A 448742-nucleotide genomic window follows, 5' to 3' on the forward strand; every position below is an offset into this window, starting at 1 on the left:
TCTTCGACGCGTTGGTGGAGTCGGCGCAGGAATGGCGTCAGCGTCCGCTTCGTGTGGTACTGCGCGAATTCCCGCCGCACACGGCTTCCGGCCTGTGGATCGAGCAAGAGGACCGGGACATCGTCATCGTGGACCGGCGTGCGCCGAAATGGATGCAGATCGTCATCCTCTGCCACGAACTGTGGCACGTCCACAAGGGGCAGTCGAGTCCGCTGCACATGCTCGGCGGCGCCGGCGGTGACGGCTCACGGCCTGCCGCGGCGCGCACCACGCTCGCCGAGAAGCACGAGCGGGAGGCCGACAGGTTCGGGATGCTGATGGGGCTGGAACTGCGGCCGTGGATGGAGGCGTCCGAGCACTCCGTCTACTGCCACGAGCCGACGAGCCTCGCCGGCCGCATAGGCGCGGCGCTCAACTACCGCGGCGAGGCCTGAGGGTGAGCAGCGCGATCAACTACGCGGCATGCGCGCTGCTCTGGGTGGGTCTGGTCCCGAAGACTCGTGACCTGGTCCGTCACCGCAATGAGCCGTATCTGCTGGCGCTGTGCGCGGCGCTGGCCCTCGGCAGCGTCAGTTGGCTGCTCGGTGCTCCTTTGACCATCGGTGCCGTCAACGGCCTCAGCGGCGTCCCCAACCTCGCCGCGCCGTTGACGTACGCGGCGATCACGGCCTACAGCGCCGCCCTGCTGGTACTGATCGCCTACTGGCAGGAATCCCCCAACGTGCGCCGGATCGCCCGCCGCTGGATAGCCAGCTACACGGCCGTCCTCGCCGTGGTCGGTCTCCTGTTCGCTCTGGGGTCCTCCCCGGTCGAGCGCAGGCGGGACTTCGACACCTATTACGCCGGTACGCCGTTCGTCCGCGAGATGGTCGTCCTGTACCTGGTGGCCCACCTCACCGCGGTGACGTTCACGGCCTGGCGGTCGCTGGGCTGGGCGCGGAAGGTGCGCGGCGAGGTCTCCCGGTGGACGCTGACCGGTCTGCTGACCCTGGGTGTCGGCACGCTGATCACGGCCGGCTACAGCGTGTCCAAACTGGTCGCGGTCGGGGCTCGCTGGTCGGGCCGGGACTGGGACTGGCTGGGTACGGCGGTCGCCCCGTCCTGCGCCGGTCTGGGCACGCTCCTGACGGTGGCTGGAGTCCTCGTCCCCCTGATGGGCCAGCGCTGGCAGAGCAACGACCGGCTGCTGTACCGGCGTATGCGCCCGTTGGAGAGGGAGCTCGAACGGATGCTCAGACGGCGCAAGCTGCGCCTGTCGCGGCCCGTGTGGGGTGCTTCGTCCGCGAGCCTGCTGACCTGGCGGGCCACGAGCATCCACAACGGCCTTAGCTATCTCAGTCCTTTCTACGACCCGGCCATCTTCCAGCATGTCCTGCGCGCCGCGCAGGACACGAAGCCGCCCGAGAAGGCACTGGCGGCCGCGTGGGCCGCGGTGATCGCGGCGGCCGCGCACGAAGAGGGGTGCCCCACCACCCCGGCCCCTGCCGTGATCCGTCTGAAGGCGCCCTCCCCCAGGACGCCTGAGGAACTCGTCCTCATCGCCGAGGCACTCAAGGGCGAGCGTCATGCCCGGTAGCGACACCCGTACAGCCGGGCGCGCCCACCAACCCCCCACACTGCGCACCTCTGATCGGAGTCCCCGGTGAGCTATGTCGTCTACCTGGCGGCCGCCATCTTGGGCATGGCGGCGGTCCTGCTGTTCCGGCGGCCACGCCAGGCGCTGACGAACCCTCTGACCGCCTCGACCTGCGTCTCCATCCTCATCGGCGCCTGCTGCTTCTCCGCGGCCGCACCGGCGACCCTGGCGACGGTCAACCGCATGACGGGCATCACCAACTTCGGTGCCCCGATGACCTACTCCCTCATCTCCGCCTACAGCTGCTCGCTCTTCATCCTGCTGATCTACTGGCGAGGCGGCCCGGTCGTCACACTGAGGCGTACGGCCCTCGCCTTCATCGGCGTGTACGGGCTGCTCATCGCGGCCATCATCACCCTGTTCACCGTCGGCGACGCCCATGTGGAAAGGCTCCGGGACCTCGACACCTACTACGCCAACACGCCGTACATCAGGGAGATGATCGTCCTCTACCTGCTCGGCCATCTGGTCTGCTGCCTGGTGATCTGCGGAGTCTGTCTGCGGTGGACCCGGCAGCTGCGGCAGGAGACCACCTCGTCCGCCGCGGCGGACGGCGCCGGCCCGGGTGCGCCCGCGGCGAGCAAGGGCGACCGGCTGCTGCGAGCCGGACTCTGGCTGATCGTCATCGGCCTCGGGATGGACATGAGCGGCTTCGTGCTGGCGAAGATCATCGCCGTGACGGCACGCTGGTACGGCCGGGACCTGGACTTCCTCTCGACCACCGTGGCTCCGCCGCTCGCCTCCGTCGGCGCCGTGATCTGCTCACTCGGATTCGTGCTTCCCAGGATCGTGCCCGCGGTCGGAGCGCAGTGGCGCAGTCTGCGCCACTACCGCAGACTGGCGCCCCTGTGGAAGGTGCTGAGGCATGTCCCGACCGCGTTCGTCTCGCCCAGCACCTGGTACCGACTCCCTCAATCACGCCTGCGCATGCGTGAGATGGCCATCCACGACGCCTTGCTCGTGCTCACTCCGCACCTCGACGAGCGAGCGGGCAGCGGCGTACTCCGGCGAGCGCTGGCAGCCGGATGCGACCCGACCGCCGCGCGGGCCAAGGCCGAGGCCTCCATGGTCGTGGAGGCCGCCAGGCAGCTCGCCCGGGGCGCGGCCGACTCGCTCACGGAGCCGGGCACCTACGAACTGCGCACCTCCAAGGACGCGAGCCGCGGACTGCTGAGACTGGCGCAGGAGCTGAACACCCCCGGCACTGTCATCGGCGTCGATCCGCTGGCAGCGCCCACGCACGGAACGAGGAATGGATCATGACAGGTAGAGCGGTCGTCATCGGGGCCGGGATCGGCGGCATGCTGGCAGCCGCGGCACTGGCTCCCGCCGTCGGCGACGTGGTCGTCGTCGAGCCGGACGCACTCGCCGACGGACCGGACCCGCGAAAGGGGCTGCCGCAGGGGCAGCACGCCCACCTGCTCATGGCGGGCGGCCTGGACGCCATGCAGAGCCTGCTCTCCGGCCTGGACGTGCGCCGTTACCTCCTCGACGCCGGGGCCGTCGAGATCTCCCTCGCATCCGGTCTGCTCGCCCGCACGCCCGACGGCTGGTTCTCCCGCTTCAGGCACGACAGTCACCACATGCTGACCTGCACCAGGGCCCTGCTCGACTGGGCGGTGCGCGCCGCCGTCCTGAGCCGGCTCAGGAACGTCAAGATCATGCGGGGGAAGGCGCTCGGCCTGGTGGGCACCGCGCAGCGCGTACAAGGCGTCAGGGTCGCCACCGACGCCGGAGAGGATCTGCTCCGGGCGGACCTGGTGGTGGATGCCGGCGGACGCGGCTCGCGCATCATGCACTGGCTGGCCGACCTCGGGATCGACGGCATCCAGGAGAAGGCCGTGGACACCGGCCTCACCAACGCCACCCGCATCTACCGCCGGCCGGCCCTCGTCACGGACTGGCCGCTGACGCTTCTCCAGGCCGACCCGTACCGCGGCGAGCCCGGCCGCAGCGGCATGATCCTGCCCATCGAGCCGGACGACGGGGGCGAGCGCTGGATGGTCAGCCTGGCGGGCACCAAGGGCGGCGAACCACCTGCCGATCCGGCCGGATTCCTGGCGTACACCTTCGAGGAGCTGCCGGATCCGATCATCGGTGAGCTCATCTCCCACGCGGAACCGCTCACGGACGTCGTCCGTACCCGGGGCCGTATGACCCGCAACGTGCGCCGGTACTTCGAGCGGTCCGCGATGTGGCCCGAGGGCCTGGCTGTCGTGGGAGACGCTCTCGCGACGTTCAACCCCGCGTACGGCCAGGGCATGTCGGTCGCGGCCCAGCAGGCGGTGACGCTCCGGGACGCCTTCGACAACGCGGAGGTGTCCACACCCGGCCTGGCGCGTGGGATCCAGCGCGCGGTGGCCGAGCACGTCAACGGGCCCTGGACCACAGCGGTCAGCCAGGACGTGCTGTACCCCTTCGTCACCGGCGCCGCCCCCTCGGTCGCCGACCGCGCCGCCGCCCGGTACTCCCGCCGAGCGGCCGCCACCGCGACGGTGTCCTACCCCGTGGCCCGTGCGCTCTGGGACGTCACGGGCCTCCAGGCCGGTCCCGCCCGGCTCATGTCCCCCGGCACCCTGCTGAAGGTCCTCCTCGGCCCGCCCGCGCCGCTCAACACCGAGATCCCCCTCAAGCCCCGCGAGCGGCGGGCGCGCCGCGAACTGCAAGCCGTGCCGCAGGAGTAGAAGCGGTGTCGGCCGGGTCACGCTCGCCGGGTTCCGGCGCGGGGGCCGCCGCCGACGACCCCCCGGATCAGCACGACGGCCCCTGACCCGCCTCTCCGGCGCCGTGCAACTCCCGCTGCCACAAGGCCTCGCAGAGGAGGTCCAGGCCCTGGCGCAGATGGCGGCGGTAGGTGCCGTGGGGCAGACCGAGGCGGCGGGCGGCGGCCTCCCGGGTGGGGGCGCCCGAGAAGTGGCCCGCGGTCAGGGCCTCGCGGGGGCGGACGCCGCGCGGATCGCGGGCGAGGTCGTCCACGGCCTGGCGCAGCAGGTCGCGCAACTCCTCGACGGGTGAGATCGGCCGCCAGGCGGGTGCGCGTCAGGGCGCAGGCGGCGAACGCGGCCGGTCGCACCAGTGTTGCAGGGCTTCGCGTACGCCCTGGTCGAACATGGTCTGCGGGACGCTCGCCGGCCCGGGCCGAGCCGGTACGTCGGTGGCCGGTATGAACCGGTGCAGCCATGCCTCGACGGGCACTTGGCGCCAGTCGACGGCGAACAGCCGAGGGTTCCCTCGACGCGCTCGGCCCAGGTCTCGGCGTCCCGCCAGACGGCGAAGCCGGGAACGTCCGGGAAGGGACTGGCCGCCCGCTCGAAATCGGCCGGGTCCCGGCTGGCGAAGCGGCCGTCGAGTTCGACGAGCAGCCGGCCCGCCGCACGGGCCCGGTCGGCCAGGCGCCGCAGCAGCGTCGACTTCCCCATGCCGCCCGGCCCGTGCACGTAGAACGCGAAGGGCGCCTCGGGTTCAGCGGCCAGCGCCTCCCCGAACCGGCCGAGTTCCGTCTCCCGGCCGACGAACGCCCGGGTGCGGGCAGTGCTCGGTCTCTCCCCCACGGACACCATCGCGGCTCCCCACTCCTCATGCCCCGGCACCGGACGGCCCTGCGCGTTGACAGAGGGATGTCGGAATCCGAAGGTTCGCACGGGCCTCATGATTCGTGCTCGGCGACGGTCCTCACGGCGTTCTTCCCCCGCCGACGTCGTACGGCAGGGGAAGAGACCGCCGGCGCCGCTGCCTCTCGTGGTGGCAACGGTGCCGGTCCAGGGGCGGCCGAGGCCGCCGCGGGCGGGGGACCCGGTGGGGACGCGCGGTGGATCAGCCGGCGACGGAGGTGGCCGCGGCGGGGGCGCCCTCGTCGGTGGCGGCGGCCTCGCCGTCGTCCAGGGAGACGTCCTTGGTCTCGTCCCCGAGCAGGAGCGCGATCAGCGTCAGCACCGCCATCGCGGAGAGGTAGACGCCGACCAGCCACGGCGAGCCGTCACCGGCCTGCCAGAGCGCCACGGCGATGAACGGGGCGACGGCCGCCCCGAGGATGGAGCTGACGTTGTACGAGATGCCGGACCCGGTGTAGCGCACGCTCGTCGGGAAGAGCTCGGGCAGGAGTGCGCCCATCGGGCCGAACGTCATGCCCATCAGCGTGAAGCCGAGCACGAGCCACAGCACGACACCGAGCGTTCCCAGACCGATCAGGGGCGCCCAGACGAGGCCGAAGACCACGATCGCGGCGGTGACCGGGATCAGGGTGGAGCGTCGTCCGTACTTGTCGGCCAGCGGGCCGGAGACGAGGGTGAACACGGCGAAGAAGAGCACGCCGAAGATCATCATCAGGACGAACGTGGTGTAGCTGTAGCCGAGGCCGGGTACGGCGGCGCTCTTCGCGGTACGTCCGTAGCTCAGCGAGAACGTGGTCATCAGGTAGAAGAGCACGTAGGTCGCCAGCATGAAGAAGGTACCGAGGATCAGCTGCCTCCAGTGGCCGCGGACCACGTCGGCCAGCGGCAGCTTCCGCACCTCGCCGCTGTCGCGGGTCTTGGCGAACACGGCCGACTCGACGAGTCGCGACCGTACCCACAGACCGATGGCGACCATCACGGCGGAGAACAGGAACGGGATGCGCCAGCCCCAGCCGAGGAAGGCGTCGGAGGGCTGGGTGGGGTCGGCGCCCGTCGCGGACGGCAGCAGGGCCCCGATGAGCAGGAACAGGCCGTTGCCGATGACGAAGCCGAGCGGGGCGCCGAGCTGCGGGAAGGTGCCGTACAGCGCGCGCTTGCCGCGGGGGGCGTTCTCGGTCGCGACGAGCGCGGCACCGCTCCACTCTCCACCCAGTGCGAAGCCCTGCGCGAGCCGCATGAGCACGAGCAGCGCGGTGGCGATCCAGCCGGCCTGCGCATAGGTGGGCAGCACGCCGATGAGCAGGGTGGCGAGGCCCATCGTCAGCAACGAGACCACCAGCGTCCGTTTGCGGCCGAGGCGGTCGCCTAGGTGCCCGAAGAAGATCGCGCCGATCGGGCGGGCGACCATCGCGGCGCCGAAGACCGCGAACGACGACAGCAGCGCCGTGGTCGGGTCACCGCCCGGGAAGAACAGGGACGGGAAGACCAGGACGGCGGCGGTCGCGTAGACGTAGAAGTCGTAGAACTCGATCGTCGTGCCGATGAGGCTGGCGACGAGGACGCGGGACCGCGGATTGACGGGGGGATGGGCGGGGCCGGTGGCTGGTGCAGGCATTGCGGGTCTTTCGCGCGAGGTGCAGAGCGGTTGCCGAGGTCCCGCACCCCGCACGCGTCCCCTCGCCGAAAGACCGTGCGATTTGTACGGGCACTTAACAATGTCAGGCGTCTTGCTGTGCGGAGAGTCGGTGCCACGATGTGAGACACCCGGTATGCGCTTGCTGTCGACCCCGGCAGCGCCCACCCCTCTGACGGCCCCGGGCCTCCCCTTACGGGACGGTGCTCAGTCCGGGCTGCGGTTCCGGGTGGGACGCCGGCGCGGTCCACGGTTCCCACAGCCTGGTGACATGGAGGTAGCCGTGCACCACCGAGCCCAGCGCCAGCAGGAGGAGGGGCCCGAACGCCCACGGGTGCCGGGCCATGTCCACGGGCAGAAAGCGGTACGACACCAGGAGTGCGGTGAAGACCGTGGCGCCGTAGGCGGCCAGCAGGAGTCCCGACCGGTCCCCGCCGCGGTCGTACGCGCGCAGCGCCACCTCGAGGGTGAGCGTGAAGACGACGCCGGCGACGAGGTCCACGCCGTAGTGGTAGCCGAAGCCCAGCGTCGCGGTGAGGGTCGCGGTCAGCCAGAAGGCGCCCGCCGCCCGCAGAACGCGCGGGCCCGTGCGGGTGTGGATGAAGATAGCGGTGGCCCACGCGGTGTGCAGGCTCGGCATGCAGTTGCGAGGGGTGAGCCCGTCGTACGGCACCGGATGCGGACTGCCGATCGAGGGCGGTGTGCCGGGCCACAGGTCGGCCACCGCCCATTGCACGCCACCGGTGCCCGAAGCGCCGGGGCCGTAGGCGAAGACCGGTCCGACCACCGGGAAGAGCATGTAGATGCCCGGCCCGATGAGGCCGATCAGCAGGAAGGTGCGCACCAGATGATGGCGTGGGAAACGGCGCTCGACCCGCACGTTCCGCAGTTGGTAGAGCGCGACGACGACCGCGGCCACCGCGAGCTGGGCGTAGACCAGGTCGAGCACGTGGGTGCCGACGGGGTCGGTGGCCGCGACGAGCCGGCCGACCAGGAATGACGGGTTGCCGAGCGCGTGGTCGGCAGCGGCCACGTACGGATCGAGGACCATCGGACGGGTCTTCGCCGTGATGAGCAGCCAGTTGTCGCCCGCCTTGCGGCCGGCCACCAGCAGCAGCCCCAGGCCGACCCCCTCCAGCAGCAGCACTCGTTCCCGGCCGGTGCGGCGCGTCACGGCGATGACCGCGTAGCCCGACATCACCCACACCGGGCCGCTGGCGAAGAGGTGGACGTCCGCCGTCCCGCCCTCGATCGCCCACCGCACCGGCATGAAGACGGCGTCGACACCGATCGCGGCACCTGCCGCGACGAGCCGTTGCCGCCAGGTGAGCACGACCATCATCAACGCCAGACCGCCGTACAACGGCCCCGGTTTGGGGGAGAATATGGCGTCTTTCACCCAGTCGGCGATCGGCTCCGGGTCGCCGGAGCTGCGACGGGCGACGATCTCCAGCGTGATGACGAAGGCGAGGGCCACCACGGCCGCCAGGGCCCACAGCATCGCCCGCGGTCGACGCCCTGCGGCGAACGTGGTCTTGGCTTGTATTCGCGAGAACAACCGCGAGACTGGAGGAGTCAATTCTCTGGCCGATGTGTTAGTTGCTGGTCGAATGGTTCATCTCGTGCCGAACAGTGCCGATTTCCGGTCGGGACGGGCGACGAGGGCACTCGTCGACAACCGATCATGCCATCGGAGCGGTGCCGGACACCGCCCTGGTGACGGGCCGCACACAGGCCGGCCGCGAAACCGCCGCGGCGATCCTCGCCTGCGGGGGCAGCTCGGCGTGGCCCTGTCCGCGCCGGTCGGGCGATGACGCGCCAGGAGTCCCCCGGCGCCTGGGCCGAGCGGGTGAGGGCGGGGCCTTCCGCGACGTGCCCGTGCGGGGCAGCAGGGGGTCGCCGCGACCACCGCGGCTCGGGCCGGAGGCCGGCGGCGGGCGCCCCGGGGTGGAGGCCGGATCCGGCCACCGACGAAAACGTGGCCCCCGGAGAGAACTCCGGGGGCCACGCTCAGGGCATCGACTAGGCGACGACCGTGATGTTCTCGGCCTGCGGGCCCTTCTGGCCCTGCGTGACGTCGAAGGTCACGGCCTGGCCTTCCTGGAGCTCACGGAAGCCGGAAGAGTTGATGTTGGAGTAGTGCGCGAAGACGTCGGGGCCCCCGCCGTCCTGCTGAATGAAACCGAAGCCCTTCTCGGCGTTGAACCACTTCACGGTCCCGCTGGCCATGCTTTTACCTCTCGGTCGAGCCGGGTCCGCACCGTGCAGACCCGCAATGATCGTCCTGGAAGCGCCCGTACATCAAAACGCCCGCACCTGGCGGCACGGGCAGGAACGGCGAACCACGACAACCACTGCGACGCTACACGGCGCGTTCGCCCAACGCCAGAGAGAAACAGCCCAACGGGGTCAATGATCCCTGTCGCATCACCTGAGTGACCCCGTCCCCGTCACATCCGCGGCCCCGCCGCAACGGCCGGGCGGCCATGGAAAACCGGGAGCGCGCGGGCGCGCGCTCCCGGCCGGGAGCTTCGGGGTGCTCAGCCCTCGAGCTTGCCCGAGTCGCGGACGGAGATGGCCTTCGAGGTACGGCCGGACTGGGAGCCCAGCTTCTCGATGGTGTCGACCACCTCGGTGCCCTCGACGACCTTGCCGAAGACGACGTGCTTGCCGTCGAGCCACGGGGTCGCGACGGTGGTGATGAAGAACTGCGAGCCGTTGGTGTTGCGGCCGGCGTTCGCCATCGAGAGCAGGTACGGGGCGGTGTGCTTCAGCTGGAAGTTCTCGTCCTCGAACTTCTCGCCGTAGATGCTCTTGCCGCCGGTGCCGTCACCACGGGTGAAGTCACCGCCCTGGAGCATGAACTGCGGGATCACACGGTGGAACGGGGAGCCCTTGTAGCCGAAGCCGTGCTCGCCGGTGGCCAGCTCCAGGAAGTTCTTGGCCGTCTTGGGCGTGACGTCCTCGAAGAGCTCGAAGACGATCCGGCCGGCGTCCTGGCCGGCGATGTCGATGTCGAAGAAAACGCGGGGATTACTCATGGTCCTATTCTGACAACACCGGACCGCCGCCTTGCGCGCGACCCAGACCACTTCACCTCATCGCGTTGCTCCGGCCCGCCCGCGCGCCCCGCGGCAACGCCTCGGAGAGCCGCCGTCACGGCATCGGACGAGGTGCCTCCGGCCCGGAGACCGCCCTGAACTGTGACACGGTTCACTGTGGCCGGAGCCGGCGCACACCGGGCCCTCGCCCGTAGCGGGGCCTGGGCGACGGGACCCGGGGCCCTGTCGTGTCGCCTCCACCTGGGCAACCCAAGGCGTGGGCCAGTACATGACTGAGTGTGAGATATGGTGTGACCGACCATATGGCTACTAGCCAGTAACAACATTGCCGATCCGGCACGGGGAATCAGGACCGGCGCACCGGCCAGCCGACGCGCGCCGGTCAAGGAATGTATGCATCACAATTTCAGATCAAGGATCGCGGCGCTCTTCGTCGCCCTGGCCATCGTGTTCACCGGCGGCGTGGGTTCCGCGGCCGGCGCCGAGGCCGCACAGCCGAGCCGCGCCGAAAGGCTCGCGGAGATCGTCCGCAAGGTGGCCCAGTACGCGAACTGCGACCGCCTGCCGTTGCTCGAACGACCGGCGTGCCTGAAGCAGTTCGCGGGCAAGGCCATCGCGCTGGGCGCCGGAGTGGCGGTGTTCCTGTACACCGCGCAGGACGCCATGAAGGACCACGGCGCGAGTTTCAAGGACCTCGACCGGAACCTCAAGGACATCGAGGCGCTCAAGCCGCTGGATCTCGTGGATCCCGCCAAGGCACCGGACCCAGCACAGCAAGTGAAGCTGCTCGAAAAGGCCGTCCGGACCTTCGAGAGCGCCAAGCCGCACATGGACAAGGTCGCGAAGAACCTGGCCAAGGCGGACTCCCTCCTCGGGGACCAGAACGACTCCCTGCTCGCCCTGACCATCCTGACCGTCGCACTGGGCGAGTACTTCCCCGAACAGAAGAAGTACCCGGAGGCCAAACCGGTCTTCGACTTCGAGAAGGAGCTGAACGAGCTCAACGACGCGTTCGACCAGATGAACGCGGGATTCGAGAAGATGAATCGCGGCCTCGACACCATGAACTCCGGTGTCCGCGAGGTCAACAAGGGCCTGTCGGAAGCCAACAAGGGCATCGACAAGGCCAACAAGGGCATGAAGGAGCTCAACGACGGCGTTCGCCAGGCCAACAAGGGCGTCGACGAGGCGAACAAGCACGTACCCGGCATCAAGAAGGGTGCGGAGAAGCTCCGGGACATGTCGGGGCTCGACTTCGACTTCTCCCGAATCGGCGACACCTGGGCGTCCGGCTCCTCGCTCCTGGACGACGCGGAGCAGCAGCGCAGGATGTCACTGCTGCTGGACCTGTTGCCCGGGGTCGGCGACGGCAAGGGCGTGGTCGAGGCGCTCGTCGGCAAGGACCTCGTCACCGGCCAGAAGCTGACCACCGAGGAGCGGGTGCTGGGCGGCGTGTCCGTCCTCGGCTGGCTGCGGGCCGGCGACCGGCTGCTCACGGCCGACGAGGTGCGCAAGGCCCGCAAGGGCGAGCAGGCCGTCACCTGCAACAGCTTCCCCGACGGCACCAGGGTGCTGATGGCGGACGGTTCGCAGCTGCCCATCGAGCAGGTCCGGGAGGGCGACCGTGTCCTGGCCGCCGACCCACTGAGCGGACAGCAGCGGCAGGAGCCGGTCACCGCCCTGATCACCGGTCAGGGCGAGAAGCACCTCGTCGACGTCACCGTGCGCACCGACCAGGGCCCCGCCCAGGTCACCGCCACGGACGAACACCCGTTCTGGGTCGACGACCTCGACGCCTGGGCGGCAGCCGACCAGCTCCAGCCGGGAGCCTGGCTACGGACCGGTGCGGGCACACGGGTGCAGGTCGACGCGGTCAGGGCGTGGACCGCGCCGGACCAGACCGTCCGCAACCTCACCGTCGGTGATCTGCACACCTTCTACGTCATGGCCGGCAGCACCCCGCTGCTGGTGCACAACGCCAACGGCTGCGGCAAGTGGAAGGCCGAGTTCGACGCACTGCCCAACGGGCAGCAGAAGCACGTCAAGGAGATCGCGACCGCCGCGGAGCTGCGGAAGACCTTCGAACGGTGGACTCAGGGCGCCCAGCGGTTGCCGGCCCGCGGACCGAAGATCCCGGACGTGTACAAACTCCCCGACGGCACGATCATCCAGTGGCGCGCGTCATCCACCTCGGGTGGCGAGACCATCGACATCTTCCCCGTCACAGGCAAGGGAAAGAAGGTGCACCTGCCGCATGGGCACTGAGTACGTCATCGGCGAACTCCTGGAAGAGGGGCTGGACGACTGGGTACCGGTCGACCGCCTGATCGGGCTGGCCCAGGAGACGGTGGAGCGGTCCGGGCGCGACTTCCGGGACGTGGCCAAGGAAACGCTCACCCAGCTGCTGGGCCGCGGGCTGATGGAAGTGGGGGATCTCGGCGAGAGCGGCTTCGAGGCGTGGACGGGCACTCCTGACGCCCTCGTGCGCCGGGTCGTCTCCACCCTCGAGGAATTCGACTGGCTCCCCCAGGGCGGCGCCTGCTGGCTCGCCAACACGGCATACGGAGACACTCGGGCGCCCCGCTGAAGCGGCACGCCCGCCGGCCTCGTGCCGCGCCGCCCGGATCCACCGGGTGGCGCGGCACGGAGGCGGGTGCGCGCCGTGCGCGTGCCGTCCGCCGAGACTCTGGAGCGGCACCGCGCCGGGACGCTCCGCCGGCGCTACCGTGGCCACGCATCGACCACCCGGGAGCGCTGGAGGAGCGAGCGGCAATGGAGATCGTGGCGTCACAGAAAATCACCACGTTCCTGATGTTCGAGGGCGACGCCGAGAACGCGATGACCTTCTACAGCACGCTCTTCGACGATGCCGAGATCGTCAGCATCCACCGTTACGGCGCGGAGGGCCCCGGCAAGGAGGGGAGCGTGCAGCACGCGACGTTCTCGCTCGCCGGCGAGCAGTTCATGTGCATCGACAGCCCCGCGAAGCACGCGTTCGGTTTCACCCCCGCGATCTCACTCTTCGTGCAGTGCGAGGACGAGGCCGAGATCGACCGTCTCTACGCGGCCCTGGCCGAACAGGGCACGGAACTCATGCCGCTGGGCGACTACGGCTTCAGCCCGAAGTTCGGCTGGATCAACGACAGGTTCGGCGTTTCCTGGCAACTGAACCTGTCGGTGTAGTGACCTGTCACAACTGATCACGGGAGTGTCATCTTCCTTTCCTGCTTGATCAGTTCGAGTCGTTCTCGGGCAGGCAACTCACCCCCTCGGTCGGGGCGCCTACGGTGCGGTCACGGGCGGGTTCGTCAGCGGGTCCGCCGAGGCCGACATCCAAGGGGAGGCGCCGATGGCGAACGTGGAAGTGGCACTCAAGGAAATGATGACCGGGATCGAGGGGGCGCTGGGGGCCGCCGTGGTGGATTACACCAGCGGCATGGCCCTCGGCACTCTGGGTGGGGGCAAGGGCCTGGACCTGGAGGTCGCCGCGGCCGGCAACACCGACGTGATCCGTGCCAAGGTGCGCACCATGGAACACCTCGGCCTGCAGAGCCAGATCGAGGACATCCTGATCACGCTGGGCCAGCAGTACCACCTCATCCGGCTGGTGACCGGCCGGAACGGCAACGGCCTGTTCCTCTATCTCGTGATCGACAAGGAGCGTTCCAACCTGGCGATGGCCCGCCACCAACTCAAGCGCATCGAAGAACAACTCGAGGTCTAGACGTTCTCCGAACCGGGCTGACGCATGCCCATGAATTGAAGAATTCTTCAAGTCATCACATGGAGAGGACGACAATTCATGAACGAGAGCTGCCCTGACCGAGAAAGATGAACAGGCATGACTCACGGCGCGGCGGCGCCCCGAGCCGCCGCCGCGCCGTGAGAGGCCACCGAGAGGCAGGAAGAGCGCATGCAGGTCCCTCTTTACCAAGCCAAGGCAGAGTTCTTCCGTATGCTCGGGCACCCCACACGCATCAGGGTCCTGGAGCTGCTGCAACACGGCCCGGTCCCGGTACGCGACTTGCTCGCCGACATCGAGATCGAGCCCTCCAGCCTCTCGCAACAGCTCGCCGTGCTGCGCCGCGCCGGCATCGTCGTATCCATACGCGAAGGCTCCACCGTCAGGTACGCCCTCGCCGGCGGTGACGTGGCCGAACTGCTGCGCGCCGCCCGCCGCATCCTGACCGAGCTGCTCGCCGGGCGGAACGAACTCCTGGCGGAACTACAGCAGTCCGACACTCCCCCGCCGCGCGTGCCGGCGGCCGACGAACCCTCCGTGGCGAGCAGCACCCGCTGAAACCCCTTCATCACCGTCCCCGGCGGTGTGGCACGATCTCCGTGTGGAGTGGGCGACTCTCGTAGGGACGGCCCTCGGAGCGGTGCTCGGGGTCGGGGCGACGCTGATGGGCGAGCACCTGCGCTGGCGACGGACCGTCAGGGACAGCAGGCTGCGCACCCGCCGGACCATGTACGCGGACTGCCTGGTCGCGCTTCGCCGAGCCCATGAGGCCATGCGGCTGGCCGCCGACGAGGAACACACGGATCCGCAGATCAGGGCGGCCAGGATCCGGCAGGCGTTCCAGGCGTCGGGGTGCGACGAGGCGCGGGAGCGGCTCGTCCTGACGGCGGCCGCGGAGGTGGGTGAGGCCATAGACGCCTCGTACCACTCCCTGCGCCAGGTACGCGAAACGCTGGCGTCCGGGTACACGTTGACGTCCGACGAGTACCACACCGCCAGGCAGGCCCATGGTGACGCGACCCGGGCGGCCCGTACGGTGCTCCGCGAGGACCTGGCCGCCCTGGAGGCCTGAACCGGCCCCGGACAGGGGCCGGCGGGCGCCGGCAGGACTCAGCGGGACGTGGGCACGGCCATCTCGCCCAACTCCGACCAGTCGTCCTGGGGGACGGTCACGTTGACGATCCTCGGGGTCTCGGCGAGATAGGACGGCAGGGTCGCGCACGCCGTGGCGAAGTGCTCGGTGCCGACGTGGGCGGCGCCGGCCTCGTCGTCGCGGAACGCTTCGGTCAGCACGTACTCGTCGGAGTCGTCGAGGCTGCGCGACCAGTCGAACCACAGGCACCCCGGTTCGCCGCGCGTGGCCTCCGTGAAGGCACGGGTGAGCTCGGGCCAGTCGTCCGCGTGCTGGGGCAGGACACGGAAGCGGGCGGTGATGAAGATCATGGGCTTTCCCGGTCTGTCGTGGCTGACCGGCGGGGGGCGCTCCGCCCCCGCCGGCCGGCGGTCGTCCCCGTTCAGGGGCAAGGTCAGGGTCAAGATCAGGGTACGAGAATGGCGCGCCCGCGGACTCGTCCGGCGTCGAGGTCGTCCAGCGCGTCCTGGAACCGGTCGAGCGGGTAGGACGTGGTGTGCAGCCGTACCTCGTCCTTGGCCGCGAGGACCATCAGCTCGCTCAGGTCGTTGTACGAGCCGACGAGGTTGCCGATGAAGTTGATCTCGGCGGAGATGATGTCGATGGTGGGCACGTCGATGTTCTCGCCGTAACCGACGACGTGGTAGTCACCGGCCCTGCGGAGCATGCGTACGCCGTCCCGGGTCGCGCCTCCCTCGTCGCATGAGGCGGGCAGCCCTCTCATTGTCTCACTTCGAGACATACCGGCAGGGGGGAAATCCCGGCGGACGGAGCTAGCCTGGCCGGACCATCAGCACACGGGCTCGTCGTCGCGGGCAGCGTCAACCTCACGACCTGGTCCGAGGCGCCCTCGACGCTGCTGCCGCGCACTGGCGCAGTCCGCCGCGGGGAACACGTCGGCCCTGATGCTGGCGCCTACCACCGGCCGCAGGCCGCGTCCCGCCCACCGGGGCGAGGTGTTCCGGTGTTCGCGGGCCGCGTCCAGGAGCAGGAGGAGCTTCCTCCGCTGTCCGGGCGCTGGACCGGGGCCGTCGCCGAGGCCCGCACCGCCATGGCCCGCGGCGGGCTGGTCGCCGTGGTGGGCGAGGCGGGGTCGGGCAAGGCTCTCCTGGCGTCCGGGGCCCGACGGCGGATCAAGCCGAGGGAACGGGGGCGAGGACATCGGCGCCTGGATGACGATGTGGACGCCGGAGCCGGGCAGGGACGACGCCTGTGTCATCGCGGCCGACGTCCACACGCTGCCCGCGTGGGCGGCCGAGGACCTGGCCCGGTGCCTCGTCGACGGCCCGCGGAGCCACGCCGCGGGGGCCGGGCAGCAGCCGTACCCGGCCGTCCTCACCGCCGAGGACTACGCAGCCGTCCCGGAGGTGCTCCGAGCGCGCGTCTCGGGCGTGGTCGAGGCGCCGGCGTTGCGGTCGCGCCCGGAGGACGTCATGCCCCTGGCGCACCACTTCGCCCGCGACCACCGCGGGCGCCCCGTCATGTTCATGCTGGCGGCGGCGCCGGCGCTTGACGGACTATCACTGGCCGGAGAGCACCCGGCAGCTCCGGCGCATCGTGCGGGACGCCGTCTCGCGCACCGATCTGGTGGACGTCCGGCACCTTCCCGGGTTGTTGTTCGCGGGCACGTCCCGTCGGCTCAGCCGGATGCAGACCATCGAGCGGGGCGAGATCGTACGGTGCCTCACCGCGCCCGGCACGTCGGTGGCCCAGGCGGCCGAAGCGCTGGGGATGAGCCGAGCGACCGTCTACCGCAAGACGCCCAGTACGGCATCGCCGTCCCCGCCCGGGGCCGACGGTCCGCGGGGTCCTGACGGCCCCGGCGCCCGCTGCCGTGTGGACCGATCGCCGCCCTGTCCGGCGTGCGGCCGCTACCGCACCCGCGTCCCCTTCAGGGTTCGCGCGTGGTTCATGAAGGCCGTCAGTCCGACCTCGAAGGCACGGTCGGCCCGGCCGTCGCCCACCGCGGCGAGCGCCTCCGCGAGGCGGGGGGTCGGGGTGCCGTCCGCCAGCTCCCACATCGTCTCGGGAGCGGCGAGGTCGAGGGCCGAGCCCAGCACCAGGTTCTCCAGGGCGATGATCAACGGCATGATCCCGGCGCGGTCGAACCCGGCCTCCAGCAGGAGGCTCACGGCACGCTCGTACTGTTCCAGGACCCGGGGTGCGCGTACCGGTGAGGTCATGAGCATCGGGATCACCCGGGGGTGGGCGGCGAACGCGGCGCGGTAGGAGCGGGCCCAGGCCTCCAGGGCCGTGTCCCAGGGATCGAGGTCGAGGGTGCCCGGGTCCATCGCCTCGCAGATCCGCTCCCGCAGCAGCTCGACTATGCCGTCACGGCCGTCCACATGGTGGTACACCGAGCCGGTCTGCGCCCCGAGCCGCCGGGCGATCGCGGGGACGCTGAAGTCACCGGTCTCGTCGATCAGTCGCAGCGCGGTCGTGGTGATGCGCTCGCGGTCGAGGAGCGGTGTGCGCGGCCGTCCCATGGTCAGCGTTCTCCCTGAGGTCTTCCCGGATGCCCTACGGCAGGTTACATTGCGTAAACCGAAAGCCTTTAGGTTTACGGCTCCGGGCGCCCGCCATCCCCTCGTGCTCCCGACGGACGCCGGCCCGGACGGATCATCTCCGCCCCGCCCGCCGGTGCCCTCCGCAACCGGCCGCCCCACCTCCGGGACCCCGTCCCTCCGCCGCCAGAAGGGCTCCCCCGCATGTCCGTGACCACCTCCGAGCCACCGGAGCAGAGAGCGCCCCGCGACGCGACCACCCTCCGGTCCGGTTCCCTCGGCACCGCCGACATCGCCTTCTTCGTCGTCTCCGCCGCCGCGCCGCTGACCGTCATGGCCGGCGTCGCCCCGCTCGCGATCCTGCTGGGCGGGATCGGCGCGCCCGTCGGATACCTCCTCGCCGGCCTGACCCTCGCGGTCTTCGCCGTCGGCTTCACCACCATGAGCCGCCACGTCACCAGCGGCGGCGCCTTCTACGCCTTCATCACCCGGGGCCTCGGCCGCCCCGTCGGCATCGGCGCCGCCCTGCTGGCGCTGATCGGCTACAACGGCATGGAGATCGGCGTCTACGGCCTCCTCGCCACCACCACCCGGGACACCCTGCACTCCCTCGTCGGCGCCGACGTGCCCTGGCTGCCCGTGTCGCTGGCCGGACTGGTGCTGATCGGCTACGGCGGCTACCGGTCCATCGACTTCGGCGCCAAGCTGCTCGGCATCCTGCTCGTCGCCGAGACCGGAATACTCGTCCTCCTCGCCGGCGGGGTCCTGCTGAAGGGCGGCGCACACGGGCTGTCCCTCGCCTCGCTCGCCCCGGCGCACGTGTTCGTGCCCGGCACGGCCGCCGTACTGGCCTTCGCCTTCGCCGCGTTCACCGGCTTCGAGTCGACCGTCATCTACCGCCGTGAGGCCCGTGACCCGGAGCGCACGGTCCCCCGCGCCACCTATGCGGCGGTCGGATTCCTCGGCATGTTCTACGCGTTCGTGGTCTGGATCGCCGTCCAGGCGTTCGGCGACGACCAGGTCGTACGCACCGCGGGGAAGGATCCGGCCGGACTGTTCTTCACCGCGATCACCACCTATGTGGGCGGCTGGGCCGCCGACCTGATGCACCTCTTCATCGTCACCAGCGTCATCGCCTCCCTGCTGGCCTTCCACAACGCCATCAACCGCTACGCCCTCGCCCTGGCCGAGGAGGGCGTGCTCCCGCGCCGGCTCGGCCGCGTCCACGGCCGCCACCGCTCCCCGTACGTCGCGGGCGTCGCCCAGACCGTTCTCGGTGCGCTGGTCGTCCTGGCCTTCTGGGCCGCGGACGCCGACCCTTACCAGCAGCTGCTGCTGTGGGTGAACACGCCCGGGATGATCGGTCTGCTGGTGCTGCAACTGCTCGCCGCGATCGCCGTGCCCTGCTACTTCCGCCGGGTGCGGCACACGGAGGGCGCCCTGCGCACGGTCGTGGCGCCGGTCGTCGCCGCCGTACTGCTGGTGACCGCGATCGTGCTGGTGGTGACGCACATCGACCTGTTCACCGGCGCGTCCCGGGCGGTGAACACCCTCCTGGTCGTCGTGGCACCGGCCGTCTTCCTCCTCGGCCTCCCGCTGGCGTGGTGGCTGCGCCGGGCCAGGCCCGACGTCTACGCCGGGTTCGCGGCGGAGCCGGCCGAAGCCGCCGAACCCGCCGGGGCGACCGCGCCCCCCGTGTCCGCGAACTGACCCAACGCCCCTTTTCCGTACAGGAGTCGCCCCCATGCCCGCTGCCGACCTCATCCTCGCCGGCGCCCACGTCCGCACCCTCGATCCCGGCCGGCCCACCGCCTCAGCCGTCGCCGTGCGCGACGGTGTGATCGCCGCGGTCGGCGAGGCGGCCGACGTCCGGGACTGGCGGGGCCCCGGCACCGAGGTCGTCGACCTGCACGGCGCGCACCTCGTGCCGGGCCTCGTCGACTCCCACAGCCATCCGGTGTGGGGCCTCGACATGGCGACGGGCACGGACCTGTCCGGCGTGACGGACCTGGCCGGGCTGCGGGCCGCACTCGCCGGGGCGGAGCGCGTCGAGGGCTGGGTGGTCGGGTACGGCCTGGACCACAACGCGTTCGAGGGCCGTCCCGTCCACCACGAACTGGTGGCGGACGTACTCGGCGACACCCCGGCCTTCCTGCGGCTCTACGACGGCCACTCCGCCCTCGCCGACGGCGCGGCGCTGGCAGCGGCTGGGGTGACCGGCCCGCGCGCCTTCGCGCAGCGCGCGGAGGTGGTGTGCGACGCCGCCGGCCGGCCCACCGGCCATCTGGTCGAGCACGCCGCGATGGAACTGGTGGCGGACGTCGTACCCCGGCCCGCGTCCGCGCAACGGCGGGCGCGGCTGCTGGAGTTGCTGTCCGCCATGGCCGCGACGGGGCTCACCGGAGCCCATGTGATGGACGGCGGGGACCTCGACCTGGTGGCGGAGGTCGCACGGGAGACGGTCCTGCCGCTGCGGCTGCGGTTCGCGCCCTGGTGCATGCCGGGCGCCGACGGCGACACCCTGCGGGAGCTGATCGAACTCCAGGGCACGGGCGGCAGGCACTGGCTGGTCGGCGGGGTCAAGTTCTTCATGGACGGCACCGTGGAGGGCGGCACGGCCTGGCTGGAGCACCCCGACTGCCACGGCCGGGGCACGGACGCCTTCTGGCCGGACCCGCGGGCGTACGCCGAGGCGGTCCGCACCCTGCACGCGGCCGGGGTACGCACCGCCACGCACGCCATCGGGGACGCGGCCGTACGGCACGTCCTGGAGACCGTGGCGTCCCTGGGGCCCGGTGGCCGCGGGGCGCACCGGATCGAGCACATCGAGACCGCTCCGGACGAACTCCTGTCACATTTCGCCGAGTTGGGCGTGGCGGCCTCCATGCAGCCGCCGCACACCGGCTACACGCGCGACGACGGCACGGACGAGTGGTCGCGCCGGCTGGGCGGTGACCGTGCCGGACGCGCCTGGCGGCTGCGGGACCTGCGGGAGGCCGGGGCGACGGTCGCGCTGGGCTCGGACTGGCCGATCGCGCACTACGACGTGCGGGCGGTGCTGGCGACCGCCCACCGGCCGAAGGGGGCGGCGGCACACCGGCCGGGCCTGACACCGCTGCAGGCGCTGGAGGGCTGCACGACGCACGCGGCGGCCGCCACCGGCGAGTCCGACCGCGCCGGCCGCGTGGCTCCGGGCTTCCGCGCGGATCTCACCGCGCTGTCCGTCGATCCGGGGCGCGCGTCCGGTGACGAACTGACCGACGCACCGGTGGCGTTGACGGTCACCGGAGGCCATGTGGTGCACCGGGCGGTCTGAGGCGGTCCGCCGGCCGAGGGCCCTGTGCGAGAGGCGTCCAGGTGCCGTTGGGCCGCGCCTGACGCCGGACCTCCGGACGGGACAGGGTGAGGCCTGGCGGCCGGACGGGGCAGACTGGGCGGGTGAACGACCTCCGACCAGTCCGTCTGGACCCCGCACCGGAGTGGTACGGGCGCCTGCGCGTCCGTACCACCGGCCTCTCCCCCGCCCGCTGGCTCACCGAACGCCGTCCCGGTCACGGCGACTTCGGCACGGTGGCGGGCGTGGCCGCGCCCGGCTTCGCCGGGTACGCGCGGGTCCTGCATCCGGCCGCCCTGAAGGAGCGGCCGGTGCGGTGGGACACCGTGGCAGCCGCGCACGGCACCCGGGTGACATCGGGCACGCGGTGGCACGAGGTCGTCGGAATGGACCTCGACCACCGCAACGCCTCCGAGTACGGCCGGCCCGGCGTCTGGGACGAGCACCCGTGGGAGGGCCCGACCCCGCCGGACGTCGCCGAGGCGCTCATCCCGGTGCTGGCCCGGCACACCCGTACGCCGGAGCACTGCTGGTTCGGGCTGTGGCACGGGTACGGCCGCTGGGACTTCGGCGGGCTCCCGGTCTTCGAGACGCCCGGGCGGGACGAGGTGCTGCTCTCCGGCACCCTCGCCGACGCCGTCTCCCCGGTGCGCACGGACGAGTTCGCCGAGCTGCCCGACCTGTGGTGGCCCGAGGACCGAGCCTGGTGCCTGGGCGGCGACGTGGACCTGGTCAGCACCTACATCGGCGGCTCGCCCGCGCTGATCGCCGACCTGCTGGCGACACCGGGACTGGAGGCGCACCCGGTGGCACCGGACGACACCGTCGGCTGAGCCGGCCGGCCGCCGGTCCCGGAGGTGTCGCCCGTCGCCCGCGGGCTACTCGCCGGGGGCGACCGTGCGGGCGATGACGCGGGCCGCCTCGGCCACGAGTGCCTCGTCCACCGTCGCGTCCTCGGTGCTCCTGGTCGACAGCACGGCCAGGACGACCGGTGTCCTCCGGGTCGTCCAGGCCACGCCGATGTCGTTGGCGGTCGCGTAGGAGCCGGTGCCGGTCTTGTCCGCCAGGACCCAGCCGTCCGGCAGGCCGCGGCGGAACCGTCCGGTGCTGGTGGTGTTGCCCTTCAGCCAGCCGACGAAGCGCTCCCTGTCCGCGTCGCCCAGGGCCCGGCCCAGACCGAGCCGTGCGAGGCTTCCGCCGATGGCCCGCGGGGTGGTGGTGTCGCGGAGGTCGCCCGGGATCGCGGTGTTCAGCTCCGGCTCCCACCGGTCCAGCCGGCTGACGTCGTCGCCGAGCGAGCGGAGGAAACGGGTCAGGCCGGCCGGTCCGCCGATCTCCCGCAGCAGCAGGTTGCCCGCCGCGTTGTCGCTGTACCGGATCGCCGCGGCGCACAGGTCTCCGACGGTCATGCCGGTCGCCAGATTCTCCTGTGTGAGCGGCGAGTTGGGAAGAATGTCGTGCGGCGGATAGTGGATCACCCGGTCGAGGGGTGCACGGTCGCCACGGTCGCGCAGGACCGCGGCCGCCGCGAACGCCTTGAACGTGGAGCACATCGCGAACCGTTCCCCGGCCCGGTGGGACAGGGTGCGCCCCGTGCGCACGTTCCGCGCGTACACGCCGAGCCGGGCGTCGTAACGCTGCTCCAGGTCGCGCAACTCCGCCTCCACGCAGAGTGATTCGATGCCCGCAGCCGCGACCGCGGTGGGCGCGGACGCGGCGAGGGCAGTGGTGGCGGTGAACACGAGGCCCGCCTTGAGCAGACGGCGGCGCGGCATCGGTGCGGGGCGTTCGGTGCTGGTCATGGGCGTGGTCCTCCCGGTCCATGGATCTTCGGCGGGGACAGCGAAACAGCAGGAGGTGACTCATGTCCAAGAGGGAACTGTGAACCTCTCATGCCTTATTGATATGACTGCTGGGTGGATCTTCTGGCACACCTCGAGGCGTACGTCGCGACCGCCGACGAAGCGAGCTTCTCCCGTGCGGCCGACCGGCTCGGCATCGCCCAGCCGCTGCTCAGCCGTCGTATCAAGACGCTCGAAGGGCACTTCGGCGGCCCGCTGTTCGACCGTTCGCGGCGGCAGGTCACGACGACCGAGCTCGGGGTGCTGCTGCTGCCGTACGCGCGGGACGTGCTGGACCGGGCCCAGCGGCTGCGGCATGCGGCGCACTCGGCCCGGCGGTCCCGGGTGCGGGTTGTCGGGGTGCCCGCGGACTGCGCACCGGCGGCCTTGGCCCACGCCATCCGGGCGGCCACCGAACACGGGGTCACGCTCGGAATGCGTGAACTGCCGCCGCGCGAGAGGGAATCCGGGCTGGCCGACGGCTCGCTGGCCTACGCGGTGCTGCGGGTCCCCGTGGAACGGGCGGCGTTGCGGGTGCCGCTGGGACTGGCGTCGGCGGCGGAGGGACCGGATCCACGGCCCGGCTCCGGGCGCACGGTCCACCTGGAGGAGCTGCGGCCCAGACGGGGACGGACCGCCGCCGAACCGTCCGGCACCCTGCCGCTGCTGATGCCGGCCGAGGATCAGGTCCCCTGTTTCGAGGACGGGCTGGGCCGGGCGGCGGCTCGTGCCGGGTTGCCCGAAGGCCGGGTCCGGCCGGCCGGTCCCGCGGCCACCGCGCTCGCCGAGACGCTGGCGGGGCGGGCGCTGCTGCTGTGCGCCGAGCCGTTCGCCCGGCGGCACGGGGCGCGGTGGGCACCGCTCGGCGACCGGTCGCTGCACCGGGGGTACGAGGTCGGCGCACCGCCGGGACGGCAGGGCACGGGAGAGGTGCCGGGCTGGCTGGCCGTCCGGCTCGCCGCGGCCGTGGGCGCCTCTGCCGCCGGGTCCGGGGCACCGCGCTCCGCGGCCCGCGGCGACGACGTCCGGGCGCGGCTGGCGGCACGCGGATGAGCGCGGCACCGGGGCACCGGCCCGCGTACGTCGGTGACGACGGGGCGCTCCTGGACGTCGCCGAGGCGGTCGCCGCGGACTGGGCGGCCCTGGGTGTCCGGGGCTCCTTCCTCGCCCGGAACCTCGACACCGGTGAGCAACTCGGTTTCGACGTGCAGGAGCCGGTGCCCCTGGCGTCGGTGGTGAAGGTCCCCGTCGCCCTGGTCCTGCTGGACCGGATCGCCACGGGCGACCTCGACCCCGCACGGCGGGTGACGGTCGATCCGGCCGCGAGCAGCGTCGGCCCCACCGGGCTCGCGGCGTTCCGGTACCCGGCCACCGTGGCCGTCGGTGATCTGCTCCAGCTGATGCTGTCGGTGAGCGACAACGCCGCCGCCGACGCGCTGCTGGATCTGGTGCCGGTGGCGGAGGTCGACACGCGGCTGCGCTCCTGGGGGTGCGCGGGCATCCGGATGCGGCACCGGATGAACCACATGTACGAGTGTGCCGCCGGGGCCGCGGGGAACGACTTCTCCCTGGCCCTGGAGCTGGCCGTACGGGACGAACACACGGGCCGGCACACCGTCGGGACCCTGGATCCGGCGCACGCCAACGCGGGTTCGGCCGCGGCGCTCGTCGAACTGCTGCGGCGGGTGTGGTGCGACGAGATCTCCGCCCCGCCCGCGACCGCGGAGCTGCGCCGGCTCATGGGACTGCAGGTCTTCACCCAGCGGCTGGCGAGCGAACTGCGCGCCGACTCGCTGCGGTGGAGCGGCAAGACGGGCACGTTCCTGCATCTGCGGCACGAGATCGGTGTGGTCGAGGCGGACTCCGGCGACCGCGTGGCGATGGCCGCGCTCACCCGTGCGGACCGCCGGGCCGGCCAGGCACCGGACATCGACCTGGCGATCGGATGCGCGGGGCGGGAGGCGTTCGAGGCGCTGCGGCGATGAGGCCCGTCCCGGCTCCGCGCGCCTCGACGGGCGGCCGTCAGGGCAGCAGGCGCTGTTCCTTCGCCACCGCCACGGCACCCGCTCGGGTGTCCACGCCGAGTTTGTCGTAGATGCGGCGCAGATGGGTCTTGACGGTGGCCTCGCTGATGTAGAGGGCGCGCGCGATGGCGTGGTTGGGCAGGCCGCGCGAGAGGTGGGTGAGGATGTCGCGCTCGCGCGGGGTGAGGGCGGGGCGCGGGTTGCGCAGGCGGGACATGACGAGGTCGGCGACCGGCGGGGAGAGCGCGGGGCGGCCCTGCGCCGCCGCGTGGATGGCGGTGAAGAGGTCCTCGGCGCGCTCGGCCTTGAGCAGGTAGCCCGTGGCGCCGGCCTCGACGGCGCGGGTGACGTCGGCGTCGGTGTCGTACGTCGTCAGGACCAGCACGTGCGGGGCGGGCGTGGTGGCGCGCAGTCGGCGGGTGGTCTCCACGCCGTCGATGCCCTCCCCCAGCTGGAGGTCCATGAGGACGACGTCCGGGGCGGTCCTGCGGGCCAGCGCGAGCGCCTCCTCGCCGCTGCCGGCCTCGCCCACGACCTCGATGTCCGGGGCGCTGCGCAGCAGGGCGAGCAGTCCGGCGCGTACGACGGCGTGGTCGTCGCAGACGAGGATGCGGACCCGTGGACGGCCGGGCGTCGCGTCGGTGCCGGGGGTGCCGGGGGTGGGGGTCATCGCGGCTCCAGGGGGATGGCCGCCGACAGGGCGGTGCCCTGGCCCGGCGCCGACTCGACGGTGAGGGTGCCGCCCAGCTGGCGCAGGCGGGCGCGGATGGCGGGCAGGCCGTGGCCGCGCCGGTCCTCGGTGCCGGCTCCGGCCGCGGGGGCGGCCGGGGCCTGCGGGTCGAAGCCCCGGCCGTCGTCCGTGACGTCGAGGACGATCTGATCGTCCAGGCAGGTCAGGGTGAGGGTGGCGGTGTGGGCGGCCGCGTGTTCGCGGACGTTGGCGAGGGCGCCCTGGGCGATGCGCAGCAGGGCGGACTCCACGGGCGCGGGCAGCGGCCCGGGCGGGGTGCCCTCCGCGTGGACGCGAACGGTGAGGCCGGGGGTCGTCTCGCGCTCGGCGACGGCGTGCAGGGCCCGGATCAGGCCGCCGCCCTCCGCCAGTTCGGCGGGGGTCAGGTCGTGGACGAAACGGCGGGCCTCGGCGAGGCTGCGCTCGGCGATCGCGGCCGCCGTACGGACGTGGTCCCGTGCGGTGCCGGGCTCGGTGTCCCACAGCCGGTCGGCGGCCTGGAGCATCCGCTGGCTGGACAGGCCCTGGGCGAGGGTGTCGTGGATCTCCCGGGCGAGCCGTTCGCGTTCGGCGAGGGTGCCCTCGCGGCGCTCGGTGGCGGCCAGGTCGCGCCGGGTGCGGACCAGGTCGTCGATGAGGGCGTCCCGGCGGGCCGCCTGGCGCTGCATGACGACGTGGACGGTGGTGGCGACGGCGGCCACCGCGGGCGGTGCGAGCAGCACGTTGGGGTCGGGCCAGCCGGCGAGGCTGAGCTGGGCGGCCACGGCCAGCGCCGTGAGCAGCGCGACCAGCGGGACGGCGGCACGTGGCGGAAGGGTGCGCAGGCCGGTGTAGAAGAGCGGGACCGCGCACCAGGCGAAGCTGGGGGCGAGCACGACCAGCACCGCCCAGACGGCCACGACCAGGCCCAGCCAGGTCAGGCGGCGGGGTGTCGGCCGGGTGCCGAGCGCGATGCCGAGGACGTACAGCAGGGCCAGCAGCGCGGACAGGGCGACGACCCAGGGGGTGTGGGGTCCGTCGGCGTGCCGGGCGAGGTAGCGGGCGAGGGACGCGGCGAGCAGGACGAAGAACGCCGTGTGCATCACGAAGGTGAGGGCGCGGGTGTCGTCGCGTCCGGGCTCCGGCACTGCCCTCACCTCCTTCCCACCGCGCTGAACTGGGCAAACACCTTCCATTGTTCCCTGGTCCGGTGCCCCGGGGGTCATCCGAACGGATGACCCCCGGGGCAACCGGTCCGGCGACGCGAAGCGGCCGGGACCGGGCCGAGGATCGAGGCCGGGAGCGGATCCGCTCCCGTAGCGCTCGCCGCGGCGAGTCCCTGCCACAGGAAGGTCGTTCGCCCATGTCCAGCCGTAGGAAGCCGTCCCGCCGTACCCGTGTCCTCGTCGGCGGTGCCGCCCTCGCCGCCGCCTTCGCGGGTGTCGTCGGTACGGTCGCCGCCAACGCCGCCGACTCGGCCGGCACCGCTCCGGCCGCCGCGCCCGCCACCGCCCGGGGCGGTGACCTGGTGCAGAGCACGCACCTCAGCCTGGACGCGGCCACCGAGGCGGCGCGGGCTGCGGTGGACGCCGCGGAGAAGGACGGCCGGCACGTCTCCGTGGCCGTCGTCGACCGCAACGGCACCACCCTGGTCAGCCTGCGCGGCGACGGCGCGGGTCCGCAGTCGTACGAGTCCGCCGTGCGCAAGGCGTTCACGGCGGTGTCGTGGAACGCGCCCACCTCGGAGCTGGCCGGGCGGCTGGCGCAGGCGCCGGGCCTGAAGGACATCCCGGGCACGCTGTTCCTCGCGGGCGGTGCGCCGGTGACCGCCAAGGGCGCCCCGGTCGCGGGCATCGGCGTCGCGGGCGCCCCGTCGGGCGACCTGGACGAGAAGTACGCGCAGGCGGGCGCGGCGACGCTCGGTCACTGAGCCGGGCGACGTCCCCGCCGGACAGCGGAGCGTCCGGGTCCGCCCCCGCGGGGGGGACCCGGACGCTCCGGCCGGACGGTGGATCAGACGAGGTCGAACCGGTCCAGGTTCATGACCTTGTCCCACGCGGCCACGAAGTCCTTGACGAACTTCTCCTTGGCGTCGTCGGAGGCGTAGACCTCGGCGAGCGCGCGCAGCTCCGAGTTCGAGCCGAAGACCAGGTCGGCGCGGCTGCCGGCCCACTTCAGCTCACCGGTGGCGGCGTCGCGGCCCTCGAACGCGGTCTGGTCCTCGGAGGTCGCCTTCCACGTCGTGCCCAGGTCGAGCAGGTTGACGAAGAAGTCGTTGGTGAGGACGCCGGGCGTCTTGGTGAGGACGCCGAGCTGCGTGCCCTGGTGGTTGGCGCCCAGGACGCGCAGGCCGCCGACGAGGACCGTCATCTCCGGGGCGCTCAGGGTGAGCAGGTTGGCGCGGTCGAGCAGCAGGTACTCGGCCGGCAGGCGGTTGCCCTTGCCGAGGTAGTTGCGGAAGCCGTCGGCGACCGGCTCCAGCGCCTCGAAGGACTCGGCGTCGGTGTGCTCCTCGGAGGCGTCCACGCGGCCCGCGGTGAAGGGCACCTGCACCTCGAAGCCGGCCTCCTTGGCGGCCTTCTCCACACCGGCGGCACCGCCGAGGACGATGAGGTCGGCCAGGGAGACCTTCTTGGCGCCGGAGGAGGCGTTGAAGTCCTGCTGGATGCCCTCGAGGGTGCGCAGCACCTGGCCGAGCTCGTCCGGGTCGTTGACCTCCCAGCCGCGCTGCGGCTGGAGACGGATACGGGCGCCGTTGGCGCCGCCGCGCTTGTCGCTGCCGCGGAAGGTCGAGGCGGACGCCCAGGCGGTGGTGACCAGCTGGGACACGGTCAGGCCGGACTCCAGCAGCTTGGTCTTGAGGGTCGCGACGTCGGCGGAGTCGATCAGGTCGCCCTCACGCGCGGGCAGCGGGTCCTGCCACAGCAGGGTCTCCTCCGGGACCTCCGGGCCGAGGTACAGCGACTTCGGGCCCATGTCGCGGTGGGTGAGCTTGTACCACGCGCGGGCGAAGGCGTCCGCGAACTCCTCCGGGTTCTCGTAGAACCGGCGGGAGATGGGCTCGTAGATCGGGTCGTAGCGCAGCGACAGGTCGGTGGTGAGCATCCGCGGGCGGTGCTTCTTCTCCGGGTCGAACGCGTCGGGGACGTTCTCCGGGGCGTCCTTGGCCACCCACTGGTTGGCGCCGGCCGGGCTCTGGGTGAGTTCGTACTCGTACTCGAAGAGGTTCTTGAAGAACCCGTTGCTCCACCGGGTCGGGGTCGTGGTCCAGATGACCTCCAGACCACTGGTGATGGCGTCCTTGCCGACACCCGTGTTGTAGGTGCTCCGCCAGCCCAGGCCCTGCTCCTCCATGGTGGCGGCCTCGGGGTCGGCGCCCACGTGGTCGGCCGGGCCGGCGCCGTGGGTCTTGCCGAAGGTGTGGCCACCGGCGATCAGCGCGACGGTCTCCTCGTCGTTCATCGCCATGCGGCGGAACGTCTCGCGGATGTCGCGGGCCGCGGCGATCGGGTCCGGGTTGCCGTTCGGGCCCTCGGGGTTGACGTAGATCAGACCCATCTGGACCGCGCCGAGCGGGTTCTCCAGCTGGCGGTCGCCGGTGTAGCGGCGGTCGTCGAGCCAGGTGGTCTCGGGGCCCCAGTACACGTCCTCCTCGGCCTCCCAGACGTCCGCGCGGCCGCCGCCGAAGCCGAAGGTCTCGAAGCCCATCTGCTCCAGCGCGACGTTGCCGGTGAGGACCATCAGGTCGGCCCAGGAGATGTTCTGGCCGTACTTCTTCTTGACCGGCCACAGCAGACGGCGGGCCTTGTCGAGATTGCCGTTGTCGGGCCAGCTGTTGAGCGGGGCGAAGCGCTGCTGTCCGGCGCCCGCGCCGCCGCGGCCGTCGCTGATGCGGTACGTGCCCGCGCTGTGCCAGGCCATACGGATCATGAGCGGGCCGTAGTTGCCGAAGTCGGCGGGCCACCAGTCCTGAGAGGTGGTCAGCACCTCGGCGATGTCCCTTTTCACGGCAGCGAGGTCCAGGGAGTTGAACGCCTCGGTGTAGTCGAACTCGTCGCCCAGCGGATTGGCCACGGCCGGGTTCTTGGCCAGGATCTTGAGGTTCAGCCGCTCCGGCCACCACTGGCGGTTGCCGCCGCCCTGGGTCGGGTGCGGGGCACGGTCGTGGGCGACGGGGCAACCGCCGCTTCCCTCCGCCTTCGCGTCTGTGACGATCGCGTCGTGATTCTCAGTCATGGCAATCCTTCCGAACTGTGCGGAACTCGGTGCTCAGGAACTGTGGCCGGTGGAGCAGTCGGGGCAGAGGCCCCAGTAGACGACCTCGGCCTCGTCGATGCGGAAGCCGCGGTCGTCGGAGGCGGTCAGGCACGGCGCGTCGCCGACCGCGCAGTCGACGTCGGCGACGGTTCCGCACGACCGGCACACGATGTGGTGGTGGTTGTCGCCCACGCGTCCCTCGAAGCGGGCCGGATGGCCGGCCGGTTCGATGCGGCGCACGAGCCCCGCCGCGGTGAGGGCGTGCAGGGCCTCGTAGACGGCTTGCAGGGAGATGTGGCCCACGCGGTCTCGGACCCCGGTGGCGATCGCCTCGACGCCGAGGTGGTCGCCGTCCCGGACGGTCTCCAGCAGCGCGACGCGGGCTGCCGTCACGCGCAGGCCGGCACCGCGGAGCTCCTCGGCGGTGGTCGGGGTCGGGGAGGCGGTCATGACGCCGAACCTACCCTCATAAACACGAAGGGTTCAAGAAAACGAACGATGCAATTTTCGTGCCTTCACCGTCGCCCCGTGTTCGCCTCTGCGGGGGTTTGCCGGGGGTGGCGACCGGGCGTTCGATCGGGGGCTTGTACGCATCATGTGGCCGGGTGCCGCCCTTGGCCGGACGGCGAGCCGGAGCGTCCTCCGAACGGGTGAAACGGAGTGTCCCGGCGGCCGCGAGCGTTGACCGTCGGACGGGGGCGGCCCCGGGCGGGTCAGCGGGTCGTGCGTGCGGTGGCGTAGCGGCGGGCCAGCGCGTGGAAGGCCGTCTTGGGTTCCCAGTGCCAGCCGGAGGCGGGGTCGTCCGGCCGGTCCTTCAGGGTCTTGGTGACGGAGTAGCTCGCCATGTCGAGGTCGTGCAGCGGGTCGTCCGGGCGGTGCGGCGCGTCGGGGGTCACGAACTCGAAGGCCATCGCCGCGTAGAGGTCCAACGAGTCGAAGACGTCCAGGAGTTGCCCGAGGTAGGCGGCCTGGGTGCGCTCGCTGCGGACCAGGTGCCCCTTGATCTCCTCGGGGTGCTTGTCGTGGTCGACGACGTCCCAGCCCATGCCGCCGGTCTCGGGCGCGCCGACGTAGGCGCAGGTGCCGAACTCCGTGATGGCCAGCGGCTTGCCGAAGCGCAGGTAGCGCTTCAACTCCCGTACGTAGTGCGCCTTGTCGGCGAAGTACGAGTAGTAGTCGATGCCGACGACGTCGAAGAGACGCCAGTCCACCCGGTCGTCCTGGGCGGCCGCGTAGCTCAGCCGGCCGCGGAAGACGGAGCGGCCGACCGCCGCCGCCTTCGCCGTGAACCGGTCCAGACGGTGCTGCATCACGACGGGGTCCACCTTGCCGTCGAGGAGGTTGCGGATGCGTTCGAGGACGGTGTCACCGGGGACGATGCCGGGCACGAACAGCCAGAACTCGCAGCCCACGCTGAGGTCCACGGTGGCACCCTGCCGGCGCAGCCGCTCGGCGAATCGGCCGGTCTCCGCGAGGTGTTCGAGGATGTCCCGTTCGGGCACGTCGCCCAGGGTCGGCTGGAGCCACACGCGCAGCCCGCGTTCCGCCGCCTCCGCTGCGGTGGCCGTGAGGCGTTCCACCCCGTCCCCGGTGACGTCGACGGTGTCCGCGTGCAGTTCGTCGCGGATCACGCGGATGTCGCGTCGCATCCGGGTCGCGCTGAAGGCCGTACCCGGTGTCTCGCCGGCGCCGACGGTGTAGACGACGCCGTGGTGCCGGAGCCCGGGCCGCTCCCCCTGCCGCTCCTCGCCCGCCCGGGCCGCGCCCGCGGGAAGCAGCGCCGCGGCGAGTCCGGCGGCGGCCGTACCGGCCAGGAACTGTGCGCGATCGATCCCTGTGGTCTTCTCCATGCGGCCACCCTGCCGGGCGCCGGGCCCGCGCCGCCGTCGGCCGACGGTCTGCGATGCGGGGCCGACGGTCTACGGCGCGACGTCCGAAGATGCGGGCGGGGCAACGAAAGTCGCAGCCCGTGCACCTGGGCAGCGGCAGTCGGGGCCGTGACACGGGCACCGGCGGTCGCGGCCCGTCCCCGCGGGTGAACCGGTACGCACGGCACATGGTTCGCGCCCCGCGAGGAACTCGGATCCCGTCATCGAAGTGGCCGTCGAGAGGGACGCCGGTGGACCTGGACACCGTCGCCGACGAGCTGTACGCGCTGCGGCCGGAGGAGTTCGTCGCGGCCCGTGACCGTCGCGCCCTGGCTGCCCGGCGGTCCGGCGAGCAGGGCCTCGCGAGGGAGATCGGCGCGCTGCGAAGGCCGAGCCTGGGCGCCTGGGTCAGCAACCTCCTGGTCCGCCGGCAGCCGGACGAGGTCCCGCCGCTGCTCGCGCTCGGCGAGGAACTGCGCCGCGCCCACCGTGAACTGGACGGCCCCCGGCTGCGCCGGCTCGCCCGCCGGCAGAACCAGGTGATCGGCGCGCTCGCCCGGCAGGCCCGCCGACTGGCCGGGCAGGCCGGGCATCCGGTGGGTGAGGGCGTTCAGCGCGAGGTCGAGGAGACCCTGCACGCGGCGCTGGCGGACGCGGACGCGGCCCGGGCATGGGCGACGGGCCGGCTGGTGAAGCCGCTCCACGCCACCATCGGCTTCCCGGCGGCCGACGAGAGCGTCCCGGACCGCCGGCCCGCCACCCCGGCGAACGGGCCCGGGAAGCACGCGAGGGACGAGAAGCCCACCCGCGACCCCGGACCGCGCGCCCGAGGAGAGGTTCCGCAGCCACCTGGACCGCACCGGGAAGGAGAGGCCCCGCAGCCGGCCTGACCGCGCCGCCGAGGAGAAGCGCCGCCGACGGCTCGCCGAGGCCCGGAGCCGGGCCCGGGAGGCCGAGCGGGACCTGCGGGCCCGGGAGAAGGAAGCCGAGGCCGCCGAAGGGGAGGCGGCGGAAGCCGGTGCCCGGGTGGCCGAACTGGAGGCTCGGGTCCGCGAGCTGCACGAACGGTTGCGCGGCGCCCAGGCCGGACAGCGGGAGGCCCGCGCCGAGGCCCAGGCGGCACGGGAGCGCTCACGCCGGGCCGACCGGGCCGTACGGGAGGCCCGGCGGCGAGCGGTCGCGGCCACCGAGCGGGCGGATCGGCCGACGGCCGGCTGACGCCGGCGTCCGGACGCTCCTCACCGGGGTCGAGCATCGACACCCGACAGCCGTGGGTGAACCACCGGTACCGCGCCCCGCACTCCTTCCCTCGCCCGGCGTCGGCCGTTTTGCGGCGTCCCGTGGGCCGGCTGGGCCGGGCCGATCGGTTCCGCGGGCGGCGTCACTCGTACGGGTGCAGCCGGTCCGGCCGTCCGTGGCACAGCGGGGGCTCCGTCGTTCGGCAGCAGTGTGATGTTTGCCTCGCGACGTGATGGATCGGGGGTGAGCGGGCAACCTACCCCTTCATGCTCCGAGCGAACCCTCTGCGGCAGGTGATTCGATGATTACGGCGACGAACCGGGCGCTCCGGACGCCGCCCGCCAGAGCCGGCGCGAAAGGCGCCGGGCTCTCCCCCTCCGCCGCCATGCCCTCCCTGCCGTCCCTCACCGGGCTGCGATGGATGGCGGCGCTGCTGGTGTTCGGACTGCACGTGAACAATTTCGGCTACTTCGGTGGGGCCGGCGGCCGCTACGTGAAGTGGGGGTTCGGTGCCGGTGCCACCGGCGTGTCGTTCTTCTTCGTGCTGTCCGGATTCGTGCTGACCTGGTCGGCGAGACCCGGCGACCGGGCGCTCGCCTTCTACCGCCGGCGCATCGCGCGCGTCTACCCGGTGCACCTGGTCACCCTGGTGCTGGCGCTGATCATGGCGTACACGCTGGCGCACCAGCCTCGGCCGACGCCCAAGCAGGCGCTGGCCAACGTCCTGCTGGTGCACTCGTGGTGGCGTCCCTGGTGGCAGACGCTGAACCCGGTCAGCTGGTCCCTGACCTGCGAGGCGTTCTTCTACGCCGCCTTCCCCCTGCTGATCCTGGTGCTGCGCCGGCTCGGCCCGCGCGGCGCGGTCGCGCTGGGCGGGCTGTCGATGGCGGCGGTGCTGGTGCTGGCCCGGGCGGACGCCCACCACTGGTGGAAGTACGCCCTGTACTCCTTCCCCGGCGCACGGCTGCCGGAGTTCGTGCTCGGCGCGGTCGCCGCGCGGCTGGTGCTGCTCGGCCGGTGGCGCGGGCCCGGCCTGGAGGCTTCGCTCGCCCTGGCGCTGATCGGGTACTTCCTCGTCCCGCAGGTCACTCCCGGCTACACCGCGACCGTGTGCACCCTGGCCGGGTTCACGCTGCTCATTCCGGCCGCGGCCGTCGCCGACCTGCACGGGCTGCCCTCGCTGTGGCGCGGCCGCAGGCTCGTGCGGCTCGGGGAACTGTCGTTCGCCTTCTACATGATCCACCTGCTGGTGCTCCGTACCGGAACCCAGTTGCTGGGCACGAAACCGCATTTCGGTGTCCTGGCGGGCCTGGCGGTCACCGCGATCGTGTTCGCCGTGTCACTGGCGCTGTCCTGGCTGCTGTACGAGGCGGTGGAGTGCCCGGCGAGACGCCTGCTGCTGAGGCGCCGGTCCTCCCACCAAGCCCCGGAACCGGCGCCGGCTCCCGCCGCCGCGCCGGACTGAGCCGCCGGGGCACCCGGAGGCGGGCGGCGGGAAGAAGGACGGCGGGCGCCGCCGGGACCGGTGGCCCGCCGGTGCGCGGCCGGGCCCGCGGTCCCGGCCGCCCTGTCCCGCCGGTCCGCTCGGGCGTGCAGAGCTCGCGTGCAGGAAGAGTTCCCGTGCACGAGGAGTTCGCGTGCATGGACCGCGCGGAGCCAGGAACCCGGATCCCTCAGGCATTCGACAGCGACGAGAGGGATCATTCATGTCTCAGGTCGAGGAGTCCGTGCAGGTCGACGTGCCGGTGAGCACCGCCTACAACCAGTGGACGCAGTTCGAGACCTTCCCTGCGTTCATGGAGGGTGTGGAGCGCATCGAGCAGCGGACCGAGACCCTCACGCACTGGGTGACCAACATCGGCGGCGTCCGGCGCGAGTTCGACGCCGCGATCACCGAGCAGCGGCCCGACGAGCGGGTCGCCTGGACCACCGTCGACGGTGAGGCGCGGCAGGCCGGTGTGGTCACCTTCCACCGCATCGACGAGTCCAGCACGAAGGTCATGCTCCAGCTCGACTACGAGCCCGAGGGCGTGACCGAGACGGTCGGCGACAAGCTCGGCCTGGTCAAGCGGCGCGTCACGGGCGATCTGCACCGGTTCAAGGAGTTCATCGAGAAGCGCGGGGGCCAGGAGACCGGCGCCTGGCGCGGCGAGGTCGGCGGTGCGGGAGGCAGCACCGGTTTCTGACCGGTCGCACTCCCGGGTGACGTCGGCAACAGTCAGGAGAGTCCTGCGGGTTTCGGGGTAGACGGCCCAGCGACACCGGCCCGGCGGCGTAAGCCGCCGGGCCGAGACCGCTTGACGCAACTAAGGAGCCGTGTCGACGTGCGCGGGAAACAGACCGGGGTGTCGCGGCGGACGGCCGGTGGCCCGGCCGGCGCCGCCCGGCACCGGCGGCCGTGTGCCTACCGTCCGTTCCGGCGGGCCGCCGGTGCCGGCACGGCCGCGGCCTCGTGGCCCAGGATCCGCGGGGCCGCGGTGGCGCAGAACGCCTCCAGGCCCTCCAACAGCGACCCCCTCCTCGCCGACGGCACCGCGGCCGGCACCTCTCCGGCCCTCTCCTGTCTGCGGGCGCGCAGCTGCGCGCGGAAGGACCGGCCGCTGCCGCTGAGGCCCAGCCGCACCTCGCGCCGGTCGGCCGCGCCGGGGACCCGTTCGACGAATCCGGTGGTCTGGAGCCGGGCGCACAGCCGGCTCGCGGCCGGGGCCGTGGTGCCCAGGCTGCCGGCGAGCGTCCGCAGGTTGACGCCGTCGTGCTGCTCCGGCACGAGCAGCAGCCGCACCTGTGAGGTGGACGCGGTTGCCGTGGGCGCGGATCCTGCCGGCGCCTCCAGCAGTGCCCCCGCTCTCGCGGTCACCCGGGCGGCCTCGTCCGGCGGTGGAGGGATGCGCAGCGCGGTCACGCTGCCCCTCGCGAAGGCGCTGGGACGATCAGCGTACTGGGCGGCGGTGCGGACGGGGGCCGCCGACAGGTGCGGTCCTGGAGTGTCGCGAGGGCGCCGGAGGTGACGGACGGTCACCTGCCGGGCGGCTTGGCCGGACCGGAACGTGACAGATACTGTTGTCGTACGGCAACTAACTGCTCGGGGCCGGCCGACCGGTGCCGGCGCCTGGCTGTGCGAGAGGAGAGATGCAAGTGCCGGAGCAGGACGCGGCCGAGTCGGCGCCGCAGGCGGTGAGTTCCTTCCTGGAGCGGCGCCGCGAACAGATCGCCCAGCGCTGGGCCGACGCCCCCTTGTTCCGCACGGTCTTCACGGTCTCCCGCGACGAGGCGGTCGAGGCGTGCAAGGCCGTGGTGGACGCGCTGTCCCAGGTGGCGGCGACCGGTCGGCTCGACGACATCGAGGCCCCCGGCTTCGGCGCCGTGCGCGACCAGCTGGGACGTACGGCCCAGACCAGGGCCCGTACCGGCGCCACCGCCTCGCAGGTCTCCGACGAGGTGAGCGCCCTGCGTGCGCCGGTGACGGATTTGCTGCGCGCGGAGTTCGCCGACCCTGCCGCACCGCCCGCCCACGAGAGTGTGCTGGCGCTGACCGTGCTGCTGGGGACGCTGCGGGTGGTGGTGATGGAGACCGCGCTGCACGCGGGCACCGAGCTGATCGAGCGGCAGCGCCAGCAGCTGCTCGAAGTGGCCACCCCCGTCATCCAGTTGTGGGAGGGGACCGTCGCCGTACCGCTGATCGGGACCCTCGACAGCGCGCGCAGCCAGGTCGTGATGGAGTCCCTGCTGGAGGCCATCGTCGACCAGCGGGCCCGGTACGCCATCCTGGACATCACCGGCGTGCCCACCGTCGACTCGCTCGTCGCCCAGCACCTGATGAAGACCGTGGCCGCGGCGCGGCTCATGGGCGCCGAGTGCATCGTCTCCGGCATCCGCCCGGCCATCGCGCAGACGATCGTGCAGCTCGGCATCGACCTGGGCTCGGTGCTCACCCGTGCCTCGCTGGCCGACGCGCTGGCCTACGCGCTGGGCCGGCAGGGCATCGAGGTCACCCGTACGGACGCGGGTGCGAGTGCGCGGTGAACCAGTCCTTTCCCGGTCGTCCGGCCCAGGTCCCGGTACTCGCCCTGGGCGACGTCCTGCTGGTCTCCCTGCAGGGCGAGCTGCACGACGGCATGGCCGAGCAGCTCCAGCGGGACATCACCGGCCGCATCTCCGCCAGCGGGGTGAGCGGGGTGGTGCTGGACATCTCCGGGGTGGACGTCGTCGACTCGTTCCTCGGGCGGATGCTGGCGGAGATCGCCTCGACGGCCCGGCTGCTGGCGGCCCGCACGGTGCTGGCCGGGATGCGGCCCGCCGTGGCGATCACCCTGGTCGAGCTGGGGCTCACCCTGCCCGGGCTGGTCACGGCCCTGGACGTGGACCGGGCCATGGAACTGCTGTCCCAGAGGGGGACGTGATGCAGACGTCCGGCCGGACCACCGCGACCAGCCTGCCCATCGGCTCGGACGCGGATCTGGCCTGGGTGCGGCAGCAGGTGCGGCAGTGCGCGGCGCAGCTCGGTTTCGGTCTGGTGCAGCAGACGAAGCTGGTCACGGCCGCGAGCGAGCTGGCCCGCAACACCCTGGTCCACGGCGGCGGCGGCCGGGTGGAGATCACCCCGCTGGACAACGGCCGTACCCGCGGGCTGCGGATGTGCTTCATCGACAGCGGGCCGGGCATCCGCGACCTGGAACTGGCGATGACGGACGGCTACACCAGCGGCGGCGGGCTCGGGCTGGGACTGAGCGGCGCGAAGCGGCTGGTGCACGAGTTCGGTGTGGACAGCGAACCGGGCCGGGGCACGACCGTGACGGCCGTCGCCTGGGTGGCCCAGGTCCCCTCGTCGCGTCCGGGGTTCGGATGAGCCGGGTGTGGGAGGTCCCGGTGCACGACTCCACGCGGGTCCGGGACGCCCGGATGGCCGCCCGGGAGGCGTGCGCCCACGCGGGCCTCGCCGCGGAGCGCACGGCGGCCGCCGAGCTGGTCGCCACCGAGCTGGCCACCAATCTGCTCAAGCACGCGGGCGGCGGCCGCATGGTGGTGAACCCGGTGGCGCCGCCGGCCGGTGGCGCCGGGACCTCCGTGCAGCTGTTCTCCCTCGACCACGGCCCGGGCATCGCCGATGTCACCGCGGCGCTGCGGGACGGCTACACCACGGCGGACGTCTCCCTCGGTGCGGGCCTCGGCAGCTGCCGGCGGATCGCGAACGCCTTCCACCTGTACAGCGTTCCGGGCCGCGGGACGGTCGCCACGGCCCGGATCGACCCGGCGCCCGGCGGACGCGGGACACGGGCCGGTGACGGGCCCGCGGGCGGGATCACGGTCGCGCTCGGCCAGGCCGAGCAGTGCGGCGACGCCTGGGCCTGGGCGCGCTCCGGCGGACTGGTGACACTGCTGCTCGCCGACGGCCTCGGACACGGCCCCGAGGCGGCGCACGCGGCCGGCGTCGCGGTGGCGGAGCTGCGCGCTCTCGTTCCTCTGCCGCCCGTGGACATCCTGCGCCGGCTGAACGCGGCGCTGCGGCCGACCCGGGGTGCGGCGGTCTCCGTCGCCCAGCTGGACACGGAACGGCGGGAACTCGCCTTCGCCGGCGTCGGCGACGTAGGCGCCCGGCTGCGCACCGCGGACTCCTGGACCTCCCTGGTCACCCGTCCGGGGATCGTCGGGGCGTACTTCCCGGCGCACGTCCCCGTACGCCGGCTGCCCTGGCGCCCGGACAGTCTGCTCGTCCTGCACAGCGACGGACTGCCCAGCCGCTGGACCCCGCCCGACGACCCCCGTCTGCTCACCCACGACCCGTCGGTGGTGGCCGCGGCGATCCTGCGCGACGCGGGCAGCCCCGCCCGCCCCGTACGTGACGACACCAGCGTGGCCGTACTGGCCCCCGACCGCCGGACCACCACTCCATGACAGCCCCCTCTGACACCTGGACCATCGCCTCCGCCGCCGACGCGGCCCGCGCCCGCGCCCTGCTGGCACGGCTCACGGCGGACACCGGGGTGCCCGCACTCGAGCGGGCCCGCTTCCTGACCGCGCTCGGTGCCCGGCTGCGCCAGGGCCTTGCCGGGGGCGGCGCGGAACTGCGCGTGACCGCGGACCCGGGGGGCTGTCTGCACGTCGCCCTGCACGGACCGGACCGGACCGAGCCCTGGCAGCGGGCGCTCGTCTGCCCCTCACCCGTCACCGGCCCACTGCCCCGCCCGGCAGACATGGACGACGCCGGCCTGGCCGAGGCGCTGCTGGACGCCGACGAGGACACGACCGCCGTACTGACCGGTCTGGACGAGACGGAGGAGCTGGTCGAGTTCCACCGGGAGGAGCTGCATCAGACCAATCAGGGAGTGCTGGCGCTGCACGCCGAACTGGAGGCCGCGGCACTGGCCCAGCGCGAACTCCTCGACGCCGAACGGACCGCACGCGCCGAGGCCGAGAACGCCCGCAGGCTGCTGACCTTCCTGGCCAACGCCAGCGCCGTCCTCAACGCCTCGCTGGACCACGAGGACATCCTGCGCCGGATTCCCGAGCTGCTGGTCCCGGAGTACGCGGCGAACGTGGACGTCTGGCTCATGGAGGACGAAGGGACGCCGGCGGACGGGCGGCCGGCGGCCGCGGTCGCGGCGGCCCGCACCGGACGCCCGCAGTACGCCGGCCCCCATCCCGGTGAACTCCCGGGCGTGGACGACCTGCCGGCCTCCGTGCTCTCCCCCGACCGGCCGCTGCTGTGCCTGCCGCTCGGCGCGCGCACGGTGCAGGGTGTGCTGACGCTGACCGCGCCCGGCGACCGCTTCGCCCCGGACACCACGGTGATGCTGCTGGAGGTGGCCCGCCGCGCGGGCATCGCCCTGGACAACGCCCGCCGGTACGAGCAGCACCGGGACGTCGCCGAGGCCCTGCAGCGCGCCCAGCTCACCGACCTGCCCTCGACCCCCGGACTCGCGCTGGCCGCCCGCTATCTGCCCGCGACGCACGGTCTGAACATCGGCGGCGACTGGTACGACGCCTTCCCGCAGCCCGACGGCAGTGTGCTGGCGGTGATAGGGGATGTCACGGGGCATGGGCTGCGCGCTGCGGTGATCATGGGGCAGTTGCGCACCGCGCTGCGCGCGTACGCCGTCGAGGGCAACGGCCCGGCCCGGATCCTGACGCTGCTGCACCGCATGCTGCTGCACCAGCAGCCGGAGTTGTACGCGACCTGTGCGATCGCCCGGTTCACGCCAGGCACGTCGGATGTGCTGTGGGCGGCGGCCGGGCATCCGCCGCCCGTCACCCGGGGTCCCGGGGGCGCGGTGCGGGTGCTGGAGGCGAAGCCGGGGATCATGCTGGGCGTTCCGGTGCCCTACGAGTACGAGGAGCACACCGTCGAGCTGCCCGCGGGGTCCACGATCGCGCTCTACACCGACGGTCTGGTGGAGCGGCGGTCCGCCGGGATCGACGCGGGGATCGACCGGCTGGCCCAGGCCATGGAGTCGCTGGAGGGGACGGAGCCGGCGGACCTGGAGGCGGCGGCCGACTCCCTGCTGAAGCCGATGCTGCACGACTCCGAGCACGACGACGACATCTGTCTGCTGCTGTGCCGCACGGCGGAGCCCATGCAGGCCGCGACGGCGCCTGCCGGGGCGGCGCGGACGACGGGGTCCTGAACGGCCGTGCGCCGGCCCCGTGGGAGGGGCCGGCGCGCGGGCATCGTCAGCCGTTGACGCAGGAGCTGCCGCCGGCCGGGTTCAGCAGGCCGACGAGGTCGATGCTGTCGCCGCACAGGTTGACCGGGACGTGAACCGGCACCTGGATCACATTGCCCGAGAGGAGACCCGGGCTGTTGACGGCAGTTCCGACGACCGGGTCCGGGTCGGCGTGTGCGGCGGTCGCACCCGCGAGTCCGAGAACACCTGCGAGAACGGCCGTTGTGGCAATGCTGCGAATGCGCATGATCTGCCTCACTGGTTGGGCGTAGGGACCCGTCCATCACACCTGTCCGCCACGCCGTTCGCCTCTCCGGCTAGGCCGATCGGACCGCCGCGCGTCCGGTCAGGCGGCCGAGGGGAAGCGTTCCCAGACCCGGTGGGCGCCGAGCAACCGGGTGAGCTGCTGCAGCACCGCCGTCGCGGTGTCACCGGCGACCACACCGGGGGCGTCGAGCGGGATGCCGGCCGCCTCCAGCGCGGCCTCGCCGCCCTTGGCCGCACCGATGGCCTTGCCGTGCCGGTAGGCCTCCGCCAGCAGCAGTCCCACCCGGGGGTCGGGGGTGCCCAGTTGGGCCGTGGGCGTGCCGGCCTTGGCATCGCGGGCACCGTAGGCGTCGACGCCTACCCCGGGGGTCCCGGCCACCAGCAGGGCGTCGAACTCCACCGAACGGGCGGTGGCATAGGTCCGCTGGACGGTCAGGGTGTCCGCGCCGTCACCGAGGGTGCCGCCGGCCGGTGCCACGATCAGGGGGACCATGCCGCCGCTCAGCACCTCCTCGCGCACGGCCCGTACGCCGTCGAGGTCGCCGTCGGGGCCGGTGACGATGCCGACGATCCGGCCGTCGGTCGGCCAGGTGTGACCGACCTGGGAGAGGGCGGGGCTCGGTTCGACCTCGGCCAGGGGCACGGTCGGCCCGGGTGCGGGCAGGCCGAGTCCGGCGGCGACGCCCGCGCACAGCTCCGGATCGATGTTCGCGAGCACCTGCAACGCCCGCTCCCGGATGGCCTGTTCGTAGCACTTGGCGAGTTCGAAGGAGTAGGCGCCGATGATGTGCTCGCGCTCCACCGGGCTCATGCTGAGCCAGAACCGGCGGGGCTGGCTGAAGTGGTCGTCGAACGACTCCGGTGCCTCACGGACCTTGGTGGCCTCCGGCACCCGTACGGGCGTCTCGATGAACGCGCCCGTGTCGGCGCCCGCGGTGAACGGGCAGCCACCGTCGAGGGAGTTGGGCCGGTAGGGGGCGACACCGCGGTGCACCGCGGTCTGGTGGAAGCCGTCGCGCAGCATGTCGTTGACGGGCGAGTGCGGCCGGTTGATCGGGATCTGCGGGAAGTTGGGCCCGCCCAGCCGGGTGATCTGCGTGTCCAGGTAGGAGAACAGCCGGCCGGCCAGCAGCGGGTCGTCGGTGACGTCGATGCCGGGGACGAGGTGGCCGACGTGGAAGGCGACCTGCTCGGTCTCGGCGAAGTAGTTCGACGGGTTGCGGTTGAGGGTGAGCAGGCCGATGGGCTGCACGGGGGCGAGTTCCTCGGGGACGATGTTCGTCGCGTCCAGCAGATCGATGCCCTCGAAGGTCTGCTCGGGGGTGTCGGGGAAGGTCTGGATGCCCAGCTCCCACTCCGGGTAGGCGCCGGACTCGATGGCGTCGTAGAGGTCGCGGCGGTGGAAGTCGGGGTCGACGCCGTTGATGATCTGCGCCTCCTCCCACACCAGGGAGTGCACGCCCAGTCTCGGCTTCCAGTGGAACTTCACCAGGGTGGTCTCGCCGGCTGCGTTCACCAGGCGGAAGGTGTGGACGCCGAAGCCCTCCATCGTCCGGAAGGAGCGCGGGATGCCCCGGTCGGACATGTTCCACAGGGTGTGGTGGGTGGCCTCGGTGTGCAGCGTGACGAAGTCCCAGAAGGTGTCGTGGGCGCTCTGGGCCTGCGGGATCTCCCGGTCGGGGTGCGGCTTGGCGGCGTGGACGACGTCCGGGAACTTGATCGCGTCCTGGATGAAGAACACCGGGATGTTGTTGCCGACGAGGTCGAAGACGCCCTCGCTGGTGTAGAACTTCGTCGCGAACCCCCGGGTGTCGCGGACGGTGTCGGAGGAACCCCTCGAACCGAGCACGGTGGAGAAGCGGACGAACACCGGAGTCTCGCTGTCCTCGGCGAGGAACGCCGCCTTGGTGACGCCGGCCGCGGTGCCGTAGCTGCGGAAGACGCCGTGCACGCCCGCGCCGCGGGCGTGCACGACACGCTCGGGGATGCGCTCGTGGTCGAAGTGCATGACCTTCTCGCGCAGGTGGTGGTCCTGGAGCAGGACCGGGCCGCGGGGGCCCGCCTTGAGCGAGTGGTCGGTGTCGTACAGCCGGGTGCCCTGCGCGTCGGTCAGATAGCTGCCGCTCTGGGCCATCCGTGCCTGGTCGGCGCCGGTGGGCTGACCGGTGGGCGAGACGGTGTCCGGGCCGGTCTGGTCGGGCTTGGGCGGCAACGGCTCCCGAGGCTCCGTCGGTTCGGCGAACGGCGGCGACTCGGGGCCCGGCTTGCCGGGCACGCCGTCCTCCGGACCCTCGGCAGCACCGTGCAGGGCCTTCGCCACCTTGTCCGCCGCATGCTTGAGGGGATTGGTCTCGCTCATCAGTGGCAGTCCTTCGCTGGTCATGGGGGGTCCGCGCGGGGCGCGGTGAGGTGCGCGCCGCGCGGTGGCCACGCCGAGGCATACGGCCGACTCGGTGAACGCATCGGGTCGAACGCGGAAGAAAGAGTCGACATGGCTGCCGTACCGAGGTCCCCGGGCCGGGGCGTCCGAAACCGGTAACCACGGGAGATTTCCGGTCGGGGTGAAGTCGGGCCGTCTCCTGATCGAGTGCCGGGGCAGGCCCGCCGGACGCACGGGTCCGGTCCCGGAGACCGCCGGACGGGGCCAAGGCCCGCCTGCCGGACGAGTCTTCGTCAGCTGGGCCGGCTTCTTGACCCGGGTGGCGGGCGCCCGTCCGGCCGCCCGCAGAGGCCACCCTATGCGCCGGTCGGCACGGCCGCAGGTCGGGACATACCGGTCACGTGCGCGCCATGACCCGCAGGGTCTGCGGAGCTGCGTGCGCGCGGGCCCGGGAGCACCTGGCCGGCACGGTGGGTGTGCGGACGCAGGGCCCCTCAGCGCGACCGGCCTCCGCTCAGCTCCGTCCGGCCGTCCCGGCCGCCGGTCCCGTCCCCGCGCGCCTGCGCGACGGCGGCGGACAGGGCCTGGCGGACCGCCTCTCGCCGAGCCGGCCGCCGCCGACCGCAACGACGCGCATCCGGTGATGCTGCGCCGGGCCCTCGCCTACATCGACGACCACGCGGACCAGCCCGTCACGGTGGCCGACATCGCCGCGGCGGCGCATGTGACGGTACGCGCGCTGCAGTACGCCTTCCGCCGTCATCTGGACACCACCCCGGCCGTTTCGCGGGCCTCTACCGGGACACCTACCGCAGATCTCCGCACGAGACCCTGTCCGCCGACTGAGGAGCGGTCCGGGAAGGCGGCCGTTCCGGGACGGGAGCCCGGCCCCGTCCCGGAACGGCCTCGCGGACTACGGGAAGGAGGTCACCTTGGAGGGGACGGTGCTGGCCCCCGAGGTGGGTGCCCCGGTGTTGTTGACGACGTGGGCGTACTGGCCCATGCCGCCGAGCGAGATCACCTGGAGGTCGTGCATCTTGATGCCCGGGGTGGTGGGCACCTGGAAGCCGTGGGCCTGCACGATCGACGGATCGGCCGTGAAGTTGCAGTAGCTGCCCAGGCCCCAGGCCTCGTGGGTGGTGACGGTGTCGGCGACCTTGTAGGCCGCGTAGCCGACGATGCCGTCGTGGGTGACGGCGGCCGCGTTCGGGACGTCGTACGCCTTCTCGTTCTGGAAGAAGATCGTGCGGCCGCGTTCGCCGTTCCAGTAGACGTCGTACTTGTTGAAGTGCTCGACGAACAGGCCCGTGGCGAGGACGTCGTCGCCGTTGACGCGCAGTCCGTAGTCGGCGCGGTTGGTGTCCCAGCCGACGCCGCTGCCGTGGTCGGCGCGCCAGATCCAGGTGTGGTCGATGATCACGTCGTCGCTGTCGACGACCACGGAGTCGGTGGCGAGGCCGGGACCGGCACCGCCGACGCGGACGAACACGTCCTGCATGGTGGTGGGGTTGGCGGAGTGGTCGGCGCCGGCGCCGGGGGTGCCGATCCGCAGCAGGGTGCCGGAGTTGACGGAACCCGCGTCGATGAGGAAGCCGGCGAGCCTCACGCCGTCGACGTCGGCGACGTGCATCGCGTCGACGCCGTTGTCAGGGACCAGGGTCGCGAGGCCGAGCCCGAGCACGACGGTGTTGGCGCGGGTGACGTCGATGGTCCGGTCGAGGTGGTAGACACCGGGCGTGAACAGGAGGTTGAGGCCCTGGGCGAGGGCCGCGTTGATGGTGGTGGCCGTCGCGCCGGGCTTCACGACGTAGAACTGGTCGAGCGGGAGGGACGTGCCCGCGTTCGCCGGCCAGGACACGCCCCGCGCGCTCGTGCGCTTGGCGGGGACGAACACCTTGTAGGCGGAGCCGTCGAGGTAGAGGAAGGGCTTCTCCCGCGAGACGGGGGTGTTGTCCAGGGTGGTGTACGGGCCGTTGTCGAAGTCGGTGGCGGGGGCGCCCTGGACGCCGGAGAAGGTCATGTTCCACACGCCGTTGGTCCAGCCGCCGACCGAGCTGTCCCGGGTGTACCACTGCTGCTGGGAGTACGGGCCGACGGTGCCGTCGATCTTGGAGTCGGCGATGTAGCCGCCGGAGGCCCAGCCGTAGCCGTTGGGGGCGAGGTTGAGGCCGCCCTTGACGTGGATGCGGCGGAACGGCGCGGCCTGGGCCACGGCCCAGCGGTCGGTGCCGTTGGACGGGGTGATCGCGAGGTTCTCCGCCGAACGCCAGAAGTTCTGGGTGGCGTTGCCGTTGAACCAGCCGGCGTCGACGGTGACGTCACCGTTGATCTGGGTGTCGTCGGGGTTCAGGCCGAGTCCGGAGATCGAGGTGTAGAAGCCGATCTGGGCGTTGATGCCGTTGTAGGTGCCGGGCTTGAGCAGGAACTGGTAGCGGCCCGTGCCGAACTGGGCGGATTCCTGCTGGGCGAAGACCTGGTCGAACTTCTGCTGGAGGTTGGGGGTGGAGGGGTCCACGACGATGACGTTCGGTCCGAGGTCGCCGCCGCCCTGGACCGGCGGGATGCCGGTGGTGCCGGTGTGCACGGCGGCCTCCCACAGGGAGTAGCCGTAGCCGGTGCCCCGGGCGGTGCCGTAGATCCGGACGTACCGGCCGGAGCCGCTGACGTCGTAGGACGCGGTGCCGCCGGTCGCACCGGTGACGCTCTTCAGGGTGTTCCAGCTCTGCCCGTCCGACGAGGTCTGGATCTGGAAGTCCTTGCCGTACGCGGCCTCCCAGGCGAGGTCCACCTTGCAGATGTCCTGGACGGAGCCGAGATCGACCCGCACCCACTGCGGATCGGCGGCCTGGCTGGACCAGCGGGTGCCGGGGTCGCCGTCGAACGCGGCGGAGGCGGGGGTGCCTGCGTTCTCGGTGGAGGAGGCCGAAGCGGCCCTGCCCTTCGCGGCGTTGGCGGTACCGCAGTCCGGCTGCGTCGTCGATGTCGATCCGAAGACCTGGAACTCCCAGAGGGAGTAGCCCCATTGCGTGGCCCGGTGCACGCCCTGGAGGCGGACGTAGCGGCCCTGTCCGCTCACGTCGACCGTGTCGGTGCCGCCGTCCGAACCGGTGACGGACTTCAGGTCGGTCCAGGTGGCGGCGTCCTTCGAGATCTGAAGCCTGTAGTCCTTGCCGTAGGCGGCCTCCCAGTTCAGGACGACCTGGGTGACGGAGGCGGTGGCGCCGAGGTCCACCTGGAGCCACTGGTCGTCGCTCGCGGCGGAGGACCAGCGGGTCGTGGTGTTGCCGTCGACGGCGGCGGAGGCGGGGGTGCCGGCGTTCTCGGTGGAGGACGCGGTGGCCGACTTCCCCTGGGACAAGGGGGTTTCGGCCGCGGCGGCGGGACTGTTGCTCAGCGGCAGGGCGATCAGCGCGGCCATGGCGGCCAGGGCGACACCCAGGGGTCTCAGTAGTGCGCGATGTGGACTCATGCGGCGGCTCCATGCGGCTGCGGGGGCCGGAATACCGGCCCCACCACTTAGTTCATGTTTTGATTTAAGTGGTGAACCAAGCGGGCCACAAGCCTTCGGAAGCCAAATCCTTCGAACAGCGTTGCCGGTGCGGTGACTTCAGCCGGTGGAGCGGATCAGATCCAGCAGCGCGGCGTGCGTCCCGGCGTCGGCCGCGGCGACGAGGCCGCCCGCCCCGGTGAGCACGGGCTCGCCGTACAGACCGGTCACCGTGCAGCCCGCGGCCCGGCACAGCGCGATTCCGGCGGCGAAGTGCACGCTGTCGCGCAGATCGCCGTCGGTGACGTAGGCGGCCCTGCGCCCCGCGGCGACCCATGCCACCGCCAGGGTGCTGGAGATCACCCGGGGCCGGAACCGCTCGGTGAAGCCGGGCTCGCCCAGCAGGCGCACGGCCCGGAATCCGGGCGCGCTGGGAAAGGGCGGGTCGAGGTTGACGTCGACCAGCGCGGAACCGGCCGACGGGGTCAGCTCCTCGTCGGTGCCGTCCCGGCGGACCCGGGCCCGCACGCCGTCGGTCCAGAACACCTCGCCGCTGAAGGGGTCGGCCGTCGCCGCCGCCGTGACGGCGGCGCCCTCGCGCAGGGCGACGTTCACGCCGACGAGCATGGTGTGCACGGCGTAGTTGAGGGTGCCGCACAGTGGGTCGACCAGCCAGCGGCGGTATGCGCCCGCGGCACCGGTGCGTCCGCTCTCCTCGCCGGTCACCGCGTCCTGCGGGCGGGCTTCGCGCAGGATGTCCACGATGGCTTGCTCGGCGACGAGGTCGGCGGTCGTCGCGAAGTCGCCGGCGGACTTCTCGTGGCGCGCGAGGCGCTTGCCGTACAGGTCGCGCACCACCGCCGCGCCGGCCAGGGCCGCGGTCACGGCCAGTTGTGCGTCGGAGTCCCCGTTGATGATCGACATGGTCGCAGGATAGGAGGAAGTCACGGGAGGAGCCAGGCAGTCGGCTCGGACCCGCGCGGCCGGAGTGCGCCGGGCGGGCCCGAGCCGCCGTTCACCTCTCGACCGGGGTGAGGGTCAGGAGCTGTTCGGCTCCGGTGCGGCCGGCGCCGACGGAACTGCCGCTGCGGTCGGTCCAGTTGCGCACCGGCGTGGTCTCGGCGAGCCGGCCGGACCTGGCGGAGAGGCCGAGCACGAGGCCGCTGTACCGGTTGACCAGGTGGCAGGCGCCGTCGGCCGAGGCGTCGGGGATCACGAACCACTGCTGCCCGACGGTGGGTCCGCCGCCGCGCTCCGCGGTGACGGTCGGCCTGGCGCCCCAGGCCCGGCCGGCCGCGGTGGTGGAGTCGACGCCCAGGAGACGACCGCTCGCCGCGTTGGCGACGGTGAACGCGCCGTCGCCGGTCGGCCGGAAGAGCCACGCGTCACGGCCGGATCGCGCGGGCTTCGCGATCGAGGTGGTGGCGGAACCGGACGCCTGGGCGAGGTACCGGCCCGCACCGCCGGCGATACGGTGCGCGCGGCCGGTGTCCACGGGCGGGGCCGCGGGGGCGGAGGGTCCGACGGTGAGGTCGACGTACTCGCCGGAGGCGTCGTGGGAGCAGCCGAAGGAGCAGTACGACCGGAAGCTCTTGCCCACGACGGCGGAGGAGGTGCGGTTCGCGCCGTCCAGGAACCAGCGGTACCAGGAGGCGTTGGTGTACCCGCCGGTGTCGCCGATGAGCCGCCACTTCTGGGTGGCCAGGTCGTCGGTGGCGTACAGGTACTGCGGTGAGCCGCCGCTCTGGTCGACGGCCTGCGGGGTGCCGATGTACAGGCCGAGGTAGGCGTCGTAGGCGATGTTCATCACGAACAGCGGCGAGGTCGGCGGCATCTTCCCGGCCGCGATCTGCTCGGCGGACGTGCCGGTGTTCGCGGGGTCGTACTCGTCGGCGACGGGGGTGTAGCCGGTGGGGTGGCCGGCGTCGGCCGGGACGATGTTGCTCTCCCGGCCGCCCGTTCCGGGCTGCGTCCAGGCGCCGTCGTACCACTTGCGCCAGGAGCCGGGCGCCATCTTCCCGGCGATCGGCGCGCGCGCCACGTGCTCGTAGAACGCCTTCCAGCTGCCGCCCTTGTCGACGATCCGCGAGCCGTAATAGACGTAGAAGTAGCCCGAGGCGGTGTCGACGAACAGGCGCTGGTCGCCGTCGCCGTAGGAGTACGTCTGGTTCGGGAAGGCCGACGTGTCCCCGCGGCCGGTGCTGTACGGGGACGTGATGACATGGTCCTCGATGGTCCAGGTGCGGCCCTGGTCGGTGGAGACGGCGTAGTCGATGGCGTCGTAGTGCAGTCCGTCGCCGAAGGGGCGCGGGGTGAACTCGTTGTGCACCAGGCCGTACCAGTCACCGGTGTCCGGGTCGACCCACACCCCGGACAGGTCGCAGTAGTTCTTCCTGGCGTAGCCGGAGCCGCTCGGGGCGTACGTCGCCTCACGGCCGGTGGGGCTGTTCTCGCACCGCCAGGTGGTGTCGTCGTTGCGGTCGGCGGGGTCGGCCGGGTCGGCCGCCTCGCTGAGCTTCTTGTCGTAGCCGGCGGTGTCGAAGTCCTTGCCGGTGTAGAAGTCCCAGACCCGCGGGTCCTGGGCGCCGTAGAGCGCGGCGGACTGCTGGTAGTGGAAGGTGCCGTCCTTGTCGATGAACGGGGTGGCGGGGGTGTCCGTGGGGTGGGTGAAGGGCACGGGGGCGCCGACGGTCACGCGGTAGGTGGCGCCGGCCGGGACCGGGGCCGCCGGGGAGGCTGTGCCACCGCCCAGGACCAGGGCGGCGGCCGCGGTCACGGCGCCGCCTGCTCTGCTCAAGAGTCGCACGGGTGCTCCTTGTCGCCGAAGGGCCGGTTGCACGGAACGATCGGGCCCCGGCGGATTCCCCGGCAATGGACTCCAGTGCTCCGCCTCTTGCACTTTCGCGAGCGGACGCGCCCCGGGCGTTCGCGGGTGGGCGAGCGGGAGCGCGCCGGTCAGTCCGCCGCGGGCGGGGCGGCCGGGAGGGCGGTGTCCCAGGCCAGTTGGCGGATCAGGTCCTCGTCCGGCGCCGTGGGACGGGCCGCTCCGCCGGCCGGACCGGCCGCGGTTTCGGTGGCCGGGCGGGACGGAGTGCGGGTGCCGCGGGAGATGCCCCCGCTGACGGTGATGTTGTGCTCCGCCCGCGGGCGGCGGTGCCGCTCGTACGCGGCGAACGCGCTGCGCGGGTCGGGCAGGTCGCGCAGGGCCTTGGCGAGGACGACGGCGTCCTCCAGGGCCATGGAGGCTCCCTGGCCGGTCGCCGGGGAGGCCGCGTGGGCGGCGTCACCGATGAGCAGGACACGTCCGGAACGCCACGTGGCGCCCAGCGGCAGCTCGGTGGCGTTGGTGACCATGATGCCGTCGTCGGCGGCCTCGACCAGCTCGGCGGCGGGCGTGGCGTCCTTGCGCAGCAGCGGCAGCAACTGCCCGCGCAGGGCGGCCGACGGACCGCCAGAGGCGCCGGCGGGCAGCGGGACTCCACCGACCCGGGCGAACCAGTACGCCTCGCCGGCCGGCGACACCGCGTATCCGAAGGCGGCCTCGCTGCCCCGCACCATGGTGATGGTGCCGGCAGGACCGGCCACGGGGGCGGCGGTGGTGTAGCCGTAGTAGACACGCTGTCCCGCGTACCCCGGCCTGACGCCGGGTGTGATGAGCCGCCGGACGGTCGAGTTCAGCCCGTCGGCGCCGACGAGGAGGTCCCCGGTGGCGCTCGTGCCGTCGGCGAAGCGGGCGGTGACGCCGTCCGGGCCGTCCGTCACGGACTCCAGCCGGGCGCCGTGGCGCAGCGGGATGCCGCGGCGGGCGGTCTCGCCCTGGAGGGCGGCGTTCAGCTCGCCGCGGCGCAGGCAGCGGTAGCGCAGGGCCGGGTCGGCGGCCTCGCCGAGCGGTGCGTGCGCGGCCTCGGCGCCCTGGTGGTCGAGCAGGCGCAGGGAAGTCAGCGGAAAACCGACGGCCGTGACCGCGTCGGTGGCGTCCAGCTGGGCCAGGGCCCGCATGCCGTTGCTCGCCAGGGTCAAGAAGGCGCCGATGTCCTCGGCCGTGTCGGGGTGGGACTCGAACACGGTGACGTCGTACCCGGCCTTGCGCAGGCCCAGCGCGGTCGCGGTGCCCGCGATCCCGCCGCCGATCACCAGGACTTTCGTGACAGCCGTTCTGGTCAAGTACCGCTCCCCTGCCGACAGTGGTCGTGCCCATCTAAGGGCAGGGCGGGCCGTATGCGCGCATAGGGGGCCGAGATCCGGACAGCTCCGGGAGGCTGTGCACCGGCACGCCCCCCGTGCGAAGCGTCGAGGTCGTCGAACTGGGTACTTCCCGGCCATGCGGGTGAGTGTGGTGGACGCGGGGTCGAACACGGTCAGACTGGTGATCGCGGATGTGGAGGGGGGTGTTCCGCTGCCGGTGCACACCGTCAAATGGAAGCTGCGCCTGTCCGAACATGTCGGTCCGGACGGCACCATCGCCGAGGAGGCGGTGGAGCAGCTGGTCAAGGCGGTGGCCGCGGCCGGCGCGACGGCCCGGCGGTGGCACGCCTCGGGGCCGCTGGCCTTCGCGACGGCGGTGGTGCGCGGCGCGCCCAACCGGCAGGAGATCCTGCACCGGGTGGCGTCGTCGACCGGGATCCGTATGTGCACGCTGCCGGGTGAGACCGAGGCCGAACTGACCTTCCTGGCCGCGCGGCGCTGGCTGGGCTGGAACGCGGGCCCGCTCGCACTGCTCGACATCGGCGGCGGCTCGCTGGAGGTGGCGTTCGGCAGGGGCCGGCTGCCCGACTTCGCCGTCTCCCTGCCGCTCGGCGCGAGCCGGCTGACGCGGGAGCACTTGAGCGTCCAGGACCCGCCCGGGCCCGGTGAACTGAAGGAACTGCGCCGCCGGATCCGGCACGAGCTGCGGGACGTGGCCTCGCGGATCCGCTGGGAGCGGCCGCGCACCGCTGCCGTCACTTCGCGTACGTTCCAGCAGCTGGCCCGGTTGTGCGGGGCCGCACCGGGGCGGTTCGGCCCGTTCGTGGAGCGGGAGTTGGCCTGCGGGGACCTGGGCGAGGCGGTGCGCCGTCTCGCCGCGCTGCCCACCGTCGAGCGGGCCCAGCTGCCCGGGATCTCCGCGCCGCGCGCGGCCCAGAGCCTGGCCGGGGCGGTCGTCGGGCACACGGCGCTCAAGCTCATGGGGCTGCGCCGGGCCGTGGTCTGCCCCTGGGCGATCCGCGAGGGCGTCCTGCTGCGCTACATCGAGGACGGCGCCGACTGGTGGACCGACGCCACCGGCTCCGACGGCTCGGACGCGCCGCCCCCTACGGCGACCCTGCGCATAGCCGGTCCGCCCGCGTAGCCGGTGCCCGGCTCCGTGCTCACGGCGGTGGCCGAGGCATGTTGGTGGGGAGCGGACCGAGACCGGGAGGTGGCCGGCATGCGGTGGTGGACCCTGGGGGGTGCGGTCGCCGCGATCGTCGTGGTGGCCGGGTGCGGGGCGTCGTCGGAGCGCGGTGGGCAGGCCGGTGCGTCCGCAGGCGGGTCGGCCCGGCCGCCGGAGTCGGCGTCGTCGGCCCAGAGGTCCTCGCCGCCCGGTCCCCCGGTGTCCCCGGGCGTCTCCGTGCCTGGTTCTTCGGCCGTGCCGGATTCATCGGCCGTGCCGGGGCGCTGCCTCGCCGGGCGGGCCGAGCTGGCCGTCTCCCCCGGCGATCCGGTGCGGCGGCGGTTGTGCGTGCGGCCCGGGACGGTGGTGACCCTCGTGCTGCGGCCCCGGGTGGACGACAAGCGCTGGGAGAGGGTGCGGAGTTCGGCCCCCGCCCTCGTCGTCGCGTCCGGCTGGCGCCTGGACGCCGACGGCACCGCGCACGCCGCCCTGCGCTCTGCGGGCGCCCGGGGAGGTGAGGCCCGGGTCACCGTGGCCGCCAGGGCGCCGGACGTGGCGGGTGCGACCCGCCCGGTCTTCACGCTGGACGTGCGCGTGGTGCCGTACCCGCGGGAGGGGTGACCCGGCACCGGCCGGATCACCCCTCGGCGCTCAGCGCAGGTGCCTCAGCCTGACGGAGTAGATGCCCCGGCCGTGCGTGGCGGCGTACAGCGTGCCGCCGTCGGGGCTCGTCTTCAGCTGGAGGACGGCGACGGCCGGCAGGTCGCCGACGCGCTGCCAGGTGGTACGGCCCGGCGCCCGGTACACCACGCCGAGGTCGGTGGCGACGGCGAGGCCGCCGTCCGCCGTGACCAGCGCGGAGTCGGTGGGCACGTCCGGCAGGTCGGCCGAGATGTCCTTCCAGGTGGTGCCGCCGTTCGTGGACTCGAAGACATGGCCCACGCCGGCGCCGGGACCCTCGGTCCAGTGCCGGGAGAAGCCGTTGACGGCGAGGAAGACGTGGTCGGCGTTCTTCGGGTCGACGGCGAATCCGCTCAGATAGCGGTTGGGTACGGTGCCGTCGACGGGCAGGGTGATGTCATGCCAGCCGGTGCCGTCCGCGTTGCCGACGGCGATGCCGCGGGCGAAGCCCTGGTTGTTGCAGGGGCCGCACCATGCGGCGTAGATCCTGCCGCCGGAGGCGGCGACGGCGGTGGCGTACCGGCCCGCGCCGAAGTCGTGCGCGCTGGTCCACTCGGAGCCGCTGCGGATCGCGTAGCCGTGGTTCTGCACCCAGACGTGACGGCCGCCGGCGACCCAGGCGGCGGGATTCTTCAGGTCGGCCGCGAGCGGCGCGATGAAGCGGGCCTCACCGGTGGCGTTGTCGGGCGGCGCGACACCGTACGAGGTGGCCTTGGCGGGGTCGCTCACCCAGCTGCCGTCGTTCACGGCGCAGTTCTGGGTGACCTGGACGGCGAGGTAGACGTACTCCTCGGCGATGTTGCAGCCGTTGCCGGGGTCGGTGAGGGTGTCACCGCCGTCGCCGCCGAAGTTGGAGCCCATCACCTTGTCGTCGCTGCGCAGTACGGACTGGCCGTTGTCCTGGAGGCCGCCGGTGACGGACAGGCCGCCGTGGTCGGGGTCCTTGCCGATGCCGACCGAGTAGTACTGGAGCGTGTCGATCGTGCCGTCGTTGAGGGACGTCCAGTCGGTGGCGTGGCCGGAGGCGTCCTGGGAGCCGTCGACCGGGCGCTTGTAGACGCCGCCGTCGTTGCCGACGTACACGTACGACTTGCCGTGGTGCCGGCCGATCGCCACCCCGTGCTGGTCGGAGTGGGTGGTCTGGTGGCAGTCGCCGGTCTGCTTTGCCGGGTCGATGCTCCAGCAGGAGAAGCCGAAGTTCCAGTACGGGCCGACGGTGGACCAGGTGGCGCCGCCGTCCTTGGTCTCGTAGACCTCCTCCAGGCCCGCGTAGACGTGCCGCGGGTCGCTCGGGTCGACGGTGAGGAACTGGTTGTACCAGGCCTGGACGCCCGGCATGAATCCGGGTGAGGTCAGCGCCGAACCCGAGGCGGCGAGGCCCTTGTAGTCGGCGATCTTCGTCCAGGGCCCGGTCGGCGAACCGGACTTGGAGACGAAGATGCCCTCCAGGCCGCTGTCCGGGTTGGTGTTGAGCTGCTCCGGCGACTGGTCGATCGCGTAGTAGCGGGAGCCGTCGGCGGAGCGGGCGAAGGTGACGCTGCCGACGCCGTCCGCGTCGGCCGGCAGGTCGCCGAGGCCGCTGGTGATCCGCGTCCAGGTGTGACCGGACCTGGTGTAGAAGCCGTTGTAGTCGTCGCCGCTGCGCCAGCCGATGGCGAGGACCACCTTGGCGGGGTCCTTGGGGTCGATGGCGATGTCGTTGGCGATGTTCTTGTACGGGGCGTCCGGGTCGTGGGCCCGCGAACCACCCGGCAGGAACTCGGGGTTGGGCGCGAACTCCAGTTTCCACGCGCCGCTCAGCTTGCGCGTGGAGTGGCTCCACACGCCCTTGCTGGTGGCCGCCCACACCTTGCCGCCGCCGAAGCGGAGTTCATGGATGGTGGTGCTGTCCAGCTCGTCGCCGCCGACCCGGCCGCGCGAGGAGAACGTGCCGTGGTGGGGGTGGGTGAGGACGTACACGCCGCTGCCGAGGTAGGCGTCCGCGTTCGTGGTGGCCTCTCCGGTGCCCAGCCACAGCCGGCCCGATCCGTCCAGTGCGAGGGCGCCGGTGGACTGGGCGGGGAGCCGGTCGCTGATGGGCCGCCAGTGGCCGCCTCCGCCGCGCGAGCGCCACACGCCGCCGCCGGCGCTGCCGGCGTAGACGTAGCCGTCGTCGTCGGCGGCCATGGCGGCCATCCGGCCGGTGACGTCGCCGGACCCGCCGCTGGAGTTGGAGTCGATGTCGCGGTAGCGCCGGTCGTCGGAGTCGTACGGCAGGCCGGTGAGGTGGCGCCAGTCCCCGCCGGTGCTCCTGAGCCTGGTGAGGTCCCGCCAGGCGGCGCCGTAGGCGCCGGGTGCGACGACCCCGGGTGAAGTACGGGCCTCGGCGTACTGGTCGGCGCCCTCGGCGATCTCGTTCGCCTCGTCGCCGTCGTCGTCCGCCGCCAGGTGCGGTGCGACGGCGCCGATCGACTGCTCGCGTTCGTGGGCGAGTTGAGCGAGGACGCGGACTCCGAAGGGGTTCACCCCTCGGCCGGACGCGGCTGACGGGGGGATCACCGCCAGTGCTGCGGACGCGGTGAGCGCACAGACGGTGGACCACCGTCTTCTGCGGGTTGGCACGGACACCAGGCCTCCCGGATCGGGTGTCGACACTGCTGACGCAGGAGACCCGACCACAAGGACCGGTGCACGTCCGACATTTGGCCGATTCTTGACACGTACCTGCCAGTAACGAGCACTCGACAGACGTGCGGCCGCCCCCTCCCGGACGTTTCCCGGGCGCCCGCCCGCGCACACGCCGGGCCGGCCGGGCTCTCCGCGAGCGGGCGGCCGAGGGCCGGTCAGGAGTCGCGCGACCGGCCCGGCACCGGACGACCGGGGCGACTCAGCAGGCCGCCCACCGCCTTCAGCAGCCGGTCGGCGGGGTCGCGCGGCCCCGGGTGCGCGAGCACCGTGTTCCACAGACCGCGGACCGGCCCGCGCCACAGGTGCCGGGCCGGCGCCACCGGACGCGGACGGGTCGCGAAGCTCTCCCCGACCCGCAGGTCGCGCGATTTCAGCCGGTCCTCAGCAGTAGTGCCGTTCAGGTCGTAAGCGGTGAACCAGGCCACCGGCACCGTGCCGGACCGGGGCCCGGATGCGCCGAGCCGGCCACGGTATTGACATGAACCTGCGTCAACCCTGAGGCTTCGTGCGTGAAGTTGCTCGAATGACGGCGATTTCAAGCTCTTCCGAGCATCTTCTGTAAGGACAGACAATCCGCAAGGGTGCGAGGGGAGCTGTTCCGCCGTGCGAAGACTCCGACATCGTGTGCCGTGGCCGGCCTGGGTGCCGCTGGGGCTGGCGACCGCCCTGGCCGCGACCGTGCTGGCCGGCCCGGTGCCCGCCGAGGCCGCCGCCACCGCTTCGGGAGCCGTACTGGATCCGGCCCACAGCAGCGTCGAGTGGCGCAGCCCGGTCTACGCCAAGGGCACCGGCGGCGGCACCGATAGCTGCCCCGACGTCGCCGCCGACCCCGAGAACAAGGTCTGCGACCGCTTCGACCTGACCGTCTCGGTGCCGGACGGCTACTGGGACGACAACCCCGAGGGCGGCGTCCCGCTGTCGGTCGAGTGGGACAGGCCCTCGGCCGACTTCGACCTCTACGTCTACGACGACCACGGCAAGCAGGTGGCGTCCAGCGCCGGCACCGCCGACCCGGAGGCCACGGTGATCCCGCGGGCGTCGGGCACGTACCACCTGGTCGTCGTCCCGTACGACGTGCACGACGACTCCTTCACCGGCACCGCCTACCTGCCCGCGACCACGGACGCCGGTGACCTGACGTCCTTCTCGGGCCGTGACGGCAGCTACACCATCGGCGCGGGCGACCTCACGGCCCGTGCGGACTTCCTGAAGGGAGGCAGGCTGCGCCTCCAGGCCGACCCGTCGGGCTCGCTGGGCGATCCGGCCGGGACCGCCATCGTGCGCGAGCGGCCGGAGCCCGAGCGGCGCACCTCGACCTTCGACGCGGGCGACTACTACGGCATCCGCTCCCCGGACGCCGTCCTGCGGGTGTACAAGAAGCCGCTGCGGTTCGGCCTGTACAAGCCCGACGACCGCACCCGGATCTGGCAGGAGGACAAGCCGCTGCGCTGGTCGACCGGCGGCATGCGGCAGAGCCTCGCGCGGGGCGCGGACGAGCAGTTCTTCGGGGGCGGGGAGCAGAACGGCAGCTTCTCGCACCGCGGACGGACGATGTACATGGCGAACAGCTTCGACTGGAACGAGGGCGGCTACAACAACTCCCAGCCCTTCTACCTCTCCAGCGCGGGCTACGGCGTCTTCCGCAACACCTTCGCGCCGGGCGTGTACACCTTCGGCTCGCCGGTCACCACCGGTCAGCAGGAACGCCGCCTGGACGCCTACTACTTCCTCGGAAACGCCAAGCAAGTCATCGGGAAGTACACGGCGTTGACGGGCAGGCCCTTCATGCCGCCGGTCTACGGCCTCGAATCCGGCGACTCCGACTGCTATCTGCACAACGCCAACCGGGGCGAGCGGCACACCCTGGACGCGCTGAAGGTCGCCGACGGCTACACCGAGCACGACATGCCGCTCGGCTGGATGCTGGTCAACGACGGCTACGGCTGCGGCTACGAGAACCTGGAGCAGGCCGCCAAGGGCCTCGCGGACCACCACGCCCAGCTCGGCCTGTGGACCCAGGACGGCATCGGCAAGCTCGCCGACCAGGTCAAAGCCGGCCAGCGGGTGGCCAAGCTGGACGTGGCCTGGGTCGGCAACGGCTACAAGTTCGCGCTGGACGCCTGCGACGCGGCCAAGAAGGGCATCGAGGACAACAGCGACGCTCGCGGCTTCGTGTGGCTGCCGGTGTCCTGGGCGGGCGCCCAGCGCTGCGGGGTGCTGTGGTCCGGCGACCAGAAGCTGTCCTGGGACTACATCCGCTGGCAGATCCCGACCTACGCCGGAGCGACCATGTCCGGCATCGCCTACAACACCGGTGACGTGGGCAGCATCTACCGCCACGACGCCAAGATGTACACCCGTGACCTCCAGTGGAAGGCCTTCCTGCCGGCCGTCATGACCATGGACGGCTGGGCGAGCGACATCACCACGGGCAAGCCCGCCGATCAGCAGCCCTGGCTGGACGGGGAGCCGTACACCTCGATCAACCGCAAGTACCTCCAGCTGAAGGAACGGCTGCTGCCGTACATGTACACCCTGTCTGCCCAGGCGGCGAAAACGGGCGTGGGCGCGGTGCGACCGCTCTGGCTGGAGTACCCGGGCGACCCGGACACCCTGGGCGGACAGGCGAAGTACGAGTTCCTGTCCGGCCCCGACTTCCTCGTCGCACCCGTCTACCAGGACTCCGGCACCCGCGACGGCATCTACCTGCCGAAGGGCACCTGGACCGACTACTGGACCGGCCGCACCTACCGCGGGCCGACCACGCTGAACGGCTACCACGCCCCGCTGGACACGCTCCCGCTCTTCGTCCGCGAGGGCGCCGTCGTGCCCATGTGGCCGAAGGGGACGACGAGTTGGCAGAGCCGCGACCGGCACGAGCTGGACTGGGACCTGTACCCGGCCGCCCACGGCACGAGCCGCTACACGCTGTACGAGGACGACGGCGTGACCCGCGACTTCGCCAAGGGCGCCGCCGCCACGCAGCGGGTGTCGGTGCGCGCGGACGCCCGGCGGACGACCGTGCGGGTAGGTGCGAGCCGGGGCGACTACGCGGGCAAGGTGGACGAGCGGACGTACCGGTTCACGGTGCACGGCGGCTCCGCACCCGCACGCGTCCTGCTCGACGGCGGTCAACTCCCGCGCACCGCTTGGTCGTACGACTCCGGCAGCCGCGTCACGACGGTCACGACGCCGAGCCGGCCGCTGGACCGGGACTTCACCGTACGGCTGGTCGGCGGGAGGTAAAGAGATCGTATGGTCTAGTCCAAAGAGCGAGTTGGTCTAGTCCAACTCATTGACGTGACCGCAACACCTCCCAGAGGGTGGGGCTCCCCCGCTCAGGGGCTCTCCCCCACCCCACCCTCTGGAGGCACGCAGTGAGACGTCTTCGGGCATGTCTGGGCGCGGCCGCGGCCGTCACGCTCGCAGCCGCGGGCACGACCGCCCTGATCGCGAGCAACGCCTCGGGCGCGACGAGCGCGCTCGGCAACCGCTGGTACGCCGCAGCCCCGTACCTGATGCCGCTGGACAACGACCCGCCGGACCCGGCCACGATCATGGACGCGACCGGCCTCAAGGCCTTCCAGCTGGCCTTCGTCCTCGCCCCGAACGGCGGGGGCTGCACGCCCACCTGGGGCGGCACGGCACCGGTCTCCTCGGACACGGCCGTGCAGTCGGTGATCAACACCATCCGGGCCAAGGGCGGCGACGTCTCCGTCTCCATCGGCGGCTACGGCGGCACCAAGCTCGGCCAGGCCTGCTCCGACGCCGCGTCCACGGCGGCGGCCTACCAGCAGGTCATCACCAAGTACGGCCTGCACGCCATCGACTTCGACCTGGAGGAGCCGGAGTACGAGAACACCGCGGCCGTCCGGAACGAGATCGGCGCCGCGAAGATCCTCCAGCAGAACAACCCCGGACTGTACGTGTCCGTGACCACGGCCGGCACGGCGGACGGCACCGGCTGGTTCGGCAAGCAGATGCTGCTGGAGGCCAAGTCGCAGGGGTTCACCCCGAACAACTTCTCCATCATGCCGTTCGACGGCGGCTTCAACGGGGCGGCGAGCCAGACGAGCGCGCTGACGAACTTCAACGCGATCCTGCGGTCCACCTTCGGCTGGGACGAGGCCACCGCGTACGCCCACGAGGGCTTCTCCGGCATGAACGGCCGCAGCGACACGGGCGAGTACTTCAGCCAGGCGGACTTCCAGACCGTGCTCGACTACGCGACGAGCCACCACATGGACCGGTTCACCTTCTGGTCGCTCAACCGCGACCGGCAGTGCAACCCGGCCGACAACGGCGGCCGCACCTCGGGCACGTGCTCCAGCGTGACCCAGAACTCCTGGGACTTCGCCAAGTACTCGGTGAAGTTCGCCGGGGTCACCCCGCCCACCGGTACGCCCACTCCCACCCCGACCCCGACGCCGACGTCCTGCAAGACGGCCTGGAACGCGTCCGCGGTGTACACGGCCGGCAACGAGGTCTCGTACGCCAAGCACAACTGGAAGGCCAAGTGGTGGACCCAGAACGAGACGCCCGGCGCCGCCGAATGGGGGCCCTGGCAGGACGAGGGAGCCTGCTGAACCTCTTGACGTGCCTGGTTCAGACCTTTAACTTCTCGGGTCACCGGTGACCAAGGATGCGTTCACCGTTCATCATGCTGAACGCATCCCGGTCCGACGAAGGGACCCCCACATGACCCGACCCCGGCTCCTCACGGCGAGCGTCACCACGGCGCTCGCCCTGGCCCTCACCGCGCTCGGCACCGGCGGCGCCGACGCGGCCGATCCGCACGTCGCCCCCGGCGGCAACTTCGACCTGTCGGTCTGGCAGCTCCAGGAGCCCGTCGGCTCCCCCGGCAGGCCCACCACCGTCCCGTCGTCCCGGCTCCAGGGCCCGAACGGCTACCAGGACGCCTACTTCTACACCGACACCCGTGACGGCGCGATGACCTTCTGGGCGCCCGAGAAGGGCGTCACCACCCCGAACTCGAACTACGCCCGCTCCGAGCTGCGCGAGATGAACCGCGACGGCTCGGCCGCCGACTGGGCGCTCGCCGGCTCCCACCGCATGAGCGCGACGCTGCGGGTGGTGTCCGTGACCAAGAACGTGTGCGTCGGCCAGATCCATCTGGGCTCGGGCGGCTCCTCCACCAAGCCGCTGCTGGAGCTCTACTACCACGCGAACGGCGACATCGTCCTCGGCACCGAGAACTCGCCGTCGGGCGGGCAGACCCCGCACACCGTCGGCCATGTGTCCGTCGGCAAGACCTGGAACTACACCATCGCCGTTTCGGGCGGTGACACCGTCGACCTGACCGTGAACGGCACGACCACGCACTACGGCATCCCGTCGTCGTTCAAGCCCTACAAGCAGTACTTCAAGGCCGGTTCCTACAACCAGTCCTCCTCGGACAGCACCACGAAGGGAGCCCGGGTCGCGTTCTACGGGCTGACCGTCTCCCACGGCTGACACGCGGTCCGACCTGCCCGATTGGTGCATTCGGGCGTACGGTCGTAGCGTCAGTGTGGCGTCCGACACAGCACGACGGCGGGAGCGGACATGCGCGGATCACTGGTGGGAACGGCGATCACCCTCGCGGCGGGAACGCTGCTCACGGCGGCCATGACGACGGCCACGGCGAGTCCGGTGACCACCGCGGGACCGAAGGCCGTATCCCCGGCGCCCGTGCTCGTCGACTGCCAGTGGCGGCGCGACTACCGCCCGGTGGACTTCATCCTCGCCTGCGGTGACGGCAACAGCCGGCTGTCCGGCCTCCGGTGGAAGCACTGGAACGCCGAGGGCGCCCTGGCCGTGGGCGTGAACATGGTCAACGACTGCAAGCCGTACTGCGCGGCGGGCACCTTCCGCTACTACCAGGTGACGGTGCGCCTGGACCGTCCGCAGGCCTGGCAGAAGGACCCGAACGTCCAGCACTTCACGCGGATGAGCCTCACCTACGCCGACGCCCGGCCGGAAGGTTACAAGCAGGTCATGACCTATCCGCTCTGGGACTGACACGCCGAAGGGCGCGCAGCCGCCCGCAGCCCGACGCCGCTCGCCGTGGCCGGGACGTCCCGGCCACGGCGAGCGGCGTCACGGGCGGTCTCCGCCCCGCGCGCGTGTCAGCCGATCTCCGCCAGCAGGTCGCCGCCCTCCACCTGCTGGATCCGGTTGATGGCCAGCCGGGACACCCGGCCCGCCTTCGGAGCGGTGATCGTGGCCTCCATCTTCATCGCCTCGATGGTGGCGATCGTGGCACCGGCGGCGACCTCGTCGCCCTCCGTCACGGCGAGCGTCACCACACCGGCGAAGGGGGCCGCGACATGGCCCGGGTTCGACCGGTCGGCCTTCTCCGTCACCGGCACGTCCGAGGCTGCGGCCCGGTCACGTACCTGAATCGGCCGGAGCTGGCCGTTGAGCGTGGACATGACCGTCCGCATGCCGCGCTCGTCTGCCTCGCCGACCGCCTGCAGCTCGATCAGCAGCCGGACACCGGGCTCCAGGTCGACGGCGTACTCCTTGGCCTGGCGCAGGCCGTAGAAGAAGGCCTTGCTGTCGAGGACGCTGGTGTCGCCGAAGGACTGGCGGTGCGTCTCGAACTCCCGTGTCGGCGCGGGGAACAGCAGCCGGTTGAGGGTGGTCCGGCGGTCCTTCGCCAGTCCCTCCCGGTCCTCGGTGGACAGTTCGGGCGCCGGCTTGGCGGCGGTACGGCCCTGGAGCGCCTTGGTGCGGAACGGCTCGGGCCAGCCGCCGGGCGGGGTACCCAGCTCGCCGCGGAGGAAGCCGATCACCGAGTCGGGGATGTCGAACCGGTCGGGGGTCGCCTCGAAGTCCGCCGGGGAGACACCGGCGCCGACCAGGTGCAGCGCGAGGTCGCCGACCACCTTGGAGGACGGGGTGACCTTCACCAGGTGGCCCAGGATGCGGTCGGCGGCCGCGTACATCGCCTCGATGTCCTCGAAGCGGTCGCCGAGGCCGAGCGCGACCGCCTGGGTGCGCAGGTTGGACAGCTGCCCGCCGGGGATCTCGTGGTGGTAGACGCGCCCGGTCGGGGAGGCGAGCCCCGCCTCGAACGGGGCGTAGATCTTCCGCACGCTCTCCCAGTAGGGCTCCAGGTCACCGACGGCCTGGAGGTCGAGTCCCGTGGGCCGTTCGGAGTGGTCGGTGGCCGCGACGATCGCCGACAGCGACGGCTGGGAGGTGGTGCCCGCCATGGACGCCACCGCGCCGTCGACCGCGTCGGCGCCCGCCTGGATCGCGGCGAGGTAGGTGGCGAGCTGGCCGCCGGCGGTGTCGTGGGTGTGCAGGTGCACCGGCAGGTCGAACTCCCGGCGCAGCGCCGAGACCAGCTTGGCGGCGGCGGGGGCGCGCAGCAGTCCGGCCATGTCCTTGACGGCGAGGACGTGGGCGCCGGCCTCGACGATCTGTTCGGCGAGGCGCAGGTAGTAGTCGAGGGTGTACAGCCGCTCGGCGGGGTCGCTCAGGTCGGCGGTGTAGCAGAGGGCGACCTCGGCGATCGCGGTGCCCGTCTCGCGCACGGCCTGGATGGCGGGGCGCATCTGGCCGACGTCGTTGAGGGCGTCGAAGATGCGGAAGATGTCGATGCCGGTGGCGGCGGCCTCCTGCACGAAGGCGTCGGTGACCTCCGTGGGGTACGGCGTGTAGCCGACGGTGTTGCGGCCGCGCAGCAGCATCTGGAGACAGATGTTGGGCACGGCCTCGCGGAGGGCGGCCAGCCGCTCCCAGGGGTCCTCGGCGAGGAAGCGCAGCGCGACGTCGTAGGTGGCGCCGCCCCAGCACTCCAGGGACAGCAGCTGCGGCAGGGTCTGGGCGACGACCGGCGCGACGGCGAGGAGGTCCTTGGTGCGCACGCGGGTGGCGAGCAGGGACTGGTGGGCGTCGCGGAAGGTGGTGTCGGTGACGCCGATGGTCGGCGACTCGCGCAGGTGCCGCGCGAAGCCCTCCGGGCCCAGCTGCACGAGGTGTTGGCGCGACCCGGCGGGCGGCTCCCCCTGCGGCAGCGGGGGCAGCTTGGTCAGTGGGTCGAGCAGGTCGGGCCGCTCGCCGTGCGGCTTGTTCACCGTCACGTCGGCGAGGTAGGTCAGCAGCTTGGTGCCCCGGTCGGCGGAGGACCGGGCGGTGAGCAGGTGGGGGCGCTCCTCGATGAAGGAGGTGGTCACCCGGCCGGCCTGGAAGTCGGGGTCGTCCAGGACCGCCTGGAGGAACGGGATGTTGGTGGCCACACCGCGGATGCGGAACTCGGCGACCGCGCGCCGCGCCCGGCCGATCGCCGCGTTGAAGTCCCGGCCCCGGCAGGTCAGCTTGACGAGCATGGAGTCGAAGTGGGCACTGATCTCCGTGCCGGCGTGCGTGGTGCCGCCGTCGAGGCGGATGCCGGAGCCGCCCGGCGAGCGGTAGGCACTGATCCGGCCGGTGTCCGGGCGGAAGCCGTTGGCCGGGTCCTCGGTGGTGATGCGGCACTGGAGGGCGGCGCCGCGCAGGGTGATCCGGTCCTGTGCGAGGCCGAGGTCGGCGAGGGTCTCGCCGGAGGCGATCCGCAGCTGGGCCTGGACCAGGTCGACGTCCGTGACCTCTTCGGTGACGGTGTGCTCGACCTGGATGCGCGGGTTCATCTCGATGAAGACGTGGTTGCCGTCGCGGTCGAGCAGGAACTCCACGGTGCCCGCGTTGCGGTAGCCGATCTCGCGAGCGAAGCGGACGGCGTCGGCGCAGATCCGGTCCCGCAGCGCGGGGTCGAGGTTGGGGGCGGGCGCCAGCTCGATGACCTTCTGGTGGCGGCGCTGGAGCGAGCAGTCCCGCTCGAACAGGTGGATGACCTCGCCCTCGCCGTCGGCGAGGATCTGCACCTCGATGTGGCGCGGGTCGACGACGGCCTTCTCCAGGAAGACGGTCGGGTCGCCGAACGCGGACGCGGCCTCCCGGGAGGCGGCCTCGATGGACTCGCGCAGCTGATCGGGGTCCTCCACGCGGCGCATACCGCGGCCGCCACCGCCCGCGACCGCCTTGACGAAGACGGGGAAGCCGATCTCCTCGGCGGCCCGTACCAGTTCGTCGACGTCGTTGGAGGGCTGGGAGGAACCGAGCACGGGTACGCCCGCGGCGCGGGCGGCGGCGACCGCGCGCGCCTTGTTGCCGGTCAGCTCCAGCGTCTGCGCGCTGGGCCCGACGAACGTGATGCCGGCGTCCTCGCAGGCGCGCGCCAGTTCGGGGTTCTCGGACAGGAAGCCGTAACCGGGGTAGACGGCGTCGGCGCCGGCCCGGCGGGCGGCGGCCACGATCTCCTCGACGGAGAGGTACGCCCGCACCGGGTGCCCCGGCTCCCCGATCTCGTACGCCTCGTCGGCCTTGAGCCGGTGCAGCGAGTTGCGGTCCTCGTGCGGGAACACGGCGACCGTACGCGCGCCGAGTTCGTAGCCCGCCCGGAACGCGCGGATCGCGATCTCTCCACGATTGGCGACCAGCACCTTGCGGAACATCCTGGATTCCCTTCAGCAGCTGCCTGCCGGCGACGAACACCCTGGTGTCAGCCACGCCTGGCCGTATCTCGCGGCCACCCTAGGGGGTGTCCGCATGTGTCGACGTGCGAAAACCATCACATTGACGGGGTGGGCGGCGCCACAGGGACACACCGTCCGCGGTCCTTGACCACCGCTCGACGTGCCGACGTCACCCGCATCGCCCCCTTCGCCCCCCGAGGGCGGAAAGATCCCCCGGATGGAGGCGCACCGCAGGTGGTCACCTTCGCCCGGTATGAGTGTCCACTTCGTGGAACGTGCACGGTTCCTTTCAGTTTCGATCACGAACTCTCGTATAGTGACCGCGAGTTCACCGTCGTGTGGCATCTCTCACCCTCTGAACGTCCCCTGCCCAGCCCCCCAGCCTGCCCGTTTCTGCGCGAGGACCCGACCGGACGATGACCGCGCCCACCCCTCCCGGCGACCGCCCTTCCCTCCGTACGTTCGTCATCGCCCTCGCCGCGACCGGTGCCCTGTCGGCGCTCGCGGTCTGCGCGGCCGTGGTGGCGGCACCGGACGGTGTGCGCACTCCGCTCGCCTGGGGCGGCGGCGCCGCCGCGGTCCTGCTCGGCGTGGCGGTGGCCACGGCGGCCCACGCCCTGCGGGCCGGTCGGGACACCCGGGGCCGGCTGGAGAGCGTGACCCAGGACCTCGGGCGGCTGCTCCAGCAGCAGGCCCGCGCGGCCTCGGAGACGCGCCAGGAGCAGCAGCGCCTCATCGACGAACTCGCCGAGCAGCGAGCCGAGTTCACCGAGTCCTTCGCGACCGAACGGGACCGGCTGGAGCAGGAGGGCGCACGCGAGACGGAACGGCTGCGCCAGGAGAACGCCCGACTCAGGGGCGAGCTGGAGAAGGCGGGGCGGGAACGCGACGCCGCCGTGTCCGCGACCTCCAACGCCGCCGGCCGGATGCAGGCCCTGGCCACGGCCACGCTCGCCGACCTGCGGGCCATGGAGGACCGGCACACCGACGAGGAGGTCCTCGCCGACCTCCTCCACCTCGACCATCGCACCGCCCAGGCGGGCCGGCTCGCGGACTCCATCGCCGTGCTCACGGGTGCGCGTTCGGGCCGCAGGTGGGCGCGGCCGATCGGCATGGAGTCGATCCTGCGCGGCTCGATGGGCCGGATCGCCGGCTACCGCCGGGTGCGGGTGCACTCGGTCAGCGGGGTCGCCGTGGCCGGACACGCGGCCGAGGGCGTGATGCACGCGCTCGCCGAACTCCTCGACAACGCGGCGAACTTCTCACCGCCGACCGCCGAGGTCCACGTGTACGTGGAGGAGGTGCCGGCCGGCGTCATCGTGTCCGTCGAGGACAGCGGTCTGGTGATGGGGGACGTGCAGCTGCGCCGCGCCGAGCGTGCGGTCTCCGGTGACGTCTCGGAGCTGGGCGGTCTGACCGGAACCCGGCTCGGCCTCGCCGTGGTCGGCCGGCTGGCCCGCAAGCACGGTCTCAAGGTCTCCTTCCGGCCGTCCGCGCGCGGCGGCACCGGGGTGCTGATGCTCGTCCCGCAGGACATCCTCGCCGGCCCGGCCGCACCCGAACCGGCCGCCCCCGCGCCCGCCGAGGCACCGGCCGCCGTGGAGGTCCCGCCGGTCCACGAGGCAGCCGCGCCCGAGCCTCGGGAGGGCACGGCCGGGCTGCCCAAGCGGCGCCGGGGCCGCACCCTCGCCGAGGCCGAGCGCTCCCGTTCGCCCCGGGCGGGCGGCAGCCGCCCCGCGCCCGGCGCCGACCAGGGCAAGGCGCGGGCGGCCCGCTTCAGCAGCTTCCGCGAGGCCGTACGACCGCCGGCGGACATCGGCGGGACCGGCACGGTCGTTCCCGCGCCGGGCGACCACGGCACCGACGACCCGCTGCCCCCGGCACCCGGCGGCCGTACCGCCGGCTCCCCCGGGGAACCGGCCCGCGACGGCCACTTCGCGGACGACGCCGGGACCGCGACGCACGACGGCCGCGTGCACGACGGCCGGGCGCCCGGCTCTCCGCAAGGCCTCGCCGCCACCGGCGCGGACACCGCACCCGCTTCCTCCCACCCGCACGCGCACCCGGAAGGCGACACCACTCCATGACCGGCCCGACCACCGCCGACGACAAGCTCACCTGGCTCCTGGAGGGCCTGCTGGAGAGGACGCCCGGCGCCCGGCACGCGCTCGTGCTCTCCCGGGACGGGCTGAAGCTGTGCCGTACCCCCGAGTTGAGCGTGGACCAGGCCGACCAGCTCGCCGCGATCGCCGCCGGCATCCAGTCGCTGTCGCACGGAGCCTCCGCGGAGTTCGGCGACGGCAGCGGCGGCGTGCGCTCGGCGATGGCGGAGTTCTACGGCGGCGTGCTGTTCATCGTCGAAGCCGGCGCGGGCGCCCACCTGGCCGTCGTCACCTCGGAGGACGCGGACGCCGGGGTCGTCGGGCACACCATGAGCGAACTGGTGGAGCAGCTCGGCGAGCACCTGACCGCTCCGCCCCGGACGTCATGAGCCGTCCGGGGAGGGACGACGCGCCCGACCGTCTCTACACCATCACCCAGGGGCGCAGCCGGACCGGTCCGGACAGCCCCTTCGACCTGGTCACCCTCGTGGTCGCCGAGTCGGACCCGGCGGCCGGCATGCAGTCGGAGCACGTGGCGATCCTCGAGACGGCCCGTTTCCCCACCTCGGTGGTGGAGATCGCCGCCGAACTGCGGCTGCCGGTGAGCATCACCAAGGTGCTGCTGTGCGACCTGCTGGCGGCGGGCCGCGTGAGCGCCCGTCATCCCCGCCGGCCGGCCATTACCGACCCCGACATCCTGGAGCAGGTGCTCGTTGGACTCCGCAACCTCTGACGCCCGCACCCCGTTGGGTGCCTCCGCCGACAACGGTCTCAAGATCGTCGTCGTGGGCGGCTTCGGCGTCGGCAAGACCACCCTGGTCCGCTCCGTCAGCGAGATCCGCCCCCTCAACACCGAGGAGACGATGACGCAGGCCGGCGGGCCGGTCGACGACATCGGCCAGGTGCGGGGCAAGTCGGCCACCACGGTCGCCTTCGACTTCGGCCGGATCAGCCTGGACGCGCACAACGTGCTGTACCTGTTCGGGGCGCCGGGCCAGAAGCGGTTCTGGTTCCTGTGGGACCGGCTGTTCTCCGGCACGCTCGGTGCCGTCGTGCTGGTCGACACCCGACGCATCGACGACTCCTGGTACGCCATCGACCGGCTGGAGCACCACGGCACGCCGTTCATCGTGGCGTGCAACGACTTCGGCGGCACCGTACGGGCCGGCGAGGACGTCCGCGAGGCCCTCGACCTGGACCCGCACGTGCCGCTGATCGACTGCGACGCACGCTCCCGAGAGTCCGGCAAGCAGGTCCTGATCACGCTGGTGCAGCACGTGAAGAACCGGTACGCCGACCCGTCCGCGCGGGCGGGCCTGCCCCGACAGGAGTTCGTGTGACCACCCCCGACGCCGTGCCGCTCGGCGGCCCCCGCTTCCAGACGGAACCCGCCACCCTGTACCGGGAGATGCGGCGCGACCACGGATCCGTGGTGCCGGTGACCCTCGACGGTGACGTCCCGGCCTGGCTGGTGCTGGGCTACCGGGAACTGCACCAGGTCACCGGCGACCCGGTGCTCTTCAGCCGGGACTCCGACCTGTGGAACCAGTGGGAGAACATCCCGGCCGACTGGCCGCTGCTGCCGATGATCGGCCGCAAGCAGCCGTCGATCCTCTACACGGTCGGCGAACGGCACCGGCAGCGCGCGGCCATGGTCAGCAACGCCCTGGAGGCCGTGGACCCGTTCGAACTGCGGCGCCACGCCGAGCGGTTCGCGGACGAACTGATCGACGGACTGTGCGGCGCGGGCGAGGCCGACCTGGTCGCGCAGTACGCGATGCTGCTGCCGGTCCGCGTCCTGGCCCGGCTGTACGGCTTCCCCGACGAGGACGGCCCGGCCCTGGTCACCGCCCTCAACGACATGATCGACGGCCGCGAGCGCGCCCTCGCGGGGCAGGCGCATCTCGCCACGTCCATGGGGCAGTTGCTCGCCGACCGGAAGAAGGAGCCCGCCGCCGACGTGGTCTCCCGGATGCTCGCCGACGACAGCGGGTTCAGCGACGAGGAGATCGCGCAGGACCTGATGGTGATGATGGCGGCCGGACACCAGCCGACCGCCGACTGGATCGGCAACTCGCTGCGGCTGATGCTGACCGACACCCGGTTCGCGGCCTCGCTGTTCGGCGGGCGCAACAGCGTCGCCGAGGCGATGAACGAGGTGCTGTGGGAGGACACGCCGACCCAGAACGTGGCCGGCCGCTGGGCCGCCCGCGACACCCACCTCGGCGGCCGCCGCGTCCGGGCCGGTGACCTGCTGCTGCTCGGGCTCCAGGGCGCCAACTCCGATCCGCAGGTGCGCACCGACGCGTCCGCGCTGACCGGCGGCAACAGCGCGCACTTCTCCTTCGGTCACGGCGAGCACCGCTGCCCGTTCCCCGCGCAGGAGATCGCCGAGGTCATCGCGCGGACCGGCATCGAGGTCGTACTGGACCGGCTGCCGGACATCGACCTGGCGGTGCCGGCCGAGTCGCTGGGCCGCAGGCCCTCGCCCTGGCTCCGGGGGCTGACCGGGCTGCCCGTCCGCTTCACGCCCGTACCCGCCCGCTGATCCCGCGGCGCCCCGGCCGCGCGCCATTCCGCCGGGGTTCCGGGGACCGTCCCCCGGAAACCGGCGCAGTACCCCGACCCTGCCCTGGGAGGCACGTCACGATGACGACCGGTACCGAAGCACCCCGGATCGCCCTGGACCCCTTCGTCACCGACCTGGACGGCGAGAGCGCGGCGCTGCGCGCGGCCGGCCCGCTGGCCGCCGTCGAGCTGCCGGGCGGCGTCCCCGTGTGGGCCGTCACCCACCACGCCGAGGCCCGGGCGCTGCTCACCGACCCGCGGCTGGTGAAGGACATCACCGTGTGGGGTGCCTGGCGGCGCGGCGAGATACCCGCCGACTGGCCGCTGATCGGCCTCGCCAACCCGGGCCGCTCCATGCTCACCGTGGACGGTGCCGACCACCGCCGGATGCGCACGCTGGTCGCGCAGGCGCTGACCCCGCGCCGGGTGGAGCGGATGCGCGAGCGCATCGAGAAGCTGACCCAGGACCTGCTCGACGCGCTGCCCACGGGGGGCGGCACCGTCGACCTCAAGGCGGCCTTCGCCTACCCGCTGCCGATGTACGTCATCGCCGACCTCATGGGCATCGAGGAGGCGCGGCTGCCCCGGCTGAAGGTGCTGTTCGAGAAGTTCTTCTCCACGCAGACCCCGCCGGCGGAGGTCGTCGCCACCCTCACCGAGCTGGCGCGGATCATGGCCGAGACGGTGGCGGCCAAGCGGGCCGAGCCCGGCGACGACCTGACCAGCGCGCTGATCCTGGCCTCCGAGGACGGCGACCACCTCACCGACGAGGAGATCGTCTCCACGCTCCAGCTGATGGTCGCGGCGGGGCACGAGACGACGATCTCCCTGATCGTCAACGCGGTCGTCAACCTCTCCACCCACCCCGACCAGCGCGCCCTGGTGCTGTCCGGCGAGGCCGACTGGTCGGCGGTCGTCGAGGAGACCCTGCGCTTCTCCACCCCCACCTCCCACGTCCTGATCCGCTTCGCCACGGAGGACGTACCGGTCGGCGACAAGGTGATCCCGGCCGGGGACGCGCTCATCGTGTCGTACGGCGCGATCGGCCGTGACGAGCACGCGCACGGCCCGACCGCCGGGGAGTTCGACATCACCCGCACGACGGGCGGCCGGCACATCTCCTTCGGGCACGGGCCGCACGTGTGCCCGGGCGCCGCCCTGTCGCGGCTGGAGGCGGGCGTGGCGCTGCCCGCGCTGTACGCCCGCTTCCCCGGCCTGGAGCTGGCGGTGCCGGCGGCCGAGCTGCGCAACAAGCCGGTCGTCACGCAGAACGACCTGTTCGAGCTGCCGGTGCGGCTCGACGCGTAGTCCCGCGCACGGCACGCCTTGACTTCGAGCGCGCTCCAGCTCGTAGCGTCGCAGTCAGCGCGTGGGCCCGCGGTACCCGGCACACCCCACGGGATGCCGGGTACCGCGATCCGTCGCCGAATGGAAGAGGACCCTCGCGCCCCCGGAGAACGACGCACGAGCGTGCACGAAAGGCTGGGACCACACATGCAGAAGCGCAGTCTGCGGGACCTCCAGGTATCGGCCATCGGCCTCGGATGCATGGGCATGTCCGCCTTCTACGGCTCCACCGACCAGGAGGAGGGCGTCGCGACCATCCGTCGCGCCCTGGAACTCGGCATCGACTTCCTCGACACCGCGCAGCTCTACGGCCCGCTCACCAACGAGTCGCTGGTCGGCGAGGCGGTGCGGGGACACCGCGACGAATACGTGATCGCGACGAAGTTCAACTACCGGATGGACGACGCCGTACCCGGCGACATGAGCACGATCGGCCGGCAGGACGGCTCGGCCGAGCACGTCCGCAGCTCGGTCCACGGCTCGCTGGAGCGCCTGGGCACCGACTACATCGACCTGTACTACCGGCACCGGGTCGACCCGAACGTGCCCATCGAGGAGACGGTCGGCGCACTGGGCGAGCTGGTCGCCGAGGGCAAGGTGCGGCACATCGGGCTGAGCGAGGCGAGCGCGGACACCATCCGGCGCGCCCACGCCGTGCACCCGGTCACCGCCGTGCAGAGCGAGTACTCGCTGTGGTCGCGGGACGTGGAGGCCGAGGTGCTGCCCGCCTGCCGGGAGCTCGGCATCGGCTTCGTGCCGTACTCGCCGCTCGGCCGCGGGTTCCTCGCGGGCCGCTTCAGCTCTCCCGACGAGCTGGACGAGAACGACTTCCGCCGCAACAACCCCCGCTTCACCGACACCAACCTGGACGCGAACCTGCGGCTGGCGGAGAAGGTCAAGGAGATCGCCGCCGAGAAGGACGTGACCCCGGCCCAGCTGGCGATCGCCTGGGTGCTGGCCCAGGGCGAGGACCTGGTGCCGATCCCGGGCACCAAGCGCCGCAGCTACCTGGAGCAGAACGCCGGCGCGGTCGGCATCGAGCTGACCAAGGAGGATCTGACCCGCATCGACGCCGAGCTGCCCGAGGTGGCGGGCCAGCGGTACGACGAGGCGGGGATGCGCGCGATCAACCGGTAGCCGGCCGCGCGAGGCGGTGTCGCGTCCGGCCGCAGGCCGTCCGCGGCGCCGCCGTGGCCGGGCACGCGGTTCCCGGCGCCCCTCTTGAGGAGGCGGGCGGTTCCCCGCGCCTCGCGCAGAGTGCGGTGTGCCGTACGCCACCGTGACAGCGGGACGGCAGGACGGGTGCGGGGGTCTGTGAGGAAGCACACGGCGGTTCCCAACCGGCTGGTGCGCAGGGGGGTTTGGCGGTGCGTACGGGTTCCCGGCCGGGGGTGCCGCCGACGGCTCGCCCGGCCCGTCTGCCACCATGGTCGACGCCCTGACCAAGCACCCTGGCCGCGCAGTGCAGCCGGCCCCACGGGGTTCTCCGGTCACTCTCCCGACCCCGGTTGTCGAGTACCCCGCCGTGTCTGCTTCGTCTTCCCTGCCCACACCCGCTTCCCGTGCCGCCCTCTCGCGTTCGCCGTGGCGGTCCCTGAGATACCGCAGCATGCGCTGGTGGTCGGCGGCGAACTTCGTCTCCAACGCCGGCACCTGGATGCAGCTCACGGTGCAGAACCTGCTCGTGCTCCAGATCACCGGTTCCGCGGCGGCGACCGGCCTGTCGATGTCCGTGCAGGCGGCGCCCGCGCTGTTCGTCAGCCTGCTGGGCGGCGCGGCCGTGGACCGCTGGCACCGCAGGCTGACGGTCGCGTTGAGCCAGGCGCTGCTCGGCGCGGTCGCCTTCGCCACCGCGCTGCTGGTGGCGCTGGACCGGATCGACATGCCGGCGCTGCTGGTGCTGGCCGCCGTGACCGGCCTCATCGCCACCGTCGACGGACCGGCGTGCGCCCTGCTCGGCAACGATCTCGTGCCCGTGGCGGACGTGCCGTCCGCGATCGGCGTCGGCTCGCTGGTGCACAGCGCGGGCCGGCTGACCGGCACCGCCCTCGCGGGGGTGACCGTCGGTTTCCTCGGCACCGCCGCCGCCTACGCGGCCAACGGGGTCTCGTTCCTCTTCGTGGCGGCGGTCGTCCCGTTCCTGCGCCCGGCACCCGGCGCCGCGGCGCGGGAACCGGTGGCCGACGCCCCCGCCGCTCCGGCCCGCGCGGAGATGAGCGTCCGGGAGGGCCTCACCTTCTTCGCGCGCCGGCCCCGGCTGGTCGCGCTCGCGGGCATCACCGGCATCAGCTCGGTCTTCGGCCGCAACTACGGCCTGACCCTGGCCGTCCTGGTGACCGGCCCGCTCGCCGGTGGCGCGGGAGCCTTCGGCACCGTGTCCACCGTGCTGGCGGTCGGGGGCATCCTCGGCGCGGTCCTCGGGGCGCGGCTGCACAAGCCGTCGGTGCGGACCGTGGGTCTGCTCGCCGCGGCGGGCGCGCTGCTCCAGGTCGTCGCGGGACTGTCCCCGTCACTCGCCGTCCTGCTGGTGCTGGTGCTGCCCATGGCGGTGGTCGAGTCCGTCTCCGACACCGCCGGTACGGCCGTGCTGCAGACCGATCCGCCCGCGCATCTGCGGGGCCGGGTGCTCGGGGTGTGGAGCAGCATCGGCACGGTGTGGGGCCTGGGCGGCCCGCCGCTGCTGGGCCTGCTGATGGAGTGGGCCGGGGCGCGCGGTGCCCTGGTCGCCGGCGGTCTGCTCATCGCCGGGTCGATCGGCGCGGGCCTGCTGGTGCGCCGGCGCGGTGGCCCGGTGCCGGTGGCGCTGGCCGCGAAGGACGGCGACGTGGCCGGGCGGTCGGCTCTGGGCACGGCCGCCTGACCGTCGTACCGTCCGGCTCGGTTCAGGCCTGCTGCCGGTCCGGGCCGCCCGGCAGGTGGTAGACGTGGAAGGCCTGCCCGATCACCGGCTGGGCCACATTGCGCACGCGGACGCCGCCGCTGGTCATGCCGTGCTCGGTGCCCGCGTGGGCGTGACCGTGCACCGCGAGGTCGGCGCCGCCGGTGTCGATGGCCTCCGCGAGCAGATAGCTGCCGAGGAACGGATAGATCTCCAGCGGTTCCCCCGCCAGCGTGTCCGGTACGGGCGCGAAGTGGGTCAGCGCGATCCGCACGTCGCAGTCGCCCAGGTCCTTCAGGGCGCCGTGCAGGGCGTCGGCGCTCCTGCGGGTGTAGCGGACGAACTCCTTCATGAGCGGTTCGCCGAACTCCCCGGCGCAGCGGCCGACGAAACCGCCGCCGAAGCCCTTGGTCCCGGCCACCCCGATCCGTGCCCCGCCGGCGGTGACGACGACGGCCTCCCCCTCCAGTACGTGCGCGCCGGCTTCCCGGAGGACGGCGGTGACCTCCTCGGGCCGTTCGTCGTGGTGGTCGTGGTTGCCGAGGACGGCGACGACCGGCACCGCGAGGCCCTCGATCTCCCGGGCGACGACGGCCGCCTCCTCCGGGGTGCCGTGCCGGGTGAGGTCCCCGGCGAGCAGCAGGACGTCGGCGCACTCGGGCAGCGTGTCGAAGGAGGGCCGCAGGGTTCCCTGGCTCTCGGGGCCCATGTGGATGTCCCCGACGGCCGCTACACGGATCATGTGAGGTCCTCCCCGTGGTCGGGCGAGGAGGTCCCGGCGATGAGCATGTCGCTGTGGACCGGGTGTCCCGCCAGTTCCTCGCGCGCCTTGTCCAGGATCTCGTCGCGGCACTGGGCGGACGGCACGGTGCCGGTGAGCAGGACGGCGTCGCCGCGCAGCTCCACCCGTACGCCGAGTTCCCCGAGCGGCCCGGATGCCAGGTGTTCGGCGAGGTGGGCGACGCGGTAGTCCAGGTTGGCCGCGCCCGTCGGGGGCGAGGCGCTTGCGTCGGTCATGGCTGCCCTTCCTGGGGATCGATCACGTTCAGCCGTTCGAGGAGGAAGAGGAAGGCGGCCGGCATGGGCTGGTCCCCGCACTCCTCGCGCACCACGTCCCAGTCGACCTTCTCGCGGACCGCCCGGGCCACCGGCAGCACCGACCCGAAATCGCAGTAGTGCTCCGAGAAGGCGCTGATCAGGCTGTGGATCAGGTCGGTCGGGCAGAGCACGGGCATGAGCACCGAGTCGACCGGCAGGACATGGGCCCGGTCGAGCATGTCCTTGGTGACGGGCTGGTGCGCGAGGGCGAAGATGACGTCGACGTTCTGCCCGTGGCAGGTGGTCTTCAGCAGCCAGTCCTCGGGCGGGATCCGTACGGCGAGGCCCGCCTCGCGGAGCGTACCGGCGACCGCCTCGGCGTCCTCGGGGAGGATGGCGAAGTCGGCGTCGTGCTGGAGGTAGCGGCTGCCGCCGTGGGCGTACACGGCGACGCTGCCGGCCAGGGCGAAGGGGTGGCCCGCGCGTTTGAGGAGGGCACCGATCTGTTTGGTGGCCTCCAGGATCGCCTGGCTGCGGTCCTCCGGCAGGGCTGACGGCTCCGGCAGGGCCGGGGCAGCCGGGTCTCGCCCGCCCGTGGCGAGGTGCAGCCCCGTGGCCTCGGGTCGCCGGGCGGGCGCTGTGTCCTCCCCGTTGTGCGTCATGACCTCTCCCATCGCGGCGCACTCCACCCCCGGGCGGCCGGGTCGGCGCCGGGGGCCCTTCGGGTACCCGGGCCGTCCGGCCCGACACCGGTCACCGGCGAAGCGGTCCCGTCGTCGGCCCGACCGGAGAGCGTCCGCGGGCCGCGGGCGGTGCCGGCCGTGAGGGCGTGGCCGTGGAAGAAGTCGGGGGCGCGGCGCCGCATCACCAGGATGATCAGGGTGCCGGCGGGGCGACCCATGACCGGTCCGGCGAGGGCGGCGGAGGCGTTGTCCGAGGTGGCCGCGTCGGCGAGCCCCGAGCCGGCGGTGCCGGAGCCCGACGGCCGTCCGGGTGGCGACGGCGCCGGCCAGGTGGGAGCCGACAAGGACGGCCGTCGCGATCAGGGCGGTCACCTCCTCCCCGTGTGACCTGCGTCGTGTGCGGCGTCACCCGCGGACGGCGAGTGGCCGCCCGCTCCGCCCAGGGGCACGCTGGTAGGCATGAGATCCCGGATCGGGGGCGCCGGCGCGCGGCAGCCATGGCAGTCGTCGCATGCCCTGATCCTGCTCCCGATCACGCTCATCGCGGTCATCACCGCCGTCGACATGCACGCGCCCACCGACGTCCACCTCGGCCCGACCCTGGTGATCGCGCCCGCGATCACCCCGTCCTTCGCCGGCCCCTGGACCACGGCGGGCATCGGCGCGTTGGCCACGGGCGCACAGATCCTCATCGGCGCCACGCACGGCGGGCTCTACACGACGAACCACATCGTGCAGATCATCACCCTCGCGCTGCTGTCCGTGCTCTGCGTCATCTACAGCGCGCTGCGCGAGCGCCGGCAGGCCCAGCTGGCCCAGGTGCGCACGGTAGCCGAGGCCGCACAGCACGTGCTGATGTGGCCGCTGCCCGAGCAGATCGGCCCGCTGCGGATCGCCTCCCTGTACCTGGCCGCCGAGGACGAGGCGCAGATCGGCGGCGACCTCTACGCGGCGACCGTCAGCGACGGCGCCGTCCGCGTCCTGATCGGCGACGTCCGGGGCAAGGGGCTGCCCGCCATCGGGGAGGCCGCCCTGCTGCTCAGTTCCTTCCGGGAGAGCGCGCACCGGCACGTCCCGCTGGCGGAGCTCGCCACCAGCCTGGACCAGAGCGTCAGCCGGTACGCGGCCGACCTGGAGCCACCGGAGGAGGCGGGCGAGCGGTTCGCCACCGCGCTGCTCGTGGAGATCCCGGACCACGATCCGGTCACCCGGATGACCAGCTGTGGTCATCCGCCGCCCCTGCTGCTGAGTCCCGGCCACGTCGTCAACGTCCCGAGCCTGCATCCGTCACCGCCGCTCGGTGTGCACGCGGACGCCGAGCGCACTCTCGACGCGTTCTCCTTCGAACCCGGTGACACGCTCCTGCTCTACACGGACGGTGTGGTGGAGGCCCGGGACACGCGCGGCAGGTTCTACCCGCTCGCCGAGCGCGTCGCGCGCTGGACCGACGACAGCCCCGAGGCGCTGATGCACCACCTGCGGCGCGACCTGCTCGACCACGTCGGCGGCCGGCTCAACGACGACGCCGCGCTCATCGCCGTGCACCGCACACCGGTCGAGCGGCGCCGCCATCACGGCCGCGTCGGCGGCGGCGACACCGCCCGGCACGGCGCCGGTACGGAGGCCGGCAAGCCGGCCGGCTGACCCGGCTCGCCAGGACCCGCCGGCACCCCGGGCCGACGGGTCGCCGTGCGCCATCGCCGTCCGGCCGGACGTTCAACTCCCTTTGCGCCAATGTTCAGTCCCCGGGGTGGCCCGCCCGGCACGGCCGTTGCGAGAATCACCGGCGCCCCCAGAACAGGGAGACCCCGTGCGACTTCCGCTGTCCCCGCGCAACGTGCTCGCCGGCCTGGCCCTGACGCCGGCGCTCCTGCTCCCGGCCACCGCCCACGCGGCACCGGGCGGCCCGCACCCGCACCGCTTCGACCTCCAGGCCCACCGCGGCGGCATCGGCATGACGACCGAGGAGTCCCTCGAGGGCTTCGCCAAGGCCATGCGGCTCGGGGTGTCCACGCTGGAGCTGGACACCCAGGTCACCAAGGACCTCAAGGCCGTCGTCAACCACGACCGGCAGATCAGCGGCGTCAAGTGCGCGGACACCGGCCCGGTCACGCCCGGCGATCCGCTGTACCCGTACGTCGGGAAGTACATCAAGGATCTGACGCTGGCTCAGATCAAGACGCTGGACTGCGGGTACCGGCAACTCCCGGGCTTCCCCGAGCAGGAGGTCGTCGAGGGCTTCCGGATGGCGGAGCTAAGGGATGTCCTGAATCTGGTCAGGAGCTACCACGCCGACCGGCTCAAGCTGAACATCGAGACCAAGGTCGAGGCGGGGACGCCCGAACAGACCGCGCCGCGTGAGGTGTTCGTCCGGCGGGTGTACGAGGAGATCCACCGTTCGGGCATCGAACGGCAGGTCACCATCCAGTCGTTCGACTGGGGCGCGCTGAAGGCGATGCACCGACTGGCGCCCCGGTGGCCGCTGGTGGCGCTGACCAACTACGACTTCCTCCAGGTCGGCATGGACGGCGCGTCCCCGTGGCTCGGCGGGATCGACGCGGACGACTACGGCGGGGACTTCGTCCGGGCGGCCGCGACAGTCCCGGGCCTCACGACGCTCTCCCCCAACTACGGCTTCCCGCAGAACGGCAAGGTCGGCGACCCCGGGTTCCGTTTCTACGCCGACGAGGCGATGGTCGCCGAGGCGCACGCACGCGGGCTGAAGGTGGTCCCCTGGACCTGCGACGACATGCCGACCGTGGCCGCGCTGATGGACGCGGGCGTCGACGGCGTCATCACCGACTACCCGAATCGCGTACGGCAGTTGATGGCCGACCGCGGGCTGCCGCTGCCCCGGCCCTACCGTCCGCGCGGGCACGCCTGAAAGTACCGCGGGCGTGAGCCCCGCCCCGAGTGGGGCGGGGCGGGACCGCACGCCCCGTCCTCCGGGTCAGCGGACCGGCTTGAGGTCCGTGATCTTGAGGGTCTTGAGGTCGGACAGGACGTCGATGCCGGTGACCCGCGCGTGCGGCCCGTCGCTCCAGGTGAGGGTGACCCGGCTGGTGGCGTGGCCCGCACCGGAACCCGTGTGGGCCACCTTCCACTTCACCGGCACGTTCTGCGCGAACAGGACGCCGTCGGCGTGCTGCCTCTTCTCGTAGGCGGCCACCTTCGCGCGGGCGGAGGAGGAGAGGTAGAAGCCTCGCAGGGCCTTGGCGCCGGTGGCGGCGGACGGGTCGTCGGTGGCCCGGGCGGAGTCGATGTAGGCCGCGTAGAAGTCGGCCACGTGCTGGGTGACGTCGCGCGGGTCGCCCTGGGCGGTGGACACCGCCCCGGCGCGGGCGGTGCGGTTCGCGCCGGCGCCCGCGAGGGCGGGCGTCACGGCGGCCAGGCTGAGGCCGGCGGTGAGGGTCACTGCGGTGAGGAGGGTCTTGCGACTGCGGACGGACATCTTTCTCGTTTCCCCCGTTTTCCTCGCGACCGGCACCGTTCGGTCGTCGGCGGACCGTAAGACCGTGCTTTCCGCGCTCCGGTTCCGCTTCTTTCCGCTTTCTTGGCACTCAATGCCCGGAAGGTGGAGACTCGAAAAGGTTCAGACTCAAACCGGCCGGGTTTCGCCGCTCTTTCGGTCATTCCGCTCCGGGTGACCGCCCTTCGCCGACGAGCCGGGCGAGGTTGTCGAGAGCCATACGGGTGCCCAGCTCGTTGTCCTCGCGGGGTACGGCGTCGGGGACGCCCTCGTGCAGCATCTCCACGTCCGTGCCGCCGCCGCTCGCCGTGAGCTTCGTCGTCAGGGTCATCGTGGACCGCAGGGCGTCGTCGCCGGACTCGAAGGCGAACACCTCGACGACCAGGGCGTCGGGCACGAGCCGGGCGAAGTGGCCGCGGTAGGTGTCGGTGTGGCCGCCGGACTTGCCGGTGCCGCCCCCGCCGTCGTAGGTGAGGGAGACGCGGAACTCCCCTCCCTCCCGGGCCTCGAAGGCGTGCACGCGCGCGGTCATGCCGGCCGGGACCCGCCAGGCCGCGAGCGCGTCCGGATCGAGCAGGGCCCGGTAGACGGCCTCCGGGGGCGCCTGCACATGCCGGGTGACTCGAGTGGAGTACATGGCCTCACGCTAGCGGCCGCGGGGCGGCCGGGCCGGTCGTGGCGCACGACGTCGGGGGTGCCGGTGGGCACGTGCCGGTGAGCGGGGCCGGGTGGCCGCCCGGGGGCAGCCGGCGTCCGGCACGGGCCGATGCGGCGGGGGTCAGAGATCCTTGCGGATCGTGTCGAGCATGGCCTCGGCGGTCCGGGCCGGTGCGGCCTGGGCGCCCAGCCGGTCCAGCGCCTCGCGGTACAGCCCGACGTCGCCCGCCTTGTCGAGGTAGACGGCCCCCGCGAGTCCGTTGAGGTAGACGATGTCGGGCAGTTCGGGGGCCCGGAACCGGAAGAGGTGGAAGGTCCCGGCCCGCATGGCGGGGTGCGGGCCGTTGGCGAACGGCATGAACTGCAGCGTCACATGGGGCAGCCGGCCGATCTCGACGAGGTGGTCGATCTGTGCGCGCATCACCTCGGTCCCGCCGACCGGCCGGCGCAGCACGGTCTCGTCCATCACCACCCACACCCGGGGCGGAGCCTGCCTCGTCAGCAGTTCCTGACGGCGCATGCGCAGCGCGACCCGCCGCTCGGTGGCCTCGGCCGAGGCGTTCGGGTCGCCCACGCCGAGCAGGGCCCGGGCGTAGTCCTCGGTCTGGAGCAGTTCGTGCACGAACTGGCTCTCGTAGGCGCGGATCTGCGAGGCCGCCTGTTCCAGGCTGAGGTAGGCGGCGAACCAGTCGGGCATGACGTCACGGTAGGTGTGCCACCAGCCGCGCTGGTTGGCCTCGCGCACGGACCGCAGGAAGGCGTCGATCTCCCGCCGGTCGGTGACGCCGTAGATCTGGAGCAGCTTCTCGGCGTCCGCGAGCCGCAGGCGGGCCACCTTGGCGGCCTCCATGCGGCGGATCGTGGAGTGGCTGACCCCGAGGGCGTCACCCGCCTCGGCGTAGCCGAGACCGGCCCGGATCCGCAACTCCTCCAGCTGCCGGCCGAGGATCATGCGCAGCACGGACGGGGCGCCGCCCCAGTCGGCCTCCGCGGTCACGCACACCCCCTCGGCAGGTGCCGGATCCGGTCCCGCACGGGTCATTACCGTGCGCTCATTCGATCACGTCCGGACGCCGAGCGACACGTTCGGGGTCACTTGCAAATTTCAACTTGCCTGTTGCGAGCCGATGTTGGCGGATGACACAGTGGACGTACTGCTCCGGCCGACCCGAGGAGCAGGCGGCGCGGCCGGGTCGGGGGAGACCGGGCCGGCTTACGGCCTCATGGGAGGCGGTGTGTCGTCTGCTGCGCGAGCGGCCGGACCTCGCACCGGACACCCCCCACACTCGCGAGGCCGGACGAAAGGCGCACGATGGTTCCGCCCTCCCTCCCCCGACTTCCCGAGGACCGAAGACCCGAACGGCCGCTGCCGGAACCGGATCCGGCGCGTCTGCCCGCGCTGCCCAGACCGCACCGGTCCCCCGCCACCGGACCATCCCTGCCGGCCCCCGACTCCGCCGGACCACCCCACCCGGCCCCGTACGTCCCGGACCACCCCCGCCCGGCCGCCGGCGGTGCGGAGCGTCCCCACCTGCCGCCGGTCCCGGCCGCCGGCTCCCGACCACCCGGAGGCGAGCGCCCCGGTCGACTCCCTGGGCCCGACGGCTCCGGCCGGCTCGCCTTTGGGGCTTCCTCTCCCGGCTCCGCCTCGTTCGACCTGCCGGCCGTGCCGGTGGCCGTCGGCACGGCCCGCCGGCTCGTCCTGGACCTGCTGACCGCCTTGGACGTGCCCGGACAGGTCCGGGACGACGTGATCCTCGTGACCTCCGAGCTGGTCACGAACGCGCTGGTGCACGCGGCGGGCGAGCGGATCGCCTGCCGGCTGCACCGCACGGCGGACCGGGTGCGCATCGAGGTCGAGGACCAGGACGGCGGCCCCGGACTGCCCGTGGTCGGCCGGCCCGGCCCCGACGAACAGCACGGACGCGGCCTGTTCCTGGTCGAGGCGCTGAGCAGCGACTGGGGAGTGACGGCGGTGCCGGACCGGCCGGCCTGCGTCGTCTGGGCGGAACTGCCCATGCTCCACCACCCCTGACACCCCCCACCCGACACCCCCGGACCGTCCCCCACTCGTCCGAAGGGACTCCCATGCACCACATCCCCCCGCACCGCTTCACCCTGCGCCGCCCTCCCCTCCCCCGCGGCCCCGCACACCGCTGTCATTGCGGCCCCGTACCGTCCGCGGACCCGTCCTGGACCGCCGGCCGCCCCAGGCCCGGCACGCCGCCCGCGGACCGGCTCAACCCGCCCGGCCCGTCCGCCCGGGCGGACGGCGTCCGGAACAGCGCCGGTGACACGACGTCCGGCCTCGATTCCCGCTAGATTCACCGCCGGTGCGGGACTTCCGCATCCGCCGGCGGATCCGCGTCCGCCGCGCGAGCCGCAGCGTCGGAGTTCGGGGGCGTCATGGTCTGGTCGCTCATCCGCCGGGGCCGGACCGCGCCCGGCCTGCCCGTGCCCGGACGGTGCGCCCCGGGCCGGCACGTCCTGGCGACGGTACGGCTGCTGCTGTTCACGCCCCGGAACCGGCTCGACGTGGCGGCGGCACTCGCCGCGTGCGCGGACGCCGAGGCGCAGCGGTGGCTCGGCACCCAGGCGGACGAGGTCGTGCCCGATCCCGGCACCCGCCGCACCCTGCTGCGGTGGCGGCCCGCGGGAGACGACGGCCGCCGCGTTCCACGGCACCTGGCCGAGCCGTTCGCACCCGGACCCGACGACCCGATGATCCTGGTGTGCGTCCGCAGATCCGATCTCAGCTACGCCGGAGCGCTCGAACTGGAGCCACGGTCCGGTGAGATGGGCGGCTGGCTGGCACCGGGCTGCCGCGGCCAGGGCCTGGGCGCGGAGCTGTTCCGCGCGGGCGTCGCGCTCGCGCACACCCATGCCGGGCTCGCCACCGTCCGCGCCGGCGCCGAACCCGGCAACACCGCCAGCCGGCGGGCCCTGGCCCGCGCGGGTTTCGTCCAGGACCAGGGACCGCTCCGGCACACCCTGCCCGACGGGCGTGTCGTGGACGCCGTCTGGCACCGGCACGACACCGTGACGGCCTCCCGCTGCCATTGACCACGCGAGGACGTGTCCGTACCCGGCACGGCCCGCCGCACCCACCCCCCCCCACTCCCGCTCGGAGAGCCGACGTGACAGACATCGGATTCAGCCCGGACCGCATCGACACCGGCACACCGCACTCCGCCCGTATGTACGACTGGTTCCTGGACGGCAAGGACCACTACCCCGTCGACGCGGATGCCGCGCGGACGGTGCTCGACCTCTTTCCCGGCGTGAAGGACACGGCCTGGGCCAACCGCGAGTTCATGCACCGGGCCGCCCGCTTCGTCGCCGGCCGGGGTGTCGGCCAGTTCCTGGACGTGGGCACCGGCATACCCACCGAGCCGAACCTGCACCAGGTGGTGCAGGCAGTCGACCCGGCCGCCCGGGTGGTGTACGCGGACAACGACCCGATCGTGCTGCGGCACGCCGAGGCCCTGCTCCACGGCACGTCCGAGGGCCGTACCGCCTATGTGCACGCCGACGTCCGGGAACCCGAGCACATCGTGGCGTACGCCCGCGAACACCTGGACCTGACCCGGCCCGTCGGCCTGTCGCTGATCGCGCTGCTGCCGTTCGTCACCGACGAGCAGGATCCTCACGGGGTCGTCCGCACCCTGCTCGAACCGCTCCCGTCCGGCAGCCATCTGATGATCTCCCACGTCAGCGACGAGTTCGACCCGGAGGTCTGGGAGCGGATCGCGGCCGTCTACCGGTCCGGCGGCACTCCGGTGCGGGCGCGTTCACGGACGGAGGTGGCCCGCTTCTTCGACGGTCTGGAGCTGTGCGCCCCGGGTGTCGTGCCGGCCACGCGCTGGCAGCCCGAGCCGGGGATGCGCGTCCCCGGACTCCAGCCGGTGTACGTGGGGGTGGCCCGCAAGCCGTAACCGCGTGGTGTGCCGGGGGCCGTGGCTCACGGGGTGACGAAATCGAGCCACGCTCCGACGAGCCGGGGCCCGCGCTTGCGGACGCCGTGTCCGCGGCGCCGGTGCTCAGTCGCCGGTCATCAGGCCCGCCGCGACCGTGGCTCCCAGCTCCCAGCACGCCTCCGTGTCCGCCTTGCCCGGCTCGCCGGTGACGGTCACCGGCTCGGCCGCGCGCCGCCAGCCGAGGCCCGTGGTGACGGCCTCGACGGCGCGGACGGCACCGGTGACGTCGTTGCCGCCGTGGACGTAGTAGCCGAAGGGGCGGCCCCGGGTCCCGTCCAGGCACGGGTAGTAGATCTGATCGAAGAAATGCTTCAGCGCACCGGACATGTAGCCGAGGTTGGCCGGGGTGCCGAGCAGGTAGCCGTCGGCTTCGAGGACGTCGGAGGCGGTGGCGGCGAGGGCCGCGCGCCGGACCACCCGGACGCCTTCGATCTCGGGAGTCGTGGCCCCGGCGACGACGGCCTCGAACAGGGCCTGGCAGTTGGGCGACGGGGTGTGGTGGACGATCAGCAAGGTAGGCACGCCCCGCACCCTGCCGTGCGGCCGCCGTCCCCGGCAAACGGCGGGCCTCCCGGTGCGTCGCGGGCCTCCGTCCGGGGTAGGACGGTGCACGGCAGCGACGACGGGAGGAGACAGGGTGGCCGAGGACGATCACGGAGCACCGGCCGCCGTGGTGTTCGACGCCCTGGGACTCGACTACGAGAAGGCGTTCGCCGCGTCCGAGTCGCACCAGGCGTCGCTGCGGTGGCTGCTGGAGCGGCTGGCACCGGGCAGCAGCGTGCTGGACGCAGGCAGCGGAACGGGACGGCCGACCGCCGAGACCCTCTCCGGGGCGGGCCACCGGGTACTGGGCGTCGACGTCTCGCCGGTCATGGTGGAGCTGGCCGCGCGGCAGGTGCCCGGGGCCGAGTTCCGCCTGGCGGACCTCCGTGAACTGCCCGTGCCGGACGCCTCGTTCGACGCGGTGTGCGCGTACTTCTCGCTGCTCCAGATGTCCCGCCCCGAACAGGCCGCCGTCGTGGCGCGGCTGGCCCGGGCAGTACGGCCCGGCGGCCTCGTGGCACTGGCGACCGTTCCGCTCGACGTGGAGGGCGTCCAGGCCCACTTCATGGGGCAGCCGGTGGAGGTGACGAGCTTCTCCGCCGGCGCCTTCACCGAGCTGGTGACCCGGGCGGGCCTGACGGTGCTGGCCGAGGACGATGCCCTGTTCACCCCGGCCCACCCCGACGCCGTACCCGAGCCGCACCTGTTCCTGCACTGCCGGCGCGCCCCGGAGTGACCCCGGCTCGACCGCTGGTCGGGGCATATTCGTTCGGTGATGTCGGTGCTCTCCGTTACAGTGACGGCGCTGAACCGGAGGGGAGACGACAGTGCAGGTCAGGGTGGGGTCCGTAGGAAGCCGAGCGATCGTGGCGGTTGCGCTGGCAGCTGTGCTCGGCGGTTGCGCGGGTACGGCGGACGACGACGGGAAGAAGGGCGCGAGCGCATCGCCGACCGCCAAGGGCGAGAGCACGGGGTCCGGGGGCGGGGCGGCCGCGCGCGGGGGGACGATCGGCGCGGCCGGTTCCGCCTGCGAACTGCCCGTCAGCTTCGGCCTCGCCAAGGACTGGAAGCCCAAGGCGATCGACGCCGAGGCCCAGCTGGCGAAGGCGTCGAAGGGCTCCGACGACGATCTGAGCGGCGCGCTCGCCGAGAGCTTCCTCCGCCAGGGCCCGGTCACCGCCGCCTGTGAGATCGACGCCAAGCCGGCCGGCAAGATCGGCTTCCTGCGCGTGTGGACCGGCAAGAAGGGCGACGCCGACGCGGGCGGTGTGCTCCGCGCGTTCGTCGCCGCCGAGGACAACGTCAGCAAGGCGAAGTACCGTCCGTTCAAGACCGGTGGCGGCGTGTCCGCCGTGGAGGTGGAGTACCTCTACACGAGCAAGCTCCTGGACGAGACCAAGAAGGAGAGCGCCTTCGCGGTCGCCACTCCCGACGGCCCGGTCGTCCTGCACCTCGGCGGCATGGACACCGAGGAGCACGAGGCGATGCGCCCCGCCTACGACCTCGCCAAGCAGACCCTCGAACTCGCCTGAGGGCCGCCGCCCGCGCCGCGCTCAGTCCGGCGCGGTGGCCCGCCCCAGATAGGTGAGGGGGCCCGCGTCGGCGACCGCGATCTCGTGAAAGCCGACCCGGTCGTAGAAGGCGCGGGCGGCGGTGTTGACGGTGACCATGCCGAGGTGGACCGCCTGGACGCCCCGTCCGTGCAGAGCGTCCAGGAAGGTGCGCAGCAGGGCGCGGCCGTGCCCGCGGCCCTGCCAGGGGGGCAGCAGGTCGATGTGCAAGTGGGCGGGGTACTCGCCGAGTTCGGTTACGAGCATCCGCTCCGGGTGGTGCAGGAGCCGGATCATCTCCTCGGAGGGCGTACGGGGCGGCACCGCGGGCGCCGGGTAGCGGTCGGCCAGCCGGGGTATCCAGGTGCGCCGGAAGTCCTCGACGAAGCGCCCGGTGTCCGCTGTGCCGACGATGTAGCCCACGGTCCGGCCCGTACCGTCGTCCAGCACGAACGCGAGATCCGGATCGAGGTGGCAGTACGGCTCGGTGAAGATCGCCGGCATCAGGCGCCGGTCCGGGTGGACGGCCCGGGAATCGCCGCCGTTGTGCGCGGTACGGACGCAGACGTCCGCCATGTCGTCACGGTCGGCGGGACGGTAGGGCCGGATGAGGGGTGCCTGGTCCGATGGGGACATGCGGCCATCCTGCTCGCTCTGGGAGCGCTCCCACAAGTCCGGGGACGGCAAAGGCCCGCCCGGTACACCACCGATGGTGTACCGGGCGGGCCGGGTTCCGGTGCAGGGCGCGTGGCGCGCCCCCGGATCAGGTGCGGTAGGCGTAGAACGCCGCGGTCGGGTACGACGCGACGAGGCTGGCCACCGACCGGTTGTACGTGTTGGTCGAGTGGTACGTCACGTACGGCACACCGGAGCGGTCGCGGTAGGTGACGATCATCGAGTGGTCCTTGGACCCGTCCCGGTTGAAGTCCATCTGCAGGACGTCGCCGACGTCGAGCTGGTAGACGTTCGCCAGGCTGGTGACCCGCTTGGACGACAGGGCGAACCAGGAGAACTCGTTCACACCGACGAAGGAGTCGGACTGGATGTCGGCGGTGCCGAACCACTTGTGCCAGTCGTTGGTGTAACCGGGCACGTGCTTCCAGCCGCCCGCCTTCAGGGACTGGCTGACGAAGTTGGTGCAGTCGCCCCCGGCACCCTGCCCGTTGAAGTCCGGGTAGGCGGTGTTGTAGTTCTTCCAGTACTTGGCCGCGTACGTGGCCATGGCCTGGTAGTTGTACCCGGTGGCCGAGAAGTTCTTCGGATTGGCCGGGGCCGGCCAGGAGGTGGCCGAGCGGGTCGCGTCCGGCGGGCTGTCGTCCGCGGTCTTCACCGAGGGCACGGACGGCTTGGCGACCTGGTTGACGGCCAGGTAGCCGTCGTCCGTGTCGTGGATGCCGGTGAGCTGCCAGTCGCCCTTGCGGTCGGCCTGGAAGGTCAGCTCGTGGTGGGCCTGGAAACCGGTGGTCTTCTGGTCCTTCGACACCGGGCGCTCGTAGGTGAGCGTCGTCGTCTCGGTCACGGCGACCTTGGCCCGGCGGCCGTCGACCTGGGTGGCGTCCAGGACGACCTTCGTGGCGCCCGCGCTGTACTTCTCGCCGAGCTTGGCGAGCACGCTGCGGCGGTCACGCAGCTGTCCCAGGGCGGAGTCCTGCCGGCGGGTCTGACCACCGGACAGCCGCACCGACCCGGAGAACCCGGCGGCGTGGCGGGTCCGGGACTTCCCGGTGCCGTCCACGAGGGCCTGGGTGCGGTCGGTGAACACCGCGTCGGCCAGACGCTGGAAGGTCGCCTTGGTCCTGGCGTCCACCGTCGGGTCGTCGGTCACCGCCGCGCCCGCGCTCCAGTTGGGCACCAGCGCCACGCCGGCGACCACCGAGGCGGCGGCGACCGTGACTATGGAGGCGCGGCGCCCCTTACGGCTCAGTCTTCTCGATTTCAATGATGTTCCCCTTCACTCCGGTACACCTACCGGGGGAGTGAGATCTTCCCATGTCATGTGCCGGGGTTGTGAAGGGGGTATACGCAAGTGGAATCATCAGACCCCCCAGGTCACTTGACCACCGTGGACCAGTCCGGCGACTGGGCGGGGTCGAGGCTGCGCAGGGCCGTCAGGGTCTCCGGCTTCTGCACGTCCAGCCAGTCGGCCAGCTCCTTGAAGGACACGCACTTGACGCCCTTCTTGGAGCAGACGTCCTTGACCACCTGGTCGACGGACTTCATGTAGATGCCGCCGTTCCAGTCCTCGAAGTGGTTGCCGATGAACAGCGGCGCCCGGCTGCCGTAGTACACCCGGTTGAAGCCGGCCATGTACGAGTCCACGGTCTGCTGCTGCCACTGGGGAAACTCGGCCGGATCACCCTGGGTCTCCCCGTCGGACTGGTTGTAGAGGAAGTTGAAGTCCATCGACAGGCCCTGGTACTTGCCCTTCTCGTACGGCAGCATCTGGAGCGGGAAGTCCCAGATGCCCTTCTTCTTGGAGGGCCATATCTGGAAGTCGCCCGGGGAGCTGGCGTCGTAGCGCCAGCCGTAGCTCTTGATGGCCTTCAGCAGGTTCGGCTGGCCCTCCAGGCAGGGCGCGCGGCCACCGGTGACCTCCCGCTTGAAGTCGAAGGGCAACGGCGGGACGTCCTTGAAGCCGGTGTTCGTCTTCCAGTGCTCCGCGAAGGAGAAGAACTGGTCGATCTCGCTCTTCCACTGCTGAACGCTCCAGTCGCCGCCGCCCTTGGCGTCGCAGAAGTGGCCGTTGAAGTGGGTGCCGATCTCGTTGCCCTGCTCGTAGGCGAGGGAGAGCTGCTCCAGCGTGGTGCGGATGTGGTCGTCGGTGGCGTAGTCGATCGCCGCGTCGCCGGGCGAGTGCATGGGGCCGTGGTACTTGCTCTTCTCGCTCTTGGGCAGCAGGTAGATGCCGGTGAGGAAGAAGGTCATGTGGGCGTCGTACTGCTTGGCCAGGTCCCGGTAGTGCGAGAAGAGGTGGTCGCTGCCCTCCAGGGCACCGTCCCAGGAGAACACCACGAACTGGGGCGGCTTCTCCCCCGGCTTGAGGGGCACCGCCTTCAGCTGGCCGCGCTGCGGGCCGGTGTAAGAGGTGGAGCCGTCGCCGAGCACCCGGGTCTTGCCGTCCCAATGGGGTGTCGCCCCGGCCTTCGGGGCGGTCGAGGGCTTCTTGCCCGCCGAGGCGGCCGGCGCGGTGTCGTCCGGGCGGCTGAGCGCCAGGTACCCGGCGACCAGCGACGCCACGACGAGGAACGCGGCGAGTGTCAGGACCTTCGGCCGGGTGGTGGCGGGGAGGCGGCGGCTGGGCGTGGCCCGACGGCGGCCCGTCGGCTTGTTGGTGGGCATGCGCGGCTCATTCTCCGGAGGGGACGTGGAAGGGGCGGGTCTCTCGGTCAGTCAAGACCCGTCGCGGCCGACCAGAGGTCGTACGGGACGCTGTCGGTACTGGTTCCGGCCAGCCCTTCGAGCGGCAGCGGCTCCAGGGACTTCGTCAGGTCGATCCGGTACACCACGACCGCCGTGGACACGGAGTCGGCGGTTCCGGCGTACCAGGAGGCGGTGTCCTTCTCGGTGGTGCCCGCCTTCCCGCCCGTCCCCGGCTCGGCGGCGGCCGCCTGCGGGTGCGTCGCGCGGAACGAGTCGACGAGTGCCTCGCTGACGTCCTCGGCCACCTGGGCGCCGATCGCGCGGTGCGCGCGCGGGACGGTCAGCGCGACCGGCGCGCCGTTGCGGGTGATGCGGCGCACCGAGTACGGCTCGGTGTGCGTGCCCCCGGCGGCGAAGGTGGCGTAGCCACTGGCCATCCGGATCGCGCTGGGTGTCGAGCTGCCCAGCGAGAGGGCGGGCACCTGCGGGCCCATGCTGGAGGGCAGCAGCCCGGAGGCCTCGGCGGTCTGGCGGACCCGTTCCAGACCGGTGTCCATCCCGAGCTGCATGAACGGGGTGTTCACCGACTGGGTGAGAGCCTGGCGCAGGGTGATCCGGCCGTAGGACTTGCGGCCCTCGTTGTGCGCGGCGACCTTCTTGCCGCTGCGGTCCCAGTAGGGGCCCTCGGGGGTGGTGACGGGCACGCCGTCGTCTCCGTCGTAGACGCTGTCCGGGGTGACCGGGGTCGCGGGGCCGCCGCGGGTGAGGTGGGCACCGTGCTCGAGGCCCGCGGCGTAGACGAATGGCTGGAACGCGCTTCCGGCGGGAACGGTGGTGGCGTTGGACTCGTTGTAGCCCTGCTTGCGGTGGTCGGGACCGCCGTAGACGGCGAGGATGCGTCCGTCGGTGGCGACCGAGGCACCCCCGTAGTGCCCGTTCTTCGCGGCCTTGGGGTTCTCCCGTCCGGCCTTCTTGCGGGCCTGGGTGACGGCGTCGGTGAGCGCCTTCTCCCGCTTTCGGTCGAAGGTCGTGTAGATCTGGTATCCGCCCAGGTCGAACTGTTTGTCGGTCAGGTGGCCGGCCTTCTTGGCGTACTGCGAGGCCAGCTCCACCAGGTAGTCGCTCTGCTCACCGGTGTTGTAGAGCGGGTTGCTCTTCAGCGGCTCCGGGAACGTCTTGTACGTGGCCCGCTCCCGAGGCGACAGCTTGCCGATCTTGACCATGCGGTCGAGGATCCAGGTCCAGCGCTCCTCGGCCCGCTGGTGGTTGGCCTTGCCAAGGGTGGGGTCGTAGAGGCTGGCGCCCTTGAGCAGCGAGGCCAGCATGGCCGCCTCGGAGGCGTTGAGCTTGCTGACGTCCTTGCCGTAATACGCTTGCGCGGCCCGCTGGATGCCGTAGGTGCCGCGCCCGAACCAACTGGTGTTGAGGTAGCCCTCGAGGATCTTGTCCTTGCTCATCTTGTTGTCGAGCTTGAGGGCGATCATCGCTTCGGTGAATTTCCGGGTAATGGTCCGGTTCTGCGTAAGATAAACGTTCTTCACGTACTGCTGAGTGATGGTGGAACCACCTTCGGTGTCCCCCTGACCCACCGTGCGGTACAGAGCCCTGGTGAGGCCTTTGACGGAAACACCCGGATCCGTATAGAAATTCTGGTTCTCCGCCGCGAGCACGGCCCAGCGGACGTCCTCGGGTATGTCCTTCAACGGCATCGCCTGCCGCTGCACCCACCCGGTGCGCGCCATCGGCGTGCCGTCGGACCAGAAGTAGACGTTGTCCTGCTGCGTGGCGTACGTGTTGAGGTTGCTCGGTATGTCGGTGAGCGCGTACGCGGTGAAGAGGAACGCCCCGAGGAGGCTGAACGCTCCCAGGATTCCGCCGATCCACTGGCGCCAGGAGGGTATCCAGCGCCGCCACCCGGTGCGATTGGGCCGGGGGTAGAGAGGCTTGAGACGGCGTGCGTACGGCGCGAGCCGGCGGGCGTACGGGGCCAGCGGCGCGAGCGCCCGCGCCAGCGGCACCGTGACGCGCTCCTGGGCCGAGGGCCGGGCACTGCGCCGGCGCTCGGCCCGGCCGCCCCCGGCGACCGGCTCGGGCGGCGGCACCCGCAGTTGCATGGTCTCGTCCGCTCGTGGAGCGCCGACCCTCAGGAAGAGGGTCTCGTCGCCGTCGAACGAGCCCTCGTCACGACCGCCCCTTTTCCCGGGCCGGTCCTCCCCCTGCGACGCCTCGGTCACGGCGCCCCTTTCTACGTGCTTGATCTTGCTCGCGCGGGTGAACTGAACAACCTCGCAGCGGCATTCACAAGTTATCAGCGAAACTTTCGATTCCCGCGCACACGTGTCCGATGAAATGCAACACTCATGAAACATTGAGTCGTGGCCGCACTCACTCCGGCAGGCCCCCGCAGGCGTCGGCGCCCGCCTCGTCGGCCGCGGCGAAACGGTCAAACCATCGCCAACGGCGCACTTGTCGCGAGGGTCCGGTCGGCGGGCGCGGCGTCGCGCTTCCGCACGCCGTTGCCCGGACGGCAGGCAGGGAAAGGGTCTCTCCCGAGAACGGCGAGTGGGGAGATCCGGCATGGCCGGTGAGTTCCAGCGGAACAAGCTCCGGGCGATGTTCGACGCGTTCGACGCGGACGGCAACGGCTACCTTGAGCAGCAGGACTTCGAAGCGCTCACCGCCAGGTGATGCCGTACGCCGCGGGTGGCCGGGGAGCCGGCGCCGGCAGGGCGGGTGGAGAACGTGATGATGGGCTGGTGGGGCGCCTCGCGGCGGCAACCGGCCCGGGCGGCGCCGCCCGGATCGACATGGACGGGATTCTCGGCGTGGCCGATCGGCTGCCCGCCATGCGCGCGGAGACGACGGCCACGCCGACGTCGTCTTCGACGCCGTGGACGACGACCGGGACTGCCGGATCTCGCGGACCGAACACCGGCGGCTCATCCACGCCTGGCACGGTCGGCCCGTCGAGACCGCAGACGTCTTCGACCACCTCGGCCAGGACGGCGACGGCTGTCTCTCCCGCTCCGAGTGCGCATTCCTGTGGACGCAGTTCTGGACGAGCGACGACCCGGGGGACCCCGGCAACCTCATGTGCGGTCCGCTCGGCGGTGGGGTGGCCCGGAGCCGCACGCCACCCCACGCCGTGGCACGCGGGGCTCCGCCGTCGTGCACACGGAACCCCGCGTGTCCAAGGGCCGCGGTCAGGCCGTGTGCAGGGTCAGGCCGTAGCGGTTCAGGATCTCGTTGACCGGCTGGAACCAGGTCTCGCCGCCGCCGGAGCAGTTGCCCCAGCCGCCGGAGGTGACGCCCTGGGCCTGGTCACCGCTGATGAAGGAGCCGCCGGAGTCACCGGGCTCGGCGCAGACGCTCGTCTTCGTCACCTCGTGCACGGCACCCTGGCTGTAGTTGACGGTCTCGTTCAGGGCGAGCACCGTGCCGCAGTGCCAATGGGAGGTCGATCCCGAGCGGCAGATCGAGGAGCCGGGGGGCGCGACGGCCGAGCCACGCACGAGCTGGTCGGACACCTGACCCCAGCCGAGGACGACCGGAACCGTCCACCAGCCGCTGCCGACGCTCACCCAGGCGTAGTCGTTGTCCGGGAACGAGGAGCCCTGGAAGGTGCCGATGTAGGAGTGGTCCCAGCCGCTGACTCCGGCGCCCGGCTGTCCGCAGTGCCCGGCGGTCACGAAGCCGCCGTACACCGAGAAGCCTATGGAGCAGCGGACGTTGCCCGTGTAGTAGGGGTCGCCGCCGACGGTGCCGGCGGCGAAGGTCCGCGGGGCCGCGGAGACGGTCCCGACGGTGACGGGGCCCGCCTTCCGGGCTCGTGACAGGAAGCGCCGGACATCGTTGTCAGCACGTCGGCCGCGCACGATGTCGACCACCACCGTGTTGGCCCTGGGGTCGACGCGCCAGCTGCTGACCCCCGAGGGGGCCGGGAGCCGGTCGATGCGCGCCTTGACGGCCTTCAGTCGCCGGGCGCTGTGGGCGACCGTGCGGACGTCGGCTCCCGCCGCCTCGATCGCCCGGACGGTTGCCGTGGGGGCGTTGGGTGTGAGCGCCACCGCGAGCCGTCCGCGCGTGGCGTCGTACCAGGATCCTCCGTAGGTGTTCGCGGCGATTCGGCGCACCTTCGGGTCGAGGGCGGAGGCAGCCTTCTCCGACGCCAGCCGCGTCTCGGCCTGCTTCCTGGTGAGACCGAGATCCCTGCTCATGGCGGCCACGATCGAGTCGGACGCCGGCTTCGGGGACGGGGTGGGGAGGGCTCGCTCCGGCGCGGGCCTGGCCGCCGCGGCGGGGAACGCGCTCGCCGCGCCCCATCCTCCGACGGTCAGGAGTGCGGCCAGGACCACGTGCACAAGTCTGCGTTCGCTCATGGGGGGTTGCCCTTCGTCGTTCGAGTGGGGGGCGGGACAGTGGTTCGTGAGAGCGCTCTCATGCTTGGCTGGGGCAGAGCGTAGCCACGCCGGAAAGTCAGGTCCATGCCAACGCGGGCAAAATCCGACGACGCCTCAGGCGGACGGCGGGGCGCGGACGCGGCAGGGCCCCGCGCGCGCGGGGCCCTGCTGTGTGGTGCGGATGGTCGGTCAGCGCAGGTAGGTGTCGCACAGGGTGCCCGCCTCGGCGGGAGCGGCGGGCTGGTGGGCCAGGCGGCACACGGTGCGCATGTCGTCGGTGGTGCCCGGCCGCGGGGTGCGGGGGCGGGCCGGGTGGGGACGCGGGACGCGGTGGCGGTGCTCGGCCGCGTCGGGGCGGTGGGGTGCCGTGCGGTGCCGCGGCGCGGACCGTACCGGCATGCGGGGGTGCGGGTGCGGGGCGGGCCTCGCCGGGCGGTGCCGGGCGCCCTGGCGGCGGGCGGGCTGCTTCGGCTTGGCGTCGGTGCCGGTGTCGACGAGGGCACCGCGGGCGGGGGCCTGGCCGACGGACGCGACGGCGGGCGACGGCGCACGGACGGTGGCGGCCTCCATGGCCGAGGGCGAGGTCCGGTGGGCGGGGATGTGGACGCAGCCCGCGGTGAACAGCAGGGCGGCGAGCGCGGTGAGAACGCGGAACTGGTGGTGCATCCCCTCAGGGTGGCGGCGCGGCGGGCACCACCGTGGGCCGCCTCGCGGGTGATCACCGGCACGGGTGACGCGGCCGAACGCGGGGATGATCGCACCGCCCGTTCCGCCGGGCGGTCGCGGGGAGTTCCTGAAGCGAGAGAGGATCGAATCCCTCGGGGCGGGGACACCACGTCTCCGGGCCCGCACGCCGCACGGCGGCCACCCTTGCGAGGGGTGACCGCCGTGCGACGGTTCCGGGACGGTCGTGTCCCGGGTCCGGCCGTGCCGGTCGTCGCGGGGGACGTTCAGTAGCGCAGACGCTTGGCCCGCACCAGCATGAACAGGCCCGAAAGGGCGAGCAGCACGCCGATGGCCGCGGGCCACAGTTGTGCGCCCGTCTCCGCCAGGCTGCCCCGGGACGCCTGGGGTTCGGTCTGCGCGCCCGCCGGCGACGGGTAGGCGGCGGCGGAGGCCTGGTCCGAAGCCGACGAGGCGGGCGCGGAGGAGCCGGATGCGGAGGCTGCCGGGGCCGGCGCGGAGTCAGCCGAAGTGGACCGGGGCTCGGCCGACTTGGCCGGTGTGGCCTTGTCGCCCTTGTCGTGCTTGGTGGTGCGGCCGGGCGAGGTGGACGCCTCGGTCCTGGGCGCCTGGCCGTCCGCGGAGGCCGTGGGCGCGGCGGTTCCGTCGCCGCCGGGTGCCGTGGTGTTGTCGTCGCCGGGTGCCGCCGTGTCGCCGTCGCCCGGTTCGCCGGTGGCGTCGTCGCCGGGTCCGGCCGTGGCACCGGAGCTCGCGGTGGGCGTCGCCGTCGCCCCGTCGCCGGGACCCGCCGTCGGCGACGCGGTCGAATTGCCGCCGTCACCGGTGCCGTTGCCAGCGCCGTCGCCGTTGTCACCGCCGTCGCCGCCGTCCGGACCGCAGGTGCGGCCGGAGTTGATGCAGTCGACCATCTTGCCCATCAGGTCCTCGTCGAAGACGTTGATGAAGTCGCCGTGGTCGGTGACGGGCTTGTGCAGCTGCTCCGGGAAGGAGTCCACCGCGAACAGCGGTACGGTACGGCCGCCGTCCTGGACGCTCGGCGCGTCGATGTCGTAGACGATCCGCTGCACCAGCTGGGGTATCGCCCGGAAGCCGGCCGGGCAGGCGCCGTCGGCGCCCGTGAAGGCCACGTGGGTGCGGTGGTTGGCGCTGTCGATGTTGCGGCCGTCCCAGCAGCTCTGGAACCGGAAGGTGCGGACGACGTCACTGCCCTGCGGGCACAGCGGGTACTTGTCCTTCAGCTGCCGGTTCTCGAAACCGGTGCAGCTCCAGGACGCGTTCGCGTTGCCGGGGCCGTTGACGAACGCCTTGGCGTCGCCGGTGATGATGCGCAGCAGGCGCGGCATCGCCGTGACCTTCTCGCGCGGGTTGCCCACGAACGTCAGCGTCACCTGCTTGGGCGTGACGATCTTGCCCGCGTTGCCCTCCGTGCCGCCGCCCGGCGACCCGGCGTCGCGCTCCTGGGTGCCGTTCTGCAGGCGTATCACGGGCCAGTAGTAGGTGGACTTGTCGCCCTGGTCCACACAGCTCGTCTTGGCGTCGGCGAGGTCCTCGTCGCTCGCGAAGGCGGTGTTGCTCTGGTTGCCGATGTAGTCGTGGAAGTGGTGGGCGCCGTTGGTGACTCCCGGAGCGACGATGACGTTGTCCGAGTTGAACAGGCCGTTCGCGTTGACGCCGCAGTCGGAGGCGAAGGAACCGCGCGAGGCGCCGGACTGCTGGGGCGGGTTCTGCGCGTCGGGCTGTACGGAGGTGATGTCGACGTAGTCGGAGACGACGGGGCCGTTGCCGCCCTGTCCCGCGCCGCCCGGCGCCTGGCTCTCCCCGCCCTGCTGGGATCCCGCGCTCGGGGCGGCGGTCGCCCCGTCGCCGTTGCCGCCGCCCTCGCCGGGCCGCAGGGTGCAGCCGGCCAGGTCGTCCAGGCCCTCGGAGCGGTCGCCCGCGCGGTCGATGGCGTCGGCCATCCTGCCGATGGTCTCCGCCCGCTTCTCCTTCAGCGGGTTCATGATGGAGTCGTCGACGGAGTCGGCGTCCTGACCGCCGGCCTGTCCCGCGGCGCGGAGCTGCTGGTAGGCCGCCGCCGTCTGCTGGTCCAGCGCGGCGAGTTGACGGTCGACGTCCTCACGGGCCCCGTCCGGTACGTCCGTGAGCCGGCTGCCGACATCGGGGCAGTCGATGGTCGCCATGCCCGACGAGAGAACCTGTCCCGAGGTGGTGGTGGAGCCGTCGCCCCAGCCTTCGGAGGCCGAGGCGTAGACGTTGGCCGCCACGAGCCCGCCTCCGCCCAGCATCAGGGCGACCGCTGCGAAGGTCGCGCGTCGTGCGCCGGTCGGGCGTCTGCGCCTGTTGCGTACCAAGGTCGTCCCCTGTGTCTCATCGCCGGTCTCGGGCATGGAGTTCCCCCGAGCCTCATACGGAGGACGGTGCCACTGTGTTCAACCGAATCGCGAATTCACCGGGATCTCACAGGAAAACGTGAGGCACATCTCTTCCCGGTCGAACGTCGTCACGAACATCACGAATACGTATCGGACATTCCACACCTCAACCTTCACACGAGGTACACACGTTGGCTAGGTTGACGCGAGGCCGCCCGGCTGAGCCCCGGCGAGCCGCCGTGTGGTCCGGCGCCGGGTGCTCGACGGGTCGGGCGGGACGGCCCAACTGCCCTGCGGGGCAACTGCCCTGCGGGGCAAGGAAGGAGCACGTCTTCCATGGCGCCGGAGAACCGCGACGAGGTTCGGCAGCGGATCGATTCCCTCTACGACCGGGCGGAGAACGCGACCGGGAACTTCAACGCGACCCGGGCCATGGCGGCCCGCACGCGGTCCCGGGGCGTTCCGCTGGCCAAGCGGCGGGGGTCGTCCGGCCAGGATCCCGCGCACGACGCGGTGGCCCGGCAGTGGTTCGACGGGGTACGCGCCACACTCGGTCCGACCGTCCCCGCCGTCCTGCCCGCCGACCGGCTGCCCGCCGCGCCCGCGCGTCCGCGCGACGGGATGGGCGGTCTTCCGGGGGCCGACCGGGAGAGCCGCGCGCTCACGGGCGGCGACCGGAGGGAACTCGCTCTTCCGGGTCCCGACAGGGAAGTCCTCGCTCTTCCTGCCGGCGACAGGGAGGCTTTGGCCCTTCCGGCAGGTGGAGGGGACTCCCTCGGGCTGCCGCCGGGCGAGGGCGTGGACGCCGTCGGCCTCGCCGGCGGCGGAGGGGAGGTCCGGGCCCTGCCCGCCGGTGACCGGCGGACTGCGGAGACGGATGGCCCGGCTCTCCTGCTGTCCGACACCCTCCTCCCGCGCGACGGCCGCGCGACGGCCGCCCTGACGGCCGGTCCGGCGACGGAGCCGCCCGCGTTCCCCCGGCAGGCCACGGAGAGCGTCCGGACGGCGGTGCCCGTTGTCCAAACCGTCCAACAGCCTTACTTCGCGGATGACTTGCCCGGCGGAGGTGCGGGCTGGGTACCGGACCCCGCCTGGGCACACTCCTCTTCCTACGCCGGTGCACAGCAACTGGCCGAGCCGCCCTCGGGCCAGGCCGCGCAGACGGCCCAGCCGGCTCAGGCGGAGCAGTGGCGGCAGCCCGCGTGGGAGGCACCCGGTCCGGCGGCGGCCGCCCTGGCGATGCCGGCCGCGGGAGTGCGGACCATGCCCACGGCGACCCCCGTGACCGACACCGGCTCCTTCACCTACCCACCGGCGCCCACCGGCGTCACGGACACCGGGTCCTTCACCTACCAGCCCGCCCCCGCCGTCACGGACACCGGGTCCTTCACCTACCCACCGGCGCCCACCGCCGTCACGGACACCGGGTCCTTCACCTACCCGCCCGCCCCCGCCGTCACGGACACCGGGTCCTTCACCTACCCGCCCGCCCCCGCCGTCACGGACACCGGGTCCTTCACCTACCCGCCCACATCCGCCGCGCCCTTCGCCGACACCGGCGCCGCCGCCTACTCACCCGCGCCCCTCACCGACACCGGGTCCCTCACCTACCCGGTAGCGCCCACCCCTGTCGTCGACACCGGCTCCTTCGCCCCTCTCTCGGACACCGGCTCCTACACCGCCCCGGTGTCCCCGGCCGCCGACCCGCTCCCGCTGCCCGTGCCCGTCCCCGAGTCGCCGCGCGCTCTCCGTGCCGCGAAGGCCATCGCGTTCGCCCGGGCGCAGGTCGGCAAGCCGTGCGTCTGGGGAGCGACCGGACCCGATTCCTACGACTGTTCCAGCCTCACGCTGGCCGCGTGGCGGGCGGCCGGTGTCGCGCTGCCGCGTGCCGCGCACCAGCAGGCCCTGGCCGGCGCTCCGGTCACGCTCGCCGGGATCGAACCCGGTGATCTCGTCCTCTTCTTCGACGACGACCGGCACGTGGGCCTGCACGTCGGCGACGGCATGATGGTCCACGCCCCCGGACCGGGGTCGACCATCCGCGAGGAGTCGATCTACGGCGCCGGGGAGGCGGCGATCCACCGCGTCGTCCGGCCGGCCTGACCGGGATCAGTCCCGGCGCCGCCGGACGCGCCGGGACTCGTAGTGGTCGAGGAGGGTCTTCTCCACCGGCCGGTAGGTGAGGCCCAGTTCGTCGATGCCGCGACGGTTGTCGACCCGGAAGCGGATGCCGAGGTGCCCCCGGATGTAGTCCTGGGTGAGGCCGAAGGCGGGACCCAGGATCCGCACGGGCCAGTGCGGCAGCACGGTGCGGGGCAGCCGCAGGTCGCGGGGGTGCCGGGCGCGGATGATGCGGGACATCTCGTGGAACGACGTCATGGTGTCGTTCGCGACGATGTACCGCCCGTGCGCCGCGGGGTTCTCGGCGGCCGCGATGTGCGCGTCGGCGACGTCCCGGACGTCCGCCGTGGTGAAGCTGAAGTCGGGGGCGCCGTAGCAGAAGTAGCCGCGGAACAGCTCGTCGAGCAGGAAGAGACTGCCCGAGTCCGACGCGGGGGTGAACGACGGGCCCAGGATCAGTCCGGGGTTGACGGACACCATGCGCCAGCGGTCCTGTGCCGCCTCGGCGTCCCACGCGGCGCGCTCCGCCATGGTCTTGGCGTAGTGGTAGGGGTTGTTCTCCACCGTGCTGGTGCTGTTGACGTACCGTTCCGACAGCACCTGGCCGTCCATCGCGCGGACGTCGGCGTAGTCGCCGAAGATCGCGCCCACGGTGGAGGTGAACACCAGGGTCCGCACCTCGGGGGTGCGTTCGACGGCGGCCAGGACGTTGCGGGTGCCGAGCAGCGCGGGCTCCACGACGTCCCGTCGTCCGTCCCTGATGCGCTCGGGCATGAGGAACGGCGAGGCCACGTGGAAGACGGCGGAGCAGTCGCGGAAGGCCGGGTCGAAGGAGCCCTCCGTCAGCAGGTCGGCCTCGAACAGCCGCAGCCGGCCGGGGAACGCCTCCTGGAGCTCCCACAGCGGGCGCACCTTGGGTCCGTCGGAGGCCCGCCGCACGGTGGCCCGTACCTCGTAGCCTCGTTCCAGCAGACGCCGTACCAGATGACTGCCGACGAATCCGCTGCCGCCCGTCACCGCCGCGATCGTCGCCGTGTCCTCGCCCACGGTCCCCGCCCCCTTCCGGTCGGCCGCCGCCGTTCGCCGCATCGAGGGACAGGCTGGCGCACGGGCCCGCGCGAGGGAACAGGGAGAGAGGCTCCGCATCGGCTCGCGCCCATAAGGCACTCCTGGGCAGGGCATAAGATCGCCTTATGAGGTCATAGACCGGACCCCCGTACTAACTTAGGGCTGCCTTAGTTTAGGCTTCCCAGTCGAGACGCCTGTCGCACGCTCGAAGGGAACCTGATCATGCCGCGCCCGCTGCGGGTAGCCATCGTCGGAGCCGGCCCCGCCGGGATCTACGCCGCCGACGCCCTGCTCAAGTCCGAGGTGGCCGCCGACCCCGGTGTGTCCATCGACCTCTTCGAGCGGATGCCCGCCCCGTTCGGCCTGATCCGGTACGGCGTCGCACCCGATCACCCGCGTATCAAGGGCATCATCACCGCCCTGCACCAGGTGCTGGACAAGCCGCAGATCCGCCTCTTCGGCAACGTCGACTACCCGACGGACATCAGCCTGGACGACCTGCGCACCTTCTACGACGCGGTGGTCTTCTCCACGGGCGCGACGGCCGACCGTGAGCTGGCCGTCCCGGGCATCGACCTGGACGGCTCCTACGGCGCCGCCGACTTCGTCCTGTGGTACGACGGTCACCCGGACGTGCCGCGCACCTGGCCGCTGGAGGCCGAGAAGGTCGCCGTGCTCGGCGTCGGCAACGTCGCGCTGGACGTCGCCCGCATCCTCGCCAAGACCGCCGACGAGCTGCTCCCGACCGAGATACCCCCGAACGTCCACGACGGCCTGAAGGCCAACAAGGCACGGGAGATCCACGTCTTCGGCCGCCGCGGTCCGGCGCAGGCGAAGTTCAGCCCGATGGAACTGCGCGAGCTGGACCACTCCCCCAACATCGAGGTCATCGTCGACCCCGAGGACATCGACTACGACGCCGGCTCGATCGAGACCCGGCGCGGCAACAAGCAGGCCGACATGGTCGCCAAGACGCTGGAGAACTGGGCGATCCGGGACGTCGGCGACCGCCCGCACAAGCTGTTCCTGCACTTCTTCGAGTCGCCGACCGAGATCCTCGGCGAGGACGGCAAGGTCGTCGGCCTGCGCACCGAGCGCACCGCGCTGGACGGCACCGGCAACGTCAAGGGCACCGGCGAGTTCAAGGACTGGGACGTCACCGCCGTCTACCGGGCCGTCGGCTACCTCTCCGACAAGCTGCCCAAGCTGCCCTGGGACATCACTTCGGGCACCGTGCCGGACGACGGCGGCCGCGTGATCGAGGAGGGCGGCGGCCATCTGCAGTCCACCTACGTCACCGGCTGGATCCGGCGCGGCCCGGTCGGTCTGATCGGTCACACCAAGGGTGACGCCAACGAGACCGTGGGCAACCTGCTCGACGACTACGCGGGCGGCCGTCTGCACACGCCGGCCTCCCCGGAGCCGGAGGCCGTGGACGCCTTCCTCGCCGAGCGCGGCGCCCGCGTCACCACCTGGGACGGCTGGTACAAGCTGGACGCCGCCGAGCGGGCGCTCGGTGCACCGCAGGGCCGCGAGCGCGTGAAGATCGTCGAGCGCGAGGACATGCTGCGGGAGAGCGGGGCGTAACTCCCCGGTCCCGTCGAGCCCGGAGGGGGCCGGTGCCGAAGGGCGCCGGCCCCCTCGCCCTGTCCGGAACCGCACACCCCGGCCCGCGCGGACACCCAACAGACCGCAGGGGCCGCCCTGTTAGGGTCCTTCGATGTTCTCCCTCCGTGAGCCCGTCTTCTTCACCCGGCTGCGCGGGGCGCGGCGGGTCCTCGTCGCCGGCGCGGGCGGCGGCTTCGACGTCTACGCCGGACTGCCCCTCGCCCTCGCGCTGCGGTCCGCCGGCGCCGAGGTCCATCTGGCCAACCTGTCCTTCGCCGACCTGTACGGCCTCGATCTCGACCACTGGGTCGCGCCGGACGTCGCGGCCGTGGGTCCCGGAACCCCGCTGCGCGGCGACTACTTCCCCGAGCGGTCGCTGGCCCGGTGGCTCCGCTCGCGGGACCTGCCGGACACCGTGTACGCCTTTCCGCAGACCGGTGTGCAGCCGCTGCGCGCCGCCTACCGGGCGCTGCTGGAGCATCTGGGCGGGGTGGACGCGGTCGTGCTGGTGGACGGCGGTACGGACATCCTGATGCACGGGGACGAGCACGGGCTCGGCACCCCGGAGGAGGACATGGCGAGCCTGGCGGCCGTCGCCGGGCTCGACGAGGTCCCTGAGCGGCTCGTGGCGTGCCTCGGTTTCGGCGTGGACGCCCATCACGGCGTCAACCACTCGCTGGTGCTGGAGAACCTGGCCGCCCTGGACCGCGCGGGCGGCTACCTGGGGGCCTTCTCCCTCCCCCGCGAGAGTCCCGAGGGCGCCGCCTACCTCGACGCGGTGGCCCACGCCCAGCAGGCCCACGCCACCCACCCGAGCATCGTGCACGGGTCCGTCGCGGCCGCGGTGCGCGGGGAGTTCGGCGACGTGCGGTTCACCGAGCGCACCCGTGGCACCGAGCTGTTCGTGAACCCGCTGATGGCGATGTACTTCTGCGTCGACCTGCCGGCGCTGGCACGGGCCAACCTCTATCTCGGCCGGCTGGAGGAGACGGTCCTGATGCGCCAGATCAGTACGGCCGTCTCCGGCTTCCGCGACGAGCTGCCGCGGCAGCGGCCGCCCCGGGCGTTCCCGCACTGAGCAGGCGGCGGCCCACGCATCCCCGTCAGCGCCGGGCGAGCTCCCGGCCGCCCACCACCGCGAGCGCCGCGACGAGCAGGGCGAGCGCCGCCGTCTGCCCGAGGCCGCCGCCGACCAGCGGACCGGCTCCGGGCACGTGCAGCCAGGGCCGGAGCGCCGCGAGCCGTACGGCCAGGATGAGCAGGCCGAGAGCGGCGAGGGCGAGGGCGGCGCCGGGCGGTGTGCGGTCCGTGCGGCGGGTGCGCCACAGGAGCCAGCCGACGGCGCCCACGACGAAGCCGGTGGCGGGTGCCCAGACGGCGTCGGCGGTGTACGGGAACAGGACGACGGACGCGCCCATCACCACACAGCAGGCCAGGTGGACCTGCCCGGGCGAGCCCAGCGGCGGACGGGTGGGCGGCGCGTCCCGGTGCTGGGCGGCGCACAGGGTGAGCGCCGACAGCCAGGCGAGCAGCGCGGCGGCCGTGCCGTACAGCGGGTCCGGCGGCACCGTGTCGCCCACCAGTGGACCGAGCAGCGGCCAGAGGGTGGGCAGGGCGGCGCCGAGCGCGGCGGACCGGGCGAGGCGCGGGCGGTCGTGCACCAGGGCGAACCAGGCGACCGCCCACAGCAGGGGCAGCGTCCAGGTGAACACGGCGGACACCGTGGCGGACGGGCCGCGGCCGGTGAACCCGGTGAGGAACAGGTGCCGGCTTTCGGCGCCCCGGGTGAACGCCCAGGTCAGCTCCAGTACCCGGTCGACGACCGCGGCGGCCGCCTGGAGCAGCACGGCGAACAGCGCGAAGTGGCGGGCACTCGAACCGAGGAGGACGTACCGGCGGGGCGCGTCCGGGCCGCCCAACCTGCTGCGCACCGCGAGGGCCGCGACGCTCGCGACCTCGCCGAGGGTGGGCCGGCTCTGGTCCTGCGTGGCCCGGTCGATGTCCCACAGGTACGTTTCGACCATCTCCTCCTCCCGTTCACGCCGGTAATAGGCGGGGAGCAGGCGCAGGACGGCGCGGTAGCGGGCTTCCAGGAGCGTGGTCATGCGCAGCCTCCCGCGAGTCCGGGTGCCGTGGGGGGTCCCGGCCGGGACGGGCCCCCGGAGTTCGGAGCGGCGTCGGTGCCGGCGCGGCGGCCCTCGGCGATGCGCCGCTTCGCGGCCCCGGCGCCGGCGGCCATCCGTTCGGCCTCGGCGTCAAGGGCGGCCACCCCGTCGTCGGTGAGCCGGTAGTAGCGCCGCAGCCGGCCCTGCCGGACCTCCTCCCGGTCCAGCACGGTCAGGCCGTCCGCACTGAGCCGGTCCAGCACGCCGTACAGGGTGCCGACCCTCAGCTGCACCTCCCCGTCGGACAGCTCCTCGACCTCGCGCAGGATGCCGTAGCCGTGCCGCGGCTGGTCGGCGAGCGCCGTGAGCACTAAGAACGCCGCCCGGGTCATGCTCTTCGGTGTCATGCGACCAGAATATATCGGCTGCCGATATATATCGCGCGATGTGGGGTCGCGAACGGGGTCCGCCCCAAGCGGATGGACGGGCGGGCCCCGTCCGCTCGGTCATTGTGGGCGCCGCACCTGCCCGCGGCCACGGGTGAACGGTGGTCACCCGACGCACCCCGCGCGCACCCCGAGTGTGCCGCGCGCGTCCCGTGCGCGGGGCGCTCGAAATCCGCCACGCGCCGCTTCCGGGCCCCCGCCGACGTTTCGCGGCGCGAAGTGGTGATACTGGGAGGCGCACCCGCCCCCATCAGCAGATTGGCTCATGTCGAACTCCGCCGCCGACCACGCCACCATCCCGCAGACCCTCTGGGCGGCCCGCGGCCGCCATACCGGTCCCGCTCCCGAGGACGTCCTCCGGCGCACCCTGCGCCGGCACAAGGAGAGCGGGGACATCGACGACTTCGCCGAACCGCCCGTGCCGGAGGACGCGGCCCGCAGAGTCTTCGAGGCGCGCTGGCGGGTCGGCGGCACGGTCACCGTGCGGGCCCGCCTGACCCTCGTACCGCCCGTGGGCCCGCCGCAGGGCCACGAGTGGCGGCTCGTCGCCGAGGCGGAACACCCCTGGGACGAGTCCTGGCCCTCGCCGGCCACCCTGTTCTGGCCCGAGAGCGGGCCGGGCGAGGGGGACGACGGCTCCTGGGACCACGCCGGTGTCGCCGGCGTGCACCTCCGGCAGGTCAACGCCCTGCCCGCCGACGACAAGGAGATGCGCCGGCGGCTGCGGGACGCGGCCCGTGAGGCCTGGTGCGTCAACGTCGTCGTGCACGAGGCGATGACCCCGGACGAGCGGGGCCGGCTGCCGCTCGCACAGCTGCTGCCGCCCGGTCTGCGGCACCGGGTGTTGGAGCACCGGGCCGCCCCGCACCAGCTGCGCGCCGTCAACTGGGCGTTGAAGGACTTCGGCGTGGAGGTGCCGCGCGGCGGCGCCGTACTGCTGCCGCCGGACCCGGCCCCCAAGGAGTACGACGGCGGGGCGCACCGGGTGCGCAACCTCTTCCTGGACGGTTCCGAACCCGTGGAACTCGTCGCGGCCCTGCGGGACTTCGTCGCCCTGCCCCGGCCTCTGCCCCGGGACGCGGAGGAGGCGCTGACCGACCTGCGCGACAACTGGACCCTGATGACGCTTCAGGAGCAGCTGGAGCACGAGCGCGGGCTGGTCGCCATGTACGCCGAGGCACTGGAGGCGATGGCGAAGTCGCGGGACCTGTACAAGCAGGCCGCCGAACAGGCCCTGGAGGCACTGTCCGCCTACCGGGACGTCCCGGCCCCGCTGCCGCCGCAGCGGCCCGCCGCCCGAACGCCCGCCGCCCTGCAGCAGTTGACGCGAACCTTCGAACGGCTGAAGTCCGGCGTGAAGGGCACCCGTACCACGACGCCCGAACCCGAGGCCGCGCCGGACGTCGCACCGGACGACTCGCCGGCCGGACAGGCGCAGGCACTCGCCGAGGCCGCCGCCACGGTCGACGTGGACGACGCCGACGGTACGGAGAACACGGACGGTACGGACAAGGCAGGCGCGGACCGGACGGCGTAGTCCGCCGGTGGACGGACCACCGCCGAAGGAGGAGGCCCGATGGACACCACCACGACCCTGATCGTGGTCGCCGCCGCCGTCGCGGCGGTGCTGCTCGCGGTGGCCGTCGGCCTGCTGGTGCGGCTGGTGCGGGCGCGGCGCACCCTGCGGCGGGCCGGGCTGCCGACGGGACCCCGCTGGGTCTTCTGGGGCGCGGTCGCGTACCTGCTGCTGCCCACCGACCTGCTGCCGGACCCCGTCTACCTGGACGACATCGGCGTCCTGCTCCTCGCGCTGCGCAGTCTGCGCGCGGCCCGTCCCCTGCCGCCGGACGTCACCGGCGCCTGATCGCCGGCCGGCGCGCCGTACGCCGGCGCCCGGCCCGCCCCACAGGGGCCGGCCGGGCGCGGACGGAAGGGGTCATCGGCTGCCGTCGGACTCTGCGCCGCCGGTCGTCAGCGCGGCCGCCAGGACGGCCAGCGCCGCCAGCGCGGCCGCCGCGGCCGCGGTGCCGGCGAGCCAGGAGGGGGCCAGGGTCCCGTCCCACAGCCGGGAGATGCCGCGCGGGCCGAACCGCCCCGCGAGCAGCTGTCCGACGGCGAGCACCGCGGTGACGCCGACGGCGGCCGTCGCCGCCACGAGCCGGGCCTGCGCCGCCCGCGCGGGCAGGGTGAGGGCCAGCAGCATGCACAGTGCCGCGACGACGATCGTGCTGCCGAGGACGCCCTGGGACAGTCCGGTCCAGTAGCGCGGGGCGTGCGCCACACCGCACAGGAACACCAGCAGCGCGGCGCCCCGGGCGGTCCACAGAGGGGCGGGGATGGTCCGGTCGTCCGGGGAGCCGCTCGCGGCGCGGTCCCTCGGGGCGCGGTCCCTGGCGGGCCGGTGCCGCAGGGAGCGGACCGTCACGGTGAGGGACTTGGCGGGCCGGGGCTGCTCGGCCCCGGGTTCCGCCGGCCGGGGCGGGGCGTCGGCCTCCTGGGGTGCGGGTACGGCCGCGGCCGCCGCGACGGCGAACGTGGGCAGGTGCCGGGTCTGCTCGGGGGCCAGGGGCTCGGGCAGCGGGCTCTCCTGCCGGGTCCGCTCGGCGGCCAGCCGGCTGATCAGCTCGGCGAGTTCCTCGACCGGCCGGCTCACCGCGGCCGCCCGCACGGCCGCCTGCCCGCAGCGGCGCTCCACCGGATTGCGGTGCAGCAGCTGCATCAGCAGGGTGACGTCCTCCAGGGAGCGGCGCTCGGCGGCGGCACGGATCACCTGGTCCGCGCTGTCGGACTCCCGGGACGGCTCGGTGAGCAGGGCCACCAGACGGGTGACGTCCTCCACGGACCGGTCGACCCCGGCCGCACGCAGTGCGTCGGCCGCGGTCCGGGCGTGTTCCGGCGAACGCTCCAGCAGCGTGATGAGCTGTGCGACGTCCTCCACGGGGCGGTCGGCGACGGCCGCGTGGACCAGCTGGTGCAGCGGATCGCCGGGGAGCGGGTCCTCCGGGTGGAGGACGCCCGGGAGCTGCTCCGGCGCCGGTGCCGGCCAGCCGAGCAGCTGGGGATACGGCGTGGGGACGCCGGTGCCGGCCGGTGCGGGCGATATGAGGGAGTCGTCGGGACGAGGGGACGAAGAGCGGGTGGTCATCTCGGCTCCAGGGGAGGATGCGACCGCACCGGCGCCCCCGCGTGCGGCGCGCGGCATTACGTGTCCATTACTAGGAGCGGGCACGTGGCCCCGCCACCCGGACGCGGCAGCGGTGTGAGCCCGTCGGGGTGAGCCTGCGGGCCAGGCGGACTCAGCGCGAACGCAGGGTCTGCGACGGGAGTTCACCGAACCGGGCGCGGTACTTGTCGGCGAAGCGGCCCAGGTGACCGAAGCCCCAGCGGTAGGCCACGTCGCTGACGGTCGTGGCCGCCGGGTCGGCGCGGAGCAGCTCGTCGCGGACCCGTTCCATGCGGACCTCCCGCAGATACCCCATGGGGGTGGTGCCGGTCTGGCGGCGGAACACCTCCTGGAGCCAGCGCGCGCTCACACCGCCGACCTCGGCGAGTTCCGTGGTGGTGAACGGGTGTTCGGGGCGGCCGCGGATGACCTCGACCACGCGTTTGACCGGGCGTGCGAAGCCGTGCGGCGCCGGCCGGTCCAGGGCCTCCCGCCAGGGGTGTCCGGTGGCCAGGAGCAGCCCGGTGAGCAGCGAGTCCTGGAGTTCGGCGGCGAGCAGCGGCTGGCGCAGCAGCCCGTGGTCGTCGTCGATCTCGTCGGTGACGAGCCGGACGAGCCGCGCCCAGCTTCGGCCGGGTCCGGCGGTGAGGTCCATGGTGGGCGCGAGCCGCAGCGGGGCGCGCAGCGAGTCGCCGACGAGCAGCTCCAGGTGCCGGACCAGGGCCTCGGGGGCCACCTTGACGGCGAGCAGCCGACAGGAGCCGTCCCACCGCTCCAGGGTGGTCCGGCCCTCGGGCTGGAAGACCGCGGCCCGGTCCGGTGTGGCGAGCCGGGTCTGCTGGGCGCCCTGCCGCCAGGCCAGCCGGCCGGTCAGGGGCAGGTCCACGTGGTAGGCGCGGAGGTCCTCGAAGCGCATGCGGACGTCGGCGCCGCAGCACAGCTCGCCCACGGTGAACGGGCCGAGGCGGGCCATCGAGAAGTCGGTGTCGAGCGGGTGGCGGGAGTCCAGCAGATCGATGCGGGGGTCGTAGTACATCGTGCCGATCGCACTGCGCGCCTCGTCGAGATCGGCGGTGCGCAGCGCCAGTCGGGCGGGGGCCGGGCCGGTGCGGTCGCGGGACCCGGCCCGGGCGGGGGCCGGGCCGGTGCGTGCGGCGGACTCGGCGTTCTCGGCCACGGGTCGCGGCTCCTCTCGTCGCCCGGCGGCGCCCCACCGCTTCCGGGACGGCCGCCGGGCCCCGTACGGCATGGTCGTCGACCTCGTACCCGTGGGCGGGTCCGCGCCAACCGCGCTCCCCGCGCGGGTTTCGCGGAGACGGGACGGGCGTGTCTCCACGGACCGTGGTCGGCCGGGTGGCCGGATCGCGCCGGACGGTCGGCGGGTGCGTTCCGGACACCCGGCCTATGTCGCCGGGAGGTGGCGTTCGCCAATGCTTGAGCACATGAGTCACGAGGCGGCACCGGCCCGTTCCCTCGGGTTGCCACAGCCGCTCCACCGGTCTGGCGACCGGGCGACGGAGGAGGTCGGTCTTATGGCGATCCGTCTCACGTTCGTGTGCGCGCCCGGGGGTGACGCCACCCTGGGTCCACTCCTCGGTGACGCGCCGCTGAGCGAGCAGGGCCTGCGCATGGCTCGCGCCGCTCGTGCGGCCCTCCCCGCCCACGCGACGGCCGTCCGGGCGCCCTCGGTGCGCTGCGCGCAGACCGCCGACGCCTTCGGGGTGACGGCGGCGGCCGAGCCCGAGCTGCGCGACGTCGACCTCGGTGCCTGGTGCGGCCGTACCGTCGGCGACCTCGCGGCGACCGACCCCGACGGGTTCACCGCCTGGCTCACCGACCCGGACGCGGCACCGCACGGCGGCGAGTCCGTGCGCCGCTTCTGCCGCCGTACCGCGAACTGGCTGCGCGACCTGCCCTCCGACACCGGCTCCGCGCTGGCCGTCACCGAGGCGGCCGTGGTCCGGGCCGCGCTCATCCATGCGCTGGCCCTTCCGGAACGGAGCTTCTGGCACCTGGCCGTGCCGCCGCTGTCCGCGGCCACCCTCACCCGGCGCGGCGGTGGCTGGGACGTCGGGTTCGGCCATGTCACGCCCCGCAAGGACCAGCGATGGGTCCTCTCACGGTCGGCGACCCTGGTGTGCACCGACGGCGACCCGTTCGCCGCGACCGCCCGCGTGGGCGGCGAGCCCCGGCCGGGCATCTCCCGGGAAACGGTCCCCGCCGGCTCCGAATAGCCGCTGACCGGCGCTTTTGGTACGGCACCCGACACGGCCCGCGTTCCCGCCGCCGCCCCCGCGACGCGGGCCTGCCACTCCCCCTCCGCCCAGGTGCGTTCCGTGGGCTTCCTGGCGCATTCTTGCTGTGTCATCCTTCCGGAGGCGCACGGGACGAGGTAGGGCCGATGGCTGGGAGCGGCGAGCAGGAGGTCCGCACGCGGGCCCGGCTGGCCGCGCTGCTGAGTGACGCCTCGGCCGCCGCGCTCGGCGCGGCCGGCGGCCGGGTCGCGGGCGTGTACCTGCGTTCCAGCACCCCGCGCCTGCTGCGTCTGTCCGTGCTGGTGGGACTCCCCGGCCGGCTGTTCAGACCCTGGTGGCGGCTGCACGTGGACCGGCCCTTCCCGGTGGCCGACGCGTACCGGCTGGGCGTGCAGGTGTTGCTGCCGAACGCCACGGAGACGATGCGCAGGTACCCCCAGCTCGCGGCGGGTCTCCCCTTCCCCTTCGGCTCGGTGTACGTGCCGGTGCCGGGCGGGGACGAGCCGCTGGGCGTCCTCACGGTGCTGCGGCCGGCGATGACCGAGTCCGTGGACGAGCTGCTGGACCGGGAGCTGCTCGGGCGGCTGGCCGAAGGGCTAGGCGCCGAACTGCTCGGACTGGCCGACGGGGACCCGGACGCGGTCCTCTGGGACGGGGAGCCCCTGTGCGTGCGGCCGCCGGTGGCCCCGCCCGCGAGTGTCGCCGTGGGACGGTTCGACTGGAACCCGGCGACCTCCGCGGTCCGTGCGGACGACCGGCTGCACACGCTGCTCGGTCTGCGGCCCGGGGAGTTCGAGGGGACGGACAGCGCGCTCGCGGACGCCGTGGCCCCGGCCGACGCGCACCGGATCCTGGCCGCGCTGCGCGCGACCGCCGAGGGCAAACCACCGTGCGCCCCGCTCAGCCTGCGCTCGCCGGACGGCACACCGCGGCTGCTGGACCTCTGCCCGGCCGCGGACGAGGGTGCGGCGCCGACGGTCGGCGGAGTCGTCTTCGACCCGGGTCCGGCCGCCGCGGCGGAGGGCGCCGCGGACCTGCTGCCGCACGGTGTGCTCTGCCTGGACCGGCTGGGGCTGGTCGTGTACGTCAACGAGGCCGCGGCCGGGCTCCTGGGCCGCGCCCGGGACCAGCTGCTCGGGCGGGAGCTGTGGGAGGTCGTGCCCTGGCTGTCCGGTCCGCCGTACGACGACCATCTGCGCGGTGTCCTGGTCTCCGCGAAGCCGGTGCACTTCCACGCGCACCGGCCCGCCGCCCCGTCGGAGGAGGCCGGTGAGGGCGACTGGCTCGCGGTGTCCGTGCACCCCGGCACGGACCTGCTGGCCTGCACGCTCGTGCCGGCCAGCCGGATGGACGCGCCGGTCGGGCCGGTCGCCGACGTCCACCTGCCCGAGGACACGGTGGCGGGCGGCCACTCGATGGAGCCGCTGTACCGGCCGATCGCCCTGGCCATCGCGCTGACGGACGCGGTGACCGCCCGGCAGGTCTCCGCGGTGGTCATGCAGGAACTGCTGCCCGCGTTCGGCGGCCGTCGCCTCGCCATCTACCTGCTCCAGGAACGGCACCTGTACCTGGCCTGGGAGACGGGCTTCCCGCAGGGGTTCCTCGCCCCCTTCGAGGGGATAGGGCTCGACGCCCACGTGCCGGGTGTGGAGACCCTCACCACGGGCCGGCCGCTGTTCTTCGAGTCCATGGAGCAGCTGGCGGCGGCCTATCCGGGCATCCCGCTGGACGCCGACGAGGGCGCCCGCGCGTTCCTGCCGCTGATCGCGTCCGGCCGGCCGGTCGGCTCCTGCATCCTCGGCTTCGAGGGGGCACGCGGCTTCAGCACCGAGGAGCGCACGGTGCTGACCGCGCTGGCCGGGCTGATCGCACACGCCATGGAGCGGGCGCAGCGCTACGACAGCGAGGCGGCCCTCGCACGCGGGCTGCAGCAGGCGCTGCTGCCGCGCCGGCTGTCGACGCACCCGCGGGTGGAGACCGCGGGCCGCTATCTGCCGGGGACGCAGGGCATGGACGTGGGCGGCGACTGGTACGACGTCGTCGAGGCGGGTGACGGGCTCGCGCTCGTCATCGGCGATGTGCAGGGGCACGGGGTGCAGGCGGCGGCCACCATGGGCCAGCTGCGCAGCGCGGTCCGGGCGTTCGCGCTGGGCGACCGGCCGCCGGACGAGGTGCTGAGCGGGACGAACCATCTGCTGATCGACCTCGACCCGGGCCAGTTCGCCAGCTGCTGCTACCTGCGGCTCGACCCGGTCACCGGGCTCGCCCGGATGGCCCGGGCGGGCCACCCGCCGCCGCTGCTGCGCTCCCCCGACGGGCGGACCCGGGTGCTGGACATACCGGGCGGGGTGGTCCTCGGGGTGGATCCGCACGCCCGGTACCCGGTGACGGAACTGCCGCTGGAGCCGGACGCGATCCTCGCGCTGTACACGGACGGGCTGGTGGAGCGGCCCGGCACCGACATAGACGACGGCATCGCGGCGCTGCGGGTGCGGCTCGCGCGGGCCGGTGCGGTCGCCGGCCGGCGCGGCGGACGGTCGCTGGCGGGCGTCGCCGACCGGCTCACCGCGAACGCCCGGCACGCCGCCGACCGGCCCGACGACGTGGCGCTGCTGCTGGCCGCGCGCCGCGCGGCACCGGCGCAGGGCGGTGGCCGCACCTCGACCCGGTCGGGGGCGGTCTCTCCTGCCGACGGTCTCGCCCGACGGCGCCGGGCAGTGTAGACATGGGCACATGGTGCGACTGCCCGGCCGGCCCAGGCCGCCCCGTCCCTCCGGGCACCAGCGCGCACCACGGCGGCCGAAGCCGGAGGACGAACACGTGAGGGGCGGCCGGCGGCCCGGGAGGCTGCGGGCGGCGGTGACCGGGCGCAGTGTGGCCGGTCAGGTGTTCGTGCTCCAGGCGGTGATCGTGCTGCTGCTGGTCGTCGCTGCCGTGGTGGCGCAGGTGCTCCAGGTGCGGCACGACAGCGACGTCGAGGCGGCGAACCGTTCCCTCGCCGTGGCCGAGACGTTCGCGAACGCGCCCGGCACGGTGGCCGCGCTGCGCTCGCCGGATCCGACGGCCCTCCTGCAGCCGAAGGCCGAGGCCACGCGCGAGGCGACCGGTGTGGACTTCGTCGTGGTGATGGACACCGACGGCATCCGCTACACGCACCCCAAGCCGGACCGCATCGGCAAGAAGTTCGTCGGCGACATCGCCCCTGCCCTGGCCGGCGGCACGGTCGTCGAGCACATCGAGGGCACGATCGGCCCGCTGGTGCAGGTCGTGGTGCCGGTGAAGGACGCCGCCGGCAAGGTGGTCGGCCTGGTGTCGTCCGGGATCACCACCGCCCATGTGGGCGGGGCGGCCGACCAGCAGCTTCCGCTGCTGCTGGCCGCGGCGGCGGTGGCGATGGCGCTGGCCACCGCGGGCACCGCCCTGGTCAGCAGACGCCTGCTGCGCCAGACGCACGGACTGGGCCCGAACGAGATGACCCGGATGTACGAGCACCACGACGCGGTGCTGCACGCGGTGCGCGAGGGCGTGCTGATCGTCGGCGGCGACGGCCGGCTGCTGCTCGCCAACGACGAGGCGCACCGGCTGCTGGACCTGCCGCACGACGCCGAGCGGCGCAAGGTGCTGGAGCTGGGCCTGGACGGGGAGACGGCGGCGCTGCTGGCGTCGGGACGGGTCGTCACCGACGAGGTGCGGCTGGTCAAGGACCGGCTGCTGGCGATCAACCAGCGGCCCACCGATCTGCGCGGCGGCCCGGCGGGCAGCGTCACCACGCTGCGCGACTCCACCGAACTGCGCGCCGTGGCCGGCCGTGCCGAGGTGGCGCGCGAGCGGCTGAACATGCTGTACGAGGCCGGGGTGGGCATCGGCACCAGCCTGGACGTGGCCCGGACGGCGGAGGAGCTGGCCGAGCTCGCGGTGCCCCGGTTCGCGGACTTCGCGACGGTGGACCTGTTCGACGCGGTACTGAAGGGCGAGGAGCCGAAACCGGGGACGGCGCTCAGGCGCACGGCCTGCGCGGGCCTGCGCGAGGACGCCCCGCTGTACCCGGTGGGGCAAAGCATCCGGTTCGTGGCCACCTCGCCGCAGGCGCGGAGCCTGACGACCGGGCAGTCGGTGGTGGCGGCCCGGCTGCGCGAGGCGCCCGGCTGGCGGGCGCAGGATCTGGAGCGCACGGACCAGGTACTGGGGTACGGCATCCACTCGCTGATCACGGTGCCCCTGCGGGCGGGCAGCCTGGTGCTGGGGGTGGCGAACTTCTGGCGTTCGGAGAAGCCGCAGGCGTTCGACTCCGAGGAGGTGGCTCTCGCCGAGGAACTGGTGGCGCGGGCGGCGATCTCCATCGACAACGCCCGCCGCTACACGCGCGAGCACAGCATGGCGGTCACCCTGCAGCGCAGTCTGCTGCCGCGGTCGCTGCCCGAGCAGGGTGCCCTGGACATCGCCTACCGCTATCTGCCGGCGCAGTCGGGCGTGGGCGGCGACTGGTTCGACGTGCTGCCGCTGTCCGGGGCCCGGGTGGCGCTCGTCGTCGGCGATGTGGTGGGGCACGGCCTGCACGCGGCGGCGACCATGGGCCGGCTGCGCACGGCCGTGCACAACTTCTCCGCCCTCGATCTGCCGCCCGACGAACTCCTGGGTCTGCTGGACGAGCTGGTGGCGCGGATCGACCTGGACGAGACCCCGGAGGAAGGTGCCGCCGTGGTCACGGGCGCGACCTGCCTTTACGCGGTGTACGACCCGGTGTCCCGGCGGTGCACCATGGCCCGGGCCGGTCATCCGCCGCCCGCGCTGGTGCGTCCCGACGGCAGTGTGGAGTTCCCGGAGATGCCGGCGGGGCCGCCGCTGGGCCTGGGCGGGCTGCCCTTCGAGACGGCCGAGCTGGAGCTGGCGGAGGACAGCCGCCTGGTGTTGTACACGGACGGACTGGTGGAGGACCGGGAGCGGGACATCGACGAGGGGCTGGAGCTGCTGGGTGACGCCCTGCGCCGCACGCCGGGCGCCACCCCGGAGGAGACCTGCCGCACGGTGCTGGACCGGCTCCCGAACCGGCCGAGCGACGACGTGGCCCTGATCGTGGCCCGGACCCGGGTCCTCGGTGCGGACCGGGTGGCCCAGTGGCAGGTGCCGTCCGAACCGGCGGCCGTCTCCGAGGTACGGGCGTCGGTGACCCGGCAGCTCGCGGACTGGGGTCTGGAGGAGCTGGCGTTCACGACCGAGCTGATCCTCAGCGAGCTGGTCACCAACGCCATCCGGTACGGGCGGGCGCCGATCGGCGTACGGCTGCTGCGCGACCGGACGCTGATCTGCGAGGTCTCCGACCGCAGCACGACCTCGCCGCATCTGCGGTACGCGGCGAGCACCGACGAGGGCGGCCGGGGCCTGTTCCTGGTGGCGCAGCTCGCCGATCGGTGGGGCACCCGCTACACCCCCGAGGGCAAGATCATCTGGGCGGAGCAGCCGCTGCCCTGAGCCTCCGGCCGGCCGCCACCACGCCCCTCCGGCAAATGCGTTGAGGACACGACAGCCCACGGGTGATGATCTCCGGCATGTTCTCGCGCAGGAATCGCCCGCCCAAGTCCTCCGAACTCCGCAAGGCCTGGGACTCCCTGGAGTCCGGGGACGTGCCCGGCGCGCTGCGCCTACTGCGGGCGGCGGGCGAGGACCAGCCGCTCGCTCAGGTCGCGCAGGTGGTGCGGCGGGCCGCGGACTCGGCCGGCTTCGACGACCTCGCCGAGGCCGCCGCCGCGCTCACCGCCGACCCGGACAGTCCGAGGGCCCTCCACGGCTTCGGCTACGCGTGCGTCGAGCGCGGTGTGTCCTATCTGGCCGTCCCCGCGCTGCGCGAGGCGCTGCGCCGCAGCGAGGGCTCGCCCGCCGTGCTGCGGGAGCTGGTGTCCGCGTACGAGGACGAGGGCCGCCACCGCGACGCCGTGGACGCGCTCATCCGCCAGGCCGAGAGTCACGCGGAGCGGTTCGCCGACTGGCCGGACCGGTATCTGCTGGTGTTCAACGCCGTGATGGCGGGCGACCTGGAGCAGGCCCGGCGCGGCCACGCGCTTCTGGGCGCCCCGGAGGACGAGGTGTGGCTGCCCGCCCGGGACCGGCAGGACCGGGTGCTCGCGCGGGCCGCCGACGCCGAGCGGGCGGCCCCGCTCGACCCGTCCGATCTGCGCGGCTGGCAGTACGTCATCAGCGGCACCGTCCTCGGCACCCTCTCCCCGTACGGCTTCGCGTCGGGCATGAACGGGCGCTACGCCTGGCTCCAGGACGACGTGAACCAGTGCCTGCGCGGTCTGCTGCGGCTGCGCGCGCTGCTGGAGGCGGCGCGGGCCCGGCCGCGCTCGGTGTCGCTGCTGCCCGACCGCGACTCGGAGATCCTGGGCCTGGCCGCGGCGGAGGTGCTCGGGCTGCCCGCCGAGCCGTTCGAGCCCGGCCGCCCGGACACCGTGGTCGTCGCCTACGACCTCGACGGGCTCGCGGCGCACGACGGCGGCCCGGAGATCGTCGGGGACCTCTTCGAGCGCGTGCCCGGCCAGGTGCTGCACGCGCACGCGAGCTGCTGGACCGACCCGCCCGCGATCACCGCGGACAGTGTCGGCGTGCTGCACCAGTCGATCGTGGCGCCCTGGGGCGAGCAGCTGCGGCAGGGCGCGGACGGCGGCGTCGAACGGGGTCCGGCGGACGCCCGTCCGGCGGCCGAGATCGCCGCCGGAATCGTCGCGGCCGACCCCGCACCGGACCACGGGGACGGCGAGGGCCCGGCGGACACCGACGCGGAGTTCACCGCGTTCGCCACGGCCGTCAGGGGCACCTGGCTGTGCGGCGATCGGGCGCGTGTGCGGTCCGCCGGGCCCGTCCCGAGTTCCCGGTTCGCCTGAACGGGGCGGCGGTCAGCCGCCGTTCAGCCGCGAGCGCAGCAGCTGCTTGCCGATCTCGGCGCCCTTGCGGCTGTCGGCCTGGGCCTTGCGGAACAGGTCCACGACCTCGCTGTCCTTGTCGCGCTCGGCGTCCTGGATGTACTGCTCCAGACGCAGCGCGTTGCTCAGGCACGCCTCGACGTACCAGATCAGGTTGTAGTCCTTGTCGCGCGTACCGGTGACATCACCGGTCTCGCTGGTGCTGGTCATCCGGGGGCTCCTGCTCCTGTGATCCTGAGCCGTTCGAGCCTTCGGACACCCCGGGTACCCGTGCGGGACCCGCGGACACACCGGAGCGGACCCCGCGCGGCGGACACCGGCGGGGCCGGAGAGCGGGGACGGATCAGCCGAGGGCGCGGTCCAGGTTGAACGCGGCGCTGATCAGTGCCAGGTGGGTGAACGCCTGCGGGAAATTGCCCTGTTGCTCGCCGGTTCGGCCGATCTCCTCGGCGTACAGGCCGAGGTGGTTGGCGTAGGTGAGCATCTTCTCGAAGGCCAGCCGGGCCTCGTCGACCCGGCCGGCCCGGACCAGTGCCTCGACGTACCAGAACGAACAGATGGAGAAGGTGCCTTCGTCGCCCCGCAGTCCGTCCGGGCTGGCCTGCGGGTCGTAGCGGTAGACGAGGGAGTCGGAGACCAGGTCCTCGGTGAGGGCGTCCAGGGTGGACAGCCACTTGGGGTCGGTGGGGGCGATGAACTTGGCGAGCGGCATCATCAGCAGGGAGGCGTCGAGGACGTCACCGCCCTCGTACTGCACGAAGGCGTTCCGGCGCTCGGACCAGCCGCGGTCCATGATCCGCCGGTAGATGGCGTCGCGGGCCTCCCTCCAGCGCCGGTGGTCGGCGGGCAGTCCCCGGTGGGTGGCGAGGCGGATGGCCCGTTCGATGGCGACCCAGCACATCAGGCGCGAGTACAGGAAGTTCTTGCGGCCGCCGCGGGTCTCCCAGACGCCCTCGTCCGGCTGGTCCCAGTTGTCGCAGACCCAGGTGACCAGGTGGCAGACGTCGTCCCACTGCCCGCTGGGGATGGGCTGGGCCCACTTGTCGTAGAGGTAGATGGAGTCGATCAGGGCGCCGTAGATGTCCAGCTGGAGCTGGCTGACGGCGGCGTTGCCGACCCGGACGGGGGCGGAGCCCTGGTGGCCCTCCAGGTGCGGCAGGACCCGCTCGGGCAGGTCGGAGCGGCCGTCGATGCCGTACATGATCTGCAGTGGGCCGGTGCCGTCCTCGCAGCCGGGGCTGATGTGCGTGGTGAGGAACCGCATGAACGCCTCGGCCTCGCCGCTGAAGCCGAGCCGGAGCAGCGCGTACACGGCGAAGGCGGCGTCGCGCACCCACACGTACCGGTAGTCCCAGTTGCGCTCGCCGCCGAGCTGCTCGGGCAGGCTGGTGGTGGGGGCGGCGACGATGGCGCCGGTGGGCGCGTAGGTGAGCAGTTTGAGGGTCAGGGCGGAGCGGTGCACCATCTCGCGCCAGCGGCCCCGGTAGCGGGACTGGTGCAGCCAGCGCCGCCAGTAGGCGACCGTGGCGTTGAACTGCTGCTCGGCCTCGGCGTGGGCGCAGCCGCGCGGGGAGAACCGGCCGTCGACCTGGTCGAGGGCGAACACCGCGGACTCGCCCTCGCCGAGCTTGAAGTCGGCGCGGGCGTCGAGGCTGTCGCACTCCAGGGCGACGGTCGAGGTGAGCGCCAGCGTTCTCCCGGTCGACTCGAACACGACGAGGCCGTCGAGGGTGCGCAGGGTGTGCGGTGCGGCGCCGTAGTCGAAGCGCGGGGCGACCAGCACCCGGAAGGGGACCGTGCCGCGGACGCACACCACCCGCCGGATCAGCCGGTGGCGGCCCTCCTCGCCCGGGCCGTCCCCGGCGACCGGCATGAAGTCCTGGACCTCGCCGACGCCGTCCTCGGTGAAGAACCGGGTGATCAGCACATTGGTGTCGGGGAAGTAGAACTGCTTGGTGCGCGACGGCACGGAGGCGGCCAGTTCGAAGCGGCCGCCGCGCTCGGCGTCGAGGATCGCCGCGAAGACGCTCGGGTCGTCGAAGGACGGGCAGCAGTACCAGTCGATCGTGCCGTCGCTGCCGACAAGGGCCACACTGCGCAGGTCACCGATGAGTCCGTGCTCGGCGATCGGCAGATAGCGGGGCCTGTGGGGTGCGTGCGCGGAAAACGGCATCTCGGCCATCGCGGCCTCCCGGTACGTGATGCGGGTGTTTTCCAGCTTAGGAGCGAGTGCATCCGTGTGGCGTGGGCAGGCGTTCCGCACCCGCCCCCGGAGTGCTTCCGGATGCAGGGTACGCCCGGGCGGGGAATGGTGAGAGTGTGCCCCATTTCGCAAGGCACCGGCACGGATGCGGTCATCCGGACCGAGGAGGAGGCATCATGTCGACATCCACACCCGAAGGATCCCGGTCGTCCGACGACCACTGCACCCCGGACGCCCTGCTCCACTCCGCTCCCTCGAGGGACATCTCCCCGGAGGACCTGGTGATGGCGGCGGGCAGGGACGTCACCCCGAAGACCCTCGACTGGGCGCGTCGCAAGCTGGAGGCGGAGGGCCACGCAGCGATCGAGAAGCTGCTGCCCTAGGGCCGTCCGGGGAACGGCAGAGCAACGGGGAGACCGGCCGGGCGAGGCAGCGCCCGGCCGGCGTCATGACCGCGGACGGGCGCCGTCGGCGACGGTGTCGGCGCACACCACGCGCACCCACCGCACCGCGTTGTTGGCGAAGCCGCCGCGGTTCCACCGCTGGCCGAGGGGCTGGACGCGGCCGTCGGTGTCGACGGCGCGCGCGGCGAGGTCGCGGTCGCCGGGGGTGGCGAGCCAGGTGGTCCGCCAGGACCGCCATGCCCAGCGGTTCCGGGGGGTGGCCGGTTCGAGGTCGGCGGGCCCCCAGCTCACACCGCCGTCGGCGCTGACCTCCACCGCGGCGACGGGAGCCTGTCCGGACCAGGCCCGGCCCTCCAGCGTCACCGGCCCCGGCCGCACCGTGCGGGCCCGGGACATGAAGTCGGGGAAGCCGGGCGGCACCAGCAGGGCACGCGGCGCGATCCGGGTGACCGGTTCGCCGGGCTCGTCGGCGGTCTGCCGCAGCCGGTAGGCCACCGTCTGCTGGAAGCCGTCGAACGGTGTGCCGCTCACGGTGACCGAGCGCAGCCATTTGACGTGAGCCATGCCGTACCAGCCGGGCACGATCAGCCGCAGCGGGCGGCCGTGCTGCGGGGGCAGCGGAGCGCCGTTCATGGTGGTGGCCACCAGTACCTCGGGGTCGCCCCCGGTCGCGACGGCGAGCGGCAGCGCGCGCCGGTAGTCCTGTTCGACACCGCGTTCCACGCCGTGGTCGGCGCCGGTGAAGACGACGTCCACGGCGTCCGGCTCGACGCCGGCCTCCGCGAGCAGCAGCCACAGCGGCACCCCGGTCCAGTCGGCGGTGCCGACGGCCTCGACCAGCCAGGGCTGGCTGACCGGGCGGGGGGTGAGCAGGGCCCGTCCGTTGCCCGCGCACTCCAGGGTGACCCGTGTGGTGACCTGCGGGAACGACAGCAGGTCGGCGAGGCTCAGGTCGAGCGGACGGCGCACCCGCCCGTCGACGGTCAGCCGCCAGGCCCCGGCCTGCGGCACGTAGGGGATGTCATAGTGCGTGAGGACGTAGTGCAGGCCGGGCGGGGTGATGTCGTAGCGCATCGCCTCCAGCGGTAGTCCGTGATTGCGGGTGGCGAGCGCGAGTTCGTCGGCGCCGATGCCCTCTTCGGGCCCGGCCAGCCGGGCGGGGGCGCTCACGTCGGCGGTTCGTGGGCCCATGGGCTCATTGTGCGCCCGGCGCGCGGTCCCGGCGAGGAGAGCGGGAGCCGGCGGCAACTCGGGGGCGCGCGGGGATTTCGGCGGCGGCCGTTCCCTTCCGCGGACGGGCGGACGGCTGGCACACTCCCGGGATGCCCGACTTCGCATTCGACATGCTCGTCATCGGATCCGGACCCGGTGGCCAGAAGGCCGCCATCGCCGCGGCCAAGCTGGGCCGCCGGGTCGCCGTCGTCGACCGCGCCGACATGCTCGGCGGGGTCTCCCTGCACACCGGCACCATTCCCTCGAAGACCCTGCGCGAGGCGGTGCTGTACCTGACCGGTCTCACCCAGCGTGATCTGTACGGGCAGAGCTACCGGCTCAAGGAGGACATCACCGTCGCCGACCTGACCGCACGCACCCGGCACGTGGTCGGACGCGAGGTGGACGTCGTCCGCAGCCAGCTGGCCCGCAACCACGTAACCCTCTACTCCGGCACGGCCCGCTTCACCGACCCGCACACGGTCGCCCTGTCCGAGGCGTCGGGCCGGGAGCGGCTGATCGGTGCCGAGCACGTGGTCATCGCCACCGGCACCCGGCCGGCCCGCCCGGCCAGCGTCGAGTTCGACGGGCGGACCATCATGGACTCGGACAACGTGCTCTCCGTGGAGCGGGTGCCGCGTTCCATGGTGATCGTCGGCGCGGGCGTGATCGGCATGGAGTACGCGTCGATGTTCGCCGCGCTGGGCAGCAGGGTGACCGTCGTGGAGAAGCGGCCCGGCATGCTGGATCTGTGCGACGTCGAGATCGTGGAGTCGCTGAAGTACCACCTGCGGGACCTGGCCGTCACCTTCCGGTTCGGGGAGACCGTGGCCGCCGTGGAGCGCCACCAGCGGGGCACGCTCACCGTGCTGGAGAGCGGCAAGAAGATCCCCGCGGACACGGTGATGTACTCGGCGGGCCGGCAGGGGCTCACCGACGACCTGGACCTGGAGCGGGCGGGGCTCGCGGCGGACCCGCGCGGGCGGATCGCGGTCGACGAGAACTACCGCACCGAGGTGCCGCACATCTACGCCGTCGGGGACGTCATCGGCTTCCCGGCGCTGGCGGCGACCTCCATGGAGCAGGGCCGGGCCGCCGCCTACCACGCCTGCGGGGAGCCGGCGGGGCGCATGCACCGGCTCCAGCCGATCGGCATCTACACGATCCCGGAGATCAGCTTCGTGGGCCGCACCGAGGACCAGCTCACCGAGGACCGGGTGCCGTTCGAGGCCGGCGTCGCCCGGTACCGGGAACTGGCCCGGGGGCAGATCATCGGCGACTCCCACGGCATGCTGAAACTGCTGGTCTCCCCCGAGGACCGCACCCTGCTCGGGGTGCACTGCTTCGGCTCGGGCGCCACGGAACTGATCCACATCGGCCAGTCCGTGATGGGCTGCGGAGGCACGGTGGACTATCTGGTGGACGCGGTCTTCAACTACCCGACGCTGGCGGAGTCGTACAAGGTGGCGGCGCTGGACGCGACGAACCGGTTGCGCCAGATCGAGCGGCTGGACTAGGGGTCTCGGTCGGATTCGCCCCCGAGTCGTCCGCGACGCCGGGGGCGGATCCGAGAAGCCGACGGGAGGCCCGGAGCGGGGCCGCTCCCGTCGGCCCGGGGGTCAGGGTTCCTCCTCCACCACGTGGACCGCCGCCTCCTCCGCGCCCGCCGCTCCCCCGTCGATGCCGACGTCGGCGGCGACCGCCTCCTTGACGGTGTCCGGGTGGGCGCCCTCGTCCGGGGCCACCAGACGGCCCGCGCGGGACGCGCCCGCCTCGGGGTCGACCGGCTCGCCCTCGCCGCCGGGCAGGTCGCCGACCTCGTCGCCGGCCGGCACGTCCACGTCCGGGACCTCCTGGCCGAGCCGTTCGTCCAGGGTCTCGCCCTCGTGCTGCTCGGCGGCGGTGGTGCCGTGCTTGGTGACGCCCAGCGGCCGTTCGGGCGGGGAGTAGCCCTCGTCGAGGATGTCGTCGTACGAGCGCTCGCCGACCGCGTCCTGGAGGTCCAGGGGTCCGGCGTCCTCCTGTTCCTCGTTGGTACCGGTGGGCTGGTAGGCGTCGTCCGCCATCGGGGTCTGCTCCGACTGCTGGTCGCTCATCGTCGCCTCCTTCTCGGCTCGCGGGCGGTCCCGGTCCGCGTTTCCCGCAGCGGGGTCATTAACCCCGCGAGCCCGGGAACGGATCAGTCGGCGGACCGCCCGGCCGGCCCGCCGCCCCCGGTCCACTCCTGACAAGGGAAAGCCTCGGGCTTCGACTACAGTGCAGTAGTCGGTCTACACATGTGTAGTCAAGTTCGAAGGGCCGCTGCGAGCGTCATGAATCGGAAGAAGGTCGCGGAGGCGGCGGGTACCGGAGCCCTGGGCGCCTGGCTCGCGTTCGGCGTGCTCGCGGGGGTGGTGGTGTCGCGCCACCACGGCGCCCCGCTCCCTCTCGACCAGGGGCTGCTGACCTGGTCCGTCGGGCACCGCCCGCCCATGGCGGTGGCGGTCGCCCGCGGTCTGACCGTCACCGGCACGGGGGTCGTCCCGTACGTGCTGGCGGTGGTCGCCGGGCTGATCGCGGGCCGCGGCGCCCGGCAGCGACTGGTGGCCGTGCTGCTCGCCGTGGGCTGCCTGAGCATGGGCCAGAGCCTGCGGTACGCGGTGATGAACCTGGTCGCCAGGGCCCGGCCGCCGCAGTACGAGTGGCAGACCCACGCGTCGGGCTGGTCGTTCCCGTCCGGGCACACCACGACGGCCGCGCTGACGGCCGGACTGCTGATCACCGCCCTGTACCTGCGCTCCCCGCACGGGCGGACCGCCGTGCGCCTGGCGGTCGGATGCTGGGGGGCGGCCGTCGGACTGACCCGTGTCTTCCTGGGCGTGCACTGGTTCACCGACGTCGTCGGCGGCTGGCTGTTCGCCCTCGGCTGGCTCGGGGTCCTGCTGTGGGCGGCCGCCCGTCTGCTGCCCCCGCGGTTCGTGCCCGGCGATCAGGAACCGGCCCCGGACCCGGGCGGCGCCCCCTCGGGCGGACGGGGGCCGCGCGACTCCCGGCACGAAGGACGGTCGCGCCCCGCCTGACCCGGCGCACCGGGCCGCGGTGCCCTCATCGGTCCGCGGCGGCTCCGGCCCCCGGTACGGCGAAGTACAACCGCACCGCGCCCGCGGGCGCCGACGGCCAGTCGCGGGCGTAGCGGGGTGCCCGGGTGCCCCCGGCCACGAGTACGGCCACCGGGACACGCCGGGCGGTGCGGACGATGCCGGCCGTGGTGGCGTTGGCGTTGTGCCCCTTCGTCGCGGCCGAGGAGCAGCCGGCGTAGAAGGCGACCGGGATGGCCTCGTGGCCGGTGAGCAGGCACGGCGGCCGCACACCTAGGCCGTGCAGGGCGGACGCGGTACGGGACCATGCGCCGTGGGAGGCGGTCGTGCGGTCCACCGCGTCCCGCAGCACGGCCAGCTGTACCGCCAGGTGGGCGGCGAGGCCCAGGCAGAGCAGGGTCACGGCCAAGGGGCGCCAGGTCCGGCGCGGGCCGCTCACCGGGCGGCAGAGCACGTCGGCGACCGGGACCGCCAGCAGGGCGTAGGCCGGGAGCAGGAAGCGGGGTGCCGCGTAGCCGATCAGGAACAGGTACGGGAAGGCGGCGGCCGCCGCGCAGACGAGCGGCACGGCCGTGGCCGCCGTACGCCGGGCGCGGACCGCGACGGCCAGCGCGAGCACGGCGAGCACCGGCAGCGTGAACCACCACACGGCGACGACCGGGTTCGGCAGCTCCCCGGTGCAGGGCCGGCACAGGGCCCGCCCGCCCATGCTGCGCAACTGGTCCACGACGGCGAAGTGCCAGCCGAGGCCGCCCTGGATCGCCGAGCCGTCGGAGAGCCGGCGGCCCAGGCCGCCGTAGCGCGCGTACGCCTCGACGACCCATTCCGCGGCGCCGGCCGCGAGCCCCGCGAGCAGCACCCACAGCGTCCGCCGTCGGCGGCGCGGCAGGCCGAGGGCGAGGAGCGGCAGGACGGCCCAGACGGCGTCCACGGGCCGCATCAGCGCCATGAACGCCGCGCACGCCGCCAGACCCCACAGGGCGGGGCGGTCGGTACGGTCGGCCCGGGCGCGCAGGAAGCAGGCGACGGCGGCCAGGGCGCCCACGGCGACCCAGTAGTTGGGCATGGCCTGCGGGCCGTAGAACAGCGTCACCCACAGGGAGGCGAACAGGGTGCCCCCGACGGCGAGCACGCGGACCGGGAACAGGCCGAGCCAGGTCCGCAGGGCCAGGAACAGCCCCAGTCCGGAGAGGACCGCGAGGTAGACGCGGAGCAGGGCCGTCGAGGACGACCAGGAGGTGACGGGTGCGACCAGCACGGAGACGCCCCGGGCGCGGGGTGCGCTGAAGAAGGCGGCCGGCGTGTGCGCGCTGACCTGGCTGACGTACACCGTCTCGTCCCAGCCGAGGCCCATGCCGGGCCGGACCAGGAGCAGTTGGGCCAGGGTGAAGGCCGCGGCGACGGCCGCGAGCGGTGCGAGGGCCCGCGGGTCCCGGGCGCGCCCGGAGAGGCGTCGTGGGCGCTCGCGGCGCAGTCCGGCGAGTGGGGCGTACGCGCTGCCGGCCATCGTCACCTTTCCGCCGTGGGCGCAGACAGCGACAAACTAACGTAATCCGGAAGCACTCGCCGACCGGGAGGGGCCTCCGACCGGCGGCCCTACGCGCTGTAAGGTTGGCGTATGGCTGGCACAGGGTCCCGCGGCAGAGCGGAGCGGCGCAGCGCCGGTGAGCTGGAGAGCGAGGTCCTGGCCACCCTCTGGGCCACCGAGCGGCCGCTGACCCCGGCGGAGATCCAGACCGGCATCGGCGGCGGACTCGCGTACAACACGATCCACACCATCCTCAAACGTCTGTACGACAAGGGGCTGGTGCTGCGGGACGCCGACGGACGGCGCGGCGCGTACCGGCCGGCCAAGAACGCGGCGGAGCTGACGGCCAAGGCGATGCACGACGCCCTGCACCGGGGCCCGGACCCGGTCGCCGCGCTCCAGCACTTCGTCACCGGGCTGAGCGCGCAGGACGCGCGGGCGCTGCGCGAACTCCTGGCCGGACACGGCGAATGAGGCCGGTGCCGTAGGAGCACGGGCCGTCCGGGGGTGCGGGCGGCGGGCGCGCCGCCGCCCGCCCCCTCGCACCACCGCGCCGGGGCTCAGCGGCCGTTCGGCGCGCGGTGCGGCGGCTGCTGGGGGGTGGGCCGGGAGACGGCTCGCGGCACGGTCCGCACGGCCGGCTCGTCGGCACTCACCGTGAGCGGTTCGCCGTGGTGGTACAGGGTGAGCGGCGGACCGTCCAGGAGCTGGTACGTCGCCTTGTCGGCACCGATCTCCACACGCAGCCGGCGGCCGCGGAACTGCACGTTGAACGCGAGCCGGCTGAGCCGCTCGGGCAGGCGGGGCGCGAAGCGCAGCCGGTCGCCGTCCCGCCGCATGCCGCCGAACCCGGCCACGAGCGCCATCCAGGTACCGGCCAGTGAGGCGATGTGCAGCCCGTCCCGGGTGTTGTGCTCCAGGTCGTGCAGGTCCATCAGCGCGGCCTCGGTGGTGTACTTCCAGGCCAGCCCGAGGTGACCGGCCTGCGCGGCGATGACGGCCTGGCAGCAGGCGGACAGGGAGGAGTCCCGGACCGTCAGCGGCTCGTAGTAGGCGAAGTTCCGGGCGATCTGCTCGTCGTCGAACAGGTCTCCGCAGGTGTACATGGCGAACACCAGGTCGGCCTGCTTGACGACCTGCTTGCGGTACAGGTCGAAGTACGGGAAGTTCAGCAGCAGCGGGTACTGGTCGGGCCGCGTGCCGTCGAAGTCCCAGCGCTGGTACCGGGTGAAGCCCGCGTGCTGTTCGTGGACGCCGAGCTCGTCGTTGTAGGGCACGTGCATGGCCGCGGCGGCGTCCCGCCAGGCCGCGCTCTCCTCCTCGCCCACGCCGAGCCGTTCCGCCTCGTGGGGGTGGCGCTCGACGGCGTCGGCCGCCGTGAGCAGGTTCCGCCGGGCCATGAGGTTGGTGTAGGTGTTGTCGTCGGCGACCGCGCTGTACTCGTCCGGGCCGGTGACGCCGTCGAGGTGGAAGACGCCGTGGCTGTCGTGGTGGCCCAGCGACCGCCACAGCCGGGCCGTCTCCACCAGCAGCTCCACGCCGACCTCCCGTTCGAAGGCGGTGTCGCCGGTCGCCTCCACGTACCGGACGACCGCGTCGGCGATGTCGGCGTTCACATGGAAGGCCGCGGTGCCGGCCGGCCAGTACGCCGAGCCCTCCGAGCCGGCGATGGTGCGCCACGGGAAGGCGGCCCCGACGTGGCCGAGCTGGGCGGCGCGTTCGCGGGCCTCGTCCAGGGTGTTGTGCCGCCAGCGCAGCGCCTCGGCGACCGCCGCGGGCGCGGTGTGGGTGAGCAGGGGCAGCACGAACATCTCGGTGTCCCAGAACGCGTGTCCGTCGTAGCCGGACCCGGTCAGTCCCTTCGCCGGGATCGCGCGCTGCTCGGCGCGGGCCCCGGCCTGCAGCACGTGGAACAGCGCGAACCGGACCGCCTGCTGGATCTCCTCGTCGCCCTCGACCTCGACGTCGGCGCGGGCCCAGAAGTCGTCCAGGCAGCCCCGCTGGTCCGCCAGCAGCCCCTGCCAGCCGTCGTGCGCGGCGGCCGCGAGCGCCGCGTCGACCTGGTCCGCCATCGCGGGCAGCGAGCGGGTCGCGGACCAGCCGTGCGCGACCAGCTTCTCCAGCCTGAGCGTCTGCCCCGGCTCCAGGACCGAGGTGACGGTCAGCCGGGCCACGTCGATGCCGCTCTCGCTGCGGGTCGTGGTGCGCTCCGGGCCGCTGACGGCGTGGTCCGCGGCGACGGCCACGCGGAGGCCGCTGCGCCGGGTGCGGTGCACCAGCCGCAGCCGGTTGCCCGAGGCGAAGCCGTCCTCCTGCTCCAACGGCGACTTCAGCGCGATCGCCGCGCGCGGGTCGCCGTTGGGCTCCGGCAGGCTCTCGTTGGTGACCAGTTCCGACTGGATCACCACCCGGCTGCGGCTGCCGACGGCCTCCACCTCGTAGGCGACGGCGGCCACCGCCCGCTGGGTGAGCGACACCAGCCGGGTCGAGCGGACCCGGGCCGTCGAGCCGGCCGGGGAGGTCCACTCGCAGGTCCGCTCCAGCACCCCGCGGCGCAGGTCCAGCACGCGCTCGTGGGACACGAGCCGCCCGTAGCGCAGGTCGAACGGCTCGTCGTCCACCAGCAGCCTGACGACCTTGCCGTTGGTGACGTTGATGACCGTCTGGCCGGACTCCGGGTAGCCGTAGCCGGCCTCCGCGTACGGCAGCGGATGCACCTCGTGCACACCGTTGAGGTAGCTGCCGGGCAGGCCGTGCGGCTCCCCCTCGTCGAGGTTGCCGCGCCAGCCGACGTGGCCGTTGGACAGGGCGAACACCGACTCGCTCTGGGCGAGGACGTCCAGGTCGAGGGCGGTCTCCCGGACGGTCCACGGCTCCACGGCGTACGACCGCTCGGTGATCACTGCTTGCCTCCCAGCTCGGCCAGGTCCTTCACGACGATGCTGGCGCCGTGCGCGTAGAGGGCGTCGGTCTGCCCCACGCGGTCCAGTCCGACGACGTACCCGAATCCTCCCGCGCGGCCCGCGTCCATGCCGGCCAGCGCGTCCTCGAAGACGGCCGCCCGGGACGCCTCGACGCCGAGGTCGCGGGCGGCGGCGAGGAAGGTGTCGGGGTGCGGTTTGCCCGGCAGGTTCCGCTCGGCGGCCACCACGCCGTCGACGCGGACGTCGAAGAAGTGCTCGGCGCCGACCGCGCGCAGCACGTCCCGGCAGTTGGCGCTGGAGGAGACGATCGCCGTGCGCAGTCCCGCGGCGCGTACCGCCTCCAGATAGCGCAGGGTGCCCTCGTAGGCCTCCACGCCGCCGGTGCGGATCTTCTCCAGGAGCAGGTCGTTCTTGCGGTTGCCGAGACCGTGGACGGTGCGGGCGTCGGGCGGGTCGCCGGGGGTGCCCTCGGGCAGACGGATGCCGCGCGAGTCGAGGAAGGCGCGGACACCGTCGGCGCGGGGGCGTCCGTCGACGTACTCGTCGTAGTCGGCGACCGCGTCGAACGGCCGCCCTTGTTCGCCGTCGAAGTCGCGCAGGAACGCGTCGAACGTCTCCTTCCAGGCGGCCGCGTGCACCACCGCCGTCTTGGTGACGACCCCGTCGAGATCGAAGAGGCAGGCCTGGATGTCGCCGGGCAGACCGAGCTGAGTCATACCCTGGACTGTTCCCCGCCACGAGCCGTCCAGTGGGTGGCACACGCCACATGTTCGCCGGATCGCGGATGACACACTGTGCGGTGTGCCGCTGACCTTCGACGCCCTCCTGGCCCGCGCCCGCGGCCTGACCGCCGACGGCCGGCGTGCCGTCCTCGGCATCACGGGCGGCCCGGGATCGGGCAAGACGACGCTCGCCGAGCACCTGGTGCGTGCCCTCAACGCCCAGGGCCCGGCCCGCGCGGCGCACGTCCCGATGGACGGCTTCCACCTGGCCGACGCCGAGCTGGACCGGCTGGGCCTCAGGGACCGCAAGGGCGCGCCGGACACCTTCGACGCGGCCGGGTACGCGGCGCTGCTGCGCAGGCTGCGGGAGGACACCGACGAGGTGGTGTACGCGCCCGGCTTCGAGCGGGTGCTGGAGCAGCCGATCGCCGGCGCGGTCCCGGTGCCGCCGGCCGCCAGGCTGGTGGTCACGGAGGGCAACTACCTTCTGCTGGAGCAGGGTTCGTGGGCGCGAGTGCGGCCGTGCCTGGACGAGGTGTGGTACTGCGAGATCGCCGAGGACGAGCGGATCCGCCGACTGGTCGCCCGCCACGAGGAGTTCGGCAAGGACCCGGAGGCCGCGCTGGCCTGGGTGCTGGGCACCGACCAGCGCAACGCCGACCTGACGGCGACCACTCGGCACCGGGCGGACCTGCTGGTGACGGCCGACGCGCTGCCGGCGCCGCGCGCCGTGCGGGACCTCCGGACCGCGGGTCCGGGGCAGGCCTGAACGGCCCTCCCGTCGGCGGCGGGCACACAACGGGCCCACGGGGGGCGCGAGTCGGTGACCCGGTGTCCGGTGCCGACGGCGGACCGGTGGTCCCCATCCGCCGCGGTGTCCTCGCCCGCAGGTGAACCGCGACCGGCCGCGGGCCGTATCCGTGGGCACGGCAGAGGGTCTGCCGGGTACGACGCGTGCGGCGGGGACGGCCGCGACGCCGGAAGCGATGCGACGGTGGGGCCGTGTACCGGCCGTCGAGCGCTCCCGCCGGCGCACGGCCGGTGCCACCGCGGGGCGGATCATGGCACACGAAGAGCACGCGGTCCTCACCCGTGGGACCGCCGTGGCGGGGCCCGCACGGCCGGCACCGGCGGACCCGTCCGCCCGGCCGCGCCGCCACCGGCGGTGGCTGCCGCCGCTGCTGGTGGCGCTGCTGCTGACCCAGATGGCCGCCGCGATGGTGACCACCGCCGTGCGGCAGACGCCCACGATCGACGAACCGGTGTACGTGGCGACGGCCACCGACTACCTCCGTGAGCACCGCCTGCGCTACAACCCCGAGCACCCGCCGCTCGGCAAGCTGCTGATCGCGGCCGGCGTGGCGGTGGCCGACCCGGTCTACGACCCGTCGTACACCGGCACCCAGGGCGACGTCGGGCGGCATCTGCTGTACGAGTCGGGCAACGATCCCTGGCGGCTGATGCTCTGGGCGCGGCTGCCGGTGATCGCGCTGACCCTGCTGTTCGGGCTGGTGGTTCTCGCGTTCGCACGTGAGCTGACGGGGACGGCGGGCGGGCTGGTGGCGCTCGCCCTGTACGCCTTGTCCCCCGACGTGATCGCGCACGGCTCCCTGGCCACGTTGGACGTGCCGGCGGCGGGGTTCGTGCTGACGTCGACCTGGCTGACGTGGCGGGCCCGGCGGCGGCCGCTGGTGCACCTGCCGCTCGCGGGAGCCGCGCTGGGGGCGGCCGTGGCGACCAAGATGAGCGCACTGCCGGCGGTACCGGTGCTGATGGCGCTGGCAGCGGTGTCGGTCCTGGCCGCGGGGCGGCGGGAGGCGTCACCGCCGGGGCCCGGGGACCAGGGCGCGGGACGCCGGCGGGCGGCGGTGCCACGGACCCTCGGCCGGTGGCGGGCGCTGCTGCCGGGACCCGGGGGCGCCGGAGACCCTCGGCGGGCGGTGGTGCCCGCGCTCGTCGGCGCGGCCCTGATGGGCCTGGCCGCGCTCGCCGTCGTCTGGGTCTCCTACCTGGCCGTCGACCCCCGTCTGCGGTTCGCGCCCGCCGAAGCGGTACCGGCGCTGCACGGGCTGCGCGGGCGGGTCGTGGACCTGCTGCCCGTGCCTCCCGCGTACCGGGCGGGCATGCGGGTGCAGTTCGGCCTGGAGAAGTACCCGTGGCAGGGCTATCTGTTCGGGCACCTGTACACCGGCTCGCTCTGGTACTACCTGCCGGCCGCCCTGCTGGTGAAGACGCCGCTCGGGCTCCAGGCGCTGGGGGCGGCCGGCGCGGTCACGGCGGTGGCGCTGCGGCGCCTGCGGCCCGCGGCGCCGTACCTGCTGCTGCCCCCGCTGGTGCTGCTGGCGGTGGCGATGACGGGCGCGCGGGACTTCGGCACCCGCTACGCGCTGTTCGTGCCGGTGTTCCTCGCGGTGGCCGCGGCCTGCGTGCTGCGGTCGCGACGGCGGTGGGCCGGGCTCGCGGCCGGCGCGCTGGTGCTGTTCGCGGCGGTGAGCTCCCTGCGGACGTTCCCGTACTACCTGCCGTACGCCAACGAGGCGTTCGGCGGACCCGGGCGCACCCATCGTCTGCTGCACGACTCCAACGTGGACTGGGGGCAGGATCTGGGCAGGCTCGCGGACCGGCTGCGGCAGCGGTACCCGGGCGAGCGGGTCTGGCTGGTGTACAAGGGCAGCGGTGTGCCCTCCTACTACGGCATCCGCGCCGACGATCCGCGCAAGGTGCCCGGGGAGCGGGTGCACGGGCTGCTGGTGGTGTCGGACTCGGCGGCGGCCAAGGCACGCGGCCGGCTCGCCGAACTGATCGACAGCAGTCGGCCGATCGACGAGGTGGGCCATTCGATCACCCTGTACCGGCGGTGAGCCCGGCACCTTCAACCCCTGGTCACGACGGTCGGTGAGCTATGTTGAGTGCTCGTGGCAGACAAAGGAGACCGACCGGTGCCCTCGCCGCAGCAGGCACGCGCACAGGCGTCAGCGATCACGTCGGGCAGGACCGTCCCGGAGGGGGAGTCCGCCGCCCCGACGTCCCGGCTCAGGGAGCTGTTCGACGGCCCGCGTCTGTCGCCGGGGCAGCGGCGCATCGCCCAGTACCTGATCGAGCACATCACCGAGGCCGCCTTCCTGTCGATCACCGAGCTCGCGGACCGGGTCGGCGTGAGCCAGCCGTCCGTCACCCGCTTCGCCGCCGCCGTCGGTTTCAGCGGCTACCCGGCCCTGCGGGAGACGCTCCAGTCGATCGCGCTGCGCACGCTGGCCGGCGGTCCGGACGACGAGAACCGGGCCAACGAGCTGCAGGCGGCGGTCGACGCCGAGATCGCGAATCTGGAGAACCTGCGGCGCGACTTCGCCGACCCCGACCGGGTCATCCACGTCGGCCGCGAACTGTCCCGGTCCACCCCGCTGACCGTGCTGGGCCTGCGCATCTCGGAGTCGCTCGCCGAGTACTTCGGCTACGCGGCCCGCCGTATCCACCCCGATGTGCGGGTGGTGACCCGGGGCGGCAGCGTGGCCTACGACGCGCTGCTCCAGGCCCGTGAGGCCGGCGGCACCTGGGTGCTGGCCTTCGCCATGCCCCGGCACTCCCAGGAGACGCTGCACGCGGTCCGGGTGGCACGCGGTGCCGGTCTGAAGGTCGCCCTGGTGACCGACCTGGCGCTCGGGCCGCTGGTGGACGAGGCCGACATCGCCTTCGCCACGGGCACCGGTTCCCGGCTCGTCTTCGACTCCTACGCCGCGCCGGGCGTACTGGCCGCGGCGCTGCTGCAGGCCATGACCGACGCCGATCCGGAGCGCACCCAGGGCCGTCTGGAGAAGTACGAGCAGCTCTCCGACCAGCACCAGTTCTTCCTGAAGGACTGATCCCGGGCTGATCCGGCCGGGTTTCGACCTTCCTCCAGGTCTGGACCTGCCCGGTCGATCCTCTCGTACGCACCGGTAACTCGTGAAGATCTTGCGGCTTCGCGGTCAGAGACGGGGATCATTCACCCCATATCGCGCATGAATGTTTTCATACGTCTTGCAAAGCGGTCGGCATATATAAATACTGCTCACGGATCGCGCCCGGCCCACTCCTGGCACGGTCCCACCTGCGGACCCACCGCTCGCACAACGCCCCGAGAAAGCCGACGGACCGCCCATGCGCCTGCAGCCCCGCACGCCGCACCGGCTCCCGACGCCCGGGGCACTCATACGGACACCCCCAGCCGCCGTTCCCTACCCACGTCGGCGCGAGGGGTGTACCGGGGCGCATCGTCTGCGCGATGCGCCCGTGGCGGCCCCGGCCATCCCCTAGGCCGGGGCCGCCCCGAACCCGTCGGACACCCTCACGACGCCGCACACCGGAAGCGAAGACCATGCCCCTGACCAGCACGCGCATCAGCCCCGACTGGCCCTGCCAGGTCAAGACGCCGGGCAGCTACGACTGGGAGCGCTCGGCCGCCAAGTGGCTGCGCGAGCTGATCCCCGCGCGCTACGCGAGCTATCCGGCGCTCATCCGGCACCCCGTGCTGCTCGCCCGGCACGCGCAGATCCAGGTCCAGCAGGAGATCCGGGTGGCCCGCACCGCACTGCAGACCGCCCGTGCCGAACTGCCGGTGCTCGGGCTGCCGGAGTCGGTCATCGAGCACACGATCAAGATGTACGCGGCCGAGGTCATGCAGCTCCAGCACATCGCCCGCAGCGTCCGCGCCGTCGCCGACGCCCTGGGCGCCCGCGGCCTGACCCGCTGACCTGACCGACTGACCGCCGCCACCGGCCCAGCTGTCCGCCACCGACTCCGGCCCTGTCGGCAGACGGCTCCCGACGCCGCCGCCCGGACAGGTCGGACGTGTTCCACCGGCGGGCCCGCCTCCGGGCCGTACGCCATTCACGAACGGTCGCACCCGAGCCGGCCGCTTACGCCTTTCGGGGTCCCCCCCCGGTCCCGCCGGACGAAGGCAGTCGGACGGCGGTCCCGCGCCCGCCGCCCCGGCCCGGCCCAACCGCACCGGGCGTCCCCGAGGCTCCGGTCCGCCGGATTCCGCCCACTCGTCCCCGGGCCCCGGACCCGGCCCGCCCCCACCCGTTCCGCTTGATCCGCCGCGTACGCGTCCCCCCCCGCCGTCCCGCCGGACGAAGGCAGTCGGACGGCGGTCCCGCGCCCGCCGCCCCGGCCCGGCCCAACCGCACCGGGCGTCCCCGAGGCTCCGGTCCGCCGGATTCCGCCCACTCGTCCCCGGGCCCCGGATCCGGCCCGCCCCCACCCCTTCCGCTTGACCGCCGCGTCCCGGTGCGGACCGCTCGCACCTGCCCCCACCTGCTCCGGCCGGTGGTGTGTCCCCCCTCCGTGCGGCCCGGTCCGGGTGCGTGGAAAGCTCACGCGAGGACGAGTCGGCAGACGAGTGATCCAGCGCGTCCGGATGTGCGATGCTCAACGCGTGACGAGCGAGCCCGAGCCCCCGGTGGACCCCGGCACCGGCGCCGATCTGACGGCGCTGGCCAAGGTCGTGGCCCGGCAGCGCGCCGAGATGGAACGGCTGCGCGACCTCGCCGCGACCGCAGCCGTCCTGGAACGCGCCAAGGGTGTCCTGATGGCCGTCATCGGATGCGGTCCGAGCGCCGCCCACGAGGAACTGCTGCAACGGGCCAAGGACGGCAACCGCACCCTCCTCGAACAGTGCTGGCTCACCCTGGGCGAGCTGCTGCCCGCCGAGGAGCGTGACCCCGGCGCCGCACCGGCCTCGCCCACGGGACCGCCCCGCCCCGCCGGCACCTGGGAGACGGCGCCCGCGGGCACCGCGGACATGGCCGACCTCCTGGGACACATCGGCCGGGAGCTGGTCCGCGTGGGCTCGCCGCGCGAGCTGGCCGACTGCCTGCTGGAACAGTTGGCGTCCGAGGTGCGCGCCGACGCCGTACTGCTCTACGCGCGGCTGCCCGAGGGCGGACTCGAACTGATCGGGCACGCGGGCATCGACGGCACCCTCGCCGCCCAGTGGCGGCACGTGCCCCCGCTGACCGGGGTCATCGCGTTCGAAGCCCTGCAGTCGGGCGAGCCGTGCTGGCTGGAGGACTTCCCCACGGACCGCACCCGCCATCTGCTGATCGGGGACCCGCCGGAGCGGTGGCCCACCCGGGCCTGGCTGCCGGTGCCGGCCGGGGACACCGCCAGCGTCGCGCTGGGCGTGCTGCGCCGGTGCCCCGGGCCGTTCGAGTCCCACGAGCGGGAGCTGCTGCGGGCCGTCGCCCGGCTGTGCGCGGGCCGGCTGCGGGCCTTCGACGCCTCGCAGGAACACGCCGAGGAGAACGGCATCGCCCACACCGTCCAGGAGGTCTTCGACGCGCTTCCGGGCGCCGCCATCCTGCTCGCTCCGCTGCGCGCCGCCTCCGGCAAGGTCGAGGACTACCGCATCGAAGCGGCGACGGCGGAAGCCGTCGACGTGTTCGGCCGCGCGGGCCGGGACATGGTCGGCAAGCACATCCTGGAGAGCTACCCCTCCGTCGCGGGCGAGCCCCTGTGGCACGGCTATCTCCAGGCCCTCGAGACCGGAGTGCCCTTCGAGGGCGAACCCTTCGCCTACCAGGACGAGTCCGACGGGATGCCCGTGACCGCCACCTACTCGGTGCGCGCGGCCCGGCTGGGCGACGGGCTGCTGGTGACCTGGCTGCGGCACGACCCCGGGGACCGGCAGGAACAGCGTCTCCTGGACGTGCAGCGGCTCGGCAATCTCGGCTGGGCGAACTGGAACCTGGTCACCGAGGAGATCATTTGGTCGGCACAGGCGTACACAGTGCTCGGCCTGGGGCCGGCGCGGGGGCCGCTCCGCCTGGAGCGGCTGCCCGACCTGGCACTGCCGGAGGACGCCGGGCTGCTGGCCCACGCCGTCGACCGGCTCGTCCGCCACGCCAAGCAGTTCGACGTGCCGTTCCGCATGGAGACCCCCGAGGGCGTACGGCACCTGCGGATGGTCGCGGAGGCCGTCACGGATCCGGACGGCACCCCGGTCGAGGTGCACGGCTTCATCCAGGACCTGACCGCGCAGCGCAGCGCGGAACTCGCGCTGGTGGAGAGCGAGCGCGCGATGCTGCTGCAACGCGGCGTCCTGCAGGCCGAGCGCGCCCTGGCCGCGAAGATGCAGCACGCCCTGCTGCCGCTACCGAGCAAACCGGTGCGGCTGGCGGGCCTGCGCGTGGAGGTCGCGTACGTACCCGCGCAGGCGGGCATCCATGTCGGCGGCGACTGGTTCAGCGCCATCGAACTGCCCGACTGCGACGCGCTGTTCGTCGTCGGTGACGTGGCCGGTCACGGCATAGACGCCGTCGCCACGATGGCCCAGCTGCGATTCACCGCGAAGGGCATGGTCAGCACCGGTTCCTCGCTCACGGGGGCGCTGACGCGGCTCAACCAACTGCTGCTGCACTCCCGGGACAGCCGGACCACGGCCACCATGGTCCTGGCCCGCTACCACCGCGAGGAGCAGGTGCTGGCCTGGGCGCAGGCCGGGCACCCCCCGCCGCTGCTGGTGCGCGGCGGCGAGGTGCGCTACCTCGCCCGCCCCGACGGGATGCTGCTCGGCGCGAGCGGAAGCCCGGTCTACGAATCGGCGGAACTCCGTCTCGAACCCGGCGACCGGCTGCTGCTGTACACCGACGGCCTGATCGAGCGGACCGGTGAGGGTCTGGACGCGGGCTTCGACCGGCTGGCCGAGGCGGTACGCGCCCACGGCCGCGGCGAGTCCGGTTCGCTGGACGCGCTGCTCGCCACGATGCTCGCCGAGGGACGACGGGACGACGTGTGCGTGGTCGACATCCGGATGCCGCGGGAGGACGACGTCCCGGGCGCGCAGGACTAGCGTGGGGGAAGCGCAGGGGCCGGGTCAGTCGTCGTCACGGTGCCGCCAGTACCAGCAGACGCCGGCGACCAGGGCCAGCAGGAACACGGCGGGCACGAAGAGACCCGGGATGCGGGAGCCGGTCATCGGTGACGCCTTCGGTTCATGGTGCGGCTGAGCACGCGACCGGTGGCCGCGGGCTGCCCATTGTGCGGGGCCGCCACCAGGCCGTCCAGGCGATCCTCCGGAGCACTCCCCGGTGTTCGAAGCCTTTTCAGTCCACCGGGTGACCGGCGTCGATGCCGGAGACGTGGGAGAGCTTCAGGAGCGGACCGTCCCGGCCCCCGCCCCAGCGCACCGGGTCCAGGACGAAACCGACGTGGTCGCCGCCGTCCGTGCGGTGGAGGATCGTGCCGACGAACCAGGCCGCCGCGTCCGTGAGGACGGCGGCGCCGCCGGGCCCCTCCCACCAGTCCAGGCGCGCGAACTTGTCGATCTCGTCGCCCGTCTCGCCGCCGAGGAGTTCGGCGAGGTCGCGCTGGTCACGGGTGAGCAGATGCACCGCGAGGTGATGGGCGGCCCGGGCCACGTGGTAGGTGTGGTTGACCTTGGAGAGCCACACGGCGAACCGCGGCGGGTCGATGGAGCACTGCGAGGCGAAGCCGACGAGACACCCGGCCCGCTCACCGTCGGCGGCGGCCGTGACCACACACATGTCGGGGTTCAGCCGCGCGAGGAATCCGTCGAGCGCGGAACCGCCGGGTTCCGTGCTGCCGTGCCTGTCCGTCATGCCGCTCCGCTCCCGTCGGTCGCGCGGGTGCCGCCCGGGTGCCGCCCGCCCCGGTCACCCGCTGTTCCCGGCGCGGCCTTTCACCCATCGTCGCCGGGGTCGGTGCGCGATTCCAGTGCGCGGCGCGTGTCGTCGCCGTAGACACCGGTCTCGTCGCCGCTGATGCCGTACCAGAGCTGGAAGCGGGCCACGGCCTCGGTGAGAGTGGTGTCGTAGACGCCGCTGGTGGAGCCGCCGCGGTAGACGTCCGGGACGTGCAGAAGGCGTTCTTGCAGGTCGGTGACCTCGGGGCCGGTGTCGCCGCCGCGGAGTGTGCCGGGGCCGTCCGGGTCGCCGGCGGCGGTGGGGTCGGCCGGCCCGGTGGGGGCCGGTGTGGTGACGGGCGACGCGGTGGCGGACGGTGGGGTCGGCCGGTGCGGGGAGGGCCGTGCGGTCGCGGCGGCCTCCTGTCGGCCGGTCAGCAGGAGGGCGGAGCCGAACCCGGCGAGTGCGGCCGCCGCCACGGCGAGGGCCACGGCGGTCCGGCGGGTGCCGCGGCCCGCGCGGCGGGGCGCGGAAGCGGCCGGGGGCCGCGTGCCGGGTAAGGGCGGCAGTTCCCGGGTCTCCTCCTCGGCGGTCTCCGGCGTGCGGGAGGAAGCGGAGGGTCGACCCGGGGGCGCGGGGCCCGGCTCGTGGGCGGCCGGGTCCGGATACATCTCGCGCATCAGCTCGGCGAGGGCGTCGAAGCGGCGGGGCCTCACGACCCGGATGGGTTCCAGTACCGGTCCTGGGCGCGGCGGTTCGGGGTCGGGCGGTGTCGGCACCTGGCTCTCCTTCCGTCCCGTGCGAACGGGAGTCCGGGGTCTCCGTGCTGAGATACGGCCCGTACCGCCGCCCCGTTCAGGCCCACCCCCGCGCCCCGCGGTACCGATCCGGTGAACGCGGCGTACGCCTGCCGTCAGGCCGGGCTGAGGGCTCCCTGCACGAACCGGCTCAGGGATGCCGTGAACGCCGCGACGAAGGCTTCCCTGGCCTCCTGCGGCAGCGCCTCCAGGGAGAGGTAGGGGTTCAGGTCCTCCAGCTCGACCAGGAGCAGTCCCCCGTCGGGCGCGCGGCAGGCGTCGACCCGCTGGATGCCGGACCCGAGGTCGTTCCAGTCGACGAATCGCCGGGCGAACTCCAGGTCGGCGGCGGTCGCGACGTACGGCTCCAGCTCCCAGCGGCGCTCGGGGTCGGGGGCGTACAGGGCGTACTGGAAGTCGTCGTCGACGAAGTAGAAGGAGACCTCGTAGGCGAAGTCGACGCAGGGCTGGATCAGGACGTCACCGGTCGCGAGGGGGGCGACCTGCCCGGCGGGGACGATCCGCATGCCCAGGGAGTCCGCGCCGAGGCGGGGCTTCACCACGTAGGCCTCGGCGGCGGGCAGCAGGTGCAGGTCCTCGGCGCGGCCGACGGTCGGGATGACGGGGAACCCGGCGGCGCTCAGATCGAGCAGGTACTGCTTGCCCGCCATGTCCGCCTTGCCGGTGAGCGGGTTGTACACGAGGGCGCCGGTGGCGAGCGCCCGCGCGCGGAAGGCCTCGTACTCGCTCTGGTAGCCGAGGACCGGCCCGCTGTTGCGGACCACCACGGCGTCGAAGCCGTCCATCAGGGCGGCGGCGTCCCGGGGATGGCACAGGGCGAGGTCGAAGCGCTCACGCAGCCGGGCGGCGAGGTGGATGTCCTCGTCGCAGTAGCGGCGCCCGCGGGCCTGGTACGCCAGGTCCGTGACGTAGAGCAGGCGGGGGCGGGCGGCGGACATGCGGATCTCCTCCAGCGAGCGCGGGCGGCGTGGGTGGAGAAAGGTTACGTCGCAGGGTGCGGGCTGCCTCGACCGCCCCCGGAGGGGGTGGGCGCCCAGGACTCGGGCACGGCTGGACAGGTCTGTTGCATCTCCCGGAAAGCACTCGGTTCCCCCTTTCGGGCCGTTCCACTGCACTGAGTGTCACGAATGCCGTGCGGGTGCTACGTTCCCGGTCATGAGCTCCAGCAGCGCGGCGCCGACCGCGAAGCCGCCCATGCGGGACGCCCTCGTCGCGGCGGCCTTCCAGCTCTTCCTGGAACGCGGCTACGAGCAGACCACCGTGGACGACATCGTGTCCCTCGCCAGGGTCGGCAGGCGGTCGTTCTTCCGCTACTTCCCCTCGAAGGAGGACGTGGTCTTCCCCGACCATGAGCGCTGCCTGACGGACATGACCGCGTTCCTCGCGGAGGCCGACGGCGAGGAGCACGACCCGGTGGCGCGGGTGTGCGACGCGGCCCGGATGGTGCTGCGGATGTACGCGGAGAACCCGACCTTCTCCGTGCAGCGCTACCGCCTCACCAGACAGGTCCCGGGACTGCGCGCCTACGAGCTGTCGGTGGTGTGGCGGTACGAGCGCGCGCTCGCCGAGTACCTGCGCGCACGGTTCGCCGGGCAGACCGACGGAACGCTGCGGGCCGATGTGATCGCGGCCGCGGTGGTCGCCGCGCACAACAACGCCCTGCGCTCCTGGCTCCGGTCGGACGGCGAGGGCGACGCGGGGACGCTGGTGGACCACGCACTCGGGCATGTGCAGCGGGCGTTCGGCCACCCGGCGGACGCCCCCGTGCGCGCCCTGCCGGTCGGCCCCCTGCCGGACCACGGCGACGAGCGGCCCGAGGACGTGGTCGTGCTCGTCTCCCGCCGCAACGCCCCGGTCTGGCGCGTGGTGCAGGAATGGGAGGCGGCACTGGGCCGCGCCTGACGCGGGCCGCCGGCGAAAATCAGGGTACGCAGTGCCTTTACGAGTGACACTGAGTGCCATACTCTGTCGGCGTGCACGGTGGCACGGCTGCCGTGCACTCACACGCACGGCTCGCGCCGGGCGTGCGGGATTCCGGCCGAGCGCAGGGAGTTGACCAGCGTGTACCACCACTCAGCAAGCGCCTCGCATCCGGCGGCCGGTTCCGCGGCGGGTGTTCTCGATCCCGTCTCCGCGGACTCCAGGGACGCCATCCACTTCCAGCGCTGCACCTGGTGCGGCACCGCGATGTACCACCGGCTGCTGTGTCCGGTGTGCCAGGGCAGTGAGCTGCGCACGGAGCGCAGCGAGGGTGTCGGCACGGTCCGCCACTCCACGGTGGTGCACCGCAACACCCCGGCGGCGCGCAATGTGTCGCTGATCGAGATGGCCGAGGGGTTCGTCGTCCGGGGCCGGGTCATGGGCCCGCCGGTCGGCATCCACAGCGGCGACCGGGTCCGCATGTCCACCGCCAAGGACCCGGTGCGCGGGGAGCCGGTCTTCCAGTTGACGGACGAGCCGTACCGGGCGTGGACCTGACGGCCGTACGGGACCGCGGCGGACGCCGGACCGCCCCGCCCACTGTGGCCGAACTGCACCGTCATGGAACGTCGTTGCGCATGATGTGATCCATCACTTCTCCTCCACAGGCAACCCACGGACTCGCCGTTCCGTCCTCCGGGGACGAGAGGGCTCCCGGAACCGACGGGACGCCTGGGTCCGGGGTTCGAGGAGGAACAGTGGTCCGTGCCCGGCACATAGGGGTGACCGCCGCCGCGCTGCTCGCGGTGGCGGGAGCCTCACCAGGGGTGGCAGCGGCGCAAGCCCGACCACCCGCGCAGGTGAGAGCGTCGACGGCGGCGGACGACGGGCAGCTGCCGCCCGGATGGCGGATCTCCGACGGGCGCTCGGCACCGCAGCTGGAGTGGCGCTCGGACCGGCCGGTGCCGATGGGTGACGCACGCGTCGAATTCCGTTCGCGGGGACAGCTGTTGGGAGTGCCGCGGCCGGGACGGGACGGGCACACCTTCCGGCTGCCGCTCGACGGGCACCGGGCCGGGGAACTGGCGGGTCTGCAGGTCTGGTCGGGAGGGCGCCGACTGGATGCGCGAGGCACCACCTCGACGGCCGCCGCGGCCCGGCCGCCGGCCCCGCTGCCCGCGAACTCCGTGGACCCGGGCAAGCCCGGTTCGTACCGCACGAAGACGGGTGAGTACGGCCTCAAGTCGGTGCGGCTGCCCGGCTTTCCGGCACCGGTGGAGATGCGCGCGGTGGTCGTCGCGCCCGTCGGCGCGTCCGGCAAGCGGCCGCTCGCGCTGTTCCTGCACGGCCGGCACTACACGTGCTACAAGGGGCGTGACATCTCCGGGGAGTGGCCCTGCCCGGCAGGCACGAAGCCGGTGCCGAGCCACCGCGGCTATCTGCGGGACCAGAAACTCCTGGCCTCCCAGGGCTACATGACCGTGTCGATCTCCGCCAACGGCATCAACGGCCAGGACCACATGGCCGAGGACGGCGGCGCGCAGGCCCGTTCCTCGCTGGTCCGGCTGCACCTGGCCCGCTGGGCCGACTGGGCCGAACACCCCGACACCGCACCGGCGATCGTCCGCGACGCGCCCCGTACCGACCTGTCCCGGGTGCTCCTCGTCGGGCACTCCCGCGGCGGCGAGGGGGTCAACCGGGCGGCGCTGGACAGCCTGTACGCCCCGCCCGCCGACCAGGACGCCCAGCCCGGCCCGGCCCGCTGGAACATCCGCGGCACCGTCCTCATCGGCCCCACCGTCTTCGGGCAGAACCCGGTCCCCGACGTGCCGTCCCTGACGATCCTGCCGGGCTGCGACGGTGACGTCTCCGACCTCCAGGGCGAGGTGTACGTCGACGGCACCCGCGCGGTCAGCAGCGGTACCGCGCTGCACAGTGCCGTGTACGTCGTCGGGGCCAACCACAACTTCTTCAACTCCGAGTGGACGCCCGGCCAGTCCGCGGCGCCCTCCGAGGACGACTTCTACGACGACCCGCAGCACCCCGACAAGGTGTGCGGAAAGCGCGCCGCGACCCGGCTGACCGCCGGACAGCAGCACAAGGCCGGTTCGACGTACATCGCGGCCGCCGCCCGGCTGTTCCTGGCCGGCGACGACAAGGTGCGGCCGCTGCTCGACGGCTCCGGCAAGCGGGCGCCGTCGGCGGACCCGGCCCGGGTCCTCAGCCACGCCGTTGGCGCGCGCCGGGGTGCCGGATTCCTGCCGGACGGCGGGGTGTCGGTGACCGGCGGCAAGCTGTGCGACGCGGTGGACCCGAGCCCGTCGAAGACCTGCCTCGGCCAGGGCGCCAAGGGTTCCTCCCCGCACTTCGCGCAGTGGGAGACCGACCGGGAGGCCGGCCGGCACGCGGTCGCGCTGCACTGGACGCACGCCGGTACCGCGACCCGGGTGAGCGCCGGGAAGCCCCTGTCACTGGCGGGCTCCAAGTCGCTGGCACTGCGGCTGTTCGTGCCGCCGAACTCGCGGGGCACCCAGCTGGACGTGTCCCTCACCGACGCCTCCGGGAAGAAGGCGACGCTCGGCCGGGTCCGGGCGGACGGTCTGCCCGGCAGTGAGCGGACCGCCTCCTACTGGGCACGTGAGTACCGGGTGCCGCTGACGGCGGCCACCCGCGCGGGTCTCGACCTGAAGTCGGTCAAGTCGCTCTCGTTGACGCCTCGTTCGGCGTCCGGACGCGCCTGGCTGATGGACGCCTGGGGCTGGCGTGCGGGAACGCCCGCGGTGCGGGCCGCCGCGCTGCCCCGGGTGGACCTCGGCCGCACCACGGTCGACGAGGGCGACTCCGGCGTGCGCACCTACCACGTCCCGGTCCGGGTCGCGGGCGAGGGCAGCGGTCAGGTCCGCGTGTACGTCGTCGACCCCGCGACCGGCCGGACGAAGAACCGTCTGGTCACCGTACGGGCGGGCGGCGACGGCATCGACGTACCGGTCCAGGTGAAGGGCAACACGCGGTACGGCACCGACGTGTCGTACGACGTCCTCGTGAAGGCGGTCCGCGGCGCGGTCGTCGGCTCCTACCGGGGCGGGATCACCGTCCACGACGACGATCCGGCGCCCACCATGACCGTCACGCCCCTCGCGGACAAGGTGGCCGAGGGCAAGTCGCTGAAGTGGCGGGTGTCCCTGTCCCAGGCGGTCGACGTCGACATGACCACGCTGTTCGCGGTCGCGCCGGTCACCGGTCCGGAGCTGTCCACCAAGGACGTCTCGGCGCGCTGGCTGCGGGACACCGCCGGGGCGAAGCCGGACCCGGAGCGGCGGCTGTCGAAGGTGGACGGCCTCTATCTGTGGGTGGACATCCCCCCGGGGAGCACCAGCGCCGACATCACCGTGCCCACGGTCGAGGACCGGGTGACGGAGCCGGTGGAGTCCGTGCGGTTCCGGCAGATCGACCCGGAGACCGGTAAGCCGCAGACGGGCGGACTCGTGCTCGACGGGTCGGTGAAGAACGCGTCGTAGCACGCGAGGGCGGGAACGCGGCCCGCCCAGCCCCCGGGTGGCCCTCAGTCCGTGAGGGCCACCCGGATGCCCACCGTGCCGTCGAGGCCGCGGCGCAGCCGGCTGCCCAGCAGTGTCAGCCGTCCGACGATGCCGTACTTGCGGGCGATGAGGTCCCGGTAGCGGGCGGTGGTGGCCGCGTCGGCGATCGCGGCGGTGGCCGGCACCTGCTCACCGGTGGGGTTGCCCCGCAGGTCGCAGGGGCCGACGAGGACGTCGGCGCGGCGCCGGATCCGCTTGACCTTGAAGCTGTCGGCGGCCGTCCACACGCCGAGGCCGTCACCGTCTGGGACCACCCACACGGGTGTGGCGACGGGGGTGCCGTTCTTCCGGTAGCTGGTCACCAGCAGATACTTGCCGGAGCCGAGCAGGTCCAGCCGTGTGTCGTCCATTCCCGCAGTGTAGGTCTCCGGGTCCGACGGCCGCGAAGCCCCCGGTCCGTCGCCGGGGCCCGTCGGTCAGCGCAGGGCCGCCGTCATGCGCCGTACTCCCTCGGTGAGGATCTCGGGCGAGGTCGCGAGGTTGAGACGGGCGTGGCCCGCGCCGCCGGTGCCGAAGGGGATGCCCGAGCTGAGGGCCACCCGGCCCCGGTCCAGGAACGTCCGCGCCGGGTCGTCACCCAGGCCGAGGGCACGGCAGTCGAGCCAGGCCAGGTAGGTGGCCTCTCCGGGGTCGTAGCGGACGCCGGGCAGGTGGTCGGCGAGCAGATCGCGGAGCAGGAGCCGGTTGGCGCGGACCCCGGCGAGCAGGGCGTCGAGCCAGCCCGTGGCGTCGCGCAGGGCGGCGGTGTGCGCGATGACACCCAGGTGGCTGGGGCCGTGGCCGACCTCCTCCGGCATGCGGTGCAGGTCGTCGGCGGCTCCGGGCCCGGCGAGCGCGAGGGCGGCCTTGAGGCCCGCCAGGTTCCAGCCCTTGCTGGCCGACATCAGGGACAGGCCGCGTTCGGCGCCGGGGACGCTGAGGTAGGGCACGAAGGCGACGCCGGGGTCGACGAGCGGGGCGTGGATCTCGTCCGCGACGACCCGGACGCCGTACCGTTCCGCGAGGCCGGCGACGGCCGCCAGTTCACCGGCGGTGTGCACGGTGCCGGTGGGGTTGTGCGGGCTGCACAGCAGGTACGCGGCGCGTCCCCCGCCGGCCGTCACCTCCTTGAAGGTCTCCTCCAGGGAGGCGAGGTCGATGCGCAGGCCGGCCCCGAGCTGATCCTCCACCACCCGGCGGTCCATGTGGGTGATGAACTGGAAGAACGGCGGATACACGGGCGAGTTGACGACGACCGGATCGCCGGGGCCGGTGACCAGTCGGAGCATCTCGACCACTCCGAGCATGACGTCCGGCACGATCGAGGTGCGCTCCACGGAGACGTCGTACCAGTTCCAGCGGTCGGCGGCGAACGCGGCCAGCGCCTCGGCGTAGGCGGTGCCGACGGGGTACCCGGTGTCGCCGAGGGCGAGCGCGTCGGTGACGGCGCGGACGACGGGTTCGGCGAGCGGGACGTCCATCTCGGCCACCCACAGGGGCAGCACGTCCTCGGGGTAGGTGCGCCACTTCATGCTCGTACGGCGTCGCAGCCGCTCCAGGTCGAGGGCGCGCAGCGGGTCCGGTTCGCCGGGTGTGACGTGCGGGATGCTGGTCATGGGGGTCAAGACAGGGGGCGGTGGGGCCGGCGGGAACGCGGACACGGGGGCGGTTTCCAGGCCCGTTCACCTGCCGGCGGGCACCGGGCGGACCAGGGGCTTGCCGGTGGCGCGACGCGGGGGCGGCGCTGCGGAAATGCCGGGTCGTGCGGCGGAGATCAACTCGGGCGTCTAGATTGCGTCTTGCACGGTGCACCGCGCGCGTCGGGCGACCCGCCGGGCGGGGCACCGGACACTTCGTCAGGCATCCCCTCAGGCATCCCCCGGCATCCAGGAGCTGACCCACGTGACCGAGAACCCGGCAGCCACCAACGACGTGGCCGCTTCGCTGCGCGCCCGCATCAACACCGGCCAGCCGCACACCGCCCGGATCTGGAACTACTGGCTCGGCGGCAAGGACAACTACGAGGTCGACCGCGCCGCCGGCGACCAGATACGCCAACTGCACCCGGGCATAGGTGAGTACGCGCGCGCGGACCGGCTGTTCCTCGGCCGCGCGGTGCGGCACCTGGTGTCCGAGGTGGGCATCCGGCAGTTCCTGGACATCGGCACCGGGCTGCCCACCGCCGACAACACGCACGAGGTCGCCCAGCGCGTCGCGCCGGAGTCCCGGATCGTGTACGTCGACAACGACCCGCTCGTGCTCGCCCACGCCCGGGCCCTGCTGACGAGCACGCCCGAGGGCCGTACCGACTACCTCGACGAGGACCTGCGCAACGTCGACGCGATCATCGAACACGCCTCGAAGACGCTGGACTTCAGCGAGCCGGTCGCGCTGATCCTGCTCGGCGTGGTCATCTTCGTCGGCGACGAGGAGGACCCGTACGGTCTGGTACGGCAGTTGACGGAACGGCTGCCCGCGGGCAGCCACCTGGTGCTGTCGCACACCATCACCAGCCCGTCGATGCCGGACGTGGACGAGGCGGTGAAGTTCTGGAACGAGCACGGCACCCCGAAGCTGACCCAGCGCACACCCGAGGACGTCACCCGGTTCTTCGACGGCCTGGAGCTGCTGGAGCCGGGCGTGGTGTCCTGCTCGCGCTGGCGCCCGGAGGACTCCGCGGAGGGCGAGCCGGAGGAGGTCGCCATGTTCGGCGGGGTGGCCCGCAAGAACTGACCGCCGCCGGTGAACGCCGCCGCCGCGCGCGCCGTATGGAGGAACGGGCACTCGACGACCCGAGTGCCCCGCGGTGCCGGTACGGGCATCGCCCCACCTGGTTCGGTTTCGGGAGCCCTGCATGCGGCACGCACGACGACGGGTCGTCCGGCGAGTGACACGGCTGGCGGCGGTCGGCGGACTCCTCCTGGGGGGCGCCATGGTCACCCAGGCCGCCATGGCGAGCGAGACGCCCCCGGCCACCACCGGAGCGCTCCGCTCCGCGGCCGGCGCCGGGGACCCGGGTGACGCACTCGTGGCGCGGCTCGGCACCGCTCGGACGGCGGGCAGCTGGATCGGCGCCGACGGGCGGCCCGTCGTGGCCGTGACCGACGACGCGGCGGCGAAGGCGGTCCGGCAGGCAGGGGCCACGGCGAAGGTCGTCCCCCACAGCATGGACGCGCTCAAGTCGGCGACCGCCACGCTGCGTTCGGCACCGCGCGTGGCCGGCACGGCCTGGGCGGTGGACTACCGCACCAACCGGGTCGTGGTGCGGGCGGACAGCACGGTGTCGGCCGGCGACTGGTCGCGGATGACGCACGTGGCCGCGGGCATAGGCGGCTTCGTGCACATGGAACGCACGAAGGGTGCCTTCACCACGCGGCTGAACGGCGCCCTGCCGATCCTGTCGACCGGTGGCCGCTGCTCGGCGGGGTTCAACGTCACCAACGGGCAGAGCGACTTCATCCTGACGGCCGGCCACTGCGGACCCGCCGGATCCACCTGGTTCGCCGACAACCGGGGTGACCAGCAACTCGGCCAGACCGTGAACAGCGCCTTCCCGGGCACCGACTTCTCCCTCGTGCAGTACGCCTCCGGGAAGGCCGGGGCCGGTGCCGACGTCGTCTCGGTCGGCGGCGGCAAGGGCGTGCGGATCACCGGGGCCGCCGATCCGGCCGTGGGACAGCGGGTGTTCCGCAGCGGCAGCACCAGTGGACTGCGCGACGGCCAGGTCACCGGGCTGAACGCCACCGTCAACTACCCGGAGGGCACGGTCACCGGCCTCATCGAGACCGACGTGTGCGCCGAACCGGGCGACAGCGGCGGCCCGCTGTTCTCCGAGGGCATCGCACTGGGCGTGACGTCCGGCGGCAACGGGGACTGCAAGACCGGCGGAACGACGTTCTTCCAGCCGGTGACCAAGGCGATGACGACCCTCGGGGTACGGCTGATCGTGTCGGCCCAGAACGCGGGCGGCGCCCAGGGCACACCGCCCTCGGGCGCGCCGTCGGCGCCCGCCGCCCAGGGCGGGATGGCGCCCAACGCGGCCTCGCCGGGTTCCTCGGCGCCGGTCACGGGTGCGTCGGAGGGCAGCACCCTGCTGGCACGGCTCACGGACACGCGGAACGTCGGTCCGGGCCTGCTGGTCGTCGCGGGCAGTCTGATCGCGCTTGTCGCGACCCGGTACATCCGCTCCGAGCAGGACCGCAAGGCGTACCAGCGGTACTACTCGGCGACATGGGGCTGACCGGGCGGCGGGAGCGGGCCGGGCGCACGGCGCGGGGCCTTCGCAGGGCGCCGTGCGAGGTCTGGGCGGGCTTCGGGACGGATGTGCCGTGCGGGGCCCCGGAGGAAGAACGAGAAGGGCACCCGTGCGCACACGGGTACCCGGGACGGTGCGGCGCGAAGGGCGCCGGGTCGGTCAGGCCGCGCGGTGCGGCCGCGACTGCGACTGCGGGGCCGCGGCGGCCCACTCCAACACGAGGCGCTGGTACTCAGCGCGCTGCTCGGTCGTCAGTGTCCCGCCCGACCGGAGCCACAGGGCCCGGATCTCCTCGTTGACCTCCGCGGCCGATCGCTCGGTGACGGCTTCAACAGTGGTGGACATGTTGTGAAGCATATGCCGCCGGAGGTGAAGGCGCTGTGAGTAAGCCCACCGGATACGGACATATCGGACCGTGTTACTCATCACGTCAATGAGTCCGTCACGGACGGGAGTTCACTTTCCGGCCCCGCCGAGCACCAGGACCTGGATCGCCAACACGGCGGCGCCACGCGCCCAGTCGTGGAAGTCCGAGACCCTGGTCTCCAGGTCGACCGGAGCGGCGAGCGGATGCCGGTGGGCGCGGACGGTCTCCCGGACCGTGTTCCCCGCCACATCCATCAGTCCGACTCCCTCGCCGGCCAGCAGGATCTTCTGCGGCATCGCGAAGTTGGCGATCTGCGCGACGAGCGTGCCGAGCGCCCGGGCGGCCTCGCCGATCACCCGGGAGGCCATGGGTTCGCCCGCTCCGGCACCCGCGAGGATGTCCTCGTAGCGGGCGTCGGCGCCGGTGGCGGCCCGGATCTGGTACTCGATGCCGGGGACGGTGAGCAAGGACACGGCGCTGCCCCGGGCGCCGTCGGGGGTGAGCGGGCCGGACGGGTCGAGGATCCAGTACCGGCCGAAGCCGCGGTCCTCCTCGTCGAAGGGCACCCGCGTGCCGCCGAGCACCAGTCCGTAGCCGATGCCGGCGCCGATGGTCAGAACGGCGAACCGGTCGAGTCCCCGGCCCGCGCCGAACCAGGTCTCCGCCTCGACCAGGGCGGCCACGTCGTTCTCGACGACGACCGGCAGGCCGGAGCGCTCCTGGAGCAGCGCGGCGAACGGCACGTCCCGCCAGCCCAGGAAGGCCGACTCCGCCACGACCGCGCGCTCGCGCACCCGGCCGCCCACGCCGACACCGATGCCCGCCACGCCGGGATGGCGTGCGGCCAGTTCGGCGGCCGTCTCGGCGACCAGGTCGGCGACGGCGCCCGGGTCGTGCGTGGCGAGCGGCCGGTCGAGGCGGTCGGTCACCTGGCTGCGCAGGGTGGTGACGACGCCGTAGACCGTGTCGGCGGTGATCTTGAAGCCGAGGAACGAACTGGCCTCGGCCCGGACGTCGAGCGGCCGCGAGGGACGCCCCTGGCGCGCCGCACCGCCGGCCGCGGGGGCCTCCACGAGCAGGCCGGACTCGGTCAGCGGTTTGGTCAGCCGGGTGAGGCTGCCCTGGGAGAGGTGCAGCCTACGCGCCAGTTCGGTGCGGGACAGCGGTCCGTGCACGAGGACCTCGATCGCCACGGAGCGCTCCGCGGGGCTGAGCGGCAGCCAGCTGGTCATGGGCCCCGGTCCCTCCCTCTCCTGGGTGCCTCTCGGCGCCTTTTATTCCGATGCGGAAGTTATGGCGTCAGGCGCTCGCCCGGAGCGCTCAGGAGGCACGCTCATGCAGCCCTCTTGACGCACCTATTCTTCCGCAGCAAAAGTAACATGCATGACCTTCTCCCTCGGCATCGTCGGCGCCGGGCAGTTCGCCGGCCAGTTCGCCACGCTGTTCCAGGCCCACCCCGGAGTCGGTGACGTCCATGTCACCGATCTGCTGCCCGAGCGGGCCGAGCGGCTCGCCGCCGCGCAGGGCCTCGCGGGCACGTTCCCGTCGTACGCGGCCATGCTGGAGTCGGCGGCGGTCGACGCGGTCGCGATCTTCACCCAGCGCTGGACGCACGGCCCGCTGGTCCTCGCGGCGCTGAACGCCGGCAAGCACGTGTACTCCGCCGTCCCCATGGCGATCACCACGGACGAGATATCGGCGATCGTCGACGCGGTCCGGTCGACCGGGCTGACGTACATGATGGGCGAGACCAGCCAGTACAACCCGGCCACCGTGCACGCGCGCAACCAGATCGCCGAGGGCGCGTTCGGCCGGCTCTTCTACGCCGAGGGCGACTACGTCCACGACATGGACCTGGGCTTCTACGACGCCTACCGCTACAGCGGCGGCGAGGACTGGAAGTCGACCGCCAGCTACCCCCCGCTGCTGTACCCGACGCACTCGGTCGGCGGCGTGCTCGGGGCCTGGCAGACCCACGCGGTGAGCGTGTCGGCGATCGGTGTGCGCGACGAGCGCGGCGACGGCGTCTTCGACCGCTCGGTCAGCCGGTTCGACAACGACGTGTCCAACGCGACCGCGCTGTTCGAGGTGGCGGGCGGCGGCTCGTTCCGGACGAACGAGTTCCGCCGGGTCGGCTACCCGTCACACATCCGGGAGTCCCGGTTCCGGTTCTTCGGGACGGAGGCCAGCATGGAGCAGCTGGCGACGGTGGCGCTGTGGCAGGACAAGAAGGGCGTGAAGGACATCAGCGAACTGCTGGAGCCCAGACCGACCCTCTCCCCCGACGACCCGTCGCTGCGGCACATCGCGCCCGAGCTGCGGGCGGCCTTCACCTCCGGGTCGGCGCCGGTGCACGACCGCTCGCGGCTGCCGCGCGTCTTCGACCGGCTGCACAACGGGCACGAGGGCAGCCACCACTTCCTGGTGGACGACTTCGTCACCGCGGTCGGGACCCGCACGCTGCCGTCGGTCAACGCCTGGGTGGCCGCCCGCTACACCCTGCCGGGCATCGTCGCGCACGAGTCGGCACGGCAGGGTGGGGTCAGGCTGGCGATCCCCGACTTCGGGGACGCACCCGGGGCGTGAGGGCTCAGTGGCCCCCCGGGGCTCAGGTGCCCGGCTTGCGGCCGTAGACGAAGACGTCGTCGCCGTTCTTCAGCAGCGACCAGTACTTCTTGGCGGTCGTGGTGGTCATGTTGACGCAGCCGTGCGAGCCCGGCGGGTTCCACATGCTCAGACCCACCGAGTGGAAGGCCTGGCCGCCGTCGAAGAACTGGCTGTAGGGCATCGGCACGTTGTAGATGTTCGACACGTGGTCGATGTCCCGCCAGTAGATCTTCTTCAGGCCGGTGCGGGTCTCGTAGCCGTCGCGTCCGGTGCGCACCGGCACCGGGCCGTAGACGAGCTTCTTGCCGTCCTGGATCCAGCTGAGCTGGAGCGTGAGGTTCACGCAGGCGATACGGCCCTTGTTCACCGGGCACTTGCCGTCCTTGTTCGGGTTGCTCCCGACGGCCTTCTGCTTGTTCATCAGGTCCATCACGCCCCAGGTGACGGAGCCGGCGTAGCCGATGTTGGGCGTGATGCCGTGTTTGGTCTGGAAGGCCTGGGTCGCCTTGCAGTCGGCGGCGGACTGCTTGCCGTCGACCGGGCGGCCCAGGAACTTCTCGACCTGCTTCTGGTACGGCCCCGCCTGCGTGGTGCAGCTCGCGGCCTGCGCCGGTGCCGCGGTGAGGGCGAGGGTGAGCGGCGCCACCAGCCCCGTGACGCCCAGCACGACCGCACCTCGTCTGCGTATGTCCCCCATGATGGGTACTTCCTCTTCTCCCCAGCGCCCCGGGGCCTCCCCCAGGTGTCTTCCTGCGCGATTCCCGCGACCTCGGACTACTAGACCCGCTGTGGACGGACAAGGTTGTGCGAGTGGTCGGGCTGTGACAAAACGGTGAACTTCGCCGCTCGGGCGGGCGGTGACACGTGTGGCGGGCGGGGCCCGACACGGTCCAGTTCTCGCCGATTGGACCGGGTGCGCGGCCGGCCGACCGCCCTACGCTGCGGCACATGCACCCCGCACTCGCCGGCGATCTCTCCCGGCTTCCCGAACTCCTGCAGGACGCCCGCGACTTCGCCGCCCGCGAGCTGACCGGTCTGGCGGAGCGGCCGGTCGCCGCAGCCGGCCGGGCGCCCGGGCGTGCGCCGCTTCCGGCCGAGGGCGCCGGGGCCGAGGCCGCCCTGACCCGGTTCGCCGAACGGTGGGCGCCGGGCTTCTCCGGTTCGGCCGGCCCCCGTTACCTGGGCTTCGTCACCGGCGGCGCCACACCCGCGTCGGTCGCCGGCGACTGGCTGACTTCCGCCCTGGACCAGAACCTGTCGGGCGCGGGCGGCTCGTGGGCGGCGGAGCTGGAACGGGAGACGGTGGCCTGGCTGCGCGAACTGTTCGGTCTGTGCGAGGCGCACGGCGGGGCGTTCGTGACGGGCGCCACCATGTCGAACACGGTCGGCCTCGCGATCGCGCGAGAGTGGCTCGGCGAGCGGCTGGGCGTGGATGTCTCCCGGCAGGGCGCGGCCGCGCTGGGCCCGGTCGACGTGCTCTCCGGCAGCCCGCACTCCAGCATCACCAAGGCGATGTCCGTGCTCGGCATCGGCCGGGACCGGCTGCGCCTGGTGCCGCTGCTGCCCGGCGGCCGGGAGGCCGTCGACGTCACCGCGCTGGAGGCCGCGCTCGCCGGGCGGGACGGCCGGCCCGCGATCGTCGTCGCCAACGCGGGCACCGTGAACACCGTCGACTTCGACGATCTGCGGGCGATCGCCGCCCTGAAGGAGCGATACGGCTTCTGGCTGCACGTCGACGCGGCGTTCGGCGCCTTCGCCGCGCTGTCCCCCGAGCACGCCGCCCTCGTCGACGGTCTCGACGCGGCCGACTCGGTCTGCGTGGACCTGCACAAGTGGCTCAACGTGCCCTACGACGCGGCCGTGCAGTTCACCCGCCGCCCCGATCTGCAGGTGGCGGTGTTCCACAACGCCTCCCCCTATCTCGGCCCGCCCACCGGCGAGCCCGACTTCCTGCACCTCACCCCGGAGAACTCGCGGCGGCTGCGCGCCCTGCCGGCGTGGTTCTCGCTGGTGGCCTACGGGCGCGCGGGGCACCGGGAGATCGTCGAGCGGAACGTGACGCTGGCCCGCCGCCTCGGCGCGGGCATCGACGCCCTGCCCGGTCTGCGGCTGCTGGCGCCGGTCCGGCTCAACGTCGTCTGCTTCACCCTCGCCGGGGATCCGTCGCAGGAGCGGGTCGACGCGCTGGCCCGGGCGGTCGCCGCCTCCGGGGAGGCGTACGTGACCCCGACGGTGTACGGCGGGGTGCCCGGCCTGCGGGCCGCGTTCAGCAACTGGCGCACCACACGGGCCGACACCGATCGCGTGCTGGAGGCGCTGGCGGCGGCCTCCGGGTGACGTCCGCGTCCGGGGGCCTCCGGGCGGTCCCGGCCGTCCCCGGCACGCTCAGGGGGTGGCCCGTACGGCGGTGTGGAAGCCGGTGTTGACCGCGGTCAGGCCGCCGTCGACGACCAGGCTGGTGCCGGTGATCCAGGCGGCGTCACGGGAGGCGAGGAAGGCGACGGCCGCGGCGATGTCCTCGGGATCGCCGACCCGGCCGAGCGGGTACAGACCGCGGACGGCGTCGAGGTCGTCGTCGCGCCCCTCCCACGCCGAGGTGCGGACCGTGCCCGGCACCACCAGGTTGACCCGCACCCCGCGGGCGGCCGCGTGCCCGGCGAGGGTCCGGGTGAGGGAGCCGAGGCCGGCCTTGGCCGCGCTGTAGCCGTGGTTGCCGAAGTCCTGCAGGCCGTTGACCGACCCGATGCTCACGATCGCCCCGCGGCCGGAGGCGGCGAGGTGGGGCAGCGCCGCCCGGCAGCAGCGGTGGGCACCGGTGAGGGTGACGTCGAGGTCGCGGGCCCAGGCGTCGTCGGGGTCGTCCTCGAACAGCGCGGCGTCCGGGGTGCAGTGGGCGGCGCAGTTGACCAGCACGTCGAGGGAGCCGAAGGCGGCCACGGCGCGGGCGACGGCCGCCTCCACGGAGCCCCGGTCGGCGACGTCGCAGGCATACGCCTCGGCGGTGAGGCCCTGTCGGCCGAGCGCGGCCGCGGTGCGCTCGGCCTCCGGCAGGTCCCGGTCGGTGACCAGGACCCGGCCGCCCTCTTCGGCGAGCCGCCGGGCGACGGCGGCGCCGATGCCGCGGGCGGCGCCCGTGACGAGAACTCCGTGTCCCGCGAAGCGGGTGTGATCGGTCATGGGGCGACCGTACGGCCCCCGAGGGCGCCGTATCACGGGAACCGGTGGACCCCGCGGCTCACCGGTAACCGGTGACGTCGGCCGGCTTGCCCGCGTCCTGCACCTCGACCAGGTACCGCCAGGCGTCGGGGCGGCTGCCGTCGAGGTCGGTGAAGCCGTAGACCCGCGCCAGCCCGCCGCTGGAGAGCGACTGCCCGTTGAAGCGGGCCACGTCGGGGTCGGCGGCGAGCGCGGCGACGGCGCGGCCGGTGAAGCGGGGGGTCTCGGAGACGGCGAAGTGCGGTTCGCGGTCGAGGGCTTCGCGCCAGTTGTCCTCGCGGACGCCGAACGCCTCCAGCATGATCTCCGAGCGCATCCAGCCCGGTGTCAGGGCCACGGCCGTGGCACCGCGCGGGCCGAGCTCGTGGCCGAGGGCGAAGGCCATGCGCAGGACGGAGGCCTTGGCGAGGTCGTAGAAGAAGTTCACGCGGTAGGTGTCGCGGTTGTACTCGGCGGTGCCGTCGGTGACCTCCACGACCAGTCCGCCGGGCCGGCGCAGCAGCAGCGGCAGGGCGTGGTGGCTGGTGATGGCGTGGGTCTCGACGGCGAGACGGAGCAGCCGGAGCCCGTTGTCGAGGTCGTGCTCCCAGACGGGGGTGTCCCACGCGAAGAGCTTCTCGCCGCCCCAGATGTCGTTGACGAGGACGTCGAGCCGGCCCTGCTCGTCCGCGATGCGCTCCACCAGGGCCCGTACGGCGGATCCGTCCAGATGGTCGACGGGTACGGCGATGCCCCGGCCGCCGGCCGCGGTGACGAGGTCGGCGGTGTCCTCGATCGTCTCGGGGCGGTCGTACTCCGAGCGGCGGGCGCGGGTGCTGCGTCCGGTGACGTAGACGGTGGCGCCGGCCGCGCCGAGTTCGACGGCGATGCCCCGGCCCGCGCCCCGGGTCGCCCCGGCGACCAGCGCCACCTTGCCCTGTGGTTCGTCCGACATGTCCGGCCTTCCGTGCGGTACGACTGCTGTCGTCCTCCACTGTCGCGGGAAAGCCGGACATCTCCTGTCGCCTTTTCCGGCGGGCCTAGTGGCCGCGCTTGATCCATTCCTCCAGGTGGGGGGCCTCGGCGCCGATCGTGGTGGGGTCGCCGTGGCCGGTGAGGACCTTGGTCTCCGGTGGCAGGGTGAGGAGGCGGTCGCGGATGGAGTCGATGATCGTCGGGAAGTGGGAGAAGGAACGACCGGTGGCGCCCGGGCCGCCCTGGAAGAGGGTGTCGCCGGTGAAGACGGTGCCGAGGCCGGGGTCGTACAGGCAGACGGCGCCCGGCGCGTGCCCGGGGGTGTGCAGGACGGTCAGGTCCGCGCCCGCGGTCTCCAGGACCTGGCCGTCGGCGAGGTGCCGGTCGGGCTCGCGGTCCGGGTGGGTCATCCGCCACAGCGGCAGGTCGTCTGGGTGCAGCCAGATGGTGGCGCCGGTGAGGTCGGCGAGGGCGGGGGCCGCGTCGATGTGGTCGTTGTGCGCGTGGGTGCACACGATGGCGGACAGGCGCCGGTCGTCGACGGCACGGGCGATCGCCTCGGCGTCGTGGGCGGCGTCGATGACGATCACCTCCCGCTCGTCGCCGACGATCCACACGTTGTTCTCGACGTCCCAGGTGCCGCCGTCCAGGCTGAACTGGCCCGAGGTGACGAGGCGTTCGATGCGGACGGTCATCAGAGAACCACCACCGAGCGCAGCACGTCGCCCTGGTGCATCCGCTCGAACGCCTTCTCCACCTCGTCCAGTTGGATCGTCTCGGTGACGAACGCGTCCAGTGGCAGCCGGCCCTGCAGGTGCAGGTCGACGAGCATGGGGAAGTCACGGCTGGGCAGGCAGTCGCCGTACCAGGAGGACTTCAGGGAGCCGCCGCGGCCGAAGACGTCGAGCAGGGGCAGTTCGAGCTTCATCTCGGGCGTGGGGACGCCCACGAGGACGACGGTGCCGGCGAGGTCGCGGGCGTAGAAGGCCTGCCGGTACGTCTCGGGGCGGCCGACGGCCTCGATGACGACGTCGGCGCCGAAGCCTCCGGTGAGTTCGCGGATCGCCTCGACCGGGTCTGTCGTGCGGGAGTTGACGGTGTGGGTGGCGCCCAGCGTGCGGGCCTTCTCCAGCTTGCGGTCGTCGATGTCCACGGCGATGATCCGGGACGCGCCGGCCAGGTACGACCCGGCGACGGCCGCGTCACCGACACCACCGCAGCCGATGACGGCGACCGAGTCGCCGCGGCCGACACCGCCGGTGTTGATGGCGGCGCCGATCCCGGCCATCACCCCGCAGCCCAGCAGTCCGGCGACCGCCGGGGAGACGGCCGGGTCGACCTTGGTGCACTGTCCGGCGGCCACCAGCGTCTTCTCGGCGAACGCGCCGATGCCGAGGGCCGGGGAGAGTTCCTGGCCGGTGGTGGCGAGCGTCATCTTCTGCGAGGCGTTGTGGGTGTTGAAGCAGTACCAGGGGCGGCCGCGCAGACAGGCCCGGCAGGTGCCGCACACGGCACGCCAGTTGAGGACGACGAAGTCCCCGGGCGCCACGTCGGTGACGCCCTCGCCGACCGACTCCACGACACCGGCGGCCTCGTGGCCGAGCAGGAAGGGGAAGTCGTCGGAGATGCCGCCCTGCTTGTAGTGCAGGTCGGTGTGGCAGACGCCGCAGGCCTGTACCCGTACGACGGCTTCGCCGGGCCCGGGGTCCGGCACCACGATCGTCTCGACCCGTACGGGCTCGTCCTTCCCCGGTGCGATCACGCCGCGTACTTCCTGCGCCATGGCCTGGCCCCTTCCTTCGACATGCCTTACCCGCCGACCCTACGCGCTGTCGATCTGCGGGCGGGACGGACCACGACGACGGACGTGGATCTTTCCGGTCGCCGGCTCCGGAGCGCCCTGCCCTCCGGCACCCCTGGGGCGCTGAACCCGGGGCGCCCCACTCGGTGTTCGCGCCCCCTCGGCGGGCGGAAACGGCGGGGGCCGCCCCGGTCGGGACGGCCCTGCTGCCCGGGTGCGGGCTCAGTGGATGGGGATGGCCGAGGCCAGGCCGAGCACGGGCGCGGCGGGGGCGAGGACCTGCTCCACCTGGTTCAGTTGGTTCAGCTCCCGGAGGTGGTTGAGCGCCTGGAGCTGCTGGGAGACCCGCGGGATCTTCGCCTGGTCCTGCGCGGGGACACCGCTGACGGCCAGCGAGTCCAGCGTGTTCACCGCGCCGAGCTTGTCGACCAGCGGGGCGCCGCCGGCCGCGTTCGCCGACGATGCGGCGAGGCCGGTGATACCGGCGGCCAGGGCGACCGCGGCGGCGATGCGTCGTGTTGAGATCATGCCTTCAGCAACGGTTCCGGGGCCCGGCCGGACACGGGCGGCGGGCCGCGCTCACCCGTGAGGCGGAGCACCCGTTCTGCGCTTGCCGAGGCCGCCGGGCCGGAGGAGTCTCGGAGGTGAGGCCCGCGCGTCCCGTTCCTCATCGGGCCGCGGGCGCCTGAAGGAGGTCACCATGGGCACCGCGACAGGCCGCGCCTTCGACGCCGAGACGCTGCGCCGGGGCATCGAAGGGAACACCGGGAACACCCTTCTGTCCCTCTACGCCGACGACGCGGAGATCCGTATCGTCGACCACAACCACCAGCCGAGCGAGCCCACCGTGCTGCGGGGCCGGGGCCAGATCGCCGAGTTGCTGGACGACATCTACAGCCGCGACATGACGCACAAGCTGGAGCAGTGCGTCGTGCAGGGCGACCACGCCGCGTTCAGCGAGTCCTGCCAGTACGGGGACGGCACCCGGGTCATCGCCGAGTCGATGGTCACCCTGCGCGACGGCAAGATCACGAACCAGCTGCTCATCCAGGCCTGGGACGAGTAGGAGCGGCCTGGCATGGCAGGCGGCGCGAGGAGGATCGCCAGGGTCCAGGTCAGCACGCGAGTGACCTGGACCCTGTCGGCCCGGGCGGTACTCGGCCGGGTGCCCCGCACCCGTACGCGCCGCGGAGCGCCGGCCCTCACGGTGCGGCTGCCGGTGTCGGCCGCGCTGGTCCGATCGGTGCTGGAAGGCATGCGCGCGCGTCCTTCGCTGCCGCGTGGCCCGAGGGGACGGCGGACCCGGCCGCGCTGAGCGGGCCACCGCGCCGAGCGGCCCGCCGCCACGGACGGGGCGGATCGCGCCGACGGGGCGGCTCCCCCCGTCACCCGCTCGGTTACGCTGTACCCGGCCGTGACTGGCGCTGAGGTGGAGAACCACCGGGGAGCGGCCTTCGGTGGATGCCGCGCGCCTGGGCGAGGAGAGTCGATCCAGCTCAGGAGTGTGCAGCATGACCCAGGCCCGTCTGATGGACGGTACCGCCCTCGCCCGCCGCATCGTCGAGGACACCGCGAAGAAGGCCGCCGACCTCACCGGGCGCACCGGCAGCGCGCCGTGTCTGGCGACCGTGCTCGTCGGCGAGGACCCGGCGTCCGTGACGTACGTCCGCATGAAGCAGAACCGCTGCCGGACGGCCGGGATCGAGTCGCGCCACGTGGCTCTGCCCGCGGCCACGACCACTGCCGAACTCGTCGCCACGCTGCGGGAATTGTCCGCCGATCCGGGGGTGCACGGCATCCTGCTCCAGCATCCGGTGGGCGACCACGTCGACGAGCGCGCGGCGTTCGAGGCGATCGCCCCGGAGAAGGACGTCGACGGTGTCACCTTCGCCTCCTTCGCCACGATGAGCTTCGGCCTGCCCGGCTTCGTCTCCTGCACGCCCGGCGGGATCGTGCGGCTGCTCGACGAGTACGGCGTCGACCCGGCCGGGAAGCGGGCCGTCGTGGTGGGCCGCAGCGCGATCCTCGGCAAGCCGGTGGGCATGCTGCTGCTGGCCCGGGACGCCACGGTGACGTACTGCCACTCGCGCACCCGGGACCTTTCGGCGGCCGTCCGCGAGGCGGACATCGTCGTCGCCGCCGTCGGCCGCCCGCGGCTGATCCGCGGGCAGGACATCAAGCCCGGCGCGGTCGTGATCGACGCCGGCTACAACGCGGGGAACGTCGGCGACGTCGACTTCGACTCGGCCGTGGAGCGGGCCTCGCTGATCACGCCGGTGCCGGGCGGTGTCGGTCCGATGACGATCGCCACGCTGCTGGAGCAGACCGTCGACGCCGCCACCCGGCAGCTCGGGGTGTGATCAGCGCATCCAGGCGCTGTAGGCCATGACGTCCCCGGCCTTCACCCCGTACTCGGGGTCGTCCTCGGTGTAGGTGTCCTCCATGCCGAGGACGGCTCCGGTGCGCGGTTCCAGGACGAGCATGTGGCGGATGCCGCGAGCGTCGTAGGCGTACGCGTGGCCGGGGCGGCCCAGGCGGTCGGTCACCTCGCCGACGGGGCGCAGCCCACCGGTCTTCGCGAACAGGTGGACGAGGGCCGCCGACTCGCGGGCGCCGAGGGTCCAGTGGTCGAGCAGTTCCGCGGTGGCGTCGAGGAGTTCGGCGGTGCTCAGTGGAGCCGTGCTCCTGTCGGTCCCAGGGCGGACGACCTCGGTCAGGTAGGCGCTCAGCGCCGCCGCGGTGTGCGGTGGGGGCGCTTCGGGCGGGGCGTCGCTCCACATCGGCGGGTAGGTGGTCCGGCTGATCACATGGCCGTCCGCCACCTCGTGCGGCGCGTCGCCCTGGTCGGTGAGGACCGGCCTGCCGGGGCGGCGCGGGTCGGTCGCCACGACCAGTTCGGTGTGGGTGGCGTCCGCGCGCCAGCGCACCACGCGCTCCTCGGGGAGGGTGACGGGGGGCTTGTCGTCGCTCATGCCGAGGCTCCACGACTGCACGTGCGTCCCCTTGCGCAGGCGTGGGGAGCCGCCCGAGGCGGCCGCGTCGGCGAGGGCCGTCATGTCCGTCAGGGGCACGGGCGCGGAGTGGGTGCGGACGGTCAGCGGGCGGGGCGCGGCGACGGCCCGCGGGGTGCCCGCGCCGCCGAGCACGGCGTCGAGGGCGAGTGCGAGGACGACGGCGGTGGCGGCCAGGCCCCAGACCAGCCGGACGCGCGGGGGGCGGCCGGCGGGTGCCGGAAGCGGCCGGGCCCACGGGCGCGGAAGAAGGCGGCCGGTAGGTGCGGCAAGCGGCTCCTCCGTCATCAGTCGCGTGAGCTGCCGCTCGGCACGGTCGTCGAGCGGCCCCTCGCCGAACCGGGGGTGGTCGGCCGGCACCGGGTCGGCGCGGTGGAGGAGTTCGAGTTCGTCAGCCATGTCCGTGGTCCTTGCACAGGGTCGCGTCGGCGGGGACGGGAGTCGGCGCGGGCCGGCCTTCGGGCGGGTCGGACGGGGCGGGGCCCGGCCGGTCGATCTCGGCCCGGAGCCGGCGCCGTGCCCGGTGCAGGCGCATCGTCGCCGCGCGCCTGCCGCAGCCGAGAGCGACCGCGATCTCCTCGGCGCCGAGTTCCTCCCAGGCGGCCAGCCGGAGTATCTCCCGGTCCGCCGGGGACAGCCGGTCCAGGGCCTCGTGCACCCAGGCGCCCGGGGCCTCGGCGTCGGGGCTGTCCACGATGTGCCGGCCGTGCGCGGCCTCGTCGTTGCCGAGCCGGTCCACCAGCCGGCGCCGCCGCCCGTAGCCGCGTACCGCGTTCGCCAGGCAGTTGCGGGCGACCCCGTACAGCCAGGGCAGCGGTGAGGCCGGCAGGTCGGCCCGGCGTCGCCAGGCGACCGTGAACACCTCCGCCACCACTTCCTCCACCTCGCCGGTCCGCCCCTGAAGCCGCCTCGCGACATAGCGGCTGACCGCCCAGTAGTGCTCGCGATAGGCAGCGGCGAAGATCTCGTCGTTGCTCATGTTCGGTTCGTGTCCGGCACGGCCGGGATCGTCACACCCTTCTTCCGTGATGCTCCTCGCGTCGTCCGAGTGTGACGCGTGGGCGGGGCGCGGACACAGGCGGGGCGTGAAGAGGATCAGAGACACCAGGGCCGTACAGTGGCTCACCACCACCGATCACAAGACGATCGGGACGCTCTATTTGGTCACCGCGTTCGGGTTCTTCCTGTTCGGTGGTGTGCTGGCGCTGTTCATGCGCGCCGAGCTGGCCCGGCCGGGTCTGCAGATCATGTCGAACGAGCAGTTCAACCAGGCGTTCACGATGCACGGCACCGTGATGCTGCTGATGTTCGCGACGCCGTTGTTCGCCGGTTTCGCGAACTGGATCATGCCGCTGCAGATCGGCGCGCCCGACGTGGCGTTCCCCCGGCTGAACATGCTGGCCTACTGGCTCTACCTGTTCGGCTCGCTCACCGCTGTGAGTGGTTTCCTCACGCCGCAGGGCGCGGCGGACTTCGGCTGGTTCGCGTACGCCCCTTTGTCGGACGCGATCCGGAGCCCGGGTCTCGGCTCGGATCTGTGGATCATGGGTCTGGCCTTCTCCGGCTTCGGCACCATCCTCGGCGCCGTCAACTTCATCACCACGATCATCTGCATGCGCGCGCCCGGCATGACCATGTTCCGCATGCCGATCTTCGTGTGGAACGTGCTGCTGACGGCCGTCCTGGTCCTGCTGGCCTTCCCGGTCCTCGCGGCCGCGCTGTTCGCCCTGGAGGCGGACCGCAAGTTCGGCGCCCACGTCTTCGACGCCGCCAACGGCGGCGCCCTGCTGTGGCAACACCTCTTCTGGTTCTTCGGCCATCCAGAGGTGTACATCATCGCGCTGCCGTTCTTCGGCATCATCTCCGAGGTCATCCCGGTCTTCTCCCGCAAGCCGATGTTCGGCTACATGGGCCTGATCGCGGCGACCATCGCGATCGCCGGTCTGTCCGTGACGGTGTGGGCCCACCACATGTACGTCACCGGCGGAGTGCTGCTGCCGTTCTTCTCCTTCATGACGTTCCTCATCGCCGTACCGACCGGCGTGAAGTTCTTCAACTGGATCGGCACGATGTGGAAGGGCTCGCTGTCCTTCGAGACGCCCATGCTCTGGGTGATGGGATTCCTCGTCACGTTCGTCTTCGGCGGTCTGACGGGCGTCATGCTCGCCTCACCGCCCATCGACTTCCACATCTCCGACTCCTACTTCGTGGTGGCGCACTTCCACTACGTGGTGTTCGGCACCGTCGTCTTCGCGATGTTCGCCGGCTTCCACTTCTGGTGGCCGAAGATGACCGGCAAGATGCTGGACAAGCGCCTCGGCAAGATCACGTTCTGGACGCTGTTCACCGGCTTCCACGGCACGTTCCTGGTACAGCACTGGCTGGGCGCCGAGGGCATGCAGCGCCGGATCCCCGACTATCTGGCGGCCGAGGGGTTCACGACGCTCAACACGGTGTCCTCGGTCTTCTCGTTCCTGCTCGGCGCGTCCCTGCTGCCGTTCTTCTACAACGTCTGGAGGACGGCCCGGTACGGCGAGCGGGTGGAGAGCGACGACCCCTGGGGCTACGGCCGTTCGCTGGAATGGGCCACTTCCTGCCCGCCGCCCCGGCACAACTTCCGCACGCTCCCGCCGATCCGCAGCGAGTCCCCGGCCTTCGACCTCCACCACCCGGAGATCCGGGCCCGTGAGCGGGAGGTGGCCGTCCGATGACGGCCGAGGATGGCGGCGAGCTGGAGGGGCCGGCCCTCGTGCGGGAGATCGAGGGCCATCTGCTGCTGGCCGCCGCACGACAGGAGGGCCGTACGGCGGGCGCACGCCTCGCCTCCCGGCTGGGCTGGCTCACCGACACCCAACGGGAGGATCTGGAGGCCCAGTTCGAGGCGGAGTACCTGACACTCGCCCGCGCCTCCTGGCACCGCACCGCCGAACGGGCCGAGGAACTGCGCCGGGACTACGAATTCCGCTACCGCACCCTGCGCACACGCCTGCTGGCCTGCCTCCTGCTGGGCTGCGCGGTGCTGGCGGGGAGCGCGCTGGTGCTCTCCGTCGCCGTGTAGGCGCCCCGGCGCCCCCGCGCGCCCCGTGGTCGAGGCGGTGGACCGGCTGGGCGGCCGGGGCGTCAGCCGGCGGTGAGCAGCACCATCCGGAAGCGGGCCCGTCCGGCGAGCATCTTCTGGTAGGCCTCGTCCGCCTCCGTCAGCGGGACGGTCTCGGTCATCGGGCGGATGCTGTGCAGGGCGCTGAAGGCCATGGTGTCCTCCACGTCCTGCGAGGTGCCGGACGGGTGACCGCGGACCACGCGCCCGGCGAGGAGCAGCTGGGCCGGGTTGATGCCGAGCGGTGCGGTGTCCGCTCCGATGACGACCAGCTCCCCGCGTGGCGCGAGGCCGTCGGCGGTGGCCGTGATGGCCTCGGAGTTCCCGGCGGTGGCGAGCACGACGTGGGCGCCGCCGAGGGACTGCAGGGCTTCGGCGACCGGGGTGCCGGAGGTGCTGTCGACGTAGTGGTGGGCGCCCAGCTGCTTGGCGAAGTCGGCCTTCTCGGCGCCGCGGGCGATCGCGATGGTCTCGAAGCCCATCGCCACCGCGTACTGCACCCCGAGGTGCCCGAGGCCTCCGATGCCGAGCACCGCGACCCGGTCGCCGGGTTCGGCGGAGCTGCGCCGCAGTCCGTTGAACGTGGTGACGCCCGCGCAGGCGAGGGGGCCGGCGTCGCTCACCGACAGCGCTTCGGGGATCCGGGCCAGGGCGTCGACGGGGGCGACGACCTTGTCGGCGAAGCCTCCGTCGTAGGTCCAGCCGGGGACCTGCAGGTTGACGCACACGATGAAGTCGCCCTGACGGCAGGGCGTGCAGTGGCCGCAGCTGCCGCCGAACCAGCCGACCGCCACCCGGTCGCCGACCTGGTATCCCCAGGCCTGCGTGTCCTCGCCGAGCTCCTCGACGCGTCCGGCGATCTCGTGCCCGGGCACCACCGGGAACGTGACGCCGGGCAGGCCGCCGCTCACGAAGAGGGCGTCACTGTGGCAGATCCCGCAGGCCTCGACGGCGATCCGCACATGGCGGGGCCCCGGCCGCGGCACCTCGCGCTCGACCAGCTCGAAGGCGCCGTCCGCGGTCGCCACCTGCGCGACTCGGTAGGTAGTCATGTGTCTCTCCGGAGAACGGGTACGACGGCCCCCCGCACCAGCAGACCAGTTCCGGGCCGAACGCGCGCGCCGAGCGGCCGGCGCCCCCGGTGACCTGGGCCTGCCACACCCGGCACCCCTCGTCACGGTCGGCACCGGACCGCCGCCGCGCCGCACTGCCCCGGCCGCGCACGTCACCCGGCCGCGGGCCGCCAGTCCTCCGGCCGGAGCATCCCCAGCAGCAGCCGCACCAGCTCGTCCACCACCTCGTCCAGGGTGGCGTCCACCCAGCCGGCGCTCCAGTCGTGCAGGAGCCCGTTGACACTGCCGATGAAGGCCGTGGCCGCGAGCCGGTAGTCGCGCGGCGCGGCCTCCCCGCGGGCAACGGCGGCGTCCGCCTCGGCGCGGATCAGGTCGATCCAGCGGGCGCGGCGCGCGAGGCGCTGCTCCTCCAGGCGCGGGCTGACCCCGATGATCTCCACGAAGGTGATGCGGATACGGCGCGGGTCGAGGGTGACGCCCCGGGCGTAGGCGCGGAAGAGGACGGCGGCGCGCTCGGCCAGCGGCAGTCCCTCCGCAGAGGCGAGGGCGTCCAGCACGGCTTCCTCGGCCCAGCCGTTGACCTGGAGGTGGAGCGCGGCGAGGACGTCCTCCAGGCCGCGGAACTCCTCGTAGAACTGGCGCGTGGACAGTCCGGCGGCCTGGCTCAGGGCGGCGACCGTCGTCCCCCGGAAGCCGGGCGTGCCGCCGAACAGCCGCAGCGCCGCGTCGAGGAAGCGCCGCCGGCGCTCGGCCTGCCGTTCCTCGGCGGTCCTGCCGCCGTAGCGGCCCGTGGGCGTCTTGAGCCTGCCCGTCACCCTTCTCCCTCCCTAGCCCCTGCGATCACCCAATCTTGTCGTGCACACATCTTGTCGAGAAGCCCGACCCCTCCTTACTTTTCCGTAAGTTCACTGTGAAAGCGCCCGTGTTCAGATTCCCCCTTGAGGAAAGAGAGCAGTCATGCCTGCCTCCAGAACCAGGCACCTTTGCTCCGTGGCCGCCGCCCTCGTCCTGACCGCCGCCGGTCCCGCGGCCGCCACCTCCGCCGCCTCCGTCGCCTCCGCGGCGGCCGACACGTCCGACGGGCTGCGCGAGGTGATGTTCGTCGGCAACAACTGGGACGGCACCGCGGACGTCATCAGGTCCACCGGCGACTTCGCGAAGATAGGCCGGATCGACGTCGTCCCGGACAAGGCCGCCCGGATGGCGGAGATCAACGCCGACCCGATCAAGTGGATCTACTTCCAGGCGATCCGCAACGGTGTCGGCGAGGGCCACGACCAGTTCGCGGACGACATGTACTCCACCCCGGACGGCAGGTCGGTGGTGGTGTCCCGGCCGAGCTTCGCCGACGTCGTCTCCCTCGACCTCGCCACGGGGAAGGTCAACTGGCGCTTCCCCGTGGCCGGTTACCGCTCCGACCACATGGCGGTCTCGCCGGACGGCACCCGGGTGGCGGTGTCCGCCTCCACCGCGAACACCGTGCACGTGCTCGACATCGCCACCGGCAGGCAGCTGGGCTCGTTCGCCACCGGCGACAAACCGCACGAGAACATCTTCTCCCGGGACGGCAAGTACATCTGGAACATGTCGATCGGGGACGTCAACACCGCCCTCGACGACCCGATCTGGGACTGGACCAAGGGCGACCGGCGCATCACCGTCGTGGACGCGACCACGTACAAGCAGGTCAAGGTCATCGACATGCGTCAGCGGCTGGACGCGTTCGGGCTGAAGAACTACTCCGACGCGGTCCGCCCGGCGGTCTTCTCCCCCGACGAGTCGAAGCTGTACTTCCAGGTGTCGTTCTTCAACGGCTTCCTGGAGTACGACGTCGCCGCCGACAGGATCACCCGGATGAAGACCCTGCCGAAGAACCCGGCGACCAGCGAGGACCGCACCACGTGGGTCAACGACTCGCGCCACCACGGGATCTCGATGAACCCCGCGGGCACGAAGCTGTGCGTCGCGGGCACCATGGACGACTACGCCACCGTCGTCGACCGTGCCACGCTCCAGGAGGGTCCGCTGGTCACGGCGTCGAAGCCGTACTGGGCGACGATCAGCGGCGACGGCAAGGACTGCATCGTCTCCGAGAGCGGCGCCGACCAGGTGACGGCGATCGACTTCGCCACGGGCCGGAAGGTGACGTCGGTCTCCGTCGGCGACCATCCGCAGCGCGTCCGGCTGGGGCACGTGCAGGCCGACTGGACCGGTCCGGAAGGGAGTTGAGCGGTCCATCGGGTCAGTCCCCCGTCCTGCCCGCCACGTTCAGCAGGTACTCCTTACGGTTCAGCGGGTTGTGGTCGGTGCGCGCTCGTTCGGGGACCTTGCCGCGGGTGACGGGGGCGTAGTGGTCGAAGGCCGTCTCCAGCTCGCCCTCGCCCCGGGTCAGCCCCGGCAGCCGCTGGTCCAGCTCGTGCACCCGGGCCGCGGGCACGGTTCCCTCCAGGACACAGGCCGGGCCGTGCGTTCCGGTGGTCTCGGGTACGGCACCGAGCCGGGCGAGCACCGGCAGCAGCACGCCCAGCGTGTCCGCCGGCGCCTGGAGGCGGAAGCGGTGCAGGGGCTCGTGCACCAGGCTGCCGGCCCGGCGCAGCGCCTCGGTCAGGACCAGGGGCGTCAGACCCCGGAAGTCGTGGCCGGTGCTCGACATGCTCTTGTCGAAGCCCTGGTGGGCATGGCTCTGCCGGGGCGAGTAGCCGGAGTGGGTCATGGTGACCGTGCAGTCGGTGACCCGCCAGCCGTGCAGCCCCTGGCCGAGGCTCTCGCGGACGGTGTCCTCGACGGCCCGGAAGAAGGCGTACGGCATCGAGCCCAGCTCGACCTCCAGCCGGAACGCCACTCCCGAGCCGGGCGGCGCCGGGTCGATTCGCAGGCCGACCGTGGCAAGGAAGGGGTTGGCGTCCTTCTTGTTGAACTCCACGGCGTGCCCGGAGCCGGCCGGCCGCTCGATGCACAGGGTGGTCGTCCCGCGGAAGGTGACGGCCAGACCGTACTCGTCGGCGAGGGTGGCCTGGACGACCTCCTTCTGCACCTCGCCGTAGAGCGAGACGGAGGTCTCCCGGCGCCGTTCGTCGTGCCGGACCCCGATGAGCGGGTCCTGCTCGGCGAGCTGGGTGAGCGCGAGGTGCAGTGACCTCCGGTCGGTGCCGGGGCCCGGGACGACGACGGTCTCCAGGGTGGGCGGCGCGAAATGCCGCCGGTACGCCGCCGTCGGCACCCCGAGCGCGTCCCCGATCCGGACCCCGCCCAGCCCCCACACCTTGACGATCCGGCCGGCCCCGGCACTGTCCCGCCGTACGTCGGTGCCCCGGTCGAAGACACTGATCGCGGTGACCCGGCCGTCCTTGCGGGTGGCGGTCGCGCGGGGCGCGGGGGTGGGCCGGGCATGACCGGGCCGGTCGCCGTCCGCGCCCACGGGCACCCGGTCGCGGACGCTGAGCGTGCCGGTGTGGAGGCGGGCGTAGGCGATCTTCTCGCCCGCCGGGCCGCGTTCGACCTTGAAGACCGAGGCGGACAGGGGGCCGGACGGGTCGCCCGCGGCGGGAGGCAGCAGATGCTCGATGCCGTCGATCAACTCGGGCACGCCGGCGCCGGTGACGGCGGAGCCGAAGTACACCGGATGGACCAGTGCGCTCCGGGTCCCGGTCGCCAGGGCGGCGCGGAGCCGGGCCTCGGGGACCTCGCCGTCCAGGTAGGCGGCGAGCAGCCCGTGGTCGTGGTCGGCCAGGGTGTCCAGCGCGGCCGGGCCGAGGTGGGGGACGAAGCGGGCGGCACGGGTGCCGCGCGCCGCGGTCCGCCCCATCGGGACGAACGGCGCGGCCAGCCGCCGCGCCAGTCCGCGGAGCACGGCGTCGTCCTCGGCACCCCGCCGGTCGATCTTGTTGACGAAGACCAGCGTCGGGATGCGCAGCCGGCGCAGCGTCCGCATCAGCACCCGCGTCTGCGCCTGGACGCCCTCCACGGCCGAGACGACCAGCACGGCACCGTCGAGGACACCGAGCACGCGCTCGACCTCGGCGATGAAGTCCGGGTGGCCGGGGGTGTCGATGAGGTTGACGGTGACGCCGTCGAGCGGGAACGACACGACGGCGGACTTGATGGTGATGCCGCGCCGCCGCTCCAGCGCGAGGGTGTCGGTGGTGGTGCTGCCCGCGTCGACGCTGCCGACCTCGTCGATCACTCCGGCCGTGTACAGCAGCCGTTCGGTCAGACTGGTCTTACCTGCGTCGACATGCGCGAGAATTCCGAGATTGAGCAGATGCACTGAGCGTGATGTCCTTCGGCACGGGGTGGGTTCCTTCCTGGGTGGACATGCACGCTGCGCGCATCAGAGGGGTCCTCTCCGTGTGACGTCCCGAGGGGCATCGGGTCCCGGGCAGTGCAGCAGGGACGCTCCGCCGACGGCAATCGATTAACGCTCAACGAATCGGCGCCGCAGCACTCGCCGCGTCCGGAGGGCCGCCTTAGAGTGACCTACATCACGCGAGCGTGGTTGATTCCTCACTCCTGCCCGCACGGCTTGGAGGGCGCATGACCCACATCAAGGTGAACGTGGACGGCACGACGTACGAGGACGACGTGGAACCCCGTCTCCTCCTCGCCCACTATCTCCGTGACCGCCTCGGCCTCACCGGCACCCCGATCGGCTGCGACACCTCGAATTGCGGGGCGTGCACGGTCGACCTGGACGGCGCGACGGTCAAGAGCTGCTCGGTGCTGGCCGTACAGGCCGACGGCGGCGAGGTGACCACGATCCAGGGACTGGCCCGCGACGGCGAGTGGACGGCGCTCCAGCGCGCCTTCCACGAGCGGCACGGTCTGCAGTGCGGCTACTGCACCCCCGGGATGATCATGGCGGCGCGCGATCTGCTCCGCGAGAACCCGCACCCCACCTCCGACGAGGTCCGGCAGGCCCTGGAAGGCAACCTCTGCCGGTGCACCGGCTACCAGAACATCGTTCGCGCGGTGCTCGCCGCCGCCGACGGGGAGAACTCCCCCGGCGGGGCGGAAGCCGGGCGGGGGGCCGCCTCCGGACAGCAGATCACCGAGGAGGCGACGGCATGACCGACCAGGCCGTAGAGCGCGAGATCGGCCGCTCCCGGCTCCGCAAGGAGGACGCCCGGCTGATCACCGGCCAGACCAACTGGACGGACAACATCCAGGTCGCAGGGCTGCTGCACCTGGCCGTGCTGCGCAGTCCGATGGCGCACGCCCGCCTCACCCGTGTCGACGTCTCGCCCGCTCTCGAACGCCCCGGTGTCATCGCCGCGTTCAGCGGCGCCGACCTCGCCGAGGGCCTGGGCTCGCTGCCCTGCGCCTGGCCGGTGACCGAGGACATCGTGCTGCCCGACCACCCGCCGATCGCCGTGGACGAGGTCCGCTACGCCGGTGACCCGGTGGCCGTCGTGGTCGCCCGCGACCGGTACGCGGCCGCCGACGCGCTGGAGGCGGTCGAGGTCGACTACGAGCCGCTGCCCCCGGTACTCGACCTGGAGGCCGCCCTCGCCGAGGACGCGCCGCTGGTCCACGCCGACAAGGGCACCAACCGCTGCTACACCTGGCCGCTCGCCACCGGCGAGAGCTTCGACGCGGTCCGCGAACGCGCCGAGGTGACCCTGAAGCGCCGCTACCACCAGCAGCGGCTGATCCCCAACGCCATGGAGCCCCGCGCGGTCGTCGTCACGCCGATCGCCGCCTCCGGCGAGTACACCGTCTACTCCGCGACCCAGATCCCGCACATCCTGCGGATCATGCTGGCCACGGTCACCGGGGTCCCCGAGCAGAAGCTGCGGGTGATCGCCCCCGACGTGGGCGGCGGCTTCGGCTCCAAGCTCCAGGTGTACGGCGAGGAGGCCCTGGCCCTCGCGGTGGCCCGCAGGCTCGGCCGCCCGGTGAAGTGGACCGAGTCCCGCTCCGAGGGCTACCTCGCGACGCACCACGGCCGCGGCATGATCCAGGACGTGGAGATCGCCGCCACCCGCGAGGGCAGGCTGCTAGGCCTGAAGGTGGACCTGCTCGCCGACATGGGCGCCTACCTGATGCTCGTCACCCCGGGCATCCCGATCCTCGGCGCCTTCATGTACCCGGGCATCTACAAGATGGACTCCTACGAATTCAACTGCACCGGTGTCTTCACCACCCGTACCCCCACCGACGCCTACCGCGGCGCCGGCCGCCCGGAGGCCACGTTCGCCATCGAGCGGATCATGGACGAACTGGCCGCGGAACTCGGCCTCGACCCCGTGGAGGTACGGCGCCGCAACTGGATCCGGCACGAGGAGTTCCCGTACGCCACGATCGCCGGCCTGACCTACGACAGCGGCAACTACGAGGCCGCGACCGAGAAGGCGCTGGCCCTGTTCGGCTACGACGACCTGCGCGCCGAGCAGGCCAAGCGCAACGAGCGCGGGGACACCGTACGCCTCGGCATCGGCGTGTCGACGTTCACCGAGATGTGCGGCCTCGCGCCGAGCCGGGTGCTGCGCGACCTGAGGTACGGGGCCGGCGGCTGGGAGGCGGCCGGCATCCGCATGCTGCCCACCGGCAAGGTCGAAGTCGTCACCGGCACCAGCCCGCACGGGCAGGGCCACGAGACCTGCTGGAGCCAGATCGCGGCCGACGTGCTCGGCGTGCCGTTCGAGGACATCGAGGTCGTGCACGGCGACACCAAGTCCGCCCCGATGGGCATGGACACCTACGGCTCGCGTTCGCTGGCCGTCGGCGGCGAGGCCGTGCACCGGGCGGCGGTGAAGGTCGTGGACAAGGCGCGGAAGATCGCCGCGCACCTGCTGGAGGCGAGCGAGCAGGACCTGGAGTTCAGCGGCGGGGCGTTCTCGGTGAAGGGGTCCCCGGAGGCCCGCAGGACGATCCAGGAGATCGCCTTCGAGACGTTCACCTCGCACGACCTGCCCGACGGGGTCGAGCCGTCCATCAACGCCGAGACGGTGCTCGACCCGGAGAACTTCTCCTTCCCGCACGGCACCCACCTGTGCGCCGTCGAGGTCGACACCGAGACCGGCAAGACCCGGATCCGTTCGTACGTCTGTGTGGACGACGTCGGCACGGTCGTCAACCCGATGATCGTCGAGGGCCAGGTGCACGGCGGGCTCGCCCAGGGCATCGCGCAGGCGCTGTTCGAGGAGGCCGTCTACGACGACCAGGGCAACCTGGTCTCCGGCACCATGGCCGACTACCTGGTGCCGTCGGCGGCGGACCTGCCGGACTTCGTCACCGACCGCACGGAGACCCCGGCCGTCGACAACTCCATGGGCGTCAAGGGCGTCGGCGAGGCGGGGACCATCGCGTCGACGCCCGCGGTCGTCAACGCCGTGGTGGACGCCCTGCGGCCGCTCGGTGTGCAGGACGTACGGATGCCCTGCTCGCCGCACCGGGTGTGGCAGGCGCTCCGGGCGGCACGGTCCGGCACAAGCGTCGCGGCGGACGACGTCGAGGGGACGGGGCCCGCGCAGTCCGGCCAGTCCGGGCAGGCGGCCCAGTCCGGTGACACCGGCCAGTACGACCCCTCGGGGAAGGAGGGTCCGGCATGATTCCCCCCGCATTCGAATACGCCCGTCCCGACAGCGTGGACGAGGCGGTGCGCGTCCTCGCCGACGCGGGCGAGGACGGCAAGGTGCTGGCCGGCGGGCAGAGTCTGCTGCCGCTGCTGCGGATGCGGCTGGCCTTCCCGGAACTCGTCGTGGACGTCGGCAGGATCAGCGAGCTGCGCGGGGTCCGGGAGGACGGCGACACGCTCGTCATCGGCGCGATGACCACGCACCACGAGGTGGTCCGGGACCCGCTGGTGCGCCGGCACGCCGGTCTGCTGGCCGAGGCGACGGCCACGGTGGCCGACCCGGCGGTACGGCACCGGGGCACCCTCGGCGGCTCCCTCGCGCACGCCGACCCGGCCGGGGACCTGCCCGCCGTCGCCCTGGCGCTGGACGCCGGCCTGGTCGTGGCCGGCCCCGGCGGCCGGCGCACGGTACCGGCGCGGGAGTTCTTCGTCGACTACCTCCAGTCGGCGCTGGCGCCCGACGAACTCCTGGTGGAGGTGCGGATCCCGAAGACGGACGGCTGGAGCTTCCACTACGAGAAGTTCCACCCGGTCGCCCAGTCCTGGGCCATCGTCGGTGTCGCCGCGCTGGTGCGGCGCGACGACGGGCACATCGCCGAGGCGCGCGTCGGCCTCACCAACATGGGCTCCACACCGCTGCGGGCCACGGCCGCCGAGGAGGCGCTGTCCGGCGCCGACGGCCCCGAGGCCGTGGCCCGGGCCTCCGAGGCGGCGGCCGAGGGCGCCCGGCCGTCGCAGGACCTGGCTGCCTCCCCCGAGTACCGGCAGCACCTCGCGCGGGTTCTGACCCGGCGGGCGGTGCTGACCGCCACCGGATGGGGGTGAGCGCCGATCACCCGGATGGAAGACCCGGAACAGGTGCGGGCCCGCCTGGAGGAGACGGGGTACCTCGTCGACGAGGGGCTGGCCGTCACCTGCTTCCTGGCCCTGAGGCTGCACCGGCCGCTGTTCTGCGAGGGCGACGCGGGCGTCGGCAAGACCGCGCTCGCCGCCGCCCTCGCCGAGGTGCTCGGCGCGCCGCTGATCCGCCTCCAGTGCCACGAGGGCATCGACGCCTCCCAGGCGCTGTACGACTGGGACTTCCCGCGCCAGCTGCTGCACCTGCGGGCCGCCGAGGCGGCGGGGGTGACGGACGCCGACCGTCTGGAGAGCGAGCTGTACGACCGGCGATTCCTCATCGCCCGACCGCTGCTCCAGGCCCTCCAGACGCAGCCGTCGGTACTGCTGGTCGACGAGATCGACCGCGCCGACGACGAGTTCGAGGCGTTCCTGCTGGAGCTGCTGTCCGAGTACTCCGTCTCGATCCCGGAACTCGGCACGCTGCGGGCCGAGGCGCCGCCGGTGGTGGTGCTGACCTCGAACCGGACCCGGGAGGTGCACGACGCGCTGAAGCGGCGGTGTCTGTACCACTGGTTCGACCATCCGTCCTTCGCGCGGGAACTGGCCATCGTGCGGCGGCGGCTCCCCGAGGTGTCCCAACGGCTGGCCGAGCAGGTGACTTCGCTGGTGCAGGCCCTGCGGGGCGCGGACCTGCTCAAGCCCCCGGGGGTGGCCGAGACGATCGACTGGGCCCAGGCGCTGGACGCGCTGGGCGCCCGGGAGGCGGACGCGGACCTGGTGGTGACGACGCTGGGCTCGGTGCTGAAGTACCGGGAGGACATGGACCGGGCCCGGGGCCTGGACCTCGCGGCGGCCCTGGCCGCCCGGGGGGTGTGACGGCGATGGCCCCGGCCGACGGCGAGGCGGACCGGTCGCCCGGCGCGGAGAGCGGCCCTCCCGGGACAGCGCTCGGCGCCGACGCCGTGCTGGTCGGCTTCGTACGGGCGCTGCGGGCGGCCGGGCTCGACGTCAGCACCGAGCGGCTGTACGCGTTCCTGCGTGCCGTGGCCGTGCTGCGGCCCGGGATGCGGGCGGACGTGTACTGGGCGGGCCGGGCGACGCTGTGCGGCGGACACGACGACCTGGAGCGGTACGAGCGGGTGTTCGCCGCGTACTTCGGGGCGCGCGGCGACCCGGCCCCGCGCCGGGTGCGTGCCACTCCCCCGCCCCGGCTGCGGCTGACCGTGCGGGAGGCGGTCGGCGTGCCGGGCGGGCCGGCCGGGAGCGAGCCCACGGGGCCGCCCACCGCCACGCTCGCCAGCTCGGCGGAGGTGCTGCGCCATCGTGACGTGGCCGGCCTTGACGCCGCGGAACGGGCCCAACTGCGGCGTCTGCTCGCGGCGTTCGCGCTGCACGGCCAGTCCCGGCGTACGGCACGGCGGCGGCCGGCCCGGCGCGGGGACGTCGATCCGCGGCGCACCGTACGGGAGTTGCTGCGCCGCGGTGGGGAACCCGCGCGGCTGCGGCGGCACGCGCGGGTGGAGCGGCCCCGCCGGGTCGTCCTGCTCGTCGACGTGAGCGGTTCGATGGCGCCGTACGCGGACGCGCTGCTGCGGTTCGCGCACGCGGCGGTGCGGGCGGGGCGCACGGAGGTGTTCACCATCGGTACCCGGTTGACCCGGACCACCCGTGAACTGTCCCACCGGGACCCGGACCTGGCGATGACGGCCCTGGCGGCGGCCGTGCCGGACTGGCGCGGCGGCACCCGGCTGGGCGAGCTGCTGCGCGAGTTCCTGAACCGCTGGGGGCAGCGTGGCATGGCGCGCGGCGCGGTCGTCGTCCTCATGTCGGACGGCTGGGAGCGCGGGGACCCGGAACTGCTCGGCGCGCAGATGCGCCGGCTGCACGCCCTGGCCCACCAGGTGATCTGGGCCAACCCGCGCAAAGCCCGCCCCGGTTACGCGCCGCTGGCGGCGGGGATGGCCGCGGCCCTGCCCAGTGTCGACGCCTTCGTCGAGGGGCACAGCCTCGCGGCACTGGAGCGGCTCGCGGCGGTGGTGCGCGGGGCGGCGGACGGCGCGGACGACGTGAAAGGAGCGCAGCGTGCGTGAGATCCTCCCGGCGCTGGAGCGCTGGTACACCTCCCGGATCCCGTTCGGGCTCGCCACGGTCGTCGCGGTCAGCCGCAGCGCTCCGCGGGGGCCCGGTGCCGCCATGGCCGTGGGTCCGGACGACGAGGTGGTGGGGAGCGTGTCGGGCGGCTGCGTGGAGGGCGCGGTGTTCGAGCTGGCGCAGGAGGTGGTGGCGAGCGGCGAGGCCCGGCTGGAGAGCTTCGGGTACAGCGACGAGGACGCCTTCGCGGTGGGGCTCACCTGCGGCGGAGAGATCACTCTGCTGGTGCGGCCGGTGTCGCCCGACACGGACCCGGTGTTCGGGGCGGTCGCGGGGTCGGTGGACGCGGGCGAGCCGGTGACCGTGGCGACGGTGGTCGACGGGCCCGCCCCGCGCGGTGCCGCCCTCGGAGTGTGGCGGGACACCGTGGCCGGCACGCTCGGCACGAGCGGGCTCGATGCCGCCGTCGCCGCCGACGCGCGCGGTGAACTCGCCCTCGGCGCGACGGTCCTGAGGCACTACGGCCCGCGGGGCGAGCGCCGTGAGGACGACGTCACGGTGTTCCTCCAGTCGTTCGCGCCGCCGCCGCGGATGCTGGTGTTCGGCGCGATCGACTACGCGGCCGCGGTGGCCCGTATCGGCGACTTCCTCGGCTACCGGGTCACCGTGTGCGACGCCCGCCCGGTCTTCGCGACACCCAAGCGCTTCCCGGCGGGCGTGGAGGTCGTCGTGGAGTGGCCGCACCGGTATCTGCGGAGCACCGGCACCGACGAGCGCACGGTGATCTGCGTCCTCACCCACGACCCGAAGTTCGACGTGCCGCTGCTGGAGGAGGCGCTGCGCCGGCCGGCCGCCTACATCGGGGCGATGGGCAGCCGCCGTACCCATGACGAGCGGCGCGAACGTCTGGCCGAGGCCGGTCTCACCCCGGCGGAGCTGTCCCGGCTGCGCTCACCGCTGGGGCTCGACCTCGGGGCGCGTACACCCGAGGAGGTCGCCGTGTCCGTCGCCGCCGAGATCGTCGCCCTGCGCTGGGGCGGCAGCGGAGCGCCGCTGACCGCGACCACCGGGGCCATCCATCCGCCCGCCGCCGTCTGAGTGCGAGGAGAAGTCATGGAGCTGCAGCACGAGTTCACCGTCCCCGTCCCGGTCGACGAGGCCTGGCCGGCCCTCCTCGACATCGAACGCGTCGCACCGTGTCTGCCGGGTGCGACGGTGGAGGAGTACGACGGCAAGACCGTGACGGGCTCGGTGAAGGTCAAGGTCGGCCCGGTGACCGTGACCTACCGGGGCACCGCGGTGTTCGAGGAGCAGGACGAGGCGGCGCACCGGATGGTGCTCGTGGCGAGCGGCCGGGAGACCCGCGGGCAGGGCACGGCCCGGGCGACGGTCACCGCCGAGCTGAGCGGGCGCGACGGCGGGACGGCGGTCTCGGTGCGGACCGATCTGACGGTGACCGGTCGTCCGGCGCAGTTCGGGCGCGGGGTGCTGGCGGAGGTGGGCGACCGGCTGGTGTCGCAGTTCGCCGACTGCCTGGCCCAGCGGCTGACCGAGCGGCCCCCGGCCACCGAGGAGCAGCCGGGTGAGGAAGGGACGGCGACGGCCCCGGCCGGCCCGGCGGAGCCGGAGCCGCTGGACCTGCTGCACGTCGCCGGCCTCCCGGTGGCCAAACGGGCGGCGGCCCTGGCGGCGGCCCTGGCGGCCCTGACCGTGGTGGCCCTGCGCCTGCGCCGCCGCAACCGGAACCGCCACGGCGGACGACGCCGCTAGCGCTCCGAGAGACGGCCGGGCCCCGCGCTACGCGGGATCTCCGGCCACGCGTGCGTGGACGTGCTGGTCGTGCCAGCCGTCGGCGTGCAGCAGGGCGCTGCGGTGGGTGCCCTCGAAGAGGTAGCCGGCCTTCTCGGCCACCCGGCAGGAGGCGGGGTTGCCGGTGGAGTGGCACAGCGTCAGCCGGTGCAGGCCCAGGTCGTCCAGGGCCCAGCGGCTGAGCGCGCGGGTCGCCGCGACCGCGATGCCGCCGCCGCGCGCCTCGGGCAGCACCCAGTAGACGAGCTCGGCGGTGCCGCCGGCCAGGTCGACGTCGTTGAGCCCGGCGAGTCCGACGGCCGCGCCGCCGGTGGGGGCGACGGCCCAGATCGCGCCCGTCTCGGCCGTCCGGCGGGCGTGCAGCCGCTCGATGCGGGCGCGGGCCTCGTCCCGGCTGCCGACGGAGAAGAGGTTCCAGTGGCTGATCGCCGGGTCCTGTCCGGCGGTGTGCAGGGCGTCGGCGTCGCCGTCGTCCAGCCGCCAGGGCCGCAGTTCCAGGCCGCCGGACAGCGGCAGTACGGGCTGTGCCCGGGTGGCGAGGCGGCCCGCGGGTACGACGTCGGGTATGCCGGCGGTGGAGGTCATCCGGTGATCATGCCAGGGTCCGTCACCGCTGTGGCAGCCGGTGCAGCGTCACGTCGGTGAGCGCTCCGCCGTCGACGGCCGCCGTGAGGTAGGTGCAGTGGGGCTGGCGGCGGCGGTCGGTCGGGGAGCCGGGGTTGAGCAGGCGCAGGCCGCCGGGTGCGGTGGTGTTCCAGGGGATGTGGCTGTGCCCGAAGACCAGGACGTCGAGGTCGGGGAAGCGGGCGGCGCAGCGGGCCTCGCGGCCCTGGGCGGGTCCGGTCTCGTGCACCACGCCGAAGCGCAGGCCGCCGAGCTCGGCACGGGCCACCTCGGGGAGCCGGGCGCGCAGGTCGGGGCCGTCGTTGTTGCCGTACACCCCGACCAGCCGGCGGCTGCGGCTCTCCAGCAGGTCGAGGGTGGCCGCGTCGACCCAGTCCCCGGCGTGCAGGACGACGTCCGCGTGCGGGAGTTCGGCGAGCAGCTGCTCCGGGAGCCGCTTGGCGCGCTTCGGGAGGTGCGTGTCGGACATCAGGAGGAGGCGCACGCGGTCAGCCTATGCGGCTCAGGAGGTCAGCCGGCGGACGCCGCGTACGGCGCCCAGTACGGCGGCGCCCGCGCCGACCGCCGTGGCCGCGGGGTGCCGGACCAGGATCTCCTGCCAGGAGCGGGCGTGGGAGGTGTCGTCGAAGGCGCCGTGGGCGCCCTGGTCGCCGGCGGGTTCACGGTCGACCGGCTCGAAGAGGTTGTCCAGGCCGGCGGGCGGGACGCTGTCGGTCTGCTGGGAGTCGAAGCCGGTGCGGGCCAGGTAGCGGTCGAGCAGGGCCGGTGCGAAGCGGTTGGCCCAGATGGTGGCGACCGTGGTGGCTCCGACGTAGTACTGCTTGCGGCGCGGGTGGTCGGCCGCGTACGCGACGCCCCGCGCGGCGACCTCGGGCTGGTAGATGGGCGGCACCGGCATGGGGTGCTTGGACAGCCGGGAGCGCACCCACTGGAACTGGGGGGTGTTGACGGCGGGCATCTGGGCGACGGTGACGTGCACGCGGCTCCCGCGGTGCAGCAGTTCGGTGCGCAGGGAGGACGTGAAGCCGTTGATGGCGTGCTTGGCGCCGCAGTAGGCGGCCTGGAGCGGGATGGACCGCTCCCCGAGCGCGGAGCCGACCTGCACGACGGTGCCGCGGTCCCGGGGCAGCATCCGTTTGAGGGCCGAGCGGGTGCCGTTGACGAACCCGAGGTACGTCACCTGCGTGACGCGCTCGAACTCCTCGGCGGTGATCTCCTCGAAGGGGGCGAACACCGTGGAGAACGCGCAGTTGATCCACACGTCGATGGGGCCGAAGGTCTCCTCGGCGGCGTCGGCGGCCGCCTCCACGAGTGCCGGGTCCGCGGTGTCGGCGACCTGGACCAGCGGGCGTCCGCCGAGGGCGGCGACCTCGTCCGCCGCCTCCTCCAGGCCTCCCTTGCCCCGGGCGATCAGCACGACGTCGGCACCGCGCCTCGCGTACAGGCGGGCGGTGGCCCGCCCGATCCCGGCGCTGGCACCGGTGATGACGACGGTCGGGGGCATGGTCATCTCCTTTCGTACGGCGTGTCGTACGGCATGGAACGGTTCGTCGGGCGGGAAGCGGCGGCTCGCATCGGTATCACTCCACCCGGTACCGCCGCGCCCGCTCCTCGACGAGGGTCAGGCCCAGTCCCGGCGCCCCGTCGGCGCCCGGGGTGACGCTGCCGCCGCCGGGGTCGAGGACGCCGTCGAGGAGGAGCCCCTCGATGCGGACGGTAGTTCGAGCCGTCCGCGACGTAGGCGCCGCGGCTGCCCGCGTCGAAGCGGGCTTCGCCGTCCACCTCGGCACGGAGGGCCGCCTCCAGGCCGGACGTGTCCGGAGGGGTCATCTGCGCTCCTTCACCTGCCGTCGTCGCGAGGCGGGGGCCGGTCGTGCGGTCCGACGGCGGGCGAGTACCCGACAACTGTCCAGGCAAAACTGAACAGTTTCGCCTGGACAGTTTCTGCTGTCGGTCCTATGCTGACGGCATGGATCACATCTCCGACTCGGCCGTCCGTGCCGCACGTGACCTGCGGGTGGTCTTCAGCCGACTGCGGCGTCGCATCCGGGAGATCGCCCAGGACGCCGACCTGACCCCCTCCCAGGAGTCGGCGCTGACCCTGGTCGGCAAGCACGGCGCGGCCACGGCCAGCGCCCTGGCCGCCGCCGAGGGCGTACGGCCGCAGTCCATGGCGACCACGCTGGCCGCGCTGGAGCAGCACGGACTGATCCGCCGTGCCCCCGACCCCGACGACGGGCGCCGCCAGCTGGTCACGCTGACGGACGCGGGCCGGGCGCGCGTCGAGGGCAACAAGCAGGTCCGCGAGGAGTGGCTGGCCCGCGCCTTCCAGGACCGGTTCACCGCCGAGGAGCGGGAGGCGGTCCTGCGGGCGCTGGAGCTGATGGACCGGCTGTCCCAGCCGTGATCCGGCGCGCCTCCGCCCGTGCCGCCCCCGCGGCGCACGCGCCGTCCGGCCTCTCCCCGGCCGGCGCGTCCTCCCCATCCCCCCGAACCCCCGAAAGGCCCGGCCGACCCATGTCGCTCACCACCCTCGACCCCCGTACCGCCCTCGTCGCGGTCGACCTGCAGAACGGCATCGTGGCCATGCCCACCCAGCCGTACCCGGGCCCGGAGGTCGTGTCCCGCACGGCGGAACTCGCCGACGCCTTCCGCGCCCGGAACCTTCCCGTGGTGCTCGTCCGGGTCTCCTTCGCGGCCGACGGGGCGGGCGCGGTCCCCGGCCGCACCGAGCGCCAGGCGCGCGGGCTCGCCTTCCCCGAGGGCTGGGACACCATCACCGACGAGCTCTCCGGGCACCCCGGTGACATCCGGGTCACCAAGCACAACTGGAGCGCCTTCCACGGCACCGACCTGGACACGCAGCTGCGCCGCCGGGGCATCACCCAGATCGTGCTGACCGGCATCGCCACCAGCATCGGCGTGGAGTCCACCGCCCGTGACGCCTACGCCCACGGCTACCACGTCACCCTCGTCACCGACGCGATGGCCGACGCCGACCCCGCCGCTCACCAGGGCAGCGTCGAGCGCATCTTCCCGCGGCTCGGCGAGTCCGGCACGACCGCGGAGATCCTGGAGCTGCTGGCCAAGACCCACGCCTGACCCCCTCGGCCCGGCCCCTTGTGCGCGAGTGTCCGCACACGCGCACGAGCGGCCGGGTTAGCATGCGGCCACGCACACCGTGTCACCGAGGCAACGGCAGGCGAACAAAGGGGGCTTGGAACCGGATGCCGGTCAAGGTCAGCGTCGTCGTCCCCGTCTACAACCCAGGGCCGTACATCGAGGACTGCGTCGCCTCGCTGCTGAACCAGTCCCTGCCCGCCGACGCGTACGAACTGATCTTCGTGGACGACGGCTCCACGGACGGCACCCCCGCCCGGCTGGACGAGCTCGCCGCACAGCACGCTCACGTGAGGGTCCTCCACCAGGAGAACTCCGGCTGGTCGGGCAGGCCCCGCAACGTCGGGATCGACGCCGCCCGGGGCGAGTTCGTGATGTTCGTCGACAACGACGACCACCTGGGGCCCGAGGCCCTGGAGCGGATGTACGACTATGGGGTGGCGAACAAGGCCGACGTGATCGTCGGCAAGATGGCCGGAAAGGGGCGCCCGGTGCCGGTGGAGCTGTTCCGCCGCAACCGCCCGCACGCCACGGTCGACAACGCGCCGCTGATCGACAGCCTCACCCCGCACAAGATGCTCCGGCGCTCCTTCCTGGACCGCACCGGCCTGCGCTTCCCCGAGGGCCGGCGGCGACTGGAGGACCACGTCTTCGTCACCGAGGCCTATCTGCGCGCGGACAACGTCTCCGTGCTCAGCGACTACGTCTGCTACTACCACGTCAAACGCGACGACGCCGCCAACGCCGGCTTCCAGCGTTTCGACCCCGTCGGCTACTACAAGAACCTCCGTGAGGCCCTCGACGTGGTCGAGCGGTACACCGAACCGGGGCCGCTGCGCGACAAGCTGATGCGCCGCTGGCTGCGCGTGGAGATGGCCGACCGGATGAGCGGACGCCGGCTGCTGGCGATGCCCGACGACTACCGGCGCGAGCTGTTCCGGGAGATCCACGCCGTCGTGGTGGAGCGCTTCGGACCCGGAGTGGCCGCCGGGCTCCGCCCCGGTCAGCGGATCGTCGCCGCGCTGCTCCGCGAGGACCGCTACGACGACCTCGTCGCCTTCGCCGAGTGGGAGGCCGGGGTGCGGCCCCGGTCCGTCCCGACGGCCGTCGAGTGGCAGGACGGCACGCTGCGGATCGGCCTCACCGCCGAGTACGTCACCGCCGACGGGCCGCTGACCGTGGCCGCCGACGCCCCCCGGCCGGCGGCGGACGGCGCGCCCCGCGACGCGGCCGAGGCCGCCGTATGGCTCGGCGCCGCCGCGGCGGACGGCTTCGAGCGGGCCACCGCCGACCTGATCCTGCGCGACCGGGCGACCGCGGCCTCCTTCTTCCAGCCGGTCGAACTCACCCGCGAGCGGATCCCCGCCGAGGACGGCGGCACCCGCCTGGTGCTGCGCGCGACCGCCGGCGTGGACCCCGGCACCGCCGCGGGCGGCGCCCCGCTGCACGGCGGGCTGTGGGACATGTTCGTCCGGGTCTCCCTGGGCGGCTGGACCAAGGAGTGCCGCCTGGGCCCCGCCCCCGAGCAGGCGCCCGCGCTGCCGCCGGCCGGGATCGTCGCCGGGCGGGTCGTGCTGCCGTACTGGACGAAGCAGGGCCGCAACCTGTCGCTGGACGTGGACCGTGCCGTGAAGTCCCTCGGCCTGCACCGGCTCACCCCGGCGGACGCGGCCGTCTCCGACACCGAGACGCTGACGGTGGCCCTGCCGCTGTACGTCCCGGACAGCACGGCGGCCACCCTCCGGTTCACCGCGACGGCCTCGGGCCGCACGCTCGACCGGCCGGCCGTGCTCACCCCCGCCGACGGCGTGCACTCGCTGCTGGAGGCCTCCATACCGCTGCGGGAGCTGCGCAACGCCGTCTGGCGGACCGGGCTGGGCCTGCCGGACGGCCGGGTACCGGCGCTCGCGCTGCTGCTGCGGGTGGGCCGCGGCCGCGGTGATGTCGAGGTGGTCCGGCCGGGGCGCCCGGGACCGCTGCGGCGGCTGGTACGCGTGGCGCGGCGCGCACTGCGCTCGGCGCTCGGCAGGACATCGACGGGAAAGGCCTGATCACGTGCGGCAGTTGGGGATAGCGGACGCCTGGGTGCTGGAACCGCGGGTGTTCCCGGACGAGCGGGGCAGCTTCCACGAGTGGTACCGGGGCGCGGAGTTCCGCGAGGCCACCGGCTACGGCCTGGAACTCGCCCAGGCCAACATGTCCGTGTCCGCCCGGGGCGTGCTGCGCGGCATCCACTTCGCGGACGTGCCGCCCGGGCAGGCCAAGTACGTCACCTGCGTGCGCGGAGCCGTCCTGGACGTGGTCGTGGACATCCGCGTCGGCTCCCCCACCTACGCGCGGTGGGAGGCCGTGCGGCTGGACGACGAGAGCCGGCGCGCGGTGTTCCTCTCCGAGGGCCTCGGGCACGCGTTCATGGCGCTGACCGACGACGCGGCGGTGGTGTACCTGTGCTCGGCCGGGTACGCGCCCCAGCGCGAGCACGGGCTGCACCCGCTCGACCCGCAGCTGGGCATCGCCTGGCCCGAGGGTGTCGAGCCGGTGCTGTCGGCCAAGGACGCCGAGGCACCGACGCTCGCCGAGGCGGAGCAGTCCGGGCTGCTGCCCACGTACAAGGAATGCTCCGCCCACTACGAGCGGTTGCGCGGCCGGTAGGGGCCGCCGGGTTCAGCGTCCGGCGGCGTACGGCGCGAGCGCGCGGCGCAGCGGCTCCCAGCCGCGGGAGCGGCCGGTGCCCCGGTTGCGGGACGCGGCCAGCGGCTTCCAGAACCCGGCGCCGAGGAAGTCCTCGGGCTTGACGGCGGTGGTGCGCCCGAGGACGGACTCCGGGACCTTCTGCGGGTCGGGGACCTCGAACTCCGCGATGATGTCGTCGTAGCGGTCCTTGAGGACGGTGTTGTCCGGGTCGGCGCCGAAGACCACCAACTGGCCGGTGGGCGCGGTGTCGACGAGGACGGTCACCAGGTCGGGGCGGTGGCGCTGGAGGATCTCGATCAGCTTGTAGACGTCCCCGGTCCAGGCGTTGGTGTGCCGGTCGCGGGCGGCCTCGTCCACGTTGCGGGGCAGCATGTCGTCGAAGACGATCACGCTGGCCCAGTCCGAGTGCTTCTCGATGTTGATGAAGTCCCGCAGCGCGTACTCGAACAGGTGCATGCCGTCGATGAACGACAGGTCCAGGGTGGTGCGCTTCCAGTGGCCGAGCGGGCTGCGGTTGCGGGCGAGGTTGCGCAACGGGTGGCGTCCGCCCCGCAGATGGGCGAGCGGGTTGTCGCGGGCGAAGAAGTCGTCACTGGTGGCCTTGGCCAGGTGGACGTCGCAGCGGATCTCGCTGACCACCTTGAAGGCGGGGTCGATCGCGATGCTGGGCACCCGGGACAGCGTCAGGCTGCGGCCGTCGTTGACGCCGATCTCCAGGTAGTTGCGGTTCGCGGTGGCCTTGTGGAGTCCCCGCAGGAACTCGTGGCGTTTCACTCGGACGTCTCCTTGCGGATCTGGGGCAGGCCCATGTGCGGGACTGAGCGGTTCCTGAACCTGGCTGCACCTTGCTGTGGTCCCCGAGGACGAGCCGGTGGGCGCTGGTGCCCCCGGCCGTCGGGGTGACCTCGGTGTGCCGGCCGATCAGCGAGTTCTCGATCCGGCTTACACCGTCGATGGAGGAGTCCCGCAGCACGATGGAGAACCACCATCCGGCCGGCGCCGTCCAGTTCGGCGACGCCGAAAGCACGCGGGTCAGGGACGGGTGCGTGCGGAACTCCTCGACCGGGGACCGGATGGCACCGACGACGAAATCGTCCCCGAGGTACCTCACGAAGTCGTCGTCACCGAGGAAGTCCCGGGCGATCAGCACCGCGTGGGCGGGCCCGAGGGGCCGCTCCTGGGGGCTGCAGGTGACGTCCAGGCCGAACTTCGACCCGTCGCCGACCGCTTGCCCGATCTCCGCCGCGGTCTCGCCGACGATCATCCCGACCTCGGTGATCCCCGCCTCGGCGAGGGACTCCAATCCGTAGAACAGCACGGGCTTGGTGGCCACCGGTACCAGCTGTGTGGCCGAGGTGTGCGTGATCGGTCGCAGGCTGGACCCGGTGCCGCCGGAGAGCACCAGAGCCTTCATTCGCCCCACCCTAGTGGCGATCGTCCCGACAGGACCTGCGTTTGTACGACTGGATGGTCGCGCCAGGACGGCACCCGTGCCGACGGCGGGTTACCGGGCGGTGCCGGGCCCGCCGTACCCCCTCCGGCCGCTCGGCCGCCGGTCGTCTCAGTCGTCGCCGCGCACGATGTTGTCCTCGGCCGCCTCGCCCTGCCGGCGGGCGGCCGCGTGCTTCAGCACGGCGGGCCGGCAGGTGCGCGGTCCGCGGCCGTGACGGCGGCGGGCCTCGGCCCAGCCGGTCTCGGCGTAGGGCAGTGCGGTCCTCTCGCTGGCATGCGCGGTCACGTCATTCATCTTCCTTCTGCACGATCGGTGTCCGGCCGGGTCCCCCGCTCGGGCGTGGGCAAACCCGGACGGACGGCGGCGGTCAGGTACGGCCGCCGCCACCGCCGCCGAACGAGCCGCTCGATCCGGGGGACCAGCGAGGGCGGCTCTGGTCCTCGGCCCGCTTGCTGCCGACGTTGCCGAAGTGGTGGGGGGTGAGCCGCTCGTCGCCGTCCGCGGCCCGCGGCACCTCGTCCGGCTCCCGCATCTCCTGCACTTCGCGGACCGGTCCGGACGGCGGCACCCGGGGCTGCTCGTCGGGGCGCGGCGGTGCCGGTTCACGCTCACGCACCTTCGCACCCAGCCGGAAGGCCCAGATCAGTCCCGCGACACAGGCCAGCCCGGCGACCAGGATGAGGACGTATCCGAACACCTGAACGCCGGCGGCCGCTTCGTACATGGAAGTCGTCATGTGCGCCGGGTACCCGGGGCCGCGCCGAGGATGCCGGGCCGGACGGCGGTCAGCCGTTCGGCGCAACCCGCGGCCGGGCCGGGCGCGGACGTGCAGGGCGTGGCGCTGACGGGCTTCGCGGCACCGGGAGTACCGTCACCCGCGATGACGGATTCGCCGCACATGTCAGAGATCGTGGAGATCACCGCCCGGTACACGGAGCCCGCTCCGCGCCCCGGCCGGACCCTCCTGCGCTGGGTGTCCACGGCCGACCACAAGGTGATCGGCCGTCTTTACATGGTCACGGCGTTCTGCTTCTTCCTGCTGGCCGGTCTGCTCGCGCTCGCCATGCGCACCGAACTGGCCGAACCGGGTATGCAGGTGCTGAGCAAGCAGGGCTACCTGGAGTTCGTCACCATCCACGGCACGATCATGATGCTGCTGTTCGCGACGCCCATGTTCGCCGGGTTCGCCAACGCCGTCATGCCGCTCCAGATCGGGGCCCCTGACCTGGCCTTTCCGCGGCTCAACGCGCTGTCGTACTGGATGTACCTCTTCGGCGGGCTGATGGTGGTGTCGGGCTTCCTGGTGCCGGGCGGGGCCGCGGCGTTCGGCTGGTTCGCCTACGCGCCGCTGAACAGCGCCTACTACTCCCCCGGCGCGGGCGGTGACCTGTGGACGATGGGGCTGGTCGTCTCGGGTGTGTCGACGACGCTGACCGCGGTGAACTTCATCGCGACGATCATGTGCCTGCGCGCGCCGGGCATGACGATGTTCCGGATGCCGATCTTCACCTGGAACGTGCTGTTCACCTCGATCCTGGTGCTCCCCGCCTTCCCGGTGCTGACGGCGGCGCTGTTGGCCCTGGAGGCGGACCGGAAGTTCGGGGCGCACGTCTTCGACGCGGCGAACGGGGGGGCGCTGCTGTGGCAGCACCTGTTCTGGTTCTTCGGGCATCCCGAGGTCTACATCGTGGCGCTGCCGTTCTTCGGGATCGTCTCGGAGATCATCCCGGTCTTCTCCCGCAAGCCCCTGTTCGGCTATGTGCCGATGATCGGGGCGACGATCGCGATCACCATGCTCTCGGCGGTGGTGTGGGCGCACCACATGTTCGCGACCGGCGCGGTGCTGCTGCCCTTCTTCTCGATCATGTCGTTCCTGATCGCGGTGCCCACGGGCATCAAGTTCTTCGCGTGGATCGGCACGATGATGCACGGTTCGCTCTCGTTCGAGACGCCGATGCTGTGGTCGGCGGGCTTCCTGGTGTCGTTCCTGCTGGGCGGGCTGAGCGGGGTGCTGATCGCCTCGCCGCCGCTCGACTTCCATCTGACGGACTCGTACTTCATCGTGGCGCACCTGCACTACGTGCTGTTCGGCACGGTGGTGTTCGCGATGTTCGCCGGGTTCTACTTCTGGTGGCCGAAGTTCACCGGGAAGATGCTGGACGAGCGGCTCGGCAAGGTGCACTTCTGGCTGCTGTTCCCCGGGTTCCAGCTCACCTTCCTGGTGCAGCACTGGCTCGGTGAGCAGGGCATGCCGCGTCGGTACGCCGACTATCTGCCCGGGGACGGGTTCACGGCGCTGAACACGCTGTCCACGGCGGGTGCGTTCCTGCTGGGCGTCTCGACGCTGCCGTTCCTGTACAACGTCTGGCGCACCGCCGTCAGGGGCGAGAAGGTCGGCCTCGACGACCCCTGGGGCTGGGGGCGGGGCCTGGAGTGGGCGACGTCCAGTCCGCCTCCGCGGCACAACTTCGTCGCCCTGCCCCGTATCCGGTCGGAGTCCCCCGCGTTCGACCTGCACCATCCGGGGATCGACAGCCCGCCCGGGAAGAAGGCGACGCGATGAAGGCCGAGGCGGTGCTGTTCGGCGCCGTGGCGCTGTTCTTCGGGGGTTCCGCCGCCCTGTACGGGGTGTGGTCGGGGGATGCCACGGGCACGACCGCGCTGGTCGTCGCGTGCGGGATGGCGGCGCTCGTCGGCTTCTTCTGCCTGATCCAGTACCGGCGCCGGGGGCTGCGCCCGCAGGACCGCACCGACGCCGAAGTGGCGGACGCGGCCGGGCCGGTGGCGTTCTTCCCGGACGCGAGCGTGTGGCCGATCGTCACCGCGCTCGGCTTCGCGGTCACGGCCGGCGGGGTCGTCTACGGGCTGTGGCTGTTCCTCATCGGTCTGGGTGTTCTGGCGCGCGGGGTGTTCGGGATGGTGTTCCAGTACGCGCGCCGGTGAGCGGCTTGCGGGGAGCACCCGGCCGGAAGGACTCGACGGGTTCGTGGTCGCCCTCGTAGCCGCCGGTGACGCTCTGGCGGATGTCGCCGGTGGGCACTCCCTCGGCGAGCCGCTCGCGTTCGGCCGCGGTCAGGGCCCGGCACAGCCACCGGGTCACCAGGAACGCGAGGACCGGCGCCGCCACCAGGGCCACGCGCAGGATCCAGGTCAGGGCGTCGACGGAGACGCGGAAGACCTGGGCCATGATGTCGTTGGCGCCGGCCAGCAGCAGCACGCCGTAGAAGACGGTGCCGCCCACGCCGAGTCCGGTGCGCACGGGGCGCTCGCGCGGCCGGTCGCACAGGTGCTGCTCGTGACGCCACTCCCCGGTGAGGCGCTGCTCGACGAAGGGGTAGGCGTAGAGCGCGGCGAACAGCAGGCCGGGCAGGACGACGGCCGGGAGCAGCACGTTCCACATGACGGTGTGCCCGGCGACGTTCGTCTCCCAGGGCGGTACCAGCCGCAGCGCCCCCTCCAGGAAGCCCACGTACCAGTCGGGCTGGGAGCCGGTGGAGACCTGGTCCGGGCGGTAGGGGCCGTAGGTCCACACCGGGTTGATCTGGGCGAGGCCGGACAGCAGCACCAGCACGCCGAACACCGTCAGGGACAGGCCGGCCGAGGTGCCGGTGAACTGCGGGTAGAGGGGCTTGCCGAGGACGTTGCGGTTGGTGCGGCCGGGACCGCGCCACTGGGTGTGCTTGAGGTGGAAGACCAGGATCAGATGGGCCGTCACCAGGGCGATGAGGGCGCCGGGGAGCAGCAGGATGTGCAGCGGGTAGAGCCGGGTGATGATGTCGTGTCCCGGGTACTCGCCGCCGAAGGCGAAGAAGGCCAGGTAGGTTCCCACCACCGGGATCGACGTCATGATGCCCTGGGCGATGCGCAGTCCGGTGCCGGAGAGCAGGTCGTCGGGGAGCGAGTAGCCGGCGAAGCCCTCGGCGAGCGAGAGCATGAACAGGGTCACCCCGATCGCCCAGTTGAGTTCGCGGGGCCGGCGAAAGGCGCCGGTGAAGAAGATCCGCAGCAGGTGCAGGCCGATCGCGGCCACGAAGACGAGCGCGGCCCAGTGATGGGTCTGCCGCATCAGCAGGCCGCCGCGCACGTCGAAGCTGATGTGCAGGGTGGAGTCGAACGCGGCCGACATCGCCACGCCCTGCAGCGGCACGTAGGAGCCCGTGTAGACGACCTCGCGCATCTCCGGCTGGAAGAAGAAGGTCAGCCACACACCGGTCAGGATCAGCACCAGCAGGCTGTAGAGGGCGATCTCGCCGAGGAAGAAGGACCAGTGCTCGGGGAACGCCTTGCGCAGCAGCGTGCCGCCTTCCAGAACGGGCAGCCGTGCGTCGGCGGCGTCGGCCAGCCGCTCGGCGCGGCGGGCCGTCCGGCTCACGTGGTCTCCGTCGCCGCGGCCCGCTCCACCTCGGCCTCCACCTCGGCGCGGGGCCGGCCCGTCTGCCTGGCGTACTCGCTGACGGCGGTCTGCACGTCCCGGGCGAGGTCGCGCCAGGCGCGCAGGGCGGTCTCGTAGGTGCCCGACTGGGCGCCCGTCATCCGTCGCTCGGCCGGCGGGCCGTAGGCGTCCCGCAGTTCCTCGACCATGGTGTGGGCCGCGGCGGCCGCGCGCTGCTTCTGCACCAGTTCTTCGAAGGTGTGTGCCACATCAACCGACCCTAGGCACCGCTCGCCCGATGCGCCTCCCCAGCCTGCCTGAACGGTGTCCCGACGCACCCGAGTGGGTGTCAGTCGGGGGCGACGAGGTCCGCCCAGACCTGCTTGCCGCCGCTGACCGGGATCGCGCCCCACGCCGCCGAGACGGCCTCCACCAGCAGGATGCCCCGGCCTCCGGTGGCCTCCCAGCCGATGCTCGCGGGCTTCATGGGGCTGCGCGGCGAGGAATCGGCGACGGCGAGCCGCAGCCGGTGGTTGACCAGGCTCATGTCGAGCCGGACCGGGCCGCCGGTGTGCACGAGGGCGTTGGTGACGAGCTCGGAGACCACGAGCAGGGCCGCGTCGAGGGTGTCCCGCTCGACGCCCCAGGTGCGCAGGGTGCGCCGGGTGAAGCGGCGTGCGTGGCGGACCGCCTCCGGCACCCGCCACACCGTCCAGCTCTCGCGCAGCGGCCGTACCGCCATGCCGTCGAAGCGCATCAGCAGCAGGGCCACGTCGTCGCCCCGGTGGGCGCCGCTGAGCAGGGCGTCGGCGACCTGCCCGAGGTGGGCGGGGTCCGCGGCGGCCAGCGCGCGGGCGAGCCGTTCCATGCCGACGTCGAGGTCCTCGTCGGCGGACTCCACCAGTCCGTCGGTGGTCAGCGCGAGCACCGTGCCCGGCTGGAGCCGGAGCGGGGTCATCGGGAACTCGGCCCGGCCGAGGACGCCGAGCGGCGGGCCGCCCTCGGTCTCCACGATCGTGGTCGAGCCGTCCGGGTGGCGCAGCACGGGCTGCAGATGGCCGGCCCGTACGCACAGGGCGGTGCCCTGCTCCATGTCGAGGTCCACGTAGGCGCAGGTGGCGAAGAGGTCGGTCTCCATGTCCATCAGCAGCCGGTTGGCGTGGGAGACGACGACGTCCGGGGGGTGGCCCTCCGCGGCGTAGGCGCGCAGCGCGGTGCGCATCTGGCCCATCAGGGTGGCGGCGCCCGCGTTGTGGCCCTGGACGTCGCCGATGACGAAGGCCACGTGGTTGTCGGCGAGGGGGATGACGTCGTACCAGTCGCCGCCGACCTCCAGGCCCGCGGTGGTGGGCAGGTAGCGGGCGACGGCGACCGCGCCGGGCAGCCGGGGCAGGCGGCGGGGCAGCAGGGTGCGCTGGAGCATGCCGACGAGTTCGTGCTCGGCGTCGAAGGCGTGGGCGCGCAGCAGGGCCTGGCCGGTCAGGCCGGCGCAGACGGTGAGCAGGGCACGTTCGTCGGGGGCGAACTCGCGCGGGCGGTCCCAGCCGATCAGGCAGGCACCGGCCATGCGGCCGCCGGCGGGCAGCGGCAGCACCGCAAGGCCGCCGGGGCCGACGTCGGCGAGGGCGGGCTCCAGCGGGCTGCCGGCGGGCCAGATCCGGGCGCGGCCCTCGCGCAGCGCGGCCGACAGGGTGGGCATGGCGCGTACCGGGGCGTCGGGCCACTCGGTGCGCCACTCGCTGCGCCACACCTCGGGCCAGAACTCGGGTTCGGGCGGGTCGAGGACGGTGACCACGAGCCGGTCGTTCTCGAGTTCGGCGAGCGCGATCCGGTCGGCCTGCAGGGGCTTGCGCAGGGCCGCGACGACGGCGTTGCCGACGTCCTTGACGGTGCCGGCGGTGGCCAGGGCGGCGGCGAGGCGCTGCACCCGGGCCACGTCGGTGACGTCGGAGCGGAGCGTGGAGGCGTCGGCGAGGGTGCCGACGAGCCGGGCCGGGCGGCCCTTCTCGCCCGGCAGCAGCCGGCCGCGGAGCCGGAGCCACTTGGGCGAACCGGAGGGCTGCAGGATGCGGAACTCCAGCTCGCGGTCGCCGATGGACATGTGGTCGGCCTCGACCACGGACATCAGTGCGGGCAGGTCCTCGGGGACGGTCTGCCCGAGCAGGGTCTCCACCCGGCCGTCGAAGCCGTCGCGGGCGATCCCGAAGAGGGCGAGGATCCCGTCGCCCACCTCCACCCGGCCGCTGTCCATGGCCAGGCTGAAGGTGTCCGGCGGCAGGTCGCGGCCCTCTTCGGTGGCCTCCTGCGGGGGCACGGCGATCGCCCGGGCGATCAGCTCCAGGCAGGCACGGTCGTCGCTGCCGAACCCGCCGGGGTGCTCGCTGACGGCCAGCAGACAGCCGGAGCCGGCCGGGCCGAGCGGCACCGCGGCCAGCGAGAACTCCCCGGACGGGGTGCGCCGGGCCTCGGGGCCGCCGGCCAGTTCCGCCGGGCCCAGCCAGCGCGTACGTCCGGTGCGGTGGGCCTCGGCGACCGGGGAACCGCCCGCCGCCGGATAGCTGTCCCTGAGGCCGTACAGGGTGCGTGGCAGGCCCGCCGACTCGGCGAGGTACAGCTGGGTCGGGTCGTCGCCGGGCGTGTACACCCCGGCGAAGGACGCGGCGGCGAACACGAGGGCCTGTTCGAGGATGCGGCGGAGCCGGTCGGGGGTGACCGGCGACGCGGTGAGCGTGTCGAGGGCGGATTCGGCACGTTCCGTCCTCGTGCCGCTGATCGCAGCGCCGTCACTCACCACGTTCGCCATTACAGCGCGTGTGAGGCTCCCGCGCAGCCCCTGTGAAGGGTCCGGGTGCCCGGCGGGCCCGCGCGCCGCCTGTTCCGGCCCCCGGGTCGAAAGCAGCCGAACACATCTTGACCCGTGAGTTCCGCACGCGGATGTCGTGACAGACGTGACTGTCCGCGACCGGGTGGCCGCTGAGAGTGTCTACCCGTCACCGACGAACCGCACGAGGAGGGACGGGAGGCGCATGGACAAGCGCTACGAGGTGTACGCGCTCGCCGACGGACACTTCTACGACGCGCCCGACCGGCTCTCGGCCGCGGACGGCGAGCCCGCGCCGCTGTTCGCGACGGCGTGCCGCACCGTTCCGGAGGGCTGGCACGCGGCCCGCTCCGGCGACTGGCTGACGCTGACGCCGGTCGGCGCTGACGGCGCCCCGCTCCCGTCGCCGGCCCAGGGCTGGAAGATCCACTCCTCGGCGACGGCGGCGAACGCGGAGCGCATCGCCGCGATCGTCTGGGACTACTGCGTGCCGCGCCGCATCCCGTTCAAGTTCGTGCCCGGCCCGCACCTGCTGCATCTGCGCAACGCCAAGTACGCCGGCCGCGACACCAGCGGCAAGTTCGTCACCGTCTACCCGGCCGACGAGGAGCAGTTGCAGCGCACCCTGCGGGAACTCGGCGCCCTGCTGGAGGGTTTCGAGGGGCCGTACATCCTCACCGACCTGCGCTGGCACGACGGCCCGCTCTACGTCCGCTACGGCGCGTTCGCCCGCCGGTACGTGGTGGACGAGCGGGGCACGCTCGTCCCGGCGGTCGCCGACGGCACCGGAAGGCTGGTCCCGGACCGGCGGGCGCCGTCCTTCCAGGTGCCGGAGTGGGTGAGCCTCCCGGATTTCCTGCGGCCGCACCTCGACGCCCGCAACACCACCACGGTCGGCGACCTGCCGTACCGCATCGAGAAGGCGCTGCACTTCTCCAACGGCGGCGGGGTGTACACCGGCACGGACACCCGGGACGGGCGCCGGGTGGTGCTCAAGGAGGCCCGGCCGCACGCGGGACTCGCCGCCGACGGCGCGGACGCCGTCGCCCGGCTGGAGCGGGAGCGGGCCGCGCTGGAACGGGCCGCCGGCACCGGCGTGGTACCCGAGGTGCGGGACTGGTTCACCCTGGGCGACCACCGGTTCCTGGTCATGGACTTCCTGGAGGGCCGCCCGCTCAACTCCTTCTTCGCCGAGCGGCATCCGCTGCTCACCCCCGACCCGGACCCGGCGAAGGTCGCCGCGTACACGGCGTGGGCGCTGCGTGTCCACGCCTCGGTGGAACGGGCGGTGGCGGCGATCCACGCGCGCGGGCTCGTCTTCAACGACCTGCACGTCTTCAACATCATGGTGGCGCCCGACGAGGAGACGGTGCACCTCATCGACTTCGAGGCCGCGGCCCCCGCCGAGGAGAACGCCCGGCAGACCGTCGCCCACCCGGGTTTCTTCGCGCCACCGGACCGGCGCGGCCCGGACGTCGACCGCTATGCCCTGGCCTGTCTGCGGCTGGCCCTGTTCCTGCCGGTGACCACGCTGTTCGTGGTGGACCGCGGCAAGGCCGCGCATCTCGCCGAGGTGATATCCGAGCAGTTCCCGGACGTCCCGCGGGCGTTCCTGGACGGGGCGGTCGCGGAGATCACCCGGGACACGGGCGGCGGGCGGAGCCGGCCGGCCGTGCCGGTGGTGCCCGGCGACTGGCCCTACAGCCGGGACTCGATGGTGAAGGCGATCCTCGCCTCCGCCACCCCGGAACGCGACGACCGCCTCTTCCCCGGCGACATCGCCCAGTTCTCCGACGGCGGCGGCCTCGGGCTCGCGCACGGCGCGGCCGGCGTGCTGTACGCGCTGGCGGAGTCCGGGGCCGGCCGCTACGACGAGGGCGAACGCTGGCTGCTCGACCACACCGCCCCGCCGCCGCCCGGCACCCCGCTCGGCCTGTACGACGGCCTCGCCGGCGTGGCCCTGGTCCTCGACCGGCTCGGCCACCGCGGCCGGGCGCTGGACCTGCTCGACGGCATCCTGCGGGAGAACTGGCGCAATCTGGCCTCCGATCTGCAGGGCGGGCTCGCGGGACTGGGGCTGGTCCTCGCCCGGCTCGCGGCCACGACCGGTGAGCCGGGCCTGCGGCAGCACGCCGCCGACGCCGCCGACATCCTCGTACGGCGCCTCGCCGAACCCGTCCCGGACACCCCGCGCCGCCGCGCCGGGCTGCTGCGCGGCGCGAGCGGGCCCGCGCTGTTCCTGATCCGGTGGTACGAGGAGACCGGTGAGTCGCGGTTCCTCGACGCGGCCGCCGAGGCGCTGCGCCGGGACCTCGCGGTCTGTGTGGTGCAGGAGGCGGGCGGCGGCCTGGAGGTGGACGAGGGCTGGCGGACCCTGCCCTACCTCGGCGACGGCAGCGCCGGGATCGGACTGGTGCTCGACGACTGGCTCGCGTACGCGGACGACGAGCGGTTCCGGACCGCCCGGGCCGGCATCCTCACCGCGGCGACCTCACGCTTCTACGCCCAGCCCGGTCTCTTCCAGGGCCGCGCCGGGATGATCCTCCACCTGGCCCGCAGCTCCGCCCCGGGTGCCACCCGGGAACGGCTGGAGCAGCAGATCGCGGGCCTCGGCTGGTTCTCCATGGGCTACCAGGGCCAACTGGCCTTCCCCGGGCACCAGATGATGCGTCTCTCCATGGACCTGGCCACCGGTACGGCAGGCTGCCTGCTCGCGCTCGCCGCGGCACGCGACCCCGAGCGCAGCGCGCACCTGCCCTTCCTGCCGCCCCCCGTGGCGGCCCCCGCACGCGGCTCCGCGCTTTGACGGAGTCGTGATCCAACCCCCGTCCCCGTAAAGGGAAAGGACATCACCATGGCACTTCTCGACCTGCAGATCCTCGAGTCCGACGAGCACACCCACACCGGCGCGAGCACCGCGAGCCTGCTGTCCTGTGTGTCCGCGGCGAGCGTACTGCTCTGCCTCTGACCGAGCAGGTGCGTTCACGGCTCCGGGCGGCCCTCCTCGCGGGGAGGGCCCCCCGGGGCCTTGCCGTTCCCGTAGGCGCCGGGCCCCCGTCCGCCGGAGTCCGCGTCCTGCCGGTGCCTCGGGCGCGCCGGCTTCCCCCGCCCTCACAGCCCCCGCTTCCGTCCGACCCGAGCGAGGCCGCAGCCGATGACCCTCCGTGCCGACGCCGCCGACGCCCCTCCGACTCCGAGTCCCGCGGCCGTCCGTGACCTGTCGCGTGCGGTGCTGCGGCGCACCGGCGCCCGCTGCGCCGCGCTGTGCGCCGTGAGCACGGCGGCCACGGCGGCGGGCCTGCTGCTGCCCGCGCTGCTCGGCCACACCCTCGACCTGCTGCTGGCGCACGCCCCGGCGGGCCGCTGGGTCGGCGGGTGCGCCGCCCTCGTCCTGCTGACCGCGGTGCTGGAAGGCTGCGCGGGCGTGCTCACCGGCACGGCCGACGCGCGGGCCACCGCCTGGCTGCGCCACCGCCTCACCGGGCACGTCCTGGCACTGGGGCCGCGCGTCACGGCCCGGTTCGGCTCCGGGGACCTGGTGGCGCGGCTGGTCGGCGGTGCGGCGCAGGCCGGGACGGCGCCGGGCGCGCTGGCCGCGCTCGCCGCCGCGCTCGCCGGTCCCGTCGGGGGGGTGATCGCCCTCGGCCTCATCGACCGGTGGCTGGCGGCCGTGTTCCTGGTCGGGGCCCCGGTACTGGCCCTGCTGCTGCGCGCCTTCGCCCGCGACACGTCGGCCTGCGCGGCCGACTACCAGCGGGTGCAGGGGCGGATCGCGTCCTCCCTCGCGGACGCGGTCGGCGGATTCCGCACGATCCGGGCCGCGGGCGCCGAGGACCGGGAGACGGCACGGATCCTCGCCCCGCTGCCCGAACTGTCCCGCGCCGGGCACCGTATGTGGCGGGTGCAGGGGCGGGCCGCCGCGCAGGCCGTCACCGTGGCGCCGCTGCTCACCCTGGGCGTGGTGGCGGTCGCCGGACTGCTGCTCGTCCGGCACCGCCTGACGGTGGGTGAGGTGCTGGCCGCCTCCCGGTACGCGGCGCTCGCCACCGGAGTCGGCGTCCTGGTCGGCCAGTTGGCGGCGCTCGGCCGGGCCCGGGCGGCGACGGCACGGCTCGCCGAGGTGACCGCCGAGGGCGCGCCCGCCCACGGCGCCCGCCGTCTGCCGTCCGGTCCCGGCCGGCTGGAACTGCGCGGGGTCACCGCCCACCGCGGCGCCCGGACCGTCCTCGACGGCGTCGACCTGGTCGTCCCGGGCGGCACGACCCTGGCGGTCGTGGGCCGTTCCGGCACCGGCAAGTCCCTCCTCGCCGAGCTCGCCGGCCGGCTCGCCGACCCGGACGCGGGCGAGGTCCTCCTAGACGGCGTCCCGCTGCCCGAACTCTCCCACGCTCAGCTGCGGCAGGCGGTCGCCTACGCCTTCGAACGGCCCGCGCTGCTCGGCACCACGGTGGCGGACACCATCGCGTTCGGCCTAGCCGCCCCCTCCCCCGCCGGAGTCCGGGCCGCCGCCCGCAAGGCCCGCGCCGACGCCTTCGTCCGCCGTCTGCCCGCCGGCTACGCGACCCGCTGCGCCGACGCTCCCCGCTCCGGCGGCGAGTCCCAACGCCTCGGCCTGGCCCGCGCCTTCGCCCACGGCGGCCGGCTCCTGGTCCTCGACGACGCCCTGTCCAGCCTCGACACGGTCACCGAGCACCAGATCACCCGGTCCCTCCTGGGCCCCGGCCCGACCCGCCTGCTGATCGCCCACCGCGCGACGACAGCGGCCCGCGCGGACACCGTCGCCTGGCTGGACGGGGGCCGCGTACGAGCGATCGGCACGCACCATGAGCTGTGGGCGGACGCCGACTACCGCGCGGTGTTCGGCGAGGAGAACGGCACGGAAGCCGAGGGCGCCCGCGCCGAAGGCCGGGGAGTCGGCCCAGCCCCCGGAACTCCAGAGCCCACCGCCGGGAACGCCGGAGCCGGAACGGGCAGTGGGGGTGGGGGTGCCTGCGCGGAAGGCCTGGGAGTCGGCCCGGATCCGGTGGGCAGTGGCGCCCGCACCGAAGGCGTGGGGGCCGGTCCGGACGCCGGGGGCGGCGGCGCCCACGCCGACGATGCCGGAGTCGGCCCAACCCCCGGAATTCCGGGGCCCGCCGTCGGGGACGCCGGGGCCGGAACAGGTGTCGGGGGTGAAGGCCCCCGCGCCGAAGGCGTGGTGGTCGGCCCGGACGCCGGGGGCGGGGGCACCCGCGTCGAAGGCCAGGGAGTCGGCCCGAGTCCCGGGGGCGGCGGCGCCCGCGCCGAAGGTCAAGGAGTCGACCCGGACCCCGGGGACGGCGCCGCCCGCGCCGAAAACGCCGGAGTCGGCCCTGCCCCCGGAACCACAGGTCCCGCCGACGGGGACGCCGGACCGGGTGCCGGGGGTGGAGGTGACCCGGCCGACACCGTCGGGGACGGAACGAGGGGCGGGGTCGGAGGCGCCAGGCCCGGAGAGGCCGGGGACGGGACAGGTACCGGTGGCCAGGTCGGTCCGGCCGAGAGCGCGGTGGCCGGCACGGGGACCGCGGCCGGCAACGCCGGGGACGGGGCCCGGTGACGGCGGCCGTGGGCGGGCGGGTGCGCCGGACGCTGCGGGTCCGGTGGCGGGTGCTGGTCCGGCTCGGTGCCTGGTCGGTGCTGGAGGCGGGACAGACCTTCGTCGTCGGTCTCGCTCTCGCGCGGGCGCTGGACTCCGGCTTCCTGGCCGGGGACGCGCGGGCCGGTCTGCTGTGGCTGGGGGCCGCCGCCGTCGCCGTGGCCGTCGGGGCGTACGGGACCGGGCGGGTGTACGGCGCGGTCGCCGCGCTGGTCGAGCCGGTCCGGGACCGGCTCGTCACGGCCGTGGTCGGGCGGGGGGTCCGGGAGGCGGACGCGGGGGCGCTGTCCGGGCTGACCCAGCAGGTGGAGATCGCCCGGGACGCCCTCGCCGGACTGGTGATGGTCTCCCGCTCGTTCCTGTTCACCTCCGCCGGCGCGCTGATCGGCCTGTTCTCCCTGGCCCCCCTGCTGCTCGCGGTCGTCCTGCCGCCGCTGCTGGCCGGTATGGCCCTGTTCGCGGTGACGCTCCGGCCGCTGGCCCGCCGTCAGGAGGCGTTCCTCGCCGCCGACGAGGCACTCGCCGGGGAGCTGGGCACGGTGTGCCCGGGACTGCGGGACGTCACGGCGGCCGGTGCCGAGGCGCGCGTCGCCACCGACACCGGGCGGCTGATCGACGCGGAGCTGCGGTCCGCAGGCGCGCTGGCCCGCTGGAGCGTGACCCGGGTGGCCGCCCTGGCCGTGGGCGGCCAGACGCCCGTGGTGCTGCTGCTCGCCACCGCGCCCTGGCTGCTCGGCCACGGTGTCACCCCGGGCGCGCTGGTCGGCGCGCTGGCCTACGTCACCCAGTCGCTGCTGCCCGCCCTGCACAACCTCGTCCACGGGCTGGGCACCGGCGGCGCCCGCCTGACGGTCGTCCTGCGCCGCCTGACCGCACCGGGCGCCCCCGCGCGGGGACGCCCCTCCGGCTCCCGGACCGTGCGCCACCCGGACGTACCCACCCCCGCCGAGCGGACGTCCGGCACCGCGGCGGTGCCCGCCCGGCACCGACCGGAACCGGAGCCGGGGAACCACCGGGCCGCACCGGCCACGGCGGACTCCCCCGCGCGGTCATGGCCCCCCGACGCCCGGACTACCCCACGCGAACGCCGGCAGGAGGCCGGCCCCGTGCCCGCGCAGGCCACTGCCCGCGAACCCGGGGGGAACCGACTCGCGGCACCGCGTCCCGGCGCTCCCGCCCTCGACCTGGATTCCGTCACCTTCGCCTACGGCCCCGCGAGTGAGCCCGTGCTCGACGGGTTCGGTCTCACCGTGCCGGTGGGCGGGCACCTGGCCGTCGTCGGGCCGAGCGGGATCGGGAAGTCGACGCTCACGGGACTCGTCGCCGGGCTGCTGCGGCCGGTGCACGGCGGCATCCGCGTCCACGGGCACGCCGTACCGGGGCCGGAGGCGGCCGCGCTGCGGGTCCTCATCCCCCAGGAGGCGTACGTCCACGGCGGCACTCTGGCCGAGAACCTCACCCTCTTCCGCCCCGGCCCGGTGCCCGAGGCGGAGCTGCTGGCGGCCGCCGACGTCCTCGGCCTGAGCCCGCTGCTGCGGACGCTGGGCGGCCCCGCCGGCCGGGTCGATCCGGCGGCGCTCTCGGCCGGTGAGCGGCAGCTGATCGCGCTGACCCGGGCCTATCTGGCCCCCGCCCCGCTGGCCCTGCTCGACGAGGCGACCTGCCATCTGGATCCGGCGGCCGAGGCGCGCGCCGAGCGGGCCTTCGCCGAGCGGCCGGGCGGCACGCTGGTGGTCGTCGCCCACCGGATCAGCTCCGCCCGCCGGGCCGACCGGATCCTGGTCATGGACGGCGCGCACACGGCCGCCGGCACGCACGAGGAGCTGCTGCGGGCCTCGGCCCTGTACCGGGACCTGGCCGGTGGCTGGACCGCCCCGGCGCCGCTCGCCCGCTAGTCACACCCAGCCCTCACCACGCGATATCCGGATCGCGTCGACGCGGTTGCGCGCGCCGGTCTTGCGGGTGATGGACGCCATGTAGTTGCGGACCGTGCCGTGGGAGAGGTGCAGGCTCCCGGCGATCTCCGCGATGGACGCGCCGCCGGCCGCCAGGGACAGCACGTTCAGCTCACGTCTGGTCAGCGGCATCTGCGCCGCCTTGAGGAACCCGAAACCCAGCGAGGCGTCAACGAAACGTTCCTTCGATGCGACGCTCCGTATGGCACGCACCAGCCGGTCGGGCGAGCCGGCCTTGTCGACGAAGCCGAGCGCCCCCGCCTCCGCCGCGCGTCTGAGCAGTCCCGGCCGGTGGGCGTGCGCCAGCACCACCAGCGCCGGCGGTCTGCCCCCGGCGCCGGGCGGGCACAGGTCGCCGAGCGGCGGCACCCCGTGGCCGTCGGCACAGTCCAGGTCCGCCGCGCACACGTCCGGGCGTAACGACCGTAACCGCGAGGCGGCTCCGCGCCATGGCGTGTCGTCCACAGCGAGCCCGGGATCCCGTCGCAGCCACTCCGCGAGAACCGATCGCACCAGACTCGTGTCGTGCACCAGAAGCACCCGGATCACTGCTCCGCCCCCTCGGATGGTCGCCGTACCTGCGTTCGTCCGGCCGTCGTGGTTCGCTGCCGTCCGTCTTCCCGTCGTCCGCGCCCTCTTCCGCGCCGTCTTCCGCGCCGTCTTTCACGCCGTCGACTTTCGGGCGCGGTGAGCGCGTGCCCATTCTTCGGCCCGATCATCCAAGGCGGACGCGAAGATCCAGCCATCGGGGTGCGCGGGGGCGCACGGGGAGCGGGCGTGTGCCGCCTCGCGCATCGGCCGACCAGGCATGCGTCGGGGCGTTCGGGGTATGCGAAGGCACCCGTCGTACGGGTCCGGGCCGTGATCACGGCGGCCGGCTCGCCGTGCGCGGGGCGCACTCCCGAGGGAGTCTTGATCCTTGGGTGCGACGCGCGGCCGTAGGAGGAGGTGGTCGGCGTGTCCGACGGGCCGGGACGCGGGCCGGCGGCGGACGCGGCGTCGGTCGGGCGGCCGGTGCTGTCTCTCGCGCTGGCCTCGATGGTCGAGGAGGTGCAGGCGCACTCGGGCGCGGTGTACCTGCTCAAGCCCGACGAACCGGTCCTGGAGATGGCGGTGACCGCGGGCATGCCCCGGGCGTTCGCGGCGCCGTGGGAGCGGGTGGGGCTGAGCGCGCCGATCCCGGTCGCCGACGCGGTGCGGGACCGGCGGCTGGTGTGGGTGGCCGGCGAGGACGAGATGGCCCGCCGCTATCCGCGCATCTCGGTGGTGCTGCCGTATCCCTTCGCGCTGGCCGCGCTTCCCCTGGCGACGGAGCGCGGGGTGTACGGCGCGGTGTTCGTGACCTGGCCCGGCGCTCATCCGCCGGAGCTGTCCGACCGGGAGCGCGAGGGTCTGTCGGCGGCCTGCGACCGGCTGGCGCTGCGGCTTCAGCGGGCCGCCGAGGAGAACCGGCCGGTCGGCCCCGAGGCCGATGTGATCGCGGCACCCGCGCCGGGCATCGCCGGCACGCTGGGCTCGCTCGAGGCGGTCCGGATGGTGTCCAGGCTGCCGTACGGGCTGGTCTCGCTCGACCTGCACGGCAGGATCGGCTTCGTCAACGCGGCGGCGGCCGAGATGCTCGGCATACCGGCCGGGGAACTGCTCGGCAGCAAACCCTGGGTGTCGGTGCCCTGGCTCAACGACCCTATGTACGAAGACCGTTATCGGGCGGCCCTGATCAGCCAGCAGGTGAAGTCGTTCGTGGCGCTGCGCCCGCCGGGCGAGTGGCTGTCGTTCCGCATGTATCCGAGCACGACCGGGCTGAGCGTGCGCATCGGCCGGGCGCGGGCGGTGGCGGAACTGGTGCGCAGGGCACCGGAGTCGGAGGCGCGTCCGGGGCGGCTGGTGACGATCTCCCAGGTGCTGAGCCTGGCGGGCGCGCTGACCGAGGCGGTGGGCGTGCAGGACGTGGTGCAGCTGGTCTGGGACGAGGTGGCCCCGGCCGTCGGCAGCCGGGCGCTGGTGATGCTCGGCTCGCAGGGCGGCCGGCTGCACGTGCTGGGGCATCGCGGGTATGCGCACGCGCACGTCGTGGAGCGGTTCGACGGGCTGCCGCTGAGCGAACGCACCCCGGGCACGCAGGCCCTGAACAGCGGGGTGCCCGCGTTCTTCGACTCGCGGGAGCAGCTGGAACGGCTGTATCCCGGCCGGCACGAGACCCCGGACGGTTTCGCGGCCTGGGCGTACCTGCCGCTGATCGCGTCCGGCCGGCCGGTGGGAACCTGTGTCCTCGCCTACGCCGAACCGCACGCCTTCCCCGCCGACGAGCGGGCGGTCCTGACGTCCCTCGGCGGTCTGATCGCGCAGGCGCTGGAGCGGGCGCTGCTCTACGACGCCAAGACCCGGCTGGCGCACGGCCTCCAGCAGGCGCTGCTGCCGAGCACGTTGGCGTCCCTGCCCGGCATCGAGGCGGCGGCCCGCTATCTGCCGGCCACCCACGGCATGGAGATCGGCGGCGACTTCTACGACCTGGTGCCCACCGGGCCGCTGGCGGCGGCGGTGATCGGGGACGTACAGGGGCACAACGTGACGGCGGCGGGCCTGATGGGGCAGATCCGCACCGGGGTCCGCGCGTACACCACGGTGGGGCAGGCGCCGCACGAGGTGATGAGCAGCACCAACCGGCTGCTCATCGACCTGGGTTCGGAGCTGTTCGCCAGCTGTCTGTATCTGCGGCTCGATCCCGAACACGGACGGGCCGTCATGGCGCGTGCGGGGCATCCGCCGCCGCTGCTGCGGCGTCCCGACGGGCGGGTGCGGGTGCTGGACCTGGCCGGGGGCCCGCTGCTGGGGATCGACGCGGCGGCGGTCTATCCGACGACCGAGGTGTCCCTGGCGCCCGGCTCGGTCCTCGTCCTCTACACCGACGGCCTGGTGGAGTCCCCGGGCATCGACATCGAGGACGCCCTGGTCGAGCTCGGCGCGCTGCTCTCGGAGATCGGTGACCAGCCGCTGGAGACTCTCGCGGACGAAATCCTCCGGCACAGCGCGGCGGCCCGGGAACGCCTGGACGACGTGGCGGTGCTGCTGCTGCGGGCCCGCGACGACGACTGACACCTCCATCACCGCAGGCGGTTCACGGTGGTCCGGACGCGTGTCCGGGACGCGCCGGCCGGGCCGCCTCGGACGTCGTGGTCCGGCCCTCCCGCCGGAGGGCCGGACCGGCCCCTGCCCGCCGGAACCGCGACGAGGTGGGCAGGGGGTCCGGGTGCGTCCGACTCAGTGCGTGTCGGTCTGGGACGAACCGTCGTCCGCCGCGCCGCTGCCGGACTGGTCGCCCGCCGCGCCGGACGGGTCGGCGCCGCCACCGATCTGGTCGCCGCCGGCACCGGATCCGTCACCGGCGCCCGCCTGGTCACCCGCACCGGCCTGGTCACCCGAACCGGCCTGGCCGCCGGCCGAGGCCGACGGGTCGGCAGCGCCCGACTGGTCACCGGCGCCCGCCTGGTCGCCCGCACCGGCCTCGTCGCCCGCGCCCGCCTGATCGCCGGCACCTGCCTGGCCGCCCGCGCCGGCGTCGCCGAGGGTCGCGCCGGTGGCCTGGAGCGCGGCGGTGACCGGCTGGAAGAAGGTCTCACCGCCGCTGGTGCAGTCGCCGCTGCCACCTGAGGTGAGGCCGACCGCGCCGCCGTCCTGGGTGAACAGGGAGCCGCCGCTGTCGCCCGCCTCGGCGCAGACGTCGGTCTGGATCAGGCCGGTGACGGTGTCGACGCCGTTGGGGTCGGTCTCGCTCTGGAAGTTGACGGTGGCGTCGAGGCCGGTGACCTTGCCGTCGTGCAGTCCGGTGGTGGAACCCATCCGGAACACCGCCTGGCCGACGGTGGCGTCGGCGGCCTGCTTGATCTGCACGGTCTGGCCGTTGCCGACGTTGACCTCGCTCGGCGCCTGCGTGTTCGGGTCGTTGTACTTGACCAGCGAGAAGTCACCGTTGCCGGGGAAGGTCGCCTGGTCGACGGTGGCGACGGGCTGCCCGTTCTGCGAGTCGGACCAGTCCTTGGCGGCGACGCCGCAGTGACCGGCCGTCAGGAAGGCGGGGCTGCCGTCGGAGGCGGTGACGTTGAAGCCGAGGGAGCAGCGGACGTTGCCGCCCTGCGCCTGGGAGAAGATGGCGTCGCCACCCGAGACGAAGGTCTTGAAGCTGCCGGCGGACTTCTTCAGGGTGGCCATGTCGGCGCCGAGGCTCCGCACGGTCGACTGCAGTCTGTCCCACTTGGCGCCGGTGACGGTGGAGTCGGCGGTGACGAGGACCTTGTCGGTGCGCGGGTCGACCGCCCAGGAGGTGCCGGGGATGGTCGCCCTGGTCTTCAGCGTCTTCGCGGCCTGCCGGAGTTCGCCGAGGCTGTTGTCCACCTCGCGGACGACCGCGCCGGCCTTCTTCGCCTGGACGATCACGTTGTCGTCGCCGTCGACCACGTTGACGACGAGCTGCTGCTTGCCGCCGTCGTAGTACGAGCCGGCGAAGGCGTCGCCGAGGATCTTCTGCACCTGGCCGGCGAGGTCCGAGGCGTCCGCTGACTTCAGGGTCTTCGCACCGGTGGCGCCCGACGCCGCGTTCTGGCCGTTCTGGTCCTGCGACGCGTTGGCGTTGGGCAGCAGGAGGGCCGCCGCTCCGAGCGCCGCGACACCGCCCACCGCTATCGCGACCTTGCGCTTGGGCATTCGCCTGTGACTCAAACTTCTCGACCTCCTGAGACGGGGGGGCTGCCTGTGAGGGGCAGTTCGTTCCGGGGCGCCTGGATGGCCGTTTGTACGCACCGGCCGTGCGGTGCGTTCAATTCCGTTTCCCGACGGCGGCCGTTCGGCGGGGAATCGGCCACCCTCCGCGTGGCGGGGAAGGCGGCCGGGAACGATCCGCCGTATGACGATGACCCCCGCCGAAGGCGACAAGATCCTCTCCGCCCACTTCGCCCCCTGGGTGCTCGATCTCGGGCTGACCGTCGAGGAGGTGGGCGAGGACCGGGCCGTACTGCGTCTGCCCTGGTCCGAGCGGCTGGCCCGGGAGGGCGGCGGGCTGTCGGGGCAGGCGCTGATGGCGGCCGCGGACACGGCGACGGTGATCGCTGTGTCGGCCGCGCGGGGCGGATTCGTTCCGATGACGACGGTTCAGCAGTCCACGTCGTTCCAGCGGGCGGTGACGGGTTCGGATGTCCTGATCGAAGCGGTGCTGACGAAGCTGGGCCGGCGGATGGCCTTCGCCGACATCACGCTGAGCGATGCGGAGTCGGGCGCGCTGGCGGCCCGGGCGAGCACGGTCTACGCGATCCTGGCCTGACACGTTCGGCCACCGACCGGTGACGGTGCGTTCCGGGGGCGTAGCGGAATCCCGGCTTCAGGGAATCTGCACATTGAATGCTCAACCAAGTCACCGCCGTCGGCTTATCTGCACATCCGCGCGCCCCCTCGCACGCCTTTGGCGCGGAGTGCCGGATTCGCCACCCGGCGGGCAAGGGGTGGAACGGCGGTGAAGTCGTGCCGCATGTGAAGGAGTCGCCGACATGCCGTGCGCACACCTGCACGGTTGAGGCGGTTCCCGAGCCAAGTGCCCAGGTGAGAGCACTGGTTGATTGGAAGCGCGCCCGCCGTGCGTGCTTTGATCCATCGCACCGCAGGGAGTCCGGGCCTTGGGGAATCCGGGGCCCGGGTCCCTGCGGTCGCGGCCGTCCGTCTGTCCCCAGAGGGGGCCGCTCTCCCCCTTGTGAAATATCCATACGAAGGGAAGTTCCATCATGAACTCCACCCCCCAGGTTGAGACCGTCGAGATCTCGGACGCCGAGCTGGACAACGTTTCCGGCGGTCTGTCCGTGAACGCCCTGAACACCGTGACCGGTGCCGTCAACGGCCTCGCCCCGGTTTCCGGCCTGGTCGACACGGCCGTCGGCACCGTCGAGGGTGTCACCGGCCTGAACGTGGCCCCGGTTTCCGGCCTGGTCGCCGGTCTCTGATCGCACCTCGGTGTGTCACCGCTGGTCCCGGAGCCGTCCCTCGGCTCCGGGGCTCTCGGGTGCCCGAGGGCGGCCGCCGTCCGCGGCAGCGCCCTCTTGTGTCGTGACGATGTCTCTCCTCGGGTGAGGGAAGTTCCGTGCAGTTCCGCCAACAGGCCCTCGCCAAGCTCCAGTCGCCGGAGGAGCTGGACCTTCCGGTGCGGCTCGCCCGCCCGCAGGGCTGGCTCGCGCTCGGCGTCACCGTCGTCGTGATGGCGGCGGCCTCCGTCTGGGCGGTGACCGGCTCGGTCACCTCCACCGTGAGCGCGCAGGCCGTCCTCACCCACGGGCAGGGCAGCTACGTGCTGCAGAGCCCTGTCAGCGGCCAGGTGACGGGCGTCCTCGCCGAACAGGGCCAGCGCCTCCCGGCGAACGCCCCCGTCCTCAAGGTCCGCACCGCGCAGGGCACTTCGGTCGTCCGCACGGTCGCCGCGGGCCGCGTCACCACGCTCGCCGCCACCATCGGGCAGATCATCCGGACCGGCACCGACGTCGCCGCGGTCGAGAAGGTGGCGCACGCCTCCGACCCCCTGTACGCGACCGTGTACGTCCCCGCCGAGAACGCGGCGGCCATTCCCGCCCACGCCTCCGTCGACCTCACCGTCTCCTCGGTGCCGAGCGAGCGATACGGCGTGCTGCGCGGCCGGGTGAAGTCGGTGGACCGCACCGCGCAGTCCGCCCAGTCGATCTCCGCGTTCCTCGGCGACGCCCAGCTCGGCGAGCAGTTCACCCGCAAGGGGCGCCCGGTGGCCGTCCTGGTCGAACTGGACCGGTCGGGGACCGCCAGGAGCGGCTACCGCTGGTCCACCGCCGGCGGGCCGCCGTACCGGCTCGACTCGATGACCCTCGCCTCCGCCTCGGTCAGGCTGACCGACCAGCGGCCCGTCGATTGGCTGCTCCCGTGACCACCACGCAGGAAACCCGCGGCCGCAGACGTGCCGCCCCCGCCAAGCGGCCGGTCCCCAAGTCCCGTACCGGCACGGTCCGTACCCCGACCGTGCTCCAGATGGAGGCCGTCGAGTGCGGCGCCGCCTCCCTCGCCATGGTCCTCGGCCACTACGGCCGGCACGTCCCGCTGGAGGAGCTGCGCATCGCCTGCGGTGTCTCCCGGGACGGCTCGCGCGCCAGCAACCTGCTGAAGGCGGCCCGCGGTTACGGCCTGACCGCCAAGGGCATGCAGATGGACCTGGCCGCCCTCGCCGAGGTGCGCTCCCCGGCCATCCTCTTCTGGGAGTTCAACCACTACGTCGTCTACGACGGGATCGGCCGCCGCTTCGGCCGGCGCGGCGTCTTCGTCAACGACCCCGCCAAGGGCCGCCGTTTCGTGCCCCTGGAGGAGTTCGACGGCAGTTTCACCGGTGTCGTGCTGGTGCTGGAGCCCGGTGAGGGCTTCACCCGGGGCGGGCGCAGGCCCGGCGTCCTCGGCGCGATGCCGGCGCGGCTGCGCGGCACCGCGGGCACCCTGCCCGCCGCCGTCCTGGCCAGTCTGCTGCTCGTCGCCGTCGGCGCTGCCGTGCCCGCGCTCAGCCGCACCTACATCGACATGTTCCTCATCGGCGGCCAGACCTCGCTGCTGGGCGTGCTGTTCACCTCGATGGCCACCTGCGTGCTGTTGACCCTGGTGCTGACCTGGCTCCAGCAGGCCAACCTGCTGCACGGCCGGATCATCTCCTCCACGCTCTCCAGCGCCCGGTTCCTGCGCCATCTGCTGCGCCTGCCGGTGACGTTCTTCGCCCAGCGCTCCCCCGCCGACCTGGTGCAACGTCTCCAGTCCAACGACCAGGTGGCGGAGACCCTGGCCCGCGACCTCGCGGCGGCCGGTGTGGACGCGGTCGTGGTCGTGCTCTACGCCGTGCTGCTGTACACGTACGACCCGCAGCTGACCTTCGTCGGCATCGGCGTGGCCCTGCTGAACCTGGTGGCCATGCGGCTGGTCGTACGGCTGCGCGCGACCCGCACGGCGAAGCTGCGGGCGGACACGGCGCGGCTCACCAACACGTCGTACACCGGGCTGCAGCTGATCGAGACGATGAAGGCGACCGGCGGCGAGGACGGCTACTTCCGCAAGTGGGCCGGGCAGCACGCCACCACCCTGGAGGAGCAGCAGCGGCTCGGTGTGCCGAGCGCCTGGCTCGGGGTGGTCGCCCCGACCCTCGCCACCTTCAACAGCGCCCTGATCCTGTGGATCGGCGGCATGCGGGCCGTCGAGGGCCACATCTCGGTCGGTCTGCTGGTCGCCTTCCAGGCGCTGGTCGTCCGCTTCACCGCGCCGCTCACCCGGCTCAACGGCGTGGCGGGCCGCATCCAGGACTTCGCGGCCGACGTGGCCCGGCTCAAGGACGTCGAGAACTTCCAGGCCGACCCGCTCTACGACCGCCCCGGCACGGGCGACTCCACGCGCCGGCTGCACGGACACGTCGAGCTGGAGAACGTCACCTTCGGCTACAGCCCGCTGGACCAGCCGCTGCTGACCGGCTTCGACCTGACCGTCGGACCCGGCCGGCAGGTGGCCCTCGTCGGCGGCTCGGGCAGCGGCAAGTCCACGGTGTCCCGGCTGATCTCGGGCCTGTACGCGCCGTGGGACGGGGTGATCCGGATCGACGGCCGCCGGCTGGAGGACATCCCGCGCGGCGCGCTCGCCTCCTCCGTGTCCTTCGTCGACCAGGACGTGTTCCTCTTCGAGGGCTCGGTCCGCGACAACGTGGCCCTGTGGGACCCGTCGATCCCCGACGAGGCCGTGGTGGAGGCGCTGAAGGACGCGGCCCTGTACGACGTGGTGATGCGTCGGCCCGGCGGCATCCACAGCAGGGTCGAGCAGGACGGCCGGAACTTCTCCGGCGGCCAGCGCCAGCGCCTGGAGATCGCCCGGGCGCTGGTGCGCCGGCCCAGCATCCTCGTGCTGGACGAGGTGACCAGCGCCCTGGACGCGGAGACCGAGCTGATCGTGATGGACAACCTGCGCCGGCGCGGCTGCGCCTGCGTGGTGATCGCCCACCGGTTGAGCACGGTCCGCGACAGCGACGAGATCGTCGTGCTCCAGCACGGCACGGTCGTCGAACGCGGGCGGCACGAGGAACTGGTGGCACGCGGCGGCGCGTACGCGGCGCTGGTCAGGGAGCGTTGAGATGACGTCCGTTCAGGAGGGGTACGACGGCGACCTGGTGCTCGGTGCGCTCGGCGCGCTCGGCACCCGGTCGGACTGCGCGGGCCTGACCCGGGTGGACCTGGAGGGCCCTCAGGTGCTGTGGCTGGTCGCGGCCGGCGCCCTGGACCTGTTCGCGGTGGACGCGGCCGAGCAGGGCCACTGGCACCACCTGGGCCGGCTGGAGGCGGGCGCGCTGCTGCTCGGCCCGGTCGCCGGCCCCCAGCACACCCTGGTGGCGCGCCCGGTCCGCGACTGCGTCCTGCACCGCGTCAACCTGCGCGAGCTGTACCAGCCCGCGCACACCCAGACCTGGTCGTACGACGAGTACGGCAACCCGCAGTACGTCCCGCCGACGTCGAGCCCGCTCGAGTACGCGCTCGCCCTCGGCGTCGGCCGCGGCCTGTCCGTCCTGTTCCAGGCGCCCATGGCCGAGGAGCGGGCCGCGGCACCCGCCGACGACGACGTCTTCTGGATGCAGGTGCCGCCGGGCAGCGTGCAGTACGGCTCGCTGTACGGCGCGGAGGCCGCCGCCGATCTGCTGATGGACCCGGCGCTGTGGCAGAGCATGGTCGACCAGCAGTACCGGCTGCTGACCGCGCTGGACCGGTGGATCGAACAGCTGGAGCGCACCCACGAGACCCGTACGGCCGCCGGTATCAAGGCCGGTGAGGCGGTGCGGGCCCAGGCCGACCGGACCCTGCTGGCCTCCATCGGCAAACGCTCGGCCCGCCGGACGACGGCCGCCGACGCGGACGCCTCGTACGCGGCCTGCCGGCTGGTCGCCGAGGCGGCCGGAATCGAGCTGGCCGAGCCCGCGCAGAGCGGCACGGAGAGCGACCGCCTCGATCCGGTCGAACGGGTGGCGCTGGCCTCCCGGGTGCGCACCCGGGCGGTCCGTCTGGACGGGCGCTGGTGGCGGGAGAACGTGGGCCCGCTGGTCGGGCACCGGGCGCTGTCCGGGGCGCCGGTCGCGCTGCTGTGGCGGCGTGGCGGCTACGTGGCCGTACAGCCGGCGACGGGGCGTGAGACACCGATCGAGAAGGCCAACGCGGAGGAGTTCGAACCGCGCGCGGTGATGTTCTACCGGCCGCTGCCCGACAAGCGGCTCGGGCCGCTGGGGCTGCTGCGGTTCAGCCTGCGCGGCACTCGCGGGGACCTGCTTCACCTGCTGCTCGCCGGGCTGGTGACGGTGGCGATCGGCGCGCTGGTGCCGGTCGCCACGGGCAAGGTGCTCGGCGAGTACGTGCCACGGGCGCAGACCGGCCTGATCGTCCAGGTGTGCCTGGCGGTGATGGTCAGCGGACTGGTCGCGGCGGCGTTCACGCTGCTGGAGAACCTGTCCATCCTGCGGCTGGAGGGCCGTATCGAGGCGGCGCTCCAGCCGGCCGTCTGGGACCGGCTGCTCCGGCTGCCCACCCGGTTCTTCACCGAGCGTTCGACCGGTGAGCTGGCGAGCGCGGCGATGGGCATCAGCGCCGTCCGCCGGCTGCTGGCGGGGGTCGGCCCGGTGGTCGCGCAGTCGGTCACGATCGGCGCGATGAACCTCGGCCTGCTGTTCTGGTACAGCGTGCCGATGGCGATGGCGGCGATCGGCATGCTCGTCGTCATCGCGGCCGTGTTCCTCGGGCTCGGGCTGTGGCAGGTGCGCTGGCAGCGGCGGCTCGTGGTGCTCGGCAACAAGCTGAACAACCAGGCGTTCCAGACCCTGCGCGGGCTGCCGAAGCTGCGGGTGGCGGCGGCCGAGAACTACGCGTACGCGGCCTGGGCCCGGGAGTTCGCGCGCAGCCGGGAGCTCCAGCAGAAGGTCGGCCGGATCAAGAACCTCACCACGGTGCTGGGCGCGGTCTACCTGCCGGTGTGCACCCTGCTGATGTTCATGCTGCTGGCGGGTCCGGCCAGGGGCGCGATGTCGGCGGCGGACTTCCTGACCTTCAACACGTCGGTGACCATGGTGCTGACGGCGGTGACCCAGCTGACCGGGTCGTTCGTCTCGGCGGTGGCCGCGCTGCCGCTCTTCGAGGAGATCAGGCCGGTCCTGGACGCCACACCCGAGGTGCGCACGGCCAGCACCCGCCCCGGCCCGCTGTCGGGCGCGCTGGAGGCCCGCAGGCTGTCGTTCCGCTACGCCGACGACGGCCCGCTCGTCCTCGACGACGTGTCCTTCGCGGTCCGGCCGGGCGAGTTCGTGGCGATCGTCGGTCCGAGCGGCTGCGGCAAGTCCACCCTGCTGAGGCTGCTGATCGGCTTCGACAAGCCGGTCTCCGGAAGCGTCCTGTACGACGGTCAGGATCTCGCGGCCCTGGACCGGTCGGCGGTGCGTCGCCAGTGCGGAGTCGTCCTCCAGCACGCGCAGCCGTTCACCGGCTCCATCCTCGACGTCATCTGCGGCGCCGAGCCGTACACACCGGAGGAGGCGATGGCGGCCGCCGAGATGGCGGGGCTCGCGGAGGACATCAAGCGGATGCCGATGGGCCTGCACACGATCGTCGCGGGCAACGGCGCGATCTCCGGCGGGCAGCGCCAGCGGCTGATGATCGCCCAGGCCCTCGTCCGGCGCCCCCGGCTGCTCTTCTTCGACGAGGCCACCAGCGCCCTGGACAACGACACCCAGCGCATCGTCATCGACAGCACCCGCAAGCTGAACGCCACCCGTGTCGTCATCGCCCACCGGCTGTCCACGGTGCTGGACGCCGACCGGGTGATCGTGATGGAGGACGGCAAGGTGGTCCAGCACGGCAGCCCGGCCGAACTGCTCGCCGACACCGCCGGCCGCCTCCACGAACTGGTGCGCCGCCAGATGGCCTAGGCGGCCGCGTCCCGATCAGTCGGGGTCCTGCGCACCGGGTTCGTCCTCGTGGTGGGACGGCATCCAGTGGTGTTCGGTGAACCAGCGGCCGAACAGGGCGCCGCCGTAGATGACGAAGCCGACGCCGATGAGCCAGGACTCCACGACGAGCACGGTGCCGACGGCGCCGTAGCTGAGGGCGTTGGTGACGATGAGCGGGGTGAAGACGAGGTAGGAGAAGGCCCTCAGGCCCACCAGCCCGATGACGGTGGCGAACGCGCCCGGCAGCAGGGCCCGCCAGCGGACCTGGCCGCCGAGCAGGAAGCGCTGTCCCCACCAGAAGAACAGCACACCGCTCACCGCGGAGAGGGTGATCCGCTGCCCGCCGTGGAGCGTCGTCTTCGTCGCCACCTCCTGGTAGAGGTACGTGGTCAGCACCACCAGCCAGGTCGCCTGCCGCCACACCCGGTGCCAGGGGCCGGCGGCCAGCCCCCAGATCCGTTCGTAGGCGTTCTGCACACTGCCCCCGAAGGCCACGCCGAAGACGGCGAGCAGCACACCGCTCAGGACGCTGGTGGTGCCGATGACACTGCGCGGCGGGCTGATGACGTCGGTGATCACGCGCGCGGACCGTCCGGACAGCCCCATCCCGTCGGTCAGCCAGGACGCGAAGCCGCCCCGCCCGAGGGGGTCGGCCGCGGCGACCACGATCAGCAGCGGTGCCAGGGTCACCAGGGCCAGGGTGGCGAATCCCATGGCCCGGTGCATGAGTTCCAGCTCGCGACCGTGGTCGAACAGGGCGCCGACACGCAGCCACTCCCACGCGCGGTGCAGGCCGCGCCGCCACCGGTTCACGGCTCCTCCCGTGCTCGCCGCCCACACACGCTCTCCTGTGCCGATTCATCCACCCCGGCGCGTACCGGGCAACTCGCCGGGGGGCCGGAGGCACGGCGCCATGGTGCGCGGCCCCGGCCGCCCGATCCGGCGACACGACGGGCGCGTCCGCCGTTTGCGCGCCGCGTCACCGGAGAATCGGGACCCGTGCGCACTCCTGCCGAAGTGCCCGACACGGACCGGCACATGCCGGGCCGCGGGCGGCGAACACTCATCGTGACCGCGAGCATGGGGGCCGGGCACGACACCGTCGCCGCGGAACTCGCGCGCCGCGCCACGGCGTCGGGGCACGAGCCGCACGTGGTCGACCTGCTGGGACTGCTGCCGTACGGCCTCGGCACCGGGCTGCGCCGCTGCTACCAGGCCTCGGTACGGTACTTCCCCTGGGCGTACGCCGGTGTCTACGGCGCGTTCCTGCGCACCGGCACCGGTCCGCGCCCCAGTGGGGTGCCGCTGGCCCGGCTCGCCGCCGGCCGGCTGACCGCCCTGGTGGACCGGCTGGGCATCGACGTGGTGGTGTCCGTCTTCCACCTGGCCGCGCAGCTGACCGGCCATCTCCGGGAGCGGGGCGGGCTGCGGGTGCCGAGCGCGGTGTTCCTGCTCGACTTCGCCGTGCACCGGCAGTGGCTGCATCCCGGCAACGACCGGTACCTGTGCCTGACGGACCGGGCGGCGAGCGAGGTGCGCCGGGCGCTGGGCACGCCCGTCGTGACGACCGGGCCGGTGGTGGCGCCCGCGTTCCTCGCCCCGGCCCCCGGGGCGGCGCGGTGGCGGGAGCGCTTCGCCGGGCTCGCGCCGGGCCGGCCCGCCGTCCTGCTGTCGGCGGGTGCCTGGGGAGCGGCGTCCCGCCCGGCCGGCACCGCCCGGCTGCTTGCGGGTGCCGGCTATCTGCCCGTGGTGCTGTGCGGCCGCAACGAAAGGCTGCTCGCCCGGCTGACCGGGGTGCCCTCGGTGCTCGCCCTGGACTGGGTCGAGGACATGCCCGGACTGCTGGCCGCGTGTCACGCCCTGGTGGACAACGCCGCCGGCCAGACCGCCGTGCAGGCCCTCGCCTCGGGGCTGCCCGTGGTGGGGCACCGGCCGCTGCCCGGCCACGGGGCGGAGGGGGTACGGCGGATGGCGGAGCTGGGGCTGTCGGAGTACGCCGGTGACGGGCCCGCGCTGCTGACGGCGCTCGGCCGGCTCCCGGCGGGCGGCCCGGAACGCGCGGAACGCGCGGCACGGGGCCACGCGCTGTTCCGGCACGATCCGTTGGAGTACGTGGCCGGGTTGTGAGCCTGCCGGGGAACAGCGGGCCCGTCCGTACGGCACCGGGCGTGATCCGCGGCTCTTGGCGCACGCACGCCCGGGCCGGGGCCGGGGCCGGGGGGAGGGGCCAGGTCGGTGAGCGGGCCGCCCACCGTGAGGCCCGCCCTCCCACAACGCGCCGAGCACGCAGTGCCAGGGGCCGACTGCCTTCCCGGCGCGCCGGTGGAGGACCCTCAAGCCGCCGAGGACAGCGGGACCGGCCGTTCATCGCGGTCCCCCGGCTCTCACCCCTCGCCGACCGGGGACGCCACACCTGGCCTGGCCGGTGCCGGGCGCGGATGTGGTCGGCGAGCGGGCCGCCCACCGTGAGGCCCCGCCTCCCACAACGCGCCGAGCACGCAGTGCCAGGGGCCGACTGCCTTCCCGGCGCGCCGGTGGAGGACCCTCAGGCCGCCGAGGGACAGCGGGACCGGGCGTACAACGCCCCCTGGCGCTCACCCCTCGCCGACCGGGGACGGCACGTCCGGCCTGGCCAGTCCCGGGGAGTCGGCGTGATCGGCGAGTGGGCCCACCGTGAGGCCCGCCTCCCGGCAGCTCCGGACGATGGCGGGCAGGGCGCCGAGTGCGGAGTGCCAGCAGCCGGGGGCCGAGTGCCGGTCCGTGTCGTGCAGCAGGACGGTGCCGCCGCCACGCAGGTCCGCCGCGACCCGGGTCCGTACGGACGCCGCCGTGGCGTCGGCCGTCCAGTCCTCGCCCCAGGCGGACCACAGCACGGTCCGCAGTCCGGCCCGCCGGGCGGCCGCCCAGCGGCCCGAGGTGAGGATGCCGTACGGGGGGCGGTACCACTGCGGCCGCCGGCCGGTGACGTCCCGCACCGCCCGCACGGTCCGGGCGATCGCCGCCGAGTCCCGGCCGGGCGCGGGGCGCCAGGGGCGGTCGTGGCTCCAGCCGTGCACGGCGAGCTCGTGGCCGCGCGCCACCGTCTCCCGGGCCAGAGCCGGGTGGCGCACCAGATGCTCGCCGAGCACGAAGAACGTCGCCCGCGTCCCGAGGTCGTCCAGCGCGTCGAGGAAGCGCGGTGTCGACTCCGGGTCGGGGCCGTCGTCGAAGGTCAGCGCCACATGGTCGCCGCGGCCGGTCCCGCTGAGCCCGGGGAAGAACCGCAGCCGTACGCCGGGGAGCCAGGTGGCCGCCGGACCGATGTGCGCCGCGGCGACGCCCACCGGCAGCAGGGCCACCGCCGTCCGCCACGCGCGGCCGGACACGAGGGACATCGGACTGCCTCCTTCAGTCGATTCGACCGGTTCGGACGGCCCGGCCGGTGTCAGGGCCTGCGGGGTGCCGGCGCCCGCCGCCCGTTCCGGTCGGGCGGGTGGTCCGGTACGGACGTGTCAAAGTCCTGACCGGCCGACTGGGCATGGGCCAGGCCGATGCTGCCCGCACCGATCAGGACGACGCCGATCACCTCGGGGATCATCCTCAGCCCCAGGTGGATCGTCTCGGCGAACAGGACCCAGCCGAGCACGACGCTGGTCAGCGCGTCGCCGAGGGTGAGGGCGGGCTGGGAGGCCGTCAGCGATCCGGCGCTCAGCGCGCTCTGCAGCAGCAGGAAGGCGACGAGTCCGGCACCGGCGGTGGCGTACAGCGACCAGTGCGTGAACATGGCCTCCGGCCCGTGGGCGAGGCGGCCCACCGCCTCCTTCATCAGCGCCGCGGTGGTGGCGAAGGACACCGCGGAGGCGAGACCGAGGAGCGCCGCCCTGGCCGCGCCCCGGACCGGGCGGGAGACGGCGACCAGCACGACGACGGCTCCGAGCGCCCCGCAGCCGCCCAGCAGCCAGGCCTCCGGCGGCGCGGTCGGCCGGCCGGGTGACGGCGCCGCCGCGAGGAGGAACAGGGCGAGCCCGACGGCGAGGGCGGCGAAGGCCAGCCAGGTGCGGCCGTCCGGGCGGCGCCGGAAGACGAGACTGCCCACGGCCAGCGTGAACAGCAGCTCGGCGGCGAGCAGCGGCTGGACGAGGGACAGGCTGCCCGTGGCCAGCGCCCCGGCCTGGAGCAGGCTCGACAGCGCCAGCAGTCCCGCGCCGGCCAGCCAGGACGGGCGCCGCAGCAGATACAGCAGCCGGCGCCCGGCGGCCCTCGCACCGGTGCCCTCGTCGCCCTGCTCCACGGCGGCCCGGCGCTGGAGCACCGAGGCGGACGCGTTGGACAGGGCCGCGAGCAGGGCCAGCACCACCGTGAGGGCGATCATGTCCGCTCACCCGAAGCGCGCGGCGAGCCGCCGGTAGAGCCCGGGCGCGGCTCCCCGCACCAGGGCGGGCACGCGCAGCCAGCCGGGGACGTACACCTCGTCCTTGTCGTGCCGGACGGCGGCCCACACCGCGTCCGCCACGCGCGCGGGCGGCACCGGTCTCGGCCAGGGCCGCGTGTACGGGGTGCCCCGCCGGTCGAAGAAGGGGGTGTCGACCACACCGGGGACGACATGGCTGACGCGGACGCCGGTGCCGCGCAGTTCGTACCGCAGGGCGTCGGCGAAGGCGGCCAGGGCCGCCTTGGCGGCGGAGTAGACGGCTTCGCCGCGCACGCCGACGCTGCCGGCGAGGGACCCGACGAGCACGACGCGTCCGGATCCGGCCGCGACCATGTGGGGAAGCACGGCGCGCACCAGGTGCAGGTTGGCCAGCAGGTCGACGCCGACGACCTCGTCGATGCGCGCGGGCGGCATGGCGGTGAAGTCCCCGGCCCAGCCCACCCCGGCACCGGCGACGAGCAGGTCCAGCTCCCCCAGGTGGTCCAGGGCCAGCTCGATGAGCCGGCGGTCCGCGCCGGGCCGGGTCAGGTCGGCGGGCAGGGCCACGGCACCGGCCAGGGCGGCCACCTGCTCCAAACGGGTGACGTCGCGTCCGTTCAGCACCATCCGCCAGCCCCCCTCGGCGGCGAGCCGGCGGGCCACGGCCGCGCCGATGCCGGAGGAGGCGCCCGTCACCAGAGCGGTGCCGCCCCGGCCGGTCCGCCGCCCGGCGTGCGCGGCGGAATCCGTCCGGGGGGCGGAGGTCACGACCGGCCCGGCGCGATTCGAGGGGCTTGCGGGGGACGGGGCGTGGGACATGGTGACGACCTCATTGCGACGGTGTGCACGGGCTCGCGGACTCCGGGGCCGAACCCTCGCGGTGTATCCAGGGCGCCACAGACTGAAACACCGCGCACGGCGGGGCCCGGCGCCCTCTCCCGCGCGGGTCCCCGGTCGCCGGGCGGGGCCACGGGAGCGAGCATGAAAGCGAGAGCGGACCGGGGGCCGGTCTGCCGGTCCCCCGTCCGTTCACCGGGACCCTGGCGGGAGTGGCGGATGACGGACACCGACGTACTCATCGCGGGGGCGGGCCCGGCCGGTCTGACCGCCGCCCTGGAACTGCGCCGGCGGGGCGTCGGCTGCCGGCTGGTGGACCGGCTGCCCGCCCGGCTGCCGTACGCCAAGGCCGTCGGTGTCCAGCCGAGGACGTTCGAGCTGTGGGAGCGGATGGGCGTGGCCCGCGCCGCGCTCGATACCGCCCTGCCCATGCGCGGCCAGCTGGTCTACGTGAACGGTGTGCAGCAGGCGCGCGTCGAGCTGGAGCTGCCGCCGGAGGTGCCGTACGGCTTCGCGTGCCTGCCGCAGTACGAGACCGAGCGCATCCTGGAGGAGCGGCTGGCCTGCTTCGGCGGGCGCATCGAGCGCGGTACGGAACTGGTCTCCTTCACCCAGGACGCGGACGGCGTCACCAGCGGTCTGCGCACGGCCACCGGTGAGGAGCTGGAGATCCGCTCCCGCTTCGTCGTCGGGTGCGACGGCGCGCACAGCGTCGTGCGCAAGACGCTGGGGCTCTCCTTCGAGGGCGGCGCGCTGCCCGAGGAGTACATGCTCGCGGACGTCGAGCTGGACTGGGATCTGGCGCCCGGGTACGGCGTGCGGGCCATGCACGTTCCCCCCGGCGGCGAGGTGGACGACCTGCTGGTGTGCATCCCGCTGCCGGGCCGGTGCCGCTACCGGCTGTCCATGCGGGTCCCGCCCGAGCTGTCGCTGAGGGGCGGGGCGCGGGGGCAGGACGCGGTGGCCCACGGTCCGGAGTCCGGGCGGGCGCCGAGTCTGGAACACATCCAGGAGGTCGTCGACCGGCTGTCGCCCCGGCCGGCCACGGCCTCGGCGATGCGCTGGTCGTCGGTGTTCCGCGTCAGCCACCGCCTGGTGGACCGGTACGGCGAGGGACGGGTCTTCGTCGCCGGGGACGCGGCGCACATCCATCCGCCGACCGGCGCCCAGGGCATGAACACAGGGATCCAGGATGCCTGCAACCTCGCCTGGAAGCTGGCCCTCGCGGTGGCGGGCGACGCCGAGCCCAAGCTGCTGGAGAGCTACGACGCCGAACGCCGGCCGGTCGGCGAGGAGGTGGTGGGCCGCACGCTGAGACACGCGACGCGCCAGGGCGTGCAGAGCGACCCCGGCGATCCGGTGACGCTCATGCTGCGCGAGGCGCAGCTGCTGATCACCTACCAGGACAGCCCGGTCGTGGAGCCGGGTCCCGCGGCCGGGCGCGGCCCGGCCGCGGGTGACCGCGCGCCCGACTGCGGGGGCCTGCGTGATCCGATCGCGGCCTTCCCCCTCCGCCTGCACGAGGTGCTGGGCGGACACGACCACGTGCTGCTGCTCTACGCCGATTCCGGCAGCGGGACGCGGGACTGCGCGGCGCTCGCGGACGAGGCACGCCGTCTGTCGCACGGGCGGGTGGCCGTCTACTGCGTGCTGCCGGACGGGGTCGAACCGGGCTTCCTGCCGGTGCCGGTGCTGCGGGACGGCCGGGGCGAGTTCCGCGACCGGTACACGGCCGGCGGGCGCACCGCCTTCCTGGTACGCCCGGACGGCCATCTGGGCGCACGCATCTCACCGGCCGGTCCCGGCTCCCTGTCGTCGGCCCTGGCGAAGGTGTTCGCGAGCTGACCTGTTCGCGCAGCCGCTGGGGTGATCGCGAGGGCGGGCCGGCCGGCGGACGAATCAGTCCAGGCCCGGCACGGGCGCGCCGGAGGGCACACCGGCGCCGACATAGCCGTCGTAGAACTCCTTCCAGAGCGCGCTCGCCCCGGCGTGCGGGCCGTCGACGGCCGCACCGCCCGCCGCGGCGTCCAGGGCGGTCAGGCACACCTCCCAGCCGGCGCCGTTGCGGGCGGCGGTGTCCGCGGCACCGAGGACGTCGGTCAGGGTGAAGCGGGTGCGCCCGTCGTCCAGGGCCTCCAGGTCGAAGTGGAGTTCGTCGCCGCCCCACGCGAAGGACAGGTGCCGGGGCGGGTCGACGGCGAGGACCTGGCCGGTGGACTCGGGCGTGTTCGGGTCGCCGGTGAAGCGGACGGCGCCGCCGGGGCGCAGCTCCATCTCGGCCCGGGAGGGGAACCACAGGGCCAGTTCGGCGGGGTCGGCGACGTACCGCCAGACACGGTCCACGGGGTGGTCGTAGGTACGGCTGAAGCGGACGGCGGGGCGGCCGTCGTCCAGGGTCAGATAGGCGCCGGTGAGGTCGACGGACATGTGCTCGGGTCCTTCACGTCGGGGCCGGGTGTCGTCCGGCGTCTCGTCGGGGCGGCCGGCCCAGGGCGGGCGCCCCAGCGAAACGTTGCCGTTTCGTTCGGACTGGTCTAGGCTCCATGTGTACGAAACGGTTTCGTTTATGCGCCGTTCGTTCTCTTGCGTATCCGCATCCGGACGACTTCCCTGGAGTGGTTCCCCCATGTCCCAGAAGACCCTGGCCGAGTCCTCGCGATCGGGGGCACCGGCGACCGAACGGGGCGAGGCCTCGTCCCGGCGGTGGTGGATCCTCGCGGTCATCGCCATCGCGCAGCTGATGGTGGTCCTCGACGCCACGATCGTGAACATCGCCCTGCCGTCCGCCCAGAGCGACCTCGGCTTCTCCGACGGCAGCCGGCAGTGGATCGTCACCGCCTACGCGCTGGCGTTCGCCTCCCTGCTGCTGCTCGGCGGCCGGATCGCCGACCTGTTCGGGCGCAAGCCGGCCTTCCTCGTCGGGGTCGTCGGCTTCGCCCTGGCCTCCGCTCTCGGCGGTGCCGCGAACGGCTTCACCATGCTGGTCGTGGCCCGCGCCCTGCAGGGTGCCTTCGGCGCGCTCCTCGCGCCCGCCGCGCTGTCGCTGCTCAACACCACCTTCACCGACGCCCGGGAACGGGCCCGCGCGTTCAGTGTGTACGGCGCGATCGCGGGCGCCGGCGGTGCCGTCGGCCTGCTGCTCGGCGGTGTGCTCACCGACGCGCTCGACTGGCGCTGGACCCTGTACGTGAACGTGGCCATCGCGGTCGTCGCCTTCGCGGGCGGCTGGATCCTGCTGGGCAACCATCGCGACGCGGCGGACGCCAAGCTCGACGTGCCGGGCACCGTCCTGGTCGCCTCCGGTCTGTTCTCCCTGGTCTACGGCTTCTCCAACGCCGAGTCCCACGACTGGGGCTCCCCGCTGACCTGGGGCTTCCTGATCGCGGGCGGGCTGCTGCTGACCGCCTTCACCTGGTGGCAGACCCGGGCGGCGCACCCGCTGCTGCCGCTGCGCATCCTGCTGGACCGCGACCGCGCGGCCTCCTTCCTGGCCGTGCTGATCACCGGTGCGGGCATGTTCGGCGTGTTCCTCTTCCTGACCTACTACCTCCAGCTCAACCTCGGCTTCAGCCCCACGAAGACCGGTGTGGCGTTCCTCCCGATGGTCGGTGCCCTGATGGTGGCCGCGCAGCTCGGCACCACCGTCCTGGTGCCCCGTCTCGGCCCGAAGGCGGTCATCCCGCTGGGCTTCGCGATCGCCACGGCCGGCATGGCCTGGCTGGCCGGCATAGGCGTCGGCTCGCACTACCTGAGCGCGGTGCTGCCGCAGCTGGTCGTGATCGGTGTCGGTCTCGGCCTGGTCATGCCGCCGGCCATGCAGCTGGCCACCGGCGGGGTGGCGGCCGAGGACGCGGGTGTGGCCTCCGCGACCGTCAACGCCATGCAGCAGGTGGGCGGTTCCATCGGTACGGCCCTGCTGAACACCCTCGCCGCGAGCGCCGCCACCGACTACCTCGCCGGCCGGGACGCCACGAGCGAGCTGGTGCGGGCCCAGGCGACCATCGAGAGCTACACCACCGCCTTCTGGTGGTCCGCGGTCCTCTTCGGCGCGGGCGCCGTGATCGCCTTCCTGCTCTACCGGCGCGGCGTGCCGAAGCAGGACGCGAGCGCGGCACCGGTCGTCCACATGTGACCGCCGCCGAATCGCACCCCCGAGGGGCCGCCGTCTTCAGGGAGACGGCGGCCCCTCGCCCTGTCCGGGCGGTGAGGCGGCTTCCGGCGGAGGAGGGTTCCTCCGGGCGACAGCACCTCGAGAAGGAAAATTGAACAGGGACCGACGCAGCCCTCGGCCGACCGCCCAGGCGGCCCGGCGTGACGGCCTAGGGCCGGCAGGCCCGCATGGCCTCAGGGCGCTCCACGGCAGGACGGCCGACGGCGCCCCGATGGCCGTGCCGCACCCCCCGCGGGACGCTTGAGGCGGCGGGTGCGGGTAACTCGCGGTGGATCAAGACCGTACCGAATCGAGGAGGCGCCATGCCCGGCGGGAACGACCACGAGGAGCGGCCCGAGACGGCCCTGGAGGAAGTGCTCCGGGAGGTCGAGGAGGCCGAGAAGCGCGACGAGGGCGGGTCCCGCTCGGGCGAGGCCGGGGACGCCACCAGCCCGAACGTCGGCGCGCAGGAGCAGGCGGAGGAGGACTGAGGCGGCCGGCCGGCCGGCGCGACCGCTCCCGGCCGCGCTCCTCCTCCAGGGGCTCGACGGACAGGTCCGCGGCCCGTACGACGTCGACGGCGACGCCGTCCTTCGCCGGCCGCTCGGTGACGGCCCGGGCCGGCGCGTCGGTGTTCGACGGCTCCGGTGATTCCTTCGGCGTGCAATTGATCACTAGTGCTTTCCTGCTGCCCGGGTACCCGGGCCGCATGAGCCACCATCTGCGAGGACCTCAGCTGCCCCCGTCCAGAGGACCGCTGTCCGCCGCGGTCACCGGCTATCTCGGTGGCACCGGCCCCCTCCCCCGCCCGGCGGCCGCCGAGGAAGCGGACCCGTACGGCGACGACCTCCAGCTCGCCCTCTACCTCTGCTACGAGCTGCACTACCGCGGCTTCGCCGGCGTCGACCCGGAGCGCGAATGGGACCCGGAGCTGCTGCGCGTCCGCGGCGCGCTGGAACAGCGCTTCCTGTCCGCGCTGCGCGCCGACACCCCGGTGCACGACAGCCTCGACGAGGCGCTCGGCGCGCTCCTGGTCGAACCCGTCGACGGCACGGGCGTCAGCCACTTCCTGCGTGACGAGGGCGAGCTGTGGCACCTGCGCGAGTACGCGGCCCTGCGTTCGCTCTACCACCTGAAGGAGGCCGACCCGCACGCCTGGGTGCTGCCGCGGCTGTGGGGCCGGGCGAAGGCGGCGATGGCGGCGGTGGAGTTCGACGAGTTCGGCGGCGGCCGGGCCGAGCGGGTCCACGCCCGCCTGTTCGCCGACCTGATGACGGACCTGGGCCTGGACACGGCCTACGGGCGCCACCTGGAGGCGGCGCCGGCCCAGATGCTGGCCGTCGTCAACCTGATGTCCCTGTTCGGGCTCCACCGGGCGCTGCGCGGGGCGCTGGTGGGGCACTTCGCCGAGGTGGAGATCACCTCCTCACCGGGGTCCCGCCGGCTCGCCGAGGCGATGCGCCGCACCGGCGCCGGTCCCGCCGCGGAGTTCTTCTACGACGAGCACGTGGAGGCGGACGCGGTGCACGAGCAGGTGGTGCGCCGCGACGTGATCGGCGGACTGCTCGAGGAGGAGCCCGAGCTGGCGGGTGACATCGCCTTCGGGATCGACGCGACCGAGTACCTCGAGGACCGGCTGGCCCGGCGGCTGCTGTCCGACTGGCGGGCGGGGCGCTCGTCCCTGCGAACGGCCTTGAGCAGCGAAATGGCCCATACATCCTGAATGTCAGGGTACCCGCGCGAGGTGATCGCTTTGTTGCTTCCGGGCGTGTACGCCCCTCAGGACGATACGGAGCTGTTGGCCGAGGCCCTCCGCGAGGAGAGTCCGCCGCCCGGCGCCCGGGTGCTCGACGTCGGCACCGGCAGCGGGGCGCTGGCGCTGGAGGCCGCCCGCCGGGGCGCCGAGGTGACCGCTGTGGACGTCTCCCGGCGCGCGGTGTGGACGGCGCGGCTCAACGCCTGGCTGAGGCGGCTGCCGGTACGCATCCACCGCGGCAATCTCTTCGGCCCGGTCGGGGACCGGACCTACGACCTCATTCTCGCGAACCCGCCCTATGTGCCGGCGCCCGACGCCGGGCGCGGCCCGAGCGGCCGCTCCCGGGCGTGGGACGGGGGCCGGGACGGGCGGCTGGTGCTGGACCGGATATGCCGGGACGCCCCCGCGCTGCTGCGCGTCGGAGGCGTCCTGCTGATCGTGCACTCCGCGCTGAGCGATCCGGACCGCACCGTGGAGCAGTTGCGGGCGGCGGGTCTCAAGGCCGCGGTGGTCCGGCGCCGCTGGATCGCGTTCGGCCCCGTGCTGCGCTCCCGGGAGGAGTGGCTGCGCCGGAACGGGCTGCTCGGGGCGTCCGACGACAGGGAGGAACTGGTGGTCATCCGTGCCGAACGAGTCAGCTGACGACCGCGCCCGCCGGATCACCATGCCGCGGCGCGGGCCGCTGCTGGTCGAGGGACCGGTGGAGATCGAACTGGAGGACGGCACCACGGTGTCGTCGGACCGTTTCCGTGTCGCTCTGTGCACATGCCGGCGCAGTCGCAGGTTTCCGTGGTGTGACACGAGTCATCGCCGCAAGGCCTGAACGCCGTTGAAACCGTTGGTTTTTCGCCGCTCCCCAGGAGGCCCCCCACGGGCCTGCCCGGGGAGCGGCTGTGTGCCCGGAGACCGACGGATGGCCCCACTCCGCCCGTCGGCTCCGGCGCGAGATCGCAGGTTCCCCACTCCCGGGGCCGCACTCCCCAGTTACGGTCCTGATCCGGTGTGTCGGGGAACCGCGCGATCCCGGTCCTAGAACGCGAAGACGCTGCCGGTGGCCGCGTCCTTCACGCAGTTGTTGCCGAAGGTGCGCTCATAGGAGACGCGCTTGCCCTGCCAGACGCCCTGGACCGTGACGACCACGGGATCGTAGATCTTGGTGCAGAACGCGTCCGCGTCGCCCTTCAGGGCATCGAAGTCGCCGGCGGCGCCGCGCAGTTCGGCACAGGCCTGAGTCGCGGCGGGGTGCGTGCCGGAGGCGCCGGGGGCGCAGACGAGGGTGACGGCGCGCTCCGGGGTCGCCGTGGCCGCGTCGCTGCCGTGGCCGGTGGTGAGCACCAGGGCCGACGGGGCGTAGAGCGACGACGGGGCGGCGTCCGGTGCAGCGACGGCGGCCCAGGTCAGGGGTCCGCAAACGGCGGCGGCCGAGAGGCCGAGGGCCGCTGCCCAGCGCGCGGTGGTACGCATTGTGTGCTTCCTTCCGCTCGAACATCGGGGGTGCCGGCCCGGGTCCGGTCGGGCACCGGGCGGCGAGCGCCACTCTGCCGAGTCCACCGGCGAAACTCACATCGCACCCATGGGTTTCAGTAACCTTCGGTGTTCAATCAGTGGCGTGAAGTTACGGAATTCGAACGCGTCGACCGCGGAACTGAGCGGTTCTTGATCGGTGGAACCGGCCGGATGGCCGAAAAACACCTCTTCGTTAATCGGCCTGAAACATTCCGACTTTGCCCGCAGCGAACCCCTTCGTGACGCCTTGTGTTCATGAGACCGACGGCGTAAGCCTGATTACATGATTACGACAGAGCAGAGAGATGAGTTGCGCGGCTGGTTCGCCGGCCGGCTGCCAGACGATCTCTTCACGGAACTGGTCGAGGTGACCGCGGACCGCGAGGAGATCACCGTGACCGGGCGCGTCCCCGAACCGCGGCTCACCGACGACGCCCCGGCCGCCGAGCGGGACGCCGCCCTGAGGGCCCGGATCCAGGAGTTCCGGGAACGCACCCGCGGGGCCAGGATGGAGGTGGCCCGCGAGGCGGAGCACCTTTTCGGCCGCAAGGTGTCCTGGGGTGTGGTGTGCGGGACGGAACAGGCGCTGTTCACCCATGTGGCCGCGCCGGTGATGACCCGGCTGCGCCAGCCCGAGCGACAGGTGCTGGACACCCTCATCGCCGCAGGCGTCGCCCGCAGCCGCAGTGACGCCCTCGCCTGGTGCGTGCGCCTGGTCCGGCGGCACACCGACGACTGGCTGACCGAGCTGCGTGAATCCCTGGAACACGTCCAGCGGGTACGGGCGCAGGGCCCGGACACCGAGGAGGTGGCCGACTCCCCCGCCGACGACGGCGGGGACGGCGACGACGACGGATGATTCCGCCGCGCAGAGCGCCGCGCGTGCCCCGCAGGTCGGCTCGTTCCTGTCGCTGCCGGCCGCTCCTGTGACCGTCGTTCATGGGTGGGGCCCCTGCGCGCCGTCCCGCCCCGTCCGGGCGGCGCGGTCGCCGCCCGTGAGGGTGCCTGCCGACCTGCAGCTACCCGCCAGTATCGTCGGGCTGCACGCGTACTCAGCGACGAGAGGCGGGACGGCCGGATGGCGAAGCACTGGGCGGACTTCCAGTACGAGATCTATCTGAACGGCATGACGGGCTCCGTGCCCCGGCTGCCCACCGACCTGACCCGGCTGGAGGAGCTGGCCGAACACCGGCTCGGCCCCGGCCCGGTGGGCTACGTGGCGGGGTGTGCGGGCGACGGCGGCACCGCCCGCGCCAACCGGTCCGCCCTGGCCCGGCACCGGATCGTGCCGCGCATGCTGCGGGACGTACGGGAGCGGGACCTGTCGACGGAGGTGCTGGGGCGGCCTCTGCCCGCGCCGCTGGCCCTGGCCCCCGTCGGGGTGCTGTCGATCATGCACCCGGACGCGGAGTCCGCCGCCGCCCGGGCCGCCGCCGCACAGGGCGTGCCGTACATCCTGTCGTCGGCGTCCAGCACGCCCCTGGAGCAGGTCGCGGAGGCGATGGGGGACGCCGAGCGCTGGTTCCAGCTGTACTGGGGCAAGGACCGGGAGGTGACCCGCAGCTTCCTCGGCCGGGCGAAGGCGGCCGGGTTCTCGGTCCTGGTCGTCACGCTGGACACCCCGCTGCTGTCCTGGCGACCCCGCGACCTGGACCAGGCGTACCTGCCGTTCCTGCACGGGGTCGGGACCGCCAACTACTTCACCGACCCGGCCTTCCGGGCGGGGCTGGCCAAGCCGGTGCACGAGGATCCCAACGCGGCCGTGCTGCACTTCCTCGGCCTGTTCGGGGACCCGGGGCACACCTGGCCGGACCTGGCGTTCCTGCGGGAGCACTGGGACGGCCCGATCGTGCTGAAGGGCGTCCTGCACCCGGACGACGCACGGCTCGCCGCGGACGCGGGCATGGACGGCGTGGTGGTCTCCAACCACGGGGGGCGGCAGGTGGCCGGCTCGGTCGCGGCGGCCGACGCGCTGCCCCGGGTCGCGGACGCGGTCGGCGACCGGCTGACGGTGCTCTTCGACAGCGGGGTGCGCACCGGCGACGACGTGTTCAAGGCCCTGGCCCTCGGCGCCCGGGCGGTGCTGCTGGGCCGTCCCTACGTCTACGGGCTCGGACTGGACGGACAGGCCGGGGTCGAGCACGTCGTCCGGTGCCTGCTCGCCGAGCTGGACCTGACGCTCGCGCTGTCCGGGCACACCGGTCCGGGCACGGTCGGCGCCGATGATCTCGTCACGGACCCCGCCTGAGTCCGCCGTGTCCGGGGCCGGGGCTGCCGGCCCCGGACACGGCGGTCCCTCAGGTGTCCTTCCCGGAATCCTCCGCCGGCCGGGCGGCCGGCCCGTCGGAGCCGGCGATCGACAGTGAACCCGGGCTTGCCGTAGGCGAGTCGGACTGCCAGCGCTGTCCGGCGGACCGGTCGCGGACCTTGACCACGACGTCGGACCCGGCTTCCTCACCGGCGGTGGCGAGTGCCACGGTCCGGTCCCAGCGGGGCAGCAACTCACCCTGCACCGTGAGGTCGTAGCGCACGTCGTCGGCCCGCTGCGAGCCGGCCCCGGCGCAGCTGCCGAGGGTCACCACACCGGCGTCGGCGTGCGAGTCCAGGCACAGTCCGGTGCCGGCCGCGCTGCGCAACTGCCCGTCGGCGTCGTACGTCCACTGCTGTCCGGCCGTCGTGGAGCAGACGGCGAGTACCGCGGCGGCACCGGACACGGGCGTACCCCGGACGTCCAGACACAGGCCGGCGGCCACGTTGCGCAGCCTGCCGGGACGACCCGTGGCGGGCAGACCGGCGGTGTCCGGCGCGGTGCCGGAGGCGCGCGGGGGCCGGGCGTCGGTGCCGGGCACGGCACTCGTGGACGCGACGGGACCGGTACCGGATCCGCCGTCCGGCCACACGCCCAGGGCGACGACGGTCGCCAGCAGCACGACGGACGCCACGCCGACGCCGGTGAGCAGCGTCCGCGTGGACCCTACGGCGGCGATGCCGGTACCACCCGGCGGCGACGGTGTCCGGGCGAACGGTCCGGGTGTGCCGCGCCGTCGGCCGCGCGCCCCCGTGCCGCGCGACCGCGGCTCCGGCTCGCCGCCTTCGCGGGCCCCGGCGCGCGAGGAGGTGGTCCGGAGGAACAGTCCGGGCTTCCCACCGCCGCGTCGGCGTCCGCCCGGGCCCCGGGAGCCGCCGCGGGCGGGGCCGGGGCGGCGGCCGGGACGGCAGTCGAGGTAGCGGCGGGCGCCCCAGCCGAGGACGGCTTCGGCCAGGAGGACGCCCAAGGCGGCCTCGGCGCTGCCGAGTTGCTCGGCGGCATGCCGGCAGTGGATACAGGCCGCCAGGTGCTCCTGGACGTCGGGCAGCAGGTTTCCGCCCCGCCGTATCGGTACGTCGAGGAGGCGGTTGTAGTAACGGCACTCCGTGCCGGGAGCGAGTTCCCGGTGCGCGCGCACCAGGCCTTCCCGGAATTTCTCGCGAGCCTGTTCGAGTGCGATCGCCGCACTCTCGGTGTCGATGCCGAGCAGTTCGGCGGGCGCGTTTATCGGCTCGGCCTCGACCTCGGTGTGCCACAGCAACGTCTGTTCCAGCCGGGGAAGTCCCAGGAAGGAACGGTCGGAGAGCGCGCGGTTTTCCGGTATCAGTGTCTTCGCGTTGCGCATGCCGCGGCCCCCGGCGGGTTTTCCGAGTCCGGGCAGTACGGCGGTGATCCGGTCCGTGGAGGACCAGTTGAGGACCGTGTCCCGCACTGCCACGAGCAGGCGGGGACGGAGCGCCTCGCCGGGTTCGCCGAGGGCGAGCCGGCCGAGGACCTGGTGGAAGGCGGTGGCGGTGGCCATGTGGGCGAGGGGCCCGGGAGCGGCCAGGCATATCACCGCGTAGTCGTGTGCCGGCTGCCAGTGCCGGGACATCAGGAGGGCGGTGGACCGGGAGGCCTCCGCGTCGGAGCCGGCGCGCAGCGGGCCGGCGAGGGACTCGTCGGATTCCCCCGGTTCCCCGCCGGGTGGCGGAAAGGGGGGACGAGGGGGGTGGGGGGTGGGCACGGAGCGGATTCCTTTGGTGCGTGGTGCGTAGGTGCGAGCCTCTGGGTGCGCGCGGGGAACGGGAATTCACCGGCGCTCGGCCGGTCCGGTTCCGCAACTGCCGAAAGAACCCTGGACTATGCCCCCCCGCACGGGCGCTGCAACCCTTGCACAACTTCCACACGGGCAACAAGGCGCCCGTAGGACATCGGCCTTGTTGAAAGAAAGTCAGAAATACTCGGTTCGGGCCTGTTCGGGCGAGACGGCTTTCGTATTCCCGTGCGCCCCGTGTGAAGTGTGCGCACGCGCCGGTGGGACGCGCACGCTCCCGGGGCCCCGGGAGCGGTAGTGGACTGGGACCGGCCCTCTCGGAAGGCCCCGCGCGGGACGGCGGCTCTCCCGCGCGCGACCGGCCGCCGGCCCTGTTCCTCCCGCCCTCGGCCGGCGGCCCCGGCGGCTTCCCCCGCCGACCGTGGACGGGCTCACCCGGGGGCGGGTCCGGCCGGCCGGACCCGCCCCCGCGGCCACGGCCCAGATCAGCCGGGTCCGGCCCGGTGAGTGGGGGGCAAGTCCGCGGGTTCGGTCAGCGACGCGGTCAGATCGGCCGGGTTCCGCCCTAGCGACGCGATGCACACCTGCCGGCTCGACCCCGCCGACGCCGATGTCAGGATCTGCCGTCCCCGGCCCCCGCGAGGAAGGATCCGGTTCGGCTGAGCGGGCGGGGTCGGATCGGCCGGGTCAGCGGCCCACATCTGCCGGCTTCGCCCCCCTCCGGCGCCGATCAAAAGTCCGCCGGATCGGTCCTCTTGAGTACGGTTCGAGGCGGTCGGGTGCGGCCCCGACGGCGTCGTTCAGATCTGCCAGGAACGCAGTCGGTCCGCCGCCCCGTACACGTCGGTCTTGCCGGAGATCAGGTCGCGGGCCAGGTCGACGAGGGCGCCGTAGGGCGGATCGATGCCGGCACCGCTGACGAACATGTACGCCGCCGCCGTCGAGCAGGCGAAGCGGGCGTTGGCCGCGGGCAGCGGCTTGAGTACGGCGAGGGTGTGCAGCAGGGCGGCGGCACGCCAGGCGGCGTCGGAGTCGACGCCGAGCCGCGGCGGGTCCACACGGTGCCGGGCCACGGCGGCGACCAGCGCGGAGAAGTCGTCCACGGCGGGCTGGTCGGGCAGGACCTCTTCGTGCCGCTGGAGCAGCCAGGGGACGTCGATGTGGAGGACGGAGGGCATAACTCAGGCGGCCTCGCCCTTGGCGGGGGGCTCGTCGTCGGGAAACGCGGCGGCGAACTCCTCCGCGTGGGCGGCGAAGAAGCGCCGGAAGGTCTCGGCGCCCTCCTGCAGGGCGCGGTGCCGGGCGATGTCGGCGGCGGCCGCCTCGCGCACGAGGGCCTTCATCGACGTACCGCGCTCCTTGGCGATCTGCCGCAGGTCCTCTAGTTCCCGTTCGCTGAACTCCACGTTGAGAGCTGGCATGCCCCTCACGGTACCGCCCGGGTACTCACGCGTAAATATCCACAGGTCGGACCGGTTGCCGCGCGGTACCCGCGGCGCTGCAGGGCTGTGTCCGTTTTCCGCCGGTCACCGGGCCCCGGGCGCAGCAGACTCGACAGCACGCGAAGGCCGCACGCACAGGCGGCACGGAGGTATCCGAGGGAGCACCGATGCATACGCGCACCGTTCACACCGTCCACCCGAGTGCGCTCGGCGATCTGCTGCTGACCGCCTCCGTCGGGCCCGATGGCCACGCCGTCTCCTCGCTGTCCCTGCCCGGTGGGCCCGGGGCGCCGGCCGGCCGTCCGGAGGACCGCGACGACCGGCCGTTCACCGAGGCGCACCGGCAGCTGGAGGCGTACTTCGCGGGCCGCCCGACCCGCTTCGAACTGCCGCTCTCCGCGCCGGGCAGCGCCTTCCAGCAGAGGGTGTGGCAGGCCCTGGACGAAATCCCGTACGGCACCACGACCACGTACGGCGAGCTGGCGGCCCGGCTCGGCGTACCCCGCTCCGAGATCCGCGCGGTCGGCCGGGCCCTCGGCGCGAATCCGCTCCTGCTGCTCCGCCCCTGCCATCGGGTGATCGGCGCGGACGGCTCGATGCGCGGGTACGCCGGCGGGGTCGGGAACAAGGTGTGGCTGCTCACCCACGAGGGTGCCCTGCAGCCGGCCCTGCTGTGAATTCCGGAGGAGGAATGACGATGACTGTCACCCTGGCCGAGGCCCGCCGCCGGGCCGCCCGCACGGACTGGCCCGCGCTCTCGGCCGGGCTGGACGAGCTCGGCAGCGCCCCCACCGGCCCGCTGCTCACCGCCGCCGAGTGCGCCGACCTGGCCGCTCTCTACGAGAAGCCGGAACTGTTCCGGACCACGGTCGACCTGGCCCGGCACCGGTTCGGATCCGGCGAGTACCGCTACTTCACCCATGACCTGCCCGCTCCCGTGGCCGCGCTGCGCGCCGCGCTCTACCCTCGGCTGCTGCCGGTCGCCCGGGACTGGGCGGCCCGCCTGGGCCGGGCGGCCCCCTGGCCCGACTCGCTCGGCGACTGGCTGGAGCGCTGCCACGCCGCCGGCCAGGACCGGTCGGCGCAGATCCTGCTCAGCTACGGGCCGGGCGACTGGAACGCCCTGCACCGCGACGTCTTCGGCGAACTCCTCTTCCCGCTCCAGGTGGTGATCGCCCTGGACGAGTACGGCACCGATTACACCGGTGGCGAGTTCCTGATGGTGGAACAGCGGCCGCGCGCCCAGTCACGGGGTACGGCGACCGTCCTGCGGCAGGGGCACGGCCTGGTGTTCACCACCCGGGACCACCCCGTGCGCACGCGCCGCGGCTGGTCGGCCGGGGCGATGCGGCACGGGGTGAGCACCGTGCGGTCCGGGCGGCGGCGCACGCTGGGGCTGGTGTTCCACGACGCCGCCTGACCGGAGGCGCGCGGACGGGCAGCCGCCGGGGCGGCCTCCCGTCCACCCGGGCGGCCCGGTCAGGCGTCGAGCCGGCTGATGCGCACGGCGCCCCGGTCCTCACCCGGGTGGGCGCTCGTGAGGGTCAGCCGCAGCCGCGAGCCGCGCACCGCGTCGAAGCTGATCACGCTCGGGGCGTCCGACACCGTGGCCCACTCCACCTCGGCGCCGGTGACCGGCACGTACGTGTGCCCGTTCCACACGGCCACCTCCGCCTTCGCGGGAAGCGTGTGCGTGGCGTCGACGGTGAAGGAGACCGCCACCCGGTCCACGGTCCGGTTCCGTCCGAAGTCGACCGACACCCAGTCCTTCGCGCGGGCACCGGAGAAGGCGGGCAGCAGTGCGGTGGCCGGCTTGGCGAAGGCGTTGGACCAGCCGGTGGCCGGGTCGCCGTCGAGCATGGCGGCGGGCAGGGTGTCCGGGCGGCCCGAGTACCCGGCGTCCGCGTACGGGTGGACGCGAGGGGCCGGGTGGTCGGGCGGGAACTCGGGGGCGGTGGTGCGGACCGCGTCGCGGACCGGGGTGGTGCGCACGGCCGTCCTGCCCGTGCGCAGTCCGTCCACGCGCGCCCCGACCTCGAGCGTTCCCGGCTCGCCGCCGGAGCGGACGATCGCGACGGCCTTGCCGTGGAAGGCGGTCCGGGTGCTCGCCTGGTAGCGCTCGGCGCTCTCCTGGCGGCCGTTGTCGACCCCGGCGAGGGAACCGCCCCTGACGTCGAAGGTGATGAGGTGCTCGGCACCGGGCACGACCACGCCGTGCGCGTCGACGATCTCGGCGGTCACGAAGAGCAGCGACCGGCCGTCGGCGGGGACGGATTCGCGGTCGGCGGTCAGGCGGACGGCGTGCGGGACACCGGCGGTGCGCAGCACGTCGGTGGCGACCACCTTGCCGTTTCGGCGGGCGACCGCCTTCAGCTCACCCGGCCGGTACGGCACCTGCCACGCCAGGTGCAGCTTGCCCGCACTGCCGTTGGGGCTCGTGTAACTGCCCGGGTGGGGGCCGTCGGTGAAGGTCTTGTCGTCGCCGGTGGCTTCGGTGGTCTCCAGGTAGCTGCGTCCGTCGGTGGTCCTCTTGACGTCGAACTCCCGTGTTCCCAGGGACTTTCCGTTGAGGAACAGCTCGACGGAGGGCACGTTGGCGTAGGCCCACACCTCGACGGTGTCGCCCTCTTCGTGGTTCCAGCTCATGGGCAGCAGGTGGACCATGGGCTCGGCCGTCCACTGGCTCCTGAAGAGGTGGTACATGTCCTTCGGGAAGCCGGCCGTGTCGACCGCGCCGAAGAAGGACGCCTTGACCGGGAAGACGTCGTACGGGGTGGGTTCGCCGATGTAGTCGATGCCGGACCACAGGAACTGCCCGGCGAACCACTTCCGGTCCCGGTCCTTCTTGTGCCCGTACTCGCCGCTCATCGTCCAGGAGGCGAGGTTGTTGTCGTAGGAGGAGGTGGCCCGGCCGCCCGGCGTGTGGTTCTCGCCGGTGTTCAGGTGTTCCGGCTCCTGGTAGGCGCCCCGGGTCGAGGTCTCCGAGGAGGACTCGGACTCGAAGAGGAACAGGCGCGGGTAGGCCGCGTGCAGGGCGTCCACCGACTTGGCGGTGTTGTAGTTGAGGCCCAGTCCGTCGATCTTGGCGAGCATCAGGTCGGCCGCGGAGCCCTTGGCGGGCAGACGCCGGTATTTGTCGGAGCCGATGACGAGCGGGCGGGTGCCGTCGGCGGCCCGGATCGCGCCGATGATCCGGTCGGCCATGGCGAGGCCGGCCGTGGACGTGGAGTCGGGGATCTCGTTGCCGATGGACCACAGCACCACCGCGGGCGAGTTGCGGGCGGCGAGGACCATCTCGGTGGCGTCCTTCTCGCACCACTCGTCGAAGAACCGCCCGTAGTCGTACCGCGTCTTGCCGGTCCGCCAGCAGTCGAAGGCCTCGACCATCATCACGATGCCCAGTTCCTCGCAGACCCGGATCATCTCCGGCGAGGGCGGGTTGTGCGAGGTGCGCAGGGCGTTGACGCCCATCGACTTCATGATGCGCATCTGCCGGCGGACGGCGTCGACGCTGATCGCGGCGCCGAGGGCGCCCTGGTCGTGGTGGAGGTCGACGCCCTTGATCTTGGCGGGGGCGCCGTTCAGCGAGAAGCCCTCGTCCGGGTCGAAGCGGTGGCCGCGGATGCCGAAGGGTGTGGTGTACGTGTCGGTGGTGCGGCCCCCGACGCGGACCTCGGTGTGCAGGGTGTAGCGGTGCTCCGGCGTGGCGAAGTCCCACAGGAGGGGCTTCGGGACGGTCAGCTCGTGGGTCTCCTCGGCCTGGTCGGAGACGGTCAAGGTGCCGGCCGTACGGGCGGCGGTGCGGCCGTCGGGGCCGGTGATCCGGGACAGCACCCGGACGTCGGCGGCGGTGCCGGTCTCGTTGCGCACGGTGGTGCGCACCCGGACCAGCGCGCGGTCGGCGGAGATCTCCGGGGTGGTGACGTACGTGCCCCAGCGGGCCACGTGCACCGGCTCGGTGATCACCAGGCGGGCCTCGCGGTAGATGCCGCTGCCGGAGTACCAGCGGCTGCTCGGGAGTTGGTTCCGGACCTTGACGGCGAGCACGTCGGGGGTGGTTCCGTCGGTGTGGACGAGGTCGGTCAGGTCCAGGGCGAAACCGGTGTAGCCGTAGGGGTGGCCGCCCGCCTCGATGCCGTTGCAGTAGACGGTGGAGTCCATGTAGACGCCGTCGAACTCGACCGAGATCCGCTTGCCGGCGTACTCGGGCGGGAGGGTGAAGGCGAGCCGGTACCAGCCGAGGCCGCCCGGCAGGAAGCCGGTGCCGCTGGTGGTGCCGTGCTCGGTCGTGGGGGTCTGTTCGATCGACCAGTCGTGGGGGACGGCGACCTCGCGCCAGTCCGAGTCGTCGTGGGCGGGGTCGGCGGCGTCGGCGAAGGCGCCGGTCGGGTCGGTGATGCCACCCGGGTCGACCAGTGCGAAGCGCCAGCCGTCACGCAGGGGCACCGTGTGACGGCCACCGGCACCGTTCCCGGCGGCGACGGCGGGCGGAGCCGCGGGAATGCCCGGGAGCGCTCCGGCCGCGGGTGTCGCGGTGGCCGCGACCAGTACCGATCTGCGTGTGACCGTCATGACGGCTCTCCCTCACCAAGTCCCAGAAGTACTCACAACTGATCGTGAACAAACAGATTCTGACGTCGCGCCACACACGATCGTCAAGGGTCCGAACACGGGCGAGCGCCTTCGACGAAAGATCGGCCGAAATCGCCCCTTGACCTTGTTCGACCCATCGACCGGAGAGCCGGGAGTCGCGGTCCGCGAGCGGGCGGGAAGCACTAGGCTGGAACACAAGTGGTGCCACCTGTTCACTGTGAGTGTGCGCTTGGGAGCGGCGACGATGAGCCGGGTCTATCCGTTCGACGAGGCGGCGACGGCCCGGGCTGTCATCGATGAGGACGGAACGCTGCTGGAGTGGAACGAGGGCGCGCGGCGCCTGCTCGGCCACCCGGCGGACGCCGTCGTGGGCCGTCCCGCCGCGGAGCTGCTGGTCGACGACCGTCCCCCGGCCCTCCCCGGCGGCTTCCGCTGGGAGGGAACGGTCGGTTTGCGCCACCGGGACGGGCACACGGTCCCCGTGTGGCTGCTCGCCCACCGGCGGCCCGCGCACGACGACCACCGCGGCGGCTGGCTGGTGGTCACCCCGCTCACCGGCGACCGGCCGCCCGCCACGGACGATCCGCTCGCCGCGGCCGGCCTGATCCAGTCACCGTGCGCGCTCGCCGTGTACGACGACGAGCTGCGGCTGCGCCGGATGAACGCCGCGATGGCCTCCGTCATGGATCTGCCCGAGGAACGGGTCCGCGGCCTGCGGCTCGCGGAGATCGGGGGCAAGCCGCAGAGCGAGGAACTGGAACTGGGCATGCTCCGGGTGCTGACCTCGGGCCGGCCGCTGGACATGCAGGCCTTTCTGCGCACCGGCGGCGGGGACAGCGCGCACGCCTGGCTCGCCCGGATGGCACCGGTCCTGGACGCGGAGGGCCGGGTACGGGGCGTCTCCCTCGCGGCGCACGACGTCACCGACAACTACCGGGCCCGCCGGCGGCTGCAACTGGTCAACGAGGCGAGCGTGCGCATCGGCACCACCCTCGACGTCACCCGCACGGCGCAGGAGCTCGCGGACCTGTGCGTGCCCGCGCTCGCCGACTTCGTCACCGTCGACCTGCTGGATCCCGAGGAGTACGGCGGCGAGCCCCCCGCGCGCATCACCGCCCCGGTGAGTCTGCGCCGCACCGCCCACCAGTCGGTGCTGCGCGGCATCCCCGAGGCGGTGATCGAGCCGGGACAGACGGAGGCGTACCCCGCCCTCTCCCCGCAGGCCGACTCGCTGACCGCGGGCCGCACGATCACCACCTCGGTCGCCGCGGGTGACATGGACCAGTGGCTGAGCTGGCACCCGACGCGCGCCGAGCGGGTGCGGACGCTGGGCATCCACTCGTCGATGTCCGTGCCGATCCAGGCGCGTGGGCTGACCCTGGGGGTGGCGGTCCTCACCCGGCACCTGCGCCCGGAGACGTTCAGCGCCGACGACGTGCTGCTGGCCGAGGAGATCACCGCGCGCGCCGCCGTCTGCATCGACAACGCCCGCCGCTACTCGCGGGAGCGGGAGACCGCCCTCGCCCTCCAGCGCAGCCTGCTCCCCCGCAACCTCCCGCGCACGGCCGCGCTGGAGGCGTCCTCCCGCTATCTGCCGGCCGCGCGCGCCGGGGTGGGCGGGGACTGGTTCGACGTGATCCCGCTGTCCGGGATGCGCGTGGCCATGGTCGTCGGGGACGTCGTCGGGCACGGCATCCAGGCCTCCGCCACCATGGGCCGGCTGCGCACCGCCGTGCGCACTCTGGCGGACATCGACCTGGCCCCGGACGAACTGCTGACCCACCTGGACGATCTGGTGCTGCGGCTGTCGGACGAGTCCGGCGTCGAGGGCAGCCCCGGCGAGGTCGGCGCGACCTGCCTGTACGCCGTGTACGACCCGGTGTCGCGGCGCTGCACCCTGGCCCGCGCCGGGCATCCGCCACCGGTGCTGCTCCTGCCGGGCGGCCGGCCGGAGCTGCTCGACCTGCCGGCCGGGCCCCCGCTGGGCCTGGGCGGGCTGCCGTTCGAGTCCGCGGAGCTGGAACTGCCCGAGGGCACGGTGCTCGCCCTGTACACGGACGGGCTGGTGCTGTCCCGGGACCGGGACGGCGACAGCGGCCGTGAGCGGCTGTACGAGGCGCTCGCACGGCACACGGACTCCCTGGACCAGACCTGCGACCACGTGCTGCACTGCCTGCTGCCGCCGGGCGGCGCCACCGACGACGTGGCGCTGCTGCTGGCCCGCACCCAGGGCCTGCCGCCGTCGCAGGTGGTGACCTGGGACATCCCGGCCGACCCCGCGCTGGTCGCGCCGATCCGCAAGCAGGTCGTGGACCAGCTGGACACCTGGGGACTCAGCGAGGCCGCGTTCACGGCGGAGCTGGTGGTCTCCGAGCTGGTCACCAACGCCATCCGGTACGGCTCGCACCCGATCCGGCTGCGGCTGATCCACGACGCCGCCACGCTGATCTGCGAGGTCTCCGACACCAGCCACACCGCCCCGCATCTGCGCCGGGCGAAGATCTTCGACGAGGGCGGCCGGGGTCTGCTGCTGGTCGCCCAGCTCACCCAGCGGTGGGGCAGCAGGCATACCGCCGACGGCAAGACGATCTGGGCCGAACTGCCTTTGTACGAAGAGGCCTTCTAGCGCTCGCGGGGGCGTCGGCGCGGGCCTCGAGGGAAGGTCGGCGCGGGCCTCAGGAAGCCGTCAGCCAGGGCCGTACCTGCTTGCGGGCCTCGTGCAGGCGGGACTTGAGGGTGCCGAGCGGTATGCCCACGCGCTCGGCGACCTCGGCGTAGTCCAGCTGGCAGATGTCCCGGTAGACCAGCGGCGCCACCAGGTGCGGATGCTCCCGCTCCAGGCGGTCCAGCGCCTCCAGCAGGTCCACCCGGGAACCGGCGATGACGCTGGTGGTGCGGGGGTCGACGGCGTGCGAGGGCTCGATGGCGGCGGGCTGTTCGGCGGCCCGCCGCTTCAGCTCGCGGTACTTCTGCCGGCAGCAGTTGGCGACCACGGTGTACAGCCAGGTGCCGAAGCGGCTGCGGCCCTCGAAGGCGGTGACGTGCCGGGCCACCTGGAGCAGCACGTCCTGGGCGGCCTCCTCGGCGTCCTCCCGGCAGGGCAGGAAGCGCGCGCAGCGGCGCACGACCTCGGGCCGGATCTCGGTCAGCAGCCGGTCCAGGGCTGCGCTGTCGCCCGCGGCGGCCCGCCGGGCGAGGTCCTCCATGGGCGCCTGGTCCTGCACCGAAGGGTCCCCCTCCAAGTCGATCTCAGGGCAGGCATGATAGTCGTATGCACTCCCTGGAGCGGATCGGCCGCTACCGCCTCGAACGGCCGCTGGGCACCGGCGCCTTCGCCACGGTGTGGCTCGCCCACGATCCCGAGCTGCAGGCCCCGGTCGCCGTGAAGGTCCTCGCCGAGAACTGGGCGCACCGGCTCGACATCCGGGAGCGGTTCCTGTCCGAGGCGCGACTGCTGCGGCGGGCCGGTTCGAACCGGGTGGTGCAGGTCTACGACATCGGTGAACTCCCCGACGGCCGACCGTACTTCGTGATGGAGTACGCCGACGGCGGCACCCTGGCCGATCTGCTGCGCGGCGGACCGCTGCCGGTGCCGGACGCGCTGGCGCTGACGGCCGAGGCCGCGCGCAGCGCCGCCGCGCTGCACGAGGCCGGCATCGTGCACCGGGACATCAAGCCGACCAACGTGCTGCTGCACACCGCCCCGGACGGCACCAGGCGGGTGCTGCTGGCCGACCTGGGACTGGCGAAGAGCCTCGCGCAGGCCTCCGTACTGACCCTGGCGGCGGGCTCGGCGGGCTACCAGCCGCCGGAGCAGGCCGAGCCCGGCGAGGGCATCGACGAGCGGGCCGACGTCTACAGCCTGGGTGCGGTGGGCTACGAACTGGTCACCGGGACGGTGCCGGGGCCGCCGGGGAAGGTGGTGCCGCCCCGGCGGCTGCGGCCGGACCTCGGCGAGGGCGTGGAGCGGGTGCTGTCGCGCGCGCTGGAGCCCGACCGGGAGCGACGCTGGCCGGGCGCGCAGGCGTTCGCGCACGAGCTGGACCGGCTGGCGGCGGGGCCGCCCGCGGTGGGCCACGCGCGGCGGCTTGACGGGGTACGCGGCCGGCTGAACGCCGTGACGCTGGCGGTCGCCGCGGTCCTCGCGGCCACCGCCGCGGCGGTGGCCGTCACCGTGTTCGTCCAGCGGGACGGCGGCGCGCCGGACGACGGGGTGCGGGTCACGGACGCCACCGGCCGGGTCGCCGTCCGGGTGCCCGCCGGCTGGGGCCGGGAGCTGCGCGACTCCGGCTGGGACCCGCGCGCGCTCGGCCTGAAGGCGGGGCACGAGCCGGCTCTGGTGGTGGCCGACGACCTGTCCCGCTGGCCGGATCTGAAGGCGGCTGTCGACGGCGTGTTCGTGGGGGTGAGCCGGCACGGCGACGTGGCCGCCGAGGTGAAGGCCCTCGAGCACGCCGGCTGCCGCTACTCCGGCAGCCGCACCTTCGCAGACGCCGACTGGCACGGGCCGGTCCGGGTCTGGAGCGGCTGCCCGGACGGCGGTTCGGTCACGGAGTCCGCGCTGTCCCCGGCGGGCGGCGCGGCGCGGCCGCAGGTGTACGTGCAGGTGCGGCAGCGGGGTGCCGGGGACGCCACCGACGGCATACTCCGTTCGCTGCGGGTGTCCTGAAAGACGCGGATGGACGGTCAAGTCCGGGAAAAGATCCCTGCGTGTCCCGAACTTTTCCCGCGTCCGGCGCATCGGATTGTCATGACGGCGCACCCGGCGCCGCGGGCACGCGGTGCGCCGCTCGCCCCGAACAACCAGGAGTGTTGAGCGACATGGTGTACACCCCCCGGTCCACGCGGCACGGGGCCCTGCTCGTGGGCACGGTCGCCGTGCTGGGCCTCCTGACCGCCTGCGGCAACGGCAAGGACGTCCACAGCGATCCGCCCGTCACGGCGTCCGGTACGGCCGCGCCCGCGACGGACGCCTCGAAGAGCCCGGCCCCCGCCACGTCCGGCACGTCCGCCGCGGCCTCCACGCCGACCCGCTCCTCCGCGTCGTCGGCCCCGGCGGCGACCGCGTCCCCGGGCGGCGGGAAGACCACGGCGGCGGGTTCCCGCTGCCACACCTCCGAACTGGGTGCCTCCGTGGGCCGCAACGACCCGGGCGCCGGCCAGGAGAACTTCCCGCTGGTCCTCACCAACAAGTCCGCCCGGACCTGCACCCTGCGCGGCTATCCCGGTGCGGCCTTCGTCGACGGGTCGGGCACCCAGCTGGGCCCCGACCCCCGCCGTGAGCCGGGCTCGCCGGTGACGGTCACCCTCAAGCCGGGGCAGAGCGCCTGGGCCGGACTGACCTTCTCGAACCCGGAGATCAGCGGGGCGAAGACGGGCGCGCCCGCCTCGCTGCTCCTCACCCCGCCGGACGAGCTGGACCACCTGACGGTGGCCTGGTCGGGCGGACCGGTGCCGGTGTCCGGCAACTCCTCGTCCGTCTCCCTCTCCGTCCTCGCCCCCGGCACCGGCCCCTGACCCGCACGTCCCGCTCCCGACGACCCCGCTGTCCGCTCCCGCGGCAGCGGGGTTCGTCATGAACGCGCCACAACTGTCACAGGACGGCAACAGGCGCCGAAAGCCGCGATCTTTCTTCCGGACCCCGTCATCGAACCCCCCGACCGCACGAAGAGCGGGCCCCGCACCGGGGCCCTGACGAGGAAACCGGGGAGACGATGAGCGGGATCTCACGCAGGCGGATGCTGACGGCGGGAGCGGCGGCGGGCGCCCTGGGCACACTGGCCGCCTGCTCCTCCGGCACCGGCCTCCGGGTCGGCGGACCGGAGCCGGCGGACGGCAGGGGGACGGCACAGGCCCGGCCGGTGAAGCCGATCGGCGACGGCTCCACCGCGGACACCGGCCCCCAGCCGCACCAGCCGGAGCCGGACCGGCTGCGGCCGGGCCGCAAGCCCCCGCAGTTCGTGGTGTTCTCCTGGGACGGCGCGGGCGAGGTGAGCGACAAGCTGTTCTCCCGGTTCCGCAAGGTGGCCGCCGACCACGGCGCGAAGATGACGTTCTTCCTCAGCGGCATCTACACCCTGCCCGAGTCCAAGAAGCACCTGTACCACCCGCCGCAGCACCCGGTCGGCGCCTCCGCGATCGGCTATCTCGCCGACCGGCACATCCACGCCACGCTCCAACAGGTGCGCGCCGCCTGGCTGGAGGGCCACGAGATCGGCACCCACTTCAACGGGCACTTCTGCGGGGCGACCGGCGTGCGCAAGTGGTCCCCCGCCGAATGGCGCAGCGAGATCGACCAGGCGACGGCCTTCGTCACGCGGTGGAAGACCAACACCGGCTTCACCGACCTGGAACCGCTCCCCTTCGACTACCGCAAGGAACTGACCGGCGGCCGCACCCCCTGCCTCGAGGGGCAGGCCAACCTGCTGCCCACGGCCGCCGCGCTCGGCTGGAAGTACGACGCCAGCTCCTCCGGCGGCCTGCAGATCTGGCCGGCCAAGGTGCAGGGCGGGAAGGTGTGGGACTTCCCGCTGCAGTCCATACCGTTTGCCGGCCACTCCTTCCAGGTGCTGTCGATGGACTACAACATGATGTTCAACCAGTCGGGCGGGAACCCCCTCGGTGACCGCGCCCAGTACGACTCCTGGCGCACGCAGGCCCGGGACACCTACCTGGCCGGCTTCCGCCGCGCCTACGAGGGCAACCGCGCCCCGTTCTTCATCGGCAACCACTTCGAGCGCTGGAACGGCGGCATCTACATGGACGCCGTCGAGGAGGCGATCGGCCGGATGGCCGAGCACGACGACGTGCGGTTCGTGTCGTTCAAGCAGCTGGTGGCCTGGCTGGAGGCGCAGGATCCGGCGGTGCTGCGCAAGCTGCGGACGCTCACGCCGGGTCAGGTCCCGGCGGGCGGCTGGGAGGAGTTCCTGGGCGCGGCGGGTACCCGGTCGTCGTAGCCCGCACGGAATCGTCTGTTTTGATGGGCGGGCACCGACGTGATCGACCGGAGGACCCGCCCTGAACACCCCCCTCTCCGAGGCACTGTCCGCCGTCCTGCTCGCCGCCGTGCTCGCCTGGGCCGTCGTGCGGCCCTTCGGGTGGCCCGAGGCGGTGCTGGCGGTCCCCGCCGCCGGGATCGCGATCGCGAGCGGGGCGATCCCGCTCGACCACGCCCGGGCGGAGGCGGAGCGGCTCGGGCCGGTCGTCGGGTTCCTCGCGGCCGTGCTGGTGCTGGCCCACTTCTGTGACGTGGACGGGTTGTTCCGGGCGTGCGGGGCCTGGATGGCCCGCTGGGCGGCGGGCCGCCCGGTGCGGCTGCTGACGGCGGTCTTCGCGCTCGCGTCCGCGATCACCGCCGTGCTGAGCCTGGACGCCACGATCGTGCTGCTCACCCCGGTGGTGTTCGCGACGGCCGCGCGGACGGGCGTACGGCCCAAGCCGCATGTGTACGCGTGCACCCATCTGTCGAACACCGCGTCGCTGCTGCTGCCGGTGTCCAATCTGACGAACCTCCTCGCGTTCGCGGCGAGCGGGCTGAGTTTCGCCCGGTTCGCGGCGCTGATGCTGCTGCCGTGGCTGGTGGCGATCGGGGCCGAGTACGTGGTGTTCCGGCGGTTCTTCGCCCGTGACCTCGCGGCGGCCGCCCCGGCGGGCGCGGACGGCGGGCAGGCTCCGCGGCTGCCGCTGTTCGCGCTGGTGACCGTGGCCTGCACGCTGGCGGGGTTCGTGGTGGCCTCGGCGTTCGGCGTGGAGCCCGCCTGGGTGGCCGCGGCGGGCGCCCTGGTGCTGGCCGGGCGGGCGCTGCTGCGGCGCCGGGCGACCCCGCTGACCGTCGTACGGGCGGCGGCCCCGTCCTTCCTGGCGTTCGTGCTGGCGCTCGGCATCGTGGTGCGGGCGGTCGTCGACAACGGCCTGGCCGACGTGCTCGGGAACGTCATGCCGGACGGCACCACGCTGCCCGCGCTGCTCGGCATCGCCGCGCTGGCCGCCGTCCTCGCGAACCTCATCAACAATCTGCCGGCGGTGCTGGTGCTGCTCCCGCTGGCCGCGCCGGTCGGGCCGGGCGCGGTGCTGGCGGTGCTGCTCGGTGTGAACATCGGCCCCAATCTGACCTACGCCGGGTCGCTGGCCACGCTGTTGTGGCGGCGGATCGTGCACCAGCACGAGCACGGCGTGGACCTCGGGGAGTTCACCCGGCTGGGGCTGATCGCCGTGCCCTCCTCCCTCGCGGTCGCGGTGGTGGCACTGTGGGGGTCGCTGCAGGTTCTCTGAGGGCCCTTCGCGGGCCTTCGCCGGTTCGAGGGAGGCCGTCCGGATGCGTGTGATCGCCTGGCTCGTCGAGGGCACCTGGCCCTCCTGCGTGGACGCCGTGCGCACGCACGCGCCGCCGGCCGCCGAGGTGGTGCTGCTGCACGTCAGCGGTCCCGACGTGCCCGGGCTCGCGCACGGCGCGTTCGCGGGCCTGCTCGGCCGCGGCCACCCGGAGCGGGATCCCGGGGATCTGGTCGAGGCCCTCGGCGGGAGTTCGGCCGCCGAACTCCTCGACGCGGCGGCCGGCCGGCTCGGCCGCCCCTGTGTGCGCGAGGAGCGGGCGGGCCGGGTCGAGCGGGAGGTGGTGGACGCGGCCGAGGGTGCCGATCTGCTGGTGCTGGCCCGGGACGGGGACCGGTCGCGGCTCGGTCCGAAGAGCCTCGGTCCGGCCGTCCGGTTCGCGGTCGACCACGCGCCCTGCCCGGTGCTGCTGGTGTGGCCGGAACCGGCTCCCGGGCTGGCGACGATCCCGCCGCCACCGCCGCACCACCCCCACTGAGTCAGTGGTGGTGACGTCTGCCGCCGCCGTAGTCCCCGCTCCCGCCGCAGTAGTAGGGGTGCGCGGCACAGGGGTCGGTGGTCGTGGACGCCGTCGGCGTGGGGGTGGACCGGCTCGCGGTGGGCGTCGGACTCGGTGACGCCGTCTTCCGGGTGCTCCCGGAGATGGTGGGCCGGGGGGCGGGGGTGCGCGAAGGGCCGTCGTCGTCGCCCCAGTTGACGTTCTGCATCCGCAGTTCGGGCTTGACGGTGTCGATGGTCCAGCGCTGTGCGTCGCCGGTGGCCCGGGTCTTGAGGACGAGGGCGCCGGAGCCGTCGGTGGCGGCCGGGGTGAGGGCCAGCTCCTGGTTCCAGCGCGGGACCAGGGCTCCCTGGAGGGTGAAGTCGTAGCGGATGTTCCTGCCGGAACGGCCGGTGGCCGTGCAGGGGGCGAGACGGACCGAGTAGCCGAGGTGGGAGTCGAGACACAGACCGGGATCGGCGTCGCTGCGCAGCAGTCCGTCGGTCTCGTACGTCCACTGCCGCTCCGGTGTCGCGGAGCAGGCGGTGAGTTCGGTCTCGGCGCCCTTGACGGCCTTGCCGCCGACGACTCCGACGCACAGGCCGGAGGCGACGTTGTGCAGTGCGCCGTGCAGGGCGCCCTGGCCGGTGGCGGGTGCGGCGGCCCAGGACGTGTCCGGGGACGCGGAGTCCTTGCCCGGCGTCCGGGAGGGGGTGCCTCCGGGGTGGGGGTCCGGGGAGTCACCGGAGCCGAGCACCGCCCACAGCACCAGGGGCAGGGCGACGAGGCCGCTGACGGTGACGACGGCCAGGGTGAGGTTGCGGCGGCGGGCGCGGCGGGCGGCACGGTGCGCGGAACGGGGGGACACGGAGGTTTCACCGGCGGCGGTCCGGCCGGCGGGCGTGGTGGATCCGGTGCCGGTCGGGCCGGCCGGCGCGGCGGATTCGGCGGAGGTCATGGAGGCGGCGGGGGTCGCGGATCCGCCGGACATCGCCGTTCCGGCGGCCGTGAAGGACTCGCCGGCCGGGGGCGCGATGACGGAGGCGGGGGCGGGGACCGGTGCGGCCGGTGCCTCCGCGCCGTACGCCCGGGACTCCACGTAGGGGCGGGCGCCCCAGCCGAGCACCGCCTCGGCGAGCGCGAGCCCCAGCCCCCCGTTGAACCGGGCGAGCTGGTCGGCGGTACGGCTGCAGTGGGTGCACCGGGACAGGTGCTCGCGCAGGTCGGGGTCGACCTCCGCGCCGCCGCGCCGGTAGGTGACGTCGAGCATGCGCAGATAGCGTCCGCACTCGGCCTCGGGGGCGAGTTCGCGGTGGACCTGGAGGCACTCCTCGCGCAACCGCTCGCGAGCCCGGCGCAGTTCGACGCGGACGTCCTCCTCCTCCAGCCCGAGCAGGGCGGCCGGCACCGCCGGGGGCTCGGCCTCGACCTCGGTGTGCCACAGGACGGCACGGGAGGTCGGGGGCACGCGCTGGAAGGCGCCGGACAGCAGCCGCCGGCCGGACGGCGGCAGCAGCCGGGCGGCGGCGCGACCGCCGGTGCCGTCGGCCGACCGCAGGCCCGGGTGGAGGAGTTCCTGGCGGCCGTCGGAGGCCCACTCGGACGCGATCCGGCGGATGGTGACGAGCACGTGGGGCCGCCAGGCCGCGGTAGGGCCGCCCTGCCGGATCGACGCGCCGAACAACCGGGTGAAGGCGGCGGTGGTGAGCATCCCGGCGGCCCGCGGGTTGTCGGCGCACAGCCGGGCGTAGGCGAAGGCGGCCTCCCAGTGCCGGTCGAGGAGTTCCCCGACCGGATGGAGGGCAGGCGTGGCCCCCGTCCACTTCTTCAGTTCGGCACTGAGTTGTTCGTCCGACAGGCCTGCCTCATTCACGGCTGCATTCCTCCCGGCGTGCTGCGACATTAGTCCGTACCAAAGCGTTCGGCGAGGTCATGGGCGACCCGGACGTCCACCTGGCGCAGCTCTTTTGGAGCGTGAAGGGTGCACGGGGAACGGCCCGGCACGTACCGCGGAAATGTTTTCGCGACCGCGCACCGACAGCGCGCATTTTTACACAGCTTCGCACACCGGAACAAGATTATCGCCATTCCGGGAGAGCGCATTCCCTATTGACATTTCGTCGATGAAATCCCTTTCTCTCATTTACGGCCGCGCCCTCGCCCGGTAGGCCCCGGGCGGCACGCCGTAGCGCGCCCGGAAGACCCGGCTGAAGTGGAACGGGCTCGGGAATCCGGCGGCCGCGGCCACCCGTTCCACCGTCAGGTCGGTGACCTCCAGCAGCCGTGCCGCGTGCCGCAGCCGTGCCTCGCGCACGGCCCGCATCGGGGACCGGCCGGTCCGCAGGGTGAACAGATGGGCGAACCGGGACGGGGAGAGCGCCACGCTTCCGGCGAGCGACCGCACGGTGTGCGGGGCGCCGGGGTCGGCGGCGATCAGCTCCTCGGCGTGGCGCACCCGGGCATCGGCACCCACATCGCCTGCGGCCGGTCGGGCACCGGCGGCGGCGAGCAGCACGACCTCCTCCAGTGCGCACAGCGCCAGTTCCCGGGCCAGGCTGCCCTCCGCCACGACCACGGGGTCCGGTCCGTGCGGCGGCTTTGCGGCAGGTCCCCGGGAGTCGGCGGCCATCCGGCCGAACGCGGCCTCGACCCGCCGGCACAGGTGGCCGGGCCGGACCGGGACCGCGTACAGGCCGTCGGCGCGGGCGTGGGGCGCCAGCCAGGACGTCCAGGCCGGCCGGGCCTGGCAGTGCACCCACCAGAACCGCCAGTGCCCGGCATCCGGCGCGACGGTGTAGCGGTGTCCGACACCGGGGGCCAGGACCACCAGGTCCCCGGCTCGGGGCCGGGCGCGGGCGGTGCCCTGGCGGATCTGGCCACGCCCGCCGGTGGTGAAGGTGAACAGCCAGCTCAACGATCCCTGGGGCCGGTTGACGCCGTAGCCCGGCCCCTGGTCGTAGCGGCCGGTCACCACGAGGCCGGGCGGCGGCGACGGGTCGCCGGGCGTGGCAGTCACGGGCAGGTTCTCGGCACGCACGGTCATCCTCCCGTCGGGCGGCTCGGCCTAGCGTGACGCAAGAGGACGGCGGACGCGAGGGGCGGATCCATGACGGCCAAGGACAACGGCGCCCCGGGTGCCCCCGTCGGGCGGGAGACGCTGCGACGGCGCTTCGCAGAGGACGGATTCACCGTCGTGCGCGGGCTGTTCCGCCGCGGCGAAGTCCGGCGGCTGTGCGCCGAGTTCGCCGCGCTGCACGCGGCCGGACCCGTGCCCGGCCACTTCGCGCCCGAACCGGCCGCGTCCGATCCGCTGCGCAGGTTCCCGCGGGTGATGCAGCCGCACGAGTTCAACGCCCTGGCACGCGAGTTCCTCCTGGACGCCCGTCTGCGGGCCGTGCTGGAGGTGCTGTTCGGGGAGGAGGTGCTGGCCGCGCAGAGCATGTTCTACTTCAAGCCGCCGGGTGCGCGCGGGCAGGCGCTGCACCAGGACAACTTCTACCTGCGGGCCGAGCCGGGCACGTGCGTGGCCGCGTGGGTGGCCTGCGAACCGATCGACCGCGGCAACGGCGGCCTGGAAGTGGTGCCGGGAACCCACCGGATGGACCTGTTCTGCCCCGAAGAGGCCGACGCGGAGCTGTCGTTCGCCCGCGAGTACGTTCCGCCGCCGCCCGGTCTGGTGGCGGTGCCCGTCGAACTGGCCCCCGGCGACGTGCTGTTCTTCAACGGCAGCCTGGTGCACGGCTCGGGCCCCAACCCGAGCGCCGACCGCTTCCGGCGCTCGTTCATCGGGCACTACGTGGGCCGCTCGGCCCTGCGCATCGGGGCGTACTACCGGACGCTCACCATGTCCGGGGAGCGGGTGGAGCTGGCGGAGAGCGGGGGCGCCGGTCCGTGCGGCACGGAGTTCGCGCCGCACGGACCGCACTGACGGGTCAGTGGCCGCTGATGGCGCGCGGGGTGTAGGGCCGCTCCAGCTCCTCGATCTCCTTCTCGCTCAGGCGGAGTTCGACGGCGGCCACCGCGTCCTGGAGGTGCTGCGGCTTGGCGGCGCCGACGATCGGCGCGGCGACCGTGTCCTGGTGCAGCAGCCAGGCGAGGGCCACCTGGGCGCGGGGCACGCCCCGGTCGCCGGCGATGCGGGTGACGGCCTCGACGATGGCGCGGTCGCTCTCCAGGTACAGGCGGCCGCCGAAGTCGTCGGTGGCGCTGCGCTCGGTGACCTCGCCCCACTCGCGGGTCAGCCGGCCGCGCGCGAGCGGGCTCCACGGCAGCACGCCGACGCCCTGGTCCGCGCAGAGCGGCAGCATCTCCCGCTCCTCCTCGCGGTAGAGCAGGTTGTAGTGGTTCTGCATGGTCGCGAACCTCGTCCAGCCGTGCCGCTCGGCGGTGTACTGCGCCTTGGAGAACTCCCACGCGTACATCGAACTCGCCCCGATGTAACGGACCTTGCCCGCCTTGACCAGGTCGTGCAGCGCCTCCATCGTCTCCTCGACGGGGGTCGAGTGGTCGTAGCGGTGGATCTGGTAGAGGTCGACGTAGTCGGTGCCGAGCCGGCGCAGGCTGTGGTCGATCTCGGTCATGATGGCCTTGCGGGACAGTCCGGCGCCGTTCGGGCCGGGCCGCATCCGGCCGTTGACCTTGGTGGCCAGCACGATCTCGTCGCGGTTCGCGAACTCGCGCAGGGCCCTGCCGACGATCTCCTCGCTGGTGCCGTCGGAGTAGACGTTCGCGGTATCGAAGAAGTTGACGCCGGCCTCCAGCGCCTGCCGGATGAGCGGGCGGGAGGCCTCCTCGCCGAGGGTCCATTCGTGCGTACCGCGGTCCGGAAGTCCGTAGGTCATGCAGCCCAGACAGATCCGCGAGACGTCCAGGCCCGTCGAACCGAGCTTCACGTACTGCATCGTTGCTGCTCCTGCCTTCGGGACGATGGTCACCACTGAGCCTACGGCCCGGTCCGGCGCCGATTTGACGGTGCGCGCGTGCGGGCGATGTGATCCTGACACGTGCCGCGCCGCCCGGCGTGGGCAGGACGGAGCAGACTTGCCCTCGAAGGGTGCTTCCCGCGCCACGGTTTCCCGGACGTCCCTGGTCGCCCTGTCGGCCGCCCTGGCCGTCACCGTCCCGCTCCTTTCCGGGTGCGGTCCCGGCGGCGACGGGAAGAGCGGCTCGGCCGGGCCCGCCACGGTGCGGCTGCCGCCGCGCGGAGCCGGGTTCGACTACCAGATCGGTGGCGCCTATCCCCCGCCGAAGGGTGTGCGGATCGTCAGCCGTGACCGGTCCGACTCCCCCGCGCCGGGCCTGTACAACATCTGCTACGTCAACGCCTTCCAGGCCCAGCCCGCCGAACGCTCGTCCTGGCCGGCCGACCTGCTCCTGCGCGACGCGCGCGGCCGGGTCGTCATCGACGAGGACTGGCACGAGCCGCTGCTCGACCTGCGCACCCCGGAGAAGCGGGAGCGGGTGGCGCGGCGGGTCGGCCGGTGGCTCGACGGCTGCGCGGAGAAGGGCTTCGACGCCGTCGAGCCGGACAACTACGACAGCTACACCCGCTCCGACGGCCTGCTCACCGCGCGGGACGCCACCGCGTTCATGGCGCTGGTCTCCCGGCACGCGCACGCCCGGCACCTGGCCGTCGCGCAGAAGAACACCGCCGAACTGGCCGGGCGGAGCAAGCGCGCCGGGCTGGACTTCGCGGTGGCGGAGGAGTGCGGGCAGTACGACGAGTGCGGGGTGTACGCGAAGGCGTTCGACGACCGGGTCGTGGACATCGAGTACACCGACGGCGGCCTGCGCTCGGCCCTCGCCCGCTGGGGCGGCCGACTGAGCATCGTCCGCCGCGACCGGGACGTCTCCACACCGGGCAGCGCGAGGTACGTCCGCAGGACGCGCTAGCCCGCACCGGCCGGGCCGGCGCGCGATCGCCGCCGTGCTGCCGTCAGGGCGCGTCCAGCAGGTCCAGCGCCCGTTCCCAGGCGAACCGCGGGTGCCCGCCGTCCGGCCCGGGTTCGCCGGTGAAGGGCTCTCCGAAGCGCACGCCCATCCCGCGCAGCCGGGTCAGGCTCTCCCGGTAGGCGGGATGGGCGGCGAGCGCGTCGGCCACACAGGGCAGCACGGCGATCGGCACGCCCAGGCCCGCGGCCTCGCACAGGGTGCCGACCGCCAGGGTGTCGGCGAGGCCGGCGGCCCACTTGTTGAGGGTGTTGAAGGTGGCGGGCGCCACCACCACGGCGTCCGGCGGCGGGAACGGGCGGGGGTCGGCCGGGGAGCGCCACGCCGACCGGACGGGCCGGCCGGTGCGTGCCTCGACCGCGTCGGCGTCGAAGAACCCGCCCATCGCGACCGGTGTGGCGATGACCCCGACCGCCCAGTCCCGTGCCTGGGCGGCGCGGATCAGCTCGGGCACGCCCGAGGCGATCCCGGCCGCGCAGACGACGACGTACAGGAAGGGCTTCTCGGCGCGTTCGGTCATCCGGGAACCCTACTGAGGGTGCCGGGGCAGCAGCCCGGCGGGCGGTCAGCCGGCGGACTCCGGCAGAGTGATGGCGTGCACGGGGCAGGCGCGTACGGCCTCGCGGACCATCGCGTCGCCCGCGCCGTCCTCGCGGCCGGGCAGCAGCGTGCTGTATCCGTCGTCGTCCTGGGTGAACACGCGCGGCGCGGCCAGCGCGCACTGTCCCGCGCCGATGCAGACGTCCCTGTCGATCTCGATGTGCATGGCTTGAGCCTCTTACCAGGTCACGGGGAGTTCCAGCATCCCCTGGATCGTGTCGCCGGGTTTCCAGGGGATCTCCTCGGAGGGCGCGGCCAGCCGCAGCCCGGGCAGCCGGGCGAGCAGGCAGCCGAGGGCGATCTCCAGTTCCGCACGGGCCAGGTTCTGGCCGAGGCACTGGTGGATGCCGAAGCCGAACGCCACGTGACGGCGGACGGAGCGGTGGAAGTCCAGGCTGTCGGGCTCCTCGTAGAGCGAGGCGTCCCGGTTGATCACGGAGGTCGAGAAGAGCACGCCCTCCCCGGCCCGGATCGTGGTGCCCTCGACATCGATGTCCTCCAGCGCGACGCGTGCCAGCCCCTCGGCGATCGACAGCATCCGCAGGAGCTCCTCCACGACGGTGGGCAGCAGCTCCGGGTCGGCGCGCAGCTCGGCGAGGCGGGCGGGGTGCCGCAGCAGGGTGTAGGTGCCCAGGGAGATCATGTTGGCGGTCGTCTCATGGCCCGCGACCAGCAGGATGAGGGCCAGGGACAGGAGTTCGGCGCGCTCCAGCGTGCCGTCGCGGAGCTGGTGGTGGACGAGGTCGTCGAGGATGCCGTCACCCGGCCCGGCCGCCTCGGCCTTCCGATCGATCAGCCCGCCGAGGTACTCCTCCAGCCGGTCGCGGGCGTCCTGGGTGTCGGCGGCCGTCGGCCCGCGCAGCAGCCTGCGGGACTGCTCCTCGAAGAACGTGTGGTCTGCGTACGGCACTCCGAGCAGGCCGCAGATCACCGTCGAGGGCACCGGCAGCGCGAAGGCGGAGACCAGTTCGGCGGGCGGGCCCTGCGCGATCATGGCGTCCAGCAGCTCGTCCACGATCCGCTGGATCCAGGGCCGCAGGGCGGCCGCCCGTTTGACGGTGAACGACGGAATCATCATCCGCCGCTGCCGTTGGTGTTCGGGGTCGTCCTCCCCGAGCAGGGCCACCCGCCGGTCCCGGGCGCCCGCGAAGCGTTCCGAGGGGATGGGGAAGCCGGGGTGGCTGCGGTCGGTGGAGAGGCGGGGGTCGGCGAGCAGGGAGCGGGCGGTGGCCTGTGCGGTGACCAGCCACACCTCGCGGCCGTCGTAGAGGGTGACGCGCGACAGCGATCGTCCGTCGCGCAGCGGGTCGTACCCGGTGGGCGGGTGGTAGGGGCAGGTGCGGTCCTGGGGGAAGGCGACGGGGGCGGCCGCGGTCGCCGGGCCGGTGCTGTCCGTCAGTTCCGTCATCGAAAGACCTCGCAGACGAAGAAGTGCGTCGTGCCGATCTTCATTAGATGCCCCGGGCACCTAAGGGGCGACGGCAAGTTCGGCCACTTCGGTGATCCGCGGGATCTGGCCGAAGGGCGGAGCCCGCGGGGTCCGGAACCGGCCAGGTCCCGGTGCGGAACGGGCCCGGTCGGCAGGGGTGACCGCCCCGGGGAGGCGTCACCCGGTCGGCCGAAGCGACCCGCGTAACGGATGATTCCCGGGTCACGGATGTCAAAACTGGTGACGGACGCAGGTCGGACCGACGAAGGAGACCGATTCCATGCCTCTTGAGGGCGAGTACGAGCCCAGCCCGGCCCAGTGGGTGCGCGAGCAGGTCGAGCTGTACGAGAGCTCCGGCGGAACGCGGGGCACGACCCTGCTCGACACCGGGCTGCCCGTGATCCTGCTGACCACCCGGGGTGCGAAGAGCGGGAAGATCCGCAAGACCCCGCTGATGCGGGTGGAGCACGACGGCGCGTACGCCGTGGTCGCCTCCCAGGGCGGGGCGCCCACGCATCCGGTCTGGTACTTCAACGTCAAGGCCGACCCGCACGTCGAGCTGCAGGACGGCCCGGTCAAGCAGGACATGCGGGCCCGCGAGGTCACCGGGCAGGAGAAGGCCGAGTGGTGGGAGCGGGCCGTCGCCGCCTACCCGCCGTACGCCGACTACCAGGAGAAGACGTCACGGGAGATCCCCGTCTTCGTGCTGGAGCGCACCGGCGCGAACTGAGCCCGGTCCGGTGCCCGTCCCTCGCGGAGAAATCCGTTCCCGCCACGTGTGAAGCGGGTTCCGGGCGGGCACCCGGGTTTCAGGCCCCGCCGCGTTCCCCCGTCGCGGCGGGGCCCTTGTGTGTTTCCCGTACGTCGCCGTCGGAGCGGTCGGTCACGTCGAGGAAGATCTGGTCGGCCTCCGGGAAGGTCCGGGACAGGGACCGCTTGATGCGGACGGACACCTCTTCCACCCGCTCGCTGTCCAGCCCCGGTATCAGGTCGATGCGCGCGGCCACCAGGGTGGAGTCGAGGCCCATCTTCATGGTGAACAGCGCCTCCACGCTGTCGATCTCGGGCTGCGCGTCGAGCAGCGACCGGATCCTTCCGCTCTGCTCCGGGTCGGCGGCCTCACCGATGAGCTGGTCGCGGGCGTCGCGGCCGAGCCGGTAGGCGACGTAGACCAGCAGGACACCGATGGCCAGCGAGGCGGACGCCTCCCAGACCACCTGCCCCGTCACCATGTGCAGGGCCATTCCGATGATCGCGAGGGTCACGCCGAGGACCGCCGTGCCGTCCTCGGCGACCACGGTGCGCAGGGCGGGGTCGCGCATCGCGCCGAGCCCCCCGCCCTGCCGGCGCACCTGGTGCAGGGCGCGCAGCAGCGAGGCGCCCTCGGCGAGCAGGGCCACACCGAGCACGATCAGACCGGCCACGTAGCCGCTGAACTTCTCCTCGGTGTTCGCCTGCAGCGCCTCGAAGCCCTGGAAGAAGGAGAAGCAGCCGCCCATGACGAAGATGCCGACGGCCGCGAGGAGCGACCAGAAGAAGCGCTCCTTGCCGTAGCCGAAGGGGTGCCGCTCGTCGGCGGGGCGGCGGCTGCGGCGCAGCGCGGCCAGCAGGAACACTTCGTTGAGGCTGTCGGCGACCGAGTGCGCGGCCTCCGACAGCAGCGCGGGCGAGCCGGCGAGGACACCGCCCACGGCCTTGGCCACAGCGATGACCAGGTTGGCGGCCAGCGCCACGAGGACGGTGACCTTGGTGTGCCGGTCGTCCTTCGAGGGGCCCTTGCCGTCGTCCGCCGCGGCCGGGCCGCCGTCGCCGTCCGGCGCCGCTCCCGCGCCCCCGCCCGTGCCGTCCGGCCGCCTCCCGGCCCCGCCGGGCGCCGGGGGGCGCTCGGGTGCCGTGTCGTGCTCCTCGGCCGTCCGTGCGGCCGTCTCCCGTTCCGAGGATGTCCCACTCACCCTTCGCCGACTGCCCCCGTGGGTGCGGATCACACCGTGCGACCGACCGAAAACGGGGAACGCGTTGCACCGGAAGCCCCCCGGCCCGCGAGGAGGAGCGATGGGCGGCGACGGCAACAGCGCATACGGCCACACGACGTTCTCCAGGTCCAGAAGCCATTTCACGGACCGCATCACCGCCGACGGCAGGGACGGCTGGCCGGTGACGGCGGGCCGGTACCGGCTGGTGGTCTCCCGCGCCTGTCCTTGGGCGAGCCGAGCGGTGGTCTCGCGCCGGCTGCTCGGTCTGGAGGACGCCCTGCCGATGGCGGTGGCCGACCCGATCCAGGACGACCGCAGCTGGCGGTTCACCCTGGATCCGGACGGCCGCGACCCGGTGCTCGGCATCCGCTTCCTGAGCGAGGCCTACGACCGCCGGGAGACGGACTACCCGGGCGGGGTGAGCGTGCCCGCGGTCGTGGACGTCCCGAGCGGGCGGCTGGTCACCAACGACTACCAGCAGCTCACCCTGGACCTGGCGACCGAGTGGACGTCCCTGCACCGGGACGGCGCGCCGGACCTGTACCCGGCGTCCCGGCGCGACGAGATCGACGAGGTGATGGCCGACGTCTACCGGGACGTCAACAACGGGGTGTACCGGGCCGGGTTCGCCAACGAGCAGAAGCAGTACGAGGAGGCGTGCACGGCGCTGTTCCGGCGGCTGGAACTGCTGGCGGAGCGGCTGGCCGGGCAGCGGTACCTGGTCGGCGACACCCTCACCGAGGCGGACGTCCGGCTGTTCACCACGCTGGTCCGGTTCGACGCCGTCTATCACGGCCACTTCAAGTGCAACCGCTGGAAGCTGGCCGAGAACCGGGTGCTGTGGGCCTACGCCAGAGACCTGTTCCAGACGCCCGGGTTCGGCGACACCGTCGACTTCGACCACATCAAGCGGCACTACTACCAGGTGCACACCGGCATCAACCCCACCGGCATCGTGCCGCTCGGCCCCGATCTCGCCGGTTGGCTGAGCCCCCATCACCGGGAGGAGCTGGGCGGCCGGCCGTTCGGCGACGGTACGGCGCCGGGTCCGGTGCCGGAGGGCGAACGAGTCGCTCCGGAGGGACGGCCCGCATGAAGGCGGCCCGACGAGGAACATGAGGGCGGCATGACGAGGAAGGAGTCAGACATGACCAAGAACAAGAAGAAGAAACTCCCTCTCGCCTACAAGCCGGTCGGGTTCGCGCTCAGCTGGGCGGGCGGCGCGCTGGCCGGCATGGCGTTCCGGCAGGCGTGGAAGGCGATCCGGCACGAGGACGACGCTCCTGACGCCCTGGACCCGGACCGGGGCTGGGGCGAGATCCTGCTGGCGGCGGCGGTCCAGGGCGCGATCTTCGCGGTGGTGCGCAGCGCCGTGGACCGCACGGGCGCGAAGGCCATCGAGCGGTCGACGGGTGTGTGGCCGTCGTCCGACAAGGGCGGCCGGGACTGAGCCTCGCGCGAAGGGCGCCTTCCGGTCCGTGGTCACGGCCGGGAGGCGCCCCCCTTGTTCCGTCCGGCGGGGCTCGGGGGCGTCACCCCGAGTCCGGCGCCCGTCACCCCTGCTTGGGCGCCCTGTTGGGGACCATGCGCAGGGTGAAGGAGTGCCCGGCGGGATCGGAGTAGCCGCGCTCCTCGTAGGGGCCGGCCGCGTCCCGTGCCTCGATGGGCCGGCCGCCGAGCCCCACCACCCGGCGCTCCGCCTCGTCCAGGTCCTCGACCAGGAAGTCGAGATGGACCTGGAGCGAGTTCTCCGGGCGGGGCCAGCTGGGCGGGGTCGCGTTGACGTCGCGGCGGAACGCCAGCCGGACGCCGTCCGCACCCTGTATCTCCACGAGGTTGGCGGACGCGTGCGTCTGCTCACCCTCCAGCAACTCCTTGTAGAACTCGGCGAGTTTCTCGGGTTCGGCGCAGTCCAGTATCAGGACGCCCGCTTTCACCAGTGCCATGCTTCCTCCCGGGGGTCTCCTCTTCCCTGCGCTTATCCCGGGCCCCCGGATTCAGTCGGCGAGCAGCCACCGCCCGTCACGCATGAGCTCCCTGCCCGGCAGCTCGTTCGCCTCCCGCCAGGCCTGGACGCGCTGCGGCAGGACGGTGAAGTACAGGTAACGGGTGGCCAGTTGACGCGGGTCGAAGCCGGTCTTCCCGGCGAAGACCTCGGCGTCCTCCTCGGGCAGGTCCTCGGGCGTCACCGCGCGGACGGTCCCCTCGATCATGACGACGTCGCGGGTCGGGCCGATGCCCAGGCGGGCGGTGCCGGTGGCCACGAGGTTGCGGCCGGTGGGGCTCTCGGCGGGGGTGGCGATCAGCAGGACGGTGCCGTCCCACACGAAGGACAGCGGGACGAGGTACGGGGCGCCGCCGTCGGGACCGGCGGTGGCGACCCAGGCGTCGACGTCGTGCTCCAGCCGGTGGAGGGTGTCCTTCTTGCGCTGTTCGGCGGAGCGGGCGGGCGCTTCGGTCATGGCGTACGGCCTCCTCGGGTGCGGATGGCCTCCAGTGTGTCCGTCACCCTCCGGTCTCCGCACGGAGGTGATCAAGGCGTGTCCGGGCAGCTTCGAGGAGGAGTTCCAGGGCGGCCGGGTAGGAACTGCGCCGCATGGTGGCGGCGAGGTGGCGGGCGGTGGCCGCGATGTGCGGATGGGTGTCGGCGGGCAGCCGGCCGTACGTCGTCCGCCACACCTCGGTCTCGGCGTCGCGGGCGGCCCGGGGCAGCGAGGTGCCCGCGGAGTCCAGGGCGCCGAAGGCGAGGGCCTGGTCCACGAACGCGTGGTAGATCCGCACCGCCTCCGGATCGGGAAACCCGGCCTCGCGCAGCACACGCAGGATGCTCTCCACGGCCTGGATCTCGTGCGTGCGCCCGGTGACGCGGTGCGCGCCGAGCACGGCCGCGCGGGGGTGCGCGAGGGCTCCGGCATGCATGCGCAGCCCGAGGTCGCGCAGGTCCGCCGCCCAGTCGCCGGTGGGCCGCCAGGCGCGCAGGGTGCGGCCGATCAGCTCGTCGGCGACGGCCAGCATCAGGTCGTCCGTGTGCCGGAAGTACCGGTACAGGGAGCTGGGGTCGGCGCCGAGCGCCCGGCCGAGCCGGCGCACGGAGAGCGCGTCGGCGCCGTGCTCCTCGATCAGCCGGAGCGCGGTCCGCACGATCAGTTCCTCGGAGAGGACGACGCCCTGCTTGGTGGGCCGCCTGCGCCGGCGTTCGGCGGGCGGGACGACGCGTTCGCTCACGGGCGGTCTCCCTCGTGTTGCCCAACCTTATGACAACACCGTTGACCTGTGAAGCGGCCGGACGGTTTCATCTGCGGTCACCGGGGCCCGTCCGGGCCCCCTGGTGCGAGCGGAGAGCCGGCCATGAGCGACAGCCCCTTCGGTGTGGATCCCCCCGCGCGGCCCGAGCTGCGCAGGTCCCTGAGCGTGCTGGACGGCGTCGCGGTCGCCGCGTCCAGCACGGCGGCGACCACCAGCATCGGCATCGGCCTCGGCGTGACCGCCGGGGTGGTCGGCCTGCATCTGCCGGCCATCATGCTGCTGGCGTTCCTGCCGGTGCTCGGCATCGCCGGCGCCTTCTCCCGGCTGAACCGGGTGGAACCGAACGCGGGCAACGGCTACGTGTGGGTGGGCCGGTCGCTGAGCCCATGGCTGGGCTTCACGGTCGGCTGGGTCAACATCGTGGCGAGCGTGGCCTTCCTCGCCTACACCACGGCGGTCACCGGGTCCGCGCTGCTGCAGCTGGCCGGGGACGCGGGGGTGCACCGCATCGGCTCGCTCACCCTGGACCCGGGCTCGACCGCGCAGACGACGCTGCTGGGCATCCTCGTCCTGGTCGCCGTCACGCTCACCGCCGTGACCGGTGTGCGCACCGCGGCCAGGCTGCAGTCGTGGCTGCTGGTCTTCGAGTACGCCGTGCTGCTGGGCTTCTGCGGTTACGGCATCGTCACCGGCCCGCATCCCTTCCGTCTCTCCTGGTTCGATCCGTTGGCGATCCCCTCGGCGAGCGCGCTGGCGCAGGGGCTGCTGCTGTCGGTGTTCTGCTATTGGGGCTTCGAGGCGGCGTTCACCGTGAACGAGGAGGTGCGGGACCCGAAGGACGCCTCCCGGGCCGGGCTGATCACCCTGGTCACGATGCTGGGGCTGTTCCTGCTCGGCTCGGTCGCCTTCCAGCGGGTGCTGTCCGAGCCCGAGCTGGCCGGACACGGGGCGGAGGGGCTGGCGTACTTCGGCGACCGGCTCGCCGCGCAGCCGCTGGCCGCCCTGCCCCTGGTGGCGCTGACGTTCTCGGCGGTGGCCTCGCTCCAGGCCGGGGTCATCCCGACGGCGCGCGGGATGTTCGCCATGAGCCGGGACCGCACCCTCGGGCCGGTGTGGTCCAGGATCAGTCCCCGGTACGGCACACCGGCGGCCGGCACGCTGCTGATCGGCGCCCTCGCCACGGTGGTGGCGGTGCTCGCCCTGGTGATCCCGCGACTCGCCGACATGATCATGGCGACGGTGAACGCCGTGGGGATCGTCGTCGCACTGTCGTACGCGCTCACCGCGCTCGCGGCCGCGGCCCGCTTCCGGTCGCTGCTGCGGGAGGACTTCCGCCAGGGTGTGCGGGCGGTGGTGCTGCCCGCACTCAGCGCCCTCGCCCTGCTGGGCCTCGGCGGGTACCTCGGCTGGTCCTTCTACACCTCCGCCGACCACTTCGAGGTCAGCGCGGGCAACGGCTGGTTCCTGCTGCTCATGCCGCTGGTCATGATCCTCTCCGGGGTCCTCGCGGCCGCGTGGGCGAAGTGGGGGCGCAAATCGGCCTACTTCCGCACCGGCGAGGGCACCGACGCCGACTCCCCGCAGCTCCTGACCACCTCCAACTGACCCAAGGAAAGGCATCATGCACGCTGATCTCCTCTTCACCGGCGGCCCCGTCCTCACCCCCGAGGGCCGTACGGCGACCGCCGTCGCCGTCACCGGCGACCGGATCACCGCCGTCGGCCGTGCCGAGGTACGCGAACTCGCCGGGCCCCGCACGGAGGTGGTCGACCTCGCCGGGCGGCTGCTGCTGCCGGGCTTCCAGGACGCCCACGTCCACCCGGTGCCGGCCGGTCTGGAGCTGTCCCAGTGCGACCTGAGCGGAACGACGACGGCCGAGGACACCGTGGCCGCCGTCCGCGCCTACGCCGACGCCCACCCCGAGCGGGAGTGGATCCTCGGCGGCGGCTGGTCCATGGAGGCCTTCGCCGGCGGCATTCCCACGAAGGAGCTGCTGGACGCGGCGGTCCCGGACCGGCCGGTGTACCTGCCCAACCGGGACCACCACGGCGCCTGGGTCAACAGCCGTGCGCTGGAGCTGGCCGGGATCGACCGGCACACCCCCGACCCGGCCGACGGGCGGATCGAGCGGGACGCCTCCGGCGAGCCCAGCGGCACGCTCCAGGAAGGCGCGATGCAGCTGGTGGGCCGGCTCACGCCGGCCGCCACCCCCGCGGACCGGCTGGCCGCGCTGCTGCACGCCCAGCGGCACCTGCACGCGCTCGGCATCACCGCCTGGCAGGACGCGCTGATCGGCGACTTCCTCGGCATGGACGACCCGGCCGAGGCGTACCGCACCGCCGCGGAGGAGGGCACGCTCACCGCCCGGGTCCGGGGCGCCCTGTGGTGGGACCGCGAGCGCGGGGCCGAGCAGATCCCCGAACTCGTGGCCCGCCGGGACGCGCTGAGCCAGGGACGGTTCCGGGCAGGCACGGTGAAGCTGATGCTGGACGGCGTCGCCGAGAACCACACGGCCGCGCTGCTGGACCCGTACCTGGACCGGTGCGGCTGCGCCACTGCCAACCGCGGCAAGAGCTTCATCGACCCGGAGCGGCTGCCCGCCTTCGTCACCGAGCTGGACGCGCTCGGCTTCCAGTGCCACTTCCACGCGCTGGGCGACCGGGCCGTGCGGGACGCCCTGGACGCCGTCGAGGCCGCCCGCGCGGCCAACGGGCCGAGCGACACCCGGCCGCACCTCGCCCATCTCCAGGTGGTGCACCCGGAGGACGTGCCCCGGTTCGCCCGGCTCGGGGCCACCGCCAACATCCAGCCGCTGTGGGCCGCGCACGAGCCGCAGATGGACGAACTGACGATCCCCTTCCTCGGACCGGAACGGACCGCCTGGCAGTACCCGTTCGGCGCGCTGCTGCGCTCCGGGGCACGGCTCGCGGCGGGCAGCGACTGGCCGGTGAGCAGCCCCGATCCGCTCCAGGGCGTCCATGTCGCGGTCAACCGGGTCGAACCGGGCGGCTCGCGGCCGGTGTTCCTGCCGGACGAGCGGCTGACCCTCGGGGACGCGCTGACGGCGTACACGGCCGGTTCGGCCTACGTGAACCATCTGGACGACACCGGCCGGGTGGCCGCCGGGGCGCTCGCCGACCTGGTGGTCCTGGACCGCGACCCGTTCGCCGGGCCGCCGGAGGCGATCGCGGAGACGGCCGTGGCCCAGACCTATGTCGGCGGCGAGCGGGTGTTCGCGGCCGGGTGACCGCTCAGTCGCAGCCGACGCCCTCCTTCAGCAGCGGCCACGCCTCCACTCCGGCGGCCGTGCGGACGTAGGCGGTCGCACGGTCGTCCGTCAGCCACAGCCGCCGGCCACGGAGGTGGTAGCCGGTGTCGTGGGCGCCGGCGGGCATGCGGACCTTCGCGCGGTACGGCTTCGGGAGCAGGCCGTCCCGGTGGAGCACCCCGTCGGGGTCGCGGGCGTACGTCCGGTCGTCCAGCCGGAGGAAGGAGGCCGACTGCCAGCCGCAGTGCTCCGGTCCCGCTGAGCTGCTCAGCCTGCTCACCGGGACCCTGCGGCCGGCGCGGTCCGTCCAGATCTGCCAGTCGGTGGTGGCGGTGAAGCTCTCGGGGAGTTCGGCCGGGTCGCAGGCGGCGCTGGTCTCGGGGCCCCAGCCGGGCCGGTCCTTCTGGTCCCTGGCCACCACGACCGCCACCTTGGTCCGGCCGTCGACGTCGTAGGAGTACAGCACCCGGTCCCGCTCCTTGCGTTCCACGCGGTAGCCGTGGTCCGGCTCCTCCGGCTGGAACATGTCGAAGTAGAGGGCGAGCCCCTCCTCCGGGGTGGCTCCCCCGTCGGACCTGCTCCAGCCGTCGGGTCCGGAGCCGTCGAAGATCTCCCCGTCGCACTCCAGCGCCCGGCCCGCGGCCCCGGAGGCCAGGAGGAGTGCCCGGGGGCCGCTCTCGTCGATCTCCCGGGTGGGCACGTCGAGCCGACCGCTGTACGGGGCCGCCGGCGGAGTGCCCTTCAGGACCAGGTCGGGCCGGGGGCCGTCGTCGCACCCCGCCGCGGCCACAGCCGTCAGTACCGCCAACGCCACGAGTCCTCCGCGCATGTCCCGCCCCTCTTCTCCGGTGCTGCGTGCGGTCCTTCGACGCCGGACCGGGCAGGAACGTTCGCACGGCCGGCGGCGCGTGGCGTTCTCCGGGCGCGCCGATCGGGGCAGGCTGGGTGACCATGGGCGATGTGACCACGATGCGAGCCATCAGCCAGGACGTCCTCGGCGGTCCCGAGGTGTTGCGGGAAGTACGTGTGGAGCGGCCTGAGCCGGGCCCGAACCAGGTGCTGGTGCGGGTGCGGGCCGCCGGGCTGAACCCCACCGACTGGAAGCACCGGGCGACCGGCGGGTTCCTGGGCGAGCCCCCCTTCGTCCTCGGCTGGGACGTGTCCGGCGAGGTCGCCGCGACCGGGATCGGCGTGGCCGCCTTCCGGCCCGGTGACGAGGTCTTCGGCATGCTGCCCTATCCGTACGGCCACGGCTCGCACGCCGAGTACGTGATCGCCCCGGTCCGCGCCCTGACGCGCAAGCCGACCTCGCTCGACCACGTGCAGGCGGGCGCGCTGCCGCTGGTGTCCCTGACCGCCTGGCAGGCGCTCACCGAGCACGCCGACGTACGGCCCGGGCAGCGGGTGCTGATCCACGCGGCGGCCGGCGGGGTCGGCCATGTGGCCGTCCGGATCGCCAAGGAGCGGGGCGCGTACGTGATCGGCACGGCGAGCGCGGGCAAGCACGGCTTCCTGCGGGAGCTCGGGGTGGACGAGCCGGTCGACTACCGCACCACGGACGTCACGGAGGTGGTGCGGGACGTCGACGTCGTGCTGGACACGCTGGGCGGCGAGACCTCCGTGCGGTCCCTGCGGACGCTGCGGCCGGGCGGGATCGTGGTGTCGATCCTGCCGGTGGGCTCCGCGGACTTCTTCGAGGAGGCCGAGCGGCTCGGTGTGCGGGCGGTGCGCATGCTGGTCGACGCGGACCGGGGCGGGATGCGGGCGGTCGCGGAGCTGGCCGGGTCCGGGAGGCTGCGCGCCACGATCGCCGGGACGTTCCCGCTGGCCGAGGCGGCCAAGGCGCACGAGCTCGGGGACACCGGGCGCACGACGGGCAAGCTGGTGCTGATCGTCGACTGACACGACACGCGCCAAACTCGAAGACATATGTCAATCGAACATGCTCAAATTCCTTCCATCGAGGGTAACTTGACGATCGGGGCACCGGCGTCCGGGAACGGGTGGGAGGTGGTGGCGGGGTGCGACACGAGCCTGTACCTCTCACACGGCATGTGCGTGTGTACGCCTACCGGGCGCACACGGTCCTGGAGTTCCGGGGCGAGATCGACATCGCCGCGGCGGCGGAGATCGTGCCGGTCCTCGATCTGGTCACGGGCCGCCCCGGCGAACGGATCCTGATCGATCTGCGGCTCGTGGAGTTCTTCGACTGTTCGGGGCTGCGCCTGCTGCACCGGGCGCGGATGCGGGTGCTGGAGCGCGGCGGGCGGCTGCACCTCGTGTGCACGCACCCGCTGACCCTGTGCGTGTTCCGGGTGACCGGCCTCACCCGGCTGCTGCCGCCGCATCCCACGCCGGACGCCGCCCTGGCCGAGGCCGAGGCGGCGTCCGGCTCGTTGTGACGCGGGCTACGACTCCTCGAACAGGGCGCTGACAGATTCGCCGTCGTGGATCCGGCGCATGGCCTCGGCCAGGGCCGGCGCGATGGACAGCACACGCAGCTTCTCCGTGTGCTCGCCCTCGGGGATCGGCACGGTGTTGGTACAGACGATCTCCAGGACGTCCGGCTGCTCGCTCAGCCGTTTCAGCGCGCCCGCCGCGAACAGACCGTGCGTGCACGCCACCCGGATCGACCGCGGCCGGGACTCCCGCAGCCGGTCCAGGAGTTCCAGCACGGTGCTGCCCTTGGCGATCTCGTCGTCCAGCACGATGACGTCCCGTCCGGCGACGTCGCCGATGACGGAGCTGATGGTCACCCGGTCGTCCGCGTAGCGCTGCTTGGCGCCGGCCGCCACGCCGGCGCCGATCCGGCGGGCGAACGCGGCGGCCTCCTTCGCGTTGCCGAGGTCCGGCGAGACGACCGTGGTGCGGGTCAGGTCGTACTGCCGGAAATGTGAAGCCAGTTCGTGCAGGGCGTGCAGATGGTCGACCGGCACCGAGAAGAAGCCGTGCACCTGCGGGGAGTGCAGGGTCATGGCGAGCACCCGGCTCGCGCCCGCGGCGACCATGAGGTCGGCGACCAGCCGCCCGCCGATGGAGATGCGCGGGGCGTCCTTCTTGTCGGAGCGCGCGTAGGAGTAGTGCGGCATGACGACGGTGATGCGGCCCGCCGAGGCGCCGCGGGCGGCGTCGCACATCAGCAGCAGCTCCACCAGATGCTCCTGCACCGGCGTGACCAGGGGCTGGATCAGGAAGACGTCCCGCTCCCGGCAGTTGGCCTGAAGCTGCACCTCCAGACAGTCGTTGGCGAACCTGCTCACCCGGGTGGGACTGAGCGGCACCCCGAGATGGGCGCAGACCTCCTCGGCCAGGCCGGGGTGGGCGCTGCCGCTGAAGACGGCGATGTCTCGCACGATCCGCTCCTCGCATGATCGTCAGGGGCTGGGCCGTCATGCTACTGGCGCCCCACCGCATCCGCCCGGCGGCGACGGCACGATCAGGCCGGGGCGCGAGCCGCCCGATGGTCCGGACGTTCGGCCAACGCAGTTGTCTGGTACGGCGGTCGGCGGGCATCCGGACACAAGGAAGGAGGACCGTCGCGATGGGGACTTCCGTCAGACGCATGCCCGGCTGGGTCAAGGCCGTGGCCGCCCTCGTCCTGGTGCTCGCGGTGCTGTTCGCCGGGATCCGGCTGGCCGTGCTGCCGGGCATCAAGGACCTTTTCGGCACCGAGACGCACGACCGCTCCGGACCCGCGCTCCTCAGGTCCATCCAGGACATGAGCCGCTACGACGCGGCCTCGGGCAACTTCCAGGTCGTCGTGGACCTGGACAAGGACGCCAAGTTCCTGCCCGACGCCATCCGCGGCACCCGCACCCTGTACGTCGGGGCCGGCACCGTGGACGCCTACGTCGACCTCGGACGGGTCGGGGAGAAGGACGTGACCGTCAACGGCGACCGCACGTCCGCCACGATCCGGCTGCCGCACGCCGCGCTCGGCAAACCCGCCCTCGACCCCGACCACTCCTACGCCGTGTCCAAGCAGCGCGGTCTGCTGGACCGGCTGGGCGACCTGTTCTCGGACAACCCCAACAGCGAGCAGGCCGTGCAGAAGGTCGCCGTGCGCCACATCGGCGGCGCGGCGCGGAGCAGCGGGCTGACCGCGCGCGCCGAGAGCAACACCACCGCCATGCTCCAGGGGCTGCTGCGCTCCCTCGGCTTCAAGGAGGTGCGCATCACCTACGGCACGCGACCGGGCTGATCAGCCGCCCAGCACTCCCGGCAGGGCCAGCAGTCCCAGCGCCGTGGCGCCGACCAGCAGCCAGGCCACGTAGTCGCCCACGTGCCCGGACTGCAGCCGGCGCAACGGCGCGGCCCGGTCGGGGGCGGCCACCCACCGGGGGCGGGTCACGGCGAGGGCGGCGAGGGCCGCCGCCAGCACGGTGGCGGCCAGGCCCAGCAGGGCGCCGTGGAGCGTCCAGTGCACGGCCACCTGGGCGCCGCCCGAGCCCGTCTCGTTGACCGAGCGGGCCACCAGGTCACCGAAGCCGGGGACGGTGCCGACGGCGAGGGCCCCGGCGAGCAGCACGGCGGGCACCGTCGTCATGGTGTCCGGGATCCGGCGCAGCAGACCGCCGGTCTCGGGTTCCTCGTCGGAGCCGCTCGTCTCGTACTCGGCGTCCCGCGGGCGTGGCCCGAGCCCGAGGAACACCCGGGCCGTGACCCGCAGGACCGCGCCGCCGGTGATCGCGGACGCGGCCACGAACACGACGGTGAGCGGGCCGCCGACCGCCTCCTCGGTCACCGCCTTGCCGAGTCCGGTGCCGAACGGCGGCAGGCCCGCGAGGCCCAGGCCGCCGACGGCGAACAGCACCGCGGTCACGCGCAGCCGGCGGGCCCGGCCGTGCAACGCGTGCTCGTCGACGCTGCCGAACCGGTCGAGCAGCACGCCCGCGCAGGCGAACAGCGCGGCCTTCACCCCGGCGTGCCCGATGATGTACAGCGCGACCCCGTCGTCGCCCTCGGGGGTGAGGACGCCGATGCCGACGAGGAACAGGCCGGTGTGGGCGACGGTGGAGTAGGCCAGCAGCCGTTTGATGTGCCGCTGGTACCAGCACATGACGGCGCCGACCGCGGCCGTGAGGGTGCCGAGCGTCACCAGGGCCCGGGTCAGGTCGGCGGCCGGGATGCCGCCGGGGCCTGCGAAGACGGTGCCGTAGACGCGCCAGACGCCGTAGACGCCGAGTTCGACCATCACCCCGGACAGCAGCATGCAGACCGGGGTGGGGGCGACGGCGTGCGCGTCCGGCAGCCAGAAGTGGAAGGGCAGCGAGGCCGCCTTCACCAGCAGGCCGGTCAGGACCAGCACGAAGGAGGCGAGGACCAGCGCGTCCGGACCGCCGCTCCCGGCCGCGGTGTCGAGGCCGCGCCCGATCTTCGACATGCCGAGTTCACCGGTGCGCGCGTACAGCAGGGCGATGCCCATCAGCATGGCGTACGCGCCGAGGGAGTTGACGACGCCGAAGGTCAGGGCGCCCTGCACGGCCTTGGCCTCGTCGATGCGGTAGCCGGTGAGCGCATAGGCCGTGACGCTCATCAGCTCGAAGAACACGAACGCGTTGAACAGGTCGCCGGCGAGGGCGAATCCGCACATGGCGCCCTGGAACACCAGCATCAGGGCGGTGAACGCGCCGCGGTGACCGTGCGGGGGCTCGTCGAAGTACCGCCAGGAGTAGGCGAGGGCGGCGAGGGTCAGCAGCGAGACCAGCGTGGCCATGCCCAGCGCCGGGCCGTCCCCGATCACGACGATACCGACGCTCTCGCCGCCGACGGGCAGCCAGCCGCCGACCCACTCGACCATCGGCGGGACGGAGGACGCCAGCAGGAGCAGCGCCAGGACGGCGGTGCCGCCCGAGACCAGGAGACCGGTGATCTCGGCGGCGATCCGGGGCAGCCGCCGGCCGGCGACGACCAGGAAGGCCGCGCCGAGCAGCGGGATCGCGACGAGCAGCGGGAGCAGATGGTGCATCAGCCGCGCAGCTCCCGGAGTTCGTCGGGGTCGACGGTGCCGTGCCGTTTGGCGATCTGCAGCACCAGGGCGAGCAGCAGCGCGGTGACGGTGGCGCCGACGACGATGTCGGTGAGGGTGAGGGCCTGCACGACCGGGTCGACCACGGGCCGGGAGCCGGGCCGGATGTCGGAGAAGACGGGCGCGGTGGCGCCGTCGCGGTAGCCGACCGCCAGCAGCAGGATGTACGTGGCGGACTGGCAGACCGCGAGACAGCCGACGGCGTGGACGAGGTTGCGGCTGGTGGCGAGGCCGTAGCAGCCCACCAGGAACACGTAGGCCGCGATCAGGTACGGAAGGACGTGCATCACGGTGTTCTCAACTCCCCTGCTCCTCCTCGATCTCGACGGCCTGGTCGAGGAAGTTGGCGAGCAGGACGACCACCGCGCTCGCCACCTCCATGCCGATGGCCGCGTTCAGCAGCGGGACGGTGCCGCCGGAGGCCAGGGTGTTGAAGGTGCCGTACGGCAGCAGTGTGTTGGCCAGGAACGCGGTGCCGGCCAGGATCCCCGCGAGACCGAGCACGAGGTAGGAGGAGACGGCGACCGCGTCGGAGACCTCGTAGACGCCGAGCGGGCGGACGCGCTCCAGGGCGCGGTAGTCGGCGCCGAGGTAGAGCAGGTGCAGGGCGGTCGCGGCGACGACTCCGCCCTGGAAGCCGCCGCCGGGGCTGAGCTGGCCGTGCGCGACGATGTACAGGCCGGTGACCAGGGCGACGGGGAGCACGATCAGGGCGTAGCGGCGGACCGGCCGGGCCACCTCGGCGGGTTCGGGCCGGGCCCGGTGCTCGTCGCGGGCCTGGCGCAGCAGCACCACGCAGCCGAGGACGGAGGCGAACAGGATGCTCATCTCGCCGAGGGTGTCGTAGGCGCGCTGGTCGAAGTTGACGGAGGCGATGGTGTTGGCGGTGTGCCGGTCGAGGGAGGCGCGGACGGCCCGTTCGCCGTACGGGTGCCATCGGCCGCCGAAGTCCGGCAGGTCGAGGCAGGCCGCGGCCAGCAGGGCCGCCAGGCCGGTGCCGCCGACGGCCAGCAGCCACAGCCGCAGCCGGTTCACCGGGTGCCGTCCTCGTCCGGGGTGCGGCGCCTTCGGATCCTGCGCACCGAGAGCATGATCAGCAGCGGGGTCAGCGCGGCGCCGACGGCCAGTTGGGACAGGCCGACGTCGGGGGCCTGGAGCACGGTGAACAGCGCGGCGAGGACGACGCCGAGCACGGAGAGCACCAGCGCCTGCCGGGCCGGGTCGCGCTGGGCGACGGCCGCGGTGGCGGAGGCGGCCACCAGGAGCAGGGTGACGACGATCAGTGCGTCGGACATGCGGCACCTCCCGGCGGTGCGCCGGCCGCCGTTCCCGCCCGGCGCGCGTCAGCCACCGCGCACCCCGTGAATACCACCGGCCAGCGCGCGCGAGGCGATCAGGTTGCCGCCGATCAGCAGGACGCCGATCACCAGCAGTTTCACCATGGCCCGGCCCGGTCCGCCGGCCACGCACAGCGCGATCACGACGGCCGCGCCCAGCCCGGCTGCGGCCCAGGTCGGTCCCCAGGCGCCCGCCTCCTCGCGCTCCAGTTCGTCGGAGAGGAGCCGGGCGAAGACGAGGGTGCCGACGGGGCCGAGCAGCGCGAGCAGCAGGGCGAGGTCGACGTAGGCCGGGCGGCCGTAGCCCTGGGAGAGGAGCAGCAGGGCCGGGCAGACGACCGAGGTGGTCAGGTTCTGGGCGACGACCCGGCGGGCGAGCGGGCCGGTGGTCACGCCCCAGACGGCGGCCGCCCCTCCCCCGCCGAGTTCGACGGTCGCCGCGAGGATCCAGCCGTTCACCGCCACGTCACCGCCCGCCGGCCGGCCCGGGCCAGCAGCGCGCCCAGCGCGGCACAGCTCGCGCCGACGATCCGCTCGAGGGTGTCGACGGTGGAGACGAGCACCAGCCACAGCAGTGCCAGGGCCGCCCACCAGGCGAGGAGTTCGCCGGCGGCGAGGAGGACCGTGCGGCCGGCCGGTCGCCGGGTCATCCGCCACCTCCTCGGTCCGCTTCGCCCATGGGTACGGTGCTTCGTCCCCTGCACCGCTCGGGGCATCCAAGCACCGCCGGGCCCGCGGCGGGGCGGCGGCGCGCGGGTCGGTACCCGGAGTGCCCCGGGAGCGTGAACGGAAACCGGCGATGCGCCCCCGATAACGGCCCGGGCGGCGGCATCCCGGGCCGGACTGCGGGTAACCGCTCGGAAAATCGGGGAAGTTCACGACCTGGAGGACCGCATGGCCCGTACCGCTTCGCGTCTGCCCGCACTGCTGCGCGCTCCGAGGAAACAGGAGCGGGCCGAGGCGCCGCGCCCACCGGTCGAACGGCACGCGCTCGCCCTGCCCGTACGACTGCTGGCCATGCTGGTCGCCTTCACGTTCATGGTGGCGTTCGCCGTCGTACTGGCCCGGCTCACGCTGCAGCCGTCCCCGGCGTCGGTGTCGCTGACGCACAGCAATCTGCATCCCGGCCGCTCGCTGAAGGCCTACGTGGAGTTCGCGCCGTTCCGCGACGCGGTCAAACAGATCGGCGGGAACGTGCTGCTCGGTGTGCCGTTCGGGGTGCTGGTGCCGGTGCTCGCCCCGCGCGCCCGGGGGATGCTCCAGGTGCTGGTGCTCACGGCGCTGGTGATGCTCATGGTGGAGCTGGCGCAGGGCGCGCTGGTCACCGGGCGTGCCTTCGACATCGACGACGTCATCCTCAACACCACCGGGGCGCTGCTCGGTTGGCTGCTGCTGGGGCGGCGGCTCGGGCGCGGGGTGCACCGGCGCGTACGACGGCCGGCGGCCGAGTGATCGTCAGCAACTGGTCCGTACCAGGGTATTGACGGGTTCTTATCTCACTCCTTAAATCAAGAGGCATCTCACCCCCCACGCCGAACGGAGAGCCATGGCCTCCCCACGCCTGCTCCGCAGATGTCTCCTCGCCGCCCTGTCCGCCCTACTGGTCGGCTCCGCCGCCGTCGGGCCCGCCCGGGCCCAGTCCGCCGCCCCGGCGGCAGCGGCCGCCGCGACGTTCTCCGACACCTTCGACGGTCCCGCCGGCTCGGGGGTCGACGGTTCGAAGTGGACGCTGGAGACCGGCGACAACGTCAACAACCACGAGCGGCAGTACTACACCTCGGGCACGAAGAACGCGGCCCTGGACGGACAGGGCCACCTGGTCATCACCGCCCGCAAGGAGAACCCGGCCGGCTACCAGTGCTGGTACGGCAGCTGCCAGTACACCTCGGCCCGGCTGAACACGGCGGGCAAATTCACCGCACAGTACGGCCATGTCGAGGCGCGCATGAAGATCCCGCGCGGGCAGGGCATGTGGCCGGCGTTCTGGATGCTCGGCACGCCGGTCAACTGGCCGGACTCCGGCGAGATCGACGTGATGGAGAACGTCGGCTTCGAGCCCTCGGCCGTGCACGGCACCATCCACGGCCCCGGCTACTCGGGCTCGGGCGGCATAGGCGCCGGCTACTCGCTGCCGAACGGACAGGCCTTCGCCGACGCCTTCCACACCTTCGCCGTCGACTGGGCGCCCGACTCGATCACCTGGTCGGTGGACGGCAACGTCTACCAGCGGCGCACCCCCGCCGACCTGGGCGGCCGGACCTGGGTGTTCAACAAGCCGTTCTTCCTCATCCTGAACCTCGCGGTCGGCGGCTACTGGCCCGGCGACCCGGACGGCTCCACGCAGTTCCCGCAGCAACTGGTGGTCGACTCCGTGTCGGTGACGACGAGCGGCAGCGCGGCCGGGGTGCCGGTCCGGGGCCTCGCCGGCAAATGCGTGGACGTGGCCGGCGCGAACCCGGCGAACGGCACCCCGGTCCAGCTCTACGACTGCAACGGCACCGGCGCACAGGCGTGGACGGCCGGCCCGGACGGCACGCTCCGCGCGCTCGGCAAGTGCCTCGACGTGACCGGCAACGGCACCGCGGACGGCTCGACCGTCCAGCTGTGGGACTGCACCGGCGGCCCCAATCAGAAGTGGACCGTCACCGGGGCGCACGACATCGTCAATCCGCAGGCGAACAAATGCCTCGACGTCACCGGGAACAACCCGGCGAACGGGACCCGGCTGCAGATCTGGACCTGCACCGGGGGCGCCAACCAGAAGTGGACGGTCGGCTGAGCCGTCCGCTCAGCCGCGGACCGTCCAGGTGTACTTGTCACCACCGACGAAGCGGACCACGTCCGGGTCGTCCAGGTCGTGGATCGGAATGCCGAAGGAGGCGGCCTTCTCCAGGACGTCGGTGACGGTCCTGGCCTGACCGACCACCTCGCCGTCGATCTCCATGATCCGGAAGGGCGGCTCGCCGGGCTTTCCCGGGCACACCCCGAGCACCAGGATCCGCGGTTGGGAGATGTGAGGAGCTGCTTGTTCGGTCATGCAATTCAGCGTAGAACGCAACCCGGGCGGACGGGTCATCCACGGCTGCCGTCCAGGAGATCCAGTACGGCCGCCTCGACCGCGCCCTGCGTGGCCGGACGGCCGAAGTCCCCGTGTTCGCCCAGCCGGGTGAGCGCGGGGGCGACGGTCACGTCCTGGTCGAACAGCTCGAAGACCGCCGGATCGATGTAGGAGGCCCGGCACACCGCCGGGGTGTTGCCCAGATAGTGGCTGACCTCGCGGACGGCGCGGGTGATCTGCCGGCGCCGGGCCGTCTCGGAGTCGCGGGCGGCGCCGTCGACGACGGCGAGCGCCACGGCGGCGAGGACCGTGGCGTGCCAGGTGCGGAAGTCCTTGGCGGTGACGTCCGTGCCGGACAGCCGGCGCAGCGCCTCGTTGAGGTCGTCGCCGTGCAGGTCGTGCCAGTGCCCGCCCTCGTGGAAGACCAGGAAGCGGTCGCCGCCGCGCGCGCGGCGCAGCAGGGCCCGGGCGACGGTCCCCACCTGGTCATCCACGAGGACCCGCACCGTCTCGACACCGCCCTTGGCCGGGAAGCTGAACGTGATCCGGTCCCGGGCGCAGGTCACGTGCTCGCGGAGCATGGTCGTCAGGCCGTAGGTCTCGCTGGTGCGGGTGTGCCGGTCGCTGCCGACGCGGAAGAAGCCGAGGTCGAGCAGGCGGACCGCGCAGGCGGTGACCCGGGCCCGGCTCAGTCCGCGTCCCGCCAGGTCGCCGGCGATCTCGGCGCGCAGCTCGGGCAGGGTCCGCGCGATCTGCCGCACGTGCTGGTGCTTGGCCTTCTCCTGCTCGGCCCGGAACTGCTCGTGGTACAGGTACTGGCGGCGTCCCGCGTCGTCCGTGCCGACGGCCTGCAGGTGGCCGTTGGGCCAGGGGCAGATCCACACGTCCCGCCAGGCGGGCGGGATGGTGAGGGCGCGGACGCGGGCGAGCTGTCCGGCGTCGGTGAGGGGCTCGCCGGTGGTGTCGGCGTAGCGGAAGCCCCGGCCGCCGCGGACGCGCCGGAAGCCGGGGCCGTCGTGGGAGCTGGTCCGCAGTCTCATGGGCTCAGGGCCGGCGCCAGTCGTCGCCGGTCAGGTGGGATCCCGCCTGCGGGCCCATGCGGAGCATGCCGCCGTCCACACTCCAGGAGGCGCCGGTGACGTAGGAGGCGTCCGGGCTCGCCAGGAAGGCGATCACGGCGGCCACCTCCCGGGCGTCGCCGGGCCGGCCGAGCGGCACGCCGGGGCGCCGCTCGGCGTGCACGTCGGTGTCCTCCTGGCCGGTCATCGGGGTGGCGATCTCGCCCGGCGCCACCGCGTTCACGGTGATGCCGTACTCGGCCAGCTCCAGGGCCATCACCTGGGTGAGCAGGCCGAGCCCGCCCTTCGCCGCGCAGTAGGGGGCCGCGCCCACCCGCGGCTGGTGTTCGTGGACGGAGGTGACGTTGACGATCCGGCCGCCGTCGCCCTGCCGGATCATGTGCCGGGCCGCCCGCTGGCCGCACAGGAACGGGCCGACCAGGTCGACGTCCAGCACCCGGCGCACGTCCGCCAGGGTCAGGTCCAGATAGGGGGTCATCGTGCCGGTCCCGGCGTTGTTCACCAGCACGTCCAGCCGGCCGAGTTCCTCGCACAGCTCGTCGACGGTGTCGGCGGCCCCGGGCAGCCGGGTCAGGTCGAGCCGGGCGACGGCGGCGCGGCGCCCCTTGCCGCGGACCTCCTCGGCCGTCTCCTCGGCGCCCTTCTCGTCGGAGTGCCAGGTGATGCCGACGTCCAGGCCCGCCTCGGCCAGCCGGACGGCGGTGGCACGGCCGATGCCGCTGTCCGCGCCGGTGATCAACGCGGTGCGCTGCGCGGGTTCGGCGGGCATGGGCGTCCTCCTGGCTCCGGTCGCGTGTGGTGCTCCGCAGTACCCGGGGGCCCGTCGGGCAAACGGGCGGCCCGGGAGGGGGTCCTCGTGCGGCTGCCGCGTGGCTCGTCGCACCGTTCCCCGCGCCCCTTCGGGGCACCTGTCGGACCCTGGTGTGCATGGACCCCGTCGCCGCACTGGACCGGATCGCCTTCCTGCTGGAGCGGTCGCTGGCGCCCACCTATCGGGTACGGGCCTTCCGTACCGCCTCCCGGATGCTGGCCGCCCTCCCCGCCGGGGAGGTGGCCGAGCGGGCCGCGGACGGGACGCTGGAGTCCCTGAAGGGGGTCGGGCCGAAGACCGCCCAGGTGGCGCGCGAGGCGCTGGCCGGGGAGGTGCCCGGGTACCTGCGCAAGCTGGAGGAGGAGGCGGAGGCCGGTGCGTCCCCCTCCGGTCCCGGCGCCGGTCTGCGGGCGCTCGTCCGCGGGGACTGCCACACCCACTCGGACTGGTCCGACGGGGGCAGCCCGATCGAGGAGATGGGGCGCACCGCGGCGGACCTCGGACACGAGTGGACCGTCCTCACCGACCACTCGCCGCGGCTGACCGTGGCCCGCGGACTGTCCCCGGAGCGGCTGCGCGAACAGCTGGCGGTGGTCGCGGAGCTGAACGCGCGCTGGGCGCCGTTCCGGCTGCTCACCGGCATCGAGTGCGACATCCTCGAGGACGGCTCGCTGGACCAGGAGCCGGAGCTGCTCGACCGGCTGGACGTGGTCGTGGTCTCCGTGCACTCCAAGCTGCGGATGGACGCCCGCTCCATGACCCGCCGGATGGTGACCGCCGTCCGCGATCCGCACGCCGACGTCCTCGGCCACTGCACCGGGCGCCTGGTGACCGGACGGGGGCGGCCCGAGTCGGAGTTCGACGCGGACGAGGTGTTCGCCGCGTGCGCCGAGTCCGGCACGGCGGTGGAGATCAACAGCCGTCCGGAACGCCTTGACCCGCCCCGGCGGCTGCTGCGCACGGCCGTGGCGGCCGGGGTGCTGTTCGCCGTCGACACCGACGCGCACGCGCCGGGCCAGCTGGACTGGCAGATTCTCGGCTGCGCCCGTGCGGAGGAGTGCGGGGTCCCGGCCGAGCGGGTGGTGACGACGTGGTCCGCGGACGAGCTGCTGACCTGGACGCGTGAGGGCCGGACACCGGCACGCGTGACGGCTCCGGGGCGTGGTACCCGGTCCGGGCAGTGAGTGTCCGGGCAGTGAGAGAAAGGACCCCGGATGGACCGAGCCGCCGTCTTCGACGTCGACGGGACCCTCGTCGACACCAATCACCTGCATGTCGTGACCTGGTGGGAGGCGTTCCGGCAGGCCGGCCACGACGTCCCCATGCACGCCGTCCACCGGGCAGTCGGACTGGGCTCCACCGACCTCGTCGCGCACCTGCTCGGCGACGACCGGGACACGGAGCAGGACGCCGCGCTGAGCGCGGCGCACAAGGCCCTCTACGGCCAGTACTTCGACCGGCTCCCCGCCCTGCCGAAGGCCGGCGAGCTGCTGCGCCGGCTGCACCGGGACGGCTGGACGGTCGTCCTCGCCACCTCGGCGAGCGGTGCCGAGCTGGGCGCGCTGCGCCGGGCGATCGATGCGGACGACGCGATCCAGGACACGGCGAGCGCCGACGACGTGGCGGAGGGCAAGCCCGCCCCGGAGCCCGTGGAACACGCCCTGGAGCTGGCCGGGGTCCCGGCCTCGCGGGCGGTGTTCGTCGGGGACACCGTGTGGGACATGCAGGCCGGCAGCAAGGCCGGGGTGCGCTGCCTCGGGCTGCTGTGCGGCGGGATTCCGCGGGCCGACCTGGAGGAGGCGGGGGCGGAGGCGGTGTACGCCGATCCCGCGGACCTTCTGGGACGGCTCGCCGAAACTGCGCTGGGCTGAGTTTCCTCGCGCGTGACACGGGTCACTCGGGTGACGGGAACAGCACGCGGTGGTTGCCCGTTGAACAAGCCGTGGGTGCGGATGGGACAGTGTCCCCGGGCCTCACCATCCGCCCACAGGGACGATCGTTCGGCTGAAGCCCTGTGGATTTTCGCCGAGAGGCGACCGCCATTCGTGCCCACCCCTGACCGCCCCGGTCGTGATTCCCCCGTCGCGACCGGGGCTCTTCCCTGTCCGCCGCTATGCGCCCGGCCTACCGGGCCGCGGCCGCCTCGACGGTGTCCCGCGTCCGCCGTCCGGCGGCCAGGAACTCCCGCAGGTCCGCCGTGAGCAGGTCCGCGTGCGTCGCGAACAGGCCGTGACCGCCGTTCTCGTACACCTTCAGGGTCGCGTCCGGGACGAACTTCGCGAGCCGCCGGCCGGTGAGGGCGAGGGGCGCCGAGGTGTCGTGGGTGCCGTGCACGACGAGCACCGGGACGTCCAGCGCGGGCAGCTCGGCCGTGAGGTCCAGTGTCGCGACGACGGCCCGGATGCCGGTCGCGGCACGCGGAGTGGCCACCAGGCAGCGGTCGATCAGGTGGCGGACGTAGGCGGGCGAGACGTCGTTGCCCGGCTGCCGTACCGCGAAGAAGTCGTCCGCGAAGGCGGTGAACCACGCGGCCCGGTCGCGCCGGAACAGCTCCTCGTCGGCGCGCACGGCCGCCGGGTCCACCCCGTCGGGGATCCCCGGCGAGCGGACGAGTCCGGGGCTGACACCGGCGACGAGGGCGACCCGGTCCACCCGCGCGCTGCCGTGCCGGGTGAGGCAGCGGATCACCTCGGCCGTGCCGACCGAGTGCCCGACGAGGGTGATGCCGCGCAGGTCGAGATGGTCGAACAGACCGTTCAGGTCGTCGGCGAGGGTGTCGAGGTCGTAGCCGGACCAGGTGTCGTCGGACCGGCCGTGGCCCCGCCGGTCCAGGGCGACGCAGCGGTGGCCGGCCTCCGCGAGGGGCAGCATCTGGTACTCCCACATCTCGTGGCCCAGGTAGGCGCTCGCGACGAAGACGGCGACCGGTCCGTCGGCGGGACCGTGGTCGACGTAGTGCAGACGGGTTCCGTCGACGGGGCTCTCGAAGTACGGCATGGCTTTGCCTCCTCGGTGGGGGTCCGGCCGGACGGTCCGTCCGCCGTTCTCTGCACCCCGGATGCTGCCGCCGACCGGCCCGCGCGGTCGATTACCCCGGACGTCATGCCGCGTGTGCCGGACCGGCGCCCGGGTACCCGGCCGGTCGTCGCAGCCTCCGCCGCGAGGACGGAAGGAGCCGAAGGTGAGCAGCTCAGCGGGCAGCAGGGTGGTCGTGACCGGCGCCACCGGCAATGTCGGGACGAGCGTGGTGCGCCTGCTCTCGGAGGATCCCGGGATCAAGTCGGTGCGGGGACTCGCCCGGCGGACGCCCGGCTGGTCGCCCCCGAAGACCGAGTGGGCCGCCGTGGACCTGGCCTCGGAGCAGGCGAACCTCGCGGAGCGGTTCGAGGGCGCCGACGCCGTGATCCACCTCGCCTGGGCATTCCAGCCGACCCATGATCCGGCCACCACTTGGCGCAGCAATGTGCTCGGCAGCATCCGGGTGTTCGAGGCGGTCGCGGCGGCCCGGGTGCCGGTGCTGGTGCACGCCTCGTCCGTGGGCGCCTACTCGCCGGGCCCCAAGGACCACGCGGTGGACGAGTCGTGGCCGACACACGGCTGGCCGGACGCCGCGTACTGCCGGGAGAAGGCCTACCTGGAGCGCACCCTGGACGTCTTCGAGCGCGACCACCCCGAGGTGCGGGTGGTGCGCATGCGTCCGGCCTTCCTGTTCAAGTGGGAGTCGGCGAGCGAACAGCGCCGCATCTTCGGGGGGCGGTTCCTGCCCGGGCCGCTCGCCCGCCCCGACCTGCTGCCGTTCCTGCCGGACGTCCCCGGCCTGCGGGTGCAGGCCCTGCACACGGACGACGCCGCCGAGGCCTACCGGCTCGCCGTGCACACGGACGGCGCCCGCGGCGCCTTCAACCTGGCCGCCGATCCGCCGCTCGACGCCGGTGTGCTCGCCGGGCTGCTCGGCACCCGTCCGGTACGGCTGCCGCGTGCGGCGGCCCGGTCGGCGATCGCGGCGGCCTGGGGGCTGCATCTGCTGCCGGCCTCCCCGCACCTGTTCGACGCCGTGCTGCGGCTGCCCCTGATGGACTGCGCCCGGGCGAAGACCGAGCTGGGCTGGCAGCCCAGGTGGTCGGCGACGGAGGTGATCCAGGAGTTCCTGGAGGGCCTGCGCAAGGGCGGCGGGATGGAGACCGAGCCGATGCGGGGGCGGAAGGTCGGCTGAGTGCGGTACCGCGAGGAGGAGGAGAACGTGATGGCCGAACAGCAGCCGGAGTCCGGCACCGGGCCCGGCGCCGAGGACCGTCCCGTGCCCCGGGACATGCCCGATCAGCAGGCCCGGCCCGACGAGGACCGGGACGAGGACGGGCGGGACACCGTGTCCGGGGAGCCGGACGGGGACGGCATGCCGGACACCGACGAGGCCGGCAGCGGCCCCAGGGGCGCGCCACGCTCGGGCACCGTGCACCCGGAACACCCGACACCGGACGAGCCGACGGCCTGAGACGGGCTGGACGCGGCTGCCGCCGGCACCGTCAGCGCGGGGCGCGTTCCTCCAGGGCCGCGCGCCAGGCCGGCAGGCGGTCCTCGCCGAGCGGTTCGGGGCGCCGGCCGCCGCTCGCGAAGAAGTCGGCCAGGGGCAGGATCGCCGCGCCGACGGTGACGGCGTCGGGCCCGAGCCGGCCGAGGTCGATCATCACCTTGTCGGCCGGGTGACGCAGGGCGTACGTCGTCGCGTGCCGGCGGACCGCGGGCAGGAAGCGGGTGCCGAGCTGGAGCCCGGCCCAGCCGCCGATCAGGATCCGCTCGGGCTGGAAGAGGTTGATCAGGTCGGACAGGCCGGCGCCCAGGTACTCGGCGGTCTCCTCCAGGACGGCCAGTGCGACCGGGTCGGGCGCGGTGCCCTCGGACGGGTACGCGGCGGCCAGCATGGCGGTGAGGGCGGTCTCCTCGTCGGTGCCCTCCGGCGGCCGGCCGCCCTCCTCGCGCCAGCGGGCCAGCAGGGACTCCGCGCCCGCGTAGGCCTCCAGGCAGCCGGGCGCACCGCAGCGGCAGCGGCGTCCGCGGACCCGGACGGTCAGATGGCCCCATTCGACGGCCCGCCCGTGCTCCACCTCGGGGGTGACGAGGCAGGCGCCGACGCCGGAGCCGAAGAGGACGACGACGGCGTTGCGGGCGCCGCGTCCCGCGCCGAACCACATCTCCGCCTGGCCGAGGGTCTTGGCGCCGTTGTCGATGACGTACGGCACCTCGTCCGGGAGCGGGGAGGTCGCGCGGAGCAGCCGCTCCAGCGGGACCGCGTCCCAGCCGATGGTCTGGCCGTGGACGACGGCACCCCGGTCCGGGGTGTGCTCGACGATGCCGGGGACACCGACGCCGACGCCGAGCAGCCGCTCGGGCACGGCCTGCTCGGAGGTGAGGACCTCGGCGATGCCGTCGCGGATGTGGCCGACGATGACGTCCACGTCGTAGCCCTGGGGCGTCAACGGTCGCTCGGTGCGGGCGAGTTCGGTGAGCGCCAGGTCGAACAGCTCGACGCGGACACGGGTTTCGCCGACGTCGACGCCGATCATCTGTCCGCTGTGCGGGGACACCCGCAGCAGCGTGCGCGGCCGGCCGCCGTCGGAGTCGACGCTGCCGGCCTCCTCGACCAGCCCGTCGGCGATGAGGTCCGCGACCACGTTGCTGACCGAGCCGGAGCTCAGGCCGGTGGCCGGACCCAGCTCGAATCGGCTCAGGGGGCCGTCGAAGTACAGCCGTTGCAGCACCGCCGTGCGGTTGCCCCGCCTCAGGTCGCGTACCGTGCGTCCGTTCCGCCCCGCCATGCGGCTCCCTTCACGAACCCTGCCCGACCTGCAACATACCCCTTCGGACAGCCCGGGCGCGACATTCGCACAACCCTTAGTTCACGCTATGAGCTAAGACGGGGACGCTGGTTCCCGCCGAGGGAGGCGTTCCGCTTGGCCACGAGCACGCTCGGTGCCGGGCGCCGGGGCGCCGGGTCCGGCGCGGCGCCCCTCCCCACGGCTCAGCCCGCCGCGTACACGTCCTCGACGTAACGCCCGTCCGCCACCAGCGAGTCGAGCCACCGCTGGGCCGCGGCCTCGTCGGCGCCGGCGGTGCGTTCCCGGTACAGGGTACGGAACGCGTCGCGGACCCCGGGTGCCATGCGGGCGCCGTCGCCGCAGACGTACACCCGGGACCCGGCGCCGAGCAGCCGCCAGACCTCCTCGGCCTCGGCGGCGATGCGGTGCTGCACGAAGGCGGCGCCGTTCTCGGGTGCGGCGCTGAAGGCGGGACGCAGACGGACCGCGCCGGCCGCCTCGGCGGCGCGGAGTTCCCCGGCGTGCAGGTAGTCCGCGTCGGGGGCGTCGCAGCCGAAGTAGAGCAGCGCGGGCGGGAGTTCCACGCCACGCGCCCGGGCGGCTGCCCGGTCGGCGACGGTACCGCGGAACGGCGCCAGGCCGGTGCCGGCGGCCACCATGACCACCGGTGCCGAGCCGTCGACACGGAAGACCTCGCGGCAGGGCTGGACGCGGGCATGGACGGTGTCGCCGGGGCGGAGGGAGGCGAGATGGCCGGAGCCGGTGCCCCGGTAGCGGCCCTTCCCGGAGCGGGCGGGGGCGTCCAGCACGGAGACCATCAGGTCCGCGTGGTGGGGGTCGGCGGCCGGCGAGGAGGACAGGGAGTAGTGCCGGGGCCGCAGCGGGGTCAGCAGGTCGAGCAGGAGCGCCCAGTCGAGGGCGCCGCGCAGGGCCGGGTGGTCCTCGGCGAGTTCCACCAGGGTGCGGGGGTCGTCCCCGTCCAGGGCGGCGAGGGCGGCACGCTCGGGCGGGCAGGGGTTTGCCCCGGCGAGCAGCGCCAGCTGCCGGGAGGTCGGCCGCGCCTGCAACTCGACGTGGTGGGTGAGGAGTTCCCGGACCCGGACCGGCCGGTCCACCGCGAGGCCGTCGCGGCGCGGGCGGGCGGCCCGGATGTCCAGCACGGCGTCGGGGTCCAGGCCGAACGCGGCGACGGCCCGGTCCACCAGGTCCGGGGCGTTGGCGGGCAGCACGGTGAGGTGGTCGGCGGTGCGGTAGGTGACGCCGTCGGGCAGGGCGACGCGCAGGAACCGCTTGGCGCGCGGGTGCGCGGGCGCGGTGAGGTCGTACGCCTCGGTGACCGTCATCGGCACGAGTCCGTGCCGCTCGGCGAGGGCGTCCAGCGGTCCGCCGGTCACCGGGCGGACCTCGTAGGCGTGGGCGGGCTCGGCCGAGGTGCCGTGCACGGCGTCGGGGTCTCCGTACTCCTGGAGCAGTGCGGTGCGCAGGCGGGCCGTGAAGTCCCGGACGGTGCCGCCGAGATCGCCGGAGGCGTCGGCGGCGGCCCGCCCGGTGAGGCGGGTGGCGCCGAGTTCGGCGAGGCGGACGTCGACGCGGGTGGGGACCTGCTGGTAGGTGGCGGCCCAGTTGCGGTCGCCGACGCCGAGGACGGCGTAGGTCACGCCCGTCAGATCGGGTGTGCCGTCGAGCCACGCGGCGAAGGCGGTGGCATCGTCGGTGGGGCGGCCGTTGCAGGAGGCGGCGGTGATGACGACGGGCCGGTCCGTGGGCAGTTCGCCGCTGTACGCGTCCAGGGCGGCCACCTCGGTGCCGCAGCCGACGGCGGCGGCCACGTCGGCGAGCTGGGCGGCGAAGGCGCGGCACGTGCCGTAGTTGCTGCCGTGCAGGAAGAGGGCACGGGTGCCGGGGCGGACCCGGGCCGGGAGGGCGCCCGCGGTCGTACCCTCCTCGCCCGAACGGGAGTCGGCGCCCGGGAGCGGTGCGTGGACGCGGTCGGCGGCGGTGCGCGGGGTCAGGGTGAGGGTGAGTCCGTCGGGCTTGAGGGTGAGGGTCTCCTTCACCCTGAGCCGGTAACCCGCGTGGTCGTGCAGCCGGTAGCGGTGGACCAGCATGGCGAGCAGCATGGTCGCCTCGTGCAGCGCGAACTGCCGTCCGATGCAGGCACGTTCACCGGTGCCGAAGGGCTTGAAGGCGTGCACGGGGCGGGCGGCCTCCGCCTCGGGGGTGAACCGCTCGGGGTCGAACCGTTCCGGGTTGTCGCCCCACACGGGCCGGCGGTGCAGCATCGGCGTGAGCACGGTGACGGCCTGTCCGGCGCGCAGCGGGAGCCGGCCGCCGAGCAGGGTGTCCTCGCGGGCCTGCCGGCTGAAGGCGGCGGCGGTCGGCCACAGCCGCAGCGCCTCGTTGAGCACCTGCCGGGTGTAGGTGAGCCGGCCGATGTCGTCGTACGTCGGCTCCGGGTCGGCGGTGTCGCCCCACAGGGCGTCGGCCTCGCGCTGGACGAGCCGGAGCGCTGCCGGGTTCTCGACGAGGTGGTGCAGGGCGAAGGACATGGCGCCCGAGGTCGTCTCGTGACCGGCGATCAGGAAGGTGATGACCTGGTTGCGGATGTTGGCCGGGTCCAGGGTGGTGCCGTCGCCGGGGTGCGGCGCGCTGAGCATCAGGCCCAGCAGGTCCTCGGCACCGCTCTGGTCGGTCCCGGCGCGGGAGGCGATGACCTCGTCCACGACGCCGGCGAGGTAGTCGGCGTCCGCCCGGAAGGCCTCGTCGGCCGCCGTGTGGTCCGTGCCCGGGGTGCGGGCCAGGCTGGTCATGCTCCACTCCAGGCAGCGGACCATGGCCTCGACGAAGGGGGGCGGCTCGGGCCGCTCGAAGGAGCCGAAGTCGTAGCCGAATCCGGCCAGTCCGATGGTGTCGAGGGTCATCCGCGTCATGTCGTCGGGCACGTCCACGGGCCGCCCGGCCGACGCCGCCCGGTCCCAGGCATCGATGAGGCGACGGGCCACCCGGAGCATCGCGGGGTGGTAGGTGCGCATGGAGCCGAGCGCGAAGGCGGGCATCAGGATGTCGTGGGCCCTGGCCCAGTTGGGTTCGTCGTTGTACGCGGTGAACAGACCGTCGGCGGTGAAGGCGCGCACGTTCTCCAGGGCGGGTCCGACGTGCTTGGCGAACCGGTCCTCGTCGGCGAGGTCGGCGACCAGCTCGGTGTCGGCGACGACCAGCGCGTCCCGGCCGTGCAGCCGGCGCACCAGCACCGGGCCGTGGGTGCGCATCAGCTCCATGACCTGCTGGATGGGGGTGCGGCCGGGACCGGTGGCGGTGATGTCGACGACGGGCACGGCGGGGAAGGTGCCGGCCGGAGCGGGGCGCGGTGCGGTGGGGGGCATGGCGCGCCAACTGCCTTTCGCGGTAACGGAGTACTCCGCTCCAGGGTGGTCCGGCACCGAGGGGGCCGGACGCACCCGCACTACACGTTCGTGCAGCGGAAAGCCGCTCCCGGGCGGTTGCGCGCCGACCGCCCGTCGCGCCCGCGGGCGGTGAAGTTGCCGCTGACCTGGCCCTTCGTCTTGGATCGTGGGCATGACGATCGTGTGCCAACGATCGTGCGGCACGACGATCACCGGGCACGACGATCGCGAGGGCGACGCGGAGGGGCGGTGCGCATGGACATGCGGCAGGGCGACGCCGTGGTCTGGCGCAACCGCGCCATGACCCTGTTCGACCGGGTGTCGGTGCCGGTCGCGGTGTGCGACGCGGAGGGCCTGGTGGTGCCGGCCAATCCGGCGATGGCGGCGGAGTGCGGTACGACACCCGGGCGGCTGCGCGGCCGGCAGGTGCTGGAGCTGTTCCGCCCGCAGGAGGTCACGCAGGTGGAGCGGATCGTGGAGGCGCTGCGGCTGCGCCGCCGGTCCCGTTACCAGGTGTCGGTGTGCCGGCGTGCGCCCTGCGGGACCGGGCGGTACGGCGAGCTGACGGCGGACCCGGTGAGCGACACCGTGGAGGACACGCCGGCCCTGCTGGTGATGCTGCGGGTGCGGGGCGAGTGCGCCGCCGAGCCCGCGGAGCCCGGGCCGGCGCCGGTCACGGCCGTGGAGGGCCGGGTGCTGGCCCTGCTGGCCGGGGGTGCGACCGGTGCCCGCGCCGCCCGTGAGCTGGGGCTCACGGTGGACGGCGTGAACTACCACCTGCGGCGCCTGTCGGCCCGCTGGGGCGCCGCCAACCGCACGGAACTGGTCGCCCGCGCCTACGCCTTGGGCGTGCTCGTCCCGGGGGTGTGGCCACCGGAGACGAGGCCGGACGGAGCGGGCTGAGCCGCCTGCCAGGGGCGCGGGAACGCGAGCCCGGACGATCCCTTCGGGAAATCCGTTCGCTCCTTCGCCTTGCGGCTATCTACGCTAGCCAGGAACCTAGGGGCCCTAGGTTCCTGGCACAGGCATCTGGAGGGACCTCCCGTGAGAGCGATCACCGAGCAGGACATCCGCGACTCGTTCGTCAATTGTTCCAAGGGGGAGGCCAAGCGGATGAGCGTGCCGCGCGACCTCGCCGAGCGCTCCTGGGCCGATCTGGACTTCCTGGGCTGGCGGGATCCTGGGGCGCCCGACCGCAGCTGCCTGGTCACCGAGCGCGACGGCCGGCTCGTCGGCGTGGCGCTGCGCTTCCCGTCCTCGCAGCGGGGGTTCCTGCACCGCAGCATGTGCTCGCTCTGCCTGACCACGCATCCCGGCGGCGGGGTGTCGCTGATGACCGCGCGGAAGGCCGGGGCGGCGGGCCGCGAGGGCAACTCGGTCGGCCTGTACATGTGCACCGACCTGGCGTGCTCGCTGTACGTGCGGGGCAAGAAGGTTCCGGAGTCCGGCTCCCGCTTCGAGGAGAGCCTGACGCTGGAGGAGCAGATCGCCCGCACGACGGCCAACCTGTCGGCGTTCATCGACAACCTGTACGCCTGACACCGAAGGGGCCGGGAGGCCGGCGGGCGCCCGCCGCCGTACCTCCGCTCCCCCGCCGGATGGCGGAAAGCCGATCCGTGCAAAATCTCTGAACCTGCCGGTCCGCGCCTCCAGCGTTCTCCTTGCGGTCAGGAACAGTCCTCGATCGGTCACGTTCGACCTACCCGAGGAACGGGAACAGGCCAAGGGATGTACGACGCACAGAAGTGGACCTCGGGACTGTGGCGCCTGGTGAAGCGGTACCGGGAGCCGGTGGTCGTCCAGACGCTGCGGTCGGCCGCGGCGGCGACGGTGGCCTACGTCATCGCGCTGCGGCTCAGCCCGGAGCCGGCCCCCCTGACCGCGCCCCTGACCGCCCTGCTGGTCGTCCAGGTGACCTTCTTCGCGACGCTCACCAACGGCATCCGCCGGGTGAACTCGGTGGTGGCCGGTGTGCTGGTCGCCATCGCCTTCAGCGTGCTCGTGGGACTGACCTGGTGGAGCCTCGCCCTGCTCATCGTGGCGTCGCTGGCCGTCGGCCACCTGGTCCGTGTCGACGAGTACGTGGCCGAGGTGGCGATCAGCGCCATGCTGGTGCTCGGGGTGACCACCGTCGGCTTCACCGCCTGGGCGCGGATCGTGGAGACGCTGATCGGCGCGGTCGTCGGAACGGCCTGCAACCTGCTGCTTCCACCACCGGTGTGGGTCGACGAGGCGGGCCGGTCGATCGAGGACCTGGCACGCCGGGTGCGGCAGTTGATGCTGCGCATGGGCGAGGAGGCCGCGGACCGCATCCCCTGGCAGCAGGCGGCCGCGCGGCTGCACGAGGCACGCCGGCTGGATCACGACATCGTCCGGGTGGACGCGGCGCTGCGGCAGGCCGAGGACAGCCTGCGGCTCAACCCCCGGGTCAAGGAGGGCCTGTTGCACCGGGTCGTACTGCGCACCGGACTGGACACCCTGGAGATCTGCACGGTGGTCCTGCGGGTGCTGGCGAGGTCGTTCACGGACCTGGCGAAGGCCCGCGGCTCGGAGGAGCTGTTCCCCTCGCGGATCGGGGAGACCGTGGAGCAACTGCTGTCGGAGATCGCCGACGCCGTCGTCAGCTTCGCCGTGCTGGTGACCACCGATCTGAGCGAGAACGCCGAGTCGGCGGAGTCCCGGCTGACGGCGGAGCTGCACACGGCCGCCGGCACCCGTGACCGGCTGGCCGAGCTGCTCCAGGAGGAGATCCGGAAGGACTGGGCGAACTGGCAGCTCATGGGCGCGGTGCTGACCGAGACCACGCGCATCATCGACGAACTGAACACCGAGCACCGCACCCGCCGCCTGCTGGAGGAACTGGACCGGGTGTCCCAGGAGCAGCGGGCGAAGCTGCCGCGGATGACCCGGCTGCGCGAGCGCCTCGGCGTCCAGGAGGAACTGTGGAACCGTGCGGGGTTCGGCGAGCGTTCTCGGTGAGGAAGGTGCCGGGAGACGGGCCGGCGCCGTGATGCGAGGGGGCGGTCGGATGAGCGGTGCGGCGGTACGGATCGACGGGAACACCCTGAGGCTGCCGGGCGGAGTGGCGGTGCGGTTCATCCGTACGCTGCGGCTGCCCGAGAAGGGCACGCACGCGCTGCCCCCGGGGCTGGGCGAGTTCCCGGTCCGGCGGGTCTCGGACTACGCGGACACGGTTCCGGCGGAGTGGCTGGCGCGCGGCGGTGTGATGCTGCCGGTGTACCTCCGCGAGGCGATGTGGCTGAGCTTCGCCGGCACGACGGAGCCGGCCGCGCTCCAGGTCGGCGTGGGCAAGGTGTGCGCGGTGTCCGGCAAGCGGTGGAGCGGCAAGCTGGCCCGGCGCCCGCAGAACTACGTGGTGCTGCCCCGGCAGCCCTGGCTGGACGGCATCAACAGCGGCAAGGGGACGGTCCGCCAGTTCGTCGCCGTGCCGCTCGGTCTGGGCGCGACCGTGGAGGGGCAGGTCACGGGCGAGGAGGTGTGGGGAGGCGTCCAGCTCCAGTCCTTCCTGCTGCGGGACGACGTGCTGGCCGAGTGGCGGCGCCGGGAGGAGGAGCGCCTGGAGCGGGAGCGGCGCACCCGGATGGCGGCCGGACCGGTCGCCGGGTACGGCGCGGCGCAGCCGATGATGGCCGCGCCCGGCTCGGCCCTGCCGCCACCGGCTCCGGGCGCGGCACCCCGGGCGCCTGGTGCGGCTCCCCGGGCCGCGGCCGCCATGGGGCTGGGCGTCGGCGGCTCGATGCGCCAGGAGGTCTACCAGGACGACCGGCCGCTCAAGGAGTGGTCCACGGACCCGGCAGGGCGGGTCTTCGTACATCTGGTCACGCCTCCCGAGTGGCGGCGCATCACGGGCGAGGCTCCCCCGCCGTCCCCGGTGGACCGGGCGGCGTACACCCGGGCGGGACTGCCCTGGTTCGACTACTACGACGCGGACGGCGAGGACCTCGCCCCCACGGACACCCTGGGCACGGTCAAGCCGGTGGGCGACTGGCTCGGGGACGACCTGGACCCGTGGCAGGCGCCTTCGCCCGGTCAGGTGCAGCCGCTGAAGGACGCGCCCGGCAAGCCGGTCGAGGACGGGGACTGGTAAGGCAGGGGTCGAAAAGCGCCCGTTCGGTTGCGCCCCGTGCAACGCCACTTGCCCGGCTTGCCCTTGGCGGCGGGCCGGGGCCAAGGTGGCTGTCACGACCGGGGCGACCGACGAGTTGAGGTACGGCATGGACATGGAGGCAGGGGCGGCACGGCGGCCTCCTCGCCCGGAGCGGTCCCGGGAGCCCGGGGGCGGCTGGACGAGACGCCGGTTCGTCGGTGTCGCGGCGGGCACGGCGGCCGTGGTGGCGGTGCCGTCCCCGGCGGCCCCGCCCTCCGACGGCCGGCCGGCCGAGGAGCGGCGCCCGGCGTCCGCGCCGCCCCGGCGGGCCGCCGGCCCCCATGCGCTGTACCTGGGCACCTACACCTCCGCCGAGGGCGGCGGCACCGGTGTGGGCCTCGCCTCGTACGACCCGGCGACGGGCCGCGTCACCGGGTCCGGAACGCTCACCGGGGTGCCGGATCCGTCGTACCTCGCCGTGCATCCGGACGGCCGGACGCTGTACGCGGTGAACGAGCGGCAGGACGGTGGCGTGACGGCCGTGCGCCTCGCGGACCGGCGGGTCCTCGGCACCCGGAGCACGGGCGGGGCGGGTCCCTGCCATCTGTCCGTGCATCCCGGCGGGCGCTGGCTGCTGAGCGCGAACTACGGGTCGGGCAGCGTCGCCGTGCACCCGATCACGCCGTCGGGGGCCCTCGGCGAGCGCACCGACCTGGTCACGCACACCTCTCCGCCCCCTGGCCCGGGTCAACAGGGCCCGCACGCACACCAGTTCCTCAGCAGCCCGGACGGCGGTCACGCCCTCGCCGTCGACCTCGGCACCGACAGCGTCCACACCTATCGCCTCGACGACCGCGCCGGCACGCTCACCGAGGTGGCGCGGGCGCGCACCCGGCCCGGCGCGGGGCCGCGCCATCTGACCTTCCATCCGGGCGGCCGCCACGCGTACCTGGCCAACGAGGTGGACGACACGGTCACCGTCTGCGCCTACGACACCCGGACCGGCCGGCTGACGATCGGCGAGCCGCAGTCGACGGGATCGGGCGGCGGCACCAACTACCCGGCACAGCTGCTGGTGACGGCGAACGGCGCGTACGCCTTCCTGGCCAACCGGGGCGACAACAGCATCGCGCGGTACGCCGTCGAGGCGGACGGGGCCCGGCTGCGGCTGCTCGGCACGGTGCCGGTGCGCGGGGACTTCCCGCGGCAGATCGCGTTCTCGCCCGACGGCGGGCTGCTGTTCGCGGCGAACCAGCGGTCCGGCACGGTCACCGTCTTCCACGTCGACCCTGTGGGCGGCGAACTCCGCCCGGCCGGTGAGCCGTTCGCGTCACCCGTCGCCGTCTGCGCGCTGCCGCTGTAGCGTCCGGGGGCAGCCGGCGGCACTCGCCTGCGCCAGCAGGACGTGCATGCGCTCGGTCAGCTCGGCGACCCCGTCCGCGGGCGCGTGGAAGGGCAGCCGTACGTCGCCGTGGGCGCGGGTGCGTTCGATGCGCAGGGTCAGCCCGTGCCGGTCGACGGCGAGCGGTGCCACCCTGGTCGCGGCGTGCAGACTCTCCGGCCGGACCAGGCGGGTGAGCCGCTCGACGGCGTCCGGGTGGGCGTCCGCCAGGTGCGTGAGCAGCCCGGATTCGGCGTGGGCGAGGGGGTCGGGCCGGGCGGCGGTGAACTCGTCGAGGTCCACGACCACGGCTCCGTCGGACTGCCGCAGCAGGATCCGGTTGGGCCGCAGGAGCAGGGAGCCGTCGGCGGGCTCGAACCAGCCGGAGAGCCAGAGCCGGGCGCGGACGCGGTTGCGCACGGGCACGGGGGCGACGTCGGCGAACTCCAGCACCGCCGAGGGCTCCTGGCGCGGTGCGCACAGGACCGCCCCGATCAGGGCGCTGTCGTCGGGCACGGTCAGCCGGACCTCGCCCTCGTCGGTCACGGTGTGCGCGCCGACGTACTCCTCGCGGGCGCCGTCCGCGGTCACCGCGCACGACCACGCGGCGGCCAGCACCGATCGCGCCCGCTCCGCCGCGCCGGGGGCGGCCGTCCAGTCCTGCGTGTCACCCATGCGGGACCTCCTTAGGTTAGCCTTGCCTAACCTATCGAAGATCCGGGCGCACGCCAACCACGCGCCACCGGCGAAGGCGTGGGAGCCCGCCTCAGGCGATGACACCCAGCAGCGCGCGGGCGCACAGGTCCCGCACCTCTTCCAGCGTCAACTCCCCCTCGCGCAGCCACTCCAGGCACACCGCCGTGGTGAAGGCGAGCCAGCCGCGGACCGCCAGCCGCACCCGCGGGAGGGCCGAGAAGTCCGGCCCGAACTCCGGGTCGGCCGCGAGCGCGGCCAGGATCTGCCGCTCCTGCGCCACCAGGGACCGCTGGTAGACACGGCGCACGGCCTGGTCCCCCGCTGCGTCGGCCCGGTGGAAGGCACGGAAACCATGGGCATGGGCCTGGACGTATTCGAGCCAGGTGTCGAGACCCGCGGTGAGCTGTTCCCGGGCCGGCACGCCGGGCAGGGCCGCCGTCATGCGCAGCATCCGCTCGCTCTCCCGCTCCACGACGGCGGCGAAGAAGTCCCGTTTGGTCGGGAAGTAGTGGTACAGCAGCCCGCGGGAGACCCCGGCGATCTCGGCGACCTGCTCGATCCACACCTCGTCGTAGGGACTCTCCGAGAACAGCTTCGCGCCGACCGACAGCAACTGCTCACGGCGCTCTGCGGTGCTGAGTCTGCGCCGGGCGCGCTCCCCCTGGTTCGCGGACATGCCGTCACCTTACTTGACGTCGGTTCAACAGGCGGACCACACTGAAACCCGCTATTGAACTCACGTACAACACACGCGCGCACAGGTTCAACGGTCCGCTGGATCAAGGGAGATCGCGTCATGGCGGAGACGAGGGAGTCCGGACTGCCGAAGGGTTTCCGGAGCGCCGAGCAGGGCTGGCCCGAGCTGCACCGCATCCCGCATCCGCCGCACCGCGTGCCGCTTCTCGGCGATGTACTCGGGGCCGACCGGCGCCGGCCGCTCCAGGACTCCATGCGGTACGCGCGCGAGCTGGGGCCGATCTTCCGGCGGCGGGCCTTCGGCAAGGAGTTCGTGTTCGTGTGGGGCGCGCCGCTCGCCGCCGACATCGCGGACGAGGCCCGGTTCGCCAAGCACGTCGGTCTGGGCATCGCCAATCTGCGGCCCATCGCCGGGGACGGCCTGTTCACCGCCTACAACGACGAGCCGAACTGGCAGCTCGCCCATGACGTGCTGGCACCCGGGTTCAGCCGTGAGGCCATGGAGACCTACCACGGGATGATGCTGGCGGTCGCCGGCCGGCTGACCGACCACTGGGACCGCGAGACGGCGGCCGGACGCACGGTGGACGCGCCCGGGGACATGACCAGACTGACCCTGGAGACGATCGCGCGCACCGGGTTCGGGCACGACTTCGGCTCCTTCGAGCGGGACCGGCCGCATCCCTTCGTCTCGGCGATGGTCGGCACGCTCACCTACGCACAGCGGCTCAACAGCGTGCCCGGACCGCTGGCCCCGCTGCTGCTGCGGACCGCCGCCCGGCGCAACGCGGCCGACATGGCGTGCCTCAACCGCACGGTCGACGGCCTGGTGGCCGACCGGAGCCGGTCCGGGGGCGGTGACGGGGACCTGCTGGACCGCATGCTGGAGACGGCCCACCCCGAGACGGGCGAACGGCTGTCGGCGGAGAACGTCCGCAAGCAGGTGATCACGTTCCTGGTGGCGGGCCACGAGACCACCTCGGGCGCGCTCTCCTTCGCCCTGTACTACCTCGCCCGGCACCCCGAGATCGCCGCCCGGGCGCGCGCCGAGGTGGACCGGGTCTGGGGCGGCACCGCGCAGCCCGGCTACGAGCAGGTCGCCAAGCTGCGCTACGTCCGCCGGGTGCTGGACGAGACCTTGCGGCTCTGGCCGACCGCACCGGCCTTCGCCCGGGAGGCCCGGGACGACACCGTGCTCGCCGGTGAGCATCCGATGCGGCGGGGCGCGTGGGCGCTGGTGCTCACGCCGATGCTGCACCGCGAGCCGGAGGTGTGGGGCGAGGACGCCGAGCGGTTCGACCCGGACCGGTTCGACGCCAAGGCCGTGCGGGCCCGGCCGCCGCACACCTTCAAGCCGTTCGGCACGGGGGCCCGCGCGTGCATCGGCCGCCAGTTCGCCCTGCACGAGGCGACCCTGGTCCTCGGCCTGCTGCTGCGCCGCTACGACCTGGGGATCGACCCGGGCTACCGGCTGGCGGTCATCGAGCGGCTGACCCTGATGCCGGACGGTCTGCGGCTCCGGCTGGACCGGCGCCGCGCCCCGGCGTCCACCCCGGCGGTACCGGTCACGGTGCCGGACGGCGCCGACGGACCGGCCGGCTGCCCGGTACACCGAACGGACGAGTGACGCGTGCGGCCCCGAGCCCGGGGGACGGCTCCGGCGGACCGGTCCGCCGCCGGGTGGACAGGGCGGGTGTGGGACAGTCCGCGGTCGCCGTACAGCACCGCTCATCGGCTGCGCCGTGCGGGCGGCAGACATGGGCCGGTCCCGGACGGCCCCACCCGGTCAGCCCGCTGCCTGGTGCATCGGGCGGCCGAGTGACAAGGCAGGCATTCAGCCCGCCGCAGGCGCCGGCGGCTCGGTCCGCCGCCCGGCACACCGAGCCGGCATACGGCCGTCCCGGATCAACCCGCCGCCCAGTGGGCCGGGCGGGTGAGTGCGTCGGAGAGTCTGGTGGCGTTGTTGCCCCGAGCCGCGTCGAGTTGGGGCTGGGTGAGGAAGAAGGCGTCGGTGAGGTCCGCGCCGGACAGGTCGGCGCCCCGCAGATCGGCGCCGATCATGTCCGCGCCGCGCAGATCGGCACCGGTGAGGTCGGCGGCGATGAGCAGGGCACCGCGCAGGCTCGCCTCCCGCAGGTCGGCGCCCCTGAGGCGGGCGCCGATGAGGTCCGCGCCCCGGCGGTCCTTGCCGCCGCCCTTGCCGCCGCCTTTTCCGCCCTTCCTGGTGGCGCCGGGCCGGGCCAGCTCGCTGGTGCGCAGGAGGAGGACGTTGACCTCCTGGCGGTGCGCGGCCACGTCGAGGGCCGCCAGTTCCTCGGGACCCTGCCGGGTGAGCGCATCGGTCCGTTCCAGGGCCCGCCGCAGCTCGGGGTGGACGGGTCGGGCGGCGGGCATGCGCAGCGCCTCCGCCAGGTACCACAGGAGTTCGTGCAGCTGGCGGACGACCGGGAAGACGTCGACCATCCGCCGCGCGTCCTTCTTCGCGCCCGTCCGCCAGTCCTGCCCGCCGAAGGTGACCTGCGAGACCTTCTGACCGGCGCCGAAGCAGTCGTAGACCGTGCAGCCGGTGAAGCCCTTGCCGCGCAGGTCGGCGTGGATGCCGCACCGGTGGTCGGACCCCAGGTTCGGACAGGGCGTGCCCGCGGGCTTGTTCAGCGCGAAGTCGGAGGAGCGGGCGAAGGGCAGGGCGACGCAGCACAGCCCGAAGCACTGTGCGCAGTCGCCGCGCAGGTCGGAGGGGTCGATCGTGTGGTCCGGCATGCACCCCACCCTACTGACCTGCGAAACCCGCCCCCGAACCCCGTACGACCCCCGTCGGTGCCCCGCCCCGTGCGTCACACCTCGTCGCGGGCCAGCGCCAGCAGCCGGTCGAGGACGCGGGGCGCGCCCGCGCGGAGGCCGTCGTGCTCGAACTCGTCGGTGACCCAGGTGCGCAGACCCCGGATCGCGCGGGCCGTCTCCAGGGAGTGGGCGGTGTCGACGTACATGTCGTCGTGGTAGACGGCGGCAACGACCGGGACCTCGTTGGCGGCGAGGCGCGCTGGGTCGTACAGCGGCCGCCAGTCGGTGCGGGCGGCGAGCAGGCCCGCCGTCTCCCGCAGGGGGCGCAGGGCCGGGTCGGCGTCGAACATCCACGGGTGGACCGTCTCGCCGGTGAACAGGACGGGGGCGTCGCCCGCGAGCGCCTTCGCCGCGTCGAACTGCGGGAACTCGGCCCGGACACGTTCGGCGGCCCAGTCGGTGGGGCGGCCGTCCTGACCGTAGATCGACTCGTGGACGAGGGCGTACAGGGGGTGGCCCGCGTACGACAGCAGGGCCTGGACCTGTTCCTGGAACGCGTCGGAGAGGTCGGGCCCGCCGGGGGTGCGCACGAAGGCGTCCTCCAGGAGGTGGTGCAGCCGGTGGCTGCCGTCGCTCGCGCCGAGCATCAGGCCGAGGGACTGGAAGGCCTCCACGGTGAGGCGGTAGCCGTTCGGCAGGACCACGTCGTGGGTGAGGAGGTGGTCGGCGATACGGCGGGCCCGCTCGACGTCCTGCGGATAGCGGGCGTAGTGCGCGCCGACCTTCCGCTCGACGCGCGGGTAGGCGGCGCGGTAGACGTCGTCGGCGTGGGCGTCGAGCGAGGGCAGCCCGCCGGTGATCACGGCCGTCTCCAGGCCCTCGGGGGCGAGGGAGAGGTACGACACCGTGCAGAAGCCGCCGAAGCTCTGGCCGAGCACGGTCCACGGGGCGCCGCCGGTGACCTGCGGGCGGATGGCCTCGCAGTCGCGGACGATGGCGTCGGCCCGGAAGTGGGCGAGGTAGCCGGCCTGCTCGGCGGGGCCGCCGCGCAGCGGGAGCGTCTGCCGGGTGGCGGGCGTGGAGCTGCCCGTGCCGCGCTGGTCCAGCAGCAGGACGCAGTACTCCTTCAGGGCCCGGTCGAGCCAGGCCTGCCGTCCGACGAAACGATTCGCCCCGAAGCCGGGCCCGCCCTGCAGGTACAGCAGCCAGGGCAGGTCCTGGTCCGCCTTGTCGCTCGCGACCGCCTCGCGGGCGTACAGCTCGATGGTCTCGCCGCCCGGGTCGGCGTGGTCGAGGGGCACGGTGAAGCGGCGGTCGGTGAGGACGACGCCCGGCTGGCGGTAGCTGAGGCTCAACGGGTCTCCCGGGACGGATGGGATGGACGCATCCCAGTCCAGCACATGACCGGGTGCGGGCCGACCCCCGGGATCATGGATTGTTACTGAACTTCCGGTCAGCGGGCCGCGAGGCTGGAACGGCGCACGACCAGCTCCGGCTGGAGCACCACCCGGCGGTGTTCGTGGGCCCGCGACCCCTCCCCCTGCTCGGTCTCCTCCAGCAGCAGTTCGGCGGCCAGGGCCCCCATGGTGACGGCGGGCTGCCGCACCGAGGTCAGCGGTACGGCGGCGGCCGCGGCGAACTCGATGTCGTCATAGCCGACGATGGCGAGGTCGTCCGGGACGGTGACGCCCGCCGCGTACAGGGCCTGCAGGACGCCGAGCGCGAGCAGGTCGTTGGCGCAGAAGACGGCGGTGGGGCGCTCCGCGAGGCCGAGCAGCCGGGCGCCGGCGTCCCGGCCGGCGGCGACGTCGAGGCGCTCGGTGGGCAGCTCGCGCAGCGCGTCGGGGCCGAGCCCGGCTTCGGCGAGGGCGTTCAGGGCGCCGGTACGGCGGTCGCGGACCTGGTTCAGTCCGGGCGGGCCGCTGACGTAGGCGAGGGACCGGTGCCCGGCGTCCACCAGATGGCGGACCGCGAGGGCACCGCCCGCCACGTCGTCCACGGAGACCGAGCACTCGGTGGCGCCCTCGGCGACCCGGTCGACGAGGACGAACGGGATGCCGTGCCGCCGGAAGGACTCGATGTTGCGGCCGGTCGCGTCCGCGGGGGTGAGCAGCACGCCGCGCACCCGCTGCTCGGCGAAGAGCGACAGGTAGTCGGCCTCCTCGGCCGCGTTCTGGGCGCTGTTGCACACCATCACGCCGAGTCCCGCCTCCCGGGCCGCGCGCTCGGCACCGCGCGCCACGTCCACGAAGAACGGGTTGCCCATGTCGAGCACCAGCAGCCCCATGATCCGGCTGCGGCCCGCACGGAGCTGGCGCGCGGACTCGCTGCGGACGTAGCCGAGCCGGTCGATCGCGGACTGCACGCGTGCGCGGGTCTCGTCGGCGACCGTGTCCGGGCGGTTGATGACGTTGGACACCGTGCCCACCGACACTCCGGCGGCGCGGGCGACGTCCTTGATACCCACCGACTGGGCCATCGGGCTTCGGACCTCCAGGGTGACGAGGGGCGGTGGGCGGGCCTTCACATTACCGGCACCGCCGCCCGGGAAGAGTGGTCGTAGGGGGGCGCGGGGCGGGCGACGGGGAAGGCCGAGGGGTCGTGCCGCTCGGCCTTCCCTTCCCGGCCGGCCGGGCCGGGTCGTGCCCTCGCTCGTGGCCGAGGAGCCGGGGTGGCCGTCTCCTCGGTCGCGCGCCCGTGGCGAAGGCCGGGGCGCCGGCCGCACGCCGTGCCGGCACGTGGCCGGCTCCGGCCGTTCAGTCGAGGTGGAACACCTCGGCGAGCGGTTTCATGGCCTCGTCGGGCCGGGCGCCGTCCGGCGACTCGAAGAACGGCGCCATCGCCGCCTGCCGGCGCGCGTTGACGCCGGTGGCCTCCAGCCGGCCCGGGCGGCGGCGAAGTCCTCGGTCTCCAGGTAGCCGACGAGCAGGCCGTCCTCGCGCAGGAAGAGCGAGTAGTTGTGCCAGCCGGTCGCCCCGAGGACGCCGAGCATCTCCGGCCAGACGGCCGCAGGCCGCTCACGGTACTCGTCGTGGCGGTCCGCCCTGACCTTCAGCAGGAAGCACACGCGTTGCGTCGACGGCCCCTGTCCGCTCAGAAGTCGAAGCGGTCGATGTTCTTCGCGTCGAACACGGTGGGCTTGCCCAGGTTGATCACACCGTCCTTGCCGAGGGTGTACGTCGTCCCGCCGGCCTTGAAGGTCTCGCCCTCCCTGCCGGAGATCTGGCCGGAGGCCAGGGCGACGGCGGTCCGCGCGGCGAGGTCGCCGAGCTTCGCCGGGTCCCACAGCTCGAAGCCTTCGACGGTGCCGTTCTTGACGTACTTGCGCATGTCGTTCGGGGTGCCGAGGCCGGTCAGCTTGACCTTGCCCTTGTACGTGGAGCCCGACAGGTACTGGGCCGCGGCCTTGATGCCGACGGTGGTCGGGGAGATGATCCCCTTCAGGTTCGGGTGCTCCTGGAGCAGGCCCTGGGTCTGCTGGAACGACTGCTGGGCGTCGTCGTTGCCGTACGCGATCTTGACGAGCTTGACGTCCTTGTACTTCGGGTCCTTCAGCTCGTCCTTCATGTAGCCGATCCAGGTGTTCTGGTTGGTCGCGGTCTGGGCGGCCGACAGGATCGCGATCTCGCCCTTGTAGTCGATCTGTTCGGCGAGCAGCTGCACCTCGGTACGGCCCAGGTCCTCGGCGGACGCCTGCGACACGAAGGCGTTGCGGCAGCCGGGATTGGTGTCGGAGTCGTAGGTGACGACCTTGATTCCGTTCGTCATGGCCTGCTTCAGCGCGGTGCACAGGGCACCGGGGTCCTGCGCGGAGACGGCGATGGCGTCGGCCCGCTGCTGGGTGAGCGTGTTGACGTAACTCACCTGGCCAGAGGTGTCCGTGGCACTGGACGGGCCCACCTCCTTGTACGTCGAGCCGAGTTCGGCGAGCGCCCGCTCGCCGCCCTTGTCGGCGGTGGTGAAGTACGGGTTGTTCACCTGCTTGGGCAGGAAGCCGACGGTCAGCCCCTTCTTGGTGGCCGCGTTCGGGTCGGCCTTGCCGGCGGAGGCGGCGGATCCGCTGTCGTCCTTGACGTCGTTCTTGGTGGTGCCGCCGCAGGCGGTGAGGGCGAGGGCCACAGAGGTGCCGGCGGCGAGGACGGCGCAGGCGCGGCGAAGGGACGAACTACGCATGATGGCGCTTCCTTTGCAGGAGGAGGGGTGGCGCCCCGTCGGGGGCGCGGGACTGGTCGGAACAGGCGGCTCCGCCGCGGGAGACGTCCGCCTGCCGCGGTGGGCCCGCGGCCGGCGGACGGCCTAACCGCTGGAGCCGGCCGCCCGGGCGAGGGAGATCTGCCGCGCGACCCGCGGCGCCAGGACGGAGATCACCAGCAGCACGCCGGTGACGACGATCTGCGACTGCGCGGAGACGTTGAGCAGGCTCATCACGTTCTGCAGCGCGCCCAGCAGGAAGACACCGGCGATCGCGCCGCCCAGGGTCCCCCTGCCGCCGTCGAAGTCGATGCCGCCGAGCAGCACGGCGGCCACGACGGAGAGCTCCAGCCCGGTGGCGTTGTCGTAGCGGGCGCTGGCGTAGTGCAGCGCCCAGAAGACGCCGGTGAGCGCGGACATCAGGCCGGTGGCGACGAAGAGGATCAGCTTGCCGCGCTTGACGCGGACGCCCGCGAACCGTGCCGCCTCCTCGCTCGCCCCGATGGCGAACAGCGACCGGCCGAACGGGGTCGCGTGCAGGACGACGACCGCGACGGCGAGCAGGACAAGGAAGGGCAGGAAGGCCTGCGGCAGGAAGGTCGTGCCGAGGCGGCCGGCCGCGAACTCCTGGTACTGGACGGGGAAGTCGGTCACCGCGTCGGAGCCGAGCACGATCTGTGCGATGCCCCGGTAGGCGGCGAGCGTGCCGATGGTGACGGCGAGGGACGGCAGCCCGAGCCGGGTGACGAGCAGTCCGTTGACCAGCCCGCAGCCCACGCCCAGGAGCAGGCACAGCGGGACGATCGTCTCGATGGCCATGCCCTCGTTCCAGAGCCTGCCCATCACGGCACCGGACAGCCCGGCCGTGGACGCGACCGAGAGGTCGATCTCGCCGGAGACGACGAGCAGGGTCATCGGCAGGGCGATCAGCGCGATCGGGAGCGTGTTGCCGAGCAGGAACGACAGGTTGAGGGCGTTGCCGAAACCGTCCACGAACCCGAAGGAGAGCAGCAGCAGGACGATCAGGAGGGCGCCGACGACGGTGTCCCAGCGGATAGCGCGGGTGAGCGACTCAGGCACCGGAGGTCTCCTTCGCCATGGCGGTCCTCCTCAGGGCCGACTTCTTCTTCAGGGCGGCGGCCACACGCAGCGCCACGACCCGGTCGACGGCGATGGCGAGCAGCAGCAGGACGCCGTTGATCGCGAGCACCCACACGGAGCTGACGCCGAGGGCGGGCAGCACACTGTTGATGGAGGTCAGCAGCAGGGCGCCGAGGGCGGCGCCGTAGACGCTGCCGACGCCGCCGGTGAAGGCGATGCCGCCGACCACGACCGCGCTGACGACGGTGAGTTCGTAGCCGTTGCCGGTGCCGGAGTCGACGTTGCCGAACCGGGCCAGGTACAGGACGCCCGCGAGTCCGGCGAGGGCGCCGCAGAAGGTGTAGGCGGCCAGGAGCCGCTTGCGCACAGGGATGCCGGCGAGCCGCGCGGCCTCCGGGTTGGACCCGAGGGCGTACATCTCCCGCCCGCTGTCGTAGTGCTTGAGGAAGTACGCGGTCGCGACCAGCGCCGCCAGCGCGATGACGGCCAGCCAGGGCACCGCCGAGACGCCTGCGGAGCCGAGGTCGACGAAGCCGCCCGGGAGATCGGCCGCCGTGATCTGCCGTGAGCCGACCCAGATCGAGTCGATCCCGCGGATGATGTACAGGGTGCCGAGCGTGACGACCAGCGCGGGCACCTGGCCGAGGCTGACGAGCAGGCCGTTCAGCAGTCCGAACCCGATGCCGAGCAGGACGGCGAGGAGGATCGCGACGACCGCGTTCCCGCCGCCCTGGAGGTAGGAGCCGGCGGCGAAGGCGCTGATCCCGAGGGTGGAGCCGACCGACAGGTCCACGTTGCGGGTGATGACGACGAGGGACTGCCCGGTGGCGACCAGCACCAGGATCGTCGCGTTGAGCAGCAGGTCCTTGATGCCCTGCTCGGACAGGAACTGGCTGTTGCCCGCCTGGGTGGCCGCGATCATCACCAGGAAGACGACCAGGATGGCGAGTTCGCGCATCCTGAAGACGCGGTCCACGAGCCGGGTGCCGCTGGAGCGGGGCGCGTCGGCGACGGGGGTCGGGTTCGGGGTGGTCACCGTCATACGGCGGCCCTCCGGTCGGCGGTCGGGATCATTCGGGCAGCCCTCTCTACGGCTGTCATACGGCGGGCAGCCCTCTCGGCGGCCGCCGTCCGGCAAGCGGCCCCCGCTACGGCTGCCGTACCGCGGGAAGCCCCCTCGGCGGCCGCCGTCCGGCAAGCGGCCCCCGCTACGGCTGCCGTACCGCGGGACGTCCCCTCGGCGGCCGCCGTCCGGCGGATAGCCCCCTCGGCGGCCGCCGTCCGGCAGGCGGCCCGCGCTGCGGCTGTCATGCGGCCGCCCTCCCGGTGGCCGCCGCCATCACGCTCTCCTCGGTGGCCGCGGCGCGCGGGATCTCGGCGGTGATCCGGCCCTCGTGCATGACGAGCACCCGGTCGGCCATGCCGAGGATCTCGGGCAGGTCGGAGGAGATCATCAGCACCGCCACACCGTCGGCGGCGAGCTGGGACAGCAGCCGGTGCACCTCGGCCTTGGTGCCGACGTCGATCCCCCGGGTCGGCTCGTCCACGATGAGCACCTCGGGGCGGGTGGCGAGCCACTTGGCGAGGACGACCTTCTGCTGGTTGCCGCCGGACAGCGTGGAGACGGCGTCCGCGATCCGGGCGTACTTCACCTGGAGCTTCACCGCCCAGTCCAGGGAACGGCTGCGTTCGGCGCGCGGGTTCATGAGTCCGCCCTTGACGGTCGTGCGCAGCCCGGTCAGGCCGATGTTCCGCTCGATGGACATGTCCATCACCAGGCCCTGGGCGCGCCGGTCCTCGGGGACCAGGGCGAGTCCCGCGGCCATCGCGGTGGAGGGGGCCCCGTTGGTGAGCCGGCGGCCGCCGACCTCGACCTCCCCGGCGTCCCAGCGGTCGACGCCGAACACGGCGCGGGCGACCTCGGTACGGCCGGCGCCGACCAGCCCGGCGAGGCCGACGATCTCGCCGCGCCGCACCTCGAAGGAGACGTCGGTGAAGACGCCCTCACGGGTCAGCCGGCGGACGCTGAGCGCGGTCTCCCCGGGGGTGACGTCCTGCTTCGGATACAGCTCGTCCAGGTCGCGGCCGACCATCCGGCGGACCAGGTCGTCCTCGGTCATCCCGTCGAGCGGCTCGCCGGCGATCCAGGCGCCGTCGCGCAGCGTCGTCACCCGCCCGCAGATCTGGAAGATCTCCTCCAGCCGGTGCGAGATGAACAGCACGGCGGCGCCCTGATCGCGCAGGGTGCGCACGACTCCGAAGAGCCGGGCGACCTCGCTGCCGGTCAGGGCGGCCGTCGGCTCGTCCATGATCAGGACCCGGGCGTCGAAGGAGAGCGCCTTGGCGATCTCCACGATCTGCTGGTCCGCGATGGACAGGCCGCGGGCGGGCCGGTCGGGGTCGAGATCGACGCCGAGGCGTTTCATCAGGGCGGCCGTGGCCCCGTGGGTGGCCTTGTGGTCGATGCGGCCGAGGGACCGCCGGGGCCGGCGGCCCATGAAGATGTTCTCGGCGATCGACAGGTCCGGGAAGAGCGTCGGCTCCTGGTAGATCACGGCGATGCCGGCGTCACGGGCATCGCCGGGGCCGTGGAAGACGACCGGCGCCCCGTCGAGCAGCACCTGGCCGGCGTCCGGCCGGTGCACGCCGGCGAGGGTCTTGATCAGGGTCGACTTGCCCGCGCCGTTCTCACCGGCGAGGGCGTGCACCTCGCCGGGCAGCAGCTCCAGCGAGACGTCCCGGAGGGCGCGCACGGCACCGAAGGACTTGGAGACGCCCGCGAGTGCCAGCACCGGGGCCGGTCCCGTGTCAGGCGGGTGGGTCATGGGGACTCCTCGACGACATCGCCGAACGGGCCCGGGGCCCTCACGGCGTCGTGAAAGGTTTCAAATGGATTGCCGGGACCGTAGGCATCACCGCCGGGCCACGTCAATGGGTCCACGCCGAAAACCTTTCCATGCCGGAGCGTCACGGCGGAGTCACAAGCAACCGTGTGGGCCGGAGTGCTTGACACCCTCCGGAACGACACCTAGCTTCCGTTCTGAATCGTTTCACAAGCTCAGTCGTTCCGCCTGACCTCACAGGAGCCCTGAAGTGACCGACCTCGCCGCGGTGAAGGCCGCGCTCAAGACCCAGGCCGTCGAGACGCCGTCGTGGGCGTACGGGAACTCGGGAACCCGATTCAAGGTGTTCGCCCAGGCCGGTGTGCCGCGCACGGCCCAGGAGAAACTCCAGGACGCCGCCAAGGTGCACGAGTTCACGGGCGTGGCCCCGACCGTCGCCCTGCACATCCCCTGGGACCGGGTCGACGACTACACGGCACTGGCGAAGTACGCCGAGGAGCGCGGTGTACGGCTGGGCGCCGTCAACTCCAACACCTTCCAGGACGACGACTACAGGCTCGGCAGCATCTGCCATCCGGACGCGGCGGTGCGCCGCAAGGCGCTCGGCCACCTGCTGGAGTGCGTGGACATCATGGACGCCGCGGGCTCCCGCGATCTGAAGCTGTGGTTCGCGGACGGCACCAACTATCCCGGCCAGGACGACATCCGCGCCCGGCAGGACCGGCTCGCGGAGGGACTGGCCGAGGTGTACGCACGGCTCGGCGACGGACAGCGGATGCTGCTGGAGTACAAGTTCTTCGAGCCGGCCTTCTACACGACGGACGTACCGGACTGGGGCACGGCGTACGCGCACTGCCTGACGCTCGGGCCGAAGGCGCAGGTCGTCGTCGACATCGGACACCACGCACCCGGCACCAACATCGAGTTCATCGTGGCGACGCTGCTGCGGGAGGAGAAGCTCGGCGGCTTCGACTTCAACTCGCGGTTCTACGCCGACGACGACCTGATGGTGGGGGCCGCCGACCCCTTCCAGCTGTTCCGGATCATGTACGAGGTGGTGCGCGGCGGCGGGCTGTCCGCGCGGGTCGCGTTCATGCTCGACCAGTGCCACAACGTCGAGGCGAAGATCCCGGCGATCATCCGCTCGGTGATGAACGTGCAGGAGGCGACGGCCAAGGCGCTGCTGGTGGACCGGTCGGCGCTGGCCGCGGCTCAGGCCGCGGGCGAGGTCCTCGACGCGAACGCCGTGCTCATGGACGCGTACAACACCGATGTACGGCCGCTGCTGCGGGAGGTGCGCGAGGAGATGGGGCTCGACCCCGATCCGCTGGCCGCGTACCGGCGGTCGGGGTGGGCCGAGAAGGTCGTCGCCGAGCGGGTCGGGGGTCGGCAGGCCGGCTGGGGCGCCTAGGCGCACGCCCCGTCGCCCTGTCGCCTCGGCGGCCGCGCGCCGGACGGATCCGGCCGCCAGGGTACCCGCGTCCCCCTTCGAACCCCCTGTCATCCGAGGAGCTGAGGAATCTCCATGCCCACCCATCCCGAAGCCGCCGCACTGATCACCCGGTCCCATCGGCTCGGTTCCGATCCCCGCAACACGAACTACGCCGGCGGGAACGCCTCCGCCAAAGGCACCGGCACCGACCCCGTCACCGGTGGTGACGTGGAGCTGATGTGGGTCAAGGGGTCCGGCGGCGACCTGGGCACGCTGACCGGGGCCGGGCTGGCCGTGCTGCGGCTGGACCGGCTGCGGGCCCTGGTGGACGTGTACCCCGGTGTCGAGCGCGAGGACGAGATGGTCGCCGCGTTCGACTACTGCCTGCACGGCAAGGGCGGGGCCGCGCCCTCCATCGACACCGCGATGCACGGACTGGTGGACGCCCCGCACGTGGACCATCTGCACCCGGATTCCGGCATCGCCCTCGCCTGCGCCGCCGACGGGGAGAAGCTGACCGCCGAGTGCTTCGGGGACCGCGTGGTGTGGGTGCCGTGGCGCCGGCCCGGCTTCCAGCTCGGGCTGGACATCGCCGCCGTCCGGAAGGCCAACCCGCGGGCCGTCGGGTGCATCCTCGGCGGGCACGGGATCACCGCCTGGGGCGACAGCTCCGAGGAGTGCGAGCGCAACTCCCTGCACATCATCCGCACGGCCGAGGCGTTCCTGGCGGAGCGCGGGAAGGCGGAGCCCTTCGGACCGGTGATCGCGGGCTACGAGGCGCTGCCCGAGGCCGAGCGGCGCCAACGCGCCACCGCGCTGGCGCCGTACGTCCGCGCCCTCGCCTCCCGGGACCGGCCGCAGGTCGGGCACTTCGACGACTCGGAGGCCGTACTCGACTTCACGGCCCGTGCCGAGCACCCGCGCCTGGCCGCGCTGGGCACCTCCTGCCCCGACCACTTCCTGCGCACCAAGGTCCGGCCGCTCGTGCTCGACCTGCCGCCCACGGCGCCGCTGGAGGAGGCCCTCGCACGGCTGACGGAACTGCACGGCGCCTACCGTGAGAAGTACGCCGCCTACTACCGGCGGCACGCCCTGCCCGACTCCCCCGGCATGCGCGGCGCCGACCCGGCGATCGTGCTGGTCCCCGGCGTGGGCATGTTCTCCTTCGGCAAGGACAAGCAGACCGCGCGCGTGGCCGGCGAGTTCTACGTCAACGCGATCAACGTGATGCGCGGGGCGGAGGCGGTGTCGTCGTACGCGCCGATCGAGGAGTCGGAGAAGTTCCGCATCGAGTACTGGGCGCTGGAGGAGGCCAAGCTGCGGCGGATGCCGAGGCCCCGGCCGCTGGCCACCCGGGTGGCCCTGGTGACGGGCGCGGGCAGCGGGATCGGGCGGGCCGTCGCGCACCGGCTGGCCGGTGAGGGCGCCTGCGTGGTGGTCGCGGACCTCGACGCGGAAGGCGCGGCCCGGGTCGCCGAGGAGCTCGGCGGGCCGGACAGGGCGGTCGCGGTGCAGGTGGACGTCACGTCGGAGGAGCGGATCGCCGAGGCGTTCCGGGCGGCCGTGCTCGCCTTCGGCGGGGTCGACCTCGTCGTGAACAACGCCGGGATCTCGATCTCCAAGCCGCTGCTGGAGACCACCGCCCGGGACTGGGACCTCCAGCACGACGTCATGGCCCGCGGGTCCTTCCTCGTGTCGCGGGAGGCGGCCCGGGTGATGACCGCGCAGGGACTGGGCGGCGACATCGTCTACATCGTCTCCAAGAACGCCGTGTTCGCCGGGCCCGACAACATCGCCTACTCGGCAACCAAGGCCGACCAGGCCCATCAGGTGCGGCTCCTCGCCGCAGAACTGGGCGAGCACGGCATCCGCGTCAACGGCGTCAACCCGGACGGTGTGGTGCGCGGTTCCGGGATCTTCGCGGGCGGCTGGGGCGCCCAGCGGGCCGCGGTGTACGGGGTGCCGGAGGAGAAGCTCGGCGAGTTCTACGCCCAGCGCACGCTCCTCAAGCGGGAGGTGCTGCCCGAGCACGTCGCCAACGCGGTGTTCGCGCTCACGGGCGGCGGGCTCACGCACACCACCGGGCTGCACGTGCCGGTCGACGCGGGTGTGGCGGCCGCGTTCCTGCGATGAGCGCGGACGTGGACGCGGGCGCACGGTCGTACGCCGCGGTCGACCTCGGCGCCTCCAGCGGCCGGGTGATGGTCGGCCGGGTGGGCCCGGACTCGCTGGAGCTGAGCGAGGCGCACCGGTTCCCGAACCGGCCGGTGCGCCTCCCGGAGGGGCTGCGCTGGGACATCCTCGCTCTCCACCGGGGGGTGCTCGACGGGCTGCGGGCGGCGGGGACCCGCAGCGGTGGGCGGCTCGCTTCCGTCGGCATCGACGGCTGGGCCGTCGACCACGGCCTGCTGGACGCCGACGGGGCCCTGCTGGGCAACCCGGTGCACTACCGCGACGCCCGCACGGAGGGCGTCGCCGAGAAGGTGTGGGCGACCGTGCCGGCCGCCGAGCTGTACGCGGCCACCGGTCTGCAGTACGCCCCCTTCAACACCCTGTACCAGCTGGTGGCCGCCCGCCCGACCGTCCAGTTCGCCCGGGCGGCACGGGCGTTGCTCGTCCCCGACCTGCTCACGTACTGGCTGACCGGGGAGCAGGGGACCGAGCTGACCAATGCCTCGACCACCCAGCTGATCGATCCCCGGACGCGGACGTGGGCGTACGAGGTCGCCGAGCGGCTGGGCGTCGACCTCGGCCTGTTCCCGCCGCTGCGGCAGCCGGGCGATCCGGCGGGGCAGCTGCGCCCGGAGGTGCTGGAGGAGACGGGCCTCGCCGGTCCGGTGCCGGTGACGGCCGTCGCCTCGCACGACACCGCCTCCGCGGTGGCCGCCGTCCCCGCCACCGGCGAGCGTTTCGCCTACATCTGCACCGGCACCTGGTCGCTGGCCGGGCTGGAGCTGACCGCGCCGGTGCTCACCGAGGAGAGCCGGGCCGCCAACTTCACCAACGAGCTGGGGCTGGACGGCACCGTCCGGTACCTGCGCAACATCATGGGCCTCTGGCTGCTCCAGGAGTGCGTACGGGCCTGGGGCGAGCCGGATCTGGACGTGCTGCTGAGGGGGGCCGCCGACGTGCCGCCGCTGCGCTCGGTGGTGGACGCGGGGGACGAGGCGTTCCTGGCGCCGGGGCGGATGCCGCAGCGGATCGCCGAGGCCTGCCGGGCGACGGGGCAGCCCGTGCCCGGAACCCGCGCGGAGACCACGCGGTGCATCCTCGACTCGCTGGCGCTGGCGCACCGGCGGGCCGTCGAGGACGCGCAGCGGCTCGCCGGGCATCCCGTGGACGTGGTGCACGTGGTGGGCGGTGGCACCCGCAACGCACTGCTCTGCCAGCTGACGGCCGACGCCTGCGGACTGCCCGTGGTGGCGGGTCCGACGGAGGCGGCCGCCCTCGGCAACGTCCTCGTCCAGGCCCGCGCGCACGGTCTGGTCGGCGATCTCGCCGACATGCGCCGGCTGCTCGTCCGCACCCAGCCGCCGACCCGGTACAGGCCGCGCGGGAACGGCGCCCGCTGGCGCGAGGCCGAGGCGCGGCTCGCCGCACGGTGACAGCGCTCTCCGACGGAGGGTACCCGCCCACTACCCTGCACTCGTCCGACGACCGAACCCGAGGAGCCGCGATGCGTGTCGCCCTGTTCCTGACCTGCGTCAACGACACGCTCTATCCGGACACCGGCCGCGCCGTGGTGAGACTGCTGACCAGGCTGGGCGTCCACGTCGACTTCCCGATGGGCCAGACCTGCTGCGGGCAGGCGCACTACAACACCGGCTACCGGCACGGGGCGGAGCCGCTCGCCCGGCACTTCGCCGAGGTCTTCGGGGACTACGAGGCGATCGTGACCCCCTCGGGGTCCTGCGGGGCGATGGTGCGGGAGCTGTACCCGCGGATGGGCGAGCGGGCACGTGCGGAGGGCCGCGGGGACTCGCTGGCCGCGACCCTGGCGGCGGTGGTGCCGAAGACGTACGAGCTGACGGAGTTCCTGGTGGACGTGCTGGGGGTGACGGACGTGGGGGCGTACTACCCGCACCGGGTCACCTACCACCCCACCTGCCACGGGCTGCGCGGGCTCGGGCTCGGCGACCGGCCCCGGCGGCTGCTGACGGCGGTCGGGGGACTGGAACTGGTGGAGCTTCCGGGGGCGGAGGAGTGCTGCGGGTTCGGCGGCACGTTCGCGGTGAAGAACGCGGACGTGTCGGCGGCGATGGGCACGGACAAGGTGCGCAACGCCGAGTCGACGGGCGCGGACGTGCTGTGCGCGGCCGACAACTCCTGTCTGATGCACATCGGCGGCACGATGAGCCGGCTGCGGACCGGCATGCGGCCGGTCCACATCGCGGAGATCCTGGCGAGCACGAAGGAGGAACCGGCCGTATGAGCGCGACGTTCGTCGGCATGCCCGCGTTTCCGGCCTTTCCCGAGGCCGCGCGTGAGGCCGTGCACGACGCCACCCTGCGGGGCAATCTGCGACACGCCACCCACACCATCCGGACCAAACGCGCCCGGGCGGTCGGCGAGTTGTCCGACTGGGCCGAGCTGCGGGAGGCGGGCCGCCGGATCAAGGACCACACGCTGCGCCATCTCGACCGGTATCTGGTGCGGTTGGAGGAGTCCGTGACGGCGGCGGGCGGTACGGTCCACTGGGCCGCCGACGGCGAGGAGGCCAACCGGATCGTGGCCGAACTGGTCAGGGCGACCGGCGAGTCCGAGGTCGTCAAGGTCAAGTCGATGGCCACGCAGGAGATCGGGCTGAACGAGGCCCTGGAGGCCGAGGGCATCCGTGCCTACGAGACCGATCTCGCCGAGTTGATCGTCCAGTTGGGCAAGGACCGTCCCTCGCACATCCTGGTGCCTGCCATCCACCGCAACCGGGGTGAGATCCGGGACATCTTCGCGAGTGAGATGGGGGCGTGGGGCCGCCCGGCGCCCGAGGGTCTGACGGACACACCCGCCGAACTCGCCGAGGCTGCCCGGTTGCACCTGCGGGAGAAGTTCCTGCGCGCGAAGGTCGGCGTCTCCGGCGCGAACTTCATGGTCGCCGAGACCGGCACGCTCGTCGTGGTGGAGTCCGAGGGCAACGGCCGGATGTGCCTGACCCTGCCGAAGACGCTGATCTCGGTCGTCGGCATCGAGAAGGTGGTGCCCACCTGGCGGGACCTGGAGGTCTTCCTCCAGACGCTGCCCCGCTCCTCCACCGCCGAGCGCATGAACCCGTACACGAGCATGTGGACCGGCACCACCGACGGGGACGGGCCGGACACCTTCCACCTGGTGCTCCTCGACAACGGGCGCACCGACACCCTCGCCGACACCGTCGGCCGCCAGGCCCTGCGCTGCATCCGCTGCTCGGCCTGCCTCAACGTCTGCCCGGTCTACGAGCGGGCCGGCGGACACGCCTACGGTTCGGTCTACCCGGGCCCGATCGGTGCCATCCTCAGCCCCCAACTGCGGGGCACGGCCAGTGAGATCGACGCCTCGCTGCCCTACGCCTCGTCCCTGTGCGGGGCCTGCTACGAGGTCTGCCCGGTCGCCATCGACATCCCCGAGGTGCTGGTGCACCTGCGGGAGCGGGTGGTGGAGGGCGGACCGGCGGTCCGGGCGGGCAACCGGGTCGTGCTCAAGCCCGCCAGGGGGCACGCGGCCGAACGGGCGGCCATGCGGGCCGCAGGCTGGGCGTTCGCCCACCCGGGCGCCCTGCGCACCGGCCAGCGGCTCGCCTCCCGCACCCGCCGGCTGCACCCCCGTACCCTGCCGGGCCCGGGCAGGGCGTGGAGCGGCAGCCGGGATCTGCCGGCGGTGCCGGCCGAGCCGTTCCGGGACTGGTGGCAGCGGTCCCGCGGGGGAAAGGACGACGTCAAGTGAGCAGCAGGGAAAGGATCCTGGGCCGGGTGCGGCGGGCGCTCGCCGATGTCGCACCCGACGAGGAGCCGTACGAGAGGGCCGTGGCGCGGGACTACGCGCGCGAGCACGGGGAGCGCACGGCCGAGGAGACGGTGGAGCTGCTCGCGGAGAACCTGGCGGACTACCGGGCGATCGTGCACCGCTGCGACGCGGAGGAGCTGCCGCTGCTGGTGATGCGGCTGCTGGCCGCGCGCGGCTCCGAGGAGGTGCTGGTGCCGCCGGGGCTGCCGCCCGGGTGGCTGGCGGCGGCGGACCCGGTGCGGATCCACGACCGGGCGGAGAGCACGCCGCACCGGCTGGACCGGGTGGGCAGCGTGGTGACGGGGTGTGCCGTGGCCGTCGCCGAGACCGGCACGATCGTCCTGGACGGCTCCCCCGACCAGGGCCGGCGCCGGATCTCGCTGATCCCGGACCACCACATCTGTGTGGTCGGGGTGCCCGACCAGGTCGTCGCCTCCGTTCCGCAGGCCATCGAACGGCTCGACCCGACCCGCCCGTTGACGTGGATTTCCGGCCCGTCGGCCACCAGCGACATCGAGCTGGACCGGGTCGAGGGCGTGCATGGGCCGCGCACCCTGGAGGTGATCCTGCTCGGCTGACCGGACGGGCCGTCCCGGCCCGGTGCCGGTGTCCGCCACTCGGGCCACGGCGGATGACGCCCGGACGGCCCCGCCGTAGCGTGAGGGGATGATCCGGTTCGAGCAGGTCACCAAGCGGTACCCGGACGGTACGACGGCCGTGGACGACCTCTCCTTCGAGGTGTCGGAGGGCGAACTCGTCACTCTCGTGGGCCCCTCGGGCTGCGGCAAGACGACCACCATGATGATGGTGAACCGGCTCGTCGAGCCGACCTCGGGCCGGATCCTCGTCGGCGGCGAGGACATCGCGGCCGTCGACCCGGTGCGGCTGCGCCGCCGCATCGGGTACGTCATCCAGCAGGTCGGCCTGTTCCCGCACCGCACGGTGCTGGACAACACCGCGACCGTGCCCGCGCTGCTCGGCTGGAAGCGGACGCGGGCCCGGGTCCGCGCGGCGGAGCTGCTCGATCTGGTCGGGCTCGACCCGAGGACGTACGGGCCGCGCTACCCGGACCAGCTCTCCGGCGGGCAGCGGCAACGGGTCGGGGTGGCACGGGCGCTGGCGGCGGATCCGCCGGTGCTGCTGATGGACGAGCCGTTCGGCGCGGTGGACCCGGTGGTGCGCGAGCAGTTGCAGGACGAGTTCCTGCGGATGCAGTCCGCCGTGCGCAAGACTGTCCTGCTGGTCACCCACGACATCGAGGAGGCGGTGCGGCTCGGCGACCGCATCGCCGTGTACGGGCAGGGCCGCATCGAGCAGTTCGACACCCCCGGTGCGGTCCTGGGGGCGCCGGCGACGCCGTTCGTCGCCTCCTTCGTGGGCGCGGACCGGGGCCTGAAACGGCTGTCGGTCACCGCGATCGAGCCGGACGATCTGCAGCAGCCCCCGGTGGCCCGTCCGGACGAGCCCGCCGGGCGGGCGGCGGAGCGGCTGCGGGCGGAGGGCGCCCGGTGGGCGGTCGTCCTGGACGGCCGGGGCGACCTGCACGGCTGGGCCGGCATCGACGAACTGGCGGCGGGCGGGACGGTCGGGGACCTCGCCCACCGGATGACCGCCTGGGTGCCGGTGGGTGCGCCGCTGAAGCAGGCGTTCGGGGTGATGCTCCAGCACGACGCCGGGTGGGTGGCGGTGCTGGACGGCGCGCGGTTCCTCGGGGTGCTGACCCCGGCGAAGCTGCACGAGGCGCTGCGTCGTTCGGTGGACGCGGACGCGCGGGGCGTGGCGCGGGGGCAGGTGCCGTTCGACTCGGTGTCGGACGCCTGACGCCGGCTACTTCAGCAGACCCTTGTCCGTCAGGTAGCCGCGCGCCACGTCGGCGGGCAGCCGCCGCCAGCTGTCGACCTGTTCGTTCAGGCGGGCCAGGTCGGCCGTGGTCAGGACGTCGTCGAGCCTGCCCAGCGCCTTGGTGACGCCGGTGCCGCCCGCGCGGGAGCGGTTGACGACCGGGACCACGTAGTCGGCGTTCTGCAGGTGCTTGTCGTCGGCGAGCAGGACCAGCCCGAACTGGTCGAGCGTGGCGTCGGTGGTGGTGGTCAGCACCATCTGGTCCCGGCCGTCCTGCACGGCGCGCTTGGCCTGGGTGGTGCCCACGCCCTTGGGATCGACCCCGGTGACGTCGATGCCGTACACCTTCTTGAGTCCCGGTGCGCAGTACGGCCGCTGCACGCATTCGTCGCCGGCCGCGAGCCGTACCTTCAGGCCCGAGGCGCCGAGGTCGCTGAGAGTCTTCAGCCGGTGCTCGCGGGCGTAGTCGGCACTGACCGCGAAGGCGTTCTGGTCCACGGCCCGGCCCGCGGGCAGCACGGTGAGGCCGCGGGGCTCGGCGAGGGCGCGCAGCGCCTTCATGGTGGCGCCGAGGTCGGGCGAGCCGGCCGGGGGCGCGTCGGCGCCGTGGGTCTTGGCGGCCAGCCAGTCGGCGAAGGTGGCCGCGTACTCGGGGATGACGTCGATCTGGCCGGATTCCAGGGCCGGTTCGTACAGCTCCCGGTTGGCGACCGTCAGGACGGACGTGCGGTAGCCCGCCCGGTTCAGCAACTGGGCGTACATCTGGGCGAGCAGGTCGCTCTCGGTGAAGCCGGCCGAGCCGATGGTCAGGTGGCGGCTGTCGCCGGGCGGTGCGGTGACCTGGCCCCGGTCCTCCAGGGAGGGGCCGGTGGTGCAGGCGGTGAGGGTGAGCAGGACGGCCGTCAGGGCCGCGCGGCCTCTCACCGGCCGCCCCTGGCCCACGCCGGTGCCGTCCGTTCCGCGATCTCGAAGACTCCTTCGACGACCAGGGCGAGGGCGGCGACGAGCAGGGCGCCGGCCACCACCTGGGGGGTGCTGGCGAGGTTGAAGCCCGCCGTGATGATCCGGCCGAGGCCGCCGCCGCCCGCGAGCGCCGCGATGGTGGCGGTGGCGACGAGCTGGACGGCGGCGATCCGCACGCCGTTCATGACCATGGGCAGCGCGAGGGGGAGTTCCACCCGGAACAGCGTCTGCCGGCCGGTCATCCCCATGCCGCGGGCGGCCCGGACGACGTCGCGGTCGACCTCGCGCATGCCGACGTAGGCGTTGGTGAGCAGCGGTGGCACGGCGAACAGCACGAGGGCGACGACCGTGGGGCCTTCGCCCCAGTTTCCGACCGGGGTGAGGAGCAGCAGGACGAGGACGGCGAAGGTGGGGACGGCGCGGCCGATGTTGGAGATGTTCACGGCGAGCGTGCCGCCCCTGCCGAGGTGGCCGAGGACCAGGGCGACGGGCAGCGCGATCAGGCAGCTGACCAGCAGGCACACGACGGTCAGCAGCAGGTGCTGGAGCAGCCGGTGCCGGATGCCGTCGGCGCCGGACCAGTGGGCGGGGTCCGTGAGCCAGTCCCAGGTGGCGCCGAGGGTGCTCATCCGCGGGCCGCTCTCGCCCAGGGGGTGATCAGCCACTGCACGCCCAGCAGGAGCAGGTCGGCGGCGACGGCGATCACCACGCACAGCACGGACGCGGTGAGGACCTGCGCCTTGAAGTAGGTGTTCATTCCGGAGTAGATCAGGTTGCCCAGGCCCCCGAAGCCGACGATCGCGCCGACGGTGACCAGGGACACCGCGGAGACGGTCGCGATGCGCAGCCCGGCCATCGCGGCGGGCAGCGCGAGGGGCAGTTCGACGGTGAGCAGGAGCCGGACGGGGCCGAAGCCGAGGCCGCGGGCGGCCTGCCGGGTCTCCTCCGGGACCGCGCGCAGGCCGGCGAGGAGGTTCCGGACGAGCAGGGTGAGCGAGTACAGCACCAGCCCGGCGACGACGAGGCCGGCGGAGAGGCCGTAGAGGGGCAGGAGCAGGGAGAACATCGCCAGGGAGGGGATGGTGTAGAGGATCGTCGTCACCGCGAGCACCGGGCCGGCCGACCGGCCCCAGCGGCGGGCCAGCACCGCGAGCGGCACGGCGACGACCAGGGCGAGGAGGACGGACAGCACGGTCAGCTGGAGGTGCTGGAGGACCGCGTCGAGCAGGACCTCGCGGCGGGTCCGCAGGTAGGCACCGCAGATCCACTCGTTGCGCGCGAGGCAGTCGTCCGGAGGCGCGGTCACGCCACCATTCCACCGGCCGGCCGGCCGGCTCGTCGCGTTGTGGTGACCCGTACAGGTGGGTCACCACAGGCCGGGCGGCTCACGTCGGGCGCCGGGGCGCTTCACCGCGGGGTTCCCGGCGGCTCGCGTCAGGCCCCCGGGCGGTTCACGTCAGGCCGGCCGCGTCGAGCAGGGCGGTCGCCGTGGAGGTCGCGAGGCCGTCCTCCAGGCTCTCGACGCCGGCGCCGGCCCGCGCGCTGGCGCCGTCGAAGACGAGGACCAGCTGCCGGGCGAGCCGTTCGGGGTCGCGGGCGCCGCCGCGCTCGGCCTCGGCACGGAAGGTCCGCGCCAGGCGGTCCTTGACCCCGCGGGCCACCAGGCTCGCCGGGTGCCCGGGGTCCTTCAGCTCGACCAGGGCCGCCAGATACGGGCAGCCGTGGTAGTCCGTCTCGACGGAGGCCTTCTCCAGCCGCCGGAACACGTACAGGATGCGCTCGCGGGGGGACGCCGCCGCCGCGTCGGGGTGTGTGAAGCGGGCCTCGTACCAGGGGATCCGCCGCTCCAGGCTCGCGGCCAGCATCTCGTCCTTGCTGTCGAAGAGCTGGTACATGGACCGCTTGGAGACGCCGGCCTCCCGGCACAGGGCCTCGACGCCGACGGAGACGCCGTCGCGGTAGGACAGCCGGGCCGCGGCGTCGAGCAGCCGGTCCCGCGGGGAGAGCTTGTCGGTGGAGGCCATGCGGCGAGGATAACCGCGCCGCGGACGAAAGGAAACCGATCGGTGTATTCCGCTCGGGATCGTGGTCGACCGGCCGCCCCCCCCTCCCCCGTTCCCACGTGACAGGAGGACTGAACAAGCGCTTAGATAGTGAGGCGGCCGTCGGAACGGACGGCCGGAGCAGTGCGCACCCGTACCCCCGACCCCGCCGGAGGCCCCGTTGTTCACGTCCGTCGACGACGTCGCCGCCCGCCTCGCCGAGACCGGCTACCTCGCCTCCCCCGCCGTGGCCACGACCGTCTTCCTCGCCGACCGCCTGGGCAAGCCGCTGCTGGTGGAGGGTCCCGCCGGAGTGGGCAAGACCGAGCTGGCCAAGGCCGTCGCCCAGGTGGCCGCCGCCCGGCTGGTGCGCCTCCAGTGCTACGAGGGCGTGGACGAGTCCCGGGCGCTGTACGAGTGGAACCACGCCAAGCAGCTGCTGCGGATCAGCGCCGGCCGCGACGAGAACTGGGACGAGACCCGCACGGACATCTTCAGCGAGGAGTTCCTGCTCCCCCGCCCCCTGCTGACCGCCATCCGCGGCGACGAGCCGACGGTGCTGCTCATCGACGAGACCGACAAGGCCGACGTCGAGATGGAGGGCCTGCTGCTGGAGGTGCTCAGCGACTTCCAGATCACGGTCCCGGAGCTGGGTACGGTCACCGCGACCCGCCGCCCCTTCGTCGTCCTCACCTCCAACGCCGGCCGCGAACTGTCCGAGGCGCTGCGCCGCCGCTGCCTGTTCCTGCACATCGGGTTCCCGGAGGAGGAGCTGGAGCGGCGGATCGTCCGGCTGAAGGTTCCGGGCCTCGGCGAGGCGCTGACCGCGTCGGTGGTCCGGGTCGTGGGGGCGCTGCGCGCGATGGACCTGCGCAAGCCGCCGTCCGTCGCCGAGACCGTGGACTGGGCGCGGACCCTGCTGGCCCTGGGCGCCGGCACCCTGGACGAGACGGTCGTACGGGACAGTCTCGGAGTGATCCTCAAGCATCAGGACGACATCCTGAAGGCGGCCGCGAAGCTCGATCTGGACGCGCTGTGACCGGTGCCGCCGAGCGGATCACCGGGCTGGTCGTCGCGCTGCGCGGGCACGGGATGCGGATCGGCACCGGCGAGACCGTGGACGCGGCCCGCGCGGCCGAGGCGCTGGGGTTCACGGACCGGGAACTGCTGCGCGAGGGACTGGCCGCGACACTGCTGCACGGCCCGGGGCAACGGGCGGTGTTCGACCCGGTCTTCGACCTGTACTTCCCGCGCGGTGTCGGCGGTCCGGACGGCGCCCCCGCGGACCGCGAGGCGCTGCGCGACCGGCTGGCCGAGGCGCTGGCCGCGGACGACCGGGCGCTGATGGCCCGGCTGGCGGCGGAGGCGGTCGACGGACTGGGCGGGTACGGCAGTTCACCGGAGTCGGACGGCTGGTCGGCGTACCAGACCCTGGAACGGCTGCGTCCGCAGACCCTGTTGGCGCGGGTGCGGGCCGATGTCCGGGGCCGCGACGGGAACGGCTCGGGGTTCGCGGACCGGCTGCTGGACGACGAGATCCGGCAGCGCATCGAGGAGTTCCGGCGGATGGTCGGCGCGGAGGCGCGGCGCCGGGTCGCCGAGCGGCGCGGCCGCGACGAGATCGCACGGCGCGGCGTCCGGCCGACCTCGGACCGGGTGGACTTCCTGTTCGCGAACCGGGACCAACTGGCCGAGCTGCGCCGGGCCGTACGGCCGCTCGCGCGCAAGCTGGCCACCCGGCTCGCCGCCCGCCGCCGCAGGGCCGCGCGCGGCACGATCGACCTGCGCCGCACCCTGCGCTCCTCGCTGTCCACCGGCGGGGTGCCGATGCGGCCCGTGCTGCGCCGGCGGCGTCCGGGCCGGCCCGAACTGGTCCTGCTCTGCGACGTGTCGGGCTCGGTGTCGGGCTTCTCCGACTTCACGATGCTGCTGGTGCAGGCGCTGCACGACCAGTTCAGCAAGGTCCGGGTGTTCGCCTTCGTCAACCGGCTCGACGAGGTGACCGACCTCCTCGACCACGGCCGCGCCGACCCCGACGGCCTCGGCGCCCGCATCCGCGCGGAGGCCACGCTCACCGGCTGGCACGGCAGCAGCGACTACGGCGTGGCCCTGGGCGAGTTCACCGAACGGTACGGCGACGCGGTCGGCCCGCGCACGACGGTGTTCGTCCTCGGGGACGCCCGGACGAACATGAGCGACCCCAACCTGGCCGCCGTGCGCGAGCTGGCAGGCCGGGCCCGGCGCGTGTGCTGGCTGAACCCGGAGTCGCGGGCCCAGTGGGGCACCGGCGACTCGGCGGCACCGGCGTACGCCGAGCTGGTCGAGATGCACGAGTGCCGCACGGCCCGGCAACTGGGCACGCTGGCGGAGCGGCTGCTGCCGGCCTAGGGCGGCGGGCTCGGCGCGCGGGCGCCTCGTCGGCGCACCGGCCGGACCGGGGCCGTGACCGGTGGCCTCACCCCCGGCGGGTGAGCACACCGGCCGGCCGGCGCCCTACGGTGGCGGGGCAGCGCCCGTCCCGCACCGGAAGGCGGTCTCATGTGCCGATGGCTCGCCTACTCGGGTACGTCCGTCCTCCTCGACGAGGTCCTGTACCGGCCGAAGCACTCCCTGATCGACCAGAGCCTGCACGCGCGCATGGGTGTGGAGACGACCAACGGGGACGGCTTCGGCATCGGCTGGTACGAGGAGCACACCGACACCCCGGCCGTGTTCCACGACATCGGCCCGGCCTGGAGCAACCGCAACCTGCGGGAGATCGCCGGTCACGTCCGCTCGCCGCTGTTCTTCGCCCACGTCAGGGCGTCCACCGGGACGGCCGTGCAGCAGACGAACTGCCACCCCTTCCGCCACGGCCGCTGGATGTGGATGCACAACGGCGCGATCGCCGGTTTCCACGAGCTGCGCCGCGACCTCGTCCTCGCGGTCGATCCGGGCCTGTTCCTGTCGATCGAGGGCTCCACGGACTCCGAGGTGATGTTCTATCTGGCGCTCACCTTCGGGCTCGACGACGACCCTCCGGGCGCCGTCGCCCGTATGACGGGCTTCGTGGAACGCGTCGGACGCGAGCACGGGGTGCCCGATCCCGTACAGATGACGGTCGCCGTGGCCGATGGCGAGGGACTGTGGGCGTTCCGGTACGCCAGTCGGGGCCCGGCGCGCTCGCTCTACCACAGCTCCAGGATCGGTGATCTGCGCGCGCTGCACCCGGACGTCGACTTCCTGCGGGACGTCTCCGACGACACCCGCCTGGTCGTGTCGGAACCCCTGGGCGACCTGCCCGGTGCCTGGAACGAGATGCCGGAGAGCAGCTACGGCGTCATCCGGCCGGAGGGGGACTACCTGCGCGAGTTCGCCCCGCGGGACGTATGACCGTCCTTCGGGGGTGTGACGCGGCACCGCCGGTGTGATCGACTGGTCTCCCGTTCGCCCGCTGACGAGGACCTTCCGGATGAGCCAGCTGCCCGTGCCACTCGGCACGTTCCCCACCCCCGTCGAACCGGCACCCCGGCTCGCCGCCGCGCTCGGGCTCGGCCCGGACGACCTGTGGATCAAACGGGACGACCTGACCGGCCTCGGCGGCGGCGGGAACAAGATCCGCAAGCTGGAGTGGACGCTCGGCGCGGCCCTCGCCGAGGACGCGGACACGGTCGTGACGACCGGTGCCCCGCAGAGCAACCACGCCCGGCTGACCGCCGCGGCCGGCGCCCGTCTCGGTCGGAACGTCGTCCTCGTGCTGCGCGGCTCGCCCGGCGTCTCACGGTCGGGGAACCTCGCCCTGGACGGGCTGTTCGGGGCGCGGCTCGTCTGGGCCGGGGACGTGGACCAGGCAGGGCTGGACGCGGCGGCCGCGGAGGTCTGCGCCGGGCTGCGGACGGCCGGTGCCCGCCCCGCACTGATCCCGTTCGGCGGTTCCAGCGTGCTGGGCGCCCGCGGCTATGTGCGCTGCGGCGAGGAACTGCGCGAGCAGGTGCCCGGGCTGCGGACCGCGGTGGTGGCGCTCGGCTCGGGCGGCACCATGGCGGGGCTGGTCGCGGCCCTGGGTACCGGGTCGGTGCTGGGCGTGGACGTCGGCGCGCTGGCCGACCCGGCGGCGGCCGTGGTGGAGTTCGCGGGCGCGCACACCGGCGAGGAGGTCACTGCGGACCGGCTGCGGGTGCGCCGGGACCAGGTGGGCAGCGGGTACGCGGCGCTGACCGGTCCGGTGGCCGAGGCGCTCCGGCTGGCCGCCCGTACCGAGGGGATCGTCCTCGACCCCACCTACACGGGACGTGCCCTGGCCGGGCTGGCCGCCGCCGTCCGGGACGGCGGTGTACAGCCGGGCGAGAGGACCGTGTTCGTGCACACCGGCGGACTCCCCGGTCTCTTCGGCCACGCGGACGCCGTCGCGTTCGCCGAGGAGGGCGCCGTCGGCCACGACGGCTGACGGTGTCGGCCCCTTACACACAAGGGCCGTTGTCCTTCCCCGGGACTACGGCGGTTCCCCGATGTCCGGCCGGGGGGGTGCCGCCGTAACCTGCCCGTAGACGGCAGGGGGGAGAAGGCCATGAAGGCGGTCGTCCAGGACCGGTACGGCTCACCGGACGTGCTGGAGCTGAGGGACGTGGACGAACCGGTCCCGGCCGACGACCAGGTGCTGGTGCGGGTGCGGGCGGCGTCGCTGAACGCGTACGACTGGCACCTCATGCGCGGCGACCCGTACGTGGCCCGGCTCGCGCTGGGGGTACGCGGTCCCCGCGCCCGGATCCGCGGCCGGGACTTCGCCGGCGTGGTGACGGCGGCCGGCCGGAACGTGCGGGGCCTGAAGCCGGGCGACGAGGTGTTCGGCGAGGTCGACGGCACGTTCGCGGAGTACGTGTGCGTCCCGGACGCCTGGGTGGAGCGCAAGCCCGCCGCCCTGACCTTCGAGCAGGCGGCGGCGCTGCCGCTGGCCGGGAACACGGCCCTGCGCGGACTGCGGGACGTGGCCGGGCTGCGGCCGGGCCGGCACGTACTGGTCAACGGCGCCTCCGGCGGGGTGGGCACCTTCGCCGTACAGATCGCCAAGGCGCTCGGCGCTGAGGTGACCGGCGTGTGCAGCACGCGGAACACCGATCTGGTCCGGACGCTGGGCGCGGACCACATCGTGGACTACACGCGGGAGGACTTCACCAGCGCCGGGCGGCGGTACGACGTCGTCCTCGACCTCGTGGCCGGCCACGGGATCTCCGCCCTCCGGCGCGCCCTCACCCCCACCGGGACACTGGTCCTCGGCAGCGGTGGCCGCTCGGGGCAGTTCCTCGGGGCGCCCGTCCTCATCCTGAAGGGCGCGGCGCTGTCCCCGTTCGTGCGCCAGCGGCTGCGCCCGCTCGTCGGACCGGCGCCCAGCAAGGCGGTGCTGGCCGATCTGCGGGACCTGGCCGAGTCCGGGAAACTCGCCCCGGTGATCGACCGGACGTATCCGCTGGCAGAGGCGCCAAAGGCCATTCGGCACCTGGAGGAGGAGCACGCGCGGGGGAAGATCGTCGTCACCGTGTAGCCAGGTGAGAGCCCCGCGGCGACGGGCACCGCGGGGCAGGGGACGGGACGAGGCGGCTCCCTCAGGCCTTCGCGTAGTCCTGTGCGGTGGGTCCGGCGAAGTCGTACACGACGACCTGTTCGTCGCCCACGACCCAGGCGTCGTGCCCGGGCGGGCACACGAACACGTCACCGGGGCCCACTTCGCCCTCTCCTCCGTCGTCCATCCGGAAGTGCATCCGTCCCTGGACGACGTAGGCGCTGTGCGGGAACCGGCAGCTCGCGGTGCCCGCGATCGGCCCCACCGACTCCGACCAGCGCCAGCCCGGCTCGAAGGTGCCCACGGCGAAGTCGAGCCCCGTCAGGTGGACCGCTTCGAGATGACCGCGAGGGAAGTCGCGCCGCTCGTCCGGCTTCGCGACCGTCTTCACTTCCAGCATCATGACGGTGTCCTCCCTTCCGGCCGCCGACCGCGGCCAGGGGACGGCCTTCGTCCCCGGTGGCATCGGACGGCACCGGTGTTCCGGCCGTGCCCCACCACTTCATGGTGGATCCCGCAACTCGGGGCCGCCGGCCGCACCCCGGGGAGGGACGGGTGATCACCGGTGCCGCGGCGGGACCGGGGGCGGCGGTCAGGCGGGGACGGTCACCGTGACCGGTGCGACCGCCCGCTCCGCACGGCGCACGGCGAGCACGGCGCCGAGATAGGCGGCGTCCAGCAGGAAGCAGCCGACGTAGAGGTAGTACATGAGGGCGTTGTCGTGGCGGGGCTCCAGGCCGGGATCGGTGAGCATCGACAGGGACGCGCAGACCGTGCCCAGCAGCTTGGCCAGCGCGATGCCCGCGGACTGGCCGCGGGTACCGCGGCGGGCGGCGAGCATCGCGAGGAACATGCCGGACATCGCCAGGTTGCTGCCGAACGCCGTGACGGCGCCTGCGCCCTCGTCGAACCGCTCGGACGCGTAGTTCATCCCCGGATAGGCGAGGGCGAGGAGCGCGAGGAGCGCGGGCAGGAACAACGACCGGGGGAGGTAGGGGAATTCGGCCCGCCCGAAGCGCACGAGCGTGTAGCCGATGGCGACGTCGAAGCAGAACCAGACGATGTTGACGACGTGCATCACCCCCGTCGGCGGCCGCACGAAGGCGAACATGAACTCCCAGCTGATGTTGGTGGCGAACGCGACGACGGGCATGCCGAAGGTCCGCTCCCGCAGGCCCGTGCGGATCAGCAGCACGTAGGCCACGGTCCAGAGGCCCCCCGTGCCGAGCAGAAACGCCGTGTGCACCGTCTCCATCCCCACCTCCGCCGCTCAACTGCCTTGTCCGCCTCGGTGATTACTCTGGCACGGTGACAGCCATCGACACAGCCTCCATCGCGACGGGCGACACCGGGGATCCGGCCCTGCGCCCCCTGCCCGGGCGGGCCGCCGCCCTGCTGACGTCGGCGGACGCCCCGCCACGGCTGGTGGCCCACCTCAGGGCGGTGCACGACGTCGCCGCGCAGCTCGTGGCCTGGGTGCGGCACCGCTGCCCCCGGCTGGAGTTCGACACCGAGGCGGTGCTGTTCGGTGCCGCCACGCACGACATCGGCAAGGCCCTGCACCCGGCCGAGCTGTCCGGTCCCGGCGCCCTGCACGAGGCGGCGGGCCGGGAGTTGCTGCTGGCGCGCGGCGTACCGGCCCACCTCGCCCGCTTCGCCGGCACCCACGCGTCGTGGACGGCACCCGGCACCGGTGTGGAGGACCTGCTGGTGAGCCTGGCCGACAAGATCTGGAAGAACAAGCGCGTCCCGGAGCTGGAGGACCTGGTGATGGCCCGGCTGGCCGCCGCCGACGGGCGCACGCCGTGGGAGTGGTTCCTGGAACTGGACGAGACCCTCACGCGGATCGGGGAGGGCGCCGACCGTAGGCTGGCGTACCAGGTGTCCCACCCCCTCACCCGAAGGTGACCATGTACGCGAGCTCTCTCGGTGACGACGGCGCCGAGCTGTGTCCCCTCCAGCCCTGGCAGGCCGAGGAGTTCCTCGCTCACATGGACCGCGGCCGGGAGTTCATCGGCCGGTTCAACGGACTGCCGGACGTGGTCACGGACACGGCCGGGGCACGGGCGTTCCTGCGGGCGTACGCCGAGAAGGAGGCGGCCGACGCGGGGCTGATCCGGGGGATCCGGCTCGACGGCACCCTGGTCGGGGCGGTGATCCTGCGGCGGTTCGACGCGGCCCAGGGCACGGCGGAGGCCGGCTGCTGGCTGGAACCCGCCGCGGTGGGCCGCGGACTCGTGACGCGGGCGGTGCGGGTGCTGATCGACTGGGCGGTCCGGGAGCGGGGCGTCCACCGCGTGGAGTGGTGGGTGTCGGCGGGCAACGCCCCCAGCATCACGGTCGCCCGGCGCCTCGGCATGCGCAAGGAGGCCGTCCTGCGGGAGAGTCATCTGTACCGGGGTGAACGGCACGACGAGGAGATCTGGTCGGTCCTGGCCCCGGAGTGGACGGGCGGCACGGCCGGGGCGGTGCAAGGGAGTTGAGTCCGGGGCGCGCGTGCCGCTCGTGTCACCAGGTGCGTGCCGCTCGCAGCAGCGACGCCCAAACCCGGGCCACGTCGGGATTGTCCGGGGCGCCGGGCCGCTGGACCAGGAAGCCGGTGTTGATCGGCGGGTCCTCCGGCTCCAGCAGGGCCACCAGCGCGCCGGAGTCGAGCAGTTCCTGGCAGAGGTAGCGGGGCAGCACGCCGAAACCGGCGCCCGCGGCCACCGCGGCGAGGACCCCGCGCAGGTCGGGCACGGTCATGTCGGCGGTACGGGACAGCCGCCGGCCGAAGACATGGCGCCAGTAGCGGCGGGTGATCGGCAGATCCTCCGCGTAGGTGATCAGCGGTACACCCTGCAGGGCGGCCGGCCCCTCGACGGCCGTCCGGTCCGCCGCCCGCCCGGCCCAGACCGGCGCGGCGACCAGGACGAACTCCTCGTCGGCGAGGGGCACGGCGTGCACGGTACGGCCGCGGGGGCGGGTGGTGGCGATCACCAGATCGTGCCGTCCGGCGCGCAGCTCCTCCAGTAGCGGATCGGTCAGCCCGGTCGCCACGCGCAGCCGTACGCCCTCGGCGACCAGCGGGGCGAGGGCGGGCAGGACGGTGGTGCAGAGCAGTTCGGCCGGGCCGGCCAGATGGACGGGCTCCGCGCGGGCGCCGGCCGGTGGGGTGGGACCCGCGACGGCCGCCAGTTCGTCCAGCGGCGCGGCGATCCGCACGGCGAGTTCGTCGGCCACCGGGGTCGGCGCGACACCGCGGGGCAGCCGTTCGAACAGTTCACGGCCTGTCTGGCGTTCCAGCGCGCGCATCTGCGTCGTCACGGTCGGCTGCGACAGGCCCAGCAGGCGGGCGGCGCCGGTGAAGGAGCCGGAGCGGTACACGGCCAGGAAGGTGCGCAGCAGGTTCAGGTCGAGGGAAGCGGTCTCCACGCGTCCGAGTATCACCGCTCCGGTATTCCCCGGCCCCCATAGGCAGCCCTATACCGGCCATGCGTCGTTTCATTGGATGCCTATGGGTCGGCTCGCCTACGTTCTCCGGGCAGACGCACCCTTCCGGGAGAGGAAGAGATACCCCATGTCGAAGATCCTTTTCGTGATGACCGGCGCCGACCGGTGGACGCTCGCCGACGGCACCCCGCACCCGACCGGCTTCTGGGCGGAGGAGGCCGTGGTCCCCTACCGGGCGCTCAAGGCCGCCGGTCACGAGGTCGTCGTGGCCACGCCGGGCGGTGTCGTGCCGCCGGTGGACGGGGCGAGCCTGGCCGCCGAGGTCAACGGCGGCCAGGAGAAGGCCGACGAGCTGACCCGCGCACTGGAGGAGATGACCGAACTGGGCACGCCGGTGAAGCTCGCGGAGGTGGACCTCGCCGACTTCGCGGCCGTCTTCTACCCCGGTGGGCACGGGCCCATGGAGGACCTGGCGGTGGACGCCGAGTCCGGCCGGCTGCTCGTGGCCGCCCTCGACTCGGGCAGGCCGCTCGCCGTGGTCTGCCACGGACCGGCCGCGCTGCTGGCGGCGGTGCGCGCCGACGGCACCAACGCCTTCGCCGGTTACCGGGCGGCGGCCTTCACCAATGAGGAGGAGCTCCAGGGCGGTCTGGCCGGCCGAGCCGCGTGGCTGCTGCAGGACCGGCTCACCGAGGCCGGCGTCGACGTCCGCGCGGCCGAGCCGTGGGCACCGCACGTGGTGGTCGACCGCAACCTCGTCACCGGCCAGAACCCGGCCTCCTCGGCCGCGGTCGCCGAGGAACTCCTGAAGCAACTGGGCTGAGCGGGCGGGGGGAAATTTCTCGGGCATCACCCGCAACCTCGGCCGGGGCCGGACGTCTGTCGGGGTGGAGGCCTCCACTTCGACCAGATGTCCGACCCCGAACCACCGAAGGAACCCATGTCCGCACAGCATTCCCCCCGCCCGAGCCGCGCCCGCAGGCTGCGTGCAGCCCTGGGGGTCTCCGCCGTCGGCGCGGCGCTGGCCGTCGCCGGCACGATGACCGCCCGGGCCGCCCAGGACGGCGGCCACTCCCCGGCCCACCCGGGCACCGCCACCGCACCGGCCCCGGCCGGCGCGGACGGCAGTGCCACCCCGTCCCCGGTCCCCTCACCGCCGCGCACCGCGACGCCGTCCCCGGTCCCCTCACCGGGGTCGCGTTCGGCCACCCCCTCCCCCGTGCCCTCGCCGGTGTCCCGCACGGCGACACCCTCCCCCGTCCCCTGGACGGCCGCGCCTGCCCCCGTGCCCCGCTCGGCCATCCCGTCCCCCGTGCCCTCGCCGGCCCGCACGTCCGCGCCGGCCCCGCACCACGGCCACCCCGCACCCGCGCCGGTTCCGCGGCACCACTGAGGCAGGTCCGGGGGGCGGGTGATCCGTCGCACGGCGGCTCCCCCGCCCCCGGCCCCGGGAGACCCATGACGACAGCGACAGCACCGGCGGCGGCCCTGCCCCGGGACGACCGGTACCGCGTTCCCCGACGCGCCGCACCCTGGCGGCGCTTCACACGGACCGTGCGGGACCGGGTCCTCGCGCGCACCGGCACGTCGGCCGCGACGCCCGGCAACCCGGCCGGCACCGACGCCCCCGGCCTCGCCGAGCCCGTACGGCCGCCGGACATCGAGGCGTTGTACCACCATCGCCGGCTGTCCCTGGTGCGGCTGGCGTTGCTGCTGGTGGACGACCTGCCCACCGCCGAGGACGTCGTCCAGGACGCCTTCACCGCGCTGTTCCGCCGGCACGGGGGCCGTCTCGCCTCACTCGACGACCCGGAGGCGTACCTGAGGACGAGTGTCGTCAACGGCGCCCGCTCGGTGCTGCGGCGGCGCAGGACCGTACGGACCCACGTACCCCACGCCGAGGGGCACGCGCCCGCTCCGGAGGAGGACGTACTGCTGCACGAGGAGCACCGGGAAGTGCTGGCCGCGCTGCGCACGCTGACCAGGCGTCAGCGGGAGGTGCTGGTGCTGCGCTACTGGTCGCATCTGACCGAGGCCGAGATAGCGGCGACGCTCGGCCTGTCGCGGGGTGCCGTCAAGTCCACGGCCAGCCGGGCCCTGGACGCGCTCGGCCGACGTCTGGAGGGGCTGCGATGAACGAGTCCGGTACCGGGAGCGCCGGCACACGGGTCGAGGAACGGCTGCGGGCCGCCCTGGCCGCTCGGGCGGAGTCCGTCGGCCCGGCCGACCTGCGCCCCCTCGCCCCGCCGCCCCGGGCTCGGTCCACCAGGGTGCTGCTGCGCCGGGCCGCGGTCGGGATACTGGCCCTGGCGGCCGTGGCGGCGCTGGTGTTCTTCACCGTACGCGGCGGGCCGGACCGCCCGGCCGAACCGGCCCGCCCGCCCCGGCCGCCCGGGCCGGCCGTCGGCACCCCGTCGCCGGTGCCGAGTTCGGCGGCCCCCTCCGCCGTCCGGCCGTCTCCGAGCACGCCGCAGCCGTGACGCCGGCCGGCAACGGGGACGCGAGCCCCTCACCCGGAGGTGGAGCGGTGGCGTCGGCCGGTTGACCCGGGCCGGGAAAATGCCGGGTTTCCGTGCTCACCCTCCGATGCCCGCACCGCTAGGTTGAGCGGCATGAGCAACCTTGACCGCGCGCCCGTGCCCAGCGTCTGCGGTGGCCGCGGATTCGTCGTCGCCGAGCCGGTCCGCGAGCTGCTGAGCCCCCGTCACGTGAAGCTGGGCGAGTCGACGGAGGTGCGCCGGCTGCTGCCCAACCTGGGTCGCCGCATGATCGGCGCGTGGGCCTTCGTGGACCACTACGGTCCGGACGACATCGCCGACGAGCCCGGCATGCAGGTCCCGCCGCATCCGCACATCGGGTTGCAGACGGTCAGCTGGCTGCACGAGGGCGAGGTGCTGCACCGGGACTCCACGGGCAGCCTGCAGACGATCCGGCCCCGCCAGCTGGGCCTGATGACGTCCGGCCGCGCGATCAGCCACTCCGAGGAGAGCCCGCGCCCGCACGCGCGCTTCCTGCACGGCGCCCAGCTGTGGGTGGCGCTGCCGGACGAACACCGCCACACCGAGCCGGACTTCGAGTTCCACCCGGAGCTGCCGTCCACCGGCGCACCCGGTCTGACGGCCACGGTGATCCTGGGCGAACTGGACGGCGCCCGCTCCCCCGGTACGACGTACAGCCCGATCGTGGGCGCCGACCTCGCCCTCGCGCGGGGCACCGAGGCCCGCCTGCCCCTGGAGCCCGACTTCGAGTACGGCGTGCTGGCGATGTCCGGCGAGGTGCACGTGGACGGGGTGCCGGTGCTGCCGGGCTCGATGCTCTATCTGGGCTGCGGGCGGACCGAACTGCCGCTGCGCGCGGAGTCGGACGCGGGGATCATGCTGCTGGGCGGCGAACCGTTCGCCGAGGAGCTGATCATGTGGTGGAACTTCGTCGGGCGCACCCAGCAGGACATCGAACAGGCTCGCGCGGACTGGCTGTCCGGCAGCCGCTTCGGCGAGGTCAAGGGGTACGACGGCCCTCCACTGCCCGCACCCGCGCTGCCACCGGTGCCACTGAAGCCACGCGGCAGGGTGCGGTGACCCGAGGGGCGTAGGCCCGACGACCGTCAGCAGCACGACGACGTACAGGGACGCCATGAGGTCCGCGGAGACGCGGGCCGTGGGGGCCGCTGCGCCGTCGGAGGGCCGGACGAGGTGACCGGGGCGTCGGAGCGGCGTGCGCTACGAACGGTTGTGCAAGGGGTCGGTATCGTCGCGCCGTAAGCACCTGCCTGCGGCACAGCGGCGGAGGAGAGAGCCATGTCCGATCCCCGGCACGGGGCCGCGTCGGGCGGCGGACACACGTCGCGGCCGCCGGAGAATCATCGGCCGAGCGGGCACGACACCGTACGGCTCGCGGTGGTCGTCGGTGCCCTGGGGGTGGTCTTCGGCGACATCGGGACCAGCCCGATCTACACCCTCCAGACCGTCTTCAACCCGAGCGACCCGCATCCCGTCCCGGTCAGCACGCAGAACGTGTACGGGGTGGTGTCGCTCGTGTTCTGGTCGGTGATGATCATCGTGACGGTCACCTACGTGCTGCTGGCGATGCGGGCCGACAACGACGGTGAGGGCGGCATCATGGCCCTGATCACCCTTGTACGGCGGTGGGGCTCGCGGCGTGGCCGGCGCGTCACGGCCGTGCTGGCGGCGCTCGGTGTCTTCGGCGCCTCGCTGTTCTTCGGCGACAGCATGATCACTCCGGCGATCTCGGTGCTCTCCGCGGTCGAGGGGCTCAAGGTCGTCCAGCCGTCGCTGGAGAGCGCGGTGGTCCCGGTCACCGCGGTGATCATCGTTCTGCTGTTCCTCGTGCAGCGCCGGGGGACCGCCGCGGTGGGCCGGATGTTCGGCCCGGTCATGATCGCCTGGTTCGTGGTCATCGGCGCCTGCGGCGTGGTCGGCGTCATCGACCACCCGGCCATCCTCAGGGCGCTGTCGCCCACGTACGCCCTGGGCTTCCTGATCGGCCACTTCGGGACCGCCTTCTTCGCCCTGGCCGCGGTCGTGCTCTCGGTCACCGGCGCGGAGGCGCTCTACGCGGACATGGGGCACTTCGGCCGCCGGGCGATCACGCGCGGCTGGTTGTTCCTCGTCCTCCCGGCCTGCATGCTGAGCTACTTCGGCCAGGGCGCGCTGATCCTGGCCGATTCCCGCAACATCAGCAGCCCCTTCTTCCTGCTCGTGCCGCACTGGGGCAGGTGGCCGATGGTCCTGCTGGCGACGGCGGCCACGGTGATCGCCTCCCAGGCGGTGATCACGGGGGCCTACTCGGTCACCTCGCAGGCCGCCCAGCTCGGCTACCTGCCGAGGCTGCGCATCGCGCACACCTCCGAGTCCACGATCGGCCAGATCTACGTCCCCTGGATCAACTGGCTGCTGATGGTCTCGGTCCTCACCCTGGTCTTCGCCTTCCGCAGCTCCACGGCTCTGGCCTTCGCGTTCGGCATGGCGGTCACCGGCACCATCACCATCACCACCCTGCTGTTCTTCTACGTCGCCCGCGCCAAGTGGGGCACGCCCAGGTGGCTGATCGTCGTCGGGGCGAGTGTGCTGCTCCTCGTCGATCTGCTGTTCGTGGCGGCCAACCTGACGAAGCTCGTCCACGGCGCCTGGCTGCCGTTGCTGATCGGCCTCACCGCGTTCACCGTCATGACCACCTGGCAGCGTGGACGCGAGATCGTCACCAAGGAACGCGTACGCGACGAGGGGCCGCTGCCCGAGTTCATCGACCGCCTGCGCAGCGGAGAGGTGCCGACGCTCCGCGTCCCGGGGACGGCCGTCTTCCTCAACCGGGGCAAGCAGACCACGCCTCTGGCCATGCGGGCCAACGTCGAGCACAACCACGTGCGTCACGACCGGGTCGTGATCCTGGCCATCGAGACCGAACCGATTCCCCGCGTCCCGGCGGACCGGCGGCTCGTCGTCGACGACCTCGGCTACACCGACGACGGGATCATCCACGTCACCGCCCGGTTCGGCTACATGGAGACGCCGGACGTCCCCAGCACGATGGAAATGCTGGAGCCGGTCAGCGCCGAAGGACCGCTGGGGCTCGACGAGGCGTCCTACTTCCTGTCGAAGATCGACCTCCGGCGCGGCAAGGAACCGACGATGGCGCCCTGGCGCAAGCGGCTCTTCATCGCCACCTCCTACATCACCGCGGACGCCGCCGAGTACTTCGGCCTCCCCCGTGACCGCACGGTCATCATGGGCTCGCACATCGAGGTGTAGCGGTGCGGTCCGGTCACAGCCCCACGGCGCGCCGGCGCGAGCAGACGGGCCAGTCCGTCGCGCACGGCGACGACCAGCCGGCGGCCGGCCATGTCGTAGCCGCAGGCCACGCACAGGCGGTACGCCCCCGCCACGGGAACGGCGAGCGGGGGTGGCCGGCTTCGTGGGGGCGGGAGCCGGCGGTCCGGGACGACTCCCGGCCGCCGGCTCGCGTTCGGGCCTACCGGCCCGTCACCGCTTCGCCGCGAGGTCCTTGAGCGCGATGTTGAGCGCTAGGACGTTGACCTGCGGCTCGCCGATGAAGCCGAGGGCGCGGCCCTGTGTGTGGTCCTCGACCAGCTTCTCGACCTGCGCGACGGACAGGCCGTTCCTCGCGGCGACCCGGTGGACCTGGAGTGCGGCGTACGCCGGGGAGATGGCCGGGTCCAGGCCGGAGCCGGAGGAGGTGACGGCGTCGGCGGGGACGTCCGACGGCTTCACCGTGTACCCGGGCGCCGAGTTGTCCTTCACCACGGCGGCCTCGGCGGCGAGCACCTGGGCGCAGAGCGTGCCGTCCTCGGGCTGGGCCGGGCACCTGCCCCGGACCCCGCCGCTGTCGGCGGCCAGATTGGTGGCGCCCGAGAGGATCAGCGTGTACCGCGTGTTGAGGCTGTTGCTGCCGAGCCCGTCGGCCGGGCGCCCCTGGAACCACTTGAGGTCGGGCTCCGGGGGCTCCTGGCCCTTCTTCAGGGGCAGGTCGTAGGACTGCCCGATCAGGGAGGAGCCGACGACCCTGCCGTCGGCCTCGATCTCGGAGCCGTTCGCCTTCTCGTGGAACAGGCCCTGGGCGACGCCGGTGACGGCCAGCGGGTAGAGGACGCCGGTGACCAGGGTCAGCACGAGCAGGGCGCGCAGGCCCGCCCCGAGCAACCGGGCGGTGTTCGTAACGGAGTTGTTCATGGCGGTCAGCCGATTCCGGGGATGAGGGAGAGGAGCAGGTCGATGATCTTGATGCCGATGAACGGGGCGATCAGGCCGCCGATGCCGTAGACGGCGAGGTTGCGCCGCAGCATCCGGTCGGCGCTGACCGGCCTGTACCGCACGCCCTTCAGGGAGAGCGGCACCAGGGCGACGATGATCAGCGCGTTGAAGACGACGGCCGACAGGATCGCGGAGTCCGGCGAGGACAGCCGCATGATGTTCAGCCCGTCCAGACCCGGGTAGACCGCCGCGAACAGGGCGGGGATGATCGCGAAGTACTTGGCGACGTCGTTGGCGATGGAGAAGGTCGTCAACGCGCCCCGGGTGATGAGGAGTTGCTTGCCGATCTCGACGATCTCGATGAGCTTGGTCGGGTCGGAGTCGAGGTCGACCATGTTGCCGGCCTCCTTGGCGGCCGACGTACCGGTGTTCATCGCCACGCCGACGTCCGCCTGGGCGAGGGCGGGCGCGTCGTTGGTGCCGTCGCCGGTCATCGCGACCAGCTTGCCGCCGGCCTGTTCCCGCTTGATGAGGGCCATCTTGTCCTCGGGGGTGGCCTCCGCGAGGAAGTCGTCGACGCCCGCCTCGGCGGCGATCGCCTTGGCGGTCAGCGGGTTGTCACCCGTGATCATGACCGTCTTGATGCCCATGCGGCGCAGTTCGCCGAACCGCTCCCGCATGCCGTCCTTGACGACGTCCTTCAGGTGGATCACCCCGAGAACGCGGGCGCCCTCGCCGTCGTGGACGGCGACCAGGAGCGGGGTGCCGCCCGCCTCGGAGACACGGGCGGCGATGCCGTGGGCGTCCCCGGCGACCGTGCCGCCCCGTTCCTCGACCCAGGCGGCGACCGAGGCGGCGGCGCCCTTGCGGATCCGGCGGCCGTCGACGTCCACGCCCGACATCCGGGTCTGGGCGGTGAACCCGATCCACTCGGCGTGCGCCAGCTCGCCCTGGTGGCGCTCGCGCAGCCCGTATCGCTCCTTGGCCAGGACGACGACGGAACGGCCCTCGGGCGTCTCGTCCGCGAGGGAGGACAGCTGGGCCGCGTCGGCGACCTCCGCCTCGGTGGTGCCGCTCACCGGCACGAACTCGGCGGCCCGGCGGTTGCCGAGGGTGATGGTGCCGGTCTTGTCCAGCAGCAGCGTGGAGACGTCACCGGCGGCCTCCACCGCACGGCCCGACATCGCCAGGACGTTGCGCTGGACGAGGCGGTCCATGCCCGCGATGCCGATCGCGGAGAGCAGCGCGCCGATCGTGGTCGGAATCAGACAGACCAGCAGGGCCACCAGCACGACCAGGGTCAGGTGGGTGCCCGCGTAGTCGGCGAACGGCGGCAGCGTGGCGCAGGCCAGCAGGAAGACGATGGTCAGCGAGGCCAGCAGGATGTTCAGCGCGACCTCGTTGGGCGTCTTCTGCCGGGCCGCGCCCTCGACGAGACCGATCATCCGGTCGATGAAGGTCTCGCCCGGCTTCGTCGTGATCCGGATGACGATCCGGTCGGAGAGGACCTTCGTGCCGCCGGTCACGGCGGAGCGGTCGCCGCCGGACTCGCGGATCACGGGAGCGGACTCGCCGGTGATCGCCGACTCGTCCACCGAGGCGACGCCCTCGATGACATCGCCGTCACCGGGGATGATGTCACCGGCCTCGCAGACCACCAGGTCACCGATCCGCAGTGCGGTGCCCGGCACCCGCTCCTCGGATCCGTCCGCCGGCAGCCGGCGCGCGACGGCGTCGGTCTTGGCCCTGCGCAGGGTGTCTGCCTGGGCCTTGCCGCGGCCCTCGGCGACCGCCTCCGCCAGGTTGGCGAAGACCACCGTCAGCCACAGCCAGGCGCTGATGGTCCAGCCGAACCAGTCCCCCGGGTCCCTGACGGAGAACACCGTGGTCAGGACCGAGCCGATCCACACCACGAACATCACGGGCGACTTGACCATCACCCGGGGGTCGAGCTTGCGGAGCGCCTCCGGCACCGACGTGAGCAGCTGCCGGGGGGCGAAGAGACCCGCTCCGACACGGCCTTCGGCCCGATCGTGTCCGGTCGGCGCGTCCCGGTGGGGGGCGAGGGTGGAAGTGGACATGGAGTCCTCGTGCTTCTCGGTGTCGGTGGTCATCACGCCAGTCCTTCGGCGAGCGGGCCCAGGGCGAGGGCCGGGAAGAACGTGAGACCGGTGATGATGAGGATCGCGCCGACCAGCAGGCCGGTGAACAGGGGCTTATCGGTGCGCAGGGTGCCCGCGGTGACCGGCACCGGCCGCTGCCCGGCGAGCGAGCCGGCCAGTGCCAGGACGAACACCATCGGCAGGAAGCGGCCCAGGAGCATCACGAGCCCGGTCACGCTGTTGAACCAGTCGGTGTTGACGTTCAGCCCGGCGAAGGCCGAACCGTTGTTGTTGGCCGCGGAGGTGAAGGCGTACAGCACCTCGGAGAACCCGTGCGCACCGGAGTTGAGCATCGAGTGCGGCGGGGTCGGCAGCGCCATCGAGGCGGCCGAGGACACGAGCACCAGGGCGGGGGTGATCAGGATGTACGCTGCGGCCAGCTTCATCTCCCGCGCGCCGATCTTCTTGCCCAGGTACTCGGGCGTCCGGCCGACCATGAGGCCGGCGATGAACACCGCGATGACCGCCATGATCAGGATGCCGTAGAGGCCGGAGCCGGTGCCACCGGGCGCGATCTCGCCCAGCATCATGCTCAGCATCGTGATGCCGCCGCCGAGCCCGGTGAAGGAGGAGTGGAAGGAGTCCACCGCACCGGTCGAGGTGAGCGTGGTGGCCACCGCGAAGATCGACGACCCGCCGACGCCGAAGCGGACCTCCTTGCCCTCCATCGCCCCGCCCGCGGCCTGCAGCGCCGGGCCGTGGTGGGCGAACTCGCTCCACATCATCAGGGCGGTGAACCCGAGCCAGATCGCGCCCATGGTGGCGAGGATCGCGTAGCCCTGCTTCGCCGATCCGACCAGCACACCGAAGGTGCGGGTCAGGGAGAACGGGATCACCAGGATCAGGAAGACCTCGAACAGATTGGTGAAGGCGGTGGGGTTCTCGAAGGGGTGGGCGGAGTTGGCGTTGAAGTAGCCGCCGCCGTTGGTACCCAGCTCCTTGATGGCCTCCTGGGAGGCGACCGCGCCGCCGTTCCACTGCTGCGAGCCGCCCATGAACTGCCCGACCTCGTGGATGCCGGAGAAGTTCTGGATCGCCCCGCAGGCCACGAGGACCACCGCGGCGACGGCGGCGACCGGCACCAGGATCCGCAGGGTGCCGCGCACCAGGTCGGCCCAGAAGTTGCCGAGTTCACCGGTGCGCGACCGGGCGAACCCCCGGACGAGCGCCACGGCGACCGCCATGCCGACGGCGGCGGAGACGAAGTTCTGCACGGCCAGACCGGCGGTCTGCACGACGTGGCCCATGGTCTGCTCGCCGTAGTACGACTGCCAGTTGGTGTTGGTCACGAACGACACGGCCGTGTTGAACGACTGCGCCGGATTCACCGAGGAGAAGCCCATCGAGCCGGGCAGCACGCCCTGGAGCCGCTGGAGCAGGTAGAGGAACAGGACGCCGACGGCCGAGAAGGCGAGGACCGCACGCAGATACGCGGGCCAGGTCATCTCGCTGTCGGGATCGGCACCGATGCCCTGGTAGATCCACCGCTCCACCCGCAGATGCTTCGCGGAGGAGTAGACCCGGGCCATGTGGTTGCCGAACGGGATATGGACGAGCGCCAGCACGCCTATGAGGGCGAGCAGTTGGAGCACGCCCGCGGTTTCGGGACTCATGGGGTGGCTCAGAACCTCTCCGGGAAGATCAGGGCGAGGACGAGGTATCCCAGCAGGGCGACGGCCACGACGAGGCCGACGACGTTCTCGGCGGTCACAGCTTGGTCACCCCCTTGGCGACGAGGGCCACCAGCGCGAAGGACGCGAGCACGGTGACGACGAAGGCCAGATCGGCCATCGCGAGCTCCTGGAGTGAGGTTCGTTGGATCGGACGGTTCGAGGAAACCGCCTCCACGGCCGGATCCGGTGGCCGTTGACGGCTCTCTTACGGCGCCGCTGCCGGCCTTGACGGGACTCATACGACCGCCGGCCCGTGGCGATCCGGGCGCGGGTGCCGACGGCCGGAAAATAGTAGCCATGTACACAGTAGCCATGTACGGTATTCGGCATGAGCATGGGAACCGAAGGGGCGACGCCGGGCTTCCTGGTGTGGCGGCTGTCGACGAAGTGGCGGGTCGCCGTGGACCGCGCGGTGGCCCCGCTGGGGCTGACGCACGCGCAGTACGCACTGGTGGCCTCGCTGTACGGCATGCAGCGCACCGGCGTGCGGCCCAGTCAGCGCCGGCTCGCCGACCACACCGGCCTGGAGGCCCTGTACGTCTCCAAGCTGGCCCGTGGCCTGGAGTCGGCCGGACTCCTCACCCGGGCCAAGGACCCCGCCGACCCGCGCGCCGTACAGCTCGCGCTCACGGAGCAGGGCCGGGAGGTCACCGGGAAGGCGATCGACGTCGTTCAGGGGCTGCTGGGGCAGCTGTTGGCGCCGCTCGGCGGCCCGGACAGCCCGCGCGCCCGGCAGTTCAGCCGCGACCTGACGACCCTGCTCGACACACCGCTCGACCCGTTCGGCACCACCGATCACGAGACGGAGCAGTCATGACCATCACCGCACCCCGCGCCGACGGCCGTACCATCGGCCTCGCCCACTACGCCTCGCGCGCCGTCCTGGAGCACGTCCTCGCCCCGCACGGCGTCACCTTCCTCCAGTTCGTCACCCTCCGGCTCGCCTCCGTCGCGGACGGGCCGGTCGGGGAAACGGCCCTGATCGACGGCGTCGCCGGCACGGTGAAGGTCGACGGCGCGGAGGTGCGGCGCGCGATCGGCGACCTGACGTCCGCCGGCCTGCTGACGTTCGAGGAGCCGTCCGGTGTGCGCATGACGGACGCCGGGCGGAAGCTCTACGCCACGGCCGCGGCCGGGACCAGCGCGATCGCCGACCGGCTGTACGCGGGCATCTCCGAGGAGGACCGGTCGACCGCCGGACGGGTGCTCGCCCTGGTGACCGAGCGGGCCGACGCGGAACTGGCCGCCCTGCGGCAGTAGCCGCGCCGGCCACCCGGCCGACGACCAGGCCCGTCACCCCACACACACAGAAATAATGGAATATTGAACAACCCCTCTCCGTTGTGGCCGTCGAAGGAGGTCACGAGTGGAGACGCAAGTGCAGACCACGTACTACGACCACGGGACGCCGGCGGAGCGCTGGGAGCGCGCGCAGCAGTTCTTCGACGCGAAGGACTACGCGGGCGCGGCGCGGGTGCTGGCCGGGCTGGTCGAGGAGGTGCCGGAGCAGACGGGGCCGCGGCTGCTGCTGGCCCGCGCCTACTACCACTCGGCCCAACTGCGCCGCGCCGAGACCGAGTTGCGGATCATCGTCGAGCGTGACCCGGTGGAGCACTACGCGCGGCTGATGCTCGGCCGCACGCTCCAGCGGCAGTCGCGGCACGAGGAGGCGGAGCGGCATCTGCGGGTCGCCTCGGCGCTCGCGGGTGACTTCCCGCAGGAGTGAGTCGCCGCGCGACCGCCGTCGGGCGGGTCGTACGTCCAGGGTCCGGTTCCCGACGGGGGCCGGGCCCTCGGCATGTCCGCCCAGGGTCAGAGGGGGGTCGCCGCGTGCAGGATCCGGAAGAGGGCGACGGCCGAGTTCGCCGACGACATCGCGGACGCCAGCGACCCCGCGGCGGCGCCCCACGCGGCGAGGCCGACCGGGGTGAAAGCCGACGGCCAGCTGCGCGCCGCGGGTGCCGGGGCCAGCAGGGCCGCCACCCGGCGCGGTACGGGACCGGTCGCCGCCAGCGCGGGGAGGGTGGGCACGGGGGTGCCGGCGGACAGCAGCGCCGCCCGGCCGATGGCGCGGGCGACCGTCCGCCGGTCGCCGACCGCGCGGGCCGCCTCCTCGTCGGCCCACCGCTCGGCCGTGTAGAGGACGGCGGTGCGCAGCGGGCGCAGGAAGGGGGTGGCGCGGGCGGCCAGGTGTGCGGCGAGCAGGTGCCGCTGGTGGCGGCCGGCCAGGTGGGCGCGCTCATGGGCGAACAGGGCGCGCCGCTCGGCGGGGGCGAGCCCGGCCAGCAGGGCGGTGGTGACGACGATCCGGCCCCGGCGCCCGGGGAGGGCGTAGGCGTACGGCGTGCCGTCGGGCAGCACCGCCACGGTGCGGCCCGGCAGTGCGGCCAGGACCCGCCGGGCACCGCGGGTGACCCGGCGGTGCCGCCACAGGGTGCGGGCGCAGGCCGCGGCGACCATGCCGAGCGCGGGGATGGCGGCACGGCCGGCCACCTCGTCGTAGGGGACGGCGGCCCGCACCTGGGGGTCGGACCAGCCGTCCGGGAGGGGGTTGCCGGGAAGTTGGGCGGTGCCGACCACCATGAGCAGGGCCAGGCACAAGGTGCTGCACACGGCCATGACGACGGCGACGGCCGTCAGCAGCCGGGTCGCGGTGCGCGGGTGCAGCCGCGTCTCGGCGAGCCGGGCGACCGGCCAGGCGGACAGCGGCAGGACCAGCGGCAGGAAGACGAAGACTCCCACGGCCGGTCAGTCTCCCGTACCGCCGGCGTCGGTGCCCGGGAGGTCGAGCAGCGCCCGGAGCACTTGTTCGTCGCCGGGCGGGAGGGTGGTGACGAAGCTGGCCAGGACGGCCTCGCGGTCCCGTTCGCCGTCCAGCAGCCGGCGCATGCGCAGGGCGGCGAGCCGGGCCACGTCGGCGGTCGGCGTCCACACGAACGAACGGCCCCGCCGTTCGCGGGAGACGACGTCCTTGGCGAGCAGCCGGGTGAGGATCGTGACCACGGTGGTGTGGGCGAGGTCGCCGCCCAGCCGCTGGCGTACCCAGGCGGCGGTGACCGGTCCGTCGGCCTCGCGCAGCGCGCCGAGGACCTGGCCCTCCAGTTCCCCCTGGCCGCGCCGGACCCGGCCGCCTTCCCGCGCCATCTCCCCGTCTCCCCTTTCCCCACGGCCCGGTTCGCCCTCCGGCGCCCGGATCGCACCCCCCGCGGCCCGCCCGACATCTGCGCGCGGGCGTGGCGTCCACGCTACTTCACGCCGCCGACACCTTCGCGGCTGCGGCGCCGGTACGCGATCTCGCCGAGGGCGACGTCCACGGCGAGGAAGACGGCCAGCGGTATGCCGAGGAGCGGCACGAACCAGCCCAGCACGGCGACGGCGGCGAGCGCCGGGACGAGGATGTACGGCGGCACCTCGGCCCAGGCGCCGCGTGGCACGGGCCGGCCGAAGGCGGAGCCCCGGCCACGCTGCCACCACATGCGGTAGCCCCACACGATGACCAGGATCAGGGCGACGGCGAGCAGGGCGAGGGCGATCTGGTTGGCGATCCCGAAGAGCACGCCGGTGTGCAGGTCGATGCCCCATCGGGTGAGCTTGGCGAGGACGGGGTAGTCGGCGAACCGCAGTTCGTCGGTGACCCGGCCGGTGGCGGGGTCGACGGCGACCGCGTCCTGCCGGGTCGGCCAGCTCCGCTGGATCTGCCGGACGACGTAGGCGCTGTCCGCGTCGGCGGGCGGCACGATCTCCACGGGGTCGTCGAGGCCCTTGGCGCGGGCCGCCGCGAGCACCTGGTCCAGGCCCACGACGTGCCCGGCGCCGCCGGTGGTGCCCGCCCCCGTGCCGTGGCCCGAGTGCTCGCCGCCGCCGGCCGTGGCCGAGAGGGACGGCGTGGCCTGGCGCAGTGAGGTGCGCAGTTCGTCGATGTTGGCGCCCGCGTAGGTGGACCAGGTCAGACCGGTCGCGGACAGGAACAGGAACCCGGCGGCGGTCCAGACGCCGACGGTGCCGTGCAGGCCGAGGGTGCGCCGGCGCCCGCCGGTGCCGCGCACCTTGCGCAGGGCGCGCCGCCGGGAGAACCAGAGCACCAGTCCGCCGGCCGTGATCACCCACAGCCAGCTGGCGGCCAGTTCGCTGTAGAGCCGGCCGGTCTCGCCCAGGTGCAGGTTGGCGTGCAGCTGGTCGATCCAGGTGCGCAGGGGCAGCGCGCCTGTCGAGCCGTACTGTTCGAGCGCGCCGCGTACCTCGCCGGTGTAGGGGTCGACGAACACGGCGAGGGTGTGGTCGGGGTCGACGCCCTCGACCCCGGAGAGCAGCACCCGGGTGGTGGCGCCGGGTTCGGCGGAAGGGCGCACGGCGGAGACGGTGCCCTCGGGGTGGTCCTCGCGAGCGGCGGCCACCTGGGCGGAGACGGGCAGTTCGCGCTCCCCGACGGCGACGGTTCTCTCGTGGCCGTACAGGAGCTTCTCGGCCTGGAAGGAGCCCGCGTAGAGCAGGCCGGTGACGGCGGCGAGCAGCAGGAAGGGGGCGACCAGCACGCCGGCGTAGAAGTGCAGGCGCAGGACGAGGGGCCGCAGGGGCGCCCAGCGGCCGCGGGCGGCCGGGCGGGCCGCCTCCGCCGGGGCGCTCGGAGGAGCGGTGGTCATCGGGGGTTCTCCGGGGGCTCGGGCTCAAGCGGTGGCGCTCCAGTAGTCGGAGCGCGAAGGGGCGGAGTTCCCCGGGGTGTTGGTGACGTATGACACAGACGGCGGTGCGGGCATGGCATCCTGACGCGATGGCACCTCCCCCCGAACACGCACCGCTCGCCGAGCGCGTCGAGGAACTCCTCGCCGCCGGCGGCCCCCTGCCCGTCGTCGCGGCCGGACAGCCGGTGCTGCGGCGCGGCACCGAGCCGTACGAGGGCCAGCTCGGCCCGGCCCTGCTGGCCCGCTTCGTCGAGGCGCTGCGCGAGACCATGCACGCCGCTCCCGGTGTGGGCCTCGCCGCGCCCCAGGTCGGTGTGGAGCTGCGGATCGCGGTCCTCGAGGACCCGGCACCGGTGCCCGAGGAGATCGCGGTGGCCCGCGGCCGCGTCCCGCAGCCCTTCCGGGTGCTGGTCAACCCGGTGTACGAGCCCGTCGGCAGCGCCCGCGCCGCGTTCTTCGAGGGCTGCCTGAGCGTGCCGGGCTGGCAGGCGGTGGTCGCCCGGCACGCCGAGGTGCGGCTGCGCGCCGAGGACGAGCGGGGCCACGCGCTGGACGAGGTGTTCAGCGGCTGGCCGGCACGCATCGTCCAGCACGAGACGGACCACCTGGACGGCACCCTCTACCTGGACCGGGCCGAGCCGCGCTCCCTGTCCACGAACGCGGCGGTGACGGCCCTGTGGTCACAGCCGACCCCGCGGGCGGCGGCCGGGGCCCTGGGCTTCGAGCTGCCCTGACGAGGGGTCAGCTGTCGCGGTACGCCTCCAGCAGCCGCAGCCAGACCTCGCTGAGCGTCGGGTACGAGGCGACCGCGTGCCACAGGCGGCCGACCGGGACCTGGCCCACGACGGCGACGGTGGCCGAGTGGATGAGTTCACCGACGCCGGGGCCGACGAAGGTGACACCGCGCAGGATCTCGTCGTCCAGGTCGACGACCATGCGGGCGCGGCCCTTGTAGCCGTCGCCGTACAGGCCCGCACCGGCCACGGAGGAGAACTCCACGTCCACGGCGCGGATGCGGTGGCCGGCCTGTTCCGCCTCGGCGAGGGAGAGACCGACCGCCGCGGCCTCGGGGTCGGTGAAGACGACCTGGGGTACGGCGCCGTGGTCGGCGGTGGCCGCGTGCGCGCCCCACGGCTCGTCCAGCAGGGGACCGCCGGCGGCGCGGGCGGCGATCGCGGCTCCCGCGATGCGGGCCTGGTACTTGCCCTGATGGGTCAGCAGGGCGCGGTGGTTGACGTCGCCGACCGCGTACAGCCAGTCGGTGCCGGTGACGAGCAGGCTGTCGTCGGTCTCCAGCCAGGAGCCCGGCTCCAGGCCGACGCTCTCCAGGCCGAGGTCGTCGGTGTGCGGGGCGCGGCCGGTGGCGAAGAGGATCTCGTCGGCCTCGATGCGGTCGCCGGTGCCGGTCACGGCCACGACCGTGCCGTTGGCGCGGCTGACGGACTCCACAGAGGTCCCGGTGCGGACGTCGACGCCCGCCTCGGTGAGGGCCTCGGCGACCAGTTCCCCGGCGAACGGCTCCATCCGGTTCAGCAGGCCCTTGCCGCGCACCAGCAGCGTCACCCGCGAGCCGAGGGCCTGCCAGGCGGTGGCCATCTCGGTGGCGACGACACCGCCGCCGACGACGATCAGCCGCCCGGGTGCGGCCTGGGCGCTGGTCGCCTCACGGCTGGTCCAGGGCTTCACGTCGGCGAGTCCGGGCAGGTCGGGCAGTTGGGCGCGGGTGCCGGTGGAGACGGCGACGGCGTGCCGGGCGGTGAGGGTGGTGACCGTGCCGTCGGGAGCGGTCACGGTGACCGTGCGGGGACCGGCGAGCCGGCCCTGGCCGCGGTAGAGGTCGGTGCCGGTGCCGTCGAGCCAGGCGACCTGGCCGTCGTCCTTCCAGTGGGAGGTGAAGGCGTCGCGGCGGGCGAGCACGGCCGGCGTGCCCAGGGGCCCCCGGACCGCCTCGGCCAGGCCGGGCAGCCTGCGGGCGTCGGACTGGGCGATGACCGGCCTGAGCAGGGCCTTGCTGGGCATGCAGGCCCAGTACGAGCACTCACCGCCGACCAGTTCGCTCTCCACGAGCGCGGTGGTGAGACCGGCCGCCCGGGTGCGGTCGGCGACGTTCTCCCCCACGGGTCCGCCCCCGATCACCACGACGTCGTACGCGATGGATTCCGTTTCCGTCATGGGGCCAGTCTGGTGGGTGGTGTGCGGCGAGGCCACATGGGTACGCGCGCGGAACACAGGCATGCACGTGTGGAATAGGCGGCCCGGCGGCCGTGTTTCCGCCGTCGGCACACCCCACACCAGGAAGAGGGACACACGCCATGAGCAGCACTGTGGAGCTGACCAAGGAGAACTTCGACCAGACGGTCACCGAGAACGACTTCGTTCTCATCGACTTCTGGGCGTCCTGGTGCGGCCCGTGCCGCCAGTTCGCGCCCGTGTACGACAAGGCCGCCGAGGAGAACAAGGACCTGGTGTTCGGCAAGGTGGACACCGAGGCCCAGCCGGAGCTGGCCCAGGCGTTCGGCATCCAGTCGATCCCGACGCTGATGATCGTCCGGGACAAGGTCGCGATCTTCGCCCAGCCAGGTGCCCTGCCGGAAGCCGCTCTCGCGGACGTCATCGAGCAGGCCCGCAAGCTCGACATGGACGAGGTCCGCAAGAGCATCGCCGAGCAGGAGGGCGGCGCCGCCGAGTAGGCACGCGGCGTTCGTCACCGCTTTTCGGCCGGCCGGCGCGCCGCCGCCGGCAGGTCCCGGGTCAGCTGGACTCGCGCCGGACGACCGAGGCACCCAGCACCCGGTGCACCTCCGGTTCGCCGCCGGGGTCGCGCACCGCGCGGTCGACCAGTTCGGCGAGGTCGCGGCCGGAGGGCAGTTCGATGTGGACGGTGCTGAGCCGCGGGCGCAGCAGCCGGCCGAGCATCAGGTCGTCGGCGCCGATCACGGCGAGTTCCCGCGGAATGCGCACGCCCTCGTCCTGGAGCGCGCGCATCAGCAGCATCGCGTACTCGTCGTTGTAGGCGAACAGCGCGTCGAGCCCCGACTCCCGCCGTGGCGCGGCCAGTCGGGCGGCCAGCCGGGCGGCAGCCTCCTCGGTGTAGGCGAGCGGCAGCTCGGTCACCGTCGCGTCCGTGCCCTTCAGGGCCTGGCGCACGCCCGCGAGCCGGGGCCGTGAGTAGGCCTCCAGGCCGGGCTCCTCGGGTACGACGACACCGATCCGGCGCCGGCCCCGTTCGTAGAGGTGGGCGCCCGCACAGTGGCCCACGGCCTCGTGGTCCATGAGCAGCGCGTGCGCGCCGTCGACCCGGTCGGGGCCGAGCGTGACGACGGCCCGGGCGCCGGACCGCTTGAGGACGTGGACGCCCTGCGGGCCCAGCCCCGCACCCGGAACGAGAACGGCGACCGGCCTCAACTCGGCCCAGGCGCGGGCCGCTTCGTCCCCCTGGAGCCCGACGCTGCCGTACTGCACGACGGTGTAGTCGAGGCGGCCCAGCGCCCACTGCAGTTCATTGAGGAACCCGCTGTAGAGCGGGCCCACCGGGATCGCCGGGGCGGGCATGAGGACCATGCGGCTGTGTCCGGCGCGCAGGCTGCGGGCGGCCGCGTGCGGGACGTACCCCAGTTCCCTGGCGGCCTCGCGGACGCGCCGGCGCGTCGGCTCGCTGATGCGCACGGCGCTGGTGTTGTTGAGGACGTAGGACACGGTCGCGCGCGAGACGCCGGCCAGGCGGGCCACGTCGGCGCTCGTGGGCGTGTTCGGTATCTGCACCATGACAGAGCGCATCTTGGCAGAGGCGCGGCGGCGGGGCGCAGCCGGGGGAACGTGGTTCACCGTTGGACGAAATCGGGTCGAACGTACATTCATGCGAACACATTCGTCACGAACTGGTTCGCAACGAACATGTTCGTTAGCCTGGTGACATGACCGCTGCCCCCCGTTCCCGCCGCGAACGTCCCGCCAAGCCCGCCCTCAGCAGGGAGGGCATCGTCGCCGCCGCCGTCGCGATCCTGCGCGCGGAAGGTCTGCGCAAGGTCACCATGCGGCGGCTGGCGCAGGAACTCGACACCGGACCGGCCTCGCTGTACGTCTACGTCCGCAACACCGACGAGCTCCACGCGGCCGTGCTGGACGAACTCCTCGGCACGATCGGCCCCGCACCGGCCGAGGGCGACTGGCGGGAGCGGCTGGAGAAGGTGCTCACCGGCTGCACCGCGATGCTCCTGGAACACCCGAGCCTCGCCCGCTCGGCCTTGACCGCCCGCCCCAGCGGGCCGCACTACCTGCGTCTCATCGAGACCCTGCTGGAACTGCTCCGATCGGGCGGCGTGCCCCCCGAGCAGGCGGCCTGGGGGGTCGATCTGCTGCTGCAGCACGCGATGGCGACGGCCGCGGAGCACGCCGGCGAGGAGTCCCCGGACGAATGGCAGCCGGTGATCCGGGCCCTGCGCGAGGCACCCGCGGACACCCATCCGCACATCGCCGCCTCCGCCGGCGCGCTGCTGTCCGGCACCCCCGAGGCCCGCCTCTCCTGGGCCTTCCAGACCCTGATCCACGGCATCGAACGGACCGCCGTACCCGACTGACCACGGCATCGAACGGACCGCCGTACCCCGGCGAGCACCGCCTCCGGCGGACCGCCGCGCCCGACCGACCGGCCAGGAGGCCACCATGACCACCACTCCCTCCCTCCCGCACCACCCCGTGGCCGTCGTCGGCGCCGGACTCGGCGGGCTCACCCTCGCCCGGGTGCTGCACGTACACGGCATCGAGGCCGCCGTCTTCGACCTGGACGCCTCGGCGGCGGCCCGCACCCAGGGCGGCATGCTGGACATCCACGACGACTCCGGGCAGCCGGCGCTGCGCGCCGCCGGGCTGTACGACGAGTTCCTGGCCCGTGTCCATCCCGGCGGCCAGGCCGTGCGGGTTCTCGACCGGCACGGCACCGTCCGGCTGGCGGAGACCGACGACGGCACCGGCGGACGCCCCGAGATCGACCGCGGCGCGCTGCGGGACCTGCTGCTCGACTCCCTCCCGGAGGGCACGGTCCGCTGGGGCGCGAAGGTGACCGGGGCGCGTCCGCTGGGCGGCGGCCGGCACGAGGTGACGCTCGCCGACGGCTCCGCGTTCACCACGGACGTGCTGGTCGGCGCGGACGGCGCCTGGTCGCGCGTCCGGCCGCTGCTGTCCTCGGCCCGGCCCGCGTACACGGGCGTGTCGTTCGTCGAGGCGGACCTGCGGGACGCCGGTCTGCGCCACCCGGTCAGCGCGGAGGTGGTCGGCGGCGGGATGCTCTTCGCGCTCGGCACGGGCCGCGGCTTCCTCGCCCATCGCGAGACGGACGGCAGCCTGCACGTGTACGCGGCCGTCGTGGCGCCCGAGGACTGGCTGGACGGCATCGACTTCACGGCCGCCGAGGCGGCGAGGTCGGCGGTGCTGAAGGAGTTCGACGGCTGGTCGGAGCACCTGCGGGCGCTGGTCGGGGACGCGGACGGCACGCTGGTGCCGCGCCGGATATTCGCCCTGCCGGTCGGGCACCGCTGGGACCGGGTCCCGGGGGTCACGCTGCTCGGCGACGCCGCCCATCTGATGTCGCCGTTCGCCGGCGAGGGCGCCAACCTGGCGCTGGCCGACGGTGCGGATCTCGGCCTGGCGCTGGCCGCGCACCCGGGGGACCCCGAGGCCGCGCTGGCCGCCTACGAGGCCGGGATGTTCCCGCGGGCCGAGGCCTCCGCGGCGGACTCGGCGCGCAGCGGAGAGCTGCTGTTCCGGGCCGACGCGCCGCAGGGGCTGCTCGACATGTTCGCCGGGCGGCCGGACCAGTCGGGCCAGCCGTACTGACGGACTGGACGGATCTCGTCCGGGTCTGGGCCGACCCGGACGAAGGACCCTAGCGGGGCGGTTCGGTGCGGGTCACCCGGGCGACCAGGTCGACCCAGCCGGTCTCCAGCCGCTCCATGGGCATCCCGCACTGCCGGTGCAGATGGTGGATGAGCGCGGGGTCGAGCCAGGCCATCAGGGTGTGGGCCAGCAGTTCGCTGTCGTCGTCCGGCACGATCTGCCGAAGCAGCATCATGACGTGGCCGCGCAGCGCCCCGGAGGCGGGGTGGGAGTAACGGCGGCACGGCTCGGGCTGGGCGGCCAGCTGGAGGTCGAGCTGCTCCGCCGAGCGGTACAGCACCGCCACGCCGAACGCCCGCAGCCGCTCCAGGGGCGAGGCTCCGGGGCCCAGCGGCGGCGGCCCGCTCATGAAGTCGGCCTGCAGTCGTGCGGCCGAGTGGTCGAGCAGGGCCGTCAGCAGGCCGGTGCGGTCGCCGAAGCGGCGGAAGACCGTGCCCTTGCCGACCTGGGCCGCGGTGGCCACCGCCTCCATGGTGACCCCGGCGACCCCCTGCTCCGCGATGAGCCGGGCGGCGGCCTCCAGCAGCCGGGCGCGGTTGCGGGCCGCGTCCGCGCGCAGGTTCGTCTCCTCGGGTGCCGCCGGGCCGACGTCCAGCAGCCGGGGCGCGTCGAGGGGCTCCTGGGGCTGGGGGCAGGGCGGCAGAGGGCTGGACATGACGACAGCGTAAAGCATGGGGAAGAAAACTGGACCGTGGTCCGTTTAGGGTGGTAGAAAATTAACCGGACCACGGTCCGGATTGTGACGGCACTGTTTCACCCCCTTGGAGTCCCCATGTCTGTTCGCATCCTCGCGCTCGTCGGCAGCCTTCGCGCCGGTTCGCACAACCGCCAGCTCGCCGAGGCCGCTGTGAAGCTCGCGCCCCAGGGCGCCGAGGTCGAGCTCTTCGAGGGCCTGGCGGACATCCCCTTCTACAACGAGGACATCGACGTCGAGGGCAGCGTCCCGGCCGCCGCCGCGAAGCTGCGCCAGGCCGCGCAGGCCTCCGACGCCTTCCTGCTGTTCTCCCCCGAGTACAACGGCACCATCCCGGCCGTCCTGAAGAACGCCATCGACTGGCTGTCCCGCCCCTACGGCGCCGGCGCCTTCGGCGGCAAGCCCGTCGCCGTGGTCGGCACCGCGTTCGGCCAGTACGGCGGCGTGTGGGCGCAGGACGACACCCGCAAGGCCGTGGGCATCGCCGGCGGCAAGGTCGTCGAGGACATCAAGCTGTCCATCCCCGGCTCGGTCACCCGCTTCGCCGAGACCCACCCGGTCGACGACGCCGAGGTCGCCGCGCAGCTGACCGAGGTCGTGGCGCGTCTGCACGGCAACGTGGGCGAGGTCGCGGCCGCCTGAGCCGTACGTTCCCCCCGGGCGGGGCGCCACCGCGTGGGCCGGACCCGGGGGGGAGGGCCGGATGTCGTGTCCGGGGCGCGGCGTGGCGGCTCGGACTGGGTACGCGTCTGTTGGCCGCGTACAACCGTCGCGGTGCGTCGCCCGGCCGGCCGCCGTCGGCCGGACGAGTCCTCCGAGGAGAAGCCATGCCCCTGGTCCCGCCGCCGTTCGACCCTGAGCTCGCCGCCGCGCTGGAGCCGATCAAGGGTGTGAGCGGGCCGGGGTTCACCCTGGACGAGCTGGACGACGCCCGGCGGGCGGCCGGCCCGGAGCTGCTCGGACTGCTGGACCTCACCATGGACGGCGCCTTCGAGGTGGAGGACCGTACGGTGCCCGGGCCCGAGGGCGCCCCGGACATCTCCCTGCTGCTGTGCCGGCCCGCCTCCCCCGCGGCCACGGCCCCGCTGCCGGTGATCTACCACGTGCACGGCGGCGGCATGATGATGGGCACCAACCGGGCCGGCGTGGCCGAACCGCAGGACTGGGCGCGTGAGCTGGGCGCGGTCGTGGTGTCGGTGGAGTACCGCCTCACCCCCGAACACCCGTACCCCGCGCCGGTGGAGGACGTGTACGCCGGTCTGCTGTGGACGGCGGAGCACGCGAAGGAGATCGGCGGCGACCCGGACCGGATCGTCGTCGCGGGCGCCAGCTCCGGCGGCGGCCTCACCGCGGCGCTCGCCCTGCTCACCCGGGACCGGCACGGTCCTCGGCCGCTCGGCCAGCTGCTGATGTGCCCGATGCTCGACGACCGCAACGACACCGTCTCCAGCCACCAGATGGCCGGTCTCGGCGTCTGGGACCGCACCGCCAACGACACCGCCTGGACGGCACTGCTCGGCGACCGCCGCGGCGGCCCGGACGTCTCCCCCTACGCCGCGCCCGCCCGCGCCCGGGACCTGTCCGGGCTGCCTCCGGCCTACCTCGACGTCGGCTCCGCGGAGACCTTCCGCGACGAGGTGGTGGCCTACGCGTCCGCCCTCTGGCAGGCCGGCGGCGCGGCCGAACTCCACGTCTGGCCGGGCGGCTTCCACGGCTTCGACTCCCTCGCCCCGGAAGCGGCCCTGTCCCGCGCGGCCCGCACGGCACGCGTGGACTGGCTGCGCAGACTGCTGGCACGCTGAACCACGGCCGCGACCGGCCATCCGGGCAGCCCACCGGGACCGCGTTCGGGAGCCCGGCGCGGCCGGTGGCTCGACGTTCGTCGTGCGGCGTCGCCGAAGACACCCGTGCGAAAAGCGTGTGCCTGCCGGCCGACTGACGTTACCGTTCGGTAGACATCGTGCCCGGAGCCTCCCGGAGGTGCACCCCCCATGACGCCCGACCGTGCCGCAGGCCTCGCGGAGACCCGAGACGCCCTCGCCGACGGGGAGATGACCTCCCGGGAACTGGTCGAGCGGACACTCGCCCGGATCGAGGCCACCCAGCCCACCCTGAACGCCTTCCGGATCGTGCGTGCGGAGGCCGCGCTCGCCGAAGCCGACGCCGCCGACCGGAAGTTGGCGGCCGGAGACCGGCGCCCGCTGCTCGGGGTGCCGGTGGCGGTCAAGGACGACATGGACGTGGCGGGCGAGCCGACCGCGTTCGGCTGCGCGGGGGACTTTCCGCGCGTGGCCGCGGACGGCGAGGCGGTACGGCGGCTGCGCGCGGCCGGTGCCGTGATCGTCGGCAAGACGAACACCTGCGAGCTGGGCCAGTGGCCGTTCACCGAGGGCCCGGCGTTCGGCGACACCCGCAACCCCTGGCACACCGGGCACACCCCGGGCGGGTCGTCGGGCGGTTCGGCCGCCGCCGTGGCCGCCGGGCTCGTACCGGCCGCGCTCGGCTCCGACGGCGCCGGCTCGGTACGCATCCCCGCCTCCTGGACCCATCTCATCGGCATCAAGCCGCAGCGCGGCCGCATCTCGACCTGGCCGCGCGGCGAGTCCTTCCACGGCATCACCGTCAACGGCACCCTCGCCCGTACGGTCGCCGACGCGGCCCTGCTGCTGGACGCGGCGAGCGGCAACCACGACCGGGACCCGCACCGGCCGCCCGCGCTCACCGTGTCCGACGCGGTCGGCCGCGACCCGGGCCGGCTGCGCATCGCCCTGTCCCTGAAACCGCCGTTCACCGCCGTACCGGCCCGCCTCCAGCCGGAGGTGCGCGCCCGGGTCATGGAACTCGCCGCGCGGCTGGACGAGTTGGGGCACACCGTCGAGGAGGCGGACCCGCCCTACGGCCAGATCGGGCTGACCTTCCTGCCGCGTGCCACCGCCGGCATCGCCGACTGGGTCCGCGAGACGCCCGACCCGGCGCTGCTGGACCCGCGCACCCGAGGCGCGGCCCGGTTCGGCCGGTTGCTCGGCGGGGCCCCGCTGCGGGCGGCCCGGCGTGCCGAGGCGGTCCTGCACCGGCGGATCGGTGCCTTCTTCGGGTCGTACGACGTGGTCCTCGCCCCGACGACGGCCGCTCCCCCGCCCGCGATCGGCGCCCTGCACAAGCTGCGCGGGTTCGCCACCGACCGCGCCATGATCGCCGCCTGCCCCTACGCCTGGCCGTGGAACGTGCTGGGCTGGCCCGGCGTCAACGTCCCCGCCGGTTTCGTCGGCGACGGCCTGCCGGTGGGCGCCCAGTTGCTCGGCCCCGCCAACAGCGAACCCCTGCTGGTCTCCGTCGCCGCGCAGTTGGAGGCCGAACTGCGCTGGCACGAGATGTGGCCGCCGCAGCGGACGGAGGCCGGCACTCCGGCCGCGTGAGCGCGTTCCGCCCTTACTCTGGGCCCATGGACGACGCGTCGTTGATCGGGCTGATGGGACGGGTGACGGGGACGGTCGGACCCGGGCTGGTCGGCGAGGTGATCGTGCGGGTGCGTGGCGGCGCCGAGCACTTCCTCGCCCACCCGGCCGACGGCACGGCCCGCATCGAGCCGGGCACGGTGGTGATGGTGGTGGAGCACCTGCCGCCCAGGACGGTCTACGTGACGTCCGCGTACGACAGGTGAGGCGCACCAGGTGAGCACGCTCCGCCCCAGGTGAGAGCGGTACGCGTCAAGATTGCAACAAGAAACCGTCAGCGTCTTCTCGGGGGGTTCCGGGAGGCGCACACTCCCTTCGTTCGGTGCCGAGAGGGCACCTTCCAAAGGGGGCGTATGCCGATGGTTGTCGGCGTCGTTGCGGGGGCGGTCGTCGTTGCCGTCCTCGTGTTGATCGGTCTGTTCAAGATGATGTGGCGGGTCGCCGAGCCGAACGAGGCGCTCATCATCTCCGGGTCCAAGCACCGTACCGAGGGCATCGAGGAGGGCCTGGGATTCCGCATCGTCACCGGGCGCGGCACGCTGGTGCTGCCCGGTGTGCAGGCGGTGCGCAAGCTCTCGCTCGACCTGAACGAGACCGAGTTGCAGGTGGACTGCGTGACCCACCAGGGCATTCCGCTCAAGGTGCGGGGTGTGGTCATCTTCAAGGTGGGCGACGACTTCGTGTCGATCGCGAACGCGGCCCGCCGTTTCCTGGACCAGCAGAAGCTGATGTCCGAGCGGGTGCACAACGTGTTCGCCGGTCATCTGCGGTCCATCGTCGGCGGGTTGACGGTCGAGGACATGATCCGCGACCGGGAGAAGCTGACCGGGCAGACCCGGGCGGCCTGCGGTACGGAGATGGAGAAGCTCGGCCTGATCGTCGACTCGCTGCAGATCCACGAGATCGAGGACCCGACGGGTTACATCCAGAACCTGGCCATGCCGCACGCGGCGGCCGTACAGCGGGACGCGCGGATCGCGCAGGCGGAGGCGAACCGCTTGGCCACCGAGGCCGAGCAGCAGTCGTTCGCGCGGATGGCCGAGGCCACCCGGGACAGCGAGATCCTGCAGGCCGGCTACCAGGCCGAGCGGGACAAGGCGGCGGCGAAGTCCCAGCAGGCCGGCCCGCTCGCCGCGGCCGCCGCCCGCCAGGAGGTCGTCGTACAGGAGACGCGGGTCGCCGAACTCGAGGCGCACCGGCGGGAGCAGCAGCTCCAGGCGGACGTCCGCAAGCCGGCGGACGCTCAGGCCTACGAGAAGCGGACGCTGGCCGAGGCCGAGCGTGACGCGCGGATCTCGGCGGCACAGGCCAAGGCGAAGGAGACGGAGCTGGCGGCCGTCGCCGAGGCGACCCGGGTGAAGGCGGCCGCGACCGCCGAGGCCGAGGCGACCAGGACCCGTGGTGCGGCGTCCGCCGACGCCACCCGGGCCACCGGTGAGGCCGAGGCCGCCGCCGCGCAGGCCAGGGGTCTGGCGGAGGCCGAGGCGACCAAGGCGCAGGGTCTGGCGGAGGCGGAGGCCATCAAGGCCCGTGCCGCCGCGCTCGCCGAGAACCAGGAGGCGGTCGTCGCCCAGCAACTCGCCGAGAAGTGGCCGGAGATCGTCCAGGCGGGCGCGTCCGCGTTCGGCAACGTGGACAACATGGTGCTGCTCAACGGCGCCGACGGCATGGGCGAGTTGTTCGCCAAGGCGCTCACCATGGGCGGCACGGGTCTGGGGTTGGCGCGCAAGCTGCTGGCGTCGATGGGCGACGGCAACGGGCAGGCGGTGAACGGCGCCTCGCCCTCCCTCAACGGCGTGGTGACGCCTCCGCAGCAGAGGGTGCCCGTGGAGCAGGAGGGCTGAGAAGGAGGTGTCGCGTCGCGGCCGGGGTCCCTCACCGGGGCTCCGGCCGCGCTGCGCGCGGACCCGGTCAGGCCGTGAGCAGGCCGGCACCCAGGGCGAGCAGGGCGACGACCTTGAGGATCTCCAGTCCGACGTACCAGAAGTGGCCCCGGGAGCAGGGCAGTTCCTCGCCCGCGAGGACCCGGTCGGACCGGCGGTTGAGAGGGGGGCGGACGACGGCGAGCTGGGCGAGGAGCAGGGCGGCCACGCCGGTTCGGTCAGGGCCCGGCGGGCCGGGACGGCCGGGCCCGGGTGGTTCAGGGGAGCGTGGTCGCGGTCAAGTGGGCCACGCAGGTGTCCGGTTCGGCGAACGGCTCCAGCCCGTGGCCGTCAGGGGAGCCTCCAGCCGGGCCAAGGCGCCCTGCATCAGGCCGTGATGGAGCGGGCACACCAACCGGCCCACGCCCGCGTGACGGCCGGTGGCCGGGCGCCCGTTGCGTCCGCGGCGCCGGGCACTAGGGTGCCCCCGTGAGCACGTCTACCGAAGAGAACGTCCCCGGCCGCCACGGCCGTCATGCCACCACGGAGGCCGACCCGCGCGAGGTCGGCCGGGTGCGCACCGAGTACTCCCCGGCCCACGACGGCGACCCGGACCCCGGAGAGATCGTGTGGACCTGGGTCCCCTTCGAGGAGAACGACGGCCGGGGCAAGGACCGCCCGGTCCTGGTCGTGGCCCGGGAGGCGGCGGGCACCTTCCTCGCCGTCCAGCTCTCCAGCAAGCGGCACGACGGCGACCGGGAGTGGGTGCCGATCGGCAGCGGCCCCTGGGACCGGTCGGGCCGGGACTCGTGGGTGGACGTGGACCGCGTGCTGCGGCTGCACGAGGAGGGCATGCGCCGCGAGGCCTGCGCGCTGGACCGGATGCGCTTCGATCTGGTCCGCCGGCGGCTGCACGAACGTTACGGCTGGACCTGACCGCGGCTCGGACCGGCGCTCCGCGCGGCCACCACGGCGTCCGCGACCACCCCGGAGTGCGGGGCCGCGCCCGTCACGACGGCACGCGCGCACAGCCCGCCGCTTCCGCGGGGACTTCCCGACGGCGCCCCCCGCCCTGGGCGAACGCCTGTTCGAACGCCGCCCGCACCTCCGCCCCGGGGGTCCGGTCCAGCACCCCGAACACCACGTGGTCGAAGGAGCGCGCGAACCGGGCACCGGGGCCGAGCAGCGCCCGGAAGGCGGCCGCGACCTGCGCCGGGTCGTTCTGGAAGACCCCGCAGCCCCAGGCGCCGAGCACCAGTCGCCGGTAGCCGTGCGCCGCGGCCGTCTCCAGCACCCGCTCGGCGCGCCGCCCCAGGACGCCCGCCAGCTCGGCGGCGCGTTCCGGTGCCGTACGGCGTACGACGCCGGCGTTGGGCGCGGCGGCGGTCAGGAAGCCCGCGAGGTAGGGCTCCGGGAGCAGCCGTCCCCGGTCGTCGCGGAAGACCGGGACCGCCGGTGAGTGGATCACCCGGTCCGTGTAGAACGGGTCGCGGTCGGCACGGTGGTGATCGTAGAAGGCGCGGGCCGCCAGCAGGCAGGTGTGCAGCGCCGAGGCGCGGCACAGGGCTTCCTCCTGGGCCTGGGCGCCGTTGAGATAGCCACCGCCCGGGTTCCGCGCGGAAGCGAAGTTCAGGACGGCGACCGGGGCGCCGGCCAGTCGGCGGGCCGCCTCCAGGCTGCTCTCGCCGGTGACCTCGACGAGGGGGCCCGACCCGCGAACCGGGTCGCCCTGAGCCGGCGGCGGATCCACGGCCACCGGCTCGGGGCCGAACATCCTGGTGCCCGCCCGCGCGGCCTCGATCGCCGCCGTGAGCGGCACCTCCCGGCCGTCCGGGGCCGGGTACCGGCCCGCCGCGACGATCTTCTCCGTCTGCGTGGCGATCCCGCGCAGGCGCGCGCTCACGGCGCCACCCCCGTGGACGCCGTGCCCGCTGCCTGCGCGGACTCCCCCGTCGTGCTCATGCAGGCATCCTGGGTGATCCTGGTGATGCGGTGCAACGGAGTTTCCCACCCCCGGAACGGTCCCCGAACGCCTGCGGAAGGGGACATGACCGATCCGGAAACGCACGGCGGGGCACTCTTGTGCGATTTGGCGCGAGGGTCTTGGGTGGGACGAGTGTCTGCCATCGGCCCACGCCCCCGTGGGCCGATGGCATGGTGGAATCTCAGGAGGATCCCGGCATGTCCGATTCACAGAGCGACGGTGGTGACTGTACGGACCACCGCACCGCCGTCACCGAACCCGAGGTGGAGGCCCTGGTCCGGGGCATCTGCTTCAAGACGGGCCCGCCCCGCGTCCTCGGCGTGGAGCTGGAGTGGCTCGTGCACGAACTGCGGGAGCCGCGGCTCCCCGTGGCACCCGAACGACTCGAGGCGGTCTACGCCACCCTGCGGGCCGTGGACCTGGGATCGGCGCTCACCGTCGAACCCGGGGGCCAGCTGGAGCTGAGCTCCCTGCCCGCCGCCTCCCTGACGGAGTGCATCGGCACCGTCTCCGCCGACCTGGACGCCGTCCGCGCCGTCCTGGCCGAGGACGGCCTCGGCCTCGTCGGCATCGGCCACGACCCCTGGCACCCACCCCGCAGGTTCCTGCACGAGCCGCGCTACGACGCCATGGAGGCCTGCCTGGACCGGGGCGGTCCGGCCGGCCGCCACATGATGTGCGCCTCGGCTTCCGTCCAGGTCTGCGTGGACGCCGGCCACGAGGAGCCGGGCCCGCTGGGCCACGCGCGGCGCTGGTGGCTGGCGCACCAGCTGGGCGCGGTGCTGCTGGCCGCGTTCGCCAACTCCCCGCTGATCGGGCAGCGGCCCACGGGCTGGATGTCCACCCGGCAGCTGATGTGGATGGAGATCGGCACGGGCCGGGCGGGCGGCCCCCCGCTGGACGGGGAGCCGCGGGCCATGTGGGCCCGGCACGTACTGGACTCGCCGGTGATGTGCGTCCGCGGCGACGGCGGGCCGTGGGAGGTGCCCGACGGGCTCACCTTCCGGGAGTGGACCCGTTCCCGGTCGCCCCGGCCGCCCACCCGGGCGGACCTCGACTACCACCTCACCACGCTGTTCCCGCCGGTCCGGCCGCGCGGCCATCTGGAACTGCGCATGATCGACGCGCAGCCCGGGGACGACGGCTGGATCGTGCCCCTCGCGGTGACGGCGGCCCTGTTCGACGACCCGGAGGCGGCCGAGACCGCCTACCGGACGGTGAAGCCGCTGGCGGAGCGGGCGCTGAACCGGCCCGCGCCGCACAACCCGCTGTACACGGACGCAGCCCGGTACGGCCTCGCGGACCCGGAGCTGCAGGACACCGCGGCTGCCTGTTTCGCGGCGGCGCTGGAGGCCCTGCCCAGGATGGGGGCCACCACCGAGGTCATGGACGCCGTGGCGGCGTTCGTGGACCGCTACGTCGCCCGGGGCCGCTGCCCGGCCGACGATCTGCTGGACCGGCTGCACGACGGGGAGCCGGCCCGGCACCGGCACGGCCCCACCGGGGGCACGCCCATCTCCCACGGGAAGGACATCCGCACATGACCGCCCCCGAGACCGACCCCACGACCGGCGAGACCGACTCCGAGGCCCTGCGCAAGCGGGCGCTGGCCTCGCTGATTTCCGCACGCGAGCGCACCACGCTGCTGACCAGCTGCGTCGACGACCCGGACCTGACCGCCCAGCACTCCCCGCTGATGTCGCCGCTGGTGTGGGACCTCGCGCACATCGGCAACCAGGAGGAGCAGTGGCTCCTGCGGGCGGTCGGCGGCCGGGACGCGATGCGCCCGGAGATCGACACCCTGTACGACGCCTTCGAGCACCCCCGGGCCGAGCGGCCCTCGCTGCCGCTGCTGCCGCCCGCCGAGGCCCGCGGCTACGCGGCCGAGGTGCGCGGCCGGGCGCTCGACCTGCTGGAAGGGGCGGACTTCCACGGCACCCGGCTGACCGAGGCCGGTTTCGCCTTCGGGATGATCGCCCAGCACGAACAGCAGCACGACGAGACCATGCTGATCACCCATCAGCTGCGGAAGGGGCCGCAGGCCCTGACCGCCCCCGACCCCGAGCCGGTGCCGCTGTTCACCGGTCCGGTCGAAGTCCTGGTGCCGGGCGGCCCGTTCACGATGGGGACGTCGGCGGAGCCGTGGGCGCTGGACAACGAACGCCCGGCGCACCCGCGGGAGGTGGCGCCGTTCTGGATCGACACGACACCGGTGACGAACGCGGCGTACCAGGCCTTCATCGCGGACGGCGGCTACGAGACCGAACGCTGGTGGACGCCCGAGGGCTGGGCGCACGTCCGGAAGCACTCCCTCACGGCTCCCCTGTTCTGGCGGCGCGACGGCGACCAGTGGCTCAGGCGCCGGTTCGGCATCACGGAACAGGTACCGCCCGACGAGCCGGTGCTGCACGTCTGCTGGTACGAGGCGGACGCCTACGCCCGCTGGGCCGGGCGCCGGCTGCCCACCGAGACCGAGTGGGAGAAGGCCGCACGCCACGACCCGGTCACCGGGCGCTCCCGGCGCTACCCGTGGGGCGACGCCGACCCGGCGCCCGAGCACGCCAACCTGGGCCAGCGGCACCTCAGGCCGGCTCCGGCCGGCAGCTACCCGGCCGGTGAGTCCCCGCTGGGCGTACGGCAGTTGATCGGTGACGTGTGGGAGTGGACGGCGAGCGACTTCCTGCCGTACCCGGGGTTCAGGGCGTTCCCGTACAAGGAGTACTCGGAGGTGTTCTTCGGGTCCGACTACAAGGTGCTGCGCGGCGGTTCGTTCGCCGTGGACGCGGTGGCCTGCCGGGGCACCTTCCGCAACTGGGACCACCCGATACGCCGGCAGATCTTCTCCGGGTTCCGCACCGCCCGCTCGGAGGCCGTCTGATGTGTCGTCACCTGGCCTATCTGGGGCCCGAGGAACCGCTCGGCCGGATCCTGACCGAGCCCCCGCACAGTCTGTTCCGCCAGTCGTGGGCACCGCGGCGGCAGCGGTACGGAACGGTCAACGCCGACGGGTTCGGGGTGGGCTGGTACGCCCGCGAGGACCCGGTCCCGGCCCGCTACCGGCGGGCCGGGCCGATCTGGGCGGACCTGTCCTTCGCCGACCTGGCCCGGGTGGTGCGTTCCGGCGCCGTGCTCGCGGCCGTACGCGACGCGACCCTCGCGGGCGCGGACGCGGAGGCCGCCGCCGCGCCCTTCGCGGCGGGCCGGTGGCTGTTCAGCCACAACGGGGCGATCGCGGGCTGGCCGGACTCCGGGGCGTCCCTGGTCTCCGCGCTGCCCCCGGTCGACCTGCTGTCGTTCGAGGCCCGCAACGACTCGGCGTTCGTCTGGGCGCTGGTGCTGCACCGGCTGCGCAGCGGCGACGACCCCGCCACGGCCCTCGGCGAGACGGCCCGCGCGTTCGCCGAGGCGGCCCCCGCCTCCCGGCTCAACCTGCTGCTGACGGACGGCGGGACGATCGCCGCGACCGCCTGGGGCGACACCCTCTGGTACCGGACGGAACCCGGCCGGGGCACGGTCGTCGCCTCCGAGCCGTACGACGACGACCCGCTGTGGCAGGAGGTCCCCGACCGCACCGTGCTCACCGCGAACAGCACCGGCGTGCTGCTCGCCCCGCTGGAGGACCCGGCGGCCGTCCCACCTAAGGAGCCCTGTTCGTGAGTCCCCTGCACGTCACCCGCACCCTCCCCGAGGACGCGACCGACGCCGCGCTGCGCGCGGACGTCCAGCACGGCCTCACCGCGAACCCCAAGTGGCTGCCGCCGAAGTGGTTCTACGACGCGCGCGGCAGCGAGCTGTTCGAGCAGATCACCGAACTGCCCGAGTACTACCCCACTCGTGCCGAGCGGGAGATCCTGGCCGCCCGGTCCGGGGAGATCGCCGCCGCGAGCGGTGCCCGCACGCTGATCGAGCTGGGCTCGGGCTCCTCGGAGAAGACCCGCTTCCTGATCGACGCGCTCGCACCCGGGACGTACGTCCCGGTCGACGTCAGCGAGAGCGCCCTCACGCAGGCCGGAGAGGTGCTCATCGGTGAGCGTCCGGACCTCGAGGTCCACGCGCTGATCGCCGACTTCACCGCTCCGCTGGCCCTGCCGGCCACGCCGGGCCCCCGGCTGGTGGCCTTCCTCGGCGGCACGATCGGCAATCTGCTGCCCGCCGAACGCACCGCGTTCCTGGCCTCGGTACGCGCCCTGCTCTCCCCCGGCGACACACTGCTGCTCGGCACCGACCTGGTGAAGGACGAGCGGGTACTGGTCCGGGCGTACGACGACGCGGCCGGGGTGACGGCCGCGTTCAACAAGAACGTGCTGGCCGTCGTGGACCGCGAGCTGGGCGCCGACTTCGATCCGGACGCCTTCGACCACGTGGCCCTGTGGGACGCCGAGCACGAGTGGATCGAGATGCGGCTGCGCTCCCGTATCGCGCAGACCGTGAAGGTGCCCGCGCTGAACCTCGCCGTGGACTTCGCGGCGGGCGAGGAGCTGCGCACCGAGGTGTCGGCCAAGTTCCGCAAGGAGGGAGTGGCGGCCGAACTCGCCGCCCAGGGGCTGGAGCTGACGCACTGGTGGACGGACGAGCAGCGGCGCTTCGCGCTGTCGCTGAGCGTGCTGCGGTGAGTCAGAGGTCCGGGGTGAGCGACTCGGTGATCTTCCGGGACGCACGCCGGGCCTCGGTCGCCGGGTCCGTGCCCTGCAGCACCCGGGTCATGTACTCCTTGATGGGGTTGTCCGCCTCGACGTCGGCCCACTGAGGGGTGTTGGGGGTCGCTCTGCCGTGCGCCGCGCCCGCGGCCATGGCGGCGACCCCCTCCTCGTCCGCGACCGCGCCGGCCAACGTGGTCTTGTTGGGCACGTAGTTCATGGTGCGGGCGAGTTCGGTGTCCCATTTGGCGCCGGTGAGGGCGCCGACGACGGCGGTCGCGGCGAACTGGTCCCCGGTGTTCTCCGGCACGACCAGGTCGGAGCCGCCGGTGAACACGGTGCCGGGTCGGCCCGCGGTCCTGCCCGGCACCGGGAAGAAGCCGAGCCTGCCGCGCAGGTCCGGGTTCTGCCGCACGATCGCCTGGGCGAGGCCCGGCACGGCGACGATCTGCGCGACCTTGCCCGACGCGAACACCCCTGCCTGGGGCGGGTGTTCCTCGTCGGCGTCCACGGGCCCCTTTCCGAGCGCCTGGAGCCGTCGGTAGAAGTCCATCCCGCGCAGCGCGGCCGGGGTGTCGAGGGCTCCCCGCCACTCGTGGTCCTTCTCCCGGGCGAGGTCGCCGCCCTCGTCCCAGATGAAGCCGGAGAGGGTGTACCAGTCCTGTCCGGCGAGGTAGATGCCCTGGTCGCCGCCGGAGTCGAGCTTCTGCGTGTCGGCGAGCCATTCGTCGCGGGTGCGCGGCGGGCGGGCGATCCCGGCCTGCTCGAACAGGTCCTTGCGGTAGATGACGACGCGGTTGGCCGCGTACCAGGGGACGCCGTACTGCTTGTTGCCGTCCTTGCCGGGCTGGGCGAGGCCGGGCAGCCACTTCTCCTTGCCCCAGTCGCGCATCGACTCCAGCGTGAGGTCGGCGAGCCGTCCGCCGTCCGCGTACAGCGGCACCTGGGTGTTGCCGACCTCGATGACGTCCGGGCCGTCGCCGGAGCCGGGCTCGAGGGCCTTGCGGACCTTCTCGACGATGCCGGTCCATTCCTGGATGCGGATGTCGAGGCGCAGGTCGTCGTGGGTCTTCTCGAAGTCCTCGGTGAAGCGCTGGAGGAACTCCTTGGAGGCGCTGTCCTTCATCAGCCACACGGTGACGGTCTTCCGCTCGTGCTCGCCGGGGAGCATCCCGCAGGCGCTGACGAGGGATCCGGTGACGCAGAGGAGGGCGAGCAGGCGACGTCTCACGAGGGGTCCTGTTCTGTCGTGCACGGGGCTGCGGACAGGGCTGGGGGCCCGACGTGGGGGGACGAGCGCGGGCGCTCGTACGGGTGTGCTGGATTTTGGTATGGACCAATGCGAGGGGTCAAGGGCTACGCACGGTAGGCGTGCGATCGCCGTGCGATCCGGGCGTGGATGGGGCACCGTGGAGTACGCCGCGACACGAGAGGAGCACCCCCATGTCGAACCACACCTACCGGGTCACCGAGATCGTCGGCACCTCGCACGAGGGCGTCGACCAGGCCATCCGCAACGGCATCGCCCGAGCCGACCAGACCCTGCGCAACCTGGACTGGTTCGAGGTGACGCAGGTGCGCGGGCAGATCGAGAACGGCCGGATCGAGCACTACCAGGTGGGCATGAAGGTCGGCTTCCGCCTCGAGGACGAGTGACCCGTCCGGAACTCAGGTGCGGCCCTCCCGCTCCTGCGCGTCCTCGAGGGCGGCCGACTTCGCGGCCCAGCGGGCCCGCACCACCTCGAACCCGGCGCGTTCGGCGTCGTCGCACACCAGCTCGTCGTCGTCCACGAGGAACCGGACCTCGCGGTCCCGGGCCAGCCGGCGCAGGGTCGCCACCTTGGTGAACCGCGCCGGCCTGCGGTCGGCGTCGCCCCGCATGTGGAGGCGGCCCTGGGGCAGTCCCTGGGCCGCGAGCCACTCCAGGGTGTCCCGGCGGCACCGCTCGGGACGGCCCGTGAGATAGACGACCTCGCAGTCCCGGGCGCTCTCCAGGACCAGCGCCACCCCCTCGGCGAGGGGCGGATCGGCGGGCGCGGCGGCGAAGAAGCCGTCCCAGTCCTTGGGCCGGCTCTCCAGGAAGTGCTGGCGGTGGGCGGTGTCGGCCAGGGTGTTGTCGAGGTCGAACACGGCGATCGGGCGCCCGGTGTCGTCGGTCATCCGGCCACCCTAGCCAGCCGCCCGGCAGGCGGGCGACGGGTCCGCCGGCGTCCGCGCGCCGACCGTTCGTGTCACGGGAATCCCGGGCGCGTCAGGGCGTTGACACCTGCGTGAGCAGCACAGTGATCACCCGGACCCGGTTCTCCGTCCTCGACCGCTCCCGCACCCGCGAGGGGCACCCGCCCGCCGAGGCGCTGCGGGACACCGTCGCACTGGCGCGGGAGGCGGAGGCGCTCGGGTACCACCGCTTCTGGGTGGCCGAGCACCACGGCGTGCCCGGCGTCGCCGGTTCCGCGCCTACCGTGCTCGCCGCCGCGGTCGCCGCCGCGACGCGGACGATCCGGGTCGGCACCGGCGGGGTCATGCTGCCCAACCACCGGCCCCTGGTCGTCGCCGAGCAGTTCGGGGTGCTGGAGTCGCTGTTCCCAAGGCGGATCGACATGGGCCTCGGCCGCTCCGTGGGCTTCACGGACGGGGTGCGCAGAGCCCTCGGCCGGGACAAGGAGGACGCCGGGGACTTCGCCGCGCAGCTGGGCGAGCTGCTGGAGTGGTTCACGGGCACGTCACCGACCGGGGTGCACGCCCGCCCGGCGGAGGGCCTGCGGGTGCCGCCGTTCGTGCTGGCGATGGGCGAGGGCGCGCGGATCGCGGCCCGGGCGGGCCTGCCCATGGTCATCGGCGACCTGCGCGGCCGCGAGAAGATGCTGCGCGGCATCGACGAGTACCGCTCGCTGTTCCGCCCCTCCCCCTGGACGGCCGAGCCGTACGTGGTGATCTCGGGCACGGTCGCCGTCGCGGACACCGAGGAGGAGGCCCGGCGGCTGCTGGTCCCGGAGGCCTGGTCGATGGCGTACTCCCGGACACACGGCACCTTCCCGCCGCTCGCCCCCGCCGAGGAGATCGAGGCCCGCACGATGACCGCGAAGGAGCGGGAGTTCTTCACGGCCGGTCTCTCCGGTCACGTCGCCGGCACCCGGGAGCAGGTCGCCGAGGAGCTGGAGACGGTCCTGAAGGAGACCGGGGCCGCGGAGGTCCTGGTCACCACCAGCAGTCACGACCGTACGGCGCTGCTCGGCTCCTTCCGCGGGCTCGCCGCCCTCTTCGCGCCGGAGGGCTGAGGCCCGCGCGCCGAGATGCGGACCCGGCCCGCGGCGGTGACCCTGGAAGAGCAGCCGCAACCGATGAGGAGGCTTGCCATGTCCTTCATGGACAAGATCAAGGGCATGCTCAAGGGTCACGAGGGCATGGCCGACAAGGGCATCGACAAAGGCGGCGACTACGCCGACCAGCGCACCGGCAACAAGTACCAGTCGCAGGTCGACACCGCGCAGGACAAGATGAGGGACGAGTTCGGCACCCGCCAGGACCGGCCCCCGCAGTCCTGAACCAACCGGGGGGCGGGCTAGAATCGCGGGGTTTGTCCCCGCCCCGGCAGGCCCGTACGGAGTGTCCCCCCGATGCACAGCCCCCATGACCCGTACGTCCGCGTCCGTGGTGCGCGCGAGCACAACCTCAAGGGCGTCGACGTGGACGTCCCGCGCGACGTACTGGCCGTGTTCACCGGCGTGTCCGGCTCGGGCAAGTCGTCGCTGGCCTTCGGCACGATCTACGCCGAGGCCCAGCGGCGGTACTTCGAGTCGGTCGCGCCGTACGCGCGCAGGCTGATCCACCAGGTCGGGGCGCCGAAGGTCGGCGAGGTCACCGGCCTGCCGCCCGCGGTGTCGCTGCAGCAGCGCCGCTCGGCCCCCACCTCGCGTTCGTCGGTGGGCACGGTGACCAACCTCTCCAACTCCCTGCGCATGCTGTTCTCGCGCGCCGGGGACTACCCGCCGGGCGCGGACCGGCTCGATTCCGACGCGTTCTCGCCCAACACGGCGGCCGGCGCCTGCCCCGAATGCCACGGCCTCGGCCAAGTGCACGGCACCACCGAGGAGTCGCTGGTCCCGGACCCCGCCCTGTCGATCCGCGAGGGCGCGATCGCCGCGTGGCCGGGCGCCTGGCAGGGCAAGAACCTGCGGGACATCCTCGACACACTCGGGTACGACGTCGACCGGCCGTGGCGCGAGCTGCCCGCCGGGCAGCGCGAGTGGATCCTGTTCACGGACGAGCAGCCCGTGGTCACCGTCCATCCGGTCCGCGACGCCGACCGGATCCAACGGCCGTACCAGGGCACGTACATGAGTGCCCGGAGGTATGTGCTCAAGACGTTCGCGGACACCAAGTCCCCGACGCTGCGGGCGAAGGCGGAGCGTTTTCTGACCAGTGCGCCCTGTCCGGCCTGCGGGGGCAGCCGGCTGCGGCCCGAGGCCCTTGCGGTGACCTTCGACGGCCGCACCATCGCCGAGCTGGCCGCGCTGCCGCTGAGCTGCCTCGCCGGACTGCCGGAGGGCGGCACCGAGGCGGCCCGGGTGCTCATGACGGACCTCAGGTCCCGGATCGCGCCGGTCGTCGAACTCGGCCTCGGCTACCTCAGCCTCGACCGCTCCACCCCGACCCTGTCGGCGGGCGAGCTGCAACGCCTGCGGCTCGCCACGCAGTTGCGCTCCGGGCTCTTCGGCGTGGTGTACGTGCTGGACGAGCCGTCGGCCGGGCTGCACCCGGCGGACACGGAGGCCCTGCTGACCGTGCTGGACCGGCTGAAGGCCGCGGGCAACTCGGTGTTCGTGGTGGAGCACCACCTGGACGTGGTGCGCGGCGCCGACTGGCTGGTGGACGTGGGGCCCGGCGCGGGCGAGCACGGTGGACGGGTGCTGTACAGCGGACCGCCGGCGGAGCTGGCGTCCGTCGAGGAGTCGGCGACGGCGGCGTTCCTCTTCGACGAGTCCCCCGGTCCCGCGCGCGAGACCCGCACGCCGGGCGGCTGGTTGCGGGTGGGCCCGGTGACCCGGCACAACCTGCGGGCGGTCACGGCCGAGTTCCCGCTCGGCGCGTTCACCGCCGTCACCGGTGTCTCCGGCTCCGGGAAGTCCACGCTGATCGGGGAGCTGACGGAGGACCTGGCAGGAGTGGACCGCCTGGTCCGGGTGGACCAGAAGCCGATCGGGCGCACCCCGCGGTCCAATCTGGCCACCTACACGAGCCTGTTCGACGTCGTGCGCAAGGTGTTCGCCGCCACCGAGGAGGCACGGGCCCACGGGTACGGCGTCGGCCGCTTCTCCTTCAACGTGGCAGGCGGACGCTGCGAGACCTGCCAGGGCGAGGGGTTCGTCAGTGTCGAGCTGCTGTTCCTGCCGAGCACGTACGCGCCGTGCCCGGACTGCGGCGGCGCCCGCTACAACCCCGAGACGCTGCGGGTGACGTACCGGGGGCGGAACATCGCGGAGGTGCTCGGTCTGACGGTGGAGTCGGCGGCGGAGTTCTTCGCGGACATCCCGGCCGCCGCCCGCAGCCTGGGCGCGCTGCTCGACGTGGGCCTCGGCTATCTGCGGCTCGGCCAGCCGGCCACCGAGCTGTCCGGCGGTGAGGCCCAGCGCATCAAGCTGGCGAGCGAGCTGCAGCGCGGCCGCCGGGGCCACACCCTGTACCTGCTGGACGAGCCGACGACCGGGCTGCACCCGGCCGACGTGGAGGTGCTGCTGGAGCGGCTGCACGGGCTGGTCGACACGGGGCACACGGTCGTGGTCGTCGAGCACGACATGACGGTCGTCGCGGGCGCCGACTGGGTCATCGACCTGGGGCCGGGCGGCGGGGACCGGGGCGGCCGGATCGTGGCGGCCGGGCCGCCGGAGCGGGTGGCCCGGGCGGAGGGCGGCGCGACGGCCCCCTACCTGGCCCGGGTCCTGCCCTGACGGGGCCGCTCAGGTGCTGAGCAGCCGGTTGAAGAAGGAGCGGTAGCGGCGCAGCGCACCGCGCAGTTCCTCGGTGTCCACCTTCTCCCCCTGGCCCCACTGGCTCTCCAGGTCCTGCTTGTGCTGGGCGAAGGTGGAGGCGAGGGTCTGCATGACGTCCGCGACCAGGGTGTCGGCCTCGTGCACGGCCTCGCGGGGGTCGTCCACGAACCTGCCCTGGATCTCCTGCCAGCGGTCGCGGAAGCCGCGTTCCTCGTCGTCCGTCAGCAGCTGCGGCATCTCGTCGTCCGGGGCGTCGGCGGCCCGTGAGGTCCCGGCCGAGGCCAGGGACTCGGTGCCGGTGCCGGTGCCGTCGGCGGCGGAGTCGCCGTCCGGGCGTTCGGTGCCGGCCGGCGCGGTGCTCTCGCCCGGGTAGACGGGGGCCCCGGTGGGCGGTGGCTCCCGGTCCGCGCCGGAGCCGCCGGCGGCGGGCTGGGCGAGGTCGTCGGTGGACAGGCCACCGGTCGTGCGGTCGGTTTCGTCGTTGCTGGGCATGGGTTCCCTCCGTGCGGGGACGGGGTCTGCGTCAGGTGCGGGAGTGCTGGGCGCGGCCCCCGCCGTCGGCCAGCAGTTCGTCGAACAGCGCCCGGTAGTGCACCATGGCGCCCCGCAGTTGCTCGGTCGTCGCGCGGCTGCGGGTGGAGAGGCCCTCCACCTCGTGCGCGGCGCGGTAGTGCTCCAGGGTGCGGCCGTGCTCCACCGACAGGTCCCTCATCTGCTGCTCGAACCCCTCGGTGGGATAACCCCGTTCGTGCATGAGCGAGGTCACCAGCCGGTCGGCGTCGTGCACCGCGTCCTCCGGACGGTCGACGAACTCCTGCTGGACGCCGGTCCACTCCTGTGTATAGCGGTCCCGGGCCGCGTCGGGCAGTGGCTTGATCTCCAGCGCGTCGTGACGCCTCTCGCGCGACCTGAGCTCACGCTCGGCGGCGAGCCTGCTGTCGGATCCTTCGACGGTCCGTTCGTACTCCGGGCCGAAGCGATCACGTAGATGACGGCGCCGCCTGAGCATGGAGACCGCCACGGCGACCAGGACGAGCACCACGACGATCGGGATGACGATCGCCAGAAGCGTTCCTATTGACATGGGCACACCCTCCTCGGGGAGTAGTGATGTGCCCTCTACAAGTGCCCCTTTGGTGAGAATCTATCCACTTATGTTCTGGTCCGCGGTCGGGGGTCAGGCGACCAGTGCCGTATGGGTCCAGGTGGGTTCCGCGGAGGTGCCGGGCTCCGCCGCGCGGGCCAGCGAGCGGCGGTCCGGGTGGCCGGCCGCCGGGATCAGGGGGCGCACCTCCACCTCGGCCACCAGCCCGCGGGCCGTCGCGACCCGCCACAGTGAGGCGAACAGGGTGTCGTCGCCGACGAACGCCGCCGCCGTGGCCGCGCGGCCCTGCGCGGTGCGGTAGCTCAGGCGGACCGGCTGGACCGGGACCCCGGCGTCGAGCGCGGCCTGGAAGACGGCGCGGCGGAAGTGCCCCTGGGCCCGGCCGCACCAGGTGCTGCCCTCGGGGAACGCCGCGACGGCGGCGCCGTCCCGCAGCGCCCCGGCGACCCGGGCGACCGTCGCGGGCAGGGCGCGCAGCCGGTCCCGCTCGATGAACAGGGCCCCGCCCCGCCCGGCCAGCCGGCCGGCCACGGGCCAGCGCCGGATCTCGTCCTTGGCCAGCATCCGGGCCGGCCGGACCGCGGCGATCAGCGGGATGTCCAGCCAGGAGATGTGGTTGGCGACCAGCAGGACGCCTCCGTCCGGCGGGGCCGCCCCGGTGATGCGGACCTGGACGCCGATGGCCCGCACGACCGTCCGGGACCATCTCCGCACCCAGTCCGCGGGGATCCGCGCGCCGAACGGGGACAGCAGGACGCCGGCCAGCACCAGCACCACGACGGCGGTCAGCCGCAGCACCGCGCGGGGTACGGCCGCGGCGGCACGGGCCTGCTCCACACAGGCGCCCGGGGTGCAGGGCGCGCTGGGCAGCCAGACGCTCATCAGGCCGGGACGAGGGAGAGGAAGTGCCGCAGATAGCGCGGGTCGACCCGGCGCATCGACAGCAGCACGTACAGGTCGGCGACCCCGAAGTCCGGGTCGTGCGCGGGCTCACCGCACACCCAGGCGCCGAGGCGGAGGTAGCCGCGCAGCAGGGCCGGCAGTTCGGTGCGCCCGGCCGGAGCCTGGGCGTTCGGGGTCCAGGGCAGCAGCGGCCGTACCCGGAACCCCTCGGGCGCCAGGTGCTTGTCGCGCACCCGGTCCCAGGTCGCCGTGGCGAGCGCGCCGCCGTCGGCGAGCGGCACCGAGCAGCAGCCGGCCAGCCACTCGTGGCCACGATCGACCATGTACCGGGCTATGCCGGCCCAGATCAGGCCGATCACGGCGCCGTCGCGGTGGTCGGGGTGCACGCAGGAGCGGCCGACCTCGACCAGCCCGGAGCGGACGGGGGACAGTGCGGAGAGGTCGAACTCGCTCTCCGAATAGAGCCGGCCGGCGACGGCGGCCCGCTCCGGCGGCAGCAGCCGGTAGGTGCCGACGACCTCGCCGGTGGCGCCGTCCCGGATGAGCAGGTGATCGCAGTACGCGTCGAAGGCGTCCATGTCGAGGCCCGGTTCCGGACCGTCGAGCCGGGCGCCCATCTCCCCGGCGAACACCTGGTGGCGCAGGCGCTGCGCGGCCCGGACGTCGTCCTGGTCCCGGGCGAGCGACACGAGGTATCCGGAGCCGTCGGGCGGGCCGGCGAGGGCGGGGGGCGAGGCGGGCATGGCGGTCATGGGGGTCTCCTGCGCCGAGCGGATGCATGACGAGATCTGCACCTGCTTTCTTCCGCGACAGGCTGGCCTCGGCGTGTCCGGCGCGGGACCCGTGGATGTGCGGCTGCTGAATGACGGACGACGCAGCACGCGGCGGCGGGGCGCGGCCTGCTCGCCGGAGCGGTGAGGATGCCTGGTGGGACCGGGTCGAGCACCTGACCCGGTCCCACCCGCCCGCCCTCGCGGCGAACGTCTCCCCTTCGGCCGGCCGCCGGGGCTCGCTCGCGGGCACCCGGGGACAGCCGTTTCGGCAGGGCTACCGCCTCACCTTGCGGTTGGCCCGCAGCCACTCCTTGTTCATGCTGGTGATCGACATCAGGGGGATCCCCTTGGGACAGGCCGTCGCGCACTCCCCCGCCAGCGTGCAGCCGCCGAATCCCTCGGCGTCCATCTGCGCGACCATGTCCAGCACCCGGGTCTCCCGCTCCGGCGCGCCCTGGGGCAGCACATTGAGGTGGTTGACCTTGGCGGAGGTGAACAGCATCGCCGCCCCGTTGGGACAGGCGGCCACGCACGCGCCGCACCCGATGCACTCGGCGTGCTCGAACGCGAGGTCGGCGTCGGCCTTGGGCACCGGCGTGGCGTGCGCCTCCGGTGCGGAACCGGTGGGCGCGGTGACGTACCCGCCGGCCTGGATGATCCGGTCGAAGGCGGACCGGTCCACCACCAGGTCCTTGATCACCGGGAACGCGGACGCCCGCCACGGCTCGACGTCGATGGTGTCGCCGTCCCGGAAGGACCGCATGTGCAGCTGACAGGTGGTGGTCCGCTCGGGGCCGTGCGCGTCGCCGTTGATGACGAGCGAGCAGGCGCCGCAGATGCCCTCGCGGCAGTCGTGGTCGAAGGCGACGGGTTCCTCACCGGACAGGATGAGGCGCTCGTTGAGGACGTCCAGCATCTCCAGGAAGGACATGTCGGGCGAGATGCCGTCCACCTCGTAGGTGGACATGGCTCCTTCGGCGTCGGCGTTCTTCTGCCGCCAGACGCGCAGGGTGAGCTTCATGCGTAGCTCCGCTGGGTGGGGTGGACGTACTCGAAGACGAGGTCTTCCTTGTGCAGGACGGGCGGCTCGCCGGTGCCGGTGAACTCCCAGGCGGCAGCGTACGAGAACGCGTCGTCCCGGCGTGCCGCCTCGCCGTCCGGGGTCTGGGACTCCTCACGGAAGTGACCGCCGCAGGACTCGGCGCGGTGCAGCGCGTCGAGGCACATCAGCTCGGCCAGCTCCAGGTAGTCGACGATCCGGTTGGCCTTCTCCAGCGACTGGTTGAACTCCTCGCCGGTACCGGGCACCTTGATGCGCCGCCAGAACTCCTCGCGGATCTGCGGGATGCGCTCCAGGGCCTTGCGCAGTCCGGCGTCGGTGCGTGCCATCCCACAGAACTCCCACATGAGCTCGCCGAGTTCGCGGTGGAAGGAGTCCGGGGTGCGGTCGCCGTCCACGGCGAGCAGCAGGTGGAGCCGGTCCTCGGTCTCGGCGAGCACCTCCTGCACCGCGGGGTGGGCGGCGGTGACGGCCTCCTGGTGCGGGTTGCGGGCCAGGTAGTCGTTGATGGTGGCCGGGAGGACGAAGTAGCCGTCGGCGAGGCCCTGCATCAGCGCGGACGCGCCGAGCCGGTTGGCGCCGTGGTCGGAGAAGTTGGCCTCGCCGATCGCGAACAGGCCGGGGACGGTGGTCTGGAGGTCGTAGTCGACCCAGAGTCCGCCCATCGTGTAGTGCACGGCCGGGTAGATGCGCATCGGCACCTCGTACGGATCCTCGTCGGTGATCCGCTGGTACATGTCGAAGAGGTTGCCGTACTTGGCCTCGACGGCCTTGCGGCCCATGCGCCGGATCGCGTCGGCGAAGTCGAGGTAGACGCCCTGCCCGCCGGGGCCGACCCCCCTGCCCTCGTCGCAGACGTTCTTCGCGGCGCGGGAGGCGATGTCGCGCGGGACCAGGTTGCCGAAGGACGGGTAGATGCGCTCCAGGTAGTAGTCGCGCTCGTCCTCGGGGATGCGGTGCGGCGGCCGGTCGTCGCCCTCGGCCTTCGGCACCCAGATACGGCCGTCGTTGCGCAGCGACTCGCTCATCAGCGTCAGCTTGGACTGGTGGTCGCCGGTGCGCGGGATGCAGGTCGGGTGGATCTGGGTGAAGCAGGGGTTGGCGAAGTGGGCGCCGCGCCGGTGCGCCCGCCAGACGGCGGTCGCGTTGGAGTTCATGGCGTTGGTCGACAGGTAGAAGACATTGCCGTAGCCGCCGCTGGCGAGGACGACGGCGTCGGCGAAGTACGTGTCGATCTTCCCGGTGATCAGGTCGCGCGCCACGATCCCGCGGGCCCGGCCGTCGACGACGATCAGGTCCAGCATCTCCGTGCGGGGGTGCATCTCCACGTTGCCCGCGGCGATCTGCCGGGACAGCGCTTGGTAGGCGCCCAGCAGCAACTGCTGGCCCGTCTGGCCGCGGGCGTAGAAGGTGCGGGAGACCTGGACGCCGCCGAAGGAGCGGGTGTCGAGCAGGCCGCCGTACTCTCGGGCGAACGGCACGCCCTGCGCCACGCACTGGTCGATGATCTCGACGGAGATCTGGGCGAGCCGGTGCACGTTCGACTCGCGCGCCCGGAAGTCGCCGCCCTTGACGGTGTCGTAGAAGAGGCGGTGGACCGAGTCGCCGTCGTTGCGGTAGTTCTTCGCCGCGTTGATGCCGCCCTGCGCGGCGATGGAGTGGGCCCGACGCGGGGAGTCCTGGTAGCAGAACTGGACGACGTGGTAGCCCTGTTCGGCGAGCGTGGCGCCCGCCGAGCCGCCGGCGAGTCCGGTGCCCACGACGATGACCGTGTGCTTGCGCCGGTTGGCGGGGTTGACCAGCTTCGCCTCGAAGCGGCGCTTGTCCCAGCGCTCGTGGACCGGCCCGGAGGGGGCCTTGTCATCGACGGCCGGTGTGCCGGTCGTGTAGTGGACGTAGTCGGTCATGTCAGCTCACCACTCCGGTCATGACGCCCACGGGTACGGCGATGAAGCCGGCCGTGAGCAGCAGCGCGAGGATGTCGGCGACGGCCTTGAGGGCGCGGTCGCGGGCGCGGCTGCCGACGCCCAGGGTCTGGGCGGCGCTCCAGAAGCCGTGCCGGATGTGCAGGCCGAGCGCGAGCATCGCGACGATGTAGACGGCGTTGCCGTACCAGGTGGAGAAGGTGTCCACGACGTTCTGGTACGGGTGGCCCTCCTGGAAGCCGCCCGGGTGGACGGTGCCCGTGGTCAGGTCCAGCAGGTGCCAGACGATGAACAGGCCCAGGATGATCCCGCCCCAGCGCATGGTGCGGGTGGCGTAGCTCGCCCTCGGCTTCTTGTGCACGTACTTGGCCGGCCGTGCCTTGATGTCGCGGCGGCTGAGCTGGTAGGCGGACGTGGCGTGGGCGACCACGGCGGCGACCAGGACGATCCGGATGAGCCAGAGCGTCCACTCGTAGTGCATGAAGGGTTCGCCGACGGTGCGCAGCCAGTGCGCGTAGTGGTTGAACTCGCCCGCGCCGAAGTAGATCTTCAGATTGCCGATCATGTGCGCGACCAGGTACAGCAGCATGATCACGCCGCTGACGGCCATCACCGTCTTCTTGCCGACGGTGGAGTCCCACACCGTGCGCGCCATGGACGGCCGTCGGTCCGTCCGCGTTGCCAGAGCCATGGCATTGACGCTAGGTCCCCGGAACCCGATCGGTCCAAGACATGGTCCGGCTCGTTTCCATAGGCGGAAGCTATCCTGGCTGGATGCAGTTCCAGCAGCTCCAGTACTTCGTGGCCGTCGCCGAGACCCGGCACTTCACGCGGGCCGCCGAGCTGGTCCATGTCGCCCAGCCATCACTCTCGCAGCAGATCAAGGCGCTGGAGCGGGAACTGGGCGCGGATCTGTTCCAGCGCGCCCGGGGCAACATCACGCTCACCGACGCGGGCGAGGCGCTGCTGCCGCTGGCCCGGCGGATCCTGGCCGACGCGGACACTGCCCGGTACGAGGTGCAGGAGCTGGCGCAGCTGCGGCGCGGCCGGGTACGGCTGGGGGCGACGCCGAGCCTGTGCACGGGCCTGCTGCCGGATGTGCTGCGCGCCTTCCACGACCGGTACCCCGGCATCCAGCTGCTGATCGAGGAGAGCGGTTCGCACGACCTGGTGCGGGAGCTCGCCCGGGGCGCCCTCGACCTTGCCCTGGTGGTACTGCCGCTGCCTACGCCGTCGCCCGCGCTGACCACGGTGGAGCTGCTGCGCGAGGACCTGGTGGTGGTGTCCTCGCCCGAGGCACCGGCACCCGGTGGGGGCGGGCGCTCCGTCCGCATCGCCGACCTGGAGGGTGAGCGGCTGGTGATGTTCCGGCACGGGTACGACCTGCGGGAGCTGACGGTGGCCGCGTGCCGCGCGGAGGGCTTCGAGCCGGACTTCGCGGTGGAGGGCGGCGAGATGGACGCGGTGCTGGGGTTCGTGCGCGCCGGCCTCGGCCTGGCCGTCGTACCCCGCATGGTCGCGACGCGATCGGGACGCGGACTGCGCGTGACGCCGCTGGCCCGCCCCGGCCTCCACCGCACGATCGCCCTGGCCCACCGCAGCGACGTGGCCCCGCCTCGGGCGGCCCGGGAACTCCAGCGGATGCTGGTGGAGCGGTGAGGGCGGGGGTGCGCGGGTGCTGCCGCCGGATCGCCGGCGGCGAGGTGTCGGTAGCCGGCCGCCGTTGCCGAGGTGCTGGGCACAGGCGTCGGTGCTGAGGCGCCGGCCGGCCGGTGCCGGGACTCAGGCGCCCGTGTGCAGGTAGGCCGCCCAGCGGGTCGGGGTCGCCGGGTAGGCGTCGCGGACGGCGCGCTGCGCGTGGTTCAGGGCCTGGGCCGAGGCCGTGGTGTCCGGGAGGACCGTGCCGCCCGCGGTGAGGACGGCGTAGAGCTCGCGGGCCATGCCGGGGGTGTCCGGGGCGTGCCACAGGGTTCCGACGACCCCCCGGAATCCGGCGAGTTGGAAGGCGGCGGCCAGGTGCATCGGCTCGTCCGGCAGCCCGGGGTGCGCCTCGGCCGTGCTGCACGCGGACAGGATCGCCAGCGCGCCGTGGTCCAGGGGGGTGTCCTGGATCTGTCCCGCGGTCAGTGTCTCCCCCCGCCCGAGGTGCAGGCCGCCTCCGCGCAGCAGGCCGAGGTCGATGTCGTTGTCCCCGTGGCAGGCGAAGTGGACCAGGGTGTGGTCGCGCAGCGCGGCCGTCACCGTGGCGAGGTCGGCATCCTCGCCGAGCAGCAGCCGCGCGCCGGGCAGCGCGGCGAGCACGGTGCGGGCCTCCCGTTCGGCCAGGGGCAGCGGCGGGCCGTGCCGACTGTGCGGCACGGCGACGACGAGCGAGCTCGGCCCCGGTCCGCCGGCCGGGGTGCCGGACACGTCCCGCAGGGAGTGGGCCAGCGCCCCGAGGGTGGGGGTGTAGGACGGAGTCACCCGGTCGATGACGGTGGGCGGGGGTTCGGCCGCCGGGTCCTGGGCACGGGCCGCGGCCTCGGCGGCCGTGCGCGGGTGGTGGCCGGCCGCGTGGAGGGGGAGCCGCACCACCGGCCCCACAGGGCACCACCACAACCGCGGCTTCGGGCGGCCCGGTGGGGCCGTGCCGAGCCTGGCCAGGACGGGCGAGGTCACCTCGTCCCACAACCAGCCCAGGATGTCGTGCAGTTCGGACTGCGCGGCCTCGCGGCGGTCCGGCCCGGCGGTCGAGTCCACCGCGTCCCGCAGGGCCGTCCTCAGCTCGGCGATGTGCGCGCGTGCCGCCGTGCCGGTCAGGCCCGGCAGCGGAATGTGCTCGACGGGGTCCGCGGGGTCGGCCGGGACGAGCAGGGCGTAGCCCTGGGACCCGTGGGTCAGGACGTACGCGACGGCCGCTCCGGCGGTCGCGGCGCGCAGGGCGGCGAGCGGCCGGGAGACCGTCAGTTCGGCGAACCGCGGATCCGCGGCCAGACCCTCGACGATGCGGTCCCGTTCGGCGGCGAGCCTGCGGGTCTGCGCCGCGTAGTCGGAGCGCGGGTCCCAGCTGCGGGTCGAGTCCGTCGTGGTGCGGCCGAAGCGGTGCTGTGTGACCGCACTGACCTCGATGCGTCCGACGTTCGCGAAGATGTCCGCGGTGGCCAGGTGCCGGTCGATCGTCTCCAGGCGCTCGGCGGCCGCGGGGTCGATCCTGCGCAGTTCCGCCCGGTGCCGCCACGACATGATCGCCTGCCCGTAGAGGATGGCGCGGCCCTTCTCCAGCAGTTCCACCGCATGTTCGGGGCGGCCGGCCTCGATGGCCGCGATCGCGGCCTGCACGGCCAGTTCGGGTGCTCTGCGGGCGATGCCCTTGCGGACCGGACCCGCGAAGGAGCGCCGGGCCAGTGCCGGCACCTCCGCGAGAGCGGCCTCCAGTGCCCGCAGGGCGTGCTCGGGGTCGCCCGCGGCCCGCGCGAGGGCCGCGCGCTTCTCCTGCGCCTCGAACCGCAGCGACGTGGTGAACCGTTCGTCCTGGGCGACCTCGTCCCAGGCGGTCAGGGCTTCGGCGCGCAGCGCCGTGTCCGGGCGCGGATCGGACGCCGTCAGGTCGTACAGCGCCGTCGCGGCGCGCGCGAACAGCAGCAGGCGCGTGGTCCGGAACCAGTCGCCGTCCGCGGTCCGGGCCGCCGCGTCCCGGGCCAGGCCGACCGCGTCCTCGAGGGTCGGCCGGTCGCCGGTCTCCCGGTACCGCCGGTACAGCACCTGGCTGATGGAGCTGGTGAAGCGGGGCAGGTCGGGGTGGTCCGCCGGCAGCCGGGCCAGCCCGTCCCGGTAGAGCCGCTCGGCCTCGGTCAGCCGGCCCACGGCGTCCTCCCCCTCGCCCAGGGTGTAGTGGTCGGCGAGGTTGAGCAGCAGTTCGTGCTTCCGCGGGTGGTCCTCGGGCAGCGCGTCGGCGGCCTCGTGGGCGAGGGCGAGTGCCTCCTCCGCCAGTTCCCGGTCCTCCGCGTAGTGGGCCAGTTCACGGAGGGCGCCCGCCAGGTTGGACGTGCGGAACGGACGGAAGGGCTCGTTGTCCGGCGTCAGCGCCAGGGCCTGCCTGCGGATGTCCACCGACTCCTCCAGGAGCGTGCCGTCCGACAGCACGTTGGCCACGCGGACCGTCAGCACGGCCAGCCGCTCCAGCAGAAGGGGCGTGTCGGGGGCGTCGGCCAGGAGCGCGGATCTGGCCCGTCTGGCGTCGGCCAGCGCCTCCTCCACGAGGCGCTCGTCGGGCCGGGGGGACGCCTCGGCCGCGAGGTAGAGGGTGGCTTCGGCCAGCACGGTGAGCGCCCGTCCGGCCAGCCGGTGCCCGGGCGGCATGGCGTCGGCCGCCTGCACGGCCCACACCCGCGCCTGGCCGGGCGTGGCGCCGTCCCCGCCCTCCAGCCAGACGTGCATCTCGGTCCGGGCGGCCAGCAGCAGGGCGCCGGGACGGTCCTCGTCGTGACCCGGCACCGAGGAGACCAGGGCCAGCGCGGCCTTCCGCCGCTCGGTCCACGGGGCGTCCGCGTCATCGGCGGTCGCCCACCAGGCACGGTGGCGCCCCTCGGTCCCGGGGGCGTACGGCACCGCGGGCTCGCCCAGCACGGCGGCGACCGTCTCCGCACCGAGCCGGGGCACGGCCCGCGCCTCCAACTGCGCCAGCCATTCGCGGTGTTCGGGGCCCCGGCGGTCGTCGGGGTGCGTGGCCCGCACCAGGTCGCGGGCCGCGGTCAACGCCTCGGTGAGGGTCTGCGGCGCGCCGGTGGCCTCGTGCCGTGCGGTCAGAGTGGTCACCAGGTCGCGTGCGTGGTGCAGCGCGAGCGGGGCGCACCGGCCGGCCGCCTCGACGGCCCGGCGCAGATCCTGGACGGCGCGCTCCAGGCCGGTGGGGTCGGCCTCGGGGTCGTACAGGGCGGTCGCACAACGGGCCTTGATCAGCAGCCGGTTGGCGAGATGCGGATCGTGTCGCACCTCCTGCCGGGCCGTGGTCTCGACGGCGAGGCGGGCGGCCCGCTCGGCCTCCGCCCGCCAGGAGCGATGGGCGCCGAGGTCGCCGAGCAGCAGGAGCAGATGAGCGTGGTCGGTGAGGAGAGCGGCCCGCTCACGCGCCGACAGGCCCTTCTCCTTGAGCCACCGCCGCTGCAGGTCCAATGCCGTGTCCAGGGCGGAGAAGTCCCGCTGCTCCTCGAACCGGCCCATGAGGAACTGGAGTTGATCGACGCGGGCCGGGCCGAGGGCGATCGGCTCCCGCTCGCCGTCCGCGGTCTCCCGGCCCCCGCGCCGCGGCCACCGCCGGCCACGGCGCGCCGCGTCCGCCTTGCGCAGGTTCTCGCGCAGTGCGTCGGGCAGCGGCGGCAGGCCCTCCGGTACGCCGTCCAGCACGCCGGCGAGCTGGACGGCGGCGCGGAATTCCAGCAGGCCGTTCACGCCCGGCAGATGGAGGTAGCGGTACCAGCGGAGCAGCGCGAGCCGGGCGGTGTCCGCCGCGTCCGCGCCGGGCGGCGGCGGCAGCGTGGCCGGAGCCAGAGACGGCAGGTCCCGGCCGTCACCGGTGTGCAGATACCGTTCCAGATCCTCCATCGCCTCACCCCCGTACACCCGCTGAACGATCCGCCGCCCTCCATGGTTCCCCGCCGTCCCGTGTCCACCACCGTCCGTGACGGGTAGGTTGATCCCGCCGGCCACGGGAACGGTTGTGGCGCGAGGGAGTTCGAGGAGCCGTCGATGGACGAGATCGCGGAGCGGCTGGCGCGGCTGTGCGCGCAGGCGGGGGACGACGGGCTGCGGGAGCGGGCCGAACGCTACGGCGTGGGCGAGGCGCTGACCCGGCTGGGCCAGGCCGCCCGGGCGGGCAGTCGCACCGCCGCGGTCACCGCGGACCTGGACGCCCTGGACGACGCCTTCGCCCGGCACGGCATCGACGGGCTCACGGTGGGGCCGCGCGGCTTCGAGCCGCTGCGGGGCGGGCGCGCCCATCCCGTGGTCACGGTGTGGGGCTGCCCGGCCGAGGCGTCCTGCTCGCGTCTCGAACCGCAGGAGCGGCAGCGCGGGTCGCGGACCCCGCCGCCCGCGTGCGCACTGACCGGCACCCCGCTGGTCCCCCGGAAGATCCGGCTGTGATCACGGTCCTCGCCGAACTGGGCAAGCAGATGGCGGGCCGCTGGGCGGCGCTGCTCGTCCTGCCGGGTGCCTTCTACGTGTCCACCGCTGCCGTCGCGGTGCTGCTCGGCCACGGGCACGCGCTCGACGCCGGGGTGCTGACCGCCTGGCTGGACTCCGTCGCCGCCGCTCCGGCCAGCGGCCGCTTCGGGACCGTGCTGATCGGCGCCGCCGGGTTCACGGCCGTCTCGGCCGCCGCCGGTCTGGCCGCCGCGGCGGCGGCCCAGCTCGTGGAGCGGGTGTGGTGGGCCTCCGGCGAGGAGCCGCTGCTGCGCACGCTGGCCGCCTCCCGCGGACGGCGCTGGCAACGGGCCGAGGAGCGGGTGGCCGCCGCGCTGCGGGAGTTCACGGCGTCCGGCGGTACCCCGCCTACGGCGCAGGCGCTGCGGGCGGCGATCGCGCGACGCGACGCGATATGCCCGGAGCCCGCCTCCCGGCCGACCTGGATGGGGGACCGTCTGTACGCCGTGGACGAGCGGGTGCACGACACCTACCACCTGGATCTGACGGCCGCCTGGCCGCGGTTGTGGCTGCTGGTGCCGGACGCGGCACGCGCGGAGCTCTCCGAGGCGCGGGCCGGTGTCGGGGCCGGCGCCCGGCTCATGGGCTGGGGCCTGCTGTATCTGCCGCTGGCCGCGGTGTGGTGGCCGGCCGCCGTTCTCGCCGCCGGGGTCCTGATCGCCGCCCGTCACCGCGCCCGGCTCGCCGTCGGCGTGCAGGCCGACCTCGTGGAGGCCGCCGTCGACCTCTACGGCCGCGATCTGGTGGTGCAGTTGGGCATCGACTGCCCGGGCCGGCTGGGTCCGGCTGAAGGCGACACGGCGACCAGCCTGCTCCGCAAGGACCGCACGGACCTGTCCCGATTCGGCGACTGAGGCACGGCGGCGCCGGCCTGTTTCCTCCACCCCTGACGCCCCGGCCCGGCCTCCCTCACGCCTCGGACGAGGTCGGCGCCGGACGGGTGTCCAGTCCGGCGGTCGTGGAGACGGTGACCCTTGGCGCGGCGGTCAGGCGGATCGAGAAGCCCTCCCGGAAGCCCAGGAGGCCGCGGCGGACGGCCGGTTCCTGGTCCGGGTGATGCGGGACGGAGCGGATCAGACGGTCGTGCCGGGTGCGGTCGCGCGCGGACATCAGCCTGCGGTCGACCGTCAGCGACGGCGGCGCGCTGAGCCGCGGCCAGTGCGCGTGGTGCACGAACACCCGTACCCGCAGCCGTCCCTCCCCCAGCTCCAGGTCCGCCTCCGCCAGGTGCTCCCCCAGCGCGCCCAGCGCGTCCGCCACCTCGTCCGCCGTGGCCCGCAGATCCTCGGCGGGGTCGTACGGCTCGGGCAGGTCCCGCGGGTCGACCACGGCACAGAGGATGCCGAGGTCGTCGTCGCGCAGCTCGCGTCCGGCGCCCATGTCCGTGCGGGCGCCGGCGTGCACACCGAGCGTCAGTTCGGCGCCGTAGCGGCTCGCCGTCATCGCCACGGGGAACAGGGCCGTGTAGCGCAGCAGCCGGGCGCAGCCGATGAGCACCCGGCCGACCGGCCACACCGCGGACGTGCCCAGGACCCGGACGACCTCCTCGTGCCGGCCGAGCCGGCGCAGCACGTCGGCGTAGTCCCGCCGTACGGCCTGTGTCGTGCCGTCCTCGGGACCGAAGGTGTGCTCGCAGGCGTCGACGAACGCGGGGTACTCGTCGGCCGCGGCGGTCAGGTCGCCCTTGCGCACGAGCACGCTCAGGAAGTTGTTGGCCGCGTTCAGCGTCAGCGGGTGCGCGGGCCCCAGCATGGCGGCGCGCTCGCCGTGCACCTGGCCGAAGAGATTCAGCGCCTCGTCCCAGCGGCGCAGGTCCCGCAGCACCAGGGCGAGGTTGTTCAGGCAGGTGAGGGTGAACAGGTGCGAGGAGCCGAAGCGGCGCGCGAACCCGTCCCAGGCGAGCGAGTACTGCTCCACCGCCTCGATCAGCTGCCCCGACTCGTGCAGGGCGCCGGCCAGATCGTGGCGGGCCGCCGTGGTCTCGAGCTCCCGGAAACCGTGGCGTGCCTCCAACCGGGCCACCTCGGCGCGTAATGCGTCGACCGAGCGATCCGTCATCCGGCCCTCCGTCCTCGGTTACGGTCAACGACGCGTGGCGGGCGCGGTCGCGGCCCGCCCGCCGTAGTCGTACCCCGTTGGAGCGGCCGTCAGCCCGTCGCGTCCACCAGCGCCAGCTCGTGCAGCCGTTCCGGCGGTCCCGGCCGGGCGTAGTACCAGCCTTGGGCCGTGTCGCAGCCCAGTATCCGCAACTGCTCGGCCTGGGCACCGGTTTCGACGCCCTCCACCGTCACCGCGAGGTCGAGGCTGTGGGCGAGGGAGACGATGCCCTCGACGATCTTCAGGTCGACCGGATCGGCGGGGAACTGCTGCATGCCCTGGGTGAAGGAGCGGTCCAGCTTCAGGACGCTGACCGGCAGCCGGCGGAGGTTCGCCAGGTTCGAGTAGCCGGTGCCGAAGTCGTCCAGGGCGATGTCGACACCCATCTCCGCGAGCCGGCGCAGGGGTTTGAGCAGTTCGTCGTCGGCGCCGATCAGCGCGGACTCGGTGACCTCCAGGCACAGGGCTTCCGGGGTGACACCCGCGCGTTCGAGGATGTCGACGGTGTCCTGGACCAGGCCCGGATGGCTGAGCTGGCACGGGGACAGGTTGACGTTGATGCGCAGGGGCCCGGCGCCCGTGTCCGCACCGTGGCGCTCGCGCCAGGCGCGGGCCTGCCGGATGGACTCCTCCAGGACCCAGCGGCCCAGCGGCACGATCAGGCCGGTGTGTTCGGCGAGCGGGATGAAGCGGTCGGGGCCGAGCACGCCGTGCTGCGGGTGCAGCCAGCGGACCAGGGCCTCGGCACCGCGGACGCTGCCGTCGCCGAGGTGCACGAGCGGCTGGTACTCGATGAAGAACTCACCGCGTTCCAGGGCGGTGGGCAGGGCGGTGGTGAGCCCGTGGCGGGTGATCACGCGGGCGTCGGCCTCGGGATCGGCCAGTTCGGAGCGGTTGCCGCCCGCGGACTTGGCCCGGTACATGGTGATGTCGGCGCTGCGCAGCACCTCGGCCGCGGTGCGCTCGCCCGCCGGGCCCTCGACGATGCCGAGGCTGCCGCGGACCAGCAGGTCCCGGCCGTCGATGCTGATCGGGGTGACCAGCGCGTTCATGATCCGCTCGGCGAGCTCGTCGACCTCGCGCTCGGTGCCGGGGCCGGTGGTCAGGGCCACGAACTCGTCGCCGCCGAGCCGGGCGACCATCTCGCCGGGCGCGGTCGCGCAGGACTGGAGCCGGTCGGCGACCTCCACCAGCAGCCGGTCGCCGGCCGCGTGACCGAGGCTGTCGTTGACGGTCTTGAAGCCGTCGAGGTCGAGGTAGCACAGCCCGAAGCGCTGGCCCTCAGCGGCGCCCCCGAGGGCCTTCTCCAGCCGCTCGAAGAACAGGGTGCGGTTGGGCAGTCCGGTGAGTGCGTCGTGCGTGGCCTCGTAGCGCAGCCTGAGGTTGAGCAGGCGTCGCTCCGTGGTGTCCTCCATGAGGGCCAGCTGGTACTGGGGCTCGCCGTCGGCGTCACGGAGCAGGGACACCGTCAGATTGGTCCACAGCACCGTGCCGTCGGGCCGGTTGAAGGCCTTCTCCACGTGGTAGTGCTCGCGCTCGCCCCGCACGAGCTCCTCGTAGAGCCTCCACGTCTGCGGGGCGTCCTCGGGGTGGGTCCACTCCAGCACCCGCCGGCCGCGCAGCGAGTTCTCGGGCAGCCCGAACATGCGCAGCAGCGCCTCGTTGACCTGGAGGACGTTGCCGTCCAGGTCGGCGATGCCGATCCCTATGGCCGCGCCCTCGAAGACGGCGCGGAAGCGTGCCTCGCTCGCGTGCAGCGCCTGGGCCACGGCTCCCTGCGCGGCCAACGCGGCCTGGGCGATGGCCTCCTGTTCGGCGAGGGTCCGCTCGCGCAGTGCCCGGGCGTAGCCGGCGGCCATCGCGTGCTGCAACCGCGAGGAGCGCACGCGCAGTTCGTCCTGGGGGCCGTCCTCGCCGCAGTACAGGACCAGGTAGGCGTCGACGCAGTCGAGGGTGCGGCTGAGCGCCTCGGGGTCGGTGCAGTGGGCCGCCACCAGAGCGGCGCCGACCGCCTTCGCGGCGTCCGCGTCGAGGGCGCGGGCCCGCAGCAGCTCGCTCAACCGGCGTGCCAGGGGCAGCAGGCGCTCCTCGAACTCGACGCGGGTGAGCGACGTCGAGGTCACCGGGAAGACCGCCCGGCTCCAGATCGTCGTCAGCCGGCGCAGTCTGTCCTCCGGCCCGTCCGGTTCCGCGCTCACGCCGAACGCCCCACGCCGGCGAATCCGGAGAAGGCGAACGGATCCTCGTCCTCCGGTGCCGACTCCGGGCGCCAGTGCGGCATCTGCACCAGTCCGGGTTCCACCATGTCGTACCCCTCGAAGAACCGCGCGATCTCGTCGCGCGATCGCATGATCAGCGGGTTGCGAATGTCCTTGTACACGTCCACCGCGCCCTCGGCCCGCTCGGCGGGCAACGGGATTCCCTCGTACGAGGCATGGGTGAGGATCAGCAGGCTGCCGGGCGCGAGTGCCTCGCGCAGCTCGGCCACCGCACTGTACGGGTCGTCCGCGTCTTCCACGAAGTGAAGTATGGCAACGAGAAGGAGTGCCACTGGCCGATTCAGGTCGATCAGCCGCTCCACGCGCGGATTCGTGAGGATCTCCTGCGGCTTGCGCAGGTCCGCCGCGACCACGTCCGCGGCGTCGTTGCCCGCCAGGACCGCCTCGCTGTGCGCGACGGCGACCGGGTCGTGGTCGACGTAGACGACCCGGGCGTCCGGTACGGCCGTCCGCGCCACCTCGTGGACGTTGCCGAAGGTGGGGATGCCGGAGCCGATGTCGAGGAACTGGCTGATGCCCTCGCTTGCCGCGAACCGCACGGCCCGGCGCATGAACGCCCGGTTGGCCTGCATGATCTTCGGCAGGCCCGGCAGGTACTCCATGGCCTTGCGGGCCGCTTCCCGGTCGACCTCGAAGTTGTGCGAACCGCCCAGGTAGTAGTCGTAGATCCGCGAAACGCTCGGCACGGAGATGTCGATGCTCCGTGGTGCCCAGGCGGGACGCTCCATGTAACTCTCCAAGGCGTGGACGGCGGACGTAGGCGATCCGGTGTTCGAGCTGAGGCTACTGATCGCCCGCCAAAGGAGCGACCTGAAACGGAAATTGACCGTCCGTTCCCGGTCACTGCCTGCGGCAAGTGCCCGGCCGACCCCGCTGCGTGACCGTCCGCCGACATCCGACGCCATATCGCCCGTACGGGCCGGAGCCCGGTACGAACACCCCACATCCGTCCACACCCCGGCCGTCCGCACCCCGGACAACGGTCCGCCCCCTCCGTGCGGTGCGGAGGGGGCGGACCTTCGGTCGCGCGCCGGTCGGGCGGGGCGATCGACCCTGGGGAGGTGATCTAGTTGCCCGGCGCGCCGACCGGCTTGCCGTCGGGCGAGACGGCGTACCACGTACCGCCCACGCCCTGACCGTTGGTGTCGCCGGGGGCCTTGTCCCCGGAGAAGGTGTAGATCGGCCAGCAGTTGACCGACATCTGCTTCTTGCCGTCGGAGCGGGTGAAGGGCATGAGGCCCTTCTTCTTGACGCCCTTGGTGTCGTCGGCGCTGACGGGGGCGACCGCCGGCCACTTCTCCAGGCAGGCGCCGAGGCAGTTGGAGACCGACTTCGGCCAGGCCTGGTCCTTCATGAAGCGGTAGACCGTCATGCCGTTCTTGTCGACGACGACGTCCCCGAGCTTGGCGTCCTTGCGCACGGAGAGGCCCGGCAGCGAGGACAGGGAGGCCTTCTTGCCGTTCGGGGCGAGCGCGTACCACTTGCCGCCCACGCCCTGGCCGTTGACGTCTCCGGGGTTGACGTCCTTGGCGTAGCGGTAGGCGGGCCAGCCGCCGATGGTGAGCTGCTTGCTGCCGTCGGGGCGGGTGACCTCGCCGAGCAGCGCCTTGTCGATGCCGGCGCCCGCGGTGGCGTCGTCGGCGGGCACCGGCGGCCAGGTGGTGGCGCAGTCGCCGTCGCAGTTCGTCTTGGGCGGGTTCGCGGTGTCCTTGTCGAACCGGTACAGGGTGAGGCCGGAACCGTCGGTCAGCACCTTGCCCAGATCGGCGTTGTCGGACACGGTCAGCTTGCCCGCGGGGACGGCCTTGGCCCCGGAGTCGGAGGCCTGGTTGCCGTCGGCACCGTAGCCGTTGCCCGCGCCGGTCGTGGTCCCGCTGCCCGGGTTGCCGTAGCCGTCCGCCGCGGCCGTGGCCCCGACGTTCTGGGCCGAAGCCGCGGGAGTGGTCGCCTTGTCCTGACCGCACGCCGTCGTCAGCGCCAGCACCGAAGCGGCCGTGGCCACCAGTGAGGCGGCCCGCCAGGAGGTCTTCATCGTCAACTCCCCATCATCGCCTGGATTTCGCAGCGCCCTGCAGACCTTTACTGCGCCGCCGCACAGCCATGGGTACGCGGCAAAGGGGCGCGGGCGTTCAACACGGCGGGAAGTTCTTCGGGTTTTTCTTCCGGGCGCCGTGCCGCACGCCCTCGGTCCGGCCCCGTACAGGCATACGTATCGGGACAGTCGGAAACTTCGTCATGTCAAACCATTGATCGCATGACGCCCCTCTTTCGGAGCAATCCGGCCGACTTACGGCGTACGGCCGCGTGTCACAACCCATGATCTCCGTCGTGCATGGACCCGAAGTGACCCGACGCGCGCCCGTCGCAAGGGCGTTGGCGCTGCTGACGCTGACCTGGACCCTGGTGGGCTGTCCGGTCGGCAGCGCGTCGGCCGACGCCTGCGCGTACGCCTCGACGGGCCCCGACGGCACCGTGGCGGTCGCCTACGCCGGCGGCCACCACTGGCCGACGCCACCGCCCTGCCCGGAGCCGACACCGCCGCCGTGCCCGCCAACGCCCACCCCGACGCCGACGCCGCCTCCACCCCCGCCTCCACCCCCGCCGCCACCGCCGAAGCCGACGCCGAAACCGCGGCCGACACCCGAACCGACGCCGAAGCCCAGGCCGACTCCCAGGCCCGCGCCGCCCGTCAAGCCCGCACCGGCCCCGCCGGCCGCCCGGCCGACGCCCCCTCCCCCGCCACCGCCGGCCCCCGCGCCGAAGCCGAAACCCAGGCCGAAGCCCGCACCGCGGCCGTCGGCGACCCCGGTGAGCTACCCGGCGTACCACCCCCACCCGGTCGGCCGCCCCGCCCCCGGTCACACCACACCGGTCACCTACGTCCTGCTCATCACCGTTCCCGCGATCGTCGCCGTCGCGGCGCTGCGCCCGCGCTGACGCGCCGGCCCGCTCACTTCCGGAGGTACCTGTTGTCGGATTGGCTTGTTCTCGTCCTCGCGATGCTGGGGGCCTGCGCCGTGGTGGTCGTCGTGACCCTCGTACGGCACAAGAGGGCCCCCGACGACGAGGACCCCAGCGAGACCCCGGACGTCATCGAGTACATGACCATGTGGATCGGCGTCGTGTACGCCATCGTCCTGGGGCTGGCCATCGCCGGGGTGTGGGAGGCCCGCAGCGCCGCCCAGGACTACGTGCAGAACGAGGCCCAGGCGCTGCACGAGATCTCGGAGCGCGTCCGGGTCTACCCGCCGGACGTCCGTGACCGCATCCGGGACGACCTCGACGCCTACGTCTCGTACGTCGTGCACACCGAGTGGAAGGCGATGGCGGACGACGAGCAGGTCACGGACCGCGGTACCGAACTGCTCCAGAAGGTCCGCCAGGACGTGACCGACTACCAGCCCCGCAACGACTTCGAGGCGCAGGCGTACCAGCCGCTGCTGGACCAGCTGGCAACCGCCGACCAGGCCCGCAACGCACGCGCCGGCTCCACCGGACCCACCATGCCGCCGGTGGTGTGGTGGGGGCTCCTCGCGGGAGCCGTCATCACCATCGGCATGGTGTTCGCCCTGCAGATCCGGCGCACCACCCGCGAACTGGTGCTGGCCGGGCTGTTCTCCGCCACGATCGCGTTCATGCTGTTCCTCATCTGGGACCTGGACGCCCCCTACAGCCGGGGCATCGCGGTGACCGCGGATCCGTTCCTCAACCTGTTCCCGGCCATCACCTCATAGGCCCCCGGGTCCACGGCGGCCCGGCCGCCGCGGCAGGCCTTCGCCCCCGGTTCCCACGAGGGTCCGGGGGCGAAGGCCTGCCCGTCAGGCGCCGCGCCGTGCCGCTCGACCGGCACCGGGGCGCTCAGACGCGCTTCTCCTGGCGGCGACGCAGCACGAACGCGCCGCCGCCGACCAGGGCCATGCCGACCAGGGCTCCGCCGATGGCCATGTCCTGGGGTGCCGCGCCGGTGATCCGGCTCCCGCCGAAACCGCCCTGCACGCCGCCGAGGACGGTGAACGCGTTCGGACGGGTCAGGGTGCGGCCGTCGCAGCGGACGGTGATGTCGTACCGGCCGGGCCGGGCGTCCCGGAAGACGTTGGCGACGCCCCGTGCGGTGTCGTCGCGGAGCGGCGTCAGCGGGGCGCTGCCGAAGGCCCGGGACGTCATCGTGCCGTTCCGGCAGCCGTTCACGGTGACGGTGAGCCGCCCTCCGGCGGCGATCACGCTGGGGGTGGCGACGATGTTGCGCGGGTTGCCGTCGCCCCGGCCGCCGAAGTCGCCTCCCGGACCGTTGCCGAAGTCGTCGCCGCGGCCGTTGCCGAAGTTGTCACCCCGGCCGTTGCCGAAGTTGTCACCCCGGCCGTTGCCGAAGTCGTCGCCGCGGCCGTTGCCGAAGTTGTCACCCCGCCCGTTGCCGAAGTTGTCACCCCGGCCGTTGCTGTTGAAGTTGCCGTTGCCGCTGATGTTGCCGTTGAAGTGGCCGTCGAAGTGACCGGTGCCGTTGAAGCCGCCGAGGCCGTTGCCGTTGCCGTTGAAGCCACCGACGCCGTTGCCGTAGAAGCCGCCGAGCCCGTTGAGGGTGCCGATCCCGACATTGCCGACGCCGAGACCACCGACACCGCCGACACCGCCGACGCCGACACCGCCGACGCCCACACCGCCGACGCCGGTCCCCGTGCCGCCGACGACGGCTCCGGTGTCGTTGGACGGGCCGCCCCCGGCGCCCAAGCCGTCCGCGACGGCCACAGGGGCGGCGAGCCCGAGCACGGCGACCGCTGCGCAGGCGGTCGCCAGAGCACGTTGGTTGCGCATGTGATCCTCCGCGGGAGGCGCCCCGGGTCCCGTCCCGAGTCGATCGGCGAGAAAACACCTCCCGCACAGACCCTCAGACGCGCGGAACACGCCCGCACGTCGAGAATGGTCCATCCCGGTGAGGCGACACGCCGGACGAAAACCACACAATCGGAAATTATCGCAGGTCACGGGCCATCAGAAAATATCTGGAAGCTGCAACTCGGATGGCGCACCGGAAAGGCCCCCCGCCACCCGTTCGCCCGTCGCCCCGTCGCCCGTCGCGGACGCGGGACTTAGCGTTTTCCCATGCGCATGGGACGTGTCGACGGCCGCGTCGAAAGGGGATGGCGAATGTCTGCGTCCGGGCTGTCCGAGCTTGTCGCAGAGGAGGAACGGCGGAGGAAGCGCGCCCCGTGGGGCGTCATAGCGCTTGCTCTGCTGACCGGGCTGGCGCTCATCCGGAACGGCTCCGGGGAGTTCGACGTGGGCCCGCCGCAACCCGCCTCGGCGGTTGCGCCGGACACCCGCGAGAACGAGACTCCGGAGACCTTCGCCGCCGGGCCCGTCACGCTGGGCTTCGCGGCCGTCGACCGGGTGCGGATCCCGGCGATCCAGGTCGACGCGCCGGTGATGCCGGTCGGGCTGGACGCGAACGGCTGGGTCGCCGCTCCCCCGCCGGAGGAACCCAAGCTGGCGGGCTGGTTCACCGGCGCGGTCTCTCCCGGCGAGAAGGGCACCGCCGTCCTCGTCGGCCATGTCGACAACAAGCAGGGCCCCGCCGTGTTCTACGGTCTCGGGGCCCTGAAGAAGGGCAACCGCGTCGACGTCCTGCGCAAGGACGGCAGGACCGCGGTGTTCGAGGTCTACGGGGTCGAGGTGTTCGAGAAGAGCAACTTCCCGGGCGACCGGGTCTACGGCTCGAAGGGCACCCCCGAACTCCGGGTCATCACCTGCGGCGGCGGCTTCTCGAAGCAGAACGGCTACGACGGCAACGTCGTCGTCTTCGCCCGCCTGGTCGCGGTCACCTGAGGGACCGCACCCGGGCGGGCCGGGTCCGCGCCGCCGGCTCAGGTGGGCCGGCGGCTCGGCACGGTGAGGTGGTATCCGGAGTCGATCAGGTAGGGCAGCCATTCCCGGATCGCGCGGACGGTCTGCGAACGGTCCCCGCCCGCGTCGTGCGAGAGCACCACGACGCCGGGTGCGGCGCCGCCCTCCACCCGGTCGATGATGGTGTCGGTGCCGGGCACCTCCCAGTCGGTGGTGTCCACGGTCCACGCCATCGGTTCCATGCCCATCTCGGCGCCGAGCTGGAAGGCGGCCCGGTTCCAGGCCCCGTAGGGCGCGCGGAACCACTGGGGACGGTCGCCGTAGGTGTCCTCGATGACGTCGCTGGTGCGCTCCATCTCGGAGCGGATCTCCTTGCGGTTCATGGTCGTCAGCAGCGGGTGCGTCCAGGTGTGGTTGCCCACCACGTGGCCCTCGTCGGCCATCCGGACGAGCAGTTCCCGGTTGTCGACGACGCACTCCCCGCACACGAAGAACATGGCCCGCACGTCGTACTTGGCGAGGGTGTCGAGGATGTGCGGGGTGTACGCCGGGTTCGGGCCGTCGTCGAAGGTCAGCACCATGCGCCGGCCGCGTCCGGAGATCTGCAGGATGGGTTCCTTGCGCACCTTGAGCTTGCGGGGCGCGGCATGCGGCGGTCCGTACCCGGTGAGCGGCTGGAGCCGGAAGGCGGACGGCTTGAGGGCCTGACGGGCCTGCGGGCCCCCGGCGGGCGCCGCGGTTCCGGCGGTCTCCTCGCCGCCTCCCGCCAGGACGACTCCGGCCGTGCCCGCGGCCCCCGCGGCGGCGCCGCCGGCGAGGAGCATCCGGCGTCGCGTGAACAAGTGATCCTTCTGCATGACCCATCAGTCGCCCTGCCGGGCGCCGCCGCACCGCAACGCCGTCGGTGCGGCGGCCGGAATGCACCCGTACGGCGCAGTGGGCGGTGGTCACCGGTGGCGGACGAGCGGGAAGGGGAGCGTCTCGCGGATGGTGAGGCCGGTGAGGAACATGACGAGCCGGTCGACGCCGATGCCGAGCCCGCCGGTCGGGGGCATCGCGTACTCCAGGGCCTGGAGGAAGTCCTCGTCCAGTTCCATGGCCTCGGGGTCGCCGCCGGCGGCGAGCAGCGACTGCTCGGTGAGGCGGCGGCGCTGTTCGACCGGATCGGTCAGCTCGGAGTAGGCCGTGCCGAGTTCGGTGCCGAAGGCGACGAGGTCCCAGCGTTCGGCGAGCCGGGGGTCGGCGCGGTGCTGGCGGGTCAGGGGGGAGACGTCGGTCGGGAAGTCCTTGTAGAAGGTGGGCAGCCCGGTCCGTTCCTCGACGAGCCGTTCGTACATCTCCAGCACCACGTCACCGGGCCCGTCGTCGGCGGTGTAGGGCACTCCGGTGCGGTCGCACAACCGGTGCAGCCGCAGCAGTTCGGTGCCGGGGCCGATCTCCTCGCCGAGGGCCTCGGAGAGGGCGCCGAACACGGTCTTCACGGGCCACGGCCCGGAGATGTCGTACTCCTCGCCGCCCTTGCGGGCCACCGGGGAGCCGAAGGCGGCGGTCGCCGCGCCCTGCACGAGTTCGCGGACCAGGTCGAGCATGACGTCGTAGTCGGCGTGCGCCTGGTAGGCCTCCAGCATCGTGAACTCGGGATTGTGCTTGTAGGAGACGCCCTCGTTGCGGAACGTGCGGCCGAGTTCGAAGACCTTCTCCAGGCCGCCGACGCACAGCCGCTTCAGGTACAGCTCGGGGGCGATGCGCAGGTACAGGTCGAGGTCGTAGGCGTTGATGTGAGTGGTGAAGGGACGGGCGTTGGCGCCGCCGTGGATCTGCTGGAGCATCGGGGTCTCGACCTCGATGTAGCCGCGCTCCAGCAGGCCCTGGCGCAGCGCCTGCACGGCGGCGGAGCGGGCCCGGAGGACGGCGCGGGCCTCGGGGCTGGTGGCGAGGTCGAGGTAGCGGCGTCGGACCTTGGCCTCGGGGTCGGTGAGGCCGCGCCGCTTGTCGGGCAGTGGGCGCAGGCATTTGCCGGTGAGCTGCCAGGAGGTGACGAAGACGGTGGGCTCGCCCCGGTCGCTCACCCCCGCGCGGCCGGTGGCGGTGATGTGGTCGCCGATGTCGGTGTCGGCGGTGAAGCGGTCGAGTGCGGCGCCGGAGTCGTCGCGGGTGAGGGCGATCTGGTGGTCGCCGGACCAGTCGCGCAGTACGGCGAAGACGATGCCGCCGAAGTCGCGGACCAGCATGACCCGTCCGGCGACGGTGACGTCCTCGCCTGGCGGGACGTCGGCGAGGGCGTGCGTCGGGGCGGGGACGCCGACCGGGTAGGGATCGGTGCCCGTGGCGCGCAGCCGGTCGAGCCGGTGGTGCCGGACGCGGACCTGGTCGGGCAGGCCCGCGTCCGGGGCGGCGGGCCCGGCCTGGTCCCCTCCGTCGAGGCCGAGCGCCGTCAGGGACGGCAGCCCTTCCGTGGTGGCGGGCCGCTGCCCGGCCTTCGGGTGCCCCTTTCCCCAGAGTTTGCGCAACGACGGTACGGAAACGAAACCTTCGGCGATCCCGGAGGCCAGCCCGATGCGGGCGAGGGCCCCGGTCTCGCCGTAGCAGATGAACCGCGGGTACCACTCGGGCCGGTACTTGGCGTTGGAGCGGTAGAGCGCCTCCAGTTGCCACCAGCGGGAGAAGAACAGCAGCAGACGGCGCCAGAGCCGCAGGACGGGTCCCGCGCCGATGCGGGCGCCCTCCTCGAAGACGGACCGGAAGGCGGCGAAGTTCAGCGAGATCCGGCGGATGCCCAGTTTGGGGGCGACGGCGCACAGTTCGGCGACCATGAACTCCATCACCCCGTTGGGCGCGGCCCGGTCACGGCGCATCAGGTCCAGGGAGACGCCGTCGCGGCCCCAGGGCACGAAGGAGAGCAGGGCGAGCAGCCGGCCGTCCTCGCCGAGGGCCTCCACGAGCAGGCAGTCGCCGTCGGCTGGGTCGCCGAGCCGGTCCAGGGCCATGGAGAAGCCGCGCTCGGTCTCGGTGTCCCGCCAGGCGTCGGCCTTGCGGACGACCTCCTCCGTCTCGTGTTCGGTGAGGGTGGCGTGGCGGCGGATGCGGGTGGTGGCGCCGGTGCGGCGGACGCGGTGCACGGCCTGCCGGGTGACGCGCATGTCCCGGCCGTTCAGGTCGAAGGCCGCCACCTGGACGATCGCCTCGTCACCGAGCTGGAGGGCGCCGAGCCCGGCACGGGCGTAGGCGCGGGCGCCGTCCTCGGACGCGCCCATCACCGCGGGCGCCCAGGCGTGCCGGCGGGCCACGTCCAGCCAGGCCCCGATGGCGTGCGGCCAGGCCTCCGGGTCGCCGACGGGGTCGCCGCTGGCCAGGCACACCCCGGCCTCGACGCGGTAGGTGACGGCGGCCTTGCCACTGGGTGAGAAGACGACGGCCTTGTCGCGGCGGGTGGCGAAGTAGCCGAGGGAGTCGCGTTCGCCGTAGGCGGCGAGGAGGGCGCGGATGCGGGCCTCCTCGTCGTCGTGCAGGGCGGCCTCCAGGCGCTGGGAACGGAACAGCGCGGCGGCGGCGTTGAGCAGGGCGAGGGCGCCGAACAGGCCGAGGAGGAAGGTGACGCCGCGCGGCGGACGGCCGTCGAAGGAGCTGTTCGACACCAGTCCGCCGCACACCCGGTCGGCCGCCCAGGCCAGGTGCTGGCCCGCCGGGAGCGTGCCCGGGAACAGCGAGACCAGCCCCCAGCCCACCAGGATCGCCACGACGAGGCCGGCGATCAGCACGCCGAGGGCCCGCCACACGGCGCCGCGGCGGGAGGCCGCGTAGAACTCCCCGCGGGCCGCCACCAGCAGGAGCAGCAGCAGCGCGCACAGGATCAGCGACGGCAGTGACTGGGAGTAGAGGCCGAGGGCCACGCCGAGGGCGTCGGTGAGGACGAGCAGGCCGAGGTAGACGACGACCAGCCACCAGGCGACCTTCTTGCGGGCGGCGGTGGCGCCGGCCAGCAGGAACAGGAAGACGGCGTAGGCGAGGTTGGCGCTGATCGGGACCAGCAGCAGGTCGAGGGCGCGGACGACCGGGCGGAGCAGGACGCGCAGCGGGGCGACGAACGCGAGCAGGGCGCAGAGCAGGCCGAGCGCTGCGAAGAGGGCCGCGAAGGCCTCCGGCACCCAGCCGAGGCGCCCGCCCGTGGGCGGTCGTACCGGCCTCGTCGCGTCCTCGGCGGCGGCCGGCCCGGCGGTGGCGGTCATGGTTCCGACTCTAGGAAGGGCGCGGGCGGCTCGCCCGTCGAGCGGCCCCGGCCCTCGGCGGGAACCACAGGTTCCGATAGCCTCGGTTTGTGACGGAGCAGCACGAACAGCACGCGCACCAGTTCGAGCGGGGCACGGACGGCCCCAAGGTCATCGTGGTCGGGGTCGACGGCTCGGACTCCTCGCTGCGCGCCGCCGCCTACGCGGGCGGTCTGGCCCGGCGGCAGCGTGCGCTGCTGGCCGTGGTGTACGTGCAGCCGGTGCTCGCGGCCGGCGCGGCGCTGGGGGCGCCGGTGGCGGAGACGACCGACGAGATCGCCGAGGACCTGGTCTCCTACATCCGGGAGGCGACCGAGCGGGTGCGGGGGATATTCGAGCTCCGGTGGGAGTTCCACACCTTCCGCGGGGACCCGTACAACGGCCTGGTGAAGGCGGCCGACGAACTCAAGGCCGACGCGGTGGTGGTGGGTGCCTCGGAGCAGGCGGGCCACCGGATCATCGGCTCGGTGGCGGTGCGGCTGGTGAAGGCGGGGCGCTGGCCGGTGACGGTCGTCCCGTAGCGCTGATCGGGCGGGACCGGCCCGGATCAAGCAGTATGGGAGGAATTCGGCCGCTCATCGATCGTCCGGTCAGCCTCCGGGTTGTACGGCCACGCCGGCGCCCGGTGCGCTGCCGGGCCGTGCGTGGCGTCTTCCGTCCGGAGCGCCCCTGGGACATCATGATCCGCCGTCAGCCGTTTGCCGTCGGCGAAGAGGTGAGGCGCATGGCCAGGCTCCGTCCGGGTGAGGGGATTCTCCGCCGCAAACCCATCGAGCACATCGAGGAGACAGAGATCGGCGAGGGCCCGCGCCTCGACCGGTCGCTCGGTCTCGGGCAGCTCACGGCCATCGGCGTGGGCGGCATCATCGGCGCCGGCATCTTCACGCTGGCCGGCACGGTGGCCAACGGCACGGCCGGCCCTGCGGTGCTGGTGTCGTTCCTGATCGCCGGTGTCGCCAGCGCCTGCGCGGCCCTGTCGTACGCCGAGTTCGCGGGCCTGATCCCGAAGGCCGGATCGGCGTACACGTACGGCTATGCCGTGCTCGGCGAGTTCGCGGGCTGGTTCATCGGCTGGGACCTGCTGCTGGAGTACACGGCGATCGTGGCCGTGGTGGCCATCGGCATCTCCGGCTACTTCAGCTTCCTGGTGGAGGAACTGGGCGCGGACCTGCCCGCCTGGATGCTGGGCGCGCCCGGCACCGGCAGCGGGCACCGGGTCGACCTGTTCGCCGCGGTGCTGTGCCTGCTGATCGCCTGGCTGCTGAACCTGGGCATCCGCAGCGCCGCCCGGTTCGAGACGTTCGTGGTCGCGCTGAAGGTGCTGGTGGTGCTGCTGGTGATCGGTGTGGGCGTGTTCCACATCAACACGGCGAACTACCACCCGTTCTTCCCGTTCGGCATCAGCGGGGCGTTCACCGGTGCGGCGACCGTGTTCTTCGCGGTGTTCGGCTACGACGCCATGTCGACCGCGGCCGAGGAGTCGAAGGACGCCCAGCGGCACATGCCGAAGGCGATCATCTACTCGCTGGCGATCTCGATGGTGCTGTACGTGGCGGCCTGTCTGGTGCTGACCGGCATGCAGAACTACAAGGACATCGACCCGGAGAGCGGCTTCTCCTCGGCGTTCAAGTCGGTGGGCCTGGCCGGTCTCGCGGACGTGATCGCGGTGGGCGCGATCATCGGCATCCTCACGGTGATGTTCACGTTCATGCTGGGCGTGACCCGGGTCTGGTTCTCGATGTCCCGGGACGGACTGCTGCCCAGCTGGTTCGCCAAGACGCACCCGACGCGGCACGTGCCGACCCGGGTGACCTGGATCGTCGGCGCGGCCTCGGCGCTCATCGCCGGGTTCCTGCCGATCGCCGAGGCGGCCGAGCTGACCAACATCGGCATCCTGCTGGCGTTCGTGGTGGTGTGCGTGGCGGTGATCGTGCTGCGCTACCGACAGCCCGATCTGCCGCGTTCCTTCCGCACCCCGTGGATGCCGTTCGTGCCCGCGCTGGGTGTCGTCTTCTCGATCTGGCTGATCACGTTCCTCCAGTGGCAGACCTGGGTGCGGTTCGCCCTGTGGTTCGTGGTCGGGTGCGTGGTCTACTTCAGCTACTCCTACCGGCGTTCGGCGCTGGCCCGGCAGCGGCCGACCGAGTGATCACCGCCCCATGACGAGGCCGTCCCCGGCCGCTCCGCGGCTGAGGACGACGTCCTTGATCCGGTCGCGCACCCCGTCCAGCTCGGCACCCTGGGCGATCGCCCGGTTCACGTCGAGGACGCGGCCGGCGTCGACGTCGTACACCTGCGGGACGAACTCGGCCCGGGTCACCCGCCAGCGGCCGCCCGCGGCCGCCGGGGGGGCGAAGGTGAAGCGGCCCATGGTGGACTCGTTGCCGCGCCGGTCCTGGACGCCCTTGCGGTCGAACATCTCGCCGGCGATCTGGTCGCCCATGCCGTAGACCACCCAGGTCCCGTTGACCTTCTCGTACGCCTGCGGGACGTGGGCATGGGTGCCGAGAATCAAGTCGATGTCCGGGCGGCCGCCCGTCGCCGCGGCGGTGAGCTTCCGGGCCAGGTCGAGCTGCAGCCGGTCGGGGGCGTCCTGCCATTCGGTGCCCCACTGCACGGAGACCACGACCACGTCGGCGCCGGCCCTGCGGGCACCGCGGGCGTCGGCGATCATCCGGTTCGCGTCGATCACCTTGAGGGCCCAGGGCTGCCCGGCGGGCAGCGGAGTCCCGTTCGTGCCGAAGGTGTACGCCAGGTGGGCGACCCTGGCCCCGCCGGCCCGGTGGACCGCGACGGAGCGGGACTCGGCCTCGGTGCGGGCGGTGCCGGCATGCCGCAGGCCGGCGGCGTCCAGGGCGTCGAGGGTCCGCCGGATGCCGGCGGCGCCGTCGTCCAGGGAGTGGTTCGAGGCGGTGGCGCAGCCGTCGTAGCCCGTCACCGCGAGGGCCTGGGCGATCTGCGGCGGTGACTTGAACGTCGGGGAGCCGGAGTAGGCGCCGTCGGCGCCGTAGACGGTCGTCATGTGACACAGCGCCAGATCGGCGCGGGAGACGTCCGGTTCGATCCCGGAGAGCATCGGGCGGAAGTCGTAGCCGTTGCCGCCGGCGTCGAACGAGGCACGTTCGACGACCGAGGTGTGCGGCAGGATGTCGCCGGAGGCGACCAGGGTGAAGCCGCGGGCCGCCGGGGCGGCCGGTGCCGGGGCGGCGGGTGCCGGACGGGCGGTCTGCTGCCGCTCCTGGTTCTGGCAGGCGGCCGCCGCCGCGAGAAGGGCGGTCAGGGCCAGGGCCACCTGTTGTCTGCGTCCGATCATCAGCTCACCCCTGGATCCTCTTATTTACAGACCAAGCCATGACGGGCATATGGGTACGAAGCTGGCCCTCCGCGTAAACGGTTCGGGCACTCTCATTAGCCCGTCCGGTGCCCTGCCGGACCGTTCGCCGACCGTTCGCCGACCCGATCGACCGTCCGTCGCAGAGCGGTGCGCGCCCCCTTTCCCGGGGCGGCGCCCTGCGCTGGCATACGGCCATGACGGCCGGAACCTCAGTGATCCGCGGGACGACGACACCGACCCACGGGACGACGACCGCCGAGCACGAGCTGGCCACGCTCCAGCGCGAGCACGGCGGGCCCCTCTTCGCCCTGCTGCTCAGACTGTGCGACGGGGACCGGCAGCGCGCCGAGGACCTCGCCCAGGAGACGCTGGTGCGCGCCTGGCAGCATCCCGAGGCGCTGCACGCCGACGCCTTCGACTCCGTACGGCCCTGGCTGCTGACCGTGGCGCGGCGGCTCGCGATCGACGCGCGGCGGGCCCGGCAGGCCCGGCCGCCCGAGGTCGGCGACGCGGTCCCGGAGGACGCCCGGGTGACCGCCGACCACGCCGAGCGGGCCGCCGCCGTGCTGGACGTCCGGGAGGCTGTGAAGACACTCACTCCGGAGCACCGTGACGTCCTCGTACTCGTGTACTTCCGCGGGGCCAGTGTGGCGGAAGCGGCGCAGATCCTGGGTATTCCACCCGGTACCGTGAAATCTCGCGCGTTCTACGCGCTCCGCGCCCTGCGCCGGGTCCTTCCGGGTTATGCGGCCGACCTGCACTGAAACCGGGAGCCGGGTCAAACCTCGGTAAAGCGCCTTGCTGTGGGCCCCGTTCGGGCAATGGGCTGTCCTCATCCGCGTTCCGGGCGGCGGCGGGGACCGCGATCCCGAGAGGCTCGGGCGACGCGCACGTACCGGAGGAAGGGCAGGAAGGGATGCTGCACAGAGGTCACGAGAGCACGGACGGCACAGGCGGCGGGGAACTGACCGTCCCCATGGCCTGGTTGTACGCCGAGTACATCGCCGACGAGTTGCTGCGCACCGGCGATCTGATGCCGCCGACGTCCTTCGAGTTCCGGGCCGGGCGGGACGCGCTGGCACTGACCGTCTTCCTGTCCGACACCGACGGGGAGCTGTCCGGCATCCGGGTGATCTCTCAGCTGGAGAACTGGCTGTCGCTGACCGCCTACGACCAGCCGTGGCGGGACTGGGTGCGCACGCGCATGGCCGAGCTGACCGCCGGGGACGCCGGTGCCGGCACACCCTCGCCGGATCTCGCCCTCGCGGCGGAGGCCTGGCGATGGCTGGAGGAGACCGAGCTGCTCGCGCCGGACCTGGACGCGGTTCCGGGCGGTCCGGCGGTGTTCGGCGAGGACGACGGGCCGAAGGTGTGGACACCGGCCTGGCGGCTCGGGCTGCCCCTCGGGCACCTCGCGATCCACCTCTTCTGAACCGTCCGGAATTCACACCAATCCGCGGGCCGGGCCGCTCCGAATCTCTTGTCCGGGATTCTGTGCGCGGCTTGAGTGATTCGGCTGTCGGCTGCGTACGGGTGGGAGCAAGGAGTAACCCCACCCATACCCTTCGGCACGAGGATTCGGCATGAGGTCCCTGGAACGGCATCGCGACGTCGGCGCGTACGCGCTCGGCGTGCTGGACGAGGCGGAGGCCTTCCGCTTCGAGGACCACCTCATGGAGTGCCCCCGGTGCGCGGCACAGGTGACCGAGTTCGGGCCCACGGCCCGGCAGCTGTTGCTCTACCGCCGGGCGACGCCGCGCTTCGTGCACCCCATGGCGCAGGCCGGGCCGCGGCTGCTGGACCGGCTGCTCGGTGACATCTCGCTGCGCCGCCGCTCACGCCGGCGCCGGGCGCTGTACGGGCTGGCCGCCTCGGTGGTGCTGGCCGTGGCCGGATCCGGGATCGTGGCCTTCTCCGGCCACGCGCGGCCGACCGCGCACACCACGGCGGCGACCGACCCGCGGACCGGGGTGTGGGCCCGGGTGACCACCGCGGACGAGGACTGGGGCAGCGATCTGCGGCTGGAGGTGAAGGACGGGTCGGGCTCGCACGTCTGCCGGCTCGTCGCGATCGGCGACGACGGCACCGAACAGGTCGTCGCCGGCTGGGCCAATCCGGCGAACGGGACCCACCCCACGACCACCCTCGGCGCCGCCCAGATGCACCCGGACGAGATCGCCCGCTACGAGGTCCGCACGGCGGACGGCGAGCGGCTGGTCACCCTGGAGTCCCGATAACGTCACGAGGACTTGACCGGAGATCGACGTTAGGTGAGCCTTACCTCAGTTTATTGTGAGCCCGCCAGGAGATCTCTGTGCCCGCGTCGCCACGTCCCGAGCCGTCCGCGTCCCCCCAGGCGACGTCCGCCCCGCGGGTGAACCTGTACGACACCTGGTGGACGGTCGCGGCGGCCGCGGTCGCCGTCAGCCTCGGACTCTGGGCCTGCGCGTGGGTCTCGCTCCATGTGCGCGTCGACGCCACCCTGCACACCGCGGCCCTCTTCGTTCATCTGGCCTCACTGGTGCTCGGCTTCGGAGCCGTCCTGTCGGCGGACTACCAGGCCCTGCTGTGGCTGACCGGCCGGTGCACCCTGCGTGACGCCCTGAACGCGGCGAACCGCCTGCACGTCCCCATCTGGGCGGGTCTCGCGGGCCTCGTGGCCAGCGGCGTCCTCCTCAACCCCGACCTCGGGTCCCTCCTCACCCGCGTCAAGCTCGGCCTGGTCCTGGCCCTCACCCTCAACGGGCTCCAGGCCGGTCTGCTCGGCCGCCGCATGGCCGGGCAGCAGACCGCGACCGTCGGCCGTCGGCTGCTCGGCCGGGCGACCGGCACGGCGCTCGTGTCACAGATCTGCTGGTGGGGTGCCGTGTTGATCGGCTTCCGGAACAGCCAGCGCTGACCCGCCCCTCATTTCAGCAGCCGGGAGAGCCGGCGGTCCGCCAGGGGCTTGCCGCCCGTCTGGCAGGTGGGGCAGTACTGCAGCGAGGAGTCGCTGAAGGAGACCTCGCGGATGGTGTCCCCGCAGACCGGGCAGGGCTCGCCGGTGCGGCCGTGCACCCGCAGGCCGCTCTTCTTCTCGGCCTTCAGGCGTCCGGCGGCCACTCCGCGGGAGCGTTCGACCGCCTCGGTGAGCGTGGTGCGCAGCGCCTCGTAGAGGTGGTGGGTCTCGTCCGGGGTGAGCGAGGCCGCCAGCTTGAACGGCGACATCTTCGCGGCGTGCAGGATCTCGTCGCTGTAGGCGTTGCCGACGCCGGCGATCAGGGACTGGTCCCGCAGCGCCCCCTTGAGCTGCCGTCTCTCGTCCTTCAGGAGCGCGGCGAAGCGGGCCTCGTCGAAGTCGTCGGCGAGCGGGTCCGGGCCGAGCCGGGCGACACCGGGGACCTCCCCGGGGTCACCGACGACGTACACCGCGAGGCGCTTCTGGGTGCCGGCCTCGGTGAGATCGAAACCCTCGCCGGTCTCCAGCGCCACGCGGAGCGCGAGGGGGCCCTTCCCCGGCTTGGGCGGACCGTCGGGCAGCCGGTCCTTCCACTGCAGCCAGCCCGCGCGGGCGAGGTGCGTCACCAGATGCAGCCCGCTGTCCGCCTCCAGGTCGAGGAACTTGCCGTACCGGCGCACGGCCGTCACCTCGGCGCCCTCCAGGGCGGTGACCGGCGGGTCGTAGGTCTTCAGGACACTGATGGCGACGGGCAGCACCCGCACCACCCGGCGGCCGACCAGGTGCTCGGTGAGGAAGTCCGTCAGCGCTTCTACCTCGGGCAGTTCCGGCATACGTCCAGGGTGCCATCCGGCACCGACGACGCCAGGCGCGGCGCCGTCCCGCTAGGGCCTGTCGTTCGGATCAGGCCGGCCTGGCTCATGGTGCCTTGTCGGCCGCCCCGCGACGCGGGCATGATCCGAACGACAGTCCCTGACGACAGGCCCTAAGGCACCCGGAACTCGCACCACACCGCCTTGCCGCCGCCGCGTGCCTCCACGCCCCAGACATCGGCGAGCCGGTCGACGAGGAGCAGGCCGCGGCCGGAGACGTCGTCCTCCCCCGCCTCGCGGCGGCGCGGCAGGGCGCTGGAGGCGTCCTCGACCTCGATGCGGAGCCTGCGGCCGGCGCCCTCCAGGGCCCGCAGCGTGACGATCGCCGCGCCCTCGGTGTGCATCAGCGCGTTGGTGATCAGCTCGTCGGCGACCAGCTCGACCTCGTCGGCGCGGTCATGGGCGCCCCAGGAGCGGACGGCGGCGCGGATCATGTGGCGGGCCTGGGTGAGGGCCTCGGGGTCGCCGGGCGCCACGTGCTGCTGGAGCCGGCCGCCCGCCCGGGAAGCCTCCGGGACACGACGACGCAGCAGGAGCAGGGCAACGTCGTCCTCGCCGCCCTGCCGCTCGGCCATCCGGATCAGCAGGTCGGCGAGGGCGCGCACGTCGTCCGGGCCGTCCGCGATGAGGTCCGCGAGGCCGCGCATGCCGTCGTCGAGGTCGGCGCCGGGCTGTTCGACGAGCCCGTCGGTGCACAGCAGCAGGGTGTCGCCGGGATCGAGCTCGAGGGTGCAGACCGGGTACTCCAGACGGCCGAAGTCGGCGGACAGGCCGAGCGGGAGCCCGCCCGGGACGGGGACGCGCCGGCAGGTGCCGTCGGCGTCCCGGAGCAGCGGGTCGATGTGCCCGGCGCGGACCGCCTGGACGACTCCGGTGGACAGGTCGGCCTCCGCGTACAGGCAGGTGGCGAAGCGGTCGGTGTCGAGTTCGTGGAGGAAGACCGAGGCGCGGGCCATCACGGTGGCCGGGGGGTGCCCCTCGGCGGCGTAGGCGCGCAGCACGATCCGCAGCTGCCCCATCACCGCCGCCGCGTGCGTGTCGTGCCCCTGGACGTCGCCGATGACCGCGCCGACGCGGCCGCCGGGCAGCGGGATCAGGTCGTACCAGTCGCCGCCGATGTCCCGGCCCACCGTCGCCGACCGGTAGCGGACGGCGACGTCGGCGCCGCGCACGCTGGGGATGGTGCGGGGCAGCATGGCCTGCTGGAGCCCCTGGGCCACGTCCTTGTCCTGCTCGTAGAGCATGGCGCGCATGAGGCTCTGCCCGATGCTGCTGCCGAGCGCGACGAGCACGGCCCGCTCCTCGTCCGAGAAGCCGCGCCGGTCGTCGTAGAGCAGGCCCATGGCCCCGATCGGGCGGGCCTGGGCGATCAGGGGCAGATAGGCGGCCGAGGTGATGTGCAGGTCGGTGAGGTGGGGCCAGAGGATCGGGTAGTGGTCGGCGAACTCCTCCGGCGACTCGATGAACCGCGGGACGAGCGTGCGGACGACCTCGCTCATCGGGTACGGCTCGTCCGTCCGGGTGACGCGGGTGCCGGGGACGAAGCTGTCGGCCGGGCCCTCCGCGACGAGCCGGATGCGGCCCGCCTCCACCAGGCCCATGACCAGGCTGGCGGCGCCGAGGTTCTCGATGCCGTGGGTGTCCTTGAGGATCTCGATGACGTCCTGGACGCTCCGGGCGTGGGCGAGGGCGGCGGAGACGACCTGCACGATGTTGGTCTGCTGGCGGAAGGCCTCGTCCTGGGCGGCGCGCAGGCTGCGGGCGGCGCTGTCGGCGAGTTCCTCGGTGGCGTCGCGGACGATGCCGACGACCCGGCGCGGGCGGCCGGAGCCGTCGCGCCGGATGTAGCCCTGGGTGTGGGTCCAGCGCGAGGTGCCGTCGCGGCAGCGGATGCGGAAGTAGGCGCCGTAGTTCTCGCTGCCGTCCTTGATGGCTCGGGCGACCACCGAGTCGAGCCGGGCGGCCTCCGGCGGCGGCACTCGCCGGCTCAGCGATTCGGGGCGGCCGTCGTACTCCTCAGGCAGCAGGTCGAACACCTCGAAGGCCTGGGCGTCCATGTGGAAGAGACCGGCGTCCAGGTCCCAGTCGAAGCTGCCCATGTGGTTGAGCGCGAGAATCGGGTCCGGATGGGCTGGCCAGTCCTCCGGGAGTGACAGAGCACCCGCTCCCCGATCAGCCATGCGCCCACCTTGCCAGGATTTGCCCGATTATTCGACTTGATCGGCTTCGCCGACGGGGCCGGCCGCCGCTCTCGGGTCGCGGCGGCGGGCTCAGCCGTCCTGGACGTCCGCCAGGCCGTCGGGTACGGCTCCCCTCGGGTCCGGCGCGTCCGGCGGCCCGTCGGCCTCCGGTACGCCGTCGCCTGGCGGGTCCGGGTCGGCCGGGATCAGCCCGCCGCCGTCGGGCGGGTCCGGGAGCTCCGGGACGGTCGGCGGACCGATCTCGTCGAGCGGGTCCGGCTGGGGGACATGGGCGGCCGGCGCCTTCGGGAGGGCCGGGAGGCCCGGTCCCGGCGGCTGAGTGGTGCCGTCCGCGGGCGCGGCGCGCCCGTCCGCCCGGGCCGCGGCGGAGGGCGGTGGCGTGGCCGGCCCGCTCCCGCCGGCGCTGGGCTGGCCGCTGTCCGGCGTCTGCGCGCCGTTGGCGTCCTGGTGCGCCGGGTCGGCGGGCGCGGTGGCGGCGGCCCCGGCGGGCGCGGGGACGACGCGGTCGTGGCGGACGTCCTGACCGGTCCGGCGTTCGATCCAGGTGCGTCCGTCGGCGTCGAGGAGCGTGAGACTGGCGACGGCGCGGGGTGCCGGGGTCACCACGACCACCTGGTTCGGTTCGTAGGCGGGCCAGGCGGATCCGCTGACGCCGACGCCGCGGGCCGACCCCGGTGGCCCGAGCGGGTTGCCGCAGGCGCAGCGGACGCGGGGCACGCCCCGGTCGTCCACGAGGACGGCGGTACCGGCCTGCAGCACGGACTGGTACTGGACCGCCTGTCCGTCGCGGTAGCCGTTGTTCGTGACGCGGGTGTCGGCGCGGAGCACGACCGGGGTCAGACTCCGCAGGTGCCGGGGCACCTGCGACCGGGTGACGTTCAGCGCGGCGGCGAAGGCCTCGCCCCGGGCCGGGTCCGCCGCCAGGTAGCCGATCTGCCGCTCGACGTCGCAGCCGGCGACGTGCACGGCGCCCCGGTAGAGGCCGGGCGTCGCCCCGGAGACGGTCCGCGTCGGGCGCAGCGGCGCGAGGGCCCGTTCGGAGAGCGTCACCGACTGCGACGCCGCCGCGGTGGTGGGCGACGGAGGGGTCGGTGGCGCTGCGGCGACGGCGGCCGTCGAGTCGGTGAAGGGCTCGGCACCCCGGGCCCCGGCGGGCTCGAGGAAGAGCTCTTCACCCGTCTGGGCCTCCTTGACGCCCATGCCGGCGCAGCCGGTCACGAGCAGCGCCATCAAGAGGACGCAGGCCATGCCGATGGATCGGGTGGGTATCCGCACCGCATACTCCGCATCACTGTGGGTAATTCGGGACTATTGTCTGCATTGCACTCGTTTGACTGGCAACTCGGGGAACGCCTGGCCGCGAAGAAGGGCGCGCACCGCCGTGGACTGGTTCACCGCACCCGACTACTGGTGGAGCCGGCTGGTCCTCCAGCGGGGTCTGGCCGCGCTGTATCTCGTAGCGTTCCTGACGGCGGCGCTCCAGTTCCGGGCGCTCCTCGGGGAGCGCGGCATGCTGCCGATCCCCCGCTTCGTGGCGCGGGTGCCCTTCCGGCGGGCCCCGAGCCTGTTCCAGTGGCGCTACTCGGACGGCTTCTTCGCGGCCTGTGCCTGGGCGGGCTGCGCGGTGTCGGCGGCCCTGCTCGCCGGGGCGGACGCCGAACTGCCGCTGTGGGCGGGGATCCTGCTGTGGCTGGTGCCCTGGGCGCTGTACCTGTCGATCGTCAACGTGGGCCAGACCTGGTACGCGTTCGGCTGGGAGTCACTCCTGCTGGAGACGGGCTTCCTCGCCGCGTTCCTCGGCAACGACGACGTCGCGCCGCCCGTGGTCGTGCTGTTCCTTCTCCGCTGGATCCTGTTCCGGGTGGAGTTCGGCGCCGGGCTGATCAAGCTGAGGGGCGACGCCTGCTGGCGGAAGCTGACCTGTCTGGACTACCACCACGAGACGCAGCCGATGCCGGGCCCGCTGAGCTGGTTCTTCCACCATCTGCCGAAGCCGGTGCACCGGGCCGAGGTGGCCGCCAACCATCTGACCCAACTGGTCGTGCCGGTACTGCTGTTCACCCCGCAGCCGGTCGCCTCGGCCGCGGCGGCCCTGATGATCGTCACCCAGCTGTGGCTGGTGCTGTCCGGCAACTTCTCCTGGCTGAACTGGGTCACGATCGTGCTGGCCCTGTCCGCGCTGCGGCTGCCGGGATCCGCCCCGTCCGTGCCGCCGGCGCCGCTCTGGTACGAGGTCCTGCTGCTCGCCGTCGCCGCGCTGCTGCTCTTCCTGAGCTACCACCCGGTGACGAACATGATCTCCCGCCGCCAGGTCATGAACCGCTCCTTCGACCCCCTCCACCTGGTGAACACCTACGGCGCCTTCGGCAGTGTCAGCCGGGTGCGCTACGAGGTGGTGGTGGAGGGCACGCTGGACGAGGGGCCCCGCGAGGACTCGGACTGGCGGGAGTACGAGTTCAAGGGGAAACCGGGTGATCCACGGCGCTGGCCGCGCCAGTTCGCGCCCTACCATCTGCGCCTGGACTGGCTGATGTGGTTCGCGGCGCTGTCGCCCGCGTACGCCGGGGACTGGTTCGGCGGGCTGGTGGAGCGGCTGCTGGAGAACGACCGGGACACGCTGCGGCTGCTGCGCCGCTCCCCCTTCCCGCCGGACACGCCGCCCCGCTACGTCCGGGCCCGTCTCTTCCGCTACCGCTACACCAGCCGGCGGGAGCTGCGGGAGACGGGCGCGTGCTGGGAGCGGACGTACGTGCGCGAGTACCTGCCGCCCACGCGGCTGGCGAGCGCGGCTCGGATGCCGTAGCCGCGCCGGGCCGTCCCCTCGTGCGCGGTCCGGTCACGCTCCCACCGACGGCAGTGGCGGTTCGGTGCGCCCTCCCTGCGCCTCGGACCAGGCGCGCAGTTCGTTCGCGCCGACCTCCTCGACCACCGTCTGCAGGGCCTGGCGGGCCGTCGCGTCGCGTTCGGCCTCGGGCAGGAGCAGATAGCGGTCGAGGGCCCGGCGCAGCGACTCCCGCGCCTGCGCGGCGAGCACCCAGCGCGAGCCGGCCCCGTACAGCTGGCGCATGCCGGTGAAGAAGACGGCGCCGCCCGCGATCAGCGCGGTCAGCCAGGCCGGGGCGTGCAGACCGGCGGCCACGACCGTCACCGACGTGGTGAGGAGTGCGCCGAGTTCGGTGCCGTGGTGCAGCCGCCTGGCCCGGGTGCAGGCCCTCGTGTAGAACGCCAACTCCCGCCGGACGAGGGCCAGCAGGGGATCCTGTTCGGCCGCCCAGGTGGTGTCGGGGACCCTTCTTCGTCTCATCGGCACATCATCGGGGCTGTGTCCGTGCCGGGGAAAGCCACGACGGTGGCCGGGGCATCCGCGCGGGGCGCCCCGGCCACCGCGGCCTCACGCCCGGCGCAGCCGCAGCGTCATCAGCTCGAAGGGCCGCAGCGCCACGGTGATCCGGTCGCCGTCGCGCACCGGCGGTTCCCCGTCACCGCCCGGCCGTTCCAGCAGGTCCGTCACCGTGACGTCCGCGATTCCGAAGCCGGCCGTGAGCGTGGCCCGGGCCCGGCCGCCGTGCGCCTCGTGGAAGCGGACCACCACGTCGCCGCTGCCGTCGTCGGCCAGCTTCACGGCCGTGACCACGACCGCGTCGTCGTCCACGGCGACCAGCGGGGCGACCTCGTGGGCGCCGGTCGTGCGCCGCTCCGGCAGGTTGATCCGCCAGCCCTCGCGGACCGCGTCCGCGATCGCCGCACCGGGGACCAGAGCGTGCCGGAACCGGTGCACGCCCTGGTCGGTCTCGGGATCGGGGAAGCGCGGGGCGCGCAGCAGGGAGACCCGCACGGTGGTCGTCGTCCCGCGGTCTTGGCCGGTCCGCACGCTCCGGGTCACGTCGTGGCCGTACGTCGAGTCGTTGACGACGGCGACGCCCCAGCCCGGCTCCTCCAGGTGCACGAAGCGGTGGTTGCACGCTTCGAACTTGGCTGCCTCCCATGAGGTGTTGGTGTGCGTGGGCCTGAAGGCGTGCCCGAACTGCGTCTCGGACGCGTACCGTTCGGCGTGCAGGTCGAGCGGGAAGGCCAGCTTCAGGAACTTCTCCGTCTCGTGCCAGTCGACCTCGGTGTCCAGCACCAGCCGCTTCTCCCCCGGCGGCAGCGACAGCACCTGGGTGACCCGGGAGTCCCCGAAGGACCGCACGACCCGCACCGACTCCCCGTCCTCGCCGGCCGTGACCGAGTCGGCGTCCGTGAGGTCGGTGACGGTGTTGCGGTAGAAGGAGTCGACGTCCCAGGCGTCCCACATGTTCGGGAAGTCCGGGTGCAGCTGGAGGAGACCGGCGACGGTGCCGGGGGCGATCGTCTCGCGGCCGGCGGCGAGGTCGTACGCGGAGACGACCAGACCGCGGCCGTCGACGGCGATCCGGAGCAGCCCGTTGTCCAGCACGTGACCGCCGTCCGGGCCCGCCGTGAGGGTCGTCCCGGGCTGCCCGGCCGGGGCCGCCGCGGCCCCGCCCGCCGGGACGCCGTGGCGGCCGTGCGGGGCCGCGTTGAAGACCAGCGCGGTGGTGCCCTCCCCGGCCAGCGCGCGCTGGGCGCCCTCGACGACCGCGGTCAGCTCGCCGGCGACACGCTCGTACGTCGCCCGCGCCTCCCGGTGCACCCAGGCGATGGACGATCCGGGCAGGATGTCGTGGAACTGGTGCAGCAGGACCGTCTTCCAGATCCGGTCCAGCTCCTCGTAGGGGTAGGGGAAACCGGTGCGCACGGCCGCGGTGGCCGCCCACAGCTCGGCCTCGCGCAGCAGGTGCTCGCTGCGCCGGTTGCCCTGCTTGGTCTTGGCCTGGCTGGTGAGGGTCGCCCGGTGCAGTTCGAGGTACAGCTCGCCGACCCAGACGGGCGGCGCGGGGTACTCCGCCTCGGCCTTCTCGAAGAAGGCGCGGGGTGTCTCCCAGACGACGGTGGCGGACCCTTCGAGGTCGCGCAGCCGGGCCGCCTTGGCGACCATCTCCCGGGTCGTGCCGCCGCCCCCGTCGCCCCAGCCGGTGGGCGCGAGCGAGTGCCGGGCCCTCCCCTTGTCCTTGAAGTTCCGTGCCGCGTGGGCGATCTCCGCGCCCTTCATGGAGCAGTTGTAGGTGTCGACGGGCGGGAAGTGCGTGAAGATCCGTGTGCCGTCGATGCCTTCCCAGAGGAAGGTGTGGTGCGGGAACTTGTTGGTCTGGGACCACGAGATCTTCTGCGTCAGCAGCCACTTGGAGCCCGCCGCCCGGATGATCTGCGGCAGACCGGCCGCGAAGCCGAAGGTGTCGGGCAGCCAGGCCTCCTCGTTCTCGACACCGAACTCGTCGAGGAAGAACCGCTTCCCGTGCACGAACTGCCGGGCCATCGCCTCCGAGCCGGGCATGTTGGTGTCCGACTCCACCCACATCCCGCCGGCCGGCACGAACCGCCCCTCCGCCACGGCCTTCTTCACCCGCGCCCACACCTCGGGCCGGTGCTCCTTCACCCAGGCCCACTGCTGCGCCTGGGACATGGCGAAGACGAACTCCGGCTCGTCCTCGATCAGCGCGGTCATGTTGGAGGTCGTCCGGGCCACCTTGCGGACCGTCTCGCGCAGCGGCCACAGCCACGCCGAGTCGATGTGCGCGTGCCCGACCGCGCTGATCCGGTGCGCCGACGGCACGGCGGGCGCCGACAGCACGCCGGTGAGCTGCTCCCGGGCGCGCTCCGCCGTGCCGCCCACGTCCTGGAGGTCCACGGCGTCCAGGGCCCGTTCGACGGCGCGCAGGATGTCGTGGCGGCGCGCGGAGTCCACGGGCAGCTCGGCCATCAGCTCGCCGAGCACCTCCAGGTCGAGCACCAGCCGCCACACCGTCTCGTCGAACACGGCGAGGTCCATGCGGGTGAGCGTGTACTGCGGCTCGGTCCCGGCGGTGTCCTTGTCCCCGAGCGCGGTGGGCCGGAAGGGGTGGTAGTCGAGGACGACCGGGTTGGAGGCGGCCTCGATGTGCAGGCGCACCTCCTCGCCGCCCTCGACGGGCGCACCGATCCTGACCCACTGGTTGCGGGGGTTGAGGCCCTTCACGGGGGTGCCGTCGGGCCGGTAGACCAGGCCCTCGCACTGGAAGCCGGGCATGTTCTCGTCGAAGCCGAGGTCGAGCAGGGCCTCGACGGTCCGGCCGGCCCAGGCCTCGGGCACGGTCCCGGTCACCCGGAACCAGCTCGTCCCCCAGGGAGCACCCCACCGTGCGCCCACGGCGATCGGCGCGGGCTCGGCGGCGAGCCCCTCCGCGACCGGTACGGGCTCGCCGGGCGCGTGCCACACCGCGACCTCCAGCGGCACGGACTCGGGGTACACGGCGGGTCGGACGCGTTCGTCGAGGACGCGCCGGAGGCGGGCTTCCACCAGTGTGCGGTCGTCATGCATGCGGGGTGCTCCCTGCGGGGTTCCGGGTGGTTACCAGGGGTGGGTGACGGTCACGGGGGTCGAGGCGTTGTAGAGCTCCCCCACGGCGCGCAGTTCGAACCGTGCGGCCTTCTCCTGCTGCTCGGGCTCCAGTCCGACGGCGAAGAAGGCGCACTGGCCGGTGGCGCCGAGGAAGCGGCGGGTGCCGTCGGGGAGGAGACGGTGGAGGGTGTAGTGACGGACGGTGCCGGGGGCGGCGTTCCAGGCGAGGCGGAGATCGCCGCCGTTCGCGGCGGTGACGCGGGCGCCAAAGGGGGCGGAGGGCGTGGTGACCGCGTTGCGGACGGCGATCCCGCCCAGTCGCCAGCGCACGGGTCCGGCGCCGGCGGTGAGCCGGACGCCGAGGGCGTGGACGGTGCCGGACAGTCCGGTGAGCGGAAGGCGCGCGGTCTGCCACCCGTTGACCGTCTTCACACGGCAGGCCTTGTTGTCCGCGTTCACCGGCAGACAGGTGTACGGCGGTGCCGTCCCCGCCGTCGTCGGCTCGCCCGTCGCCACCGCCAGTTCGACGTCCACCTCCCCAGCCTCGCCGCGGTACGTCAGCTCGACAACGGTGTTCGCGGCGATCGGCAGCCGGGTCGCGTACAGATCCACCACCGCCGGTCCGTCCAGTGCGCCGGCGACCAGCACGCTGTTCCCGCCCCGCCAGGCGTCGGCGAAGTCGAAGGAGACGGCCGGGCGCTGCCCCGGCGTCCGTACCACCCAGCGCCGGGAGGGCAGCCGGTCCTGGAGCCCGAGGTGGTTCCAGGGCTTGTCGGAGGTGACGGCCCCCTCCTCGTACCAGCGCAGCCCGTGCCCGGTGTTGAAGACGCTCGCGAACGGCAGCGAGGTCACCGTCGACCGGTCGGCCACCGACACCGCGGGCGCCCGCCAGGGATCACCCGTGTCCGGCCGGGACGGATCGAGGGACCGTCCGCTCCAGAACCGGTCGTCGGCCGCGTGGAAGTCCTCGGGGGCGCGTCGGTCGGCGGGCAGGTGGTTGCGGGTCCACTCGGGCCGGTACAGGCCGATCGAGGTGGTGTGGGATTTCCCGGCGGGCACGACGGCGTCCCAGTCGACCGAGGTGCCGGACCCGTTCGACTCGACGTCGACGCCCGCCCACAGCGCGTACCGGCCGTGGCCCAGCCGGTCGGCCCTCGTGCCCGAGGAGTCGAGGGTGCCCGCGCTCCACCGGAAGTCGACGAACATGTCGTCGGCCGCCTGGAAGAACGCCTCGTTCTGGCTGTTCAGGGCGCCCTGCCAGCTGACCGTGCCGTTCACGGTCATGGCGTCGTACCAGGTCACGCGCTGTCCCCTGGCCGCCGCCAGGGTCTTCAGCTCCTTGATGAAGCCGAGCATGGCCGTACCGAGCGCGGTGTTGCCGCCGCTCGTCTCGGCGTTGACGAACCAGCCGTCGAAGCCGTGGGCCGCCGCCACCGCGACCAGCTGGGCGGCGAGCGGAAAGTGTCCGCTCGCGTCCTTCCGCACCAGGTCGCGGGTCCACCGGAGCTGCCCGCCGTAGGCCACCGGGGGCAGGAAGACGTTGCCGAGGACGGGGACGCCGTGCCGGTGGGCGGCGTCCACGACCGGCGCGTTGGGCGCCAGGATCAGCCCCTCGCCCGCCGAACCGCCCCAGAAGACCAGCTCGTCGAGGTACGACCAGTGGGTGAGGGCGTAGTAGTCGGCGGTGGCCGCGCCCTGGGAGGGGTTTGCGGAGGTGGGGCCGAAGGAGACCAGGGCCTGGACCCGGGCCTGGCCGGAGCGTGCGGTGTTGTTCGCCGGGGTCGGGGTGAAGCGGGGCGCGAGCGGCACGGACGCGGCGTTGAAGGCGAGGTCGGCGTCGTCGGCGGCGCGCCAGCTCTTCAGGCTGCGCCAGGTGATGCCGGGGCCGGGGCTGCCGGCGGGGAATGTGTCCGGGTACCAGTACGAGGCGTACGGCGGGATCGCGGCGCCGGTGCGCGGGGCCGCGGCGGCGGCTTCGGGCAACGCGGGTGCCAGGGCTGCCGCGGTGGCGGCGATGAGGACGGTGCGTCTGGTGGGGTTCACGAGCGGGTGCCTCCTTGTGGGGTGGGGAGTACCTGGTCGGGAGTGACGACTTCGGTGACGCCGCGCGCGGCGAGGTGCTCCTTGTCGTCGGCGCGGGTGTCGAGCACGGTGGTGGGCCTGGCGCCGTCGGCGGTCAGCCGGAAGTACGCGTCGAAGACCGGGCCGCCGGGGGCGCAGCGGGAGCGGTGGGCCGGGTCGGCGGGCACGACGAGGGCCGTTCCGCGCCCGGCGGGCGGGGTGTGTGTCCCCCGGGCCGCGTCGGCCAGGACCCGGGCGATGTCCTTCGGCCGCCGCTCGCCGGTCAGCAGCCCCAGGGAGTATTCGAGTGCGGGGAAATCGGCGAGGTCGCGCGGGACGTCGTAGGAGCACCACCAGGTGATGCCCCACAGGTCGGGGCAGTCGAGCACGTTCGCGACCGTGGCCTCGGCGAAGGCGGCCGCGTGCGCGGCGGGGACCAGAGGGGCGGGGGCGCCGACCTCCTGGAGCCACACCGGCCGGTGCGGCGCGTCGGCCCAGGCCTTGCTCAGCTCGACGAGGTAGGCCGCGTGGTGCTCGGCCGGCACGGAGGTGCGGCCGTGCCGCTGGACGGTGCCGTTGAAGACCCAGGAGTGCACGGCGGTGACGTCGCCGAGCCGGGCGGAGTGGCCGGGGGTGAAGGGCTGGTCGTCCTGGTACCAGGCGGCGTCGTAGGAGGCGTGCAGATGGAGCCGGCCGGGGGCGCCCTCGGCGCAGGCGGCGAGCATCCGCACCAGCCATCGCTCGGCCTCCTCGGCCGTGATGCGGTCCGGGTCCGGGTGCGGTCCGGCGGCGAACTGGTTGACCTCGTTGCCGACGGTCATGCCGAGGAAGGCCGGCCGGTCGGCGAGGGCGGCGGCCAGGGTGCGCAGATAGGCGGCCTGTCCGTCGACCACGTCCGGGTCGGTGAAGAGGTTGCGGCGGTGCCAGGTGCGGGTCCACGCGGGCAGGAAGTCGAAGCTGCTCAAGTGCCCTTGCAGACCGTCGACGTTGACGTCCAGACCGCGCTCGGCCGCTGCGTCGGCGAGGGCCACGAGCTGCTCGACGGCACGCGGGCGGATCAGGGTGCGGTTGGGCTGGAAGTACGGCCACAGCGGGAAGACGCGGATGTGGTCGAGGCCCAGTGCGGCGATGGCGTCGAGGTCGGCGCGCACGGAGTCGAGGTCGAAGTCGAGCCAGTGGTGGAACCACCCGACGCTCGGGGTGTAGTTGACGCCGAAGCGCACGGCAGGGGGCATGGGTGTCCTTGGTCCTCGCGGGTCGGTACGGGGTCAGCCCTTGACGGCGCCCTCGCCGACCCCGCGGAAGAAGTACCGCTGGAGGCAGGCGAAGAGGGCGATGAGCGGTGCCACGGCGATCACGGTGCCGGCGGCGACGAGCCGCTCGTCGTTGGCGAAGGTGCCGTGCAGGTAGTTGAGGCCGATGGTGAGGGTGAACCGGGACGGGTCGCTGAGCACGATGAGCGGCCACAGGAAGTCGTCCCACGCGCCCATGAACGCGAAGATCGCGACGACGGCGAGGGTGCCCTTCACCGACGGCAGCGCGATGCGCACGAACCGCTGCCAGACGTTGGCGCCGTCGACGTAGGCGGCCTCCTCGATCTCGTAGGGCAGGTTGCGGAAGGCGTTGCGCATCAGCAGCACGTTCATCGCGCCGATCGCGCCCGGCAGGACGACCCCGACGAGCGTGTTGTTCAGGCCGAGTTCGCGCATGGTGGTGAACTGGGCGATGACGATGCCCTCGACGGGCACGAGCATCGCCAGGACGAAGACGATCGTGGTCGCGCGCCGGCCGCGGTAGCGCAGTCGGGCCAGGGCGTAGCCGGCGAGCGCCGAACCGACGCAGTTGGTCACGACGTTGGCGGTGGCGACCTTCAGGGAGTTCAGCGCGTAGTCCCAGACCGGCATGATGTCGGCGACCCGTGCGTAGTTGTGCCCGGTGGGGTGGCCGGGCAGGAACGTGGGCGGTGAGCTGTAGATGTCCTCGGTGGGGCCCTTGAGCGAGGTGGACAGCTGCCAGAGGAACGGGCCGACGGTCAGGGCGAGGACGGTGAGCAGCAGCAGGTAGCGCAGGGCCAGTTCGCCGACCCGGATGCGCCGGCCGTGCTCGTCGGTGACGCGCGGTTCCCCGGCCGCGGCGGCCGGCCGCTCGGGCCGTACCTTCTCCAGGACGCTCACGACTCCTCCCTCCGGTCGGCGCGCAGCACGAGCAGCATCAGCGCGACGGTGACGGCGAAGACGACGACGGAGAGGGCGGAGGCGTAGCCGACGCGGCCGGTGAGGCCGGTGCCGGTGCGCTGCACGAGCATGACGAGGGTGGTGTCCTCGCCGGCCGGGCCGCCGCTGGGTCCGGCCATCAGGTACACCTCGGAGAACACCTTGAAGGCGGCGACCGAGGAGAGCGCGGCGACCAGCACCATCGTGGAGCGGACCGCCGGCACGGTGACCGAAAGGAAGCGGCGGACCGGTCCGGCGCCGTCCACGGCGGCGGCCTCGTGCAGTTCGCGCGGCACGTTCGCGAGCGCCGCGAGATAGATGATCATGTAGTAGCCGAGGCCCTTCCACACCGTGACGGCCATCGCACTGAGCAGGAGCAGCCACTGGTCGCTGAGGAAGCCGACCCGGCCGATCCCGGCCGTCTCCAGCAGCGAGTTCACGAGCCCGCGTTCGTCCAGCAGCCACACCCAGATCAGCCCGACCACGACGATCGAGGCGACGACCGGGGTGTAGAAGGCGGAGCGGAAGAAGGTGATGCCGGGGATGTGCTTCTGCACCAGCAGGGCGAGCAGCAGCGGCAGGACGACGAGCGCGGGTACGACGCCGACGACGTACAGGGTGCTGTTGCGCAGTCCGGTCCAGAACATGTCGTCGTGGAGCAGTTCGCGGAAGTTGGCGAGGCCCACGAAGTGGCCGGGCACCAGAGTGCGGCGGTCGGTGAAGGAGTTCACCAGGGTGGAGACGAACGGGTAGAGCACGAAGGCGCCGGTGATCAGCAGGCCGGGGGCGGCGAACAGCCAGGGGCTGAAGGGGAGCCGGCGCTTGACGCGGAGGGGCGCGGCCATGGCGGGTCAGCCCTGCTGGAGCAGCCGGTCGGTGGCGGCGACAGCGTTGTCAAGAGCCGCCTTGGGGCTCTCCTTGCCCTGGAGCGCCTTGGCGACCTCGTTGCGCAGCGCGGTCTTCATCTGGTCGCTGAACAGCACGGGCGTGTAGTTGACCGCGTTCTTCAGGGACTTGGCGGCGGCGGCGCGCACCCTGGTCTCGTCGGTGCCGTCGTCCTTGGTGAAGTACGGGTCGTCGAGGGAGCCGGCGGTGCTCGGGAAGATGGCCACCTTTTTCGCGAAGGACATCTGGTTCCGCGCGTCGGTGACGAAGTGCGCGAAGGCGACCGCGGCCGGGGTGTGCTTGGTGCGGGAGTTGACCATCACGCCCATGACGTACATGTTGACGTGGCCGGTGCTGGTGATCTGGTCGGTGATGCCGATGTTCCGGTACAGGCTGGGCGCGTTCTTCTTGAAGTTGCCGAGGTCGAGGGCGCTGCCGGGGTTCATGGCGACGGCGCCGGTGAGGAACTTCTTGCCGGAGGACTCGGGGGTCGCGGTCAGTGCCTGCGGGTCGAGGGCCCTGGCGTCGTACAGCTCCTTGTACTTGGTGAGGAGCTGCACGCCCTTGGCGTCGTTGAAGGCGAACCCGGTGCCCTGCTTGTTCATGAGCGGGACGCCGTAGCGGCCGAAGTCCTCGATGGTGGGCACGTTGGCGAGGGTGGCGACCTTGCCGTCGCTCTTCTTCGCCATCCGGAGTGCGTCCGCGAAGAGTTCGTCGTACGTCTTCGGCGGCTGCTCGGGGTCGAGTCCGGCCTTGGTGAACAGGGACTTGTTGTAGAAGAGCGGGCCGGTGTTCAGGTACCAGGGGAAGGCGTACGTGCCGCTCAGACCGGGCACCTGATGGCCGGCCCAGGCGCCCGCCAGGTACTCGGAGCGGTACTTGGCGGCGGACTTGTCCAGGTCGAGGGCGAGACCGGCCTTGGCGAGCGGGGCGACCAGGTCCGGGGAGACGTTCACGACGTCGGGCAGGGTGCCGCCGGCGGCGTCGGCGCTGAGCTTGTCGGGGTAGCCCTCGGCGGGCTGGTCGACCCATTTCACGTGCGTCCCCGGGTACTTGTGCTCGAAGTCGGCGATGACGCCCTCGAAGTACGACTTGAAGTTCGCGCGCAGGTTCCAGGTCTGGAAGGTGATGTCGCCCTCCACCTTGCCGGAGGCGTCGGTCGAGCCGGTTCCGTCGCCGCCGGAGCCGCAGGCGCTGAGCGGCAGGACGAGGGCGACGGCAGCGGCGGCGAGGGCTCTGCGGGGCTTGGGCACGGTGACACGGCTCCCTTGCTGCGTCTGGCGGTTGGTGGCGCCGACGACCCTGCACGGGGTTTTCCGGGGAAGTCAATGAGTTCGCCGGAGCTAAAGAAATCCGTCCTTCATTAGTGCAGGTCAGCGGAGTTTGGCCGAGAACTTGCCCTCAATCGCTAATGCGCTTTAGGGTCTTGACACTCAAGCGCATTAGCGAAACCGTCGGGGAGAAGGGGGAATCGTGCCGGACAGACGGTCGCCCACACGTCGGCCCACGATGAAGGACATCGCCCGGCGGGCCGGGGTGTCCGAGAGCGCCGTGTCCTTCGCGCTCAACGGCCGCCCCGGTGTCTCCGAGACCACCCGCGCCCGGGTCCAGCGAGTGGCCGAGCAGCTCGGCTGGCGCCCCAGCGCGGCGGCGCGGCAGTTGTCGGGCGAGGGCGCGGCGACCGTCGGTTTCGTCCTCGCCCGCCCCGCGCACACCCTGGGCGTCGACTCGTTCTTCCTCCAGCTGGTGTCGGGCATCCAGGAGGTGCTCGCCGAACGCCATCTGGGCCTGCTCTTCCAGGTGGCGGAGGACGTGGGCGAGGAGTGCGCGGTGTACCGGCGCTGGTGGGCGGAGCACCGGGTGGACGGCGTACTGGTCGCCGACCCGCGCGCGGAGGACCCCCGCCCCGGCCTCCTCGACGAACTCGGCCTGCCCGCAGTGGTCATCGGGGGCGCACCCGACGTACGCCACCCGGGTCTGTCCACGGTGTGGGCGGACGACGCGGGCGCGATGGCCTCCGTCGTCGACGAGTTGACGGCGTTGGGCCACCGCAGGATCGTGCACATCGCCGGCCTGCCCGAACTGGCCCACACCCAGCGGCGGATCGCCACCCTGCGCGCGGAGGCGGACCGCCGTGGCCTCACCGAGGTCCGCTCGGTGACCACGGACTACTCCGACGCACAGGGCGCGGCGGTCACCCACCGGGTCCTCGTCGACTCCCCCGCGCCCACGGCGCTGATCTACGACAACGACGTGATGGCCGTGGCCGGCGTGGCCGCCGCGGTCGAACTGGGCCTCCGCGTCCCGCGGGACGTGTCGGTCGTCTCCTGGGAGGACTCGGCCCTGTGCCGCATGGTCACCCCGCGGCTCTCCGCCCTGTCCCGCGACAGCGCGGCGTTCGGCCGCACGGCGGCCCGGGAGCTGCTGGCCCTGCTGGACGGCGACCCGGCCCGCTCGGTGGGCGTACCGGTACCCCGGGTCACCGGCCGGGGCAGCACGAGCGCCGCACGGCCCGGCTGACGGAACCGTGCCGGCCGGGGCGGGACCCCTCGACGTACCGCCGCCGACCCGGCACAGTTCTTCCTGCGCCGTGATTCGTACCGGCGAGTAGCCGATGACCGACCGAGGGAGTGCCCGTGGGGAAGTGGGCCGGGCGGAGCGCCGCCGAGATCGCCGCCGCCGTACGCGGGAAGCAGGTGACACCGCGGGAGGTGATGGCCGAGCACCTCGCGCGGATCGAGCGGCTCGACGGCAGGATCGAGGCGTTCCGCACCGTCCGCGCGGAGGCCGCGCTCGCCGAGGCCGACGAGGTGGGCTCGCGTGCCGATCTGGCCGAACTGCCCCTGGCCGGTGTGCCGGTGGCCGTGAAGGACAACCTGGCGGTGCGCGGGGAGGCCCGTCGTAACGGCTCCGCCGCCACCCCGGACGCCCCGGCCGACGAGGATCACGTCACCGTGGCCCGCCTGCGGGCGGCCGGCGCGGTGGTCGTGGGCCTGACGAACGTGCCCGAGCTGTGTGTCTTCGGCACCACGGAGGGCGTGTACGGCATCGCCCGCAACCCGTGGGACCCCACGCGCACGGCGGGCGGCTCCTCGGGCGGCAGCGCGGCGGCGGTGGCCGCGGGACTCGTGCCGCTCGCGCTCGGCAACGACGGCATGGGCTCGCTGCGCATTCCGGCGGCGAACTGCGGACTGGTCACGCTGAAGGCGGGCCACGGAGTGGTGCCGGCGGGGATCGGCAACGGCGACTGGTTCGGCATGTCGGAGAACGGCCCGCTGGCCACGACGGTCGAGGACCTGCGGCTGATGTTCGGCGTCCTCGCGGGCGCCGAACCGGAGCGCGCGGCGGAGCCGCCCCGGCTCCGGATCGCCGCCGCCGTGCGCAGCCCGCTCGCCGGGGTCGGCGTGAGCAGGCCGTATACGACCGCGGTCCGGGAGGCGGCCGGGCTGCTGACCCGCGCCGGGCACCGGGTGCGGCGGGCCGAGCCGCCGTATCCGCTGGATCTGGGGGTGACCGCGGTACGGCACTGGACGGCCGGTACGGCGGTGGACGCCGAGGGCCTGGACCGGGCGCGGCTGGCCCGGCGTACCCGGGTGCACGCGGCGGTGGGCCGGCGTTTCGTGGCTTCGGTCCGTTCGGGTGACAGCCGGGAGCGGCTGCGCGCCCGGCTGGCGCCGTTCTTCGCCGAGCACGACGTCCTGCTGACCCCGTCGCTGGCGCGGCGCTCGCCGCAGGCCGGCCCCTGGCACGAGCGGGGCTGGCTGCGCAATGTCCTCGCGAACACGGCGTACTCGCCGTTCACCCCGCCGTGGAACCTCACCGGCTGGCCCGCGATGTCCCTCCCCTTCGGTTCCCTGCCCTCGGGTGCCCCCTGCGCGGTGCAGCTCGTGGGCCGTCCGGGGACGGAGTCCGTCCTGCTGGACCTGGCGGAGGAGCTGGAGCGTCTGCGCCCGTGGCAGCGCACGGCTCCCCTGGCCGAGCAGGCACGGGGGTGAGGCAGGCACGGGGGTGAGGCGGGCGGAGCCGGTGACGGCCGCGGTGTCCTCGGCGGTACGGGCGTCTCGGCGGCGGAGACGATCCTGGCCCGGAGATGCCGGAGCCGCGGCCGTACGGCGGCCGCGGCTTTCCCGATCGGCATGGGTACGAGTCCGCCGCGCCCATGCCCGTCGGCGATCGCGAAGGGTCCGGCGCCGGCGTCAGTCCACGCTGGGCAGGATGTGGGGTTCGGCGAGGTCGTCCTCGTAGCCCGCGAGGCGGATCGGGGCGGAACGGGCCCAGACGTCGAGGCTGCCGAGTTCTCCGGGCCGCCGGCCCGCGCGCTCCGAGCGTTCCGCCGGGCGCTGCTCGCGATTCGTCTTCTCCGGTGTCACCGCGCACTCCTTATGTGTCGGGTCACCCTCGGGGCGTACCGGACAGTCCGCACTCCGGAGCCGGACGCCCGCTCAGGTCTGGATGGAAGGCCAGTTCGGGCGCGGTGGCGCCGGTACCTCGTGTCAGAGCAGGCCGCTGTGAACCGGCTCGCCCCGGGACGGACGGTGGGTGTGGGTGGGACCCGTACTGCTGTCCGTCCGCTCCAGATTAACCAAATGAGCGGAGGTCCGCTCGATAGGGAGTGCAAACAAGATGTAACTTATGCGTGCCGATTGGTCCCGCAATAGCCCTCAATATGCGGCTGTTTGTCACGAACCGCATCAGCAGCGCAACAGAGCGAATCACTCACTTGGGCCACCCGGCCGAACACCTCTTCGATCCCGGGCCTCGGATCCGGTACGCCCATCCGGCCGGGCGCGGCGCAGTTCAAGTGCCGTTGGCCGGGCCGCAAGCTCGCCATGATCTGTTGGCGTGCGGGCAACGGCTGTCTCGCGGAAGGACTGACGCATGGAGCTGCGCAGCGTCGAGGAGCTGATGGATCTGCTGTACGCCGGCCGGCACCCGGACGCGCTGCGGACCGCCGCGCTGCTGCGCCGCGGCCGGCCCGCCGACAAGGAGCTCCAGGTGGCCGGGCTGGTGCTCGGCATCGGTCCGGTGCTGGCCCCCGGCGACGAGCGGGCCCGGGCCCGCAGCGCCGCCGAGGCGGTGCGGGCCCTGCTCGGCGAGCGCGTGTTCCGGCTGGTGCGCGGGGACGCGGGTGCCACCGAGGACGACACGCTGCGCCTGCGCCAGGCGGTCGAGGAGGGCCGCACGGGCGGCTTCGACGCGGGCGTGCTGGAGGACTGGCGCACGGTGCTGGAGCTGGTGGCGGCCCGCAACTCCCGCCTCCGTGCGGTGGATTGACGGCAGGCCCACTGTCGCGACGGCCCGGTCCGCCCGGTGGCCGGTCGGCGGAACGGGCCGCCGGGCGGGCCGCCGGTTTCCCGACCCGGCCGCCCGGCGGCTCACGCCCGGTCGGCCGTGATCACCACTTGCCGGGCGCGTAGTCCTTCAGGAAGACGCCGTACACGTCCTCGCCCGCCTCGCCACGCACGATCGGGTCGTAGACGCGGGCGGCTCCGTCGACCAGGTCGAGGGGGGCGTGGAAGCCGGCCTCGGCGAGGCGCAGCTTGTCGTAGTGGGGGCGCTCGTCGGTGATCCAGCCGGTGTCGACCGAGGTCATGAGGATGCCGTCGGCCTGGAACATCTCGTCGGCGCTGGTCCGCGTCACCATGTTCATCGCCGCCTTGGCGGCGTTGGTGTTCGGGTGGCCCGCGCCCTTGTAGCCGCGGCCGAACACGCCCTCCATGGCGGAGACGTTCACGACGTACGCCCGTCCGCTCGCCGCCTTCTTCGCGGCCTCGGCCATGGCCGGGCGGAGCTTGCTGATCAGGATGAACGGCGACGTGTAGTTGCACAGCTGCGTCTCGAGCAGCTCCACCGGGGAGATCTGGTCGATCGTCTGCACCCAGGTGTTGCTCTCGACCACGTCCGGGACCAGGCCGCCCGCGTCGATGGCGGTGCCGTCGAGGTGCCGGGCGACGCTGGCGTTGCCCGCGACAAGGGCGAGGTCGGCGACCTTCTGCGCGTCGAGACCGCTGGCGCCGAGGGGCAGCGCGGCCAGCCCGTCGACCGCGCCCGAGTTGAAGGCGCCGATGACGTGGTGGGCGGGGAGCTCACCGGCGGGCAGCGGGGCGTTCTCGCCCTCGACGAGGGCGGCGTACGCCGCGGGCAGGCGGCGCACGGTCTGCGTCGCGTTGTTGATCAGGATGTCCAGCGGGCCCGCCTCGGCGACCTGGTCGGCCAGAGCGACGGCCTGGGCCGGGTCGCGCAGGTCGATGCCGACGACCTCCAGACGGTGCATCCAGTCCGCCGAGTCGTCCATCGCCTTGAAGCGGCGGATGGCGTCCTTGGGGAACCGCGTGGTGACGGTGGTGTGCGCGCCGTCCCGCAGCAGGCGCAGCGCGATGTACATGCCGATCTTGGCCCGGCCGCCGGTGAGCAGGGCGCGCTTGCCGGTGAGGTCGGCGCCGGCGTCGCGCTTGGCCCGGTTGACGCCGGCGCAGTCCGGACAGAGCTGGTGGTAGAAGTAGTCGACCTCCACGTACCGGCCCTTGCAGGTGTAGCAGGAGCGCGGGCGCTGGAGTATGCCCGCGATCCTGCCGGCCTCGATCTTGGAGGAGGGCAGGATGCCCTCGGTCTCGTCGTCGATGCGCTCGGCGCTGCCGGTGGCGGTGGCCTCGGTGACGGCGCGGTCGTGCGCGGTCTTGGCGGCGCGGCGCTCCTGGCGGCGGCGCTGCTTGACCGTGCGGTAGATGTGCGAGGTGGCCCGGCGTACCGTGATCGCGTCGGGGTGGTCGACGTCGATCCGGTCGAGCTCCTCCAGCACGCTCAGGCAGACGGCGAGCCGCTCCGGGTCGATACCGGGACCGTGCACCATCTCGTCCATGGAGGCGTCCGTGGGGACCTCCATGGGGACCTCCATGGACGCAGACCCGTCCTCTGTCACCGTCATCGCGCTGCCGCTTCCGTGATCACCTGCGCAGCGCTCCGACTCGCGCCCGCTTTCGAACGGGGAATTTTACGGAGCGGCACCGCTTCCGGCCAAACCCGCCCGATCCCCGGGACGACGGGAGTGGGTTCGGCACCCCCCCGGCGCGCACCGCCACGGCCCGCCCCCGACGGCGAGAGCCGGGTCTCACCGACGGCGGTCCGGACCCACGGCCGTGCCCACTCGCGCCCTGTCGGCGCCGGGTACGTGCACGCCCCCCGGTGGGGCCACTGTCGGCGCCCTGTGGGCGTCACGAACCGCAGACCCGGCCTCGCCCGGAGAGCGGCGCGTAAGCCCCTGCCCCGGCCGAGCGCCGGGGCTCACCGGCGGCGCCCCACGCGTCGCGGGCGGAGCGCCCACCCGGCACAGCCCGGCGCTCCGTGCCTCTCGCACCGGGTGCTCACCGGCCGCGACGCGCAGTCCCTGACCTCCCGGCCCGCCCCCCGAGCCAAGTCCTCGGCCCTCGCCGGCCACGACCCCAGACCTCCCGCGCCGGACGGAGGACTTACGCGTCGCAGGCGAGCAGGAGTGTTTCCACCTCGGCCGTCACCGCGTGGGCGAACACGTCCAGGTCCGGCACCGCCTTCGCGTCGGCGACCAGGCCGTAGTGCACGTGGCCGCGGTACGTCGAGATCGCGACCGCCAGCGACTGCCCGGGCGCCAGCGGGGCCAGCGGGTAGACCTCGGTCAGGTCGTGCCCGCCGAGCCGGAGCCCGAGGCCGGGCAGCGGCACGCTGGTGACCAGGATGTCGAACCACAGCCGGGCGGCCTGGCCGACGAGCGGTCCGCCCAGCCGGTGGGCGAACGCCGGCACGTGGTCGGCCAGCAGGGCGACGGCCCCGGCACCCCGGTTGGGGCCCGCGTCCTTGTTGCGCACCATCGCCGTACGCACGGCGGCGAGGCGGGCGAGCGGGTCGGGGTCGTCGACCGGAAGCGGTATCAGGTACCCGGAGAGCCGGTTGCCCTGTGGGTGGGCGGTGCGCGGGCGGCGCCGGGAGACGGGGATGAGGGCCCGCGGCGCCACCCCCGCGCTGCCGTCGCCGCGCTCGTCCAGCCACCGGCGCAGCGCACCGGCGACGACCGCGATGAGGACGTCGTTGACGGTCCCGCCGACGCTCTTGCGCACCCGGTGCACGTCGTCGATGTCGAGGACGACCCCGGCGGTCCGGCGGGTGCCGCTCGGCGCGGAGGTCAGCGCGGAGGACGGACGCATGCCGAACGTGGACCGGGCCAGCGAGGCGCCGATGTCCAGGGCCCGGCCCACGTCCGACAGCGCTCCCCTGACCAGCTCGGGGACGCGGCCCGGCAGCGCCCGCACGTCCGGCAGCAGACCGCGCGGCGGCTCGGCGGCGCGGGGCGCGGAGTACGGGAGGTCGACCGGGTCCAGCACGCCGGCGGCGAGCTTCAGGGCGCGCAACCCGTCGGCGAGGGCGTGGTGGAACTTGAACAGCACCGCGAAGGACACCCCGTCCTCGCCGGGCAGCACATGCGCCTCCCACGGCGGCCGGCCTCGCTCCAGCGGGCGCTCCATCAGCCGGCCGGCGGCCTCGTGGAAGTCCGCGGTCGGGGCGTGCAGCCTGACGTGGTGGAGCGGGTCGAAGTCCGGGTCGGGCTCGCGGGCCGCGCCGCCGAAGGCGAGCGGCTGCCAGACGTCGCGGATGCGCATGCGCAGGCCCGGTACGGCGGCGGCGCGCGCCGCGAGCAGATCGGCGGCGTGGGCACCGGCCGTGGGCGAGTGCGCGCCGAAGACGCCGAGCGCCCCGAGGTGCATCGGATGCCGTTCGGACTCCATGTTCCAGAACGCCAGGTCGAGGGGAGCGAGCAGGTGGGAAGTCAAGGGCTTGCCTCGCGCGTCGACGAAGGGATGGATCTGCAGTCAATCTCCGCGAGCCGATTACGGTCAAGTACGAGCAGGCTACGCACAGTTAACAGCAGATTAAGTCCCGCTTCCGCCGAAAGAGGCGGGACCCAAGTGACAGGGGAGGTCACCTCAGCACGGGTTGCGCCGCCTCGGGTGACGTACCCCACTCCGACGGGCGCGGGCCGACCGTGAACGCGAGCGAGCGCAGGGTGCGCAGCCCGGCCGTCGTCAGATAGGTCCGCGCGTGCGGCCGGCCGTCGGTGCGGACGGCCTGGATGTACCGGTCGGCGGCGGAGGTGCCCGGCGCGGCGACGGTGAGCCCGCCGCTCGGCCAGTAGCGCCGGTCCAGGCTGAGGTGGACCCGGTCGAAGACCGGGGTGGACAGGCCCCAGGTGTCGTAGCCCGGCTGGATCGGGAAGAGGCCGATGGACGACAGCACGTTCCAGGCGGACATCGTGCCGAGGTCGTCGTTGCCGGTCATGCCGGTGGGCGTGTCCGTGAACAGGGTCAGCGCCGCGTGCACCACGTCCGTGGTCTTCCAGGGCTGGCCGGTGGCCAGGTAGGTGTACGGCGCGATCAGGTCGGGCTCGTTCTGCGGGTTGTACTTGTCCGCGTTGTAGTACGCGTACGGGTCGCCGTGCACCCAGACCTCGCGGGCGGTCCGCCCGGGGTCGGCGAGCAGCCGGTCGTAGGCGAAGAAGGAGTCCAGCCGCTCGTTGGCCGCGCGCTTGCCGCCGATCAGGCCGACCATGCCGGGCAGGTCCTGCGGCACGAGCCACTGGTACTGCCAGGCGGTGCCCTCGTGGAAGCCGATACCGCGGGCCGGGTCGGGCGAGCCGGTGAAGGCGCCGGCGGCGTCGCGGGCGCGGAAGAAGCCGGTGGCGGGGTCGAAGACGTTGCGGTAGTTCCGGGACCGGGCGGCGTACCGGGCGGCGTCGCCGTCGTGTCCGAGGCCGCGGGCCATCTGGGCGAGCATGGCGTCGGAGAGCGCGTACTCGAGGGTGACCGAGGCACCGTGGTGGTAGTCGGAGTCGCCCATCTTGGCGTACGGCTTGCCCTTGACGTACGGGGCGAACCCCTGCGCGAGATACTCGGCGTTGGCCTCCCGGCCGACGCCCGGGTACTGGGCGGGCGGCACGCCGTCGGCGTTCTTCCGCAGCGCGCGGTAGGCCCGCTCCTCGAAGCCCCGGAGCAGACCCAGGTGGTAGGCCGTGGTCAGGAACGGGGTGACCGGGTCGCCGCTCATGATGTTCGTCTCGACGGGGCCGTAGCCCCACTTGGGCAGCCAGCCGCCGTCCTCGTCGACCGCGACCAGCGACCGCGCCATGTCCCGTGTCTCGCGCGGCGCGAGGAGGCCGAGCAGCTGGACCTGGGTGCGGTAGGTGTCCCACAGCGACCAGTTCTGGTAGTACGTGAACCCGTCGGCGCGGTGGGTGCGGCGGTCCCAGCCGGTGTAGCGGCCGTCGGCGTCGCTGCCGACGTTGGGCGCCAGGAACGTCCGGTACAGCGAGGAGTAGAAGGTGCGGCGCAGGGTGGGCGCGCCGCCCTCGACGCGGACGTCGGCGAGCCTGCGCTCCCACTCCTCGCGGGCCCGGCCGCGCACGGCGTCGAAGCTCCGGCCGCCCTCGGCGCGCAGATTGGTGGCGGCACCGCGCGCGTCGACGTACGACAGCGAGGTGGTCGCCTCGACGGTGCGGTCCCGGGTGGTGTCGAAGCGGAGGTAGGCGCCACCGTGCCCGCTGCGGGCGCCCGGGGTGACGGTGGAGCCGTCCCAGGTGCCGTACGCGGTGAAGGGCCGGTCGAAGCGAGTGATCGTGTAGACCGTGTAGGGGCCGGTGTCCCGGCAGAAGCCGTGGCCGGTGATCTCGGTGCGCACCGTGCGGTCGTCGAGGATCTCCACCGCGCTCGCGACCGGCTTGTGCAGTGACTGGGCCGCGTTCAGCAGGACGTTGGCCTTGTCGGTGGCGGGGAACGTGTAGCGCTGCACGCCGGTGCGCGCGGTGGCGGTCAGTTCGGCGCGGATGCCGGAGGCCAGGCCGACGCCGTAGTAGCCGGGGCTCGCCTGCTCGTCCGCGTGCGAGAACCGGGCGGCGTACCGGGCGTAGTCCGTCTGCGTGACGTCACCGGTGGTGGGCAGTACCGGCAGGTCACCGCCGATGCGGCAGCCGACGCCCGAGAGATGGACCAGCGAGAACCCGCGGATACGGTTCTGCGTGTAGTCGTAGCCGGTGCTGTGCCCGGTGTCCGGGGAGAGCTGCACCATGCCGAAGGGCACGGCCGCGCCGGGGAAGGTGTTGCCCTCGTTCTGGCTCCCGATCAGGGGATTGACCAGGTCGGTGAGGTGGCCGTCGGTCCGCTCGGCGGCGCGTGCGGCGGGGGTGGCGAACAGCGCGGACGCCGCCATCACCCCCGCCATGCACAGCCGTGTGCGCCGGGTCCCTCTCATGTCGGATGACCTCCGCAGGTTCGACATCGTTGCCTGCATCCTGAGGGGCGGAGGGCGCAAATCCGGGCATTCTGAAGGGATTACACGAAACGCGTCGCGGTGACGGGGAGGGCGCTCCGGGCGGTCAGGGGACCCGCTGGCCCTTGCCCAGCGCGATGACCCCGCCCTTGGAGACGGTGTACAGCTCGGCGTCCCGCTCCGGGTTGACGCCGATCGTCGCGCCGGGCGGGACCTCGACGTTCTTGTCCAGCACGGCGCCGCGGACGACCGCGCCCCGGCCGATGCGGACGTTGTCGTGCAGCACCGAGCCCTGCACGACCGCGCCCGGGTCCACGCGGACGCCCGGCGAGAGCACCGAGCGGGTGACCTGACCGCGGATCAGGCAGCCCGCGCTGATGATGGACTCGCTCGCGATGCCGCCCGCGTTGAAGCGCGCCGGGGAGAGCTGGTAGGAGTGCGTGTAGATGGGCCACTGCCGGTTGTAGAGGTTGAAGGCGGGCCGCTCGGCGATCAGGTCCATGTGCGCCTCGTAGTAGGCGTCGAGGGTGCCGACGTCCCGCCAGTAGCCCTGGTCGCGTGTCGTCTCGCCGGGCACGTGGTTGTCGCTGAAGTCGTACAGCTGGGCGTCGCCGCGCACGGTGAGCTGGGGCAGGATCGAGCCGCCCATGTCGTGCACGGACTGGCTGTCCTCGGCGTCCCGGTGCAGGGCCTCGACGAGGGCCTTGGTGGTGAAGATGTAGTTGCCCATCGAGGCGAACACGCACTCGGGGTCGTCCGCCAGTCCGGGCGGGTCGGCCGGCTTCTCCAGGAAGCGCTGGACCGCGCGGCCGTCCGAGCCCGGAGTGATCACGCCGAAGGACGAGGACTCCGCGCGCGGCACCCGGATACCGGCCACCGTCACCCCCGCCCCGCCCTCGATGTGCTGGCGGAGCATCTGCCGCGGGTCCATCCGGTAGACGTGGTCCGCGCCGAACACGGCAACGTACTCGGGCTGTTCGTCGTGGACCAGGTTCAGGGACTGCAGGATCGCGTCGGCGCTGCCCAGGTACCAGCGCGGGCCGAGCCGCTGCTGGGCCGGGACCGGCGTGACGTAGTTGCCGAGCAGACTGGACATCCGCCAGGTGGTGGTGATGTGCCGGTCCAGCGAGTGCGACTTGTACTGGGTGAGCACACAGATCCGCAGCACGTCGGCGTTGACGAGATTGGACAGCACGAAGTCGACCAGACGGTACGTCCCGCCGAAGGTGACCGCCGGTTTGGCGCGGTCCGCGGTGAGCGGCATCAGCCGCTTCCCCTCCCCGCCCGCCAGCACGATCCCGAGAACCGAAGGCCCACCACGACGCATGGCGTCTCCCCTCACCCTGGATATCCATGGATGCCCCGAGCGGGCCGGACTAAGCCTGCTTGCGGATCTCCTCGTACAGCCCGGCCGTGCGGCGGGCCACCGCGTCCCAGCCGAACTCGCCGACCGCGCGCTCCCGTCCGGCCTTCCCCATCCGCCCGGCCGCGTCCCGGTCCGCGAGCACGGTGTCCAGCGCCCGGGCGAGGGCGGCCTCGAACGTGCCGGCGTCGTCGGCCGCGTCCACCAGGAGGCCGGTACGGCCGTCGTCCACGACCTCGGGGATCCCGCCGACCCGGGAGGCGACGACCGGAGTGCCGCAGGCCATCGCCTCCAGATTGACGATGCCGAGCGGTTCGTACACCGACGGGCAGACGAACACGGCGGCGTTCGTGAGGAGTTGGATCACCTCGGGGCGGGGCAGCATCTGCGGGATCCAGAACACGCCCTCGCGGACCCGGCTCAGCTCCTCGTACAGCTCGCGGAACTCCCGGTCGATCTCCGGGGTGTCCGGCGCTCCAGCGCACAGGACCACCTGGGCACCGGCGTCGATCTCCCGTACGGCACGCAGCAGATGGGGCACGCCCTTCTGCCGGGTGATCCGGCCGACGAACAGCACGTACGGCCGTGCGGCGTCGATGCCGTGCCGGACGAGCGCGTCGGTGCCGTGGTCGGGGCGGTAGAGCCGGGTGTCGATGCCGTTGTGCACGACGTGGACCCGGGCCGGGTCGAGCGCCGGGTAGCAGGCGAGGATGTCCTCGCGCATGGCGCCCGAGACGGCGATCACCGCGTCGGCGGCCTCGATCGCGCTGCGCTCGGCCCAGCCGGACAGCGCGTACCCGCCGCCCAGTTGCTCCGCCTTCCACGGCCGCAACGGCTCCAGCGAGTGCGCGGTGACGACGTGCGGGACGCCGTACAGCAGCTTGGCGAGATGGCCGGCGAGGTTGGCGTACCAGGTGTGCGAGTGGACGAGTTCGCGGCCTTCGAGGGCGGCGGCGATGGAGAGGTCCACGGAGAAGGTGCGCAGCGCGTCGTTGGAGCCGTCGAGGACGGACCAGGGCCGGTGCCGTACGACGCCCACGCCGCGGCCCTCGCCCCAGCTGTGCACCTCCAGGTCCACCAGGGAGGCCAACTCCCGTGCGAGGAATTCGACATGGACACCGGCGCCGCCGTACACGTCCGGGGGGTACTCCCGGGTCAGCAGTCCCACTCGCACCCGACAACCCCCTGGTCTCGGTGGCACGTTCCCTTCATGGTCACCCAGATGCGGCCCGTGGGGAAGAGCGCGGCGGCCGGGTGAAGCAGCAGTCGCCGCACACCCCGCCGCCCGGGACCCGGTAGTACAGGCAGCAGCTGCGGCGGCGGAAGGCGGTGCCGGCGCGGGTGCCGGTGGGGCGCAGGAGGGGGTGGGCGAAGAGTTCGTCCGTCAGGGTCCGGGCCCGTGCCGCGAGGTCGGTACGGCCGTGGGCGCGGGCCCAGCGGTCCAGTTCCCGGGCCGCCCCGGCGAGCGCGGAGCCCGCGTTCCCCCACAGCAGGCCGGCCGCGACGCCGTGGTCCGCCCTCAGGGCGGCGGCCAGGGGCTCCAGATGGCCGTGCAGCACGGTGCCGGCGACGGTGGCCGCGTCGCCGGGCAGCGGGCGCACCCCGGCGAGCCACAGCTCGTCGGGGGCGGACGCGAGGGGATCCCAGTGGAGCAGCCCCGGATGGAGGTCGGGCACCCTGCCGTACAGGACGGCACAGCCGAGGGACACCGACCACAGCCGGGCGGCCAGCCCCTGCTGCGCGAGGGAGGCGGCCACCCGGGACTCCGGGGTGCGGAGGCGGTCCGCGACCGTCGTGACGCGCACTGTCAGCGCATCGGGGTGGGCAGCCGGGGCCGCTCGTGCGTAGGCCTCCGCGAGGATCGGGAGCCGGGTCTGCGGTGCTCCGGTGGCTCCGGTCGCCCGCGGGGCGGTCCGCAGGACGGAGAAGCCGCCGAGGAGGCGGAGGGCGGCGAGTTCGGGGTCGAGGTCCACAACAGGTACTGGTACCAGGGACGGTCGCGGGCCGGCCGCGCGGGTCCTCCACCTCGTGTCGCCCGCCCAGGGGATGATCGGACGGCTGATGTACTCCATCGGCAGTAGGACGCATTGTGTGCTCAGGTACGACGACGGGAAGCCCTCGGGCGGGCAGAGTGTTGGTCATGGAAGCCGACCGTCCGCAGCGCCGGGCTCCGCGTCCGCGTCTCACGCGGGGCCGGGGCCCCCGCCCCACGCAGGGGAGACGCCGATGAGCGCCCTCGCGTTGTCCGTGCTCCTGTCGTTCGTGTCCGCCCTCGCGTACGCGGGCGGAGCGATCGTGCAGGAGCGCGTCGCGGTGTCCTCCCCCGACAGCGCGTACCTGCCGGTGCGCCGGACCGGCTGGTGGGGGGCGCTGGCGCTGAACGGCCTCGGCGGCCTGCTGCACGTCGTCGCGCTGGCCTACGGCCCGCTCAGCCTCGTACAGCCGCTGGGAGCGCTGACCATCGTCTTCGCCCTGCCCATGGCCACGCTGTTCGTCGGCCGCCGGGCCGGTGCGACCGCCTGGCGCGGCGCCCTGATGGCCACGGTCGGCCTCGCCGGCCTGCTGTCCCTGGTCGGCGTCTCCGACGTGCACTCCCTCGACGCCGCCCAGCGGGTGGCCGTCGCCCTGATCACGGGCGGGGCGGTGGTGGCCCTGATGTGCGCCGGACTCGCCGCGCACCGGCACCCCGCGGTGCGCAGCGTGCTGCTCGCCGTCGCCTCGGGCATAGCGTTCGGCATGTCGTCGGTGTTCACCAAGACCGTCGCCGTGGACTGGACCCGTGGCATCGGCCTGGGCGAGCTGTCCTCCCTCGTGGTGATCGGCCTGTTCGCCACGGCCGGCGTGATGCTGTCCCAGGCCTCCTACCGGGGCGGCGGCCTGGCGGCGCCGCTGGCCACGCTGACCGTCGTCAACCCGGTGCTGGCGGCCGCGGTCGGCATCCTGATGTTCGGCGAGACGTTCCGCTACGGCAGCACGGGCACGGCGCTGGCACTGGGCTGCGGTGTGGTGGCGGCGGGCGGCCTGATCCTGCTGACGTCCGAGCGTCTGGAGACGCCCTCCGTACCGGAAGCCGTGGGGACGCCTTCGGTACCGGAGACCGCCGTCGTGCTCTCGGTGCCGGAGCTCTCGGTGCCGGAATCCGTGTCCTCGGTACCGGAGTCCGCTTCCGCCGAGCCGGCAGCTTCCGCAGCCGTGCCTGCCGCTCCCGCTCGCCTCACCGTCCCGCCCCAGCGGTCGGCGGGCGAGGTGGCGGCCGGCCCGCGTGAACCGGGCGGACCGGTCCTGGTCCAGCAGGTCGAGCCGGCCGGGGCACTGGCGGCTGAGCCGGCCGAACCGCGGTGGACCGAGCCCGTCGACCCCGTCCTGCGGGAGCTGCTGCTGCCCGGTCCGGGTCCCGGCGACGGCACGACGGATGCCGACGGCGGCGGACCACCGGCCGACGGCCTGCCCCCGATCCTGTGGACCGCACCCCTCGGCATCTACGTGCCGCAGCCGGCGCCGGGCCGGCGCCGCGCCCGCGTCAGATCCTGACGCCGCCGGCCCGCAGATAGGCGAGCGGGTCGATGTCCGAGCCGAACCCGGGGCCGGTACGCACCTCGAAGTGCAGGTGCGGGCCGGTGACATTGCCCGTGGATCCGGAGCGGCCGATGCGCTGGCCCGCGCTGACGTGCTGACCGACTCGCACGGAGATCGCGGACAGGTGGGCGTACTGGGTGTAGCGGCCGTCGGTGTGCCGGAGCACCACCTGGTAGCCGTAGGAACCGCCCCATCCCGCGGACACGACCTGCCCCGCCTCCGCCGCCTGCACGGAGGTGCCGGTCGGCACGAGGAAGTCGACGCCGGTGTGGTAGCCCTTCGACCAGTGGGAGCCCGCCACGTGGTACCCGGTGCCGATGGACGCGTGCACCGGCGCGACCAGTCTGTGCCCGCCCGAGGTGTGGTGCGTGGGTGCCTTCTTCTCCGAAGGCGGCTTGGTCTTCGTCTTCGGCTTCGGTGAAGGGCCTTTGCGCTTCGGCGGCTTGGCCGGGGTGTGGCTGTCGGGTGCCGTGGGCGTGGGGTGCAGGTCGAGCCGCTGACCCGGCACGATCAGGTCGGGGTCAGCACCGATCGTCGTGCGGTTGTCGGCGTACAACTGCCGCCATCCGCCCCGGACGTGGTGGTCGCCGGCGATGCCGGAGAGGGTGTCGCCGTGCACCACCGTGTACATCTCGGCACGGCCCGCGCGGGACTGCGGGGTGGTCTGCGGCTGCACGTCCCGCACGGAGTGGCCCTTGGGCGAGCCGCTCCGCGCCGGGTGCGTGGTGGTGCTCTCCGTGTGGAGGTCCGGCTCCGGGCCGCCCCTGGTCAGTCCGGCCCGTACCGAGCACACCGGCCAGGCGCCCGGCCCCTGCCCGTCGAGCACCTTCTCGGCGACGGCGATCTGGGCGTCCCTGGACGCCAGGTCCGCGCGCGGCGCGTACCGGGTGCCGCCGTAGGCCTCCCAGGTGGACTGGGTGAACTGCAGCCCGCCGTAGTAGCCGTTGCCGGTGTTGATGCTCCAGTTGCCGCTGGACTCGCAGGCGGCGACCTTGTTCCAGGTGGCCGCGTCGGCGGCGTCCGCGGTACCGGCGGCGACCAGCGGGATCGCGAGTCCGGCGCCGCCCGCCGTGACCGTGAGTGAGGCGCGGTTGATCCTGTTCGGCTGGTACCGGCGGTGCCGGCCGCGTACGGCCATGTCCGAAATCCCCTCGGCATGCGTCAGGAGGGGCAAAAGTAAGCGCGGCGAACAGGCCATGACAAGACAGAAATTCAGCCGCGCATCCCTGCCAAGTGGCCGGTAACGGCCTCTCCTTGGACGGGATCACAGAAGACTGAGGCACTGGGCGCCGTCGCCGCGTAATCAAGCGTGGCGGGTCGGATGTGCGCTCGCCGTAGCGGCACGTCAGGATGGGCGAGGGCCCCTACTTACGGAGCCGTAGTCACGAGGCAGCTAGGGAGCAGGCGGTATGAGCACTTCAGCGCAGATCGGTGTCACGGGGCTCGCGGTCATGGGACGCAACCTCGCCCGTAACTTCGCGCGCAACGGCTACACCGTCGCCGTGCACAACCGTACGGCGTCACGGACGAAGGCGCTGGTGGAGGAGTTCGGGAACGAGGGCGACTTCATCGGGACCGAGACCGCCGAGGAGTTCGTGGCGGCGCTGGAACGCCCGCGCCGTCTGGTGATCATGGTCAAGGCGGGCGAGCCGACGGATGCGGTGATCCGCGAGTTCGCGCCGCTCCTGGAGCCCGGCGACATGATCATCGACGGTGGCAACGCGCACTTCGCGGACACCCGGCGCCGGGAGCGGGAGCTGCGCGAGCAGGGCATCCACTTCGTCGGCACGGGTGTCTCCGGCGGCGAGGAGGGCGCCCTGCACGGGCCGAGCATCATGCCGGGCGGGTCGAAGGAGTCGTACGAAAGCCTCGGCCCCATGCTGGAGAAGATCTCCGCGAAGGCCAAGGACGGCGCCCCCTGTGTCACGCACTGCGGTCCCGACGGCGCCGGGCACTTCGTGAAGATGGTCCACAACGGCATCGAGTACGCCGACATGCAGCTGATCGGCGAGGCCTATCAGCTGCTGCGCGATGTCGCCGGGTACTCGCCCGCGCAGATCGCGGACATCTTCCGCACCTGGAACACGGGCCGGCTGGACTCGTACCTGATCGAGATCACCGCCGAGGTGCTGTCCCACGTGGACGCGGCGACCGGCAAGCCGTTCGTGGACGTCGTGGTCGACCAGGCCGAGCAGAAGGGCACCGGCCGCTGGACGGTGCAGATCGCCCTTGACCTGGGCGTTCCGGTGTCCGGCATCGCCGAGGCGGTCTTCGCGCGCTCCCTGTCGGGCCACGCGGCGCTGCGGGAGGCCTCCCGGGACCTCGCCGGGCCGACGGCGTCCCCGCTGAGCGAGTCGGAGGCGGCGGCCTTCGCGGACCGGGTCGAGCAGGCGCTGTACGCGTCCAAGATCGTGTCGTACACGCAGGGCTTCCACGAGATCAGCGCGGGCAGCGAGGAGTACGGCTGGGACATCGACCTCGGTCGGGTGGCCTCCATCTGGCGCGGCGGCTGCATCATCCGCGCGGCCTTCCTGGACCGTATCCGCGCCGCGTACGACGCCCGCGCCGAGCTGCCGAGCCTGCTGTCCGACGAGACGTTCGCCCGGGAGATCGCCGAGGCGCAGGACGACTGGCGCGAGGTGATCATCGCGGCGACCCGGCAGGGCGTGCCGACGCCGGGCTTCGCGGCGGCGCTCGCGTACTACGACGCCCTGCGCGCGGAACGGCTGCCCGCGGCGCTCACCCAGGGCCAGCGTGACTTCTTCGGCGCGCACACGTACCGCCGGGTGGACCGCGACGGCACGTTCCACACGCTGTGGGGCGGGGACCGGTCGGAGGTCACGGCGTAGGGACAGAGGTCGGCCAGCCCGTCCTTTGGCGCCCCGGGGGGCCGGAGGGCGGGCGGCTGCTGCTCGGTGGGGCGGGGAGACCGTACGGCTGCCGTCCGGCGGGGCGGGGGCGTGCGGCTGCCGTCCCACGGGCGTGGGGCCGTGCGGCTGCCGCCTGGTAGTGCATGGAGACGGTACGGCTGCCGCCCGGTGCGGTGGGGCCGTGCGGTGGCCGTCCGTCGACATAAGCGGGGGCCGAGCGGGCCGCCCGGGGCGCGGTCACGCCGGGCGGCCATCCGGTTGGCAGCGCCGTGTCCAAGGAGCGTGTCAGGTGAGCGGGGAGCCGGGCGCTCCCGGCTGGACGCCCGGCTCGGGCCCCGGCCCGAAGAGGCAAGTCGGCGGCTACGGCACGGCGCGAGGGCCGACCGGACGGACCCGCTCGTCACGGCCGACGCGGCACAGCCACCGGTCGACAACGGCCCCACACCCGCGGAGCGTCAGGTGAGCGGTGGGCCCGGTTCCGGGCTCGGCACCGGTTCGGGGCCCGGCGGGATCGGGGACGGTGAGGGCTCCGGCGGACCCGGGGCCGGTGGCGCCGGCGGCGGGGTCGGGTCGGGGCCCGGTGCGGGGGGCGTCGGTTCCGGGCCGGGGCCCGGCGGTGTGGGCTGGGGGCCCGGCTCCGGCGGCGGCACGGGGCTGGGGTAGGGGTCCGGCGGTGTCGGGCCCGGACCGGGTGCCGGTCCCGGCGATGCGGGGTCGGGGTAGGGATTCGTCATCGTGTCCTCCGGGCAGTCGCCGTACGTCGCCTCTGGACTACTCCCCCGCCTACCCGGCACCCGCTCGGCCACTCACCCGGGGGCAGCACGGAGCGGCGCCCGGGTGGGTGGCTCACGCCGCGCGTCGAACCCGGTATCCGCGACGCGTCGGCACCGGCGAGTCCCGGGCGCCCGCGGTCCCCGGCGCTTGGGGGCAGCACACCTCCATGCCCGAAGCCGCCGGCTCCGACGCGCCCCCGCTCGCGCCGCCGGCGTCCGCCCTCAGAACTTCCCGGGGTGGGCCCGCAGCCAGTCCTTCGCCGCCGCCAGCAGCCCGGGGTCGGCCTGGCCGGCGACGTCGGGGTGGCGTTCGGCCCACTTGACGACGTACGGGCAGAGCGGGGCCACGGGGACGCCCTCGCGCTCGGCGACGGCGTACAACTCGCGGGCGAGTGAACCGGCGATGCCCTTCCCCTCGTGGGCGGGCTCGACGATCGTGTGGACCGGGACCAGGGCGCGCGCAGGCGACTCCAGGACGAAGTACTCGATGCGGCCGACGACTTCACCGTCGCCGACGGCCTCCAGGCGGCCCGCCGCCCGGTCGTCGCGGATCTCGATCTCGCTCATGGACACGCACGCTCCTGGTCCTGGTCCGCCGGTCAGGCCCCTACGGCCTGCGGGCTGCGCTGCTGGTCGGAGCCGGGTACCGGCTCGGACGGGTCGGCGCCGAGGGACACGATCCGGTTGTCGGCGTCGACATGCACGACCCGCGGCCGCAACTGCCGTGCCTCGGCGTCGCTGACCTGAGCGTAACTGATGATGATCACCAGGTCGCCGGGGTGGACGAGGTGGGCGGCGGCACCGTTGATCCCGATCACCCCGGATCCGCGCTCGCCCTCGATGACGTACGTCTCCAGCCGGGCGCCGTTGGTGATGTCGACGATGTGCACCAGCTCGCCGGGCAACAGGTCGGCGGCGTCGAGAAGATCCGCATCGATGGTCACCGATCCCACGTAGTGCAGGTCGGCCTGGGTGACGGTGGCACGGTGGATCTTGGACTTGAACAGAGTACGCAGCATGTTGGACTCCTGGAAGACGGCTCCCTGCCTGCTTTGTGCAGGTCAAGGGCGTTCTTCACCCTACACCGGCACGCGTCGGAGTCGATGTTTGTGAGGAACATCGCTTCGCGCTGACGAGAAGGCTCCCCACCTGCGCTTCCGTATGAACCAGGTTGTTATACCGCCGCCGACCAACCACCTGTTCGAACACCGGTCTCGGAATGCGCGAGGACTGATACTGACCACGATCTTCAATCGGAGCCGGTGTCGGAATCGGCGACGAGTTCGGGGAGGGGTGCAGGAGCGTGATGAGCAGGACGCGCTCGGCCGGCGTGAACGCCTCGTAGGCGCGGGCCTGGCGCATTCCGGAGCCGGGCCCCGGAGCTGTTCAGACGAACGCACGGTGACCGCCGGTCTCACGACCCTGAGTGGCGCCCTCCAGGGGGCGAGTGGCAGCCACGCCGGAGCTGGCAGAGGATGAGAGCACTGCTCCCGCGCCGCGCCGCCAAGGAGGCCCGGACATGCGCTGGTGGTCCTCGCTGGTCACGATCAGCCGGGACGGGCTGCGCATTCAACGGGCATTCGCCGCCCCGTCGGCGATCGCACGGGCCGTACTGTCGGTGCTGCTCGCCACGGTCCTCGGCCTGGTGCTGGACGACCCGGTGGCCGGGGCCATGGCCAGCGTCGGTGCGTTCATCTGCGGCATCGGTACGCTGCTGAGCCCGCTGCGACACCCTGTGGTGAACGCGCTCGGGATGGCCGCGGCCTTCAGCGCCATGGCGGTGCTGGGGGCCCTGGTGCACGGCACTACCTGGCTGTTCCTGCTGGTGCTCGCGGTCGCAGCGTTCGCCACCGGGCTGTGGCGGACGATGGGCATCGCGCCCGGCATCCGGGGTTGCCTCGCGGTCATCGGGCTGATGATCACGGCTGATCTCGCTCCCGACGTACATGGCGGCCTGGTGATCGCCGGCTGGATCGCGGTCGGGACCGGACTCGTCGTGGTGGTGCAACTGCTCCCCCCGTACGGTCCGCGGTTCGCCGCCCAGCGCCGCGCCCTTGCAGCTCTGTACCAGTCGCTCGCCGAGGCTTCGGTCGCGGCCGGCTCCGCCGGCCTGGGCGGGTCCGCTCCGTTCACGGCGGCCCGGCAGGCCCTGGACCTGCTGCCGCAGTTGAGCCGACCGGCGGCTGCGGCCATGTTCGGACTGCTGGGAGAGGCCGAGCGCATCCGCCGCGCGCTGCACACGGTGCGGCTGACGGTAGCGGCGGCCGGGAACCAGGAGGCACTGGCCGCTGCGGCGCAGGTGCTGGGCGACATCTCCCGTACGGTGGCCTCCGGCCGCGAGCACCGCACCCCCGAGGAAGCTTGGACCCTCCTGGAGTCCTGGGCGGCCGTCTCGCCCGTGCGCGGCCCGCGCGATCTGGCCGCACGGCTACGCACGGCCGAGCAGCTGGCCCGACGCTCGACCGACGACCGCCTGGGCGATGTACTGGAACCCCACACCGAGGTGCCGGGCCTGTACGCGGGCACGCCCTCCGTAGCACGCACCGCCCGGCGGATCCGGGCGCAGCTGCACCCCCAATCACCGATCTTCCGCCATGCGGTGCGGCTCGCAGTGGGCGTGGTGCTCGCCGAGGTCATCGGCCGGTCGATCGGCGGGTGGGGCGGGCTGGGCATCTCCACGCACGGCTTCTGGGTGGCCCTGACCACCATGCTGGTGCTCTTCCCCGAGTACGGTCATACCCTCGCCCGCGGCTGGGGACGTGCGGCCGGGGCCGTGCTGGGCGGCCTGTTCGCCTGGGTTCTGTCCCTGCCGAACTGGACGCCCGTCGGCCTCGCGGTCGTGGCGGTACTGCTGGCCGCTGCGTCGTTTGTGACCCTGCGGACTGGGCAGTTGATGCTCAATCTATGGCTGACCACCTGGATCGTCTTCCTGATCCACCACGTCGGCGGGCTGCCCGGGCCCACAGCGTGGGCGCGCGCCGCCGACACGGTGGTCGGCGCCGCGATCGCCGTGCTCATCTTTCTGGTCTGGCCGACCTGGTCCACCCAGCGGGTGCCGGGCCTGCTCGCGGAGTGGCTGCGGGTGCAGGACCGGCTGCTGCCAGAGCTGCTGACCGGCTACGCCGACGTCGGGGCGACCGACCCGGCAGCCGTCGACGCGCTGCGGGCGCGGTCACGGCAGGTCAGGGAGCACCTGGAGGCCGCGGTGGAGCAGTCGCACGCCGAGCCGGCAGAGCACCGCGGCCCCTGGTCGAGTGTGCAGCTGGAGCAGATCAGGACTCAGGTGTCCACGGTTGCCGGATACGCCACCCTGCTGGGCGAACACCTGCCGCGTACTCCTCAGGACACCGTGCCGGAGCTGACCGAACTGGTCGATCCGCTCCACGAACACCTCACGGCCCTGGCCCGCGCCGCCGCCGGAGCCGAGACAGTGGCCCCGGGGGCATTGCGGTCGGTCTTCGACTCCTTCACAGCCCGCTCCGGCTTGCTGGCCGAGACACCCGACGGCTTCGGCAGCGCCACGACCAGCCGCGCCGTCGTCCTGAGCACCGCAACCGTCGACGCCGTGGAGGCCCTGACCGCCACCATCGCCTCCCGCCACCGCCGCGGTCGCCACGCGGCAGCCTGAAACTCCGCGAAGTCGCTGTCCGCCCTGACCGTGGGGTCACTGCCGGGGGGGTGACGGGCGAAGCCGGGTAGGCCCTGGGGATCGACGCCAGTCAGGGCGGCGCGACGCGTTCCGGATCCCTGCCCCGACCTGACCATCAAGCCGGTCACCTGTCGAGTTGCGCGCACGCGCCAGGTCGCGCAACAGCGGCTCCGTGCCGATCGCCCCAGTCAGAATGGCCGACCCTTGCGTTCACCAGGCTGCCAGTGTCGTCAGCGGTCGGGCGAGGGCGTCGATGGTGCGGTCACCTGGCAACGGCAACCGTAGATCGGCAATCTCGATCAGCAGGATCCAACCACCGCGCAGCGATGCCGCAACAGGCTGGTCGGCCGTGGCCGAAGCCTTCTCAAGGGCGTGTTGACGGGCTCGCCCATGGTCATCGCGCACCCTGTAGCCGTGCCGGCATCACGACCGCCTTGCCATCACCGGTGGACGCGGCCTGCTACCGCAGGTGGCGGACCGATGGGGAAAGGGTGGTGCGCTCACCTGCGGATGACGTGCTCCGACGGATACGGGGTGGTCGGCGTGACAGGTGGGCCTCCGGCCGCTGCCGCCATCGGTTGCGCGTAGAGAAAGGGAACCGGAACCGCAGAGGTGGGAGGGAAGCCCGGCCTGGCGGCGTCGAGATGGGCATCCAGGCTGAGCGCGGCGGTGACAAGGGCGAGGTGGGTCAATGCTTGTGGGAAGTTGCCGAGTTGCTCGCCGGTCAGCCCGATCTCCTCGGAGTACAGGCCGAGATGGTTGGCGTAGGTGAGCATCTTCTCGAAGACGAGTCGCCCTTCACGCAGATGGCCGGCGCGAGCGAGGGCTTCGACGTACCAGAAAGTGCACGCCGAGAAGGTGCCCTCGAAACCGAGCAGTCCGTCGGGAGAGGCAGAGGGGTCGTACCGGTATACGAGGCCGTCGGACACGAGATCGTTCCTGATCGCGTCCAAGGTCGAGAGCCACCGCGGATCCTGCGGGGGGATGAACCCTACCGCAGGCATCCGCAAAAGCGCGGAGTCCAGGACGTCGCTGCCCAGGTACTGCGTGAACGCTGCACGCTCCGGGCTCCACCCTCGCCGCAGGATCTGCCAGTAGATGGCGTCGCGTTCCTTCGTCCAGCGCTGCACCTCGGCGGGGCGGCCGCTCCGGGTGGCCATGCGTATGGCCCGATCCAGCGCGGTCCAGCTCATGAGTCGTCCATAGGTGAAGTCCTTGTCACCGCCCCGCGTTTCCCAAATACCGGCTTCGGGACGGTCCCAGTTCTCGCACACCCAGTCCACCGTGTTGATCAGCGTCTGCCAGATGCGGCAGGTTGTCGGCAGACCCTGCTGGTCGGCGAAATGGAGGCACTCCAGTGCCGATCCGTAGATGTCGAGCTGCAACTGGTCAGCGGCACCGTTGCCCACCCGCACCGGAGCGGAGTGCCGGTAGCCCTCCCAGTGGCCCAGGGTCTGCTCTGCCAGGTCGGAGGAGCCGTCGACGCGGTACATGACCTTCAGAGGGTGTTCGCCAGGACCGGTGTATTCCTGAACGCGGTCGCCCAGCCACTCGGTGAACGCCACGGCCTCCTCGGTGAATCCCAGCCCGAGCAGCGCATGAAGGGACAAGGAGGCATCACGTACCCACGCGTAGCGGTAGTCCCAGTTGCGCTCGCCTCCGACCTGTTCCGGCAGACTGGTGGTCGGAGCCGCGACCATGGCCCCGGACGGGGCGTACGTCATGAGTTTGAGCGTCATGGCGGAGCGGTTGACCGTCTCCCGCCACCGTCCGGTGTAGCGCGAACGCGCCAGCCAGTTGTGCCAGAAGGCGATGGTGTCCTCCAGTAGCTGCTCGCATTCCTGCGGCGAAACGATGCGTGGCGGACCGTCAGCGAACGTCTCCAGCACCAGGCCGCGGGTCATACCAGCTCGTAGCCCTACAGTCATGCACACGCCGTCTGACCGAATCCTGCGGTCGCTCACGCACTCAACGTCAGGTGTGTCCACCACATGGACGGTCACATCCGTATCTGGGCTGGCAAAATGCCAGCCGCCCATATGCGAGGTGACCTCATATGGTTGCTGCGCGTAGTCGAACCGAGGGGCGATCTCGATGTCGAACGAGATCTCGCCGCGTGTGCACCGCAGCATGCGGACCAGCCGGTGATTGCTTGTCGGATTACGTGGAGAAGCAGGCGGCATGAAATCCACGACCGAGCCGACGCCTTGCTCGGTCATGAATCTGGTGAGCAGCACACAGGTGTCCGGGTAGTAGAGCTGCTTGGTCGCGTACGTCGGCGCCTGGGGAGCAATCGTCCAGTGACCGCCGTTCGCACCGTCGAGCAGTGCTCCGAAGATACTCGGCGAGTCGAATCGCGGGCTGCAGAACCAGTCGATCGTCGCCTCGGTGGAGACCAGCGCGGCCGTCTGCAGGTCACCGATGAGACCGTGGTCGTCGATCAGCGGATATTCGTTCATGGGGCCTCTTCCCATCCCGCCTGGCGTGAGCGGTGACGTCGCTGCTACCGCCGTGCCCCTCGCGGACACACCTTGCGCCCCCCACCTCCAGACTGCCCGGCGTGCCGCGGGTTCGCATTACTCCTCCGGTAGCTTCAACCTGGCCGCCTCGACGGCTCTCTCCCGATGGACTGCCCGACAACAGCCCTGGACTACCGAGAAACGGTGTGACCACTGCGGTAACACCGCCGTTCCCATTTTGATGATTCCATCTCCCGTCGCTCCTCATTCAGCATTCCGTCTCAGGCGCAACGACGCACGGCGCGAAAGGAAGAGGGGATGGCGGAATCCTTCGTCATCCGCGCCGCTCGACAGGGTGCGGGTGATCAACCGGGGGACCGTGGTGATGGGTCCGTACGCGGCCCAGACACTCGGTGACCTCGGCGCCGACGTGATCAAGAGCGAGTCGTCCTCCGACACCGTACGGGTGGGCCGGCACCGCGTCCCGCCGGGTACGACCACGCTGAACCGGAACGCCAACTGCACCCAGTGCACGCGGACGTCGCCGCCCGCAACCCGGCCTTGCCGGCGTCGACTACGCCAGACTGGACACAGGGGTGCGCCAGGCACAGCATCCCGATGGCTCGCGTGCTGGAGCTGGAGCACGCCCGCGGCAGCCCGCTGCCCGATCTCGCCCTTCCCTCACACCACGCATCCTTCCAGGAGCGCACATGCCTACCCTTGACCGCCAGGACAACGTCTTCGTGCTCGACCTCGGAGACGGTGAGAACCGCTTCCATCCCGACTGGATCGCGTCCGTGGACGCCGCCCTGAACGAGGTGGAGAAGGCAGAAGGACCGCGAGCCCTGGTGACCGCCGCGACGGGCAAGTTCTACTCCAACGGCCTGGATCTGGAGTGGCTGTCCGGCCACGCCGACCAGCACCAGGACTACATCGTCTCCGTCCATGAGCTCTTCGCCCGCGTGCTCTCGCTACCGATGATCACCGTGGCGGCCCTGCAGGGGCACACCTTCGCCGCGGGCGCGATGTTCTCCCTCGCGCACGACTTCCGCGTCATGCGCGCAGACCGTGGCTACTGGTGCCTGCCCGAAGCCGACATCAACATCCCCTTCACGCCCGGCATGTCCGCCCTGATCCAGTCCCGGCTGGCGCCGCAGACCGCGCACGAGGCCATGGTCACCGCCCGCCGTTACGGCGGGTCGGACGCCGCGGCCGTCGGCATCGTCGACCGGGCGGTCGCTGAGGACGCCGTGCGCTCCACGGCCGTGGAGATCGCCCAGGCACAGCTGAGCAAGGCCGGCGGCACCCTCGGCACCATCAAGGCTCGGCTGTACGGCTCGGCTCTGGCGTCCCTCCGCGACACGGTCAACCCACGCGGCTGACGCCGCAGGCAACCGACGGAGGGCGCCGGGCCCCCTCTGGTGCGGGTGCCCGGCCCACCGGCCGGACCAGTTTGATCCTGGGAATGGGCCGGGCACGTGGCCCGGTGGTGGACGTCTGCGAGCATCACGACCACCACGCGCCCCGCACCACAGCCTCGGAACATCGTCCGTATCTCGCCCACCCCCCGGCCTCCGCCCAGCAGGGGCATACGTCCGACGCGGTTGATCACTGGTCCGTCACGCCGAGCAAACCAAGCGCGCGGCCCAGGACCGGCCCCAGGGCTCGGGCGCTGCCGTCCTCGATCTTGAGGGCCAGGGCACGGGCACGGCCTGGGGCAGAGCGACCGCTTGGACCGCTTCCGCGCCCACCTCCGACAGGAGGCCCGGTACCTCCCGCATGAGCCAGGTGTCGTGGCGGCGGGTGCCGGCGACGTCCTTGGCGGTGGGCTCGCACGGCGTCGGCAACCTGCCGCTCGGGCGTGCCGGGCACGGCGAGTACGAAAGAACGGTGGGCTGGTTCTGCGTGCTGATCTGTCGGTCAAGTCAGAGCTTGCCGATCGAGGAGGTCGGGGGCCCACCAGTGTGCGGTCGAACTCTCAGGGCGTCCGCACCGCTTTGCGTCCACTGGACGCTCAACAGGATGCCTGATCCCCGGTGAGGCCGGCGCAGCATCTCCGCAGTACACCGCTGACAGGGACCGTCGCCACTCCCGACGGCGCGGACCAGCCAGGTAGCAGGTCGCCGGCCGTCTCGATCGCCGTCATCCACATCGGCTGTGCTCCGGTGCAGAACGCGCCGGCGAGCGCGTAGGCGAGGGCCGCGTCCGAGGCGCTCTGTGTCGTCCCCTCACGCCACACGGCGAACACCCCGCCGTCTCCGTCCGAGGAGAAGTCTCCGATGTGCTCGCCGCCCCGCAGCAGTCGGCTGCTCGGGATGGGGTCGGGTACACGAGGCGCCAGGAGGAGCCCACGTGGTGGACGTCGAGTCGAGATACGGGCGCCGGGTCAACCGGCCTCTGGCAAGTTCAGCAAGCCGGGACGCCTTCCTACCCGATGCTGACCGTTTGCTGACCCGAACGGCCCCACCATGCCTGTGACCTGCATAGATGCTCAAGCGTTAGGTCTTGGACTTGAACATGGTGCGCAGCATGCGGTGCTCCCAGAGGTCGGCTCCCTGCCTGCTCGATGCAGGTCAAAGGCGTGCGCTCACTGTACAGCGGGCGGGTCGCGCGCCAGGGCAGTGTCCACCAGCGGACCGTGACCAGTAGAAGTCGAGGGCCCAGAACGCCATCGCGACGGCGACGATGCCGAGGCAGCGGAGGTTGGTTCTCAGCGCCGGTTCCTGCCGGGGCGGCCGCAGCCAGCGCCCGAGCAGCGGGTTCACGTAATAGGGCATGGTCAGGAAGCTCATCAGGAGACTCGACAGCAGATTGCCCACGAGAAGGCCGACCCAGATGGCCAGGGAGGTCCTGGTGAGTTGTCGATCGTGTGCAGCCGGTAGGCGCTGAACTTCTCCCCCTCGGCCAGGATCTCCCGGCGTTGCGGCGACGTCAGCCGGGCGTCGAGGTGCTCGGCGCTGTCGTAGCGATAGAGCGTGGTCCACTCCTCCGGGAGCCCCTCGACGGGGCGGAAGAGCTCGGTGCCGCGGAACCCCGTCGAACCTGCTCTCCTCCTGGACCATGTGCTGCTGCCAGGCGAGGAAGTCGTCGACCTGGTGCGGGGGGACACGGTGGGTGACCACCACGGTGACCAGCGGATCCGGTGACCGGGTGCCGCTGCCCACCACCTTCTGGGTCGCGGGACCGTCGAAGTACTGGGCGCCGGAGTCGAGATACGTCTGCCTGGTGCTGCTGTTGATCCACGCCTGCAGGTGCGCCACCGAGTCGAACCGGTACACGATGAGCCAGTCGGGCTGCAGCGGTGTCGGCGGGGAGATCTCGGCGCCGAGGAAGCCCGGGTAGCGGGCGGCCGCGGCGTTGAGGTTCTCCTGCCACGCCTCGAACTCCCGCTCCATCCCGGGCAGCACCTTCTGGCCGATGATCGCCGTCGCCGCGGTGGCCACGCTCCTTCCGGCGCTCATGGTGGCTCAGCCCGCCCGCACCGACTGCTCCGCGGGGAGCCGGCCGTAGATGCGTTCCGGAGTGAGCGGCAGAGCCCGGTACCGGACGCCCGTCGCGTCGTGCACCGCGTTCGCGAGCGCGGGGGCCACCGGGTTGATGCAGCACTCCGCCATGCCCTTCGCCCGCACGGGCCCCACCGAATCCGTCGAGCCCACCAGAAGGACCTCGGTGCGGGGGACGTCGGCGTAGGCGGGGATGCGGTAGTTGCGGAGGTTCGGGTTGACCATGACACCGCTGTCGTCGACTTGGTAATTCTCGGTCAGCGCGAAGCCGATCCCCTGGGCGACACCGCCCTCCACCTGCCCTCGGACCTGCGCCGGGTTGATGATCACTCCGGCGTCCGCCGCGTGCACGCTGTACAGGATGCGTATCTCGCCGGTCACGCGGTGCACGGCGACCCGGAATCCCTGCGTGTTGGAGGTGACGCTCCGGGGCGAGCCGTAGGCCCTGCGTGCGGCTGTGAAGCGGATCCCGCGGCTGCGGGCCAGTGCGACGAGTTCGGCCAGCGACACCCGCCGGTCCCCGCACAGGACTCCGTCGTCGTCCATCGCGCACATCACGACATGGACGCCCGTGTGCGCCGCGGCGAACTCCAGGATGCGGTCGCGCACGGCGTTGGCCGCCCGCAGGACGGCGTTGCCCGCGACGAAGAGGCCGGCGCTCGCGAAGGCGCCGCTGTCGAATCCCGTGCGGTCGGTGTCGGACTGCACCAGACGGATCCGCGAGGGTGTCGTACCCAGTTGGTCGGCCGCGATCTGGACATGCGCCGTGGAGGTTCCCTCCCCGAACTCGACGGTGCCGACCGCCACTTCGTAGAGGAGGTCGTCCCCCAGCGTGACCCAGGCCTCGGAGAGGTGCTCCGTGGGCGGCGCGGTCTCGTGCAGCGAACTCGCCACGCCGGCTCCGACGAGCCACTCGGGACCGGGGGGCGGCCGGTCGGCCGCCCGGGCCAGGGCGTCACCCACGAGGTCGACGCACGTGGCGAGCCCGTCCTCGGTGAAGATCACGTCGTCGGGGCCCTCGTGCAGGGCGACCAGGGGCTCGCCCGGCCGCACGATGTTGCGGCGGCGCAGTTCCAGCGGGTCGAGGTGGAGGGCGCGGGCCAGTTCGTCCATCGCCGACTCCACCGCGAACGCCGGCTGCGTCATCCCGTAGCCGCGCAGCGCCCCGCTCGGCACGGTGTTCGTGTAGACGGACCAGGCGTCGTACTTCTTGTTCGGGCAGCGGTAGATCATGACGGCGGCTCCGCCCGCGTGCAGCGTTTCGCCGCCGTGGTTGCCGTAGGCCCCGGTGTTCGACACGTTGCGTACCTGGAACGCGGTGAGCGTGCCGTCCGCCTTCGCACCGAGTTTGACCGTCAGGGTCATCGGATGCCGCGGCGAGGCCGTGGTGAACTCCTCCTCGCGGGTGTACTCGAGACAGGTGGGCCGCCCCGTGTCCAAGGTCGCGAGTGCGACCAGGTCCTCGGCGATCACCTCCTGCTTGCCGCCGAAACCACCGCCGACACGCTTGCAGAACACCCTCAGCTGGTCCGGGCGCAGGGCGAACAGGTACTCCAGTTTGACCTTGGCGATCGACGGTGACTGCGAACTGGTGCGGACGGTCAGCCGGCCGTCCTCCGTCCAGGCGACGGAACCGTGGGTCTCCAGATGCGCGTGCTGCACCCGCGGGGAGAAGTAGGTGCCTTCGTGGATCACGTCCGCGGCGGCGAATCCCGCGTCGACGTCGCCGATGTGCGAGTGGAGTTCGAGCAGGACGTTGTGGACGGGGTCGTGGACGAACGGATCGTGGGAGCCGTGCAGTTGGGGTGCGCCGTCGGCCATCGCGGCCTCCGGGTCGAACACCGCCGGCAGCACTTCGTACTCGACGCCGAGACGCCGGCAGCCCTCCTCCGCCGCCCCGACGGTGTCGGCCAGGACCGCCGCGACGCGCTGTCCCACGAAGCGGACCGTGTCGTCGAGGATGTAGGTGTCGTCCGGGTCGACCAGGTGGTCGGTGTGGATCGCGGTGGTGAAACGTCTGCGGGGTACGTCCTCCCAGGTGTAGACCCGGTGCACGCCGGGCACCGCCAGGGCGGCGCTCCTGTCGATCGAGAGGATCCGGGCGTGCGCGTGCGGTGAGTGCAGCACCTTGAGGTGCAGCATCCCGTCGATGCGGGTGTCCATGGTGAACTCGGCGTGGCCGGTCACCACGTCGTGGCCCGCGGGCGCGCCGACGCTCGTACCGACGGCCTTGCCCGGTGCCGCCGTCTCCACGGCCCCGACGCCCCGCACGGCGTCCTCGATCGCCCGGTATCCGGTGCAGCGGCAGAGGTTGCCCTTCAACGCTCGTGGCAGATCCGCCTTCTGCTCCTCGGTGAGGGTCGCCGACGTCATGATCATCCCCGCGGTGCAGAAACCGCACTGGAAGCCGGGGGCGTCCTCGAACCGCCGCTGCATCGGATGCGGGGCGCCGGGCCGGCCGAGGCCCTCGATGGTGGTCACCTCGCGGCCGTCGGCACGGAACGCCGGGGTGATGCAGCTGTGTACGGGCGCGCCGTCCAGCCACACCGTGCAGGCGCCGCAGTCGCCCGCGTCGCAGCCCTTCTTGACGCCGAGGTGGCCGAGTTCGCGCAGGAAGGTGCGCAGGCACTGGCCGGGGGCCGGCTCCCGGTCGAACCCCCTGCCGTTCACGACGTAACTCATGCCAGGTCTCCAGCCGTGAGTTCGCGGCGGATCTCTTCGGCGAAATACCGTGTCAGGTGCCGACGGTGGTCGGGGGTGCCGTTGGGATCGGCGAACCAGAGGCCGGCGGGCACGGCGTCGATGCTCTGCCGCAGGGTTCGGGCGTCGGGCAGGGAGTCGAAGGCGAAGCGGACCGGTCGCGTGGTCCCGGCGGTGACGGTGAGCAGCAGGTCGTTCGCTCCGGGCCGTTGTGTGCCGACGAGGAACACCGTGGAACGGCCGAACCGGGTCAGCGTGAAGCGGCGGTGCGCGGTGCGTCTGCGCAGCGCCTGCTCCGGAACGGTGACGCGCCGGAGGATCTCCCCGGGGCCGAGGACGTTCCGGTGGTCGCCCGTGACGAAGTCGAGGGCGTCCACGAAGCGCACGGAACCGTCGGGCGCCCACAGTTCGTACCGCGCCTCCAGGGCGACCGTCAGCGTGATCATCGGGCCGGCGGGCAGAGACATGCAGATGTTCCCGCCGACGGTCGCCGCGTTCCAGACCTTGAACGAGGACAGGAACGCCTCACAGCTCTTGCGGAAGAGGATCCCCGCGGTCCAGCGCTCGGGCCACGGGTGGGCGTACAGGTCGCGGATCGTGCAGGTGGCGCCGATCTCCAAGCCCTCGTCCGTGAGGGCGAGGGGCTCCCAGGGCAATGCCGTCAGGTCGATCAGCCGTCGCAGGCCGGGCTGCTCCGTGGAATAGAGCCATGTCCCGCCCGCGAGCCAGGCGTCGCCCTCGCGCCAGTCCGTCCCCGGCCGCTCGGACGGTCGCCGGATGACTTCGGTGATGGTGTTGAGGTCCATGGAAGCCGACCTACGGGTGAACGGAACGCGGAGCCGCCGACCGGCCCCCTGGCACTGGTGGATTCTCCTGCTGATCGAGCAGGTGCCGGCCGCCTTTTCGCACCGTGCGGGGCGGCTCGGCCGCGCGGATCCCAAGGCTCGAATTTTATCGCAGTACGTGGGTCCGGGCTCGGACAGAAGCGATCGAGAGTGGCCGGACAACTCCGTAGAGTCACCGTCGCGGGGAGGGGCCCCGACTTCGCGCTCGGTGCGACGACGGCCGCCCCGGGACGGGGAACCCAGGGGCGGCCGCTCTCGGGCTGCCGGGCGGCGCGCTCGGGGCGCGCCCGGTGGTCAGGCCTTGTGCTGCATCGAGCTCCGGGCCGGGTTGGCCTGTTCCGCGGCCTTGGGGTCCTTCTCGTCCGCCTTGGCCCGTACGCCGTCGGCGATGCGCTTGCCGAGGGTCTCGTCGATGTTCGACCAGTAGGTGAAGGCACGTTCCAGGACGGGTTCGCTGACGCCGTTCAGGAGATGCCCCACGACGTTGTCGACCAGGCGGTCACGGGCCGCGTCGTCCAGGACCTCGCGCACCAGGGTGCCGGGCTGCCCCCAGTCGTCGTCCTCCGGGTGGGAGACGTAGGCCGCGCGGGTGATCTCGCCGTCGGCGGTCCAGCTGGGCGGGGAGCCGAAGCGCTCGGTGTCCGCCGCGGGTCCGCCCTTGGAGTTCGGCGCGTACACCGGATCGGTCGTGTTCCGGTACGCCATCGCCCCGTCCTTGGAGTACGTGTGGACGTCGACGACGGGGGCGTTCACCGGCAGCTGCTGGTAGTTGGCCCCGATGCGGTACCGGTGGGCGTCCGCGTACGAGAACAGCCGGGCCAGCAGCATGCGGTCCGGGCTCGGCCCGATACCGGGGACGAGGTTGTTCGGCTGGAAGGCCGCCTGCTCGATCTGGGCATGGTTGTCGGTGGGGTTGCGGTCCAGGGTCATGCGCCCGACCTGGATGAGCGGATAGTCGCCGTGCGGCCACACCTTGGTGAGGTCGAACGGGTTGAACCGGTAGGACGTGGCCTCCTCGTACGGCATGACCTGCACGTACAGGGTCCAGCTGGGGAAGTCGCCGTCCCGGATGTGCTCGAAGAGGTCACGGGTGTGGTAGTCCGTGTCGGCGGCGGCCATCTGGTCGGCCTCGTCCTGGGTGAAGCACTCGATGCCCTGGTCGGTCTTGAAGTGGTACTTCACCCAGAACCGCTCGCCGGCCGCGTTGATCCACATGTAGGTGTGCGAGGTGTAGCCGTTCATGTGGCGCCAGGTCCGCGGCACGCCCCGGTCCCCCATCAGCCAGGTGACCTGGTGCGCGGACTCCGGGGAGAGGGTCCAGAAGTCCCACTGCATGTCGTGGTCGCGCAGGTTGTTGTCGGCGCGGCGCTTCTGGGACCGGATGAAGTGCTGGAACTTCATCGGATCCTTGACGAAGAACACCGGCGTGTTGTTGCCGACCATGTCGTAGTTGCCCTCGCTGGTGTAGAACTTCACCGCGAAGCCGCGCGGGTCGCGCCAGGTGTCCGGGCTGCCGCGCTCACCCGCGACGGTCGAGAAGCGGGCGACCAGGTCGGTGCGCGTGCCGGGCTGGAAGACCGCCGCCCTGGTGTAGGCGCTGACGTCGTGGGTCACCTCGAAATGGCCGAAGGCGCCGCTTCCCTTGGCGTGCGGCTGGCGCTCGGGAATCCTCTCCCGGTTGAACTGCGCCATCTGCTCGATCAGATACGCGTCCTGGAGCAGGATCGGTCCTCCGGGGCCGACGGTGAGCGAGTGTTCGTCGCTCTCCACCGGTGCGCCCGAGTCGGAGGTGGTGGCGGGGCGGATCTCCGTCATGAGGCTGCCTTTCGTCGTGCGCCGACGGCGGCGCAGCGGCTCCTGGGCACCGGTCTACCGCCAGCGGGGGCGGCACTCGCCTCCTACCCGCGCACGCGCGGGGGCGGTCCCGGCCGGCACCGGGTTTCCCGAATCGCGTGACCCACGGGGAGCGGGCTAAACACCCTCGTCGTGTTGTACCGCGGGTCGCGGGACGAGGTGCCTGCCGTCTCGGGGCGGGTGTTAGGTTCGCGGCCGTACCGCCGGGCCGCTCCCGGTACCCGGCCCCGGCCCCGGCGCACGAACCCGGGACAGCAGCAGGAGGAACAAGCACGTGACCAGCCGCGTCACCCTCGTCTCGCCCGCGACGAGCCCGTCGATGCGGCGGGCCCGCTTCGACGACGGCGACTCGCTCGACGAGGCCGGGGCGGCCCGCGCCCGCTCCGCCGCCGGGTGCCTGCGCGCCCCCGGCCGGGTGCTGACCTCACCGAGCGTGCGCTGCCGGGAGACGGCCGAGGCGCTGGGCCTCGTCGGTGCGCGGGACTCGGCGCCGGCCGGTCTGGACGCGGGCCGCTGGCGAGGCCGCACCCTGGAGGAGGTCGGGGCCGCCGAGCCGGAGGCCGTGGGCCGCTGGCTCACCGACGCCGGATCCGCGCCCCACGGCGGCGAGTCGGTGCGGGAGCTGTGCGAGCGGGTCGGGCGGTGGCTGGACGCCGTACAGGGCACGGACGGCCGCACCCTCGCCGTGGTCGAGCCGGAGGTCGTGCGGGCCGCGGTCGTGCACGTCCTCGGTCTGCCTGCGGCCGCCTTCTGGCGGCTGGACGTGCCGCCGTTGACGGCGACGGAACTGAGCGGCCGGGCCGGACGGTGGAATCTGCGGCTCGGTCAGCCGCTGGCCGGACGGGACGCGGCCGCCGCCTCCTGAGCCGGGGCGGTCGCCATGGCTCAGGAGGCCGCCTACCCGGCGCCGGCGCGGCAGCGTCACCACCGCGCGGCGCGAACGCCCGTTCCGAAGGGGCGCCCGGTGTCCCGTGACCGTCAGTGCGGGGCGGGAACCGTCCGTCCGGAAGATGCCCTGGCCGGCCGGGGGTTCAGCTGCCGCTCGGCCAACTCGCCGAAGAGCAGACCGAATCCGACCCACAGGACGGTCTGGATGGCCAGGGTGGAGAGCCGGAACCGCCACAACAGGCGGGCCGGGAAGTGCGCGGGCAGCTCGTTGACGGCGGGCAGGAAGGCGTAGGCGAGCCCGATGACGACGACGAAGGCGGCCACCGCGACGACGGTCGCCCACCAGTTGCCCAGACGGGGCGCGAGACGCTTGCCGAGGATGGTGGCGCCCACCGCGAGGAGCACGCTGAGGGCCATCATCAGGAAGAACAGGGTGGTCCGCTTGCCGATGGTCTCGGGCTGACCGACGGACGGCGGGTTGGCCGGGTACTTCAGGAACGGCACGACGTACACGGCGACCAGCGCGCAGCCTGACAGCAGCAGCGCGGTCGCCCGCGGGCTGAAACGGCCGACACGGCCGAGCGCGAAGGAGTACGCGAGCGCGGCGATGCCGCCGAAGGCGACCCCGTAGACGAGAACGCCCGTGGCGAGGCCGGCGGTGGACTGCAGGGAGCGGGAGACGACTTCCATCTCGTGCTCGTGGGAGTGGGCGTCCTCGAAGGCGATCGCCTGGTCGACGCTCGGCTCACCGAGGAGGTAGGCCACGACGAGGGCGAGCACGCCGGCCACGAGGCCGGCGAGCATGCCCCGCACGAGGAGGTTTCTTACCGTTGCGGAGTTCATGGTGCGCGGCGTCCCTCGCGTCAGTGGCAGGGGAAGCCGAGCAGGTGGCGGGCATCGTGCACCCACTCGTGGACGTCGGTGCCGTTGAACACGGACGTGGCGCCCTGCTCGGCGCCGACGAAGTAGAGCAGGACAAGCATCAGGACGCCGAAGAAGACCGCCCAGGGGGCTATCGCCTTCAGCGGCAGCGTGGCGGGAACGGCGGGGGTGTCGGCAGTCGGCTGGGCGACGGTCTGCGCCATGGCAGGGCCTCCTCTGGGAGTTCGCGTCCCATCTCGGTGGTGCACAGGACGACGGCCACGGGTCTGACTCGGCGGACCACCCCGAGGGGTGCCCCGCATACAGTGGCGCGACCGTGCCGGATTCCCACCGGCTTCCGTCTCGCCGTCGTCGATATCGGACAGACCGTACCGCGAGACGCGTGCGCGGCCAAGACCGCGTCCACCGCCGTGATCTTCCTCTCGTGACGGCACGTCAGGTCCGGGTGCCACGGGGAAGCCGTGAGGCGGCCGCTCCGTCCGGCGGGTTTACGGCGCCACGGGGTCGCCGGCTCCCAGCTGCAGCCACCACACGTCGTCGCGGTCGCGGCTGAGCCCGAGCGTCTGCCGCCGGCCGTCGCCGAAGCGGAGTTCCACACCGGCCAGGTACGGTACGGCCGGGTCCCGCACGATCGCTTCGGCCGCTCCGCCGGCGTGCGCGCGGTAGCGGTCGATCAGGTCGCGCGCGGCCCGGTCGCGTCCGGTGTACCAGGGTGCGCCCAGGTCGGCCAGGCCGTCGGCGTCACCGGCCCTCAGTCGCTGGACGTACACCTCGAGGAGCAGTCGGGCCTCGTCCGCGACCTCCCCGGCGTCCGGATGGCCGGACTTCTCGGGACGCACGGTGAGGTGCACCGCCGGTCCGCCGCTCAGGGCGTACGGGGCGGGATCACGGACCAGCCACCAGGTGAGCACCGTCGTCGCCAGGACGGCCGGGGCCACGGCCGTCGCCCAGAGGTTTCGTCTTCTCATGCGGTGGATCCACACCTCACAGCAACCTGACCATGTACAGAGGATATCCGCACGAGTTCCGGTGTTCCTTCACAGATTGGCGCCCAGGTCGCCCGACGTCCCGCTGCTCTCGGCCCACTTGTCCACATCCGACCCGAACCGGGGGGCAGCGTTGGGTGCGAGAGCGTGGTACGCGGTCGTCTGCGTCTTCGCCGTGCTGACCGTCATGGTGTTGCCGCAGAGCGCCGCCGCCCGGCCGGGGGCCGGAACGTCACGGTCACCGGCGACGGGCACAGCTGGAAGCGCACGTCACTGCCCGCACAGCACCCCGACGGCGCCGGCGTCCTCAGCTTCGCCTGCGGCGCACCGCGGCACTGCGTCGCCGCCGGATACGACGGGGAGACACGCAAGATCTGGGTGAGCTGAGGGACTACTCCGGGAGCACCAGTCGGGCCGTCTCCCCCGGCCGTACTCCCACCGCCAGGTCCCGCAGGCGGAGGTCGATGGGGCCGCGGCCGGAGGCCGGTACGGCGATCTCCAGCAGGCCGCTGCGCAGGCGCAGGTGGACGCCCCAGTGGCCGTGGTAGCGGATGGCGAAGCCGTAGGAGGAGAGTTCGGGCAGCGGGACGGGGTCGAGGCGCAGGGCGCCGCCCCGGGTCTCCAGGCCGGTCAGCCCGCGCTGGACGAGGTCGAGCGTGCCGGCCATCGCGCCGAGGTGGATGCCCTCCCCGGTGGTGCCGCCCTGGAGGTCGGCGATGTCGCCGCGCAGCGCCTCCTGGACGAAGGCCCAGGCGTCGGTCCGGCGGGCCCGGGCCAGGATCCAGCCGAGGACCAGGCCGCTGAGGGTGGAGCCGTGACTGGTGCGGTGCAGGTAGTGGTCGACGGTCGCGGTCCAGGTCCGCTCGTCCAGCGGGTAGCCCAACCGGTCGAACAGGGACCGCAGTTCGGGCAGGGCGAAGAGGTAGCCGAGCATCAGCACGTCGGCCTGCTTGGACGCCTTGTACCGGTTGACGGTGTCCCCCTCGGCCTCCAGGATCCGGTCCAGGCGGCGGATGTCGCCGTACCGTTTCCGGTAGCCGTCCCAGTCCAGCTCGGCGAGGCCGGCGTACCCCTCGAACTGGCTGATCACCCCGTCGTGGAAGGGGACGTGCAGGGTGCGGGAGACCTCCTCCCAGCGGGCGGGCTCGTCCTCGGCCAGTCCGACGGCCTCGGTGAGTTCGCGGCGGCGCGGCTCGGGCAGGGCGCGCAGCAGCTCCAGCGCGCGGGTGAGCACCCAGGCGGCGGTGACGTTGGTGTACGCGTTGTCGTCCAGGCCCGGCCGGCCCGCACCGGGGTAGGCGTCGTGGTACTCGTCGGGGCCGACCACGCCACGGATGCGGTGCCGGCCGAGGTGGGGGTCGTAGCCGGCGGAGTCCGCCCAGAAGCGGGCGATCTGGAGCAGCATCTCGGCGCCCTCGCCGTGCAGGAAGTCGAGGTCGCCGGTCGCCTCCCAGTACTGCCACACGTTGTACGCGACCGCCGAGCCCACGTGGTGCTGGAGCCGGGAGTGGTCGGGCAGCCAGCGCCCGGAGCGCGGGTTGAGGTGGAGCTGCTGGCTCTCCTCGCGGCCGTCGCTGCCGCTCTGCCAGGGGTACCGCGCGCCGCGCCGGCCGAGTTCGTGGGCGGCGTGGCAGGCGGCGGCCAGCCGGCGGTGGCGGTAGCGGAGCAGGGCGCGGGAGACCTCGGGCAGGTGCAGGTTGAGGTAGGGCAGGACGAAGAGTTCGTCCCAGAAGACGTGCCCGCGGTAGGCCTCGCCGTGCAGTCCGCGCGCGGGGACGCCGACGTCGAGGTCGGCGGTGTGCGGGGAGAGGGTCTGCAGCAGGTGGAACAGGTGCAGGCGCAGGATGCTGCCCGCCTCGCCGGGCACCTCCAGCGCCGTGCGCCGCCACAGCTGGTCCCAGGCCGCCGTGTGTGTCTCCAGCAGCTCGTCGAAGCCGGGCGCGTCCCGGACCCGGTCGACCGCGGCGCGCAGCGGGTCGCCGATGGCGGGGTCTCGGGAGGTGTGGAGCGCGACGGTCTTGTCGAGGGTGACGGTACGGCCGGGCGGCAGGCGCAACCGGACGTGCTGGACCGCCCGTGGGCCTTCGCCGGCGTGGGTGACCGGGGCGTCGGCGGTCAGCCGGGCGGCGAGTTCGAAGCTGATGTCCGAGCTGCGGGTGCGGCAGCGCAGCCACACCGTGCCGGGTGCGGCGGTGCCGGTGTGGACGTGGGTGAGGTGCCTGCCGTCGAGGTCCCGGTAGCGGGCCACACCGGAGTTGGTGACCTCGCCGTCGATCGCGGACTCGACCTCCAGGTCGACGGCGTCGCCCTCGGCGGTGAACTCGGTGCGCAGGGCGGCGAGATGGGGGTCGTGCAGATGGACGAGGCGCAGTTGGCGCACGTGCAGCGAGCCGCCGGTGCCGAGGGGGTAGCGGGTACGGCGTTCCAGCAGGCCCGGATCGAGGTGGAGCACCTGGTGGTGGTCGGTGACCGGGACGGTGTCCGGGGTGAGCCAGTCGGCGCCGGCCGGGCGGAAGCGCAGCGGCAGCCAGTTGGGCAGGTTGACCATGTCCTCGTTCTCGACCCGCCGTCCGGCGACCTCGGAGGTGAGCCGGTCGTAGCAGCCGGCGGCGTAGGTGCCGGGGTGGTGGACGGCGTCGGCGGTGCACTCGGGCAGCGCTCCCCGGGTCGCGAAGTAGCCGTTGCCGAGGGTGCACAGGGACTCCCGCAGCCGCTCCTCCTCGGGCCGGTAGCCGTCGTACTCCCAGGCCGGGCCCGTCACCGTCATCCCTCGGACAGCAGGGCGGTGAGGATCCGGTCCGGAGTGAGGGGCAGTTCGCGGAAGCGGATCCCGGTGGCGTGGTGGACGGCGTTGCCGATGGCGGCGGCGGTGCCGACGATGCCGATCTCGCCGATGCCCTTGCTGCCCATGGGGTTGAGGTGGGGGTCGTGCTCGTCGAGCCAGTCGGCCTCGATGTCGGGGACGTCGGCGTGGGCGGGCACGTGGTAGGCGGCGAGATCGGCCTCCGTGAAGTCGCCGAACGCCCTGTCCATGGTGCTGTGTTCGGTGAGGGCCATGCCCAGGCCCATGGTCATGCCGCCGGTGAACTGGGACCGTGCGGTGCGGGCGTTGAGGATCCGGCCGGCCGCGAAGATCCCGAGGAGCCGGCGTACGCGGACCTCCCCGGTGACGGTGTCGACGGCGGTCTCGGCGAAGTGGGCGCCGAAGGCGTGCCGGGCGTAGGGGCTGTCGGCGTCGGCCTTCCCGGTGGTGTCGGCGCGGACCTCGATGCCCTCGACGGGCAGCGGTCCGGTGTGGGCGGCCAGCCGGGAGGCCAGTTCGGCGCACGCCTCGTGCACGGCCCAGCCCCAGGAGGCGGTGCCCATGGAGCCGCCGGCGACCCAGGCCGGCGGCAGGTCGCTGTGCCCGATCTCGGTGCGGACGCGGTCCAGGGGCACGTCGAGGACGTCGGCGGCGATCTGGGTGAGGACGGTACGGGCCCCGGTGCCGATGTCGGTGGCATTGATGCGGACGGCGAAGGCGCCGTCGGGCAGGGCGTGGGCGGTCGCGGTGGCGGGGACGGCCATGGTGGGGTAGGTGGCCGCGGCGACGCCGGTGCCGATGAGCAGCGGGCCCTCGCGGCGGTTGCCCGGGCGCGGGTCGCGGTCGGCCCAGCCGAAGCGGCGGGCGCCCTCGCGCAGGCATTCGGCGAGGTGCCGGCTGCTGAAGGGTTTGCCGCTGCCGGGCTCGCGGTCGGGTTCGTTGCGCAGGCGCAGTTCCACGGGGTCCATGCCGAGCGCGTCGGCGAGTTCGTCCATGGCCGATTCGAGGGCGTACATGCCGGGCGCCTCCCCGGGGGCCCGCATCCAGGACGGGGTGGGCACGTCGAGTGGGACGACCCGGTGGGAGCTGAGCAGGTGGGGGGTGGCGTACATGATCCGGGAGGGCACGGCGGCCTGCTCCACGAACTCCTTCACCCGGGAGGTGTGGGTGGTCACCTCGTGCAGCAGGGCGGTGAGCCGGCCGTCGGGGCTCGCGCCGAGCCGCAGCCGCTGGAGGGTGGGGGCGCGGTGGCCGACGACGGTGGGCAGGTGGCGGCGGGGAACGGCGAGGGTGACGGGGCGGCCGGTGCGCCGGGCGGCCATGGCGGCGAGGACGACGTCGGGGCGCGGGGTGCCCTTGGAGCCGAAGCCGCCGCCGACGTGTTCGGAGACGACGGTGACGGAGTCCTCGGGCAGGTCGAACAGCTGGGCGAGGACGGAGCGGACGACCGTACCGCCCTGGGTGGAGGTGCAGACGGTGAGCCGGTCGCCCTCCCAGTGCGCGGTGCTGGCGTGCGGCTCCATGGGGTGGTTGTGCAGCGGCGGCACGCGGTAGAGGGCTTCGACGCGGACGTCGGCGTCGGCGAAGGCGCCTTCCGGGTCGCCCTGCCGGACGCGGCCCGGGTAGCCGCCGTTGGCCTCCTCCGGCTCGTAGCCGTCCGGGTGGTCCGGGGTGAGTTCGGCGTCGTGCGGTGCGGTCCGGTAGCTGACGCGGACCGCGCGGGCGGCGGCGCGTGCGGTCTCCAGGGTGTCGGCGACGGCGAGGGCCACGCACCAGCCGCGGTGCGGTACGTCCTGGTTCTGGAGGACGGCGAGCGTGGCGTCCTCCGGCTCGGCGAGGCGCGGCGCGTCGCCGGGGGTGAGGACGGCGAGGACACCGGGCAGGGCGAGCGCGGCGGAGGTGTCGACGGCGGTGACCCGGCCGCGGGCGACGGCGGCGGGCACGGGCCAGGCGTATGCACGGCCGGGCAGGGTGTACTCGGCGGCGTAGCGGGCGGCGCCGGAGACCTTCTGGCGTCCTTCCCGGCGTTCGGCGGGAGCACCCAGGATGGTGCCGGTCATGGGGTCCTCCTGTGACGGCTCAGGCCACCGCGGGCGTCGGGGCGAGACGGTTCAGGACGTCCAGGGCGAGGTTGCGCGCCAGCGGCACCTTGTAGGCGTTGTCCCGCAGGGGTTCGGCGTGGGCGAGTTCGAGGGCCACGGCGCCTTCGAAGGCGTCGGGGCCGGCGGGGGCGCCCAGCAGGGCCAGCTCCGTGTGCCTCGCCCGCCAGGGCCGGTGGGCGAGCCCGCCGAAGGCGACGCCCACCTGGTCGACGACGCCGTCCGCGACCCGCAGCACGACGGCC

The 448742-nt window shown here is 73.1% G+C and carries 396 protein-coding genes, 7 pseudogenes and 2 riboswitches (2 of these 405 cut by a window edge); of the genes and pseudogenes, 203 read left to right on the forward strand and 200 right to left on the reverse strand.

Going from position 1 to position 448742, the window contains the following annotated elements:
* From BLW57_RS04690 to BLW57_RS04705, 4 genes are all read left to right on the forward strand, one after another.
* Positions 1-434: the 3' portion of a toxin gene (locus BLW57_RS04690; RefSeq protein WP_256339386.1), read on the forward strand. The gene continues 70 nt to the left of window position 1, outside the view; only the last 434 of its 504 coding nucleotides appear in the window; the start codon falls outside the window, past its left edge; it ends in the stop codon at positions 432-434.
* A 2-nt stretch (positions 435-436) separates the two neighbouring features.
* Positions 437-1576: a hypothetical protein gene (locus BLW57_RS04695; RefSeq protein ID WP_093472356.1), complete on the forward strand. Its 1140-nt coding sequence runs from the start codon at positions 437-439 to the stop codon at positions 1574-1576.
* 66 nt (positions 1577-1642) lie between these two features.
* Positions 1643-2899, forward strand: coding sequence for a DUF6545 domain-containing protein (locus BLW57_RS04700; RefSeq protein WP_093472358.1), 1257 nt, complete (start codon positions 1643-1645; stop codon positions 2897-2899).
* On the forward strand, positions 2896-4320 hold the full coding sequence (locus BLW57_RS04705; RefSeq protein ID WP_093472359.1) for an FAD-dependent oxidoreductase: 1425 nt from the start codon (positions 2896-2898) through the stop codon (positions 4318-4320). Before BLW57_RS04700 ends, BLW57_RS04705 begins: the two co-directional genes overlap by 4 nt.
* A gap of 67 nt (positions 4321-4387) precedes the next feature.
* On the opposite strand, the gene BLW57_RS04710 is transcribed toward BLW57_RS04705, so the two are convergent.
* The 6 genes from BLW57_RS04710 to BLW57_RS04730 all read right to left on the reverse strand — a co-directional run bounded on the left by BLW57_RS04710 (position 4388) and on the right by BLW57_RS04730 (position 9921).
* Positions 4388-4636 (reverse strand): hypothetical protein, encoded by a 249-nt coding sequence (locus BLW57_RS04710; protein ID WP_093472361.1) that lies wholly within the window; start codon positions 4634-4636, stop codon positions 4388-4390.
* Entirely contained in the window at positions 4561-5286 is a 726-nt protein-coding gene (locus BLW57_RS43000; RefSeq protein ID WP_107450011.1) for an AAA family ATPase, read from the reverse strand. Before BLW57_RS43000 ends, BLW57_RS04710 begins: the two co-directional genes overlap by 76 nt.
* A gap of 163 nt (positions 5287-5449) precedes the next feature.
* Positions 5450-6862, reverse strand: coding sequence for an MFS transporter (locus BLW57_RS04715; RefSeq protein ID WP_093472363.1), 1413 nt, complete (start codon positions 6860-6862; stop codon positions 5450-5452).
* Between the two features lie 211 nt (positions 6863-7073).
* On the reverse strand, positions 7074-8381 hold the full coding sequence (locus tag BLW57_RS04720) for a phosphatase PAP2 family protein (RefSeq protein WP_093472364.1): 1308 nt from the start codon (positions 8379-8381) through the stop codon (positions 7074-7076).
* A gap of 521 nt (positions 8382-8902) precedes the next feature.
* A complete protein-coding gene (locus BLW57_RS04725; protein ID WP_031174240.1) occupies positions 8903-9109 on the reverse strand; it encodes a cold-shock protein in 207 nt (68 codons plus the stop codon).
* A 311-nt stretch (positions 9110-9420) separates the two neighbouring features.
* A complete protein-coding gene (locus BLW57_RS04730) occupies positions 9421-9921 on the reverse strand; it encodes a peptidylprolyl isomerase (RefSeq protein ID WP_093472366.1) in 501 nt (166 codons plus the stop codon).
* A gap of 414 nt (positions 9922-10335) precedes the next feature.
* Between BLW57_RS04730 and BLW57_RS04735 the strand changes: the two genes are divergently transcribed.
* The 6 genes from BLW57_RS04735 (at position 10336) to BLW57_RS04760 (ending at position 14756) form a co-directional block, all read left to right on the forward strand.
* Positions 10336-12207, forward strand: a complete 1872-nt coding sequence (locus tag BLW57_RS04735; RefSeq protein WP_093472367.1) for a pre-toxin TG domain-containing protein — start codon at positions 10336-10338, stop codon at positions 12205-12207.
* A complete protein-coding gene (locus tag BLW57_RS04740; protein ID WP_093472369.1) occupies positions 12197-12529 on the forward strand; it encodes a hypothetical protein in 333 nt (110 codons plus the stop codon). The genes BLW57_RS04735 and BLW57_RS04740 overlap by 11 nt, the downstream gene beginning before the upstream one ends.
* Before the next feature lie 185 nt (positions 12530-12714).
* Complete coding sequence (locus BLW57_RS04745) at positions 12715-13125, forward strand: VOC family protein (RefSeq protein ID WP_093472371.1); 411 nt, start codon at positions 12715-12717, stop codon at positions 13123-13125.
* A gap of 166 nt (positions 13126-13291) precedes the next feature.
* Positions 13292-13666 carry a hypothetical protein gene (locus tag BLW57_RS04750; RefSeq protein ID WP_093472373.1) on the forward strand — a complete coding sequence of 125 codons (375 nt, stop codon included), beginning with the start codon at positions 13292-13294 and terminating at the stop codon, positions 13664-13666.
* Positions 13667-13855: 189 nt separating this feature from the next.
* Positions 13856-14242: an ArsR/SmtB family transcription factor gene (locus BLW57_RS04755; protein ID WP_093472374.1), complete on the forward strand. Its 387-nt coding sequence runs from the start codon at positions 13856-13858 to the stop codon at positions 14240-14242.
* A 43-nt stretch (positions 14243-14285) separates the two neighbouring features.
* The gene (locus BLW57_RS04760; RefSeq protein ID WP_093472376.1) at positions 14286-14756 is read left to right on the forward strand and encodes a hypothetical protein; all 471 of its coding nucleotides are present in this window, start codon (positions 14286-14288) and stop codon (positions 14754-14756) included.
* Between the two features lie 38 nt (positions 14757-14794).
* On the opposite strand, the gene BLW57_RS04765 is transcribed toward BLW57_RS04760, so the two are convergent.
* Both BLW57_RS04765 and BLW57_RS04770 read right to left on the reverse strand, forming a co-directional pair.
* On the reverse strand, positions 14795-15127 hold the full coding sequence (locus tag BLW57_RS04765) for a putative quinol monooxygenase (RefSeq protein ID WP_093472377.1): 333 nt from the start codon (positions 15125-15127) through the stop codon (positions 14795-14797).
* 95 nt (positions 15128-15222) lie between these two features.
* On the reverse strand, positions 15223-15483 hold the full coding sequence (locus BLW57_RS04770) for an MDR/zinc-dependent alcohol dehydrogenase-like family protein (protein ID WP_256339387.1): 261 nt from the start codon (positions 15481-15483) through the stop codon (positions 15223-15225).
* Between the two features lie 980 nt (positions 15484-16463).
* Here BLW57_RS04770 and BLW57_RS43005 point away from each other — a divergent pair.
* Positions 16464-16526, forward strand: a pseudogene (locus BLW57_RS43005) (hypothetical protein); the annotation flags it as partial.
* Between the two features lie 161 nt (positions 16527-16687).
* Here BLW57_RS43005 and BLW57_RS04785 read toward each other — a convergent pair.
* Positions 16688-17302 carry a TetR/AcrR family transcriptional regulator gene (locus BLW57_RS04785; RefSeq protein WP_093472380.1) on the reverse strand — a complete coding sequence of 205 codons (615 nt, stop codon included), beginning with the start codon at positions 17300-17302 and terminating at the stop codon, positions 16688-16690.
* A gap of 222 nt (positions 17303-17524) precedes the next feature.
* Here BLW57_RS04785 and BLW57_RS04790 point away from each other — a divergent pair, with 222 nt between their 5' ends.
* From BLW57_RS04790 to BLW57_RS04800, 3 genes are all read left to right on the forward strand, one after another.
* Positions 17525-19030: an APC family permease gene (locus BLW57_RS04790; RefSeq protein WP_093472382.1), complete on the forward strand. Its 1506-nt coding sequence runs from the start codon at positions 17525-17527 to the stop codon at positions 19028-19030.
* Positions 19031-19064: 34 nt separating this feature from the next.
* Positions 19065-20636, forward strand: a complete 1572-nt coding sequence (locus tag BLW57_RS04795; protein WP_093472383.1) for an amidohydrolase — start codon at positions 19065-19067, stop codon at positions 20634-20636.
* Positions 20637-20758: 122 nt separating this feature from the next.
* Entirely contained in the window at positions 20759-21487 is a 729-nt protein-coding gene (locus BLW57_RS04800) for a hypothetical protein (protein WP_093472385.1), read from the forward strand.
* A gap of 45 nt (positions 21488-21532) precedes the next feature.
* On the opposite strand, the gene bla is transcribed toward BLW57_RS04800, so the two are convergent.
* Positions 21533-22429: a class A beta-lactamase gene (gene bla, locus BLW57_RS04805; protein ID WP_371127844.1), complete on the reverse strand. Its 897-nt coding sequence runs from the start codon at positions 22427-22429 to the stop codon at positions 21533-21535.
* 141 nt (positions 22430-22570) lie between these two features.
* On the opposite strand from bla, the gene BLW57_RS04810 reads away from it, so the two are divergent.
* Entirely contained in the window at positions 22571-23548 is a 978-nt protein-coding gene (locus BLW57_RS04810) for a LysR family transcriptional regulator (protein WP_093472387.1), read from the forward strand.
* The gene (locus tag BLW57_RS04815; protein ID WP_093472389.1) at positions 23545-24480 is read left to right on the forward strand and encodes a serine hydrolase; all 936 of its coding nucleotides are present in this window, start codon (positions 23545-23547) and stop codon (positions 24478-24480) included. The genes BLW57_RS04810 and BLW57_RS04815 overlap by 4 nt, the downstream gene beginning before the upstream one ends.
* 37 nt (positions 24481-24517) lie before the next feature.
* Here BLW57_RS04815 and BLW57_RS04820 read toward each other — a convergent pair whose 3' ends face one another.
* Both BLW57_RS04820 and BLW57_RS04825 read right to left on the reverse strand, forming a co-directional pair.
* Positions 24518-25189 carry a response regulator gene (locus tag BLW57_RS04820; protein WP_093472390.1) on the reverse strand — a complete coding sequence of 224 codons (672 nt, stop codon included), beginning with the start codon at positions 25187-25189 and terminating at the stop codon, positions 24518-24520.
* Positions 25186-26385, reverse strand: coding sequence for a sensor histidine kinase (locus tag BLW57_RS04825; RefSeq protein WP_093472392.1), 1200 nt, complete (start codon positions 26383-26385; stop codon positions 25186-25188). Before BLW57_RS04825 ends, BLW57_RS04820 begins: the two co-directional genes overlap by 4 nt.
* A gap of 206 nt (positions 26386-26591) precedes the next feature.
* On the opposite strand from BLW57_RS04825, the gene BLW57_RS04830 reads away from it, so the two are divergent.
* Positions 26592-27158, forward strand: a complete 567-nt coding sequence (locus BLW57_RS04830; protein ID WP_093472393.1) for a GlcG/HbpS family heme-binding protein — start codon at positions 26592-26594, stop codon at positions 27156-27158.
* Positions 27159-27241: 83 nt separating this feature from the next.
* Here the strand turns inward: BLW57_RS04830 and katG are convergent, their stop codons facing one another.
* From katG to BLW57_RS04845, 3 genes are all read right to left on the reverse strand, one after another.
* Positions 27242-29464: a catalase/peroxidase HPI gene (gene katG, locus BLW57_RS04835; RefSeq protein ID WP_093472395.1), complete on the reverse strand. Its 2223-nt coding sequence runs from the start codon at positions 29462-29464 to the stop codon at positions 27242-27244.
* A 33-nt stretch (positions 29465-29497) separates the two neighbouring features.
* Positions 29498-29935 (reverse strand): Fur family transcriptional regulator, encoded by a 438-nt coding sequence (locus BLW57_RS04840; RefSeq protein ID WP_093472396.1) that lies wholly within the window; start codon positions 29933-29935, stop codon positions 29498-29500.
* A gap of 263 nt (positions 29936-30198) precedes the next feature.
* Complete coding sequence (locus BLW57_RS04845) at positions 30199-31335, reverse strand: abortive phage infection protein (RefSeq protein WP_093472398.1); 1137 nt, start codon at positions 31333-31335, stop codon at positions 30199-30201.
* A gap of 269 nt (positions 31336-31604) precedes the next feature.
* Here BLW57_RS04845 and BLW57_RS04850 point away from each other — a divergent pair, with 269 nt between their 5' ends.
* The 4 genes from BLW57_RS04850 to BLW57_RS04860 all read left to right on the forward strand — a co-directional run bounded on the left by BLW57_RS04850 (position 31605) and on the right by BLW57_RS04860 (position 34778).
* Complete coding sequence (locus BLW57_RS04850; protein ID WP_176985460.1) at positions 31605-32243, forward strand: hypothetical protein; 639 nt, start codon at positions 31605-31607, stop codon at positions 32241-32243.
* 136 nt (positions 32244-32379) lie between these two features.
* Positions 32380-32571 (forward strand): hypothetical protein, encoded by a 192-nt coding sequence (locus BLW57_RS41255; RefSeq protein ID WP_176985461.1) that lies wholly within the window; start codon positions 32380-32382, stop codon positions 32569-32571.
* 322 nt (positions 32572-32893) lie between these two features.
* Complete coding sequence (locus BLW57_RS04855) at positions 32894-34057, forward strand: acyltransferase family protein (protein WP_093472399.1); 1164 nt, start codon at positions 32894-32896, stop codon at positions 34055-34057.
* 241 nt (positions 34058-34298) lie between these two features.
* Complete coding sequence (locus BLW57_RS04860) at positions 34299-34778, forward strand: SRPBCC family protein (protein ID WP_093472401.1); 480 nt, start codon at positions 34299-34301, stop codon at positions 34776-34778.
* 218 nt (positions 34779-34996) lie between these two features.
* On the opposite strand, the gene BLW57_RS04865 is transcribed toward BLW57_RS04860, so the two are convergent.
* Positions 34997-35494, reverse strand: a complete 498-nt coding sequence (locus tag BLW57_RS04865) for a MarR family transcriptional regulator (RefSeq protein WP_256339388.1) — start codon at positions 35492-35494, stop codon at positions 34997-34999.
* 227 nt (positions 35495-35721) lie between these two features.
* Here BLW57_RS04865 and BLW57_RS04870 point away from each other — a divergent pair, with 227 nt between their 5' ends.
* Genes BLW57_RS04870 through BLW57_RS04890 form a run of 5 tightly spaced genes read left to right on the forward strand, consistent with a single transcriptional unit; the run spans position 35722 to position 40214 of the window.
* Complete coding sequence (locus BLW57_RS04870) at positions 35722-36615, forward strand: STAS domain-containing protein (RefSeq protein ID WP_093472402.1); 894 nt, start codon at positions 35722-35724, stop codon at positions 36613-36615.
* The gene (locus tag BLW57_RS04875; RefSeq protein WP_093472404.1) at positions 36612-36992 is read left to right on the forward strand and encodes an STAS domain-containing protein; all 381 of its coding nucleotides are present in this window, start codon (positions 36612-36614) and stop codon (positions 36990-36992) included. Before BLW57_RS04870 ends, BLW57_RS04875 begins: the two co-directional genes overlap by 4 nt.
* Positions 36992-37438: an anti-sigma regulatory factor gene (locus tag BLW57_RS04880; protein WP_073890777.1), complete on the forward strand. Its 447-nt coding sequence runs from the start codon at positions 36992-36994 to the stop codon at positions 37436-37438. The genes BLW57_RS04875 and BLW57_RS04880 overlap by 1 nt, the downstream gene beginning before the upstream one ends.
* Positions 37435-38484: an ATP-binding SpoIIE family protein phosphatase gene (locus tag BLW57_RS04885; protein WP_176985462.1), complete on the forward strand. Its 1050-nt coding sequence runs from the start codon at positions 37435-37437 to the stop codon at positions 38482-38484. Before BLW57_RS04880 ends, BLW57_RS04885 begins: the two co-directional genes overlap by 4 nt.
* On the forward strand, positions 38481-40214 hold the full coding sequence (locus tag BLW57_RS04890) for a PP2C family protein-serine/threonine phosphatase (RefSeq protein ID WP_093472407.1): 1734 nt from the start codon (positions 38481-38483) through the stop codon (positions 40212-40214). The genes BLW57_RS04885 and BLW57_RS04890 overlap by 4 nt, the downstream gene beginning before the upstream one ends.
* 46 nt (positions 40215-40260) lie before the next feature.
* On the opposite strand, the gene BLW57_RS04895 is transcribed toward BLW57_RS04890, so the two are convergent.
* The 6 genes from BLW57_RS04895 to BLW57_RS04925 form a co-directional block, all read right to left on the reverse strand.
* Positions 40261-40500 (reverse strand): chaplin, encoded by a 240-nt coding sequence (locus tag BLW57_RS04895; protein WP_093472409.1) that lies wholly within the window; start codon positions 40498-40500, stop codon positions 40261-40263.
* A gap of 99 nt (positions 40501-40599) precedes the next feature.
* A complete protein-coding gene (locus BLW57_RS04900) occupies positions 40600-42879 on the reverse strand; it encodes a catalase (protein ID WP_093472411.1) in 2280 nt (759 codons plus the stop codon).
* A gap of 934 nt (positions 42880-43813) precedes the next feature.
* A complete protein-coding gene (locus tag BLW57_RS04910; RefSeq protein WP_093472412.1) occupies positions 43814-46369 on the reverse strand; it encodes a discoidin domain-containing protein in 2556 nt (851 codons plus the stop codon).
* Positions 46370-46507: 138 nt separating this feature from the next.
* On the reverse strand, positions 46508-47311 hold the full coding sequence (locus BLW57_RS04915; protein WP_093472414.1) for an inositol monophosphatase family protein: 804 nt from the start codon (positions 47309-47311) through the stop codon (positions 46508-46510).
* Positions 47312-47402: 91 nt separating this feature from the next.
* Positions 47403-49184: an RICIN domain-containing protein gene (locus tag BLW57_RS41260; RefSeq protein ID WP_306822959.1), complete on the reverse strand. Its 1782-nt coding sequence runs from the start codon at positions 49182-49184 to the stop codon at positions 47403-47405.
* 158 nt (positions 49185-49342) lie between these two features.
* Complete coding sequence (locus BLW57_RS04925; RefSeq protein ID WP_256339390.1) at positions 49343-50551, reverse strand: FAD-dependent oxidoreductase; 1209 nt, start codon at positions 50549-50551, stop codon at positions 49343-49345.
* A 157-nt stretch (positions 50552-50708) separates the two neighbouring features.
* Here BLW57_RS04925 and BLW57_RS04930 point away from each other — a divergent pair, with 157 nt between their 5' ends.
* On the forward strand, positions 50709-51716 hold the full coding sequence (locus tag BLW57_RS04930; RefSeq protein ID WP_176985463.1) for a Ppx/GppA family phosphatase: 1008 nt from the start codon (positions 50709-50711) through the stop codon (positions 51714-51716).
* Positions 51717-51995: 279 nt separating this feature from the next.
* On the forward strand, positions 51996-52361 hold the full coding sequence (locus tag BLW57_RS04935) for an acetyl-CoA synthetase (protein ID WP_256339391.1): 366 nt from the start codon (positions 51996-51998) through the stop codon (positions 52359-52361).
* A 30-nt stretch (positions 52362-52391) separates the two neighbouring features.
* On the opposite strand, the gene BLW57_RS04940 is transcribed toward BLW57_RS04935, so the two are convergent.
* Both BLW57_RS04940 and BLW57_RS04945 read right to left on the reverse strand, forming a co-directional pair.
* Positions 52392-55028, reverse strand: a complete 2637-nt coding sequence (locus BLW57_RS04940; protein ID WP_093472415.1) for a beta propeller repeat protein — start codon at positions 55026-55028, stop codon at positions 52392-52394.
* A gap of 215 nt (positions 55029-55243) precedes the next feature.
* Entirely contained in the window at positions 55244-55513 is a 270-nt protein-coding gene (locus BLW57_RS04945) for a hypothetical protein (RefSeq protein ID WP_176985464.1), read from the reverse strand.
* 649 nt (positions 55514-56162) lie between these two features.
* Between BLW57_RS04945 and BLW57_RS04950 the strand changes: the two genes are divergently transcribed.
* From BLW57_RS04950 to BLW57_RS04965, 4 genes are all read left to right on the forward strand, one after another.
* The gene (locus BLW57_RS04950; RefSeq protein WP_371127845.1) at positions 56163-58334 is read left to right on the forward strand and encodes a glycoside hydrolase family 31 protein; all 2172 of its coding nucleotides are present in this window, start codon (positions 56163-56165) and stop codon (positions 58332-58334) included.
* 131 nt (positions 58335-58465) lie between these two features.
* Positions 58466-59674 carry a chitinase gene (locus BLW57_RS04955; protein WP_176985465.1) on the forward strand — a complete coding sequence of 403 codons (1209 nt, stop codon included), beginning with the start codon at positions 58466-58468 and terminating at the stop codon, positions 59672-59674.
* A 112-nt stretch (positions 59675-59786) separates the two neighbouring features.
* The gene (locus tag BLW57_RS04960; protein ID WP_093472417.1) at positions 59787-60563 is read left to right on the forward strand and encodes a polysaccharide lyase family 7 protein; all 777 of its coding nucleotides are present in this window, start codon (positions 59787-59789) and stop codon (positions 60561-60563) included.
* Between the two features lie 90 nt (positions 60564-60653).
* Positions 60654-61109 (forward strand): hypothetical protein, encoded by a 456-nt coding sequence (locus BLW57_RS04965; RefSeq protein WP_093472418.1) that lies wholly within the window; start codon positions 60654-60656, stop codon positions 61107-61109.
* A 107-nt stretch (positions 61110-61216) separates the two neighbouring features.
* On the opposite strand, the gene BLW57_RS04970 is transcribed toward BLW57_RS04965, so the two are convergent.
* Positions 61217-64591 (reverse strand): pyruvate carboxylase, encoded by a 3375-nt coding sequence (locus BLW57_RS04970; RefSeq protein WP_093472420.1) that lies wholly within the window; start codon positions 64589-64591, stop codon positions 61217-61219.
* A gap of 437 nt (positions 64592-65028) precedes the next feature.
* On the opposite strand from BLW57_RS04970, the gene BLW57_RS04975 reads away from it, so the two are divergent.
* The 8 genes from BLW57_RS04975 to BLW57_RS05010 all read left to right on the forward strand — a co-directional run bounded on the left by BLW57_RS04975 (position 65029) and on the right by BLW57_RS05010 (position 73489).
* Entirely contained in the window at positions 65029-66699 is a 1671-nt protein-coding gene (locus BLW57_RS04975; RefSeq protein WP_101377031.1) for an ATP-binding protein, read from the forward strand.
* Entirely contained in the window at positions 66696-67103 is a 408-nt protein-coding gene (locus tag BLW57_RS04980; protein ID WP_073890801.1) for a roadblock/LC7 domain-containing protein, read from the forward strand. The genes BLW57_RS04975 and BLW57_RS04980 overlap by 4 nt, the downstream gene beginning before the upstream one ends.
* Positions 67100-67447: a DUF742 domain-containing protein gene (locus BLW57_RS04985; RefSeq protein ID WP_093472421.1), complete on the forward strand. Its 348-nt coding sequence runs from the start codon at positions 67100-67102 to the stop codon at positions 67445-67447. Before BLW57_RS04980 ends, BLW57_RS04985 begins: the two co-directional genes overlap by 4 nt.
* A complete protein-coding gene (locus BLW57_RS04990; protein ID WP_371127774.1) occupies positions 67428-68054 on the forward strand; it encodes a GTP-binding protein in 627 nt (208 codons plus the stop codon). The genes BLW57_RS04985 and BLW57_RS04990 overlap by 20 nt, the downstream gene beginning before the upstream one ends.
* The gene (locus BLW57_RS04995) at positions 68051-69262 is read left to right on the forward strand and encodes a cytochrome P450 (RefSeq protein ID WP_093472424.1); all 1212 of its coding nucleotides are present in this window, start codon (positions 68051-68053) and stop codon (positions 69260-69262) included. Before BLW57_RS04990 ends, BLW57_RS04995 begins: the two co-directional genes overlap by 4 nt.
* A 101-nt stretch (positions 69263-69363) precedes the next feature.
* Complete coding sequence (locus BLW57_RS05000) at positions 69364-70590, forward strand: cytochrome P450 family protein (protein ID WP_093472426.1); 1227 nt, start codon at positions 69364-69366, stop codon at positions 70588-70590.
* Positions 70591-70776: 186 nt separating this feature from the next.
* On the forward strand, positions 70777-71766 hold the full coding sequence (locus tag BLW57_RS05005) for an aldo/keto reductase (RefSeq protein WP_093472427.1): 990 nt from the start codon (positions 70777-70779) through the stop codon (positions 71764-71766).
* 472 nt (positions 71767-72238) lie between these two features.
* Entirely contained in the window at positions 72239-73489 is a 1251-nt protein-coding gene (locus BLW57_RS05010; RefSeq protein WP_256339393.1) for an MFS transporter, read from the forward strand.
* A gap of 22 nt (positions 73490-73511) precedes the next feature.
* Here the strand turns inward: BLW57_RS05010 and BLW57_RS05015 are convergent, their stop codons facing one another.
* Genes BLW57_RS05015 through BLW57_RS05025 form a run of 3 tightly spaced genes read right to left on the reverse strand, consistent with a single transcriptional unit; the run spans position 73512 to position 75207 of the window.
* Positions 73512-74249 carry a metallophosphoesterase family protein gene (locus tag BLW57_RS05015; RefSeq protein ID WP_093472430.1) on the reverse strand — a complete coding sequence of 246 codons (738 nt, stop codon included), beginning with the start codon at positions 74247-74249 and terminating at the stop codon, positions 73512-73514.
* Positions 74246-74524, reverse strand: a complete 279-nt coding sequence (locus BLW57_RS05020) for a BON domain-containing protein (protein ID WP_093472431.1) — start codon at positions 74522-74524, stop codon at positions 74246-74248. The genes BLW57_RS05015 and BLW57_RS05020 overlap by 4 nt, the downstream gene beginning before the upstream one ends.
* Entirely contained in the window at positions 74521-75207 is a 687-nt protein-coding gene (locus BLW57_RS05025) for a nucleotidyltransferase family protein (RefSeq protein WP_093480535.1), read from the reverse strand. The genes BLW57_RS05020 and BLW57_RS05025 overlap by 4 nt, the downstream gene beginning before the upstream one ends.
* 237 nt (positions 75208-75444) lie before the next feature.
* Here BLW57_RS05025 and BLW57_RS43010 point away from each other — a divergent pair, with 237 nt between their 5' ends.
* The 3 genes from BLW57_RS43010 (at position 75445) to BLW57_RS05040 (ending at position 78112) form a co-directional block, all read left to right on the forward strand.
* Entirely contained in the window at positions 75445-75615 is a 171-nt protein-coding gene (locus BLW57_RS43010) for a hypothetical protein (RefSeq protein WP_176985466.1), read from the forward strand.
* A 72-nt stretch (positions 75616-75687) separates the two neighbouring features.
* Positions 75688-76872, forward strand: a complete 1185-nt coding sequence (locus tag BLW57_RS05035; RefSeq protein WP_093472434.1) for a PP2C family protein-serine/threonine phosphatase — start codon at positions 75688-75690, stop codon at positions 76870-76872.
* A gap of 178 nt (positions 76873-77050) precedes the next feature.
* Positions 77051-78112 carry a glycerophosphodiester phosphodiesterase family protein gene (locus BLW57_RS05040; RefSeq protein WP_093480536.1) on the forward strand — a complete coding sequence of 354 codons (1062 nt, stop codon included), beginning with the start codon at positions 77051-77053 and terminating at the stop codon, positions 78110-78112.
* Between the two features lie 66 nt (positions 78113-78178).
* Here the strand turns inward: BLW57_RS05040 and BLW57_RS05045 are convergent, their stop codons facing one another.
* The 3 genes from BLW57_RS05045 to BLW57_RS05055 form a co-directional block, all read right to left on the reverse strand.
* On the reverse strand, positions 78179-78679 hold the full coding sequence (locus tag BLW57_RS05045; RefSeq protein WP_093472436.1) for a hypothetical protein: 501 nt from the start codon (positions 78677-78679) through the stop codon (positions 78179-78181).
* A 178-nt stretch (positions 78680-78857) separates the two neighbouring features.
* Positions 78858-79334, reverse strand: a complete 477-nt coding sequence (locus BLW57_RS05050) for an SRPBCC domain-containing protein (RefSeq protein ID WP_093472437.1) — start codon at positions 79332-79334, stop codon at positions 78858-78860.
* A 141-nt stretch (positions 79335-79475) separates the two neighbouring features.
* The gene (locus tag BLW57_RS05055; RefSeq protein ID WP_093480537.1) at positions 79476-80351 is read right to left on the reverse strand and encodes a helix-turn-helix domain-containing protein; all 876 of its coding nucleotides are present in this window, start codon (positions 80349-80351) and stop codon (positions 79476-79478) included.
* 669 nt (positions 80352-81020) lie between these two features.
* Here BLW57_RS05055 and BLW57_RS42130 point away from each other — a divergent pair.
* From BLW57_RS42130 to BLW57_RS05070, 3 genes are all read left to right on the forward strand, one after another.
* Positions 81021-81389 (forward strand): ATP-binding protein, encoded by a 369-nt coding sequence (locus BLW57_RS42130; protein WP_256339394.1) that lies wholly within the window; start codon positions 81021-81023, stop codon positions 81387-81389.
* Positions 81390-81760: 371 nt separating this feature from the next.
* A complete protein-coding gene (locus tag BLW57_RS05065; protein WP_093472440.1) occupies positions 81761-82417 on the forward strand; it encodes a GNAT family N-acetyltransferase in 657 nt (218 codons plus the stop codon).
* A 74-nt stretch (positions 82418-82491) separates the two neighbouring features.
* The gene (locus tag BLW57_RS05070) at positions 82492-83289 is read left to right on the forward strand and encodes an SAM-dependent methyltransferase (protein WP_093472442.1); all 798 of its coding nucleotides are present in this window, start codon (positions 82492-82494) and stop codon (positions 83287-83289) included.
* 105 nt (positions 83290-83394) lie between these two features.
* Here the strand turns inward: BLW57_RS05070 and BLW57_RS05075 are convergent, their stop codons facing one another.
* Entirely contained in the window at positions 83395-83853 is a 459-nt protein-coding gene (locus BLW57_RS05075) for a flavodoxin family protein (protein ID WP_093472444.1), read from the reverse strand.
* Between the two features lie 115 nt (positions 83854-83968).
* Between BLW57_RS05075 and BLW57_RS05080 the strand changes: the two genes are divergently transcribed.
* Both BLW57_RS05080 and BLW57_RS05085 read left to right on the forward strand, forming a co-directional pair.
* Complete coding sequence (locus tag BLW57_RS05080) at positions 83969-84610, forward strand: class I SAM-dependent methyltransferase (protein WP_093472446.1); 642 nt, start codon at positions 83969-83971, stop codon at positions 84608-84610.
* A 91-nt stretch (positions 84611-84701) separates the two neighbouring features.
* On the forward strand, positions 84702-85406 hold the full coding sequence (locus tag BLW57_RS05085; protein WP_093472448.1) for a lipoprotein: 705 nt from the start codon (positions 84702-84704) through the stop codon (positions 85404-85406).
* Between the two features lie 21 nt (positions 85407-85427).
* On the opposite strand, the gene BLW57_RS05090 is transcribed toward BLW57_RS05085, so the two are convergent.
* The 7 genes from BLW57_RS05090 to BLW57_RS05125 all read right to left on the reverse strand — a co-directional run bounded on the left by BLW57_RS05090 (position 85428) and on the right by BLW57_RS05125 (position 96153).
* The gene (locus tag BLW57_RS05090; protein WP_093472449.1) at positions 85428-86060 is read right to left on the reverse strand and encodes a GNAT family N-acetyltransferase; all 633 of its coding nucleotides are present in this window, start codon (positions 86058-86060) and stop codon (positions 85428-85430) included.
* A 127-nt stretch (positions 86061-86187) separates the two neighbouring features.
* Positions 86188-87297 carry an amidase domain-containing protein gene (locus BLW57_RS05095; RefSeq protein ID WP_256339797.1) on the reverse strand — a complete coding sequence of 370 codons (1110 nt, stop codon included), beginning with the start codon at positions 87295-87297 and terminating at the stop codon, positions 86188-86190.
* A gap of 176 nt (positions 87298-87473) precedes the next feature.
* Entirely contained in the window at positions 87474-88763 is a 1290-nt protein-coding gene (locus BLW57_RS05100; RefSeq protein WP_093472451.1) for a polysaccharide deacetylase family protein, read from the reverse strand.
* A 47-nt stretch (positions 88764-88810) separates the two neighbouring features.
* Complete coding sequence (locus BLW57_RS05105) at positions 88811-90898, reverse strand: transglycosylase domain-containing protein (RefSeq protein ID WP_093480539.1); 2088 nt, start codon at positions 90896-90898, stop codon at positions 88811-88813.
* 1089 nt (positions 90899-91987) lie between these two features.
* Entirely contained in the window at positions 91988-93163 is a 1176-nt protein-coding gene (locus tag BLW57_RS05115) for a S1 family peptidase (RefSeq protein WP_093472453.1), read from the reverse strand.
* A 210-nt stretch (positions 93164-93373) separates the two neighbouring features.
* Positions 93374-93850 carry a hypothetical protein gene (locus BLW57_RS05120; protein WP_093472454.1) on the reverse strand — a complete coding sequence of 159 codons (477 nt, stop codon included), beginning with the start codon at positions 93848-93850 and terminating at the stop codon, positions 93374-93376.
* A gap of 284 nt (positions 93851-94134) precedes the next feature.
* The gene (locus BLW57_RS05125; RefSeq protein WP_093480540.1) at positions 94135-96153 is read right to left on the reverse strand and encodes a DUF1996 domain-containing protein; all 2019 of its coding nucleotides are present in this window, start codon (positions 96151-96153) and stop codon (positions 94135-94137) included.
* A 423-nt stretch (positions 96154-96576) separates the two neighbouring features.
* Here BLW57_RS05125 and BLW57_RS43015 point away from each other — a divergent pair, with 423 nt between their 5' ends.
* Positions 96577-98343 (forward strand): C40 family peptidase, encoded by a 1767-nt coding sequence (locus BLW57_RS43015; RefSeq protein WP_371127775.1) that lies wholly within the window; start codon positions 96577-96579, stop codon positions 98341-98343.
* A gap of 6 nt (positions 98344-98349) precedes the next feature.
* Here BLW57_RS43015 and BLW57_RS05135 read toward each other — a convergent pair whose 3' ends face one another.
* Complete coding sequence (locus BLW57_RS05135; RefSeq protein ID WP_256339396.1) at positions 98350-99408, reverse strand: NAD-dependent epimerase/dehydratase family protein; 1059 nt, start codon at positions 99406-99408, stop codon at positions 98350-98352.
* Positions 99409-99651: 243 nt separating this feature from the next.
* Here BLW57_RS05135 and BLW57_RS05140 point away from each other — a divergent pair, with 243 nt between their 5' ends.
* Both BLW57_RS05140 and BLW57_RS05145 read left to right on the forward strand, forming a co-directional pair.
* The gene (locus BLW57_RS05140) at positions 99652-101016 is read left to right on the forward strand and encodes an FAD-dependent oxidoreductase (protein ID WP_093472457.1); all 1365 of its coding nucleotides are present in this window, start codon (positions 99652-99654) and stop codon (positions 101014-101016) included.
* Between the two features lie 133 nt (positions 101017-101149).
* Positions 101150-102115 (forward strand): DUF1152 domain-containing protein, encoded by a 966-nt coding sequence (locus BLW57_RS05145; RefSeq protein ID WP_093472459.1) that lies wholly within the window; start codon positions 101150-101152, stop codon positions 102113-102115.
* 25 nt (positions 102116-102140) lie between these two features.
* Here the strand turns inward: BLW57_RS05145 and BLW57_RS05150 are convergent, their stop codons facing one another.
* Together BLW57_RS05150 and BLW57_RS05155 are read right to left on the reverse strand one after the other, a co-directional pair.
* Positions 102141-103142 (reverse strand): hypothetical protein, encoded by a 1002-nt coding sequence (locus BLW57_RS05150; RefSeq protein ID WP_093472460.1) that lies wholly within the window; start codon positions 103140-103142, stop codon positions 102141-102143.
* On the reverse strand, positions 103139-103549 hold the full coding sequence (locus tag BLW57_RS05155; protein WP_371127776.1) for a PadR family transcriptional regulator: 411 nt from the start codon (positions 103547-103549) through the stop codon (positions 103139-103141). The genes BLW57_RS05150 and BLW57_RS05155 overlap by 4 nt, the downstream gene beginning before the upstream one ends.
* Before the next feature lie 304 nt (positions 103550-103853).
* Between BLW57_RS05155 and BLW57_RS05160 the strand changes: the two genes are divergently transcribed.
* A complete protein-coding gene (locus BLW57_RS05160; protein WP_256339397.1) occupies positions 103854-105125 on the forward strand; it encodes a hypothetical protein in 1272 nt (423 codons plus the stop codon).
* A gap of 39 nt (positions 105126-105164) precedes the next feature.
* Positions 105165-105452: a DUF1232 domain-containing protein gene (locus tag BLW57_RS05165; RefSeq protein WP_093472464.1), complete on the forward strand. Its 288-nt coding sequence runs from the start codon at positions 105165-105167 to the stop codon at positions 105450-105452.
* A 72-nt stretch (positions 105453-105524) separates the two neighbouring features.
* Here BLW57_RS05165 and BLW57_RS05170 read toward each other — a convergent pair whose 3' ends face one another.
* Both BLW57_RS05170 and BLW57_RS05175 read right to left on the reverse strand, forming a co-directional pair.
* A complete protein-coding gene (locus tag BLW57_RS05170; protein WP_256339398.1) occupies positions 105525-106733 on the reverse strand; it encodes a hypothetical protein in 1209 nt (402 codons plus the stop codon).
* A 151-nt stretch (positions 106734-106884) separates the two neighbouring features.
* Positions 106885-107928 (reverse strand): AraC family transcriptional regulator, encoded by a 1044-nt coding sequence (locus tag BLW57_RS05175; protein WP_256339399.1) that lies wholly within the window; start codon positions 107926-107928, stop codon positions 106885-106887.
* A gap of 355 nt (positions 107929-108283) precedes the next feature.
* Between BLW57_RS05175 and BLW57_RS05180 the strand changes: the two genes are divergently transcribed.
* From BLW57_RS05180 to BLW57_RS05195, 4 genes are all read left to right on the forward strand, one after another.
* Positions 108284-108985 (forward strand): histidine phosphatase family protein, encoded by a 702-nt coding sequence (locus BLW57_RS05180; protein ID WP_093472467.1) that lies wholly within the window; start codon positions 108284-108286, stop codon positions 108983-108985.
* A 167-nt stretch (positions 108986-109152) separates the two neighbouring features.
* Positions 109153-111729 carry a SpoIIE family protein phosphatase gene (locus tag BLW57_RS05185; RefSeq protein WP_093472468.1) on the forward strand — a complete coding sequence of 859 codons (2577 nt, stop codon included), beginning with the start codon at positions 109153-109155 and terminating at the stop codon, positions 111727-111729.
* A gap of 10 nt (positions 111730-111739) precedes the next feature.
* Positions 111740-114475 (forward strand): SpoIIE family protein phosphatase, encoded by a 2736-nt coding sequence (locus BLW57_RS05190; RefSeq protein ID WP_093472470.1) that lies wholly within the window; start codon positions 111740-111742, stop codon positions 114473-114475.
* 77 nt (positions 114476-114552) lie between these two features.
* Positions 114553-115884 (forward strand): tetratricopeptide repeat protein, encoded by a 1332-nt coding sequence (locus tag BLW57_RS05195; protein ID WP_176985468.1) that lies wholly within the window; start codon positions 114553-114555, stop codon positions 115882-115884.
* Positions 115885-115896: 12 nt separating this feature from the next.
* Here BLW57_RS05195 and BLW57_RS05200 read toward each other — a convergent pair whose 3' ends face one another.
* Together BLW57_RS05200 and BLW57_RS05205 are read right to left on the reverse strand one after the other, a co-directional pair.
* Complete coding sequence (locus BLW57_RS05200; protein WP_093472473.1) at positions 115897-116133, reverse strand: hypothetical protein; 237 nt, start codon at positions 116131-116133, stop codon at positions 115897-115899.
* A 133-nt stretch (positions 116134-116266) separates the two neighbouring features.
* Positions 116267-118105, reverse strand: coding sequence for a glycoside hydrolase family 15 protein (locus tag BLW57_RS05205; protein ID WP_093472475.1), 1839 nt, complete (start codon positions 118103-118105; stop codon positions 116267-116269).
* A gap of 197 nt (positions 118106-118302) precedes the next feature.
* Between BLW57_RS05205 and BLW57_RS05210 the strand changes: the two genes are divergently transcribed.
* A complete protein-coding gene (locus tag BLW57_RS05210) occupies positions 118303-118509 on the forward strand; it encodes a hypothetical protein (RefSeq protein ID WP_093472476.1) in 207 nt (68 codons plus the stop codon).
* A 63-nt stretch (positions 118510-118572) separates the two neighbouring features.
* Here BLW57_RS05210 and BLW57_RS05215 read toward each other — a convergent pair whose 3' ends face one another.
* The gene (locus tag BLW57_RS05215) at positions 118573-119721 is read right to left on the reverse strand and encodes a molybdopterin-dependent oxidoreductase (protein WP_093472478.1); all 1149 of its coding nucleotides are present in this window, start codon (positions 119719-119721) and stop codon (positions 118573-118575) included.
* 131 nt (positions 119722-119852) lie between these two features.
* On the opposite strand from BLW57_RS05215, the gene sthA reads away from it, so the two are divergent.
* Positions 119853-121259, forward strand: coding sequence for a Si-specific NAD(P)(+) transhydrogenase (gene sthA / locus BLW57_RS05220; RefSeq protein WP_093472480.1), 1407 nt, complete (start codon positions 119853-119855; stop codon positions 121257-121259).
* Positions 121260-121361: 102 nt separating this feature from the next.
* On the opposite strand, the gene BLW57_RS05225 is transcribed toward sthA, so the two are convergent.
* Positions 121362-121838 carry a DUF5709 domain-containing protein gene (locus tag BLW57_RS05225; protein WP_093472481.1) on the reverse strand — a complete coding sequence of 159 codons (477 nt, stop codon included), beginning with the start codon at positions 121836-121838 and terminating at the stop codon, positions 121362-121364.
* A gap of 216 nt (positions 121839-122054) precedes the next feature.
* On the opposite strand from BLW57_RS05225, the gene BLW57_RS05230 reads away from it, so the two are divergent.
* Positions 122055-122801: a phosphatase PAP2 family protein gene (locus BLW57_RS05230; RefSeq protein WP_093472483.1), complete on the forward strand. Its 747-nt coding sequence runs from the start codon at positions 122055-122057 to the stop codon at positions 122799-122801.
* A gap of 25 nt (positions 122802-122826) precedes the next feature.
* Here BLW57_RS05230 and BLW57_RS05235 read toward each other — a convergent pair whose 3' ends face one another.
* A complete protein-coding gene (locus tag BLW57_RS05235) occupies positions 122827-124326 on the reverse strand; it encodes a DUF2142 domain-containing protein (protein WP_093472484.1) in 1500 nt (499 codons plus the stop codon).
* A gap of 111 nt (positions 124327-124437) precedes the next feature.
* On the opposite strand from BLW57_RS05235, the gene BLW57_RS05240 reads away from it, so the two are divergent.
* Complete coding sequence (locus BLW57_RS05240) at positions 124438-124821, forward strand: BlaI/MecI/CopY family transcriptional regulator (protein ID WP_093472486.1); 384 nt, start codon at positions 124438-124440, stop codon at positions 124819-124821.
* An 86-nt stretch (positions 124822-124907) separates the two neighbouring features.
* Here the strand turns inward: BLW57_RS05240 and BLW57_RS05245 are convergent, their stop codons facing one another.
* Positions 124908-127250 (reverse strand): glycoside hydrolase family 65 protein, encoded by a 2343-nt coding sequence (locus tag BLW57_RS05245; RefSeq protein ID WP_093472487.1) that lies wholly within the window; start codon positions 127248-127250, stop codon positions 124908-124910.
* Positions 127247-127987 carry a beta-phosphoglucomutase family hydrolase gene (locus tag BLW57_RS05250; RefSeq protein ID WP_093472489.1) on the reverse strand — a complete coding sequence of 247 codons (741 nt, stop codon included), beginning with the start codon at positions 127985-127987 and terminating at the stop codon, positions 127247-127249. The genes BLW57_RS05245 and BLW57_RS05250 overlap by 4 nt, the downstream gene beginning before the upstream one ends.
* Positions 127988-128072: 85 nt before the next feature.
* Here BLW57_RS05250 and BLW57_RS05255 point away from each other — a divergent pair, with 85 nt between their 5' ends.
* From BLW57_RS05255 to BLW57_RS05275, 5 genes are all read left to right on the forward strand, one after another.
* On the forward strand, positions 128073-128762 hold the full coding sequence (locus BLW57_RS05255) for a nucleoside/nucleotide kinase family protein (RefSeq protein ID WP_093472490.1): 690 nt from the start codon (positions 128073-128075) through the stop codon (positions 128760-128762).
* A 292-nt stretch (positions 128763-129054) separates the two neighbouring features.
* Complete coding sequence (locus tag BLW57_RS05260) at positions 129055-130854, forward strand: phospholipid carrier-dependent glycosyltransferase (RefSeq protein ID WP_176985469.1); 1800 nt, start codon at positions 129055-129057, stop codon at positions 130852-130854.
* A gap of 78 nt (positions 130855-130932) precedes the next feature.
* On the forward strand, positions 130933-131853 hold the full coding sequence (locus BLW57_RS05265; protein WP_176985470.1) for a MurR/RpiR family transcriptional regulator: 921 nt from the start codon (positions 130933-130935) through the stop codon (positions 131851-131853).
* 494 nt (positions 131854-132347) lie between these two features.
* The gene (locus tag BLW57_RS05270; RefSeq protein WP_073890863.1) at positions 132348-132722 is read left to right on the forward strand and encodes a hypothetical protein; all 375 of its coding nucleotides are present in this window, start codon (positions 132348-132350) and stop codon (positions 132720-132722) included.
* 669 nt (positions 132723-133391) lie between these two features.
* Positions 133392-135824: a SpoIIE family protein phosphatase gene (locus BLW57_RS05275; RefSeq protein ID WP_176985471.1), complete on the forward strand. Its 2433-nt coding sequence runs from the start codon at positions 133392-133394 to the stop codon at positions 135822-135824.
* Positions 135825-136077: 253 nt separating this feature from the next.
* On the opposite strand, the gene BLW57_RS05280 is transcribed toward BLW57_RS05275, so the two are convergent.
* From BLW57_RS05280 to BLW57_RS05290, 3 genes are all read right to left on the reverse strand, one after another.
* The gene (locus BLW57_RS05280; protein WP_093472493.1) at positions 136078-136593 is read right to left on the reverse strand and encodes a flavin reductase family protein; all 516 of its coding nucleotides are present in this window, start codon (positions 136591-136593) and stop codon (positions 136078-136080) included.
* A gap of 80 nt (positions 136594-136673) precedes the next feature.
* A complete protein-coding gene (locus tag BLW57_RS05285; RefSeq protein ID WP_093472495.1) occupies positions 136674-137396 on the reverse strand; it encodes a peptidoglycan-binding protein in 723 nt (240 codons plus the stop codon).
* 134 nt (positions 137397-137530) lie between these two features.
* Positions 137531-138373 carry an ATP-grasp domain-containing protein gene (locus BLW57_RS05290; protein ID WP_093472496.1) on the reverse strand — a complete coding sequence of 281 codons (843 nt, stop codon included), beginning with the start codon at positions 138371-138373 and terminating at the stop codon, positions 137531-137533.
* A 217-nt stretch (positions 138374-138590) separates the two neighbouring features.
* On the opposite strand from BLW57_RS05290, the gene BLW57_RS05295 reads away from it, so the two are divergent.
* The 3 genes from BLW57_RS05295 to BLW57_RS05305 all read left to right on the forward strand — a co-directional run bounded on the left by BLW57_RS05295 (position 138591) and on the right by BLW57_RS05305 (position 142873).
* Positions 138591-139337, forward strand: a complete 747-nt coding sequence (locus BLW57_RS05295; RefSeq protein ID WP_093472498.1) for a TetR family transcriptional regulator — start codon at positions 138591-138593, stop codon at positions 139335-139337.
* A 159-nt stretch (positions 139338-139496) separates the two neighbouring features.
* The gene (locus BLW57_RS05300) at positions 139497-139913 is read left to right on the forward strand and encodes a Zn-ribbon domain-containing OB-fold protein (RefSeq protein WP_093472500.1); all 417 of its coding nucleotides are present in this window, start codon (positions 139497-139499) and stop codon (positions 139911-139913) included.
* 200 nt (positions 139914-140113) lie between these two features.
* The gene (locus BLW57_RS05305) at positions 140114-142873 is read left to right on the forward strand and encodes an alpha/beta hydrolase (RefSeq protein ID WP_093472501.1); all 2760 of its coding nucleotides are present in this window, start codon (positions 140114-140116) and stop codon (positions 142871-142873) included.
* A 44-nt stretch (positions 142874-142917) separates the two neighbouring features.
* Here BLW57_RS05305 and BLW57_RS05310 read toward each other — a convergent pair whose 3' ends face one another.
* Both BLW57_RS05310 and BLW57_RS05315 read right to left on the reverse strand, forming a co-directional pair.
* The gene (locus BLW57_RS05310; protein ID WP_093472503.1) at positions 142918-143304 is read right to left on the reverse strand and encodes a PPOX class F420-dependent oxidoreductase; all 387 of its coding nucleotides are present in this window, start codon (positions 143302-143304) and stop codon (positions 142918-142920) included.
* Positions 143305-143370: 66 nt separating this feature from the next.
* Positions 143371-144549, reverse strand: coding sequence for a MalY/PatB family protein (locus BLW57_RS05315; protein WP_093472504.1), 1179 nt, complete (start codon positions 144547-144549; stop codon positions 143371-143373).
* 286 nt (positions 144550-144835) lie between these two features.
* Between BLW57_RS05315 and BLW57_RS05320 the strand changes: the two genes are divergently transcribed.
* Positions 144836-145666 carry an SAM-dependent methyltransferase gene (locus BLW57_RS05320; protein WP_093472506.1) on the forward strand — a complete coding sequence of 277 codons (831 nt, stop codon included), beginning with the start codon at positions 144836-144838 and terminating at the stop codon, positions 145664-145666.
* Positions 145667-145787: 121 nt separating this feature from the next.
* On the forward strand, positions 145788-147173 hold the full coding sequence (locus BLW57_RS05325; RefSeq protein ID WP_093472507.1) for a S1 family peptidase: 1386 nt from the start codon (positions 145788-145790) through the stop codon (positions 147171-147173).
* A gap of 174 nt (positions 147174-147347) precedes the next feature.
* Here the strand turns inward: BLW57_RS05325 and BLW57_RS05330 are convergent, their stop codons facing one another.
* Together BLW57_RS05330 and BLW57_RS05335 are read right to left on the reverse strand one after the other, a co-directional pair.
* Positions 147348-147545: a hypothetical protein gene (locus BLW57_RS05330; protein ID WP_093472509.1), complete on the reverse strand. Its 198-nt coding sequence runs from the start codon at positions 147543-147545 to the stop codon at positions 147348-147350.
* 99 nt (positions 147546-147644) lie between these two features.
* Positions 147645-148787: an ROK family transcriptional regulator gene (locus BLW57_RS05335; protein WP_093472510.1), complete on the reverse strand. Its 1143-nt coding sequence runs from the start codon at positions 148785-148787 to the stop codon at positions 147645-147647.
* A 151-nt stretch (positions 148788-148938) separates the two neighbouring features.
* Here BLW57_RS05335 and BLW57_RS05340 point away from each other — a divergent pair, with 151 nt between their 5' ends.
* Positions 148939-150141 (forward strand): Gfo/Idh/MocA family protein, encoded by a 1203-nt coding sequence (locus BLW57_RS05340; RefSeq protein WP_093472512.1) that lies wholly within the window; start codon positions 148939-148941, stop codon positions 150139-150141.
* 22 nt (positions 150142-150163) lie between these two features.
* Here BLW57_RS05340 and BLW57_RS05345 read toward each other — a convergent pair whose 3' ends face one another.
* A complete protein-coding gene (locus tag BLW57_RS05345) occupies positions 150164-150859 on the reverse strand; it encodes a L,D-transpeptidase (protein WP_093472513.1) in 696 nt (231 codons plus the stop codon).
* A 251-nt stretch (positions 150860-151110) separates the two neighbouring features.
* Here BLW57_RS05345 and BLW57_RS05350 point away from each other — a divergent pair, with 251 nt between their 5' ends.
* Positions 151111-152499, forward strand: coding sequence for a pyridoxal phosphate-dependent decarboxylase family protein (locus tag BLW57_RS05350; protein ID WP_093472514.1), 1389 nt, complete (start codon positions 151111-151113; stop codon positions 152497-152499).
* 48 nt (positions 152500-152547) lie between these two features.
* On the opposite strand, the gene BLW57_RS05355 is transcribed toward BLW57_RS05350, so the two are convergent.
* The 5 genes from BLW57_RS05355 to BLW57_RS05375 form a co-directional block, all read right to left on the reverse strand.
* Positions 152548-153339, reverse strand: a complete 792-nt coding sequence (locus BLW57_RS05355) for an SDR family NAD(P)-dependent oxidoreductase (protein ID WP_093472516.1) — start codon at positions 153337-153339, stop codon at positions 152548-152550.
* A gap of 58 nt (positions 153340-153397) precedes the next feature.
* On the reverse strand, positions 153398-154312 hold the full coding sequence (locus tag BLW57_RS05360; RefSeq protein ID WP_093472517.1) for an SDR family oxidoreductase: 915 nt from the start codon (positions 154310-154312) through the stop codon (positions 153398-153400).
* An 85-nt stretch (positions 154313-154397) separates the two neighbouring features.
* Positions 154398-155027 (reverse strand): MBL fold metallo-hydrolase, encoded by a 630-nt coding sequence (locus BLW57_RS05365; RefSeq protein WP_073890890.1) that lies wholly within the window; start codon positions 155025-155027, stop codon positions 154398-154400.
* Positions 155027-156115 carry an S-(hydroxymethyl)mycothiol dehydrogenase gene (locus BLW57_RS05370; protein ID WP_093472519.1) on the reverse strand — a complete coding sequence of 363 codons (1089 nt, stop codon included), beginning with the start codon at positions 156113-156115 and terminating at the stop codon, positions 155027-155029. The genes BLW57_RS05365 and BLW57_RS05370 overlap by 1 nt, the downstream gene beginning before the upstream one ends.
* A 240-nt stretch (positions 156116-156355) precedes the next feature.
* Positions 156356-156661, reverse strand: coding sequence for a hypothetical protein (locus BLW57_RS05375; RefSeq protein WP_093472520.1), 306 nt, complete (start codon positions 156659-156661; stop codon positions 156356-156358).
* A 172-nt stretch (positions 156662-156833) separates the two neighbouring features.
* On the opposite strand from BLW57_RS05375, the gene BLW57_RS05380 reads away from it, so the two are divergent.
* Together BLW57_RS05380 and BLW57_RS05390 are read left to right on the forward strand one after the other, a co-directional pair.
* Positions 156834-157199 (forward strand): nuclear transport factor 2 family protein, encoded by a 366-nt coding sequence (locus tag BLW57_RS05380; RefSeq protein ID WP_073890895.1) that lies wholly within the window; start codon positions 156834-156836, stop codon positions 157197-157199.
* A 338-nt stretch (positions 157200-157537) separates the two neighbouring features.
* A riboswitch (ZMP/ZTP riboswitch) is annotated at positions 157538-157618 on the forward strand.
* 26 nt (positions 157619-157644) lie between these two features.
* Positions 157645-158493, forward strand: coding sequence for a bifunctional 5,10-methylenetetrahydrofolate dehydrogenase/5,10-methenyltetrahydrofolate cyclohydrolase (locus BLW57_RS05390; protein ID WP_093472523.1), 849 nt, complete (start codon positions 157645-157647; stop codon positions 158491-158493).
* Here BLW57_RS05390 and BLW57_RS05395 read toward each other — a convergent pair whose 3' ends face one another.
* Together BLW57_RS05395 and BLW57_RS05400 are read right to left on the reverse strand one after the other, a co-directional pair.
* The gene (locus BLW57_RS05395) at positions 158494-159543 is read right to left on the reverse strand and encodes a CU044_5270 family protein (RefSeq protein ID WP_093472525.1); all 1050 of its coding nucleotides are present in this window, start codon (positions 159541-159543) and stop codon (positions 158494-158496) included.
* Positions 159536-160123, reverse strand: a complete 588-nt coding sequence (locus tag BLW57_RS05400; protein WP_093472526.1) for an RNA polymerase sigma factor — start codon at positions 160121-160123, stop codon at positions 159536-159538. Before BLW57_RS05400 ends, BLW57_RS05395 begins: the two co-directional genes overlap by 8 nt.
* A gap of 106 nt (positions 160124-160229) precedes the next feature.
* On the opposite strand from BLW57_RS05400, the gene ctaD (BLW57_RS05405) reads away from it, so the two are divergent.
* Both ctaD (BLW57_RS05405) and BLW57_RS05410 read left to right on the forward strand, forming a co-directional pair.
* A complete protein-coding gene (gene ctaD, locus BLW57_RS05405; protein ID WP_093472528.1) occupies positions 160230-161855 on the forward strand; it encodes an aa3-type cytochrome oxidase subunit I in 1626 nt (541 codons plus the stop codon).
* Entirely contained in the window at positions 161852-162202 is a 351-nt protein-coding gene (locus tag BLW57_RS05410; RefSeq protein ID WP_093472529.1) for a hypothetical protein, read from the forward strand. Before ctaD (BLW57_RS05405) ends, BLW57_RS05410 begins: the two co-directional genes overlap by 4 nt.
* A gap of 62 nt (positions 162203-162264) precedes the next feature.
* Here BLW57_RS05410 and BLW57_RS05415 read toward each other — a convergent pair whose 3' ends face one another.
* Together BLW57_RS05415 and BLW57_RS05420 are read right to left on the reverse strand one after the other, a co-directional pair.
* On the reverse strand, positions 162265-163293 hold the full coding sequence (locus BLW57_RS05415) for an alcohol dehydrogenase (RefSeq protein WP_093472531.1): 1029 nt from the start codon (positions 163291-163293) through the stop codon (positions 162265-162267).
* Positions 163294-163466: 173 nt separating this feature from the next.
* Positions 163467-164129, reverse strand: a complete 663-nt coding sequence (locus BLW57_RS05420) for a TetR/AcrR family transcriptional regulator (RefSeq protein ID WP_093472532.1) — start codon at positions 164127-164129, stop codon at positions 163467-163469.
* Positions 164130-164271: 142 nt separating this feature from the next.
* Here BLW57_RS05420 and BLW57_RS05425 point away from each other — a divergent pair, with 142 nt between their 5' ends.
* On the forward strand, positions 164272-165543 hold the full coding sequence (locus BLW57_RS05425; RefSeq protein ID WP_093472533.1) for a YncE family protein: 1272 nt from the start codon (positions 164272-164274) through the stop codon (positions 165541-165543).
* Between the two features lie 13 nt (positions 165544-165556).
* Here the strand turns inward: BLW57_RS05425 and BLW57_RS05430 are convergent, their stop codons facing one another.
* The gene (locus tag BLW57_RS05430) at positions 165557-167581 is read right to left on the reverse strand and encodes an elongation factor G (protein WP_093472534.1); all 2025 of its coding nucleotides are present in this window, start codon (positions 167579-167581) and stop codon (positions 165557-165559) included.
* 266 nt (positions 167582-167847) lie between these two features.
* Between BLW57_RS05430 and BLW57_RS05435 the strand changes: the two genes are divergently transcribed.
* Genes BLW57_RS05435 through BLW57_RS05465 form a run of 7 tightly spaced genes read left to right on the forward strand, consistent with a single transcriptional unit; the run spans position 167848 to position 175591 of the window.
* On the forward strand, positions 167848-168381 hold the full coding sequence (locus tag BLW57_RS05435; RefSeq protein ID WP_093472535.1) for a (2Fe-2S)-binding protein: 534 nt from the start codon (positions 167848-167850) through the stop codon (positions 168379-168381).
* On the forward strand, positions 168378-170864 hold the full coding sequence (locus tag BLW57_RS05440; protein WP_093472537.1) for a xanthine dehydrogenase family protein molybdopterin-binding subunit: 2487 nt from the start codon (positions 168378-168380) through the stop codon (positions 170862-170864). The genes BLW57_RS05435 and BLW57_RS05440 overlap by 4 nt, the downstream gene beginning before the upstream one ends.
* Entirely contained in the window at positions 170861-171715 is an 855-nt protein-coding gene (locus BLW57_RS05445) for an FAD binding domain-containing protein (RefSeq protein ID WP_093472538.1), read from the forward strand. Before BLW57_RS05440 ends, BLW57_RS05445 begins: the two co-directional genes overlap by 4 nt.
* Positions 171716-171730: 15 nt before the next feature.
* On the forward strand, positions 171731-172606 hold the full coding sequence (locus BLW57_RS05450) for an AAA family ATPase (protein WP_093472540.1): 876 nt from the start codon (positions 171731-171733) through the stop codon (positions 172604-172606).
* 5 nt (positions 172607-172611) lie between these two features.
* Positions 172612-173820 carry a vWA domain-containing protein gene (locus BLW57_RS05455; RefSeq protein ID WP_093480544.1) on the forward strand — a complete coding sequence of 403 codons (1209 nt, stop codon included), beginning with the start codon at positions 172612-172614 and terminating at the stop codon, positions 173818-173820.
* A complete protein-coding gene (locus BLW57_RS05460; protein WP_093472542.1) occupies positions 173813-174919 on the forward strand; it encodes an XdhC family protein in 1107 nt (368 codons plus the stop codon). The genes BLW57_RS05455 and BLW57_RS05460 overlap by 8 nt, the downstream gene beginning before the upstream one ends.
* Positions 174920-174934: 15 nt before the next feature.
* Positions 174935-175591: an SRPBCC family protein gene (locus BLW57_RS05465; protein WP_093472543.1), complete on the forward strand. Its 657-nt coding sequence runs from the start codon at positions 174935-174937 to the stop codon at positions 175589-175591.
* Positions 175592-175618: 27 nt separating this feature from the next.
* Here the strand turns inward: BLW57_RS05465 and BLW57_RS05470 are convergent, their stop codons facing one another.
* The 4 genes from BLW57_RS05470 to BLW57_RS43020 all read right to left on the reverse strand — a co-directional run bounded on the left by BLW57_RS05470 (position 175619) and on the right by BLW57_RS43020 (position 178044).
* Positions 175619-176215, reverse strand: a complete 597-nt coding sequence (locus BLW57_RS05470; RefSeq protein ID WP_093472545.1) for a GNAT family N-acetyltransferase — start codon at positions 176213-176215, stop codon at positions 175619-175621.
* A 22-nt stretch (positions 176216-176237) separates the two neighbouring features.
* Positions 176238-176738, reverse strand: a complete 501-nt coding sequence (locus BLW57_RS05475; RefSeq protein WP_093472547.1) for a metallophosphoesterase family protein — start codon at positions 176736-176738, stop codon at positions 176238-176240.
* A gap of 18 nt (positions 176739-176756) precedes the next feature.
* Positions 176757-177758 (reverse strand): SDR family oxidoreductase, encoded by a 1002-nt coding sequence (locus BLW57_RS05480; RefSeq protein WP_093472548.1) that lies wholly within the window; start codon positions 177756-177758, stop codon positions 176757-176759.
* Between the two features lie 76 nt (positions 177759-177834).
* Entirely contained in the window at positions 177835-178044 is a 210-nt protein-coding gene (locus tag BLW57_RS43020; RefSeq protein ID WP_176985472.1) for a hypothetical protein, read from the reverse strand.
* Between the two features lie 179 nt (positions 178045-178223).
* Here BLW57_RS43020 and BLW57_RS05490 point away from each other — a divergent pair, with 179 nt between their 5' ends.
* From BLW57_RS05490 to rfbC, 4 genes are all read left to right on the forward strand, one after another.
* Positions 178224-178661, forward strand: coding sequence for a MarR family winged helix-turn-helix transcriptional regulator (locus BLW57_RS05490; protein WP_093472552.1), 438 nt, complete (start codon positions 178224-178226; stop codon positions 178659-178661).
* A gap of 110 nt (positions 178662-178771) precedes the next feature.
* Positions 178772-179356: an isochorismatase family protein gene (locus BLW57_RS05495; protein WP_093472553.1), complete on the forward strand. Its 585-nt coding sequence runs from the start codon at positions 178772-178774 to the stop codon at positions 179354-179356.
* Positions 179357-179481: 125 nt separating this feature from the next.
* The gene (locus BLW57_RS05500) at positions 179482-181425 is read left to right on the forward strand and encodes a glycosyltransferase family 2 protein (protein ID WP_093472555.1); all 1944 of its coding nucleotides are present in this window, start codon (positions 179482-179484) and stop codon (positions 181423-181425) included.
* Positions 181426-181429: 4 nt separating this feature from the next.
* Positions 181430-182026, forward strand: coding sequence for a dTDP-4-dehydrorhamnose 3,5-epimerase (gene rfbC, locus BLW57_RS05505; protein ID WP_093472556.1), 597 nt, complete (start codon positions 181430-181432; stop codon positions 182024-182026).
* 12 nt (positions 182027-182038) lie between these two features.
* On the opposite strand, the gene BLW57_RS05510 is transcribed toward rfbC, so the two are convergent.
* From BLW57_RS05510 to BLW57_RS41275, 5 genes and pseudogenes are all read right to left on the reverse strand, one after another.
* On the reverse strand, positions 182039-182842 hold the full coding sequence (locus BLW57_RS05510) for a class I SAM-dependent methyltransferase (RefSeq protein WP_093472558.1): 804 nt from the start codon (positions 182840-182842) through the stop codon (positions 182039-182041).
* A gap of 64 nt (positions 182843-182906) precedes the next feature.
* A pseudogene (locus tag BLW57_RS05515) lies at positions 182907-183482 on the reverse strand (sugar phosphate nucleotidyltransferase); the annotation flags it as partial.
* Positions 183483-183629: 147 nt separating this feature from the next.
* Entirely contained in the window at positions 183630-183815 is a 186-nt protein-coding gene (locus BLW57_RS05520) for a hypothetical protein (RefSeq protein ID WP_093472559.1), read from the reverse strand.
* 73 nt (positions 183816-183888) lie between these two features.
* Positions 183889-184257, reverse strand: coding sequence for a DUF6479 family protein (locus tag BLW57_RS05525; protein ID WP_241840864.1), 369 nt, complete (start codon positions 184255-184257; stop codon positions 183889-183891).
* On the reverse strand, positions 184254-184421 hold the full coding sequence (locus BLW57_RS41275; protein WP_176985473.1) for a hypothetical protein: 168 nt from the start codon (positions 184419-184421) through the stop codon (positions 184254-184256). Before BLW57_RS41275 ends, BLW57_RS05525 begins: the two co-directional genes overlap by 4 nt.
* Between BLW57_RS41275 and ctaD (BLW57_RS05530) the strand changes: the two genes are divergently transcribed.
* On the forward strand, positions 184420-186084 hold the full coding sequence (ctaD, locus tag BLW57_RS05530; RefSeq protein WP_073890937.1) for an aa3-type cytochrome oxidase subunit I: 1665 nt from the start codon (positions 184420-184422) through the stop codon (positions 186082-186084). The two genes, BLW57_RS41275 and ctaD (BLW57_RS05530), sit on opposite strands and share 2 nt — an antisense overlap.
* Positions 186081-186464, forward strand: coding sequence for an aa3-type cytochrome oxidase subunit IV (locus BLW57_RS05535; RefSeq protein ID WP_093472561.1), 384 nt, complete (start codon positions 186081-186083; stop codon positions 186462-186464). The genes ctaD (BLW57_RS05530) and BLW57_RS05535 overlap by 4 nt, the downstream gene beginning before the upstream one ends.
* Here the strand turns inward: BLW57_RS05535 and BLW57_RS05540 are convergent.
* The 3 genes from BLW57_RS05540 to BLW57_RS05550 all read right to left on the reverse strand — a co-directional run bounded on the left by BLW57_RS05540 (position 186400) and on the right by BLW57_RS05550 (position 190696).
* Positions 186400-187893: a cytochrome bc1 complex cytochrome b subunit gene (locus BLW57_RS05540; RefSeq protein WP_093472563.1), complete on the reverse strand. Its 1494-nt coding sequence runs from the start codon at positions 187891-187893 to the stop codon at positions 186400-186402. The genes BLW57_RS05535 and BLW57_RS05540 overlap by 65 nt on opposite strands.
* Positions 187890-188162 carry a hypothetical protein gene (locus BLW57_RS05545; RefSeq protein WP_093472565.1) on the reverse strand — a complete coding sequence of 91 codons (273 nt, stop codon included), beginning with the start codon at positions 188160-188162 and terminating at the stop codon, positions 187890-187892. Before BLW57_RS05545 ends, BLW57_RS05540 begins: the two co-directional genes overlap by 4 nt.
* A gap of 80 nt (positions 188163-188242) precedes the next feature.
* Positions 188243-190696 carry a SpoIIE family protein phosphatase gene (locus BLW57_RS05550; protein WP_176985474.1) on the reverse strand — a complete coding sequence of 818 codons (2454 nt, stop codon included), beginning with the start codon at positions 190694-190696 and terminating at the stop codon, positions 188243-188245.
* 223 nt (positions 190697-190919) lie between these two features.
* Between BLW57_RS05550 and lanKC the strand changes: the two genes are divergently transcribed.
* From lanKC to BLW57_RS05570, 4 genes and pseudogenes are all read left to right on the forward strand, one after another.
* On the forward strand, positions 190920-193520 hold the full coding sequence (gene lanKC, locus BLW57_RS05555; RefSeq protein WP_093472566.1) for a class III lanthionine synthetase LanKC: 2601 nt from the start codon (positions 190920-190922) through the stop codon (positions 193518-193520).
* Between the two features lie 48 nt (positions 193521-193568).
* Entirely contained in the window at positions 193569-193682 is a 114-nt protein-coding gene (locus tag BLW57_RS05560) for a SapB/AmfS family lanthipeptide (protein ID WP_073890943.1), read from the forward strand.
* A gap of 186 nt (positions 193683-193868) precedes the next feature.
* Positions 193869-195584: pseudogene (locus tag BLW57_RS05565) on the forward strand (ATP-binding cassette domain-containing protein); the annotation flags it as partial.
* A 704-nt stretch (positions 195585-196288) separates the two neighbouring features.
* The gene (locus BLW57_RS05570; RefSeq protein WP_093472568.1) at positions 196289-198226 is read left to right on the forward strand and encodes an ATP-binding cassette domain-containing protein; all 1938 of its coding nucleotides are present in this window, start codon (positions 196289-196291) and stop codon (positions 198224-198226) included.
* Here BLW57_RS05570 and BLW57_RS05575 read toward each other — a convergent pair whose 3' ends face one another.
* Complete coding sequence (locus BLW57_RS05575; RefSeq protein WP_093472570.1) at positions 198227-198835, reverse strand: response regulator transcription factor; 609 nt, start codon at positions 198833-198835, stop codon at positions 198227-198229. It lies immediately after the preceding gene.
* Positions 198836-199234: 399 nt separating this feature from the next.
* Between BLW57_RS05575 and BLW57_RS05580 the strand changes: the two genes are divergently transcribed.
* On the forward strand, positions 199235-201379 hold the full coding sequence (locus tag BLW57_RS05580; protein WP_176985475.1) for a SpoIIE family protein phosphatase: 2145 nt from the start codon (positions 199235-199237) through the stop codon (positions 201377-201379).
* A gap of 165 nt (positions 201380-201544) precedes the next feature.
* Here BLW57_RS05580 and BLW57_RS05585 read toward each other — a convergent pair whose 3' ends face one another.
* The gene (locus BLW57_RS05585) at positions 201545-202984 is read right to left on the reverse strand and encodes a S1 family peptidase (protein ID WP_093472572.1); all 1440 of its coding nucleotides are present in this window, start codon (positions 202982-202984) and stop codon (positions 201545-201547) included.
* A gap of 199 nt (positions 202985-203183) precedes the next feature.
* On the opposite strand from BLW57_RS05585, the gene BLW57_RS05590 reads away from it, so the two are divergent.
* The 5 genes from BLW57_RS05590 (at position 203184) to BLW57_RS05610 (ending at position 210257) form a co-directional block, all read left to right on the forward strand.
* Positions 203184-203597: a PaaI family thioesterase gene (locus BLW57_RS05590; RefSeq protein ID WP_093472573.1), complete on the forward strand. Its 414-nt coding sequence runs from the start codon at positions 203184-203186 to the stop codon at positions 203595-203597.
* A 454-nt stretch (positions 203598-204051) separates the two neighbouring features.
* Entirely contained in the window at positions 204052-204267 is a 216-nt protein-coding gene (locus BLW57_RS05595) for a hypothetical protein (RefSeq protein ID WP_073890947.1), read from the forward strand.
* 137 nt (positions 204268-204404) lie between these two features.
* Complete coding sequence (locus BLW57_RS05600) at positions 204405-205211, forward strand: HlyD family efflux transporter periplasmic adaptor subunit (protein WP_093472575.1); 807 nt, start codon at positions 204405-204407, stop codon at positions 205209-205211.
* Complete coding sequence (locus BLW57_RS05605) at positions 205208-207430, forward strand: NHLP family bacteriocin export ABC transporter peptidase/permease/ATPase subunit (RefSeq protein ID WP_093472576.1); 2223 nt, start codon at positions 205208-205210, stop codon at positions 207428-207430. Before BLW57_RS05600 ends, BLW57_RS05605 begins: the two co-directional genes overlap by 4 nt.
* Position 207431: 1 nt before the next feature.
* A complete protein-coding gene (locus BLW57_RS05610; protein ID WP_093472578.1) occupies positions 207432-210257 on the forward strand; it encodes an NHLP bacteriocin export ABC transporter permease/ATPase subunit in 2826 nt (941 codons plus the stop codon).
* 15 nt (positions 210258-210272) lie between these two features.
* Here the strand turns inward: BLW57_RS05610 and BLW57_RS05615 are convergent, their stop codons facing one another.
* Entirely contained in the window at positions 210273-211091 is an 819-nt protein-coding gene (locus BLW57_RS05615) for a ribonuclease BN (protein ID WP_093472579.1), read from the reverse strand.
* Positions 211092-211358: 267 nt separating this feature from the next.
* On the opposite strand from BLW57_RS05615, the gene BLW57_RS05620 reads away from it, so the two are divergent.
* On the forward strand, positions 211359-212405 hold the full coding sequence (locus tag BLW57_RS05620) for an MGDG synthase family glycosyltransferase (protein WP_093480548.1): 1047 nt from the start codon (positions 211359-211361) through the stop codon (positions 212403-212405).
* Positions 212406-212872: 467 nt separating this feature from the next.
* Here the strand turns inward: BLW57_RS05620 and BLW57_RS05625 are convergent, their stop codons facing one another.
* Genes BLW57_RS05625 through BLW57_RS05635 form a run of 3 tightly spaced genes read right to left on the reverse strand, consistent with a single transcriptional unit; the run spans position 212873 to position 215487 of the window.
* A complete protein-coding gene (locus BLW57_RS05625) occupies positions 212873-213652 on the reverse strand; it encodes a polysaccharide deacetylase family protein (RefSeq protein WP_093472581.1) in 780 nt (259 codons plus the stop codon).
* A gap of 50 nt (positions 213653-213702) precedes the next feature.
* On the reverse strand, positions 213703-214629 hold the full coding sequence (locus tag BLW57_RS05630; RefSeq protein ID WP_093472583.1) for a DMT family transporter: 927 nt from the start codon (positions 214627-214629) through the stop codon (positions 213703-213705).
* A 6-nt stretch (positions 214630-214635) separates the two neighbouring features.
* Entirely contained in the window at positions 214636-215487 is an 852-nt protein-coding gene (locus tag BLW57_RS05635; protein WP_093472584.1) for an SDR family NAD(P)-dependent oxidoreductase, read from the reverse strand.
* Between the two features lie 237 nt (positions 215488-215724).
* On the opposite strand from BLW57_RS05635, the gene BLW57_RS05640 reads away from it, so the two are divergent.
* Entirely contained in the window at positions 215725-217350 is a 1626-nt protein-coding gene (locus tag BLW57_RS05640) for an FAD-dependent monooxygenase (RefSeq protein WP_093472586.1), read from the forward strand.
* Positions 217351-217404: 54 nt separating this feature from the next.
* Here BLW57_RS05640 and BLW57_RS05645 read toward each other — a convergent pair whose 3' ends face one another.
* A complete protein-coding gene (locus BLW57_RS05645; protein WP_093472587.1) occupies positions 217405-217932 on the reverse strand; it encodes an SRPBCC family protein in 528 nt (175 codons plus the stop codon).
* Positions 217933-218131: 199 nt separating this feature from the next.
* On the opposite strand from BLW57_RS05645, the gene BLW57_RS05650 reads away from it, so the two are divergent.
* The 5 genes from BLW57_RS05650 (at position 218132) to BLW57_RS05665 (ending at position 222234) form a co-directional block, all read left to right on the forward strand.
* On the forward strand, positions 218132-219637 hold the full coding sequence (locus BLW57_RS05650; protein ID WP_093472589.1) for an MFS transporter: 1506 nt from the start codon (positions 218132-218134) through the stop codon (positions 219635-219637).
* A gap of 341 nt (positions 219638-219978) precedes the next feature.
* Positions 219979-220146: a hypothetical protein gene (locus tag BLW57_RS41280; protein WP_176985476.1), complete on the forward strand. Its 168-nt coding sequence runs from the start codon at positions 219979-219981 to the stop codon at positions 220144-220146.
* A gap of 218 nt (positions 220147-220364) precedes the next feature.
* Positions 220365-221378 carry an iron-containing redox enzyme family protein gene (locus BLW57_RS05655; protein WP_093472590.1) on the forward strand — a complete coding sequence of 338 codons (1014 nt, stop codon included), beginning with the start codon at positions 220365-220367 and terminating at the stop codon, positions 221376-221378.
* Complete coding sequence (locus BLW57_RS05660; protein WP_093472592.1) at positions 221379-222053, forward strand: HemK2/MTQ2 family protein methyltransferase; 675 nt, start codon at positions 221379-221381, stop codon at positions 222051-222053. It begins immediately after the preceding gene.
* A gap of 22 nt (positions 222054-222075) precedes the next feature.
* Positions 222076-222234: a CDGSH iron-sulfur domain-containing protein gene (locus tag BLW57_RS05665; protein WP_371127846.1), complete on the forward strand. Its 159-nt coding sequence runs from the start codon at positions 222076-222078 to the stop codon at positions 222232-222234.
* A gap of 206 nt (positions 222235-222440) precedes the next feature.
* Here the strand turns inward: BLW57_RS05665 and BLW57_RS05670 are convergent, their stop codons facing one another.
* Entirely contained in the window at positions 222441-222875 is a 435-nt protein-coding gene (locus BLW57_RS05670; protein WP_093472593.1) for a subtilase-type protease inhibitor, read from the reverse strand.
* A gap of 325 nt (positions 222876-223200) precedes the next feature.
* On the opposite strand from BLW57_RS05670, the gene BLW57_RS05675 reads away from it, so the two are divergent.
* Together BLW57_RS05675 and BLW57_RS05680 are read left to right on the forward strand one after the other, a co-directional pair.
* Positions 223201-223776: a hypothetical protein gene (locus BLW57_RS05675; RefSeq protein WP_093472595.1), complete on the forward strand. Its 576-nt coding sequence runs from the start codon at positions 223201-223203 to the stop codon at positions 223774-223776.
* Between the two features lie 219 nt (positions 223777-223995).
* On the forward strand, positions 223996-225165 hold the full coding sequence (locus BLW57_RS05680) for a lactate 2-monooxygenase (RefSeq protein ID WP_093472596.1): 1170 nt from the start codon (positions 223996-223998) through the stop codon (positions 225163-225165).
* 49 nt (positions 225166-225214) lie between these two features.
* Here the strand turns inward: BLW57_RS05680 and BLW57_RS05685 are convergent, their stop codons facing one another.
* From BLW57_RS05685 to BLW57_RS05695, 3 genes are all read right to left on the reverse strand, one after another.
* Positions 225215-226951 carry an RICIN domain-containing protein gene (locus BLW57_RS05685; RefSeq protein WP_093472598.1) on the reverse strand — a complete coding sequence of 579 codons (1737 nt, stop codon included), beginning with the start codon at positions 226949-226951 and terminating at the stop codon, positions 225215-225217.
* Between the two features lie 830 nt (positions 226952-227781).
* Positions 227782-228159 carry a toxin Doc gene (locus tag BLW57_RS05690; protein WP_093472599.1) on the reverse strand — a complete coding sequence of 126 codons (378 nt, stop codon included), beginning with the start codon at positions 228157-228159 and terminating at the stop codon, positions 227782-227784.
* A 3-nt stretch (positions 228160-228162) separates the two neighbouring features.
* Entirely contained in the window at positions 228163-228402 is a 240-nt protein-coding gene (locus BLW57_RS05695) for a hypothetical protein (protein WP_073890979.1), read from the reverse strand.
* 188 nt (positions 228403-228590) lie between these two features.
* Between BLW57_RS05695 and BLW57_RS05700 the strand changes: the two genes are divergently transcribed.
* On the forward strand, positions 228591-229100 hold the full coding sequence (locus BLW57_RS05700) for a methylated-DNA--[protein]-cysteine S-methyltransferase (RefSeq protein ID WP_093472601.1): 510 nt from the start codon (positions 228591-228593) through the stop codon (positions 229098-229100).
* A gap of 20 nt (positions 229101-229120) precedes the next feature.
* Complete coding sequence (locus BLW57_RS05705) at positions 229121-229843, forward strand: 2OG-Fe(II) oxygenase (protein ID WP_093480549.1); 723 nt, start codon at positions 229121-229123, stop codon at positions 229841-229843.
* A 59-nt stretch (positions 229844-229902) separates the two neighbouring features.
* Here the strand turns inward: BLW57_RS05705 and BLW57_RS05710 are convergent, their stop codons facing one another.
* The gene (locus BLW57_RS05710) at positions 229903-232995 is read right to left on the reverse strand and encodes a glycoside hydrolase family 2 TIM barrel-domain containing protein (protein ID WP_093472602.1); all 3093 of its coding nucleotides are present in this window, start codon (positions 232993-232995) and stop codon (positions 229903-229905) included.
* A gap of 265 nt (positions 232996-233260) precedes the next feature.
* On the opposite strand from BLW57_RS05710, the gene BLW57_RS05715 reads away from it, so the two are divergent.
* On the forward strand, positions 233261-235642 hold the full coding sequence (locus BLW57_RS05715; RefSeq protein ID WP_093472604.1) for a SpoIIE family protein phosphatase: 2382 nt from the start codon (positions 233261-233263) through the stop codon (positions 235640-235642).
* Positions 235643-235691: 49 nt separating this feature from the next.
* Here BLW57_RS05715 and BLW57_RS05720 read toward each other — a convergent pair whose 3' ends face one another.
* Positions 235692-236240 carry an RNA polymerase sigma factor gene (locus tag BLW57_RS05720; RefSeq protein ID WP_093472605.1) on the reverse strand — a complete coding sequence of 183 codons (549 nt, stop codon included), beginning with the start codon at positions 236238-236240 and terminating at the stop codon, positions 235692-235694.
* Positions 236241-236287: 47 nt separating this feature from the next.
* Here BLW57_RS05720 and BLW57_RS05725 point away from each other — a divergent pair, with 47 nt between their 5' ends.
* The 5 genes and pseudogenes from BLW57_RS05725 to BLW57_RS05745 all read left to right on the forward strand — a co-directional run bounded on the left by BLW57_RS05725 (position 236288) and on the right by BLW57_RS05745 (position 241825).
* Positions 236288-237685, forward strand: a complete 1398-nt coding sequence (locus BLW57_RS05725) for a serine/threonine-protein kinase (RefSeq protein WP_093472607.1) — start codon at positions 236288-236290, stop codon at positions 237683-237685.
* Between the two features lie 152 nt (positions 237686-237837).
* Positions 237838-238533, forward strand: a complete 696-nt coding sequence (locus BLW57_RS05730; protein WP_093472608.1) for a DUF4232 domain-containing protein — start codon at positions 237838-237840, stop codon at positions 238531-238533.
* 197 nt (positions 238534-238730) lie between these two features.
* Positions 238731-239972 carry a polysaccharide deacetylase family protein gene (locus BLW57_RS05735; RefSeq protein WP_176985477.1) on the forward strand — a complete coding sequence of 414 codons (1242 nt, stop codon included), beginning with the start codon at positions 238731-238733 and terminating at the stop codon, positions 239970-239972.
* A 23-nt stretch (positions 239973-239995) separates the two neighbouring features.
* Positions 239996-241287, forward strand: a pseudogene (locus tag BLW57_RS05740) (SLC13 family permease).
* 43 nt (positions 241288-241330) lie between these two features.
* Positions 241331-241825, forward strand: coding sequence for a universal stress protein (locus tag BLW57_RS05745; protein WP_093472613.1), 495 nt, complete (start codon positions 241331-241333; stop codon positions 241823-241825).
* Position 241826: 1 nt separating this feature from the next.
* Here the strand turns inward: BLW57_RS05745 and BLW57_RS05750 are convergent, their stop codons facing one another.
* Positions 241827-243728: an RICIN domain-containing protein gene (locus tag BLW57_RS05750; RefSeq protein WP_093472614.1), complete on the reverse strand. Its 1902-nt coding sequence runs from the start codon at positions 243726-243728 to the stop codon at positions 241827-241829.
* 240 nt (positions 243729-243968) lie between these two features.
* Positions 243969-244868, reverse strand: coding sequence for a helix-turn-helix domain-containing protein (locus BLW57_RS05755; protein ID WP_093472616.1), 900 nt, complete (start codon positions 244866-244868; stop codon positions 243969-243971).
* A 63-nt stretch (positions 244869-244931) separates the two neighbouring features.
* On the opposite strand from BLW57_RS05755, the gene BLW57_RS05760 reads away from it, so the two are divergent.
* Positions 244932-245753, forward strand: coding sequence for a phytanoyl-CoA dioxygenase family protein (locus BLW57_RS05760; protein ID WP_093472617.1), 822 nt, complete (start codon positions 244932-244934; stop codon positions 245751-245753).
* Between the two features lie 4 nt (positions 245754-245757).
* Here BLW57_RS05760 and BLW57_RS05765 read toward each other — a convergent pair whose 3' ends face one another.
* Positions 245758-246726 carry an aldo/keto reductase gene (locus tag BLW57_RS05765; RefSeq protein WP_093472618.1) on the reverse strand — a complete coding sequence of 323 codons (969 nt, stop codon included), beginning with the start codon at positions 246724-246726 and terminating at the stop codon, positions 245758-245760.
* A gap of 139 nt (positions 246727-246865) precedes the next feature.
* On the opposite strand from BLW57_RS05765, the gene BLW57_RS05770 reads away from it, so the two are divergent.
* Positions 246866-247717 (forward strand): endo alpha-1,4 polygalactosaminidase, encoded by an 852-nt coding sequence (locus tag BLW57_RS05770; protein WP_256339402.1) that lies wholly within the window; start codon positions 246866-246868, stop codon positions 247715-247717.
* 43 nt (positions 247718-247760) lie between these two features.
* Here BLW57_RS05770 and BLW57_RS05775 read toward each other — a convergent pair whose 3' ends face one another.
* From BLW57_RS05775 to BLW57_RS05785, 3 genes are read right to left on the reverse strand one after another with little or no spacing between them, the layout of a single operon-like run.
* Positions 247761-248294: a flavoprotein gene (locus BLW57_RS05775; RefSeq protein ID WP_093472620.1), complete on the reverse strand. Its 534-nt coding sequence runs from the start codon at positions 248292-248294 to the stop codon at positions 247761-247763.
* Between the two features lie 45 nt (positions 248295-248339).
* Positions 248340-248540 carry a ferredoxin gene (locus tag BLW57_RS05780; RefSeq protein WP_073891002.1) on the reverse strand — a complete coding sequence of 67 codons (201 nt, stop codon included), beginning with the start codon at positions 248538-248540 and terminating at the stop codon, positions 248340-248342.
* Positions 248541-248552: 12 nt separating this feature from the next.
* Positions 248553-249782 (reverse strand): cytochrome P450, encoded by a 1230-nt coding sequence (locus tag BLW57_RS05785; RefSeq protein WP_093472622.1) that lies wholly within the window; start codon positions 249780-249782, stop codon positions 248553-248555.
* Between the two features lie 301 nt (positions 249783-250083).
* Here BLW57_RS05785 and BLW57_RS05790 point away from each other — a divergent pair, with 301 nt between their 5' ends.
* Entirely contained in the window at positions 250084-250533 is a 450-nt protein-coding gene (locus BLW57_RS05790) for a nitroreductase family deazaflavin-dependent oxidoreductase (protein ID WP_093472623.1), read from the forward strand.
* A gap of 79 nt (positions 250534-250612) precedes the next feature.
* Here BLW57_RS05790 and BLW57_RS05795 read toward each other — a convergent pair whose 3' ends face one another.
* Positions 250613-251755, reverse strand: coding sequence for a cation diffusion facilitator family transporter (locus BLW57_RS05795; protein WP_093472625.1), 1143 nt, complete (start codon positions 251753-251755; stop codon positions 250613-250615).
* 100 nt (positions 251756-251855) lie between these two features.
* Between BLW57_RS05795 and BLW57_RS05800 the strand changes: the two genes are divergently transcribed.
* The gene (locus tag BLW57_RS05800; RefSeq protein WP_093472626.1) at positions 251856-252872 is read left to right on the forward strand and encodes a glutathione S-transferase family protein; all 1017 of its coding nucleotides are present in this window, start codon (positions 251856-251858) and stop codon (positions 252870-252872) included.
* A gap of 51 nt (positions 252873-252923) precedes the next feature.
* Positions 252924-253226 (forward strand): DUF4235 domain-containing protein, encoded by a 303-nt coding sequence (locus tag BLW57_RS05805; RefSeq protein ID WP_093472628.1) that lies wholly within the window; start codon positions 252924-252926, stop codon positions 253224-253226.
* Between the two features lie 103 nt (positions 253227-253329).
* Here BLW57_RS05805 and BLW57_RS05810 read toward each other — a convergent pair whose 3' ends face one another.
* From BLW57_RS05810 to BLW57_RS05820, 3 genes are read right to left on the reverse strand one after another with little or no spacing between them, the layout of a single operon-like run.
* The gene (locus tag BLW57_RS05810; RefSeq protein WP_093472629.1) at positions 253330-253722 is read right to left on the reverse strand and encodes a VOC family protein; all 393 of its coding nucleotides are present in this window, start codon (positions 253720-253722) and stop codon (positions 253330-253332) included.
* Between the two features lie 51 nt (positions 253723-253773).
* Positions 253774-254238, reverse strand: coding sequence for a pyridoxamine 5'-phosphate oxidase family protein (locus BLW57_RS05815; RefSeq protein ID WP_093472630.1), 465 nt, complete (start codon positions 254236-254238; stop codon positions 253774-253776).
* Between the two features lie 43 nt (positions 254239-254281).
* The gene (locus tag BLW57_RS05820) at positions 254282-255001 is read right to left on the reverse strand and encodes a TetR/AcrR family transcriptional regulator (RefSeq protein ID WP_093472632.1); all 720 of its coding nucleotides are present in this window, start codon (positions 254999-255001) and stop codon (positions 254282-254284) included.
* A gap of 123 nt (positions 255002-255124) precedes the next feature.
* Here BLW57_RS05820 and BLW57_RS05825 point away from each other — a divergent pair, with 123 nt between their 5' ends.
* Both BLW57_RS05825 and BLW57_RS05830 read left to right on the forward strand, forming a co-directional pair.
* Positions 255125-256627, forward strand: a complete 1503-nt coding sequence (locus tag BLW57_RS05825) for an APC family permease (RefSeq protein WP_093472633.1) — start codon at positions 255125-255127, stop codon at positions 256625-256627.
* A gap of 16 nt (positions 256628-256643) precedes the next feature.
* Entirely contained in the window at positions 256644-258269 is a 1626-nt protein-coding gene (locus tag BLW57_RS05830; RefSeq protein WP_093472635.1) for an amidohydrolase, read from the forward strand.
* A 4-nt stretch (positions 258270-258273) separates the two neighbouring features.
* On the opposite strand, the gene BLW57_RS05835 is transcribed toward BLW57_RS05830, so the two are convergent.
* Entirely contained in the window at positions 258274-259119 is an 846-nt protein-coding gene (locus BLW57_RS05835) for a hypothetical protein (protein ID WP_093472636.1), read from the reverse strand.
* A 122-nt stretch (positions 259120-259241) separates the two neighbouring features.
* Between BLW57_RS05835 and BLW57_RS05840 the strand changes: the two genes are divergently transcribed.
* Together BLW57_RS05840 and BLW57_RS05845 are read left to right on the forward strand one after the other, a co-directional pair.
* A complete protein-coding gene (locus BLW57_RS05840; protein WP_176985478.1) occupies positions 259242-260192 on the forward strand; it encodes an NADP-dependent oxidoreductase in 951 nt (316 codons plus the stop codon).
* A 119-nt stretch (positions 260193-260311) separates the two neighbouring features.
* Positions 260312-260692, forward strand: a complete 381-nt coding sequence (locus BLW57_RS05845; protein WP_093472639.1) for an anti-sigma factor antagonist — start codon at positions 260312-260314, stop codon at positions 260690-260692.
* Between the two features lie 6 nt (positions 260693-260698).
* On the opposite strand, the gene BLW57_RS05850 is transcribed toward BLW57_RS05845, so the two are convergent.
* Positions 260699-261643: a ribose-phosphate diphosphokinase gene (locus tag BLW57_RS05850; protein ID WP_093472640.1), complete on the reverse strand. Its 945-nt coding sequence runs from the start codon at positions 261641-261643 to the stop codon at positions 260699-260701.
* 188 nt (positions 261644-261831) lie between these two features.
* Here BLW57_RS05850 and BLW57_RS05855 point away from each other — a divergent pair, with 188 nt between their 5' ends.
* Entirely contained in the window at positions 261832-262491 is a 660-nt protein-coding gene (locus BLW57_RS05855) for a DUF4230 domain-containing protein (protein WP_176985479.1), read from the forward strand.
* On the opposite strand, the gene BLW57_RS05860 is transcribed toward BLW57_RS05855, so the two are convergent.
* Genes BLW57_RS05860 through BLW57_RS05885 form a run of 6 tightly spaced genes read right to left on the reverse strand, consistent with a single transcriptional unit; the run spans position 262492 to position 266305 of the window.
* On the reverse strand, positions 262492-264258 hold the full coding sequence (locus BLW57_RS05860) for a complex I subunit 5 family protein (RefSeq protein WP_093472641.1): 1767 nt from the start codon (positions 264256-264258) through the stop codon (positions 262492-262494).
* Positions 264258-264605: a sodium:proton antiporter gene (locus BLW57_RS05865; protein WP_093472642.1), complete on the reverse strand. Its 348-nt coding sequence runs from the start codon at positions 264603-264605 to the stop codon at positions 264258-264260. Before BLW57_RS05865 ends, BLW57_RS05860 begins: the two co-directional genes overlap by 1 nt.
* A gap of 10 nt (positions 264606-264615) precedes the next feature.
* Positions 264616-265353 carry an MnhB domain-containing protein gene (locus BLW57_RS05870; RefSeq protein ID WP_093472643.1) on the reverse strand — a complete coding sequence of 246 codons (738 nt, stop codon included), beginning with the start codon at positions 265351-265353 and terminating at the stop codon, positions 264616-264618.
* A complete protein-coding gene (locus BLW57_RS05875; RefSeq protein ID WP_093472645.1) occupies positions 265350-265613 on the reverse strand; it encodes a hydrogenase subunit MbhD domain-containing protein in 264 nt (87 codons plus the stop codon). The genes BLW57_RS05870 and BLW57_RS05875 overlap by 4 nt, the downstream gene beginning before the upstream one ends.
* A gap of 48 nt (positions 265614-265661) precedes the next feature.
* Positions 265662-266114, reverse strand: a complete 453-nt coding sequence (locus BLW57_RS05880; protein ID WP_093480551.1) for an MrpF/PhaF family protein — start codon at positions 266112-266114, stop codon at positions 265662-265664.
* Positions 266111-266305 (reverse strand): hypothetical protein, encoded by a 195-nt coding sequence (locus BLW57_RS05885; protein ID WP_093472646.1) that lies wholly within the window; start codon positions 266303-266305, stop codon positions 266111-266113. The genes BLW57_RS05880 and BLW57_RS05885 overlap by 4 nt, the downstream gene beginning before the upstream one ends.
* Before the next feature lie 244 nt (positions 266306-266549).
* On the opposite strand from BLW57_RS05885, the gene BLW57_RS05890 reads away from it, so the two are divergent.
* Positions 266550-267107, forward strand: a complete 558-nt coding sequence (locus tag BLW57_RS05890) for a VanZ family protein (protein WP_093472648.1) — start codon at positions 266550-266552, stop codon at positions 267105-267107.
* A 94-nt stretch (positions 267108-267201) separates the two neighbouring features.
* Positions 267202-268434 (forward strand): RICIN domain-containing protein, encoded by a 1233-nt coding sequence (locus BLW57_RS05895; RefSeq protein ID WP_093472649.1) that lies wholly within the window; start codon positions 267202-267204, stop codon positions 268432-268434.
* Between the two features lie 9 nt (positions 268435-268443).
* Here the strand turns inward: BLW57_RS05895 and BLW57_RS05900 are convergent, their stop codons facing one another.
* From BLW57_RS05900 to BLW57_RS05910, 3 genes are read right to left on the reverse strand one after another with little or no spacing between them, the layout of a single operon-like run.
* Positions 268444-268692 carry a hypothetical protein gene (locus tag BLW57_RS05900; RefSeq protein ID WP_093472650.1) on the reverse strand — a complete coding sequence of 83 codons (249 nt, stop codon included), beginning with the start codon at positions 268690-268692 and terminating at the stop codon, positions 268444-268446.
* Between the two features lie 35 nt (positions 268693-268727).
* Complete coding sequence (locus tag BLW57_RS05905; RefSeq protein WP_093472651.1) at positions 268728-269753, reverse strand: DNA topoisomerase IB; 1026 nt, start codon at positions 269751-269753, stop codon at positions 268728-268730.
* Between the two features lie 4 nt (positions 269754-269757).
* Positions 269758-270561, reverse strand: coding sequence for an SDR family oxidoreductase (locus BLW57_RS05910; protein ID WP_093472652.1), 804 nt, complete (start codon positions 270559-270561; stop codon positions 269758-269760).
* A 158-nt stretch (positions 270562-270719) separates the two neighbouring features.
* Here BLW57_RS05910 and BLW57_RS05915 point away from each other — a divergent pair, with 158 nt between their 5' ends.
* The gene (locus BLW57_RS05915) at positions 270720-271787 is read left to right on the forward strand and encodes a PHP domain-containing protein (protein ID WP_093472654.1); all 1068 of its coding nucleotides are present in this window, start codon (positions 270720-270722) and stop codon (positions 271785-271787) included.
* 30 nt (positions 271788-271817) lie between these two features.
* A complete protein-coding gene (locus tag BLW57_RS05920; RefSeq protein ID WP_093472655.1) occupies positions 271818-272474 on the forward strand; it encodes an HAD family hydrolase in 657 nt (218 codons plus the stop codon).
* Positions 272475-272727: 253 nt separating this feature from the next.
* On the opposite strand, the gene BLW57_RS05925 is transcribed toward BLW57_RS05920, so the two are convergent.
* Positions 272728-273600 (reverse strand): alpha/beta fold hydrolase, encoded by an 873-nt coding sequence (locus tag BLW57_RS05925; RefSeq protein WP_093472656.1) that lies wholly within the window; start codon positions 273598-273600, stop codon positions 272728-272730.
* Between the two features lie 184 nt (positions 273601-273784).
* On the opposite strand from BLW57_RS05925, the gene BLW57_RS05930 reads away from it, so the two are divergent.
* Both BLW57_RS05930 and BLW57_RS05935 read left to right on the forward strand, forming a co-directional pair.
* A complete protein-coding gene (locus BLW57_RS05930; protein WP_093472657.1) occupies positions 273785-274816 on the forward strand; it encodes an SDR family oxidoreductase in 1032 nt (343 codons plus the stop codon).
* A gap of 30 nt (positions 274817-274846) precedes the next feature.
* Positions 274847-275095 carry a hypothetical protein gene (locus BLW57_RS05935; protein WP_093480552.1) on the forward strand — a complete coding sequence of 83 codons (249 nt, stop codon included), beginning with the start codon at positions 274847-274849 and terminating at the stop codon, positions 275093-275095.
* A gap of 31 nt (positions 275096-275126) precedes the next feature.
* Here the strand turns inward: BLW57_RS05935 and BLW57_RS05940 are convergent, their stop codons facing one another.
* Entirely contained in the window at positions 275127-276416 is a 1290-nt protein-coding gene (locus tag BLW57_RS05940; protein ID WP_093472659.1) for an ROK family transcriptional regulator, read from the reverse strand.
* Between the two features lie 203 nt (positions 276417-276619).
* On the reverse strand, positions 276620-279799 hold the full coding sequence (locus tag BLW57_RS05945) for a cytochrome P450 (protein WP_093472660.1): 3180 nt from the start codon (positions 279797-279799) through the stop codon (positions 276620-276622).
* A gap of 276 nt (positions 279800-280075) precedes the next feature.
* Here BLW57_RS05945 and BLW57_RS05950 point away from each other — a divergent pair, with 276 nt between their 5' ends.
* The 5 genes from BLW57_RS05950 (at position 280076) to BLW57_RS05970 (ending at position 285291) form a co-directional block, all read left to right on the forward strand.
* The gene (locus tag BLW57_RS05950) at positions 280076-280723 is read left to right on the forward strand and encodes a PAS domain-containing protein (RefSeq protein ID WP_093472661.1); all 648 of its coding nucleotides are present in this window, start codon (positions 280076-280078) and stop codon (positions 280721-280723) included.
* Between the two features lie 141 nt (positions 280724-280864).
* Complete coding sequence (locus tag BLW57_RS05955; protein WP_093472663.1) at positions 280865-281359, forward strand: FBP domain-containing protein; 495 nt, start codon at positions 280865-280867, stop codon at positions 281357-281359.
* 189 nt (positions 281360-281548) lie between these two features.
* Complete coding sequence (locus tag BLW57_RS05960; protein ID WP_176985480.1) at positions 281549-282799, forward strand: aromatic acid exporter family protein; 1251 nt, start codon at positions 281549-281551, stop codon at positions 282797-282799.
* 49 nt (positions 282800-282848) lie between these two features.
* Positions 282849-283928: a hypothetical protein gene (locus BLW57_RS05965; protein ID WP_093472664.1), complete on the forward strand. Its 1080-nt coding sequence runs from the start codon at positions 282849-282851 to the stop codon at positions 283926-283928.
* A gap of 133 nt (positions 283929-284061) precedes the next feature.
* Positions 284062-285291 carry a lactonase family protein gene (locus BLW57_RS05970; RefSeq protein ID WP_093480554.1) on the forward strand — a complete coding sequence of 410 codons (1230 nt, stop codon included), beginning with the start codon at positions 284062-284064 and terminating at the stop codon, positions 285289-285291.
* On the opposite strand, the gene BLW57_RS05975 is transcribed toward BLW57_RS05970, so the two are convergent.
* Positions 285259-285984, reverse strand: coding sequence for a DUF2470 domain-containing protein (locus tag BLW57_RS05975; protein ID WP_093472665.1), 726 nt, complete (start codon positions 285982-285984; stop codon positions 285259-285261). The genes BLW57_RS05970 and BLW57_RS05975 overlap by 33 nt on opposite strands.
* 91 nt (positions 285985-286075) lie before the next feature.
* On the reverse strand, positions 286076-286681 hold the full coding sequence (locus BLW57_RS05980) for a TetR/AcrR family transcriptional regulator (protein ID WP_093472666.1): 606 nt from the start codon (positions 286679-286681) through the stop codon (positions 286076-286078).
* 120 nt (positions 286682-286801) lie between these two features.
* On the opposite strand from BLW57_RS05980, the gene BLW57_RS05985 reads away from it, so the two are divergent.
* Positions 286802-288328 carry a cytochrome P450 gene (locus BLW57_RS05985; protein WP_093472668.1) on the forward strand — a complete coding sequence of 509 codons (1527 nt, stop codon included), beginning with the start codon at positions 286802-286804 and terminating at the stop codon, positions 288326-288328.
* Positions 288329-288606: 278 nt separating this feature from the next.
* Here BLW57_RS05985 and BLW57_RS05990 read toward each other — a convergent pair whose 3' ends face one another.
* The 8 genes and pseudogenes from BLW57_RS05990 to BLW57_RS06025 all read right to left on the reverse strand — a co-directional run bounded on the left by BLW57_RS05990 (position 288607) and on the right by BLW57_RS06025 (position 297599).
* The gene (locus tag BLW57_RS05990; RefSeq protein ID WP_093472669.1) at positions 288607-289461 is read right to left on the reverse strand and encodes a pentapeptide repeat-containing protein; all 855 of its coding nucleotides are present in this window, start codon (positions 289459-289461) and stop codon (positions 288607-288609) included.
* A gap of 74 nt (positions 289462-289535) precedes the next feature.
* Positions 289536-290837 carry an alpha/beta fold hydrolase gene (locus BLW57_RS05995; RefSeq protein ID WP_093472671.1) on the reverse strand — a complete coding sequence of 434 codons (1302 nt, stop codon included), beginning with the start codon at positions 290835-290837 and terminating at the stop codon, positions 289536-289538.
* Positions 290838-290935: 98 nt separating this feature from the next.
* The gene (locus tag BLW57_RS06000) at positions 290936-291961 is read right to left on the reverse strand and encodes a LacI family DNA-binding transcriptional regulator (protein ID WP_093472672.1); all 1026 of its coding nucleotides are present in this window, start codon (positions 291959-291961) and stop codon (positions 290936-290938) included.
* A 277-nt stretch (positions 291962-292238) separates the two neighbouring features.
* Positions 292239-292579: pseudogene (locus tag BLW57_RS06005) on the reverse strand (L-rhamnose mutarotase).
* Positions 292576-293655, reverse strand: coding sequence for a rhamnose ABC transporter substrate-binding protein (gene rhaS, locus BLW57_RS06010; RefSeq protein ID WP_093472674.1), 1080 nt, complete (start codon positions 293653-293655; stop codon positions 292576-292578). The pseudogene BLW57_RS06005 and the gene rhaS overlap by 4 nt, the downstream one beginning before the upstream one ends.
* Positions 293656-293778: 123 nt before the next feature.
* The gene (locus BLW57_RS06015) at positions 293779-294753 is read right to left on the reverse strand and encodes an ABC transporter permease (RefSeq protein ID WP_093472675.1); all 975 of its coding nucleotides are present in this window, start codon (positions 294751-294753) and stop codon (positions 293779-293781) included.
* On the reverse strand, positions 294746-295816 hold the full coding sequence (locus BLW57_RS06020) for an ABC transporter permease (protein ID WP_093472677.1): 1071 nt from the start codon (positions 295814-295816) through the stop codon (positions 294746-294748). Before BLW57_RS06020 ends, BLW57_RS06015 begins: the two co-directional genes overlap by 8 nt.
* Positions 295817-296081: 265 nt before the next feature.
* Positions 296082-297599 carry a sugar ABC transporter ATP-binding protein gene (locus BLW57_RS06025; RefSeq protein ID WP_093472679.1) on the reverse strand — a complete coding sequence of 506 codons (1518 nt, stop codon included), beginning with the start codon at positions 297597-297599 and terminating at the stop codon, positions 296082-296084.
* Between the two features lie 268 nt (positions 297600-297867).
* Here BLW57_RS06025 and rhaI point away from each other — a divergent pair, with 268 nt between their 5' ends.
* The 7 genes from rhaI to BLW57_RS06060 all read left to right on the forward strand — a co-directional run bounded on the left by rhaI (position 297868) and on the right by BLW57_RS06060 (position 306846).
* Positions 297868-299028 (forward strand): L-rhamnose isomerase, encoded by a 1161-nt coding sequence (rhaI, locus tag BLW57_RS06030; RefSeq protein WP_093472681.1) that lies wholly within the window; start codon positions 297868-297870, stop codon positions 299026-299028.
* Positions 299029-299142: 114 nt separating this feature from the next.
* Positions 299143-301182: a bifunctional aldolase/short-chain dehydrogenase gene (locus BLW57_RS06035; protein WP_093472683.1), complete on the forward strand. Its 2040-nt coding sequence runs from the start codon at positions 299143-299145 to the stop codon at positions 301180-301182.
* Entirely contained in the window at positions 301179-302654 is a 1476-nt protein-coding gene (locus BLW57_RS06040; RefSeq protein ID WP_093472684.1) for a rhamnulokinase, read from the forward strand. The genes BLW57_RS06035 and BLW57_RS06040 overlap by 4 nt, the downstream gene beginning before the upstream one ends.
* 71 nt (positions 302655-302725) lie before the next feature.
* Positions 302726-303481 carry a (Fe-S)-binding protein gene (locus tag BLW57_RS06045; protein ID WP_093472686.1) on the forward strand — a complete coding sequence of 252 codons (756 nt, stop codon included), beginning with the start codon at positions 302726-302728 and terminating at the stop codon, positions 303479-303481.
* Entirely contained in the window at positions 303478-304965 is a 1488-nt protein-coding gene (locus BLW57_RS06050) for a LutB/LldF family L-lactate oxidation iron-sulfur protein (protein ID WP_093472687.1), read from the forward strand. Before BLW57_RS06045 ends, BLW57_RS06050 begins: the two co-directional genes overlap by 4 nt.
* On the forward strand, positions 304962-305603 hold the full coding sequence (locus BLW57_RS06055) for a LutC/YkgG family protein (RefSeq protein ID WP_093472689.1): 642 nt from the start codon (positions 304962-304964) through the stop codon (positions 305601-305603). Before BLW57_RS06050 ends, BLW57_RS06055 begins: the two co-directional genes overlap by 4 nt.
* Positions 305604-305691: 88 nt before the next feature.
* Complete coding sequence (locus BLW57_RS06060; RefSeq protein WP_093472691.1) at positions 305692-306846, forward strand: betaine/proline/choline family ABC transporter ATP-binding protein; 1155 nt, start codon at positions 305692-305694, stop codon at positions 306844-306846.
* Between the two features lie 6 nt (positions 306847-306852).
* Here the strand turns inward: BLW57_RS06060 and BLW57_RS06065 are convergent, their stop codons facing one another.
* From BLW57_RS06065 to BLW57_RS06080, 4 genes are all read right to left on the reverse strand, one after another.
* Positions 306853-307791: an ABC transporter substrate-binding protein gene (locus BLW57_RS06065; RefSeq protein ID WP_093480555.1), complete on the reverse strand. Its 939-nt coding sequence runs from the start codon at positions 307789-307791 to the stop codon at positions 306853-306855.
* Positions 307788-308459, reverse strand: a complete 672-nt coding sequence (locus BLW57_RS06070) for an ABC transporter permease (protein WP_093472692.1) — start codon at positions 308457-308459, stop codon at positions 307788-307790. Before BLW57_RS06070 ends, BLW57_RS06065 begins: the two co-directional genes overlap by 4 nt.
* Positions 308456-309136, reverse strand: a complete 681-nt coding sequence (locus BLW57_RS06075) for an ABC transporter permease (protein WP_093472693.1) — start codon at positions 309134-309136, stop codon at positions 308456-308458. The genes BLW57_RS06070 and BLW57_RS06075 overlap by 4 nt, the downstream gene beginning before the upstream one ends.
* A gap of 145 nt (positions 309137-309281) precedes the next feature.
* Complete coding sequence (locus BLW57_RS06080; RefSeq protein ID WP_093472695.1) at positions 309282-309854, reverse strand: TetR/AcrR family transcriptional regulator; 573 nt, start codon at positions 309852-309854, stop codon at positions 309282-309284.
* A gap of 199 nt (positions 309855-310053) precedes the next feature.
* On the opposite strand from BLW57_RS06080, the gene BLW57_RS06085 reads away from it, so the two are divergent.
* The 5 genes from BLW57_RS06085 (at position 310054) to BLW57_RS06105 (ending at position 315390) form a co-directional block, all read left to right on the forward strand.
* Entirely contained in the window at positions 310054-310911 is an 858-nt protein-coding gene (locus BLW57_RS06085; protein ID WP_093472696.1) for an AAA family ATPase, read from the forward strand.
* A gap of 53 nt (positions 310912-310964) precedes the next feature.
* Positions 310965-312260 carry a vWA domain-containing protein gene (locus BLW57_RS06090; RefSeq protein WP_256339798.1) on the forward strand — a complete coding sequence of 432 codons (1296 nt, stop codon included), beginning with the start codon at positions 310965-310967 and terminating at the stop codon, positions 312258-312260.
* Between the two features lie 150 nt (positions 312261-312410).
* Positions 312411-313244 (forward strand): class II glutamine amidotransferase, encoded by an 834-nt coding sequence (locus BLW57_RS06095; RefSeq protein WP_093472699.1) that lies wholly within the window; start codon positions 312411-312413, stop codon positions 313242-313244.
* A 79-nt stretch (positions 313245-313323) separates the two neighbouring features.
* Positions 313324-314298, forward strand: a complete 975-nt coding sequence (locus BLW57_RS06100; protein WP_093472701.1) for a pyridoxal-phosphate dependent enzyme — start codon at positions 313324-313326, stop codon at positions 314296-314298.
* A 120-nt stretch (positions 314299-314418) separates the two neighbouring features.
* Positions 314419-315390, forward strand: coding sequence for an NAD(P)-dependent alcohol dehydrogenase (locus BLW57_RS06105; RefSeq protein WP_093472702.1), 972 nt, complete (start codon positions 314419-314421; stop codon positions 315388-315390).
* 61 nt (positions 315391-315451) lie between these two features.
* On the opposite strand, the gene BLW57_RS06110 is transcribed toward BLW57_RS06105, so the two are convergent.
* Both BLW57_RS06110 and BLW57_RS06115 read right to left on the reverse strand, forming a co-directional pair.
* Positions 315452-315808 carry a cupin domain-containing protein gene (locus BLW57_RS06110; protein ID WP_093480556.1) on the reverse strand — a complete coding sequence of 119 codons (357 nt, stop codon included), beginning with the start codon at positions 315806-315808 and terminating at the stop codon, positions 315452-315454.
* 192 nt (positions 315809-316000) lie between these two features.
* Positions 316001-316663, reverse strand: coding sequence for a transmembrane-type terpene cyclase (locus tag BLW57_RS06115; protein WP_256339403.1), 663 nt, complete (start codon positions 316661-316663; stop codon positions 316001-316003).
* Positions 316664-316716: 53 nt separating this feature from the next.
* Between BLW57_RS06115 and BLW57_RS06120 the strand changes: the two genes are divergently transcribed.
* Together BLW57_RS06120 and BLW57_RS06125 are read left to right on the forward strand one after the other, a co-directional pair.
* Positions 316717-317316 (forward strand): HD domain-containing protein, encoded by a 600-nt coding sequence (locus BLW57_RS06120; protein ID WP_093472704.1) that lies wholly within the window; start codon positions 316717-316719, stop codon positions 317314-317316.
* A gap of 2 nt (positions 317317-317318) precedes the next feature.
* Complete coding sequence (locus BLW57_RS06125; RefSeq protein WP_093472705.1) at positions 317319-317891, forward strand: GNAT family N-acetyltransferase; 573 nt, start codon at positions 317319-317321, stop codon at positions 317889-317891.
* 25 nt (positions 317892-317916) lie between these two features.
* Here the strand turns inward: BLW57_RS06125 and BLW57_RS06130 are convergent, their stop codons facing one another.
* Positions 317917-318822, reverse strand: coding sequence for a LysR family transcriptional regulator (locus BLW57_RS06130; protein WP_093480558.1), 906 nt, complete (start codon positions 318820-318822; stop codon positions 317917-317919).
* Positions 318823-318967: 145 nt separating this feature from the next.
* Between BLW57_RS06130 and BLW57_RS06135 the strand changes: the two genes are divergently transcribed.
* The 6 genes from BLW57_RS06135 (at position 318968) to BLW57_RS06160 (ending at position 324608) form a co-directional block, all read left to right on the forward strand.
* Positions 318968-319663 carry a type 1 glutamine amidotransferase domain-containing protein gene (locus BLW57_RS06135; protein WP_093472707.1) on the forward strand — a complete coding sequence of 232 codons (696 nt, stop codon included), beginning with the start codon at positions 318968-318970 and terminating at the stop codon, positions 319661-319663.
* Positions 319664-319780: 117 nt separating this feature from the next.
* Positions 319781-320233: a hypothetical protein gene (locus tag BLW57_RS06140; protein ID WP_093472708.1), complete on the forward strand. Its 453-nt coding sequence runs from the start codon at positions 319781-319783 to the stop codon at positions 320231-320233.
* A 65-nt stretch (positions 320234-320298) separates the two neighbouring features.
* The gene (locus tag BLW57_RS06145) at positions 320299-320976 is read left to right on the forward strand and encodes an RNA polymerase sigma factor (protein WP_093472710.1); all 678 of its coding nucleotides are present in this window, start codon (positions 320299-320301) and stop codon (positions 320974-320976) included.
* Positions 320973-321320 carry a hypothetical protein gene (locus tag BLW57_RS06150; RefSeq protein WP_093472711.1) on the forward strand — a complete coding sequence of 116 codons (348 nt, stop codon included), beginning with the start codon at positions 320973-320975 and terminating at the stop codon, positions 321318-321320. The genes BLW57_RS06145 and BLW57_RS06150 overlap by 4 nt, the downstream gene beginning before the upstream one ends.
* A gap of 132 nt (positions 321321-321452) precedes the next feature.
* Complete coding sequence (locus tag BLW57_RS06155; protein ID WP_093472713.1) at positions 321453-322418, forward strand: pirin family protein; 966 nt, start codon at positions 321453-321455, stop codon at positions 322416-322418.
* 219 nt (positions 322419-322637) lie between these two features.
* Positions 322638-324608, forward strand: a complete 1971-nt coding sequence (locus tag BLW57_RS06160; protein ID WP_093472714.1) for a potassium transporter Kup — start codon at positions 322638-322640, stop codon at positions 324606-324608.
* A gap of 231 nt (positions 324609-324839) precedes the next feature.
* Here BLW57_RS06160 and BLW57_RS06170 read toward each other — a convergent pair whose 3' ends face one another.
* Genes BLW57_RS06170 through BLW57_RS41285 form a run of 5 tightly spaced genes read right to left on the reverse strand, consistent with a single transcriptional unit; the run spans position 324840 to position 329578 of the window.
* A complete protein-coding gene (locus BLW57_RS06170; RefSeq protein ID WP_093472717.1) occupies positions 324840-325547 on the reverse strand; it encodes a potassium-transporting ATPase subunit C in 708 nt (235 codons plus the stop codon).
* A 5-nt stretch (positions 325548-325552) separates the two neighbouring features.
* Positions 325553-327682 carry a potassium-transporting ATPase subunit KdpB gene (kdpB, locus tag BLW57_RS06175; protein WP_256339404.1) on the reverse strand — a complete coding sequence of 710 codons (2130 nt, stop codon included), beginning with the start codon at positions 327680-327682 and terminating at the stop codon, positions 325553-325555.
* Positions 327682-329343, reverse strand: coding sequence for a potassium-transporting ATPase subunit KdpA (kdpA, locus tag BLW57_RS06180; RefSeq protein ID WP_093472719.1), 1662 nt, complete (start codon positions 329341-329343; stop codon positions 327682-327684). Before kdpA ends, kdpB begins: the two co-directional genes overlap by 1 nt.
* 8 nt (positions 329344-329351) lie before the next feature.
* Entirely contained in the window at positions 329352-329441 is a 90-nt protein-coding gene (gene kdpF / locus BLW57_RS06185; RefSeq protein ID WP_009326374.1) for a K(+)-transporting ATPase subunit F, read from the reverse strand.
* Entirely contained in the window at positions 329438-329578 is a 141-nt protein-coding gene (locus BLW57_RS41285; RefSeq protein WP_176985482.1) for a hypothetical protein, read from the reverse strand. The genes kdpF and BLW57_RS41285 overlap by 4 nt, the downstream gene beginning before the upstream one ends.
* 153 nt (positions 329579-329731) lie before the next feature.
* Here BLW57_RS41285 and BLW57_RS06190 point away from each other — a divergent pair, with 153 nt between their 5' ends.
* From BLW57_RS06190 to BLW57_RS06200, 3 genes are all read left to right on the forward strand, one after another.
* Entirely contained in the window at positions 329732-330220 is a 489-nt protein-coding gene (locus BLW57_RS06190; RefSeq protein WP_093472720.1) for a MarR family winged helix-turn-helix transcriptional regulator, read from the forward strand.
* Positions 330217-330663: a helix-turn-helix domain-containing protein gene (locus tag BLW57_RS06195; protein WP_093472722.1), complete on the forward strand. Its 447-nt coding sequence runs from the start codon at positions 330217-330219 to the stop codon at positions 330661-330663. Before BLW57_RS06190 ends, BLW57_RS06195 begins: the two co-directional genes overlap by 4 nt.
* 118 nt (positions 330664-330781) lie before the next feature.
* Positions 330782-331129: a tetratricopeptide repeat protein gene (locus BLW57_RS06200; RefSeq protein WP_093480560.1), complete on the forward strand. Its 348-nt coding sequence runs from the start codon at positions 330782-330784 to the stop codon at positions 331127-331129.
* A gap of 86 nt (positions 331130-331215) precedes the next feature.
* Here the strand turns inward: BLW57_RS06200 and BLW57_RS06205 are convergent, their stop codons facing one another.
* The 3 genes from BLW57_RS06205 to BLW57_RS06215 all read right to left on the reverse strand — a co-directional run bounded on the left by BLW57_RS06205 (position 331216) and on the right by BLW57_RS06215 (position 334043).
* Positions 331216-332145, reverse strand: coding sequence for a M56 family metallopeptidase (locus BLW57_RS06205; protein WP_093472724.1), 930 nt, complete (start codon positions 332143-332145; stop codon positions 331216-331218).
* A 6-nt stretch (positions 332146-332151) separates the two neighbouring features.
* Positions 332152-332547: a BlaI/MecI/CopY family transcriptional regulator gene (locus BLW57_RS06210; protein WP_093472725.1), complete on the reverse strand. Its 396-nt coding sequence runs from the start codon at positions 332545-332547 to the stop codon at positions 332152-332154.
* Between the two features lie 101 nt (positions 332548-332648).
* On the reverse strand, positions 332649-334043 hold the full coding sequence (locus BLW57_RS06215; RefSeq protein ID WP_093472727.1) for a PepSY-associated TM helix domain-containing protein: 1395 nt from the start codon (positions 334041-334043) through the stop codon (positions 332649-332651).
* A gap of 128 nt (positions 334044-334171) precedes the next feature.
* Here BLW57_RS06215 and BLW57_RS06220 point away from each other — a divergent pair, with 128 nt between their 5' ends.
* Positions 334172-334816 (forward strand): peptide deformylase, encoded by a 645-nt coding sequence (locus BLW57_RS06220; protein ID WP_093472728.1) that lies wholly within the window; start codon positions 334172-334174, stop codon positions 334814-334816.
* Positions 334817-334823: 7 nt separating this feature from the next.
* Here BLW57_RS06220 and BLW57_RS06225 read toward each other — a convergent pair whose 3' ends face one another.
* Positions 334824-336254, reverse strand: coding sequence for a dihydrolipoyl dehydrogenase family protein (locus BLW57_RS06225; RefSeq protein WP_093472730.1), 1431 nt, complete (start codon positions 336252-336254; stop codon positions 334824-334826).
* Between the two features lie 140 nt (positions 336255-336394).
* On the opposite strand from BLW57_RS06225, the gene trxA reads away from it, so the two are divergent.
* Complete coding sequence (trxA, locus tag BLW57_RS06230) at positions 336395-336772, forward strand: thioredoxin (protein WP_093472731.1); 378 nt, start codon at positions 336395-336397, stop codon at positions 336770-336772.
* Between the two features lie 61 nt (positions 336773-336833).
* On the opposite strand, the gene BLW57_RS06235 is transcribed toward trxA, so the two are convergent.
* Positions 336834-337859: a LacI family DNA-binding transcriptional regulator gene (locus BLW57_RS06235; RefSeq protein ID WP_176985483.1), complete on the reverse strand. Its 1026-nt coding sequence runs from the start codon at positions 337857-337859 to the stop codon at positions 336834-336836.
* 137 nt (positions 337860-337996) lie between these two features.
* On the opposite strand from BLW57_RS06235, the gene BLW57_RS06240 reads away from it, so the two are divergent.
* Together BLW57_RS06240 and BLW57_RS06245 are read left to right on the forward strand one after the other, a co-directional pair.
* Positions 337997-338659 carry a TetR/AcrR family transcriptional regulator gene (locus tag BLW57_RS06240; protein ID WP_093472735.1) on the forward strand — a complete coding sequence of 221 codons (663 nt, stop codon included), beginning with the start codon at positions 337997-337999 and terminating at the stop codon, positions 338657-338659.
* An 85-nt stretch (positions 338660-338744) separates the two neighbouring features.
* A complete protein-coding gene (locus BLW57_RS06245; RefSeq protein ID WP_093472737.1) occupies positions 338745-339914 on the forward strand; it encodes an FAD-dependent oxidoreductase in 1170 nt (389 codons plus the stop codon).
* 49 nt (positions 339915-339963) lie between these two features.
* Here the strand turns inward: BLW57_RS06245 and BLW57_RS06250 are convergent, their stop codons facing one another.
* Positions 339964-340647, reverse strand: a complete 684-nt coding sequence (locus BLW57_RS06250; RefSeq protein ID WP_176985484.1) for a TetR/AcrR family transcriptional regulator — start codon at positions 340645-340647, stop codon at positions 339964-339966.
* Positions 340648-340746: 99 nt separating this feature from the next.
* Here BLW57_RS06250 and BLW57_RS06255 point away from each other — a divergent pair, with 99 nt between their 5' ends.
* The 5 genes from BLW57_RS06255 to BLW57_RS06275 all read left to right on the forward strand — a co-directional run bounded on the left by BLW57_RS06255 (position 340747) and on the right by BLW57_RS06275 (position 345967).
* Positions 340747-341310 carry an NAD(P)H-dependent oxidoreductase gene (locus BLW57_RS06255; RefSeq protein ID WP_093472739.1) on the forward strand — a complete coding sequence of 188 codons (564 nt, stop codon included), beginning with the start codon at positions 340747-340749 and terminating at the stop codon, positions 341308-341310.
* 185 nt (positions 341311-341495) lie between these two features.
* Positions 341496-342470, forward strand: coding sequence for an alpha/beta hydrolase (locus tag BLW57_RS06260; protein ID WP_093472741.1), 975 nt, complete (start codon positions 341496-341498; stop codon positions 342468-342470).
* Positions 342471-342659: 189 nt separating this feature from the next.
* Positions 342660-344084, forward strand: a complete 1425-nt coding sequence (locus tag BLW57_RS06265; protein ID WP_093472743.1) for an amidase — start codon at positions 342660-342662, stop codon at positions 344082-344084.
* Positions 344085-344110: 26 nt separating this feature from the next.
* Positions 344111-344329 (forward strand): hypothetical protein, encoded by a 219-nt coding sequence (locus tag BLW57_RS06270; RefSeq protein ID WP_093472745.1) that lies wholly within the window; start codon positions 344111-344113, stop codon positions 344327-344329.
* 147 nt (positions 344330-344476) lie between these two features.
* Positions 344477-345967: an SPFH domain-containing protein gene (locus BLW57_RS06275; protein ID WP_093472747.1), complete on the forward strand. Its 1491-nt coding sequence runs from the start codon at positions 344477-344479 to the stop codon at positions 345965-345967.
* 67 nt (positions 345968-346034) lie between these two features.
* Here the strand turns inward: BLW57_RS06275 and BLW57_RS06280 are convergent.
* Positions 346035-346214, reverse strand: a pseudogene (locus BLW57_RS06280) (hypothetical protein); the annotation flags it as partial.
* Between the two features lie 260 nt (positions 346215-346474).
* On the opposite strand from BLW57_RS06280, the gene BLW57_RS06285 reads away from it, so the two are divergent.
* Complete coding sequence (locus BLW57_RS06285) at positions 346475-346921, forward strand: type II toxin-antitoxin system PemK/MazF family toxin (RefSeq protein ID WP_093472749.1); 447 nt, start codon at positions 346475-346477, stop codon at positions 346919-346921.
* Between the two features lie 73 nt (positions 346922-346994).
* Here BLW57_RS06285 and BLW57_RS06290 read toward each other — a convergent pair whose 3' ends face one another.
* Positions 346995-347888 (reverse strand): TIGR02452 family protein, encoded by an 894-nt coding sequence (locus BLW57_RS06290; RefSeq protein WP_176985485.1) that lies wholly within the window; start codon positions 347886-347888, stop codon positions 346995-346997.
* A gap of 278 nt (positions 347889-348166) precedes the next feature.
* On the opposite strand from BLW57_RS06290, the gene egtA reads away from it, so the two are divergent.
* From egtA to egtD, 4 genes are read left to right on the forward strand one after another with little or no spacing between them, the layout of a single operon-like run.
* Positions 348167-349513 carry an ergothioneine biosynthesis glutamate--cysteine ligase EgtA gene (egtA, locus tag BLW57_RS06295; protein ID WP_093472752.1) on the forward strand — a complete coding sequence of 449 codons (1347 nt, stop codon included), beginning with the start codon at positions 348167-348169 and terminating at the stop codon, positions 349511-349513.
* Complete coding sequence (egtB, locus tag BLW57_RS06300) at positions 349510-350847, forward strand: ergothioneine biosynthesis protein EgtB (protein WP_093472754.1); 1338 nt, start codon at positions 349510-349512, stop codon at positions 350845-350847. The genes egtA and egtB overlap by 4 nt, the downstream gene beginning before the upstream one ends.
* Positions 350847-351626: an ergothioneine biosynthesis protein EgtC gene (gene egtC / locus BLW57_RS06305; protein ID WP_093472756.1), complete on the forward strand. Its 780-nt coding sequence runs from the start codon at positions 350847-350849 to the stop codon at positions 351624-351626. Before egtB ends, egtC begins: the two co-directional genes overlap by 1 nt.
* Positions 351623-352582 carry an L-histidine N(alpha)-methyltransferase gene (gene egtD / locus BLW57_RS06310; protein ID WP_093472758.1) on the forward strand — a complete coding sequence of 320 codons (960 nt, stop codon included), beginning with the start codon at positions 351623-351625 and terminating at the stop codon, positions 352580-352582. The genes egtC and egtD overlap by 4 nt, the downstream gene beginning before the upstream one ends.
* Before the next feature lies 1 nt (position 352583).
* Here the strand turns inward: egtD and BLW57_RS06315 are convergent, their stop codons facing one another.
* Positions 352584-353837, reverse strand: a complete 1254-nt coding sequence (locus BLW57_RS06315; protein ID WP_093472760.1) for an extracellular solute-binding protein — start codon at positions 353835-353837, stop codon at positions 352584-352586.
* 212 nt (positions 353838-354049) lie between these two features.
* Between BLW57_RS06315 and BLW57_RS06320 the strand changes: the two genes are divergently transcribed.
* Positions 354050-354262 carry a dodecin gene (locus tag BLW57_RS06320; protein ID WP_073891141.1) on the forward strand — a complete coding sequence of 71 codons (213 nt, stop codon included), beginning with the start codon at positions 354050-354052 and terminating at the stop codon, positions 354260-354262.
* A gap of 12 nt (positions 354263-354274) precedes the next feature.
* Here the strand turns inward: BLW57_RS06320 and BLW57_RS06325 are convergent, their stop codons facing one another.
* Positions 354275-354766 (reverse strand): phosphatase domain-containing protein, encoded by a 492-nt coding sequence (locus BLW57_RS06325; protein WP_093472762.1) that lies wholly within the window; start codon positions 354764-354766, stop codon positions 354275-354277.
* Between the two features lie 110 nt (positions 354767-354876).
* On the opposite strand from BLW57_RS06325, the gene BLW57_RS06330 reads away from it, so the two are divergent.
* The 3 genes from BLW57_RS06330 to BLW57_RS06340 all read left to right on the forward strand — a co-directional run bounded on the left by BLW57_RS06330 (position 354877) and on the right by BLW57_RS06340 (position 358554).
* On the forward strand, positions 354877-355884 hold the full coding sequence (locus tag BLW57_RS06330; RefSeq protein ID WP_093472764.1) for an LLM class flavin-dependent oxidoreductase: 1008 nt from the start codon (positions 354877-354879) through the stop codon (positions 355882-355884).
* 78 nt (positions 355885-355962) lie between these two features.
* Positions 355963-356151: an antitoxin gene (locus tag BLW57_RS06335; RefSeq protein WP_093472766.1), complete on the forward strand. Its 189-nt coding sequence runs from the start codon at positions 355963-355965 to the stop codon at positions 356149-356151.
* Between the two features lie 72 nt (positions 356152-356223).
* On the forward strand, positions 356224-358554 hold the full coding sequence (locus BLW57_RS06340) for an ATP-binding cassette domain-containing protein (protein ID WP_093472768.1): 2331 nt from the start codon (positions 356224-356226) through the stop codon (positions 358552-358554).
* A gap of 9 nt (positions 358555-358563) precedes the next feature.
* Here BLW57_RS06340 and BLW57_RS06345 read toward each other — a convergent pair whose 3' ends face one another.
* From BLW57_RS06345 to BLW57_RS06375, 7 genes are all read right to left on the reverse strand, one after another.
* Positions 358564-359088, reverse strand: a complete 525-nt coding sequence (locus tag BLW57_RS06345) for a hypothetical protein (RefSeq protein ID WP_093480562.1) — start codon at positions 359086-359088, stop codon at positions 358564-358566.
* Positions 359089-359119: 31 nt separating this feature from the next.
* Positions 359120-359680: a hypothetical protein gene (locus tag BLW57_RS06350; protein WP_101377028.1), complete on the reverse strand. Its 561-nt coding sequence runs from the start codon at positions 359678-359680 to the stop codon at positions 359120-359122.
* Positions 359681-359773: 93 nt separating this feature from the next.
* Positions 359774-360583 (reverse strand): lysophospholipid acyltransferase family protein, encoded by an 810-nt coding sequence (locus BLW57_RS06355; RefSeq protein ID WP_093472770.1) that lies wholly within the window; start codon positions 360581-360583, stop codon positions 359774-359776.
* The gene (locus BLW57_RS06360; RefSeq protein WP_176985486.1) at positions 360583-361356 is read right to left on the reverse strand and encodes a GNAT family N-acetyltransferase; all 774 of its coding nucleotides are present in this window, start codon (positions 361354-361356) and stop codon (positions 360583-360585) included. The genes BLW57_RS06355 and BLW57_RS06360 overlap by 1 nt, the downstream gene beginning before the upstream one ends.
* Positions 361357-361651: 295 nt before the next feature.
* The gene (locus tag BLW57_RS06365; protein WP_093472772.1) at positions 361652-362398 is read right to left on the reverse strand and encodes a succinate dehydrogenase/fumarate reductase iron-sulfur subunit; all 747 of its coding nucleotides are present in this window, start codon (positions 362396-362398) and stop codon (positions 361652-361654) included.
* On the reverse strand, positions 362395-364344 hold the full coding sequence (locus tag BLW57_RS06370; RefSeq protein WP_093472774.1) for a fumarate reductase/succinate dehydrogenase flavoprotein subunit: 1950 nt from the start codon (positions 364342-364344) through the stop codon (positions 362395-362397). The genes BLW57_RS06365 and BLW57_RS06370 overlap by 4 nt, the downstream gene beginning before the upstream one ends.
* Position 364345: 1 nt before the next feature.
* Entirely contained in the window at positions 364346-365017 is a 672-nt protein-coding gene (locus BLW57_RS06375; RefSeq protein WP_093472776.1) for a succinate dehydrogenase, read from the reverse strand.
* Between the two features lie 119 nt (positions 365018-365136).
* Here BLW57_RS06375 and BLW57_RS06380 point away from each other — a divergent pair, with 119 nt between their 5' ends.
* The gene (locus BLW57_RS06380; RefSeq protein ID WP_093472778.1) at positions 365137-366021 is read left to right on the forward strand and encodes a LysR family transcriptional regulator; all 885 of its coding nucleotides are present in this window, start codon (positions 365137-365139) and stop codon (positions 366019-366021) included.
* Between the two features lie 123 nt (positions 366022-366144).
* On the opposite strand, the gene BLW57_RS06385 is transcribed toward BLW57_RS06380, so the two are convergent.
* The gene (locus BLW57_RS06385) at positions 366145-369942 is read right to left on the reverse strand and encodes a CHAT domain-containing protein (protein WP_143051585.1); all 3798 of its coding nucleotides are present in this window, start codon (positions 369940-369942) and stop codon (positions 366145-366147) included.
* Between the two features lie 144 nt (positions 369943-370086).
* Here BLW57_RS06385 and BLW57_RS06390 point away from each other — a divergent pair, with 144 nt between their 5' ends.
* On the forward strand, positions 370087-370482 hold the full coding sequence (locus BLW57_RS06390) for a hypothetical protein (protein ID WP_093472782.1): 396 nt from the start codon (positions 370087-370089) through the stop codon (positions 370480-370482).
* Complete coding sequence (locus BLW57_RS41290; RefSeq protein ID WP_093472784.1) at positions 370479-371396, forward strand: hypothetical protein; 918 nt, start codon at positions 370479-370481, stop codon at positions 371394-371396. The genes BLW57_RS06390 and BLW57_RS41290 overlap by 4 nt, the downstream gene beginning before the upstream one ends.
* Before the next feature lie 55 nt (positions 371397-371451).
* Here BLW57_RS41290 and BLW57_RS06400 read toward each other — a convergent pair whose 3' ends face one another.
* From BLW57_RS06400 to BLW57_RS06415, 4 genes are all read right to left on the reverse strand, one after another.
* The gene (locus tag BLW57_RS06400) at positions 371452-372600 is read right to left on the reverse strand and encodes a tetratricopeptide repeat protein (protein ID WP_093472786.1); all 1149 of its coding nucleotides are present in this window, start codon (positions 372598-372600) and stop codon (positions 371452-371454) included.
* 89 nt (positions 372601-372689) lie between these two features.
* Positions 372690-374837 (reverse strand): putative bifunctional diguanylate cyclase/phosphodiesterase, encoded by a 2148-nt coding sequence (locus tag BLW57_RS06405; protein ID WP_093472788.1) that lies wholly within the window; start codon positions 374835-374837, stop codon positions 372690-372692.
* Complete coding sequence (locus tag BLW57_RS06410) at positions 374834-375646, reverse strand: SAM-dependent methyltransferase (RefSeq protein WP_093472790.1); 813 nt, start codon at positions 375644-375646, stop codon at positions 374834-374836. Before BLW57_RS06410 ends, BLW57_RS06405 begins: the two co-directional genes overlap by 4 nt.
* 338 nt (positions 375647-375984) lie before the next feature.
* Complete coding sequence (locus BLW57_RS06415) at positions 375985-376950, reverse strand: SCO0930 family lipoprotein (protein ID WP_093472791.1); 966 nt, start codon at positions 376948-376950, stop codon at positions 375985-375987.
* Positions 376951-377726: 776 nt separating this feature from the next.
* Between BLW57_RS06415 and BLW57_RS42140 the strand changes: the two genes are divergently transcribed.
* A complete protein-coding gene (locus BLW57_RS42140) occupies positions 377727-377855 on the forward strand; it encodes a hypothetical protein (RefSeq protein WP_256339405.1) in 129 nt (42 codons plus the stop codon).
* A 32-nt stretch (positions 377856-377887) separates the two neighbouring features.
* Positions 377888-378652 carry a bestrophin-like domain gene (locus tag BLW57_RS06425; protein WP_093472793.1) on the forward strand — a complete coding sequence of 255 codons (765 nt, stop codon included), beginning with the start codon at positions 377888-377890 and terminating at the stop codon, positions 378650-378652.
* 124 nt (positions 378653-378776) lie between these two features.
* Here the strand turns inward: BLW57_RS06425 and BLW57_RS43025 are convergent, their stop codons facing one another.
* A complete protein-coding gene (locus tag BLW57_RS43025) occupies positions 378777-379727 on the reverse strand; it encodes an LPXTG cell wall anchor domain-containing protein (protein ID WP_101377092.1) in 951 nt (316 codons plus the stop codon).
* Positions 379728-380060: 333 nt separating this feature from the next.
* Between BLW57_RS43025 and BLW57_RS06440 the strand changes: the two genes are divergently transcribed.
* Entirely contained in the window at positions 380061-380738 is a 678-nt protein-coding gene (locus BLW57_RS06440; RefSeq protein ID WP_093472794.1) for a class F sortase, read from the forward strand.
* 38 nt (positions 380739-380776) lie between these two features.
* On the opposite strand, the gene BLW57_RS06445 is transcribed toward BLW57_RS06440, so the two are convergent.
* Both BLW57_RS06445 and lysX read right to left on the reverse strand, forming a co-directional pair.
* Entirely contained in the window at positions 380777-381613 is an 837-nt protein-coding gene (locus BLW57_RS06445) for a polysaccharide deacetylase family protein (protein WP_093472796.1), read from the reverse strand.
* 90 nt (positions 381614-381703) lie between these two features.
* Entirely contained in the window at positions 381704-384982 is a 3279-nt protein-coding gene (gene lysX / locus BLW57_RS06450) for a bifunctional lysylphosphatidylglycerol synthetase/lysine--tRNA ligase LysX (RefSeq protein ID WP_093472797.1), read from the reverse strand.
* An 89-nt stretch (positions 384983-385071) separates the two neighbouring features.
* On the opposite strand from lysX, the gene BLW57_RS06455 reads away from it, so the two are divergent.
* Positions 385072-385542 (forward strand): universal stress protein, encoded by a 471-nt coding sequence (locus BLW57_RS06455; protein ID WP_093472799.1) that lies wholly within the window; start codon positions 385072-385074, stop codon positions 385540-385542.
* 203 nt (positions 385543-385745) lie between these two features.
* Entirely contained in the window at positions 385746-387170 is a 1425-nt protein-coding gene (locus BLW57_RS06460; RefSeq protein WP_093472800.1) for an APC family permease, read from the forward strand.
* Here the strand turns inward: BLW57_RS06460 and BLW57_RS06465 are convergent, their stop codons facing one another.
* Positions 387171-388334, reverse strand: a complete 1164-nt coding sequence (locus tag BLW57_RS06465) for a CapA family protein (RefSeq protein ID WP_093472802.1) — start codon at positions 388332-388334, stop codon at positions 387171-387173.
* A 215-nt stretch (positions 388335-388549) separates the two neighbouring features.
* On the opposite strand from BLW57_RS06465, the gene BLW57_RS06470 reads away from it, so the two are divergent.
* The 4 genes from BLW57_RS06470 to BLW57_RS06485 all read left to right on the forward strand — a co-directional run bounded on the left by BLW57_RS06470 (position 388550) and on the right by BLW57_RS06485 (position 391254).
* Positions 388550-389119 carry a sigma-70 family RNA polymerase sigma factor gene (locus BLW57_RS06470; RefSeq protein ID WP_093472803.1) on the forward strand — a complete coding sequence of 190 codons (570 nt, stop codon included), beginning with the start codon at positions 388550-388552 and terminating at the stop codon, positions 389117-389119.
* Between the two features lie 152 nt (positions 389120-389271).
* Positions 389272-389787 (forward strand): hypothetical protein, encoded by a 516-nt coding sequence (locus BLW57_RS06475; RefSeq protein WP_093472805.1) that lies wholly within the window; start codon positions 389272-389274, stop codon positions 389785-389787.
* Positions 389788-389938: 151 nt separating this feature from the next.
* On the forward strand, positions 389939-390592 hold the full coding sequence (locus BLW57_RS06480; RefSeq protein ID WP_093472806.1) for a zf-HC2 domain-containing protein: 654 nt from the start codon (positions 389939-389941) through the stop codon (positions 390590-390592).
* A gap of 77 nt (positions 390593-390669) precedes the next feature.
* Positions 390670-391254, forward strand: a complete 585-nt coding sequence (locus BLW57_RS06485) for a hypothetical protein (RefSeq protein WP_218138112.1) — start codon at positions 390670-390672, stop codon at positions 391252-391254.
* Positions 391255-391262: 8 nt separating this feature from the next.
* Here the strand turns inward: BLW57_RS06485 and BLW57_RS06490 are convergent, their stop codons facing one another.
* From BLW57_RS06490 to BLW57_RS06500, 3 genes are all read right to left on the reverse strand, one after another.
* The gene (locus tag BLW57_RS06490) at positions 391263-392126 is read right to left on the reverse strand and encodes an Fpg/Nei family DNA glycosylase (RefSeq protein WP_093472808.1); all 864 of its coding nucleotides are present in this window, start codon (positions 392124-392126) and stop codon (positions 391263-391265) included.
* Between the two features lie 152 nt (positions 392127-392278).
* Entirely contained in the window at positions 392279-394345 is a 2067-nt protein-coding gene (locus BLW57_RS06495; protein ID WP_093472809.1) for a SpoIIE family protein phosphatase, read from the reverse strand.
* Positions 394346-394435: 90 nt separating this feature from the next.
* Entirely contained in the window at positions 394436-395641 is a 1206-nt protein-coding gene (locus tag BLW57_RS06500) for a DUF6777 domain-containing protein (RefSeq protein WP_176985487.1), read from the reverse strand.
* 106 nt (positions 395642-395747) lie between these two features.
* Between BLW57_RS06500 and BLW57_RS06505 the strand changes: the two genes are divergently transcribed.
* Positions 395748-397169 (forward strand): lipase maturation factor family protein, encoded by a 1422-nt coding sequence (locus BLW57_RS06505; RefSeq protein ID WP_093472811.1) that lies wholly within the window; start codon positions 395748-395750, stop codon positions 397167-397169.
* Between the two features lie 33 nt (positions 397170-397202).
* Here BLW57_RS06505 and BLW57_RS06510 read toward each other — a convergent pair whose 3' ends face one another.
* The 7 genes from BLW57_RS06510 to BLW57_RS06540 form a co-directional block, all read right to left on the reverse strand.
* Complete coding sequence (locus BLW57_RS06510; RefSeq protein WP_093472812.1) at positions 397203-397670, reverse strand: DUF4231 domain-containing protein; 468 nt, start codon at positions 397668-397670, stop codon at positions 397203-397205.
* An 87-nt stretch (positions 397671-397757) separates the two neighbouring features.
* Positions 397758-400781, reverse strand: coding sequence for an alpha-mannosidase (locus tag BLW57_RS06515; RefSeq protein WP_093472814.1), 3024 nt, complete (start codon positions 400779-400781; stop codon positions 397758-397760).
* Between the two features lie 30 nt (positions 400782-400811).
* On the reverse strand, positions 400812-402845 hold the full coding sequence (locus BLW57_RS06520) for an endo-beta-N-acetylglucosaminidase (protein WP_093472816.1): 2034 nt from the start codon (positions 402843-402845) through the stop codon (positions 400812-400814).
* On the reverse strand, positions 402842-404098 hold the full coding sequence (locus BLW57_RS06525) for a glycoside hydrolase 5 family protein (RefSeq protein WP_093472817.1): 1257 nt from the start codon (positions 404096-404098) through the stop codon (positions 402842-402844). The genes BLW57_RS06520 and BLW57_RS06525 overlap by 4 nt, the downstream gene beginning before the upstream one ends.
* A gap of 33 nt (positions 404099-404131) precedes the next feature.
* Positions 404132-405037, reverse strand: a complete 906-nt coding sequence (locus BLW57_RS06530) for a carbohydrate ABC transporter permease (protein ID WP_093472819.1) — start codon at positions 405035-405037, stop codon at positions 404132-404134.
* Positions 405034-405921: a carbohydrate ABC transporter permease gene (locus tag BLW57_RS06535; RefSeq protein WP_093472820.1), complete on the reverse strand. Its 888-nt coding sequence runs from the start codon at positions 405919-405921 to the stop codon at positions 405034-405036. The genes BLW57_RS06530 and BLW57_RS06535 overlap by 4 nt, the downstream gene beginning before the upstream one ends.
* 6 nt (positions 405922-405927) lie before the next feature.
* Positions 405928-407214, reverse strand: a complete 1287-nt coding sequence (locus BLW57_RS06540; RefSeq protein ID WP_093472822.1) for an ABC transporter substrate-binding protein — start codon at positions 407212-407214, stop codon at positions 405928-405930.
* A gap of 256 nt (positions 407215-407470) precedes the next feature.
* Here BLW57_RS06540 and BLW57_RS06545 point away from each other — a divergent pair, with 256 nt between their 5' ends.
* Positions 407471-408481 carry a LacI family DNA-binding transcriptional regulator gene (locus BLW57_RS06545; protein WP_371127847.1) on the forward strand — a complete coding sequence of 337 codons (1011 nt, stop codon included), beginning with the start codon at positions 407471-407473 and terminating at the stop codon, positions 408479-408481.
* Between the two features lie 116 nt (positions 408482-408597).
* Positions 408598-409956 (forward strand): amidase, encoded by a 1359-nt coding sequence (locus BLW57_RS06550; RefSeq protein WP_093472824.1) that lies wholly within the window; start codon positions 408598-408600, stop codon positions 409954-409956.
* A gap of 201 nt (positions 409957-410157) precedes the next feature.
* Here BLW57_RS06550 and BLW57_RS40465 read toward each other — a convergent pair whose 3' ends face one another.
* Positions 410158-410331 carry a hypothetical protein gene (locus BLW57_RS40465; RefSeq protein ID WP_101377026.1) on the reverse strand — a complete coding sequence of 58 codons (174 nt, stop codon included), beginning with the start codon at positions 410329-410331 and terminating at the stop codon, positions 410158-410160.
* Between the two features lie 508 nt (positions 410332-410839).
* On the opposite strand from BLW57_RS40465, the gene BLW57_RS06555 reads away from it, so the two are divergent.
* Positions 410840-411235 carry a hypothetical protein gene (locus tag BLW57_RS06555; RefSeq protein WP_093472826.1) on the forward strand — a complete coding sequence of 132 codons (396 nt, stop codon included), beginning with the start codon at positions 410840-410842 and terminating at the stop codon, positions 411233-411235.
* Positions 411236-411356: 121 nt separating this feature from the next.
* On the opposite strand, the gene BLW57_RS06560 is transcribed toward BLW57_RS06555, so the two are convergent.
* From BLW57_RS06560 to BLW57_RS06590, 6 genes are all read right to left on the reverse strand, one after another.
* On the reverse strand, positions 411357-412886 hold the full coding sequence (locus tag BLW57_RS06560; protein WP_093472827.1) for an SDR family NAD(P)-dependent oxidoreductase: 1530 nt from the start codon (positions 412884-412886) through the stop codon (positions 411357-411359).
* Positions 412887-413427: 541 nt separating this feature from the next.
* Positions 413428-414759 (reverse strand): wax ester/triacylglycerol synthase family O-acyltransferase, encoded by a 1332-nt coding sequence (locus BLW57_RS06565; protein WP_093472828.1) that lies wholly within the window; start codon positions 414757-414759, stop codon positions 413428-413430.
* A gap of 148 nt (positions 414760-414907) precedes the next feature.
* The gene (locus BLW57_RS06575) at positions 414908-417229 is read right to left on the reverse strand and encodes a GH92 family glycosyl hydrolase (protein ID WP_093472830.1); all 2322 of its coding nucleotides are present in this window, start codon (positions 417227-417229) and stop codon (positions 414908-414910) included.
* A gap of 124 nt (positions 417230-417353) precedes the next feature.
* The gene (gene glgC / locus BLW57_RS06580) at positions 417354-418574 is read right to left on the reverse strand and encodes a glucose-1-phosphate adenylyltransferase (RefSeq protein ID WP_093472831.1); all 1221 of its coding nucleotides are present in this window, start codon (positions 418572-418574) and stop codon (positions 417354-417356) included.
* Between the two features lie 49 nt (positions 418575-418623).
* On the reverse strand, positions 418624-419784 hold the full coding sequence (gene glgA / locus BLW57_RS06585; RefSeq protein WP_093472833.1) for a glycogen synthase: 1161 nt from the start codon (positions 419782-419784) through the stop codon (positions 418624-418626).
* 40 nt (positions 419785-419824) lie between these two features.
* Positions 419825-420583 (reverse strand): (2Fe-2S)-binding protein, encoded by a 759-nt coding sequence (locus BLW57_RS06590; protein ID WP_093472835.1) that lies wholly within the window; start codon positions 420581-420583, stop codon positions 419825-419827.
* Positions 420584-420836: 253 nt separating this feature from the next.
* Between BLW57_RS06590 and BLW57_RS06595 the strand changes: the two genes are divergently transcribed.
* The gene (locus tag BLW57_RS06595; RefSeq protein WP_101377024.1) at positions 420837-422141 is read left to right on the forward strand and encodes a DMT family transporter; all 1305 of its coding nucleotides are present in this window, start codon (positions 420837-420839) and stop codon (positions 422139-422141) included.
* Here the strand turns inward: BLW57_RS06595 and BLW57_RS06600 are convergent.
* Positions 422131-423324, reverse strand: coding sequence for a transglycosylase family protein (locus tag BLW57_RS06600; protein WP_093472837.1), 1194 nt, complete (start codon positions 423322-423324; stop codon positions 422131-422133). The two genes, BLW57_RS06595 and BLW57_RS06600, sit on opposite strands and share 11 nt — an antisense overlap.
* A 271-nt stretch (positions 423325-423595) precedes the next feature.
* On the opposite strand from BLW57_RS06600, the gene gndA reads away from it, so the two are divergent.
* Complete coding sequence (gndA, locus tag BLW57_RS06605) at positions 423596-425035, forward strand: NADP-dependent phosphogluconate dehydrogenase (RefSeq protein ID WP_093472839.1); 1440 nt, start codon at positions 423596-423598, stop codon at positions 425033-425035.
* 1016 nt (positions 425036-426051) lie between these two features.
* Here gndA and BLW57_RS06615 read toward each other — a convergent pair.
* Entirely contained in the window at positions 426052-426396 is a 345-nt protein-coding gene (locus BLW57_RS06615) for a GNAT family N-acetyltransferase (protein ID WP_093472843.1), read from the reverse strand.
* Between the two features lie 32 nt (positions 426397-426428).
* A complete protein-coding gene (gene panD / locus BLW57_RS06620) occupies positions 426429-426848 on the reverse strand; it encodes an aspartate 1-decarboxylase (RefSeq protein ID WP_093472845.1) in 420 nt (139 codons plus the stop codon).
* A gap of 500 nt (positions 426849-427348) precedes the next feature.
* On the opposite strand from panD, the gene BLW57_RS06625 reads away from it, so the two are divergent.
* Positions 427349-429457, forward strand: a complete 2109-nt coding sequence (locus tag BLW57_RS06625) for an FUSC family protein (RefSeq protein WP_093472847.1) — start codon at positions 427349-427351, stop codon at positions 429455-429457.
* 231 nt (positions 429458-429688) lie between these two features.
* On the opposite strand, the gene BLW57_RS41795 is transcribed toward BLW57_RS06625, so the two are convergent.
* Together BLW57_RS41795 and BLW57_RS06630 are read right to left on the reverse strand one after the other, a co-directional pair.
* Positions 429689-429883 (reverse strand): hypothetical protein, encoded by a 195-nt coding sequence (locus tag BLW57_RS41795; RefSeq protein WP_143688833.1) that lies wholly within the window; start codon positions 429881-429883, stop codon positions 429689-429691.
* Positions 429884-429978: 95 nt separating this feature from the next.
* Positions 429979-431937, reverse strand: coding sequence for a glycoside hydrolase family 15 protein (locus tag BLW57_RS06630; RefSeq protein WP_093472848.1), 1959 nt, complete (start codon positions 431935-431937; stop codon positions 429979-429981).
* Between the two features lie 241 nt (positions 431938-432178).
* Between BLW57_RS06630 and BLW57_RS43030 the strand changes: the two genes are divergently transcribed.
* Both BLW57_RS43030 and BLW57_RS06640 read left to right on the forward strand, forming a co-directional pair.
* Complete coding sequence (locus tag BLW57_RS43030) at positions 432179-432661, forward strand: CoA transferase (protein ID WP_093472850.1); 483 nt, start codon at positions 432179-432181, stop codon at positions 432659-432661.
* The gene (locus BLW57_RS06640; protein WP_093472851.1) at positions 432648-433319 is read left to right on the forward strand and encodes an enoyl-CoA hydratase-related protein; all 672 of its coding nucleotides are present in this window, start codon (positions 432648-432650) and stop codon (positions 433317-433319) included. The genes BLW57_RS43030 and BLW57_RS06640 overlap by 14 nt, the downstream gene beginning before the upstream one ends.
* 158 nt (positions 433320-433477) lie before the next feature.
* Here BLW57_RS06640 and BLW57_RS06645 read toward each other — a convergent pair.
* The 5 genes and pseudogenes from BLW57_RS06645 to BLW57_RS06670 all read right to left on the reverse strand — a co-directional run.
* Positions 433478-433833 (reverse strand): annotated as a pseudogene (locus BLW57_RS06645) (asparaginase); the annotation flags it as partial.
* A 677-nt stretch (positions 433834-434510) separates the two neighbouring features.
* On the reverse strand, positions 434511-435398 hold the full coding sequence (locus BLW57_RS06655; protein ID WP_256339406.1) for a putative antibiotic biosynthesis monooxygenase: 888 nt from the start codon (positions 435396-435398) through the stop codon (positions 434511-434513).
* 6 nt (positions 435399-435404) lie between these two features.
* Positions 435405-438122 (reverse strand): molybdopterin-dependent oxidoreductase, encoded by a 2718-nt coding sequence (locus tag BLW57_RS06660; RefSeq protein WP_093472854.1) that lies wholly within the window; start codon positions 438120-438122, stop codon positions 435405-435407.
* Positions 438119-438946, reverse strand: coding sequence for an FAD binding domain-containing protein (locus BLW57_RS06665; protein WP_093472856.1), 828 nt, complete (start codon positions 438944-438946; stop codon positions 438119-438121). Before BLW57_RS06665 ends, BLW57_RS06660 begins: the two co-directional genes overlap by 4 nt.
* A 333-nt stretch (positions 438947-439279) precedes the next feature.
* Positions 439280-440800, reverse strand: a complete 1521-nt coding sequence (locus BLW57_RS06670; protein WP_093472857.1) for a catalase — start codon at positions 440798-440800, stop codon at positions 439280-439282.
* A 313-nt stretch (positions 440801-441113) separates the two neighbouring features.
* Here BLW57_RS06670 and BLW57_RS06675 point away from each other — a divergent pair, with 313 nt between their 5' ends.
* On the forward strand, positions 441114-441704 hold the full coding sequence (locus tag BLW57_RS06675; protein ID WP_093472859.1) for a histidine phosphatase family protein: 591 nt from the start codon (positions 441114-441116) through the stop codon (positions 441702-441704).
* Between the two features lie 113 nt (positions 441705-441817).
* On the opposite strand, the gene BLW57_RS06680 is transcribed toward BLW57_RS06675, so the two are convergent.
* The 7 genes from BLW57_RS06680 to BLW57_RS06710 all read right to left on the reverse strand — a co-directional run.
* The gene (locus BLW57_RS06680; protein WP_093472860.1) at positions 441818-442570 is read right to left on the reverse strand and encodes a CbtA family protein; all 753 of its coding nucleotides are present in this window, start codon (positions 442568-442570) and stop codon (positions 441818-441820) included.
* A 20-nt stretch (positions 442571-442590) separates the two neighbouring features.
* Positions 442591-442812 (reverse strand): CbtB domain-containing protein, encoded by a 222-nt coding sequence (locus tag BLW57_RS06685; protein WP_093472862.1) that lies wholly within the window; start codon positions 442810-442812, stop codon positions 442591-442593.
* A 36-nt stretch (positions 442813-442848) separates the two neighbouring features.
* Positions 442849-442994, reverse strand: a riboswitch (cobalamin riboswitch).
* Positions 442995-443097: 103 nt separating this feature from the next.
* Positions 443098-443577, reverse strand: a complete 480-nt coding sequence (locus BLW57_RS06690) for a hypothetical protein (protein ID WP_143051586.1) — start codon at positions 443575-443577, stop codon at positions 443098-443100.
* A 69-nt stretch (positions 443578-443646) separates the two neighbouring features.
* Positions 443647-443850: a hypothetical protein gene (locus BLW57_RS06695; protein WP_093472864.1), complete on the reverse strand. Its 204-nt coding sequence runs from the start codon at positions 443848-443850 to the stop codon at positions 443647-443649.
* A gap of 136 nt (positions 443851-443986) precedes the next feature.
* Positions 443987-446362, reverse strand: a complete 2376-nt coding sequence (locus BLW57_RS06700) for a glycoside hydrolase family 65 protein (protein WP_093472866.1) — start codon at positions 446360-446362, stop codon at positions 443987-443989.
* A complete protein-coding gene (locus tag BLW57_RS06705) occupies positions 446359-448458 on the reverse strand; it encodes a xanthine dehydrogenase family protein molybdopterin-binding subunit (protein WP_093472867.1) in 2100 nt (699 codons plus the stop codon). The genes BLW57_RS06700 and BLW57_RS06705 overlap by 4 nt, the downstream gene beginning before the upstream one ends.
* Before the next feature lie 19 nt (positions 448459-448477).
* Positions 448478-448742: the end of an FAD binding domain-containing protein gene (locus BLW57_RS06710; RefSeq protein ID WP_093472869.1), read on the reverse strand. The gene runs 731 nt beyond the window's last position; only the last 265 of its 996 coding nucleotides appear in the window; its start codon lies off the right edge, out of view — the gene reads right to left on this strand; the stop codon is at positions 448478-448480.

Source organism: Streptomyces sp. 1222.5 (assembly GCF_900105245.1).
Taxonomy (GTDB): domain Bacteria; phylum Actinomycetota; class Actinomycetes; order Streptomycetales; family Streptomycetaceae; genus Streptomyces; species Streptomyces albidocamelliae.

What these genes read in the sequence shown, in the direction of transcription:
- BLW57_RS05275 (WP_176985471.1), top strand. Translation starts at nt 133,392, where the DNA reads ATGTGCGATGCTCAACGCGTGACGAGCGAGCCCGAGCCCCCGGTGGAC.
- BLW57_RS06170 (WP_093472717.1), bottom strand. Translation starts at nt 325,547, where the DNA reads ATGAACAACTCCGTTACGAACACCGCCCGGTTGCTCGGGGCGGGCCTG.
- BLW57_RS06410 (WP_093472790.1), bottom strand. Translation starts at nt 375,646, where the DNA reads ATGGAGCGTCCCGCCTGGGCACCACGGAGCATCGACATCTCCGTGCCG.
- BLW57_RS06110 (WP_093480556.1), bottom strand. Translation starts at nt 315,808, where the DNA reads ATGCTGGAAGTGAAGACGGTCGCGAAGCCGGACGAGCGGCGCGACTTC.
- BLW57_RS06545 (WP_371127847.1), top strand. Translation starts at nt 407,471, where the DNA reads ATGAAGGACATCGCCCGGCGGGCCGGGGTGTCCGAGAGCGCCGTGTCC.
- BLW57_RS05660 (WP_093472592.1), top strand. Translation starts at nt 221,379, where the DNA reads ATGTCAGGGTACCCGCGCGAGGTGATCGCTTTGTTGCTTCCGGGCGTG.
- BLW57_RS06445 (WP_093472796.1), bottom strand. Translation starts at nt 381,613, where the DNA reads ATGCAGAAGGATCACTTGTTCACGCGACGCCGGATGCTCCTCGCCGGC.
- ctaD (WP_073890937.1), top strand. Translation starts at nt 184,420, where the DNA reads ATGTCAGAGATCGTGGAGATCACCGCCCGGTACACGGAGCCCGCTCCG.
- BLW57_RS05445 (WP_093472538.1), top strand. Translation starts at nt 170,861, where the DNA reads ATGATTCCCCCCGCATTCGAATACGCCCGTCCCGACAGCGTGGACGAG.
- BLW57_RS05535 (WP_093472561.1), top strand. Translation starts at nt 186,081, where the DNA reads ATGAAGGCCGAGGCGGTGCTGTTCGGCGCCGTGGCGCTGTTCTTCGGG.
- BLW57_RS04755 (WP_093472374.1), top strand. Translation starts at nt 13,856, where the DNA reads ATGCAGGTCCCTCTTTACCAAGCCAAGGCAGAGTTCTTCCGTATGCTC.
- BLW57_RS05410 (WP_093472529.1), top strand. Translation starts at nt 161,852, where the DNA reads ATGACGGCCGAGGATGGCGGCGAGCTGGAGGGGCCGGCCCTCGTGCGG.
- BLW57_RS05120 (WP_093472454.1), bottom strand. Translation starts at nt 93,850, where the DNA reads ATGCACCACCAGTTCCGCGTTCTCACCGCGCTCGCCGCCCTGCTGTTC.
- BLW57_RS05910 (WP_093472652.1), bottom strand. Translation starts at nt 270,561, where the DNA reads ATGCCCGCCGAACCCGCGCAGCGCACCGCGTTGATCACCGGCGCGGAC.
- BLW57_RS06150 (WP_093472711.1), top strand. Translation starts at nt 320,973, where the DNA reads ATGAACGAGTCCGGTACCGGGAGCGCCGGCACACGGGTCGAGGAACGG.
- bla (WP_371127844.1), bottom strand. Translation starts at nt 22,429, where the DNA reads ATGCCGCGCCGCCGTCTGCTCAAGGCGGGCCTCGTGTTCACCGCCACC.
- BLW57_RS05000 (WP_093472426.1), top strand. Translation starts at nt 69,364, where the DNA reads ATGACGACCGGTACCGAAGCACCCCGGATCGCCCTGGACCCCTTCGTC.
- BLW57_RS05160 (WP_256339397.1), top strand. Translation starts at nt 103,854, where the DNA reads ATGTCGAACTCCGCCGCCGACCACGCCACCATCCCGCAGACCCTCTGG.
- BLW57_RS05230 (WP_093472483.1), top strand. Translation starts at nt 122,055, where the DNA reads ATGAATCGGAAGAAGGTCGCGGAGGCGGCGGGTACCGGAGCCCTGGGC.
- BLW57_RS05500 (WP_093472555.1), top strand. Translation starts at nt 179,482, where the DNA reads ATGCCGGTCAAGGTCAGCGTCGTCGTCCCCGTCTACAACCCAGGGCCG.
- BLW57_RS06640 (WP_093472851.1), top strand. Translation starts at nt 432,648, where the DNA reads ATGCCTACCCTTGACCGCCAGGACAACGTCTTCGTGCTCGACCTCGGA.
- BLW57_RS05350 (WP_093472514.1), top strand. Translation starts at nt 151,111, where the DNA reads ATGCACCCCGCACTCGCCGGCGATCTCTCCCGGCTTCCCGAACTCCTG.
- BLW57_RS04930 (WP_176985463.1), top strand. Translation starts at nt 50,709, where the DNA reads ATGCGGGTGAGTGTGGTGGACGCGGGGTCGAACACGGTCAGACTGGTG.
- BLW57_RS06040 (WP_093472684.1), top strand. Translation starts at nt 301,179, where the DNA reads ATGAGCGCGGACGTGGACGCGGGCGCACGGTCGTACGCCGCGGTCGAC.
- BLW57_RS05785 (WP_093472622.1), bottom strand. Translation starts at nt 249,782, where the DNA reads ATGACGGAACTGACGGACAGCACCGGCCCGGCGACCGCGGCCGCCCCC.
- BLW57_RS05295 (WP_093472498.1), top strand. Translation starts at nt 138,591, where the DNA reads ATGAGCTCCAGCAGCGCGGCGCCGACCGCGAAGCCGCCCATGCGGGAC.
- BLW57_RS05375 (WP_093472520.1), bottom strand. Translation starts at nt 156,661, where the DNA reads ATGATCTCAACACGACGCATCGCCGCCGCGGTCGCCCTGGCCGCCGGT.
- BLW57_RS05705 (WP_093480549.1), top strand. Translation starts at nt 229,121, where the DNA reads ATGACTGTCACCCTGGCCGAGGCCCGCCGCCGGGCCGCCCGCACGGAC.
- BLW57_RS05585 (WP_093472572.1), bottom strand. Translation starts at nt 202,984, where the DNA reads ATGCCCAAGCGCAAGGTCGCGATAGCGGTGGGCGGTGTCGCGGCGCTC.
- BLW57_RS04980 (WP_073890801.1), top strand. Translation starts at nt 66,696, where the DNA reads ATGACCGGCCCGACCACCGCCGACGACAAGCTCACCTGGCTCCTGGAG.
- BLW57_RS04890 (WP_093472407.1), top strand. Translation starts at nt 38,481, where the DNA reads ATGACAGCCCCCTCTGACACCTGGACCATCGCCTCCGCCGCCGACGCG.
- BLW57_RS05990 (WP_093472669.1), bottom strand. Translation starts at nt 289,461, where the DNA reads ATGCCGGACCACACGATCGACCCCTCCGACCTGCGCGGCGACTGCGCA.
- BLW57_RS06325 (WP_093472762.1), bottom strand. Translation starts at nt 354,766, where the DNA reads ATGACCGACGACACCGGGCGCCCGATCGCCGTGTTCGACCTCGACAAC.
- BLW57_RS05810 (WP_093472629.1), bottom strand. Translation starts at nt 253,722, where the DNA reads ATGGCACTGGTGAAAGCGGGCGTCCTGATACTGGACTGCGCCGAACCC.
- BLW57_RS04745 (WP_093472371.1), top strand. Translation starts at nt 12,715, where the DNA reads ATGGAGATCGTGGCGTCACAGAAAATCACCACGTTCCTGATGTTCGAG.
- BLW57_RS05710 (WP_093472602.1), bottom strand. Translation starts at nt 232,995, where the DNA reads ATGACGGTCACACGCAGATCGGTACTGGTCGCGGCCACCGCGACACCC.
- BLW57_RS06705 (WP_093472867.1), bottom strand. Translation starts at nt 448,458, where the DNA reads ATGACCGGCACCATCCTGGGTGCTCCCGCCGAACGCCGGGAAGGACGC.
- BLW57_RS06390 (WP_093472782.1), top strand. Translation starts at nt 370,087, where the DNA reads ATGGACGAGATCGCGGAGCGGCTGGCGCGGCTGTGCGCGCAGGCGGGG.
- BLW57_RS05290 (WP_093472496.1), bottom strand. Translation starts at nt 138,373, where the DNA reads ATGTCCGCCGCCCGCCCCCGCCTGCTCTACGTCACGGACCTGGCGTAC.
- BLW57_RS04870 (WP_093472402.1), top strand. Translation starts at nt 35,722, where the DNA reads ATGCAAGTGCCGGAGCAGGACGCGGCCGAGTCGGCGCCGCAGGCGGTG.
- BLW57_RS05465 (WP_093472543.1), top strand. Translation starts at nt 174,935, where the DNA reads ATGGAGCTGCAGCACGAGTTCACCGTCCCCGTCCCGGTCGACGAGGCC.
- BLW57_RS05190 (WP_093472470.1), top strand. Translation starts at nt 111,740, where the DNA reads ATGGTGCGACTGCCCGGCCGGCCCAGGCCGCCCCGTCCCTCCGGGCAC.
- BLW57_RS06045 (WP_093472686.1), top strand. Translation starts at nt 302,726, where the DNA reads ATGCGTGTCGCCCTGTTCCTGACCTGCGTCAACGACACGCTCTATCCG.
- BLW57_RS05655 (WP_093472590.1), top strand. Translation starts at nt 220,365, where the DNA reads ATGAGCCACCATCTGCGAGGACCTCAGCTGCCCCCGTCCAGAGGACCG.
- BLW57_RS05865 (WP_093472642.1), bottom strand. Translation starts at nt 264,605, where the DNA reads ATGCACGTCCTTCCGTACCTGATCGCGGCCTACGTGTTCCTGGTGGGC.
- BLW57_RS05020 (WP_093472431.1), bottom strand. Translation starts at nt 74,524, where the DNA reads ATGACCGACGCAAGCGCCTCGCCCCCGACGGGCGCGGCCAACCTGGAC.
- BLW57_RS06670 (WP_093472857.1), bottom strand. Translation starts at nt 440,800, where the DNA reads ATGACGGAGATCCGCCCCGCCACCACCTCCGACTCGGGCGCACCGGTG.
- BLW57_RS05195 (WP_176985468.1), top strand. Translation starts at nt 114,553, where the DNA reads ATGTTCTCGCGCAGGAATCGCCCGCCCAAGTCCTCCGAACTCCGCAAG.
- BLW57_RS06515 (WP_093472814.1), bottom strand. Translation starts at nt 400,781, where the DNA reads ATGCATGACGACCGCACACTGGTGGAAGCCCGCCTCCGGCGCGTCCTC.
- BLW57_RS05345 (WP_093472513.1), bottom strand. Translation starts at nt 150,859, where the DNA reads ATGGGGGACATACGCAGACGAGGTGCGGTCGTGCTGGGCGTCACGGGG.
- BLW57_RS06215 (WP_093472727.1), bottom strand. Translation starts at nt 334,043, where the DNA reads ATGACCACCGCTCCTCCGAGCGCCCCGGCGGAGGCGGCCCGCCCGGCC.
- BLW57_RS06070 (WP_093472692.1), bottom strand. Translation starts at nt 308,459, where the DNA reads ATGAGCACCCTCGGCGCCACCTGGGACTGGCTCACGGACCCCGCCCAC.
- BLW57_RS06385 (WP_143051585.1), bottom strand. Translation starts at nt 369,942, where the DNA reads ATGGAGGATCTGGAACGGTATCTGCACACCGGTGACGGCCGGGACCTG.
- BLW57_RS06025 (WP_093472679.1), bottom strand. Translation starts at nt 297,599, where the DNA reads ATGACCCACCCGCCTGACACGGGACCGGCCCCGGTGCTGGCACTCGCG.
- BLW57_RS05280 (WP_093472493.1), bottom strand. Translation starts at nt 136,593, where the DNA reads ATGACGGACAGGCACGGCAGCACGGAACCCGGCGGTTCCGCGCTCGAC.
- BLW57_RS05700 (WP_093472601.1), top strand. Translation starts at nt 228,591, where the DNA reads ATGCATACGCGCACCGTTCACACCGTCCACCCGAGTGCGCTCGGCGAT.
- BLW57_RS05215 (WP_093472478.1), bottom strand. Translation starts at nt 119,721, where the DNA reads ATGGGCCCACGAACCGCCGACGTGAGCGCCCCCGCCCGGCTGGCCGGG.
- BLW57_RS06475 (WP_093472805.1), top strand. Translation starts at nt 389,272, where the DNA reads ATGCTGCACAGAGGTCACGAGAGCACGGACGGCACAGGCGGCGGGGAA.
- BLW57_RS04840 (WP_093472396.1), bottom strand. Translation starts at nt 29,935, where the DNA reads ATGACCGCCTCCCCGACCCCGACCACCGCCGAGGAGCTCCGCGGTGCC.
- BLW57_RS04740 (WP_093472369.1), top strand. Translation starts at nt 12,197, where the DNA reads ATGGGCACTGAGTACGTCATCGGCGAACTCCTGGAAGAGGGGCTGGAC.
- BLW57_RS05150 (WP_093472460.1), bottom strand. Translation starts at nt 103,142, where the DNA reads ATGACCACGCTCCTGGAAGCCCGCTACCGCGCCGTCCTGCGCCTGCTC.
- BLW57_RS05875 (WP_093472645.1), bottom strand. Translation starts at nt 265,613, where the DNA reads ATGTCCGACGCACTGATCGTCGTCACCCTGCTCCTGGTGGCCGCCTCC.
- BLW57_RS06355 (WP_093472770.1), bottom strand. Translation starts at nt 360,583, where the DNA reads ATGAGCGTCTGGCTGCCCAGCGCGCCCTGCACCCCGGGCGCCTGTGTG.
- BLW57_RS43000 (WP_107450011.1), bottom strand. Translation starts at nt 5,286, where the DNA reads ATGAGGCCCGTGCGAACCTTCGGATTCCGACATCCCTCTGTCAACGCG.
- BLW57_RS05365 (WP_073890890.1), bottom strand. Translation starts at nt 155,027, where the DNA reads ATGACCGTCCGCATCGAACGCCTCGTCACCTCGGGCCAGTTCAGCCTG.
- BLW57_RS06490 (WP_093472808.1), bottom strand. Translation starts at nt 392,126, where the DNA reads ATGCCGGAACTGCCCGAGGTAGAAGCGCTGACGGACTTCCTCACCGAG.
- BLW57_RS05240 (WP_093472486.1), top strand. Translation starts at nt 124,438, where the DNA reads ATGGCTGGCACAGGGTCCCGCGGCAGAGCGGAGCGGCGCAGCGCCGGT.
- BLW57_RS06265 (WP_093472743.1), top strand. Translation starts at nt 342,660, where the DNA reads ATGACGCCCGACCGTGCCGCAGGCCTCGCGGAGACCCGAGACGCCCTC.
- BLW57_RS04750 (WP_093472373.1), top strand. Translation starts at nt 13,292, where the DNA reads ATGGCGAACGTGGAAGTGGCACTCAAGGAAATGATGACCGGGATCGAG.
- BLW57_RS05775 (WP_093472620.1), bottom strand. Translation starts at nt 248,294, where the DNA reads ATGACCGAACGCGCCGAGAAGCCCTTCCTGTACGTCGTCGTCTGCGCG.
- BLW57_RS04885 (WP_176985462.1), top strand. Translation starts at nt 37,435, where the DNA reads ATGAGCCGGGTGTGGGAGGTCCCGGTGCACGACTCCACGCGGGTCCGG.
- BLW57_RS05205 (WP_093472475.1), bottom strand. Translation starts at nt 118,105, where the DNA reads ATGGCCGAGATGCCGTTTTCCGCGCACGCACCCCACAGGCCCCGCTAT.
- BLW57_RS05890 (WP_093472648.1), top strand. Translation starts at nt 266,550, where the DNA reads ATGGCCCGTACCGCTTCGCGTCTGCCCGCACTGCTGCGCGCTCCGAGG.
- BLW57_RS04975 (WP_101377031.1), top strand. Translation starts at nt 65,029, where the DNA reads ATGACCGCGCCCACCCCTCCCGGCGACCGCCCTTCCCTCCGTACGTTC.
- BLW57_RS05355 (WP_093472516.1), bottom strand. Translation starts at nt 153,339, where the DNA reads ATGACCGATCACACCCGCTTCGCGGGACACGGAGTTCTCGTCACGGGC.
- BLW57_RS06370 (WP_093472774.1), bottom strand. Translation starts at nt 364,344, where the DNA reads ATGACCGACTACGTCCACTACACGACCGGCACACCGGCCGTCGATGAC.
- BLW57_RS05140 (WP_093472457.1), top strand. Translation starts at nt 99,652, where the DNA reads ATGCCGCGCCCGCTGCGGGTAGCCATCGTCGGAGCCGGCCCCGCCGGG.
- BLW57_RS06140 (WP_093472708.1), top strand. Translation starts at nt 319,781, where the DNA reads ATGTCCGCACAGCATTCCCCCCGCCCGAGCCGCGCCCGCAGGCTGCGT.
- BLW57_RS06095 (WP_093472699.1), top strand. Translation starts at nt 312,411, where the DNA reads ATGTGCCGATGGCTCGCCTACTCGGGTACGTCCGTCCTCCTCGACGAG.
- BLW57_RS04895 (WP_093472409.1), bottom strand. Translation starts at nt 40,500, where the DNA reads ATGCGCATTCGCAGCATTGCCACAACGGCCGTTCTCGCAGGTGTTCTC.
- BLW57_RS04860 (WP_093472401.1), top strand. Translation starts at nt 34,299, where the DNA reads ATGTCTCAGGTCGAGGAGTCCGTGCAGGTCGACGTGCCGGTGAGCACC.
- BLW57_RS05905 (WP_093472651.1), bottom strand. Translation starts at nt 269,753, where the DNA reads ATGAGACTGCGGACCAGCTCCCACGACGGCCCCGGCTTCCGGCGCGTC.
- BLW57_RS06090 (WP_256339798.1), top strand. Translation starts at nt 310,965, where the DNA reads ATGCGGATCGGCACCGGCGAGACCGTGGACGCGGCCCGCGCGGCCGAG.
- BLW57_RS05380 (WP_073890895.1), top strand. Translation starts at nt 156,834, where the DNA reads ATGGGCACCGCGACAGGCCGCGCCTTCGACGCCGAGACGCTGCGCCGG.
- BLW57_RS04770 (WP_256339387.1), bottom strand. Translation starts at nt 15,483, where the DNA reads ATGCTCCGCAGGGCCGGTGACTACCACGTCGTCGGTTACGGCGAGAAC.
- BLW57_RS04830 (WP_093472393.1), top strand. Translation starts at nt 26,592, where the DNA reads ATGTCCAGCCGTAGGAAGCCGTCCCGCCGTACCCGTGTCCTCGTCGGC.
- BLW57_RS06480 (WP_093472806.1), top strand. Translation starts at nt 389,939, where the DNA reads ATGAGGTCCCTGGAACGGCATCGCGACGTCGGCGCGTACGCGCTCGGC.
- lysX (WP_093472797.1), bottom strand. Translation starts at nt 384,982, where the DNA reads ATGACCGCCACCGCCGGGCCGGCCGCCGCCGAGGACGCGACGAGGCCG.
- BLW57_RS06115 (WP_256339403.1), bottom strand. Translation starts at nt 316,663, where the DNA reads ATGGAGACGGTGCACACGGCGTTTCTGCTCGGCACGGGGGGCCTCTGG.
- BLW57_RS06220 (WP_093472728.1), top strand. Translation starts at nt 334,172, where the DNA reads ATGGCACCTCCCCCCGAACACGCACCGCTCGCCGAGCGCGTCGAGGAA.
- BLW57_RS05315 (WP_093472504.1), bottom strand. Translation starts at nt 144,549, where the DNA reads ATGACCAGCATCCCGCACGTCACACCCGGCGAACCGGACCCGCTGCGC.
- BLW57_RS05455 (WP_093480544.1), top strand. Translation starts at nt 172,612, where the DNA reads ATGGCCCCGGCCGACGGCGAGGCGGACCGGTCGCCCGGCGCGGAGAGC.
- BLW57_RS06155 (WP_093472713.1), top strand. Translation starts at nt 321,453, where the DNA reads ATGAGCAACCTTGACCGCGCGCCCGTGCCCAGCGTCTGCGGTGGCCGC.
- BLW57_RS05100 (WP_093472451.1), bottom strand. Translation starts at nt 88,763, where the DNA reads ATGCCCACCAACAAGCCGACGGGCCGCCGTCGGGCCACGCCCAGCCGC.
- BLW57_RS06700 (WP_093472866.1), bottom strand. Translation starts at nt 446,362, where the DNA reads ATGACGGTGACGGGCCCGGCCTGGGAGTACGACGGCTACCGGCCCGAG.
- BLW57_RS05975 (WP_093472665.1), bottom strand. Translation starts at nt 285,984, where the DNA reads ATGGGTGACACGCAGGACTGGACGGCCGCCCCCGGCGCGGCGGAGCGG.
- BLW57_RS06050 (WP_093472687.1), top strand. Translation starts at nt 303,478, where the DNA reads ATGAGCGCGACGTTCGTCGGCATGCCCGCGTTTCCGGCCTTTCCCGAG.
- BLW57_RS43025 (WP_101377092.1), bottom strand. Translation starts at nt 379,727, where the DNA reads ATGCGCAACCAACGTGCTCTGGCGACCGCCTGCGCAGCGGTCGCCGTG.
- BLW57_RS05115 (WP_093472453.1), bottom strand. Translation starts at nt 93,163, where the DNA reads ATGAGCGAACGCAGACTTGTGCACGTGGTCCTGGCCGCACTCCTGACC.
- BLW57_RS06270 (WP_093472745.1), top strand. Translation starts at nt 344,111, where the DNA reads ATGGACGACGCGTCGTTGATCGGGCTGATGGGACGGGTGACGGGGACG.
- BLW57_RS05695 (WP_073890979.1), bottom strand. Translation starts at nt 228,402, where the DNA reads ATGCCAGCTCTCAACGTGGAGTTCAGCGAACGGGAACTAGAGGACCTG.
- BLW57_RS06020 (WP_093472677.1), bottom strand. Translation starts at nt 295,816, where the DNA reads ATGACGGTGACCACCCCGAACCCGACCCCCGTCGCCGACGCGCCCCGC.
- BLW57_RS06660 (WP_093472854.1), bottom strand. Translation starts at nt 438,122, where the DNA reads ATGAGTTACGTCGTGAACGGCAGGGGGTTCGACCGGGAGCCGGCCCCC.
- BLW57_RS05470 (WP_093472545.1), bottom strand. Translation starts at nt 176,215, where the DNA reads ATGACCTCCACCGCCGGCATACCCGACGTCGTACCCGCGGGCCGCCTC.
- BLW57_RS05800 (WP_093472626.1), top strand. Translation starts at nt 251,856, where the DNA reads ATGGGCGGCGACGGCAACAGCGCATACGGCCACACGACGTTCTCCAGG.
- BLW57_RS05010 (WP_256339393.1), top strand. Translation starts at nt 72,239, where the DNA reads ATGCGCTGGTGGTCGGCGGCGAACTTCGTCTCCAACGCCGGCACCTGG.
- BLW57_RS04725 (WP_031174240.1), bottom strand. Translation starts at nt 9,109, where the DNA reads ATGGCCAGCGGGACCGTGAAGTGGTTCAACGCCGAGAAGGGCTTCGGT.
- BLW57_RS04970 (WP_093472420.1), bottom strand. Translation starts at nt 64,591, where the DNA reads ATGTTCCGCAAGGTGCTGGTCGCCAATCGTGGAGAGATCGCGATCCGC.
- trxA (WP_093472731.1), top strand. Translation starts at nt 336,395, where the DNA reads ATGAGCAGCACTGTGGAGCTGACCAAGGAGAACTTCGACCAGACGGTC.
- BLW57_RS06275 (WP_093472747.1), top strand. Translation starts at nt 344,477, where the DNA reads ATGCCGATGGTTGTCGGCGTCGTTGCGGGGGCGGTCGTCGTTGCCGTC.
- BLW57_RS04845 (WP_093472398.1), bottom strand. Translation starts at nt 31,335, where the DNA reads ATGGAGAAGACCACAGGGATCGATCGCGCACAGTTCCTGGCCGGTACG.
- BLW57_RS05830 (WP_093472635.1), top strand. Translation starts at nt 256,644, where the DNA reads ATGCACGCTGATCTCCTCTTCACCGGCGGCCCCGTCCTCACCCCCGAG.
- BLW57_RS05595 (WP_073890947.1), top strand. Translation starts at nt 204,052, where the DNA reads ATGAACTCCACCCCCCAGGTTGAGACCGTCGAGATCTCGGACGCCGAG.
- BLW57_RS05675 (WP_093472595.1), top strand. Translation starts at nt 223,201, where the DNA reads ATGATTACGACAGAGCAGAGAGATGAGTTGCGCGGCTGGTTCGCCGGC.
- BLW57_RS04705 (WP_093472359.1), top strand. Translation starts at nt 2,896, where the DNA reads ATGACAGGTAGAGCGGTCGTCATCGGGGCCGGGATCGGCGGCATGCTG.
- BLW57_RS05035 (WP_093472434.1), top strand. Translation starts at nt 75,688, where the DNA reads ATGAGATCCCGGATCGGGGGCGCCGGCGCGCGGCAGCCATGGCAGTCG.
- BLW57_RS05860 (WP_093472641.1), bottom strand. Translation starts at nt 264,258, where the DNA reads ATGCACCATCTGCTCCCGCTGCTCGTCGCGATCCCGCTGCTCGGCGCG.
- BLW57_RS06060 (WP_093472691.1), top strand. Translation starts at nt 305,692, where the DNA reads ATGATCCGGTTCGAGCAGGTCACCAAGCGGTACCCGGACGGTACGACG.
- BLW57_RS04735 (WP_093472367.1), top strand. Translation starts at nt 10,336, where the DNA reads ATGCATCACAATTTCAGATCAAGGATCGCGGCGCTCTTCGTCGCCCTG.
- BLW57_RS04965 (WP_093472418.1), top strand. Translation starts at nt 60,654, where the DNA reads ATGCGCGGATCACTGGTGGGAACGGCGATCACCCTCGCGGCGGGAACG.
- BLW57_RS41280 (WP_176985476.1), top strand. Translation starts at nt 219,979, where the DNA reads ATGCCCGGCGGGAACGACCACGAGGAGCGGCCCGAGACGGCCCTGGAG.
- BLW57_RS05815 (WP_093472630.1), bottom strand. Translation starts at nt 254,238, where the DNA reads ATGACCGAAGCGCCCGCCCGCTCCGCCGAACAGCGCAAGAAGGACACC.
- BLW57_RS05610 (WP_093472578.1), top strand. Translation starts at nt 207,432, where the DNA reads ATGACGTCCGTTCAGGAGGGGTACGACGGCGACCTGGTGCTCGGTGCG.
- BLW57_RS05260 (WP_176985469.1), top strand. Translation starts at nt 129,055, where the DNA reads ATGGCACACGAAGAGCACGCGGTCCTCACCCGTGGGACCGCCGTGGCG.
- BLW57_RS06525 (WP_093472817.1), bottom strand. Translation starts at nt 404,098, where the DNA reads ATGCCCCCTGCCGTGCGCTTCGGCGTCAACTACACCCCGAGCGTCGGG.
- BLW57_RS05945 (WP_093472660.1), bottom strand. Translation starts at nt 279,799, where the DNA reads ATGCCCCCCACCGCACCGCGCCCCGCTCCGGCCGGCACCTTCCCCGCC.
- BLW57_RS05745 (WP_093472613.1), top strand. Translation starts at nt 241,331, where the DNA reads ATGCGTGTGATCGCCTGGCTCGTCGAGGGCACCTGGCCCTCCTGCGTG.
- BLW57_RS05730 (WP_093472608.1), top strand. Translation starts at nt 237,838, where the DNA reads ATGGTGTACACCCCCCGGTCCACGCGGCACGGGGCCCTGCTCGTGGGC.
- BLW57_RS06470 (WP_093472803.1), top strand. Translation starts at nt 388,550, where the DNA reads ATGACGGCCGGAACCTCAGTGATCCGCGGGACGACGACACCGACCCAC.
- BLW57_RS06240 (WP_093472735.1), top strand. Translation starts at nt 337,997, where the DNA reads ATGACCGCTGCCCCCCGTTCCCGCCGCGAACGTCCCGCCAAGCCCGCC.
- BLW57_RS05370 (WP_093472519.1), bottom strand. Translation starts at nt 156,115, where the DNA reads ATGGCGCAGGAAGTACGCGGCGTGATCGCACCGGGGAAGGACGAGCCC.
- kdpA (WP_093472719.1), bottom strand. Translation starts at nt 329,343, where the DNA reads ATGAGTCCCGAAACCGCGGGCGTGCTCCAACTGCTCGCCCTCATAGGC.
- BLW57_RS06365 (WP_093472772.1), bottom strand. Translation starts at nt 362,398, where the DNA reads ATGAAGCTCACCCTGCGCGTCTGGCGGCAGAAGAACGCCGACGCCGAA.
- BLW57_RS05690 (WP_093472599.1), bottom strand. Translation starts at nt 228,159, where the DNA reads ATGCCCTCCGTCCTCCACATCGACGTCCCCTGGCTGCTCCAGCGGCAC.
- BLW57_RS05790 (WP_093472623.1), top strand. Translation starts at nt 250,084, where the DNA reads ATGCCTCTTGAGGGCGAGTACGAGCCCAGCCCGGCCCAGTGGGTGCGC.
- BLW57_RS05765 (WP_093472618.1), bottom strand. Translation starts at nt 246,726, where the DNA reads ATGCAGTACGTGAAGCTCGGTTCGACGGGCCTGGACGTCTCGCGGATC.
- BLW57_RS05645 (WP_093472587.1), bottom strand. Translation starts at nt 217,932, where the DNA reads ATGTCCGTCGACCTCACCGGCGCCTATCTGACCCTGGACGACGGCCGC.
- BLW57_RS05925 (WP_093472656.1), bottom strand. Translation starts at nt 273,600, where the DNA reads ATGCCGTACTTCGAGAGCCCCGTCGACGGAACCCGTCTGCACTACGTC.
- BLW57_RS05310 (WP_093472503.1), bottom strand. Translation starts at nt 143,304, where the DNA reads ATGGACGACACACGGCTGGACCTGCTCGGCTCCGGCAAGTATCTGCTG.
- BLW57_RS05435 (WP_093472535.1), top strand. Translation starts at nt 167,848, where the DNA reads ATGACCCACATCAAGGTGAACGTGGACGGCACGACGTACGAGGACGAC.
- BLW57_RS05170 (WP_256339398.1), bottom strand. Translation starts at nt 106,733, where the DNA reads ATGACCACCCGCTCTTCGTCCCCTCGTCCCGACGACTCCCTCATATCG.
- BLW57_RS05590 (WP_093472573.1), top strand. Translation starts at nt 203,184, where the DNA reads ATGACGATGACCCCCGCCGAAGGCGACAAGATCCTCTCCGCCCACTTC.
- BLW57_RS04910 (WP_093472412.1), bottom strand. Translation starts at nt 46,369, where the DNA reads ATGAGTCCACATCGCGCACTACTGAGACCCCTGGGTGTCGCCCTGGCC.
- BLW57_RS05025 (WP_093480535.1), bottom strand. Translation starts at nt 75,207, where the DNA reads ATGACGCACAACGGGGAGGACACAGCGCCCGCCCGGCGACCCGAGGCC.
- BLW57_RS05725 (WP_093472607.1), top strand. Translation starts at nt 236,288, where the DNA reads ATGCACTCCCTGGAGCGGATCGGCCGCTACCGCCTCGAACGGCCGCTG.
- BLW57_RS05735 (WP_176985477.1), top strand. Translation starts at nt 238,731, where the DNA reads ATGAGCGGGATCTCACGCAGGCGGATGCTGACGGCGGGAGCGGCGGCG.
- BLW57_RS05900 (WP_093472650.1), bottom strand. Translation starts at nt 268,692, where the DNA reads ATGACCGAACAAGCAGCTCCTCACATCTCCCAACCGCGGATCCTGGTG.
- BLW57_RS05225 (WP_093472481.1), bottom strand. Translation starts at nt 121,838, where the DNA reads ATGAGCGACCAGCAGTCGGAGCAGACCCCGATGGCGGACGACGCCTAC.
- BLW57_RS05270 (WP_073890863.1), top strand. Translation starts at nt 132,348, where the DNA reads ATGCCCCTGACCAGCACGCGCATCAGCCCCGACTGGCCCTGCCAGGTC.
- BLW57_RS05755 (WP_093472616.1), bottom strand. Translation starts at nt 244,868, where the DNA reads ATGACCGTGCGTGCCGAGAACCTGCCCGTGACTGCCACGCCCGGCGAC.
- BLW57_RS05145 (WP_093472459.1), top strand. Translation starts at nt 101,150, where the DNA reads ATGTTCTCCCTCCGTGAGCCCGTCTTCTTCACCCGGCTGCGCGGGGCG.
- BLW57_RS05490 (WP_093472552.1), top strand. Translation starts at nt 178,224, where the DNA reads ATGGATCACATCTCCGACTCGGCCGTCCGTGCCGCACGTGACCTGCGG.
- BLW57_RS05715 (WP_093472604.1), top strand. Translation starts at nt 233,261, where the DNA reads ATGAGCCGGGTCTATCCGTTCGACGAGGCGGCGACGGCCCGGGCTGTC.
- BLW57_RS05050 (WP_093472437.1), bottom strand. Translation starts at nt 79,334, where the DNA reads ATGTACTCCACTCGAGTCACCCGGCATGTGCAGGCGCCCCCGGAGGCC.
- BLW57_RS06125 (WP_093472705.1), top strand. Translation starts at nt 317,319, where the DNA reads ATGTACGCGAGCTCTCTCGGTGACGACGGCGCCGAGCTGTGTCCCCTC.
- BLW57_RS06350 (WP_101377028.1), bottom strand. Translation starts at nt 359,680, where the DNA reads ATGTCAATAGGAACGCTTCTGGCGATCGTCATCCCGATCGTCGTGGTG.
- BLW57_RS06560 (WP_093472827.1), bottom strand. Translation starts at nt 412,886, where the DNA reads ATGACGGTGACAGAGGACGGGTCTGCGTCCATGGAGGTCCCCATGGAG.
- katG (WP_093472395.1), bottom strand. Translation starts at nt 29,464, where the DNA reads ATGACTGAGAATCACGACGCGATCGTCACAGACGCGAAGGCGGAGGGA.
- BLW57_RS05760 (WP_093472617.1), top strand. Translation starts at nt 244,932, where the DNA reads ATGACGGCCAAGGACAACGGCGCCCCGGGTGCCCCCGTCGGGCGGGAG.
- BLW57_RS05065 (WP_093472440.1), top strand. Translation starts at nt 81,761, where the DNA reads ATGGTCTGGTCGCTCATCCGCCGGGGCCGGACCGCGCCCGGCCTGCCC.
- BLW57_RS05915 (WP_093472654.1), top strand. Translation starts at nt 270,720, where the DNA reads ATGGACCCCGTCGCCGCACTGGACCGGATCGCCTTCCTGCTGGAGCGG.
- BLW57_RS05180 (WP_093472467.1), top strand. Translation starts at nt 108,284, where the DNA reads ATGGCGATCCGTCTCACGTTCGTGTGCGCGCCCGGGGGTGACGCCACC.
- BLW57_RS05165 (WP_093472464.1), top strand. Translation starts at nt 105,165, where the DNA reads ATGGACACCACCACGACCCTGATCGTGGTCGCCGCCGCCGTCGCGGCG.
- BLW57_RS06190 (WP_093472720.1), top strand. Translation starts at nt 329,732, where the DNA reads ATGAGCATGGGAACCGAAGGGGCGACGCCGGGCTTCCTGGTGTGGCGG.
- BLW57_RS05625 (WP_093472581.1), bottom strand. Translation starts at nt 213,652, where the DNA reads ATGTCCCTCGTGTCCGGCCGCGCGTGGCGGACGGCGGTGGCCCTGCTG.
- BLW57_RS05440 (WP_093472537.1), top strand. Translation starts at nt 168,378, where the DNA reads ATGACCGACCAGGCCGTAGAGCGCGAGATCGGCCGCTCCCGGCTCCGC.
- BLW57_RS04720 (WP_093472364.1), bottom strand. Translation starts at nt 8,381, where the DNA reads ATGCTGTGGGCCCTGGCGGCCGTGGTGGCCCTCGCCTTCGTCATCACG.
- BLW57_RS05940 (WP_093472659.1), bottom strand. Translation starts at nt 276,416, where the DNA reads ATGGCGGGGCGGAACGGACGCACGGTACGCGACCTGAGGCGGGGCAAC.
- BLW57_RS05340 (WP_093472512.1), top strand. Translation starts at nt 148,939, where the DNA reads ATGACCTTCTCCCTCGGCATCGTCGGCGCCGGGCAGTTCGCCGGCCAG.
- BLW57_RS06535 (WP_093472820.1), bottom strand. Translation starts at nt 405,921, where the DNA reads ATGGCCGCGCCCCTCCGCGTCAAGCGCCGGCTCCCCTTCAGCCCCTGG.
- BLW57_RS06685 (WP_093472862.1), bottom strand. Translation starts at nt 442,812, where the DNA reads ATGGCGCAGACCGTCGCCCAGCCGACTGCCGACACCCCCGCCGTTCCC.
- BLW57_RS04815 (WP_093472389.1), top strand. Translation starts at nt 23,545, where the DNA reads ATGAGCGCGGCACCGGGGCACCGGCCCGCGTACGTCGGTGACGACGGG.
- BLW57_RS05390 (WP_093472523.1), top strand. Translation starts at nt 157,645, where the DNA reads ATGACCCAGGCCCGTCTGATGGACGGTACCGCCCTCGCCCGCCGCATC.
- rhaS (WP_093472674.1), bottom strand. Translation starts at nt 293,655, where the DNA reads ATGCGTAGTTCGTCCCTTCGCCGCGCCTGCGCCGTCCTCGCCGCCGGC.
- BLW57_RS06250 (WP_176985484.1), bottom strand. Translation starts at nt 340,647, where the DNA reads ATGCTTTACGCTGTCGTCATGTCCAGCCCTCTGCCGCCCTGCCCCCAG.
- BLW57_RS05105 (WP_093480539.1), bottom strand. Translation starts at nt 90,898, where the DNA reads ATGCAACTGCGGGTGCCGCCGCCCGAGCCGGTCGCCGGGGGCGGCCGG.
- BLW57_RS05425 (WP_093472533.1), top strand. Translation starts at nt 164,272, where the DNA reads ATGCCTGCCTCCAGAACCAGGCACCTTTGCTCCGTGGCCGCCGCCCTC.
- BLW57_RS05395 (WP_093472525.1), bottom strand. Translation starts at nt 159,543, where the DNA reads ATGGCTGACGAACTCGAACTCCTCCACCGCGCCGACCCGGTGCCGGCC.
- BLW57_RS04900 (WP_093472411.1), bottom strand. Translation starts at nt 42,879, where the DNA reads ATGAGCGAGACCAATCCCCTCAAGCATGCGGCGGACAAGGTGGCGAAG.
- BLW57_RS06035 (WP_093472683.1), top strand. Translation starts at nt 299,143, where the DNA reads ATGCCCACCCATCCCGAAGCCGCCGCACTGATCACCCGGTCCCATCGG.
- BLW57_RS05935 (WP_093480552.1), top strand. Translation starts at nt 274,847, where the DNA reads ATGGCCGAACAGCAGCCGGAGTCCGGCACCGGGCCCGGCGCCGAGGAC.
- BLW57_RS05330 (WP_093472509.1), bottom strand. Translation starts at nt 147,545, where the DNA reads ATGCTTCACAACATGTCCACCACTGTTGAAGCCGTCACCGAGCGATCG.
- BLW57_RS04715 (WP_093472363.1), bottom strand. Translation starts at nt 6,862, where the DNA reads ATGCCTGCACCAGCCACCGGCCCCGCCCATCCCCCCGTCAATCCGCGG.
- BLW57_RS06160 (WP_093472714.1), top strand. Translation starts at nt 322,638, where the DNA reads ATGTCCGATCCCCGGCACGGGGCCGCGTCGGGCGGCGGACACACGTCG.
- BLW57_RS04915 (WP_093472414.1), bottom strand. Translation starts at nt 47,311, where the DNA reads ATGTCGATCATCAACGGGGACTCCGACGCACAACTGGCCGTGACCGCG.
- BLW57_RS04790 (WP_093472382.1), top strand. Translation starts at nt 17,525, where the DNA reads ATGTCCGTGACCACCTCCGAGCCACCGGAGCAGAGAGCGCCCCGCGAC.
- BLW57_RS06690 (WP_143051586.1), bottom strand. Translation starts at nt 443,577, where the DNA reads ATGAGAAGACGAAACCTCTGGGCGACGGCCGTGGCCCCGGCCGTCCTG.
- BLW57_RS04820 (WP_093472390.1), bottom strand. Translation starts at nt 25,189, where the DNA reads ATGACCCCCACCCCCGGCACCCCCGGCACCGACGCGACGCCCGGCCGT.
- BLW57_RS06415 (WP_093472791.1), bottom strand. Translation starts at nt 376,950, where the DNA reads ATGAAGACCTCCTGGCGGGCCGCCTCACTGGTGGCCACGGCCGCTTCG.
- BLW57_RS06195 (WP_093472722.1), top strand. Translation starts at nt 330,217, where the DNA reads ATGACCATCACCGCACCCCGCGCCGACGGCCGTACCATCGGCCTCGCC.
- BLW57_RS05985 (WP_093472668.1), top strand. Translation starts at nt 286,802, where the DNA reads ATGGCGGAGACGAGGGAGTCCGGACTGCCGAAGGGTTTCCGGAGCGCC.
- BLW57_RS05620 (WP_093480548.1), top strand. Translation starts at nt 211,359, where the DNA reads ATGGGGGCCGGGCACGACACCGTCGCCGCGGAACTCGCGCGCCGCGCC.
- BLW57_RS05630 (WP_093472583.1), bottom strand. Translation starts at nt 214,629, where the DNA reads ATGATCGCCCTCACGGTGGTGCTGGCCCTGCTCGCGGCCCTGTCCAAC.
- BLW57_RS04960 (WP_093472417.1), top strand. Translation starts at nt 59,787, where the DNA reads ATGACCCGACCCCGGCTCCTCACGGCGAGCGTCACCACGGCGCTCGCC.
- BLW57_RS05090 (WP_093472449.1), bottom strand. Translation starts at nt 86,060, where the DNA reads ATGTCCCCATCGGACCAGGCACCCCTCATCCGGCCCTACCGTCCCGCC.
- gndA (WP_093472839.1), top strand. Translation starts at nt 423,596, where the DNA reads ATGAGCACTTCAGCGCAGATCGGTGTCACGGGGCTCGCGGTCATGGGA.
- BLW57_RS05560 (WP_073890943.1), top strand. Translation starts at nt 193,569, where the DNA reads ATGGCACTTCTCGACCTGCAGATCCTCGAGTCCGACGAGCACACCCAC.
- BLW57_RS05045 (WP_093472436.1), bottom strand. Translation starts at nt 78,679, where the DNA reads ATGTCCGTCCGCAGTCGCAAGACCCTCCTCACCGCAGTGACCCTCACC.
- egtC (WP_093472756.1), top strand. Translation starts at nt 350,847, where the DNA reads ATGTGTCGTCACCTGGCCTATCTGGGGCCCGAGGAACCGCTCGGCCGG.
- BLW57_RS05640 (WP_093472586.1), top strand. Translation starts at nt 215,725, where the DNA reads ATGACGGACACCGACGTACTCATCGCGGGGGCGGGCCCGGCCGGTCTG.
- BLW57_RS43010 (WP_176985466.1), top strand. Translation starts at nt 75,445, where the DNA reads ATGACCGGTCCGGCGAGGGCGGCGGAGGCGTTGTCCGAGGTGGCCGCG.
- BLW57_RS06600 (WP_093472837.1), bottom strand. Translation starts at nt 423,324, where the DNA reads ATGGCCGTACGCGGCCGGCACCGCCGGTACCAGCCGAACAGGATCAAC.
- BLW57_RS05920 (WP_093472655.1), top strand. Translation starts at nt 271,818, where the DNA reads ATGGACCGAGCCGCCGTCTTCGACGTCGACGGGACCCTCGTCGACACC.
- BLW57_RS05210 (WP_093472476.1), top strand. Translation starts at nt 118,303, where the DNA reads ATGTCGACATCCACACCCGAAGGATCCCGGTCGTCCGACGACCACTGC.
- BLW57_RS06665 (WP_093472856.1), bottom strand. Translation starts at nt 438,946, where the DNA reads ATGGACCTCAACACCATCACCGAAGTCATCCGGCGACCGTCCGAGCGG.
- BLW57_RS04855 (WP_093472399.1), top strand. Translation starts at nt 32,894, where the DNA reads ATGATTACGGCGACGAACCGGGCGCTCCGGACGCCGCCCGCCAGAGCC.
- BLW57_RS05335 (WP_093472510.1), bottom strand. Translation starts at nt 148,787, where the DNA reads ATGACCAGCTGGCTGCCGCTCAGCCCCGCGGAGCGCTCCGTGGCGATC.
- BLW57_RS06210 (WP_093472725.1), bottom strand. Translation starts at nt 332,547, where the DNA reads ATGGCGCGGGAAGGCGGCCGGGTCCGGCGCGGCCAGGGGGAACTGGAG.
- BLW57_RS06100 (WP_093472701.1), top strand. Translation starts at nt 313,324, where the DNA reads ATGAGCCAGCTGCCCGTGCCACTCGGCACGTTCCCCACCCCCGTCGAA.
- BLW57_RS06105 (WP_093472702.1), top strand. Translation starts at nt 314,419, where the DNA reads ATGAAGGCGGTCGTCCAGGACCGGTACGGCTCACCGGACGTGCTGGAG.
- BLW57_RS06335 (WP_093472766.1), top strand. Translation starts at nt 355,963, where the DNA reads ATGTCCTTCATGGACAAGATCAAGGGCATGCTCAAGGGTCACGAGGGC.
- BLW57_RS05235 (WP_093472484.1), bottom strand. Translation starts at nt 124,326, where the DNA reads ATGGCCGGCAGCGCGTACGCCCCACTCGCCGGACTGCGCCGCGAGCGC.
- BLW57_RS06145 (WP_093472710.1), top strand. Translation starts at nt 320,299, where the DNA reads ATGACGACAGCGACAGCACCGGCGGCGGCCCTGCCCCGGGACGACCGG.
- BLW57_RS06440 (WP_093472794.1), top strand. Translation starts at nt 380,061, where the DNA reads ATGTCTGCGTCCGGGCTGTCCGAGCTTGTCGCAGAGGAGGAACGGCGG.
- BLW57_RS05805 (WP_093472628.1), top strand. Translation starts at nt 252,924, where the DNA reads ATGACCAAGAACAAGAAGAAGAAACTCCCTCTCGCCTACAAGCCGGTC.
- BLW57_RS05415 (WP_093472531.1), bottom strand. Translation starts at nt 163,293, where the DNA reads ATGACTACCTACCGAGTCGCGCAGGTGGCGACCGCGGACGGCGCCTTC.
- BLW57_RS05480 (WP_093472548.1), bottom strand. Translation starts at nt 177,758, where the DNA reads ATGCCCCCGACCGTCGTCATCACCGGTGCCAGCGCCGGGATCGGGCGG.
- BLW57_RS05825 (WP_093472633.1), top strand. Translation starts at nt 255,125, where the DNA reads ATGAGCGACAGCCCCTTCGGTGTGGATCCCCCCGCGCGGCCCGAGCTG.
- lanKC (WP_093472566.1), top strand. Translation starts at nt 190,920, where the DNA reads ATGGACAAGCGCTACGAGGTGTACGCGCTCGCCGACGGACACTTCTAC.
- BLW57_RS05200 (WP_093472473.1), bottom strand. Translation starts at nt 116,133, where the DNA reads ATGACCAGCACCAGCGAGACCGGTGATGTCACCGGTACGCGCGACAAG.
- BLW57_RS06080 (WP_093472695.1), bottom strand. Translation starts at nt 309,854, where the DNA reads ATGGCCTCCACCGACAAGCTCTCCCCGCGGGACCGGCTGCTCGACGCC.
- BLW57_RS06000 (WP_093472672.1), bottom strand. Translation starts at nt 291,961, where the DNA reads ATGGCCCAGTCGGTGGGTATCAAGGACGTCGCCCGCGCCGCCGGAGTG.
- BLW57_RS05635 (WP_093472584.1), bottom strand. Translation starts at nt 215,487, where the DNA reads ATGTCCCACGCCCCGTCCCCCGCAAGCCCCTCGAATCGCGCCGGGCCG.
- BLW57_RS41275 (WP_176985473.1), bottom strand. Translation starts at nt 184,421, where the DNA reads ATGTGCGGCGAATCCGTCATCGCGGGTGACGGTACTCCCGGTGCCGCG.
- BLW57_RS05750 (WP_093472614.1), bottom strand. Translation starts at nt 243,728, where the DNA reads ATGTCGCAGCACGCCGGGAGGAATGCAGCCGTGAATGAGGCAGGCCTG.
- BLW57_RS05965 (WP_093472664.1), top strand. Translation starts at nt 282,849, where the DNA reads ATGAGCGGTGCGGCGGTACGGATCGACGGGAACACCCTGAGGCTGCCG.
- BLW57_RS05680 (WP_093472596.1), top strand. Translation starts at nt 223,996, where the DNA reads ATGGCGAAGCACTGGGCGGACTTCCAGTACGAGATCTATCTGAACGGC.
- egtB (WP_093472754.1), top strand. Translation starts at nt 349,510, where the DNA reads ATGACCGCCCCCGAGACCGACCCCACGACCGGCGAGACCGACTCCGAG.
- BLW57_RS06495 (WP_093472809.1), bottom strand. Translation starts at nt 394,345, where the DNA reads ATGGCTGATCGGGGAGCGGGTGCTCTGTCACTCCCGGAGGACTGGCCA.
- BLW57_RS05980 (WP_093472666.1), bottom strand. Translation starts at nt 286,681, where the DNA reads ATGTCCGCGAACCAGGGGGAGCGCGCCCGGCGCAGACTCAGCACCGCA.
- BLW57_RS06360 (WP_176985486.1), bottom strand. Translation starts at nt 361,356, where the DNA reads ATGACCGCCATGCCCGCCTCGCCCCCCGCCCTCGCCGGCCCGCCCGAC.
- BLW57_RS06340 (WP_093472768.1), top strand. Translation starts at nt 356,224, where the DNA reads ATGCACAGCCCCCATGACCCGTACGTCCGCGTCCGTGGTGCGCGCGAG.
- BLW57_RS05185 (WP_093472468.1), top strand. Translation starts at nt 109,153, where the DNA reads ATGGCTGGGAGCGGCGAGCAGGAGGTCCGCACGCGGGCCCGGCTGGCC.
- BLW57_RS05495 (WP_093472553.1), top strand. Translation starts at nt 178,772, where the DNA reads ATGTCGCTCACCACCCTCGACCCCCGTACCGCCCTCGTCGCGGTCGAC.
- BLW57_RS05325 (WP_093472507.1), top strand. Translation starts at nt 145,788, where the DNA reads ATGCGGCACGCACGACGACGGGTCGTCCGGCGAGTGACACGGCTGGCG.
- BLW57_RS05960 (WP_176985480.1), top strand. Translation starts at nt 281,549, where the DNA reads ATGTACGACGCACAGAAGTGGACCTCGGGACTGTGGCGCCTGGTGAAG.
- BLW57_RS06235 (WP_176985483.1), bottom strand. Translation starts at nt 337,859, where the DNA reads ATGCGCTCTGTCATGGTGCAGATACCGAACACGCCCACGAGCGCCGAC.
- BLW57_RS05400 (WP_093472526.1), bottom strand. Translation starts at nt 160,123, where the DNA reads ATGAGCAACGACGAGATCTTCGCCGCTGCCTATCGCGAGCACTACTGG.
- BLW57_RS04985 (WP_093472421.1), top strand. Translation starts at nt 67,100, where the DNA reads ATGAGCCGTCCGGGGAGGGACGACGCGCCCGACCGTCTCTACACCATC.
- BLW57_RS05550 (WP_176985474.1), bottom strand. Translation starts at nt 190,696, where the DNA reads ATGGCGAACGTGGTGAGTGACGGCGCTGCGATCAGCGGCACGAGGACG.
- BLW57_RS06255 (WP_093472739.1), top strand. Translation starts at nt 340,747, where the DNA reads ATGTCTGTTCGCATCCTCGCGCTCGTCGGCAGCCTTCGCGCCGGTTCG.
- BLW57_RS06380 (WP_093472778.1), top strand. Translation starts at nt 365,137, where the DNA reads ATGCAGTTCCAGCAGCTCCAGTACTTCGTGGCCGTCGCCGAGACCCGG.
- BLW57_RS05970 (WP_093480554.1), top strand. Translation starts at nt 284,062, where the DNA reads ATGGAGGCAGGGGCGGCACGGCGGCCTCCTCGCCCGGAGCGGTCCCGG.
- BLW57_RS05125 (WP_093480540.1), bottom strand. Translation starts at nt 96,153, where the DNA reads ATGCTGGGCGGAGGCGGGCTCGTGGCGGCCAACGTCTACGCCTCGGCC.
- egtA (WP_093472752.1), top strand. Translation starts at nt 348,167, where the DNA reads ATGTCCGATTCACAGAGCGACGGTGGTGACTGTACGGACCACCGCACC.
- BLW57_RS06400 (WP_093472786.1), bottom strand. Translation starts at nt 372,600, where the DNA reads ATGACGGATCGCTCGGTCGACGCATTACGCGCCGAGGTGGCCCGGTTG.
- BLW57_RS06320 (WP_073891141.1), top strand. Translation starts at nt 354,050, where the DNA reads ATGTCGAACCACACCTACCGGGTCACCGAGATCGTCGGCACCTCGCAC.
- BLW57_RS05665 (WP_371127846.1), top strand. Translation starts at nt 222,076, where the DNA reads ATGCCGCGGCGCGGGCCGCTGCTGGTCGAGGGACCGGTGGAGATCGAA.
- BLW57_RS06615 (WP_093472843.1), bottom strand. Translation starts at nt 426,396, where the DNA reads ATGAGCGAGATCGAGATCCGCGACGACCGGGCGGCGGGCCGCCTGGAG.
- BLW57_RS05250 (WP_093472489.1), bottom strand. Translation starts at nt 127,987, where the DNA reads ATGACTCAGCTCGGTCTGCCCGGCGACATCCAGGCCTGCCTCTTCGAT.
- BLW57_RS04765 (WP_093472377.1), bottom strand. Translation starts at nt 15,127, where the DNA reads ATGATCTTCATCACCGCCCGCTTCCGTGTCCTGCCCCAGCACGCGGAC.
- BLW57_RS06575 (WP_093472830.1), bottom strand. Translation starts at nt 417,229, where the DNA reads ATGAGAGGGACCCGGCGCACACGGCTGTGCATGGCGGGGGTGATGGCG.
- BLW57_RS05525 (WP_241840864.1), bottom strand. Translation starts at nt 184,257, where the DNA reads ATGACGACTTCCATGTACGAAGCGGCCGCCGGCGTTCAGGTGTTCGGA.
- BLW57_RS05895 (WP_093472649.1), top strand. Translation starts at nt 267,202, where the DNA reads ATGGCCTCCCCACGCCTGCTCCGCAGATGTCTCCTCGCCGCCCTGTCC.
- panD (WP_093472845.1), bottom strand. Translation starts at nt 426,848, where the DNA reads ATGCTGCGTACTCTGTTCAAGTCCAAGATCCACCGTGCCACCGTCACC.
- BLW57_RS43015 (WP_371127775.1), top strand. Translation starts at nt 96,577, where the DNA reads ATGGCGCCGGAGAACCGCGACGAGGTTCGGCAGCGGATCGATTCCCTC.
- BLW57_RS06135 (WP_093472707.1), top strand. Translation starts at nt 318,968, where the DNA reads ATGTCGAAGATCCTTTTCGTGATGACCGGCGCCGACCGGTGGACGCTC.
- BLW57_RS06245 (WP_093472737.1), top strand. Translation starts at nt 338,745, where the DNA reads ATGACCACCACTCCCTCCCTCCCGCACCACCCCGTGGCCGTCGTCGGC.
- BLW57_RS06595 (WP_101377024.1), top strand. Translation starts at nt 420,837, where the DNA reads ATGAGCGCCCTCGCGTTGTCCGTGCTCCTGTCGTTCGTGTCCGCCCTC.
- sthA (WP_093472480.1), top strand. Translation starts at nt 119,853, where the DNA reads ATGCCCGACTTCGCATTCGACATGCTCGTCATCGGATCCGGACCCGGT.
- BLW57_RS05855 (WP_176985479.1), top strand. Translation starts at nt 261,832, where the DNA reads ATGGGGACTTCCGTCAGACGCATGCCCGGCTGGGTCAAGGCCGTGGCC.
- BLW57_RS06625 (WP_093472847.1), top strand. Translation starts at nt 427,349, where the DNA reads ATGCGCTGGTGGTCCTCGCTGGTCACGATCAGCCGGGACGGGCTGCGC.
- BLW57_RS05520 (WP_093472559.1), bottom strand. Translation starts at nt 183,815, where the DNA reads ATGAATGACGTGACCGCGCATGCCAGCGAGAGGACCGCACTGCCCTAC.
- BLW57_RS05885 (WP_093472646.1), bottom strand. Translation starts at nt 266,305, where the DNA reads ATGACCCGGCGACCGGCCGGCCGCACGGTCCTCCTCGCCGCCGGCGAA.
- BLW57_RS06465 (WP_093472802.1), bottom strand. Translation starts at nt 388,334, where the DNA reads ATGATCGGACGCAGACAACAGGTGGCCCTGGCCCTGACCGCCCTTCTC.
- BLW57_RS05950 (WP_093472661.1), top strand. Translation starts at nt 280,076, where the DNA reads ATGGACATGCGGCAGGGCGACGCCGTGGTCTGGCGCAACCGCGCCATG.
- BLW57_RS05360 (WP_093472517.1), bottom strand. Translation starts at nt 154,312, where the DNA reads ATGTCGGACGAACCACAGGGCAAGGTGGCGCTGGTCGCCGGGGCGACC.
- BLW57_RS05005 (WP_093472427.1), top strand. Translation starts at nt 70,777, where the DNA reads ATGCAGAAGCGCAGTCTGCGGGACCTCCAGGTATCGGCCATCGGCCTC.
- BLW57_RS04880 (WP_073890777.1), top strand. Translation starts at nt 36,992, where the DNA reads ATGCAGACGTCCGGCCGGACCACCGCGACCAGCCTGCCCATCGGCTCG.
- glgC (WP_093472831.1), bottom strand. Translation starts at nt 418,574, where the DNA reads ATGCGTCGTGGTGGGCCTTCGGTTCTCGGGATCGTGCTGGCGGGCGGG.
- BLW57_RS06260 (WP_093472741.1), top strand. Translation starts at nt 341,496, where the DNA reads ATGCCCCTGGTCCCGCCGCCGTTCGACCCTGAGCTCGCCGCCGCGCTG.
- BLW57_RS05835 (WP_093472636.1), bottom strand. Translation starts at nt 259,119, where the DNA reads ATGCGCGGAGGACTCGTGGCGTTGGCGGTACTGACGGCTGTGGCCGCG.
- BLW57_RS06375 (WP_093472776.1), bottom strand. Translation starts at nt 365,017, where the DNA reads ATGGCGCGCACGGTGTGGGACTCCACCGTCGGCAAGAAGACGGTGATG.
- BLW57_RS04795 (WP_093472383.1), top strand. Translation starts at nt 19,065, where the DNA reads ATGCCCGCTGCCGACCTCATCCTCGCCGGCGCCCACGTCCGCACCCTC.
- BLW57_RS06345 (WP_093480562.1), bottom strand. Translation starts at nt 359,088, where the DNA reads ATGCCCAGCAACGACGAAACCGACCGCACGACCGGTGGCCTGTCCACC.
- BLW57_RS05840 (WP_176985478.1), top strand. Translation starts at nt 259,242, where the DNA reads ATGGGCGATGTGACCACGATGCGAGCCATCAGCCAGGACGTCCTCGGC.
- BLW57_RS05670 (WP_093472593.1), bottom strand. Translation starts at nt 222,875, where the DNA reads ATGCGTACCACCGCGCGCTGGGCAGCGGCCCTCGGCCTCTCGGCCGCC.
- BLW57_RS04785 (WP_093472380.1), bottom strand. Translation starts at nt 17,302, where the DNA reads ATGGGACGGCCGCGCACACCGCTCCTCGACCGCGAGCGCATCACCACG.
- BLW57_RS06225 (WP_093472730.1), bottom strand. Translation starts at nt 336,254, where the DNA reads ATGACGGAAACGGAATCCATCGCGTACGACGTCGTGGTGATCGGGGGC.
- BLW57_RS05650 (WP_093472589.1), top strand. Translation starts at nt 218,132, where the DNA reads ATGTCCCAGAAGACCCTGGCCGAGTCCTCGCGATCGGGGGCACCGGCG.
- BLW57_RS06460 (WP_093472800.1), top strand. Translation starts at nt 385,746, where the DNA reads ATGGCCAGGCTCCGTCCGGGTGAGGGGATTCTCCGCCGCAAACCCATC.
- kdpB (WP_256339404.1), bottom strand. Translation starts at nt 327,682, where the DNA reads ATGACCACCGACACCGAGAAGCACGAGGACTCCATGTCCACTTCCACC.
- BLW57_RS06630 (WP_093472848.1), bottom strand. Translation starts at nt 431,937, where the DNA reads ATGAACGAATATCCGCTGATCGACGACCACGGTCTCATCGGTGACCTG.
- BLW57_RS05450 (WP_093472540.1), top strand. Translation starts at nt 171,731, where the DNA reads ATGGAAGACCCGGAACAGGTGCGGGCCCGCCTGGAGGAGACGGGGTAC.
- BLW57_RS06655 (WP_256339406.1), bottom strand. Translation starts at nt 435,398, where the DNA reads ATGAGCGCCGGAAGGAGCGTGGCCACCGCGGCGACGGCGATCATCGGC.
- BLW57_RS06510 (WP_093472812.1), bottom strand. Translation starts at nt 397,670, where the DNA reads ATGAGACGAAGAAGGGTCCCCGACACCACCTGGGCGGCCGAACAGGAT.
- BLW57_RS43030 (WP_093472850.1), top strand. Translation starts at nt 432,179, where the DNA reads ATGATTCCATCTCCCGTCGCTCCTCATTCAGCATTCCGTCTCAGGCGC.
- BLW57_RS05155 (WP_371127776.1), bottom strand. Translation starts at nt 103,549, where the DNA reads ATGACACCGAAGAGCATGACCCGGGCGGCGTTCTTAGTGCTCACGGCG.
- BLW57_RS06555 (WP_093472826.1), top strand. Translation starts at nt 410,840, where the DNA reads ATGGAGCTGCGCAGCGTCGAGGAGCTGATGGATCTGCTGTACGCCGGC.
- BLW57_RS05780 (WP_073891002.1), bottom strand. Translation starts at nt 248,540, where the DNA reads ATGCACATCGAGATCGACAGGGACGTCTGCATCGGCGCGGGACAGTGC.
- BLW57_RS04730 (WP_093472366.1), bottom strand. Translation starts at nt 9,921, where the DNA reads ATGAGTAATCCCCGCGTTTTCTTCGACATCGACATCGCCGGCCAGGAC.
- BLW57_RS05015 (WP_093472430.1), bottom strand. Translation starts at nt 74,249, where the DNA reads ATGATCCGTGTAGCGGCCGTCGGGGACATCCACATGGGCCCCGAGAGC.
- BLW57_RS06680 (WP_093472860.1), bottom strand. Translation starts at nt 442,570, where the DNA reads ATGAACTCCGCAACGGTAAGAAACCTCCTCGTGCGGGGCATGCTCGCC.